This is a genomic window from Streptomyces sp. NPDC006314 (assembly GCF_040613075.1).
Classification (GTDB): Bacteria; Actinomycetota; Actinomycetes; order Streptomycetales; family Streptomycetaceae; genus Streptomyces.
Genome location: NZ_JBEXRL010000004.1, coordinates 1 through 461,373 on the forward strand (window position 1 = coordinate 1; position 461,373 = coordinate 461,373).

Genomic DNA, 461,373 nt, shown 5'->3' on the forward strand with positions numbered 1-461,373 from the left:
GGACGATGCACCACCGCCCGCTGAAAACCGGCGCGCTCCTCGTCGAACCCCTCCTGCCCCGGAACGAACACCTCACCCGCAACCCGCCGGGCAAGTACGGCCAAGCTCGTCATTTCATCCACCCTTAGAATCAACGCTTATGGAACTGCGCCAGTTTGAGTACTTCGTCGCCGTCGCGGAGGAGGCGAGCTTCACGAAGGCCGCCGCTCGTGTCCATGTGGCCCAGCCCGGGGTGAGCGCACAGATCCGCAAGCTGGAGCGGGAGTTCGGGCACGAACTGCTCGACCGCAACGGGCGTACGGTGCGGCTGACGGACGTGGGAGCGGCGGTGCTCCCCTACGCTCGGGCGGCGCTCGCCGCGGTGGAGGGCGCCCGGCTCGCGGTGGACGACCTGGCGGGACTGACCCGCGGTCAGGTCACCGTGGGCACGGTGGCGTCGTTCTCGTCGCTCGGCCTGCCGGAGCTGTTCGCCCGGTTCCACCAGCGGTATCCGTCCGTCGACATGGCGTTGTCGGAGGGCAACTCCGACCAGCTGGCCGAGGCGATACGGACCGGGCGGATGGACGCCGCCGTGATCGGCCTGGCCGCGGAACCGCCCGTGGACCTGCAGATCCAGGTCATCGCCGACGAGCCCGTCGTGGCGGCGGTCGGGCCCGGCCACAGCCTGGCCGGGCGCCGGGAGGTGTCGGTCGAGGAGATCCGCGACCACACCCTGATCTGTCTGCCGCCGGGCACCGGGGTGCGGACCTGTGTGGAGGCGGCGTGGGCAGCGGTGGGAGCCAGGCCCCGGATCGCCTTCGAGGCCGCCGACCCCCAGCTGCTGGCCCAACTCGCGACGCGCGGGCTGGGCTTGGCGTTCCTCCCGCAGCCCTTCGCCCGGGCCCGCCGGCTGCGCACCCTGGTGGTCGACAGCCCCCATATGCGTGGGCGGCTGGCGCTCGCCTGGCGCGCCGAGGGCCCGGTCAGCCCGGCGGCACGGGCGTTCATCAGCCACGCCCGCACCTCTCTCGCCGACCTCACCACCGGCTCCCCGGACGCCGCGCCCGCCTCCTGACGCCTCATCAGGCTACCGGCGTGGGCGGGAGGAACTCCCTGCGCTCGAAGGGGTGTCCGGGCAGCGGAACCCTGCTGCGCTCCCGTCCGCCGTGGAGGGCCGCCCAGTCGAGCTCCGTGCCCTCCAGCCACAGGTGTCCGAGCGCCGTCAGCAGCACCCGGGCCTCGGGGGTGTCGTCCGCCGGGTGCGGCAGGGTCTGGAGCATCGGGTGGTCCTCGGCGAGGGCCGGGTGCCGGCGGGCGAGCGAGGTGAGCGTCATTCCCGGTCCGACCTCCAGGAGCACGGCGCGGTCGAGACCGGCGAGCGTGTCCAGGGCGTCGGAGAACCGTACGGCGCGCCGCATGTGGGCACGCCAGTAGGCGGGGGTGGCGATCTCCTCGGCCGCCCAGGTGCCGGTGCTGTCCGAGACGAAGGGGATCCGCGGGGCGCGCAGCCGCAGCCCGGAGACGTACGCCTCGAAGCCGTCCAGGACCGGCTCCACCAGGGAGGAATGGCCGGCGGTCGCGATCTTCAGAAGCTTCACCTCGACCTCGGGCCGGGGGAACTCCCGGACGAACCGCTCCACCAGTTCGGTCGGCCCCGACACGGCCACCTGGTCGGGTCCGTTGACGGCACCGATGCCGAGGCCGTCGGGCAGCAGCGGCAGCACCTCCGCCTCGGGCAGCCGCACCGCGGCCATGGAGCCGGACGGCAGGCTCTGCAGCAGCCGGCCCCGCTCCAGCACGAGCGCCAGGGCGTCCGGGAAGGCGAACACCCCGGCCACACAGGCCGCCGCGTAGGCGCCGAGACTGTGGCCGACGACCGCCGTCGGCCGCACGCCCCACCGCATCAGCGCGCGGGCCAGTGCGTACTCGACCGTGAAGACCGCCGGCTGGCCCACGGCGATGGTCGACAGGGCCTCCCGGCTCCGGGCGGCCGCGGCCTCGTCGGCCGGGTCGAGAACGCCGCGCAGATCGATGCCCAGCGCCTCGCGCGTCCGCTCGGCGCAGGCGTCGACGTCGGCGCGGAACTCCGGGTCGGTACGGTACAGCGCGCGGGCCATGCCGACGTGCTGACCGCCCTGGCCCGGGAAGGTGAAGACCACGGGGCGGGGTCGGTCGGGTACCTGCCCGGCGGGGGCCTTGCGGCGGGAGCCGCTGCCGAGGGCGGTGGCGGCCTCGGCGGTGCTCCGTGCCACCGTGAACCGCCGGTGCGGCTCCGCGGTGCGGCCCGACTGCAGGGTCCAGGCCAGGTCCGGCAACGGGTCGGTGGTGCGGGCGAGCATGTCGCCGAGATCCGTGGTCAGCCGGTCGAGGGCGGTCGCGGACCGCGCCGACACGGGGAGCAGTTGCCAACTCGGCTCGGGCTGCGGCCGTGGCGTCGCCGGGGGTTCCTCCACGACGACGTGCACGCGCAGGCCGAACGGGCCGCACGCGTCCACTCCCGCCCGCCGGGGCCGCTCAGGTGTCCGCCAGTCGCCAGTGTCGCCCGGCAGCGTCCCGCAGGCCACGCCCACGACGGCGGCGAGCAGGGCGGTCACGCCCGGGGTGGTGTCGGTCACGGCGGCGCCGCCCGGTGCGTCGGCGGTGACCCGGACGACCGTGCCGGCCGGGACGCCGGCGACCGCGCGGGCCCGTCGGGCGAGCCGGTCGGTGCCGTCGTCGCGGCCGACGGCCGTGCCCCGTACCACCGCGTGGACGCGGTCACCCGCGGCGAGGGCTGCGCCCAGCGGCCTGAGGACCAGCACTCCGCAGCCGCCGGTGGACAGCGGATCCGTGGCGGTACCGTCCCCGGCGAGGGGGCGGACCGTGACGGCCCCGGCGACGGCGATGTCGCACTCCCCGGCCAGGAGTGCCTGTACGGCATGGTGGACGGCCAGCGGCAGGGTGGCACCGGCGCCCTGCACGGTCACCGACGGACCGGTGAGACCGAGCTTGTAGGCGGGCCGGGCGGCGAGGAAGTCGGGGCCGGTCGCGATGCGGATCTGCCAGTCGTCGGCGTTGGGCAGCCGCCGGATCTCGCGGCGCAGGCCCCCCGCGTACGCGGTGGTGCTCGCGCCCGCGTAGACGCCGATGACCGCGTCTGCGCGGGCGGGGTCCACCGCCGCGTCCTGGAGGGAACGGGTGACGCACTCCAGGAGGATCCGGTGCTGTGGGTCGGTGATCAGCGCCTCGCCGGGCGAGAGGCTGAAGTAGGTGTGGTCGAAGGCGTACGCGTCCTGCAGGACCGGGTCCGGCTCGTCACCCCGCAGGAGTTGCCGCCGGTAGGCGTCGATGTCCGGCGCGCCGGGGAGGCGCGCCGCCATCCCGATGACGGCAACCTGGCCCTCATCGGCCGGCTCGGTCGCGTCCATGCTGTGCTCCTTCCTCGTCACCGCGGTCATGGCGGCCTCAGGCCACCGGAACGGCGGGACGGGTGACGGTCCGTCCGCCCTGCGCCGGACGCAGCGCACCGGCGGCGAGTTCGTGGGGCTGCCCCAGCGGTACGGCGCTCACCTCGTCGAGCCGCGTGACCAGCGCGTCGTCGAGGGTGAGGTCCAAGGCGGAGAGGTAGCCCTCCAGTTGGCCGACGCTGCGCGGGCCGATGAGAGGGATCAGCGCGGTCGGGGAGTGCGCGGCCCGGGCGCGCAGCCAGGCCATGGACACCTGGGCGGCCGTGAGGCCGGTCTCCTGGGCGACGTCCAGCACGGTGTCGAGGATCCGCGTGCGCTGCTCGCTGTCCTCGGTGCGGATGCCGCGCCCCTCCCAGTCGCTGAGCCGGCCCGCGGAGCCGGTTCGGTACTTGCCGGTGAGTAGTCCGCCGCCGAGCGGCGCGAAGAGGGCGGCGCCCAGGCCCAGCGCCTCGGCCATGGGGAGCAGTTCCCGGTCGGCGCTGCGTTCGGCGAGGCTGTACTCGAACTGCACGCCCACGAGCGGGTTCCAACCCCGCAGCTCCGCGAGGGTGACGGCCCGGGAGACGCGCCAGGCCGGGAAGTTGCAGAGCCCTGCGTACAGGATCTTGCCGGCGCGGACGAGGTCGTCGAGGGCGGCGAGGATCTCCTCGACGGGGGTGAGGCCGTCGGGCAGGTGCGCCCAGTACAGGTCGAGGTAGTCGGTGCCGAGCCGCTTCAGGCTGGCCTCCACGGAACGGACCACGGTCTTGCGGCTGTTGCCGGTGGTGGACGGGTGCGGACGGCCGGCGCCGAGGGAGAACTTGGTGGTGAGGACGTAGGTGTCGCGTTCGCTGCCGAGGAGTTCGCGCAGGAACTGCTCGGCGGTGCCCAGCTGGTAGCTGTCGGAGGTGTCGATCAGTGTGCCGCCGGCCTCGGTGAACCGGTCGAAGATCTTGCGGGCCTCGTCCCGGTCCGCGCCACCGCCCCACAGTGTGCCGAAGTTGGCGGTGCCGAGGCCGAACTCGGACACCCTGAGGCCGCTGTGGCGGCCGAAGGTCGTACTGCGCATGGTGTCTCCTGTCATCGGTCCGCGGTCATCGCCCGGTGGACGATGCGCAGCAGCTCCTGCTGGGCGCGGGCGTCGCGGAAGTAGAAGTGGCCGCCGGGCAGGGTGTGGTGGTCGAAGGCGCCATGGGTGTGGACCGCCCAGCCGCGCAGGTCGCCCGCCTCCTCGTCGCCGACGAACGCGGTGAGCGGGAGGTCCAGCGGCTCTCCGGGCACGAAGTCGTACGTCTCGGCGATCTCCATGTCGGCCCGGACGTAGCGCAGGACCAGCTCGCGCAGGTCCTCGTCCTCGTGGACCGCGGAGGGCAGGGAGCCCCAGCGGCGCTCCACCTCGGTGAGCAGGTCGGCGGAGGACAGCCCGTGCACCGGCCGTGCCGCGTGGACCGGCGGGGGCTGGATGGACGAGACGAAGATCCGGTCCGGCAGCGGGCGGCCGGCGTCCCGCAGGGTGCGGGCCACCTCATGGGCCACGAGTCCGCCGAGGCTGTGGCCGAAGAAGGCGAAGGGCCCGGAGCCGAAACCGGCCTCCTCGACCAGGGCCTTGACCAGTTCGGGCATGCGGGTGAAGGGCGGCTCGTCCTGCCGGGGCACCCGGCCGGGCATCTTCACCCCCCACACGCGGATCCCGGGGAGCTGGTCGCACCAGCGCAGGAACTCGCCCGCCGAGCCTCCGGCGTGGGGGAAGCAGTAGAGATCGGCGAAGGCGTCCGGCCGTGGGTCCCGGCAGACCAGCCATCGGCTGTCGACGGGTGCGGCGGCCACGGTGCCGGGCGCCGGGGTGTCGGCCATGATCACTCCTTGGGCGGTTGCTGGCGGGCGGTCCGGCGTTCGTCGAGGAGTTCGGCGAAGTCGGCCGCGGCCGGGGCCGAGAACAGGTCCTTAGCCTTGACGTCGACCGGGAGGAGTTCGCGGACCTCGGCGAGCACGCGCGAGGCGATCAGCGAGTCGCCGCCGAGCGCGAAGAAGCTGTCGTCGGGGTCGACCGACGGCAGGCCGAGCGCCTGCGCGAAAAGCCGCAGGACCAGGTCGAGGGTGTCGCCCGCGTGGTCCGTCCCCGGGTCCTGGGCCGGCGCGGTCTCCGGTTCGGCGTGTGCCTCGGGTACCGGGAGGGGGGCGACGGGGGTGCCGGACCCGGCCTGCGGGGCCGGCCGTGCGACGGGCTCGACGAGATACGGCTGACGCTCGAACGGGTAGCCCGGGAGCGGCAGCCGGGCCCGGCGCGCTCCGTCGTGCACCGCGCTCCAGTCGACCCGCAGCCCCTGGGCCCACAGCCGGCCGAGTCCGGTGAGCAGCGCGTCAAGGGTGGCGTCCGGCGTGGCGGCGGGGGACGGGAGGGTGAGAACGGTCCGGCCGCCGTCGCCGGCGAGAGCGGCGCAGGACGCCTCGGTGTCCGGCCGTGCAGCCCATGCGGTGGCGCAGCGGGAGGGGTCAGGCGTCGTCCCGGCGTCGTACCGCGTGCCGTCCCCGCCGAACAGCAGCGTGGTCCGGGCCGGTCGGAGCGTGATGCCCCGCAGCAGGTCGGTCAGCGTCCGCACGGGGTCCGCGGAGCGGGCGGCGGCCGTCACGAGCCGTACCGCGTCGGAGAGCGTCACGACCCCGGCGGCCGTGGCGGCGACGAGTGCGCCGGTCCCGGTGCCGCAGACGGCGGAGGGCTCGCCGGCCCAGTGCCGCCAGAGGGCCTGGAGGGCGTACTCGCGGGTGAAGACGGCCAGATCGCGCACCGCGGGGTCGTCCGGCCAGGAGCCTCGCGGGGTGTCGAGAGCGGTGCGTACGGCGGCGCCCAGGCCGCCGGGGGTGTCCAGGTCCCGGGCGGCGTCCAGGCAGGCGTCGAACGCCGTGGTGAAGACTGGCTCCGTCGGCAGCAGCCAGCCCGGTCCGGGCGCGCCGGACGCACCGGGGAGGAACAGCGCGGCGGTGCGGGGGACGGCCCGCTCCCCGTCGCCGTCCCGGGCCGTGAGGGCGTCCGCCGCCGCCTCGGCGCTCTCCGCGAGGACGTAGGCGCGGTACGGCAGTTCCCGGCGGCCGGTCTGGAGCGTCCAGGCGACGTCGGCGAGCGGCAGTCGGGAGTGGGCCCGCAGATGGGCGGCCAGGTGGTGGGCCGCCGTGTCCAGGGCCGTCGGGGTCTGCGCGGAGAGCACGAGGAGCTGGGCCGGCCGGGCCGGGCCGGTGGCGAGCGGGGCGGGCGGCTCCTCCAGGACGGCATGGGTGTTGATCCCGCCGATGCCGAAGGCGCTCACGCCCGCGCGGCGGACGGCGCCCCTGGGGTGCCAGGGTTCGAGCGCGGTGGCGACGCGGAAGGGGCTGGAGGCGAGGTCGATCTGGGGGTTGGGCCGGGTGAAGTGGAGGCTGGGCGGGATGGTGGCGTGCTCCAGGGCCAGCACGGTCTTGATGAGTCCGGCGGCTCCCGCGGCGGCGTCGGTGTGTCCGATGTTGCTCTTCACCGATCCGATGGCGCAGTAGCCGCGGTCGTCGCAGTCCTCGCGGAACGCCTCGGTGAGGGCCCTGATCTCGATCGGATCGCCGAGCGGCGTGGCGGTGCCGTGCGTCTCCACGTAGGTGATGGTCCCGGCGTCGACGCCGGCCACGAGCTGGGCGGTGCGGACGGCCGCCGCCTGCCCCTCGGCGCTGGGGGCGGTGAACCCCACCCGTGCCGAACCGTCGTTGGTGACGGCGGAGCCCCGCAGCACCGCGTGGACGCGGTCTCCGTCGGCGAGCGCGTCGGCCAGTCGCTTGAGGACGAGGACGCCGACGCCGTTGGCCGCGACCGTGCCGTCCCCGGCGGCGTCGAAGGGGCGGCACACCCCGTCGCGGGCCAGGATGCCGTCCTCGGTGTATCCGGCGTCCTTGGGCGGGGCGTGCACCGCCACTCCCCCGGCGAGCGCGAGGTCGCACTCTCCGGAAAGCAGGTCCTGGGTGGCCAGGTGGACGGCGGCGAGGGCTGTGGCGCAGGCGGACTGCACCGCGACCGCCGGGCCGCGCAACCCCAGCCGCTCGGCGGTGCGGGCGGTGAGGAAGTCGGGGGCGGTACCGAGCAGGATGTCCTCCTCGGTGACGTCCGGCAGCTTCTCCCGTTGGGCGCGCAGGGTCTCGGCGTACGCGGTCTCGGTGCAGCCGCCGTAGACGCCGATGGCGCCCGGATGGCGGTCGGGGTCCTGGCCCGCGTGTTCCAGGGCGGCGACGGCGCACTCGAGGAACACGCGCTGCTGGGGGTCGATGAGCCGGGCCTCCTCGGCCGAGTAGCCGAAGTAGCCGGCGTCGAACCACTCGGGGCGCTCCAGCAGTCCCCGGGCGGGGACGAAGGCGGGACCGGTTCCGTCGTCGGCGGCGTCCGGGGACGGGCGTAACGGGCGGGGCGGTTCGCGGGTGAGGGTGTCCCGGCCCTCGGTGAGGTTGCGCCAGAAGGCGTCGATGTCCTCGGCGCCGGGGAAGCGGCCGGCCATCCCGATGACCGCGATGTGCTCGCCGGTGCCGGCCGCGGCCGCACCGTGGTCCTGGCCGTGTCCGTGGTCGTCACGCATCGGGTCCTCCGGCGGTCTCCTGTGCGCCGCGCGCGCGCCGGGCGCCGAGCCGGGAGCGGTCCGCGGTCCGTGCCGCGGGGGCGCGCCGGCCCGCGCGGGGACCGGAGTCCGCACGGCCGTCGAGGTGGCGGGCGAGGCTGCCGATCGTGGGGTGGGTGAACAGGTCGACGAGCGGGACGTCGGCACCGAGCCGCTCGGCGACCTGGTCGCGGACCATGTGCAGCAGGACGGAGTGGCCGCCGAGGTCGAAGAAGTTGTCCTGCGGCCCCACCCGGGGCACTTCGAGGATGTCGCACCAGATCTCGGCCAGGATGTCCTGGGTACGCCGTTCCGGTGCCGGGCGTTGTGCGGGCATCTCCACTCCATTCGTCCCGTCAGGGTTCGAGGCGGGCGGCTCCTCGATCGTCCAGGGCCCGCTGGTCAGATGTCCAATAGCTGGCTTCCCTGGAAGTCAGAAGCGTTGGTTATGGGAAGGGGCATGGCGAGGGCGCCGGAGCCGGGCGGTCCCGGACTCCGGCGCCCTGGTGGGGGGCCCGGCCCGGTCAGCCACGCAGCACGGTCTTGCTCCGCATCAGGAAGTCCGCCAGATAGCCGTCGTGGGGCATCCCGGTGTCGGTCCAGTGGGTGGGGTGGCCGCCCAGGTGCAGATTGCTGATGGTGGGGTCGTCGCACAGGGCGTCGATGAGGGCCTCGTCCTCGGTCACCGCGCTGAGCACCAGCGTGTTCCGGAGCGGCGCCACACCCTCCGCACGGCTCCAGGGCGCCAACCAGACGCAGGGGAAGGGAACTTCGGTACCGGCCTCGGGCGCGTCGGAGCGGTCGAGTTCCAGGACCGCGGGGCGCAGTACGGCGCTCCCGTCCCCCAGCTCGTCGACGAAGCCGTCACCGCCGAGCCACGCCCGGGCGCCCTTCGCCCGGCCGAGGACATGGCTCTGCAGCGCCTTCGCGGTGCGGACGGACTGCACGGGCAGCCGGGCCTTGTCGTCGTCGGGCGGCAGACTGGGCAGTTCGGCGAGCCGTTCGGCGAGGGCTTCGGCCACGGGCGCCGGGTCGCCCTCCACGAAGACGGCGGTGGCGTTGACGCAGCCGGTACCGGCGTGGTGGGCGACGGAGTCCACCAGCATGTCGAGTTGACTGCGCCAGTCCACCTCCGCGGTCAGCAGGATCTTGCTCCGGCCGGGAGTCAGCGGCAGCACCTTCCGGTCCTCGGCGTACTCGCGGATGATCTCGTCGCTGCCGTACGCCAGATCGGCCTCCCGCAGCATGGTCTCCGCGGGCTCGTGCTCGGTGGGCAGGAGCGCGACGTGGTCGTTCCGGAAGCCGGCGGCCCTGAGCGCGAGGACCAGCCGGTGCGGGGTGAACGGCTCACGGCGGGACGGACGGACGGCGACCCGGTAGCCCAGAGCGAGGGCTTCCGGCCACAGGGAGTGCGTGCCGGGGTGGTTGCCGGCCGCGTGGACCGAGAGCACCTCGCCGCGCCGGGTCCACACGGCCCGGCCGGTCCGGGTGAGGGGGTCGCGCCACTCGCCGACGGCGCCCGCCGGGCGGGCGAACTGCAGCCCGCGGTAAAGGTGCGCGGTGCGCCGGACGAGGGTGCGGGTGGCGGCCCGGACCACGCTGATGGGCAGGCCGGAGACCCGGCTCACCGCCTGCTCGTACGCCTCCGGCGTGAGCTCCCCCAGTTCGGCGGTGGCGAACAGCCGGCCGGCCCGGGCGATCGCGGCCACGCGCTCGTCCAGGGGAAGCGGGGTGGCGGCGCGCAGGGCGTTCATCGCACGGCCGACGAACACCCTGGGCGCGAGGGCCAGTTCGGCGGCGAGACGCCCGGCCACGTCGGGGACGGGCTGCCGGTTACGGGCCCGGTAGGCGCCGGACGGACCGAGCGCGTCGAGGGGAACGGGCGGGGTCATCAGTACACACCCTCGATCACGGCCTCGTCGTCGAAGTGTGTCACGGGGGCGATGTCGGCGACCGAGTCCCCGGCATGGCCGTCCGGGGCCTCGACCCGGGTGGCGAGGTCGCGTTCCAGGTTGTTGGGCAGCAGCAGGCCCTTGCTGACGTGGTGCATGACGACCTGGCCACGCTCCCCGTAGGGGACCGGGTCGCCGGTCGTGGGGTCGACCACGCAGAAGGTGATGTAGGGCGAGAAGGTGTCGAACACGCAGGGGTCGTCGTCCCCCAGGCCGTACCGCTGACCGGCGATGCCCAGGATCATCGTGCTGCCGTAGTGGCCGTAGAGGGGGATGCCGGGGAAGATCTCGGTCCGGTACAGGTGGCGGCTGTCGGCGTCCATCTGGGTGCCGCCCCAGCGGATGGCGCGTACCTTCTCGGCCACGAGGTCGACCAGTTCGTCCCGGCGGGCCAGCCGCTCCAGCAGCGGTGGAGTGATCGTCAGCACGCCGATGTCCTGGGTGCGCAGGATGAAGGCCGCCTGGTCGATGAGGTGTTCGGCGTAGTCGTCGGCGAGGTCGCCCCGGCCGGAGGCGATCAGCTTCTTCACCCAGCGGGGATCCAGGTCGACGGTGAAGCCGAGGCTGCCGTGGGTGGTCGCGGATTCCTGGAAGATCCGGCCCACGATGTGCGGGCCGGTGGGGGTGAGGCCGAGCCACTGGGCGCCCCGCGGGAAGCCGTGGGTGTCCAGGTTGGCGTTGCTCCAGGCCACCATGCGGTCCAGCCAGTCCCGCGGGCAGATCACCCGCTTGGGTGCTCCGGTGGTGCCGCCGCTCTCGAAGGTGCCGACGAGGTCGGGGTTCTCGCCGTACCCGCGCGGGACGAGGTCCCGCACCGGCACGTCCCGCAGCTCGTTCACGATGTTCGGGAAGAGCGCGAGGTCGGCGTGGGTCTTGATGTCCCGTCGGGGGTCGAAGTCGAGGCTGCGGGCGCGCCGGAGCCAGTACGGCGAGCCGGTCTCCGGACTGAAGTGCCACTCCATCGCGGCGCGGACGAACTCGTCGGGGTCCGGCATGACGTCGATGGGCGGATCCAGGACGGGATGGGCGGCTGACGGCACAGGTCCTCCTTGGACGGCGAGAGCGGCAGGGGTCAGCGAGGGGTGTGGAAGGTCCGCCGGAACCAGAGCAGCGGGGTGCCGGGACACCCGGCCTCCACCTCGGCGAGGGCTCCGAGCAGCAGGTCGTGGTCACCGGCCGGCACCACCTCGTGGCGCAGACAGCGGTACGCGGCGTGGGCGTCGGGCAGTACCGGCAGAGCGGTCCCCGGCCACCGGGTGAACTCCTGCCCGGCGAACCGGTCCACACCCTGCCGGGCGAAGGTGCGGGCCAGGGCTCGATGGCGGTCGTCCAGGACGTTCACCACGAACTCACGGGCGGACACGAACGCCGCGTGGCAACTGGAGGTGTGGGAGATTCCGACCAGCAGCAGCGGCGGGTCGAGCGAGACGGAGACGACGGAGCTGGCGGTGAAACCCCAGCGGCGGCCCGCGTCGTCGGTGGTGGTGACGATGGTGAGCGCGGCCGGGAGCAACGCCATGGCGTCGCGGAAGTTCTCCGCCTGGGCCAGTGGGGTGGTGGGGGCCGGGGTGTTCATCGAGTGCCCTCCCGCGCCGTGGGCGCTGTGGTCGTGGGCGAGGTGCGGGCGCCGAAGCGGCCGGGAGCGAGGAAGTCCAGGGGGAGCCGCGGGGCGTGACCGGTGACCAGGTCGGCGAGTGCCTCACCGATGCCCGAGGCGTGTTTGAAGCCGTGGGCGTTGCAGCCGCCGCCGACGACGAAGCGCGCCTCGTCGTCGAGCGCGCCGACGGCGAACTGACCGTCGGGGGTGCGGGTGAAGAACGACACGGCGACCCGGTCGGGCACGTCCGCCAGGCCCGGCAGCCGGCCGCGCAGCATACTGGCGACGTCCGCCCAGTCCTCGGCCCGGACGGAGCGGTCGGCGTCGTCGTCCGGGTCGATGGGGCGGGCTCCGGGGCCGTACCCCTCGAGGCCGAGCTTCACCTCGTGGCCGCCCTCGCGACCGTTGCCCCACAGCACGGGGCCCTGTTCGGTCTCCCGCATGAACACGGGGAAACGCTCCAGGTCGAAGGCGCCGTCGTCGTCGACCGGACGGAACCAGGTCAGCGGCATGCGCAGGGTCTCCAGCGGCAGTCCCTCGACCAGGGCCGAGAGCCAGGACCCCACGGTGATCACGACCCGGCGGACGCGGTAGGCGCCTTCAGCGGTGCGCACCCGGACACCGCCGGCGACGGGTTCGACGGCGGTGACCCGGCTGTCGGTGAACACCCGTGCTCCGGCCTTGGCGGCGAGGGCGGTGGCGGCCTGGATCGCCGCCTCCGGCCGCAGCAGACCGGCCGAGGGCTCCCACACCGCGAGGTGGTGGGCCGGCACCCCGGTGTGCCGGGGGAACCGCTCCCGCAGCTCGGGCCCGCGCAGCACCTGCACGTCGATGCCGTGGGCAGCGGCGGCCCGCAGGGTCCCGCCGATGATGAGGCCCCGCTCGGGCCCGATCAGCAGGCCGCCGCCGGGCAGGAACAGGTCGTCGCCCGACTCCTCCTCCAGTCGCCGCCACAGCTCGAGCGACCTGCGGGCGAGCGGCACCAGGCCGGGGTGTTCCAGACAGGTGATCCGGAACATCCGCGAGCCGCCGAAGGAGGATCCGAGGGCGTGGCCGGGGCGGTGCCGTTCGAATCCGATGACATCGACCCCCCGGGCGGCCAGGTGCCAGAGGGTCGCGGCTCCCCAGGCTCCCAGGCCGACGACGGCCACCTCAGCGTCCCACCGACTCATGCGTGCCTCTCTCACTCGCACTCGGCTGCGGCCGGACCGGGTGGCACGGCTGTCCCCACCAGACCATGCGGCGGGTGGGCGGCACCTGAGTGGTCGGTACTCAATTCACCGTGCGTGCACGCCACTTCACCGGCCGGGTACGGGCCGCGGCGAGGGCTGCACGCCCCGCGGTCCGGGAGCGATTGAGTACCGCTCACTCAGGCGCGCGCCACGGCCGGCGTGATCCCCTCGGTGGCAGGACACGGTGCGCCGGGCAGGCGGCGGACGTGAGAGTCGCGAAGGGGGATTCCATGCTCTTCCGGATGCTGGGCGTACCCGAGGTGTACGACGAGACACTGCACCGGGGCGTCCGGCTGACCAGTTCCAAGCAGGGCACGCTGCTGGGGGCCCTGCTGGCCCGGCCGGGCGCGCCCGTGCCGGTGGACCGGCTCGTGCACGAGGTGTGGGGGGACCATCCCCCCAGTAAGGCGGGCAACGCCCTGCAGGCCCATGTCTCCCGGCTGCGGCAGACGCTGTCCCTGGTGCAGCCGGAGCAGGGCAACCGGTCCCGGCTGCAGACCCACCGGTCCGGCTATGTGCTGCGGGCGAGGGAGCGGGAGACGGACTGCGGATGGTTCCGGCTGACCGTGACCCGGGCCCGGCAGGTGGCCGAGCGGGATCCGCGGTCCGCGTACCGGCAGTTGCGGCAGGCGCTCGAGCTGTGGCGCGGAGAGGTGCTGGAGGGCAGCGTGCGCGGTCCGATCTGCGCCGCGATGGCGCAGGACCTGGAGCGCGTACGGCTGGACGCCCTGGAGGCGATGTTCGAGGTGGCGCTGCGGACCGGCCAGCACGCGCAGGTGCTCGCCGAACTGCGGGAGGCGGTCCGGGCGTACCCGCAACACGCGCGGTTCCGGGCGCAGCTGGCGCTGGCGCCGCACCAGGGCATCCCGGCCGCCGGGCCGGTCCCCGTCCCGGAGCACGGACCGGCGCGCCGGAGCACGGCCCCGCGCGCGGAGCGCCTGCCGCATCCGGCCGGCCGGAGCCGGTACACCCGCTCCGCGGCACAGGCCGGGCAGGTCGACGAACTCGACCGGCTCCGCGGCCTGGTGCAGTTGCTGGCGTCGGAACAGCGGTCGCTGCGGGTCCGGTTGGAGCGACTGTCGGCGCTGGTCGGGCACGAGGGGCCCGGCGCTCCCTAGGAGGCGGCCGTCCGGGCGGATTCCGGGGGACACACGACCAGGGTGGGCATGGCCCGGGGCGGCCGTACGGCGCGGCCCGACGGGGCTGCGCCGGAGCGGAGTTGAAAGACCGAGACGCAGATCATCCCGATCATCGACGAGGACCTCGGCAACCTGCCGCTGCCGACCGCGAAGGCCGTCGAGATCGACGCCTTTGTGCCGCTGGAGTCCGTCGATCCGATCCGGATCGGCGAGGGGTACCACCTGCGGCCCGCCGGCCAGGTCGCCGCGAAGCCGTACAAGCTGCTCGTGCAGGTCCTCGGCCGATCCAGCACAGTGGCCGTCGCGAAGTACGCCTGGTCGGAACGTGAGCGCCTCGGCCTCCTGCGGGTCCGCGACGACGTCCTGGAGCTGCACGCCATGCGCTGGCCCGACGAGATCCGCGACCGCTGCGAGCTGCTCCCGCCGCCGGGTCGAGGTGTCAGACGAGGAGATAGAGGGCGCGCTCGATCTGATGGCCGCGCTCCAGGAGCCGGTGCCGATGGCTAAGGCCCTCCCGAGGCTATCCGGCGAGCGAGGCCGACGTGCACGAGCTGCCGACACCGAAGAAGAAGGTGACAGCGCGAAACAGCCGGACGAGAAGACCCCGGCGAAGAAGACGACTCCTGAGAACGCGGCCGCCCGCCGACCAAGCAGTGCCTGACCGCGCCGTCCGCACCGCACAGCGGCACCTGTGGACGCCGATGTCCGCGCGGATCGCCCGTGGGGCCCACGAGGGAGCCGGACAGCCAACCAGCCGGTGCCACATGAGTGGCGCCGGCTGGCGATCCAACCCCCCTTGGGGGTGCCCATCGCGACTCCGGTAGGTCGTAACTCCTTAACCGCAGGGAGCCACAGGCCATAGCGGTGCCACGCCCCCCGAGAGGGATGGGCTGCCCACCGGTTGGATACCTAAGTGACGCAGGATCCCGGCATATGCCGCAAGATTCCGGTCGCATAGTCACCCGAACGGAGAGGCGCACTACAGGAGCGCATTCGTGGTGTACCTGGCAGGCGGGGCCTCCCTGGGGCCTGCGCGAGCAGACTGACACCGGCGGGGCGACGTGCCGCGATCACCACGGCGTGCGGCCGGGCACGCCCCTCACCCAAGGGCCCGGGTGAGGCCGGTCGACGGCTTGCCGGTCATGTCTCGAAGCACTGTCCGAGGTGCTGGGCGATCGTGGCCACGTGCGGCGGGTCGATGAGGGACAGGTGGTCGCCCTCGACCGGAACGACTTCGAGGCGGGGACACAAGGATGCCCAGCCGAGGTCGGCTTCCGTCCTCAGATAGCGCGGGTCGAGCGCGGTGATGAGCCTGTGAGCCTGCCGAGCACGGTAGAGCACCACATGGCCCTCATAGGGACGGGGCCGGTAGCGCTCGCCGACACGGGCGTCGACGTACGAGGTCCGCTGGTGTTCCCTGATACCCGGGCTCATGTCGAGGCCGGCCTCGGCCACCGCGCGCATGACGACGTCGATCTGCTCGTCCTCGGGGGTGACCGCGAGTTCGCCGTAGGGCAGCCGCACGGGGTGGCCGTAGGTCTTCTCGATGTACTGGGCGAATCGGCCGAAGCGTTCGAGCAGCACCCGCGGTGACTGCAGGTCGGGAAGGGCGGCGGGCAGGATGGTGTCGATGAGACCCAGGAAACCGACGGCCTCCCCGGCGTCCGTCAGCTGCTGTGCCGTCTCGTAGGCGAGGCAGCCGCCGAAGGACCAGCCCAGGAGCCGGTAGGGCCCCTGTGGCTGAAGATCCTTGATCAGGGCGATGTAGTGTGCGGCCTTCTCCTCCATGGTCCCCAGCGCGTCCAGCCGTTCCATTCCGTAGACGGCCTGGTCCGGTGGCAGGAGTTCCGTCAGGGGCTGGTAGACGGACGTGGGGCCGCCGGCCGGATGGAAGGTGAACAGCGGGGGCCTGGCGGACCCTGCCCGAGGCCGACGCAGAACCTTGACCGTGCGCTCACCGGTGGGGTTGACGGCCGGCCGAATCAGTTCCGCGATCGCGGCGACGGTGCCCTGTTCGAGAACGGTCTGGGCGGTGAGGTTCAGGTCGGCGCCGCCCAGACGGCGGCGGATGAGGCCGACGAGGTCTTCGGCCGTGCGTTCGTTTCCTCCCGTCGAGACGAAATCGGCGCGAACGTCGGGGGGCGGCTGCCGCAGGACTTCCGCCCAGGCACCGGCCACCAGGCGTTCGGCGGCATCGCGCGGCTCGATGGTGGACGGCAGCGTCACGGACGGTGGGCCGGCCGGCGTGGTGTCGTCGGCCGCACCGAGTGGTGCGGAGGGCACGGCCGGGCCGGCCGTCTCCCGCTGGAGTCCGAGTGCTCGCAGGACGGTGTCGCCGAGGTCGCGCAGTGTTGCGCCGCGGAGCATGACGTCCGGGGGCAGATCGACGGCGAAGTCCTGCTCGGCGGCGTTTCTGATGCGTACCGCCATCAGCGAGTCCAGGCCGAGTTCGCGCAGCGGCACGGCTTCGTCGACGCCCGGCACGCTGAAGCCCATGATGGCGGCGGTGCGTTTGGCCAGGCGCTGGATCACCTTGTCCGCTGCGCCGTCGCCGAGGGAGTCGATGCCCGAGGGGCCGCCCCAGTCCTCCGGGGCCAGGTCGTCGGCACGGACGCTGTTGGCGAAGAAGGGAATGGCCGAGAAGCCGGGGAAGGCCTCCAGGAGGCGTGGGGCGTCCAGATGGAAGACGCCGGTGTGGGTGCGGTTGTGGATGATGAGTGTCTGCAGGGCGTCCAGGCCCTCGGCCACGGTGAGGGAGTGCAGAGCCAGGGCCCGTTCGTCTGCGACGGCACCGGCGTCGCTCCAGGGACCCCAGGCGATGGACGTGGCGGGCTTGCCTTCGGCCCTGCGTCGCTGCGCCATCGCGTCCAGCCAGGCGTTGGCGGCCGCGTGAGCGGCCTGCCCCGGTGAGCCGAGGAGAGCGGCCGCCGAGCTGTAGAACACCCACCAGTCGATGTCGTGGGGGGCCAGCGCGGCCTCGAGATTGAGTGCGCCGGTGACCTTGGGCCGCAGCACGGTCTCGAGGTCGGCGGTCTCGAGGTCGGTGATCATGCGGTCGTGCAGGACCCCCGCGCAGTGGGCGACTCCACGCAGGGAGTGTCCCTCACTTACCGCGGCCTGCACCAGGCGCTCAGCGACGTCGGGGTCGGCGATGTCTCCCAGTACCACGGTGACGGAGGTTCCGCGGGCGCTGAGCCCGGTCATCACCGCCTCGGCTTCAGGGGTGGGGGGTCGCCTGCCGTTGAGGACGAGACGGCCGGCTCCCTGCTCGGCGAGGCGGCGGGCCGTTTCCAGGCCGAGACCGGTCAGGCCGCCGGTCACGACATAGGCGCCGTTGCCGCGGACGAACGGCGCCTCGTACTGCTGTGCCGACAGGTCGGCTGAGGTGAGGCGCGCGACGAGGCGGGTCCCGGCCCTCCAGACGACTTCGTCTTCGGCGCTGGTGCCGAGGAGTTCCTGCAACAGGCTCTCGACGGCGTCGGGCTGGGTGTCGATGTCGACCAGGCAGGCCCGCAGGGCGGGTTCCTCGATGGCGAGCGTGCGTACCAGACCGCGCAGGCACGCCAGGTCCGGCCGGCCTGCTTCGCCCGACGACGTGGCGCGGGAACGCACCGTGACCAGCCACAGCCGCGGCGGCTGCCCTCCGCCGGGGCGGGAGGCGAGCCGACGCGCGATCTGCGCGGCGGTGTGCAGGGCCCGGAGGTCATGGGGCTCGGCGGGGCGGGTCAGCAGCAACACGACCGCCCTGGGATCCTCCGGCCCGGTGTTCCGCAGCCAGTGGTCGACCAGCTCCACGGCGTCAGCCGGCGCGGCGGTCCCGGTGGTCGTGGTGACGTTCCTCGCCTCCAGCGCCGCTCCGAGGGCGGAGGCCAGGGCGCTGCCCGACCCGGCTGTGGGCTCGTCGAGCAGGAGCAGGGCGCTGCCGAGCCGACCGGGGAGCACCACGGGCGACTTCTGCCACTCGATCTCGTAGGTGAGTGCTTCCAGGGGCTTGGGCACCTCGTCGCGCGCGGCCGGACGCAGCCGCAGGCCTGTCGCGGTGATCCGCGACTGTGCCCCGGCGGCCACAACCATCCAGCTCAGCTCGTGATCACCGCTCGGGGTACCGTCGGCGGGCCTCTGGGCGATGTGGGAGGGGGGGAAGGCCTGAATGGTGTGGGGCGTGCCGAGTGCCGCGAGGTTCTCCAGCCGCAGGCTCTGCACAAGGGTGGGGACGACCTCGGTGCAGTCGCCGGAGGTGGTGTCGGCGGCCGGGCCGGACCCGCCGGTTCCGCCTGGTGCGTACAGCAGGGCGGTGAGGAGTTCCTCATACGAGCGCGGGCCTGGTTCCTCCGATGGGGCCGGGGTCCAGTGCGTCACGACGGCGGGCGGGGTGTCGGGGGCCTGGTCCTTGAGCGGCGGGACGTCGGTGTGCATCCGTGCCGATGCGTAGCAGTGCCATGTGCCGTCCGTGGCCCGCGCACTGACGGTGACGGTCGCATGAGTGTCGAGGGGTTCCCAGGTGAGGGTGACGGGTGTGCTGCGGGACAGCGGCAGCCACCGGTGGACGGCGAGTTCCTCGAAGCGCAGGTCTTCGGTGCAGTCCCGCCCGTGGATCTCCCGGGCTGCCGCGATCATGAGCGCGGCGGCTGCGGGCAGGTCCAGGACGGGGTGACCGTGGAGGTGGCGTCCGGCGGCCCGTGCATGGTCTGTGCCGAGGTCCGTCTGCCACAGGACGGCGCCCGAGCGGGGGTCGTCGATGCGAAGCCCGAGCACGGCATGGGGCGCACCCGTCGCACCGATCGCCGGGCCGCGGCGGGCGAACCAGTGGCGCTCGTGGCGCCAGACGGGGCTGGGCAGCGGGACACGGGTGCCATGGGGCCACAGGCGTCTTTCGTCCACCCGCACCCCGGCGAAGTGCAGCCGGGCCAAGGCCGCGCGCAGTTCCACGGCTTCGTCGCCCTGCTTGCGCAGGGTGGGGACGGCGACCGCCTCGGAGGCGTCTGCCACCGCCTCCAGGGTCTCGCTGAGGGAGACGAGGGCGATGGGGTGGGGCGAGATCTCCAGGAAGAGATCATGCCCGTCGGCTGCGGCGGCGGCCACGGCCTGGCGCAGACGTACGGGACGGCGCAGGTTGGCGCACCAGTACGCGGCGTCCGCGGCCACGTGGGCTCGCGGGTCGTCGAGCACGGTGCTGTACCAGGCGATGTCGGCCGCACGGGCGCTCAGCGTGGCCAGGGCGTGCCGCACCTTGGGCAGCAGGGGGTCGACCGCGGGGGAATGGCCCGCTGTCCCGATGTCCATGAGCCGCGCCAGGCGGCTCTCGGCGGCGAGTTCGTCGACCAGTTGCCGGACGGTGTGCGCGGGTCCTGCGACCGTGCACCGGCGCGGGGAGGAATCCACGGCGATCTCCACGCCGGGAAAGCGCGACAGGACCTGTGCGCGCTCCTCGACGGCCAGCTCGACGGCGGCCATCGCACCGGCGGATTCCCTGTCGAGGGTGGCCAACTGCGCCGACCGGCTGAGGACGACGCGCAGGCCCTCGGCTAGGTCGAGGGCTCCGGCGGTGACCGCGGCGCTGACTTCGCCCATCGAGTGGCCGATGACGGCAGCAGGGTGCACGCCGTAGCGGTGCAGTGTGCGGGCCAGAGCGATGTGCATCCCGAACAGCGCGGGCTGGATGTCCTCGACGCCGCTGCCGGGGCCCAGCCGGGTGAGCATCTGCCGCAGCGGGACGCCTGCCTGTACCTGGTAGACGGCGTCCAGCTCGTCCACCGCGGCGGCGAAGAAGGGGTCGTCCTCGAGCAGGCGCAGCCCCATGCCCTCCCACTGCGAGCCGTGGCCGGAGAAGACGAGAACGGGGTGGCGGGTGCCGGCCGACCGGCCGGCCGGGTTGTCGGTGCAGGGCGGCAGGAGGCCAGGGGCTTCGACCCCGCCGGCCAGGGCCGCAAGCCGGCCGACCGCCTCCTGGTGGGTGCGGGCGACGACGGCGGCACACGTCGGGCCCCTTCGATGCCGGGCCAGGGTGTGCGCGAGGTCTTTCAGTGCCGGTGCGTCCTCGGCCGCGGTCTGCCGGGCCAGGCCGGCTGCGACATCGCCGATGCGCTGCCGGGAGCGGGCCGAGACGACGAGCACGTGCGGGCCTGCCGCCTGGCCGTCGCCGCTTCGGGACACGCTGTCGCCGGACGGAGTCGCGGGTGCCTGTTCGAGGACGACGTGGGCGTTGGTGCCGCCGAAGCCGAAGGCGGAGACGCCGGCACGGGGCGGGTGGTCCCGCTTCGGCCAGGCAGTGGGCGCCGTGACGACGCGCAGCCGAAGCGCGGCGAAGTCGATGTGCGGGTTGGGCGTGTGGAAGTGAAGGCTGTGCGGGATCTGCCGATGGTGCAGCGCCAGCACCGTCTTGATCAGGCCGACGATGCCCGCCGCGCCTTCCAGGTGGCCCAGGTTGCTCTTCACGGAACCGATGAGCAAGGGCTCATCGGCCGGCCTGCCACGGCCGATGACGGCACCCAGGGCCGCTGCCTCCATGGGGTCTCCCAGCAGGGTGCCGGTGCCGTGAGCCTCGACGTAGTCGATTCCGGCGCCGTCGACCTGGGCGTTGCTGAGCGCGCTGCGCAGCAGGCTCTCCTGAGCCGCGGGGTTGGGGGCCATCAGTCCGGCCGAGCGGCCGTCGGAGTTGACCGCCGTGCCGGTGATGACGGCCAGGATCCTGTCGCCGTCGCGCTGGGCGTCGACGAGCCGTTTCAGCACGACGACCCCACAGCCCTCACCCCGGGTGATACCGTTCGCGGCCGCGTCGAACGGCTTGCAGCGTCCGTCCGCGGCGAGCGCTCCCGCCTGCCCGAGCGACGCCGTGACCGCGGGTGTGAGCAGGACGTTGACGCCCGCCGCCAGCGCGGTGCCGCACTCGCCGGTCTCCAGGCTCCGGCACGCCTGGTGCACCGCCACCAGGGACGAGGAGCAGGCCGTGTCGATGGTCAGACTCGGACCGTGCAGGTCGAACACGTAGGACAGCCGGTTGGCGGCGATGCTGCCGGCGGCTCCCGTACTGGTCCACGGGGTCAGTCGCGCAGGGTCCGCGGTGGTCAGATGCCCGTACTCCAGCGCGCTGAGGCCGACGAACACTCCGGTATCGCTGCCTTCGAGGCTGTAGGCGGGGCGTCCGGCATGGTCCAGCGCTTCGCAGGCGACTTCCAGCAGCAGACGCTGCTGGGGGTCCATGACCTCGGCCTCCCGCGGGGTGATGCCGAAGTGGCCCGCGTCGAAGGCCTCGACGTCGTCGAGGAAGGCGCCCTGGCGGGTGGTCTGTTCCAGCAGCGCGTCGGTGCCTGGGCCGGTGGCGAAGTCCCGCCAGCGTCTGCCGGGGACGTGACCGACGAGGTCGCTGCCCGTCAGGAGATGCCGGAAGAACGCCTGGGGTCCGTTGACGCCGCCGGGAAGGCGGCAGCCGATGCCGATCACGGCGACGGGACAGGGATCCGAGGACTGCCGGCCGCGGTCACCGCCGGTGGAGAAGGCCGCAGTCTGGCGGGAGTCGCGGGGCATGGCCTGCTCCTGGTGTTCCTGCCGGCCCTGCGTCGCGGGCTGCCGGGTCGTACTCAGGTGCTGCACGAGTCGTTCGACGGTCGGGTGCTCCCACAGCAGGGTGGCCGGCAGCGGCTGGCCCAGTGCGCGTTCCAGACGTCCACTCAAGCCGACGGCAGCACGCGAGCCGAGGCCGTAGTCCACCAGGGGCCGGGTGTCGTCGAGTTCGTCCTCGGGGATGCCGCAGACCTCGGTGACGAGGGTGCGCAGGGTCGCCCGTAGCCCGGCGGCGCCAGCCGGCCTCTGCCCGGACGGCGGGACCGATTCCCTGTCTGGTTCCATCTGTCTCTCCCTGCCTGCGCCCTGATGTGGTGCCGCCTTGTGGCGTTTCAGGTCCTCGCGTCCATATTCCAGGCGCCCGCGAGGTACTGCTCGCGGCACGCGCCGCGGGCGACCTTGCCGCTGGTGGTGTGGGGCACGCTGCCGGGCGGCACCAGCACGAAGTCGTGGAGGGCCACGCCGTGCCCCGTGGCGAGCGCCGCCCGCACCGCGCGGGTCACCTCCTGCCCGGCGATGTCGTCAGGGTTCGCGTCGCGACCGTGCTCGGCCACGACGACGAGGCGTTCCCCCTCGCCGGTGGACACGGCGAAGGCGGCGACGCGGTGCGGCCGGACGGCCGGATGGGCGTGGTGGACCGTCTCCTCGATGTCGTGCGGGTAGTGGTTGGTCCCGTCGATGATCACCAGGTCCTTCAACCGGCCGGTCACGTACAACTGCTTGTCGTGCCACACCCCCAGATCACCGGTGCGCAGCCAGGGGGCGCCCTGCTCCTCACCGTGCAGCACCGCGCGGAAGGTGGTCTCGCTCTGCTCGGGGCGGCCCCAGTAACCGCGTCCGATGTTGGGACCGCGCAGCCAGATCTCACCGACGTGGCCGTCTTCTCTGCGTTGGCACGTCGCCGGATCGACGATCGCGATCTCCTGACCGGTCGGCCGGCCGCATGCCACCAGTTCGACCACCGCTTCCTGGTCGGCCGTGTCCAGGGGGCGGGCGACGCCTTGGCCGAGAGCTTCCCGGTCGACGGCGATGACGGTGGGTTCCTCGCCCGCGGGAGAGGCGCAGACGAACACGGTCGCCTCGGCCAGCCCGTAGGAGGGCCGCATGGTCGTGCGCATCATGCCGGCCGGCGAGAAGGCCGCCTGAAAGCGTTCGAGCGTGGCCGGTGTGATGGGTTCGCTGCCGTTGACCATGGCGGCCACCGACCCCAGCGACAGCCTGTCACGCTCATCGGCGTCCACCCGGCGGGCGCAGTAGTCGTACGCGAAGTTGGGAGCGGCGGTCAGGGCGCCGGTGTGCCGGCTCAGCAGACTCAGCCAGCGCCCCGGCTGCTGGATGAAAGCCAGAGGATCCATAAGCACCGATGGAATGTGGCCGATGACCGGCAGGGCGATCCCCAGCACGAGGCCCATGTCGTGGTAGAGCGGCAGCCATCCCACGGTGCAGTTGCGGCCCCGGCGGATGTCGTAGGCCTCCAGAGCCTGGCGCGCGTTGGCGCACACGTTGGCATGCGTGATCTCCACACCGGACGGAACGCGGGTGGAACCCGAGGTGTACTGCAGATAGGCCACATCGTCGGGACGCGGCCGCCCGAACTCGGCCTGATCGTGTGCTGCCTCCTGACACAAGTCACGCGCGGTGACGATGCGCCGGTCGGAGCCCAGGCCGTGCTTCGCACAGAAGTCCGTGAGCAGCCCGCATTGGGTCTCGACGGTCAGCAGCACCGCGGGGGCGGCGTCCTTGAGTACCGCAGCCAGCTTCTCCTCGTGACCGGGCAGCGACGGGGAGAAAAGGGGGACGGCGATCGCTCCGGAACAGGCGGCGCCGAGGAAGCCCACGATGTATTCGAGGCCCTGCGGCGCGACGACGGCCACTCTTTCACCCTCATCGATCATCCCGTGCAGTCCGGCGGCGACGGCTCGAACCCGCTCGTCCAACTGCCGCCAGCTCAGCGAGGAGACCGCTCCTTCGACGTCTGCGCTGTGGTCGACGAACGTGAAGGCGGTTTCGTCCGGTGTGAGAGCCGTGACACGGGCGAGATGGTGGCTGAGTGTATCTGTCACCGATGATGGCACTGGCTCACCGAACCTTCTTTTCAGGGGTGGAAAGCGGGGCCCGTCGGCAACGGCCCATTTCGAGAGCCTCCGCGACGGCCGCACTCTGCTATGCGTGCCGCGGCGACGCGGCTCCGGAGACAAGCAGCAGGGAACAGCGAAACACGGAGCCGTCATGCTCTGACGTCGACACGCCGGTATGAGCCGCCCGCGCGGCCACCTCGTAGCCAGGGAAACGCTTAGGGTTCACACATACGGATATCGGTGAATGACCTACGCAAGGACGGGAGGACGGTGCAGACTTCGTGCGGTCCGGCCGTCTTTCACCCCTGCGGGGCTTACCGGTTCGGACAGCAATCATGAGCCGGTTGCGCCTGTGGAGCGTTATCGCGGCCGTCATTTGCTGCAATTTCCTGACGGCGCTGGACAACACCGTGGTGAATATCGCCCTGCCTCAGATCAGCGCCCAGCTGGGCCTGGCGGGGACCGACGTCAAGTGGGTGGGGACCGCATACCCCTTGGCTCTGGCCGGCTCTCTCCTGGGGTGCGGTCAGCTGACGGACACCCGAGGGCGGCGCTGGGCGCTGCTCACCGGTGTGGCGGTGTTCACGGTGTCGTCGGCGGGCTGCGCACTGTCGACCACCGGGGTGATGCTGGTTTGTTTCCGCGCACTGCAGGGCGTCGGGGCTGCCTTCATCCTGCCGGCGTCCCTGGCGTTGATGGCACACGACCTGCCGTCCAGGGCGCGGGCTGCCGCGTTCAGCGCAACAAGTGCCGCTCTGGCCTCCGCGCTGGCTCTCGGACCTGTGTTCTCCGGCGTGGTGACGCAGCACCTTGGGTGGGAATGGCTTTTCCTCCTGAACACCCCTTTGGGGGTTTCTGCTTTCGTCGTCGGCGCCTGGGCCGTTCCCGGCGTGGCCGGACGCCGGAACCACTCGGTGCCCATCGCGACCCCCGTGCCGAACCACCAGATCGCGTTGGCGTGCCTTTTTCTGTCTTCTCTCGTCTACTGCCTTATCCAGGGACCCGCCTACGGATTCACCACGCCGCCCGTCGTCCTTTGCGAGGTCGTTGCCACGGCGAGCGTGATCGTATTGTGCCGGGGCGGCCGCCATCCTGCCCTGCGGCTCCTCCTGCGGCAGCGAGCTTACAGCGGCGGACTCGTTACCCAACTCTTGTGGGGCCTGGGCGTGAGCGGCGTCTATTTCTACACCTGTCAGTTTCTGCAGAGCGGTTTGCGGCTCAGCCCCACCCAGGCAGGCCTGGCGTTCACTCCCGTCTGCTCGGCGCTCTTCCTCACCACCCCGGTGGCCACCGCCATGGCCAGGCGGTGGGGAGAGGCCCGCATCTCCGCGACGGGTCTGCTCCTGGTCGCCCTGGGGCTGCTGCTGCTTGCGCTGGGCAGTGAGCACGGCGGGCTGGCCGACCTGATTCCCGGCCTGGTGGCAGTCGGCGTGGGTTCTTCGCTTGCCATCCCCCTGACCGCGCGGGCGCTGGCGTCCTCCCCAGGCCGTCTTTCCGGCTTCGCGGCCGGCCTCTTCAGCGCCACACGCGAGTTGTCCGGCGTGTTCGGCATCGTGCTCGTAGGCGCTGTGGTGACACTTGTCCAACACCTTTGTCTGTCCCGGCGGATCCCCGGTCCCGAGGCCGCACTGGCCGGGTATCAAGCCGGGCTGTGCATCGCGGCCGCTCTCGTCGGCGCGGGAGCCCCCGTCGCCGTATGGGCCCTGCGCCGCCCCCACGAACGAGGCGGGAACGCCCCCTGCCGGGCCGCGGGTTCGTCACCGGACACCAAGTCGTGACCAGCCTGCGTCCCGCTGTCCCTCGGCCCTGCCCGCGAACCGTGTGAGGAGACGGGCGTCCCCGCCTCCACCGGCATCCTCGGGCGTGGTCCCACCGACCGGGCGGAACCGCCGCCGAACGAGTCAATTCTGTGATAGTCGGCTGAGTCGACGAAGCTTTGGGCTCATGCGGTGCAACGATGCGCTCTGAGGCCTCCTCACGGAAGACCCGGCCTGCGTGATCACGCAATGGAGGCTCTCGTTTCGTCCGCACAGGGGCGAGGAGCAATGCCCCTTCTGGTTCGCTGATTTTCCAAGGCGGTCCTCAGCCCATGTCATTCGACTTCAGAAGCAGCGTCGGCCGAGCAAGGCTGATCAGCTATTGCGTCCTTCAATTCCTGACCCTTGTGACGTTGCCGTTCGTTGCCGGGCCGACAGCATCCGCCTCCGGGGACGTGCCCCCGCCGCCCACCGGCGCCCGGATCACGGCCGAAAAAAAACTTGACGCCCGGATGCTGGATCTGACCGTGCAATCACCGGCCATGCGTGGCACGGTGCCTGTCCGTGTCATCCTGCCCAGGAACTGGAGCAGCGAGAGAACGCGCGGCTACCCCACACTCTATGTGCTCCACGGTGGAGAGGACGACTACACGTCCTGGACCCGCGAGACGGACATCGAGGATCTGGCGAAGGACTCCGAGACGCTGATCGTGATGCCGGACGGCGGCAGAAACGGTCAGTACTCCGACTGGTACGCCGGCTGGCCCCGCTGGGAGACCTTTCACACCCTTGAGCTGCCCCGCCTCATGGAACGCAGGTTCCAAGCGAATTCCACCCGCGCGGTCATCGGTCTCTCGATGGGGGGACTCGGCGCGCTCAACTACGCGGGCCGGCACCCGGGCATGTATCGCTACGCGGCCAGCCTGAGCGGCATCGTCGACCTCGACGACCCTGCGACTCACGCCTTCCTCTGGGCCTACAACGCCACCCACGACAACGAGCTCGTCCGCACCTGGGGTGACCCGGCACAGCATCCGGACATCTGGGCGTCACACAATCCGTCCGCCATGGTGACCGCCTACCGCGGCACGAAGATCCGCCTGTCCGTGGGGACCGGCGAGGTGGGACCTATGGACGCCGGCCGGGACTCCGCTTCGGTACTCGCGTCGATGTCAGAAGGAATTTTCAGGCCCAGCCAGGAGCGGTTCGCCGAGTCACTGCGCGCAGCAGGTGTGGACGTCACGACGCACATCTACACGCCCGGGACACACTCGTGGCCCTACTGGAAACGGGAACTGCACCTCCTCTGGCCCACGGTGATGAACGAACTCGGTCGCCAGGCCGGTACGAGGACTCCTGCCTGATGGAGGTTCGCGCGGACGTCGGCCGTCACCGGGCCAGTCGGTCAAGAGTCCGGCAGGCATGCGCCACGCCGTCCTCGGCGCTCAGTACCCGGCCCAGCCGTCGGGCAGTCTCGGTGTACCCGCTGGTGTGGGTGACGGCGCGCAGCCGTTCCGCGAGGACCGAGACCGTGAGGTGCCGGGCCGGCAGCGGCTTCGGGCCCGCGCCCAGCCGGTGCACCCGCTCGGCCCAGTAGGGCTGGTCTCCGAAGAAGGGACAGACCAACGACGGCACTCCGGCCCGCAGCGCGGCGGCGGTGGTGCCCGCTCCGCCGTGATGCACCACCGCCGCCATGCGTCGGAACAGCCAGTCGTGGGGAACGTCTCCGACCACGAGGACGTCGTCATCGCTCGTCGTGGGCTCTCCCGTCAGCACGCCTCGCAGGCCGGCACGCCGCAGTGCCGTCCGTACGATGCGGTCGGTAGCCTCGGGATCACCGGTGCCCATGCTGCCGAAACCCACATAGACAGGCGGCGGCCCACTGTCCAGGAAGGCGAGGAGATCCGGCGACGGAGTCCAGGACGGCTGCTCATGAAACCAGTAGCCGGTCACATGGACGTTCGGTCCCCAGTCGCTCGGCCGCGGCACGACAACGGGGCTGAACGCACACAGCACGGGGGCGGAACGGACGTGGCGAAAAGGGCCGAGTGGGGACATGGGGGAGAGATCGAGGCTCTCGCGTCGCCAGGTGTTGACGGCTTGGCGGCAGGCCAGCCAGGAGGCCAGATCGACCGCGTAGAAGCTGAGGCGGTTGCCAAAGGCTCCCAGGAACCGCGCAGCGGGAAGCAAGGGATGCGGGAATGCCCCGGAGGGATGGCTCGGCTGGAAGTGGATGACCGCATACGGGACCTGCAGGTACTGACTCAGATGGAGGCCCAGAAAAGTCAGGCTGGGGGTCAGGATGAGATCGGCTCCCGCGACGCCGGTCTGAATTTCCGAGAGCATGCGGGCGATCAGTGGCCCCAGAATCCGGTGGAGACCACGAATGAATCTCACCGCGCTGCGCCCACCGGCGAGTAGTTCCTGCCCCTCGGGCGACGCAACGATCTCGACGGGATCCAGCGAGAGTGAATGGAATTCCAGGCCCGCTGCTGTGATCAGGCCGCGATAGCGGTGGCTGGCGATCACCCGCACGACATCGCCCTGTTGATGGAGTCGTCGCCCCAGTGCCAGACACGGTTGGACGTCCCCGCGGGATCCCGCGGCAAAAATCACTACGGTCCGGCCCATTTCCACCTCGGCATGTACTAGGCAAAGCGCCCCAGGATTACACCGCACGCGCGCCGCCCTACCAGCAATCGCCTGACTCCCCGCGTGTCGGGTGACTCCGACTCGAAAACGAGTCGATGTATACCCCGAGCCGCCCGATCCGCAGCCCGGACCCGCGCCACAGTCCTGGAGCTGGAACCAGATGAAGTGACGCTGCGGGTGAGCCGCGACCTCGCGAGCGGCCAGCTCCGCAGCATCGAACCTGGCCTTCCCTCGCCTGCCGTGCCCCGTCCGGGAAACATCTGAACAGACAGCCCATCACACCGCGGTACGCCATCCGGGTGTCAATCCGTTGTCCGCTGTTGCAGTCATATGCCAACTGGGCGGATAACAGTGTGCATCCAACCGGTGGGCCGCCCGCCCTCTCCCGGGGGGAGCGGCTGCCCAGCCGTCGCGCGCGTCGGTTACGGCCGAGCGCCGGGGGCGGCAGCCGCGATGGGTACCCCTGCGAGAGGGGTTTGGATCCGCCAGCCGGCGGCGGCCGACGCCGGCTGACGCGGACCTTTCGTGTACGACCTCGTTGCGGACGGCACCGTCGGGCCCGTCGCGGGCCGGTGGAGAGGCCGTCAGCTGCTGTGGACGCCGACCTCGTGCAGCGAGTACCCCCACCTGGTACCGCGCTCCGAGCAAGTGATGCGGAGGTAGCGCGCCGGTGTGCCGGTGAAACGGGCGGTGCCGAGGCCGCCGTGGCCCGTGGTGGTCGACCAGACCGTCTGCCAGTTCGCGCCGTCCGTCGAGAGCTGGATGCCGTACGACCTCCCGTACGCGCTCTCCCAGTCGAGCGTGACCCGCCCGACCCGGTGGGTGGAACCCAGGTCGATCCGCAGCCACTGGTCGTCGCTCCAGCCGCTGGCCCAGCGGGTCTCCCTTCTGCCGTCGACGGCGCGGCTCGGCGCGTAGCTGGTGAAGGGGTTCCACTCCGTCGAACTGGCCGTGGCCGGCGCCCCCTCGGCGAGGTTGACTCCCCCCTGGTGCTGCTCGGTCGCTCCCCAGGTGTCGAGGTAGGACCCGGCCCCCCGGAAGAGGTCGTTCACCACCCCCTGGCCTCCGGCGAGCCTGATGTCCTCGATCCAGTCCGGGACGAGGCCGTAGTGGGCGGCTCCGTCGGTGTTCAGGTCCCAGGTGCGCTCACCGGTGGTCTGCCGGTCGATGAGGGATCCTCCGTCGACGCTGCGGAAGGGGTACGTGACCTTGTCGGGGGCGTCGGCGCCCCGGGGTCCCGGCCAGCCGCCGACACCGTTCATGTCCGTGCCGTAGCCGTAGCCGACACCGTACTTGTCCCGCAGCGCCTTGGTGCGGTTCGCCTCCGCCACGAATCCCTCGGAGCCGTGCATGTACTGGGCGATGAAGCCGCCGAGGCCGTAAACCCGTTCGGTCCAGTTCAGGTCCATCCAGCTGTGCGAGGAGATCACGCCGGGGTAGGAGCCGGCCTCGAAGATGTCGAGCGCGCGGTCGACGGCCTTGACGCTCATGTGGTCGATCTCCAGCATCATCCTGCGTTTCATCATGCCGCGCACGGCATACTCGCCGAGGTCGGTGAGCCCCCGGACGTTGCACTGCGCGTCCGAGTCGTAGGAGGGGACCCTTACGCCCGCCGGGAGTCTCGCCTCGGCTCCGGGTGCCGCGGCCGAGCCGATCGGGTTGTCATGCTGTGGGCCCGTGCACGTCTCCGTCTTCCAGAAGGTGCCGGTCGACAGGAACTGCCCGACGTTGATGGCCGTCCCGAGCGTGCCCGAGTCGAAGCGGACGCCGCACAGCGCGTTGTCGAACTTGTGGCACAGGAACATGCTGCGTACGCCCAGCGCGTACAGCTCGTCCAGGCCGGCGTCGATGTCCTTCCTGTCGCACTGCGGGATGTCCAGGATCTGCTTGCATCCGAAGGGCTCGGAGGTCTCCACCCCCAGGACGACCGCCAGCTTGCCCTGCCTGACGACGTCCCGCGCCTGGGCGCTGTCGGTGACGATCCGGAACCAGCCCCTGCCCGGGCCGCCGTACATCTTGTCGATGTAGGCCTGCAGGTCGTACGTCAGCTTCGCCTGCAACCGGATGGACGTCATCTCGTCGCAGGTGCGGTCCTTGAAGAAGTACACCGAGCAGATCACACCGTTGGTGACGAGGTCGTTGACGAGCACTCGCTGGCCGCCGCGCCAGGCGCGTTCCACCCACGCGTAGTAGTTCTGCTGGTGGGTCAGCGAGTCGTGTGCGGGCCAGTCCCTGAACGTGGGCCAGCCGACCGGATCGTGTCTGCCGTCACCGCCCTTGGTGATGAAGTCGAAGACGGCCAGCGAGCCGTCGGGGTAGTGCTCGGGACAGTCCTTGAGCGCGTCGGCGATTCCCGCCTCGGAGAACGTCTTGCCGCAGATGAGGCGCCCGCCGAAGGCCTCGTTCGCGAACAGGTGGTCGTGGGCGTCGACGAACCCGCGTACCCGGCCCTTGGCGTCGGTGCCCGTGAACGGCTCGCCGATGACGCCGATCCCGGAGTCCGGGGTCGGTCGTGCGCTTGGGACCCACCAGTCGTTCCCGGCCGCCGAACTGGGGGCGGGGCCGAGCACGACGGCCAGTAAGAGGAGGAGCAGCGACACTACGGTGACGTCTTTGCGTCGGCGGTACGGGCGGCTGGTCATGGCCACGGCCCACGTCCCTCGGTCGGCGGGATGCGCGGTCGACCGACAAGGAGGTCCAGGCCCCGAGGCGCTCACGCATACCGATTTGTCATGTCCTACACAATCCGTGGGGCATGAGCATGGTCAGTGCCGTCTTCCGAGTCAATACTCGGGTTCCAGACTGGCGGCAGGCACCTGCGCGTGGGCCGGTTCCTCCACCGCCCCGCTCTTCTCCCCTGCCGTGCCGTTCCACCGCGTCATAGCCGTTCCCTTCCGAGCCGTGAAGATCCGGCTCCCGAAGCCGCAGGCACGAAGCCGCGGCCCTTCACCGGGTCCCCCGTCACCCGGGGCTCCAGGCCCGTCAGAGGAACCCGCGAGCACCTGCGTGCCGCGTTCCCCAAGGTGGTGTGCCGTGAGTACGCGAGCGACGGCGCGTTCCCGCGCCGGGTCCGCGGATACCACTCGGTGCCGGTGGTCGACCACCGGCACGGGGCGGCGAACCGACCTCCGCGTACAGGCCCGGAGTCCCCTTGACGAGGCCATCGACGTCCACGGTCCGCTGCCCACGACCACCGCGCTCCCGCCGGTCGGCGAGGAGACTCCGCCGACCGCAGGTGGCGCCGGTGCCGGTCCAGCACCGCAGCAGGTCCTGGAGCGCGTCCAGGACCTGGTAGAGGGTCGGTCCGGCGTGGACGGGTGGTGGTGCCGGCCGCGCCGGGAGCAGCGGCCTTCGATGTGGTCCAGGCCCAGGTACCACCAGCCGGGATCACCCGGCGTAGAGCACCACCAGGGTCCGGTCGCTCGACTCGCCGCAGGTGCTGCCGGGCACCCACCGGACGGTTCGGAAGCGTGCGGGCACCGCTCCGCGCGCGGGTGGGCACACAGCCCACGACCCCGCACCGCACCACCCGGCCATCAGGTTCACCGCGTGGCGATGGTGATCGTGCCGATGCCGCCCGCTCGTTGTTGGGCGGCCAGGGCTTCCTGGTAGGTGACGTACTGGCGGATCGTGCCGTCGGGCAGGTTCAACTGGTAGACGATAAGGGGCTGCGGGGATCCGCCGCCGCAGTTGCAGGCCATGTCTGTTCTCGTTTCTCTCGGTGTTTGAGTGCCGCAGTGGCGGCCGTTGCGCTGTCATGCCGCCCGCAGGCGGCGCACTGTGCAATGCGCACCTGGTGGATGGTTCCCTGAGGGGTTTCGGCGTTGTTTCAGTCCAGCCACCGTGAGGCCACTCCGGCGAGGTAGGACAGGCTCAGGGCGATTGCCGGTACCTTGAACCAGGCGTTGTCCGCCAGTGCGAGGGCGTAGACGGTCATGGCGGTTGCGACCCATACGCTCGCGCACCATCCGCAGCTGACAAGGTAGGCGGCCTTGGAGTCGTCGCCGAAGCGATCGGCGACCTGTGATCTGAGGCCGGCCGCCAGCGTGTCCTTGGTGAGGAAGCGGGTGATGCGGCAAGTGGCGCCGAGGGCCAGCAGAAACGCCGTCAGGTTCATGGAAGTCTCCCCTCAGCGGGTGGGTTCGTTGCGGGGCAGCGCGTCCGCGGGCGGCGTGTGCGCGCTCGCCGTTAGGCTTACCGGCCGGGTCGTCCCCCCGTCCTTGCACGACGGGGGGACGACTCCGTACGGGGAGGACGATCGTCTATCGGCAGACCGTCATGTCAGGACCGGTCACGCCGACGGCAGGCAGGGCAGCAGGGTGCCGGTCGCCTGGACGGCGGTTCCGCCGACGGTGGCGGTGGCGGTGAAGGTGCCCGCCAGTACCTGCAGCAGGCTCAGGCTGGTGTTGAGGGTGGCCGTGCCGGTGGCGTCGGTCACCGCGGTGCCCACCAGCTGCCCGCCCACGAAGAAGCTCACCGTCACGCCCGCGGTCGCAGGCGAGACCCGCGCCTGCAGTGTTGCCGGGAAGGTGGTCGGCAGCGGGATCTGCAGGTTGGCCTGCCAGCAGGAGGGCAGCGCCTGGAGCCGCACTCCCGTCCCTACCGCGGTGACCGTGATGCTGAGCGGCGTGGAAGCCACCCCGCTGCAGGCGCAGGCGGTACCGGTCGCGGTGGCGGTGGCCGTGACCGACACCGGGCCGGCGGTGGGGAAGGTCACCGAACCGGTGGCGATCCCCAGGGCGTTGGTGGTGACCGTCACCGGAGTCGCCCCGCCGCCGCTGAAGGTGACCGAGGCACCGGAGACCGGCAGACCGTTGCACAGCACCACAGCGGTCAGGCTGGTCGGCTGCCCGGCGATCACCGTCCCCGACGGCGGCAGCAGGAACACCAGGCAGGACGGCTGCGCGGTCACGGTGACGGTGACCGGGGCGGAGGACACGTTCGTGCACGCGCAGGCGGTGTTCGTCGCGGTGACCGTTGCCGTGACGGACACCGGCCCGGCGGTGGGGAAGGTCACCGAACCGGTGGCGATCCCCAGGGCGTTGGTGGTGACCGTCACCGGAGTCGCCCCACCACCGCTGAAGGTGACCGAGGCACCGGAGACCGGCAGACCGTTGCACAGCACCACAGCGGTCAGGGTGGTCGGCTGCCCGGCGATCACGGGACCGACCACAGGCCGGAGCACCACCGTGCAAGTCGGCCGCGTGGTCACGGTGATGGTGAGCGGGGTGGAAGAGACGTTCGTGCAGGCGCAGGCGGTACCGGCCGCGGTGGCGGTGGCCGTGACCGACACCGGGCCGGCGGTGGGGAAGGTCACCGATCCGGTGGCGATCCCCAGGGCGTTGGTGGTGACCGTCACCGGAGTCGCCCCACCACCGCTGAAGGTGACCGAGGCACCGGAGACCGGCAGACCGTTGCACAGCACCACAGCGGTCAGGCTGGTCGGCTGCCCGGCGATCACCGGACCCGACGGCGGCAGCAGGAACACCAGGCAGGACGGCTGCGCGGCCACCGTGACGGTGACCGGGGCGGAAGAGACGTTCGTGCACGCGCAGGCGGTGTTCGTCGCGGTGACCGTTGCCGTGACCGACACCGGCCCGGCGGTGGGGAAGGTCACCGAACCGGTGGCGATCCCCAAGGTGTTGGTGGTGACCGTCACCGGAGTCGCCCCACCACCGCTGAAGGTGACCGAGGCACCGGAGACCGGCAGACCGTTGCACAACACCACAGCGGTCAGGGTGGTCGGCTGCCCGGCGATCACCGGACCGACCACAGGCCGGAGCACCACCGTGCAAGTCGGCTGCGCGGCCACCGTGACGGTGACCGGGGTGGAAGAGACGTTCGTGCACGCGCAGGCGGTACCGGTCGCGGTGGCGGTGGCCGTGACCGACACCGGGCCGGCGGTGGGGAAGGTCACCGAACCGGTGGCGATCCCCAGGGCGTTGGTGGTGACCGTCACCGGAGTCGCCCCACCGCCGCTGAAGGTGACCGAGGCACCGGAGACCGGCAGACCGTTGCACAACACCACAGCGGTCAGGCTGGTCGGCTGCCCGGCGGTCACCGTCCCCGGCGGCGGCAGCAGGAGCACCAGACAGGACGGCGCTGCGGGGAGGGTGACGGTGATCGGCGCGAAGGTGCACGCCACACAGGTGTCGGTTGCCGGGGTGAAGCTGACGGCGACCGTCTGACCACCCGTCAGAGTCACACCCAGATCGACGGTTTGGACCACGCCGTCGACCACCGAGGCCGTCACCGTGGTCCCATCCGGCAGGGTGTAGGTCAGGGTCCCGTTGACGGAGGCCAGGCCGGCGCTGCAGGTCAGCGTGGTCGTGGCTGTGGTGGTGCCGCCGGCGGAGGCGGACAGCGTCGTCGAGATCGTTCCGGCCGGTGCCGCAGTGACGGTCACCGTGCCGCTGTCGGACCCCACCACGGCGCCGCTGGCGTCGACGTAGGTCACTGAGATGAGCTGTACACCGGAGCCGACGGCCGTGAAGGTCGCCGGGCCAGCGGCGCCGGCGACCACGGGCAGCGTCTGGGGTGTGTCGCCGTCGTAGGTGAAGACGGCCGAGGTGGCTCCGGTGGGCGCGCCGGTGGCGATGACGCTGAACGTCGAACAGGCCGCCACCGTCGAGGGAATGATGGTTACTGCCATGAGAGCAGCCCCTTTTGCGGAGAGTCGGGTGTGGGCTGCCGCGCACGGCCGCACGCTTAGTTGGTGCGGTTCACGCATTCACCTGCCGGGGTGCCCATGCATGTGGACAACGACCGTCAAACGATTCGCTGTCCCGACGCCCCGACAGAGGATGGGCACCCACAGTCGGTTACCGCCATTACAACCACACGAGCCAAATCCAGACCATATGCCCGATGAGGATTAACTCGAATGGCCTAATGTTCGTCGCATCACCACGCACAGTGAGCACAGCGGAAACGCCGTAACCAAAAAACGCATGACTGGCTGAACTCCCTTGAGTGCGCCCCGGCCTCTGACAGTTGGTCGCGCAGACGCGCCACCGATCCCGGCGAGGACCGCGGCCAGACCGCCCGCCGGTGAATAGGCGCACGCGGCCGACGGCGACCTGGCTTCGACGGAGAGCGGTGCGAGAAGGGCTTCCCCATGGAACGCGCAGTCAGCAGGCTCACACACTTCCGGCACGGTGTGCGCCCACGTCTACCGAGCCACGACCGAACCGGGGGACGCGATCACGCCCGACTCGTGGTCAGTGCCTGCCCCTCGGGCCTTGTACGAGTTCGGTGAAACGGCGGGCTTACCGCCCCTGGCCCGCTCGCGGTCACGGGAACCATCAGCGCGCTGAATTCAACGGGCGACGTCACCGAGCGGCTGTGGGAGGCGGTCCCGCAACCGGCGGTCATCGCCGGGGCCGCCGGCCTGCGGGCGCTGCCGGGGATCACGGTGACGTCGGCCGGCGGGACGGCTGCGGCCGGTGCCGGCCCGAGCGGCGGAGATGACGATTCCTCTCGGCGTCTCCCCCGCAGGCAGCGGCATACGTACGGGCCGCGCCGGCGGCCGGCGCTCACTCGGTCAGGGCGTGTTCGCCCCGGTGCCACATCTTGCCCAGGGCGAGCGGGCCCCGCCACCGCCGCTCGCGGAAGCTGCTCACCGGACGCCCGCCGAGGCCGGCGGGTGGGTGGCGAGCAGCAGGTTCTCCACGGCCATGGCAGGCACAGCTTGCCGGTGCGGTGGATCCTCTGCGAGATCCGACCGGTCAGGCGGTGGATGCGGGAACGGCCGACGCGGGCCGGGCAAAGAAGGCCGGGGTGCCGATGACGCCGGGTGCGAAGGCCGTACCGGGCCCCACCGCCCGGGGCTCGCGCACCACCACCGAGGACCAGGCCCGTTCGTCGGAGGCGGTCGGCGCCGCCACCATGGCATGGCTTCCAGCATGTCCTCGACGAGCTCGTCGTCGAGGCACAGGGGGGCCTAGTCGCGCAGGGCCGTGCGGGTACGCATGCCGTTCAGCGCGTCCTTCATGCCGCCTCCCCGAACTCCGGCATCACCTCGGCGGCGAACAGTTCCATCGCCGCTTCGGCCGTGGCGTAGGCGAGTCCGCCGGGGTTGAACTGGAGGCTGAAGGAAAGGTCCTCGCCGAATCGCTCGCGAATCGCGCGGATCTGCCCGGTGACGCCGTCGGGGTCGCCGGCGAGCACCTTGTCGGCCGCGAGAGAGCTCGCGAAGTCGTAATTCTTGGCCTTTTCCAGGAACTTGTCGTAGCCGGGGTAGTCGGCGCTCTTTCCGGTGGCGAGCGGGGCGACGGCCGCGGCCATGTGCTGGATGTAGTTGCGCTCGTAGATCTCGCCCTGGCTGCGGGCCTCGTCGGCGTCCCCGGAAAGGTAGCAGGTGTACTTGATCTGGACGCGCCGGGCGGCCGGGTCGTGGCCCGCGGCGTCCCAGGCGGCGCGATAGGCGTCGAGCATCGCGGCGAGCTGCTCGGCCGAGGTGACGGACGGCACGACCTGCAGGTGGTGGCCCGCGGTACCGGCCGCCGCGCACGACTCGGCGCTGGTGGCCGAGGCGACGAAGATCGGCGGGTGCGGCTGCTGGTACGGCCGGGGCAGCAGGGTGACCGGCCCGAACCGGTGGAAGCGGCCCTCCCACACCAGGTCCTCGGTGGTCCACAGCCGGCGGCAGGCCTCGACGCCCTCGGCGAACCGGGCCCGGCTCTCGTCCATGGGAATCCCGAAGGCCGCGAACTCGGTGGGCAGGAAGGCCCGTCCGAACCCGACGTCGAGCCGGCCGTGGGAGATGTGGTCGAGCATGGCGAGCTTTCCCGCCAGTTTCACCGGGTGGGTGAAGGCCGGGACCACGGCACCGGTGGCGAGCCGGATGCGTGTGGTGCGTGCGGCGGCCGCGGTGAGCAGGGTGACCGGGTCGGGGCTGTACCCGCCGTACGAGGTGAAGTAGTGCTCGACCGTCTGGGCCTGCGTGAATCCGAGAGATTCCGCGCGTTCGATGAGCCGCAGCGTCTCGTCGTAGTAGTCGGTGGCGGATTTCACCGCCGGATCGACCACCGGGAAGAAGTTGACACCGAATTCCGTCATCGACGGCCCTCCTGACTACCGGCGTTCGAGTGGCGCATTCAAGAAGAAGCGAGTCCGGCGACGGCCGTCAAGGAAAGCGGGCGGTGTCATGTCAGCCCGTCAGCGGCGGGTCAGGAAATGCCGTTCTCCATTGCCGTGGTCGTGGCGGGGCTGTTTGTCTGCGGGTCATGCGCTGTCGCGGGGGAAGCGGCAGCCGACCCCGATCGAACGCCGGAGGACGTCATGCGCGGAACCTATGCCGTGCCGTACGCGAGCCGTGGCAGCATCCTCGGTGGCGCCGAGCGCGAGGCGATCGGACAGCTGATCGCCTCGGAGGACCCGCTGTCGATGGGATCCTTCCGGGACCGCTTCGAGCAGCGGTTCCGGGAGCACACGGGCTCGCGTCACGCTCTGTCGGTCACCAGCGGCACGGTGGCGCTGGAACTCGCCATCCACCTGCTGGACCTGAAGGAGGGTGACGAGGTCATCGTCACCCCGCAGACGTTCCAGGCCACCGCTCAGCCGTTGCTGGGGCTGCCGGCCACGGTGCGGTTCTGCGACGTCGACCCCGACTCCCTGAACGTCGACCCGGCCGCCCTGAAGTCGCTGGTCAACGACCGTACCCGGGCGGTGCTGCTGGTCCACTACGGCGGCTGGACAGCGGAGATGGACGAGATCTCGGCGCTGACCCGGGACCGCGGCATCGTGGTGATCGAGGACTGCGCGCACGCGCTCGGCGCGGTCTACGACGGGCGCCGTCCCGGCTCCCTGGGCGACATCGGCTGCTTCAGCTTCCACGCCTCGAAGAACATCACCACACTCGGCGAGGGCGGCATGATCACCCTCGACCGGGACGACTGGGCGGAGCGGATCGACCGGCTGCGGTCCAACGAGGTCGACGGCGACTTCGCCGCCGCGCCGGGCGGGCTCCAGCTCGGCCGGGAGCTGCTGCCGTGGATGAAGTACGCGTCACCGGCGTACGAGAAGGTGTGCTCCGGTGTCCGCCGGCCGGGCACGAACGCCACGCTCTCGGAGGCGGCGGCGGCCGTGGGCCTGGCCCAGATGGACCGGCTGGAGGAGTTGGTGGCCCGCCGCCAGTGGATCGCGGCACGCCTGAACAAGGTCATCGAGAGCCATCCGCACACCCGCGTCCAGCGGCCCCGGCCGGGCGTGGAACACGCGCAGCACCTGCACACCTTCTTCGTTGACGGGCCGCCCGGGATGCGCGAAGCGGTGATCCGCGGCCTCGACGAGCGCGGGGTGGAGGTCCAGCTGCGCTATCTGCCGCTGCACCTGATGCCGGAGTGGCGGGACCGGGGGCACGGCGTCGGCGAGTGCCCGGTGGCGGAGGAGCTCTGGTTCCACCAGCACGTCAATCTGCCCTGCCATCCGGGGCTGGCCGACGAGCAGGTGGAGCACCTGGTGTCGGCGCTCGAAGCGTCCTTGCGTACCGCAGTGAAGGGACTGTCATGCCTCTCATCGAAGTGACCATCTACGAGGACCGGCTCGACGAGACGACCCAGGGCGAGCTGGTCGCCCGGCTGACCGACGCGGCCGCCTCCGTCTTCGGCGAGGGCATCCGTGAGCACACCTGGGTGGTGCTGCGGGGCGTGCCCCGGGAGCGGTGGGGCATCGCCGGAAAGACCGGCGGGTGACCGTCGTGGCGTGGGGCGGCGGGGACACACCGGGTGACGAAAGGGCAGACGCAACGCCATGAAATTCGAGGAGACCTATCTCGCGGGGGTGGGCACCTACGTCCCGCCTGCCGTCACGACCGAGTCCGCGGTCAAGGAGGGCTGGTACACCGAGGACGCCCGGAAGGCGTCCGGTCTGGAGTCGGTGGCCGTCGAGGACTCCCTGCCGGCGGTCGACATGGCCGTCCTGGCGGCGCGGACGGCCGTGGAGCGGTCCGGGCACACGGCGGACGACTTCTGCGGCCTGCTGCACAGCAGCACCTACTACCAGGGGCCGGACGGCTGGTCGCCTGCCCACTACGTGCTGGGCAACACACTGGACCGGCCAGTCTCCGCCTTCCATGTGCAGCACGGATGTCTGGGACTGCTGGCCGCCCTGGAGTCGGCGGCGCTCCGGCTCGCCGCAGGCGGCGAGCGGGACGCGGCGATGCTGCTGACGGCGGCGGACAACTTCAACACGCCGCTGGTGGGCCGCTGGACGTCGTCGTCGATGTTCGTCCTCGCGGACGCCGGTTCGTCGGTGGTGGTCTCGCGACGGGGCGGCTTCGCCCGGCTGCTCGCGATGGATTTCGTCTCCCAGCCGGCCATGGAGGCCATGCACCGGGGTGACGAGCCGCTCTTCCCGCCGGCCGAACCGGTTCGGCACGCCATGGACTTCGAGGGGCGGCTGGAGAGCTGGCGCGAACAGTGGGCCGAGGGAGGTGCTATCCCGCTCGCCGACTTCGGCGAGCTGATCGCGGCCACGGTGGAACGCACGCTCCGGGCGGCCGGGACCTCGCTGGACCGGATGGCCCGGGTGGTGCACAACGGCTTCAACCAGGACCCGTTGGGTGTGTTCCTGCTGGACCCGCTGGGTCTGGACGCCTCCCGCGGCACCTGGCAGCTCAACCGCACGATCGGCCACGCCAGTGTCTCCGACTTCGTGATCGGCCTCGAGCACCTGTGGCGCACCGGGCAGGTGGTCCCCGGCGACCAGGTGCTGGTGCTGGGCTTCACCACCGGCATGGAGGCCGCCTGCGCCGTACTGGAGATCACCGCGGCGCCCGGGGAGGGCCACGGCGCCCTGCCCGCGTCCGACTCCCGAGGAGGGCAGTGATGCTCGAAGGTTTCACGCCGTGGCCGCAGAACGCGGCCGAGCGGTACCGCACCGAGGGCCTGTGGCGGGGCGAGAGCCTGGTGGACCTGCTGGACACCGCCGCGCGGGCACACGGCTCCAAGACCGCCCTGGTGGGCGGAGATCGCCGGATCGACTACGGCGAACTGGCCCTGCTCACCCGGCGGACGGCCGCCGGCCTGCGGGCCCGCGGCATCCGGGCGGGTGAACGGATCGTGGTCCAGCTCCCCAATGGGCCGGACTTCGTGGTGGTCTGCTTCGCGCTGTTCCGGCTGGGAGCCAAGCCCGTCTTCGCCCTGCCGTCCCACCGCCTCCAGGAGATCCGCCACCTGTGCGAGCTGTCGGGGGCGGTCGGGTACGTCTTCCCCGAGAGCCACCACGGATTCGACCATCTCGCGCTGGCCCACCGAGTGCGCCGTGAACTGCCCGCGCTGCGGCACCTGTTCGTGCTGGGCAAGGACGCCGAGGGGGACGCCGTCCCGCTCGCCGAGGTCGACGCCGATCCGGTGGAGCTGCCGGCCCCCGACCCGTCCGACGTGGCGTTCTTCCTGCTGTCCGGCGGTACGACGGCCCTGCCCAAGCTGATCCCGCGCACCCATGACGACTACGCGTACCAGGTGCGGGCGGCGCGCGAGGCCTGCCCGGTCGGTGCCGACGACGTCTATCTGGCCGTCCTGCCCGTGGAGTTCAACTTCACCTGGGGCTGCCCGGGCGTGGTCGGCGTCCTCGGCGCGGGCGGCACCGTGGTCATGGCCGAGGAACCCGTCCCGGAAGTGTGCCTGCCGCTCATCGCCCGCGAGGGGGTGACGTTCACCTCCGTCGTCCCGAGCGTCCTGCAACTGTGGCTGGAGGCACGGGAGTGGATGGACGACGACCTCCGCAGCCTGCGCTTTCTCCAGGTGGGCAGCGCCAAGCTGTACCCCGAGACGGCCGAGCGGGTACAGCCCGCCTTCGGCTGCCGGCTCCAGCAGGTCTTCGGCATGGCCGAGGGTCTGCTCACCTTCACCCGCCCCGAGGACCCCGCCGCCACGGTGCTCACCACCCAGGGCCGCCCGGTGTCACCCGCGGACGAGATCCGTATCGTCGACGAGCAGGACCGTCAGGTGCCGGTGGGCACGGTCGGGGAACTGCTCGCCCGCGGCCCCTACACCCTGCGCGGTTACTACCGGGCGCCCGAGCACAACAGCCGGGCCTTCACCGAGGACGGCTTCTACCGCAGCGGCGACCTGGCCCGGCTGACCCCGGAGGGGAACCTCGTCATCGAGGGCCGGATCAAGGACGTGATCATCCGGGGCGGGGACAAGGTGTCCGCGGCCGAGGTCGAGGGCCATCTGCTCACGCTGGACTCCGTGGCCCGCGCGGCCGTGGTGCCGTACCCGGACGAGTTCCTCGGCGAGCGCACCTGCGCCTACGTCGTCCCGGCCGGCCAGGCTCCTTCCCTGCAGGGAGTCAAGGCCGCCCTGGAGGAGCGGGGACTGGCCGCCTACAAGGTGCCGGACCGGCTGGAGATCGTCACCGAGCTGCCGCTGACGGGACTCGGGAAGATCGACAAGAAGGTATTGGCCGCCCTCGCCCGCGGTGAGTCCACCTCGTGGACCACCGGCCTGCTGCCCTCTACCGGCACGCGTGCGGCCACCACGGACAGCGAATGACCCACTCATGACACACGATGGAAGGGCCCTCATGGACACCGACGTGCCCCGCTCGGCCGAGGAGATCCGCGCGGTGGTCGCCTCCCTGATCGGCACGGCCGCCGCCGACATCCCCGATGACGCCAACCTGGTGCGCCTCGGGCTGACCTCACTCGACGTCATGCGGCTCAGCGGACGCTGGCGCCGCGGCGGCGTCCCGGTGAAGTTCGACATCCTCGTCGCCGATCCCACCGTCAGCGGCTGGGCCCGGCACATCGGTTCCCTCACCGCGGACGACGCCTCCGCCTCCTGAGCCACCCCCACGATCCGGCCCCGCAGCCGTACGGACCCGAAAGGAGCCAGCACCGTGGCGCGCTCCGCCATACCCGAGATACGCCCGTATTCCCTGCCCACGGCCGACGACCTGCCCCGGAACAGGGCGAACTGGACGGTCGACCCCGACCGTGCGCTGTTGCTGATCCACGACATGCAGCACTACTTCCTCGGGTTCCTGCCGGACGGCGAGCCACCCCGGCGGCAACTGGAGGACCAGGTGACCGTGTTGCGCCGGGCCGCCGCGCGGGCCGGGGTGCCGGTGGCCTACACGGCGCAGCCCGGGGACATGACCGAGGAGCAGCGCGGGCTCCTGAAGGACTTCTGGGGCCCCGGTATGACGTCCGCTCCCGAACACCGCGGCATCCCCGAGCGGTTCGGCCCCGTCGAGGGGGACACCGTGCTCACGAAATGGCGGCCCAGCGCGTTCTTCCGCACCGGGCTGCTGGACCTGCTGCGCACGAGCGGACGCGACCAGCTGGTGCTGTGCGGGGTCTACGCCCACGTCGGGGTCCTGCAGACCGCGATGGAAGCCCTGGCCAACGACGTGCAGGCGTTCATGGTCGCCGACGCGATGGCGGACTTCTCCGCCACCGACCACCGCATGGCGCTGGCCTACGCGGCGGCCCGCTGCGCGGTGGTGGTGCCGGCCGCGTCCGTGCTGTCGGTGTTCACCGCCCCGACTGCGGGAGCCGTGCGATGACGTCCACCGCGTGGTCGGCGGCCGGCCTGCTCGGCCGGCTCACCGACGGCACCCCGCCGCCCGCGTTCGCCCTGCTGCACCGCCCCGAGGCCGGTGACGGCTCCGTGGTGGACGTGCTCGTCGGCGACGTCCGCGAGGCGGCCGGCCTGGCGGAGATCGAGCTGTCCGACACGGACGGCCCCGCGCGGCACGAGCGGCTCCTGCTGCTGCCGTACCGGCAGATCGCCGAGCGCGGTTTCGCCTGTCCGGACGACGGCGAGCCGCTGCTCGTCATGGACGTCCGGGAACAGGGCGTGCTGCCCGTGGCGGAGGTGCTCGACCGGATCGACGACACCGCCCTGGAGGTGTGCGACGGTGCCTTCGACCTCGACGACGACGGCTACGCCCGGCGGGTGCGCCGGATCGTCGACGAGGAGATCGGCTCGGGCGCCGGAGCCAACTTCGTCCTCAAACGCACCTTCACCGCCCAGCTGCCCACCTGGTCGGCCCGGGCGGCGCTGACCCTCTTCCGGCGGCTGCTGAGCACCGCCTCCGGCGCGTACTGGACCTTCCTGATCCGGGCCGGCGGGCGCACGTTCGTCGGGGCGAGCCCGGAGCGCCACATCACCCTCGACCGGGGCAAGGCCGTGATGAACCCCATCAGCGGCACCTTCCGCTACGCCCCCGCCGGCCCCACCCCCGGCGACCTCCTGGACTTCCTCGGCGACAGCAAGGAGTCCAACGAGCTGTACATGGTGCTCGACGAGGAACTGAAGATGATGAGCCGCATCTGCCCCGAGGGCGGCCAGGTCATCGGGCCGCAGCTGCGCGAGATGAGCCACCTCGCGCACACGGAGTACTTCATCGAGGGCCGCAGCGACCGCGACGTCCGGGAGGTCCTGCGGGAGACCCTGTTCGCCCCCACGGTCACCGGCAGTCCGCTGGAGAGCGCCTGCCGGGTCATCAGCGCCCATGAGCCGGAGGGCCGCGGGTACTACGCGGGCGTCGCCGCTCTCGTCGGCCGGGACGGCGAGGGCGGCCGCCGGCTGGACTCGGCCATCCTGATCCGTACCGCCGACATCGACGACGGCGGCCGGCTGAGGCTCGCGGTGGGCGCCACGCTGGTACGCGACTCCGATCCGTATGCCGAGGCGGCGGAGACCAGGGCGAAGGCCGCCGGGCTGCTGACCGCCCTGCACGGCGCCCCGGGCGTCGGGCAGGACGCCGGGCAGCGGGCCCCGGGGCTGTCCGCGGATCCGCGGGTCCGGCGCGCGCTGCAGGAACGCAACGGTCCACTGGCGGAGTTCTGGCGGCGCTCGCCGGCCGGACGCTCGCTTCGGGTGCCGCATCTGCGGGGCCGGCGAGCGCTGCTCATCGACGCCGAGGACACCTTCACCGCCATGGGCGACACACTGCTGCGCGCCATCGGCCTGGAGGTGACGGTACGGCGGTTCGACGAGCCCTACACGCTCGACGGGCAGGACCTGGTGCTCGTCGGGCCCGGCCCGGGCGACCCGCGCGACGGCGCCGACCCCAAGATCGCCCACCTGCTGGCGGTGACCCGGCGACTGCTGGACGAAAACGTGCCGTTTCTGTCGGTGTGCCTCGGCCACCAGGTCCTCAGCCGGCTGCTCGGCCTCGACTTGGTCCGCAAGGACATCCCCCACCAGGGTGTGCAGCGCACCATCGACCTGTTCGGGGAGCGGCAGGACGTGTACTTCTACAACTCGTTCACGGCCGTCTGCCCCACCGACTCCTTCCCCGCGCCGCAGAGCCGTCCCGGACGGGTGCGGGTGTGCCGCGACCCGGCGAGCGGCGAGGTCCACGCGCTCAGCGGTGCGGGCTTCGCCTCCGTACAGTTCCATCCCGCGTCGGTGATGACGCGCAACGGAACGGCCGTCCTCGAACGACTGGTCAGTTCGGTGCTGGCGCCGTCCGCCGACTCGCCCCGAGAGCGTGAGGTCATCGCATGAGTTCCTCCCTGGTCAGCACCACGAGGAGCGACCCGGCGCGCCAGTCCGCGGTCGCCCCCCTCGTGGCCCAGCCCCCGGGCTGGCGGGACGCCGACGCCGTGCGCGACGTCACCGAACGCCTCGCCGGCTATCTGCCGCTGGTCCTGCCCGCCGAGTGCGACCGGTTGCGCGCGCGGCTCGCGGCGGTCGCCCGCGGCGAGGCGTTCCTCCTGCAAGGCGGTGACTGCGCCGAGACCTTCGACGCGCTGACCGCCGACTCCGTCGCCGCCAAGCTGGACACACTCTTCACGATGGCGACGGTCCTGTCGGCCGGCATCCGGCTGCCCATGGTCGTCCTCGGCCGGATCGCCGGCCAGTACGCCAAGCCCCGCTCCTCACCGACCGAGGAACACGACGGCGTGGTACTGCCCGCGTACCGGGGTGACGCGGTCAACGGCCTGGAGTTCTCGCCCGCGATGCGCACCCCGAACCCCTACCGCATGCTGCGGATGTACGGCGCGTCGGCGGCAACGCTCAACGCTCTGCGGGCCCTCGCCCCGGCCTGGGAGCCCTCGGGCGCCCTGCCGGGGCGAGGGCAGCGGCCCCGGGAGCTGTTCGTCTCCCACGAGGCCCTGCTGCTCGACTACGAACAGCCGCTGACCCGGCTCGACCCGCGCTCGGGCGGCTCTTACGCCGGCTCGGGCCATCTGCTGTGGGCGGGGGAACGCACCCGCCGGTCCGACGGCGCGCACGTCGCCTACCTCGCCGGTATCCGCAATCCGGTGGCGGTGAAGCTGGGGCCCCGCGCCACCGTGGAGGAGACTCTGGAACTGGTGCGGCGGCTCGACCCCGAGCGGGAGCCGGGGCGGCTGACCTTCGTGGTGCGGATGGGCGCGGGCCGGGTGCGCGAGGTGCTGCCCGACCTGGTGGACCGCGTCACCGCCGCGGGGGCGGTGGCGGGCTGGGTCTGCGACCCGATGCACGGCAACACCTACACCGCGCCGTCCGGCCACAAGACCCGGCGGGTGGCCGACGTGGTCGAGGAGATCTCCGGCTTCTTCGAGGTGCACCGGGCGCTCGGCACCCATCCCGGCGGTGTCCATCTGGAGCTGACCGGTGAGGAGGTCACCGAGTGCGTGGGCGGTGCGGCCGGGGTGTGCCTCGGGGATCTTCCCTCGCGGTACGAGTCCGCATGCGATCCGCGGCTCAACCGCAGCCAGTCGCTGGAGGTGGCCCAGGTCGTCGCGGAGCTCGCGGCGAAGTGACCGGCCGGCGTCCGCCGTTCCGGTGCCGTCAACGGGGACGGCCCACCGGGGCGGCGGCGTCCGCGCGGGGCTCCTCGCCGGGCACCAGCGGGGGGTCGAGCCGTCCGGCCAGCTCCGCACGGGTGGTGATGCCCAGCTTGCCGTAGGCCCGGTGCAGATGGTTCTCGACCGTGCGCACGGACACCGAAAGCCGGTCGGCGACCTCCTGGTTGGTCAGCCCGGCGGCGACCAGGGCGGACACCTCCCGTTCCCGTACGGTCAGCGAGCCGAAGGTGTCGGCGGGCGGGGCGTCCTCGCGCCGGGTCCAGGGCGGCAGCGTCCCGTCGAAGGCGGCGAGGTGCTCACGGCACAGGGCGCGGGCGGCACGGCTTCTGCGGTGGTTGCCGACCGCCTGGTGGATGCGGGAGCTCTGGGCGGCGGTCTCCGCGGCCAGCGGCAGGAACCCCAGCTCCGCCTGCGTCTCGGCCACGGCTTCGAGGCCATCGGCGTCCCAGCGCGCGAGGGCCCGGATGTGCCGGATCTGCAGGGCCGTCGTACCGCTGAGGCCGGCGGGGTCCGGCAGCAGGGCGGCGGCGTCACGGGCGGCGCCGAGCCGGGCGGCCAGGTGGAGCGCGGCGACCGCCTGTGCCCACCGCCCGGCCTCGCCCGCGGCGGCGGCGACCGCGATCGCCTGCCGTATCGCCCCGGCGCGGTCGCCCACATGGGCGTAGACCAGGGCGGTCTCCAGCGCGGCGCCGTCCCGGGCCAGCGGGTAGCGCACGGTCCGCGCCTGTACGGCCCGCACCTCGACGAGGGTGCGGACGGCTTCGGCGTGCTCGCCGGCCTCGGCGAGAGCCGCGGCGAGCTGGGCCAGCGTCCAGGCGGGCGCGGTCAGCCAGTCCGGCGGGGCCTGCAGGGCGCCCGCGCGGCGCAACTCCTCCACGGCGGCGGACCCGTCGCCCCGCGCCCGGTGCAGCCGGGCGCGCAGCAACGCGACCCGGACGCGTTCCCGCGGGTCGCCCTCGTCCCACCAGCGCATGCCGTCGAGCCGGGCTGTCGCCTCGTGGACGCCGGCGGTGTTCAGTGCTGCCCAGCAGCCCACCCACTGGGCGGCGGCGCCGACGAACCGGTGGCTCCCGGCCGGCTCGGTGGCGGCCAGCAGGCGCAGCGCGGCCTCGGGGTCGCCCGCTTCGGTCCGGGCGTAGGCAGCAGGCACGCTCACCAGGCCGGTGAGCGCCGGGGCGCCGGGACCCGCGGATGCCGCGGCCACCTCGGCGAACCGGTCGTCGAGCAGGCCGAGGAGAGCGGCGGCACCGGCGAGCGGCAGCCGGCCGGGGCCGCGGGCCTCCTTCAGGGCCCGGTCGAGGACGTCCTTGGCCTCGGGCAACCGGTCGAGGCCGTATGCCATGTTGACGGCCCGGACCGCGATCAGTTCTCCGGCCTTCAGCGGGTCCGGCCCCGGTACGCCGGCGAGCACCCGCTCGGCTTCCGCGTGGCTGCCCCGGCCTTCGAGTGACTGGCCGAGCAGCAGCCGGGCGCGGGCGGTCGCCTCGTCCCCGCGGGCCTGGGGCAGGGCCAGCCGGGCCAGCTCCTCGGCCCGGTCGAAGTCGTGCAGACGCAGGGACGCCTGACCCGCGGTCAGCAACTGCCCGGTCGCCACGGTCTGGCCGGCGGCGAGCCGTAGCGCGACGACCCGGGGTACGTCCTCGTGGCGGCGCATGCCGGTCGCCTCGATGGCGTCGGCGAGCTGGCGCCGCAGCCGGCGCCCGGCCAGCTCCGGCAGGGCCCGCAGCACGACGGCGGAGTACAGGGGGTACGTCGACCGCAGCCGCAGTCTGCGACCGGAGCGCTCGGTGACCACGAGGCCGCTGCGGCTGAGGGACTCGGCGGCGCGGCCGAGCCCGGCCGCGGTCGCGAGGTCGGCCTCCATGGGCTCGGCGAGCGCCACGAGCTGCAGCAGTTCGCGTTCGTCCGGGCGCAGCCCCGCCAGCCGCAGCTGGACCAGGGCGGCGATCCGCCCGGCGGGGTCGACGGACAGCTCACCCCGCCACTGCCAGATGCCGTCCTCCTCCCGGAGCGCGCCCTCGGCGAGTGCGGCGTCGGTGACCTCGCGCAGCAGCAGGGCGTTGCCACGGGTCACCGACCACAGCCGCTCCAGGCAGTCGGCGGAGAGCTGACCGCCGAGGCGGGCCCGCAGCACCTTGACCGCGTCGGTGCGGGCGAAGTGCGGGACGTCCAGGCGCTCGATGAGCCGCTCCACCCAGAGCATGCTCATCCCGGGGGGCAGCGCCACCCCGGACAGTGCCGACGCCACCACCCGCACGCGTCCTCCGCGCACGAGGGCGTAGAGCGAGGCGGCGGCCACGGGGTCGGCGAGGTGGGCGTCGTCGAGCCCGAGGACCCATGGGCCGGTTTCGGCAGCGCGCTGTTCCAGGCATTCGGCGAGCGATCCGGTGGTGCCGGTGGGCACGGCTCCGCTCACCCTGGTCGTGTCGGCGCCGGAGGCGGCGGCCTGCTCGAGCGCGGCCTGGAGCAGCCGGCTCTTGCCGACCCCCCATTCGCCGGTGAGCAGGACGCCGTGAGTCGTCGACAGCGCCTGCCGGACATGGTCGAGTTCGCGCCCCCGGTTCACCGTGATCCACGGGCTCGTGAGGGCGTTGCGACGCGACATCTCTGCGTGTGTTTCCTTCCCCCGGTTCGATTCCGGCGTCAGACGAGCAACGTCCCTCGGGCGACGGTGACCGCGCTGCCGCTCATGTCGACGGCAGTCACCCGGTGGCCTTCATGGACGGCCCTGGCGTACATGGTGGAAGGACGGCCCATCCACGCGCCCTGGACGATCTCGATCTCGGTGCCGGGCTCGATCAGCCCGTGCCGGGCGAGATGGATGGCGAGCGGCCCCGAGGCGGAGCCGGTGGCGGCGTCCTCGACCACTCCGTAGGCCGGCGAGAACATCCGCGTGTACCAGTGCCTGCCACTGCCCGCGAAGCAGTTGGCCGCCATGTCGGGGAAGGCGGACAGCGCCCGGTGGTCCGGGCGCAGGGCGGCGAGCGCCTCCACGCTCTCCAGCCCCACGAAGACGTGCCGCGGGCCGTTCCGGTAGATCTCCACCGGCACGGTGGAGGCGTCGAGGCCGAGCGCGTCGAGGAGTTCCTCCGCCTTCTCGTACGGCTCCCGGACGGGGACCGGCTGGGCCAGGCGGATGCGGGTGAACCGGTCACCTTCCCGTTCGGCCGCCACAGGGATCTCGCCCATGGCCGTCTCCAGCACGAACCGGTCGTTCTGCCACAGCTCGGCCAGGACCTGGGCGGTCCCGAGGAGGGGGTGACCGGCGAAGGGCAGTTCGTTGACCGGGGTGAAGATACGGATCCGCGCGTCCGCACCGCCCGACGGCGGCAGGACGAACGTGGTCTCGGAGAGGTTCATCTCCCGGGCGATGCGCTGCATCACCTGGGCGGTGAGGTCTTCCGCGCCGAGGAAGACGGCGACCGGATTGCCTTCCAGCGGGGTGCTGGTGAAGGCGTCGGCCACGACGTAATGATGCATGGTCAGGGCATCCCATCGGTTGGCTGTGGACATGCGGGGAGAAGCGGGCTCGGCCGCGACGCCGGGGAGGGCGCCGGCCGGCGGGACCGCGGAGACCAGGCGTCCGGGAACGGCAGGTGATACGGCCGTTGAGGAGGATCCGGGTGCCGACGGCCTGGGCCGGGCGCCGGAGACCGGGGCGCGGAGCCCGGCCGTGGTCCTGCCGACGGGTCCCGGCGGCTCCAGGTCGGGCAGGGCGGTACCCCGCCCGGGAGGGGTGGTTCCCCGTCCCGGCGGGGTGGTTCCCGGTTGGGCACGACAGGCGACGAGGGGGACGGCGGCCCGCGCGCGGCCGGTCGGGGCGGCGAAGAACCGGGCCGCACCGGCGGGCGCGGCGCGTCCGGCACGGAGGTGACGGCACTGCGGGCGCGCGGCGCGGGGGTGCCGGGCGCAGGCCCAGGGCGGTAAGGCTGCCGGTCGCTGAGGCGCGCGCGGGTCGTCGCACGTGCGGGCAGAGGCCGTGGCCGTCGTGGAAGCGGACGGCGGGTCGGCTGGCGCGGCCGGTACGACGGAGGGGCGGGAGGGTCCGGCAGCGGGGGCGGGGACGGTACGGCAGTGGGGGCGGGGACGGTACGGCAGTGGGGGCGGGGCGGTACGGCAGTGGGGGCGGGCGCGGTACGACGGTAGGTGGGGGCCGTACGGCGGTGAACGGAGGCGGTACGGCGGAAGGCGGGGACCCCACGGCGGTAGACGGGGGCCGCACGGCGGAAGGCGGGCGCGGTACGACGGTAGGCGGGGGCGGTGGCCGGGCGGGCGCCGGCCACCGTCGGGGTCCGGGTCACGGCTGGAGCCGTGCGGCGGACCACACTCCGTCCGTGAGGTCGTAACGCAGTCTTCGGTGGAGCCGGTCGGGGCTGCTCTGCCAGAACTCGACGGTGTGCGCGGTGAGCCGGTAGCCGACGTACGCATCCGGCCGCGGCAGGGGGCCGAGCGCCGCGAGCCGCGCGGCCTCCGCCCGCAGTGCCTCGACGTCCGTGAGGACCTCGCTCTGCCGGGAAGCCGCGGACATGGCGTGCGTGGCGACGGGCCGGGCGGACCACAACGCGTCGGACTCGGCGTCGGAAAGCTGCGCGACGGTCCCGGCGATGACGATCTGCCGGCCGGTTTCCCGCCAGTACAGGACGCCGGACGCCCAGGGACGGGCGGCGAGTTCGCGTCCCTTCCGGCTGCCGCGGTGGCTGGTGAAGACCAGCCCGTCGTCGGTGAGGGAGGTGAGCTGGACGATGCGGGTGGAGGGGCGTCCGTCCGCGTCACCGGTGGCCAGGGCCAGGGCACCGGGTTCCCGTACGTGGTCGCGGGCGTCGTCGAGCCAGGTGCGCAGCAGGGGGAGGGGGTGCGGGGGCGGTATGCGGAACTCGGCGGGTTCCATCGCGGCCGCGTCGGTGGTGGGGGACGTGGTCATCGGTTCTGTGCCTCCAGTGCCCGGCCGAGGCCGACGAGTGAGGGGATACCGTGGCGGCCTTCGATGGTGGCCTCGATGTCGAACCACGTGCGGTGGGTGGGGGGATAGCCGATCAGCTCGGCCGCGCTGCGCGGGTGGGGCGGCACCGCCGCCTCGGCGGACTCCCAGAGCAGGACGGCGCCCCAGCGGTTGTTCTCGTCGTCGGCGATCCAGAGTTTGAGCACCAGGCCCTCGTGCCCGGACCATGCCTCGACGGCCTCGTCGCGCAGGAAGGAACGCAGACTCTCGACGGTCTGGTCGGACTCGGTGAGGTCCCACCAGGCGACCATGGCCCTCATGTGGGGATGCCCTCCCGCCGGACGACGGGGACGTCGATGCCCAGCGCGCGCAGCTGGTTGAAGGGGTTCATGAACTCCCGCTGCCGGCGGATCTTCCCGTTGTCCAGGAGGAACGAGTGCAGGAAGTGGTTCTGGTAGTGCCCCGGCTCATATCCGGGAAACAGGATCTTCCCCTGTCCGTCGCATTCGACCCAGAAGACGTCAGGGTCCTGCGTCTCGAAGATCTCGATGTTGTACCAGACCCAGTCGGGGAAGCACTTGAGGGACCACACCGCGTGTTCGCCGAGCCGGTCACGGCCACGAATGGCGATGGGCCCGGGGGTGTCGGCCGTCCACAGACCGTCCTCTCCGTCCTCGGTGAACAGCAGGTGCCGCCGGAGCCGGTCCTGGCCGGTGGTGTTCATGTACTTCTCCACCGTGGCCCGGTTGACGCGCCTGAGCTCCGTCGCGTCAGTGAACTCGTGGTTCGCTGTGGTGTCGGACACGGGATGAGCCTCCGAAGTTCGCGGGTGAATGGATCGCTCGCGGCAATCATGCAAAGCACCGCTATACGGCAGTGGCGGAGTTCTATACGGCCGCTATACGTGCAGGGCGGTCCGGGCGGCTCGCAGCTCCCGGATGCAGGCCCGGCAGAACTCGGCGCTGCCGGCGAAGGGCCCGGCAGGCAGGGAGCGCAGAACTTCGGCGAGGCGGCCGCCGAGATGCGCCTCGGCGTCGTACCGTTCCGCCGCGGTCACCGGATCGGCATCCGTCAGCCGTTGCCTCCAGGACGCCAGCACGCGGACCGCGACCTCGGCCGAGACCCTTTCGGGTTCGGTCCGTTCGACCTCCTCGGTGAGGACGCACAGCAGCAGCCGGGAGAGCCCGAGGACGAAGGCGCCGTCCTGCTCGACGCCGGTGACGGTGAGCATGTGGGCGTCGACGAGCTGTTCCAGGACGTCCTCGGTCTCCCCGTGCGACAACTCCAGGGCGGCGGCCGCGGACCAGACGGAGACGGTCTGTGCCCGGAGCATGGCGAGCCGACGCAGCGCGCGGCGCAACGGCTCGGGGAGTTCGGCGTAATGACGGCGCAGTGACTCGCCCACGTCGAGGCCGCCGACGCGGAACAGGTCGAGCATGTTACGCCGGTGATCGGCGAGCCGGTCGGCGAGGCGGCCGGGGGTCCAGTGCGGCTTGGCGGTGAGCTGGGCCGCGACGGCCCGCAGGGCGCCCGGGTGCCGGTCGCAGAGGTGGACGAGACGTTCGGCGGCGTGCGGGTCGCCACCCGCGGCCGTGGTGCGGCCGGTGATCCCGGTCAGCAGGGCGACCGCCTCGCTCTGCGGCAGGGCACCGAGGGCCAGGACCCGGACGCCGGGCAGGTCGGCGAAGCGGGGGCGCCCGGTGATCACGACCTGGCTGTGGCCACCGGCGGAGACCAGCGCGTCGACGGGGTCGCCGGCTCCGACGTCGTCGAGGACGAGAAGCCGCCGCCCGCGGGCGAGCCGCTGCCGGACCAGCCACAACCGGTCCTCGAGGCCCTGGTGGGCTGTGGGCGGCCCCCCGTCGAGCCCCGTGAGAAGTTCGTCCAGCACCGCGGGTAACGGGCGGGGCCGTCCGGAGGCGTCCCGGAAACGAAGGAAGAAGCACCCGTCGGGGAACGCGGCGGCGTTCTGGTGGGCGGCACGGACGGCTAGGACGCTCTTTCCGCTGCCCGCGATGCCGGTGATCACGACCGGTCCGGGGGGCACGTCGCGATGCGGGTCCCTCAGCCACCGCCGCAGAAGGGCCAGTTCGGCACTGCGTCCGGCGAAGTCGAGTAGATCGGAGGGGAGTTCGGCGTGGGATCCGTGATCGCCGGCCGGTGCCGCAGGGAGCACCCGTGCGGTCGACGGCAGGCGGCCGACCTGCGGGGCCGACAGGCATCCGGAGAGAAGGGCGTGGAAGGTGCTCTCCAGCGTCTCCCCCGGGTCGACGCCGAGGTGTTCGGCGAGTACGGCACGTCCCTTCCGGTAGACGGCGATGGCGTCGGCCTGCCGGCCGCACTGGTACAGGGCGGTCATGAGCTGGGCCCGCATCCGTTCCCGGAAGGGGTGTTTCTCGACGAGTCCGGTGAACTCGTCGACGACCTCGCGACCACGGCCGAGGCCGAGGTCGGCGTCGGCCTTCTCCTCCAGCAGCGACAGCCGTAACTCCTCCAGCCGCGGCCCCTCCTGCTGGTCCAGGAACTCGGTCGCACCGGTCAGCGCCCGGCCGCGCCACTGCCGCAGTGCTTCGGCGAACCGGGCGGAACTCTCCTCGTACCGGCCCTCCGCGAAGGCCGTACGGGCCTGGGCGGACAGCCGCAGGCACTCGCGGTAGTCGACGGTGACACCGTCCAGCCGCAGGACGTACCCGTCATGCGTGCGCACGAACTCGGCCCGGCCACCGAGAGCCCGGCGGAGCCGGGAGACGTAGGTGTGCACCTGGGCCCGCACGGTGGCCGGTGGGGCGGTGCCCCACAGGGCAGTGCGGATCTCCCGCTGCCCCAGGCCCCGGTCTCCCGCGACCACGAGCGCCGCCAGCAGAGTTCTGGGGCGCATCCCACCGAGCACGCGTGCCCGGCCCCCTTCGAGGGCTTCTATCGCTCCGAGTACGTGAAGTTCCATGATTTCCCTCGCTTGGCCGAGTCCCCCACGAGCGGGCCCCGCGTCCTGGATCAACTTCAGTACGTTCCGCAGACGGTCGAATCCAACATGAGTCGAAGATCGCTGCGCAGGGACGCTAATCCCCGGGCAAACCACTGTCAACACGGTTCACCGGAAGCTCGACGAGGTGGCCGATACCGGTGCATCGCCTGTCGGCAGGGTGGTTCCCGTCGCCCGGTGGACGATCCGGCGGTCCCTTCGCTGCTACCGGGCGAGTCGCCGCATGAGATAGCTTGCTCGCACGCCGGCTGGACCGGTGGCCGGCCCAAGTCCCCACAGCGCTGCCGACCGACGTCGGGTGACGGCTGGGTCACACTTCAGTGCGAGGTTAAGGTATGCCTTCAAAGAGGAGGCCACGCGATGCCGAACGGCGACAGAGAGCCGGGCAACAGCCTGGCCGACAAGCTGAACCATCTGTTCGCGCACATGAAGCCCGCCGGCCAGGCTCCGTACACCGTCGAGGAGGTCGCACGCGCCATCAGTGCCGCGGGAATTCCGATCTCGGGAAGCTACATCTGGCTCCTGCGCAAGGGACAGCGCGACAATCCCACGCTCCGGCACCTGGAGGGACTGGCCAAGTTCTTCGGCGTACCTCCCGCGTACTTCTTCGATGACCGGGTCACCGAGACGGTGAACGCCGAGCTTTCCCTCCTCACCGCGCTGCGCGACGCAAAGGTGCAGCGGATCGCCCTGCGCACTGCCGGACTCTCGGAGAAGAGCCTGAGGTCGATCACCGAAGTGATCGACCGGGTACGTGAACTCGAAGGGCTGCCCGTGGATTCGGCGAACCTGGATGGCTGAATTCCGCGCCTGCCGTCAGCACCGCGCCTGCTGTCAGCACCGCGTCACACGATGCCGGCCGTGACGCCGGGGCCTGCCCGCCCGGCCGGAGCACCGTAGGTCCGCGGCGACGGCCAGGGGCGGGGGACGGCCCGGAGACCGCCCCGCCGCGCCGCCCGAGCGGAATCAGCCGTTGTCAGGGCGAAGGGCGGGGCGGCCCGCTGTGAAGACGTACCGGATCCGGCGGAGAGCGTCCAACTCGGTCACGGGGTTGCCGTCGAGGACGATGAGGTCGGCGCGCATTCCGGGAGCCAGGGCACCTGTGTCGGTGAGCCCGAGGGCGTGCGCGGCGTTGACGGTGGCGCTGTCCAGGATCTCGGTGTTGCTGAAGCCGAGCGACGCGAAGAATTCGAGCATGCCGACGTAGTCACCGAAGCGTGCTCCTGGCACGCCGGCATCGGTGCCGGCGATGAACCGGACACCGGCCGCCCGCATCTCCCGGATGACTTCCGTCATCTGCTGGGCGCGTTCGGACCCCATCTGCTTGAGGAACAACTGCCAGTCCCCGGAAACACAGCGGCAGACGGAGACGTCGTTGTCGACGATACGACGGGTGATCGCCGGATCGTACACAATGCCCTCCGCACTGCGCCAGGAGCAGTGCTCGATGGTCCGGACGCCGGCGTCGACGCACGCGGCGATGGTCTCGGTGCCGTGCGCATGAGCGGCCACACCCAGACCGTGGCGCGCCGCTTCCCGGACGATCAGGCGGAGTTGGGCGGCGGTGAACTGCGGCTCCCACATGCGTGGGCCGCCCGGGGTGAGCGCACCGCCCGAGGCCATGACCTTGATCAGGTCGGCTCCGGCCGCCGCGTTACGGGCGATCTGCGCCCGAATCGCGTCGTCCGTGTCCACCTCGCCGCCCAGAAAGCCGCAATGGCCACCGTGTGACGTCAGCGGTGTGGCCGCGGCGACGATGCGCGGCCCGGCGACGGCCCCGGAGTCGACGGAGGCACGCAACGCCACGGCGAGGCCGTCACGGTCACCGAGGTCCCGTACGGTGGTCACCCCCGACGCCAGCAGCTGCTGGGCGCGGTCCGCCATGGCGGTGGACAGCTCGCGGCGGCCCGCGTCGATCACCGCACTGACGGGGTCCGGCCCCGCGTCGAAGGCGAGGTGGACGTGGCAGTCCATCAGCCCGGGCATCACCGTCGCTCCGGGACAGCGCACCCGGGGCACCTGTGCGTCGACCGACGTGTCCAGCCGGGCGGCGGGGCCGACGGCGGCTATGACACCGGAGTCGACCAGTACGGCACCGTCGGCGATCAACTGATCCGCGGGCCCTGGGATGACGCGGTCCGCGGTGATCAGTACCTTGCTCATGACTTCCTTTCGTCGAGGGCCCGGGAGACGGCGATGAGTTCGCGAGCGTCGGCTTCCAGGTCGCCGCTCGCGGGTGCCGCGACGCGGACCGCGGGCAGCTCGGTCTGAGGGGACTCCGTCGTCGGGTTCAGAGCCAGTGCTTCCGTGATGTGCCGGGCGAGTTCTTGGGCCGGGGCATGGGCGAGATCGGTTCCGGAAGCGACTCGTGCCAGATACGGGCTCAGGCAGACGAGTCCGTCGCGGCACTCGATGACGCGCCGGCAGAACCGCTGCTCATGGGTACGGTGCGGGCGCAGACGGCGCCACCGGGCGCCGGCCGGCGGCTCTTTCAGGACGAGCTCCGGATAGGCGGTGGTCAGCGCCGTCCACAGGGGAGTGAGCTCGTGGTACATGCGGCGGTGGCGTGCCATCGACCGCACCCTGGTGAGGACCTGCACGGAGGCCGAGTAGCAGATTCCGACGAGCGTGACCCCCATCGCCCAGTCGGACAGGGACCAGTTGACAGCGTTGAACACCTCGTGCGATCCGGGTTCGTCATAGCGCAGCGCGACCAGGATCATCCGGTTGACCGAGGTCGCGGCCAGCCCGAGGAGGCCCAGAGCCATGACCCGCAAGCCGACCCCGAGGTGCTGGGCCGCCTTCCGGGCATAGCGCAGTGCCCACCGGGCGGCGGCCAGATACGCGTAGAGGAAGTAGACGTTGCCGACGAGATAGAACAAGGCGATGGGCGGCTCCCCCATGTAGGGGGTCGCCAAGGAGTGACCACGCATCGCCGCCGGTGTGGCGGTCATGGTGGCCACCAGGGCGATCAGCACGCCGCAGAGAAGGCCGGTGCTCGACCGCAGGTGGCGGCGGTAGGCACCGTCGCTGCCACCCACGGAGGAGGCGAAGAACAGATTGAGGGCGCACAGGCCTGACATGTAGATAGCGTTGAACGCCACCTTGCCCGCCCCCGTGATCGTGGCCTCGTCGATCGCGCTGTTGATCCCGGGAATGCTCAGGACTTCGCCGCCCAGCAACAACAGCAGGCAGACGACGAGGAGACGCAGCACCCGGTCGCGCGGGGCGCGCGCCAGGTCGACACCCTTCCACAGCACCCCGATGCCGAACAGGATGATCAGAGGCACCTGGAACGTCACATCCACCCCCAGCGGGAGTGGAGCGCGGAACGCAACGGACCGAGGGAGGGGTCCTCGAAGTCGCGGGGAGTGACGTGGTTCAGCAGGGAGGCCCACTCCAGGATGATGGTCGCTACCAGCTCGGCCTCGCGTTCGGCTTCCTCATCGTATCCGGTGCGCCGCAGCGTTCTGGTGATGACGTCCTGGTGGATGTCGGGCAGTGCCGCCTGCCACATCCCCCCGTCGGCCTCACCGCCCGCGTGGTCGGCGAGTATGTGGCCGACCTCGTGCAGGATGATGTGGTCCTGGTGCGACGGACTGGTCTCCTGCTGGTAGAAGATGTAGTCCACGGTGTCCGTGGCGATCCACAAGCCGAAGGGCCCGGGTACGGGCAGCGGGTACGGAACCAGGCTGATGGGGCGGCCGCGATGTTCACCCAGACGCCGGCACAGTTGGTGCACCTGGAGCGGCGGTTCGATATCAAGGTTTCTGAGTAAGCGCCTGCATTGCCTTCTTAACCCTCGTTCATTCAAGGCTGTGTCCCCGTTTGTAGGTCTGCTGGCCCACGTAGTCACGCCCGAGAACCCCTGATTGCCGGGAGTGAGCACGTGGGGGCTGCGCCTGCCCCGCTTTGATCGTTGTCATCGGGCCTGGCGAGAGCAAGCGTTGAATGGTTTCGAAGGCGATGTTGACTCAAAACCCGCTCCCCTTCGGGGCGCTCCCCACCCGGCACGCGCTCAGCGGCCCAGCAGCGGGTTGGGCAGGGGCACATAGCGGGCCGCCGCGCCGTCGGCTCCGGTCCAGCGCAGCAGCAGGTTCGTCTTGCCGGGCACGGTGGGCGCGGCGAGCAGGGCGGGGATCTCGGGCAGGTCGTGCCGGGCGAGTTCGCGGCGGGCGGCGGGCCACGGGTCGAGACCGGGATGGTGTTCGGCGAGGGCGCCGGCGATCTCGCCGAGGTGGTTGACGATCAAGCAGTACACCAGCCGCTCCCAGCCGGCGGCCCGGGAGACGTCCGGCAGCAGCTTGGCGCCCTCGGCGTCCCGGAACAGCGACTGTACGGGCGTACCGGCCGCGTCCACGGCGACGAGGGTGTTCTGCAGATGGGCCTCCAGGACGACCCCGTGGTCGTCGAAGGCGGTCAGGGCGGGTGGGACGACCTGCCGCAGGTAGGCCTCCCACCAGGCCGCCGGATCGGCCGCGGCGGCCAGCGGGCTGCCGTCGAAGCCCTCGGCGAGGCCCGCGGCGAGCAGCGGGGTGGCGTCCGGCAGCAGATGGCCGCGCAGGCCGTCCCGTACGAGGACGGCCAGCTCCTCGAAGGCGAAGACGGCGGTGCGGTAGCCGCGGTCGCTCAGCCAGGCCGCGGGCCGGCCCAGCGCCGCGAAGGCGTGTTCGGCGGCCTGGTCGGTGCGGCGCAGTCTGTGCAGGTCGTGGCGCCACAGGCGACGGATGTCGTTGGTGATGCGCACGTCCAGGCTGAACTTCAGGAACAGGTCGCGCCGGGGCTCGTACACCGTACGTACCGCCGCCGTCGGCCAGGTGTCGAAGGCGGTCGCGCCGAGCCGGAGCAGGCGGCCGTCGGCGAAGGCCGGGGCGAGGTCGCGGGCGACGAGGTCGAGCTGCCAGGGGTGGGCGGGCAGCAGCCGGTAGCCGGGCGGGGCGGTGCCGAGGGCGTCCAGGGCGCGGGTGTCGCCCTCCTCGGCCACCTGGTCCTCGCGGACCCCGAGCAGCGCCAGCGGGAAGCGGGCATGGGCCTCGGGGGCGTACGGCAGCCAGGACGCCACCGGGCCACCGCCGCGCGCCTTGGGGGCCGGGTGGTGGGGGTGCCCGGTGAGCAGGGACTGCTCGGAGCGCAGGTACGGGTCCGAGGGGGCCGTCGCCTGCTCGCGGGCGGTGAGCAGGGCGGCGACGGCGTCCCGGCTGTCGATCATCTCGGCGGGCAGGTCACCGCCCGCCGCCCCGGTGTGCCGGCGCAGTTCGTCGGCGACCAGTTTGACCAGTTCGGTGTGGCCGACCGGGTGCCAGGCTCCGGCGGTGCGTACCTCGGGGTCGGCGGGCCGGCGGCCGGGGCGCACGCGCAGCAGCCGGCCGCTGCCGGGCAGCCGGTAGACCGGCCGTTCCCCGTCGTGGCCGGTGAGCGGCTGGGCCACCTCCCGCAGCAGACAGTTGAGCAGGGGGGCGGCCGCGTACGCGTCGGCGCGCTGTCCGACGGTGTCGGCGGGGGGCTTGAGGTCCACGCGATCCATTCGTTCTTCGTCCGGGGCCCGATCCCGATCAGTATGTCTGTCGTCCCTGACCATCGTGCCGTGGTGCCCGTACCCGAGGAGCCGACCGTGTACCACTCCCCCACCGCCGAGGACGGGCTGGCCGAGGAGCTGGCCGCCGCCCGGCCCGCTCTGCTGCCCCGGTACCGGGCCGAGCTGCCGGGCGCCCGCGCGGCCGTGCTGACCCGCCTGTGGCGGGGGCTCACCCATGAACCCCTGCCGTGGGTCGCCGACCGCCTCGAGGGGGCCCACGGCCTCACCCTGCGGCTGGCCGACGGCAGAAGGCTGCACGGGCCGCACGCGGATCCCTACGCGACCGGCGCGTACGTCACGGACGTGCGCCTGGACCAGGAGCGCCACGACGATCCGGCGCGGCTCATGACCGACCTCGCGGTGCCGCACGCGTCCGCCTTCGCCGCCGAACTGGCGGGCAGCGCCGCCTCGTTGGCGCTGTCAAGGGCGGGCGCGGATCACCCGAAGGAGTGGCCGGAGCGGGACTGGGAGTGGGAGCAGCGGGTGGTGGACGGCCATCCGTTTCATCCGAACTGCCGTTCCCGGCCCGGCTTCTCGGCCGCGGACCAGCTGGCGTACGGGCCGGAGCACCGGCCGTCGGTGGAACTGGCAACGGTGCCGGTGCCGGCCGCGGAGTGCCTGGTGTCGGGGGACTGGCCGGCGGAACTGCGCGACGCCGACGGCCTGCTGGTGCCGGTGCATCCCTGGCAGGCCGCCCATGTGCTCAAGCGGCCGTGCGACCCCTGGCGGTCCGCGCACCCGCTGATGTCCCTGCGCACCCTCGCCCTGCCCGGCGGCCCGCACGTGAAGACCGCACTGAGCGCCCGGCTGACGTCCTCGGTGCGCGACATCTCGCCGTACTCCGTCGAGGCGTCCGCCGCGCTGACGTCCCTCGCGACGGATCTCGCCACGCGCACGGACGGGCTGCTGCACGTCACCCGCACCCTGGCCGCCGTCACCGCCCGCTCCCCCGACCTGGCCGCACTGCTGCGGGAGTCGCCGGAGACGTACACGGCACCGGGCGAACGCGTCCTGCCGGTGGCCGCACTGGCCACCACCGACCTCCCCGACTCCCCCGCCTGGCTGGCCGCCTTCACCCGCCTGGCCCTGACCGTGGGCCTGCGCCTGCTGGAGCTGGGGGTGGCCCTGGAGGCCCACGGCCAGAACCTCCTGGTGATCCTGTCGGCCGACGGCATCCCGCTGCGCCTCGTCTACCGCGACCTCGCCGACATCCGCATCAGCCCCGCACGCCTGGCCCGGCACGGCATCGCCCCGCCCGCCCTGACGGGCCGCCTGATCACCGACGACGAAAGCGCCCTGCGCCGCAAGCTGTTCGGCTCCCTGGTGGCGGGAGCGCTGGCGGACACGGCGGGTTCGGGCCCGGCCCTGGGCGCGGCCCTGGCATCCGCCGTACCGGACCTGCCGGACACGCCCGATGTGAAGGCCCTGTGCGAAGACCCTCTGCCGGCCAAGGCACTGAGCCTGATGCGGCTGTCCCCTCACACGCCGGGTGACCAGTGGACGTACCTACCCAACCCGTTGTCCTGAGCGGCACCCGAATCGCCACCCGCACGTTTGGAGCACAGCCCGTCTGATCAATAAGATCCGCCGATGATCAGAAGACAACGGCTGGCGGCGGGAGTCTGCGCTCTCCTCGCCGCCCTGACGGCCGGGACCGCGTTCCCCGCCGGAGCGGTCGCCGACGAGACGGAGCAGGCCGCTCCCAAGGTCGAACTCGTGCTGGACGTCAGCGGTTCCATGCGCACCCGGGACATCGACGGCGGCTCCCGGATGGCCGCGGCGAAGCAGGCGTTCAACGAGGTGCTCGACGCGACCCCGGAGGAGGTCCGGCTCGGCATCCGCACCCTGGGCGCCAACTACCGTGGCGACGACCGCAAGGAGGGCTGCAAGGACACGGAGCAGCTGTACCCGGTCGGCCCGCTGAACCGGACCGAGGCGAAGACGGCGGTGGCCACGCTGGCGCCGACCGGCTGGACGCCGATCGGGCCCGCGCTGCTGAAGGCGGCGGACGATCTGAACGGCGGTGACGGCACCCGCCGTATCGTCCTGATCAGCGACGGCGAGGACACCTGCCAGCCGCTCGACCCCTGCGAAGTGGCGCGGGAGATAGCGGCCAAGGGCATCGGACTGACCATCGACACCCTCGGCCTGGTACCGGACGCCAAGACCCGCGACCAGCTCAGCTGCATCGCGGACGCGACCGGCGGCACCTACACCTCCGTACGGCACAAGGAGGAGCTGAGCGACCGGGTCGGCCAGTTGGTCGACCGGGCGGCCGATCCGGTGGTCACGCCGGTGGCGACCGAGGGCGCGGCCCAGTGCGAGAAGGCGCCGGTGCTCAAGTCCGGGCTCTACACCGACCGTGCGGAGTTCGGGCGGCAACGCTGGTACAAGGTGAGTGTCAACCCCGGCCAGGAACTGCGTACTTCGGTGAGCGTGGCGGCCGACCGGGCCGTCAACCCCGACTACGGGGTGCTGCTGCGAGCGGTTACCTCGCACGGGCGGGAGATCGTGCGCGGTGAGGCGGCGGGCAACGGCCGTACGGATGTGATCTCCACCGGGCTGCGGTATCCGAAGCCGGAGAGCGACGACGACACGGCGCCCGCGGAGACCGTGTGCCTGCAGGTCACCCAGTCGTTCTCGGCGGGGGCGGGGGTGAAGACCACGCCCGGTCTGCCGCTGGAGCTGACCGTCGACGTCGTGGACGGGCCGTCGGGCCACCACGACGTGGCCTCCTTCGGGCTCGGCCGCGGCTGGTGGCTGCTGGGCGCCCTGGTGCTGGTCGGCTTCCTGGCGGGCCTGCTGTGGGGCTGGTTGCCGCGCTGGCGGGTCGCGGTCTGGAGGACGAACTGATGCGGATCACACGTACGCTGGGCGCCGCACTGCTGGCGCTGGGGCTGGCCGCCGGGCCGGCCGCCGCCGACTCCTCGCCCTCCCCGAGCGCCTCCGGCGACGGTAAGGCGCCCACCCAGGCGGGCACCTCGTTCCGTACGGCGACGGAGATCGAGCAGGGGCAGCAGGCCACCGCCTCCGGCTCCACCGGCGACTACCTGTACTGGTCGTTCCCGGCGGACACCGGGCAGCGCCCCACCGTCAAGGCGACGGTCAAGCTCCCGGACACGCACGGCTCGCAGACCTGGCAGCTCGACGTGTACGACGGGCTGCGGCGCCGCCAGGCATGCCAGTACGGAGCCCAGACCCGCACCGCCGCGCAGGGCGCCTCCTCGGTCGAGCTGGCCTGTGTGCTGCGCACGGTACGCGGCTGGTCTGAGCCGTGGGCCGACGACCCGCTGCCGGGCACGTACTACGTCCGGCTGACCGTGGTGGGCCTCGGCGCCTCCGACCTCGGTCTGCCGGTGAGCGCCGAGGTCCGCGTCGACTCCAAGGACATCGGCGGTGCGGCGGCGGTGGACGGCTCGCTGGGCAAGCCCCTCGTCCCCGGGATCGCCGTCAACACCGAGGAGGACGAGGACGGTTCGAAGTCGGCGGTGCTGTCCAGCTTCGGCTCGGACGACGGCTGGTCCTCCGGCTGGTGGTCCGACCGCTGGGTGTGGACCGCGATCGGCGGCATCCTGGCCGCGCTCGCCGGCATCGGCGGGTACGCGCTGACACGGGGCACGGGACGGCCGTCCCGGGTGCCACCGAGCGTGTGAGCCGACGTAGGTGAAGGCCCGCCTGATCGGCGGGCCTTCCGTTTCGCCCACCCGCCCCCGACTCGGTCGGCCGGATACCCGGCGTCCGGGGGGCGGCCCGTTTTCACGCCTCCCGGAGCGCCTTGGCGAGCGTGCCGTCGCCGGTCACGGTGACCCGTCCGGCCCGGACGGCGTCGGCCAGGGTCGACTCCCCGCGGGAAACGGCCTCACAGGTCGCGGTGTCCAGATCGAGCCGCGCGTCGACCGCCCCGGGGGCGGGCCCGTCGCCGTACACCGGGCCCTCCTCGGCGCCGACGCGCAGATGGAAGTCCCCTTCCTCCAGACGGACTTCGACCAGCCCCTCCCCCTCCAGGGCCCGCAGCAGCGGCAGCGCGAACCAGTGCGCTCGCACCGCGTCGGTCGGGCGCCGCTCCCCCAGTTCTCCCTCGCCCCACTTCCCGAGCGCCTGTAGTACGGGCAGCAACTGCCTTCCTCGCATCGTGAGTTCGTACACGTACGCCGCGCCGGGCGGGAGCAACCGCCGACGGGTGGTGAGCCCGTCGCGTTCCATGTCCTTGAGCCGGGAGGCGAGCACGTCCGTGCTCACGCCGGGCAGGTCCGCGTGCAGGTCCGTGTAGCGGCGCGGGCCGGCGAGCAACTCCCGGACGATCAGCAGGGTCCAGCGGTCGCCGACGAGGTCGAGGGCGCGGGCGGCGGAGCAGTACTGGTCGTAGCTTCGGCGAGGTGACATGCGACGCAGTCTAGACATGTCGTTGGACTTTCCAAGCTCCCACTTGGTAAAACCAAGCAACATCGGATACCGGAGGGGAAGCGGCGCATGGAGTTCCGGCAGTCGAACAAGCTCAGCGAGGTCTGCTACGAGATCCGCGGCCCGGTGATCGAACACGCCAACGCGCTGGAGGAGGCGGGGCACAGCGTGCTGCGCCTGAACACCGGCAATCCCGCGGCCTTCGGCTTCGAGGCGCCGGAGGAGATCCTCCAGGACATGATCCGGATGCTGCCGCGGGCCCACGGCTACACGGACTCGCGCGGCGTCCTCTCCGCGCGCCGCGCGGTCGCCCAGCGCTACCAGAACGTGGGGCTCGAAGTCGACGTCGACGACGTCTACCTGGGCAACGGCGTCTCGGAGCTGGTGTCCATGGCCGTACAGGCCCTGGTCGAGGACGGCGACGAGATCCTCATCCCCGCACCGGACTTCCCCCTCTGGACCGCCGTGACGACCCTCGCGGGCGGCAAGGCGGTCCACTACCTGTGTGACGAACAGGCCGACTGGAACCCGGACCTGGCCGACATGGCGTCGAAGATCACGGACCGGACCAAGGCCGTGGTCATCATCAACCCCAACAACCCGACGGGCGCGGTGTACCCGAAGGAGGTCGTCGAGGGCATCCTGGACCTCGCCCGCCGGCACGGTCTGATGGTCCTCGCCGACGAGATCTACGACCAGATCCTGTACGACGACGCCGTCCACCATTCGGCCGCCGCGCTCGCCCCCGACCTGGTGGTGCTCACCTTCTGCGGCCTGTCGAAGACCTACCGGGTGGCGGGTTTCCGCTCCGGGTGGCTGGTCGTGACGGGCCCGAAGCAGCACGCGAAGGACTACCTGGAGGGCCTGACCATGCTGGCCTCCATGCGCCTGTGCGCCAACGCGCCCGCCCAGTACGCCATCCAGGCCGCGCTCGGCGGCCGCCAGTCCATCCGTGAGCTGACCATGCCCGGCGGCCGGTTGTACGAGCAGCGGAATGTGGCCTGGGAGAAGCTCAACGAGATCCCCGGCGTGTCCTGTGTGCAGCCCAAGGGTGCGCTGTACGCCTTCCCGCGCATCGATCCCAAGGTCCACGCGATCCACGACGACGAGAGGTTCGTCCTCGACCTGCTGCTGCGGGAGAAGATCCAGGTCGTCCAGGGCACCGGCTTCAACTGGCCCTCCCCCGACCACTTCCGCATCCTCACCCTGCCGCACGCGGACGACCTCGAGGCGGCGATCGGCCGGATCGGACGGTTCCTCAGCGGATACCGGCAGTAGTGGCCCGTTTCGCGCGTCTGTGCGAAGATCACCCCGCATGACCAGGGGGACTGTCGCGGCGTACGGCCCACACGAGCCGCCGGTACGCGCCTGACCAGCGCCGCACCGCGCCGCCGTCCCCTCCGGTCCGATTCCGTCGATCAGGGGGGAGCACCATGTTCTCGCACGGAAGACGCCCGTCCGCGTACGGCGGCGGGCGCCGGGCGGCCGTCGCCGCTCTGTGCGCGGCGGCGCTCGGGCTCGCCGCTCCGGCCGCCCGGGCCGGGTCGCCCGCGCCGCCGTCGCCCACCGCCGGGCAGGAGGCGCGGGACGCCGCCCGGTACTGGACCGCCCAGCGCATGGCGGACGCGCAGCCGCTGGACGCGGTCCGCACCGCGCCGTCCGGGGCCGTGCGGCCGGGCAGCGCGGCGGCGCGGCGGCCCCAGGGCACGATGTTCAAGGGGACCCGCCTGGTAGGGACGTTCTTCGGTTCCGACGGGCCGCGCGGCACCACCTGGCACTGCACCGGCAGCGTGATCGACACCCCGGCGCGGAACATCGTCCTCACCGCGGCCCACTGCGCGCTGAGCATGAAGAGCGACTACCTCTTCGTGCCGAAGTTCGTGAAGGGAGCGGGCCCCGACCAGCAGCCGTACGGCGTCTTCCACATCCAGCGGGTGTTCACCGACCCGCGCTACCAGCCCGACCGGGGGTCGACGACCACCAAGAAAGCCTCGTCCGACCTGGACACCGCGTTCGCACGCGTCTCGGCCAACCAGCACGGCACGTCCCTCCAGGACGCCGTGGGCGGCGGGCTGACCTTCACCCGGCCGTCCGGCTACACCCACCAGAAGGTCACCGTCGTCGGTTACCCCGCGCACCGGCACAACAGCGCCGGACGCGCCGTCAAGTGCACCGTGCCGACGAGGCAACTGCGCGGCTACCGGCAGATGTCGATGACCTGCGGCGGCTACTACGGCGGTGTGTCCGGCAGCCCGTGGATCACCGACTACAAGGACGACGCGCGCTCCGGCCACGTCATCGGCAACCTCGGCGGTTACAACGGCGGCGGCAACGACGCGAACGTCGACTACATCAGCTACGCCCCCGCGTTCGGCGCCGACGCCGCGAACCTCCTCGGTTACGCCGTGGCCGACCAGGCCCCGCCCGCCGACCTGCCCCCGTATCAGGGCCTGGCGGGGAAGCTGGCGGGAGGCGCGGCACGCTGGCGGAAGGCCGCTCTCATGACCTCCGGCGACTACACGGGCGACCGGCGCGGCGACCTGCTCGTGGTCTGGTCCGACGGTGAGGTCACCCTGCATCCCGGCGACGGCAAGGGCGGGTTCCGCACCGAGAAGCGGCTGCGGAAGGCCAACGCCACCTGGACGCACGCCCGGACCCTCACCGGCGGGAACTTCACCGACGGCGATCGGTCCGGCCTGCTGGTGTGCTGGTCCGACGGTGAGGTCACCCTCTACCCGGACCTCGGCGCCTCCGGCTTGGGGCGGGAGATCCGGATGGCGCGCCCCGGCTCCGGGTGGAAGAAGGCCGTACAGATGACGGCCGGGCAGTTCCACGGCGGCAAGGGCGCCACCGACCTGCTGGTCCGCTGGACCGACGGCCGGGTGACCGTGTACACCGGGGTCGGTGCCGGCCCCTTCGGCACGGCGAAGCAGCTCCGCGCGGCGAACGGCACCTGGACCAAGGCAGCCCTGCTGACCGGCGGGAACTTCGGCCGCACGGCCGACTGGGACATCCTCGTGCGCCGGACGGACGGCGCCCTCGACACCTACGCGGCCACCTCGGCCGTGAAGCTCGGCACCAAGGCACCGCTGCGCGGCCCGAACGGTCTCTGGAAGCTCGCCCGGGTCATGACGGCCGGTGACTTCACCGCCGACCACGTCGGCAACGACCTGGTCGTCCGCTGGTCCGACGGGGAGACCACCTTGTACGCCGACACGCGGACCCAGGCCCTCGGCACCGAGCACACGCTGGTTCACCCCGGCACCTGACCACACCGCACATCTTCCAGGGGGAACGATGCGAACGACGACTCGACTGGCCGGCGGCCTGGCCGTCCTCACGGCCGGCCTGGCCCTGACATCCTGCGCCACCACCACGACCGCCGAATCGGACGCGGCGGTACCGCCGTGCCGGACCTCTTCGCTGAAGTGGACGCTGAGCCTGCTCGACAGCGCGGACAAGGACGGCAAGCGGCCCAACGCCCGGCTGACCGCCGCCAACAAGGGCCCCGGAACCTGTGTGTTCGACGGTTATCCGGGCGTGGAGATCCACAACGGGAAAGCGGAGACCATCGACGGTGCCGGCCGGGGCCACGCCGCGTCCCTCTCCGTGCCCGGGAAGGCCACCGTGGTCATCGACCTCCGTTACACGCCCCGCGGCGCCAAGGGCGCGGGCCTGTACTGCGTACGGCAGAGCGATGCGGTGGTCTGGGCCCCGCACGACACCCACCGCGCGGTCGTCCCCGTCGTGGACGCGCACCGGAAGACCGGGGCGATCGACGCCTGCGGGGAGACGATGGCCCTGGAGCCTCCGCGGCGGACGCCGGCCGGATCCTGAGGGCTCCGCAGCGCACCGCGGCCCGCCGCCCGTGCTCCCGCACCGAAAACGGGTCGTGAAGGGAAGGGCGCGCCGCGCCGCCCTGTTGGTGGACTCCGTAGGTGATCACCGAACGGGTACACCCGGCGCCGGTTCGGCTTCCCCTCGGGGGTGGGCGCCGCCGTGGAGAACGGCCGTCTGGCCCAGTCCGTCCTGCGGGCGGCGGCCGCCCTGTGACACCGTGCTGACAGACGAGCGGGAAGGGCGCTGACGTGGGTGACCTCTTTCTCGTCCGGCACGGTGAGACCGAGTGGTCGCGGTCCGGACGGCACACCGGCTGGACCGACGTACCCCTCACCGAGCACGGGCGGGAGGAGGCGCGCCGGCTGGTCCCGCTGATCCGCTCGCACCGGATCGGCGCCGCCTTCGTCAGCCCCCTGCAGCGGGCCCGGGAGACCGCCCGGCTCATCGGCATCCACGACGCCCGGGTCGACACCGACCTGCGTGAATGGGACTACGGCGGGTACGAGGGCGTGACCACCGTGGAGATCCAGCGGACCCGGCCCGGCTGGTTCCTGTTCACGGACGGGGTCGCGCCCGGGCCGCCCGAGCATCCGGGCGAGACCGCGGAGCAGGTCGGGAAGCGCGCCGACCGCGTGCTGGGCAAGGTCGATGCCGCCCTCGCCGACACCGAGGGGGTCGTCGTCCTGGTCGCCCACGGCCATTTCCTGCGCGTCCTCACCGCCCGCCGCCTGGGACTCCCGCCACACCACGGGGCCCTCTTCCAGCTGGCCACGGGCACCCTGTGCCGAATCGGCACCGAGCACGGGCGACCGGTGGTGGCGGGGTGGAACATCCGGCCGCGGGAGTAGAGCGGGGGGCGGCCGGCTTCGCGCCCTCGTTGTCAGACCCGGGCCGTACTCTGCGAATGGGCCGTCTGCCGGGCGGCGCCCCAAGCAGCGGGCACCGGGAGGAGCGTTGTGACACGACCGCCGACCGCCGCCCAGCGGCGGGTGATCGAGGCCGCCGATCCGGTCACCGGCCGGCTGCGGGGCACGGAGGCGCAGCTCGCGGCGCTGGTGAAGCGGGGACTCGCCTTCCGGCATCCGCGGCCGCCGCACGATCACTTCCTGACCCCTGCCGGGCACCGGATACGCGAGGTGGCGCCGGAAGCCGCGGAGGAGCCCGCGGTACCGCAGGAGTCCGCGCCGTCGACGGGGGTGTTCGCGGCCCGCGTCGGCGGTGAGGAGGAGGCCCCGCCGCCGGGGCCGGCGCGGCTGCGCGAGGTGCACAGCGCCTGGCAGGGGCTGCTGGAGCTGCGCCGGATGACCCATCCCGACGGTGCCGTGGACCGGCCGTGCGGCTGGGAGCGTACGCATCTGGTGCGGGCCGCGGCGCTGGCCCTGGAGGCGGCGGGACACCGCCCGGCGGGCGGGGGCGCGGACGGGTACCGGGTACGGGCGACCCCGCAGCCGGAGGCGGTCGCGGTGTACGCGCCGGACGCGGAGACGCTGGCGGCCTGCGCGGCGACGCTGGAGCGGGCCGGATGGCAGGCGGGCGAGTACACCGAGCCGCGGACGAGGGCGCGCTATCTGCTGGCCTCGCCGCGCCGGGCGTGACCGGCGTGCCAAGATCGGTCGACCGGTGATCCGAACGCGAGAAGGGCAAGCAGTGGCCGAACCGTTTTCCGTCCGTGTGACCGTCCGCGGCTACGAGACCGACGTGCAGGGACATCTCAACCAGGCCGTGTACCTCAACTACGCGGAGCACGCCCGCTGGTCGCTGCTCCAGGCGGCCGGGGTGAGCCAGGCCCGGCTCGTGGGCCGGGGTGTGGGCCCGGTGGCGCTGGAGACGACGATCCGCTACCGGCGTGAGCTGCTCGCCGGCGACGAGGTCGACGTGACGTGTGAGTTCGAGTGGGGTGGCGGCAAGACCTTCCGGATCCGGCAGGAGATACGCAAGACCGACGGCACCGTGGCGGCCGAGGTCACCGCGGTGGGCGGTCTGCTGAACCTGCAGGAGCGCAAGCTGCTCGCCGATCCACGGGAGGTGTTCAAGGAGCTGGCGACGGACCTCGGCCTGTTCGGCCTGTAACCGGCCTCCGGTCTACGCGTCGAGCAACCGCGGCTGGTGCTCGGCGTCGTAGGCCGCCCGCGCCTCGGCGATGTACACCCGGTTGCGATCGGCCCAGTCGGTCAGCCGTGTGCTGCCGGGGGCACCGAGCGAGCGGCGTCGAGCAGGACCGCCAGGTACCGGACCAGGATCCGGCCGGTGGCCGTGCGTCGACGACGGACTCGGCGTTGAGGTGGTCGCAGAGGGCCGCGGCGCTCCTCACGGCGGAGGTGAACGCCGCGGACACCCGGCGCACGTGCTCGAACCATTCGCGCCGGGGGTCGGCTCACGGTTCCGTCGTGGTTCCGGTCCCCAGCAGGGCGAGGCCCAGGGGGGTGATGAGGTGCAGTACGGATCCGCCTCGTCGCGTGGTGGTGATCAGTTTGGCGTTCCGGAGCACCGTGGCGTGCTGGCTGGCGGCCGCGACCGAGACGCCGAGGCGGCGGGCCAGCTCCGTCGTCGTGCTGCCTTCCGCCGTCACGCGCAGCGCGGCGGCTCGCGTGCGGCCGAGCAGTGATTCCAGGTTCCGGCCGGGGGTGCCGTCCGCCTCGGCCGGTCCGGTACCGGTCAGCGGCTCGCGGAGGGCCGGCACGGTCAGCCGGGGCGGCTGCGTGATGTCTAACGGGTCCCACAGAAGGCTCACGGCGCGCGGCGAGAAGACAGTGGGAGTGATGAGCAGTCCTCTGCCTCGTAGATGCACCTCCACCCGACGCGGGTAGGGAGCTTCCAGGACGGGCGGACGCCAGCGGACCAGGGGTGCGCAGAGTGAGCGCAGCAGCAGGTCGACGCCTCCCTCGAGCACCAGGTTCGTGTAGCGGGAGGACAGCGCGACGAGTTCGGACCGCCCCTTGTGCCAGTAGGGCTCGACGGCCAGTCGATGGCAGGCGCGCACGGCCGCGGCGAGCTCCCGCCGCGCCTCGCGGTCCCCCTCGGACAGCCTCCTGGCCCACGGCAGGTGCCTGGGATGGAAGTCAACGCCTTGGAACTCTCGGCTCAGCCGGGACACGGGTGCGTGCAGCAGGTTGTCCACGGCGTGGTCCAGGGACGGCACATCACCCATCAGGGCCAGCAGGTCGAGCCCCGGGCCGCGCACCGGAAGCAACGATGTCAACGGGCGCGTGTCCGCCCCCATCCGGCCCGCGACCGCCGACCGCCACGGGCGGAAGTGCGGAAGCTCCCGGTGCTCCCGCAGCAGTTCCAGGCTGTAGTAGGTCTCCGCCGCGACTCCGATCGTCGCGGCCAGACGGGTCCGCACGAGGTCTTCCGACGTGAAGTGGATGCGTAGCACTGACCTGACCCCCTGCCAGAGCGCTGGAGCACGTCCGCGCACCCCGAGCATTCCCCGGCCGGCTCACCGCACGCCTTTCCTTCACCTCACTCATCACAGCGGAACAAGTCAGGCTCGAAAAGGCTCAAGGATCCGGGCAATCGCCGGATCCTTGGGCCTTTTCGGCCGGCCCGCACAACTCAACCGTCACCGAGAAGCTGTGGATCGGAGATGGTTACGAGACGACGCAGCCGGCCCCACCGACGTAGTTCGCGTCCCTGATCTGACTCTTGAGGCCGAGCCGCGTTTCGCCGGGTGGCACGCAGATGGTCCTGTCGAACCCCCGGACGACGTCGAGCTTGATCTTGATTGTGGTGGGACCGCAGTGGTTGTAGTACGCGATTTCCCTGCCCGCGTAGTACCCGCACGGCGAGGCGGCGGCTCGAGTGCCGGCCTCATCGGTGCTGGTGTCACCGGCGTTCGCGGGGGTGATCGAGCTCATCACCGCGGCGGAGCCGAGGACGGCGACCGCCACCCATCGCCGCATGCCATTGACCCGTAAATTCTTCATTCTCGCCACACTCCGCTTCGTGTCTGATGACTCGGACAATGAGCTGTCTCATCGCGCCAGGATGATCCGCCCCTTTGCCGTAGCACACACTGGCAGGCGCCATCTCTCACCGACAAGCCTCTAAGTGACGACTTAAAGCCGCAGGCGAAGCCGCTTCTCTCTGTTCGCCGGCCCGGCCCGGCACGGTGCCCTCCGGCAGGCGTGTCCTCCGACTTCCGCACCCGCACGCTGCGCAGAGCATTGGACGCGACGGTGCAGGCCGCTCTGCGACCGCCGAGGAGGGCTTGATGAAACCCGTGCCGGGCGGGCGCACGCGGCTGAATCCGGATGCCCGGCCGGTACCCGGCGGACGGAGTCGCCGGCCGTCCTCAGGACATCGCCGGGTTCTGCCGGGTCGGCACCGGGACCTGGTTGAAGCCGTAGTACAGGGCGAGCAGGCCGTGCGCGGCCAGGGTCAGGGGCGCGGAGACGAAGGCCAGACCGACGGCCAGCGGGTAGCCCAGGGAGCCCAGCGCGAAGCGGATTCGGGTCGCCCGGGCCGCCGGGACGTCCACGCGGGCGTCGAAGAGGTGACCGGTGCGGGTCAGATGCCACCACAGGGCCTGGAAGGCGAGGGCCATGGCCACCATGACCAGGCTGTAGACAGCGGCCGCCGCGTGCGAGGCGGTGTCCTCGCGCAGATACTCGGCGAGCATCGCGGTCGGCCAGGGCACCGCCGCCACGACCATGAGCAACAACAGGTTCAGAAACATCAGCGTCCGGTCGACCTGGGCCACATGGCTGAATATCTGGTGATGATTGACCCACATGATGCCGATGACCAGGAAGCTCACCGCGTAGGCGGTGTACGAGGGCCACTGCGCGCCCAGTGCGTGCCACAGACCGCCGTGTTCACCCGCCTCCGGCACCTTGATGTCCAGGACGAGCAGGGTGATGGCGATGGCGAAAACCCCATCGCTGAAGGCCTCGACACGGCCGGATTCGTTCATGGCATCCAGGGTGCACCCTGGCGGGCGGGGACACGGCATGGTTTTCCGTACTCGCCCGCACGACCCTGCGTGCGGGGTGGTTCAGTGTGCGGCGGCGATCTCCTCCCCCGCCTCCATCGGAGGGGTGACGTCGTGGGCCTCACGCCCCTTGCCGAGGTGATTGAAGAGCAGGTTGAGGACGACGGCCGTCACACAGCCCGTGGAGATGCCGGAGTCCAGGACGATCTTCGCGGGCCCGGGGAAGGAGTGGTAGAACTCCGGCGCGGTGATCGGGATGATCCCGACGGCGAGGGACACGGCCACGATCAGGACGTTGTTGTCCCTGTCGAGGCCGGCCCGCACCAGGGTCTGGATGCCGCTCGCGGCGACCGAGCCGAACAGGACGATGCCGGCGCCGCCGAGGACCGGGCGGGGTACGACCGCGATGAGGGATGCGGCCATCGGGCACAGCCCCATCAGGACCAGGAAGCCGCCGCCGGTCGCGACGACGTACCGGCTGCGGATCCTGGTCATCGCCACCAGGCCGATGTTCTGGGCGAAGGCGCTGCACATGAAGCCGTTGAAGAGTGGACTGAGCGCCGAGCCGAGGGTGTCGGCGCGCAGGCCCGCCGCGATGGTCGGCTCGTCGGCGGGTCGTTCGACGATCTCGCCGAGTGCCAGCATGTCGGCGGTCGACTCGGTCATCGAGACCACCATCACCACGCACAGCGAGAGGATGGCGGCGAACTGGAACTGGGGGGCGCCGAAGTGGAACGGGGTCGGGAAACCCACCGCGTCGGCGTCCGCGACGGGGCCGAAGTCCGTGACGCCGAACGGGATCGCCACGAGTGTGCCGACGGTCAGGCCGAGCAGGACGGCGATCTGCTTGACGAAACCGCGGGCGAAGCGGCGCAGCAGCAGGACGATGAGCAGGGTGATGCCGGCGAGGGTGAGGTAGGTCGTCGAACCGTAGTCGGCGGCCTTGGGGTCGGGGCCCTGGGCCCAGCCGAAGGCGACCGGCAGCAGCGAGACGCCGATCAGGGTGATGACGGAGCCGGTGACGACGGGCGGGAAGAAGCGGACGGCCTTGCTGAAGAAGGGGGCGGCGAGGAACCCGAGGAAGCCGGCGACGATGACCGCGCCGAAGATGATCGGCAGGGCGTCGGACTTGTCCTCGGTGGACGCGACGACCGCGGTCATGGGGGCGACACCGGCGAAGGTGACGCCGTTGACGAAGGGCAGCCGGGCACCGATCTTCCAGATGCCCAGGGTTTGGAGGAAGGTGGCGAGGCCCGCGGTGAACAGGCAGGCGCCGGTGAGGAACGTCAGGTCGGTCGCGGAAAGGCCCACGGCCGCGCCGACGATCAGGGGTGGGGCGACGACTCCGGCGTACATGGCGGCCACGTGCTGCAGGCCGCTGGTCGCCATTTTGAGGGCGGGGAGTTTCTCGTCGACAGGATGGGCGGCCACGGCGGCTCCTCCGGGCGGTTAACACGTCGTCGTCGACGTGGGTTTCAGGGAGGTGGTGCGGGTGGTCATGGGGGTACCTCCTGCTCGAGCGCAGCCGAGAGCTTGGGGGAGGGACCGTGACGGGGGTGGCACATGAGCGGTGAGCGGTGAAGAGGTGCGGGGGTGACCGGCTCCGGGGCGCGCGCGTCCGCACGTGCCCCGGAGCCGGCCTGCCGTGGATCCCGCTCGGATCCACGGTCCCGGCCGGGAACCGTCCCTTCCCGGCCGGAGTCCTGTGGCGGACCGGTCCTGCGGCGGCCGGCCCGATGGCTCCCGCGGATCAGGCCTGGGCGGCGATCCGGGCGAGGCGCTGGGCCTCCTCGCGGGTGGAGCGGGCGACGGCGTCCTCGTCGACGGTCAGCAGACGGCCGTTGTCGACGATCTGCCGGCCACCCACGAAGGAGGCGGTGACCGGGGCCGCGGCGCCGAACACGAGCGCGGTCACCGGGTCGGCGATGGAGGCGTGGGCGAGGGTGTCCATTTTCCACAGCACCACGTCGGCCAGCTTGCCGGGCTCCAGCGAGCCGATCTGCCCGGCCCGGCCAAGGACCTGGGCGCCGCCGTGGGTGCCGAGCCGCAGCGCCTGGCGGGCGCCCAGCGCGGCCTCACGGTGTGCGCCGAGGCGGTTGATCAGCAGGGCGTTGCGGAGTTCGGTGTGGAGTTCGCCGGACTCGTTGGAGGCGGTGCCGTCGACGCCGAGGCCGACGGGCACGCCTGCCTTGAGCATGTCAGGGACGCGGGCGATACCGGCCGCGAGGCGGGCGTTGGACGAGGGACAGTGGGCGACACCGGTGCCGGTGCGGGCGAAGGCGGCGATGTCGGAGTCGTTCATGTGGACGCAGTGCGCCATCCACACGTCCTCACCGAGCCAGCCCGTGGACTCGAAGTAGTCGGTGGGGCCCATGCCGAACAGCTCGTGGCAGAACCTCTCCTCCTCCATGGTCTCCGAGCCGTGGGTGTGCAGCCGTACGCCCAGCCGCCGGGCCAGCTCGGCGCCGTCACGCATGAGTTCGGTGGAGACGGAGAACGGCGAGCAGGGGGCGACCGCCACCTGGGTCATGGCGTCGAAGGAGGCGTCGTGGTGCTTCTTGACGGTCTCCTCGGTCGCGGCGAGCGCACCGTCCAGCGTCTCGACGGCGAAGTCCGGCGGCAGACCGCCGTCCTTCTCGCTGCGGTCCATCGAGCCGCGGGCCAGCGTGAAGCGGACACCCATCTCGGCGGCGGCCCGGATGATCGAGCCGGACAGGTCGCCGGAGCCCTGCGGATAGACGTAGTGGTGGTCCATGGCGGTGGTGACGCCGCCGCGGGCCATCATGGCGAGGGACCCCTGCGCGGCCGCGTACGTCATCTGCTCGTCGATGCGCGCCCAGGTCGGGTAGAGCGCGACGAGCCAGTTGAACAGGTTGTGGTCGGTGGCCAGACCCCGGGTGATCCACTGGTAGAAGTGGTGGTGGGTGTTGACCAGGCCGGGCGTGGCCAGATGGCCGCTCGCGTCGATCCGGCGCACCACGTTCTCGAGGCCTTCGGGGGCCTTGCCCGCGCCGACCGACTCGATCCGGTCGCCGGCGAGTACCAGGTGTCCACAGGCGTACTCGGTGTCGCCCGCGTCCACGGTCGCGATCGCGCAGTTCTCGATGACGATGCGCTGGGCTGCCGATGGTGCCATGGGGCTTCCTTGTCTTTCAGTGGCGGCCCGTGGACCGGGAGTGTCCACGGGGAGGGCACGGCAGGACCCTAGGAGGATTTGAGTGCCGGAGCCGTCCGGCTCCGGGTGCCGAGATGTGGAACAAGACGTTGAGCGGGACCGTGGCCGGCGCTCCTGCGCTGATCCGCAGGGTGCACCGGCGGGGTGGAACCCGGGGCTGTGGCGGGCCCCTTCGCAGGCTGTGCCATTCTGTTCCCTCCGGTGTGGCGGGCCCCTGGCCCGGGTGGGGGCCGGGCCCGCGTCCCGCGTCAGAGGTTGGTCATGTCGACCGGGATACGGGCCTCACAGCCGTCCCGCAGGATGGTGGCCTCGATGAGGCCGTAGGGGCGGTCGGCGGCGAAGTAGACCTCGTTGTCGTTCTTCAGTCCGAACGGCTCCAGGTCCACCAGGAAGTGGTGCTTGTTCGGCAGCGAGAAGCGGACCTCGTCGATCTCGCCGCGGTTGTTGATGATGCGCGCGCCCATCTGGTACAGCGTCTGCTGCAGCGAGAGGGAGTACGTCTCGGCGAAGGCCTGGAGCATGTGCTTCCTGACCTGCTCGTAGGACTTCTCCCAGTTGGGCGCCTTCTGTTCGTCGTCGGTCCAGTTGAACCGCCAGCGGCCGGAGACCTGGGTGGCCAGGATGCGGTCGTACGCCTCCTGCAGGGTGGTGTACTTGTCCTTGACGTAGCCCCAGAACTCGGAGTTGGTCGAGTTCATCACGACCAGGTCCTTCAGTCCGGAGACGACCTCCCACTTCTCACCGTCGTAGGTGATCTGGGTCAGCCGGGTCTCCTGGCCCTTGCGGACGAAGGAGTGCTTGACCTCGTCGGCGCCGATGAACTTGGAGTTGGCGTCGGAGGTCTCGATCCGCTCCCAGGCGTACTCCTCGATGCGGATCCGGGCGCGGTGGATCGGCTCCTGCGAGGTGACGAAGTGGCGGGCGAGATGGATTCCGAACTGCTCGGCGGACTCGATGCCGTACTCCTTGGCGAACGCGTACACCGTGTTCTTGGTGGTGTCGGTCGGCAGGACGTTGGCGTTGGAGCCGGAGTAGTGGACCTCCTCCATGTCGCCGCTCAGCGCCACGGACACGTTGAGGTCCTTGATGTGGTGGGTGGCGCCGTCCCGCGTGATCCTGACGACTCGGTTCTCGGCCTTGCCGTACTGGTTCTGCCCCAGGATCACAGGGCGGGCAGGGCGGGAATTGACGGTCATGTAGCTAGCTCCCTCGGTAAACGGAGTAGCCGAACGGGTTGAGCAGCAACGGCACGTGGTAGTGCTCGCCCGGTACGACGGCGAACGTGATCGCCACCTCCGGGAAGAACACGCCAGGTCCGCTGTCCCGATTCGCGGGGGCGTCCTGCTGCGCATCGGCTTGCTTCTTCTCGAAATACGCCTCGACGGCGAAGTCGAGCCGTACGTGGGTCGTCCCCGCCGGCAGTGCCGGCAGGTCCTTGCACCGGCCGTCGGCGTCGGTCGCGGATCCGCCGAGCGCCTGCCAGTCCGCATCCCGGCCGGCGCGGGCGGCGAGGTGGACGGCGACGCCCTCGGCGGGGCGGCCGACGGAGGTGTCCAGGATGTGCGTGGACACGGAGGCGGTGGTGCTGGTGCTCATGGTGTCAGGCGTCCTCTTCGACGAGTCGGGCCAGTCGGATGCGGTTGATCTTGCCCAGTTCGGTGCGGACGATCTCCCGCTCCTGTTCCGGCGCGTTGCCGATCCGCTCCCTGACCGCGTCCCGCATCTGCTCGGCGGTCCTTCCGGTGGCGCAGATGAGGAACACATGACCGAACCTGTCCTGATAGGCCAGGTTGAGGTCGAGCATCTCGGCCTTGAGTTCCTCGGAGGCGCCGGCCATGCCGCGCTGTTCGCGGGCGGAGGTCGGGTCGCCGGGCTTGGGGCGCCCGATCGGCGGGTGCCCGGCCATCGCCTCTTCGAGGTCCGCGGTGGTCAGCTCGGCCATGGCGGCGTCGCTGGCGGTGCAGAGGTCCTCCACGGTGGCGTACGGGCGGGCGGCGAGCAGTCGCCGGGCCCACTCGGTGGACGCGCACGCCTCGTGGAGGGTGGCGAGCGCCGCGTGCTCCTCCAGGTCGTTGAACCGGGCCAGGCCCGGGGGCGTGGAAGTCGAAGTCACGGGAGCCTCCGTGGCCGGAAACGGCCTTCGTGCGGAACGGGCTGCCGATAGCTAACGCCCTCGGAAACACCACGTCAACACTTTGTTGAAAAATCGGTGGTGGCCAGTCCGGGTGCGCCCGCCCTCTCCCGGCGGCTCTCAGCCCTCTTTCTCGCGGTTGAGGTAGTTGTAGACGGTGAAGCGGCTCACCCCGAGCGCGCTCGCCACGGTCTCCACGCCGTGCCGTACGGAGAACGCGCCGCGGGCCTCCAGTATCCGTACGATCTCCTGCTTCGCCTTGCGGTCCAGCTCGGCGAGGGGCTTGCCCCGCTTACGCTCCATGGCCGCCAGGATGTGGTCGAGCGAATCCGCCAGCTGGGGCAGGCGTACGGCGACGACGTCGACGCCCTCCCAGGCGAGGACGACGTCCTCGGGACCGGCCTCGTCCGGCGGGAGCATCTCCCCGCCCATGGCGTCGACCAGCGGCTTCACGGCCGTGATGAAGGGCTCGTCCCCGGTCACCTATCGCCCTCCCCGATCACGTTGACCTGGAGCGAGACCCGGGTGGCGCCGGCCTCCAGGGTCTTGCGCAGCAGGGCGTCCACGGCCGTGAGCACCGCGTCGGCAGCGCCCTCCACGGTGTTGCCGAACGGGCCGACGTCCACCGCGTCCAGCTTCGCCGCCTCGACGACCTCGCGGGCGACCAGCGCGTGCGCGGGCGCCTCGTCGAGATCGAAGGGCTCGGTCGTGAACTCCACTCTCAGTCGCACTGTGCCCCCATGGCATCTGTTCCGACCCGCGCGTTCCGGCGGGCCGGCGATCGGGGTCGGTGACCGCCCCGACCGCTTGGTGAGACCTTAACGGACCCCGCGTGCGTCGCCCGCTCCCGCGAAGGCCCCCGCCGGATCCGCCCCGCTCCGCGCGACGGACCCGCCGTCCGGCCGCGTAGAGCAGACGACGGATTCACTCACGGAAGGGACTGCACAGTGACAGCGCGTGCACTCAAGGCGGCACGGAGAGGTGCCAGGAGTACGGCGGTCGCGGCGGCGGCGATGGCCGCACTGACCGCGTCGCAGGCGCCGGGGGCGGTCACGGCGCAGGCGTCGGAGCCCGCCCGGAAGGCGGCACCCGCCGAGCCCGGGCCAAGCGTGTCCGGCGACACCCCCTACCGTACCGATCTCCCCCCGCTGCGGACCCACGAGAAGGTCCCCGCTCAGGGAGTGGCGGGCGGCGCCCTGCCCGCGACGGTGTTCGCCGCGTACCGGCGTGCCGAGGCGGAACTCGCGCGGACCGCGCCCGGCTGCCGGCTGCGCTGGCAGCTGCTGGCCGCGATCGGCCAGGTGGAGTCCGGGCAGGCGCGGGGCGGGCGGGTGACCTCGGACGGTACGACCGTGACGCCCATCCTCGGTCCCCGGCTGACCGGCGGCGCCTTCGCCGTCGTACCGGACACCGACGGCGGCGCCCACGACGGGGACGCGGCGTACGACCGCGCGGTCGGCCCGATGCAGTTCATCCCGTCGACCTGGGCCCGCTGGGGTGCGGACGGCAACGGCGACGGGCACGCCGACCCGGACAACGTCTACGACGCGGCCCTCGCCGCCGGCCGCTATCTGTGTGCGGGCGGCCGGGATCTGTCGAACCCCGCCGGCCTGGACGGCGCGATCCTCGGCTACAACCACTCGGACGCCTATCTGCGCACGGTCAAGGCCTGGTACGCGTACTACCTGACCGGACACCGGGTGGTGCCGGACGCGTCCGCCGAGTCCCCGGGCCGGCCGAAGCCGTCCCGCCCGAAGACCCAGAAGATCCCGAAGACCCCGAAGACCCGGGCGAAGACCTCGGACGACCGGAAGCCGGGCGCGGGCCCGTCGCGCACGCCGTCGGCCCCGCCCCCCTCGCCCTCTCCCGCCCCGTCCCGTACCGCCGAGGTCCCGAAGGCACCGCACACGCCGCTGGTCCCCGTCCCCGCACCGACCCTCACGCTGTCCGGTGGCGGTGTGCTGCCCGACGCGGGGCCGCTGACCAGCAACAGCTAGAACACGATGAGCGTCTCCCCCTCCACAATCGCGGATACCCGGCGGTAATGTCGCCACCCGCCGGAAGCACAGGACCGGCGGGTGCGTGTGAAGGGGCCCTCATGGCGACGGACATGCCTGCGGACATCAAGGCCGCCGACGAGCGTTGGCAGCGCATGTGGAGCCACCGCGAGCAGCTGCTCAAGGTGGCCCGGCGGCGCTCGATGAGCCCGGAGGACGCCGAGGACGCCGTGCACGAGGCGATGCTGCGGGCCGCGGAGCGCCCGGATCTCGACGACGAGCGGCTCGGCGCCTGGCTGACGACGGTGACGATGCGGCTGTGCGTCGACCGGTACCGGCAGGTCAACCGCGAGGCCGAGGTGGGCAGCCGCCCCACGCTCGTCGCGCCGGGCCCCGTGCCCGTCGAGGAGGCGGTGTGCGACCGGGCCGAGGCCAGGTGGCTCGCCGTGCGCAGCGGGGAGCTGCCCGCCCGGCAGGCGGAGGCGCTCCGGCTGAAGTCCGAGGACCTGGACGTGAGCCAGGTCGCCGTGCGGATGGGGCTCAGCTACCGGACCGTGGAGTCGCTGCTCGCCCGGGCCCGGCGGACGCTGCGCGCCTCACTGGCCGGGACGCTCGGGCTCGTGCTGTTCCTGGTCGGGCGCGGGCGGCCGCGCGGGGGCGGGAAGGTGCAGGCCGTCGCGGTCACCTCGACGGCGGCGACCCTGGCGGTGGCGGGGTTCGTGCTGCCGTACGCGCTCGACGGCGGCGGCGCGACTACTCCGGCTCCGGCGGTGTCCAGCGGGGCGCAGGTGCTCCGCACCGACGGCACCGGACAGGGTCGCGCTCCTCGGACGCGCAGGTCCCCGGCCCCGGCGGCGGCTCCGAGCCGGACGGCGACCCGACCGCCCGCCGGCGCATCCGTCGTTCCACTCCCCGTGCCGTCCCTGCCGGAGGTCTCGTCGCCGCCGCTTCCCGAGCTGCCGGTGGAGTCCGCGGTGCCGTCGGTGCCGCCGCTCCCCTCCGCGCCGTCGGTGCCGCCGCTCCCCTCCGCGCCGTCGGTGCGGTCGCTGCCCTCCGCGCCGTCCCTCCCGTCTGTTTCCCTGCCCGTGGCCACCCTGAGCGTGCTTCCCACGAAGCTGCCGTAGCACGCCGGAAACACGTCCGGAAAAAACTTCCCGGCCGCCGCGACGGACGCGTCGCCCCTCCCCGTAGAGCAGATGTCGGAGCTGCTCCACGGGCGAAGGGTGGGACCGGATGGGTGTCGAGATCTGTGTGGAAGGGCTGACCAAGTCCTTCGGCCACCAGGTCATCTGGCAGGACGTGTCGCTGACGCTGCCCGCCGGGGAGGTCTCGGTGATGCTCGGCCCCTCGGGGACGGGCAAGTCGGTGTTCCTCAAGACGCTCGTCGGCCTGCTGAAGCCGGAGCGCGGCTCGGTGAAGGTCGCGGGCCGGGACATCACCCGCCTGCGGGAACGCGACCTGTACGAGGTGCGGAAGCTGTTCGGGGTGCTGTTCCAGGACGGCGCGCTGTTCGGCTCGATGAACCTGTACGACAACATCGCCTTCCCGCTGCGCGAGCACACCCGCAAGTCCGAGAGCCAGATCCGGCACATCGTGCTGGAGAAGATGGACATGGTCGGGCTGATCGGCGCCGAGGGGAAGCTGCCCGGCGAGATCTCCGGCGGTATGCGCAAACGGGCCGGGCTCGCCCGCACCCTCGTGCTCGATCCGGAGATCATCCTCTTCGACGAACCGGACTCGGGCCTCGACCCGGTGCGCGTGGCCTACCTCAACCAGCTCATCGTCGACCTCAACGCACAGATCGACGCGACCTTCCTGATCGTCACGCACGACATCGCCTCCGCCCGCCAGGTCCCGGACAACATCGGGCTGCTGTTCCGCCGTGAGCTGGTGATGTTCGGACCGCGCGAGCAGCTGCTGACCAGTGACGAGCCCGTCGTACGGCAGTTCCTGAACGGCCGGATGCAGGGGCCGATCGGCATGGCGGAGGAGAAGGACGCGGCCCAGGTCGAGCAGGAGCTGGCCCAGATCGACGAGGGCGGCGGAGCCGAAGGCCTCACTCCCCGCCTGCTGCCGAGCCCCGGTATCCCCCGTCCGCCCCGCTGGGAGGCGATCGCCCGACGGGAGACCGAGCTGCACCGGAAGGAGGTGAGCAGCGCATGAGACTCTCCCCGACGGGTGCACTGCGGCACTCGGGCAACCTGTTCGCGATGGCGCTGGACGTCGTCCGGACCCTGCCCCGACGGCCGTTCCAGGCAAGGGAGTTCATTCAGCAGGCGTGGTTCGTCGCGAGTGTGACGATCCTGCCGACGGCCCTGGTGTCCATTCCCTTCGGGGCGGTCATCGCACTCCAGATCGGCAGCCTGACACGGCAGTTGGGTGCGCAGTCCTTCTCCGGTGCCGCGTCCGTGCTCGCCGTACTGCGCGAGGCCTCGCCGATCGTCACCGCGCTGCTGATCGCGGGCGCGGGCGGTACGGCGATCTGCGCGGACCTCGGGGCGCGAAAGATCCGGGACGAGATCGACGCGATGCAGGTACTCGGCATCGACCCGATCCACCGGCTCGTCGTCCCCCGCGTGCTGGCCTCGATGGTCGTGGCCGTCCTGCTCAACGGCCTCGTCTCGGTCGTCGGCGTCGCGGGCGGCTACTTCTTCAACGTCATCCTCCAGAACGGCACGCCCGGCGCCTACCTGGCGTCCTTCACCACCCTCGCCCAGCTCTCCGACCTGTGGGCGGCCGAGATCAAGGCGCTGGTCTTCGGGGCCATCGCGGCGATCGTCGCCTCGTACAAGGGGCTCACCGCGCAGGGCGGTCCGAAGGGCGTGGGTGATGCCGTCAACCAATCCGTGGTGATCACCTTCATGTTGCTGTTCGTGACCAATTTCGTGATGACCGCGGTGTACTTCCAGGTCGTCCCGCAGAGGGGTTAGCCGATGCGACCTCAAAGACTCCTCGACCGCCCCTTGCGCTCCCTGGAGGAGCTGGGCGCCCAACTCACCTTCTACGGCCGGTCGCTGGCCTGGACCGGCCGTACCCTGCGCCGCTACAAGAAAGAGGTCCTGCGGCTGCTCGCCGAGGTCAGCTTCGGGCGCGGCGCGCTCGCCGTCGTCGGCGGCACGGTCGGCGTGATCGCCTTCCTCTCCTTCTTCACCGGCACCGAGGTCGGCCTCCAGGGCTACGCGGCCCTCAACCAGCTCGGCACCTCCAACTTCGTGGCGTTCCTGTCGGCGTACTTCAACACCCGGGAGATCGCCCCGCTGGTCGCCGGACTCGCCCTGTCCGCGACGGTCGGAGCCGGCTTCACCGCGCAGCTCGGGGCGATGCGGATCAGCGAGGAGACGGACGCGCTGGAGGTGATGGGCGTCCCGTCGCTGCCGTTCCTGGTGACGACGCGGATGATCGCCGGCTTCGTCGCGGTGATACCGCTGTACGTGATCGGGCTGCTGTCCTCGTACCTCGCCGCCCGCACCATCACCACCGGCTACTACGGGCAGTCGACGGGCACCTACGACCACTACTTCCAGCAGTACCTGCCGCCGGTGGACGTCCTCTGGTCCTTCGGCAAGGTCATCGTCTTCGCCGTGCTGATCATCCTGGTGCACTGCTACTACGGCTACTACGCGGGCGGCGGCCCGGCGGGTGTCGGCGTCGCGGTGGGCCGGGCGGTGCGGACGTCGATCGTCGCCGTCAACGTCCTGGACTTCTTTCTGAGCCTCGCGATCTGGGGCGCCAGCACGACCGTGCGGATCGCGGGGTGAGGGCGGTGCGGATGCGCAAGACGAGACTCAGGTTGTACGGCATCGCGTTCATCGCCGTGCTCGCGCTGCTGCTGTCGCTCGCGGTGGCCGTCTACCGGCAGGCGTTCACGTCCGTCGTACGGATCACTCTGGAGGCCGACACCCTCGGCAACCAGCTCGATCCGCGCGCCGACGTCAAGCTGCGCGGGCTGCTGGTCGGTGAGGTGCGCGCGGTGCACGCGGACGGCACGAAGGCCACGCTCGACATCGCGCTCAAGCCGGCGCATGCCTCGTCCATCCCCTCGGACGTGCACGCGCGGCTGCTGCCCAAGACCCTGTTCGGCGAGAAGTACGTCGACCTGGTCCCGCCCGCGCACTCCTCGGCTCGGCCCATCCGCGCCGGGGACGTCATCACCCAGGACCGCACGAAGGTCGGCATCGAGCTCCAGCAGCTGATGAACGACCTGCTGCCGCTGCTGCGCACCGTCAGGCCCGGTGAACTGAACGCCGCGCTCTCGGCGTTCGCCACCGCGCTGGAGGGCCGCGGCGACCGGATCGGCGACAACCTCACGCGGGTGGAGGGCTATCTGCGCCACCTCAACCCGCACCTGCCGTCGCTCAAGGAGGACATCTCGCGCTTCGCCGACGTCGCCGAGGTCTACGGCAACGCCGCGCCCGACCTGATGCGGATCCTGCGCAACACGGTCACCACCAGCCGGACGATCGTCGAGAAGAAGGACCAGCTGGCCGCAGCGCTCCGCGCGACCGCTTCCGTGGCGGGCACGGCGGACGACTTCCTCGCCGAGAACGGCGACCGGCTGATCACCCTGGGGCGGGTCTCCCGCCCCACTCTGGAGCTCTTCGCCCGCTACTCCCCCGAGTACCCGTGCCTCTTCCAGGGCCTGGTGCGGCAGGAGAAGGCGTCGGAGGAGGCGTTCCGGGGCGGGGAGATGCGGATCACCCTCGAGGTCGTCCGGCAGCAGGGGGCGTACCAGCCCGGTGAGGAGCCGGTCTACGCAGAGCGGTCGGGCCCGAACTGCCGTGGCCTGCCGCATCCGCGGGTGCCCGGGCCGAAACCCCATCTCGACGACGGTACGTCGGCCGGAAGTCCGGGCGGCGCGCTTCCCGGAGGTGTCAACGTGTCCGCCACCGAGGCCGAGCAGCGGGCCGTCGGCTCGCTCGTGGCCCCCGTCATGGGCGTCCCGGCGGACGAGGTGCCGCCCGTCGCGACCCTGCTGTTCGGGCCGCTCGCGCGTGGAACGGCGGTGAGTGTCGCATGAGCAGGGCAGGAGCCCGGCAGACCGCCGCCCCACTGATCAAGTTCAGCATCTTCGCGCTGGTCACGATCGCGGCGACGGCCCTGCTGGCCGCGACCATCGTCAACATCTCGTTCACCTCGAAGGACACGTACCACGCGGTGTTCGCCGACGTGACCGGGCTGGAGACCGGCGACGACATCCGGGTGGCCGGAGTGCGGGTCGGGCAGGTCGAGGGCATCCGGATCAAGGACCGGACCCTGGCCGAGGTCACCTTCACGGTCACCTCGGACCGGCCGCTGCTCGCGGGCACGCACGCGGTCGTCCGCTACCGCAACCTGGTCGGGCAGCGGTACATCGCGCTGACCGAGGGGGTCGGCGACGGCACCACCCGGCTGCGGCCCGGCAGCACCATCCCGCTGGCCCGGACGCAGCCGGCGCTGGACCTCAACGCCCTGTTGAACGGATTCAAGCCGCTGTTCGCCGCGCTCAGCCCGAACGACGTCAACCAGCTCGCCACCGAGATCATCAAGACCCTCCAGGGCGAGGGCGGCACGGTGAACAGCCTGCTCGCGCACACGGCGTCGCTGACCACGACCCTCGCCGACCGCGACCAGCTGATCGGCTCGGTGATCGAGAACCTCGACACCGTCCTGGAGACGCTCGACAAGCGCGGCTCCCGCTTCTCCGGGCTGCTCAGGCAGCTGCGCCGGGTGATCTCCGGACTGTCCGCCGACCGCAAGCCCATCGGGCGGTCCCTGGTGAGCATCGGCGACCTCACGGACGTCACGTCGGGGCTGCTCAAGGACGCGCGTCCACCGCTGAAGGACGACATCGCCGGTCTGAATGACCTGACGGGAAACCTGAACAAGAACGAGAAGACCGTGGAGGGCGTCCTGAAGCGGCTGCCGAACAAGCTCGACAAGCTGACCGGGACGGCGTCCTACGGCTCCTGGTTCAACTTCTACCTCTGCGACTTCGACGGCCGGATCGTGCTGCCGAAGACGAAGCAGGTGATCACCCCGGAGCTGCACGTGGCACGGGCGAGGTGTGGCGGATGAGCATGCGCGTCCCGCGGCGCAGGGTCCGCCGCCCCGAACCACTGGTGAAGATACGGGTCCTGCCGCCGAAGCTGCCGAGGCTCCCCCGGTTGCCGAAGCGCAAGCCCCGCCCCGAACCACTGGTGAAGGTACGGCTCCTGCCGCCGAGGCTGCCCAGGATCCGGTTGAAGCGCCCGCGTCCGAAGCCCGCCCGCATGGAGGCACGTCCCAGCGGTGGCTCGGGGAGGAACCCGGTCGTCGTCGGCGCCGTCGGCCTCACCGTCCTCGCGCTGCTCACGGTCGCCGCTTTCAACGCCGACAGCCTGCCGCTGATCGGCGGCGGCGAGACGTACAGCGCGGCCTTCTCGGAGGCCGGCGGACTCAAGCCGGGCGACGAGGTACGGATCGCCGGGGTGAAGGTCGGCAAGGTCGAGGACGTGGACCTGGACGACGACCACGTCAAGGTCACCTTCAAGGTGAAGGGCGACCCGGCGTTCGGCACCGACACGGGCGCGTCGATCCGGGTCAAGACGATCCTCGGAGCGAAGTACCTGGCCCTGCACCCGAAGGGGCCCGGCCGGTTGAAGCCGGGCAGCGAGATCCCGGTCGGGCGGACCGTGTCGGCGTACGACGTCGTCCAGGCCTTCAGCGACCTCACGACCACCAGCGAGGAGGTCGACACGGACCGGCTCGCGAAAGCACTGGACACGGTCTCCGTCACCTTCCAGGACTCGCCCGAGGAGGTGCGGGCGTCGATCAAGGGACTGTCGCGGATCTCCAAGACGGTCGCCTCCCGTGACAAGGCGCTGCGCGGACTCCTGGACCACGCGAACGGAGTCACCGAAGTGCTGGCCGACCACACGAAGGACTTCTCCGCGCTGGTGAAGGACGGCGACGAGCTGTTCAAGGAGATCGGCAAGCGGCGCAAGGCCATCCACAAGCTGCTCAAGAGCTCCGCGCTGCTGGGCATCGAGCTGTCCGGCCTGGTCGACGACAACAGCAAGGAGATCGGGCCCGCCCTGAAGAACCTCAACACCTTCGTGAGGATGCTGGAACGCAACCAGAGGAGCCTCGACCGCAGCGTCAAACTGCTCGCCCCCTACGTGCGGCTCTTCACCAACACCCTCGGCAACGGCCGCTGGTTCGACTCCTACGTCCAGAACCTGGTCGCCGCCCCGGTCACGCCACGGACGGGAGGCACCCGATGACCCGCAGGTTCCTGACCCTGTTCACCGCGCTGGCCGTCGTCGTGGCGCTCGCCGTGGTCCTGTGGCCGAGCCCGGACCCCGTCCGCGTCACGGCCTACTTCCCGCGCACCGTCGGCATCTACCCCGGCTCCGACGTCCGCGTCCTCGGTGTCCGCATCGGCGAGGTCAAGAAGATCACACCGGAGGGCGGGCGGGTGCGCGTGGAGCTGGAGTACGGCCACGGCCGCAAGGTCCCCGCGAACGCGCAGGCCGCCATCATCAACTCCTCGGTGGTCAGCGACCGTTACGTGCAACTGCTGCCGGTGTACCGGAAGGGCGCGGTACTGCGGGACGGGGACGTCATCCCCGAGTCCCGTACGGCCGTCCCCGTCGAGCTTGACCGGGTCTTCGACAGCCTGCACACCACCGCCGACGCGCTCGGACCGAACGGCGCCAACGAGAAGGGCTCGCTGTCACGGCTGCTCGGGGTGAGCGCGGACAACCTCGAGGGACGGGGCGAGAACCTCAACCAGACGGTCGAGGACCTCTCCCAGGCGGTCACCACGCTGTCCGACGGGCGCGGCGACCTGTTCGGGACCGTGCGGAACCTTCAGGTGTTCACGGCCGCTCTGGCGGCGGACGACAAGAGCGTGCGGTCGTTCAACACCAGCCTCGCCGACGTGGCCGGGCAGCTCGCCGGGGAGCGCAAGGATCTCGCGGCCGCGCTGAAGTACCTGGCCGCCGCGCTCGGTGACGTGTCCGGCTTCGTGAAGGGCAACAAGAAGGCGCTGACCTCGGATGTCAAGGGCCTGGCCAAGGTCACCAAGGTCCTCGTCACCCAGCGGGCCGCACTGGAGGAGCTGATGACCGTCGCCCCCACGGGCCTGTCGAACCTGCAGAACGCCTACAACCCCGCCGCCGGCACCCTCGACACCCGCAACAACGCGCAGACCTCGCAGGACCCGGCGTCCCTGCTCTGCTCGCTCCTGAGGACGACCGGGGACGAGGGCGGCGAGAACCCCGACTGCAAGGACCTGAAGAAGCTCTTCGACTCCCTGCCCAAGGTGCCGGCGGGCACGGTGCCGGCGGGCACGGTCGACAAGACCCTCGGCGGAATCCTGGGGGCACGGGCATGAGCGTGCTGCGCAAGGGTCGGGTGGCCGCCTGGACGGCGGTCGGCTCGCTGCTGCTGACCGGCTGCGAGTTCAACGGCTGGTACGACGTCCCGCTCCCCGGTGGCGCCGCCTCGGACGGCCACGCCTATCACGTCACCGTCGTGTTCAGGGACGTAATGGACCTGGTGCCGCAGTCGGCGGTGAAGGTCGACAACGTCACCGTGGGCGCGGTCGAGAAGGTGGAGCTGGACGGCTGGCACGCGCGCGTGCGGCTGCGGATCGCCGACTCGGTGAAGCTGCCCGGCAACGCGGTCGCCGACTTGAGGCAGACCAGCATGCTCGGCGAGAAGTACGTGGCCCTGGCCGCGCCGGCCGGCACGCAGCCCGTGGGACGGCTCCGCGACGGCGACCGCATCCCGCTGTCCCGCAGCGGCCGCAACCCGGAGGTAGAGGAGGTGCTGTCGGCCCTGTCCGCGCTGCTGAACGGCGGTGGGGTGGCCCAGCTGAAGACGATCACCGTCGAGCTGAACAAGGCTCTCAGCGGCCGCGAGAACCGGGTCAGGTCGTTGCTGAAGCAGCTCGACACCTTCCTCGGCGGCCTCGACGGCCAACGGGCGGAGATCGTACGCGCGCTCAAGGGCGTCGACCGGCTGGCCAAGCGGCTGAAGAAGGAGAAGAAGACGATCGCCCTGGCCGTCGACACCATGCCGCCCGCCCTGAAGGCCCTCGCCGACCAGCGCCGGGATCTGACGAAGATGCTCACCGCCCTGTCCAAGCTCGGCAGGACCGGCACCAGGGTCGTGAACGCCTCCCGGGACGACACCGTCGCCAACCTCAAGAAGCTGCGGCCCATCCTGCAGGAGCTGGACAAGGCGGGTGACGATCTGCCGAACTCCCTGGAGTTGCTGACCACTTATCCGTTCCCGCGCAACGCCACGAACGCCGTGAAGGGGGACTACGTCAACCTGAGGATCACCGCCGACCTCGACCTGACGGGCATCTACGGCAACGTCACCGACAAGCCGGGCAAGGGCAGGAGCTTCCCGACGCCCAGGACCCCGGATCTTCCGGGTGTTCCCACTCCCACGCCGCTCCCGTCCACCCCGTCCCTGCCGGACACCCCGTCCGTGCCGGACACCCCGTCCGTGCCCTCCGCGACCGCCGTGCCCTCGGCGCCCTCCGACGGCAGCACCCTGCTGTGCCCGCCGGTGTGCACCGCGGCCTACGGCACCGGGGACGGCTCGCGTCGCCTCCCCCCGGGGGTCGACCTCGGCCTCGCCGAGCTGATGCTGAAGGGGATACTGCCGTGATCACACGTACGGTCAAGGCTCAGTTGCTCGCCTTCGCGACCATCACCGCCCTCGGGGTGTCGTACGTCGGCGCCCGGTACACGGGCCTGGTGGACGACGTCCTCGACCGGGGCTACACCGTGCGCGCCGACTTCGCCGAATCCGGGGGCGTCTTCCCCGGCGCCGAGGTCACCTACCGCGGTGTGCCGGTGGGCCGCGTGGGCGAGCTGGAGCTGACCGGTTCCGGGGTGTCGGTGGCCCTGAAGATCGATGACGGTGCCCCGGAGATCCCGGCCGACACACTCGCGGTGATCGCCAACCGTTCGGCGGTGGGTGAGCAGTACGTCGACCTGCAGCCCCGGCACTCCGGCGGCCCGTATCTGATCGACGGCAGCCCGATCCCGCGCAGCCACACCCGCACGCCGCTGCCGGTCACCGACCTGGTCCTCAGCCTCGACCGGCTGGTCAACTCCGTCGGGAAGGACGATCTGCGCACCACCGTCGACGAACTGGGCAAGGCCTTCGCCGGCACGGGACCGAACCTGAGCCGCCTGGTGGACTCCGGCGACGCGCTCGTCCGCTCGGCGTCCGACGCGCTCCCGGAGACGGTGTCGCTGATCGAGGACTCGCGGAAGGTACTCAAGACGCAGGCAGACCAGGGCTCGGCCATCACATCGTTCTCGCACGATCTGGCGGACCTCGCCGAGGAGTTGAAGTCCAGTGACGGGGATCTGCGCCGGCTGATCGGCAACACGGTGCCCGCCGCGCAGCAGGTCGACTCCCTGCTGAAGTCCACGCGGCCGCACGTGCCGGTCCTGCTGGCCAACCTCGTCAGCGGTGGCCAGGTCACCGTGGCCCGGTTGCCCGGGGTCGAGCAGGCCCTGGTCACGCTCCCGCTCACCGTGTCGGGCAGCTACACGGTCATCCCCGGCGACGGCACCACCCACTTCGGGCTGACCGTGAACGCCGACGAGCCGCCCGCGTGCACCCAGGGCTACGGCACCCAGCGGCGCGATCCCGCCGACACCAGCACCCGCCCGGCGAACACCGACGCGCGCTGCACGGCACCGCGCGGAGGCGAGACCTCGGTCCGCGGCGCGCAGAACGCCCCCGGCGCGAGGGCCGGTTCCTCCAGCGCGAACCAGGCCGCGTTCGTGGCCCCGTACGACCCGGAGACCGGCAGCCTGACCGGCCCGGACGGAACGCCCGTCGAGATCGGCTCGACGGGCGGCGAACAGACCGTCTTCGGAAAGGAGTCGTGGCAATGGCTGCTCGTGGGACCGATGGCCTGACAGGGGGGCGCATGAGGCTGCTGTCGGCGGGGTTCGTCGCCGTGACCGTGCTGGCGGCCGTGCTGTCCGTCTGGCTGGGCCTGAAGCTGGCCGGCCAGCGCGGCGCGGAGCAGCGCCGCCAGGACATCCTGGCGGCGGCCCGCCAGTCGGCGCTGAACTTCACCTCGCTCGACTACCGGCACTACGACCGGGACAGCCGCAATGTGCTGAAGGGCGCCACCGGCGATTTCAAGAAGCAGTTCGCCGCGCAGACCGAGCAGTTGACGAAGCTCGTCGCCCAGAACAAGTCGGTGTCCGAGGGCCAGGTGCTGGAAGCGGGCATCGTGCGGTCCGACGGGCGCTCGGCCCGGGTCCTGGTCGTGGCCGACAGCAAGGTGACCAACACCGCCGCGCCCGAGGGCCAGGCGCGCACCTACCGGCTCCAGCTCGACCTCGTGCGGGTGGACGGCCGCTGGCTGACCTCCGACGTCGCGTTCGCGGGCTGAACGACCAGTGAGGCCATCAGTGAGGAGAGACACCGTGGTGAACCCGACCTCCCGAAACCGCGGCACCGGCTCCCCGGCCCGCCGCACCATGACCGCGGCCGCACGCGCGGCGGCCAAGCGCGCCGGGCGGCCGGCACGCCCCGAGCGCGGTAGCCCTGCCGCCGCCCGCCCGGCGGAGGAGGCCCCCTGCGGGCGCACCCTGCTCATCGAGCCCCCGGCGAACGGCTGGGAGGACCCGCCGGAGCCCGAGCCGGTCGCGGAGGAGCCGCAGGAGAGCGCGCCCCCGCACGGGGTCCGGCGGAGGGTGCTCACCGCGGGGCTGGGCGTCGTACTCGTGGCGGCCCTGGTCGTGGCCGCCGTACTCGGGTGGCGGTACCGGGAGGGGCGGCAGGCGGAGCAGGCCCGTGGTGAGGCCCTCGCTGCCGCGCGGAAGGCGGCGCCGGTCGTGCTGTCGTACGACTACCGGCACCTGGACCGGGACTTCACCCGGGCCCGCGCCCAGCTGACCGGGCACTTCCGCGACCAGTACGGCAGGACCACGAAGACGGTGGTCGCGCCGACCGCGAAGAAGTACCACGGCGTGGTGAAGGCGACCGTGGTCACACCCGCCGACGGCGGGGGACCGGCGGTCTCCGTCGTGTCGGCCACACCGGACAGGGCCGTCGTCCTGCTCTTCGTCGACCAGGTCACCGAGAGCACCCAGGTCTCCGGGCCCCGTCTGGATCTGAACCGGGTGCGGATGACACTCACCCGCACCTCCGGCGGCTGGAAGGTGAGCGGCGTCGACGCCCTCTGACACAGGCCTCCGTAAGTGCCCCCGCGCGGTACGCGCGGGGGCACTTTTTCGTGGTCCCTCTTGACAGTCCTCCACCCACCCAGGCAGTCTTCCGTTAAGCAGAAACCAACTTCCACATCGCGGAATTAGAGGGAAGGGAGCGCCGCCCCCGTGGGATTCGCAGACCAGCGCTTCAACGTCAACCTGTCGATCCTCTTCACGGAACTCCCGCTCCTGGAGCGCCCCGCGGCCGCCGCCGCGGCGGGCTTCACCGCGGTCGAGCTGTGGTGGCCCTGGGTCGACTCCCCCACCCCCGAACAGCCCCGGCTCGACGCGCTGAAGAAGGCGATCGAGGACGCGGGCGTCCAGCTCACGGGGCTGAACTTCTACGCCGGACAGCTGCCGGGCCCCGACCGCGGCGCCCTGTCGATCCCCGGTGAGGAGTCGGAGAAGTTCCGCGCCAACATCGACGTGGCCGCCGGCTTCGCCGCCTCCCTCGGCTGCAAGGCCCTCAACGCCCTCTACGGCAACCGCGTCGAGGGGGTGGACCCGGCCGAGCAGGACGCGCTCGCCCTGGAGAACCTCGCCCTCGCGGCCCGGGCCGCCGACCGGATCGGCGCGATCCTGCTGATCGAGGCCCTCAACCAGCCCGAGTCGCCGAAGTGCCCGATCGTGAGCGCACCCAAGGCCATCGAGATCGTGGACCAGGTCAACGCGGCGACGGGGCTCGGGAACGCGAAGTTCCTGATGGACCTGTACCACCTGTCCATGAACGGCGAGGACCTTCCCGCGGTCATCGAGGGTCACGCGGCGAAGACCGGGCACGTGCAGATCGCCGACAACCCCGGCCGCGGCGCCCCCGGCACGGGTTCGCTCCCGCTGGAGGAGCTGCTCGACCGACTGAGGAAGGCCGGTTACGACGGCTGGGTCGGCCTTGAGTACAAGCCGGGCGACCGTCCGAGCGCCGAGGCCTTCGAGTGGCTCCCGCGCGAAACGCGCTGACCCCCGAGACTTTGCAGAGCAGCCAGAGAGGCACCCCCATCATGAGCAACCTTCCCAAGATCGCGTGGATCGGCCTCGGCATCATGGGCTCCCCCATGTCCGAGAACCTGATCAAGGCGGGTTACCAGGTCACCGGCTACACCCTGGAGCAGGACAAACTGGACCGCCTGGCCGCCGCCGGCGGCACCGCGGCGGGCTCGATCGCCGAGGCGGTCCGGGACGCCGACGTGGTGATCACCATGGTGCCCGCCTCCCCGCAGGTCGAGGCCATCGCCTACGGCCCGGACGGCATCCTGGAGAACGCCGGGCAGGGCGCCCTGCTGATCGACATGTCCTCGATCACCCCGCAGACCTCGATCGACCTCGCGAAGGCCGCCAAGGACAAGGGCATCCGGGTGCTGGACGCCCCGGTGTCCGGCGGTGAGGCCGGCGCCGTCGAGGCCGTACTCTCGATCATGGTCGGCGGTGAGCAGGCCGACTTCGACCGGGCCCGGCCGATCTTCGAGGCGCTCGGCAAGACCATCGTGCTGTGCGGCCCGCACGGCTCCGGCCAGACCGTGAAGGCCGCCAACCAGCTGATCGTCGCCGTGAACATCCAGGCGTGCGCCGAGGCCGTGGTCTTCCTGGAGAAGTCGGGTGTGGACCTGAAGGCCGCCCTGGACGTCCTGGGCGGCGGCCTCGCGGGCTCGACCGTGCTGACACGCAAGAAGGACAACTTCCTCAACCGCGACTTCAAGCCCGGCTTCCGCATCGACCTGCACCACAAGGACATGGGCATCGTCACCGACGCCGCCCGCACCGTCGGCGCCGCCCTGCCGGTGGGTGCCGTGGTAGCCCAGCTGGTCGCGTCGCTGCGCGCCCAGGGCGACGGCGGCCTGGACCACTCGGCCCTGCTGCGGGCCGTGGAGCGCCTGTCCGGCGCCCGCGCCTGACGGCCCCCTTCGAGACTTCCGGGCCGCGGCGCCGCTGACACCTGTCCTGTCGCGCCCAGGCGCCGCCGCGGCCCGGAATCAACTTCAACAAACTGTTGACGGCCAGTTCGCCCCACTTCTAGGCTCCACGAAGCGGAAACAGGTTTCCGCTGACACCCGCACGGAAGGTCCACGATGTCGCAGCGCGTGCTCACGACAGAGTCCGGCGCCCCGGTCGCCGACAACCAGAACTCCGCCTCCGCCGGCGTCGGCGGCCCGCTCCTGCTCCAGGACCAGCACCTCCTGGAGAAGCTCGCGCGCTTCAACCGCGAGCGGATCCCGGAGCGTGTCGTGCACGCCCGTGGCTCCGGCGCGTACGGCCACTTCGAGGTGACGGACGACGTCACCGGCTTCACCCACGCCGACTTCCTGAACCAGATCGGCAGGCGCACCGAGGTGTTCGTGCGCTTCTCGACGGTCGCCGACTCCCTCGGCGGCGCGGACGCCGTCCGCGACCCGCGCGGTTTCGCGGTGAAGTTCTACACCGAGGAGGGCAACTACGACCTGGTCGGCAACAACACCCCGGTGTTCTTCATCAAGGACCCGATCAAGTTCCCGGACTTCATCCACTCGCAGAAGCGGGACCCGTTCACCGGCCGGCAGGAGCCGGACAACGTCTGGGACTTCTGGGCGCACGCCCCCGAGGCCACGCACCAGGTGACCTGGCTGATGGGCGACCGCGGCATCCCGGCGTCCTACCGGCACATGAACGGCTACGGCTCGCACACGTACCAGTGGACGAACGCCGAGGGCCAGGCCTTCTTCGTCAAGTACCACTTCAAGACGAACCAGGGCATCCGCTCCCTGAGCAGTGAGCAGGCCGCGGAGATCGCGGGCAAGGACCCCGACTCCCACCAGACGGACCTGCTCCAGGCCATCGAGCGGGGCGTGCACCCGTCCTGGACCCTGTACGTGCAGCTGATGCCGGCGGCCGCAGCGGCGGACTACCGCTTCAACCCGTTCGACCTGACGAAGGTGTGGCCGCACAGGGACCATCCGCTGCAGCGGGTCGGCCGCCTGGTGCTGGACCGCAACCCGGACAACGTCTTCGCCGAGGTCGAGCAGGCCGCGTTCTCCCCGAACAACTTCGTGCCCGGCATCGGCCCGTCCCCCGACAAGATGCTCCAGGGACGGCTGTTCGCCTACGCGGACGCCCACCGCTACCGCCTGGGCGTCAACCACACCCAGCTCGCCGTGAACGCCCCGAAGGCGGTCCCGGGCGGCGCCCGCAACTACGGCCGTGACGGCCTCATGGCGGCCAACTCCCAGGGCCGCCACGCGAAGAACTACGAGCCGAACTCCTACGACGGCCCGGTGGAGACCGGCCGCCCGCTGTCGGCCCCCCTCGCGATCGCCGGCCACACCGGCACCCACGAGGCTCCCCTCCACACCAAGGACGACGACTTCTTCCAGGCGGGCGAGCTGTACCGCCTGATGTCCGCGGAGGAGAAGTCCCGTCTGGTCGCGAACATCGCCGGCGGCCTGTCACAGGTCTCCCGCGACGACGTGATCGAGAAGAACCTGGCCCACTTCCACGCCGCCGACCCGGAGTACGGCAAGCGCGTGGAGGATGCGGTCCGCGCCCTGCGTGAGGACTGAGGCCAGGGAACCACCAGCGGCGTACGGCGTCTGACGGAAGGTCACGACGTCCGCACGCGGTCCGCGCGGTACGCCGGACGGCCCGGATGAGGGGTGGCCGTCGGGCGGAGGCGCGGGCAGGGCGAGGACCGCGGCGGCGTGCGAGCCAGTGCGGTGGTGAAGGAACGGCGTCCCCTTCTCGACCTGAGGGAAGGGTTCCCGGATCCGTCGCATCCGCCGCGGTCCCACCCGGCCCCCATGGGGTTCACCCGCCCCGTCCGGCGGCGCGAACGATCTGTCGCGCCCAGCCTCGCGCCGTCGGACGGCCATCGCATACGGTGCCTCAAGCGCCCCCTGTCCAAGGGGGCGCTTCGGGCGTTCCGGGCCCGGGGTGCGCGTGCGCCGCTTCCGCAGCACGCTGAAGCCATGGGCAATCCGACGCAGTACCCGCACATCGTGGTCCATCCGCCCGCCCTGGACGGCTCCCGCCGGGTCACCGAGGGGGACGTGACCCTGGGGATCGCATCCCACCTGGACGACGTCGTGGAGATCCTGCGGCTGGCCGATCTGGACCGGATCGAGGTGGAGGAGAGCGACCTGATCGAGTGGCATGGCGGCGGCCCGGACGACTGGCCGGGCCTGTCGGAGCACGAGCTGTAGCGGCGGCACGTACGGCAGCGGCCGCAAGCCCGGCCGCGCAACCTCAAATCAACCTCTGAACACCGCGACAGGGGCTTCAACTGCCCCCGTGCCAGGGCACATTATCGGCACGCGGGGCCCGCCGGCACGGGGGTGGCGGGCTCCGCACGGGGGTGTCTCATGGACCGTGCGACGTCGATTCCACCGGACTCGTGCGCGGTCGCCCTGCTGCGGGGCGGCGACCGCGCCGCCGTGACCGTCGCCGTGCTGGGGCTGCATCTGCGCGGCGCGGTCGAGCCGGGCCGGCCGGGCACCCTGCGGCGGACCGGGACAGGGACCGCCGGGTCGTTCCGCCATCCGCTGGAGAAGGCGGTACGCACCGGCCTCTACCGTCCTGCCGGACCGCGGGAGTTGCCCGGCCGGGCGGTGGTGCGGCGGGCTCTGGCCCGGATGCGGGCCGAACTCGCGGCGGCCGGGCTGCTGCGGTCGCTGCCGCCGGGCCGCACCCGTGCCGCCCGCCGTCAGCTGGCGGCGCTGCGTGAGCGCCATCCGCTCCCCGAGAGCCCCGACGGCCTGCCGGAGGAGGAGGTGCTGCTCGCCGTCGCGCTGTACGGCGAGCGGGCCCTGACCGCCCTTGTGCCGCGTTTCGCCCGCGAGTGCGGGCTCACCGGCCGTGGCGCGCTCGCGGACGAGGGTCTCTTCCCGTTCGGCCGGGGCAGCGGCGTCCGCGGCATCGTCGGCGACGAGGGCCTGACCGGCTGGGACGGCGACGACCGCGACGCCGGCGGCGGCGGACAGGGCGATCACGGCGGTGCGCACGGTGGTCACGACCACGGCAGTGGGTACGGCGGCCATGACCACGGAGGCGGATGCGGGGGCGGCGGGTTCGGCTGAGGGCCGGCGCTCGCGGACACGGCGAAGGGGCGGCCCTCCCTGCGGGATGGACCGCCCCTCGTCCGCTTCCGTGGGGTCAGACCTTCAGCGGCCTGATCGACGTCGGCGCGTGGCCGGGCTCGGTGGCCAGGTCCTCGAACTCCGAGATGTCGCTGATGTCCATGGTGCGGCTCATCGAGATGTTGGTGATCCGCTCCAGGATCGCCTCGACGACGACCGGCACCCGGTACTCGGCGGCCAGCTTTTTGGCCTGTTCGAAGGCCGCGCCCAGCTGGTCCGGCTCGGTGACCCGGATCGCCTTGCAGCCCAGGCCCTCGGCGACCTTGACGTGGTCCACGCCGTAGACGCCGAGCTCGGGCGTGTTGATGTTCTCGAACTCCAGGTTGACCTGGAAGTTGATGTCCAGAGCGATCTGCGCCTGACGGATCAGGCCCAGGTAGGCGTTGTTCACCAGGACGTGGACGTAGGGGATCTTGTGTTGCGCCGCGACCGCCAGTTCCTCGATCATGAACTGGAAGTCGTAGTCGCCGGAGAGGGCGACGACCGGGGAGTCCGGGTCGGCCTTGGCCACGCCGATCGCGGCCGGGATGGTCCAGCCGAGCGGGCCGGCCTGGCCGCAGTTGATCCAGTGGCGCGGCTTGTAGACGTGCAGCATCTGCGCGCCGGCGATCTGCGAGAGACCGATGGTGGTGACGTACCGGGTGTCCGGACCGAAGGCCTTGTTCATCTCCTCGTACACGCGCTGCGGCTTCATCGGCACGTTGTCGAAGTGCGTACGGCGAAGCAGGGTGGCCTTGCGCTCCTGGGTGGAGGCGACCCAGCCGGTACGGTCGGGCAGCTTGCCCTCCGCCTTCAGTTCCTTGGCGACCTCGACGAACAGCTCCAGCGCCGCCTTGGCGTCGGAGACGACACCGTAGTCCGGCGGGAAGATCCTGCCGATCTGGGTGGGCTCGATGTCGACGTGGACGAACGTGCGGCCCTGACGGTAGACGTCGAGCTTGTAGCCGGTGTGGCGGTTGGCCCAGCGGTTGCCGATGCCGAGGACGAAGTCCGACTCCAGGAAGGTGGCGTTGCCGTAGCGGTGCGAGGTCTGGACGCCGACCATGCCGGCGTTCAGCTCGTGGTCGTCGGGCAGGGTGCCCCAGCCCATCAGGGTCGGGACGACCGGGGTCCGGGTCAGCTCGGCGAACTCCACCAGCAGGTCGCAGGCGTCGGCGCCGATGATGCCGCCGCCGGCGACGATGACCGGGCGCTCGGCGGCGAGCAGGAGGGAGATCGCCTTGTGGATCTGGGCGCGGGTCGCGGTGGGCTTGTAGACCGGCAGCGGTTCGTAGGTGTCCGCGTCGAACTCGATCTCGGTGAGCTGGACGTCGATCGGCAGGTCGATGAGGACCGGGCCGGGGCGGCCGGAGCGCATCAGGTGGAAGGCCTGCTGGAACACGCCCGGCACCTGCGCGGCCTCCAGGACGGTCACCGCCATCTTGGTGACCGGCCTGGCGATCGAGGCGATGTCGACGGCCTGGAAGTCCTCCTTGTGGATCACGTTCGTGGGCGCCTGGCCCGTGATGCACAGGATCGGGACGGAGTCGCCGATGGCCGAGTAGAGGCCGGTGATCATGTCCGTGCCGGCCGGTCCGGAGGTGCCGATGCAGACGCCGATGTTGCCCGGTGTGGTGCGGGTGTAGCCCTCGGCCATGTGCGAGGCACCCTCGACGTGGCGGGCGAGGGTGTGGTGGATGCCACCGCCCTCCTTGAGGGCCCGGTAGAACGGGTTGATCGCCGCGCCCGGCACACCGAAGGCGTCGGTGACGCCCTCGCGCTTGAGGATCTCAACTGCCGCGCGGGCAGCGGTCATACGAGCCATCGAGTACTCCTGCTTCGGCTGTCGGATGCGTACTCCCGTCGCGCCCCGCGGTGAGCACAGTCTCCAGATGGTCTAACTTCCGCAATGCGGAACTTACTTTCTACTATCTGAAAGCAATGTAGGGGGATGGGTGAACGCCGTCAAGAGAGGCCGGGGCACCGCAAGCGCCGGACAAAGGGGGTATGGCAGGAGGACGATGGAAGGCGCTGTCCGGAGACGACCGATCCGACGCGACGCCTTGGAGGGGGCCATGCCCGAGAGCGTGCCGGTGCGCTGTCCGGCCTGCCGGCGCGAGCACCTCTACACCGCGCCGGCGTATCCGTGCGCGTGCGGCGCGCCCACCGCCCCTCGGCTGGATCCGGCCGCCGAACCGGTCGTGGCGGCACACCGCGCCTGGGACGACGAGTGGCTCATCGTGCCGTGCGCCGTCTGCGGGCGCCGCGACCAGTGGCCGCACCCGGAGCTGGGCTGCCCGTGCGGCACGGTGCTGCGCGTTCCGGTGGCGAACACCTCCGCGGCACCGCCGGCGGTCCAGGCACCGGCACCGGCGGAGCCGGACTTGCCGGTGGCGGCCGCCCGCCGCGCCGCCTTCCGGCCCCGCGCCGTCCGGACCGCCCGCGACGCCGTCACCGCCGCCGCGCTCTATCTGCGCTGGCTCGGCTACCAGGACATCCGCCGCGCCGACCAGCGGCCGGCGAACGGCATCGGGCTCGCCGCCCGCGGGTTGCTCGCCCAGGTGGATCCGACCGTGCGGCCCGCCGCGCCGCGGGACGTGGAGTGCCTGTGGCTGACGGCGATGGCGGAGTCCGCGGACTGCGTGTACTTCTCCCTCGCCGGCTACACCGACGAGGCCCGCACCCGCGCCGCCGCGCTGGCGCTCCCACTGTTCGTCCTGGACCTCGCGGGCGTCCCGCGGCCGGTGAACGACGCGGCCGGCACGCTGAACGCCGAAGGCGCGCCGGAACCGGGGACCAGGACGCGGGACGGGCGGCTCTGACCGCCCCGCGGGGGCGGCCGAGCCGACGGGCCCCGGGCCGAGTGCGCCGCCGACAGCGCGCTCGCTGTCCCGGGGTCCGCCGTCGAGCGTTCACCGGATACTCGGTTCCCGGCGTTTCACATCAGGTACCTCTCCCGCAGTTCCACCTTGCGCACCTTCCCGGACACCGTCATCGGGAAGGAGTCGAGGATCTGGAGCCTGCTGGGGATCTTGTAGTGCGCGAGCCTGTCCTGGCAGAAGGAGCGCAGTTCCTCCAGGGTGAGCGGGTCGGCCGCGTCGCACGGGATGACGCAGGCGAGGACCTCCTCGCCGTACTCCTCGTGCGGCACCCCGACGACCTGGACGTCCCTGATCTTGGGGTGGGCGTAGAGGAACTCCTCGATCTCGCGCGGGTAGATGTTCTCGCCGCCCCGGATGATCATGTCCTTGATGCGGCCGACGATCTCCACGTACCCGTCCTCGCGCATGACCGCCAGGTCCCCGGTGTGCATCCAGCGGCCCGCGTCGACGGCCTCGGCGGTCTTCTCCGGCTCGTTCCAGTAGCCGAGCATCACGCTGTACCCGCGGGTGCACAGCTCGCCCGCGCTGCCGCGCGGCCGGGTGACCCCGGTGGCCGGGTCGACGACCTTGACCTCCAGGTGCGGCAGGACCCGGCCGACGGTGGCCGTGCGGTGCTCCAGGTCGTCGTCGATCCGCGTCTGCAGCGACACCGGTGACGTCTCCGTCATGCCGTAGCAGATGGAGACCTCCTCCATGTGCATCTCGGCGACCACCCGCTTCATCACCTCCACCGGGCAGGGTGAGCCCGCCATGATGCCGGTGCGCAGGGTGGTGAGGTCGTAGGAGGCGAAGTCGGGGAGGTTCAGCTCGGCGATGAACATGGTCGGGACGCCGTACAGAGACGTACAGCGCTCCTGCTGCACGGCCTCCAGGGTGGCCTTCGGGTCGAAGGAGGGGGCCGGGATGACCATGCAGGCGCCGTGCGAGGTGGCGGCCAGATTGCCCATGACCATGCCGAAGCAGTGATAGAACGGAACGGGAACGCAGATTCTGTCCTGTTCCGTGTAGGCGATCAACTCCCCGACGAAGTAGCCGTTGTTGAGGATGTTGTGGTGGGAGAGGGTGGCGCCCTTGGGAAAGCCGGTCGTGCCCGAGGTGTACTGGATGTTGATGGGGTCGTCGCAGGACAACGACGCCGCCCGGGCCCCCAGCTCGTCCGGCGCGGTCTGCGTACCGCGTGCGGTGAACGCCTCCCAGCCCGGATCCCCGATGTAGACGGTCTCCTTCAACCGCGGGCACCGGCCCCGCACTTCCTCGACCATCGTCCGGTAGTCACTCGTCTTGTGACGGACGGAGGCGAACAGCAGGGAGATCCCGGCCTGGTTCAGGACGAACTGCACCTCGTGCGTGCGGTAGGCCGGGTTGATGTTGACCATGATGGCGCCCACGCGGGCGGTGGCGTACTGCACCAGCACCCACTCGGCGCAGTTGACCGCCCAGATGCCCACCCGGTCGCCCTTGGCGACCCCGCTCGCGAGCAGCGCGTACGCCAGCTTGTCGACGTCGGCGGCGAACCCGGCGTAGGTCCAGCGCCGGCCGGAGGGGACGTCGACCAGGGCCTCGCGGTCCGGCCAGGCGGCCACGGCGCGGTCGAGATTGGCGCCGATGGTGTCGCCGAGCAGGGGGGCGGCGCCCGTCCCGTGGGTGTACGACGGCTCAGCGGTCACCGGAAGTCCTCCTCGCGGTACTCGTTCTGTGAGCCCGCGGCCGTGGCCTCGCGCAGCTCGATCCGGCGGATCTTGCCGGAGACGGTCTTGGGCAGTGTGCCGAACTCCAGGCGGCGGATGCGCTTGTAGGGGGCGAGCACCTCACGGGAGTGCTCGAAGATGGCCTTCGCGGTGCCGGGTCCGGGCTCCCAGCCCCCGGCGAGGACGACGTACGCCTTGGGCACGGCGAGCCGCAGCTCGTCCGGGGCGGGGACGACGGCCGCCTCGGCCACCGCCTCGTGCTCCAGCAGCGCGCTCTCCAGCTCGAACGGGCTGATCTTGTAGTCGGAGGCCTTGAAGACGTCGTCGGCGCGGCCGACGTAGGTCAGGTAGCCGTCCTCGTCACGGGAGGCGATGTCGCCGGTGCGGTAGTAGCCGCCCGCCATGGCCTCGGCCGTGCGGTCGGGGTCGCCGTGGTAGCCGGTCATCAGGCCGACCGGGTGCTCCGCGAGGTCGAGGGCGAGCTCGCCCTCGGTGGCGCCGGGTGCACCGGAGACCGGGTCGAGGAGTTCGACGCGGTAGCCGGGGCTCGGGCGGCCCATCGAGCCGGTCTTCAGGGGCTGGCCGGGACTGTTGGCGACCTGGACCGCCGTCTCGGTCTGCCCGAAGCCGTCCCGGATGGTCACACCCCAGGCCCGCCGCACCTGTTCGATGACCTCGGGATTGAGCGGCTCGCCCGCGGCCACGACCTCGCGGGGCGGGGTGGCGAGCTGGCCGAGGTCGGCCTGGATGAGCATGCGCCACACGGTCGGCGGGGCGCAGAAGGTGGTGACCCGGGCCCGGTCCATCTCGGCCATCAGCCGGGCCGCGTCGAAGCGGGTGTAGTTGAAGAGGAAGACGGTCGCCTCCGCGTTCCAGGGGGCGAACAGGTTGGACCAGGCGTGCTTGGCCCAGCCGGGCGAGGAGATGTTCAGGTGCACGTCGCCGGGCTTGAGGCCGATCCAGTACATGGTGGCCAGGTGCCCGACGGGGTACGAGGTGTGGGTGTGCTCGACCAGCTTGGGCCGGGCGGTCGTCCCCGAGGTGAAGTAGAGCATCAGGGGGTCGTCGGCCAGGGTCGGGCCGTCGGGGAGGAACTCGGCGGGGGCGGTGTACGCGTCCTCGTACGGCTCCCAGCCCTCCTCCGGCAGCCCGCCGACGGAGATCCGCGTGTAGGCGCCGGGCACATCGCCGAACTTGGCGGTGTCCTCGGCCCGCACGATCACGTGCTTGACCCGGCCCCGGTCGACGCGGTCGCGCAGGTCGGCCGGGCCGAGCAGCGGAGTGGCCGGGATGACGACCGCGCGCAGCTTCATCGCGGCCAGCGCGGTCTCCCACAGCTCGGCCTGGTTGCCGAGCATGACGAGGATGCGGTCCTCGGCGGCGACGCCCCGCGCGCGCAGCTGGTTCGCCACCCGGTTGGAGCGTTCGGCCAGCTCGGCGAAGGACAGCCGGGTCTCGGTGCCGTCCTCCTCGACGATGTGCAGGGCGGTCCGGGCGTTCCCCTCGGCGATCACGTCGAACCAGTCCAGCGCCCAGTTGAAGTGCTCGGGCCGCGGCCACGCGAACCCGTCGTAGGCGGTGGCATAGTCCTCGCGGTACTCCAGCAGGAAGTCCCGGGCCCCGCGGAACAGTTCCGTCGCCGTCGTCATCTGCGTCCTCCATGCTTGTTCGGTCCTTCACCTCCGGGCGCTCTCAGCCGGTGCCGGGTCCCCGACCGTGCAGCCCTTCGGGCCTGCGCGCGCTCGCGCACTCGACACCGCCGCGCCCTGCGGTCCACTCCCGCGGTACCGGACCATTGCCGGGCGGCTCTCTGGCATCGTCTAATCCGTGATGCAGGTCTCACTACCCCCGAACGGGGGTGTGGGTGGCCGAAGGGGCGGACAAGGTGACGGCACAGGCAGCGGGAGCGGTGGAGATCGGCGGCGCGCTGGCCCGGCTGCGGCACGCGACCGGGCTCCCGGTCGCCTTCGGCGGGCTGGTCGAGTCGGGCCGGCCACAGATCCGGATCAGCGAGCTGAGCGGCACGGCGACGGCCGCCCTGCGCTCGCTCGCGGTGACCTCCGGCAACGGGCTCGGCGGCAAGGCGGTGGCGCTGGCCCGGCCGTGCGCGGTGACGGACTACTCCAGTTCGCGGCAGATCAGCCACGAGTACGACGTGCCGGTGGCCGCCGAGGGCATCCGCTCGGTGCTCGCGGTGCCGGTCGTCGTACGGCGGCGGGTGCGCGGGGTGCTGTACGGTGCGCTGCGCTCGGCCCAGCCGCTCGGCGACCGCACGCTGGGCGCGGCCATGTCGGTGGCGCGGGACGTGGAGCAGGCGCTGGTGGTGCGGGACGAGGCGCGGGGGCTGCTGGCGGCGGGCCGGGCGGAGCCCGCCGGCGCCGAGAAGGGAGCCGCCTGGGAGCAGGTGCGCGAGGCGCACGCGGCGCTGCGGGCGCTGGCGCCGCGGATCGCCGACCCGCGGCTGCGGGCCGAGCTGCTCTCCGCGTGCGGGATGCTGACCGTGTCGCGCCCGGCGGGCGGCACGAACCTGGCGCCGCGGGAACTGGACGTGCTCTCCTGGGTGGCGGCGGGTGCCACCAACGCGGCCGTGGCCGAGCGGCTGGGGCTGCGCCCGGAGACGGTCAAGGGATATCTGCGCTCGGCGATGCGGAAGCTGGGCGCGCACACCCGAGGGGAGGCGGTGACCGCGGCCCGCAGGGCGGGGCTGCTGCCCTAGCACAAGCGGGCAGGGGGACCGGTAAGGAAACCTGTCCATTCATACGGCGACGCTTTGAATTTCCCTATGCTTGACCGTTTGTTATTTCCCTCACCACGGCTTGCGTCCGAATTTCAAGGATCGTTGCCTAGAATTTGGCCCGAACACGACACACGAGGGGAGCGGTGACCGTGCGACGGGACTTCCAGGAGCCTGCCAGGTGCCGCCCCGACCTGGTCATCGGCCGCGAGGAGCTGTTCACGAGCGCCCGTGACCAACTGGCCTCGGGGGGCAGTGTGCTGCTCCACGGCCCGGCCGGAATAGGGAAATCCACCGTCCTGCGGGCATTGGCCGAGGAATACGCGGCCACCGCGCGCACCGTCTTGCGCTGCTCGGCCACGGAGTCCGAATCCCACCTTCCCTTCCTCGCCCTCGCCGATCTCTTCGGTCTGGTCCTCGACGACATCTCCCCCCGGCTGCCCGCCGCCCAGCGCACCGCCCTGGAGTCGGCGCTCACCGGCCGCGGCGAGTCCAGTCTCCTGCGCGACGGCCTCGCCCTGCGCCTCGCGGTGCTCTCCGCGCTGCGCGCCCTGGCCGCTCAGGGCCCGGTCCTGCTCGTCGCCGACGATCTGCAGTGGCTGGACCCGGCCAGTGCCGAACTGCTCGGCTTCGCCGCCCGGCGTCTGGAAGGCACCCCGGTGCAGCTGCTGTGCGCGGTGCGGACCGAAGGCCAGGAGAGCCAGGAGTGTGACCGTCATCTGCGCGCCTGCCCACCGGGCACGCTGGCCGTCCGGCTGGGCCCGCTCTCCCGCACCCAGGTCGCCCAACTGCTCGACCACCGCGGCCACAGCGGCCTGCCCCGCTCCACGGTCCGCGAGATCCACCGCACCAGCGGCGGCAACCCGCTCTTCGCCCTGGAACTCGGCCGCGCCCTCGCCGAGAACCCCACCCCGCCCCGGCCGGGCGAACCGTTGCCCGTGCCCACCTCGCTGCGCGCCCTGGTGCTCAGCCGCCTGGACATGCTGTCCGTGGAGGCCCGCCGCACCCTGCTGGTGGCCAGCGCCGGCGCCCGCCCCACCCCGGCCCTGCTGCACGCGGCCGGCCGGGAGCACGCCGAGGCAGAATGTTCCCAGGCCGCCGAACTCGGGCTGCTTGCCGCCGATCCCGACACCCCGGCCGTACGGTTCGCGCACCCCCTGATCTCCGCCGCCCTGTACGCGGAGGCGCCCGCCCACGAGCGGCGGGCCGCGCACGCGGCCCTGTCCACCGCCGCCTCCGACCCGATAGAACGGGCCCGGCACCTGGCGCTGGCCACCACCGGCACCGACCCGGAGGTCGCCGCCCGGCTCGCCGAGGCCGCCGCCCTCGCCCGCGACCGCGGGGCGCCGTCGGTCGCCGCCCACCTGGGGCTGCTCGCCACCCGGCACACCCCCGCCGACGGCGTGCCGAGTCAGGAGGAGCGCCGGCTGCAGGCCGCCGAGGACGCGATCACCGCGGGCGAGATCGACCTTGCACGGGACATCGCCCGGGAGGTGCTCACGCGGGCGAGTGTGCCCGCCGACCGGGTGCGGGCCTGGATCATCGTCATCGACACCGCCGGCCACACCATGGCCGAGGTCGACGCCGTCTTCCCGCAGGCCCTCGCCGACGCGGGCGACGACCCCCGGCTGCTGGCCCTCGTCCACTACCAGCTGGCCTGGCGGGCACTCATCGTGGAGGGCGACTTCACCCAGGCCCGTCAGGCCGCCGCGCACGCCGCCGAGCTGGCCGCGCGCGGCAAGGACCGGCGCACCGAACTGCTCTCCCTCGCCTTCCAGGCACAGACCGAGACCCTGATGGGCCATCCGGAGGCGCCCCGCACCATCAAGCGCGCCCTGCGGGAGCCCCAGGACCCGAGGGTGGCATGGCATCACAACGGGGCGGGCAGCGCCCGGTTCCGCTGGCTGGTCATGGGCGACCAGCTGGCCGAGGCCCGGGCCACGGTCACCGCGCTGCTGCGCGAGGTGCGCCGGCGCGGCTCGGTGGAGAGCGAGGTGCACTTCCTGCGCGGGCTCGCCGAGACCGAACTGCGCGCCGGGCACTGCGGCCAGGCCCTGGAGCTGGCCCGCGAGAGCCTGCGGCTCGCCCGGGACTCCGGGATCGGCGAGACCGCCTCGGCGATGCTCACCTCGCTCGCGGAGGCCTCCGGCGGCGACGTGGACCGGGCGCTGGCCCTCGCGCGGGAGGCGGTGGAGCACGCCGAGGAGGACGGCGACCAGATGTACCTCTCCCGGGCCCTGGGCGCCCTCGGGTACGCCCAGTTGGTGGCCGGGGACCCGGCGGGCACGGTCCGCTCGCTGCGCCGGGTGCGCAGCCTTGAGCTGGGTCTCGGCATCACCGACCCGGCCCGCGGCCGCTGGCAGGGGGACCTCGCCGAGGCGCTGGTCCGGATCGGTGAACCGGCCGAGGCGCAGGACGTCATCGACACGAGCCGCGAGCACGCGCTCCGGCTCGGCCGGGAGAGCGTCCTCGCCGTCCTGGACCGCGCCGAGGCCCTGGTACGGGCCGCTCAGGGCGAGACGGAGGCCGCCGTCGTTCAGCTGACGTCCGCTCAGGACCGGCTCGGCAAGCTGGGATACGGACTGGAGGAGGCACGGGCCGCGTTCGCGCTGGCCCGGCTGCCGGGCCGGCATCCCGGGCGGGCCCCGGTCCCGGGCACCGCGGAGGCGATCCGGAAGAACACGACCGCCTTCGACGAGGCCACCCGGATGTTCCGCCGCTGCCGGGCGCTGCCGTGGCTGCGCCAAGTGGACGAAGCCCTCAGCGCCCCCGAGCCGGAACCCGCGCTCGCCGTGCCGGAGGCCCTGGACGCGCTGGACGTCCTCGCCGCGATGGAGCGTCAGGTCGCCGCGCTCGTCATGGAGGGTGCCACCAACCGGGAGATCGCGGCCCGGCTGTTCATCAGCGTGAAGACGGTGGAGGCGACCCTGACCAGGGTCTACCGCAAGCTGGGAATCCGATCGCGCGTCGACATCGTCCGATTGGCGGCAGGTCGGCGCGCGCGCTGAGCAGCGCGCTTGTTAACTGAACCGGACCGAGGGTTTTCCCTCACCCAACCCCTTAGGGGGTTCCCTCATTGGGAGCCGAGGGTCCGGGTCCTAGCGTAAAGGGCGTGCCGCTCGCCCGGGCATACGGGGGTCGGTCCCGCGACCCCCGTGAAAAGCCCCACACCCGCGCGACCCCCCACCGGTGCAACCCCCACTGAGGAGACTCATGTTCGGGCCCAGACGTGCCAGAGAGACCGCCGCGACCCTGGTGGCCACCGCCGCCGCCGCGGCGAGCGCGCTCCTCGCCGCCCCCACGGCGAGCGCCGCCCCCCAGCCCATCGTCGGCGGTACGACCACCACGACGACCGCGTACCCGTTCATGATGCAGATCACGGACGCGTCCGGAAGCCAGTTCTGCGGCGGCACCCTGGTGGCCGCCAAGAAGGTGGTGACGGCCGCGCACTGCATGGTCGGCGAGACGACCGGCAGCGTCCGCGTGGTCGGTGGCCGGACCTACCTGAACGGCACGAACGGCACGGTCAGCAAGGTCAGCAAGATCTGGATCAACCCGGACTACAGCGATGCCACCAACGGCGACGACGTGGCCGTACTGACCCTGTCGACGTCGATGCCGTACACGGCGGCGAAGTACGTCTCCTCCTCCCAGACGGGCGTGTACGCGGCCGGCACCACGGCCCGCATCCTCGGCTGGGGCACCACCTCGGAGAACGGCAGCTCCTCCAACCAGCTGCGGACCGCGACCGTACCGGTCGTGTCCGACTCCAGCTGCCGTTCCTCCTACGGTTCGGACTTCGTCCAGTCCGACATGGTGTGCGCCGGATACACCTCCGGCGGCGTAGACACCTGCCAGGGCGACAGCGGCGGTCCCCTGCTCATCAGGGGCGCCCTGGCAGGGATCACTTCCTGGGGCGAGGGGTGCGCGGAGGCGGGTTACCCGGGTGTGTACACCCGGCTGGCCACCTTCTCGGACCTGGTGACCGCGCAGGTCGACTCGTGACCCGGAAGACTCCCCGAGCACCCCTCGGGTAATTGCCGGGGGGGCGTTGCGAGCCACCACGAGCGGCCCGCAACGCCCCCCTCTCCATGCCCCGCTGCTTGTCGGCGGTGAGCTTCCCGGCCGTCCCCCAGCTGTCCGCCGGCACTTCGTGGATCCACACGTGCACGCTCTCGGCCGGGATCCGGTAGGCGGCGACGAAGGCGTAAGTGACCCGCTTGACGAGGTCCCGCTTGAGCTCGATGTCGCGGGGGCCCTGCTGGATGGTGACGATCGGCATGACTGACTCCCTTGTGCGGGGCGGCGGTTGCCGCCTGCTGTTCCGGTGGGTCCAGTCCATCGCCTGCCCCCCCGGCGGCCAGGAAGCAGTCCGCGACCGCAGCGATCAGCTTTCGTGATCGTCACAGGCCAGCAGCAGCGTCTCCAGATGCGGGGTGAGGTCCGCGGCGGGTACGGCGAGGCCTGTGACGAGGGCGAGGCCGGGCGCGCGGAAAGGAACGTACGCCACCCGTGGCGTGTGCAGCACGCGCGCGTGGGAGGCGTAGACCACCGTCCACAGGGGCCGGGCGCCGATGGCGGCGAGGGTGTCGTGCAGGGCCCCGCCGACCGGTCCCCGCACCGGCTCGAACCCAGCCGCGTGGCACGCGCCGACGACCAGGTCGACCAGGGCGGGGTTGGTGCGGCGCGAGGTGAGGGCGAGGGGCAGCCCGGCCAGGTCCGCGAGGTCGATCCCGTCCCGGGTCGCGAGGGGGTGGCCGGCCGGGAGGGCGGCCACCAGCGGGTCGGGCCACAGGGGCAGCACCCTTACGCCGGGCGGGGGTTCGGCCGACCGGACGAACGCGGCGTCCAGCCCGCCCGCCGCGACCCTGGCCAGCCGTTCACCGGCCGGGAGCGAGAACAGCTCGACCGGCACGTCCGGTGCCCGCTCGGCGAACGCGGCGAGCACCCGGTCCAGGTGCGCGCCGAGCCCGGTGCTGGTGCCGAGGCGCAGCCCGGCGGGCACCGCCACGGCCGCCCGCGCCTTCTCCGCCGCCGCGAGCACCGCCCGTGCCTCGGGCAGCAGCCGCTCCCCCGCCCCGGTCAGCCGCACCCGGCGCGGCGAACGGTCGAACAGCTCGGCGCCCAGCTCCCGCTCCAGCCGCTGTATCTGCTGGCTGACCGCCGACTGCACGATGTGCAGCCGGTCGGCCGCGCGCCCGAAGTGCAACTCCTCGGCGACGGCGACGAAATAGCTGAGCTGACGGAGTTCCATGGCCTGACTGTAGACGGGGCCTCCGCGGGGCCTCACCGCCGTACGACCTCCCCGAACCGGATGTCGTACGCGGCACCCGGGTGCATGACCCGGAGCATCCGCTCCCCCTCCGCGGTCACCTCCTCCCGCTGCCCCCTGGTCAGCCCGGTGAAGGTCTCGATGACGAGGGTGTCGCCGTCGAGCTTCCACAGGCCGGCCAGGAAACCGTCGACGAGGAGGGTGCGGAAGGCCTGGTTGCCCTGCCAGCTGCGGCCCCGGTGGGCGGGCGGTACGACGCGGGTGCGGTCGGCGTGGGAGAGGAGGAGGTTGTCGAACTCGGGCAGGAAGCGGGGCGGTGCCGGGGTGTCGGGGTCGGGGCGCGGGGCGTGGGGCAGGTCGAAGAGTTCGGCTCCCCCGGTGTCCCGGAAGGTGACCAGTTCGGGGCGCAGCCGCTCGAAGGCGTCCCGGAGGCGGGTGAGTCCGGCCCAGGTCTGCATGTCTTTCACGGAGGCGGGGCCGAAGGCGGCGAGGTAGCGCAGGACGATCGACTCCGGTGCCGGGGCCTGGCCGGCCGGGCGGCCCAGCCACTGCTCGACGGTGGTGAGGGCGACCTGGCCGCTCTCGCCCCACAGGCCGCGCGGGGTGACCTGGACGAGCGGCAGGGTGCAACGGGCGGCGACGGCCAGGGCCTGCGGGTCGGCGTCCGGCCACTCGGCGCCGAGCGCCTGCCGCAACTGGGCCATGGTGCGCGGCTCGGCCTCGACCAGCTCACGGGTGAGCGCGGCCAGCCGGTCCAGGTCGACGCCGCCCAGTCCCGCGCGGAAGTTCGTCAGCTCGCGGTCACGGGCCGGCTGGACGAGCGGGCGCAGGCTGAGGCAGTCGTCGGCGGTGTGGGTGTGGAGGGTGGAGCGCAGGGTGACGATCCGGGCGACCTCCCGGCCGGCCATGAGTGACGACAACTGCCGCGGCGAGAACCCGTCCAGGCGGGCGGCGAGGGCGTAGTACGGCGGACTGACGTTCTGCGCCTGGAGCCCGAGCAGGTGGCGTACGGCGTCCAGGGCGGAGCGCGTGGAGCGGCGCAGCAGGAGCTGCCGGTTGAGGGTGGCACGGTTCAGGGCGCGTGTGTCCAGGACGGGGGCGCTCGCCGTACCGCCCTTGTTCGCGCTGCTCTTCGTCATGCCCGCACGCTAACGTCACTTGCGGACACCTTCTGTCCGCGACTCCCACCGGGCCCCTCACCCGGCTCTGGCGCCGGGCCGGGAGGCCGCGGATCCCTTCTGGTGCCTCCGCCGAGTGATCACCGCCGCACGGGGCCTGGACGGAGAGACAGGCGATGTCCCGGCGAGCAGGTGGCAGGCACGGCGGCCCCGAGCCGGTCCGCCGCCGCGCCCTCACCCCGCTCCCAGCCCCCCAGCCCCCACCGAGGCGCCCGGGCCCGGACCGGCGGGCCCGCCGAGCCGGCGGTTGTCGTCCAGGCGGCGCTGTGCCGCGACGGCGTGCGCGGGTCCTCCCCGCCACGCTCGAAGACCTACCGCGAGCCCCGCGGGCAGCCCTCGGGCGTGGCCGCCCGGATCCGGTGCTGGTGCCGCTCGGCACCACCGGTCCGTTCCCCGGCGAGCAGCCGCTGGAGCGTCCCGTGGCGGAGCTGCGGGCCCGGGGCGCCGAGCTCGTGCCCGTCGCTCCCGACGAGGGGCCGGCGGCGGCGATCGGCGACCGGTTCACGGCAGGTGAACGCACACCGGCCGCCGAGTCGGCACGCGCCGGTGTGCTGGCACCTCGACCGGTTCACCGTGTGTGGTCGCACACCGACGGGAGCCAGGTCAGGCCTCTGGCGTGGCTGAGGGTGTCCAGGTTCTCCAGGAGGGCGTCCAGGCGGTCCGGGTGGGCGAGGAACTGGATCGTCGCCTCGGCGAAGGCGTCGCGTACCGTCGGCGGCATGGCGTCGGAGGCGTCGAAGCAGTGCACCGCCCGGTCGTCGAGGAGGGTGGCGCCGAGGGAGCGGTGCCAGGCGGGACCGGCGTCGCCGGGGGCGGGCCGGGCCCCGGTGTGGACGGAAAAGCCGGACTCCACGGCGTTCCAGGCGCGTTGGGCGTCGGCGGAGGCGAGGTGGCGGATCAGCTGCTTGGCCTGCGGGGTGGTGTGCAGCAGGGCGACCAGGTCACCGGAGACCTCCCAGGCACCGGTGGCGGTGGCTCCGGGGATCAGCCGGGCGGAGGGGTCGTAGCGGCCGTCCGCCCGTTCCCAGGCGGCGCCCTGGGTGCGGATGAACGACGCCTGGTGCTCCAGGGTGCAGCCCGGCGGTTTCCCGGTGACCGGTTCGGACGCCTTCTGGTACGCGGTCTTCAGGGCCCGTCCGACCAGGCCGGGGTCCCCTCCCGCACCCACCATGCCGCCCCAGGTCTCCCAGGCCGACTTCACCCGCTGCGACCGCCAGGGCAGTTCGCCGCCGGCCCACTGCTGGTAGGTGCGCGGGCCGTACCGCTGCAGGACGATGTCCTCGATCCAGTCCGTGCCGGGCCAGCCACTGGTGGCACCCGACCCCATGCCGAGGCACCACTGGCCGGGCCGGTGCGCGGCCTGCTCGCGCTGCCGCCCGCTCATGCCCGCCGGGTACCAGACGATGCTCTTCAGATCGGCCTTGAGCGGGAACCAGTACACATGCCCGTCGTCCAGCTCGGTGGCCCAGGAGGCGCCGAAGTCGTCACGCCGGATGAGTTTTTCGAGCGGTTTGAGCTGCTTCTGCCGTGCGTAGTCGGCGAGTTCGCCGGAGCCGGTCAGCACCACCACGTCGGGGGGCGTCCCGGCCTCCACGTCGGCACCGAGCACCTGGCTCTGGGCGGAGCTGCCCTGGTATTCGACGCGGATGTGGTACTTGCGCTCGAACGGCTCGATGACCGCGGTCCGGAAGTTCCGCTCGTCGGTGCCGGTCCAGTTGGCCAGCAGGGTGACGGTCGGCTCCTGCCCGAGGGTGCGTACCCCGACCACGACGGCCGCCGCCAGCACGGCCAGGCAGCTCGCCACCACGGTGACGGTGCGGGTGAGACGGCGGGAGGGACGTCGCCGGGTGTCGGGGTCGGCCGTCGCGGGGCCGTTTCGCCGGGCGCTCACCGCGGCCTGAACCGGTAGTCGTCGATGTGCCGCCGCAGTCCCGTCTCGGCCAGCGCCATGAGCAGGATGCCTCCTATCAGGATCCACACCGCGGCCCCCGCGCGGAAGCCGGTGTGCGCCAGGTGCGCGGCGGTGTCCCGCCCCGCCTCGGTGATCAGCCGCCCGGCCAGCGGTCGGTCGAGCAGGTCACGGGTGTGCTCCATCCCCTGGTGCGTCCACAGGGTGAACAGCACCGATACGGCCAACCCGCCGGGCAACAAGGCGGTAGCGGCGAGGAGTTGGCGGTTGTAGCGCCGCCGGAAGCGGCGGCGCAGGAAGCGCTGGGTCTCCAGCAGGGCCACGGCGAGGGCGACGGCGAGCAACAGGGTCGTGCTCCAGCCGAGCCACAGCAGCTCGCCGAACGAGGTCTGCCGGTGCACCGCGGCACGCTGCTGTTTCTGCAGGACCTTCAGGCGGGCCAGTATCCCGGAGCCCCTGTCCTCCAGGACGCTGGTCGCGTAGCTCAGGTAGGCGTCGTGCAGCACCCGGTCACCGGAGACCAGTTGGGCCTGCTGGACCCTCACCGCGTACACCGTGATCAGTCCGGCCACGGTCTGCAGGGCCTGCCGGGCCGCCGGGCCGCCGATGTCGTCGCGGGCGGCGGACGCGAGGCTCTGCGCAGCGACCGAGATCTGCTTCTGGAAGTCGCTGGTCGGGGCCGCCGCGCCCGCGTCCTGCTGGGCCTGGCCCAGCGCGTACAGCGCGGTGTCGATGTACAGCACCGCGGGGGCGCTGGAGGTGCGCAGCGGGTTCGCGTCACCGTGCACGCCCTCGTAGGACAGGAAGAGGGAGAGGGTCAGCAGGGCCGACAGGGCCAGCAGCAGGCGGTGACGCACCGCGAGTTCGTGGGCGGTCGTACTGCCGCCGTCCGGCGGGCGCCGCCCGGCACCGAGGACGGGGGTGAGGAGACGGCTGGGGAGGCGGTCCGGGTGGCTCGGAGCGCGGCGGCCGGAGCGGTCGGCACGGCGGTGCGCCCGGGGCCGGGGGGCCGCGGGTGCGGTGGTCTCCATGCGCCGGCCGCCGGTCTCCGTGGCCAGGCCGCCGGTCTCCGTGGCTCTGGGGACGCTCATGCGGACGACCCCCTCAGCAGCTGCCCGCAATCGCCCCCGCAGTACAGGGAGTCGGCCGGGCCGAGCCAGTTGCACTCCGGGCACTCGATGAGGTCGTCCGGGCCTGCGCCGCCGGGTGATGGTGAACCGATCGGGGCGGCGTGACCCGGCGGGCCGCCGGCCGGTTCCGGTGGGGTGGTCATGGCGCTGGAGAGGATCAGGTGCTGCCAGTCGACGTCCTTGAGGCCGGCCCGGACCCGGCCGGTGCCCGGCCCCTCCTCGATCAACCGCAGTGCGCCGAGCAGTTGGTCGTCGCGCAGCTCTTCGGCCAGGGCCAGCGCCCGCGCCAGTTCGTGGTCCGCCGCGGCCCGGCCGTCCGTGCGGCGCAGCCAGGCCCGGTAGGCCCGTGCGACGGCGGCACTTGCCTGCTGGTACAGCTCGTGCCGGCGGACCCCGGGGTGCTGCCGGGAGGCGTCGAGCGGGTTGTCGGTCCAGCGCACCAGGATGGGCCGCGGTCCGGGTAGCCGTACCGGGCGCCCGAACTCGGGCACGACGACCTCCACGGCGGCGAGCTGGAGGTCCTCGCCGAGTTCGCGGCCGGTCGGGTCGGCGGTGAGGACGACCTGGAAGTGCCGTACCTCGTCGCCCCAGGCGCGGGTGACGTACTCCGTGCCGCGCCCGCCGGAACCGGCGGCGGTGGGCGGGAGTTCCTGTTCGCTGGGCACGACCTGGGTGACCCGGCGGATCACCGTGCCGGGGGTGGGGGTGAGTCTGATGCGCAGCTCGGGTACGGCCGTGCCCAGCAGACCGTTCACCAGGTCCTCGTAGGCCGCGGTCAGTTCGGACTCGCTTCGGACCGCGCCGGCCCGACCTTGCAGGCGCCGGGTGATGTGCAGCAGCAGTTCGGCGTCCCAGTCGTCGCCGATGCCCCAGGCGTCGCAGATGAACCGGCCCTCGCAGGCGTCGAGGACGGTCTCCAGCGGTCTGTCGGAACGGTGGTCGTGTTCGTTGCGCCCGTCGGTGAGCAGCAGGACGTGCTTGACCGGGGCGGGCTGGTCCTTGAGCAGCCGCCGGGCGAGATCGAGCCAGGCGCCGAGGGCGGTGCCGCCGTCCGCGTCCAGGATGTGTACGGCGCGCTCGGCGGCGGCACGTTCGGCCGGCCCCGCGACGGCCATCACCTCCCGTCCGGGGCCGGGGTGCACCACCGTGGCGTCGAACCGGCCGGAGAGCACGGCGAAGGCGGTGCCCTCGGGCAGCATCCGGACGGCCGCTACCGTGGCGTCCTTGGCGGCGCGCAGTTTGGTGTCCGGGTGAAGCATCGAACGGGAGGTGTCGACGATCAGCACCTCGGCGAGCGCGGGTCCGCTGCCGGGCCCCGGCATGGCGGCGAGGCCCGGGCCGCCATGACTGTCGACCCCGATCTCCAGGATGGCGTGCATCTCCCGGTCGGGGGGCTGCCCGGGTGCGGCGGGCGCGGCGGACAGCTCCTTCTGCTGGCCGACCGCGAGCGTCACCTCGGTCTCCTCGGTCACGGTCATCGCTGTGTCCCCCCAGTGGTCATGGACGTGCTCAGAAGGTGGTCATGGGCCGGACCTCGTGGGCCAGGTCGAGCAGCCGGCCGTGTTCCTGGGCGGTGCGGGCCTGCGCGGCCAGTTGGCGGAAGGACTGCTCCAGCAGGCTGCGCAGGCCCTCCTCGTCACCGGGTCCGAGGAGGTCCCCGGCGGGGAAGTCCGGTCCACGGCCCGGCTCCCGCAGGGCGTGCAGGGTGTTCTCGCGGACCTCGGCGATCAGCCGGGCCCGGGACTCGCCGTCGGCGGCGCCGCCGTCCAGGCGCAGTTCGGGCAGCCGCCGGGCCGCGTCCCGCAGGTCGGCGGGTGAGGGCGGGCTCCCGTGCAGGGTGCCGGCGCGGACGCGGACGGCCGCGATGCGGGCGGCGTCGTAGTGGCGGGAGGTGGCGGGGACGGCGTCGAGGACGCGCACGGCGGCGTCCCGGTCCCCGGCGGCCAGGTGGCCGCGGGCCAGGCCGAACGCGGCGGCGGTGTGCGCGCAGTCCCGTTTCCACACCGCCTCGTAGAACAGCATGGCCCGCGACCGCCGTAGCGCGTCTCCGTTTTCGGCCCGAGGCGCGCCGCCGTGTCCGGCTGCCGGGGCGGCCCCGTGTCCGGCTCCGTGCCCGGCTCCCTGTACGGCTTCACGACCGCCGCCCCGCCCGGTTCCCTGTACGGCTCCGTGCCCGCCGTCGTCCCCGGCTCGCCGTGCGGTCCCGGTTCCGGTTCCGTCGTCGGTTCCATGCTCGACGCAGTAGCCGAGGGCCAGCTTGGGCACGTACTCGCCCGGCAGTGCGCTGTAGACGGCGTCGAAGCGGTCGCCGGCCCGGGCCACCTCGCCCTTGCTGAGGTGGAGCACGCCGTAGTGCCAGGCGATGCGCCAGTCGTGGGCGGTGGCGCGTTCGCCGAGCTGGGTCTCCGCCTCGATCAGCCAGCTCTCCGCCTCGTCCTGCTCGCCCCGTCTGAGGTAGGCGCGGCACAGCCACAGCGCGGTCTCGGGGGTGCCGAGGCGGGATTCGCGGGACCACTGCCGGGCGACCCGGTCGGGGGCGTCGGGCGGGAAGGTGTCCAGCAGCAGGGCGGCGCCGTCGGCGGGGTCGGGGACCGGCTCCGGGAGGGCGCCGGCGACCTCGGCGGCCGAGGGCGAAGAGACGTCCAGCCCGGCGAGCTGCTCGCCGGGGCGGGCGGTCCAGTGGTCCAGTCCCGGGATCGCGCCGAGTCCGGCGTCGAGGCTGGCGCCGGTGGCGCGGAACCGGGTGGAGCTCTCGGGCAGCTGCTCGCCGAACTGCAGTGAACGGAACTCGCGCAGGACCTCCCAGAGTTGACGGGACATCTCGGCCGCCGAGCGGAACCGGGCCCGGACTTCGGCATGGGTGGCGCGGTCGACGAGGCGGCGAAAGGAGTCGGAGGCCAGACCGCGGGCCGGCTCCGTGCCACGGGCGAGCGCCTCCAGGGTCATGCCGACGGTGTAGAGGTCGCTGTCGACGTGCCAGCCGCGGCGGTCGATCTCCTCCTTGGGCGGGGCGAAGCCGGGCGTGTAGACGTAGGCGGAGGCGCGGTCGCCGATCGCGCGCACCGCGCCGAGGTCGACGACCTTGATCGCCCGGCCGAAGTGGACGACGTTGGCGGGCTTCATGTCGCAGTACAGCAGCCCGCGTTCGTGCATGTACTGCAGCGCGCCGAGGATCTTGCAGCCGTAGGTGAGGACGTGGTCGAGGCGAGGGCGGCCGTGGAAGACGCGTTCGGCGTCGTCGGCGTCGAAGAGCTGCTGCAGTGAGCGGCCGCCGATGTAGTCCATGACCAGGTAGCCGGTGGGCGGGCGGCCGGGGGCCCCGTGGTCGGCGTACGTGATGAGGCGGACGATGTCGGGGTGGTGCAGGTCGGTCAGGGAACGGCGCTCCTCGACGGCGTTGCGGCGCGCCAGCGCGTCGTGCGGGTTGATCTGCCCCTTGAGGACGACCCGGTGGCCGTCGGCGCGGGTGTCCTCGGCGAGGTAGATCCAGCCGTTGCCGCCGTGGGTGAGGCAGCCGAGGACCTTGTAGTGGTCGGCGACCACGTCGCCCGGGTGCAGCTGCGGCAGGAGGGAGTAGGGCGTGCCGCAGCGGGGGCAGCGGCCGGTGGCGCGGGCGGGCTGGCCGCCGTAGCCGACGCCGATGGTCATGGTGCAGCCGTTAGCGCCGCACCGCCGGCCGCCGGCGGGCGGGCGCGGGTCGGCGACGAGGACGTCGTCGGGGACGGGGACGTCGGGCAGGACGACCAGTCCGTGCTGGTCGAGTTCGCCGACGCCGGCGACGGCGTGGACGGCCGGCGGGCCGGGGGCCTCCTCGGCGGTGGTGACGGGGGCCCGGGGCGGGGCCGGTGGCGCGGGACGCGACTCGGTGTGCCGGCGGCCGCAGCTGTCGCAGTAGCCGGTGCCCATGATGCGGCCGACGCAGCCGGGCCGGATGCACGAGGTCACGACACGCCCTCCTCTCCGGGTGCGACGGGAGCGACGGGTTCGGTGGGTGCCGTGCGGGGGGCCGGCGCCGTCGGTCGGGCCGGTGCGGTGGGTGCGGCCGGCGCGGTGGGTGCGGCCGGCGCGGCGGTGCCGGCCGGTGACGCGGGGGGCGGGGCGGAGCAGAAGGCGACGAACCGTTCGACGGCTCTCTCCGCGCTGTCGAGGTCGCAGGGGGTGTGCCGCAGCAGCGACAGGGCGTGGTCGTAGAGCCGGTACGCCTCCATGACCCGGTCCCCGTGCGCGGCGGCCCGCTGCCGGCACAGCGGCCACTCGGCGCTGACCCGGCCGAGGAGTTCCTCGCGGCGGCGCAGCCGGGCGTCGAGGACGCCGAGGGCCTGTTCCAGGCGCTGCCGGCGGCGGTCGGCGGCGTCCTCGAAGGTGAACAGCAGGTCGGCCTGGCGGGGTTCGCGTTCCCGGTCGGGGGTGTGGCCGACCCATGCGCGCAGCATCCGGGTGCGCCGTACGCCGGCTTCGGCCTGTTCCAGCAACCGCTGGGTGCCGGGGCCGGGCTGCACCAGGTCCCGGCGCTGGTCGAGGCCGGGCCCCAACGTGTCGACGATCCGGTCCAGTTCTGCGTGCAGGCGGGACCACCGCTCGCGCAGCGGGCGGTCGACGAGGAGTTCGGCGGCGCGGGCGGTGCGCTCGCCCCGGCGGCGGAACGCGAGCAGCAGGCGGGCGCCGTGCCGGGCGAGCCGGTCCAGCAGGTGGAGCAGGGCGTCGGGTTCGGCGGACTGGTCGACACCGACCAGGACGGCGGCGAGCGGGACGCGGAGGTCGGCGAGTCGCTCTGGCCGGGGATCGTCGCGGATGCCGAGGCGTTCGGCGATCCGGTCCATCACCTCGGTGGACGTCAGCCCCTTGACGTCCAGGGCGAGATCGTGGGCGCCGGCCGGGGGCACCGTCTCGGGCGGGTCGTGGCTGACGGCGCTGGTGTTGCGGTGGGTGCGCAGCTCTCGGTCGGCGAGGGTGACGGCGCGCTCCAGGGTCCAGGCACGGTCGCCGCCGACGGGGACGACGGTGACCAGCACCGGCCAGCCTTCGCCGCGGAACCAGGAGGCGAGTTCGGTGGCGAACGGTACGTCGAGCCGGCCGGCGGCGCCCTGGGTTCCGGTGCGCAGCCTCGGGTCGACGGCTTCGGCGCCGTCGGTCCAGTCGGCGACCTGCGGCAGATGGCTGAGGATGGTCTCGGTGGGGCTCATGTAGCTGAAGGCGGAGCCCGGCCCGTCGTCCACGCTGAGGACGATGCCGATGACCTGGTCGGTGGCGTGGTCGACCACTCCCCCGCCGCTGAAACCGGGGGCGGCCAGCTCGCCGGGGGTCAGTGGGCGCAACTGCACCTGGCTGTCCCGGCCGCGGGCGGCTACCAGGGTGGCACCGTGCCAGCGGCCGCCGTCGTCGCCGTCCGGGAAGCCGTACCTGCTGACGGGGCCGTGCGGTGCGGCGAGCCGGTAGAGCCGGGTGGCGTGCTCGGCGGGCAGGGGTGCCGACAGGCGCAGCAGGGCGAGGTCGCCGCTGCGGTCGCCGAAGGCGTCCTCGCGCTGCGGCACATGCTCGTCCGCTTGGACGGTGGCGGCCACGGCGTCCAGGCCGGGAACCCCGACGAGGCGGACGGTGTAGCGGCGTTCCGGACTGACGACGTGGCCCGCGGTGAGCACCCGGTCGGGGGCGAGCAGCACCCCTGCACCGAGCACCCTCCCGTCCGGCGCCTCGACGCGGGCGATCCAGGACGGTGTCCGTAACCACGAAGTGACGGCTCGCTCCCCCGTGCGCGTCATGGTCCCTATGTTACTCGGCGTACTCGCCCGGTACCACTGGTGTGCACGGGGTCGTTGCGGAGGGGCGGAAACCGGGGCGAGCGGGTGCGGCGGGAGACGACCGCGCCCGGCCGGTCCGACGAGGGACGACCGCGCCCGACCCGCGTGTCGCCCGCCGCTCTCGGCCTCGGTCCTCAGGACGGGGCGCCGCTCAGCCCACCGGCATACCGTCTTCCCGGCCTCGGCCCTCGGCGTCCGCGAAGGGCAGGCCTCGACCGCGTCCCACCGGCACACCGCCACCCTCGGGGCCGGCCCTCACCGGCCGTGCAGAGCCGCGAGCACCTGCGCGTCGGTGAGTTGCTCGAAGTCCTCGTACCACTGGCCGACAGCGGCGAAGCCGGCCGGGCGGTGCGGACACAGGACGGTGTCGGCCTCGGCGGCGAGCAGGTCGAGGGAGCGGGGGGCGCCGACGGGCACGGCCAGGACGAGCCGCGCGGGGCGGCGGCGCCGGACGTGGCGCAGGGCCGCGCGGGCGGTGGCGCCGGTGGCCAGACCGTCGTCCACCACGATCACCGTGCGGCCGGTCAGCTCCGGGAGCGGGCGGTCGCCGCGGTAGCGCTGCTCGCGGCGGCGCAGTTCCCGCCGCTCGCGTTCCACCACCGGGGCGAGGGACTCCTCGGTGAGGCGCAGCCGGTCGAGGGTGCCCGCGTCGAAGAGGGGCGGGTCGTCCGCGGCGAGCGCGCCGACGGCGAACTCCGCGTGGTGCGGGGCGCCGATCTTGCGGACGACGAGTACGTCGAGCGGGGCGCCGAGGGCGCGGGCGATCGGCTCGGCGACGGCGATGCCGCCACGGGGCAGGGCGAGGACGAGGGGGTCGGGGAGGTCGCCTCGGGCGTGGGCGTCGCTCAGCAGTCCGGCGAGTTCCCGTCCCGCTTCGGCGCGGTCCCGGAAGCGCATGGTCGCCCTCCTCCGCGAAGCCTCTCCTTCCATGGTGCTACGGCGGTGAGGCGCGCCGGGAGGACCCTTGGAATTCGCACGCACGCTCTATACACCGAGTGTATAGTCCCGGCATGCCTCTTTCGACCGACAAGTTCCCGACGCCGAAGCCCGCGACCGGGAAGACGCGTGAACCGCGCCGAGGGTTGCGTCCGGCCGTGCTCGCCTCGGCCGCGGTCTGCCTGGCGCTGACGCTGTCCGGCTGCGCCCAGGTCGACACGACCTCGCCGAGCACCGTACGTGCCGAGGCGGCGCACGGGGCGCCGGCGAAGCTCGGCACCGTCGACTGCCGCCAGGCCAAGTGCATCGCGCTCACCTTCGACGCGGGGCCCAGCGAGCACTCGGCGCGGCTGCTGGACATCCTCAAGGAGAAGAAGGTTCCGGCCACCTTCTTCCTGCTCGGCAAGCGTCATATCGAGAAGCACCCGGAGCTGGTCAAGCGGATGGCGGCCGAGGGCCACGAGGTGGCGAGCCACACCTGGGACCACAAGATCCTCACCCGGATATCGGACGCGGAGATACGCGAGGAACTGAAGCGCCCCAACGACGCGATCGAGCGGCTCATCGGGCACAAGCCCACCCTGATGCGCCCGCCGCAGGGCCGTACGGACAGCGATGTCCACGAGATCGCCAAGGAGTTGGGCCTGGCGGAGGTGCTGTGGAGCGTGACCGCCAAGGACTACACGACCACCGACTCCGCGCTCATCACCAAGCGTGTGCTCGCCAACGCCTCCCGGGACGGGATCATCCTGCTGCACGACATCTACGACGGCACCGTGCCCGCCGTGCCCGGCATCATCGACGCCCTGAAGGAGCGCGGCTACGTCTTCGTGACGGTCCCTCAGCTGCTCGCCCCCGGCAGGGCCGAGCCGGGCAAGGTGTACCGGCCCTGACCTTCACCGGACCGGGCCGTGTTCCCGGCGGGGGGCGTTGGATAGCGTTGCGTCTGCCGGATGTGGAGGACCGCCGGCTGGGAAGCACCGAGGAAGGACGACGACGGTGTCCGACGTGGCATGTCACGAGGTCGACGAGGAACGGATCGCCCACGCGCTGGACGACATCCGGGGGCGTGCGTACGGCCGTTGGCACGCCCTGCGCTACGACAGCCTGTCGCTGACGGGACTCCAGGCGATGGCCGACGAGCTGCTCGACCATGTCGCCGCCCGGTCCCTGGCGGATCCCGCGCTCGCCGCCGACACCACGCGCGAGGTCCTGCGCACGGCGGCCGAATGCGCTCTCGGTGCGCTGAATCTCGGCTGTTTCCCCAACGGTGACTTCGAGATCCCGCTGCCGGTCGTCGACGAGACGCTGAGCAGCGAGGACCTAGGCTTCGAGCACGCCCTGGAGTGGGCGCCCACCGCCCGGACCTGGGTGGAGGCGTTCGCGTTGTGCGTGGCCGCCGGCACGGTCCGGCAGTGGCAGCGGGTGATCGGACTGCTGCTGCGCGGGGACTACGCCCCGGCGATCCGGGACGGGGTACCGTACTCGGCGCTGGAGTCACGGTCCGAGGCGGCGGACCTCGCCGAGATGGACGCGCTGTGCGGTTATCTCACCGAGGCGAGCGGACATCTGCCCAAGCACTGGCCCACGGCGCCGCTGCGGAAGCCGGACCTCGACGAGCGCCTCGCGGCGATCCGGCGATTGGGGGCCGTGGGTCCGCTGACGCCGGATCAGCAGCTGCTGCGCGTCCTCCTCGTGGACGACCGGCCGGCGTTCGAACGTGCCCTGGCCGAACGGCTCCAGCGTCATCGGGCGGACATGGCGGCGGCCGACCCGGCGCCCCGGAGCCTGCTGCCGGCCGGCACCATCGCGCTGGCCGCGCTGGCGGTGCAGGTCCACGGCTGGGACCTGGAGCTCAGCTCCGGGTATCTGCCGGAGGGTCTGCTGCGGGGGCCGGAGGGCGTCCCTCGGGCGGCGGTCTGACGGGTTCCAGCCGTCGGCCAGACCCGGCGGGCCCGCGGTGAGGGGGTGCCGGACGCCGCCGGCGACGAGGGGGAGCGGTTCGGAGGGCTTGGCCTGCGAGAGGACGGTGCGACAGTCCATGCCCCGGTCGTCCGTGAGGTGGATCTGGTAGTGCGGGGGTGTCCCGCGCGCCCCGCTGTCACGCCGCCCCGCACACCGGCCGTCGCCGGGAACGACTCCTCGGACACCCGGCCGGGCGGGCAGGGTACGGCAGGGCGAACGCGCAGGTGACCGGCGCCCATTGCCTACGATCGGGCCGTGCCCATCTTCTCCTTCGCACGTACGGTCCCCCTCACCCTCGATGAGACGTGGCGTCGGCTCACCGAGTGGCCCCGCCACGCCGACGCGGTCCCGCTGACCCGGATCCAGGTGCTGACGCCCGCTCCGACCCGGGAGGGCAGCCGCTTCGTGGCCCGTTCGGGGATCGGCCCCCTGGGCTTCGACGACGTCATGGAGGTGACGGTCTGGCGCCCGCCCACCGACGGCCGGCCCGGCCTGTGCCGCCTGGAGAAACGCGGCCGGATGATCCTCGGCTGGGCGGAGATCGAGGTCAGGCCGGGGCCCGGCGGCCGCAGCCGGGTCGTGTGGCGCGAGGAGCTGCGCGTCCGCTTCCTGCCCCGCGTCTTCGACGGCGTCCTGGAGCGAACGGCCCGCACGGTGTTCGGCCGGGCAGCGAATCGACTTCTCCGGAAGGCATGAACCGGGACCGCACCGGATCCCGCGCGCGCCGCGGAACCGGCGCTCGGGCGGACGTGAACCAGGTCCCCACCACATCCCACCCACGTCCGAACCCAGCGCTCGGGCGGACGTGAACCAGGGGGCCCGCATCCCGCTCACGCCGCTAACCCGGCGCACACGGCAGTCATGGACCGGGGTCGTACCGCATCCCGGCCGCGCGGCGGCGAACCCGGCGCTCAGGGGGCGGGCGGGAGCCGGGTCGTCCGGGAGCCTGCCCGGTCAGGCCACCGACCCGATCCGACCCGCCGGCCGGGACGTCGTGTCGTGGTGGATCGGGGTGTGGGCTCCGGTCAGGGAGACCCCGCTGCCGCCGCGCCGGTTCGCGACGATCTCCGCGCCGATGGACAGGGCCGTCTCCTCGGGCGTACGGGCGCCGAGGTCGAGGCCGATCGGGGAGTGCAGGCGGGCCAGTTCCAGCTCGGTGACGCCGACCTCGCGCAGGCGCTCGTTGCGGTCGAGGTGGGTGCGGCGGGAGCCCATCGCGCCGACGTAGGCGACCGGCAGCCGCAGGGCCAGCCGCAGCAGGGGTACGTCGAACTTGGCGTCGTGGGTGAGGACGCACAGGACGGTACGGCCGTCGACCTCGGTGCGCTCCAGATACGTGTGGGGCCACTCGACGACGATCTCGTCGGCCTCCGGGAAACGGGCGCGCGTGGCGAACACCGCGCGGGCGTCGCACACCGTGACGTGGTAGCCCAGGAACTTGCCGACGCGGACCAGGGCCGAGGCGAAGTCGATCGCACCGAAGACGATCATCCGCGGGGCGGGGACGGAGGATTCGACGAGGACCGTGAGCGGGGCGCCGCAGCGCGAGCCCTGTTCGCCGATCTCCAGGGTGCCGGTACGGCCCGCGTCCAGGAAGGCGCCGGCCTCGGCGGCGATCGTGCGGTCCAGCTCTGGGTGGGCGCCGAAGCCGCCCTCGCAGGAGCCGTCGGGACGGACGAGGAGGACCCGGCCCCGCAGCTCGGCCGGGCCGTCCACGACCCGCGCGACCGCCGCCGCCTCGCCACGCACGGCGGCGGCCAGCGCGGCCGCGACCGCCGGCCGGGCGGGACCGTCCGCCCGGACCGGCGTGACGAGGATGTCGATGACGCCGCCACAGGTCAGGCCGACGGCGAAGGCATCCTCGTCGCTGTACCCGAAGCGCTCCAGGACGGTCTCGCCGTCCTCGAGGGCCCGTTGGCACAGCTCGTACACGGCGCCCTCCACGCACCCGCCGGAGACCGAGCCGATGGCCGTGCCGTCGGCGTCCACCGCCAGGGCGGCGCCCGGCTGGCGCGGGGCGCTGCCGCCGACGGCCACCACGGTGGCGACGGCGAAGTCACGGCCCTGCTCGACCCACCGGTTCAGCTCCTCGGCGATGTCCAGCATCTCTCGGTCTCCTCACGGGGTTGCGGGGAAGGACTTCTCGGCGGGGTGGCTAGTGCACGCCCAGCCAGGCCTCGATGGGGTGAAGGGCGAAGTAGACCAGGAAGACGACCGTCAAACCCCACATGAAGGCGCCGATCTCGCGGGCCTTGCCCTGGCCCACCTTGATGGCCACGTAGGAGATGACGCCCGCGGCGACACCGGTGGTGATGGTGTACGTGAACGGCATCAGGACGACGGTCAGGAAGACCGGGATCGCGGTCGCGCGGTCGGCCCAGTCCACGTGCCGGGCGTTCATCAGCATCATCGCGCCGATGACGACCAGGGCGGCGGAGGCGACCTCCTGCGGGACGATCGCGGTGACCGGGGTGAAGAACAGGCAGGCCGCGAAGAAGAGGCCGGTGACGACGGAGGCGAGACCGGTGCGGGCGCCTTCGCCGACGCCGGTGGCCGACTCGATGAACACCGTCTGGCCGGAGCCGCCCGCCACACCGCCGATCGCGCCGCCGGCGCCGTCGATGAACAGCGCCTTGGACAGGCCCGGCATGCGGCCCTTGTCGTCGGCGAGGTCGGCCTCGGTGCCGACACCGATGATGGTGGCCATCGCGTCGAAGAAGCCGGCGAGGACGAGGGTGAAGACGATCATGCCGACCGTCATGGCGCCGACCTTGCCCCAGCCGCCGAACTCGACGTGCCCGAAGAGCGAGAAGTCGGGCATGGAGACCGCGGTGCCGGGCAGTTCGGGCGCACCGTTGGCCCACTGCTTGGGGGCGATGACGCCGAGCCCGTTGAGGACGGCGGCGACGATCGTGCCGGACACGATGCCGATGAGGATGGCGCCGGGGATGTTGCGGGCCTGGAGCATGAAGATCAGCAGCAGGGTGCCGGCGAAGAGCAGTACCGGCCAGCCGGTGAGCTGGCCCGCCGGGCCGAGGCTGACCGGGGTGGCCTCGCCCTGGTGCACGAAACCTGACTTGTAGAAGCCGATGAGCGCGATGAACAGGCCGATGCCCATGGTGATGCCGTGCTTGAGCGCGAGCGGGATCGCGTTCATGATCATCTCGCGCAGGCCGGTGACGACCAGCAGCATGATGACCACGCCGTACATCACGCACATACCCATGGCCTGCGGCCAGGTCATGCTGGGGGCGACCTGCGAGGAGAGGACACCGGAGACGGACAGGCCGGCGGCGAGCGCGAGCGGCGCCTTGCCGACGAAACCCATCAGCAGCGTGGTGAAGGCCGCGGCGAAGGCGGTCGCGGTGATCAGCGCGTTCTGGCCGAGCGTGTCACCGTGCGCGTCCTTGCCGGACAGGATGAGCGGGTTGAGCAGGAGGATGTACGCCATCGCCATGAAGGTGGTGATGCCGCCGCGGACCTCACGCGAGACCGTGGATCCTCTTCTGGATATGTGGAAGTACCGGTCGAGCCAGGACCGCCCTGCCGGGACGCGGGTGCCATCACCGGCGTCTTCGGCTGAGGTCCTCGGCTCCACTGACTGCTGGGTCATGGTGCCATCTCCCAAGGTTCACAGGGGCACCCGTGCAACCGCCCTGAGCGGGCACGGGATTTGGGAATGGACGACCCGGGGGACGGCCCGAGACGAACGAATTTCCTGGTACTTCAAGGACCGCGAGCGGTGCGGAACTCAAAGGGGGTTACTCCGGGCGGCGCGGCGGAGTGTGTGACGTTCCCTGCGCCGCCCGGAGAGCTTTTCGGTGTTACGCGGTTCCCGTGAGGTGCTCGGGCCGTACCGGAGTGCGGTTGAGCTCCAGTCCGGTCGCGTTCCGGATCGCCGCGAGGACGGCCGGCGTGGACGACAGGGTCGGGGCTTCGCCGATGCCCCGCAGCCCGTACGGGGCGTGGTCGTCGGCGAGTTCCAGGACGTCGACCGGGATGGTCGGCGTGTCGAGGATGGTCGGGATCAGGTAGTCCGTGAAGGAGGGGTTCCTGACCTTCGCCGTCTTGGGGTCGACGATGATCTCCTCCATCACGGCCACGCCCAGGCCCTGGGTCGTACCGCCCTGGATCTGGCCGATGACGGAGAGCGGGTTGAGCGCCTTGCCGACGTCCTGGGCGCAGGCCAGCTCGATGACCTTGACCAGGCCGAGTTCGGTGTCGACCTCGACGACCGCGCGGTGCGCGGCGAAGGAGTACTGGACGTGCCCGTTGCCCTGGCCGGTGCGCAGGTCGAAGGCCTCGGTGGGCCGGTGCCGCCACTCCTCCTCGACCTCGACGGCCTCGTCCTCGAGGACGTCGACCAGGTCGCCGAGGACCTCGCCGCCGTCGGTGACGACCTTGCCGCCCTCCAGCAGCAACTCGGCCGTCGCCCAGGCCGGGTGATACGTGCCGAACTTGCGGCGCCCGATCTCCAGGACCTTCTCGCGGACGATCTCGCAGGCGTTCTTCACGGCGCCGCCGGTGACGTACGTCTGCCGGGAGGCCGAGGTCGAACCGGCGGAACCGACCTGCGTGTCCGCCGGGTGGATCGTCACCTGGGTGACGCCCAGCTCCGTGCGGGCGATCTGCGCGTGGACGGTGACTCCGCCCTGGCCGACCTCCGCCATCGCGGTGTGCACGGTGGCGACGGGCTCGCCGCCCACGACCTCCATGCGCACCTTGGCGGTGGAGTAGTCGTCGAAGCCCTCGGAGAAGCCGACGTTCTTGATGCCGACCGCGTAGCCCACCCCGCGTACGACGCCTTCGCCGTGCGTGGTGTTGGACAGACCGCCGGGCAGCTGCCGTACGTCGGCGCCCTCACTGGACTCCCACTGGCGCTCCGGCGGCAGCGGCATCGCCTTGACTCGGCGCAGCAGTTCGGCGACCGGGGCGGGCGAGTCGACGGGCTGGCCCGTCGGCATGATCGTCCCCTGCTCCATGGCGTTCAGCTGCCGGAACTCCACCGGGTCCATGCCGAGCTTCTTCGCCAGCCTGTCCATCTGCGCCTCGTAGGCGAAGCACGCCTGGACCGCGCCGAAGCCGCGCATGGCGCCGCAGGGCGGGTTGTTGGTGTAGAGGGCGATGGCCTCGATGTCGACATCGTCGATGACGTACGGGCCGACCGAGAGCGAGGAGGCGTTGCCGACGACCGCCGGGGAGGCGGAGGCGTAGGCGCCGCCGTCCAGGACGATCCTGCACTTCATGTGCGTGAGCTTGCCGTCCTTGGTGGCGCCGTGCTCGTAGTAGAGCTTCGCCGGGTGGCGGTGGACGTGACCGAAGAAGGACTCGAACCGGTTGTAGACGATCTTCACCGGCTTGCCGGTGCGCAGCGCGAGCAGGCAGGCGTGGATCTGCATCGACAGGTCCTCGCGGCCGCCGAACGCGCCGCCGACGCCGGCCAGCGTCATGCGCACCTTGTCCTCGGGCAGGCCGAGGACGGGCGCGATCTGGCGCAGGTCGGAGTGGAGCCACTGGGTGGCGATGTAGAGGTGGACGCCGCCGTCCTCCTCCGGCACGGCGAGGCCGGACTCGGGGCCGAGGAAGGCCTGGTCCTGCATGCCGAAGGTGTACTCGCCCCTGACGATCACGTCCGCCTTCTTGGCAGCCTCGTCCGCGTTGCCGCGGACGATCGGCTGGCGGTGCACGATGTTCGGGTGCGGGACGTGCCCGATGTGGTGGTCGTCGCGGTTCTCGTGGACGAGGATGGCGTCCGGGGCGGTCGCGGAGGCCTCGTCGGTGATGACCGGGAGTTCCCGGTACTCGACCTTGATCTTGGCGGCGGCGCGGCGGGCCGTCTCCGGGTGGTCGGCGGCGACGATCGCGACCGGCTCGCCGTGGTGGCGTACCTTGCCGTGCGCGAGGACCGGGGTGTCCTGGATCTCCAGGCCGTAGTTCTTCACCTCGGTGGGCAGGTCGTCGTAGGTCAGGACCGCGTAGACGCCCGGGGTGGCCAGGGCCTCGGAGGTGTCGATCGACACGATCTCGGCGTGGGCGACGGTGGAGCGCAGGATCTGCCCCCACAGCATGTCCTCGTGCCACATGTCGGACGAGTACGCGAACTCGCCGGTGACCTTCAGGGTGCCGTCCGGACGGAGCGTGGACTCGCCGATGCCGCCCTTGGTCCGGGTGCCCTGCGTGACCTTCGTGGGTGCGCCGACGGGGGCACCTACGTGCTCGGACGTAGGTGAGAGCTTGGAGGACGGCATGGTCAGACCCCCTCGGACTGGCGGGCGGCCGCCAGACGGACCGCGTCCATGATCTTCTCGTAGCCCGTGCAGCGGCACAGGTTGCCCGACAGCGCCTCGCGGATGTCCGCGTCGGTCGGGTTCGGGTTGTTCTCCAGCATCTCGTCGGCGGCGACGAGCAGACCCGGCGTGCAGAAGCCGCACTGGACGGCGCCGGCGTCGATGAACGCCTGCTGGATCGGAGAGAGTTCTGTGCCCTCACCGGCGTGCGAGTCGGTGCCCTTGGCCTGCCACTGCCGGGCGTCCTGCGGCGAGGTACCGCAGGCGCCGGCCGCGCAGCCGGCCGAGGCGCGCCACTGGGCGTAGTCCGCCAGGCCTTCGACGGTCACGACCTCGCGGCCCTCCACCTGGCCGGCCGCGACCAGGCAGGAACAGACCGGGACGCCGTCCAGGCGCACGGTGCAGGAGCCGCACTCGCCCTGCTCGCAGGCGTTCTTGGAACCGGGGAGGCCGAGGCGCTCGCGCAGCACGTACAGCAGGGACTCGCCCTCCCAGACGTCGTCGGCCTCCTGCGGACGTCCGTTGACGGTGAAGTTGACGCGCATTACGCAGCTCCCTCGGTGGTGCGGCGGGTACCGCGGTACGATTCCCAGGTCCAGGTGAGCGTCCGGCGGGCCATGACACCGACCGCGTGGCGGCGGTAGCTCGCGGTGCCCCGGACGTCGTCGATCGGGTTGCAGGAGCCGGAGCACAGCTCCGCGAACTGCTTGGCGACCGACGGGGTGATGGTCTTTCCGTTGTCCCAGAAGCCGCCCTCTTCCAGGGCCGCGTTCAGGAACTCCTCGGCGGCCTTGGCCCGCACCGGGGTCGGGGCGGCGGAGCCGATGCCGGTGCGGACCGTGCGGGTCTCGGGGTGCAGGGCGAGACCGAAGGCGCACACGGCGATGACCATGGCGTTGCGGGTGCCGACCTTCGAGTACTGCTGCGGGCCGTCCGCCTTCTTGATGTGGACGGCGCGGATCAGCTCGTCGGGCTGGAGCGCGTTGCGCTTGACACCGGTGTAGAACGCGTCGACCGGGATCCGCCTGGTGCCGCGGGCCGCCGACTCCACCTCGACCTCGGCGCCGGCGGCGAGGAGGGCGGGGTGGGCGTCACCGGCGGGCGAGGCCGTGCCGAGGTTGCCGCCGACGCCGCCGCGGTTGCGGATCTGCGGGGAGGCGACCGTGTGCGAGGCGAGCGCGAGGCCCGGCAGCTCGGCGCGGAGATGCTGCATGATCTTGGTGTACGGGACGGAGGCACCCAGCCGTACGTCTTCCTCGCCGACCTCCCACTCGTAGAGATCGCCGATGCGGTTGAGGTCGAGCAGGTACTCGGGCCGGCGATGGTCGAAGTTGATCTCGACCATCACATCGGTGCCACCCGCAATCGGCACAGCGGTGGGGTGCTCGGCCTTCGCGGCGAGCGCCTCCTCCCAGCTGGCGGGGCGAAGGAAGTCCATGACCGGCTCTCTTCTTCGTCTCGTGGGTCGTACAGATTGAGCCAATCCGTGTGCGGCGGGCCCGGCTCGTTTCACATGCTGTTGACGCGGAGTGGCCTCAGTACACCGCCCTGTACTCCGGCGGGGTCAGTCACCGAAACCATGAAGGAGTTCGCTGGCCAGGACGAGCATCTTGTAGATTCGTATGAACGGAGGTCATCGGTAACCTCTCCGTTTTCCTGGGGAAACGCGGGAAACAGCACGGAGACCGCGGAGTGCGCCCCTGTGGCGACCGGTTCCGGGTGACACCCCCGTCACCCTCCAAGATCCATCGTAGGTTTCGAGACAAAGAACGGCGGCGACGAGATGCGGCTGCGCGCACTGCTGGACACCGACGCGCTGGGCCTGCGGCTGCTCGGCGGCGAGGACGAGCTGGACCGCTCGGTACGCGGTGTCATGACCACCGACCTGCGCGACCCGAGCCGCTACCTCTCCGGTGGTGAGCTGGTGCTCACGGGCCTGGCCTGGCGCCGGGACGCCGACGACTCCGAGCCGTTCGTCCGCATCCTCGTACAGGCCGGTGTGGCGGCTCTCGCGGCCGGCGAGGCCGAGCTGGGTGATGTGCCGGACGACCTGGTGCTGGCCTGCGCACGGCACCGGCTGCCGCTGTTCGCGGTGCACGAGTCGGTGGCGTTCGCGACGATCACCGAGCACGTGGTACGGCAGGTCTCCGGCGAGCGGGCCGGCGACCTGGCGGCCGTGGTGGACCGGCACCGCCGGATGATGACCTCGGGCCCGGCGGGCGGCGGCCCGGACGTGGTCCTCGACCTGCTCGGCTCCGACCTGGACCTGCGCGCCTGGGTGCTCTCCCCGACCGGCCGCCTGATCGCGGGCTCGAAGGTCGCGGGCCCGGCACTGCCCGCCGACACCTGCGCGAGGCTCGCGGCCGAGCACCTGGCCGCCACCCGCACCGGCCGGCGCGGCCCGCACCGCGTCGTGCTGGGCGGGACGACGTACTCGCTCTTCCCGGTCCGCTCCTCCGGCCGCTCCCCGCAGGCCTCCCGGGACGTCCGCGAGACCGTCCTGTCGGACTGGCTGCTGGCCGTCGAGGCGGACGCCGGCGACTGGCCCGAGGAACGCCTGGACCTCCTCCAGGGCGTCACCCAGCTGATCGCGGTCGAGCGGGACCGCCGGGACGCGGCCCGCACCGTACGGCGCCGGCTCGCCCAGGAGGTGCTGGAGCTGGTCCAGACGGGCGCCGCACCCGCCGAGATCGCGGCCCGACTGAGGGTCGCCGCGCCGGTGCTGCTGCCCGGCCTCGGGGCGGCCCCGCACTGGCAGGTCGTCGTGGCCCGCGTCGAGTGGGAGGGCGAGGAGGTCGAGGGCGGCCCCGTCGCCCAGTCGCTACTGGAGGAAGTGCTGGTCGATCCACTGGTGACCGGCCCCGAGCCGGCCGACCGCATCGCGGTAGCGCACACCGGCGACGAGGCGATCGCCCTGGTCCCCCTCCCCGCCGTCTCCTCCGAGCACGACGGCTCGGAGAGCGGCCTGCTGGCCGACTCCCTCCTACAGTCGGTGCGGGAGCCGCTGTCGGCGGGCCTGGACGGCGACGGGCGGCTCACCCTCGGCGTCAGCGCGGCCGTGCACTCGGCGGAGGGGCTGCGCGGCGCCCTGGAGGAGGCCCGGCACGCCCGGCGGGTCGCCGCGGCCCGCCCCGGCCGGGTCTGCGCGGCCGGTCATCAGGAGCTGGCCTCGCACGTCCTGCTGCTCCCGTTCGTTCCCGACGACGTCCGCCGCGCCTTCACGGCGCGCCTCCTGGACCCCCTGAAGGACTACGACCGCCGCCACCGGGCCGAGCTGATCCCCACCCTGGAGGCGTTCCTCGACTGCGACGGCTCCTGGACCCGCTGCGCCACCCGTCTCCACCTGCACGTCAACACGCTGCGCTACCGGGTGGGGAGGATCGAGCAGTTGACGGGACGGGACCTCTCGCGCCTGGAGGACAAGCTCGACTTCTTCCTGGCCCTGCGCATGAGCTGAGGTCAGCGGGGGCGCCAGGCGGCCAAACCCGGTCACGCCCATGCCCCACCCCTTTGTGAAATCTTTCACCCACCCTCTTGGCCCGGCCCCGCGATTGGTGCTGGAATGCCGCCACCACTCAACAGCTCGATGGCGTGCTCGGGGAGGGCAACGTGGCGCATACCGCCATGTCTGGTAACGGAACGACCGCCGGTGACGATCCTCTCCAGACCGCGGTATGGCGGCTGCGCTCGCGGGCCTGCTGGGCCGACGCGGCCGCCCTGCTGCCACCCGACACCCCGGCGACGGCGTTGCAGCGGGCCACCCTGCTGGTCGAACGGTGCCTGTACACCGAGGGGGGCTGGGAGGAGGCCGAGGACGCGCTGCGGACGGCGGAGGCGCTCGCGCACAGCGACGAGGAGCGGGGCGCCGCGGCCTGCGAACGCGGCCAACTCGCCTACGCGGCAACTCTGCACGGGGTGCGCGACCGGGCCGACGAGGCGCGGGCCGCGTTGGGCCGGGCAGCGGCGCTGATCCCTCCGGGGGCGGCCGGACGGGCCCTGCTGGACTTCCGCCGGGGGCTGCTCGCCGAGAACCTGAGCCGCTCCCCACAGGCGGCTCGCGCCGCGTACCGCCGGGCACACGCGGGTGCTGCCGCGCACGCCGACCCGCTGCTGCTGTCCTTCACCTGGCGCCACCTTGCCGGGCTCGACCTGCGCGACGGTGAGTTGGCCGAGGCGCGGCACGGCTTCTCCGAATCCCTGCGGATCCGGGAGGAGTTGGGCTACCTGGTGGGTACGGCCCCCGCGCTGGCCTCCCTGGCCGACGCGGAGTCCGAACCGGAGGCGTCCCGGCTGCGCGAGGAGGCCCGCCGCCTGTTCCGACTCCTGGGAGGTGTACCGACCTGGCTGTCCCGCCAACTGGCACCACCGGCTCCGGGGGCGGCTACGGCGTAGCGATGGACGGGTGCGTGGAGTCCGTTCCCGTCTGCGGGTCCGTGGGGGCTGGTCGGGCAGTTCGCCGCGCCTCTGGAGAGCTGTCGTCGCCGTCGGCCCGGACGCGTACGGGCCTTCTGGGGCGAGCGGCGCGGTGAGTGGCCGAGGGGCGCGGGAGCCGCGCGACCGGCCGCAGTGGATCCGCGCCCGGCAACGGTCCGGACCCCAACGGCGATGACCGGCTGCCGCCTCTCAGATCGCGCCCGCGAAGTGCTCCCCCACCAGCCCCCGCACCACATCCACGTCGCGGGCGATCAACGCCTCCAGCAGAGCCATGTGCTCCGCCGCGTCCGCGACCAGGTCCGCCCGTCCGTGCCGTACGGGGCCGCCGACCAGCGGCCACTGCGCGCGCCGGTGCAGGTCCTCGGCGATGCGGACCAGCTGCTCGTTGCCCGACAGGGACAGCAGCGCTCCGTGGAAGGCGCGGTCGCACTCCGCGTAGGCGGCCGGACAGCCGGAGGCCGCCGCGCGCACCGTCTCCTCCGCGAGCGGACGCAGCCCGGCCCACCGCTCGGCCGGCACCGTCCGGGCGAGCCGCAGCATCACCGGCACCTCGATGAGCGCCCGCACCTCGGCCAGCTCGGCCAGCTCGCGCGCCCCCCGCTCGATCACGCGGAAGCCGCGGTTGAGCACGACCTCGACGGCGCCCTCCAGCGCGAGCTGCTGCATGGCCTCCCGGACGGGTGTGGCCGAGACCCCGAAGCGCTCGCCCAGGACCGGTGCCGAGTACACCTCGCCCGGCTTCAGCTCGCCGGCCACCAGCGCCGTGCGCAGCGCCTCCACTATCTGCCCGCGCACCGAGGACCGCTGCACCGCGGGCCGCGGCCCGGGAAGGGGCCGCTCGGCGTGCGTGTGCTCGCCCCGTACGCCGTGCGGGGCGGTGTCCCGCTCGCGGACCCCGTCCAGGGCGGCCGCCGCGCGCTGCTGCGTCGGCACCCGGGTCGCGCCCGGCGCCCCGGCCTCCGGTATCCCCGCCCCGGCGGAGCCCTGCACGCCCTGCTTCACGGGTCCTCCTGGCGGCTTGTCGGTACTTGCGGTCATTAACGACGGGTTGTCACTTGTCCGTCAAGCACCTTAGGCGTACCGGCCGGTAGTTCAAACTCCGTCCACACCGGGTAAGGGTAGGCATGCCTTAGCAAACCGCCTGTGATCAAGGATCGGCGTTCCACCCTGCGCGCTGCGGCCTCGCCGCTCACCGCCGCCTACGACCGCTCGGCGCGGCCCGTCCCGGCCTCACCGTGACCGGGTCGGGCCCGGACGACCCGGCGCCGCGCGGCGGCGGCTGGGTCGGCGCCGCCGGACTCGCGGCGGGCGGTGCCGAGCCGGAGGCCTTTCCGGCTGGGACGAGTGTCCCAGGCGCCCTACCGGGGCGGCGGCCTCGCCGCCCCGCCGGCCACGCTGACGGTGGCCGAACCGGTGCTGGCCGCCGCGGTCGGCAACAGCAGCGGTGAACACCCACGAAATGCCGAACGCCATGCCGGAGGCGGTGGCGAGCGGCACACCGCGCACCGCCGGTGCCGGTGTGCGGCCAGGCCCGCGATCATCGGCGCCAGCACCGCCCCGCCGGTGACGAGCGCGACCACCACCCGCTGGGCGGCGTCCAGGGGGATGCCGCGGGACCACGGACGGCGGGCCCGCCCGGACGTCGTCGCGAGCTTCGGCCTGCGCCGCTACGCCCGGCCCGCCTGCCTGCCTGCCTCTTCCTGTCTGTCTGTCTGCTGATCACCGTCCCGCGGCTCGCACCGCCGGGTACCCGGCTGCCCGTGACGCACGTCTCGTACCACCGCTCCGCCGGCCGCATGACCGCACGCCGCCCCGTCTGTTTCGCCTGCCTGCCGGGCGGCCCCGTGGCCGCTCTGCCGGTGCCGTCGTCGTGCGGGACGAGGAGGCGCTGCGGGCAGAGGTGCGGGTCCTGGTGCCGACCGGGCCGTACGGCGAGCCAGTGCCCGCCCGGGACCGGGCCCGCTGCCGCATGTTCCACACCGTGCACCCCGAGGACACCTGCGCCACCTGCCCGCGCACCTGCGACCGCCGCTGGGTCATCAAGGCGACTGCGGGTGCTCGGACTTGAGGGATCGTCAGGGCTGGAGCACGGACCGGCGTCCAGTAAGATCATCGCGATCGGACCGCCCGCTTACGGACACAGCCCCGGGCCGGCGATTCACCACTTCCCCACCTGCAGCGGGAACTTTCCGAGGAACCACCCGTACGGGTAGTCTTATTCGAACTCAACTCCCGCCCCTCAAGCGGCAGTTCGAGCAGAACGCCGCCCTGGGCATCCCCTTGCGCCTTATTCGCGGCCTCTTGCCCCGAAACCCCCTGAGGGCCGTCGGAAGTGGGCCACTATGGCGGGCGTTACGCCCTATCCCAATGCAAGGGACCCCTGATGAGACTGACCGACATATCGCTGAACTGGCTGCTTCCGGGCGCCGTACTGCTCCTGGGCATGCTGACGGCGGTGGCGGTGCTCGCGCGCGGCAAGCGCTCCTCCGGGGAGAACGCGAGCGCGGACGACTCGTGGGAGCGCAGCGAGGAGCGCCGCAGGCGCAAGGAGGCCATCTACGGCACCGCCTCCTATGTACTTCTGTTCTGCTGTGCGGCGGTGGCGGCAGCCCTGTCCTTCCACGGCCTGGTCGGCTTCGGTGAGCAGAACCTCGGGCTGACCGACGGCTGGCAGTACCTGGTGCCGTTCGGTCTGGACGGTGCGGCGATGTTCTGCTCCGTGCTCGCGGTGCGCGAGGCCAGCCACGGTGACGCGGCGCTCGGCTCCCGGATACTGGTCTGGATGTTCGCCGCGGCGGCGGCCTGGTTCAACTGGGTGCACGCGCCCCGGGGCGTTGGCCACGACGGCGCGCCGCAGTTCTTCTCCGGTATGTCGCTGTCGGCGGCCGTCCTGTTCGACCGGGCGCTGAAGCAGACTCGCCGGGCCGCGCTGCGCGAGCAGGGCCTGGTGCCGCGTCCGCTGCCGCAGATCCGCATCGTGCGCTGGCTGCGGGCGCCCCGCGAGACCTACAGCGCCTGGTCGCTGATGCTCCTGGAGGGCGTGCGCAGCCTCGACGAGGCGGTCGAGGAGGTAAGGGAGGACAAGCGGCAGAAGGAGGAGACCCGCCAGCGGCGGCGCGACCAGCAGCGCGTGGAGCGCGCCCAGCTGAAGGCCATCAGCCGGGGCCACCGCGGCTTCGTCGGCCGGGCCGGCCGGCAGGTCGAGGTGCAAGCGGTCGAGCGTGGGCCCGCATCGGCGACCGCGGAGCCTGCCATATCGCCCGCGGAGCAGTTGCCCGTACGCCCTCGGCCCTCCCTGCAGCCGGTCCGCGACGGGTCTGAACCGGTGACCGTCGACCTCACCGCGGAGGACGACACCATGGCCCTGCCGCGCCTGGACTCCCTGGAGCGCAAGCTGAAGGACCTGGAGCAGCAGTTCGGCTGACCGTCCGCTGACCCGAGAGGACGGGGCGAGACCGGACATCACGGGACGGGGCGTGACCACACCGGGGTCACGCCCCGTCCCGTTCACGTCTCCGTGGCCCGTCCCGCTGCTCTCAGGCGGCCTCGGCGCCCAGTTCGAACCAGACCGACTTGCCCACCCCGTGCGGCCGTACGCCCCATGCGTCCGCGAGGGACTGCACCAGCATCAGTCCGCGTCCGTGGGTGTCGTCGTCGGTGGCCGAGGCGCTCGGCTCGGGTCTGCGGCCCACGAAGTCCCGTACCTCCACCCGCAGTGCCCCGGGTTCCACGACGGCCGTCAGGACGGCGTCGTCGTCGGTGTGGACGAGCGCGTTGGTGACCAGTTCGCTGGTGAGCAGTTCGGCTATCTCCGAGCGGCCCGGCTTGCCCCAGTGCCGCAGCAGTTCCCGCAACTCCCGGCGGGCCTCCGGCACCGCCTTGAGATCCGCCCGGCCCAGCCTGCGCCGGAGCCGGTGCGCGTGTTCCGTGATGGTGTCGGTCTCTTCCCCCGTCTTCGCCGAGGAGGCCCCGATGACCACGGGACCGCCCCCTCGTGCCTGCCTCTTCATGACCCCCGCCCGCACGCCGCCGGTCCCTGCCCCTCCTGGTCGAACACGTTCACGCAGGATGCTTGCCCAGCCGGCTCACAGGCAGTCATGGCGCATGCCCGATGACCGGCGGTTCGGCCACGCCGGCGGGCCGCCGCATCCGGCCCGGGAGCCCGTGGGCCCCCGGGCGGCGGGCGCCCCGACCACCGCTGGGCGCCACTGATGCCCCGTGAGGGCAGCGCAGCTGCGCCCGGCACAGGCGGTCGGCATACCGTCACGCGTCGTGAAACTGGCCGAAATCCGCTCCCTTGACGGCGGGCGCTCGCGCTGCTCGCCGTCGCCGACGGCCCGGGCGAGGACCGCCCGTGCCGTGCTCGGCCCGCGCCAGGTCAACAGGGCCTACGGGCGCGGCACGTTGCGGAGGTCGGAGCGGGCCATCTGGAGCATGCGGCCGACCCCGCCGTCCAGCACGAGCGAGGAGGCGGACAGCGCGAACCCGGTGACCGTCTCGGCGCTCATCGGCGGCGGGACGGACAGGGCGTCTGGGTAGTGACGATGTCCGCCAGGACCGGGCCGTTGCGCTCTCGGCTGCCCCTCGGTTCCGCCCGAATCCCGCCGTGGTGCCGGGCTCACGGATACCCCTTCCAGAATCCACAGGGGCAGCGCTTACGCCTCCCAGACGCCCGCCGCCGTACGGTCGTCGGCGTAGCCCTTCACCCGTACCTGGGCGTCGGCGAGGAACGCGGCGAGGCCGGGCGCGGCCCGGCCGGACCAGCGGCGGGCCAGGTAGGCACAGAGGGCGGGCTCCCCACGCAGCGGTTCCGCCAGGCCCGCGGTGCACATCACCAGCGCATCACCCGGGCGGGCTACCGAGGCACGGAAGCGGAACGGTTCGCGGGGCGGCTCCGGTGCCGGCTCGTAGGGGCTCGGCGGTGTCTGGATGCCGAAATCCAGCGTGAGCCGGTCACCCTCGGGGGTCTCCGCCGGCGGTGAGCCGAAGCCGACGACGGGCGCGCCGGAGGCCCCGGTGGGTGACACGCGCGGCTCGATGTCCTGCCACGCGCCGTCCCGCAGCCGGAACAGCCCGCCGTCGCCGACGCCGAAGAACACGCGCGTACGGCAGTCCGGGTCGGCGGGCAGCAGCAGACAGCGCAGACTCGCGGTGTAATCCTCCGGGTCGACGCCCTGCTCGGCGGCGCTCGCCCGGAGCCTGCCGAGGCTGCGGTCGGTCAGCCGGTTCAGGCCGGACTTCAGGTCGCCGCGCCGGGCCCCCCGGATGTCCGCCACCAGTCGCTGATGGCTGCCGCCCACGGCCCGTCCGATCCACCGGCACGCCTCGGCCGCCGCCAGGTGCGCGCCCGGTGTGGCCCGCGCGCCGGTCGCCATCGCGACGAGGACGAGTGCCTGCTCCCCGCTGCCGAACCGGGCGGTGAGCAGCGAGTCCCGGCGTGGCTCCCCCCGGTACCGCGCGGAGTCCCCGCGCAGCGACACCGCCCGCAGGATGCAGGCCCCGTACCGGGCGCCGTCCAGCACGGTGTCGGCGACGAGCTCGCCGAGCCGGTCCGGATCGGCGGCCGGGAGCGCGGTGGGCTCGGGGTCGTAGGTGGGGGGCCCGGAGCCCACGTAGTCGATCGAGGCGTGAGGCGGCTCCGGGAAGCGGGAGGGGACGGAGGGCTCCTGCGGGGAAGGTCCGCCGGGCGCTCCCGGCTCCGCGCGTCCGGGCCACTCGGTGGACTGCGGCGGCTCGGCGGGAGCCGGGGCCTGCGGCGGCTGTGCGGGGGCCGCGGGTGCCGGTCGCCCGGCTGACGGAGCGGGAGCCGGAGCCGGCGCGGTGCGTTGCGCGGGGACTGCCGGTTCCCGCGACCCCGGTCTCGTCTCGTCACCGCCGCCGTCGCCGTCGCCGTCGCCGTGGTCGCCGTCGTCGTAGTCGTCGTAGTCGTCGGGGTCGCCGTCGTCGTAGTCGTCGTAGTCGTCGTGGTCGTCGTGGTCGCCGTCGTCGTGGTCGCCGTCGTGGCTGCCGGTGTCCTGCCCGGCCGGCCCCGTACCGTGCCCCGGCGCCTCACCCGGGCGCCCCGTCACCGTGTTCCTCGCCGAGGCGAAACGGTCGTCCAGGGAATCCGGCGCGGCCGTGGGACCCGTGTCCGCCCCGGAGTCGTCGTACAGCTGCCCCCACCAGTCGTCCTCATGACGGGCGGGACTTCCCCCCTGCTGGCTCATGCCCCCGATTGTCCACCTCACGAGCCGTGTGAGAACGGGGCATCGGGAAAATCCGGCACACCCGGCCATCTCGAACGGCGTATCGAGTGAGGGAGTGAACAGCCGTACGAGGAGGGGTTGATGGCCGCCGGGCGGCCTCATCCCCACGGGAGGACCGCCCGGCGACGTGTGAAGTGGCCCACCCCGCATCCCCTTCGCCGTGCTCGCACACGTCCGGGCCGGGGCGACGGTCCGGACGAACGGACCCGGGCCGGCACCGGTGGGTGGTGCGCTGGGCGCTCCCACCGCGCCGCCTGCGGCGAAGCGGCGCCACGACCCGGATGGGGATGTACGCGGGCGCCGGGTCGGTCCTCGGCTTCGTCCTGCTGCCGGTGGTGGGCGCGCTGCCGGGTCATGGCCGGGATCTACCTGCACGAGCGGTTGCGGCTGGGCGGGCACGGCGAGGCCATGACCGGGCTGCGCACGGCGATGCGGACGGGCGGCTCCAGCGTGCTGGCGGAACTGTTCGCGTGCCTGCTGATCGCGGGGGCCTGGCTGGGGGCGGTGTTGTGGGCGTGACCGGCGCGGCTCACCGGCGCCGGGGACGGGAAACGGCGGTCTGCGCCCACCTCCGCGGGCCAGGCGAAGGTGCCCAGGGCCAGGCGCACCGCGTCGGCCACGGCCGTCATGCCCGCGTCGTTGAAGTGCAGGTGGTCGCCGGGGTCGTAGCCCGGCAGGATGCGGGTGGGATCGGCCGGGTCGCGGACGGCGGCGTCGGCGTCGGCCACCGCGTCGAAGGCGCCGCCGGCGCGGATGAAGGCGTTCACCCGCTGCCGTACGGCCTCGCCGGCGTCCGTGTAGGCGGGATAGCCGCGGTACGGGGTGAGGGTGACCCCCACGACCCGGATGCCGCGGGCGTGGGCGCGGGCGACGAGAACCCGGTACGCGTCGGCGTACGCGGCGGCGTCGCTCGCCTCCGGGGTGCCCTTGATGTCGTTGATGCCCTCGAAGACGACCAGGGCGCGCACCCCGGCCCGGTCCAGGGCGTCGGCGTCCAGGCGCGCGAGGGCGCTGGGCCCGGTGCCGTCGCGCAGCAGGCGGTTGCCGGCGATCCCGGCGTTGAGCACGCCGAGCTGATGGGTGCGCAGACGCTCGGCGAGCCGGTCGGGCCAGCGGTGGTTGGCGTCGGGGGTGGAACCGTTGCCGTCGGTGAGGGAGTCGCCGAACGCGACGACGCTGCCCTGGGCGGGCCCCCGGACATCGACGCCGGTGACGTAGTACCAGCGGCTGATCGTCCTCGTGTACGCGGTGCCGTCCTCGTCGGCGGCCCGTCCGGCCCCGTCGAGGGCCACGTAGCTGGTCTGCAGGGCGGTGCGGTGGTAGGTGGCGGGCCCGCCGTCGCCGGGTGTGTACACGGTGACGAGGAGGTCGGCGGCGGCCGGGACGGGCAGCGGCACCGGGTCGGAGACCGTGTCCTGGCCCGGTGGGACGGTGACGGTGGGGGCGCCGTGGAAGGTGACGGTGCGCAGGGTGCCGGGCACGGCGTCGGGGCCGGCCGCCCGGCGCAGGGCGACGGTGACCGCGCCGAGGTACAGGGGCGCGGTGCCGAGCCGGTTGCCGAGCCGGACGCGTACGGCGGTGCCGCCGACGCTGAGGTGGACGACGTTGCGGACGGCGGCGCCCGGCAGTGCCGGCGCGGTTCCCGACGGTGCGGTCTCCCAACTGCCCGACCAGCGCGAGGACGCCGGCTCGGCGACGGCCGTCGCCGTCGTGCCCGGCAGCATCGCCAGCAGCAGGACCACGAGGACCCGTCCGACCTTGGCCATGTGTGCGCCCGCCCTTCCACGTGGCTCGTCGGAGGCGACCGTGCCACACGGGCGGGCCGTGGCGCCGGAACATCGACGCCGGTCCACCCGCTCGGCGCAACCCGGGGGGAGGGCGCGTGCCTTGTGGCGGAGAGCCGATGTGCGCGGCGAACCGGCAGGCCTGGCCGCCGTCGTGACCGGGCTCAGCAAGGCGGAACGGGCCGTCCCGCGTCGCAGCGGCTCGGCCGCTCGGCCACCGCCGAGCCGCACGGGCAGCCGCGGGCGAACCCCGTCGGCTTCTGTCTACAGGACGACGGCACGGCTCTGATCGGCGGCTGCTTGCACGAAAGGCGGCGCGCCTCCGGCGTCACCGGAGATCGCCCGCCTTCCGCGCCGGGTGCGCAGCTGGGGACTTGAGGAGTCCTAGCGGCCGGTGAGCACGCCCTCCATGGTCAGCAGCCAGACCTTGCGCTCAAGTCCGCCCGCGTAACCGGTCATCGCCCCGTCCGCGCCGATGACCCGATGGCAAGGGCGCACGATCAGCAGGGGGTTGGCGCCGATCGCCCCGCCGACGGCGCGAACGGCCGCGCGGGATGCGCCGATACGCGCGGCGATCTCGCCGTAGGTGGCGGTGGCGCCGTACGGCACCTCGTCCAGCGCGGCCCACACCCGCTGCCGGAACTCGGTTCCTTCGGCGCGCAACGGCAGCCGGAATTCCTTGAGTTCACCGGAGAAGTAGGCGGCGAGCTGCCGGCGGGCCGCGCGGAACGGACCCGGGTCGTGCCGCCAGCCGTCCTGGACGGTCCGCCCGCCCTTCTGCCCGGGCACGGACACCGAGGTGAGCACCCCGTCCGCATCGGCGGTGAGTAGCAGCGGCCCGACCGGGGCGTCCAGGTGGGTGAAGTACACGGTGGTCATCGGCCCGACTCCCCCGCCACACGCAGATGCCGGACGGCGTACGACCGCCATGGCCGCCAGGCGTCGGGTACCGCCACCCCGGGCGGGGCCACGTCCGGATCGCCGAGGGCGCGCACGCGGACGGTGGCGACGGTGGCCGGGTCCATGCCGGGCAGGGTGAGCAGCGCCTGCTGGGCGTCGTCCCGGTCGGCGCCCGGATCCAGCCGTACGGTGCCGTCGGCGAGGGCGGCGGCGAGAGCGCCCAGCGGGCCGTCGGGCTCGGCCTCGGCGAGGACGGCCGGCTCGGGGAAGAGGTGGGTGAGGCTGCCGCAGGGCGCGTCGAGCGCCTTGCCGTACCGGCGCACCAGTCGCGCGGCGCCGTGGGTGCCGATCAGGGCGTGTACGGCCGGTTCCAGCGGGTCGACGGCGCCGGGCGAGCGCAACCCGGGCCGGGCGGCGACCAGCGGGGCGAGCCGTGGGTCGGCGCCGAGCCGCTCGTCGACGGCGTACGGGTCGGCGTCGAGATCGAACAGGCGCCGCAGCCGCTGCACCGCGGTGGTGAGGTCCCTGGGATCGGTGAGGTGCAGCCGCGCGTGGAGCCAGCCGCCCGGATGTGTGCCGCCGGCCGCTTTCGGTGTCCGGGTGCGCTCCGCGACGGCGACGAGCGCGGTGCCGTACGGCAGCCGCAGGGTGCGCCGGTAGGCTCGGCCGCCCGGGGTGCCGGACATCTCCTCGACGCCCGGCACCGCCTCCCGCGCCAGCTGGTCGAAGACGGCGGTCGCCTGGTACGGGCCCCGGTACGCCAGCCGCAGTGGGATGCCCGCGCCGGGGGTGGCCCGGCGGACGTCCCGGCCCCGGGGGGCGGCGGCGCGCACCTCGGTCGGCGTCGCGTCGTACACCTCCCGGATCGTGTCGTTGAACTGCCGCACACTGGCGAACCCGGACGCGAACGCGATCTCGGTGACCGGCAGGTCGGTGGTCTGCAGCAGCACCCGAGCGGTGTGTGCCCGCTGGGCCCGGGCGAGCGCCACGGGCCCGGCGCCCAGCTCGGCGGTGAGCTGCCGCTGCACCTGCCGGGCGCTGTAGCCGAGCCGCGCGGCGAGTCCGGCGACGCCCTCTCGGTCCACGACGCCGTCGGCGATCAGGCGCATGGCCCGGCCGACGACGTCCGCGCGGACGTTCCACTCCGCGGAGCCCGGCACGGCGTCCGGCCGGCACCTGCGGCAGGCCCGGAAGCCGGACCCCTGCGCGGCCGCGGCCGTCGGGAAGAACCGCACGTTGTGCCGCTTGGGCGTGACCGCCGGGCAGCTCGGCCGGCAGTAGATCCCGGTGGTCTCGACGGCGAAGAAGAACGCCCCGTCGAACCGCCCGTCCCGGCTGCGTACCGCCTCGTACCTGCTGTCTTCGTCCATCACGTGTTCCAGTGTGGGACGCCGGCGCGGGAACGGGCTAGCGGGAATCGGACGTGGAGGTGGGTGTGTTTTCCGGTACCGGCCGGAAAAGAAGACACACCTGTCCGGCGGTCGGGGACGAGGCCCGCGGGGCCGAGGCGGGAGCTGGGGGCGGCAGCCCCCGGACGCCCGCACCGGCCCCGGGCACCTACTTCCAGCGCCCCCGCTTCGCCTCCATCGCCGCCCTGCCCTCGGCTCCCTTACGCTTCCAGTCCCGCCGAAGCTCCGCCCGGGCCCTGGCATCCGTCTTGGCCACGATCCACTGGTTCTCCCGCATCAGCTTGCGGTAGCTCTCCAGCCGCCGTACCGGCAGTTCCCCGTTCTCGACGGCGGAGCGCACCGCGCAGCCCGGCTCGGTCTCGTGGGCGCAGTCGTGGAAGCGGCACCGTGCGGCCAGTTCCTCGATCTCGGCGAACACCGCCCCGACGCCGGTCTCGGCGTCGAAGAGGCCGACGCCCCGCAGTCCGGGGGTGTCGATGAGCACGCCACCGGAGGGCAGGGCGAGCAGGTTGCGGGTGGTCGTGGTGTGCCGGCCCTTGCCGTCGACGTCCCGCGCGGCCCGGACGTCCATGACGTCCTCGCCGACGAGGGCGTTGGCCAGGGTGGACTTGCCCGCGCCGGACTGGCCGAGCAGCACGGTCGTGCCGGAGCCGACGAGCGCGACGAGGATGTCGAGCCCGTCGCCGTGCAGGGCGCTGACGGTGAGCACGGGCACGCCGGGCGCGCTCGTCTCCACGTCCTGGACGAGGTGGCCGAGGGTGTCCGGGTCCGGCACGAGGTCGGCCTTGGTGAGGACGACGACGGGCTGGGCGCCGGACTCCCAGGCGAGAGCGAGGAAGCGTTCGACGCGGCCGAGGTCGAGTTCCACGGCCAGGGACACGGCGACGACGGCGTGATCGACGTTGGCGGCGAGGATCTGCCCCTCGGACCGCTTGGAGGAGGTGGAGCGCACGAATGCGGTGCGGCGCGGCAGATACGCGCGCACATAGCGGGGGTTGCCGCTCGGTTCGACGGCGACCCAGTCGCCGGTGCACACGACCCGCATCGGGTCGTGCGGGGTGACGAAGGCGGTGTCGGCGCGGAGGACTCCGCCCGCGGTGACGACGTCGCACTGGCCGCGGTCGACCCGGACGACCCGGCCGGGCAGCAGCCCTTCGGCCGCGTAGGGGGTGAACGCGTCGGCCCAGGAGGCGTCCCAGCCGTAGGGGGTCAGCGCGGAGAACACAGCGGAGGTGGAAGTCAAGGGAGACCCTTCACAGGGGTGGCCCCGGGCAGGCGCGGTCGCGCGGTCGGATCAGCCGGTGGCCACGGAGGTGGACTTGAGGAGTTCCTGGATGAGGGCAGCGCCCAGCACAGTGACAGCCATCGGTCGACACCTCCTCGTTCTCACTCGCGTGTGCGCACACCACCTCGGCGTGCTCGCCAACTGTAGCCCGCGGGTGGGGCTCTGCGTCAAAGTATTTTCGCCGGCCGTGTGTTCCCGTTGCGCCGGCTCACTCCGTCGCGCAGGGCGCCCCGTTGAGCGTGAAGCCGTACGGCGTCCGGTTCCGGTCCTGCCGGCCGCCGATGAAGCCGAAGGACAGGGTGCCGTGCGCGGCGACGGACTTGTTGTAGTCGGCGGCGGTGGCGGTGACGCGGGAGCCGTTCTGGTCGACGGTGGCGTCCCACATCTGGCCGACCTGCTGGCCGTCGCGGAAGCTCCAGGCGACCCGCCAGCCGGTGAGGGCCTGGTCGGTGGTGACGGTGACGCTGGCCTGGAAGCCGTCGGGCCACTGGCCGACCAGGTCGTAGGCGACCCGGCAGGCGGCCGCCTCGGTGGTCGCGGGGGCGCTGGTGCGGCCGGGGTGGTGGGTGGTGAAGGTGGTGCCCTGGGGTTCGGGGCCGGGCTTCTTCCGCTCGGGTGCCGTCTTCGTGACGGTCGCGGAGGGGGTGGCGGCGGGGGTGCGGGCCGGGGACGGGCCGCGGGTGGTGCGGGAGACGCCGGGGTCGGCGACGGGCTGGCGGTCGTCGTGGACGGCGGTGGTTTCGTCGCCGGGACCGCCGAACGGCATCAGCGACACGCCGAGCGCCAGCACCGACAGCAGCACGGCCGCGGCGAGCAGGCCGCGCCATAGCACCCTGGCGCGGCCGGCGTCCTCCTTCGGGTCGCCGGTGTCGGGGGCGCCGCCGGGGCGGCCCGCGCCGAGGCGGATCTCGGCGGCGCGGCGGCGGCGCTCCAGGTAGGCGAGGCCGCCCCAGCCGATGACTCCGCCGGCCAGCGCGGCGGGCAGCCCGCCGCCGTGCAGGCGCAGACAGGCCGCGGCCTCGGCGCACCGCGCACAGGTCGCGAGGTGCCGGGAGAGGTCGTCGGGGGTGCCGGCGGTGGACGAGCGGGTGACCGCGTCCAGCAGCCGGGCGTAGCTGCGGCACTGCGTGTCCATCGGGGTGTCCAGATGGGCGCGGTGGCAGCGGTCCCGGAAGAGGGTCCGGACCTGGTCGAGTTCGTCGGCGACGGTGGCCGGGTCCAGGCCCAGCCGGCGGGCGACGGCGGGCAGGGGCAGCGCCTCAACCTCGGCCAGCCACAGCAGCGAGGCATCGGCCTCCTGTAGGTCCCTCAGGCCGCGCAGCGCGACCGGCCGCTGCAGCGGTGGTCCCGAAAAGCGGGCCGCCGCACCGGAGTTGAGCCACAGCCGCAGGTCGGGGTCGAGCTTGTGGCCCTGACCGTCGGCCTCCCAGGCGGCCGCGGTGTCGCGTACGGCGGTGAGCAGCGCCGGTGTCGTCGGCAGCCGTGCGGTGCGGCGACCGGCGCCGCGCACATGGGTGCTCGCGGCGGCGCGGACCTCCCGCATGCCGAGTGTGAACGCCTCGGTCGCCAGCTGATGGGCAGTCAGGGAACCGGAGGTGCACAGATCCGCGTACGAGAGCACCGCGTCCCAGCCCTCCGAGAACAGCGCGGCCTCGGTGGCGTCCTGGGGGGTCGGCAGGTCGGGCATGTGACTCCTGCATCCACGAGCGAGGTCAACTCACCACACGGGAAAGGGAGTTGTACGGAACCTCGCGGCAGGGCACAGAGCCTTTCACGCCCTCGACACAACTGACAAGCGACCTGTTCAGATCCGGTCACCGACCGTGGCCGGACGGGTGCGCCCGGCGATGAGCCCTCGGCTCCCACCTGCGGTACGGGTGCCGACGCCGTTCGGCTCACCGCCCCGGCGACCCGTCGCGCCGGATCACACCTCGGCCGGTGCCGCCGCCGGTTCGGCCACCGGTTCGTCCGCGGGCAGGCTGTCCATGAAGGAGCTGACGGAGAAGACCGCGCGGCCGGGCCCGGGCGGTCCGTAGCCGGGAGGCGAGGACAGACCGAAGTCGTCCATCGTCGCCCGGTAGGCCTCCAGCAGCCGGATGTGGTACTCCAGCGGCGCGCCCTGCGGGTTGGCCTTGCCGAGCGGGGTGGTGGGCTCGGGGCACCAGGTGGTGAAGCGGGGCGTGATGCCGTGCGACATGAAGAACCGCAGGCCCTCCGCGGTGGAGGCGATGGCCTCGTCCACGGTGGTGAAGCCGAACGGCTCGGCCATCTCCACGCCCGCCACGAAGTTGGGGATCACATTGCGCGCCCCGAACACCTCGGCGGAGTCCAGGATCCGCCGGTGCCACTCGTCCCGGCCGACGTACCGCTCCTTGCCCGGGCAGTACAGCTCGAACAGCCGGCGGTCCCACACCTCGAAGTTGGGGTGGTAGATCTGCACGCCGTAGTCCTTGAACCGCTGCACGTCCGCCTTCGGCAGCGCCTGCGCCACGACCTTGCCGATCCAGCGGCCCGGGAAGCGCTCCTCGATGGCCTTGGCGTACTGGCCGTAGAAGTCGGCCTCGTCCCGGCCCGCGACCGTCCTGGTGATCGCACCGCCGGTGAGCGTGTAGGCGGTGGACGCCTTGTGGGGGTCGTACCGGTCGATGATCTCGAGGGCCTCGAGGACCTCCTCGACGTCCTTCACACCGGTGTACGGCCGCCCGGCCGCCTTGTGCTGGCGCCAGTTGTGGTTGATGTCGCAGTACTGGCACTCCTCCTTGGCGCCGAAGTACTGGCAGACCCGGAAGACGGTCAGATAGATCAGGTAGCCCCACTGGATGGTGGGGGCGACCTCCATCACGGACTTACCGTTGGAGAGGGTGTGCCGGTAGTACTCGGGCATCGGCGGCACACCGACGTCGGCGATGCGCCTGCCGTCGAGGTAGAGCCCGAGCAGCCCCTCGTCGTCGGCGGCGACCCGGTACGGCGAGGCGGGGTTCACCCGTACGGAGACCACGGTACGGCGCAGATCGTACGGGCCGCCGGTGAGGATGATCTCCTCCGGTGGCCGGCGCAGGGCGGCCTCGCCCAGCTCGGGCAGGGTGCCGTGGTCGAAGGAGAAGATGAAGTACGACTTCGGCTTGACCTCCCCGCCCTCGTTGTCACTGAGGGCGGACGCGTCGAAGGCGACTCCACCCCGGAGCAGGTCCTCCTTGAAGACGGCCTCCCGCGGCACATGCGGGAAGCGCTCCATCAGATCCTCGACCAGCGCGGTGCGACTGCCCATCCGCGTGTCTCCTCCCGGCTCAGGCGTTCGCCTCTCACCGTATGCCCCCGCGTCCGGGACAGCCGTGCCGGGTCCCCGCACGACGCGCGACGTGTTCCGGTACGGCGGCCCCGGCGTCCAGCTCCGGGTCCGGGTCCGGGTCCGGCGCGCCCCGGCGAGGAGGGCGGTGGCGGCCGGCTGCGGTTCGGCCGGCGGGCGTACGACCACTGTCCCGGCGCGGAGTGCCCGGTGAGCCGGCGCAGGCCCTCCCGCTTCTCCGCCGGGCCGGTGACCGTGGGGGGCGTGCCGTGGATCACGGCACCGCGGTGGTTCACCCCGTGCGCGAACACGGACCGGGCCGCCACGAGTCCGTCCACGTGCCCGACGCTCACCACCGCGGGGGTGCCGAGTCCGCGGCCGGCCAGCGAACCGTGCAGGTACAGCCATCGCTCGACCCACCCGTCCACCGTGATAAGCAGTCCGCGGCATCCATCGCGTCACGCCGCGCGTTCCAGCCCCGCCTGGTCGACGGTGTACAGAAGATCGTCGCCGGACGACAGCCGCTCGGCCTCCTCGACCACCGTGCGGCCGAGACGGGCCACCTCGTTGCCCTGGGAGCCGGCCAGGTGCGGGGTGACGAACGCGTTGGGCAGGTCGAGCAACGGGGAGTCGGCGGGCAGCGGTTCGGGGTCGGTGACGTCGAGGACGGCGCTGAGGCGGCCGGAGCGCAGTTCCTCGATCAGCGCGTCGTGGTCGACGAGGGCACCGCGCGCGGTGTTGATGAGCACCGAGCCGCTGGGCATCAGGGCGAGCTCACGGGCGCCGACGAGGTGCCGGGTCTCGGGGGTCTGCGGAGCGTGCAGTGTGACGATGTCGCAGGTGCGCAGCAACTCGTCCAGCTCCACCAGCGGCACACCGAGCCGCGCGGTCTCCGAGGCGTCGACGTACGGGTCGGCGAGCGTGACGATGAGGTCGTACGGGCGGAGCAGTTCGATCAGGCGGCGGCCGATGCGGGAGGCACCGACGACGCCCACCCGGCGGCCGTAGTTGCCGATGCCGGGGACGAGGGCGCCGTAGGGGAAGTCGCGTCCGGTGCGCAGCCGGTCGCGGAAGGCGAAGACGTCCTTGCCGGCGAGCAGGATCATGGCCAGCGTGTACTCGGCCACGGGCAGGGCGTTGGCGGCGGCGGCCGAGGACACGACGATGCCGCGCCGCCACACCTCGGGGGTGGTGAATCCCTTGACCGAGCCGGCCGCGTGCAGCACGGCGCGCAGCCTGGGTGCCGCGTCCAGGGCTGTCGTGTCCAGGCGGGGGCAGCCCCAGCCGGTGATCAGGACCTCGGCGCGGGCCAGGGCCTCCCGCACCCGCGGTTCGGCGAAGTCGTGCGCCACCAGAGCGGGATCGACTGCTACGGACTCGCGCAGGCGGGCGAGGAGCTCCGGTGGGAAGACGTGCGGCACGTTCTCGGCTGTCATGGCGAACAATGCCTGGGGGCGCTCGGGCAAGGACGTGACCTTCCGGCTCGGCGGCGCACGGATAGCAACCGCTCTCTACGGTAGGTCGCGGCGAATGAGAGGGTCAACGGACACGCGCTCCGGGAGGGACGTCAGGGCGGCGGACACGGTGACCGATTGGGCCCGCACCCTCACCTACACCGCGAAGGACCAGCAGCGGCCGCGCACCCTCGACGCGCTCCGGGCACTGGTGGCCGGCAGCGCGAGGGTGCGGGTACTGGGCAGCGGCCACTCCTTCAACGGCGTCGCCGACCCCGCCCCGGACGGCATCCTCCTGTCGACCGCGGACCTGCCACCGGTGATCGAGGTCGACGCGGCCTCGCGTACGGTCCGGGTGGCGGGCGGCGTCCGTTACGCCGAACCGGCCCGCGCGGTTTACGCGCACGGCCTCGCCCTGCCTGGCCCGCTCCCTGCACCCCGCCGGCAAGTTCACCAACGCCTTCGTACGGGATCTCCTCGACGGCTGACGGCCGCGACCGACGGCCGCCCGTCCGCGACGCGACTTCCTCCAGCCCCTTTCCTAACCCCTTGTCGAAAGCCCTTCCCGCCCATAGCCTGACGCCCGCGCCGGTGCCGATGACGCCCCGGCCTGGCCTGGCCTGGATGGGAGGGGCACCCGCGTGAGGCGCACATCACGTGACATCCGCACCGCGAACCGCTACGAGGTGCTGCGCCAGATCATCGCCGGGTCTCCCACCTCCCGGCAGGAGCTGGCGGCCGCCACCGGGCTGAGCCTGGCCACGGTGGCCACGCTCGTCGGCGAGCTGCTGGACCTGCGCATGATCACCGAGATCGGCTTCGAGGACTCCGCCGGTGGCAGGCCCCGGGGGCTGGTCGCCGTCAACGCGTCGGGGGGCGCGTTGATCGGTGTCGACATCGCGGAGACGTATGTCCATGTCGAGCTGTTCGACCTGGCGCTGAACATACTGGCCCGCGCCGACGAGGTGATGCGTCCCGGCGAGAGCCGCCCGGAGCAGGTGGTCGGTCATGTCGCCGCGGCCGTCGGCTCGGTGGTCGCGCAGGCCGGGGCCGAGGCGGCCCGGGTGCTCGGCGTCGGTGTGAGCGTGCCGGGCCAGGTGGACCGCGGCACCGGGGTCGCCGAGTACGCGCCCAACTGGCACTGGCGCGATGTGCCGTTGCTCGACCTGCTCGCCGAACACGTCGGGTATCCGCTGTACTTGGACAACCCACTGCGTGCCTGTGCCGTGGCCGAGCTGTGGTTCGGGGCCGCGCGGGGCCGCGGGGACGCCGTGGTGGTCAACCTCGGGACGGGTGTCGGCGCCGGACTGGCCTTCGGCGGCGGACTGCACCGGGGGGTGAGCAACAGCGCCGGCGAGTGGGGGCACACCACGCTCGTGCTCGACGGCCGGCTGTGCCACTGCGGCAACCACGGCTGCGTGGAGACATACGTCGGCGCGCCCGGCATCATGCAGAACCTGCGTGAACTCAGCCCTGGCTCCACCCTGTTGCACCATGAGGACCAGACGGCCACGATCGACGCGCTGGCCCGCGCAGTCGTCGAAAGCGACCCGGTCGCGCTCAAGGTCGTCCGGGACACGGCCCGTTACCTCGGCGCCGGCATCGCCGACCTGATCAACCTCCTCAACCCCGAAGTGGTGGTGCTCAGCAGCTGGGTCGCCTCCCGGCTGGGCGAGCCGTTGCTGGACGAGGTCCGCCAGGCCGTCTCCCGGCACGCCCTGCGCCGGCCACTGGCCGCCACCGAGATCGTCCTCTCCCCCATCCCCACCGACCCGGTGTCCCTCGGCGCGGCCACGTTCGCGCTGGAGGGGGCGCTGCAGTCCGTCGGGCAGAGGCCGGCCACCACCAAGCGCGCCATCCCCGCAAGGAGCCGTACCGCACCACCTTCATGACGACGGAAGGGATGCACATGACTCACCCCCGCACCTCTCGCCCGCCTGCCAGGAGATCCGTCCTGCTGACAGCCGGAGCCGCACTGGCTGTCACGGGAGCCCTGCTCACCTCCCCGCCGGCGAACGCCAACCACTCCACGGCCGCCGCCGAGGTCTCCCCCCACGCCGCCCAGACCATCGACAACATCGGCGCCTCGGGTGCCTGGTGGGTCAACGACCTGAAGAACTTCGGCCCGAAGACCCGGGCCCGGGTGGCCGAACTGCTCTTCTCCCAGAGGGGTCTGGCCCTGAGCGCCTACCGCTACAACATCGGCGGTGGCGGCACCGGCGTGACGTACGCGCCGCGCGCCCCCGAGGACTTCCTGCAGGCCGATGGCCGTTACGACTGGAGCAAGGACGAGGCCGGCCGCTACTTCCTGTACGCGGCCGCCCGGTACGGCGTGCGGGACCTGATCGGGTTCGTCAACAGCGCACCCGCCGAGTGGAAGACGAACGGCAAGAGCTGCGGCGGCTATCTGAAGGCGGAGAACGAGCGGGACTTCGCGCGGTACATCGCCGACGTCACCGACCACTTCGCCCGGCACGGCGTGAAGCTCGACTACATCAGCCCGTTCAACGAGCCGACGAACAGCTTCGACTCGTGCGGCCAGGAGGGCATGCTCGTCGACCCCGCGCAGCGTGACGACATCGTGCGCGCGCTCGGCACCGAGCAGCGAGCCCGGCATCGGAAGACGGGCATCATCGCCGACGAGTCGACCAGCACGGTGAAGTTCAACTCCGAGGTCCCGCAGTGGATCTCGCAGCCCGGCACGGCCCAGTACGTCTCCAAGCTCGCTCACCACACCTACGACGACCCCGATGACGCCGACCGGGCGCAGGTGTACGAGACCTCGAAGGCGGCCGGCAAGGAGTCCTGGTCGACGGAGATCTGCTGCTTCGGCAAGGGCGGCACCGGGTGGGCCCAGGAGTACGACCCGACGATCGACGGCGGCCTGAACCTGTCCCGGATCATCTACAAGGACTTCGCCATCGCCCACGACGCGGCGTTCCAGTGGTGGGTGGCCCTGTCGGAGATGATCGGCAGCGACCCGAACGCCCGCAACGACGACGGCTGGAACGACGGCCTGATCTACTACGACCCGGACTACGCCACGAACGGCAACCGGACCCTGTACTTCACCAAGCGCTACTACGCGCTCGGCCAGTACAGCAGGTTCGTACGGCCGGGTTCGGCCCTGCACAGCGTGACCGGTGCGCCCGACGGCGTGGAGGTGTCCGCGTACGACCGGGGCGGGAAGTGGGTGGTCGTGGTGAACAACCACAACACCACCGACACGGCCCTGAACCTCCACTTCACCGGCGGGAGGCCGGTGCGGGCCACCCAGGCGGTACGGACCTCGGCCGTCGAGAACTGGGCGAAGGTGTCCAAGCCGTCCGTCAGCGGCGGCACCGTCTCGGCGACGCTCGCCCCCCGGTCGATCACGACGTACGTCCTCGACGGCAAGGGACCCGGCGGTGCGGCGCTGACCGGGGCGCTGGCGGGCGGTCAGTCGGGCAAGTGCCTGACCGCCGATGCCGGGGGCGCCACGATCGCCGCCTGCACGGGTGGAGCCGGGCAGCAGTGGTCATACGACGCCCGGGGCACCCTGAAGGGCGCCGGCGGCTACCTGACGGCCGCTGGTTCGGGCCTTGCCACCTCGGCCGCCTACGGCGGTGACGGCACACAGCGCTGGCTGCTGAACTCCAACGGGCAGATAGTGAACGAGGCGTCGGGCACGTGCCTGGACGTCAGCGGCCAGGCGACCGCCGACGGCAGCAAGGTGATCCTCCACAGCTGCAACGGCGGTCCCAACGAGGCCTGGTACAGGCGGTGATCCGCGGATCCCCCCCGACCGAGGGCCGCCGGCCACACCCCGGACCCGGCGGCCCTCATCTCCCGCGCCCGATCCGCCTGTTCGCGATCCCGAACTGAGGACAACTCACCGAGTCCCCGGCTTCGTGCTGGTGTCGTCGCCCGGCCGGGTGGACAGCTGCCGGGGGTCTGATCATTGGCTGAGCTAGGAGACCGATGTCTTTCCGCACCCACACCGTCATCGACTACGTCGAGGACGTATCGCCGGGCAACGGGGCGCTGCCGCCCCGCGCCTGGTACGCCTCCTCGGACGCCGGGTCCCACTCCCTCAACGGCCACTGGCGCTTCCGGCTGGCGGACAGGGCCGACGCCGAGGACGACTCCTTCGCGCGGGAGGGGTACGACGCCGGTGACTGGGCCGAGGTCTCGGTCCCCGGCCACTGGGTCCTTCAGGGGCACGGCTCCCCCATCTACACCAACCACCTCTACCCGTTCCCGGTCGATCCGCCGCGCGTGCCGACCGAGAACCCGACCGGCGACCACCTGCGCGTCTTCGACCTTCCCGAGGACTGGCCGGACCCGTCCGACGGCGGCGCCGTCCTGCGCTTCGACGGGGTGGAGTCCTGTGCCCGGGTCTGGCTGAACGGCACGGACCTCGGCGAGTTCAAGGGATCGCGGCTGCCGCACGAGTTCGCGGTCGGCCATTTGCTGAAGACCGCGGGCAATGTGCTGGCGGTCCGTGTGCACCAGTGGTCGGCCGGCTCCTACCTGGAGGACCAGGACCAGTGGTGGCTGCCGGGCATCTTCCGTGACGTCACCCTGCTGCACCGCCCGGCCGGCAGCGCCCTGGACTTCTTCGTGCACGCCTCCTACGACCACCGCGACGGCAGCGGCACCCTGCGCGTGGACTCCGACGTGGACGGCCGGGTCACCGTCCCGGACCTCGGCATCGACGTGGCGACCGGCGAGCCGGTGACGGTGCCGGTCGAGCCGTGGTCGGCGGAGACGCCGAAGCTGTACGACGGCGTGCTGGCCACCGAGGGCGAGCGGGTGCCGCTGTGCATCGGATTCCGCACGGTGGAGCTGTCGGACGGTCTGGTCAAGGTCAACGGCAGGGCCGTGCTCTTCAAGGGCGTCAACCGGCACGAGTGGCACCCGGAACGAGGCCGTGCGCTGGACCTCGAGACCATGCGCGAGGACGTGCTGCTGATGAAGCGGCACAACATCAACGCCGTCCGCACCTCCCACTACCCGCCGCACCCGGCCTTCCTCGACCTGTGCGACGAGTACGGCCTCTGGGTCATCGACGAGTGCGACCTGGAGACGCACGGCTTCACCGAGCAGGGCTGGCGGGACAACCCCGTCGACGACGACCGCTGGACCCCGGCCCTGCTCGACCGGGCGGCCCGCATGGTCGAGCGGGACAAGAACCACCCCTCGGTCGTCATCTGGTCCCTCGGCAACGAGGCGGGCACCGGCCGTGGCCTGACCGCCATGGCCGACTGGATCCACGGCCGTGACACCTCCCGGCCGGTCCACTATGAAGGAGACCTCAACTGCCGTGACACCGAGATCTATTCGCGGATGTACGCCGACCACGCCGAGGTCGAGCGGATCGGCCGGGGCCTGGACGGCGGGCCGCACAGACGCCGAGGACTTCCCTTCATCCTCTGTGAGTACGGGCACGCCATGGGCAACGGCCCCGGTGGACTCGCCGACTACCAGCGGCTGTTCGAGACGCACGACCGGCTCCAGGGCGGCTTCGTCTGGGAGTGGATCGACCACGGCATCGCCCATCCGGAGCTGGGCTACGCCTACGGCGGCGACTTCGGCGAGGAGTTGCACGACGGCAACTTCGTCTGCGACGGCCTGCTCTTCCCGGACCGGCAGCCCTCCCCCGGCCTCGTCGAGTACAAGAAGGTGATCGAGCCTGTCGCCATCACGGGCGACGGCGCGGACGGCATGGTCCGGGTCACCAGCAGGTACGACTTCGCCGACCTGTCGGCGCTGGCGTTCTCGTGGTCGTACCAGGTCGACGGGGAGACGCTGGAGTCCGGCACCCTGTCGGTGCCCGCGCTGCCGCCCGGCGATTCGGCCGAGGTCAAGCTGCCGAATCCGCCACCCGGGGCACCGGCCGGCGAGGCCCACTGGACGGTCCGGGCGGTGCTCGCGGCCGACACCCCGTGGGCGCCGAGGAACCACGTCGTGGCCTGGGGTCAGATCCCGGTGTCGGCACCCCGGGTGCCGTACGTCGCCGCGACCGCCCGGCCCGTGCCGGGCGACGGGGTGATCGCGCTCGGTCCCGGCACCTTCGACGCCCGCACCGGCGCCCTGACGGCGGTCGGCGGGGTACCCGTCTCCGGTCTGCGTCTGGACGTGTGGCGGGCCACCACCGACAACGACGACGGCGCCGCCTGGCAGACCGACGTGCGCTACGGCCTGCTGTGGCGCAAGCTCGGCCTGCACCGCATGCGGCACCGCCTGGACGCGGTGGAGGCCGGCGAGGACGCGGTCACGGTCCGCACCCGGGTGGCGCCCGCCGCCTGGGAGGTGGGGCTGTCGACGGTATACCGCTGGACGTCGGACGGAGATCGTCTGCGGCTGACCGTGTCCGTCGGTCCGCAGGGCGACTGGAGGGTGCCGCTGCCCCGGCTCGGCATCCGCTTCGGATTGTCCGCGGCCGACCGGGTGCGGTGGTTCGGCGGCGGCCCGGGTGAGGCGTACCCGGACACCAGGACGGCGTCCGCTGTCGGCCGTTGGCAGTCGACCGTGGATCGTATGCAGACCCCCTACGTCCGCCCCCAGGAGAACGGCGCCCGCATCGACGTCCGCTGGGCGGAGCTGGGCGGCCTGCGCGTCGAGGGCGACCCCGCGTTCTTCCTCACCGCCCGCCGCTGGACCACCGAGCAGCTGGACGCCGCCGCCCACCGCGCCGACCTGGTGCCCGGTGACACGGTCTGGGTGAACCTCGACCACGGCCAGCACGGCATCGGTTCCCAGTCCTGCGGCCCCGGCCCCCTGCCCCGCCACCACCTGCGGGCCGAGCCGGCGGAGTTCTCGTTCGTCTTCTCCACGGCCCCTTCCGCGGAGACCAGGTGACCGACACGGTTCTGACGCCTCCCGCGGACGGCCGGCTCTTCTCCCGGCCGGCCGCGGTCACGCCCTGCGCGAATTTCCTCCTCGGCATGCTCCAGGCGCCCCGCGCGGAGGTTCCTGAAGGCACACACGGTGAAGGGTTTTCTCAACCCTCTTCGAAATCACCCAGGTTGAGGTGAGCATGGACTGTATGCGACCCATGGGACGACTTCTCGGTGCCCTTGCGTCGGGTGTGCTGGGCGTGGGCGGGCTCGCCGCCTCCGCCGGTACGGCGCAGGCCGCCGGCTCGGGCAGCTTCACGGTGCTGACGTACAACGTGGCGGGGCTGCCGGAAGGGCTCAGCTCCAGCCATCCGGCCGCCAACACGCCACTGATCTCGCCACGGCTGGCGGGTTACGACATCGTCAACGTCCAGGAGGACTTCAACTACCACGCGGCGCTGTACGCCGGCGACCACCATCCGTACCGCACGGCGACCAGCGGCGGCGCGGGGATCGGCGACGGACTCAACACCCTCTCGGACCACCCTCTCGAGGACTTCGAGCGGGTCAGGTGGAAGGACTGCACCGGCACCGGCTGCCTGACCCCCAAGGGCTTCAGCCTGGCCCGGGTGCGGCTCGCCGAGGGCGTCTACCTGGATCTGTACAACGTGCACCCCACCGCGGACGACACCGACGGCGCCCTCGCCGCCCGCCGGGCCAACATCGCCCAGCTGTCGGCGTTCGTCAAGGCCAACTCGTCGGGCAACGCGGTGATCGTCATGGGGGACACCAACACCCGTTACACCCGCGCCGGCGACAACATCCGCACCCTGGTCGACGACAACGGCCTCACGGACACCTGGGTCCAGCTGGTCAAGGGCGGTGCGGCCCCCGCACAGGGCGCCGAGCCGCTGGTGTGCCCCGCCTCGGCGCCGCCCGACGACTGCGAGGTGGTCGACAAGGTCCTCTACCGAGGCAGCGACCTGGTCTCCCTGACCGCGACCCGCTACCACGACGCGTGGGCCACGTTCCTCGACGCGAGCGGCGGCAATCTCTCCGACCACTTCCCGCACACCGTCGGCTTCTCCTACACGCTCGACCCGAAGCTGCGGGCGAGCGACTTCTTCGGCGGCCCGCACGGCACGGCCTTCAACGACGCCGACGACCTCCCGGCCGCCCTCTCACCGCGCACCCTCGCCCTGCGCGGCGGCGCCCGCCTGAACTCCGTGTCCCTGGCCCACGACGGCGGCACGGTGCTCGCCCACGGCGGCACGGGCGGCACGGCCACGTCCCTCACCCTCGCCTCCGGAGAACACCTCACCTCCGTGAAGCTCACGCGGGGCCGGAAGGACGGCCGCACCCGGATCTTCTCCGCCGCCTTCACCACCGACAGGGGCCGCACCCTGTCCGCCGGCACGGCGACCACGGATTCGACCACCTTCACGGCCCCCTCCGGCCGGCAGATCGTCGGCTTCACCGGTCGAGCCGGGGACGAGATCGACAAACTGGGGGTGCTGTACGCGCCGACCGACTGACAGCCACACCCGCTCGCCCGACACCCTTTCCCTGGTCTACCTAGGTGATAACCTAGATACCCTAGGAAACCTCGGTAAGGAGGTCACCCATGGCCCGAGCCGGCCTGAGCGCCGACCGTGTCGTCGCGGCAGCCGCCGAACTCGCCGACCAGGCGGGCTTCGAACACGTCACCCTGTCCGCGCTGGCCCGACGCTTCGGCGTGAAGGACGCGAGCCTGTACTCACACGTCCGGGGCCTGGAGGACCTGCGCACCCGGCTCGCGCTGTACGCGGGCGGCGAACTGATCGACCGGATCGCGGTGGCCGTGGCCGGCCGCGCGGGCAAGGAGGCGCTGGCCGCCTTCGCCGGCGCCTACCGCGCCTACGCCCTGGAACACCCCGGGCGGTACGCGGCCACCCAGATCCGCATGGACCAGTCCCTGGTCGCCGGCACCCCGGCCCTGCGCCGTACCGCCGAGATCACCTACGGCATGCTGCGCGGCTACGGCCTCGACGAACCCGACCTGACGGACGCCGTACGCCTGCTGCGCAGCACCTTCCACGGCTACTGCGCACTGGAGTCCACCGGGGGCTTCGGTGCGGACCGGGACGTGCAGGCGTCCTGGGACAAGGCCGTCGACGCCCTGCACCTGGCCCTCGAACACTGGCCGCGCGAGACGGGCGGAAAGACGGAAGAGCGATGACTGACGCACTCCCCGGTGCCTACGACGTCATGGGCAGCGGTCCCCTACTGCTGCTCGTGCCGGGCGGCGCCGGGCATCCGATGGGGCTCGGCCCGCTGACCGAGCGGCTGGCCGCGCGCTTCACCGTGGTGACGTACGACCCGCTCGGGCTCGCCCACGGCCGCCTGGGCCTGCCGGTCGCCGACCAGCGGGTGGCGGACTGGAGCGAGGGGGCGCACCGGGTGCTGGAGACGGTCCTGCCCGCCGGGGAGTCCGCGTACGTGTTCGGGACCAGCTCGGGCGGCATCGCGGTGTTGGACCTGCTCGCCCGGCACCCGCGGCGGCTGGCGCACGTGGTCGCGCACGAACCGCCGTGCGTGACGCTGCTGCCGGACGGTGCGGAGCGGCGGACCGAGCTGATCGGCCGGCTGGACGGGCCCGAACGGGCCCCCGCCGAGGGCGAGCCGGCGACGGCGATGGGCGTCTTCCTGGCCCGTGTGCTGCGCCCCTTCACCGCCCACGCGCCCGCCTTCACCGCTGCCCCGGGCCGGCTCACGCTCGCCGCCGGCACCGACTCGCGCGGTCAGCTCCTATATCGCACCGCGGAGTTCCTCTCCGAGTACCTGGGCGGCGTGTTCGCCGAGTTCCCGGGCGGGCATCTCGGCACGCTGGATCACCCGGTGGACTTCGCCGACCTGCTCGCCGACACGTTCCTCTCCAGCGCGCGGACCTCGGCATAGGAGGGGGTCGTACCGGCCGGGGCGCGTCCGGCGGCGATGTCGGCCACCGCGTCCAGTGCCGCGCCGAGCGCCCGCCGGTAGAGCAGCGACCCGAGGCTCACCCGGCGGACCCCGAGGTCGGCGAGGTGGGGGACGGTGGGTCCGACCGGCGAGTAGAGGACGTTGAGGGGGACGCCGAGGTACCGGACCAGGGACGCGATCCCCTCCGCATCGGTCAGTCCCGGCACGAACACCCCGTCGGCGCCGGCCTCCTGGTAGGCATCGAGCCGCCGCAGGGCGTCCCGCTCATCCCCGTCGCCCATCCAGTGCGTGTCGGTGCGGGCGTTGACGAACAGGCCGGGTACGGCCGCCTTGACAGCGGTGATCTTGGCCGCGTGCCGGCCGCTCGGTGCGAGGCCGTCCTCCAGGTTGATGCCGACCACGCCGACGGCCCACAACTCGACGGCCAGCTCCGCCACTTCGTCCGGGTCGTCACTGAAACCGTCCTCGGCGTCGACCGACAGGAGGTACGGCTCCGAACCGAGGGTCAGAGCGAGGCTCAGGGTGTGCTCGCGGGTCGCCGCCGCCCCGTCGGGCAGGCCGACGGCCGCCGCCACGGCGAGGCTCGTGGTGGCGATCGCGCGGAAGCCGCGGGCGGCGAGGGCGGCGGCCGAGGCGTGGTCCCAGGCGTTGGGCAGCAGCAGCGGCTCGCCCGGACGGTGGTGGAGGCCGGCGAAGGACGCCGGGGTGGGCTCTGCGGTCATACGGCCACGCTAGACGCCGGACGTTTCGGCGCCGGCCGAAAGACGGGCCGCTCGCCGATCAGTGAGCGCGCGGATCGCCGGGACGTCGCCGTCCCCCGTGGACGGCCGCCCCGCCCGGGCCCACGCGACCGTCCCGGCCCCGCGCCGCCGGGCTCAGCACAGGGGCAGCGTGGTGGAGGTGGGAAAGCTCAGCGGCAGCCACACATAACGCGCGTCCTCGACGGTGCCGCAGAAGGAGTTGTCGCCGTGAGGGGTGAGCGATTTCCGCCCTCCCGTTCGCCCGCGCCCGTGAGGCCGTCGCATGCCGGCTCGCCCGGGATCACCGACCCTTGAGCCCGCCTTCACCCACTGCCGCGGCACCGAGTGGAGGACCGGCCCCTGCCGGGACTGCCCCGCCGGGAGGAGGACTTCGGCGGTCGCCGCTGCCCGGCGTACGCCCTTGTCGGCGACGTCGCCCGTACCGATCCGGCCTGCCCGCCCCCTCGACCACGGCCTCGTCCACCGGCCGGCCGAGACCGCCACGGCCGCACCGCCCCCGCGCCGCCACCGCGGTCCGTCTGCCGACGGCCCGGTGCGGCGCCCACGGCGGTGCCCGATCACTCCGCCGCCCGTGCCCGACGGCCGCGCGGCCGCACGTACACCGCCGAGCCGGTACGGCTGGGCCGCGGCCGGGAGCAGAGCGGGGACGCGGGAGCAGCACACCAGTGGCGCTCCCCGGGTCCCTCGCAGGTCAGGTGAGGTACTCATCTGCTGGACACCGGGGTCCGCCGGCGTTCGACCTCGACTAGCGTCGTGACATGACCAGCGACACCTCCCCCAGCCTCGCCGACGCTCTCGCCGCGGGAACGATCGTGCTCGACGGCGGTATGTCCAACCAGCTGGAGTCGGCCGGACACGACCTGAGCGACGAGCTGTGGTCGGCGCGGCTGCTCGCCGAACGGCCCGAAGCGGTCACCGAGGCACACCTCGCCTACTTCCTCTCGGGCGCCGACGTGGCCATCACCGCCAGTTACCAGGCCACCTTCGAGGGCTTCGCGAAGCGCGGCATCGGCCACGAGGAGGCCGCGCGGCTGCTCGCGCTGAGCGTGGACCTCGCCCGGGCCGCGGCCCGGCAGGCCGGGGACGCGGGCGTGGAACGGCCGCTGTGGGTGGCGGCCTCGGTGGGGCCGTACGGGGCGATGCTCGCCGACGGCTCCGAGTACCGGGGCCGGTACGGGCTCGGTGTCGACGAGCTGGAGCGGTTTCACCGGCCGCGGATCGAGGTGCTGGCCGCCGCCGCGCCGGACGTCCTCGCGCTGGAGACCGTGCCCGACGCCGGCGAAGGCGCCGCGCTCCTCAGGGCGGTCCGGGGGCTGGGGGTGCCGGCCTGGCTGTCGTACTCCGTCGACGGCCGGCACACTCGCGCCGGGCAGCCCCTGGAGGATGCGTTCGCAGCGGCCGCCGACGTGGACGAGGTGATCGCGGTGGGGGTGAACTGCTGCGCACCCGAGGACGTGGAGGCCGCCGTGGAGATCGCGGCCCGGGTCACCGGGAAGCCGGTCGTGGTCTACCCCAACAGCGGCGAAGCGTGGGACGCGCGCGCACGCGCCTGGACGGGGGCTACGACGTTCGGCGCCGGGCAGGTCAAGGCGTGGCAGAGGGCAGGGGCGCGGTTGATCGGGGGGTGCTGCCGGGTGGGGCCGGAGGCGATCGCCGCGATCACCTCCGGCGTGAGGTGAGTCCCGCCGATGCGTTGTAGCGGCTCGGCCGTCCGGCGGGAACAGCCGACCGGAGACCGGTGACTCGCCGACGCTCAGCGGGCGACGCCCTGGGGGCCGGCACCCCGAGACCTTCCGGGAACCGCACGACCAGCGACGCACCGGCCGCCCGCCGTGACCGCATACAGGTTGCCCCGCGCGCGGCCCGGTGGCGCCGCGTCGGTGGATGCGGGACCGGCGACTGCGGACGGCGGTGGACGATCAGCGGCGCCGGGTTCCGGCCGACCGCCGCAGGCGCCGTAGCGCCGCCGCCAGTTCGGCTCCGGGCGCGCGGATGTCGGCGGCGGTCGCCGGTTCCGGGAGTGCGGAGGCGGTCGGCCAGAGGGCTACCTCCGCGTCTCGTGGACCGTACACGGTGTGCGGCACGCCGTCACCGAAGATCCGCACGGGATGTGCGGCGTCCCAGGCCTGCCACCCCGGGTTTCCGGTCGTCGCGAACCTCACCCAGGCCGCGTGCATGGCGTCGCCCAGCTCCTGCGGGGCGCCCTCGCCGGCCAGTTTCCGGGACTCGGGCACGCCCCCGGTGCCGAAGACGAACCCGAGTTCCAGGGCGTGGCAGGCGCCGAGGCCGGGGAGGGCGGAGGGCCAGGCGAACTCGTAGAGGTAGGACGTGCCGGGGCGGGCGTCGGCGAGGCGGTGCAGCGGGACGCGCAGCAGGTGGTCGGTGACCATCTGGCCGACGATCTCGGCGGTGCCGGCGTCGGGGCGGAGGGTGCGGTAGCCGCGCGCTACCTCGGGGCCGGCGTGGCAGCGGGCCATGGCCCCGGCCAGGGCGACGGGGCCGAGCCGGTCGACGTGCTCATGCAGCCCGCCGGGCACCAGCCACAGCCGGTATTCGTCCCGGGTCCAGCCCATGAGCAGTTCGACGCCCGGGACGGCGTCACCGTCGAGGAGCGCCTTGAGCGGATCGCGGGGTACGAGGTCGCCGTCGACGACGATGCCGAACGCGGGTCCCCCCAGCACGGGGCTGCCGATCCGGCCGACCTCGGCCTGAGCACGCAGCAGCAGGTCACGGTCGACGGCGGCGAAGGCCTCGGCGGTGGCGGGGATCTTCAGCCGGGTGGCCATGCGGCGGACCATGCGGCGGACCTTGTCGCGGTCCGCGGCTTCCGGCGGGCCGCTCTGCAGGACCGCCCGCCGGATCAGTCCGCGGGTCTGGGGTGCGGCGAGCAGGGCGCCGGTACTGATCGCGCCGGCCGACTGGCCGCACAGGGTGATCCGGTCCGGATCTCCGCCGAAGGCGGCGATGGTCGCGTGGACCCAGCGCAGCGCGGCGAGCTGGTCGCGGAGGCCGGGGTTGGGGGGCGCGTCGGGGAACAGCCCGTAGCCTTCCACACCCAGTCGGTAGTTGACCGAGACGCAGACGACGCCGTCCCGGGCGAAGGCGCTGCCGTCGTACACGGGTACGGCCGAGGATCCCCTGGTCAGCGCGCCGCCGTGCAACCAGACCAGAACGGGGAGGCGGGCCCCGGGATCCGGCTCGGGGGTCCATACGTTGAGGTTGAGGCAGTCGTCGCCGGGGATCTCCGGGTCGGACAGGTAGTGGGCGAACGCCTCGGAGTACGGCGGTTTCGGCGCGGTCGGCCCGAAGGCGACCGCGTCGCGCACTCCGTCCCAGGGCTCGGGCGGCTCGGGTGGGCGGAACCGCAGAGGGCCGAAGGGCGGGGCGGCGTACGGAATGCCCCGGAACACCACGATGCCCCGCTCGTACCGGCCGCGCACGGCCCCGTGGGGCGTTTTGACCACGGGGCCCGTCTGGTCTGCCGTCATCGCCACCAGCCCTTCGCCGCGTTCATGCACCCTCACAGCCGCGCCGGTGCACTGCTCACACCAGAGCGTCACGGCACGCGGATGTATTCCGGTGCACGGACCGGGTGGCACCGCGGTCCCTGTTCGGAGTTCCGGAGACGGCGACCGTCGGGATCCCGCGTTTCCCCCTGTCTTCCCGCCGGGTTGACGCGCGTCTATCGCAGGAAGCGCTTTCTGCACGCTTGGCCGGCACGGAAGCAGCGTGGTCGCAACTTTCGACGGCCCATGGGACGGGCCGGGCCGGAGAGGTGGTTCCGTATGGTCCGTGCGGGGAGTGCGCGCGTGGCGGCCGGGCCGACCCTGGCAGTGGTGGCCCGGGAGGCGGGGGTGTCGGTGCCCACCGCGTCGAAGGTGGTCAACGGCCGTGAGGACGTGGCGCCGGAGACCCGCCGCCGCGTCACCGAGGCGCTGGACCGGCTCGGTTACGTTCGCCGTCCCCGTTTCGAGGCGGCGAAGACGCCGGGCCTGGTCGACCTGGTGGTGCCCTCGCTGGAGAGCTCCCGGTCGGGTGCGGTGCTGCGGGGGGTGGAGGCGGCGGCGTACGAGGCGGGCCTCGAGGTGGTGGTCTCGGCCGGGCCGACCCGCACCCGGGGTGGCCGGCCGGAGTGCGACCGGCTGGACAAGCTCACCGCACGCGGCTCCTCGGGGGTGCTGGTCAATCTGGCGGAGCTGTCGGCGTCGCAGTACGCCTGGCTGGACCACCACCCCATTCCGTACGTGCTCATCGACCCCGCGCACGAGCCGCCCGCCGGGGTGGTGTCGGTCGGGGCGGCCAACCGGCAGGGCGGGGTGAGCGCGACCGAACATCTGCTGGGGCTCGGCCATGAGCGGATCGCGGTGATCGCCGGTCACCGGCGCACGATGTGCAGCGGCGCCCGGGTGGCCGGCTACCGCTCCGCGCTCGCCTCGGCCGGGGTGCGGCACCGCGCCGAGTATGTGCGGCAAGCGGGCTGCGACGAGACGACCGCCCGGCTGCGCATGCGCGAACTGCTGGACCTGCCCGAGCCGCCGACCGCTGTGTTCGTGTGCTCGGACCGGATGGCGCTCGGGGTGTACGCGGCGCTGGCGGAACGGGAGTTGAGGGTACCGGACGACATGAGCGTGGTCGGCTTCGACGATCTGCCCGAGGCCCGCTGGGGCGCCCCGGCGCTGACCACCGTCCGCCAGCCGCTCGCGGAGATGGCGGCAACGGCACTGCGGTTGCTGGTGCGGAGGATGCACGGGGAGCGCCCGGAGGGCACACGCACGGAGCTGTCGACCCGGCTGGTGCACAGGGCGAGTACGGCCGTACCGCCCGCGCTCCGGCCAACCGCGTGACGGCACCCGCCCATTAGGGCGTATGCCGGTGACCCGGCCCCCTCCAAGATCGTTTGCCGGGCACGAACCACCCCACGCGTACCGCAGCGGCCCTCGCCGGGGCCGCAGTCGCCTCGGTCATCGCCTACGGCACGGCGCACGCCGCCTGCCACACCCTGGCCCCCGGACAGCACCGCGCCACCGTGGCCGCGCCCGTCGACGAGCACGACCCGAAGGAGGACGTCGAGGTCGACGAGAACGGCCGCCCCGACCTCGGCGAGGACTGAGCACACCGGCGGCCGGGCACCTCCCGCACGGGGTGCCCGGCCGTCGTCGTATGCGGTGGTCTTCCGGTCGTGCGGTCGCCTCTCGGTCGTGCGGTCGTCTCCAGATCCCCGACGCGCGCACGGGGTGATCCGGGTCAGTCCTCCCCGCGGTGGCCGTCGGCTCCGACGAGGGCCTCGACCACGTCCACGGCGCTGCCGTCGTGGTCGCTGCCGGCGGTGCCGCTGCCAGTCTGCACATTGGCCGCGCGGTCGACCTCGAGGATCGAGTCCGTCTCCGAGTTGTCGGTGCCGGTCCGCGAGTTGTCGATCACGGTGACGAGACCCCCGGACGCGACCGCGGGTACGGCACCGGCGCCGAGGAGTGCGGCGGCGACCGCCGTCGCCATCCCGAACCGGGGCAGGGCGCCCGTCACACGCCCACGCCCTCGGGGGCGAGCCGTTCGCGGGCGATGTTGCGCTCCAGCAGGGTGGTGGACGCCTTCACGCCGACTCCGCTCGCGGGGTCCACCTCCGGCAGCCGGCCGTCGGCGGCCTTCAGACCGGCGAGCGCGGAGTCCATCGCCTCGTGCGCGGCGAACAGGCACGGGGTGCTGTAGATCGCCACGTCCACGCCGAGGTCGGACAGTTCACCGAGGGACAGGCGGGGCGACTTGCCGCCGGCGATCTGGTTGAACAGCAGCGGTTTGTCGCCGACGACCTCGCGGATGCGCTTGATGCACTCGACGCTGCGCACTCCGTCGACGAGGACCACGTCGGCGTCGGTCGCGGCCAGCTGCTCGGCGCGGCGCAGGATGTCGTGCTCGTCGGTGGCGTCCGTACGGGCGACGACGACCAGATCCCTGCGGGTCTGCAGGACCTTGTGCAGTTTCTCCAGGTACTCCTCGAGGGGCAGGACCTGCTTGCCGTCGGCGTGTCCGCAGCGGCGGGGCCGCTTCTGGTCTTCCAGGATCACGCCGGAGGCGCCGATGCGTTCGAGTCCCTCGACGACGTGACAGGCGACCTCGGGGTCGACGTAGCCGTCGTCGATGTCGACCAGCAGGTGATGGTGCGGGAACGCGCCGCGCAACCGCTGGACGAAGGCCACCATGTCGGGCCAGGCGATGAATCCGATGTCCGGCAGCCCGTAGTACGAGGCCGCGAACCCGAAGCCCGAGACGAACATCCCGTCGTAGTGCTTGGCCGCGATCGACGCCGAGTACATGTCGTACACGCCGATCAGCGGTGTGGTCCCGGGCCCGGCGATGCGCTCGCGCAGCTTCTTACCGTAAGTCAAGGTCCGGCTCCTCCTGTGGGTGGGTGACGCGGGGCGGGGTCGGCCGCGCGTCTCGACGCCCTTTGCCAAGACAAGAGCATCTCTAGATATGCCCATGACCTTCCACGTAGACGAGCTTTACTCACCCCGATGGCGGAACCGGTTCACCGCAGAAACGTCACTCGGCGAGCCGTCCCGTCCGAGTGGGGGCGCCGTCGAGGTGGGCCGGTAAGTCCGGGTCGCTATAGGCGCCGACGGCGTGTCCGAGGGCCGTGGAGAACCTGCGTCCGCCTCCGGAGCCCTGCCCGCGGCACCAGGCCGGCGGATGGCCGGCGCCCATCGCGGCGTTTTCGTACGACGCCTCGTCGGCGCACAGCGGCACCCGGGCCGGCGTCGAAGTCGTACCACTCGTCGGTGGCGTCCCAGGCGGCCGGCAGAGGGCGGGCCGTGGGATGGCCGGGATCCTCGACGGGGCCTCGGCCCGGCCGGTACGGGGCATGCCGTACGAAGGGGCGCGGAGGAGTTCGCCGTAGCACGGCCATCCGTACTCGGTGCAGGCGGCCGCGCGCACCCCGGCGAAGCCGCCGCCCGCGCCGACGTACTCGACGAGCCGCCAGCGACCGGCCGGGGTCAGCACGTCTCCGCTGGTGGAGCGGACGACCACGGCCGCGTAACCGTCCAGCGGCCGCTCCAGGCCGGCCGGGTCCTCGGTGTACTCGACGTCGACCCGGCCGAGCGCGCGGAGGGCGGCGCCTGCGCCGGGGAGGAAGTCGTGGCGGTCGTCGGTGGTGCGGGTGCGGACGAGGAGTCGCGCGGCCATGCGGCGGCCCTGTCGGGCGGGCGCCGCACCCCGAACGCGCCGAACCGGTTTGCCGTGCAGGGCGGATGACCGTAGCCTCCCCGCGATGAACGCCATCCCCCCGCTCCTGGACCACCTCGTCCTCGCCACGCCCGACCTGGCCGCGTCCGTCGCGGAGTTCGCACGGCGGACCGGGGTGACGCCCGTCCCCGGCGGAGTGCACCTCGGGCGCGGCACGCGCAACCATCTGGTGGGGCTGGGCGGCAGGAGCTATCTGGAGATCCTCGGCCCCGACCCGGAGCAGCCCGAGCCCGCCGGGCCGCGGCCGTTCGGTGTCGACCGGCTGACCGGCCCGCGCACGCTGACCTGGGCGATCAGCCCGCCCGACCTGGACGCGGCGATCGCTGCGGCCCGCGCGCGGGGTTACGATCCGGGTCCCGCGCAGCCGATGAGCCGCCGCACCCCGGACGGCACCGTGCTGCGGTGGCGGCTGACCGACGGCGACAGCGCGCACCCCTGCGGCCTTGTGCCGTTCCTCATCGACTGGGGCGAGTCCCCACACCCGGCCGCCTCGGGCCTGCCCGTCACCCCACTGCTGGAGGTGACCGGCACGCTGCCCGACCCGGAGGAGGTGCGCGGTCCGCTGGCGGCCCTGGGTGCCGGGCTGTCGCTCGCGGCGGGGCCGGCCGCGCTCTCCTTCACCGTGGACACACCGAACGGGCCGGTCACCTTCGCGTGAGCCAGGGACGGGCCGGTTCCGGCACGGTGGCCTGCGTCTGAACAGATCGACGGGCGAGGGAAACCCTTCCGCCACGCCCCCTCCCCCACCGCCTCCGGGCCGCGCCCGCCGGCGCCCTTCTTCGGACCGCAGCCACGAAAGGGGTGCGGCAGCCGGGAAGACGATGGAGCGCTCGGTATTTGAACACGTTCAACCACACCTCTAGGATCGGGCCGTCGCCGGCGCGCGAAGGAGGGGGCATGCGTCGCATGAGGAGAGGTCTCTGCCACGGCATGGGGCAGTTGGTGCGGTTCGGGGTGATCCAGGCCCGGTGCTGCGCCTTCGCCGGGGCGCTGCTCGCGGGCATCGCCGCCTCCCGGCTCCTGCCCCACCTGCCGGTGGCGCGATACGACCTGGTGCTGGCCTACGGCGTGCTGCTCACTCTCGTCGCCCGCAGGGCGGGCTGGGAGACCCGGCGGGACACCGCCGTGATCGCCGTGTGCCATGTGCTGGGGCTGCTGTTCGAACTGGTCAAGGTGCGCATGGGCTCGTGGAGTTACCCGGAGGACGCGCTCACCAAGATCGCCGGGGTGCCGCTGTACGGGGGCTTCATGTACGCGGCGGTCGCCAGTTACGTCTGCCGGGCCAGACGGCTGATGCGGCTGCGCTACACCCGGTACCGCGCCGCCGCCACGACACTGGTGGCCGCCGCCGTCTACGTCAACTTCTTCACCCACCACTGGGCGCCCGACCTGCGCTGGCCGCTCGCACTGGCCATGGCCGCCGCGACCGCCGGCACCTGGGTCGGCTTCAGCGTCGGCGCCCACCGCTACCGCATGCCGCTGGCCGTCTCCTTCGTGCTGATCGGGTTCTTCCTGTGGGTCGCCGAGAACGCCGCCACCTACGCCGGCGCCTGGAGCTACCCGCAGCAGCTCGCCGGCTGGCAGCCGGTGCCTCTGACCAAGTTCGGCGCCTGGTCGCTTCTGATCAGCGTGACGTTCGTGCTCGTCGAACACCTCGCCTCCACCGGACCGGGCCGCGGCGCCGGCCGCCCGGATCGGGGCCGCCGCGCGTCTGCGATGTCCGATTCCTTCAAGACCGGCTGACCCGCGTCTGCCTACGGTGGCCGTATGACCGCACGATTCACCGTGATCGGCGTGGTGGCCTCGGACCTCGCCGCCTCGCTCGCCTTCTACCGTCGCCTCGGCCTGGTCTTCCCCGCCGGGGCCGAGGAACAGCCGCACGTCGAGGCCGAGTTGCCCGGCGGGCTGATCCTCGCGCTGGACACCGAGGAGACCATCCGCTCCTTCCACCCCGGATGGCGGACACCCGCCGGCACAGGCCGGGTCTCGCTCGCCTTCCGATGCGACTCCCCTGCCGACGTCGACGCCCTGTACGAGGACCTGGTGGGCGCCGGGCACCACGGGGAGCTGAAGCCGTGGGACGCCTTCTGGGGGCAGCGGTACGCCACCGTGCACGACCCCGACGGCAACGGCGTCGACCTGTTCGCCCCGCTACCCACCCCCGCCGAGTAGCTCCCCGAGCGGCCTGCCCGTCAACCCCCTCACCTCACGCGCGAGATGCGGCTGGTCCGCATACCCGGCACGGATCGCCGTCTCGGCGTACGGCACCCCGGAGCGGGCCAGCGCCAGCGCCCGTCGCAGACGCAGGATACGGGCGAGGGTCTTGGGCCCGTACCCGAACGCGTCAAGGCAGCGGCGGTGCAACTGGCGCGCGCCGATGCCGAGTTCGGTGGCCGTCGCGGACACCGGGCGACCCTCGTCCAGGCACTCCACGAGCCGATGCAGCAGCGGGTCGGGGGCCGCCGCCCATACGGCCCGGTCCAGGGTGATGTCCTCCAGGGCCGTGGCCGCATCGGGTGCCGCTTCCACCCGGTCACGCAGGCGCCGGACCCGTGCGGCGGGCCACAGGTCGGCCAACTCCACCCGGCCATCGCGCAGTTCGTGCGCCGGTACGCCGAGCAGAGCGGGCGCCGTGCCGGGGGAGAAACGGATACCTGCCCAGGAACGGGCCGGGCCGTCGGGGACGTAGGGGCGGGTGTCCGGGCCGGCGACCAGCAGCCGGCCCTCGCTCCACATCAGGTCCATGCAGCCGTCGGGCAGCACGGGCCGGGCACCGGCCCCGGTCGGGGTGTTCGTCCACACGACCGCCCCGGTCAGCCGTGACACCCGCTCCGTGTACACGGCTGCCAGCCTACGTCGCCGCCGGTGCCGGTGCGCCCTCGCCGGCCGGATCGGGCGCCGGGCCGGGAACCGCTCCAGGTGGGGTACGTGCAGGTCAGGCGCGCCACCGACTCTGCTCGGGGGGTTTTCCGGCGGCAGGAGGTCCATGGACCGGTGCCGGTTCACCCGGGAAAGGGCGTCCAGGTCTGCGTACTCGTCGCGGGTGAGGACCAGCGGGGGGCCGAGCGGGTCCGGACGAGAGGCAGTCGTCCGGTCGCGGTATCTCGTCGGCGAGTGCCACGCACAGCCACGCACGGCGGAAGACGCGCTCCAGCTCGTCCATCTCGTGGGAGGTGTGGGCCCGGGGCAGCAGGGCTTGCCCCGCGGCGGGGGACGGTGCCGCGGTCCGGGCGATCTCCGCCACTGGACGCGGGCGAGCAGGGGCACCGTGTCGGTGGGCAGTGTGGCGGCGGCGAGCGTGCCCAGACCCCCGTCGCCCAGTTGCTCGGCGCCCCAGAGCAGGGTGAGGAGACGCAGTGCCCGACGATACTCGGCGCGGTCCTGCCAGATCCTGGCTCGCGCCCGCGCCGCCTGTCCGCGGTGCAGTCGCTGTCCCAGCTGGAAGGCCAGCGGTCTGCGGGTGAAACCGGTGCCGAGCACCCAGCCTCCGACCACGAGGGACAGCGCCGCGTCCTTGAACAGCAGCAGGCGGGGGCCGCCGCCGAGCTGGGACACCAGGGCGGCGGCGGCCAGCAGGACCGTGAAGAACAGGTCCACGCCGTCGATCCTGCGGTGCCGCACCGCACCGGACAGCAGACGCAGGGCCAGTGGCGCACTGCTCAGCAGCAGTGCCGGGCCCGGGCCGGTGCCGAGTGCTCGGGCCGCGTAGTAGACGACGAGGGGCAGGACGAGGTCGACGGCGAGCGGGAGCAGCGGGCCGTTCGCCGGGCCGCCCGGTCCATCGGCCCACCCAGGCCGCCCTTCGTCACCCGCTGCGTCCGTCGTGTCAGCCATGTCCTTCGCCTCCTCGCTCGGTGCCCGAGCCGAACCGGGCGGCGCGTCGCACGGCCGCGCCCGGCTGTCGTACCGCGGCCGGACGACGCCGGCCTGCGGAAAACGCTAGGCGGGGGGCGGGGACCGGCGGATCGGAGCACGGGTGGAGAAGCGGGTGTAAAGCGGGTGGAAAGCGGGTGGAATCGCCACGCCGCGTTCCGCACCGGTGCGCCGCACCCGGGGGTGGAGCCGGCCGCGGGAAGGCCCACTGCCGGGATCGCAGCGAGGTGAAGTGCGGCCGGCCCGGTCCGCGAGCCGTGGCAGGGAGATCCGTCATGGTCCGCAGAAGGTCAGTCCCGCCGACCGCAGGCACCCCGAGGCCGGCACGTCACTCGATTCCGTCAGGTCCGGCGCCCGCCGCTCCCCGCCCGGTGTTCCTGGGGGCTCACGCCGTACTCGCGTTTGAAGGCCGTGGAGAGAGCGAACGCGCTGCCGTAGCCGACCTGACGGGCGAGGGCGTCGAGGGTGAGGTCGGTGTCGCGCAGGCGGTCGGCGGCGAGGGCGAGCCGCCAGCCGGTCAGGTAGGTCATCGGGGGCTCGCCCACGAGGTCGGTGAAGCGGCGGGCGAGGGCCGCGCGGGACACACCGGCCTTGGCGGCGAGCGCGGCGACCGTCCACGGGTGCGCCGGGTCGTCCTGCAGCAGGCGCAGCGCGCGGCCCACGACCGGGTCGGCCAGGGCCCGGTACCAGGCGGGCGCCGCCGCCTCCGGGCGGGAGAACCACGCCCGCAGGGCACTGATCAGCAGAAGGTCCAGGAGGCGGTCCAGGACCACCTCCTGGCCCGGCTCGTCACGGACGATCTCCTGCGTCAGCAGCGGGGTGAGCGGGCAGGGCCACACCTCGGCGGGGAGGGTCAGCAGGGACGGCAGGGCGTCGAGCAGGCGGCCGCTGATCTCGCCGCGCATCAGGTAGGTGCCGATCAGCATCACCGTGCCCGCGTCGGGACGGTCGCCCCAGGTGCGCACGCCGAGGTCCATGGAGCCGTTCAGGGAGCTGCCGTCGGGGTAGCGGCACTCGCCGCCGGGCAGGATCAGCGCCTGCGGGGCGGTGTCCGGGGTGTCAGCGCAGGTGTACGGCTCGGGGCCGCGCGCGATCGCCAGGTCGCCCGGTCCCAGGCGTACCGGCCTGCCGCCGGCGTCCGGGGTGATCCAGCAGCTGCCGCGAGCCATGAGCATCACCGTCAGCGGCGCCTCGTCCTGCACACGCACGGCCCACGGCGGGTCGAAACACGCCCGGATCATGAAGGCGCCATGCGCGCGTGGGCCGTCCAGCAGGCCTGCGAGTGCGTCCATGGGGGCAGCGTAGACGCACGCTTATGGGGGGGAGTCGCTCGGCGATGTCCCCCCGCGCCACCGGGCGGTTGACTGGCCGACATGACGCAGAACGCACAGAACACGCAGGGCACAGAGGTGTCGACGGTGGTGGTGACCGGCGCGTCCGGTCCTACGGGGAGCCGGGTCGCGGCGGCCGCGCGGGCGGCCGGACTGACGGTACGGGAGGCCACGCGCGCGCGTGGCTTCGACTGGCGGGACAGGTCGACGTGGGAAGGGGTGCTGCGCGGCGCCGACGCGGCCTACCTGGTGTACCCCTCGGACGTGGGTGCGCCCGAAGCGGCCGAGGCGATCGGGCTCCTCGCCCGCGAGGCGGTGGCCATCGGGGTACGGCGGCTGGTGCTGCTGTCGGCCCGGGGTGAGGGGCAGGCCCGGCCGACGGAGGAGGCGCTCGCGGAGTCGGGTGCGGACTGGACGGTCGTACGGGCCGCGTGGTTCGCGCAGAACCTCAGTGAGGGCCCGCTGGTCGAGGAGGTGCGGGCCAGCGGGGAACTGGTCTTTCCGGGCGGCGCGGTGCGGGAGCCGTTCGTCGACCTCCGGGACGTCGCGGACGTGGTCACGGCCGTGCTCACCGCGGGCGAGCGGTACGCGGGGCGGACGCTGGAGGTGTCCGGGCCACGGCTGCTGAGTTTCGGCGAGGCGATCGCGGAGATCGCTGCGGCGGCGGGGCGGGAGCTGTCGTACCGGGCGGTGGCGCCCCGGGACTACGGTGAGCGGCTGGCCGGGTTCGGGGTGCCGCCGGAGGAGGTGGAGTACCTGGTCGAGCTGTTCGCGTCCTTGCTCGACGGGCGGAACGCCCACCTCTCGGACGGCGTGCGGCAGGTGCTCGGCCGTGCGCCGCGGGACTTCGGTGACTTCGCCCGGGAGGCCGCGGCGGCCGGGGCGTGGAAGGGCTGACGGAACGCCCGCGGCGGCCGGGCCCCGCCCCACCGCCCGCCCCGGTCAGGCCAACCGCCATCCGGTCATGCTCCCGGCATCCGACACGCGTCCCGGCGCCCCGCCACGCGCCCCGCCACCCGATCACGTGCCCCGGGGGCCGATCACGCCTCCCACCGCCCGGCCGCGTGCCCCGGCGCCCCACCACTCTCCGGCCGCCCGGTCACTTCTCCGGGTCTGCCGTGTCGTCCGTGCCGGTGCCGGTGTCGTGGGACCGGTGGGAGTGGTGCACGTTCTTCGCGTGGGTGCGCAGGCGGGCCGTCACATCCTCCGGGGGCAGGAAGCGGGACCAGCGCTCGGGGAACTCGGAGGGCATGTCGGGGTCGTCGGGATCGGCCTCGCGGGCGGCCGCGGCACGGGCGACGTACTCGGCGACCTGCGCCTCGCGCATCCGCTCGTTCGCCTCACGGGCGGCGGCCGTGGCGGCGGCGGGCCACACCCGGTCGATCGCCGCGTTCACCGCCGCGCCGACGAGCACGGCGAAGGCGGACACGCCGATCCACAGCAGGACGGCGACGGCGGCCGCCAGGGAGCCGTAGATGGTGGCGCCCTCGATGGTGCTGGTGAGGTAGATGCGCAGCAGGAAGCTGCCGAGGACCCACATGGCGAGGGCCACCAGGGCGCCGGGGACGTCCTCGATCCACGGGGAGCGGACCGGCACCGACACGTGGTACAGGGTCGTCAGGAAGGCGATGGACAGGACGATCACGACCGGCCAGTACAGGACTTGGACGACCGTCTCCGACCAGGGCACGATCCGCACCACCGCGTCCGGCCCCGCCACCATCAGCGGCAGGGCGACCGAGCCGATCAGCAGCGCCACGATGAACAGCAGGAAGGCCATGATGCGGGTCTTGACGATGCCCCGGACGCCGTCGAGGCCGTACATGACGGTGATGGTGTCGATGAAGACGTTCACCGCGCGCGAGCCCGACCACAGCGCGAACAGGAAGCCTATGGAGATGACGTCGGGCCGGCCGCCCTTCATCACGTCGTGCAGAATCGGCTGGGCGATCTCTTTCACGCCCTTGTCGGACAGCACCGTGCGGGAGGCCTCGAGGAGGTTGCTCTCCAGGCTGTGGATGGTGTCGGCGCCGGTCCAGTCGTCGACGTAGCCGAGCAGGCCGATGAGGCTCAGCAGCAGTGGCGGCACGGACAGCAGCGTGAAGAACGCCGCCTCGGCCGCCAGGCCCAGGATGCGGTACTCCATGCACGAGTTGACGGTGTCCTTGAGCAACAGCCAGGCGGTCCTGCGCTTGGAGACGTTCCGGTACAGGGCTCTGGCCCGGTGGAGCCGGCCGGCGGGCCGCTCGGGGATTTCACTTGCTGGCTGCACGTCCTAACGGTATCCGTCGTACCGGGCCGCCCTCACCTTCCGGGGTCGGACACCGGTTCGACCCCTCAGGATTCCGGGGCTGTGCCACTCTGGAGGCCATCACCGCCGCCGTCCCGGGTAGGTTCGCAATCATGGCAGGCACCTCCACCCACACCGTGACGAACCAGCCGCCGCCGCTGGCCGGACACGACGTCTTCACGGCCGATCGGGGCCTCGTCGAAGCGGTCGAGCGGTACACCGGCCCGGACGTACTGGACGAGGTACGCGCCGAGCTGTCCGCGCTCGGCCGGGCCGCCGCCTCCGCTCAGCTGCAGGAGTGGGCGGTGCAGGCGAACGAGCACCCGCCCCGGCTGCGCACCCACGACCGGTACGGTCACCGGATCGACGAGGTCGACTTCCACCCGGCCTGGCACCGGCTGCTCGGCAAGGGCGTCTCGGCGGGCCTGACCAGCGCCTGGGTCCGGCCGGCCGGACATGTGCGCCGGGCCGCCGGGTTCCTGATCTGGACCCAGGTCGAGGCGGGCAACTGCTGCCCGCTGTCGATGACGCACGCGGCCGTGCCCGCGCTGCGCGCCGACCCCGAACTCGCGGCCGAGTGGGAGCCGCGGCTGACGTCCACGGTCTACGACCGGGACTTGCGGCCGGCCGGGCAGAAGCCCGGGGCGATCTTCGGTATGGGCATGACCGAGAAGCAGGGCGGCAGCGACGTACGCGCGAACACCACCGAGGCGCGGCCGCTCGCCGAGGCGGGCACGTACGTACTGACCGGGCACAAATGGTTCTGCTCGGCGCCGATGTCGGACGCCTTCCTGGTGCTCGCACAGGCTCCGGGCGGGCTCACCTGCTTCCTGGTGCCGCGGGTGCTGGCGGACGGAACCCGCAACGTCTTCCGCATCCAGCGGCTGAAGGACAAGCTGGGCAACCGCTCCAACGCCTCCGCCGAGGTCGAGTTCGACGGCACCTGGGCGCGCCGGGTCGGCGAGGAGGGGCGGGGGGTGCGGACCATCATCGGGATGGTCGCGGCGACCCGGCTGGACTGCGCGCTCGGTTCGGCGGGCCTGATGCGGCAGGCGGTGGCGCAGGCGATCCACCACAGCAGTCACCGCGAGGCGTTCGGCGGCAAGCTGACCGACAAACCGCTGATGCGCAATGTGCTCGCCGATCTCGCGCTGGAGTCCGAGGCGGCGACCGCGCTCGCGCTACGGCTCGCCGCCGCCTGCGACGACGGCAGCGAGCAGGAACGCGCCTTCCTGCGGCTCGCGGTGCCGGCCGCGAAGTACTGGATCACCAAGCGGTGTGCGCCGGTGGCCGTCGAGGCCGCCGAGTGCCTGGGCGGCAACGGGTACGTCGAGGAGTCGGGGCTGCCCCGGCTGGTGCGCGAGTCGCCGCTGAACTCCATCTGGGAGGGCGCCGGAAACGTCCAGGCGCTGGACGTGCTCAGGGCGCTGCAGCGTGAGCCGGGGGCGCTGGACGCCTGCCTCACCGAGATCGGGCGGGCGCATGGCGCCGACCACCGCCTGGACAGGGCGGTGAAGGACCTGTTCACCGAACTCGCCGACTTGGACGGCATCGAGGGGCGGGCGCGGCGGCTGGCCGAGCGGCTGGCCCTGGTGTTGCAGGGCTCGCTGCTGGTGCGGCACGCGCCGCCGGAGGTCGCCGACGCGTTCTGCGCCTCCCGCCTGGGCGGCGACCACGGCGCGTCCTTCGGCACCCTGCCGGCGGGCCTGGACCTGGCGACGGTGGTGGAACGCGCCCGGCCGATTCCCTGAGACGTCCGCGATCCGGCCCTGGACGTCCGCGGTGGCACGAGACGCCCACTGATCCGCCCCTGGACATCCGCGATCCGGCACGAGACGCCCACTGATCCGGACTGAGACGTCCGCGCGGTCCGGCACAGGGTTCGATCCTGCCCGGGGGCGCGGGGAACCGCGCGCCCAGCCACTGCCCGGCCGGCAGACGCCTTCGCCACACCGGGCCGCGCCTCCCTGCCCCGGCGGCCGAACGCGGAGGGGGTGGTGCTGCGCCGACACGGCACCACCCCCGCCTTCTGGGCCCCGTTGGAGGCCGCGGGCGCCGCCCGTGGGCGGCGCCACGGTCAAGTCTCAGCCACCCCGCCGCGGTCCACCAGGGTTGCAGGGGGTTGCAACTTGTTGGCGCACGTGCGCGGAGTGTGTGCCTCCGGCCTGCCCGGAGCGGCAGTATGAGAGGCACAGTCGGACCGGAAACCGCCGCCCGGACGGCTTGACAAATGTGTTCGACGGCCTTTTCCGGGAGGACCCCTGTGGTGAACCCGCCCATGAACGTGGCGCGTCTGGCCGCCGTGGACGCGGCGCAGGCGGCTCGGGTGCTGAGCAAGGTGCGCGAGGCCACACTCGCCGGACAACGTGCACCGATCGAGCCCCGGCCGGTGATCGAGCAGTCCTGGGGACGGATGCTGCGCAGCGGGGTCGACCCCGACCACGACTTCAGATCGGGCCTGCTGTCCTGCGACGAAGTACGGCGCCGGCGCGAGGAGTCACCGCTGCGGCACGTCCTGCCGGTGCTGCGCGAAGGTCTGCTTTCGGTCGCGGACGTCGCCCAGCACATCATGGTCGTCGCGGACGCCGAGGGGCGCGTGCTGTGGCGGGAGGGATCGAGGCCGGTGCTGCGCAAGGCCGACGGTCTCGGTTTCCAACTCGGTGCGGACTGGCGGGAAGACGTCGTCGGCACCAACGGGGTGGGCACCCCGGCGGTCGTACGACGGCCCGTGCAGGTCTTCGCCGGTGAGCACTTCGTGCGCTCGCAGACCTCCTGGACCTGTACCGGCGCCCCGATCACCGACCCCAGGGACGGGAAGCTGATCGGCGTCGTGGACGTCAGCGGCCCGCTGGAGACGATGCATCCGGCGACCCTGGCATGGGTGGACTCGGTGGCCAAGCTGGCCGAGGCGCGGCTGCGGGAGCTGCATCTGGCCTCGCTGGAGCGGCTGCGGGCGGTGGCGGCGCCCGTGCTGGCCCGGCTGGGCGGGCGGGCGCTGGTGGTGGACCGGAACGGCTGGGTGGCGGCGGTGAGCGGGATGCCGTACGTGCGGCGGGTCGGGCTGCCCAAGTCGCTCTCGCCCGGCCGCCGATGGCTGCCCTCGCTCGGCACGTGCGCGGTGGAACCGCTGGCCGGGGGCTGGCTACTGCGGGCCGAGGACGAACCGCTCGCCACCGCCGCGACCCGGATCGTGCTGGACCTCGCCCGGCCGGGCCGCTGTGCGCTGACGGTAGAGACCTCTGCGGGCTCGTGGTCCCGGGAACTCAGCCCGCGGCATGCCGAGTTGCTGTTCCTGCTCACCGAACACCCGTCCGGGCGTGGTGCGGCGGGTCTCGCGGAGGACCTGTTCGACGATCCGTCCAGGACCGTCACCGTACGGGCAGAGATGTCCCGTATCAGGCGGTATCTTGGGGAACTTCTGCAACACCGGCCTTATCGTTTCCGTGAGGACGCGGAGGTCGAGGTGCTGCTTCCCGACGACCCTCGCGACCTGCTGTCCCGGTCGACGGCACCGGCGGTGGCACGCAGACGGACGGCTCCGGAGGGCGATCGACCGCCCCACCCGTGAAGCCGGACCGCGGTTCCATGAGCGTGTCTTTCGCGTATTTGCGGGGTCTTCGCCCTGCGCGGCCCGTTACTGCCGTAGCATCCCCTTCGGGCCTCCCCACCTGCTCCTCGGTCAACGTACGGACCACCGGGCGCAGTTGGCCCACTCGGGAGGAGACATGAAGCATCGCGGCAGACACCGCCGGCGCAGACGGGGCGCGGCGCTGCGCGCGGTCCTGGCCGGGACCGCGCTGGCGCTCACCGCGGCCGCCACCGTGATCAGCGCGTCCCAGGCCCACGTGACCGGGGACCCGGGCGCGCTCAGACCGCTCTCCTCCCCGGCGGACACCGGGCCGCTCCGGCTCCAGGAGCACCTGGTCCGGGCCCGCTCCCTGAACCGGCTCTCCGCCGCGATGGGCCGTCCGGTCGGCGTGGCCGCCGTACTGAAGCGCACCGACCGCGGCATGCGCGAGGGTGACGACTGCTCCGCCGACGACCGCGCCTCCCTGCCCGTCGCCCCCGCCGCCACCCGCGCCTACTGCTGGGACCCGGCCGACGCCGCGTCCACCGCCTGGCGGCCGGCCTCGGTGACCGCCTCCGGCGACACCGACGACGGCGTCCGGGGCAGGCACCGGGTCGTGCTCACCGGCTGGACCCACAGCACCACCGGCCGCCCCGCCGAGCGCGGCCTCGCCCGGGTCGCCCTCGTCGACGCCGACGACCCCGCCCACCTCACCTACCGCTGGGTGCTGCTGGTGGTGCCGGTCCAGGGCGGCCGGGACTACCGGGGGCTGACCTCAGGCATCTCCGGTATGGTCCGGCACCAGAACAAGCTGCTGGTCACCACGTCCACCGGCAGCGCCGACGCACTCTACGTCTACGATCTCGACCGCATCCAGCGCACCACGATCGACGGCCCCGCGATCGGCCGGGTGCGCGGCGGCTGGTCCGCCGACGGCTACCGGTATGTGATGCCCGCGGTCGGCTCGTACCGCTTCACCTCCGGCCGCTGTACGGCCTCCGGGCCGCCCTGTCCCGGCGCGCTGGCCCTCGACCGCGGCACGGCACCCGACAGCCTGGTCGCCGCGGAGTGGACCCCGCCCGGCAGCGACCGGACGGCCCGGCTGTGGCGGTACGCGTTCAGCACGGACCCGGCGCGCAGGGGGCTGCTCGCCACGGATTCCGCGGGGCGGGTGGACGCGGTGGAGGCCTACCGGACCCGGGCGGCCGGAATCCGGGGGGTGCTGCCGTACCGGCAGGCCGGCACGGATGAACCGTCCTGGTATGTGGGACATCTGCCCAGCTCGCGGGACGGTCACGGCAGCCTGTGGCGGCAGGACAGCAAGGGGGCACGGGCCGTCCACTGCGGCGCGGACGCCTCGCGCCGCTGCTGGGCACGGGCGGCGGGCTCACTCTCTTACCGGCGGGAGACGGGCGAGGTGTGGTCGCTGTCGGACCGGATGCTCTTCTCCCTGCCGCTGGCCGCGCTCGACCGGTCGCTGGAGTGACCCCCCGCCCGACCGCCCCCTCACGCACTCCCCGCCCGGCCGGGCGCCGAGGCGGGCCCGCCGACGGGCGGTGCGGTGCCGTGAGCGGCGTGACCTGGTCGATCGACAGATCGGCCGACGGGATGATTCCCTGGCCCGCATGAGCAGCGTCCCCGTCACCACCTGGTCCCTGGAGCAGACGTCACCGGCCGACCTCCTGCCCGCGGCCGCACCCGAGGGCGGCGTCCGGATCGTCCGCGCCGAGGTCCCCTCCCCCGAGTTCAGCCGCTTCCTGTACGCCTCGGTCGGCGGCGACATCCGGTGGACGGACCGGCTGGGCTGGACCTACGCCGAGTGGCAGGAGTACGTGGACCGGCCCGGCGTGGAGACCTGGGTGGCCTACGACCGGGGTACCCCCGCCGGTTACGTCGAGCTGGACCCGCAGGACGAGGGTGTGGTCGAGATCGCCTACTTCGGTCTGATCCCCGCCTTCCGCGGCCGGCGCATCGGCGGCCACCTGTTGTCGTACGGCACGGCCCGCGCCTGGGATCTGGCCGAGCGGTGGCCGGGGCGTGCGCCGACGAAGCGGGTGTGGCTGCACACATGCAGCAAGGACGGCGAGTTCGCGATGGACAACTACCAGCGGCGCGGCTTCAAGCTGTTCGACACCAAGGTGGAGCTGGAGCCGGATGTGGCGGCGCCGGGGCCGTGGCCCGGCGCATACCCCGCGTGATCCGCCGGGACAAGCCTTCCCGCGACGCATGTGAGCGACAACACCCTTGTTCCACATTTCGGGACAAGGGTGTCCGCATGTTGGATAAAGCTGGACTGTGTCCAGATCGCCATGACAGGCTTCCGCCATGCCTGGAACTGGAATTGCCTTGGTGAGTCGGCGGCACGTCGACCTCGGCCGCATGTCCAGCGCCATCTGTCCGGCCGGCTGACGCCCAGCACCGCCGATCTTCCCGTAGCTGATTTCCCCTCGCGCAATGACGCGCCACCATGCCCGCACGCGCACGTATGCGCAGGTCAGAGCCGCTTTCCGCCTGTCCCGAAGGACGTAGAACCATGGCCGCCACCCCACAGAACCCCGCCGCCTCCGCGCCCCGCCGCAAGGTGAGCCGTCACCGCGGTGAGGGTCAGTGGGCCGTGGGTCACTTCACTCCGCTCAACGGCAACGAGCAGTTCAAGAAGGACGATGACGGTCTCAATGTGCGGACACGCATTGAGACGGTCTATTCCAAGCGCGGCTTCGACTCGATCGACCCGAACGACCTGCGCGGCCGGATGCGCTGGTGGGGGCTGTACACCCAGCGCAAGCCCGGGATCGACGGCGGCAAGACCGCGATCCTGGAGCCGGAGGAGCTGGACGACGAGTACTTCATGCTGCGGGTGCGGATCGACGGCGGGGCGCTGACGACGCGGCAGCTGCGGGTGATCGGCGAGATCTCGCAGGAGTTCGCGCGCGGCACCGCGGACATCACCGACCGGCAGAACGTCCAGTACCACTGGATCCGGATCGAGGACGTGCCCGAGATCTGGGACCGGCTGGAGAGTGTGGGCCTGTCCACGGTCACCGCGTGCGGTGACACCCCGCGTGTGATGATCGGCTCCCCCGTGGCGGGCATCGCCGAGGACGAGATCATCGACGCCACGCCGGCGCTGGAGGAGATGAAGCGCCGCGTCCTGAACAACAAGGCGTACTCGAACCTCCCGCGGAAGTTCAAGACGGCCATCTCGGGCTCACCGCTGCTGGACGTCGTGCACGAGATCAACGACGTCGCGTTCGTCGGCGTGCGGCACCCCGAGCACGGTCCGGGCTTCGACGTGTGGGTCGGCGGCGGTCTGTCCACCAACCCCAAGTTGGGCGTGCGGCTCGGCGCCTGGGTGCCGATCGACGAGGTCCCGGACGTCTACGAGGGCGTCATCTCGATCTTCCGCGACTACGGCTACCGGCGGCTGCGCAACCGCGCCCGGCTGAAGTTCCTCGTCGCCGACTGGGGCGCGGAGAAGTTCCGGCAGGTGCTGGAGGACGAGTATCTGAAGCACAAGCTGGTCGACGGGCCGGCTCCCGAGCAGCCGGTGCAGCAGTGGCGCGACCACATCGGTGTGCACCGGCAGCAGGACGGCCGCTTCTACGTCGGGTTCGCCCCGCGGGTCGGCCGCGTGGACGGCGCCACACTGACGAAGATCGCCGACCTCGCGGAGGCACACGGCTCGGGCCGGGTCCGCACCACCGTCGAGCAGAAGATGATCGTCCTCGACGTCGAGCAGGACAGGGTCGAGTCGCTGGTCGAGGGCCTGGAGGCGCTGGATCTCACCGCCCGGCCGTCCTCCTTCCGGCGCGGCACCATGGCCTGCACCGGCATCGAGTTCTGCAAGCTCGCCATCGTCGAGACCAAGCAGCGCGGTTCGCAGCTGATCGACGAACTGGAGCGCCGCCTGCCGGACTTCGACGAGCCGATCACCATCAACCTCAACGGCTGCCCGAACGCCTGCGCCCGTATCCAGGTCGCGGACATCGGCCTCAAGGGCCAGCTGGTCCTCGATGACCGGGGCGAGCAGGTCGAGGGCTACCAGGTGCACCTGGGCGGCGCCCTCGGCCTGGCGGCGGGCTTCGGCCGCAAGGTGCGCGGGCTGAAGGTCACCGCGGAGGAACTGCCCGACTACGTCGAGCGGGTCCTGAAGCGGTTCCAGGCCGAGCGCGAGGACGGCGAGCGGTTCGCCACGTGGGTTGCGCGAGCCTCTGAGGAGGCGCTGTCGTGAGCGAGCGGGCCGCACCGTTCCACTGCCCCTACTGCGGTGACGAGGACCTGCGTCCGCACGAGCAGGGCCACGGCGCCTGGGAATGCGGGTCATGCAACCGCGCATTCCAGCTGAAGTTCCTCGGGCTGCTCGCCCGGGGCCTTCAGCGAGCCGACAACGGAGGGGACGATCGCATATGACGACGGCTCAGGAAGAGCGTACGGCCGAGGAGTTGAAGGCGCTCGCCGAGCAGGCGGGCCGCGATCTGGAGGACGCCTCCGCCCTGGAGATCCTCCAGTGGGCGGTGGACACCTTCGGCAAGAGGTTCTGCGTGACCTCCTCCATGGAGGACGCCGTGGTCGCCCACCTCGCCTCCCGCGTGCTCAAGGGCGTCGACGTGGTCTTCCTCGACACCGGCTACCACTTCCCGGAGACCATCGGCACCCGGGACGCCGTCGAGGCCGTGATGGACGTCAACGTCATCACCCTCACACCGAGGCAGACGGTCGCCGAGCAGGACGCCCAGTACGGCGCGAAGCTGCACGACCGCGACCCGGACCTGTGCTGCAAGCTGCGCAAGGTCCAGCCCCTGGAAGAGGGCCTGAAGGGCTACCGGGCGTGGGCGACGGGCCTGCGCCGCGACGAGTCCCCGACCCGGGCGAACACCCCGGTCGTCGGCTGGGACGAGAAGCGGCAGAAGGTCAAGGTCTCCCCGATCGCCCGCTGGAGCCAGGACGACGTGGACGCGTACATCGCCGAACACGGCGTGCTCACCAACCCGCTGCTGATGGACGGTTACCCGTCCATCGGCTGCGCCCCGTGCACCCGGAGGGTTCTGGAGGGCGAGGACGCGCGTGCCGGCCGCTGGGCGGGCCGCGCCAAGACCGAGTGCGGGCTGCACGGATGACGAACGACTCGAATCAGGAGAACCACGTGACGACCGGAGCCACCGTCTGGCTCACGGGTCTGCCGAGCGCCGGCAAGACCACCATCGCGTACGAGCTGGCCGGCCGGCTGCGTGCCGAGGGCCACCGTGTCGAGGTGCTCGACGGCGACGAGATCCGCGAGTTCATCTCGGCGGGCCTCGGCTTTTCCCGGGAGGACCGGCACACCAACGTGCAGCGCATCGGCTTCGTCGCCGAACTGCTCGCCCGTAACGGTGTCAAGGCGCTGGTCCCGGTGATCGCGCCGTACACGGACAGCCGGGACGCGGTGCGCAAGCGGCACGAGGAGAACGGGACGCCGTACCTGGAGATCCACGTGGCGACCCCGGTCGAGGTGTGCAGCGAACGCGATGTGAAGGGCCTGTACGCCAAGCAGGCCTCGGGCGAACTGTCCGGGCTCACGGGGGTCGACGACCCGTACGAGGAGCCGGAGGCGCCCGATCTGCGGATCGAATCGCAGCACCAGACGGTTCAGGAGTCCGCCGCGTCCGTGCACGCACTGCTGAGCGAGAGGGGACTGGCATGACCACGATCGTCAAGGTCGAGGAGGGCACGGACAGCCCGTACGCGCTCTCGCACCTGGACGCGCTGGAGTCCGAGGCGGTGCACATCTTCCGCGAGGTTGCGGGCGAGTTCGAGAACCCGGTGATCCTGTTCTCCGGTGGCAAGGACTCCATCGTCATGCTGCATCTCGCGCTGAAGGCCTTCGCCCCGGCCGCGATCCCCTTCTCCCTGCTCCATGTGGACACGGGACACAACTTCCCCGAAGTACTGGAGTACCGGGACCGTGTGGTGGCCGCACATGGGTTGCGCCTCCATGTGGCCTCCGTCCAGGACTACATCGACCGGGGTGTGCTCAAGGAACGTCCCGACGGCACCCGCAACCCGCTCCAGACCCTCCCGCTGACGGAGAAGATCCAGAGCGAGAAGTTCGACGCCGTCTTCGGCGGCGGACGCCGCGACGAGGAGAAGGCCCGCGCCAAGGAACGCGTCTTCTCCCTGCGCGACGAGTTCTCCCAGTGGGACCCGCGCCGTCAGCGCCCCGAGCTGTGGAACCTCTACAACGGCCGCCACGCCCCCGGCGAGCACGTCCGCGTCTTCCCGCTGTCCAACTGGACCGAGCTGGACGTGTGGCAGTACATCGCCCGTGAGGGCATCGAGCTGCCGGAGATCTACTTCGCGCACGAGCGTGAGGTGTTCCAGCGGGGCGGCATGTGGCTGACCGCCGGTGAGTGGGGCGGTCCGAAGGACAGCGAGACCGTCGTCAAGCGCCTGGTCCGCTACCGCACCGTCGGTGACATGTCCTGCACGGGTGCCGTCGACTCCGACGCGACCACGCTGGACGCGGTGATCGCCGAGATCGCCGCATCCCGGCTCACCGAACGGGGCGCGACCCGCGCCGACGACAAGCTCTCCGAGGCCGCGATGGAAGACCGCAAGCGCGAGGGGTACTTCTAAGCATGACCACGACGACGACCGAGGCACTCTCGGCCACCACCCTGCTGCGGTTCGCCACCGCCGGCTCCGTCGACGACGGCAAGTCCACCCTCGTCGGGCGGCTGCTGCACGACTCCAAGTCGATCCTCACCGACCAGCTGGAGGCGGTGGAGCGCGCCTCGGCGAGCCGTGGGCAGGAGGGCCCGGACCTCGCACTGCTCACCGACGGCCTGCGCGCCGAGCGCGAGCAGGGCATCACCATCGACGTGGCCTACCGCTACTTCGCCACGCCCCGCCGCCGGTTCATCCTGGCCGACACGCCCGGACACGTGCAGTACACCCGCAACATGGTGACGGGTGCGTCCACGGCCGAGCTGACGGTGATCCTGGTGGACGCCCGCAACGGCGTGGTCGAGCAGACCCGCCGGCACGCGGCCATCGCCGCCCTGCTCCGCGTCCCGCACGTCGTCCTCGCCGTCAACAAGATGGACCTCGTCCGGTACGAGGAGAAGGTGTTCGCCGCGATCGCGGAGGAGTTCACGGCGTACGCGACCGAGCTGGGCGTCCCCGAGGTCACCGCGATCCCGATCTCGGCGCTCGCCGGTGACAACGTGGTGGAGCCCTCCGCGAACATGGACTGGTACGGCGGCCCGACCGTGCTGGAGCACCTGGAGACCGTGCCGGTCAGCCACGACCTGGCGCACTGCCACGCCCGCCTGCCCGTGCAGTACGTCATCCGGCCGCAGACCACCGAGCACCCGGACTACCGGGGCTACGCGGGCCAGATCGCGGCCGGCACCTTCCGGGTCGGCGAGGAGGTCACGGTCCTGCCGTCCGGGCGGACCACGAGGATCTCCGGCATCGACCTGCTCGGCGAGCCGGTCGACGTGGCGTGGACGACGCAGTCGGTGACGGTCCTGCTGGAGGACGACATCGACGTCTCGCGCGGCGACCTGATCGTACCGACGAAGGACGCGCCGGCCACCACCCAGGACGTGGAGGCGACCGTCTGCCACGTCGCCGACGCGCCGCTCACCGTCGGCCACCGGGTGCTGCTCAAGCACGGCACCCGCACGGTCAAGGCGATCGTCAAGGACATCCCGTCCCGGCTCACGCTCGACGACCTGTCCCTGCACCCGCACCCGGGACAGCTCATCGCCAACGACATCGGCCGCGTGAAGATCCGTACCGCCGAGCCGCTGCCGGTCGACGCCTACTCCGACTCGCGGCGCACCGGCTCGTTCATCCTGATCGATCCGAACGACGGCACCACGCTCACCGCGGGCATGGTCGGCGAGTCGTTCGCGTCCCCCGAGCCGGTCACCGACGCGTCCGAGGAAGACGGTTGGGACTTCTGAGCATGCAGACGACCGATTTCTACTCGATGTTCGCGAAGGAGGGCGGCCGCGTCGGCAGCGGCGCCCTCGGCAGCGGGCAGGGCGGGGTGGCGCGATGTGTGCGTTGACGTACGCGCACCGCTTGCGCGCCCTCACCCCCCACCGCCGTGAACGAAGACCTGCCGACTTCCCGGCCACGACCTGAGAGACCGTGACCGCCGGGCCAACGAGAGGAAAGCCTCCCGTGCCTGCCAACCGCTCCACACTCCTTCGCCGCGGGATGACCGCGCTCGCCGCACTTCCCCTGCTCGCGCTCGCCGCCTGCGGTTACGGCTCCGAGGCCAAGGACGACAACACCGCCAAGGTCGCCGCCGGGGCCAAGAAGATCGACGGGCTCGGCTCCGTCAAGATCGGCTACTTCGGCAATCTGACCCACGCCACCGCGCTGGTCGGCAAACAGAAGGGCTTCTTCCAGAAGGAGCTGGGCGCCACTCACGCCGATTACCAGTTGTTCAATGCCGGTCCGTCCGAGATCGAGGCGATCAACTCGGGCTCGATCGACATCGGCTGGATCGGCCCGTCCCCGGCGATCAACGGCTACACCAAGTCCGACGGCAGGAGCCTGCGCATCATCGGCGGTTCGGCGTCGGGCGGTGTGAAGCTTGTCGTCAACCCGAAGAAGATCAAGTCCCTGAAGGACGTCGAGGGCAAGAAGATCGCGACGCCGCAGCTCGGCAACACGCAGGACGTGGCGTTCCTCAACTGGGTGGCCGAGCAGGGCTGGAGGGTCGACGCGCAGAGCGGCAGGGGTGATGTGTCGGTCGTCCGCACCGACAACAAGGTGACCCCGGACGCGTTCAAGGCCGGTTCCGTCGACGGTGCCTGGGTGCCGGAGCCGACCGCGTCGAAGCTGGTCGCCGAGGGCGGCAAGGTGCTGCTGGACGAGGCGTCGCTGTGGCCGGACAAGAAGTTCGTGATCACGAACATCATCGTGCGGCAGGCGTTCCTCAAGGAGCACCCGAAGGCGGTCGAGGCCGTCCTGAGGGCCTCGGCCGAGGCCAACAAGTGGATCAACGCCAACCCGGACGAGGCGAAGGCCGCCGCGAACAAGCAGCTGGAGTCGGACTCCGGCAAAGCGCTGCCGGCCGACGTCCTGGACCCGGCGTGGAAGTCCATCCAGTTCACCGACGACCCACTGGCCGCCACCCTCAGCACCGAGGCGGAGCACGCGGTCAAGGCCGGCCTGCTGGAGGAGCCGAAGCTGGAGGGCATCTATGACCTCACCCTCCTGAACAAGGTCCGCAAGGCCGAGGGCGAGGCCGCCGTCGACGACGCCGGCCTCGGCGTCAAGTAACCCGTAGCCGATGAGTTCCCAGGAGGTGACGACCATGGCCACGACCTTCGCCAAGGCGGCCGAGTCCGTGGAGCAGGCGGCGCGTATCGAGCACGTCTCGAAGTCGTTCGCGGGACCGGGGGGGCAGCAACTCGTGCTGGACGACATCAGCCTCGATGTCGCGCCGGGTGAGTTCGTCACCCTCCTGGGGGCCTCGGGCTGCGGGAAGTCGACCCTGCTGAACCTGGTGGCGGGTCTCGACCAGCCCTCCGCGGGCAGCATCACGACCGACGGGCGTCCGGCTCTGATGTTCCAGGAGCACGCCCTGTTCCCGTGGTTGACCGCGGGCAAGAACATCGAACTCGCCCTCAGGCTCCAGGGGGTTCCGAAGAACGAGCGGCGCGGCAAGGCCGAGGAACTGCTCGAACTCGTCCGGCTGCAGGGCTCGTACGGCAAGCGGGTGCACGAGCTGTCCGGCGGTATGCGGCAGCGCGTGGCCATGGCCCGCGCGCTCGCCCAGGACAGCCAGCTGCTGCTCATGGACGAGCCGTTCGCGGCGCTGGACGCGATCACCCGCGACCTGCTGCACGACGAACTGACCCGCATCTGGGAGGAGACGGGCCTGTCCGTCCTGTTCGTCACGCACAACGTGCGCGAGGCGGTGCGGCTGGCCCAGCGGGTCGTGCTGCTGTCGTCCCGCCCGGGCCGGGTGGCCCGCGAGTGGCAGGTGGACATCCCGCAGCCACGACGCATCGAGGACGCGCCGGTCGCCGAACTGTCCCTCGAGATCACCGAAGTCCTGCGTGGGGAGATCCGCCGTCATGGCCAGCACTGACACGACGAAGGCCGTCCTGCAGGACGCCGCGAGCGTCGAGGCGGGCCTGGATGCCCTGGAGGCCGGTGTCGTCGGCCGGACGCCGTTCCGGCAGGTCTTCACCGGCAAGATCCTGCCGCCGATCGTCGCCACCGCGGTGGTGCTGGTGCTGTGGCAGGCGCTGATCTCGTTCAAGATCGTCGACGACCCGACGAAGCTGCCCTCCCCCGCCGACGTGGGCGACGAGTTCAAGGACGCCTGGCTGGAAGGCAAGCTGCTCGGCTACATCTGGACCAGCGTCTCGCGCGGTCTGCTGGGCTTCCTGTTCGCGCTGGCCATCGGCACCCCGCTGGGCCTGCTGGTGGCCCGGGTGAAGTTCTTGCGTGCGGCCATCGGCCCGGTGCTGTCCGGTCTGCAGTCGCTGCCGTCGGTGGCGTGGGTGCCGCCGGCCGTGATCTGGCTGGGCCTGGACAACAAGATGATGTACGCGGTGATCCTGCTCGGCGCCGTGCCGTCCATCGCCAACGGCCTGGTCTCCGGCATCGACCAGGTGCCGCCGCTGTTCCTGCGGGCGGGCCGCACGATGGGCGCGACGGGTCTGAGGGGCGCCTGGCACATCGTCCTGCCGGCCGCGCTGCCCGGCTATCTGGCGGGTCTGAAGCAGGGCTGGGCCTTCTCCTGGCGCTCGCTGATGGCGGCCGAGATCATCGCCTCCTCCCCCGACCTGGGCATCGGTCTGGGCGCCCTGCTGGAGAACGGCCGCAACGCCAGCTCCATGTCCATGGTCTTCGAAGCGATCTTCCTGATCCTTTTCGTCGGCATCGCCATCGACCTGCTGATCTTCAGTCCGCTGGAGCGGTGGGTGCTGCGCAGCCGCGGCCTGCTGGTGAAGAGCTGACGTCCATGCACAGCAAGCCCGTCCTCCTCGTCATCGCCCACGGCAGCCGCGATCCGCGGCACGCCGCGACCGTGCACGCCCTCGTGGAGCGGGTACGGTCGCTGCGGCCGGGCCTGCGCGTGGAGACAGGCTTCCTGGACTTCAACGTCCCGTCGGTGCCGGGGGCGTTGGAGTCGTTGGCGGCGGATGGCGTACGGGACGTCGTCACCCTGCCGCTGCTGCTGACCCGCGCGTTCCACGCCAAGGCCGACATTCCCGCCGTGCTGCGGGAGGCGCCGGCGCGGCTGCGGGTCCGGCAGGCGGGGGTGCTCGGCCCGTCCCCGCTGCTGCTGTCGGCGCTGGAACGGCGCTTGTACCAGGCGGGGTTGACGCCCGCCGACAAGTCCTCGACCGGGGTCGTGCTGGCCTCGGCGGGGTCCACCGACCCGGAGGCGATCGCAGTGATCGCCGACATCGCGCGGGAGTGGTGGCACACCGGTTGGTGTGCCGTGCGGCCTGCGTTCGCCTCCGCTGGCTCTCCCGCGGGGTTCCCCCGTACCGAGGACGCCGTACGGGAACTGCGTGCCCTCGGTTGTGAGCGGGTCGCCGTCGCGCCGTACGTCCTGGCCCCCGGCTTCCTGCCGGACCGTATCGCGCGGGGCGCGGCCGGGGCGGACGTGCTGGCGGACGTGCTGGGTCCGGCCCCGGAGGTGGCGCGGGTGCTGCTGGGACGCTACGACGCCGCCGTCCGGCCGGCCCTCGCGGCCCTCGGCGCCTGACGAGGGCCGTCGCGCCCGTGCCGGCTCGGGCCGGTCACAGGTCGAGGGCGTACGTGAGCTGCTGGGTGAAGGTGAGGCTGCCGGTGCCGGCCGCCGCCCTGATGGCGATGTTCTCCAGCGCGGAACGGATCCGGCCCCGGTTGGGCGGCAGGCCGTCCTCGGCGGACAACGCCAGCTCGCGCTGGATGATCTCGCCCTGGCCGACCAGCTCGGGGTACTCGGCGCGCAGCGTCTCGGTGAGCCGGTCGGCGATGTCCATCAGCGTCTCCAGGTCCAGGGCGCGGTTGCCCGTGCGGGCCCGGCCGTGGTCGCCGAAGCCGACCGGCCCGTTGACATTTCCGGAGTGGTACGTGCTCATGTGCTGTCCTCGCTTCTGGCCCTCAGGGCGCTGGGGGGTCCTGAGCGGCTGTCGGGGTCTGGGTGCTCTGCGGCTTCGGTGCGGGCGCGTCCGGGGGCGGTGACGTTACCGATGCCGGCGGTCCGCTCACGGATGGCCTGCAGGCGTTGTCGTGGGGGTGACGTCGGGTGGACCGCGGTCGGGGCCCTTTCGTGGGCCCGATGCCGTGGACGGCCGGGTTGGCGCCCAGTAGGCCGAAAATCGCCACCGTCCGGGTGACCGGTGTGCGTTGCCCGGGCGCTGGATGCCACCGGGGAAGCTGAGCGGTGCGCCCGTGTGAAGGCCATGGCCTGCCCGTCTCCCTCATCCGTCCCGCTGCGGCCGTTCCGCGCGCTTCAGCCTAGGAACAGCGTGCGGGATTTTCGCGGAGTTCGGCGAGCCGGGCCATCCGGGAGCGGGTACGTGGTAACGGCCCCCACGCTCCGGCGTTCCCCTGTGACGTCGGACCGCGGGGGCTCTTCGTTCTGCGCCGGTCACGGCCCGCGTGTCACACGTGCGGCGAGAACTCCGCGCCGGAGGGACACTTATCGGCCAACCCGTCCTCCGATCAGTCGAAGCGGAGGCCGCGGGTGCGGGTGCGCTTGAGTTCGAAGAAGTCGGGGTGCCTGGCCAACACCCGCACGCTGTCGAAGAGTTCTGCCGCCTCGGTGCCACGCGGAACGGCACGCAGCACCGGCCCGAACCACACCGTGCCGTCGACGTGGAGGGTGGGTGTGCCCACGTAGCCGCCCGACTCCGGCTCGGCCCAGGCCGTGTGGCTGCGGCGCACCGCGTCGTCGTACGCGGGGTCGTGGGCGGCGGCCGCCAGGCCGGCGGACAGGCCCAGCTCGGCCAGCGCCTCGGTGACCACCAGGTCGAAGTCCTTGATCCCGTTCTCGTGGATCCGGCTCCCGAAAGCGGTGTACAGGTCGCGCAGCACCTTCTCGCCGTGCAGTTCCGCGGCGGCCGCGGCCACCCGCACCGGCCCGATCGAGCGGTCGACCAAGTCCCGGTACCAGTCGGGGAGTTCATTGCCGACGTTGTGCAGGTACAGGCTCATCACATGGAACCGCAGGTCGAGCGGGCGCAGCCGCTCGACCTCCAGCAGCCAGCGGGAGGTGATCCAGGCGAAGGGGCAGGCCGGGTCGAAGGAGAAGTCGACCCGGGTCGGGGCGGGACGGGGGGAGGTGCGGCTGAGGCTGTGCGTCATGGCGGCGACGCTAGTCCGGCGATGGCGCAGAGTCCCGGCCCATTCTCCGACCCTTTCCATGCCCCATTCCATGGGCTGATCCCGCTCGGCGGCCGGCGCCCACGACCCCGATCTCCGTCTCGCGCAGGCGGTCCGGCTCCGCCACGACGTCGATCCGGGTGATCAGGTTGTCTGTGCCGAAGGTGAAGGCCAGGACCAGGCGTGGGCGACCGTGCGGCGCCATGACCAGGCCGATCCGGCCGTCGAGCAGGGCGGTCCCGGTGAACCGGGCGCGGGCCATGGCGGCCATCGCCCCGCGGGCGACGGGCCCGGCGCCCTGGACGGTGATCGGTTCGGGTGTGGGCACGACCAGCGCGTCGGCGTGCAGCACGACGTCCGGGTCCAGCAGGGCGACCAGGGCCGTGAAGTCACCGCCGCGGGTCGCGGCCAGGAACGCCTCGACGGCCGCACGACGGCGCCCGGCGTCGGCGGCGGCCACGGGCGGGCGGCCCTGCACCCGGCGTCGGGCGCGGCTGGCCAGTTGCCGGGTGGCGGCCGGGGCCTTCCCGATCAGCGGGGCGATCTCGTCGAAGGGCACCGCGAACATGTCGTGCAGCACGAAGGCGACCCGCTCGGCCGGGCCCAGGGTGTCGAGGACGACCAGCAGCGCGACGCCGACCTCGTCGGCGAGCAGGGCCTCGCGTACGGGGTCGCCGGCCTCGGGGTCCGCGGCCCGTGGCTCGTCCGCGCTGTCGTAGGCGTCGAAGAACTCCTCGCGCCGGTTGCGGCGGGCCCGCAGCAGGTTCAGGCAGACCCGGGTGACCACGGTGGTCAGCCAGCCGGTGAGGTTCTCGACCGCCTCGATGTCGGCCTGCCGGGCCCGCAGCCAGGCCTCCTGCAGGGCGTCGTCGGCCTCGGCGGCCGAGCCGAGCAGCCGGTACGCCACGGCCATGAGGTGGGTCCGGTCCGTCTCGAACCGCTCGGCCAGCCGCCGGCCGGCATCCCCCGTGAAGTCGTCCACCGTTCCCCCGTCCCCTTCGTACGCGCGTCGGCCGCGAGCGGCCCGGCACCGGGCCGTATCAACCGCCTTGTGGTGCGGCCTTGCCGGCCATGGCGACCGGCTCCGCGACCGGCAGGGATTCGACCGCCCGGCGCTGCGGGCCCCGCGCTCAGATCGTCTCGCACACGGCCGGATCCGGTCCGCGGACCGTCACGCTCCCGGAGCCGTCAGCTCGACCAGCTTGAGCACGGTGTTCCAGTTCCGGGTCGTGGCGATCAGCCCCTTGGTGATCCGGGGGCGGGCCAGCACCTCGGCGAGCCTGGAGCGGCCGAGGCCGTCCGGGGCGTACAGGTACAGGCAGCGGTCGCCGAGCCGGAACTCCTCGGGGAGGTGGGCGGCCGGGTCGATCCGAGCGAAACGGTCCGGGGTGACGGGTAGGGAGAAGTACGTGACGTGCAGTTGCTTGGGCTCCAGGCCGGTGGCCGGGAAGGGGCAGGCCTCGGCGACCGCCTTCAGATAGGGGTGGTCGCGCACGAGCACGTCGACCGGGAACCCGAAGCGTTCCTCGATCGCCCGGGTCAGCTCCGCCGCCAGGGACTCGGCGTCGCCCCGGTCGGCGGTGAAGACGGCCTGACCGCTCTGCAGATGGGTACGGACGCCGGTGTGGCCGAGGCCGGTGATGAGCGCGCGCAGATCGGCCATGGGGAGCTTCTTGCCGCCGCCGACGTTGATTCCGCGCAGCAGCGCCGCATAGGTCGTCATCCGGCCAGCCTAGAGCGGTCGTCGTGCCCCGTGGGGGTGGGCACGACGACCGCGCCCGGCGTGCGCCGGGTTGCGCGAAACTCTGGCCGATCAGCCGGGCGCGGATCAACTCCTACACGCAGCTGTGACTTGTTCAACAAGCTTTCGTCGTCACAAAGTGGATCTCTGTCGGCGGACCGGACACGGGTATCCCTGAGGCGCGTCCCGGAGAACCACCGATAGATGTAAGGGGCCGTCGTCCTCCCCAGCGGTGACCCGGGCCCGCCGTACTTCACCGGGCAGCACGACGAGACGTCGTCATCGGGCCCATAGCGTCGAAGCGGAGCAAGCGAAGACGTGGCGGCAGGGGGCCGTCACCGCACACGAGGGGGCATACCCGTCATGGGGAACACAGAGGTGCGGGGGCTGGCCGCCCGCGCCGGCGGCTGGAGCGCCCGGCACCGCTGGGCGGCCGTCGGCATATGGGTGCTGTTCGTCGTTCTGGCGATGGGGCTGGGCTCGGCGGCGGGCCGGGTCGACGTGGAGGAGAGCGACCAGCTCAAGGGCGAGACCCACACCGCGGCACGGATCATCGACGACGCGGGGATCGAGGAGCCGGCCGGAGAGACCGTCCTGATCCAGTCAAAGAGCGGCGCCGTCAAGGCCACGAGCGGCGAGTTCCGGGCCGCCGTCGCCGATGTCGTCAAGGCCGTCGACGGCACCGGGAAGGTCACCGACGTGACCTCGCCGTACGACACACACACCATCTCCCGAGACGGCCGCAGCGCGTTGGTGCAGTTCGACGTGCGCGGCGACGCGGAGACGGCCGCCGACCGGATCGAGCCGGTGCTGGACGCCGTCGCCGCGGTGCAGAAGGAGCACGGCTCGCTGCGGATCGAGGAGATCGGCGGCGCCAGCATGCAGAAGCAGTACAAGGACGCCTTCGGGAACGACTTCCAGAAGGCCGAGTACTCGGCCGTGCCGGTGGCCCTCGGCATCCTGCTGATCGCCTTCGGGGCGCTGGTGGCGGCGCTGCTGCCGGTGGCCCTCGCGATCACCGCCATCATGGCGACGATGGGCCTGATGGGTATCGTCAGCCATCTCCAGCCGATGAGCGACACCGCCAACTCCGTGATGCTGCTGGTCGGTATGGCCGTCGGCGTCGACTACTGCCTGTTCTACCTGCGCCGTGAGCGGGAGGAGCGGGCCGCCGGGCGGGACGCGAGCACCGCGCTCAGGATCGCCGCCGCCACCAGTGGCCGGGCGATCGTCGTCTCCGGCGTCACCGTGTGTGTCGCGATGGCGGGCATGCTGTTCACCGGGCTCGCCGAGTTCGAGGCGATGGGCCTGGCCTCCCTGATGGTGGTGGCGGTCGCCATGGTCGGGTCGGTGACGGTACTGCCCGCACTGCTGTCGCTGCTCGGCGAGCGGGTCGAGAAGGGCCGGTTGCCGTTCCTGCGGCGCCGGCGACGGCAGCACGGCACCGATGGCGGGAGCCGGTTCTGGACGGCCGTGCTGCGGGGCGTGCTGGCCAAGCCGCTGGTCTCCGTCCTCGTCGCGGCCGGCGTACTGCTGGCGATCGCCGCGCCCGCGCTCGGCATGAAGACCCAGCAGCTCACCCTGGACCAGGAGTTCGGCGACTCGCTGCCGATCGTGCAGACCTACAACCGCATCAACGACGCCTTCCCGGGCGGCAGCGAACCGGCCCAGGTCGTCGTCAAGGCCAAGGACATCAACGCCCCCGCAGTGCGCCAGGCACTGGCCGACTTCAAGAAGGAGGCGATCGCCTCGGGCGCCTCGCGCGGTCCGGTCGACATCAGACTGCACGACGCGCAGAACGTGGCCCTGGTGTCCGTGCCGCTGGTCGGCGGCTCCGACATGGACAAGGCGACGGAGAGTCTCGAGAAGCTGCGCGACGAGGTGCGACCCGCCACGCTCGGCAAGGTCGACGGTGTGCAGGCGCCGGTCACCGGACAGGTCGCGGGCAACCACGACTTCAACGACCAGTTGATGGGTTCGGTCGTCCCGGTCTTCGCCTTCGTGGTCGTCTTCGCCTTCCTCCTGATGCTGCTGTCTTTCCGCTCACTGACCATCGCGATCACCTCGATCGTGCTCAACCTGCTGTCGGTGGCCGCCGCGTACGGCATCCTCGTCGCCGTCTTCCAGCACGGCTGGGGTGCCTCGCTGGTGGGCGCGGAGGGGGTCGGCGCGATCGTGACCTGGCTGCCGTTGTTCCTCTTCGTGATCCTGTTCGGACTGTCCATGGACTACCACGTGTTCGTGGTCTCCCGGATCCGCGAGGCCCGGCTGCGTGGCCGTGACACCAAGGACGCGATCCGGCACGGCGTGGTCACCACGGCCGGGGTCGTCACCAGCGCCGCGGTCATCATGGTCGCCGTGTTCGCGATCTTCGGCACGCTGTCCATGCAGTCCATGAAGCAGATGGGCGTGGGCCTGGCAGCGGCCGTCCTCATCGACGCGACGGTCATCCGCGGGGTGCTGCTGCCTGCGGTGATGGCGCTGCTCGGCGAGCGCAACTGGTACCTGCCCAGGTGGCTGCACCGGCTGCCGGACCTCACCCACGACGAGGCGCCCGAGGCGATCGCGCGGCCCGTGCGCGAGGAGGGCGAGCGGCTGACGGTCTGATTCCGCCCGTCGACACAGGGCCCTTCGGTTCTCCCGGGAACCGAGGGGCCCTGTTCCATCCTCTGACCATGCGGACCATGGACGTCAGTCGTCACGGGGGAGGCACCACATGGACAGGCGGAGTCTACTGAAGGGCGCGCTGGCCGTGCCGGCGGCCGGGTTGCTGACCGCGGCACCCGCACCGCAGAGCACGGCGGCACCGCAGAGATCGGCGGCGCCCGCCCCGTTCAACGTGCTCATCGGGGACGTCAGCTCCGGGAGGATCTACCTCTTCGACCGCAACAAGCCCTTCACCGACGCCCACATCAAGTGGCAGCTGAACCCGGCCGGTTCGGGCCATCCGATGGAGCACCGGTTCCGCGACACCCACGCCGACGGGCAGATCCTGCTCGCGGTCACCGGCACCCCGGGCAGCGGGACGGCGAGCATCTACCGGCGCCGGGACAAGAAGCTGCTGTGGTCCGCGGACATTCCCAACTACCCGCACGCCATCGAGCGGGCCCCGGGCACCGGTGTGGTCGTCGTCGCGGGCCGCAGCAAGGGAGCGGGCGGCGGTACGGCCAAGGGCGGCAGCCTGCACGTGTTCCGGCCCGCCGGCGGCCACAGCGGCTCGCTGGTCCGGGCGGGTGCGCCGATCCCGTTCTTCCAGGCGCACGGGCTGCTGTGGGACCCACGGCTGGAGCGGATGTGGGCGGCGGGCGGCTCGGTACTGACGGCGTACCGGATCGTGACGACGGCGAACTCGGCGAAGCTGGTGGAGGACACCGGACGCCGGCTCACCGGCTTCCACCACCCGCACGATCTGCAGCCGGACCACCAGCACCCCGGCCGGCTGCTGGTGACCGACACCAACGGCGTGTACGCCGTCGACAAGTCGACCATGAAGCGAACCACCCTGCACTCCCGCAAGCTGGTGAAGTCGTATGTGCACCACTCCTCCGGCGAGCAGATGTGGACCGGCGCGGTGCCGGGCGGCAACGCCTTCGGGACCAAGTACGTCCACTTCGACAAGAGCGGCGTGGCCAGGGCCCGGGCAGGCGCGGTCGTCTACAAGGCACGGCTCGACACGACGGCGTACCTCTGACGGCTCTTCAGCTCCGGTGGTCTCCGGGCAGTTGGGCCTCGATGAGGTCCGCCGCCCGCCGGGTGCCGCCCTCCTGTGCCATCTCCGCCTGGACGTCCTTCAGGCGGCGAGCGACCTCGGGGTCCTCCACCAGGGCGAGGGCGGCCTCACGAAGGCGGTCGGCGGTCACCTCCTCGGTGGGCAGCTGCCGGGCGACGCCGAGCGCCTGGAGCATGTCGGCGTTGCCGAACTGGTCGACGGCCTGCGGGACGGCGATCATCGGCGTGGCGGTCGCCAGCCCCTCCTGGCTGCCACCGGCACCCGCGTGTGTGACGAACAGGTCCGCCTGTCGCAGGATCGCCAACTGCGGTACCCAGCTGTGGACTTCGACACCAGCCGGTATGTGTCCCAGCTCGGCGGGGTCCACATGCGCGCCGACCTGGAGGACCAGGTGCCAGCCGGGCAGGTCCCCGAAGGCGCGCACGCACTCACGGTAGAAGGCGGGCTGCTTGGTGAAGGCCGAGCCGAGGGACACCAGGACGACCTTCTCGGCACCGGCGGGCCGCTGCCAGTCGCCCTGCGCGGTCCGGTCGCCCTGGCAGGCGCCGACGAAGGTGTGGACCCGTTCGTCGACCCGGTCGGCGTGCGGCTGGAGGGCCCTGGGGATGAGCACCAGCGAGCGCGCCGGGCGGCCGACGAACGGGTCCGGGTGGTCGGTGATCCCGTTCTCCGCCAGCCATGCCTCGAACCGGGCGTAGTAGGCCTGCCCGCGTGCGGTCTTCCTGGGCTCGGCCCACATGGGCTCGGCGACCTCCTCCTCGTAACCCTCCCAGGCGACGAGGTTCGGGGACAGGGAGATCGCCGGGACACCCCAGCGGTGGGCGAGGACGCGGGCCGGGTAGGAGGCGATGTCGTGCAGGACGAGGTCGGGCTCGTCGCCGGCGTAGGCCTCGATGAGCTGCGGGAGCGCCTGGATGGCGTCGTCCAGGAACGGTTCCACGTTGTCGAGCAGGGTGCTCCCCCAGGCCTCGGGATCGGCGTCGGGACCGGGCAGCGTGGAGGTGTAGGGCACCGGCCGGGCCCCCGTGGCGGCCACCTCGTCGGCGAACGCGGGCGGGATGGCATAGGTGACCCGGTGCCCGCGGGCGACGAGTTCACGGATCACCTCCAGGCTGGGGTTCACATGGCCGTGGGCGGCGATGGAGAACATGGCGATGTGGGCGGGTGCGGCGGTGGATGCCGTCGTGGGTGCGGTCATGAGGATGAGACTATGCGAGACGATACGTATCGTCTAACGCTTTTCCGTGCCGGGTGCACCGGTGGGTACCGCTCGGCTCAGCGCTGGTAGCGGGCCAGCACCAGGTTGCCGTCCCTCTCCAGGCGGCCGCGCAGCTCGGCGAGGCCGATGTCGCCGCTGTAGTAAGCCTGGTAGGCCGGGGTGGCCACCTTGTCCTTCCATTCCGGGTAGCCGCGGACGGACTGCGCGGGCGCCGGGCGGAGCCGGGCCGCGAGGGCGGTGCCGGTGGCCCAGCCGTTCTTCGCGGTGTGCAGTGCGGGGTCCTTCAGCGCCTGGGTTCCGGTGGGCAGCATCCAGTCGCCGAGCGCGAGGCGGACCATGTTCTTCGGCCGCAGCAGGAAGTCGATGAACGCGGCCGCCTCCTTCTTGTGCGGGCAGTCGGCGGAGACGGACAGGGTCTGCGGGCTGACGCCCTGGGTGAGCCCGTCGGCACCCACCGGGGCGGGCAGCACCTCCCATGGGAAGCCCTCGGGGGCCTGCTGCACGATCTGCTGGCGGTAGGAGAAGCCCAGCGGGACCATCGCGTACCGGCCGCCGAAGAAGCCGGGCAGCGTGTCGGAGCCGCCGCTGCCGAGCGTCGAGGCGGGAGCGCTGTGGTCGACGGCGACCTGGTCGTGGATGGTGCGGGGCACGACCGCGTCCCCGGCGGTGAAGCGCACGGAGACCTTGCCGTCCGCGTCCCGGTGGAAGAGCCGGCCGCCCGCCGACAGGGACAGGTTGAGCGTGACGGAGACGGGTTCCTTGAGCGGCCAGGCCACTCCGTACCTGCCGGGCCCGCTGAGCTTCTTGGTGGCCTGTCGGAACTCCGCCCAGCTCCAGGGGCGTTCGGGCGTCGGTATACGCACCTTCGCCGCGCGCAGCCGGGTGGCGTCGGCGATCAGGACCCGGGGCTCCTGGAGGAACGGCACGCCGTAGACGCCCGTCCCGAAGGTGGCCGTGTCCCAGCTGCTCTGCGGGATGCCGGACCTGAGCCGGGCGGGCAGCAGGTCGGTCAGGTCGGCGAGGTAGCCGCCGTAGGCGAAGTCGGCGAGGTCGTCGGAGGCGTCGTGGATGACGTCCGGTGCCTCGCCGCCCTCGAAGGAGGTGAGCAGCTGGTCGTGCACGCTGTCCCAGCTGCCCTGGACGTACTCGACCCTGATGTCCGGGTGGGTCGCGTTCCACTCGTTCACCAGGTCCTTGTTGGCGGTGACGGACTCCTGCTGCCAGGCCAGGGACTGGAAGCGCAGGGTGGTCGGGCCGCCATGGTGACCAGGTGACGAGCAGCCCGCGAGGAGCAGCAGGAGCACCGCGAGTGCCTTGCCGAGGGTCCGCATCAGCTTTTCACCGCCCCGGCGAGCAGGCCGCTCGACATCCGCCGCTGGACGAGCGCGAAGACGGCCACGGAGGGCAGCGTGGCGAGGAACGCGGCCGCGGCCAGCGGGCCGAGGTCGGCCACGCCTTCCGCACCGATGAAGTGGGTGAGGACGACCGGGAGGGTCTGCTTCCCGGGGCTCTTGAGCAGCACCAGCGCGAAGAAGAACTCGTTCCACGCGGTGACGAAGGCGAACAGCGCCGTCGCGGCGATCCCCGGCGCGAGCAGCGGGGCCGTCACCGACACGAGCGTCCGCAGGTGCCCCGCCCCGTCGACGGCCGCCGCCTCCTCCAGTTCGGCGGGCACCGCCCGGACGTGGCCGGCGAGCATCCACAGCGCGAACGGCAGTGCCCACACCACGTAGACCAGCACCAGTCCGGCCAGGGAGTCGATCAGCCGCAGGCTCTTCAGCACCAGGAACAGCGGAATGATCACGAGTACGAAGGGGAACGCCTGGCTGACCATCACCCACCCCGTCGCGGCCCGGGCCGACCGGGTGCGATGGCGGGCCATGACGTACGCCATCGGGGTCGCGACGAGGACTGCGACGACGGCGGTGGCGAGCGCCACCAGCAGGGAGTTGAGGGTGGCGTGCGCCAGCGGCTGCTCGGCGAAGGCCTGCCGGACGTTGGCCAGGGTCGGGTGGCGCGGGATCCAGGTGGGATGCAGGCTGCCCAGCTCGCGCGGGGATTTGAGCGCGGTGGACAGCAGCCACAGGAACGGGAAGACCAGGAAGAGCAGATAGCCGAGCAGGGCGGCGTACTGGCCGGCGCGTGCGGCGCGGCGGGTCCTCATGCCTCGTCACCCCCTCGCAGCCGGCCGGCCAGGAACACCGCGAGCAGGATCGAGACCACCGCCACCAGCACGCAGCCCATCGCGGCGGCGTAGCCGAACTGGCCGTACCGGAACGCCTCTTCGTAAGCGAAGAGCATCGGCAGCCGGGTCTTTCCGCCGGGTCCGCCGTGCGTGAGGACGTAGACCAGGGCGAAGGAGTTGAGGTTCCAGATGAGGTTGAGGGCGGTGATGGCGAGGGCCACCGGTCTGAGCGCGGGCCAGGTGACCGCGCGGAAGCGGCGCCAGGCGCCCGCGCCGTCCACCGCGGCCGCCTCGTTCAGTTCGCGCGGGACGTTCTGCAGTCCGGCGAGCAGGGCGACCGTGGTCTGCGGCAGGCCCGCCCAGACGCCGACGACGATCACGGCGGGCAACGCGGTGGCCAGGCCGCTCAGCCAGTCCCGGCCGTCCCCGAGGCCGAGGTCGCGCAGGGTCTCGTTGAGCACGCCCGCGTCCGGGTTGTAGACGAGCCGCCACATGATGCCGACGACGACCTCGGGCATCGCCCAGGGCACGATCGCCAGGGCGCGGGCCAGCCCCCTCAGGCGTAAGCCCTGGTGGAGAAGCAGGGCCAGGCCAAGCGCCAGCAGGAACTGGGGCACGGTGACGCCGACCGCCCAGACGAGTCCGATGCGGAACGACTCCCAGAAGAGGGTGTCGTGCAGCAGGTCCCGGAAGTTGAGGGTGCCGATCCACCGGGTGGCGGCCGTCCGGCCGGACTGGGCGTCGGTGAAGGCGAGCAGGATGCCGTAGAGCAGCGGGCCGACGCTGAGCACGAGGATCGGGATGAGAGCGGGCAGGACCAGGAACCAGGCGCCGCGATCGGCGCCGCGACGGCCGGCCGGGCGCCGCGCTTGGGCCTGTGGTGTCCGCGCTTCGGCCACTGCTGTCACGGAATCAGCCCCTTTGCCCGCTCCGGGTCGGCGTGTTCATGGTCGTGAAGGCCCGGTACCTCGTCAAGGGACCGCGCACACCGGCCGACCTGTGCGAATGCGAGACTGACCGGGAGCGGGCCGCACCCGGCCCACGCGGGTGGGCCCCACGGACGGCACGGGAAGACGGCACGGAGGCACGACGATGGACGAGGCACGGGCGCGGGACGTACTGGCCGCGGCGGAGGTGGTGCCGGGCCCGGCCGGGGACGCGCGGCTCCTCGCCCTCGGCGAGAACGCGGTGTTCGCCGCCGGCGACCTGGTGGTGAAAGTGGGCCGCGACGCCGAGCTGCTGGAGCGTGCCCGGCGCGAGCTGGACGTCGCCGGCTGGCTGGCCGAGGCGGGCGTGCCGGCGGTGCGGGCGGCCGAGCCGAAGCCGCGGCTGGTGGAGGGGCATCCGGTGACCGTGTGGCACCGGCTGCCCGACCCGGTACGGCCGGCCGAGCCGCGGGATCTGGCGCAGTTGCTGCGGATCGTGCACGCGCTCCCCTCTCCTCCCTTCGCGTTGCCGCACCGCGAGCTGCTGGGCGGCGTGGAGCGCTGGCTGCGGCTCGCGGGCGAGGCGATCGACCCGGCGGACGCGGCCTATCTCCGGGAGCGCCGGGACGGCTTCGCGGCGGCGGCGGCCGCGCTGACGCCGCGTCTGACGCCGGGAGCGATCCACGGCGACGCGCTGCCCCGCAATGTGCACATCGGGCCGGACGGGCCGGTCCTGGTCGACCTGGAGACCTTCTCCACCGACCTGCGCGAGCACGACCTGGTGGTCATGGCCCTCTCCCGCGACCGGTACGGGCTGCCGGCCGGGGCGTACGACTCCTTCACCGAGGCGTACGGGTGGGATGTGCGGGAGTGGGAGGGCTGTTCGGTGCTGCGGGGCGCCCGGGAGACGGCCAGCTGTGCGTGGGTGGCCCAGCACGCGCCGTCCGACCCCAAGGCGCTGGACGAGTTCCGGCGACGGGTCGCGTCGCTGCGGGACGGGGACGAAACGGTGCGCTGGTATCCGTTCTGAGCCGGCACCGCCCTGCTCGGACAACCGTTCCGAGCCGGTGCCGCCCCTCAGACCCGCTCGTCCGCCAACTCCCGCAGCGGCCACATCCCGTCCACCACCGCGCCCGCATCCCCCTTACGGCGCAGGAACGCCTGGAAGTCCGCCGCCCAGGCCGCGTACCACTCGATCTGGCGGTGGTGGAGTTCCGCGGCGCCCAGGGACGCGATCTTCGGATGGCGGTCGGCTATCGCCGCGGCCAGACGGGCCGCGGCGAGGGCGTCCGCCGTGGCGTTGTGGGCCGCGTCGAGGACTATGCCGTACTCGGCGCAGACCGCTTCCAGGTTCCGCTTGCCGCGGCGGTAGCGGTCGACCCAGCGGTCGATGGTGTAGGGGTCGACGACGGGGGCGGGAGGGGCGCCGCCCAGTCGGTCGGAGAGGGAGGGCAGGGCGTACCGCCGCAGTTCCGCGGAGAGCAGGGTGAGGTCGAAGGCCGCGTTGTAGGCGACGACCGGGACGCCCGCTTTCCAGTAGGAGACCAGGACGTCCGCGATGGCGTCGGCGACCTGGTCGGCGGGCCGGCCCTCGGCCGTCGCGCGTTCGTTGCTGATGCCGTGCACCGCGACCGCGTCGGCCGGGATCTCCACGCCCGGATCGGCCAGCCATTCCCGGTGTCCCATGGGCTCACCTGCCCTGACCTCGATCACCGCACCCGTGACGATGCGTGCCTCGCGCGGATCGGTCCCGGTCGTCTCCAGGTCGAAGCCGATCAGCAGCTCCCGGTGCCAGCCCATGGGTGGCCCCCCTTCTTGGTGGTGCTTTCCCCCAGTGGCCTCCACCATGGCACGCGGCACTGACAATCCGAGGACCGTGTTCCGCTTACCCTCACCGACAGTTCAGGACACCGGGCGCGAATCCGCCCAGGCCAGCTCGAATTCCTCGCGGTAAGTCGGGAAGAGCCCGGCTTCGCCCACGTTGTCCGACTTGACCAGCCGACTGCCGTTGCGCAGCACCAGCACCGGCGACTCCATCCCCCGGGCCCCGCGCAGATAGGACTGCACCACGGCGACGCCGTCGGCGCCGTCGCCGTCCACCAGGTAGGCGGTGAAGCGGGGCGTCTCGTCGTACACCTGGACCTCGAAGGCGCCCGGGTCGCGCAGCCGGGACCTGACCCGGCGCATGTGCAGGATGTTCATCTCGACGGACCGGCTCAGTTCACCCCGTTTCATCCCGAGTTCACGCTCGCGGCGCTTGACCGAGCTGGAGGCCGGGTTGAGGAAGAGCAGCCGCACCCGGCAGCCGGACTCGGCGAGCCGGACCAGCCGGCGCCCGGAGAAGTTCTGCACCAGCAGGTTGAGGCCGATCCCGATGGCGTCGAGGCGGCGGGCCCCGCCGAAGATGTCCTCGGCCGGGAACTGGCGCATGAGGCGCACCCGGTCGGAGTGGACGGCGACGACGTCGGCATACCGGTCGCCGACCAGGTCCTCGACCGCGTCCACGGGCAGCCGCCGCGCGGAGGGCACGTCACCACCGGCGCCGAGCATCTCCAGCAGCCGCGCCGAGGCCCGCTCGGCCTGGCTCAGCACCGCCTCGGACAGGGCCCGGTTGCGGGACACGACGTTGCGGGTCACCTCCAGCTCGTCCAGGGCGAGTTCGAGGTCCCGGCGCTCGTCGAAGTACGGCTCGAAGCACGGCCAGTGCTGCACCATCAGCTCGCGCAGCTGGGGCAGTGTGAGGAAGCTGAGCACGTTGTCGTCGGCCGGGTCGAGCAAGTAGCCCTTGCGGCGGCTGACTTCGCGGACGGCGACCGCGCGCTGCACCCACTCCTGCCCGGCCGGGCCGGCCGCGGCCACCACCCATTCGTCGCCGTGGACGGGTTCGTAGACGGGACGCAGCACCGCGGCCACGACCGCGCGCAGCCGCTGCTCGACGAGGTTCAGCCAGATGTAGGCCCGGCCGGCCCGCTGGGCGCGGGTGCGCACCTCGCGCCAGGCGTCGGTGTCCCAGTCCAGCTCCGGTCCGATGGACCCCGCGTCCATCGGCCGGGCCAGGGACACCGCGCCGGGCGGGACGTCTGTGGATGTCCCCTGGTGATCCTCGTCACCAGGGGGCAGCTCCAGCCCTCCCGAGCCCACCCGTGCACCGCCTTCCGCTCCCCCGGGCCTTCCCCGTCTCAACGATCAAGGAAGGGTACTCCGCGAGCGGTCGGCGGTGCAGCCGGATGGACAGGTCGGTTTCTCAACCGGTCTCCTCAACTACGCCATTCCCAGTGGCCGTTCTGCCATGCGAGGTCACGCGGAGTGAGCGGATTCATAGCCGTGACGTCCCGCGGGGCGATGGCGAAGCCCTGCCAGTGCACCGGCATGGGCTGCTGGTCCTCGTCCCGTGCGATGTGGTGGAAGCCGACGTTCATCCAGACCACCGGGTGACTGAGGGCCTGGCCGTTGACCCACTTGTCGACGGACTTCGGGTAACCACGGGCGCACCTCGGATTGTTGCTGGCGAACAACTCGCACTTGTTGTACTCGGTGACGTACACGTCGTGCTGGGTGAAGCCGCGGCCGAGGTACTTGGTGGTGGCTCCGGGCACGATCTCGTACGAACGGGCGTGCCCGTCCTTGTTCTTTCCGGTCGCGCTGACCACCCGCCACCAACGGTAGGTCTTGTAGTCGCCGGCGAGTTCCTTGGTGACCTTGGTGCGGGTGGTCCTGGTGGCCGGGCCCTCCTGCCGGCCGGTGGGCGGGCTGACGGCCGAGTCGTACTGCTCGATCTTCGACCTGGACGAGCCGTCGAGGCCGAAGTCGAGGCGCCAGAAGACGTTGTGGCTGTGACTGGTGGAATAGTCCTTGGCCCCCTTGCCGATGGGCCAGCCGCGTCCGTCGCGGGCGTTGTAGTCGTCCCAGGAGAGGCTGCCGGTCGCGCCGACGTGCATGCCGACGGTGCCGTCGTCCTGGAAACGCCACTCGGTGATGTACTCGTACCAGCCGACCTGGTTGACCGTGTAGACGAGGAAGTCCTTGCCCTGCGCCTGGTAGAGCTTGTTCGTGTTGAAGGTGTCCTGCATGCGGTAGGCGTGGCCGCGGGAGCGGGTGGTGGTGCACAGGCCCTTGACGTTCGAGTGCGCCGGGTCGGGGGCGTCGGGGACCCTGACGGTCTTGATGGTGCCGCCGGGGCATTCGCCGGGCGCCAGGTTCATCAGGCCCTGGGCGAAGTTCTCGCCCGTCAGGTCGTCGAACTCGTGTTTTCCGTCGTCATAGGGGACGTGGATCTGGCCGAGTCGGGCGCTGTTGAGGACCTTGACCGGCTTTGACTCGCCCTTCGGCTGGTAGGAGATCTTCTCCAGGACGAGTCCGGCCTTGCTGTCGTAGCGCCAGCACATGCGCCAGGTCGTACCGCTGGAGAGCTTCTGCTCGATCCGGTAGGCGGCGCTGCAGTCGGCGGCGGCCGCGGCAGCCCTCCTCGGCTGGGCGGCGGCCGGTCCCGCGGCGGTCGTCGCGCCGGCGGCCAGCGCGGCCAGGGCCAGTGCGGCGGCCGCTCCCTTGCGGGCACGGCTGATTCTGTACTCGGGCATGAAGAGGTGACTCCCTTGCAGGAGGTGCAGGAGGTGCAGGTGTCAAGGGCGGGCGGAGCCCGGTCAGCTGCGGTCCAGGGCCGCGACCTTGCGGGCGCTCAGGTCGATCACCAGGGACCGGGTGTCGATCCACGGCCCGCTCCTGACCTTGGTGAACAGCCGTACACAGCGGTGCACGCCGCACTGGTCGAGGACCGCGGGCTGGGCGCCCGGAGCGGCCCGGTAGACGCCACCGCTCAGCAGCAGCTGGTCCGGGGAGGTCAGCTCCTTGCCGACGGCGTCCTTGTAGTCCGCCTTCAGGCCCGCGCCCAGCGGATCGGCGATGAGGAGCCCGGCCGCCTCGGCGTTCTCCGCCTGGCTCAGCGGCGGCTGGACGCCGTGCTGGGTGCCGGTCTTCTCGACCTTCCCGGTGTCCAGGTCGACGGTCTTGGTGACGAGGGTGTCGTTCCGGTAGTCGTAGAAGGTCACATCGGCCCTCCGGGGCGCGCCCGCGTCGTCCGCCTCGTCGGCCTCGGGTTCGGCGAGGTCGACGCTCAGGCGCTGCGGCCCGCGGTCACCGTCGACGTCCTGGCCCGTGGTCAGCAGCTGCCGGTCCAGGGCGAGTCTCTCGACGCGCCGGATCTCGTCGCCGGTCAGCGGGTCCCGGCCGGTGCCCTTCTTCCCCTCGGCGGGCGCCTGCTCGACGACACCGGGAGGGATGGCGTCCTGTCCCTGACCGGCCTGGCGCACGGCCCGCGTACCGCCGCCTGTGGTTCCTCCCGACTCGTCCGCCCCCGCCGTGCCCGGCAGGGTGATCGCGACCATCGCGGCGGTCCCCACCGCCGCGACGGCCGCGCCGGCCATCACTTTTCCCAGATGGCGGTGCACTGTCTCGCGCACGTCTTCCCCCTACTCCCCGTGATCCCCGGGAGTATGTGTGCCCCACTGGTTCGGCCCACGGCGGGTACAAGAGACGCCGTAGGCACTGGTCGGTGGGTAAGAGGGACGTAAGTCACCGGAGGTTCCGTCACTTTCGGGGAGACTCGGAAGCCAACGCGGCCCCAGGGGGGCGGCACACCTGGGAGAGTCGTATCCATGCAGGTCTGGCCTGGAGAGGCATATCCGCTCGGCGCCACCTATGACGGCGCCGGAACCAACTTCGCGGTCTTCACGGAGGCCGCGGACCGAGTAGAGCTGTGTCTGCTGCACGACGACGGCTCCGAGACGGCGGTGGAACTGCGCGAGAGCGACGCGTTCGTGCGGCACGCGTACCTGCCGGGCGTGATGCCGGGACAGCGGTACGGGTTCCGGGTGCACGGCCCGTACGACCCCGGGCGCGGGCTCCGCTGCAACTCGGCGAAGCTGCTGCTCGACCCGTACGCGAAGGCGATCAGCGGAGCCGTCCGCTGGGGCGAGGAGGTGTACGGCTACCACTTCGGCGCCCCGGAACGGCGCAACGACCTGGACTCTGCGCCGCACACCATGTCCTCGGTGGTGATCAACCCGTACTTCGACTGGGGCGACGACCGGCCGCCGCGCACCGAGTACCACCACACGGTGATCTACGAGGCCCACGTCAAGGGCCTGACCATGCGGCACCCGGGCCTCCCGGAGGAGCTCCGCGGCACGTACGCGGCGCTCGCCCACCCGGCGATCATCGAACACCTGACCAGGCTCGGGGTGACGGCCCTGGAGCTGATGCCCGTCCACCAGTTCGTGAACGACCACCGGCTGGTCGACATGGGCCTGAACAACTACTGGGGCTACAACACGATCGGCTTCTTCGCCCCGCACAACGCGTACGCCTCCTGGGGCGACCGCGGCCAGCAGGTCCTGGAGTTCAAGTCGGCGGTCCGGGCGCTGCACGAGGCCGGGATCGAGGTCATCCTGGACGTCGTCTACAACCACACGGCCGAGGGCAATCACCTGGGCCCGACGCTGTCCTTCAAGGGCATCGACAACCCGTCGTACTACCGGCTCGCGGACGATCCGCGCTACTACATGGACACCACGGGCACCGGCAACTCACTGCTCATGCGGTCCCCGCACGTGCTCCAGCTGATCATGGACTCGCTGCGGTACTGGGTCACCGACATGCACGTCGACGGCTTCCGCTTCGACCTCGCGGCGACGCTCGCCCGGCAGTTCCACGAGGTTGACCGGCTGTCGTCGTTCTTCGACCTGGTGCAGCAGGATCCGGTGGTCTCCCAGGTGAAGCTGATCGCCGAGCCGTGGGACGTGGGCGAGGGCGGTTACCAGGTGGGCAACTTCCCACCGCTGTGGACCGAGTGGAACGGCAAGTACCGGGACACGGTCCGGGACCTGTGGCGGGGCGAGCCGCGGACGCTCGCGGAGTTCGCCTCCCGGCTGACCGGCTCCTCGGACCTCTACCAGGACGACGGCCGCCGCCCGCTCGCCTCCATCAACTTCGTCACCTGCCACGACGGCTTCACCCTGCACGACCTCGTCTCGTACAACGACAAGCACAACAAGGCCAACGGCGAGGACAACCGGGACGGGGAGAGCCACAACCGGTCCTGGAACTGCGGGGCGGAGGGCCCCACGGACGATCCGGAGGTGCTGCGGCTGCGCGCCCGCCAGATGCGGAACTTCATCGCCACGCTGATGCTCTCCCAGGGCGTGCCGATGATCAGCCACGGCGACGAGTTCGCCCGCACCCAGCGCGGCAACAACAACGCCTACTGCCAGGACAACGAGCTGTCCTGGGTGCGGTGGCCCGAGGACGACAGGGACCTGCTGGAGTTCACGCGCGCGATGGTGTGGCTGCGCCGGGACCACCCGGTTCTCCGCCGGCGCCGCTTCTTCCACGGCCGTCCGGTAGAGGGCACCCACGACGAGCTGTCCGACATCGCCTGGTTCACCCCCGAGGGCAGTGAGATGACACAACAGGACTGGGATTCGGCGCAGGCGTCCGCGCTGACGGTGTTCCTCAACGGCAACGCCATCTCCGAGCCTGGCCCGCGCGGGGAGCGCATCACCGACGACTCCTTCCTGCTGATGTTCAACGCCTCCCCCGAACCGCTGGACTTCCTGGTGCCGGTCGACCACGGCCGGCAGTGGCAGGTCGTGGTCGACACGGCCCGCCCGGAGGGCACCCCGCCCGGAACCGGGGCGAAGGTCGGGGCGGGCGACCGGCTCACCCTGCCGGACCGCAGCCTGACGGTGCTGCAGCGGCCGGCTTAGGCGAGGCGATCGCGGCGGGTGGGTGAGGTGGGTGAGGTGGGTGACCGACGGACCGCTGTGGCCGTGCCGTGGCGGGAGCACCCGGAGGGGCCTTCCCGGCGGAGTCACGGGGCGCGGAACCGGAGGATGTCGATCTGGTGCTGCTGGACGCGGACATCGCCGGGTGCGTGTCCGTCTGGCGCGGCGGCGGCCGCCTCGACGCCGAGTGGCACCGCATCGTGCCCGCCCGTGCCGCCGACCTGGACCGGGTTCTGCCGGGTACCAGCGATGCGGAGGAACGGCGGTATCTGCTGCGCCTGCGCCGACTGACGGATCTGACGGCACCGCTCTGCCGGCTGCCCTTCCCTCTGCGGGAAGCCCGCGTCCGCCGGCGGCGCTGGGCGTATCGGGCGGCCGGGGGGCGCCGCCTGCCACCGGGTGGGCGCGCGTCGGCCGGCCGGGGGGCGCGTTCGCCTGCGGCGGCTGGGCCCATCGGCCGGCTGTCGGGTGTTCGCCGGGTGGAGAGGTCGCGTTTCGTCGGCGGTGGCTGTTGGCTTCTCCCGGCCCAGGGCCACGTGGGCCGGGAGAAGCCGCGTCCGTCAGCCGGAAGGCGCGGCGTCCGGCCGGTCGCTCACGCGCGCGTGGAGGGCGATGGCGCAGGTGACGGCGGCCGCCGCGCTCGCCGCGGCCAAAGACGCGAGCACGGCCCTCCGCCGACCGTGCGGGTCCGCGCGCCGCCCCACCAGCGGGCCGCAGGCCACCTGGCCGGGCGCGAGGGCACCGCCGGTCAGGCCCGCGGCGGACGGGGAACCGCTGGTGCGGGCGGCGAGGAGCACGCTGCCGAACTGGATGGCGGCCGTCGGCAGCCGCCCCGGGAACGACACGCACGGCGAGAGCGGCCCCGTCGGGCCGATCACCTGACGCTAGGTGTTGCCGGTGCGGTGCCGCCTCTGCTTCCCCTTCGTTCCCATCACTCGAAGCCCGGCACGCGTGCGCGGGTACATGCCGGGGTGGATGACACGAAAGACGGCAGTCTGGGTACGTAGGTCTGCATGACTTCTGCGCGCCCCGGGCCGGGGATGCCCACGGCCACCTACCGGCTGCAACTCCAGCCCGCGTTCCCGTTCGCCGCCGCCGCGGCGGCCGTACCGTACCTGGCGTCGCTCGGCGTCTCACACCTGCACCTCTCCCCCGTCCTGGAGGCCGTCCCCGGCTCCACGCACGGTTACGACGTGGTGGACCCCGCGCGCGTGCGCGAGGAACTCGGCGGCGAGGAGGGGCTGCGCGCACTGGCGCGGACCGCGCGGGAACACGGCCTCGGCCTGGTGGTGGACATCGTGCCGAACCACATGGCCATGGCGCCCCAGCACAACCGCGCCCTGTGGGAGGTGCTGCGCGAGGGGCCCGAATCGCCGTACGCGCGCTGGTTCGACATCGACTGGGAGGCACACGGCGGGCGGGTGCTGCTGCCGGTGCTCGGCGGCCCGGTCGGATCGGAACTGGGACACCTCGTCGTCGACGGGAACGTGCTGCGCTACCACGGCCACGCCTTCCCGCTCCGGGCGGGCACCGAGCACCTGCCGCTGCCCAAGCTGCTGGACGCGCAGTGGTACCGCCCGGTGTGGTGGCGGCTGGCCCGCACCGAGCTGAACTACCGGCGGTTCTTCAGCATCTCCGAGCTGATCGGGGTGCGCGTGGAGGATCCGGAGGTGTTCGGCGCCACCCACGCCAAGGTCCTTCAGCTGCTGGCGGAGGGCGTGATCGACGGGCTGCGGATCGACCATCCCGACGGGCTCGCCGACCCCGACGGGTATCTCGCGCGGCTGCACGAGGCGACCGGCGGGCGCTGGACGGTCGTGGAGAAGATCCTCGCGGACGGCGAGCACCTCCCGGCCTCCTGGCCGGTCGCGGGCACCACCGGCTACGACGCCCTGCGCCACGTCGACGGCCTGTTCACCGACCGGGCGGGCGCCGGTGAACTGCTGGCCGAGTACCGGCGGTTCGCGGCCCCGCAGACCGACCGGGGCGGCAACTGGGAGGCCACGGTGCGGCGGGCCGCCTACAAGGTGCTCACCCACGAGCTGGCCACCGAGACCGACCGGCTCACCCGGCTCGCCGCCCGGCTGTGTGCGTCCTCGCCGGACCTCTCGCTGCGCGACCGGGCCCCGTGGGCGCTGCGCACGGCCCTGGAGGAACTGCTGGTCCGGATGCGGGTGTACCGGCCCTACGCCTCAGGAGACGTGGCCGCCGTCGTCACCGAGGAGGCCGCCGCGGAGGCCCGGCTGGCCTTCGTGGTGCCCGAGGAGGCCGCCGCGGTGGAGGTCGTGCGCCGGCTGCTGATCGAGACGCCCGGCGACGAGACCGCCGGGTCGGCCGCCGGGGTGCCGGCCGCCGAGGAGTCCGCCCGGCACCGCGCCGACCTGGTGGAGTTCCGCGCGCGGTTCGCGCAGACCGCGTCGGCGCTGCGCGCCAAGTCGGTGGAGGACACGGCGTTCTACCGCTACGTACCGCTGCTCTCGGCGACCGAGGTGGGCGGCGATCCGGGCCGGCCGGGGGTGTCCTCGGAGGACTTCCACGCGTACTGCGCGCGCGTGCAGTCCGACTGGCCGGGCACCGGCACGGTCGTCTCCACGCACGACACCAAGCGCAGCGCCGACGTCCGCGCGGCCCTGGCCGTGCTCACCGAATGTCCCGGGCACTGGGCCCGCTTGCTCGCCGAGGTGACCCGGCCCGAGGAGGGCGTACCGGACGGACAGCTGGCCTGGGCTGCCTGGCAGACGGTGTTCGGGCTCGGCCCGGCCGAGGAGGAGCGGGTCCAGGAGGCGCTGCTGAAGCATGTGCGCGAGGCGGGCATGTACACCAGCTGGACGGAGCAGGAGCCGCCGTACGAGGAGGCGGTGGCGGCCTTCGTCACCGCCGGGCCGTGCGGGCCGCCCGGCGAGCGTGTGGCCGCCTTCCGCAAGGCGCTGGACCCGCACGTGCGGGCCAACGTCCTCGGTACCGCACTGGTCCACCTGACGATGCCGGGGGTGCCGGACGTGTACCAGGGCACGGAGGGCGAGTACCGGGCGCTGGTGGACCCGGACAACCGGCGGCCGGTGTCGTTCCCGCCCGAGGTGCCCGGCGAGAAGGAGGCGCTGACGACGGCGGCGCTGCGGCTGCGCGCCCGGCGGCCCGAGGTCTTCGGCGCGACGGCGGCGTACGCGCCGCTGTTCGCCGAGGGTCCGGCGGCGGAGCACTGTGTGGCGTTCGCGCGCTCAGGGGAGGTGGTCACCGCGGTCACCCGGCTGTCGCTGCGCCTCGCGGAGGCGGGCGGCTGGCGGGAGACGCGGCTGCCGCTGCCGCCCGGGCGGTGGGCGGACGTACTCACTCCGGGCCGGGAGTTCACCGGCCACGCGCGTGTGGCCGACCTTCTGGACCGGCTGCCGGTCGTGCTGCTGGAGCGGGTCGCGGAGGATTGAAGCGGGCTGAGCAGGACTGTGGAGGGCCGCGGAGGCGCCATGGACGGCTGTGGAGCGCTTACGGGGGTCGGCGGGCCGGGAGACCTCTCGGGGTGACGTGGGCCGTGGGCCAGCGGGTCACGTGGGCCGCTGGGCCGCGTGCGCCGCTGGGGTGCGTGCGCCGCGGCGGCTCAGCGGGCCGGTGTGGTGGACAGCTCGCAGTCCTCGTACGGCCCTGAGGTCCCCATGGCCGGCCAGGTGGCGCGCAGGAGGTCCACGAAGGCTTCGGCGGCCCCGGTCGGCGGCACGCGCGCGTAGACGGCCAGCACCCGCTTCCAGGCCGGGTCGGGACTGAGGACCACACAGTCCTCGCCGACGGCGCCGCGCACGACGTGGGCGGGGGCGACGCACACCCCGACTCCGGCGGCGGCCATCCGCACGGCCGTCGAGGTGTGCTCGGTCCACACGGCGGTCCGGGGTGTGAACCCGGCGTTTCCGCAGGCCCAGTCGAGGAAGCGCGCGCCGTGGACGACGGGTTCCATGGCGCACCGGATCCAGGGGCGGTCGGCGAGTTCGGGCAGCGTCACCGTCGTACGGCCCGCGAGCCGGTCGTCGAACGGCACCACGAGGACGAGTTCCTCCTCGCCGATGGGTACGACGGTGCCGGGCCGGTCGGCGGGTTCGGGACCGACGGCGAGGTCGGCGGTACCGCGCTGCACGGCCTCCTCAAGGGCCTCGGTGGTGGCGTACTCGTGCAGTCGGAGCAGGACCCGCGGGTGAGCGGTACGCCAGCGGGCGAAGACGTCGGGCAGGGCGCCGACCGCGATGGAGTGCAGGGCCGCGACATGCAGCTCGCCGCCCTCTGCGCCCACGGTGGCACGGGCCGCGCGGCGGGCCTGCGCGGCGCTGCGGACGGCGAGTTCCGCGTGCGGCAGGAAGGCGCGTCCCATGGGGGTGAGGCGCACGCCGCGCGGTAGGCGCTCCAGCAGGGCGCCGCCGACCGACTTCTCCAGCGCCTTGATCTGGTGCGAGAGGGCGGGCTGGGTGACATGCAGGGCGTCCGCCGCGCGTGTGAAGGACGCCTCGTGGACGACCGTCACGAAGTACTCCATCTGCCGCAGGCTCAACTCCCCGCCCTCCCATAAGGACCGTGCATGACTTCCACAAGAACATTGCCTTGGACTCATGACAAGGGGTGGATGGAGGGTGGATGCCATGACCATCAACACATCGGATGTCATCGTCATCGGTGGTGGCACGGGTGGGTACGGCACCGCCCTGCGCGCCGCCGCCCTCGGCCTCGGCGTCGTCCTCGTCGAACGCGACAAGGTCGGCGGAACCTGTCTGCACCGGGGCTGCATTCCGAGCAAGGCGATGCTGCACGCCGCCGAACTCGTCGACGGTATCGCCGAGGCGCGCGAGCGCTGGGGTGTGAAGGCCACGCCGGACTCGGTGGACTGGACGGCGCTGGTGGCCACGCGGGACGACATCGTGGCGCGCAACCACAAGGGGGTGGAAGCGCATCTGTCGCACGCGGGCGTACGGGTGGTGCGGGGCAGCGCCCGGCTGACGGGGCCGCGCACGGTGCGCGTGGAGGGCGAGCGTACGGATTCCACGCCGGGGGCGCGCGGTAACGCCACACCGGACGCGCGCGGTGATCTCACGCCCGGCGTGCACGACCTCACCGCGCGCCGTGGGATCGTGCTCGCGACCGGCTCGCGCCCGCGTACGCTCCCTGACCTCGTCCCGGACGGACGGCGCGTGGTGACCAGTGACGACGCGCTGTTCGCGCCGGGGCTGCCGGCGTCCGTCCTGGTGCTGGGCGGGGGCGCGATCGGCGTGGAGTACGCCTCCTTCCACCGGTCCATGGGCGCGGAGGTCACCCTGGTGGAGGCCGCGGACCGGATCGTGCCGCTGGAGGACGTCGATGTGAGCCGGCACCTGGCGCGGGGCCTGAAGAAGCGCGGGATCGACGTGCAGGCGGGGGCGCGGCTGCTGGACGCGGAGGTGCTGGAGGACGGCGTACGCGCGCGCGTGCGCACCGCGCGGGGTGAGACCCGCACGGTGGAGGCGGAGCGGCTGCTGGTGGCCGTCGGCCGGGCTCCGGTCACCGGGGGCCTGGGCCTGGAGGCGGCCGGTCTGACGACGGACGAGCGGGGGTTCGTCGCACCGGCGGACTGGACGCGGCTGGAGACGGCCGTGCCGGGGATCCATGTCGTCGGCGACCTGCTGCCGCCGCCCTCGCTGGGCCTGGCGCACGCCTCGTTCGCCGAGGGCCTGCTGGTGGCCGAGACGCTGGCCGGCCTGGAGGCGGCGCCGGTCGACTACGCGGCCGTGCCCCGGGTGACGTACTCCTCGCCGCAGACCGCCTCCGTGGGGCTGGGCGAGGCGGAGGCCCGCGCGCGCGGGCACGAGGTCGACGTCAACACGATGCCGCTGACCGCGGTCGCGAAGGGGATGGTGCACGGCCAGGGCGGCATGGTGAAGGTCGTCGCCGAGGCCGGCGGCGGGCAGGTGCTGGGCGTGCATCTGGTGGGCCCGAACGTGTCGGAGATGATCGCCGAAGGCCAGCTGATCGTCGGCTGGGACGCCGAGCCCGCGGACGTGGCCCGGCACGTGCACGCGCACCCGACGCTGTCGGAGGCGGTGGGCGAGGTGTTCCTGACGCTCGCGGGGCGCGGCCTGCACCAGCAGTGAGCCCATGGATCGCAGGGACCGGAAGGCCGCCGGGCGACTGCGTCCGGGCGCCCCGGGCACCGCACCGCCGTACGCTTGACAGTTCACTCTTCCCGTGCGGGACTTGGAATGCGAAGCCGGGCGGAAACGAGTCGGGGGTGAGTCTCCTGCCGGAGCTGCGCTACCCCAGCGTTTCCGAACTGGTCGCCTTCGCACAGGCGTTGGCCGCTCAGGAGCCCGGGCTGTGCAGGCTGCGGCAGGTGGGCCGCTCGCGCGCGGGAAGACCCCTGCACCTGCTGTCGGTGGGGCACGCCGAGCGGGCGGTGCTGGTGGTCGCGGGCGCGCACGCCAACGAGCCGACGGGCGGCTCCACCCTGCGGGTGCTGGCGGAACGAGTGCTGTCCGAACGGGAGCTGAGGGCGGACGCGTCCTGGCACTTCCTGCTGTGCGCGGACCCGGACGGGGCGAGCCTGCATGTGACGCCGGCGCCGCGCAGTCTGCTCGACTACCACCTCGGCTTCTACCGGCCGACGGGCGCGGAGCAGCCGGAGTGGTCTCCGTCGGTGCTGCCGCCGGACCGGCTGCCGCCCGAGACCCGGGCCCTGACCGGGGTGATCGACGAGGTGCGCCCGTACCTCCAGGTGACACTGCACGGCACCGACCTGGGCGGCAGCTGGGTGCAGTTGACACGGGACGTGCCGGGCCTCGCCGAACCGTTCGCCAAGTCGGCGGCGGAGTTGCACATCCCGGTGGAGACGGGCGCCTCGGACGCCGCGGGCTGGCCGGCCTCCGGTCCCGGGGTGCATGTGATGCCGGGCCCGGACTCGGGCGTCGCCTACCCGAGCATGCCGGACGACGCGCGGCACAGCACCTGGTACCACGCGCACCGCTACGGCGGCCTGACGGCCGTGGTGGAGGTGCCGATGTGGGCGAGCGACCTGGTGGACGATCCGGCGCCGCACCCGGCACCGGCGGCGGCGATGCGGCGGCTGGCCCAGCGGCTGCTGCGGGACTCGCTGGAGGTGGAGCGGATTCTCGCCGAGGCGCTGCCCCGGCTGGACGGCGTGGACGGGCCGCTGCTGCGGGCCTCCCGATGGGCGCTGGAGCTGATTCCCGGCCTCGCCGAGGACTGGATCCACACTCCTCCGGCCGGTACGACGATGGCGTACGTCGGCAGTGTGGACGCCTTCGGGCGGCGGCTGCCGCTGCGGGCGGCGGCGATGCTGCTCCGGGTGCTGCGGGAGGCGGACGACCGCGCGGCAGCACGGCTGGAGCAGCTCGTCGCCTCCTGGTGCGATGCCTTCGCGGCGCGTTTCCGGGCCCGCTGGGTGCCGTTGGAGCACCAGGTGGAGCACCAGTCCCGGACCGTGCTGGTGGCGGCGCAGCAGGCCCGGGAACAGGTGGTGTGAGGCTGTGGGACGCGCCCCGCACCACCCGGGGCGCGGAAGCCGCGGTGCTCAGCCGTCGAAGGTGAAGACCGATCCGGTCCGCGCGGTCATGACGCACTGGCTGGCGTACGTCTCCTGGAACCGCACCGGCCGTCCGTTCCACCGCCCGCGCGCCCGGGCGGTGACCGGCGCCCAGATCATCGGGCAGAAGCCGCTCCGGACCGCGATGCGTCCGGGGTCGCCCTCCGCTTTCGCGAGTTGGGCGCACGCCTTGGCAGCGTGCGCGTGACCCTGCGGCGGGTCGCACAGCAGCAGGGTGCCGCGCGTGTCACCGGACCGGGCGTCACCCTTGGTGACCGTCAGGTAGAGCCAGTTGCCCTGAAGGTCGTCACGGGATGCCGCCCGGGCCGGGCCCGCGGCGAGGAGACCGGCGGCCACCAGCAGGGCACCGGCCAACGCTGTCGCTCTGGTGAGGTATGTCATGCCCGTTGCATCGGCACGGTGGTCCGTGTTCCCGAGTCCGGCTCACCCGATCGGGACGGCACGCGCGCCCTGGCCGAGCACCGGTTCGAACGCGACCGGCCCTCCATCTCACGACCGGCCGCGGGTCTCAGCTCGAGGCGAGCCGGAACGCCATCCTGCCGAAGGCGACCTGGTCACCCTCACGCACGACGACCGAGCCGATCACCCGGCGGCCGTTGACGGTGGTGCCGTTGGTGGAGCCGAGGTCCTTGAGCACCCACATGCCGCCCTGGCGGCTGAGTTCGGCGTGCGCCCGGGAGACCGTCTCATGGGTCAGCCGCAAGCCGCTCGCGGGGTCGCGGCCGATGCACAGCGGCCGGGTGTGCGCCGGGTGCGGCAGCAGCAGCTTGGGCAGTCGCTCGGCCTGCCAGGCCCGGCGCAGCCGTACGGTGAAACCGGAGACGGCCTCTACGGTGCCGAGGACCGCGCGGGAGAAGCGGTTCTCCCGGGGCAGGTCGGCGACGAGGGCGGCGAGCTCGTCGGCGCGGCGCGCGGCGAGCGCCAGCTCCATGCGGCGTACGAACGTGTCATGCGAGAGCCGTCCCATGGCGGCGCCGTCACGCAGCACCTGGAGCGCCTTGTCGCGCTGGTCGTCGGACAGCCGCGCGGGGCACGTGGAGAACTCGAAGGACGACGTCACGCAGTTGATTGTCGGGCAGTGAACCCCGGGTGTCCAGAAAACGCGGAGTCGGTGCCGGTGCGCGCGCACTTCCGCGACACCTGCCGGAAAAGGACGAATTCGAGAGCGGATTGATCGCGTGCGCGGCACGATGGGGAGGCGGGACATCACGGTGAACAGACGAAGGGGAACCGTCCGTGCAGTTCGAGGTGTGGGCACCGCAGGCAGACCAGGTGACGCTCCAGTGCGAGGGCGGCACGCACGCGTTGGCGCGCGATCCCGAGCGCGAGGGCTGGTGGACGGGCGAGGCGGAGGCGGGGGACGGCGCCCGGTACGGGTTCGCGCTGGACGACGGTCCGGTACTGCCCGATCCGCGCTCGCGCCGCCAGCCGGACGGCCCCGACGGCCTGAGCGCGGTCGTGGAGCACGGGCGGTACGCATGGCGGACGCAGTGGGCGGGGCGCGGGCTGCCGGGCGCGGTGCTCTACGAGCTGCACGTGGGCACGTACACGCGCGAGGGCACCTTGGACGCGGCCGCCGCCCGGCTGGAGCACCTGGCCGAACTGGGCGTGACACACGTGGAGTTGATGCCGCTGTGCCCGTTCCCCGGGCGGCACGGCTGGGGGTACGAGGGGGTGTCGCTGTGGGCGGTGCACGAGCCGTACGGCGGTCCCGAGGCACTGAAACGGTTCGTCGACCGGGCGCACGCACTCGGTCTGGGCGTCGTCCTGGACGTCGTGCACAACCACTTGGGGCCCTCCGGCAACTACCTTCCGCTGTTCGGCCCGTACTTCACGGACACGCACCACACGCCGTGGGGCTCGGCCGTGAACCTGGACGCGCCCGGCTCCGACGAGGTGCGCGCCTTCCTGGTCGGCAGCGCGCTCGCGTGGCTGCGGGACTACCGCATCGACGGGCTGCGCCTGGACGCGGTGCACGCGCTGTACGACACGCGCGCGTACCACTTCCTGGAGGAGCTGTCGGCGGCCGTGGACGGCCTCGCCGAGGAGCTGGGGCGGCCGCTGTTCCTGATCGCCGAGTCCGATCTGAACAACCCGCGGTTCATCACCCCGCGCGCGGAGAACGGCTTCGGGCTGCACGCACAGTGGAACGACGACTTCCACCACGCCCTGCACACCGCGCTGACCGGCGAGTCCCAGGGCTACTACGCGGACTTCGCGCGCGCCCCCTTCGCCACGCTCGCCAAGACGCTCACCGGCGGCTACTTCCATGACGGCACGTACTCCAGCTTCCGGGGCCGGCGCCACGGCCGTCCGCTGGACCGCGCGCGCGTGGCCGGGCACCGGCTGCTCGGCTACAGCCAGACCCACGACCAGGTCGGCAACCGTGCCCAGGGCGACCGGCTCTCCGCCCACCTCTCCCCCGGCCTGCTGGCCTGCGCGGCGACGCTCACGGTGACGGCGCCGTTCACGCCGATGCTGTTCATGGGCGAGGAGTGGGCCGCGGGCACGCCCTGGCAGTTCTTCACCGATCACACCGACCCCGAACTGGCCGAGGCGGTACGGCGGGGCAGGCGGCGGGAGTTCGCGGCGCACGGGTGGGCCGAGGAGGACGTACCGGACCCGCAGGATCCGGCGACCCGGGAGCGGTCCTGCCTGGACTGGTCGGAGCCGCAACGCGAACCCCACGCGCGCGTGCTGGCGTGGTACCGGCGGCTGATCGCGCTGCGGCACGAACAGCCCGACCTCACCGACCCCGATCTCGCCGACACGAAGGTGGCATACGACGAGGAGGCCCGCTGGCTGGCCTTCCGGCGCGGGGACGTACGGGTGGCGGTCAACCTCGGCAAGGAGCCGGCGGCGATCCCGCTGGGCACCGGCCGGACGGAGGTCCTCGCCGCATGGGAGCCGGTCGAGGCACCCGGCCCGGACGGACTGCTGCAGGTCCCCGGGGAGGCGTGCGTGGTACTCACACAGCCCTGAGCCGGGGCAAGCGGCAGCGGGCTGCCCCCCGGGGCCGCTGCCGACTCCGGGCGGGGCCGGCTACGGCTACGGACGCCGGCGGGGACGCCCGTGAGCCGGCCACTGGCTACGCCTACGGGAGACCGACGACGCCACCCGTGAGCCGCCTACGGCTCCGTCTCGTCCTCTTTGAAGTCCGTCACCCGCTCCAGCAGGATCGGCTCCCAGGCCCTCCGCAGCTGGGTCCGCAGCAGGCCCACGGCGCCGCCCGCGCGGCCTTCGAGGTGGCCGGTGAGGCGGATGACGGTGTCGCAGCGGGCGAGCCACAGGCCGCGCAGGCAGGGACGGGCGCCGTAGCCGGCCAGGGTGGCGGCACGGACGGCCGCCGGGGAGCCGACGGCGACGGCGAGTCCGGCGATGTCCTCGGCGGGGTCGCCGAGGGCCGCCTCGGTCCAGTCCAGGATGCCGCGCACGCGCCCGTCGGCGCTGACCACCACATGCTCGCCGGTCAGCCCGTGGTGGGTGAGGACGGCGGTGCCGGACTGCGCGGCGAGCTGGGCCGCGCCGGGCGGGGTGAGCTGCTGGAGCCGGGCGGCGTCGAACTCGTCGGCGGCGGCGAGCCGTTCGGCGGCGTGCACGGCCATCCGGCGCAGCGCCTCCAGGGAGCGTGGGGCGGTGCGCGGCACACCGATCGTCTCGGCCTGGCGTGCGGGGACCGCGCGCATGCCGGTGAGCAGCCCGGCGAGGTCGGCCTCGCCGACGGCGGAGACGTCGTGCTCCTCGGCCGTGCCGCCGGGCACCAGGGCGTCGAGGGTGTAGGCGAGGCCGGGCGCCCACTCACCGCGAGCGACGCTGGTGGGAACGGCGACGGGCACATGGGGGCGCACCAGGTCGCGCAGTCGCAGTTCCCGGCGGCGGCGGACGGAGGCCTCCTGGTCGGGCGCGAGACGCAGCACATGGCGGGTGCCGACCCACCAGGTGTGCTCGCGGCCTTCCCGCACGGGCCGCACGTCGGACCCGCCGGTGCCGTCGGTGCCCTCTTTGAGCAGCGAGCGGACCAGTCTGCGGACGGTGTCCGCGGTGGGTGTCGGTGCCTGGGTCATGGGTCGCGCGTGTGCCGTTCCGGGTGTCGTGGAGGGTGGGTCTCCTGAGCCTCTCAGTCCACTATGGCCATCTCACGGGTGGTGTTGTTGAAACGGCGGCCGCCGTCGTCGGTGACCGTGACGATGTCCTCGATGCGCACCCCGAACCGGCCGGGCAGGTAGATGCCCGGCTCCACGGAGAAGCACATGCCGGGCACGAGGGGCTGCTCCTCGCCCTCGATCATGTACGGCGGCTCGTGCGTGGTGACGCCGATGCCGTGCCCTGTGCGGTGGATGAAGTACTCGCCGTAGCCGGCCTCGGTGATCACCGCGCGCGCGGCACGGTCGACCTCCTGGCAGGCGGCGCCCGGCCGTACGGCCCGGAAGCCGGCCTCCTGGGCGGCGCGCACGATGTCGTGGACCCGGCGCTCCTCCTCGGTGGGCTCGCCGACGTGGACGGTGCGGGTGGTGTCGGAGCCGTAGCCGTCCTTCAGGCCGCCGAAGTCGAGGACGACCATGTCGCCGTGCCGGATGACGCGGTCGCCGACCTCGTGGTGCGGATTGGCGCCGTTGGGTCCGGAGCCGACGATCGTGAAGTCGACCTGGGAGTGGCCGAAGCGGCGCAGCAGGCCGGCGAGGTCGTGGCCGACCTCGGACTCGCGGCGGCCGGCGAAGGGAACCTTCCGGATCTCCTCGAACGTTGCGTCGGCAGCCGCGCCCGCGGCTGCCAAAAGCTCCAGCTCCGCCGCGTCCTTCACCGCGCGCAGCATGGGCAGGGCGTCGGTGAGGGCGGCGTAGGACGTGTCGGGCAGGGCCCGCTGGAGGCCCAGCAGGTGCATCGCCCAGGTGTTGTCGCTGATGCCGAACCGGCCGCGGGCGTCGAGGAGGGCGGCGGTGAGAGCGTAGGGGTCCTTGCCGTCGGTCCAGTCGCGCAGGGTCAGCGCGGCGGCGCCGGTCGCCTTCTCGGCGTCCGGGGCCTCCAGTGTGGGCACGACGAGCACGGGGTCGTGGCCGGGGGCGAGGACGAGCACGGTGAGCCGTTCTGTGACGGCGGTGGGCGTGTACCCGGTCAGCCAGACCATGTCCGGTCCCGGCGCCACGAGCAGCCCCGCGAGGCCGGCGTCGGCCGCCGAACGGGCGGCACGCTCCATGCGGGCGCTGTAGTCGGCGGCGGTGAAGGGCGCGGGCGTACTACCGGTCATCCGGGCCTCCGGGCGCGGGCGGGGAAACGGGGCGATGGCGTCTCGGGGAGCATCCTGCCCGCCCGGGCAGTGCCGCGCGAGCCGGTCGCGGGAGCCGGCGGGGCCGACGTCCGCGGAGCAATCGCGGGGCCGGTGACCCGGGGTCCGCGGAGAGAGGGCTCGGCATGGGGCCATCATGGCGCGCGGGGCGGACCGTCACCAGCGGGTTTCGCGGGGTGGCGGGCGGAGCGCGGCCGTTTCCGGGACCCGCTTACCCGAAGGCCTTAGCACGTCGCACAAAAGACCGGATTCGAACCCCGCCCACCTGACGCCCGCCGCACCCCGGGCCACCACGAGGGACACCTGCCCGGAGGCACCAGCCGCGCACACGCGCCAGTTCCGGGTGTGAGTAGTCGCGGTACGGAAGGTGCCTGAGATTGAGCTTGCTGGGGTTGGGCTGCTTCGCGGAGTCGAGCTGGCGGGGTACGGCACCGGCGCGCGGTTCACGGAAGGTCGGGATGTGGTGGTCGAGGGTGCGGGGAGACGCCCAGCACCCTGGCGATCGAGGTGATCGAGCGGCCGGGGTCGGGCAGCGGATCGCGGGCGGCACGGATGACTTCTTCGGTGGCGCTCGGGCGCCCGCCGGCCCGGCCGCGCCCGTGGGCGGCGGCCGGGCCCTCGCCGGTACCGATGACAATCACGTTCGCGAATGAACTCGGCGACCGCGGCGAAGACGTGGAAGCGACGAGGTGAGGCCGATTGCGCGCCCGCGCGGTTCGGCGACCGTCACGAAGAATGACGTCGCTCCCGCGACCGAGTCCCCGCGTCGGCAAGGTCGGCTCGGAAGATCCGGTCCAGGTGGTGGTCCAGGATTGTGGCAGCCGACTCCGGGCTCCGCTGACCGACAAGAATGCTGGTGCCAAGTCCTGCGGACATGGCGAGCAGGCTGACAGCTTCCAGCCGCGCATCCACGCTGGGCTGAAGGAGGTCGCTTCCCTCTGCCTGCCGGAGGAGTTCGGCGAGGGCGCTCTCAGCGGCGTCCGGGTTCGTGATGAAGGGCTGAGCAGCGAGCACCGGGTCGGTGACGGACAGAACGGCGTATGAGAACGCGCCGCACAGTGGCTGGACGAGACACTCGCCGAACTCGGGCTCGAACGCGTGCACCTGGTCGGCACCTCCTACGGCGGATGGCTTGCTCTGAACCAAGCGCACCGCAGGCCCGACCGCCTCGCCTCGTTGACACTCCTCGACCCCGGCGGCCTTGAGAAAGTCGGTTTGCGCTTCTTCGTATGGATCTTCGCCAGCCTGCTCGCGACCTTCGCACCCAGGGCGCTACGCCCACGACTGGCAGCGTGGCTGGAACAGCCGGTCCTCATCGTGCCAGAGCTACGCACCATGATCAGGCTGGGCGTTCGTGCTTACCGCATACGCCGTCCCGCCCCACTGCCTCTGTCCGAGGGCGAACTGGCCACCATCCGCACCCCGCTCTACCTGGCACTCGGCAAGCGAAGCCTCCTCGTGCACCCGCACAGGCAAGTCGAGCGCGTTCCCCGCCTGATTTCCGGCGCCCGAGCCGAAATCATCTCCGACACCGGCCACGGACCCCAGATCGACCACGCGGACGAGATCAACCGTCGGATGCTGGCCTTCATGGACTCCATCGACTGACACCCCCCGCCTCGTCCTTGACGTCGGGGCCCTCGGCGCGGAACTGGGCGACGGCAGCGTCCAGGTAGCGGGTGTTCCACAGAACGACCGCGTCGAGGACCAAGCCGAGGGCGGCGAGAAGGCGGCCTGCGCCGCTCCGGGTACCGCTTCACGCACGAGGAGTCGCCGATGCCGAGTCGCCCGGCCGGGTACTCCAGCTCCGGGCGCGTGGGCGCCTCGGTGAACGGCCCGTACGCCGGGGCCCGCTCATCGGTGAGAAACTCCACCGGCACGACCGGACCGCAGCCGGCACCGTCGCCCGTCCGGCGAGCCTTCCGCGAAACCCAGCGGCAGCCAGTGTGCAGCCGGCCATGATCAATCTCAGCGGCACTTTCTGTACCGCACCTACTCACACCCGAGTTTAGGGACCGCCTGCGCAGAAGCCGTCGCGCGCGTGGGCCGTCGCGACGCGCGCTCGCCCGGCCGCCGGGCGGGGGCGCGCGTCAGGCCGTGCTCAGGTCACCACTCCCGGGACCACCGTCAACCGCTGGTAGGTCCCGCTGCTGTGGCGGACGGTCAGAAGGACGTTCTTTCCGGGCCGGGCGTGGGCGACCGCTCGGGCGAGGTCGGCGGCGGTGCCGACGCGCGTCGTGCCGAACTGCAGCAGGACGTCCCCGCGGACCAGCCCGGCCGCGTAACCCGGTCCGGGCACGTCTACGCCGACCACCAGCGCGCCCGACTTCGCGGCGTCGACGGCCTCGATGCCCAGGGCCGCCCCGGGCTGGGCCGGAGCGGGGCTCGGGGTGACGGCGGGGGTGGCCCTGGACGAGGGGGACGGCGGCGGGGCCTGGCGGTGCAGCCCGGCGATCCTGCTCATACCGATCACCGTGGCGCCGACGGTGCCGATGCCGACCCCGGCGAGCACCAGCGCGATGCCGGCGAACACCCCGAGCAGCAGGGTCCGTGGCCGTCGTCCGCTCCGGGGCGCGGCGTGCGGGCGGTGGGCCGGGCCGGGTGTGCCGCCGTCCCGCCGTTCCCGGCCGGGCATCGGCTTGGGACGCAACGCAGTCTGTTCCATGGTTCGCTCGCCTCCGCCTGGTGCTCTACCCGGGGCACCGGGCCGTGACGAGACACGAACGAGTGAGACTGGCCGAAGGGTCGCGGAGGGTAGTCATAGTCGTCGAGCGCCGCCCCGGCACCCGGCGGGACAGGGGACCCCCGGTTCGGTCACGGGCTCTCCACCAGCCTGCGGATCGTCTCCGCCGCCGCTCCGCCCGGGCTGCCGCCGTGGAGGAGTTCCGTGCAGTGGACGACCCGTGGAGCGGTGAGCGGGACGGCGACCGTGCCGGGCAGGCCCGTGGCGGTCGAGCGGGGCAGCAGGGTGAGGCCGTGTCCGGCGGCCGCGAGGGTGATGAGGGTGCGCAGGTCGGTGCCTTCGTAGCGCAGGGCGGAGCGGAAGGCGCCGCCACCGGCGGCGGCACGCAGCTGCGCGAGCGGGAGGGCGGCGTCGGGTGCGTCGAGCCAGCGGGCGTCACCGAGGTCGCCGAGGCGCAGGCCGGAGCGGCCGGCGAGGGGGTGCCCGGCGGGCAGCACGACGCTCACGGGTTCCTCCGCGACGCCGTGCGTGGTCAGCGGCGCCACATCGGGCAGCCGCAGTGGATCGCTGGGTGCGGCGAGCCCGTCGACGAGACCGAGGCCCGCGGCGCCGGTGGCGACGGCGGCCGGGATCTCCGCGCGGGTGAGGACGCGCAGGGTGACACCGGACGGCGGAAGAGCGGCGAGGACGCCCGGGCCGATCGCGGTCGGGGTGGTGGCGAGGGTGAGGCCGGGAGCGGGTGTGGCGGCCATGCGGACGATGTCGGCGCGGGCCGCGTCCAGGCGCAGCAGCAGCGGGCCCGCGTGCTCCAGGAGCCGCTCGCCGACGGCGGTGGGTGCGACGGGTCGCCGGGTCAGCAGGGGTGCGCCCAGGTCCTGTTCGAGCGCGGCGATGTGCTGGGAGACGGCGGACTGGGTGTAGCCCAGCTCGCGTGCGGCCTCCGAGAACGAGGCGAGGCGCGCCACGGTGACGTAGGTGCGCAGCAGATGGGGGTCCATGCGGCACAGCATCCCATCCCCATCAGCGTTGCTTATGGAGGGTACGGAAATCATCGTTGGACGTGAACCATGGGGCGCGCGGAGGATGAGGGCCATGACGAACACCGCCACCCTCGCCCTCGTCGGCGACCGCTCCCCCACCGTCGTCTCGCACACGCGCGTGCCGCTTCTGCTGGACGCCCTCGCCGAACGCGACCGGCTGGTCCTGGACGCTTACTGGATCGCCTCGCAGGACGCAGAAGCCGAGGGAGCCGTAAGGGGGTTCGACGCCGTGTGGGTGCTGCCGGGCAGCCCCTACCGCAGCGAGGCGGGGGTCCTTGCCGCCGTGCGCACCGCGCGTGAGGAGGGCGTTCCGTTCCTCGGCACGTGCGGCGGCTTCCAGCACGCGCTGCTGGAGTACGCGCGGAACGTGTGCGGACTGACCGGGGTCGCGCACGCCGAGAACGACCCGGACGCCGAGGACCCGCTGATCGAACCGCTCACCTGCTCGCTGGTGGGTCACGAGGCCGCGGTGACCATCGAGCCGGGCTCGCTGGCCGAATCCGTGATCGGCTCGACGCGCACGGTCGAACGGTACTTCTGCGCGTACGGCCCCTCGCGCCACCTCGACACCCTGCGCGCCCATGGCCTGCGGCTCTCCGGGCGCGACGAGGACGGCCAGGTCCGGGTCGCCGAACTGCCGGGCCATCCCTTCTTCCTGGCCACGCTGTTCCAGCCGGAGCTGTCCGGTGACGGTTCGGTGCCGCACCCGGTGATCCGGGCCCTGGCGCGGGCCGCCGTCGACCACGCGGGGCGGGCGCGCCGGTCGGCCTGAAAGCGGCGCCGTGGTGCACTGCCAGTGCCGGCTGTTGCCTTCGGTGACATGACCGATCACGCCCTGCGGCGGCTCCGCCGGCACCGGCACCTCACCGAACTGGCCGCGTGCCCTTTCGACAGGGCTGACGGACTCGCCGCGGAGGCGTGGAGCGGATGGGCGGGGTCAGCTGACGAGCCGGACGGGCGGCGCCGGAGCGCGGTCGGGCAGGAAGCCGTGGGCCCGGCGGCCCAGCCACTCGGTCTTGTAGCGGTCCACGTGGCGGTGCCAGTTCAGAATGCCGGCCAGCCAGTTCTGCAGGTCGAGCACATAGCCGTCCATGGCCGCCCGGCCTTCGGCGGACAGCTCGAAGTCGTCGTACAGCACGGGCAGTTCGTGCGCGATCACATGCTCGAACTGCTGCATGCGCTGGGTCGTCAGGTCGTGCACGACGCCGAGCGCGGTCGGATAGTCCACGCCGAAGAAGTTCTGCACGACCAGGATGGCGTTGTGGATCTCGCCCTCGTACTCGATCTCCTTCTGGTAGGAGAAGATGTCGTTGAGAAGGCAGGCGTAGTCGATGGCGGCGTTCTCCAGGGAGCGCACCGGGCCGCTGCGGTACACCTCCGGAGGGACCGCGGGGCCGTGGCCCATCCGGCACAGGCTCAGGGTGAGGTCGGAGCCGAAGGTGGAGCGCCGCATCTCCAGATAGTCGACCGGGTCGGGGACGCGGTTCTGCAGCTGGTTGGACAGCTCCCACACCCAGCTCTCGGTCATGGTGTCCACGGCCGCCCTGAGGGTGCGCCGCTGGTCGGCCGTCATCCCGGCGGTGGTGCGCGCCCACAGGTCGATCAGCGAGCGTTCCATGGCGTTGCCGGGGACGACGGTCGGCTCGCCCTCGACGGGCATGCAGGCCGACAGCCGGGCGGTGGTCAGCCGGGCGGCGGCCAGGTCCCGGCGGTGGCCGTAGACGAGCGGGTAGTAGTCGTCGCCGTAGGTGCCGAAGGCGAGCCACTGGGCGCTGAGGTCGAGGGCCTCGGGGGTGGCGTCCGGGTCCAGGCCGGCGGAGCACAGCGCGAGGTCGGAAGCGGCGAGCTTGTCCTCGTCCCAGACGCCTTCCTGGAGCATGCCGATCCGGTGCGTCCAGGCGAGGAGGTTGTGGCGGGCGCTGTCGAGGTGGGGGCTCAGCTCCAGCCGGAAGGGCATGTGGAACTCGGGCAGCAGGGAGGGGCCGACCTTCTGGTAGGGCACGTGGGAGTAGGCGCGCAGGCGTTCCCGGGCCGCCGAGGCGAGCAGTGCGCCGATGTCCGCGGCCGAGATGCCGGGGCCGGTCGGGATCTGCCACGGCGAGCCGGGGCGGGCACCCTTGTTCATGTAGCGGCTGGAGCGCATGTGCCACTCATGGCCGCCGGACTGCCAGTCCTGGAGACCCTTGGTGTAGGCGGCGACCGCGGCGACCTCGTCCGGCCTGAGGCCGTTCTCCAGGGCGACGGCCGGGACTTCGGTGAGGGCGGTGTGCTCGAACTGGTGCAGGCGTGAGGTGAGGATGTCGTTGACGGTCTCGGCGGCCTCCTGGGTCGTGCAGCCGAAGAACTTCTCCAGGACGAGCACGCCGTTGCTGTTCTCGCCCTCGTCCTCGACCTCGCGCTGGTAGGAGAACAGGTCGTTGCGCAGATGGACGGCGTCGGAGAACGTCTCCATCAGGACGCGCAGCGGCCGGGTGCCGGAGACGGCGGCGGGCACCTCGGCCGTCGCGTACTCCACGAGCCCCGCCGACCAGGGGGCGCCGCCCACCTTGCGGCGCATCTCGATGTACTCGACGGGGTTGGCGATCCGCCCCTCGTTGATGTTGGACAGTTCCCACATCGACTCGTTGAGCAGATGCTCGGTGGCCACGGAGAAGCGCCGGCACCAGTCCGCGGACATCGACGGCACGGTACGCCCCCACAGGTCTCGCAGCCCCGCCTCCACGGGATTCTCCGGCTCGGGTACCGGAGTCGACGGGTCGAGCGGCATGAACAGCGGCAGCCGGTCCAGGTGGGCCTTTCCGGCGGCGCGGTCCTGGGTGCGCTTGTACATGTCCAGGAAGTGGTCGTCGAAGAAGAACACCCACACGTACCAGTCGGTGATGAGCGAGAGAGCGGGTCCGTCGCAGTCGGGGTGGGTGTAGGCGCACAGGAGCCCGTAGTCGTGTGCCTCCAGGTCGGCCTGCTCCCAGATCCCGGAGCCTTCCAGCATGCCCATCTCGCGCGCCCACTGTGTCGAGTGGGCACGGGCCTCGTCGAGGTGGGGGTTGAGCCGCGCGGGATACGGCATGTAGAAGTGCGGGAGTTCGAACGGCTGCGTCATGGCCGGGCCCTACCCGCGGGTCCGGAGCCACATCCGCCGCGCGGGACGTGATCACACCATCGCGTGAACCGCCGCTGAAACCCCGGACTTCCGCCGTCTTCCATGGGCGTTCGGCTCACCGCAGCGGGTCTCCGGCGGCCCGGGCCACCGCGTCCGGCAGGGCTGCGGCGGAGGCCGGCAGCCCCGGCCAGACGGACGGCAGACCGGCCTCCGCCAGGCGTCCCGGCTCCCCGCGCACGCTCCCGCGCACGCTCTCCGCGCTCGCGCGCGTGCCGCCCACTGCGGGCGGCTTGGAGGATGTCGTCGGTCTGGTCCTGCGACCGGGGCCACAGGCCGGTGCGGTGCCACTCCGATGCGCAGGCCCTCGCCTTCCGCCGGTTGGACAAGGCGACACCGGCAGACCGCCGGTATGCCCCGTCCGCGCCCTTGCCGTGCCCTCACGTGGGCGCCACGGTAGGCCCATGACCTCCTTCGTACTGCCTCATGAGGTGCACGGCGACGGCCCCCACAAGGTGTTCGCCGTCCACGGCTGGTTCGCCGACCGGTCCGCCTACGCGGCCGTCCTGCCGGATCTGGACCGCACCGCCTTCACCTATGCGCTGGTCGACCTGCGCGGCTACGGCGCGGCGCGGGACGCGGCGGGCTCCTACACGACGACCGAGGCGGCCGTGGACCTGATGGAGCTCGCCGACCGGCTCGGCTGGGAGCGTTTCTCGGTGATCGGGCACTCCATGGGCGGCTCGGTGGCGCAGCGACTGCTGACCGTCGCCCCGCACCGGCTGCGCCGGATCGCGGGTGTCTCTCCCGTGCCCGCCTCGGGCATGCCGCTGCCCGACGGCCAGGGCGCACTGTTCGCGGACGCGGCGCACAAGGCGGAGAACCGGCGCGCGATCATCGACTTCACCACCGGGAGCCGCCGCCCGGCCGCCTGGCTGGACCGGATGGTCGCCCGCTCGCTGGAGCGCAGTGACGCCAAGGCGTTCCGGGCCTGGCTCGACTCGTGGGCGGGCGAGGACTTCCACACCGATGTCGAGGGCAGTGAGGTGCCCGCCCTGGCCGTGGCCGGCGAGCTGGATCCGGCCCTGTCGCCGGCGGTCCTGCGGGAGACCTGGCTGTCCTGGTATCCGCGCGCCGAACTGGTCTCACTGCCGTCCGCCGGTCACTACCCGATGGACGAGACACCACTGGAACTCGTCCGGGTGGTCGAGGACTTCCTGCGGGCGGACACCGAGGCACCTGCGGACGGCCGGGACACGGCCGTCGCGGGCGAGCGGGCGTGAGCGTGCCCGAGGTGCCGCCGGTGCCCGACGTGTTCGACCCGCGCCGGTACGCCGCCGGGGTGCCCTACGACGACTACCGCGTCCTGCGCGACCACCATCCGGTGGCCTGGCAGGAGGAGCCGGAGGTGCTGGGCTGGCCGGCCGGTCCCGGGTTCTGGGCGGTGACCCGGCACGCGGACGTCGTGCGCGTACTGAAGGACGCGGCGACGTTCTCCTCGTACCTCGGCGCGACCCAGATCCGGGACCCCGATCCGGAGGATCTGCCGTTCATCCGCCGGATGATGCTCAATCAGGATCCGCCGCGGCACGGGCGGTTGCGTCGGCTGGTGAGCCGGGCGTTCACGCCCGGCCGCATCGACCGGTTCGCCACGGCCGCCCGGCAGCGGGCGCGCACGCTGCTCGCCGGGGCGTTGGCGGCGGCCCGCGAGGGGCACGGCACGGTCGATCTGGTGGCCGCCGTCACCAACGAGTACGCGCTGCTCAATCTGGCGGATCTGCTGGGCGTCGCGGAGAGCGACCGGGGGCTGCTGCTGCACTGGACACAGCGGGTCATCGGCTATCAGGACCCGGACGAGGCGGGTCCCCCGGTGCTGGACGGGACGGGCAGGCCGGTGAATCCGCGCTCACCGGCGATGCTGCGGGACATGTTCGCCTACGCCCGGCAGTCGGCCGTGTACAAACGGCGGTACCCCGCCGACGACATCCTGACGGCACTCGCCCACGACGCCGAACTGGAAGCCGAGGAACTCGAGATGTTCTTCTTCCTGCTCACGGTGGCGGGCAACGACACGGTGCGCAGCGCCGCTCCCGGCGGGCTGCTGGCTCTGGCCGAACATCCGGAGGCGTACGGGCTGCTGCGCGCCGGCAAGGTGGAACTACGGTCGGCGGTCGACGAGTTGCTGCGCTGGCACCCACCGGTACTGACGTTCCGCCGCACGGCGGTGCGGGACACCGAGCTGGCGGGGCGGCGGATCCGGGCAGGTGACAAGGTCGTGGTGTTCCACGCCTCGGCCAACCGGGACGAGCGGGTCTTCACCGGAGCGGACCGGCTCGATCTCGCCCGCTCCCCCAACCCGCACGTCTCCTTCGGGGGCGGTCCACACGTGTGCCTGGGCGCCCATTTCGCGCGACTGCAACTGCGCGTGCTCTACGAGGAGGTGCTGCGCGTCCTGCCTCTGCCGCACCTCGCCCGGCCCGCCGGGCGCCTGGTGTCCAACTTCATCAACGGCGTCAAGTCACTGCCGGTGCGGGTCGCCTGACGAGGCGACCTGGATCAGGGCGTGGGTACCGCTCGTGCGCCAGCGCTGGTCCTCCGCCGCCACCAGCGCGGCCTCGGCCGCTGCCGGCAGACCGGTGACCACCTCGGACTTGAGGGTGCGCAGCGCGGCGACCGGACCGGGGAATCCGGCTGTCACCTGCTGGAACGGCGTGGTCGGCGGCCACAGCCGGTCGCCCACCAGGCGGCGGTAGTTGAGGTCGCCCTTGACGACGGTCAGCGTGGCCGCGGCGAACTGCGCGCGCAGATCGTCCGGCATCCGCGCGTACGGCAGCGGGGCGCAGGAGAAGGGGTGGGCGCGCACGTCGAGCCGGCCGCCGGACATGGCCGCCCAGAGCACGCGCCCGTACTCGGCGGCCGCGCCCGGCGCCGCCCGCAACCGGTGCAGGGCGTCGACCACGTCGGTGGTGGTGGCGTCGGAGACGTAGTACGGGTACGGCTTGACGTGCAGCACCGCCCGCGCGGCCCGCCCCTCGGCGAGGAGATGGGCGATCAGCAGCAGATCGGGGACGAGTTCGCGGCCGGCGTTGTCGGCGACCAGCACGAGCGTGCCCGTCCCGCCGCGCGGCAGCAGCGACCACAGGGTTTCGCTGTCGTCGGCGACCAGCGCGGGGGCCGGCTCCCGGGCCTCGGCGCCCGCGGCGGAGAACCGGAAACCGAGGTCGGCGCGATTGCCCCACAGCGACCCGTGCAGCAGGGCGCGCGCCCGTTCCTCCTCCGGCAGGTCCCTCAGCGCGTCCAGGGCGGCCAGTTCCTCGTCGGTCTCCGGCGCTTCGAGTTCGGCGCGTTTGAACGGGCGGAAGGGGTCGATGCCCTGCCAGGCACCGGAGCCGAAGTACCCGACGGCGTCGAGCAGCCGGCGGTAGAAGTAGCTCAGCCACGGCACGTCGAACCAGGACCGCCCGGCGTGGTCGGCCAGCCCCCAGTCGTGCCAGCGGTCGCGGTCCGGGGCGTCGGCGGGAAGCGGCTCGATCGCCCCTTCGGCGCAGCTCTTCAGCAGCTCGTCCAGCGCCCGGTGCTGCCCGGGGCCGTACGGGAAGGCGTCCCGCACCTGCCTGATGATCGCGGGATGCCGCTGGGCCAGCACGCTGTGCGGGAACGAGCCGGGTTCGTTGCCGGTGATCACGGGTGCGCAGGGGGTGTCGGGCATGTCGGTCACCGTAGCGCGCGTCAGACTGTTCTGATCTCCCGTTCCAGCTGCGTGGCGAGGGAGACGTAGCGGGGGCGGCGGTGCACCGGGACCAGGCCCCGGATCATCAGGTGCCACATCTCGGCGACCCTGCGCGGAAGCCGTCCGACCGGTTCGATCGAGCGGCCGGCGACCCGGGTGCCGACGAAGAAGCAGACAAGGCCGTGCGCGACGGCACCGACGTCGAGGTCGCCGTGCACATCGGCCTCCCTGACGGCTCCGCCGAACTTCCGGGTGGCGAACTCCAGCCACTCGGTGAACGGATGCCTCAGCGGCGGCCGTACGGCGAGGTCCGCGGAGGCCAGGCGCAGTCCGGCGCGCGGCACCGGGTCCTCCACGGCGAGCCGGGCGATCCCGAAGGTGGTGCGCATCAGGGACTCCAGCGAGGAGTACCCGCGGCTCTCGACCTCGGCCACGAGCTGCTGCGCGGCCTTGGCCTGGAGTTCCAGGATGGCGTGGGCCAGGTCCTCCTTGGCGGCGAAGTGGAAGTACAGCGCACCCTTGGTGACCTTCGCGTACGCCACGATGTCGCTCAGGCTGGTGGATTCGTAGCCGTGTTGGTCGAACAGATCGGCGGCGGCCGTGATGATCGTTGCCCGGGTCTGCTCAGCGCGTAACTGCCTCGCCATCGTGTGACCCTTCCTTGCACCTTGAACGAACGGGACATGCGGTTTGTTTTTGGCCCGTCGCCCACGATAACTCACCGGGTGGCAGCGGGAGTCCGGCGCACGGGCCCACGGCTCGACCAGCGCCCTGCCGGCGGCGCGCCCCACACGCGGGGCCTCGTGGGCCGCGAACGGACGGCACAGGACCGCTCCACCCGCGTTCCCCGACTGCTTCCGGCGGCCACGGGACGGCCGTTGCACCCGTGATCACCACGATACGAGGCAGGCGGCCGGCTCCTCAACGAGGTCTCGGAGCAGGCGCGAAACAGCCGAACCGGTCGGTGCTTTCGCGCCCCCTGGGCACCGGCATGCCGGACCGGCTGAACGCGGCGGACGTGCGCGCCGTACTGGACGCCGCAGATCCTGTTCCCCGCGCACGCCGAGGAGACGTCCCGGATGACTCGGATGACCGCCCGCCTGAGCGTCACGGCGACCGCTGTGGCGGCCCCGCTCCTGCTCCTGTCATGGGCGGCGGGGTCTGCCCAGGCGCACGGAGCCCCCACGGACCCGGTCAGCCGGGTCTACGCCTGCTCCCCCGAGGGCGGCAGTGCGGACCGCTCGGCGGCCTGCAGGGCGGCGATCACCGCGAACGGCGCTCCGTTCACCGCGTGGGACAACCTGCGCGTGGCCGGGGTGGCGGGTCGTGACCGGCAGGTGATACCGGACGGCAGACTGTGCAGCGGCAACCTTCCGGCGTACCGGGGCCTCGACCTGCCTCGGCGGGACTGGCCGGCGACGCGGCTGACACCCGGTGGCCGGCTGACGATGACGTACGCCTCGACGATCAACCACACGGGGACGTTCAAGCTGTACCTGACCAAGCCCGGTTACGACCCGGCGAAGCCGCTGAAGTGGTCCGACCTGCCGGAGCGGCCCTTCGCCCAGGTCACGGACCCGCCGTTGAGGAACGGGGCGTACCACATCCGCGCGACCCTGCCGAAAGACCGCGCGGGGCGTCAGATGCTGTACACGATCTGGCAGAACAGCAGCACGCCGGACACGTACTATTCGTGCTCCGACGTGATCTTCCCCGGGCGCGGGACGGCCGCCGGAGCGGCGCAGGCCACGAGGACCGCGACCGCGACGGCGACTCCGCCGGGCGGCCGATCGCCGCGGACGCAGACCCCGCCAGCGGGGGGTGCTCCAGCGGAGCAGTCGACTGCGGCCCCGGAAAAGGTGCCTTCGCGGCCCAGGGACGCCGCCGGGGACAGCACTCCGGTGGCGGAGGCGACGCGCGGCGGTTCGGGCCCCTCGGCTCCGCTGCTGGCGGGCGGCGCCGCCGCGGTGCTGGTGCTCACCGGGAGCGCCGCCTTCGCGCTGCGGCTACGACGGCGCTGAAATCATCGCAGGAGTGATCAGTTGACGTAGACCCGGGCACCGCCGTCGGTGACCGGCGCGTACTTGGCCGTGAAGTAGCCGTTGGCGAAACACAGCGACGAGCCGGAGCTCTTGGCGAACTGCTGGTTGGTGAAGGTGATGCTGCTGTCGGCGTTGTCGGCCTTCCCGGTCAGGCCGGCCGCCTGGTAGACGCAGGTGACGGTGCCCAGCAGGGTGCGCAGCTTGACCGTGGCCTGCACGACGGAGCCGCTGGCGGGCTGGACGGTGAGCGTGCCGTCGGAGGTGACCGTCGCCGAGTAGGGCAGGTTGTCGATGGTGATGCCGTTGACGCCGAGGACACCGGTGACGTTGCTGGTGCAGGTGCTGCTGTCGAAGGTGTGCGCGGTGACGGACTCGGTGGCCGTGCCGGGGGCGGTCGGGTTACCGGTCACCTTGGCGGTGAACTGGGAGGACGTGCACTTGACGCCGCTGGTGCCGGTCGCGCTGGAGTAGAACGTCGCGGACGTGCCGGAGGCCAGGGGCGCGGTCAGGGTGTCGCCGACCGCGGCCGCGGTGCCGCCGGCGCTGCCGGTGGTGAGGACGGCGCTGCCGTCGGCGGAGGCGGGTCCGGCCGCCGTGAGCACGAGCGCGGCGGCGGTGCCGGCGAGGGCGAGGAGGGATCGCGTACGCATGCGGGTGCCTCTTTCCTGAGTGGGGGTTCCGGTGAGGTGAGGTGGGGGGTCTCGGGCTTGCTGGGGTGCCGCCGACGCGGGGCCGTCGCGCCTTCTCCGTACGCGACGGGCCCGCGTCGGCGGCAGGCCGGGCACCGGCCGAAGGCCTCGGGGGCGGACCTTCGACCAGGCCGGGCAGCACGGCGGCGCCGGAGACCGGCCGAGGGAAGGGATTGCGCCGGAGCCGCGGAACGACGTGAGCCGTTGCCGCGAACCGGCTCGCGTGACTGCCGCGTGCCGACGTGAGCGGTCACCCTCTGCCGAACGTGAGCGGTTGCCATGAGCCGGTGTGAGCGGTTGCGATGAGCCGAGGTGAGCGGCTGCCGTGAAGGGCCGGGGACGCGGCCGGTGCCGCTCGGCGGACCCGGCGCCACGGATCCGTGAAACAGGGAAATTTGTAGACCTGAATAACCGTCAACGTCAAGCGCCAGTAGGAGAGTTGCGGACAGCGGTCGCGGGTCGCGCACATCCGACACCCTCTTTTCACATCTCCCTTGACCCTTCAATGTAACCGGCGGTAACTTCCTCGAAGGCTACCGTCGCATAACGAGAAAGCCCTTGCACCCGCCGGGAGTGCGAGGAGGCGTACGCGACAGCCACTGTCCGCGCCAGGACACCGCGCCACTGAAGCCCAACCCGCATTGATCCATGCACATGGGAGCAGACATGGCCTCGTCCCCGGACGTCCCGTCCGTCGGCAACACCCCCGAGAACCCGGGCAAGGGTTCACCGTCCGGAACACCGAGCACCGCCGGGACCAGCACCGGCGGCGAGAGACGCGGGCGGGTCCGGGCGCGCCGGGCCGCCGTGATGGCGGTGCCCGCCGCCCTCGTCGCCGCCGGCCTCGCGATCCTCACCGCGCAGGGGGCGCTGGGTGTGCAGTTCGCGATCTCCGGCATGCCGTTCACCGTCACCGCGACCGAACTGAAGGGCACCGGATTCGAGCAGTTCGGCGCGCTCGACAACATGGCGGACGGCAGCCCGAACGCCGGGGACTCCGGCGGCCAGGTACTCGTGGTCACCTCCGCGATCAAGAACGCCACACTCACCAAGCTGTGCCAGAGCGTCGACCTCGGCGGCACCAACCTGCTGATCACCGCGGGCAGCGGTGCGAACAAGGTCACCGCGACCGACCTGACCACCGACTCCACCGAGCTGTCAGGTGACGCGGCGTTCGACAACATCGAGATCGGCAACGACGCGAGCACGCTGACCAAGGCGGGTGTGAAGGGTCCGATCGGGGTCTTCAGCCAGCAGGCCGACACCGTGCGCATCGCCGATCTACGGCAGACCAACTACGCCACCACCGCCGGCGTGTTCAAGCTGCCGGGTCTCAAGCTGCGCTTCAGCGGCTCGGGCTGCTGATCGCCGTGCCGGACCGTCCACGTCGGGGGCCGAGGCTCGCCTTCCGCAGGTGGCGGGCGCGCCGGCCGTTCTGGGGCGGGCTGCTGCTCGCCCTGGGCGGCGGCGAGATCCTGCTCACCGAGAAGGCCTCACTGAAAGTCGTGATGCACATCGGCATGCAGGGCCTGGCCGGCTATCTGCTGCCGACGCTGATGCTCCTGCTGGGCCTGCTCATCCTCTTCAACCCCTCGCAGCGACTCTTCTACTCCGTCACCGGCATCCTGCTTTCCCTGGGCACCTGGCTCACCTCCAACCTGGGCGGCTTCTTCCTCGGTCTCCTCCTCGGCGCCACCGGAAGCTGCCTCACCTTCGGCTGGCTCCCGGACCAGGAGCCCCGCGTCAGCCGCCGCGAACGCCGGAAGCAGGCGAGGGCCGAGCGGGCAGCGACGCGTGCGGCCATGGCGGACGGGGTGGAGGGGACGGCTTGAGGAAACGGCCCGGCCGGCCGCGGCCGATCCGGCACGCCGGACCCGTGCGCTCACGGTCCCGCGCATCCCCGGAACAGGTGGCTCGGGGACTTCTTCGCTACCCGTGCCGGGACACCGGGCAGCCGGACGGCGTCCAGCGCCGCTGCGCAGGAGGCGCAGGCCGTGGGCGGTCTCGTCGGAGGGGTCCGCGGCGGGGACCGGGCGCTGCGCGCCGACGTCGGTGCAGCGGCCGTGGCGGCGGCCCGCCGCGGCGGGCAGGGCGGCCGTCCGGCGGTCAGGGCGGCCCGGGTCCGGCGCGCCGGGGTCGACGACGGGTCCGGCCGCGCCGTCTGCCGGCCGGATCAGCACGGACAGGGAGAGGTCCGCACCCCTGCGCACGACGTGGGTGTCCCCGGCCTCCGGGGACACCCACGTCGTCCCGCCCGCGGTCATTCCAGACGGCAGGTCAGGCGAGACCGGCGGACTTCAGCCAGGCCTTGGCGACGTCCAGCGGGTCCTTGCTCTGCGTCTGCACCTGGGTGTCCAGGTCCAGCAGGGTCGCCGTGTCCAGCTTGGCCGAGACCGCGTCGAGCGCGTCGACGCCCTTCTGGTTCAGCGCACTCTTGTGGACGAGCGGCTGGACGTTCTCGAACCCGAAGAGGTTCTTCGGGTCCTGCAGGACGACGAACCGCTCCTTGGAGATGGTCGGGTCCGTGGTGAAGAGGTCCGCGGCCTGTACGGCGTTCTTCTTCAGCGCCGCCTGGGTGAGCGGGCCGCCGGCGTCCAGCGCCTTGAAGGACCTGAACTCCAGTCCGTAGACGGACTTGAGGCCGACCAGGCCCTGCTGCCGGGTCTGGAACTCCGGCGAGGCGCCGATGACCAGGTCCTTCGCGATGTCCTTGAGGTCGGCGATGGACGACTTCCCGGTGAGGCCGTACTTCTTCGCGGTGGCCGCGTTGACCGTCACCGAGTCCTTGGTCTGCGCCGACGAGGGCTTCAGCAGGGTCAGCTTGGAGTCCAGCTTGGCCTCGATGGCCGCCGTGGTGGCTTCCGCCGTCTTCGGCGTGGCCTTCGGGTCGAGGTAGGCCAGCAGCGCGCCGTTGTACTCGGGCAGGACCGAGATGGAGCCGTTCTTGAGCAAGCCGTAGGTGGTCTCGCGGCTGCCGATGTTCGGCTTGTACGTGACCTTGATTCCCTTGGCCTTGAGCGCCTCGCCGTAGATGTCGGCGAGCAGGGTGCTCTCGGGGAAGTTGTTGGATCCGACGACAACACTGTCGCCGCTCGCCTTGCCGTCGTCCGACAGGGGGTTGTCGGCCTTGCCGTCGTTGGAGGAACAGCCCGCCAGCAGAGCCGCCGCCGTGAGGGCGACCACCGCCGCGCCTCGGTTCCTCCGGATGGACCTGCTGATATGGGTCGTGGAAGTCACCCACTGATCCAATCCAGCCGGTTCTCGGTCAGTCAAGGGTCTCAGATCACCGATTGGCCTCGATCTGCGGCCAGTTGTGCACGTCGAGCACTGGACGTCTCGACGGGTGCCGGTCGTGGTGTTCGGCGCACGCGAACGCGGCTCGGTGCGGGACGCGCTGCTCGTCGTGCTGAACCGGGCCGGCCCGCACCGGGCGGTAGGTCGGCGAGGTGAGCTACCGCACCCGTACCCGGGCCGGGATACTGCGCCGGCCGTCCCGGCCGCGGCGCCCGTCAGCCGCTCCGGCGCACCCCGGGTGAGACCGTGAGCCGGGACGCGGCCCAGAACACCACGAGGGTGGCGAGGGCGAGTCCGGCGACCAGGGTGGCGCCGCCGACGACCTTCTCGTAGTTGCGCTGGTAGAGGCCGTCGATGATGTACCGGCCGAGGCCGCCGAGGCTGACGTAGGCGGCGATGGTGGCGGTGGAGACGATCTGGATGGCCGCCGTGCGCAAGCCGCTCAGGATCAGCGGGAGCGCGACCGGCAGCTCCACCTGGAGCAGCACGCGCGCCTCGGGCATCCCCATGCCGCGCGCCGCGTCCACCGGTGACGGGTCGACGGAGCGGACCGCCTCGTAGGTGGTGACCAGGATCGGCGGCACGGCGAGCACGACCAGCGGGATCATCACCGGCATGAGGCCGAACCCGATCCAGATGAACATGAGCACCAGCAGACCGAAGCTGGGCAGGGCCCGTCCGGCGGTGGCGATCAGCGCGAGGGCGTTGCCGCCGCGCCCGTAGTGGCCGGTGACCAGGCCGACGGGCAGGCCGATCACGGCGGCGAGGACGAGCGCCTCCACCGAGTACTTGATGTGCTCGACCAGGCGGGTGGGGATGCCGTCGTAGCCGTGCCAGTGGGAGGTGTCGCTGAAGAAGGTGTGCGCGAAGTTCAGTACGTTCACCGGGTGGCACCCTTCCGCGGCATCCAGGGGGTGAGGAGGAGGCGGACGAGGACCAGCAGGGCATCGGCGAGGATGCCGAGCACCGCGGTCGTGAGGACCGAGTTCACGGCCAGGGCGGGCCGGTGATAAGTGGTGGCGGCGTAGAGCATGTTGCCGAGGGCGCCCTGGTTGCCGATGAGCATGCCGACGCTGACCAGGGAGAGGCTGGACACGGTCGCCACCCGCAGGCCCGCGATGATCGCGGGAACGGCGATCGGCAACTGGATCTGGAGGTACCGGCGTACGGGCCCGAAGCCCATGGCCTGCGCGGCGGCCAGGGTTTCCCGCGGGACCGAGCGGACGCCGTCCACGATCGCCGGGACGAGCACGACCAGGCTGTAGATCGCGAGCGGGATCATGACGGTGGTCTCGCTCTGGCCGAAGTAGTCGATGAGGACGACGAAGAAGGCCAGCGAGGGGATGGAGTAGAGCACGGTGGTGATACCGAGGACGGGCGGGTAGACCCAGCGGAAGCGTACGCAGAGCTGCGCCACGGGCAGGGCGACGAGCAGGCCGGCCAGCACCGGCAGCAGTCCTTCGCACAGGTGCAGGCCGACGAGTCCGAGGTAGCTGTGCTGGAGGTCGCTCGGGAGGTCGAAGAAGCCGTTCATCGCGCGGCCTTCACCCCGGAGTCATGCGCCACCCGGCTGTGGGCGGCGCGGATCGCCTCGCCGATGACCTGCTGGGAGACGACGCCGACGGCGCGCCCCTCGCCGTCCACCGCGACGGCCCATCCGGTCGGCGAGAGCACGGCCCCGTCGAGCGCGGTGCGCAGCGAATCGGTGCCGGACACGAACGGCCGGCCGCAATCGATGAGTTGGTCCCGCTCGATCGCGCCGGCGGTGAGCCGGTGCGGCTCGCTCCAGCCGAGCGGCCTGCCGTCGAGGTCGGTGACGAGGAGATAGGGGGCCGCGGCCCGGGAGGCGAGCTTCTCCGCGTCCGCGTCGATCCCCACGAGGGGCGCGGTCTGCAACTCCAGTCCCTCTGCGGAGAAGAAGGACAGCCGGCGGATGCCCCGGTCGGCACCGAGGAAGTCCTCCACGAAGGAGTCGACGGGGGCGCTGAGCAGTTCGGCGGGCGGGGCGAACTGGGCGAGCCGGCCGCCGGTGCGCAGTACGGCGACCATCGTGCCGAGCTTGATCGCCTCATCGATGTCGTGCGTGACGAAGACGATGGTCTTGCCCAACTCATCCTGGATGCGCAGGAGTTCGTCCTGCAGCCCCTTGCGGACCACAGGGTCGACGGCGGAGAACGGCTCGTCCATCAGCAGCACCGGCGGGTCGGCGGCGAGGGCGCGGGCCACGCCGACGCGCTGCTGCTGGCCGCCGGAGAGCTGGTACGGGTACCGCTTGGCCAGCGAGGTGTCGAGCCCCACCCGCTCCATCAGCTCGGCGGCCCGGGCCCTCGCCTTCTGCTTGCCCCAGCCGAGCAGGCGGGGGACGGTGGCGATGTTGTCGAGGATGGTGCGGTGCTGGAAGAGACCGGCGTTCTGGATGACGTAACCCATCGACCGACGCAGGGTGTTGACCGGCTGCTGCCGGATGTCCCGGCCGTCCAGGAGGATGCTGCCCTCGCTGGGCTCCACCATCCGGTTGATCATCCGCAGGGTCGTCGTCTTGCCGCACCCCGAGGGCCCGACGAGGACGGTGATCGCGCGGTCCGGTATCTCCAGTGACAGCCGGTCGACCGCGACCGTGCCGTCCGGATACCGCTTCGTGACTGAATCTATCCGTATCAAAACGCCGAACACCCTTCGGGTCTGGCAGATTTCCGCCCACTCTCGGGCGCGGTCGTCGTTGCGCAGGCCGTTGCGGGGAGAGTCTAGACTGCGGGCGTTTCAGCACTTTGGCGGGAGAGGCACGAAGCCGGGCCGGGTGCGAGCCGCTCACCCCGCCGCCCTGAACCGCTCGACGTGCCTCCGCCGGCTCGGTACGCCGATGGCACGCAGAGTGCGTGGCACGGCGACCGTCAAGGGGTGCGCAGGTGACCAACGGTCCCGGGTCAGGCACCGCCGCGCCGGCCCTACGGCGGCCCGGGTCGGCTCGGCGCAGGTGGTGCCTCGTCCAGGGTGGTACCGATCCCGGCCAGGCCCGCCCGCAGCACGCTCAGCCGCGCTGCCGGCTCCGCCGCCGCCCGCCCGGTGCCGCAGCCCGCACGGCGGTCATCGACGAGGGGTACGGGCCTGCGACGGGACCGGATCCAGCGCACACCCCGCACCCTCACAGAGTCTCAAACCGGAGGAAGCGGGGCATCAGCCGCGCCGGCCACACCTGTCCCACCGGTCGCGGGCGGTCGCCCAGGACCGGTCAGCCCTCGGCTGGGGCGAGCCGCAGCGAGACCGAGTTGATGCAGTAGCGCTGGTCGGTCGGGGTCGGGTACCCCTCACCCTCGAACACATGCCCGAGATGGGAGCCGCAGCGGGCACACCGCACCTCGGTGCGGACCATGCCGTGGGAACGGTCCTCGATCAGCTCCACCGCGTCGGTGTCCTTCGGGTCGTAGAAGGACGGCCAGCCGCAGTGCGACTCGAACTTGGCGTCGGAGGTGAACAGCTCGGCACCGCAGGCACGACAGGAGTAGACGCCCCTGGTCTTGGTGTCCGTGTACTCACCGGTGAAGGCCGGCTCGGTGGCGGCCTGGCGCAGCACGGCGTACTCGGCCGGAGTCAGCTCCGCGCGCCACTGCTCGTCCGGCTTCTCGACGTCGTACGACATAGCCTCAGCCCCTTCACTGCTGCGACAGGCGGTCCAGGATCCGCGGGCCCAGGTCGGTCACGTCACCCGCGCCCATGGTGAGAACGAGATCCCCGGGCTTCGCCATTCCCGCGATCGCCGCGGGGATCTCCGCCTTGTCGTGCACGGCGGTCACGTCGGCACCGGCCGCGCGAGCGGCCTCGATGATCAGCTCGCTGGTCACACCGGGGATCGGGTCCTCGCGGGCCGGGTAGATGTCGAGCACGACCGAGGCGTCCGCGAGGGCCAGCGACCGGCCCATCTCCTTGCCCAGCTCCTGGGTGCGGGAGAAGAGATGCGGCTGGAAGACGACGAGGATGCGGGAGTCACCGGCGGCGGCGCGCATGGCCTCCAGGTCGGCGGTCATCTCGGTCGGGTGGTGGGCGTAGGAGTCGATCACCTGGACGCCGGCCGCCTCGCCCTTCAGCTGCAGCCGGCGCTTCACGCCCGTGTACGCGGCCAGGGCCGGGGCCAGCTCGGCGGCCGGGATGCCCAGGGCGGCGCCGGCGGCGAGCGCGGCGACGGCGTTCAGGGCGTAGTGGCGGCCGGGGACGGAGACCGTGAAGGTGAGTTCCCGTCCGTCCACAACGACCGTCACCTCGCTCTTGAGGCCCTGGGCCACTACGGAGAGGACCCGTACGTCGGCGTCCGGCGCCTCCCCGTACGTCACCACCCGCACCTCGCGGGCCGAGACGCGCCGGGTGAGTTCGCGCGCGCCGTCCTGGTCCGCGGAGACGACCAGCGTGCCGCCGTCGGTGACGCGGTCGACGAACGTCTCGAAGGACTCGTAGATCTCGTCCATCGAGGCGTAGTTCGCGTGGTGGTCCAGCTCGACGTTGAGGACGATGGCGACCTCGGGCGCGTACTTGTGGAAGCTGCGGTCCGATTCGTCGGCCTCGGCGACGAAGATGTCGCCCTCGCCGTGGAGCGCGTTGGAGCCCGGGGCGTCCAGGTCGCCGCCGATCGCGTACGACGGCTCCAGGCCCAGCTCGCTGAGCGAGACCGCCAGCATGGAGGTGGTGGTGGTCTTGCCGTGGGTACCGGCCACGGCGATCGGGCGCAGCCCCTGCATCAGCGCGGCGAGCGCGTCGGAGCGGTGCACCACCGGGATGCCCAGCTCGGCGGCGCGTGCCAGCTCCGGGTTGTCCTCGCGGATGGCCGACGACACGACGACACAGCTCGCGTCGCCGGCGAGGTGCTCGGTGGCATGCCCGATGTGCACGGTGACGCCGAGCGCCCGCAGCGCCTGAGCGGTCGCCGAGTCCTTGGCGTCGCTCCCGGCCACCGCGGCCCCACGCTGCGCGAGGATCTTGGCGATGCCCGACATCCCGGCGCCGCCGATGCCGATGAAGTGCGGTCGGTCCATGGCGGTAGGAAGGCCGGGTGCCATGCGTTTCTCCCCAGAGACGGTACGAGCTAGAGCAGGCCTAGCCTATGCGCTGAACCACGCGCCACCTCGCAAGGGGCGCGGCGGCAGCCGACTCGGGGCGGGGAACCGCGCGACAAGTCACAGCGCACCCACACCCACAAACGCACGCACGCACCACACGCCGAGGGGCGCTCACCCGCCGGCCCGGCGGAGTGCCTACACCTTGCTGTGCGAGAACAGCTTCAGCACCGGCACCCCCACCTTGTGCCGAGCCCGTGAAGCCCAGTCCCGGTGGAAGAACTCCTCCACATAGTGCGGATCGGTCAGCACGATCACCTCATCGGCGTCCACCTCGGCGACGATCCCCTTCAGTGCGTCCAACGGATGATCCTCGACCAGCCGCCCCTCCGCCCGGCTCCCCGAGGAGCGCAGCGCCTGCAACGACACATCGAGGGCCTGCTGCCCCACGCTCCGGGCCTCCTCACCCTCAGGCGTCCCCCCTTCCCGCACGGCCTCGTCGAGTTCGCCGAGCGCGATGTCGTCGATGGCCCGCAGCAGACGGTCCGCCTGGTCGCCGCGCGGCTGGAGCAGCACGTGGAAGGAGACCGGCTCGTCCCCGTGCAGAGTGGTGACGAACTCCACGTCGGCGGACGTCAGGGCCTTCTCGATCATCAGAACGCTTGTGAACACCAGGCGCCTCTTCTCCTTCGAGGGCCGCTGGGCCCTCTGTCCTCCGGGGCCCGGCCAGGCCCTGCGGAAACCATCCTTCCCCGTGATCGCACGGGTAGTGCCGGACTGGGTCAGCCCGCCGCAAGTCAACCGGAACGGCAGATTCCGCTGATGTCAGGACCGACGGTAACGACCGAAAAGAAATCCGTCCTCCTCAAGGAGGGACACGAGGTCGAACCGGCGTGGAACGGCGACCGACGGACCCCCGGCGATGCGCTGCGCGTCCCCCGCGGTGAGCGTCGGCGAGACCGTCAGGCACAGCTCGTCCAGCACCTCGGCGGCGATCAGCTGGCCGAGCAGCCGGGGCCCGCCCTCGGTGAGCAGCCGGGTGTGGCCGAGGTCGGCGAGGGCGCGCACCGCGCGCACGGGCTCGACCCCCATCCCCTCACCGGCGACCACCACGCGGGCACCGGCCCTTTCGGCGGCGGCGACGCGGTCGGGGGCCGCGGCCGCACCCGTGAGGATGAGGGTGGGGACCAAGGGCGAGGTGAACAGGGGCAGGGAGAAGTCCAGCTCCAGGCTCGCGGTGACGACGGCGATCGCGGGGGCCGGGCCCTGGCCCGCGGCCTTCCGGTCGCCGGCGAACTCGCCTCGCGCCTTCGCGGGGCGGTACCCCTCCTGCCGTACCGTTTCCGCGCCCACCACGATGACGTCCGCGAGCGCGCGCAGCGTGCCGAAGATGCGCATGTCGGCGGCGCTGGAGATGGGCTGGGAGTGTCCCTCGTGCTGGGCGGCGCCATCGAGGGAGGAGACCATGTTGGCCCGCAGCCACGGCCGGGGGGCGCCCGGCACGGGCTCGGGGTAGGCATAGGCGGCGGCCAGCTCGGCGAGGCTCCACTCACGGGCCGCGCCGGCCCCGGCCGCCCCACCTGCCCCTGCATCCGGGCCGGCCCCGCTCCCTCCCTCGCCCCCCGCACCCCCACCGGGGGCCTCCACGCCCCCGCCGGAGGCCTGGGCTGCTGTCTCTTCGGTCACAGGGAACAGGCGTCGCATGCCGTGCAGTGTGACACGGCGCTTAGCATGGGTAACCGTGTCGTCCTCCACCTCCGCCCCCGGATCCAGCCCTCTGACCGACGCGGGCCCCCTCTCCCTGTGCGTCCGCGAGCCGCACGTCCCCGCCGACCGGCTGGTCGCCGAGATGGTGCCGCCGCCGCGCTTCGACTCGGTCCGCTTCTCCACCTACATCCCGGACCCGAACCAGCCCAGCCAGACCGAGGCCGTGCGGGTGCTGGAGGGCTTCGCGGCCGGGCTCGGCGGGGCGCACGCCTCCGGCGCGGGCAGGCGCGGCTTCTTCGGGTTCGGCAGGGGCAAGGCGCCGAAGACCCCGGCCGGCCCGCGCGGGGTGTACCTGGACGGCGGCTACGGCGTCGGCAAGACCCACCTGCTCGCCTCCCTCTGGCACGCCACCCCGGCCGAACCCACGCTCAAGGCGTTCGGCACCTTCGTGGAGCTGACCAACCTGGTCGGCGCCCTCGGCTTCCAGCAGACCGTGCAGACGCTCAGCGGTCACCGCCTGCTGTGCATCGACGAGTTCGAGCTGGACGACCCGGGCGACACGGTCCTGGTGTCCACGCTGCTCGGCAAGCTGGTCGAGGCGGGCGTGGCGCTCGCCGCCACCTCCAACACGCTGCCCGGCAAGCTGGGCGAGGGCCGGTTCGCCGCCGCCGACTTCCTGCGCGAGATCCAGGGCCTGTCGGCCCACTTCCGCGCCCTGCGCATCGACGGCGAGGACTACCGCCACCGCGGTCTGCCCGAGGCACCGGCCCCGTTCACCGACGAAGAGGTGACCAAGGCGGCGTACGCCACCGAGGGCGCCTCGCTGGACGACTTCCCGCACCTGCTGGAGCACTTGGCCAAGGTGCACCCGAGCCGGTACGGCGCGCTGACCGACGGGCTGACGGCGGTGTGCCTCACCGGCGTGCGGCCGGTGCCGGACCAGTCGACGGCGCTCCGGCTGGTGGTGCTCGCCGACCGGCTCTACGACCGTGAGGTCCCCGTACTGGCCTCGGGGCTGCCGTTCGACAAGCTGTTCAGCGAGGAGATGCTGAACGGCGGCTACCGCAAGAAGTACTTCCGCGCGATATCCCGGCTCACCGCGCTGGCCCGCGACGCGAAGGGACTCGTCGGCTCCTGACCGCCGCCCAATAGTCGATCAATCCCCTGCGGGTCAAGGGCGAGTTCACGCCACGCCACCCGCAGTTTTCACGCTCTCTTGCGCGCGTAGCGCCCAGTTAACCCTGCAAAGGACTTTGCAGGGTTAACGTGTTTCTTGACCGTCCATTGACTAACGCTTGGTGCGCACTAGAGATGTGAACGCGGTGAAGGGGGGCGCATGTTGCGAGGTACAACGACCCGCGCTCTGCTCGCCCTGCTCGCCGTGGCACTGCTCGCGCTCCAGCTCTGCACCCCCACGGGAACCTTCGCACCCGCGCATACACTCGGTCACTCGTTGGCCAAGGCCGAGACCGGAATCATCTCCTCCGCGATGCCGGAGCGCGAGAGAACGGACACGGTCCGCGACCCGGGCCGCTCGGGTGAGCCCGTGGGCATTGCGCACGTCCGCGCCCGGCAGCGCGGCTCGGCGTCCGGCTGGGCGCAGGAACACCCGCCCATAACCGGCCGGGCGGCCGAGGCGGGCTCACCGGACACCTCCGGCACCCCGCGGGACCGTTCCTCGAGAGCCGCCAGAGCCCACACCCCGGCAGCGCTCCAGGTCTTCCGCTGCTGAGTTCCGAGCCACCCCTCTCCCCACACACAACACGTCGTTCAAGCCCGACGCGCCGGTGCGGCGCGCCAGGAGGACCCCACACAGATGCAGCCCCTCATCGACAACGCCCGTACCTTCGGACAGCGCCCTGAGGAGTTCGCCAAGCTCGCCCAAGGCCAGTCCCCTCAGGTTCTCTTCATCACCTGCTCCGACTCCCGGGTCGTCCCGGCCCTGATCACGGGCGCCCGCCCCGGGGAGCTGTTCGAGCTGCGCACCGCGGGCAACATCGTCCCGCCCTACGCCTCGCAGCCCCCCACCAGCGAGGCCGCCACCATCGAGTACGCCGTGGAGGTGCTCGGCGTCCGCGACATCGTCGTCTGCGGCCACTCGCACTGCGGTGCCGTCGGCGCGCTGGTGCGCGGCGACGACCTGACCGCCGTCCCCGCCGTGCGCGACTGGCTGGCGCACGCCACCCCGCGCCCGGCCGGCGCGGCTGAGGATCCGGAGGTCGCCGAGGGCGTCCAGAGCCACGTTTTGACCCAGCTGCTGCGGCTGCGCTCGTACCCGTGCGTCGAGCGGAAGCTGGCGGAGGGCCGGCTGGGCCTGCACGCCTGGTACTACGAGGTGCACACCGGCGCCGTCCGGACGCACCGCCCGCAGACCGACACCTTCGAGTCCCTGTGAGCGCGCCGATGACCAGCAACCGCACCCGCATATCCCGTTTCCCTCATCTCAAGCGGGACTTCGCCGCCTCCCTCGTCGTCTTCCTGGTCGCGCTCCCGCTGTGCGTGGGCGTGGCCGTCGCCTCCGGGGTCCCGGCCGAACTCGGCCTGGTCACCGGCATCGTGGGCGGTCTGGTCACCGGGCTGATGCGCGGCAGCAGCCTGCAGGTGTCCGGGCCGGCGGCCGGTATGACCGTGCTCGTCTTCGATGCGGTCAAGGAGTTCGGACTGCCGGCGCTCGGCGCGATCGTGCTCGCCACCGGCCTGCTCCAGGTGGCCATGGGCGTGCTGAGGCTGGGCCGTTACTTTCGCGCCATCTCGGTCTCCGTCGTGGAGGGCATGCTGGCCGGGATCGGTCTGGTCCTGATCGCCGGCCAGCTCTACCCGGCGCTGGCGGCGAAGGCCCCCGACTCCGGCCTCCGCAAGATCGCCGGGCTGCCCGGCGCCTTCCTGGACGCCCTCGGCACCGAAAAGGCGCTGGCCTCGCTGGCGGTCTGCGCGGGTACGATCGCGGTGCTGCTCCTCTGGAAGCGCGCCCCGGCGAAGCTGCGTGCGGTGCCCGGTCCGCTGGCCGCGGTCGGTCTCGCCACACTGGCCGCGTTCGCGCTGAGCCTGCCGGTGACCACCGTCGAGGTGCAGGGCCTGCTGGGCTCGATCCAGCCGCCGCCGCTGAGTGCCTTCGGCGAACTGGCCGGCGTCGGCTTCCTCGGCACGGTCGTCGCCTTCACGCTCATCGCGTCAGCCGAGTCGCTGTTCAGCGCGGCGGCCGTGGACCGGCTGCACTCCGGGCCGCGCACCGAGTACGACCGGGAACTCGTCGCCCAGGGCACCGGCAACACGGTGTGCGGGCTGCTGGGGGCGCTGCCGATGACCGCGGTGATCGTGCGCAGCGCGGCCAACGTCCAGGCGGGCGCCCGGACGAAGGCCTCCCGCGTACTGCACGGCGTGTGGCTGCTGCTGTTCGCCGCGCTGCTGCCCGGCGTGCTCGCCTACATCCCGATTCCGGCGCTCGCCGGCATCCTGATCTATTCGGGCGCCAAACTCGTGCCGGTCCGGGCCCTGGCCGTGCTGTGGCGCGAGAACCGGGGCGAGGCGCTGATCCTCTCCGTCACCGCGGCCTCCATCGTGGCGGTCAGCATGTTCGAGGGTGTGCTGATCGGTCTGGCGCTGGCGGTGGTCAAAGCGGCCTGGGAGGCCTCGCACGTCCGCCTGGAGGTCGTCGACAAGGGCTCGGGCCCGGTCGAGGCGTTCCTCTCGGGCAACGCGACCTTCCTGCGGCTGCCGAAGATCCTGGACAGCCTGGAGCCCCTCCCCCAGGACCGCCCGGTCCGCCTCGACCTCTCGGGCCTCCACCACCTCGACCACGCCTGCCGCACGGCCCTGGAGAACTGGGCCGAACGCCACAGCGCGGCCGGCACCGAGCCGGTGCAGCTCACGGTACCGGCCAGAAGAAGCCCCGAGTCGGCGAGGGCGAAGGCAGCGTGACCCGGGCCCGGCGTCCCCCTCCGGACCGACGGAGGGGACGCCGGGCCCGGCGTTCGCTTGGCCGGGTCAGCCGGACGAGTCGGGTGGTGCGTGGACGTAGGCCGGGGTCCGGGAGGCGGAGCCCCTGTACGACGACTGCCGTCGGCCGGCCCATGACTTCCGCCCACCCCGGGCATATCGTTACAGCACGGACAGAACCGACCTCTGCGCGAGGAGGTCATCATGCTTCAGGACCTGCTGGGGGCCCTTGCCGCGGCGGGCTCCGTCGGTGTCGTGTACCTGGCGATGGCGGCCCGGGTGGTCAAGCAGTACGAGCGCGGCGTCCTTTTCCGGCTCGGCCGGCTCGCGGGTGACGTACGCACCCCGGGTCTGACCCTGGTGATCCCGTTCGTGGACCGCCTGCACAAGGTCAACATGCAGATCGTGACGCTGCCGATCCCCGCCCAGGAGGGCATCACCCGCGACAACGTCACCGTCCGCGTCGACGCGGTCGTCTACTTCCGGGTGGTCGACGCGGCGAGCGCCCTGGTGAAGGTCGAGGACTACCGGTTCGCGGTCTCACAGATGGCGCAGACGTCCCTGCGGTCGATCATCGGCAAGAGCGACCTGGACGACCTGCTCTCCAGCCGTGAGAAGCTCAACCAGGGCCTGGAGCTGATGATCGACAGCCCAGCCGTCGGCTGGGGCATCCAGGTCGACCGGGTGGAGATCAAGGACGTGTCCCTGCCGGACACGATGAAGCGGTCGATGGCCCGCCAGGCCGAGGCCGATCGTGAGCGCCGGGCCCGGATCATCAACGCCGACGCCGAACTACAGGCGTCCAGGAAGCTCGCCGAGGCCGCCCAGCAGATGTCCGACACCCCGGCCGCGCTCCAACTGCGGCTGCTGCAGACGGTGATGGCGGTGGCGGCCGAGAAGAACTCCACGCTGGTCCTGCCCATCCCGGTGGAGCTGCTGCACTTCCTGGAAAAGGGCCCGCAGCCGCACGTGCCGGACGGTGACGGTGGGCAGCGGAGAACGGCCGCGCTCACGGAAACGCGTGCCGAGCAGCCCCCGCCGACCGGCGACGGAGGAGCACCCTCCGGCTAGCGTGCCGCCGGCACAAGAGCTCCTCGCACCGCTCGGCCGCCGGCTGGCGCGGGCACGGGCCCGCGGCGCACCATCGAGGGACGGCCGGACGAAAAGGGGCGCCCGTGGCGAAGAAGAGCAAGGACCTCCGGGAGGGGCTGCGCCTCCCGCTCGGTGAGCGGATCGCTCTGGCCGCGTACGACGCCCGGGCCACACCCGGTGCCTCGGGCGGCAAGAAGGCCGGTCTCGCGGACACCGCCCGGATGGGCCGGCGCCTGGCCGGGCTGCAGGAGCGGTTGTGGGCTGCGGGCACCGCGGGCGACCGGCGCCGGGTGCTGCTGGTGCTGCAGGGCATGGACACCAGCGGCAAGGGCGGCACGGTCAAGCACGTCATCGGCCAGTTCAACCCCTCCGGCTGCCGTATCAAGGCCTTCAAGGAGCCCACCGAGGAGGAGCGGGCGCACGACTTCCTCTGGCGGGTGCGGCGTGCGCTGCCCGGGCCCGGCGAGATCGGCATCTTCGACCGCTCGCACTACGAGGACGTCCTCATCGCCCGCGTCAGGCATCTCGCCCGGCCCGCCGAGATCGGCAGTCGCTACGGCCTGATCAACGACTTCGAGCGGGAGCTGGCCGAGGACGGGGTGACCCTCGTCAAGTGTTTCCTGCACATCTCCTACGAGGAGCAGAAGCGCCGTCTGCTGCGCCGTCTCGACCGCCCCGACAAGCACTGGAAGTTCGCCCCCGGCGACATCGACGAGCGCGCCCTGTGGCCCGCCTACCAGGAGGCGTACGAGCTGGCGCTGGAGCACTGCGCCACCCCGCACGCACCCTGGTACCTGGTCCCGGCGGACCGCAAGTGGTACCGGAACTGGGCGATCAGCCGGCTGCTGCTGGAACATCTGAAGGCCCTCGACCCGCAGTACCCGAAGGGTGACTTCGACGTGGCCGAGTGCCGGGAGCGACTGTTGAAGCAGACGTGAGCCGGGCCGGGCGGGGTACCCGTCGGGCATGCGCGAGCAGCGAAAGGTCACCGAGTCGTACTGGCTGCGGACCGCCCCCGGGCCGTCCCACCCCGCCCTGGCGGGGGAACTCGACGTCGACGTGGCGGTCGTCGGCGCGGGCATGGCCGGGCTCAGCACCGCCCACGAGCTGGCCCGGGCCGGGCTGCGGGTGGCGGTGCTGGAGGCCGGGCGGGTGGCGGCCGGGGTCACCGGCTACACCACCGCCAAACTGACCGCGCAGCACACTCTCGTCTACGACCGGCTCCGGCGTACCCGCGGGCTCGAAGGGGCCCGGCTGTACGCCCGCTCGCAGTCGGAGGCGATCGAGCACGCGGCGGCGCTCGTGGCCGAACTGGACATCGACTGCGAGTGGGAGACGCGGGACGCGTACACCTACGTCCGGGACCCCGAGCGCGCCGACGAGGTGCGGGCGGAGGCGAAGGCCGCGAAGGAGGCGGGGCTGCCGGCCGCGTTCACGACGGAGACGGGGCTGCCGTTCCCTGTGGCGGGCGCGGTCCGGGTGACCGGGCAGGCGCAGTTCCACCCGGTCAAGTACCTGCGGGCGCTCACCGCCGACCTGATCGCGCGTGGCGGCCGGGTGTACGAGGAGACGCGGGTCGTCGGCCTGACGGAGGGCGAACCGTGCCGGCTGACGACCGAGGCGGGTGCCACGGTGACCGCCCGGGACGTCGTGGTCGCCACCCACTATCCGGTGTTCGACCGTGCCCTGCTGTTCGCCCGGCTCTCCCCGCGCCGGGAACTGGTCGTCGCGGGAGCGCTGCACGACGGCCCGGACCCGGAGGGCATGTACATCACGCCCGAGGAGAACACCCGCTCGGTGCGCACCGCGCCGTACGGCGAGGACGGGCAGCGGCTGCTGGTCGTCACCGGGGAGCACTTCACGCCCGGCACCGGTGATCCGGGGGCCGGCTTCGACCGGCTCGCCGCCTGGGCCGAGGAGCACTTTCCCGGGGTCGCCCTGGACCACGCCTGGGCCACCCAGGACAACGAGTCCACGGACACGGTCCCGCTGGTCGGCCCCTTCCACCCGGGCGCCCGGCACACCTACGTGGTCGCGGGCTTCGGCGGCTGGGGCCTGAGCGGCGGCATCATGGCCGGGCTGCTGCTGACCGCCCTGATCACCGGCCGCGACTGCGCGTGGCGCGAGCTGTACGACCCGCGCCGGCTGAAGTCGGTGGTGCGCGAGACGCCGTCGCTGCTGAAGACGCAGGCGGAGGTGGCCGGGCACTTCGTCGGCGACCGGCTGAAGCCGCCGGCCTCGGTGGACGATCTGGCGCCCGGTGACGGCGCGGTGGTCCGGGCGGGCGGCGAGCGGCTCGCCGCGCACCGCGACGACGCGGGCGCCCTGCACGCCGTGTCGGCGCGCTGCACCCACCTCGGCTGCCTCGTCTCGTTCAACCGGGCCGAACGCGCCTGGGAATGCCCCTGCCACGGCTCGCGCTTCGACGTCGACGGCAAGGTGCTCCAGGGCCCGGCGGTCAAGCCGCTGGAGCGGCGCGACCTCGGCTGACCGGGGAAGGGCGCCCGCCGCGCGGGTGACCGTGGGAACACGCCACGGACCATATCGCCATACAAACGGACATTCAGTCCTACGTTCGTATGGTGATCCCACTAGCGCGCCGTATCTCCGCCGTCACCGCCGTCACCGCCGTCTGCGCCTTGGGCGCGGCCCTCGCCGCCTGCGGGACCGCGGGCCCCACGGACCCCTCACGCCCGGCCGAGTCCCCCGCCTCCGCCTCCCCGTCCGCCACGCGCCCGCCCGTGCTCGCTCCGGGGCCGGGCGGGCTGACCCCGGTCTTCGAACACGGCCCGCGCACTCTGGGCAAGACCGTCGCACTGACCTTCGACGCCGACATGACCGCCGATCAGGGGCCCCGAGCAGACTCCGGCGAGCACTTCGACAACCCTGACCTCATCGGCACTCTGCGCACCCTCAAGGTCCCGGCGACCATCTTCATGACCGGCCGCTGGGCCGATCAGTACCCGGCCGAGGCCCGCAGCCTCGGCCACGACCCGCAGTTCGAGGTCGCCAACCACTCCTGGAGCCACTACGCGTTCACCGACGACTGCTACGGGCTGCCGGCCGTCGGGGCGGACCGGATGCGGGCGGACGTCGAGCGGGCGTACGCCTCCCTCCGCAGGGCGGGCGTGCCCGAACCGCTGCCGTACTTCCGTTTCCCCGGCGGCTGTTACGACCAGCAGGCGCTGCGCGCGCTCAGCGGGCTCGGGGTGACCGCCGTGCAGTGGGACGTGGTCAGTGGTGACGCGTTCGCCACGGACGCCGACGCGGTGGCCCGGCAGGTGCTGGACGGGGTGAAGCCCGGCTCGGTGGTCGTCATGCACTGCACCCGCAGCGCCGCCCCGACGACCGAGCGGGTCGTCCGCACGGTCGTACCGGAGCTGCGCGAACGCGGGTACCGGTTCGTGAAGGTGTCCCAGCTGATCGGCGGGACCGGCGGACACCGCTGAGCGTCCTACTCTGGGGTCATGAGCGACGAGGATTACTGCACGATCATCGACGCCGCAAAGCCCCCGAAGGCCGACGGGCCGCCGTACGCGGAGTGCGTGCTGTGCCGGGAGCCGACGGAGTACCCGGAGTCGTACAAGGGGATCACCTTGTGCCCGGTGTGCGAGTGGCATGAGTCGCAGCGCACCGCCTGTTCAGGGTGACCGGCGGGCGGTGAGCCAGCCGGCCACGGTGAAGGCTCCGGCCGTGAACAGGGCCGCCCCGGCCAGCGGCAGCAGCGGCACCGGCACCCGGCCGGTCTGCGAACCGGTGACCAGGCCGCTGATCGCGGCCTGCGCCGGGGAGCCCGCGAGCACCACCGCCAGCAGCGCGCCCAGCAGCATCGCGGGGACCGCGCGGCCGGTGGAGCGCAGCAGCGGCCCATTGGTGAGCGCGCCGACGGCCGTACCGAGCAGCGCACACGCAAGGACGGCCGGCAGCCCGGCCGCGGCGGCCCGGAGCGGCGGCACGTGGATCCGGTGGCCGTTGCTCGCCGGATCGCTGATCAGTGTCACCACCAGGGTCGCGGCCATGCCGAGCAGCGCCGAGGCGAGCAGCGCCGTCAGCAGACACGCGAGGTGCGCCCGGGCGGGGCCGCGCGCCGCGGCGACGCAGGCGCGGGCCGCGGGCGGCTCGGCCGTGACACAGATCCGCACCAGCCAGGCGGCCACCGGCAGCAGGGCGGCGGCCGTGTAGCCGAGCGAGTCGAGGACCGGCTGGCCGCCCTGCACGCCGACCCCCAGGAACACGGCGTACAGGATCACCGGTGGCAGCCAGCGCTGGGAGCGCAGGAGGAGGGCGGCCTGGTAGCGCAGGAGCGCGGTCATGGGCGGTTCCCGGGGTCGGGGGGCGGGGCCACGCTCACCACGTGCCAGGGCGGCCGGGCGGTGAGCAGGGTGCGCAGGAGGACGTCGGAGTGCGAGGCGGGGACGGCGAGCCGGTAGGTACCGGGGGTGGTCTCCTCGACGGAGGCGACGGTCCGCGCCGCGTCGGGTGGCAACTGCCCGCCGTGCGGCCCCTGCACGGTGACGAGAGCGAGCGGGCCGACCGGTGTGCTCCCGCTGTCGCTGCGGCGCTTCAGACCGCCGTCGAGCACGGTGTACGTCGCGTCCGGCGCTCCGGCGAGGCGGCGTGGGTCGTGGTCCACGAACACCACGGCTCCCCCGGCGGCGGTCCGCTCGGCCACGGCGCGCTCCAGCTCGGCCCGCGCGGCCGTGTCGAGGCCGCTCCAGGCCTCGTCCAGGACCAGCAGCTCCGGGTCCGCGAGCAGGGCCTGGGCGACGGCGACCTTCTGGCTGCTTCCCTTGGACAGCCGCGCCATCGGCGTGCCGCCGTACGCGCCCGCGCCGAACCGCTCCAGCCAGGTGTCCGCGGCCCGGGCGGCGGACGCGCGGGACAGGCCGTGGACGGTGCCGAGGTGGGTCAGATAGCCGGCGGCCGTGAACGGCAGCGCGGAGGGGAACCGCTCGGGCACGTACGCCGTGCGGGGCCGACCGGTGATGCGGCCCTCGGTGGGGGCGTCGAGGCGGGCCAGGAGCCGGAGCAGGGTGGACTTACCGGTGCCGTTCGCTCCTTCGACCCGGGTGAGGGTGCCGGGGGCGAGGGCGAGGTCGACGCCTCGTAACACCCAGGGGCCGCGGATGCCGTAGCGACGGCCTACGGCGGTCAGACGCAGGTCACGGTGCATGGGGGCCATTCTCGTTCAACGGAGCCGGACTCCGTTTTCTCCGGCGGGGCATGCCTCGCCCTTCCCCGGCGGGCCACGGCCCGGCTCAGCTCGGCCGCCCCGCCCACGACTTCACCGAAGCCTCCGGACGGGGCGGGATCGTCCCTTCGGTCTTCAGTCGATCAAGAGGGATCAGGCAGCCGGCCGGTTCATCGCGGTCGCCGGAAATCTTTTGTGCGGGGCACGCGCGTTGATCGCCGCGTCTCCGGCTTCGTAGGGTGGGCTGTCGTGAGCCATGTTCCCGCCTCCGTTGACAGTCCCTTCCAGGCCGAGCGCACTCCCCGCGACGAGGCCCCGCAGTTCGTGCTGCCCCTTGTCGTACGGATCGAGCGGAGCGCGCCGCCCGCCCGTACCGACGCGCTGGAGACGGCCGCCCGGGCCGTGCTTCGCCTGCTCGGCGACGAACGGGCGCACGGGGACGGCGAGTGGGCCGAGTCCGTGCGGAACTGGGAGGACGCGCGCATCCGGAAGGTCGTCCGCCGGGCCCGGGGCACCGAGTGGCGGCGCGCCGAGGCGCTGCCCGGGATCACGGTGACCGGCAAGTCCGCGGAGGTCCGGGTCTTCCCACCGGTCCCGCTGGACGGCTGGCCCAGGGAACTGGCGAAACTCCAGGTGTCGGGCACCGAGCTGGACGACCCGGAGCCGCCCGCCGCGGCCGGCACCGCCGAACCCGTGCTGTGGCTGAACCCGGAGCTGGAGATGTCGGCCGGCAAGGCGATGGCCCAGGCCGGGCACGGCGCCCAGCTGGCCTATTGGGCGCTGCCCGAGGCCGAGCGCACCGCCTGGCGCGACGCCGGCTTCCCGCTCTCCGTCCGCCCCGCCGGCCCCGCCGACTGGAGCCGGCTGACCGGCAGCGGGCTGCCGCTGGTACGGGACGCCGGATTCACGGAGATCGCGCCGGGTTCCTGCACGGTCGTCGCCGATCACCCGGCGCTGCGCTAGGAGGACGGCATGACGCGGGTCGACGGCCGGGTCGAACGGGGCAACCGCACGCGCCGGCTGGTGCTGCGCCGCGCGGTGGACATCGCCTCGGTCGAGGGCCTGGAGGCGCTCACCGTGGGCCGGCTCGCCGCCGAGCTGGAGCTGAGCAAGAGCGGGGTGTTCGCGCTCTTCGGCTCCAAGCAGGAGCTGCAGCTGGCCACCGTGCGGGAGGCGGCACGCGTCTTCGCCGAGCGGGTGATCCGGCCCGCCACCGAGACTCCGGCCGGGGTCGGCCGGGTGTGGCGGCTGTGCGAGTTGTGGTTGGAGTACTCGCGGGGCCGGGTCTTCCCGGGCGGCTGCTTCTTCTACGGGGTGATGGCGGAGTTCGACGCGCGGACGGGACCCGTGCACGACGCCGTGGTCCGCGCGCAGCTCGACTGGTCGGCACATGTCGAGCGCACGATCGACGAGGCCCGTACGGCGGGTGAGCTGCGCGCCGACACGGATGTCCCGCAACTCGCCTTCGAACTGCTGGCGTTGCTGGAGACGGCGAACGCCCTGTCCGTCCTGCACGAGGAGGAGACGGCGTACCGCAGGGCGCGGGCGGGAATCGCGGCGCGGCTGCGGAGCGCGGCGGCGGACGGCGCGCAGTCACCTCAACTCACCTGACGCCGAGGTGCTCTTGAGAGGCACTGACCGCCATAACAATTAGCACGATCGTTCGCTCAGTTTTATGCTCGGGCCCATGACTCTGACCGGAGTGGACATCATCGAGCTCGACCGGATCGCCGTGTACGAGGCCCTGCGGGTGGTGGAGCTGGCCGAGGAGGCGGACTGGGAGCGGGACACTCCCTGTGCGGGGTGGGACCTGCACCGGCTCGTCGCCCATATGACGGCACAGCATCTCGGGTTCGCCGCGGCGGCGCGCGGCGCGGGGCAGGATGCGGCGTACTGGCGGGAGCCGGAGCACATGGCCGACCCCGCCCGGGCGCACCGGTCGGCCGCCACCGCCGTGCTCGCCGCCTTCGCCGAAGCCGGTGTGCCGGAACGGCGGTTCGCACTGCCGGATCTGGGCGGCGGCTTCCCCGGCGGCCGGGCGATCGGCTTCCACTTCATCGACTACGTGGTGCACGCCTGGGACGTCGCCGCCGCCCTCGGTGTCGGTGTGGAACTGCCGGAGCACGTTCTCGGCGCCGCGCTCGCGGTGGCCCGGCAGGTACCTGACGACCCCGCCCGCCGCGGCCCGGGATTCGCCTTCGCCCCCGCACGGCAGGTGCCCGCCGGGTCCGGTCCCCTGGAGGAGACGCTGCGCCTGCTGGGCCGCGCACCGGAGCGGTGGCCCGTACCGCGCTGACGGCCCGCGCACCCGCGCCCACGCCCACGAAAGAGCAGTGCGAGCCGGCGATCCGGGCCGGAACCCGCCGGGCCGGAACCTCAAATGTTGCTCTGAACGCGACGCCGGGGGGATTCGGGGCCGCCCGCCGGGGCCATACCCCCGTCACTCGACGCACGAGCACCGGGCCGAGGAGGAGGGGGAAGCGCCATGCGGCGACTGGGCACGGGGATCGGCTGGCGGCCGGAGATCGCGGACGCCGTGGAGCGCATGCCGGGCATCGACTGGGTGGAGGTCGTGGCGGAGAACGTCTGCCCGGGCCACCTCCCCGAATCGCTGCTCCGGCTGCGTGAGCGCGGCGTGACGGTGATCCCGCATGGCGTCTCCCTCGGCCTCGGCGGCGCGGACCGCCCCGACGAGGGCCGGCTGGCGGCGCTCGCCGAAAGGGTGGAGGCGCTCGGCGCTCCGCTGGTCACCGAGCACATCGCGTTCGTGCGGGCGGGCGGCTCGCTCACCGCCTCCCCGCTGCTGGAGGCCGGGCACCTGTTGCCCGTGCCACGGACCCGGGACGCGCTGGACGTGCTGTGCGAGAACGTCCGCATCGCCCAGGACGCGCTGCCGGTGCCGCTGGCACTGGAGAACATCGCCGCGCTGTTCTCCTGGCCGGGTGAGGAACTGACCGAGGGGGAGTTCCTGGCCGAGCTGGTCGAGCGGACCGGTGTACGACTGCTCATCGATGTGGCCAACCTGCACACCAACCACGTCAACCGGGGCGAGGACCCGGCACAGGCGCTGGCCGCGCTGCCGCTGGAGGCGATCGCCTACGTCCATGTCGCGGGCGGCTTCGAGCGGGACGGCGTCTGGCACGACAGCCACGCGCACCCCGTCCCGCCCCCGGTCCTCGCCCTCCTGACCGAGCTGGCCTCCCGGACGAACCCGCCCGGCGTCCTGCTGGAACGGGACGAGAACTTCCCGGAACCGGAGGAGCTGGAGGGGGAGTTGACGGCGATCCGGGACGCGGTGCGGCGGGGACGCACCCGGGCGGCCGGGAGGACGGCTGTTGCCGCGGGCGGCACGGGAGCCGGGGGGACGGCGACTGCGGGCGGGGGCCGGGGCACGGCAACCGGCGCGGGTGTCGGGGGCGTCGCGGTCCTGGCTCGGCCGGTGACCGGCGTCCGTACCCGGGAAACGCCTCGGGAGCGGCTCGGGGTCGCCCAGGCCGCGGTGCTGTCGGCGCTGGTGGCAGGGACGCCCGTGCCGGAGGGGTTCGACCGGGTGCGGATGGGGGTGCAGGCGCGGGCGCTCGCGGTGAAGCGGGCGACTGTGGTGGCGAAGGTGGCGCCCGAGCTGCCGGTGATCCTGGGGACGGGGTACCGGTCGGCGTTCCTGGAGTACGCGCGGGAACGGCCGATGAGCGGGGGGTACCGGCGGGACGCGCTGGACTTCGCCGGGCACCTGCTGGGTGCTGGGCTGCCGCAGGACGCGGTGGCTCGCCGGGACCTCCGTGAGTGGTGGCTGGATCGTGCGGGCCCGGCGCCGAGGTCGCGCAAGCCGGCGGCGCGGCTGGCTCGGGTGGCGCGGAGGGTACTGCTGCGGAGGCCTTGAGGGGCCCCGGGCGGGGGACCGGCCGGAGTCGGGATCGCTCACCGGCGCCGGCCGGGTGCCGCTCTTCTTGGGGCGGGAGCCGCTCCGAGCGGCACGGCTGGCCGCGGCGGCGCCGGAACCACACAGCCGACGGCACTGCCCTCCCGGGGGCGCGGGGACCTGCGCGACCAGCCGCCACCCACCCGGGGCCGGCGGGCGGCCCGCAGTCGGACGGAGCCGTGCCGGCCCCCTCCGCGGTCGCAGTAATATGCCAAGCCGCACCCACCCACCCTCAAGCACCCTTGGTGTGCGGTGCCGTACAGGAGGCGCCATGCGACCGCGACCCCCGATCAAGGGGCGAGGCATATTCAGCGGCACCGGGCTCGTCATCACCGGCCTGGCAGCGACGACCGCGGCGCTGCTCTTCCCGCTCTGGTCGTACGCCGAGCGGCAGGACGGGACCAGCGCGAACGTGCTGAGCGCGCACACCGTCACCACGCCGTACGGCCCGCTGTCCGCGCAGGACCGGGACTTCATCACCAAGGTCCGGCTGGCGGGGCTGTGGGAACTGCCCGCCGGGCAGCTGACGGAGCGGAAGGGGACCACGCCCGCGGTCCGCACCGCGGGACAGCACCTCGTCGACGGGCACACCTCCCTCGACGCGCACGTACGGACCGTCGCCACCCAGCTCGGCGTCCCGCTGCCCAACGAACCCAACGAGCAGCAGAAGCAGTGGCTGGCCACCCTGAGGTCGGCGCAGGGCCAGGACTTCGACCGCCGGTTCGCCGGCATTCTTCGGCTGGCGCACGGCCGGGTGTTCTCCCTGGTCGCCGAGGTCCGGGCCGGCACCCAGAACTCCCTGGTCCGTGACCTCGCCGACGACGCCAACACGACCGTCCTGGACCACATCAAGGTCCTGGAGGCAACGGGATACGTCGACTTCGCCGCGCTGTCCCGGGAGCTGGCCTCCTCGGCCACGCCCGTGCCGGCCCCGCCGGCGGTCGACCCGAGCGCCGTGGTCCCGGTGGCGCCCTCGCCGGGCGAGACGTACCCCCTGCCGCCCGCGACCACCACCGGCCCGCCGCAGCCGAGCAGCTGACCAGCCCTGATCCATAGGGAAACGGAACGCCACATACCGGCAACGCTCCGTCCGGATCGTGAACAGGGCATGGCGTCTTCCGACGCGACTGGCATAGAAACACGTCATGTTCTGGGTCCTACTCCTGCTCCTGGCCTGGGCTTTCGCCGGCACCGCGTGCACCCGGCTGTGCCTGACGGCCGTCCGCGCGGCGACCGTGGACACGGACGTCGCGGAGACCACCGATGTCCCGACGGCGGATCGGGAGCGCGATCTGACGCTGTACGAGGCGGCCTTCCTGTCCGGCGGCCCGGCCCGGGTCGCCGATGTGACCCTGGTGTCCATGGCCCGGCAGCGGCGGCTGCTGCTCGCGCACACCGGCTGGGCCACGGTGGTGGACCCGCGGGGGCGTGACGAGATGGAGCGGTCGGTCATAGGGGCGATCGGGCCGGAGGGCCAGTCCCGGATCGCTCCGGTGCGGGCGCGGGTGGCCGGTGCGGAGGCGGTGTGCCGGCTGGCCGACGGGCTGGTGCGCGCGGGCCTCGCGGTGCCCGACGGCGCGGGAACGACCGTGGGGGCCGCCGTGCGCCAGGTGCGTGCCGCCGCGCTGGCCGTGGTGGCGCTGGGCATGACCGCGCTGCTGCTGCCCGTCCAGACCGGGACGCCCCGACTCCTGGTCGGGCTCTGGTTCGCCCTGCCCCTCACGCTGTCCCTGAGCTGCCTCGCCCTCGCCCGGTTCGAGGTGCACCCGTACGCGCGCTGGGCCTCCCCGGCGGGGCAGCGGCTGCTGGGCACGCTCGTCCACGGCCCGGCCGGCGACGAGCGGTCGTTCCTCACCTCCGTCGCCGTACGCGGCGTCCGCGCGATCGGCGAGCCGGAGCTGCGTGCGGCCTTCGCCCACCGCGACCAGCCGTGGCGGGAGTGAGGGCACCTCCAGGGGGCGCATAGGGGGCATTGGCGCCGACACCGGCCGGGCGGTGCTTGCCTTCGCCGACGACCGACCGAAATATCCCTTCTGTTGTCGCCGGGCCATGGCAGCCGTGCCATCGCCGCCGCGCACCGAAGGGATACGCCATGAGAGCTGCCGCCCTGTACTCGGCCGCCGGGTCCTTGCTCCTGACCACGCTGGCCGCGGCCCCGGCGGGCGGCACGCCCGCCGGTCCGGGAGCACCCGGTGTGCCGGGCGCAGCCGAGCTGCGCGGCACCGCGGTGGCCGTGGCCCGCGCCCGGGCGGCCGGTATCGACTTCGGCGCGTGCTCCGCCGCGGACGTCCCGAGGACGCCGAGCGGTCTGCGGTGCGGCACGGTGACCGTCCCGCTGGACTACGCCCACCCGAACGGCAAGCAGATCGAACTGACCGTGAGCCGGACCCGGGCCACGCAGAAGGACCCGCACAACAGCAAGCGGAAGGTCCCCCGGCAGGGCGCCCTCGTCTACAACCCGGGCGGTCCCGGCGCCTCCAGCATGTACTTCCCGCTGATCGGCGTGGTCCCGGAGTGGAAGCGGATCGCCGCCGCCTACGACCTGGTCGGCTACGCCCCGCGCGGGGTGGGCCGTTCGGCGCCGTTGTCCTGCGAGGACCCCAAGCGGTTCTTCAAGGCGCCCACGGCGTCACCGACACACCCCTCGCAGGCGTACAAGCGGCAGCGCATCGCCCAGGCGAAGGCGTACGCGCGTGGCTGCGCCCAGCGCTCGGGCAGCGGGCTGCGCCACTACACCTCGCTCAACAACGCCCGTGACCTGGACGTCCTGCGGGCCGCGCTGGGCGAGGACCGGCTGACGTTCATGGGGGCGTCGTACGGCACCTACTTCGGCGCGCTGTACGCGACGATGTTCCCCTCGCACGTGCGGCGCATGGTGCTGGACTCCGCCGTGAACCCGGCCCCGGAGAAGGTCTGGTACCGCAACAACCTCGACCAGTCGGCCGCGTTCGAGGAGCGCTGGGCGGACTTCCGTGACTGGATCGCCCGCCACGACGACGTCTACCGGCTCGGCGCAACGCCGGAGAAGGTGCAGCGCAGCTACGACACCGCCCGGGAGCGGCTGGCCAGGAAGGCGGCGGGCGGGAAGGTCGGTCCGGGCCAGCTGCAGAACGCGTTCCTGACGGCCGGGTACTACGACGACTTCTGGCCGAGCCGGGCCGAGGCCCTGTCGGCCTATCTGCACGGCGACGCCGAGCCGCTGATCCGGCTGGCGGCCCCGAGCACCGGGACGGCCGCCGCCGAGGCGGAGAACGGCAGCGCGGTGTACACGGCCGTCGAGTGCAACGACGCTCCCTGGCCGACGGACTGGAAGGTCTGGGACCGCGACAACACGCGGCTCGCCCGGGTGGCGCCCTTCGAGACCTGGGACAACGCGTGGATGAACCTGCCGTGTGCCTACTGGCCGGCACCCCGGCAGCAGCCGCTGGACGTGCGGACCGGGCCGGGCGAGCTGCCGCCGGTGCTGATCCTGGCGGCCGAGCGGGACGCGGCCACGCCGTACACGGGTTCGGTGGAGATGAACCGGCGGCTGGCCGGCTCGGCGCTGGTGACCGAGCGGGACGCGGGCACGCACGGCGTCGGCGGCGGCCCCAACAGGTGCGTCAACGCGTACGTCGACGCCTATCTGCTGGAGGGCCGCCTCCCGGCGCGGCGCGCGTCCTGCGCGCCGCGCCGGGAGCCGAAGCCGGACACCCCGAACGGCCGTGCCGCCGGGCAGTCCCCGCGGGACGCCCTGAAGGGCAAGGCCGCCCGGCGCTGAGCGATCAGGCGAGGCCGGCGATCAGCTCGGCGATGTCCTTGCGGCGCCCCGTGCAGAACGGCACCTCCTCGCGGACGTGCCGGCGGGCCTCGGAGCCGCGCAGGTGGCGCATGAGGTCGACGATGCGGTACAGCTCGTCGGCCTCGAAGGCCAGAATCCACTCGTAGTCGCCGAGGGAGAACGAGGCGACCGTGTTGGCGCGCACGTCCGGGTAACCGCGGGCCATCTTGCCGTGGTCGGCGAGCATCCGCCGGCGGTCCTCGTCGGGCAGCAGGTACCAGTCGTAGGAGCGCACGAAGGGGTAGACGCTCACGTAGTCGCGGGGCGTCTCGTCGGCGAGGAACGCCGGGATGTGCGAGCGGTTGAACTCGGCGGGGCGGTGCAGCGCCATGTTCGACCACACCGGCTCCAGGGCGCGGCCCAGCTTGGTGCGGCGGAAGAGGTTGTACGCCTCCTGCAGCTGGTCGCTGGTCTCGGCGTGCCACCAGATCATGAGGTCGGCGTCGGCACGCAGGCCGGAGACGTCGTAGGTGCCGCGGATCGTCACGTCCTTGGCCGCGAGCTGGTCGAACAGCTCCTGGACCTCGTCGGCGTATCCCGCGCGGTCCTCGGGCAGCACGTCCTTCAGCCTGAAGACCGACCAGAGGGTGTAGCGGATGACCTCGTTGAGGTCCTTGGCCAGCTTGCCCTTGTTCGGGATCCTGCCGGACTCGGTGGTGGGGGCGTCGTCACTCATGGTCCCTATTCTCCCGCTCCGCCGTGCAGGCTCTGCACCGGGTTGGCGGTCAGCTCCTCGACGCCCGTCGCGTCGCCGGCCAGACGGTCCACCGCCGCGTAGGCGCTCGCGATGCACGCCGGGACGCCGACGCCGTCGTACTGCGCGCCGCACACCGCGAGCCCCGGCAGCTTGGCGACGTGCTCGCGGATGCGGGCCACGCGCGCGTGGTGGCCGACCGGGTACTGCGGCAGGCCGTCGGTCCAGCGGGTGACGCGGGTCCGCAGGGGCGCGGCGTCCAGGCCGGTGGCCTCGCGCAGGTCGTGCCGGGAGACCTCGACGAGGTCGGCGTCGTCCCGCTGGAGGATCGCCGTCTCGCCGTAGCGGCCCACGGAGGTGCGCAGCACGACCACGCCGGGGTCCTGGTCGGCGATCCAGCCCCACTTCTGGGAGGCGAACGTGGACGCCTTGATGGTGCGGCCGTCGACGGGGGGCACCAGGAAGCCACTGCCCTCGGGGAGACGCAGGTCGGCCCGCCGGTAGGCGAGGGTGACCAGGGCCATGGAGGCGTACTCGACGGCGGCCAGGTCGGCGGCGGCCCCCGGGGACTCGGCGCGCAGCAGGTCGGCGGCCGCGCGGGCGGGGACGGCGAGGACGACGGCGTCCGCGTGCAGCACCCGGTCACCGGCCACGACGCGCCACGCGGCGTCCGGCTGCGCCGCACCGGCGCCGTGCCGTGCATCCGCGCCGCCTGCCGCCCCGGGGGCCCGCGACTCGCTCACGGCGCCCCGTTCCGCCGTGCCGCCCCGGCGCAGTTCCCGCACCGGCGTCCCCGTCAGGATCTCACCTCCGCGTGCCCGCACCGACTCGGCGACCGCGAGCGGGAGCGTGCCCACGCCGCCGTCGATGCCCATGAAGACCGGGCCGGTCTGCCGGGCCGCCGCCGCCTTCGCCTGGATCTCGCGGACCGCCTCGGTCAGGGAGTCGTGCGTGTGCGCCGCCCGGAACAGCTGCGGGACGGCGGAGCGCATCGAGATGCGGTACGCGTCGCCCGCGTACACCCCGCCGAGCAGGGGCTCGACCAGGCGGTCGACGACCTCGCGGCCGAGCCTGGCCGCCACGTACTCCCCGACGGCCACGTCGTCGCCGACCTCGGTGCGGGGCAGGGCCGCGTCGCGCTCGATCCGGGCCAGGCCCTCGTCGGACAGGACGCCGGAGAGCGCGGCGGCGGTGCCGGGCACGCCCATCACATGGCCCTTGGGCATGGGCCGCAGGGCACCACGGGTCCAGATCGAGGCGGTCGCGGTGGCCGGGGGCTGGAGCCGGTCGGCGAGACCCGCCTCGCGCGCGAGGGTCACGGCCTCGGGGCGGCGGGCGAGCATCGACTCGGCGCCCAGGTCGACCCGTACACCCGCGATCTCACCGGGCAGCAGCTTGCCGCCGACCCGCTCGGAGGCCTCCAGCACGGTCACGCGCGCGCCGCGGCCCAGCAGCCGGTGGGCGGCGGCCAGCCCGGCGATACCGGCTCCGATGACGACGACATGCCCCGTGCTCGTACCCGTTGCGCTCATGTCCCCACTCTCTCAGACCCCGCTGCCGGTCCCGCCAGGGCCGGAGGTCCCGTCCCACGGGCCGGGTGTCCGCACCGAGTCCGGACCGTGACCGCTTCGGAATCCCGCACCGCCAACGTCCCGGCGGCCTCCTCCGTCGTAGGAGCGTCATCGGTCTCAGCCATCGGGGGTACCGCCCATGCGCACAGCACGTTCCGCACGAACCGCACGATCCGCACCGTCCGTCCGGGTCCTGGCGGGGGTGCTGCTCGCCGCGTCCCTCGCGCTCGCCGGGTGCAGCGGCGCGGACGACTCCGGTGGCGGCGACTCGAAGTCCGCCGCGGGCGCCGAGGCCCAGCGGGCCGAGGCGTCGTCCGCCGCGGCGGACAAGGGGAAGTCCGCGCCGAAGACCCCCGATCTCACTCCGAGCGCGATCATCCGCACCGCGTCCCTCACCGTGGAGGTCGAGGACGTGCCCAAGACCTTGGCCGAGGCCCGGACGACCGCCGAGGACGCGGGCGGCTACGTCGGCAGGGAGAGCACGAGCCGGGACGCCGACGGTCACGAGAACACCCGGGTCGTGCTGCGCGTGCCCACCGAGAAGTACGACGAGGTCCTCACCGGCCTTCAGGGCACGGGCAGGCTGATCGACCGCACGGCCAGGGCGGTGGACGTCACCGACCAGGTCGTGGACGTCGACAGCCGGATCACGTCGCAGCGCGCCAGCGTGAACCGCATCCGCGCGCTGATGGACCGGGCGACCAAGCTGAGCGATGTCGTCTCGCTGGAGGGCGAGTTGAGCAGCCGCCAGGCGGACCTGGAGGCCCTGCTGGCCCGGCAGGCGTCCCTGAAGGACCGCACCAGCCTGGCCACCATCACCCTGTCGCTGTCCGAGACACCCTCGGAGAAGGCGGCCGGTGACGACACGCCGGGCATCGTGGACGCGCTGGCGGGCGGCTGGCACGTGTTCGTGACGATGCTGCGCTGGATCGTCCTGGCGCTGGGCGCCGCCCTGCCGTTCGCGGCCTCCGCCGCCCTGCTGGCGCTGCTGTGGCTGCGGGTCGTACGCCCCCGGCTGCCCCGCCGCCAGGAGTCCGCGCCGGCGATGACCGCGCCGGGTCCGCTGCCGTCGGCCCGCCCGGCGCCGGAGTCCGCCGAGGAGGCGGCCCGGGACTGAAATGCCCGCGTCCCGTAGCGTGTTCGCATGAGCATGAGCGGTGGGCGGCGCGGGACGGAACGGCTCGTCGTGATCGGTGGTGACGCCGCGGGCATGTCCGCGGCATCACAGGCGCGCCGGCTGAAGGGACCCGGGGAGCTGGAGATCGTGGCCTTCGAACGCGGCCACTTCACCTCCTTCTCGGCGTGCGGCATCCCGTACTGGGTGGGCGGCGAGGTCCCCGAGCGCGACCAGCTGATCGCCCGTACGCCCGAGGAGCACCGGGAACGCGGTATCGACCTGCGGCTGCGCACCGAGGTCACCGGGATCGACGTGGCCGGGCAGCGGATACGCGCGCGTGACGTCGACTCCGGTGCCGAGTCCTGGACGTCGTACGACAAGCTCGTCATCGCCACCGGAGCCCGCCCGGTCCGCCCGGACCTGCCCGGCGCGGACGCCCCCGGCGTGCACGGCGTGCAGACCCTCGATGACGGCCAGGCCCTGCTCGACACCCTGGCACGCACGCGTGGCCGCAAGGCGGTGGTCGTGGGCGCCGGCTACATCGGCGTGGAGATGGCGGAAGCGCTGATCAACCGCGGTTTCGAGGTGACGGTCGTCAACCGCGGCAAGGAACCCATGTCGACGCTCGACCCGGACATGGGCCGTCTGGTGCACCGGGCCATGGAGGGCCTCGGCATCACCATGGTGAACGACGCCGAGGTCACCAAGCTCCTCACCGGAGAGGACGGCCGGGTCCGCGCGGTGGCCACGGAGGACGCCGAGTACCCCGCGGACCTGGTGATCCTCGGCATCGGCGTGCGCCCCGAAACCGCACTCGCCCGGTCGGCCGGCCTTCCCGTCGGCGCCCACGGCGGCCTCCTCACCGACCTCGCGATGCGGGTACGCGGCCACGAGAACATCTGGGCGGGCGGCGACTGCGTAGAGGTGCTGAACCTGGTCTCCGGTCAGGAGCAGTACGTCCCCCTCGGCACCCACGCCAACAAGCACGGCCAGGTCATCGGCACCAACGCCGGCGGCGGCTACGCCACCTTCCCGGGCGTCGTCGGCACGGCCGTCAGCAAGGTCTGCGACCTGGAGATCGCCCGCACCGGCCTGCGTGAGAAGGACGCCCACCGGGTGGGGCTCCGGTTCGAGACGGTCACCATCGAGTCGACCAGCCGGGCCGGCTACTACCCCGGCGCCTCCGCCATGACGGTCAAGATGCTCGCCGAACGCCGCACCGGCCGACTGCTCGGCGTCCAGATCGTCGGCAGGGAGGGCGCGGGCAAGCGGGTCGACATCGCGGCGGTGGCACTGACCGCGCAGATGACGGTGGAGCAGATGACGTCCCTGGACCTGGGCTACGCCCCGCCCTTCTCCCCGGTATGGGACCCGGTACTGGTGGCGGCGAGAAAGGCGACGGCGAGGGTACGCGAGGGCGCCTCGTGAGAGGCGAGGGAGACTCCCCCGGCCGCGCGGGGCTGTATCGATAGGCGGCTCCGCCGCGTGGACGCGACCAGCCCCCGCGCACCCGCCCCCCGCGACGCGCCTAAGCCGTCCCGCTGATCCGCGGCAAAGAGGTCACTCCCGCCCCGGAGGAGACAGCCGCAGGCTGCTCGCCGGAGGGCTTGGCGTGAGAGGCGGACGGCCGAGCGGACCGCAGCCGATAACTCACGGCTTCGTCCAGCGTCACGGGCCGCTTCATCTGCGAGGCGAGCCGCCCCGCCTCCTGACCGAGCCGCGCGACATCCTCCCAGGGAAGCCGTACCACCAGTGACAGCTCGGCCTCACCGTCGGGCAGAGCGTGCATCGCCGAAACCTGCGGAGCGTTCGTCATCGCCTGATCCTCACGTCGTTTGACCACAGATACGCACGCCCGCCCGGCGGCGTTCACCGGTTCACGCGCCTCATCGCGGGCACTACTTCTGTGTGGTCATCCCCGTCCATGACGTGAACCCGGTGCGCCGCACCCCCTGGGTGACGTACGCGCTCATCGCCGTCAACGTCCTCGTGTTCATCACCACGCCCGGCATAGCCGGTTCCGTGGCGGGCGCGAGCGACCTGGCGCAGCTGTGTCATCTGCACGCCTTCATGGACCACTACGCGGCGGTCCCCAGGGAACTGATCCACCATCAGCTGCCCCCGGCGGTCCCCACGGGCGACGTGGGCGTGGGCCCGCACGGTCCGGGCTGTGTCGTGGGCCCGGCCGGCTACGACAAGTCACCGGCGCTGTCGGTCCTCACGGCGATGTTCCTGCACGGCAGCTGGCTGCACCTGCTGGGGAACATGCTCTTTCTGCTGATCTTCGGCAACAACGTCGAGGACCGGATGGGCCACATCCGCTACGTCCTCTTCTACGTCGTCTGCGGCTACGCGGCCGGCTACGGCTTCGCACTGCTCAACGACACCTCCGGCGAACCGCTGATCGGCGCGTCCGGCGCCGTCGCCGGGGTCCTCGGCGCCTATCTGGTGCTGTACCCGAGGGCGAGGGTCTGGGTCCTCGTCCCGTTCCTGGTCTTCCTGCCGCTGAGGCTGCCCGCCTGGCTGGTGCTGGGCTTCTGGTTCGGGCTCCAGGCGGTGTACTCCTCCGGGCACGGCGTCTCCGGCGCCGGAACCGTGGCGTACGCGGCCCATGTGGTCGGTTTCGTGGCGGGCATGCTGCTGGCCTGGCCGCTCAAGCCCGGCACGCCTCCCCCGCCGGAGCCGCCCGGCCTGCTGTTCGGCAGGCGGGCACGGCCCCACTACACATGGTGAGTCAGCGCGCGGTGGCGGTGTGGACGTACTCCACGAGCCGGGTCAGCGCGTCCGGGTCGGTGTTCGGCATGACGCCATGGCCGAGGTTGAAGATGTGGCCCTCCAGACCGGCGGCCGCGTCCAGCACCTCGCCGGCCTTGGCCTCGACGGTGTCCTTGTCGGTGAACAGCACCGTCGGGTCGAGGTTGCCCTGGAGCGCCTTGCCGGGACCGACACGGCGCGCGGCCTCGTCGAGCGGGACGCGCCAGTCGACGCCGACGACGTCCGCACCGGCCTCGCCCATGAGGCCCAGCAGCTCACCGGTACCGACACCGAAGTGGATGCGCGGGACGCCGTACCCGGCGACGGCCTCGAAGACCTTCACCGAGGCGGGCATGACGGACTTCCGGTAGTCGGCCGGGGCCAGGGCGCCCGCCCAGGAGTCGAACAGCTGGACCGCGCTCGCGCCGGCCTCGATCTGCACCTTCAGGAAGGCGGCCGTGATGCCGGCGAGGCGGTCGAGCAGGTCGGCCCACAACTGGGGGTCGCCGTACATCATCGCCTTGGCGTTCTCGTACGTGCGAGAGGGACCGCCCTCGACCAGATAGCTCGCGAGCGTGAAAGGCGCGCCGGCGAACCCGATCAGCGGGGTGGTACCCAGCTCGCGGGTGAGCAGGCCGATCGCCTCGGTGACGTAGGAGACGTCCTCGGGCGTGAGGTCGCGCAGCCGGGCCAGGTCGGCGCGGGTGCGGATGGGCTGCCCGACGACCGGGCCGACGCCGGGCTTGATGTCGAGGTCGATGCCGACGGCCTTGAGCGGGACGACGATGTCGCTGAAGTAGATCGCCGCGTCCACGTTGTGCCGGCGCACCGGCTGCAGTGTGATCTCGGTGACCAGTTCGGGCCGCATGCAGGACTCGAGCATCGGGATGCCCTCGCGTACCTTGCGGTACTCGGGCAGGGAGCGGCCGGCCTGGCGCATGAACCACACGGGGGTGTGCGGCACGGCTTCGCGCCTGCACGCCTTGAGGAAGGCGCTGTCGTACGTTGCTGTCGGCTGCTGACCCGAGGGGCTTGCGTTGGCACTCACGACGGCAAGTCTCGCACGGCCGCGAGCGCAGAAGTGCGGCTGCCCTTCGGGGGTGTCCCTCCCTGCGTGCGGGCCCCGTTCCCCTTACTCTTCCCCGCATGGCTGCGGCTCAGGGACGACCGTCGGACGGCGCTGACGGAATGGACGACGCGAAGGACACCGCGCGGGAGCGGGGCAGTGCGCTGCCCTCCGCGTTCCGGGCCGCGGTCGACGCGCTGCGGACCGCGCGGGTGCGGCCGCAGGTCGAGGTGGAGCCGACACCCGCGCCGCAGCGGCTCGCCCCGTACGCGTACGCGCTGGAGGCCGTGGTCGTCGACGGTGAGCAGGAGCTGGCCGACGGACGGCTGGTGCTGCTGCACGACCCGGCCGGGCACGATGCCTGGCGGGGCACGTTCCGGCTGGTGACGCTGGTGCGCGCGGAGCTGGAGCCGGAGATGGCGGCCGATCCGCTGCTGCCCGAGGTGTGCTGGTCGTGGCTGACGGGAGCGCTGCAGGCGCGCGGGCTCGGCTACGGCGAGCCGAGCGGCACGATCACGCGCGCCGGCTCGCACTACTTCGGCGGGCTGGCCGAGCGGCCGGCCGCCTCGCAGATCGAGATCCGGGCCTCCTGGACGCCCCGCGAGGGCCTGGGCGGGGTGCCGGACACGGCCGCGCACCTGGCCGCCTGGTGCGATCTGCTGGCCCAGGTCGGGGGGCTGCCGCCGGCCGGGCCGGGCGACCCCTCCGTGGTCACCCTGCCGCAGCGCAGGGGCCCGCAGTCGCGGTGACCTGACCCCTCGGCTTTCCGCGGGTTAATCCCCACGGACACCCTATTGACCATCTCTTTGTCGATACGGCCACTTTCCGTACCGGAATGGCGCTCGCTCGAACCGACTCGATCTTCGGATGATCGATCGCGTGTCCGAATTGCACAGATTGTTACTCACTAGATCGTGATCATTCTCTAAAGGCGGACGAGTTTGCTGCCGAAGACGACTGTGACCTTGAAAGCACTTCTCGTCCCGGCTACCTCCCCACAAGCCGGCCCCGTCCCCCCACCCAGGAGGCCTGGTGTCCGTTCTCCTCGAGCAGCCCGCAAGCCTGGTCGCCTACCGCCCGAACAAGCCGACCGCCATGGTGGTCGTGGCCGACCCGCGCGTCCGCTCCACCGTCACCCGCCACCTGTGGGCGCTCGGCGTGCGCGATGTCATCGAAGCCTCGTCCATCGCGGAGGCTCGTCCCCGCATCGGCAACCCTCGCGACATCTGTGTCGCCGACGTCCACCTGCCCGACGGCTCCGGCCTGACCCTGCTGTCCGAGACCCGCGCCGCGGGCTGGCCCAACGGACTGGCCCTCTCCGCAGCCGACGACATCGGCGCGGTACGCAACGCCCTGGCCGGAGGGGTCAAGGGCTACGTCGTCACCGGCACCCGCACCAACATCGGTCTCCCCGCCCGGCCCGGTGCCACTCCCCTCGGTGCAGCCGCCCGGATGCACCGCCGCCCCCCGGGTGCCCCGAGCCACCCGGGCGGCTACCGGGAGCTGTCCGGACGCGAGGTCGAGGTGCTGCGGCTGGTCGCGGAGGGCCAGTCGAACAAGGCGATCGGCGTCTCCATGGGCCTGTCCGCCCTCACCGTCAAGAGCCACCTGGCCCGCATCGCCCGCAAGCTGGGCACCGGTGACCGCGCGGGCATGGTTGCGGTGGCCCTGCGCACCGGGATCATCCACTGAGCCCTGCGCACCCCCTTCGGGGTCATCACCGGTTCCGCCACGTGAACCGGAAGTTTCACCGGGCTGACTGGTTTACGACCCTCGGGCGCCCGTCGCCGGAACGTTCCGGCGACGGGCGCCGTCCACGCACCGATACCCTTGACAGGTGACCGACGCCCAAGACACCGCAGCAGACAGCTCCCTGCGCACTCACGGAGGCACGCCTCCGGACGACGCCGGATCTTCTGTGACGGGGGCGCCGACTCCGCTGCTCGAACCCCGCGAGGGCATTCCGCCGGTGATCGCCGACGAGACCGCCCTCGCCGAAGTGATCGCCGGCTTCGCCGCCGGCTCGGGCCCCGTCGCCGTGGACGCCGAGCGCGCCTCCGGCTACCGGTACGGCCAGCGCGCCTACCTGGTGCAGCTGCGCCGCGAGGGCGCCGGCACCGCCCTGATCGACCCCGTCGCCTGCCCCGACCTGTCCGGTCTCGGCGAGGCGCTGTCCGGCGTCGAGTGGGTGCTGCACGCGGCCACCCAGGACCTGCCCTGTCTGCGCGAGATAGGCATGATCCCGACCCGCCTCTTCGACACCGAGCTGGCCGGCCGGCTCGCCGGGTTCCCCCGCGTGGGCCTCGGCGCCATGGTCGAGGGCGTCCTCGGCTATGTCCTGGAGAAGGGCCACTCCGCCGTCGACTGGTCCACCCGGCCGCTCCCCGAGCCGTGGCTGCGCTACGCGGCCCTGGACGTGGAACTCCTCGTCGACCTGCGGGACGCCCTGGAGAAGGAGCTGGACCGGCAGGGCAAGCTCGAGTGGGCCCTGCAGGAGTTCGACGCGATCGCGGCCGCGCCGCCCGCCGAGCCCCGTAAGGATCCCTGGCGCCGGACCTCCGGGATGCACAAGGTGCGGCGGCGGAGGCAGCTGGCCGTCGTACGGGAGCTGTGGCAGACGCGGGATCGCATCGCGCAGCGGCGGGATGTGTCGCCGGGCAAGGTGCTGAGCGATGCGGCCATCGTCGAGGCGGCGCTCGCCCTGCCGTCCACCGCGCACGCCCTCGCCGCGCTGAACGGGTTCGGGCATCGGATGGGGCGGCGCCAGCTGGAGCAGTGGCAGGCGGCCGTGGATCGGGCGAAGGCCCTTCCGGACACCGCGCTGCCCCAGCCGGGGCAGCCGGTGACCGGGCCGCCGCCGCCACGTGCGTGGGCCGACAAGGATCCCGCTGCCGCGGCTCGGTTGTCCGCGGCCCGGGCGGGGGTGTCGGCGTTGGCCGAGCAGCTCAACCTGCCTCAGGAGAATCTGGTGTCTCCGGACACCGTGCGGCGTCTTTGCTGGGAGCCTCCGTCGGGCGGCAGGGAGGCCGTGGAGGCCGCGCTCGCCGGGTACGGCGCGCGGGCGTGGCAGGTGGAGCTGGTCACGCCTGTCCTGGTTTCGGCGCTGTCGGCGAAGGGCGCGTAGCCGCCACGGGGATTGGTCGCGTACGGCCGCGGCGGGTCGTGCCCGGTCACCCGCGCGGTTCCCCGCACCTCTTCGAAAGGCGCCTCACCTGGTCGCTCTTCGGATCAGCGACGTCGAGATCACGCCAAGGTCTCGGGAAGGAGTGGCCGGATCGCCACAGCCCCCGGTCCGCGGCATTGGCCGAAAGCCGTATGGACGATCCGCCGGCCCCCGCTGGACAGGGCCGTCGAGGAGTCCGCAGAGGTGTGACGTTCGCCGCTCCCCCGGGCAGGACTGTGCAGCTACGTTACCCACAAGTAGCATGGGCCTGAGCGCGCGCTCAGTGCTGGCGCGTCGCAGCAGTGCCATCCCGCACCCTGGAGGAGAGCCATCGTGCCTCGTACCGTCAGGGACGTCGTCTTCGTAGACGGCGTCCGCACCCCGTTCGGCAAGGCGGGCCCGAAGGGCATCTACCACGAGACCCGCGCCGACGACCTCGTCGTGAAGGCGATCCGGGAGCTGCTGCGCCGCAACCCCGGGCTCGACCCGAAGAAGATCGACGAGGTCGCCATCGCCGCGACCACGCAGATCGGTGACCAGGGCCTGACCCTCGGCCGCACGGCCGGCATCCTCGCCGGTCTTCCGCAGTCGGTCCCGGGCTACTCCATCGACCGCATGTGCGCCGGCGCCCTGACCGCCGTGACGGCCACCGCCGGTTCGATCGCCTTCGGTGCCTACGACGCCGTCATCGCCGGTGGCGTCGAGCACATGGGCCGCCACCCGATGGGCGAGGGCGTGGACCCGAACCCGCGCTTCGTCTCCGAGAAGCTGGTCGACGAGTCCGCCCTGTTCATGGGCATGACCGCGGAGAACCTGCACGACCGCTACCCGCAGATCACCAAGCAGCGCGCCGACGAGTACGCGGTCCGCTCGCAGGAGAAGGCCGCCAAGGCCTACGCCAACGGCAAGATCCAGCAGGACCTGGTGCCGATCTCGGTGCGCCGCACCAACCCGGACAGCGGTGAGACCGGCTGGGGCCTGGTCACCGCCGACGAGCCGATGCGCCCGGGCACCACGCTGGAGAACCTCTCGGGTCTCAAGACGCCGTTCCGCGTGCACGGCCGGGTCACCGCGGGCAACGCGGCCGGTCTGAACGACGGTGCCACCGCGTCGATCATCGCGAGCGAGGACTTCGCCCGCGAGAACGACCTGCCGGTCAAGATGCGCCTGGTCTCCTACGCCTTCGCGGGCGTGGAGCCGGAGGTCATGGGCTACGGCCCGATCCCGGCCACGGAGAAGGCCCTCGCCCAGGCGGGCCTGTCCATCTCCGACATCGGCCTGTTCGAGATCAACGAGGCCTTCGCCGTCCAGGTGCTGGCCTTCCTCGACCACTACGGCATCGCGGACGACGACGAGCGCGTCAACCAGTACGGCGGCGCGATCGCCTTCGGTCACCCGCTCGCCTCCTCCGGCGTCCGTCTGATGACGCAGCTGGCCCGCCAGTTCGAGGAGCAGCCGCAGGTCCGCTACGGCCTGACCACCATGTGCGTCGGCTTCGGCATGGGCGCGACGGTCATCTGGGAGAACCCGCACTTCGACGGAGGCGACAAGTGAGCACCACCGCTGAACTCCTGAAGGGCGCGGCCGAGCTGTTCCCGGACGAGGTCGTCACGCAGGCGCACGTACGCCACTTCGACCTGCCCTTCGGGGCCGGCCGCTTCGCGCTGATCACGCTGGACAACGGCCTGGACCACACCAAGCCGACCACCTTCGGCCCGCAGTCGCTGGCGAACCTCGACACCGCCATCGACCAGGTCGAGAAGGAGGCGGCCGAGGGCACGATCGTCGGTGCCGGTGTCACCGGCAAGCCGTTCATCTTCGCGGTCGGCGCCGACCTCAAGGGTGTCGAGCTGCTGAAGCAGCACGAGGACGCGCTCGCCATCGGCAAGGGCGGCCACGAGGTCTTCAAGCGCCTGTCGAAGCTGGCCGTCCCGACCTTCGCCTACTACAACGGCGCGGCCATGGGCGGCGGCGTCGAGGTCGGCCTGCACTGCACCTACCGGACCGTCTCCAAGGCGATCCCGGCGTTCTCGCTGCCCGAGGTCTTCCTCGGTCTCGTTCCCGGCTGGGGCGGTTGCACCCTGCTGCCGAACCTGATCGGAGCCGACAAGGCCGTCTCGGTCATCATCGAGAACTCGCTGAACCAGAACAAGCAGCTCAAGGGCAAGCAGGTCTTCGAGCTGGGCATCGCCGACGCCCTCTTCGAGGGCGCCGACTTCCTGGAGCAGTCGCTGCTCTGGACCGCCCAGGTACTCAAGGGCGACATCGAGGTCGAGCGCCCGGTGATCGACCGCGGCGAGGCCTGGGACCAGGCCGTCGCCAAGGGCCGCTTCTTCGCGGACTCCAAGGTGCACGGGGCGGCCCCGGCCGCCTACCGCGCCCTGGACATCATCGCGGCCGCCAAGAACGGCGACCTGCAGCAGGGCTACGACGCCGAGGACCAGGCCCTCGCGGACCTGATCATGGGCGGCGAACTGCGCGCCGGGATCTACGCGTTCAACCTCGTCCAGAAGCGCGGCAAGCGTCCCGCCGGCGCCCCGGACAAGAGCCTGGCCCGCCCGGTCACCAAGGTCGGCGTCGTCGGCGCCGGTCTGATGGCCTCCCAGCTCGCCCTGCTCTTCCTGCGCCGCCTCGAGGTGCCGGTCGTGCTGACCGACATCGACCAGGAGCGCGTCGACAAGGGTGTGGGCTACGTCCACGCCGAGATCGACAAGCTGCTCGGCAAGGGCCGGATCAACCAGGACAAGGCCAACCGCCTCAAGGCCCTGGTCACCGGTGTGCTGGACAAGGCCGAGGGCTTCTCGGACGCCGACTTCATCATCGAGGCGGTCTTCGAGGAGATCGGCGTCAAGCAGCAGGTGTTCGCGGAGGTCGAGGCGGTCGCCCCGGCACATGCGATCCTCGCCACCAACACCTCGTCCCTGTCGGTGTCGGAGATGGCGTCGAAGCTCAAGAACCCCGAGCGGGTCGTGGGCTTCCACTTCTTCAACCCGGTGGCCGTCCTCCCGCTGCTGGAGATCGTCCGCGGCGAGAAGACCGACGACGCCTCCCTCGCGACCGCGTTCGCCGTCGCCAAGAAGCTGAAGAAGACCGCGGTTCTGGTGAAGGACGCCCCGGCGTTCGTCGTGAACCGCATCCTGACCCGCTTCATGGGCGAGATCCAGAACGTCATCGACGAGGGCACCCCGGTCGAGGTCGCCGAGAAGGCCATCGAGCCGCTCGGCCTGCCGATGTCCCCGCTGGTGCTGCTGGAGCTGGTCGGCCCGGCGATCGGCCTGCACGTCTCGGAGACCCTCAACCGGGCCTTCCCGGACCGCTTCACCGTCTCCCCGAACCTCAAGTCGGTCGTCGAGGCGGGCAAGCGCGGCTTCTACGTCTACGACAGCGGCAAGCCGGAGCTGGACCCGGAGGTCGCCGCGCTGCTCAAGCAGGGCGATGTCGTCCTGACCGAGGAGCAGGTGCGGGCGCGGGTGCTCGACGCGGTGGCGCAGGAGATCGGGCTCATGCTCGACGAGGGCGTCGTCGCCGAGGCCCAGGACATCGACCTCTGCCTGATCACGGGTGCCGGCTGGCCCTTCCACCTGGGCGGCATCACGCCGTACCTGGACCGCGAGGGTGTCTCGGAGCGGGTGAACGGCAAGAAGTTCCTGGCCCCGGGCGCGGCGTCGGTTCCGGCGTAACGGTCGTACGGACGTGAAGAGGGCCTCCGCCATCCAGGCGGAGGCCCTCCGTCGTTGCCGTTGCCCGTGCCGGGCGGGCAGACCACGAGCCGGACGCCCCGTCACACCTCCCGCCACGCCTCCAGCGCCAGCCCCGGCTCGTCCTTCCGCCGGGTCAGCAGGAGTCGACCGGTCGACGGGGACAACGTTGCCGCCACCAGCCGGTCGTCCTCGTCCGTCGCCAGGGACACCCGCGCGTCCACCGGCAGCCGCGGGCCCGACTCGGTCCACCAGGCGCCCGCCGACTCCAGCTCCGTCGGGTAGGCGGCGAAGGCGACCCGGCCGCTCGCGGAGCGCTGGGCGAGCAGGGTGCAGTCGAGCCCGTCGAGGTCGCAGCGGACCGCCGAGACCGGGCCGGGGCCGGCCGAGGACAACAGGGAGGCCGGCTCGCCTCCCGGGCGCCAGGCGCACAGCTCGCCGGAGGTGTCGGTGTAGAAGACGGTCGTGCTGTCCGGAGACGTGGCGAGGGCATACAGGGTGCCCGGGCGGACCGGGGCCTGCACGGTCTCCCGGAGCACGGGCGGGGCGGCTGCCTCCTCCTGACGCCAGTACACCAGGCCCGTGGGGACGGCCGCGTACAGCTCGACCCGGCCGGACTCCCCCGTCGCCGCCGCGAACCCGTCCTGGACCTCCCCGCCCTTGAGGTCCCGCCAGGGCTCCCAGCCGCCCTTCTCCTTCTGCGCGAGCAGGCTCACGCCGCCGCCGGTGTTGCGGACGAAGACATGGGCGCGGCCCTGTGCGTCCACCGCGACGGCGGGCGTGCCGGTGCGGTCGCCCTTCTTGTCCGGGTGGCCGATCGGGTTCCAGTCCAGGGCCGCGAGACGCGGGCGGAAGTGCGTGGAGTGCACCAGCCCCGACTCGCCCTTGGTGGTGGGCCGCCAGGAGACCAGATGGGCATAGCCGTCGGCGCCCTGCCCTAGGGCCAGCACGGGGTGCAGCGACTGGTCGCCGCCCACCGTGCGCGGCGCGGTCCAGGGGCCTGCGGGGCCGCGCTCCGCCCGGCACAGGACAGCGTCGCCCGACAGCTGGTAGACACTGAGCCGGCCGTCTCGGCCGCGGATGAGCCAGTCGCCGTTCACCGGTTCACTCTAAGCCGGTCCGCACCGGCCGAACCGACCGCACCCGGCCTCCGGGCATGCGACCCTTGGCTGCATGGACGACGCCCTCGACGCCCCGCTCCCGCAGGACTCGATGGTGGTGATCGTGGACGGCGCGAACGTCGTCGGATCGCGGCCCGACGGCTGGTGGCGGGATCGCAAGGGAGCCGCCGAGCGGCTACGGGACCGGCTGGCCGAGACGGGGCTGCCCGGCCTTGCGGACCCGGTGGAGATCGTGCTCGTGGTCGAGGGCGCGGCCCGGGACGTGGCCTCCGTACCGGGGATTCGGGTGGAGTCGGCGCCCGGCAGCGGCGACGACCGGATCGTGGAGCTGGCCGCCGAGCACGCCGGCCGGGACCGTCTGGTGATCACCGCCGACCGCGAACTGCGGCGCAGGGTGACCGAACTCGGCGCCGAGGTGGCCGGCCCGCGCACGGTCCTGGGCTGAGCCGTTCCCGCTACCCCTCCGGCACCCGCGCGTACAGCACCGCCCCGTCCACCGTGCCCACCTCCTCGTAGCGTGCCGCGAGCAGGCGGCGCAGGCTGGGGACACGGTCGGGGCCGTAGGGCTTGCCACGGGAGTCGTCGACGACCAGCGCGGGGCGGTGCGCGCTCAGCTCCCGCCGGAACACCGGCCAGGCGCCCGCGACGGCGTACTTCTCGCCGACCTGCGGGCCGTCCCGGCCGCCGCTGTAGTTGGTGAGCAGGCCCGCGGTGAGGTAGCGGGTGGCGGGCAGGCGGCCGGCCAGCCAGTACGTCTCCGGGTGTATGCCCCAGACGAGGACGCGGTCCGCCGGCGCGGTGCGGCGCTCGACGGCGGTCGCGAGCCGCTGGGCGTGGGCGAGTTCGGGGCGGGGGGCGAGCAGGCCCCAGACGAGGAAGAGGACGCAGCAGCAGGTCGAGGTGAACACGGTGGCCACGCCCCGTTCCGGGGGCAGCACCTGCAGCGCTCGGGTGGCCAGCAGGGCGAGGGGAGCGGTGAGTTGCAGGTAGTAGTGGCCGAAGAAGTGGCAGCCGAGGGCCACGGCCACGGCCGAGGAGGCCAGCCACAGCCACACATCCACCGCTCCGGTACGGGCGATGCGCAGGGTCCGTACGACCGGCGGGAGCAGGCCCGCCGAGGCCCCGGCCAGGAGCGCGGTGTTGGTCAACGCCCGGACGAGGATGTGGAGTTCGGAGCCGGTGAAGGAGGCGTAGGCGGCCGAGCCGGTCACCGTCCAGAACAGGAATCCGGCCGGGTCGGTCACCAGGGCCGCGCCGAGCACCGGCACGGCGAACCCGGCGGCGAGCCGCGGTGCGCCCGTGCACGGGGTGCCCTGACGGTACAGCAGCCACGCCACCGGCAGCAGCACCGCGCCGCCGGTCTGCTTGGTGAGGAACGCGGCGGCGACGGCGGTGCCGGCCGCGCCCCAGCGCCCGCGGTCGGCGCACCACATGGCGGCGGCCGTGCCGGGCAGTATGAACACCTCGAAGGTGGCCGCCTGGGCGTCCTCGGGGTTGAGCCCGATCGAGACCAGCAGATACAGCACCCCGGTGGTGCGTCCCGCGCCGTCGCCCCAGCGGCGCCGGGCCAGGGAGGCGAGCAGGACGGCGGTGAGCAGCTGGGCGAGGACCGCGAGTAGCCGGAGCGGGATGAGGGAGCCGGAGCCGCACACCGCGAAGGCGGCCTCGTACAGCCAGGGCAGCAGCGGCGGCTTGCGGTCCACGACGGTCTCGTACAGGTGCCCGCCCTGGGCGAGCAGCCGTGCCTGGACGGCGAGGTAGCCCTCGTCCGGGTTCCAGAGCGGCCGGACGAAGGACGGGATCCGGGTGACACAGGTCAGGATGGCCAGGAGGGGCAGCAGCCGCGTCCAGTACGCCGTCCGGGTGGGCGCGGTCCATACGGGGGCGAGGGGCGCGGCGAGCATGGGCAGCACGCTATCCGGCCCCGACGTCTCCACCGAAGCAGGACATACGGGGCCGGAGCGGCGAAGCGTACGATTACGGAGCGTTTCCGGCGGGCGGCCGCGGAGCCTCGCTCGGCGTCCGCTCGCTCAGGGCCAGCTGGCTGTGCCTGCGGCCGTAGAGGAAGTAGACGAGGAAGCCGATCACCATCCAGATGGCGAACCGCAGCCAGGTCTCGGCCGGCAGGTTGAGCATCAGCCACAGTGAGGCGCACACCGACAGGATCGGGAGGACCGGCACCAACGGGGTGCGGAAGGCGCGGGGCAGGTCCGGGCGGGTGCGGCGGAGGATGATCACGCTGATCGCGACGACGACGAAGGCGAACAGTGTGCCGATGTTCACCAGTTCCGCCAGCTCGCTCAGGCTGGTGAAACCGGCGACGATCGCGATCACCACGCCGAGCAGGATGGTCGGCCGGTGCGGGGTCCTGAAGCGCGGGTGCACGCGGGAGAAGAACCGCGGCAGCAGCCCGTCGCGGCTCATCGCGAAGAACACCCTGGTCTGGCCGAGCAGCAGGATCATGCACACGGTGGTCAGACCGACGGCGGCGCCGAAGCTGATCACGCCCGCGTACCAGGGGTGCCCGATGGACTTGAAGGCGTCGGCGAGCGGGGCCTGCACCGAGAGCTTGGTGTACTTCTGCATGCCGGTGACGACGACGGAGACGGCGACGTAGAGCACGGTGCAGATGAGCAGCGAGCCGAGGATGCCGCGGGGCATGTCCCGCTGCGGGTGGCGGGTCTCCTCGGCGGCCGTGGCGACGATGTCGAAGCCGATGAACGCGAAGAACACCACCGAGGCGGCCGTGAAGATGCCCATCACACCGAAGTTGGACGGTGCCCAGCCGAACATCAGCTGGATGAGCGGTGCCTTGAGGTTCCCGGCCGCCTCGACCGACTGGGCCTTGGGGATGAACGGCTGGTAGTTGCTGCCCTTGACGAAGAACGCGCCGGCGATGATCACGATGAGGACGACGACCACCTTGATGGCGACGACGAGCGAGGTGATCCGTGCCGACAGCTTCATGCCGAGGACGAGGATGCCGGTGAGGACGAGGACCAGGGCGGCGGCGAGGATGTCGAAGCCGAAGCCGGAGGCGTTGTCCCGGCCGGCCAGATACTCCGGCAGGTGCCAGCCGGCGTTGTCGAGCAGGGAGCGGATGTAGCCGGACCAGCCTACGGCCACCACCGCCGTACCGAGGGCGAACTCCAGGACCAGGTCCCAGCCGATGATCCAGGCGGGCAGCTCGCCCAGCGAGGCGTAACTGAACGTGTACGCCGACCCCGCCACGGGGACCGTCGACGCGAACTCGGCGTAGCAGAGAGCGGCGAGCGCGCAGACCACGCCGGCCGCCACGAAGGCCAGGGACACCGCCGGACCGGCGTTGTTCTTGGCGACCTGTCCGGTGAGGACGAAGATGCCGGTGCCGATGATGACGCCGACACCGAAAACGGTCAGATCCAGCGCGGAGAGGGACTTCTTGAGCGAATGCTCCGGTTCCTCGGTGTCCTGGATGGACTGCTCGACGTTCTTCGTTCTGAAGAGCGGGCTGCTCACGTTCCTGCCTCCCACGCTTGTGAGGCCCCGATATGGCTCAACATGATCGAGCGGGTCGGGATGCGTATGCCCCGGCACAGGCAGGTTCACGCAGACGGGCCGGTTCCGCCACCTGGAGAAGTGGCGGAACCGGCCCGGAGGATCGCTCTCCCTAGTCGCGCGCGGGCTCTACGGAATCCACCGCGTCCGCCGTACGGTCGAACCGGCCGTCGAGTTTGGCGACCAGCCCGGTGACCTGGCGGGCGATGTCGGGCGCGGTCAGCCCGATCTCGGCGAGCACCTCCGAGCGGGAGGCGTGGTCCAGGAAGCGCGGCGGGATGCCGAAGTCGCGCAGCGGCACGTCCACGCCCGCGTCCCGGAGGGCCTGGGCGACGGCGGAGCCGACACCGCCGGCGCGGCTGTTGTCCTCGACGGTGACGACGACCCGGTGGCGCTCCGCCAGCGGGGCCATGGCCTCGTCGACGGGCTTGACCCAGCGCGGGTCGACCACGGTGGTGGAGATGCCCTGCCGGTCGAGCAGGCCGGCGACCTCGAGGCACATCGGGGCGAGGGCGCCCACGGACACCAGCAGCACGTCCGGTGTGTCGGTGCCGGGCTCGCGCAGCACGTCCATGCCGCCGACGCGGCCCACGGCCGGTACGGCGGGCCCGACGGCACCCTTGGAGAAGCGCACCACGGTCGGCGCGTCCTCGACGGCGACGGCCTCGCGCAGCTGCGCCCGCACCTGGTCGGCGTCGCGCGGTGCGGCGAGCCGCAGCCCCGGCACGACCTGAAGGATCGACATGTCCCACATCCCGTTGTGGGAGGCACCGTCGGTACCGGTGACACCGGCCCGGTCGAGCACGAAGGTCACCCCGCACTTGTGCAGGGCCACGTCCATGAGGACCTGGTCGAAGGCACGGTTGAGGAAGGTGGCGTACACGGCGAAGACGGGGTGCACACCGGCGTGCGCGAGGCCCGCCGCCGAGACGGCACCGTGCTGCTCGGCGATCCCGACGTCGTACACACGTTCGGGGAACCGCTTGGCGAACCTGTCCAGGCCGACCGGCTGCAGCATGGCCGCCGTGATGGCGACGATGTCCTCGCGCTCCTCGCCGAGCTTGACCATCTCCTCGCCGAACACGGAGGTCCAGTCGGCGCCGGAGGACGCGATCGGCAGGCCCGTGTCCGGGTGGATCTTACCGACGGCGTGGAACCGGTCGGCCTCGTCCTGCAGGGCGGGCTGGTAGCCGCGGCCCTTCTCGGTCAGGCAGTGCACGATGACCGGTCCGCCGAACCGCTTGGCCCGGGCCAGCGCCGACTCCAGCGCCTCGATGTCGTGCCCGTCGATCGGGCCGACGTACTTCAGGCCCAGGTCCTCGAACATGCCCTGCGGGGCGATGAAGTCCTTCAGCCCCTTCTTGGCGCCGTGCAGGGTCTCGTACAGCGGCCTGCCGACCACCGGGGTGCGGTCGAGGATGTCCTTCGTCCGGGCGAGGAAGCGCTCGTAGCCGTCGGTCGTGCGCAGGGTCGCCAGGTGGTTGGCGAGGCCACCGATGGTCGGCGCGTAGGAGCGCTCGTTGTCGTTGACGACGATGACGAGCGGACGGTCCTTTGCCTCGGCGATGTTGTTCAGCGCCTCCCAGGCCATACCGCCGGTCAGCGCGCCGTCACCGATGACGGCGGCGACGTGGCTGTCCCGTTTGAGCAGCTGGTTGGCCTTGGCGATGCCGTCGGCCCAGCCGAGCACCGTGGAGGCGTGGCTGTTCTCGATGACGTCGTGCTCGGACTCGGCCTGCGAGGGGTAGCCCGACAGGCCGCCCTTCATCTTCAGCTTGGAGAAGTCCTGCCGGCCGGTGAGCAGCTTGTGCACGTAGGACTGGTGGCCGGTGTCCCACAGGACCTTGTCCTTCGGGGACTCGAAGACGCGGTGCAGGGCGATGGTGAGCTCGACCACGCCCAGATTGGGGCCCAGGTGGCCGCCGGTCTTGGAGACGGCGTCGACGAGGAAGGTCCGGATCTCCTCTGCCAGCTGGTCCAGCTCCTCCAGGCTGAGCCGGTCCAGATCGCGCGGTCCCCTGATGCGGGTCAGCAGCGGCACCCGTGCCTCCTTGCAGTAGAGCTGATCGAGCTGTTGCCGGGCTCGCCCGAGTCTAATGTTCATGCTTTGCACGACACGACAGTGCCCGGCACCTTGAAGGCACCGGGCATCTGGTCCTCTCCGAAGGGGGCGGGGACCGCGCGACCAGTCACAAACGATCCGTCACCTGCGGTTACCCCGCACCCCACGGCGGCTAGGCGCTACGCACGCCCGGCCGTCTTCTGCGTCTTGCGCGTGATGGAGTCGATGACGACCGTGGTCAACAGCACAGCCGCGGTGATCATGTACTTCACCGGCTCCGCGATGGACTCCAGCTGGAGACCGTACTGGATGGACACGATCACCAGCACACCCAGCAGGGCGTTCCAGGTACGGCCCCGGCCACCGAACAGCGACGTGCCACCGATGACGGCCGCGGCGATCGCGTTCATCAGCAGGTCACCCGTGCCGGCGCTCTGGTTGGCCGACGCGATCTTCGAGGCCAGGAACAGACCGCCGATCGCCGCGAACCCACCGGAGATGGCGAAGACGGAGATCCGCACCGCCGTCACGTTGATACCCGCACGCCGGGACGCCTCCACGCTGCCGCCGAGCGCGAAGATCTTGCGGCCGTAGGAGGTGCGCCGCAGCACGAAGTCCGTGCCGACCAGGAAGGCGACGAAGATCACCGTGGCCAGCGGCAGGCCCTTGTACTGGTTGTACATGTACGCCGCGGCGAAGGAGACCACGGCCAGCAGAACCGTGCGCAGGACGGTGTCGCTGAGCGGCCGGGACGGGACGCCCGCGGCCTCCCGGCGCCGGTTGCCGAGGAAGGAACTGACGAAGAACAGGGCGACCACGACGACGGCCAGGCCGTAGGCGGCGGCCACGTCCGTGAAGGTGTACGTGGTCAGCTTGCCGATCAGACCGTCGCTGTCGAGGTTGATCGTGCCGTCCTCGCCCAGCACCTTCAGCATGAAGCCCAGCCAGAACAGCAGACCGGCCAGGGTGACGGCGAAGGCGGGGGCGCCGAGCACCGCGAAGAAGAAGCCGTGCAGCGCGCCGATGGCGGCACCGGCGGCGACGGCGACGAGCACGGCCACCCACTCGGGCCAGCCCTGGTTGACCGTGAGGACGGCCGCGAGGGCGCTGGCCGCGCCGCTGACCGAACCGACCGACAGGTCGATCTCGCCGAGCAGCAGCACGAAGACGATGCCGACGGAGATCATGCCCGTGCCGACCATCGTGACCGTGATGTTGCTGATGTTCTGCGCCGAGAGGAACTCGGAGTTCAGGACCTGGAAGATGATGCAGATGATCGCGAGGCCCAGGACGACCGGGAGGGAACCCAGCTCGCCGGCCTTCATCTTGCGCTTGAACTCGCTCCAGTAGCCCAGCAGGCCCTGCTCGCGCACGAGGAGACGCGGGTCGACCGCGGTGACGGCCGCGGCCGCCGCCTCGGGGTTCTCGACGACGTGCTCGTCCTGCGGAGTCGCGGAGGTCTTGTCGATGCTCACTTGGAAACCTCCCCGTTCGTGCGCGCCGCACGGCGGGTCACGGCGTTGTCGGTGGCGCCCGTGATGGCGGAGATGATCTCCTCCTGAGAGGTCGTCTTGACCTCGAAGACGCCGTTGTTGCGGCCGAGGCGCAGGACGGCGACCTTGTCGGCCACCGCCTTCACATCCGCCATGTTGTGGCTGATGAGGATGACGGCGTGACCGCGCTCGCGCAGGCGCTCCACCAGGTCGAGGACCTGGGCGGTCTGCTCGACGCCGAGGGCGGCGGTGGGCTCGTCGAGGATGACCAGCTTCGGGTCGCCGAGCATGGAGCGGGCGATGGCCACGGTCTGGCGCTGACCGCCGGAGAGCGAGGCGATCGGGATGCGGACGCTCGGGATGCGGATCGACAGCGTGGTGAGCAGCTCGCGGGCGCGGCGCTCCATCTCGACCTCGTCCAGGACGCCCCACTTCCTCAGCTCACGGCCGAGGAACAGGTTGCCGACGACGTCGATGTTGTCGCACAGCGCGAGGTCCTGGTACACCGTCGCGATGCCCAGGGCCTGGGCGTCGTGCGGCCTGCTGATCGACACCGGCTCGCCATTCCATTCGATGGCGCCCTCGTCGATGGGGTGCACGCCGGCGATCGTCTTGACCAGCGTGGACTTTCCGGCGCCGTTGTCGCCCACCAGGGCGACCACTTCACCGGCGTGGACCTCAAGCTCTACGTCGGTGAGCGCCTGAACGGCACCGAACCGCTTGGAGACCCCGCGCAACGCCAGCACGGGCGTAGCGGACACGTGAACCATCTCCTTCGCCGCCTGACCCGGCGGGAGGTTGTGCAGAAAGATTGGGGGAAGTTCCGTCCGGCGCCCCGCGTCGAGCTTGCGGGGCTGTCTGTGCGCGGGGCACCGGAGGAGTCTTGGGCAGTCGGTCGTGTTCCCTCGCGGGCAGTCGGGAACGAGTGCCCCGCTCGTGGGAAGAGCGACTGCTTACTTGTTGAGGCCGATCTTGTCGCAGGCCGCCTTGTACTTGCCGGTGCAGATGTCGGCCGCGGTGTAGACGCCGTCCTTGATGACGGTGTCCTTGATGTTGTCCTTGGTCAGCGAGGTGACCGGGACGAGCACCGAGGGGACGTCCTTCTGGGAGTTGCTGGAGACCTTGTCCTTGGCGACGGAGTCCAGCGACTTGCCCTGGGCGAGTGCGACGGCCATCTCGGCGGCGGCGTCGGCCTCGGGAGCGTACGGCTTGTAGACGCTCATGTACTGCTCACCGGAGACGATGCGCTGCACACCGGCCAGCTCGGCGTCCTGGCCGGTGACCGGGACCTTGACGCCCGCGGCGTTGAGGGCGGTGATGATACCGCCGGCCATGCCGTCGTTGGCGGAGTACACGCCCGCGATCTTGCCCTTGCCGACCGAGGAGATCGCCGCCTCCATCTCGGAGTTGGCGTTGTCCGGCGACCACTCCTTGGTGTCGTACTCCTTGGCGATGGTGACCTTGCCGTCGAGGACGGAGTGCGCGCCCTTCTTGAACTGGGCGGCGTTCGGGTCGGTGACCGAGCCGTTGATCATGACGATCTTGGAGGACTTGGTGGCCTTGCCGCCCATCGCCTTCAGCAGGGCCTCACCCTGGGTCCTGCCGACCTCCTCGTTGTCGAACGAGGTGTAGGCGCTGATCGGGCCCTCGGCGAGACGGTCGTAGGCGACGACCTTGATGCCCGCGTCCACGGCCTTCTTGACGGAGTTCTGGATGGCCTTGGCGTCCACCGCGTCCAGGATCAGGACGTCCACGTGGTTGGTGATCATGGTGTCGACCTGCTGGGCCTGCAGGTTCGCGTCCTGACGGGCGTTGTTGTACTGAACCTCCGCCTTGCCGTTCGTCAGCTCCTTGATCTTCTTCTCGATCAGCGGCTTGTCGAACTTCTCGTAGCGGGCGGTCTTGTTCTCCGGCAGGAGCAGACCGACCTTGATGTCGTCACCCTTCTTGGCCGACGAGGAGGAAGAGCTGTCGTTGCCCTTCGACTCCTTGGCGCTGCCACACGCGGCCAGCGAAACGGCCATGGCACCCGCGGCTACGGCAACGGCGGCACGACGCATACGTGCGTTCACTTTGAAACCTCCCTGACGAGGCCGCGTCGTTGCGGCCGAGGTGGCTGGAAGTCAACTCGGCCACACGTGCGACGTCAAGAAGTAAATCCTTAACGAGATGGCAACGGTGCCATCCGTTCTCTAAGTGAAGGCAGGGGCCGCCACCGGCAGCGTTCCATCCAAAAGGGTCGAATCGCCCATCTCGCTGAGGGCGAGGGCGAGCGCTCCGAGCACCTCCGCACGGCCCCCAAGTGCCCCCGGGAGAACGGACAACTGGCGCGCCGCGCTGGGAATGGCGTAGCGGCCGACGGACTCCCTGATCGGCCCGAGCACCAGCTCACCGGCCTCCGCGAGATCACCGCCGAGGACCACCCGGCTCGGGTTCAGCAGATTGCAGAGATTGGCCACTCCACTGCCGATATGGCGGCCGACGTCGGCGATCACCCGACGGCAGCCCGGGTCACCGTCCCTGGCCAGCCGTACGACGCCTTCCATCGTCAGATCGGGGCCGTGACTGGGCTGGAGCAGCGGCAGCACATAGCGTGCGGCCGCGAAGGTCTCCAGGCAGCCGCGGTTTCCGCAACGGCAGACCGGGCCGGATTCATCGAGTGTAATATGCCCGATTTCTCCCGCAGTGCCGCCGGGACCGCGATAGATCTTCCCGTCGATCACCAGACCGGCGCCGACACCGCTCGCGACCTTGATGTAAGCGAGGTCGCGTACGCCCTTGCCACTGCCCCAGACCAGCTCGCCGAGGGCGCCGAGGTTGGCGTCGTTGTCCACGTGCACGGGCACGCCGAGCCGTTCGCGCAGCTCCTCGGCGGGCTTGGTGCCGCCCCAGCCGGGCAGGATCGCGGTGGACCCCAGCGTCCCCGACTCCACATCGATCGGGCCCGGCACGCCGAGCCCCACGCCGGCCACCTTGGACCGGTCCACCCCCGTTGCTGCGATCAGGCGACTGACCAGCTCCTCGGCCCGGTCGAAGCCCTGCGCCGAGGAGGCGTCGACGTCCAGCGGCTCGGCCTCCTCGGCCAGCACCTGATGGGCGAGGTTCCCGATCGCGACGCGCAGATGGGTGTGCCCGAAGTCGACGCCGATCACGATGCCGGCGTCGCCGCTCAGGCTGACGCTGCGGGCCCGCCTCCCGCCCGCGGAGGTGGGCGTGACCTCGACGGTTCCGCCGTCCTTCAGCTCCCGCACGATATTGGAGACGGTCGCGGCGGACAGACCGGTCGTCCGCGCGATCTCCGCCTGCGTGAGGGACCCGGCCAGGCGCACGGCCCGTACCACCCGCTCCAGGTTGGCTCGGTGCAGTGATGACTGCGACCCTGGAGTCTCCACGACGACCTCCTGAGCGCGGGGCCGCTTCGGTGAGGCCCCCCGTGTATGTCCAACTAGTGAACTCTAAGCTGAGCCGTTCGGGGGGACATACGTCAAGAGGTTGAACCGTTTCCGGGTAACCCGGGCATGGCGAGGCACACCGTCCCGGCCGGCGGAACGGTGTGCGTGCGCAGGCTCGCGGGGCGTCACCCCGCCGGGCCGTCGCCCTTACTTCAGAGCCCCGGCGGTCAGCCCCTGCACCACCTGGCGCTGGAAGACGATGTACGCCGCGAGTACCGGCAGCATCGCCATGACCAGGCCCGCGAACAGCCCGGACCAGTCGCCCTTGTAACCCTGGCTGACCGCCAGCTGGACCAGGCCCTGGGTGAGGACGCGTTTGTCGGGGTCGGTGTTGAGGACCGTGGGCAGCATGTACTGGTTCCACTGGCCCAGGAAGTTGAAGATGCCCACGCTGATCAGGCCCGGCTTCGCCATGGGCAGCATGATCTGGAAGAACGTACGCGTGTGCGATGCGCCGTCCACGAAGGCCGCCTCCGCCACCGAGGTGGGCAGGGTGCGGAAGAACGCCGTGAGGAAGAACACCGTGAACGGCAGCGAGTACGCGATGTAGACCAGGATCAGGCCGTGGATCGTGTTCAGCAGGCCCATGTTGTTCACGACGTAGAACAGCGGGACCAGCGCGAGCATGATCGGGAAGCTCATGCCGCCGATGAACAGGTAGTAGATGAAGCGGTTGCCCGGGAAGTCGAAGCGGGCCAGCACATACGCCGCCATGGAGCCGAGCACCAGGGTGCCGATGAGTGAGCCGCCGACCACCAGGACGGTGTTCAGAAAGTAGTCGCCCATGTTGGCGTCGGTCCACGCCCGGGCCCAGTTGTCGAAGTGCAGTGTGTCGGGTAGGGACCAGGGCGAGCCGAAGATGGAGCCGTCGTCCTTGAAGGAGGTCATCACCGCCCACACCAGCGGCATGACCACCATGATCGCCCAGAGGACCAGGATGCCGTGGGAGAAGACGTTGAGGGCGGTGCCTTCCCGCTTCTGCCCGGAGGGCCGTGCGGCGGGCGGTGCGTCCACCTTGGAGACGGTCGCGCCGGACTCGGCCGGCAGCGGGGCGGGGGACTCGGTCGTCTTCATCGGTTCAGAACTCCAGCCGCTCGCGACGGCCCAGCCGCATCACGACCGCCGCGAACGCGAGCGTGACGACCAGCAGGGCGACGCCGATGGTGGTGGCGTAGGCGGCCTGACCGTCCCGGAACGCCTTCTGGTACACGTACAGGACCATCACGGTGGTCGAGTAGTCGGGCCCGCCCGGTCCGGTCGTCATGATCTGTACGACCGCGAACGACTCGGCGCCGAGCGCGAGGATGCCCATGTAGACCCAGCCGGACTGCACGGTGTCCCACAGCAGCGGCAGGGTGATGCGGAAGAAGGTGGTGGAGCGGCCGGCGCCGTCCAGCAGGGCCGCCTCGTACATCTCGGCCGGGATCGAGGCCATGCCCGCGGAGAACAGCACCACGAAGAAGCCGACCGTGGACCACACGAGCACCGCCATCACGCACCACAGCGCGAGGCTCGGGTCCCCCAGCCACAACGGCTGGACGCTGTCGAGGCCGATGCCGCGCAGGAGCGAGTTGATCGCGCCGCTGTCCGGGTTGTACGCGAAGGCGAACAACAGCGAGACGATCGCGATCGAGAGCACCTGCGGGAAGAAGTACACGATTTTATAGAAGGACGAGCCCCGGACCCCCGAGATCACGGGGCCACCCCTTCTCCGTCGTCCGCCCACATTGATCATGAAGGCGAAGAACAGCGCCAGACCGATCGTCACCACCGGCAGCACCAGAGCGAACAGCAGACTGTGCTGCAACGACTTCCAGAAGATGTCGTCGTCGAACATCCTCTTGTAGTTGTCGAAGCCGACCATCTTGAATTCGGGGCTGAGGCCGGTCCAGTCCGTGAACGAGTAGTAGATGGACTGGATGAACGGCCACACCACGAAGAGCGCGTACAGTCCCAGGGGCAGTGCCAGAAACCCCACAATGAACCGGTACTTGCCGTGCTGCATCGCCACTCCGGTGTTGTCAGGGTGCTGGTTTACTGGTGCTTGTAGTGCTTGATCGAGGTGTCCTTGGCCGCCTCGTCGGCGAAGGCCTGGATCTTCCTGATGGCCTCGGCCGGGGCGAGCCGGCCGGCCATCATCTCGCCGAGACCGGCCACACCGATCTTCTCCTTCTGCAGCTGCACATACCAGTCCTGGATCCGCGGATTCACCACGTTGGACCCGGCCTTGTCCAGCGCCGCCACGCCCGACTTCAGACCCGGGGTAAGGGTGATGCCGGTGGTGCCGCCGTTGTACGCGGTCAGCGACTTCACCTTGGCGGTGAAGTTCTTCGAGGACGCCTCGGAGAGCATGATGCGCAGTTGCTCCATGCCGCCCTCGGTGTTCTTCGCCTTCTGCGGCACGATGAAGGGCTCGCCGCCGGAGGCCCAGATGGTGCCGAACGGCAGCTTGTCGGAGCTGTCGAGGCCGGTGGGCGCGGAGACCGCGAGGTCGAAGTCGGACGGGATGACGTTGGCCGACTCGTTCTCCACCCAGGAGCCGTTCGGGATGAACAGCGCCTTGCCCTTGGCCCAGGCCGTCTGCGACTGGATGTGGTCCAGGCCCGGGGTGCCCTTGAGGATGTAGCCCTTCTTGTACAGCTCGTAGTAGGCCTCGAAACACGCCTTGACCGCGGGGTGCTTCCAGGCGTTCGGCTCCAGGTTGTCGATGGCGTCGAGGACCTCGCGGCCGCCGACCTTGCCGATCATCGGGTACAGCGAGAAGGGGAGGTAGTACGGGTACTTGCCCGCGTACGTCCAGCCCGCCATGCCCTTCTTCTTGGCCTTCTCGCAGACCTTGAGCATCTCGTCCCAGGTCTCCGGGTACTTCTCGTCGAGCGAGTCCAGGGCCTTCTGCGAGTACCAGACGCCGTAGACCGTGTAGGCGTAGTACAGGATCCAGACCGGCTTGCCGTCGAACTGACCCATCTCCACGATGCCGGGGCGCAACGTGTCGCGGACCTTCTTGCTCGGGTCGTCGTACGACGGCGCGTCCAGCAGCGGGGTGAGGTCCGCCAGCTGGTTCTTGCCGACGAGCACACCCATGTCCATCTGCTCGGCGCCGGAGTTGTCGATGAGGTCCGGCGGGTTGCCCTGGTTGAAGCGGGGCTGGAGGGTGGACTGGATCTTCTGGGTGGCGGCGAACTTCACCTCGGCCTTGGGGAAGTCCTTCTCGTAGACCTTCACCGCGTCCTCGGCGTACTCCTTGCCGAAGCCGCCGTCGAAGAGGACGAATTCCATGCCGGCGGTCCCGTTGACGCCGAGCGGGTTCTTGGCGGTCTTCTTGCTCGCCTTGGCCTTCTCCTGTCCGTCGCCGCCGCTGCTCGCGCAGGAGGACAGCAGGCCCACGCCCGGGGCCGCGACCAGGCCGAGCGCGGCGGACCGCTTGATCAGATCGCGACGGCCGACGCCTTCGCCACCGTGGTGCGCAGTGGATCCCATGCTCAAGTCCTCGCCTTCTCCAGGACTCAGGCGGTGAACCGGATCCTCCCCGGCACCGCGGTCGGGTAGTGCAGGGTCGTGCGGGAAACGCCGACAGGTATAGTCCACTTCCCGCCAGGGGAGCAAGATCGAATGCAAGGTTGGCGGTGGGTCTTTTCCGAGTTGAGACCTCTCGGAAATATGAGCGGCCGGTGCGCGCTTCGCCGGAAAAACTCGCGACACAAGCGCCTGAATGCCGCATTCAACACCCTTGACATCACGGGACACTTGACGCCCTACTGGTTCCTGCGCACCGATTCTGACAACGTTGTCCACGCGGTCGCAGGAGGGGAATCCCCAGATGCAGCGGAGAACCAGGCACAGAGGGGGTCCGGCGGTCGTCCTCACGGCCGCCTTTGTCATGGCCGTCGGCGGGCCGGGCGCGGCGGTCGCCCTGCCGGCCAAGGCGCCGTCCGCCGACCAGGAGTTCGCATCCTCGTTCGAGACGGGCGATCCGGCGCCGGACTGGCTGAACACCGTCGACACCGCGGCGGACGGCGGCAAGCGCGCCTCGGGCGTCGACGGCGGCTACAGCACCGGCATTCCGGGCAATGTGACCGACCATGTCACCGAGGTACGGGCGAGCGGCGAGAACACGGTCGCCGGTGAGGTGAAGGAGAACCTCGCCGACGGTGAGCCCGGCACCAAATGGCTGACCTTCCAGCCCACCGGCTGGGTGGAGTTCGACCTGGACAAGCCCGTCAAACTGGTGACGTACGCGCTCACCTCGGCCAACGACTACGACGCGCGCGATCCGAGGGACTGGACCCTGCTGGGCTCCGGGGACGGCAAGGACTGGAAGACCCTCGACACCCGCTCGGGCGAGAACTTCTCCGAGCGGTTCCAGACGAAGTCGTACGACCTCGCCCGGCCGGCCGAGTACCAGCACTTCCGGCTGGAGGTGAGCCGGAACAACGGCGCCACGGACATTTTGCAGCTCTCCGACGTCCAGTTCTCCACCGGGGGCGGGGGCGGCCCGGTGCCGCAGGACATGCTGACGCTCATCGACAAGGGGCCGAGCGGCTCCCCGACCGCCAGGGCGCGGGCCGGCTTCACCGGAAAGCGTGCCCTGCGCTACGCCGGCCGGCACAGGGCGGGCGGCCGGGCCTACTCGTACAACAAGGTCTTCGACGTGAACGTGAAGGTCGGCCGCCACACCCAGCTGTCGTACCGCGTCTTCCCGTCGATGGCCGACGGCGACCGCGACTACGACGCCACGAACGTCTCCGTCGACCTCGCCTTCACCGACGGCACCTACCTCAGCGGCCTGGGGGCGCTGGACGAGCACGGCTTCCCACTGTCACCCCGCGGTCAGGGCGCGTCAAAGTCGTTGTACGTCAACCAGTGGAACAACGTGGTCTCACGCATCGGTTCGGTGGCGGCCGGCAGGACGGTCGACCGGATCCTGGTGGCGTACGACTCCCCCGACGGTCCGGCGAAGTTCCGCGGCTGGATAGACGACGTGGCGCTGCGGCCGGTGGCGCCCGAGAAGCCGAAGGCCCACCTGTCGGACTACGCGCTGACCACCCGCGGCACCAACTCCAGCGGCAGCTTCTCGCGTGGCAACGACTTCCCGGCGACGGCGCTCCCCCACGGCTTCAACTTCTGGACACCGGTGACCAACGCGTCCTCACTGAGTTGGCTGTACGAGTACGCACGTGCGAACAACGACGACAACCTGCCCACGATCCAGGCGTTCAGCGCGAGCCACGAGCCGAGCCCCTGGATGGGGGACCGGCAGACCTTCCAGCTGATGCCGTCGGCCGCGTCCGGCACCCCGGACACCGGCCGGGAGGCGCGGGAGCTGGCCTTCCGGCACGAGAACGAGACCGCGCGGCCGTACTACTACGGCGTCCGGTTCGAGAACGGCCTCAAGGCGGAGATGACACCGACCGACCACGCGGCGGTGCTGCGCTTCACCTACCCCGGTGACGACGCCAGCGTGGTGTTCGACAACGTCACCGAGCAGGCGGGCCTGACGCTCGACAAGGAGCACGGGGTCGTCACCGGCTACTCGGACGTGAAGTCGGGCCTGTCCACGGGTGCCACCCGGCTGTTCCTGTACGGCGAGTTCGACAAGCCGGTGACGGACGGCGGATCGAGCGGGGTGAAGGGCTTCCTGCGCTTCGACGCGGGCGCCGACCACACCGTCACCCTGCGGCTCGCGACCTCGCTCATCGGCATCGGCCAGGCGAAGGACAACCTGCGCCAGGAGGTCCCGGACGGCACCTCCTTCGACAAGGTCGAGGCACACGCCCAGCGCGTCTGGGACAAGCAGCTCGGCAAGGTCGAGGTGGCGGGCGCGACCCCGGACCAGCTGACCACGCTGTACTCCGGTCTGTACCGGCTCTACCTGTACCCCAACTCCGGTTTCGAGCAGGCCGGTGGCAAGGACCGGTACGCCTCCCCCTTCTCCGCCATGCCGGGCCCGGACACCCCGACGCACACCGGCGCCAAGATCGTCGACGGCAAGGTGTACGTCAACAACGGCTTCTGGGACACCTACCGAACCACCTGGCCCGCGTACTCGCTCCTGACTCCCTCCCAGGCGGGTGAGATGGTCGACGGGTTCGTGCAGCAGTACAAGGACGGCGGCTGGACCTCCCGCTGGTCCTCCCCCGGCTACGCCGACCTGATGACCGGCACCTCCTCGGACGTGGCGTTCGCCGACGCGTACGTCAAGGGCGTCCGGTTCGACGCGAAGGCGGCCTACGACGCGGCCCTGAAGAACGCGACCGTCGTCCCGCCCTCGTCGGGCGTGGGCCGCAAGGGCATGGCCACCTCGCCCTTCCTCGGCTACACCGGCACCGACACCCACGAGGGCCTGTCGTGGGCGATGGAGGGTTACGTCAACGACTACGGCATCGCCCGGATGGGTCAGGCGCTGTACGAGAAGACGGGTGAGAGGCGCTACCAGGAGGAGGCGCGGTACTTCCTCAACCGGGCGCAGGATTATGTGAGGCTGTTCGACTCCAGGGCCGGCTTCTTCCAGGGCCGGGACACCAAGGGCGACTGGCGGGTGAACTCCTCGGCGTACGACCCGCGCGTGTGGGGCTACGACTACACGGAGACCAACGGCTGGGGCTACGCCTTCACCGCCCCGCAGGACAGCCGGGGCCTGGCCAACCTGTACGGCGGCCGGCAGGCCCTCGCGGACAAGCTCGACGAGTACTTCGCCACGCCGGAGACGGCCTCCCCGGACTACGTCGGCTCCTATGGCGGTGTCATCCACGAGATGACCGAGGCGCGCGACGTCCGGATGGGCATGTACGGCCACTCCAACCAGGTCGCGCACCACGTGATCTACATGTACGACGCGGCGGGCGAGCCCTGGAAGGCGCAGGCGTACGTCCGCGAGGCGCTCGCCCGCCTCTACACCGGCAGCGAGATCGGGCAGGGCTACCACGGCGACGAGGACAACGGCGAACAGTCGGGCTGGTACCTCTTCTCCGCGCTCGGCTTCTACCCGCTGGTCATGGGCAGCGGCGAGTACGCCATCGGTTCCCCGCTGTTCAAGCAGGTCACCGTGCATCTGGAGAACGGCCGGGATCTGGTGGTCAAGGCACCGGGGAACAGCGCGAAGAACGTCTACGTCCAGGGTGTGATGTTCAACGGCCGTCCGTGGAAGTCCACTTCGCTCCCCCACTCGCTGCTGTCCAAGGGCGGTGTGCTGCAGTTCTCCATGGGGGCCGAGCCCTCCACCTGGGGCACGGGCAAGGACGCGGCCCCGGTCTCCATCACGCGGGACGACAAGGTGCCGACGCCGCGCGCGGACGTCCTCAAGGGTGACGGCGCCCTGTTCGACGACACGTCGGCGACGAGTGCGACGGTCAGCTCGGTGGACCTGCCGGCCGACGGCGCCGTGCAGCCGGTGCAGTACACGCTGACCTCGGCGGCGGACCGCACGAGGGCGCCGGCCGGCTGGACCCTGCAGGGCTCCGTGGACGGCAGGACCTGGCGGACCCTGGATCACCGCTCCGGCGAAGCGTTCACATGGGACCGACAGACGCGGGCCTTCACCATCGCCACCCCAGGGACCTACACGAAGTACCGCCTGGTCCTGGACGGCGAGTCGACGCTGGCGGAGGTGGAGCTGCTGGCCTGACCCGGGGAAGGGGAAGGGGGGCGGGCCCGGCCGGGCCCGCCCCCCTTTCTCGTGCAGTGCTCAGCCGGTGGCCAGCGTGAACACGTGCAGGTCCGCGTTCTCCGGGAGCCGGACGCTCCTGATCCTCCTGCCGGCGGGTGCCGTGAAGGGCTTGGTGGCGAAGACGTACGTCGCCACCGGGTCCTTGTCCGCGCCGGCGACGTTGCGGTACGCCGTCCTGGCCACGACCTCGTTGCCGTACTGGACGGTGCCGCCTCCGCCGCCGACGGTCCAGTCGGTGAAGGACAGGTCGACGGTGCCGGCCGTGCCGTCGGTGTAGGTGACGGTCGCCTTGGTCTGCTGGTTGCCGTTGACCGCGCTGCCGATGAAGGACAGCGTGGCCGCGGGGGTGGTCAGTTCGATCGTCCGGCCGTTTCCCGTGGCGTTGTCCGGGCGGCCGGTGGGCGAGTTCGGCCAGGTGAAGGCGAGATCGCCGACCGTGCCCTGCCCACCCGGGGTCAGGCCGGCCGCGGTGAGGGCCTGACGGGAGTAGCTCCAGCCGCCGCCGTCGTAGTCGGCCTCGTCGTGGTCGCCGTCGTCGTCGGAGACGCCGGTGCTGTTGTAGGCGGCGAGGAGGGTGCCCGGGGCGGCCACGGTCAGCGAGACCGGCTGCTGGTACGAGGTGTCGCCCGAGGTGACCGTGACCTTGACATCGGCGAAGCCCTGGGCGGCGTCCTTCGCGGCCGTGAGCGTGATCTCCTGGGCGCCGTCGGCCACCGTGCCCTCGACGGGCGTGGCCGTGATGCCGGCCGGGGTCTCCACCCGGAAGCGCACCTCGGGGCCGGTGCCGCCGTTCAGTGACAGCGCGCGGAGGCCGATCCTCGTGCTGTCACCGGGCGCGAGCGTGGCGGCGGTCGGTCCGACTCCTGTCTGGTACGGCTGCTCACCCTCCCGGAAGGACGGCGGCGGGCTGCCCGCACCCCAGGTGCGGTTCGGGGTGGCGGACAGGGTGTAGTCGAGGCGGCCGCCGTCCCGGACGAAGGAGGCGGGCAACCAAGGGCGGTCGCTGGAACGGCCGTTGACCTCAAGTGACTGGACGTAGGGCGCGTCGGCCGCGGCTCCGGTCGCGCGGATGGAGATGTCGTTGCCTTGGGGCCGGTGGATCTCCACGCGCTCGAACAGCGGTGAGGCCAGGACCAGTTCGGCACGGGACGGCACCTGCGGGTACATGCCGAGCGCCGAGAAGACGTACCAGGACGACATCGCGCCGAGGTCGTCGTTGCCCGGGATGCCGCCGGGCTGGGTGGACCACAGCTGCCGCATCGCCGCGCGGACGGTCTCCTGCGTCCGGTACGGAGCGCCCGCGTAGTCGTACAGGTAGGGCACGTGGATCGACGGCTCGTTGTCCAGCTCGGACTTGGTGCCGCCGTTGCCGGTGAAGGCCCAGCCGCCGTCGGCGTCGTGGAAGAAGCCGTCCAGCCGGGCGAGGGCCTTGTCCCGGCCGCCCAGCACGGCGAACAGGCCCGCCGGGTTGTGCTGGACCATCCAGGTGTACTGGGCGGCCGTGCCCTCGACGAAGCCGTTTCCGGTGTCGGGGGTGAAGCCGGTGACCCAGCTGCCGTCGGCCTTGCGGTTGGCGATGTAGCCGCCGTCCGGATCGGCCGCGATGTTGAAGTTGTTCTGCCACCACTGGGCGCGGCGGGCGAAGGCCGCCGCGGTGTCCTTCTCTCCTGCGGCCGCGGCGAGTTGGGAGATCGCGAAGTCCGCCGTGGACATCTCCAGGGTCTCGGCCGCGCCGCCCCAGGCGTTGGACACGCTGGGCATGTAGTGCAGCTTGAGGTACTTGTCGAGCGAGGGGCGCTGACCCACCGAGAGCACCGGCTTGCCCGCCGGCGACAGGTCCTGCCGCGTGGGTACGGTCGCCGCCTCGACCAGGGAGTCCAGGGCGCCCTTGAGGTCGAAGCCGGTGCCGCCGAAGGCGCGGATGCCGGCCAGAGCGGTCGGCGAGGGGTCGCCGTTCATCACGTGGGTGCCGCTCGCGCCATGCAGCCAGCGGTCCCAGATCCCGCCGTTCTGCCGGGCGAGTTCGTAGAGCGACTGGGCGATGTCGGAGCCGGTGCGCGGGTCGAGCAGGGTCAGGAGCTGCACCTGGTCGCGGTACACGTCCCAGCCGGAGAAGGTGCCGTACTGGGCATGCTGCCGACGGCCGACCGCGTGCGTCCGGCCGTCCGCTCCGCGGTAGCGGCCGTCGGCATCGCTGATGACGTTCGGATGCAGCAGCGAGTGGTAGAGCGCGGTGTAGAAGGTGGTGCGCTCGGCGTCCGTCCCGCCGCCGACCCGGACGGCGCCCAGGCGCTCGCGCCAGGCGCGGCGGGCCGCCCCCTCGACGGCGTCGAAGGTGCGTCCCGGCGGGTTCTCGGCGGCGAGGTTCGCCTCGGCGGCCTCCCGGCTGACGTAGGAGATGCCGACCTTGACGTTCACCGGACCGGCACCGGGCGCGAACTGCACGTACCCGCCCGCGCCCTTGCCCGCGACGGGCCGCCCGCCGTGCGAGAAGCCGCCGGTGCCACCGGTCGCCTCCCGGGACCCGGGATCGAGCTTGTCGTCCCGCCAGGTCCCGGTGGCCTTGAAGGCGCGGTCGAAGTGGGCGGTGAAGTACAGGGTGTAGTAGGCGCGCCGACCCTCGGGGTCGAGGTAGCCGCAGAAGTTCCCGGAGGTGACGGAGCCGGATATCGTCCGCGTGCCCGGGTCGATCGTGACCGTCGAGTCCTCCGAGCCGACCTCCGAGCCGGCGGTACGCACCAGCAGGGACGCGGGCTTGCCGGCCGGGAAGCCGAAGCGGGCGGAACCGGTGCGCGCGGTGGCGGTGAGGTCGGCGGTGACGCCCGAGGCCAGGCCCACCTTGTAGTGGCCGGGCTCGGCGGTCTCGTCGGCGTGGGTGAAGTCCGACGCGTAGACGGCGTCCTTCGTGTCGCTCGCCGGGGAGGAGGTGACCTCGCCGGCGTACGGGAAGAAGGGGATGTCGCCGCCGCCTCCCGCGCAGCCGGTGCCGGACATATGGGTGAGGCCGAAGCCGCGGATGCGGGTGGCGTCGTACTGGTAGCCGCCGGGTGCGGCGGTTCTCGTGGCGTCACCGCGGGTGTTCTCCGGGCTCCAGGAGAGCATGCCGAACGGCACGACGGCGCCCGGGAAGACGTCGCCGCCGTTCCTGGTGCCGATCAGTGGATCGACGTAGGCGGTGGGATCCTTGACGAGGCCGCGGGGAGCGGCGGTCGCCGCGAGGGCGGGGATTGCGGCGCCGCCGGTCGCGAGAAGCGCGGCCAGCAGCAGGGACATGGGTCGGAAACGCATGGCGCGGCCCTTCCTCCTGACGGACGGGTCGCGCACCATCGGTCGCACAAGCCGCAGGGACAGTAGCGTGCGCCGCCCGCACCACGGAAGACCGCGTGCGCCGGCGCGGGCGCGCGCCGGGATCGCGCGGTCGGCTGCGTCAAGTGGGTTGACATCGTTGTCCGTTGAGGCGGTAAAGTCTGTGCCGACCATAAGACAACGTTGTCGCGCGCTCAGCGACGCACAAGCCACGCACCTTCCTTTCAGGCCATCTCCCCCGGGCGGGCCCTCCACCCCCCTCACCCGCCCGGCTCGCGGACCCGGCGCGCGTCTCCGCCGGGTCCGCCGGAGCGCCACCCCCGGGACGACGCACGTATGCGACGCAAGTGACACGTGTGGCGACGGATCACTCCTGCGGCAGATGAGGCGCCGAAATAAGCGTCCATCTCGTGGACCGGCGTAGTCACGGACATTCACCGGTGCTACAAATGCCGCATGTGGGACCGATTCGCCCGATTCAGACGTATGGCATGGCGTGCCGTGGTCGGCAGGAGTCCGCGCAGCGTCGCCGGGCAGGTGCTGCTGCTGCAGGTGGCGCTGGTGGTACTGCTCGTGATCTGTGCCGTCATCGCTCTCGTCCTGCAGTCGGAACGTGACAGCAGCACGGAGGCCAGGCGCCGCTCCATAGCCGTGGCGCAGACCTTCGCGCACTCCCCCGGCATCGTGCAGGCACTGCGCGCCTCCGACCCGTCCCAGGCGCTCCAGCCGCTCACCGAGGCGGGACGCAAGTCCGCGGGCGTCGACTTCATCGTGGTCATGGACACCCGGGGCATCCGGTACACCCACCCCATCCCGGGCAAGATAGGCAAGCGGTTCGTGGGCACGATCGAGCCGTCGCTGGCCGGGAACGTCTACACGGAGAGCGTCCACGGCCCGCTCGGCAACGAGGTGCAGGCGACCGTCCCCGTCGACGACGCCCACGGCCATGTGATCGCCCTCGTCTCCGCCGGGCTGAAGGTGAAGAACGTGACCAGCCAGGTGGACCGGCAGCTGCCGATCATCCTGGCCGCCGGAGCCGGGGCGCTCGTGGTGTCGACCGGCGGTACGGCTCTGGTGGGCAGGAGGCTGCGGCGGCAGACCCACAGCCTGGCTCCGGACGAGATGACCCGCATGTACGAGCACCACGACACGGTGCTGCACTCGGTGCGGGAGGGCGTGCTCATCGTCGGCGAGGACGGGCGGCTGCTGCTCGCCAACGACGAGGCCAGACGCCTGCTGGAGCTGCCCGCCGAGGCCGAGGGGCGCGATGTGCGCGAGCTGTCGGGGCTCGACCCCGCCACGGTGGAGCTGCTCGTCTCCGGGCGCGAGGCCAGCGACGAGGTGCACTTCGCCGGCGGACGCCTGCTGGCGGTCAACCAGCGGCCCACGGACCGCGCGGGAGGCCCCCGGGGCACCGTGGTGACGCTCCGGGACTCCACGGAGCTGCAGGCGGTGTCCGGCCGGGCGGAGGTCGCACGCGAGCGGCTGGAGCTGCTGTACGACGCGGGCCTGGGCCTCGGCACCACCCTCGACGTGGTCCGCACGGCCGACGAGCTGGCGCAGGTCGCCGTCCCGCGGTTCGCCGACTTCGTCACCGTGGACCTGGCCGACGCCGTGCTGCACGGTGAGGAGCCGGCTCCCACCGCGACCGACATGCGGCGCGTCACCGTGCGCGGCATCCTGGACGACCATCCGCTGTACGAACAGGGCCGGCTGATCGACTTCCTGCCGTCCACGCCCCAGGCACGCGGTTACGGCTCCGGCCGCTCCGAGCTGGTGACCGACCTGTCGGCCGCGGAGGGCTGGCAGGCGCAGGACCCTGAACGGACCCGGGAGATCCTGGAGTACGGCATCCACTCGCTCATCTCCGCCCCGATCCGGGCCCGCGGTGTCGTGCTGGGCATGGCCAACTTCTGGCGCTCCAAGCGGGAGCCCTTCGACGAGGAGGAGCTGTCCCTGGCGGAGGAGCTGGTGGCCCGTGCCGCGGTCAGCATCGACAACGCCCGCCGGTACACCCGCGAGCACGCCCTCGCCGTCACCCTTCAGCGCAGCCTGCTGCCGCGGGCCCTGCCGGAGCAGAGCGCCCTCGACGTCGGCTACCGCTACCTGCCCGCCCAGTCGGGCGTGAGCGGCGACTGGTTCGATGTGATCCCCCTGCCGGGCAGCCGGGTGGCGCTGGCCGTCGGCGACGTGGTCGGGCACGGACTGCACGCCGCGGCGACGATGGGCCGGCTGCGGACCGCGGTGCACAACTTCTCCACGCTCGACCTGCCGCCCGACGAGTTGCTCAGCCATCTGGACGAGCTGGTCGGCCGCATCGACCAGAACGAGGTCTGCCCGGAGACGGCCGGGGAGATCGTCGGCGCCACCTGCCTGTACGCGATCTACGACCCCGTGACGCGCCGCTGCGTCATGGCCCGGGCCGGGCACCTGGCGCCCGCACTGGTCTCGCCCGACGGCGGCGTCGACTTCCCCGACGTGCCGGCCGGGCCGCCGCTGGGCCTCGGCGGCATGCCGTTCCAGACGGCCGAGCTGGAGCTGGCCGAGGGCAGCCAGCTCGTCCTGTACACCGACGGCCTCATCGAGGACCGCACGCGTGACCTGGACGTGGGCATGGAGTTGCTGCGCCGGGCGCTGGCGGGGCACCCCGGCCGGACTCCGGAGGAGAGTTGCGGGGCGGTGCTGGACGAGCTGCTGCCCGAACGCCCCAAGGACGATGTCGCCCTGCTCATCGCGCGCACCCGGGTGCTGCCGGCCGAGAACGTCGCCGACTGGGACGTGCCGCGCGACCCCGCGGCCGTGTCGGGGATGCGCCTCGCCGTGTCCGACAAGCTGGAGGAGTGGGGCCTGTCCGAGCTGGGCTTCGGTATGGAACTCGTGCTGAGCGAGCTGATCACCAACGCCATCCGTTACGGCTCGGATCCCGTCCATGTGCGCCTCATCCACGACCGCACGCTGATCTGCGAGGTGGCCGACGGCAGCAGCACCTCGCCGCATCTGCGGTATGCCGCGACGACCGACGAGGGAGGCCGAGGCCTGTTCCTGGTCTCGCAGCTGGCCGAGCGCTGGGGCACCCGGTACACGCCGCACGGCAAGGTGATCTGGGCCGAACTGGCCGTGCCGGACCTCACCGCATCCCTCGCGGACTGAGCGGTCCGGGCAGAGCCGCCGAGAGGCGCAGGCCCGGCGGGGAGCGGCGGGTGCCCGGTCCGGCAGCCGGTCTCCGGCGGTGGACGAGCCGGGCACGAGGTGGCGGGCGTCCGGTCCGGCGGCCGGTCTCCGGCGGTGGACGCCGGCTCGGCCGCGGACGCCGGCCCGGCCGCGGGGAGGTCGGCCGGGTACTCGGTCCGGCCCGGGACACCGCCCCGCGGGCGCGCTGGGTGAAGAAGCCTGTGGTCCGGCTGAGCTGCGGTGATGACCTGGGGCACGCACGGCGGAGGGCCGCACCCCCGTCGCCGGGGATGCGGCCCTCCACTGCCGTGCTCTGCCGCCTACTTGCGGATGAGGCTGCGCAGGACGTACTGCATGATGCCGCCGTTGCGGTAGTAGTCGGCCTCACCGGGGGTGTCGATGCGGACGACCGCGTCGAACTCGACACCGGTGTCGGTGGTGACCTTGACCGTGCGCGGCGTGGTGCCGTCGTTCAGCTCGGTGACGCCGGAGATGGAGAAGGTCTCCTCACCGCTCAGGCCGAGGGACGCCGCCGACTGGCCCTCCGGGAACTGCAGCGGCAGGACGCCCATGCCGATGAGGTTCGAGCGGTGGATGCGCTCGTACGACTCGGCGATGACGGCCTTGACGCCGAGCAGCGCGGTGCCCTTGGCCGCCCAGTCACGGGACGAACCGGAGCCGTACTCCTTGCCCGCCAGGACGACCAGCGGGATGCCGGCGGCCTGGTAGTTCTGGGAGGCGTCGTAGATGAAGGACACCGGACCGTCGGCCTGGGTGAAGTCGCGGGTGTAGCCGCCCTCGGTGCCCGGCGCGATCTGGTTGCGCAGGCGGATGTTGGCGAACGTACCGCGGATCATGACCTCGTGGTTGCCGCGGCGCGAGCCGTAGCTGTTGAAGTCACGACGCTCCACACCGTGCTCGGTGAGGTACTTGCCGGCCGGGGTGTCGGCCTTGATGGCGCCGGCCGGGGAGATGTGGTCGGTGGTGACCGAGTCGCCCAGCTTGGCCAGCACGCGGGCGCCGGAGATGTCGGAGACCGGGGTGGTCTCCATGGTCATGCCCTCGAAGTACGGGGGCTTGCGGACGTAGGTGGACTGCGGGTCCCACTCGAAGGTGTTGCCGGTCGGGACCGGGAGGGACTGCCACTGGGCGTCACCGGCGAAGACGTCCTGGTAGGACTTGGCGAACATGTCCTCACCGATGGCGCTGGCGACGACCTCGTCGACCTCGGCCTCCGACGGCCAGATGTCCTTCAGGTGGACCGGGTTGCCGTCCTGGTCGGTGCCGAGGGCGTCGCGGGTGATGTCCACCTTCATGGAGCCCGCGATGGCGTACGCGACGACCAGCGGCGGGGAGGCCAGGTAGTTCATCTTGACGTCGGGGTTGATGCGGCCCTCGAAGTTCCGGTTGCCGGAGAGGACCGACGTGACCGCGAGGTCGTTGTCGTTGACGGCCTTGGAGACCTCCTCCGGCAGCGGGCCGGAGTTGCCGATGCAGGTGGTGCAGCCGTAGCCGACCAGGTTGAAGCCGACCTTGTCGAGGTACGGGGTCAGGCCCGCCTTGTCGAAGTAGTCGGTGACGACCTTGGAACCCGGGGCGAGGGTGGTCTTGACCCACGGCTTGCGGGTCAGGCCCTTCTCGACCGCCTTCTTGGCCACCAGGGCGGCGGCGACCATGACGTACGGGTTGGAGGTGTTGGTGCAGGAGGTGATGGCCGCGACCGTCACCGCACCGTGGTCCAGCTCGTAGCTCGTGCCGTCGGGGGCGGTCACCCGGACCGGGTTGGACGGTACGGCGGCACCGGTGCCGGTGGCGTGCTGCGGGGCGCCGGCGCCGTTCTCCTGGTGGCCGTAGGCCGGGGCGTCGGAGGCCGGGAAGGACTCGGCGCTGGCCTCGTCGACCGGGGAGGCGGCGGCGCCGGGCTGCTGCGCGATGGGCGCGTCGACGTAGTTGAGGACGTCCTTGGCGAACTGCTGGGCGGCCTCGGCGAGGACGATGCGGTCCTGCGGGCGCTTCGGGCCAGCGATGGACGGGACGACCGTGGACAGGTCCAGCTCGAGCTTCTCGGAGAAGTCGGGCTCGGCCTTCGGGTCGAGCCAGAGGCCCTGCTGCTTGGCGTACGCCTCGACGAGCGCGACCTGCTGCTCGGAGCGGCCGGTGAGCTTGAGGTACTTCAGCGTCTCGTCGTCGACCGGGAAGATCGCGGCGGTGGAGCCGAACTCCGGCGACATGTTGCCGATGGTGGCGCGGTTGGCCAGGGAGGTGGCGGCCACGCCCTCGCCGTAGAACTCCACGAACTTGCCGACCACACCGTGCTTGCGGAGCATCTCGGTGATGGTGAGGACGAGGTCCGTGGCGGTGGTGCCGGTGGGCAGCTCGCCGGTGAGCTTGAAGCCGACTACGCGCGGGATGAGCATGGAGACCGGCTGGCCGAGCATGGCGGCCTCGGCCTCGATGCCGCCGACGCCCCAGCCGAGGACGCCGAGGCCGTTGACCATGGTGGTGTGCGAGTCGGTGCCGACCAGGGTGTCCGGGTAGGCCTTGCCGTCGCGGACCATCACGACACGGGCCAGGTGCTCGATGTTCACCTGGTGGACGATGCCGGTGCCGGGCGGGACGACCTTGAACTCGTCGAAGGCGGTCTGGCCCCAGCGCAGGAACTGGTAGCGCTCCTTGTTGCGGCCGTACTCGAGCTCGACGTTCTGCTTGAAGGCCTCGTTCGTGCCGAACCTGTCGGCGATGACGGAGTGGTCGATGACCAGCTCGGCCGGCGCCAGCGGGTTGATCTTCGCCGGGTCGCCGCCCAGCTCCTTCACGGCCTCACGCATGGTCGCGAGGTCCACGACACAGGGAACGCCGGTGAAGTCCTGCATGATCACGCGGGCCGGCGTGAACTGGATCTCCTGGCTGGGCTGGGCCTGGGAGTCCCAGCTGCCGAGGGCGCGGATATGGTCGGCGGTGATGTTCGCGCCGTCCTCCGTGCGGAGCAGGTTCTCCAGCAGGACCTTGAGGCTGTACGGCAGGCGGGCCGAGCCCTCCACCTTGTCCAGCCGGAAGATCTCGTACGACTCGTCGCCCACCTGCAGCGTGCTGCGGGCGTCGAAGCTGTTCGCCGACACGACAGTCTCCTTCATTGATGTGCGCGTACCACCACGATCCTGCCGCCACGGCATGTGAGCCAACCGCTAAGGTCAGGCTAAGTTAGGTAACCCTTACCTGGGAGTGGCGGCTGCGGTGCTCCTCGGCAGATATCTCGATGTCGAGATAACTCTAGTACATGGGGGCGCGCAGGTCATGCCCGACCTCGCCGCCCCCCTCAGGAAGGCGGTCCGATACCGTACGGATCTCTAAGGAACCGGGCGAATCGCGGAGCGAGGAGAGCGCCACGGCGACGGAATCGGCGGAACTCGTCGACATACGGCGGGACCTGCCGGGGCTGACGCGGTCGCTGAAGGTCGAGGCCGAGCCGCCCGCACCCCTGGCCGCCGAACGGCCCGCCCTGCGGGTCCGCGCGGGCATCGGCGGGCCGGCCTGCCGCATCCAGGTCGCCGACGACGGGCACCGACGCGGCCCTCGGTCCGATCGCACTCGACTCGGACGACCCCGACGAAGCGTTACGACGCGTCATGACCACCCACGGCGGCACCCGAGAGGACGCCATCGCCCCGACGACGGGCATGGACCCGGTGCACTGCGCCCGCCGGGCCGCCGGAGCGAGCCCGGACGAGGACGGCACGGCTCCACCTGTGAGCGTGCGACGGGGGCCCTCACCCCTAGACCGGGGACCACTCCTGAGCGACTCCGGGCGCGGCCGCGCGTCGCATTGCCACGACGAGCGGGTACCCGCACTCCCAGGGACCGGAAAAACGGCCCCGAGCAGTCAGGGAGGGAAACGCATGCCGCTCACGTTCCGTAAGAGCCTCCGGATTCTTCCCGGAGTGCGGTTGAACATCAACAAGCACTCCTGGTCCCTCACCACCGGCGGCAGGCACGGGCCGCGTCACACCCACAGCAGCACGGGACGTCGTACGATATCGATGGATTTGCCCGGACCTTTCGGGTGGCGTCGGACCCGTACGAGCAGGAGCCGTTGACGGACCATCACCCGAATGGACCCCCCAAGAAGCGCCATCTCATATCTGAGATAGCCTCAACCTCATGTCAGACGACTACCTCGTACGCATCGGCAAGCTCATCCGTGACGCCCGGCAACACCGTGGCTGGACACAGGCGCAGCTCGCGGAGGCGCTCGGTACCAGCCAGAGCGCGGTCAATCGCATCGAGCGCGGCAACCAGAACATCAGCCTTGAGATGATCGCCCGAATCGGTGAGGCCCTGGACAGCGAGATCGTGTCGCTGGGCTATGCGGGTCCGATGCATCTGCGCGTGGTCGGCGGCCGTCGGCTGTCCGGCGCCATCGACGTGAAGACCAGCAAGAACGCCTGTGTGGCCCTGCTGTGCGCCTCGTTGCTGAACAAGGGGCGCACGGTGCTGCGCCGGGTGGCGCGGATCGAGGAGGTGTACCGCCTTCTGGAGGTACTCAACTCCATCGGCGTGCGCACCCGCTGGATCAACGACGGCGTCGACCTGGAACTGGTGCCGCCCGCCGAGCTGGAGATGGCGGCGATCGACGCGGACGCGGCCGTGCGGACCCGCTCGATCATCATGTTCCTCGGTCCGCTGCTGCACCGCATGGACCACTTCAAGCTGCCGTACGCCGGCGGCTGCGACCTGGGCACGCGGACCATCGAACCGCACATGATCGCGCTGCGCCGGTTCGGCCTGGACATCGCGGCCACCGAGGGTCAGTACCACGCTCGGGTGGACCGCACGGTCCGCCCCGACCGGCCGATCGTCCTGACCGAGCGCGGCGACACCGTGACGGAGAACGCGCTGCTGGCCGCGGCCCGGCACGACGGTGTGACGGTCATCCGCAACGCCTCCTCCAACTACATGGTCCAGGACCTGTGTTTCTTCCTGGAGGCGCTCGGCGTCAAGGTAGAGGGCATCGGTACCACCACCCTCACCGTGCACGGCGTGCCGAACATCGACGTCGACGTCGACTACTCCCCCTCCGAGGACCCGGTCGAGGCGATGAGCCTGGTGGCCGCCGCCGTGGTCACCGAGTCCGAGCTGACGGTGCGCCGGGTGCCGATCGAGTTCCTGGAGATCGAGCTGGCGGTCCTGGAGGAGATGGGCCTCGACCACGACCGCAGCCCCGAGTACTTCGCGGACAACGGCCGCACCCGGCTTGTGGACCTCACGGTCCGGCCCTCCAAGCTGGAGGCGCCGATCGACAAGATCCACCCGATGCCGTTCCCGGGCCTGAACATCGACAACGTCCCGTTCTTCGCGGCCATCGCGGCGGTCGCCTCGGGCCAGACCCTCATCCACGACTGGGTCTACGACAACCGCGCGATCTACCTGACCGACCTCAACCGCCTCGGCGGCCGCCTCCAACTCCTCGACCCGCACCGGGTCCTGGTCGAGGGCCCGACCCGCTGGCGCGCCGCCGAGATGATGTGCCCGCCGGCCCTGCGCCCCGCCGTGGTCGTCCTGCTGGCGATGATGGCGGCCGAGGGCACGTCGGTGCTGCGCAACGTGTACGTCATCAACCGGGGTTATGAGGACCTCGCCGAGCGCCTGAACTCGATCGGGGCGCAGATCGAGATCTTCCGGGACATCTGAGAGTTTCCGGAAAAGCACCGTCACACCCCTTCGGACCCTGCAGGAACGCGAGGCGAGAGGGGGCGTGGCGCCTCTCCGGGTCCGGTGTCGCGGCCGGCGTCGGCTTGGCCTTCTGCTCTGTGATGACGCTGCTGACCTGGGTATTCGTCAAGGCCGAGTGGCTACGCAGGCGGTGGTACGCCGTCCCCGTGACGCTGGCACTCGTCGCACTGCTGCGGCTGACCGTGCTGGCGCTCAGTCTCTGATCACCCGTCCCCGACGAAACCGCGGCCCGCTCGCCGCCGGGCACCGGCGTGAAACAGAACGGAGGTGCGGGGCCGTCGGCCGGTGGCCTCTACGATCGGTCCATGAGCGGCTGGACGAAAAGCCTGGATGCGGCGGGTGTGCCGGAGCCGGGGCTGCGCAGCGACTACGACGTCCAGCGGCAGCTGGTACGGCGTTCCCGGCGCACCGCGTACCTGGCGGCACGGCTGCTGCTGCCCCGGCACCTGCTGCCGCACGTCATGGCCGCGACCGCCGTGATGCACCACGGCGACGACATCCTGGACACCGGGCCCCTGCGGCAGCGGGAGGCTGCGTGGGCGTGCTGGGAACGGCGCGTACGGGACGCGTTGAGCACAGGGAAGAGTGACGACCCGCTGATCCGTACGCTCGTGCACACGGTCTCCGCTCATCCGCGGATGCGCGGAACCGTCGAGACCTACCTGTCGACCGCCATGGCCGAACTGCACTTCGCCGGCTTCCCCACCGAGGCCGACTTCCAGACCTATCTGGACGCCTACTCCTTTCCGGCGTTCATGCTCGTCGCCGGCCTGCTGGCGCCGGAGGGCGACGATGCGCGGTACCGGGTCGCGTGCCGGACGTTCATCGAGGGCAGCCAGCGACTCGACTTCGTCAACGACCTGGCCGAGGACCTGCGGGAGGGCCGTGTGGGCATTCCGGTCGCGACGCTGGAACAGTTCTCCCTCAGCGTGGAGGACCTGGCGGCCGGCCGTGGTGGCAGGGCGCTGGACGAGGTGGTGGCCCATCAGGTCACCGCCGCCCGCTCCTGCTTGCTGGCCGCCAGGGAACTGCCGGCGTTGACCCCGGCTCCCGGCCGGCGGCTCGTGCGGGCGCTGGTCGAAATCGACCTGCTCACCGCGGACGCGGTGCTGGCGCGGGGCGCCGGGGTGCTGCGCGGTTCCGCGAGTCCGCCGCGCCTGAAGACCCTACGCGTCCTCGCGCGCCGGTACTGAAGGCCCGGCGGCCGGTGCCGGGGCGCGGTGAGCCCACGGGATCCAGATCGCCGTCAGGGTGACGGTCAGGGCCGAGGCGGCCACGGTGGCCATGCCCAGGGTCAGGCTTGCGGTGCTCGCGACGAAGCCGATGAGGGCGGGGCCGCCCAGGAGGCCTGTGGTGCCCATCGCGGCGACCAGGGCCAGGGCGTCGGGGCCGCGTTCGGCGGCGGCGACGTACACGCACGGGGTGACGGCGGCCGTGCCGAGTCCGACGCAGGCGAAGCCGAGGAGTGTGGGGACGACCCCGCCGGTGAGCAGCGCGAGGGCCAGGCCGGCGGCGGCCACGGCGCTGCCGGTGCGGACCACGCGTCCGTCGCCCCAGCGGGTGCGCCAGCGGTCCGCGCACACGCGGGCCAGCAGCATCATCACGGAGACGACCGCGATGCCCAGCGGGGCCACCGTCGAGGACGCCTTGACGATGTCCTTCAGGTAGAGCGTGGACCAGTCGTTCATGGCGCCCTCGGTGATCGTGCCGAAGGTCATGGCACAGCCCATCAGCAGGGTCGTACCGGAGGGCGGGGTGAGGTGCTTGGGTCGCCCGGGTGTGTTCGCGGGCCGGGATCGTCCGTCCGGCAGCAGGGCCGGGCGGGAGCAGACCATGAGGAGCAGCAACACCCCGCCGGCCACGGTGAAGTGGGCCTCGAGGGACGCGGTCAGGGTGGTCACGCCGGAGGCCAGCAGGGCCGCGGCGAGCAGGCCGGCGCTGAAGGTCGCGTGCAGTTGGGACATGGCCGTGCGGCCGTACGCCTTCTCCAGTGCGGCGCCCTGCGCGTTCATGGCTACGTTGAGGCAGCCGACGGCGACCCCGTCGGCGCAGACGGCGAGGAGAGCGAGGGGGTAGTCGGGTGCGGCGGACAGGGCGGCCAGTACGGCGATCAGGCAGAGCGCGGAGGCGAGGGACAGACGCCGGGAGCCGAGGCGGCGTGTCAGGACGGCGACGAGCGGGAAGGAGGCCGCCGCGCCGGTGCCGCAGGCCATCAGCAGCAGGCCCACTTCTCCGGCGCCCAGGTCCAGCCGGGTCTTGAGCGCGGGGAGGCGGGAGACCCAGGTGCCGTACTGGAAGCCGAGGAAGCAGAACAGCGCCGCGATCGACCACTTGGCGCGCTGGAAGGAGTGGGTGGGGAAGCCGGGCATCAGACCGCTCGCTGTCCTTCGTGGGGGCGGGCGGCGGCCACCCGCGCCGACATGTGGACCGCGTCGCCGCCGTAGCCCGGGGGGAGGCCGGCCTCGGGGTGGGGCCGGTAGCCGTTGGCCCGCCAGAACGGCTCCTTGCCGGCGACCGCTATCAGCGAGATGGTCTCGAAGCCGCGGGTGCGGGCCGCCTCGGTGAGATGGCGCACGAGCCGGGTGCCGAGGCCCCGGCGGCGCAGGTGCGCGCTGACGACGAGGTCGTGCAGGTGGAGGTTGGCCGAGTGGTGGACGACCTGTTCCGGGCGGGCCAGGTCGGGGCAGTGGAACCTCGGGTAGGGCAGGGCGATGACATAGCCCGCGAGCCGGCCGTCGAGGTCGAGGACGAAGCAGGTGCCGGCCGAGGCCCGGGCCCGTGAGCGCAGCATCTCCTCGCCCTCCGTGAGGGGGAGGTCCGCGTATGCCTCGGCCTCCAGGGCGGCCAGTTGCGGCCAGTCGGCCTCGGCTATGCCGCGTATGCGCATGGGGTGTCTCATTTCAGTGCCGTTCTTCCGGGGGCCGGGGACTCGCCGGTGCCGCGTACGCAGACACATGGCAGCGGGCGGATGCCGTTGAACCCCTGGGTCATGTAGCTGGTGGCGTAGGCGCCGGCGGAGAGGACCCAGACCGGGTCGCCTGAGGTGAGGGACCGGGGCACACGCACCGGGTGCCGGCCGCCGCCGTAGGCGTCGTCGCTGTCGCAGGTGGGGCCCGCGACGATCGCGGGGACGTGGTCCCGGTCGTCGGGGTGGCCGGGGAAGACCAGCCGGTGCGTCACCTGGTCCATTTCGTAGAGGCCGTTGAACTTGCCGCAGCTGAGGTAGAGCCAGTGGGCGTCCGTCCCGTCCGGCTGCCGGCGCCGGGTGAGCCGGGAGACGTGGGCGCGGACGGCGCCGTGGTCGGCGACCAGGTGGCGGCCCGGTTCCATGACGAGGGCGAGGGGGGCGGTGGTGAGGCCGCGCAGGCGGTCCATGCCTTCGCCGAGCACGGTGAAGATCTTGTCCAGGGGTGGTTCGAGGAGGTTGCCGCGGCGGTCCCGGTAGCCGATCGCGGGCAGGCCCCCGCCGAGGTTGACGTGGTCGGGTGCGATCCCCCGCCCGGCCAGCGCCGTCAGGGTCCCGGCGAGGGTGTCCACGGCCTGTTGCCAGGCCTCGCAGGTCATCTGCTGGGAGCCGACGTGCACGGACAGGCCCGCCGGGGTCAGGCCCGCCGCGCGGGCCGTGGTCAGCACGCGGACGGCGTCGTCCGGTGCGCAGCCGAACTTGCGGTTCAGGCCCCACAGGGCGCCTTCCCCGCTGGTGGCGAGGCGGCAGAACACGCGGGCGCCGGGGGCGTGTGCGCCGATCGCGGTGACGTCCTCGACGCTGTCGGTGGCGAAGGTGCGGATGCCGAGCCGGTGGGCCTCGGCGATGTCCCGGTCGGACTTGACGGTGTTGCCGTAGTGGATGCGGTCCGCCGGGGCACCCGCGCGGAGGGCCTGGGCGATCTCGGCGGGGCTCGCCGCGTCGAAGCCGGCGCCCCGGTCCGCGAGGCAGCGCAGGACCTCGTCGACGGGGCAGGCCTTCACCGCGAAGCGGACCTGGAGACCGGGCAACTCGCGTCGCAGGGTGGCGTGTTGATTTTCGATGCCGGTGAGGTCGTAGACGACGCGGTCGCTTCGCGCGGCGCTCAGTGCGGTGGCGAGGAGCGCGTTGATTCCCCCGTCGGGTGCTGTGCTGTTCTTCACGCCGGTCCGTCCCCGGGGCCGAGTGCGGTCGTGCGGGCGGTGCGCACCAGCGCGGGCCAGGCCTCGACGAGGTGGGCGAAGTCCGCGATGTCCTGCTCGGCCTGGTCGAGTAACCGGCCGCGCTCCTCCGCGAGCCGGCCGGCGAAGGCCGAGTACCGGCCGCCCAGTTTGCGGTAGGCGGTGTCGACGCGGTCCAGCCGCCACATGTTCTCGGCGCGGTCCAGCCGGGTGCTCTCGCGCAGGAAGCCGGTGATCGCGTCGGGTCGGACGTGTCCCGTCTCGTCCAGGAGCCGGTCGCCCTCGGCCGCCATCCGGGCGTAGACGTGGTGGAAGTAGAGCATCGACAGCAGGAACTTCACGAACCGCCGCTGGTAGGCCGGGAAGCCGGTGTCGGTGCGGCGTTCGGGGGTGTGGAAGTTCTCGATGTGCCGGTTGTGCAGGATGCCGGGCAGTCCGGCGTCGTGGATCAGGTGGAGGAGGAAGTAGTCGCTGCCGATGGTGTCGGTGGCGGGCGGTAGTGGGATCCGCTCGTACACCGCGTGGTCGAAGGCGACGTTGCACATGTCGACGCGCATCGGGTCGACCAGGGTGAGCGTCGAGTGGTCGACGGTGAAGGGGGCGGTGCCCGCGCCCGTGAAGGACTCCCCGACCAGGTCCCGTTTGCGCTCCTGCGGCCAGTCGGCCGGTGCCCAGAGGCTGACCACGTCGTGGTGGACGCCCTCGTCCAGCCGCCGTATCTCGCCGATGTCGACCGAGAGTTCGCCGATGAAGGAGGCCCCGGCGAGTGACACCGGGCGGTCGGCGCGGGTGGCGTCGAGGTCGGTGCGGGTGACGCCGGCCGCTGCCTCGGCGGCGGGCCGGCCCAGCCACGGCAGTTCGTGGTGGACGGGGAACACCGGTCGCCCGGCGTGGAGTTGGTAGGTGCTGTCGGAGTCCCTGCGGTGCACGGACCGGCAGCCGAGCGCGGCGGCCAGCAGAAAGGCCCGGTTGGTGCAGGCGCCGTAGGAGACTGCGGGCGGCAGCATGAGACGCAGCAGCCGGTCGGGTTCCGGCAGGCCTGCCGCCCGGATGACCCGGCACAGGAAGTCCCGCTGGGGTTCCTCGCCGAGGTGGTGGACGCTCACCCGCGGAACCGTCGGCAGACCCGCGACGACCCGTGCGTGCTCGGCGCGGGTGCGGTCGTCGGAGGAGTCGAGGATCAGCAGCTGGACGTCGGCGCCGAAACGACGGGCGGCGTAGGCGGCCTCGTCGTGGATCGCGGTGAGGGTGGCGGAGCAGGCCCGGTTGGTGGGCAGGCAGAGGCAGACGCGGGGCGCGGTGTCGGCCTGGTTCACCGTGCTGTCCCGGCCGTTTTCCAGGAGTCCAGGCCCAGCAGTCTTCTGCCGAGGGCGGTGAGGTCGGCGGGGCCGTAGCGGAGGGCTTCCGGCTCGCGCGCGTCACCGAGCAGGGTGGCGTTCCAGTCGGGGGTGGCCAGGGTGCGCCAGGAGTCCACGCGGGAGTCGCGCAGGACCGTGTGCTCCTCCAGTGCGGGCATCATCGACAGGTACTGGACGGCTCGGACAGCGTTGTCAGAGAGGTTCGGGGCCACGCCGTGCGCGAGCAGTCCGTTGAAGATCAGCAGGTCGCCGGACTGGAGGTCGGGGCGGACGACCGGGAACTCGGTGCGGTCGGTGCCCGGACGGATCGGGTCGCGGCCGGGCTGCTGGACGACGCGCCACTCCTCGAAGCGGCGGAACAGCTCCGGGACGCACTGGAAGCCGCCGAGTTCGGGCCGGGTGTCGGTGAGCGCGATGATGCCCTGGACGCGTTGCGGGAGCACGGCGAGGGTGGTGTCGACGTCCCAGTGCAGTTCGATGTCGAAGCCCTCCTCGGTGGGCTCGATCAGGGAGCGTGAACGGGTGCGCGTGTTGGGCGGGTTCAGGTTCAGCCGGTCCAGGGTGACCCACAGCTCCTCGCAGTCCCAGACGTCCACGAAGGCGTCGTGGACCCGCCGGGTCTGGCGGCTGTCCCAGATGAGCTGGTGGTGGTACGCCTCGACGAAGCCGTAGATGTAGAGGTGCCGGTCCAGCTCGGAGCGGAACTCCGGCTCCACGTACCAGGTCTCGGGGCGGTCGGGATCGAGTCCCTGGAACTGCCAGGCGAAGTCGAGCAGCCCCTTCGCCTCGCCGGGGGTGATGGCCTCGCGTACGACGACATAGCCGTGGGTCTGCCAGAAGGCGTAGTCCTCTTCGGACAGCACCCTGAGAGGTCGAGTCTTCTCGATGTCGCGCAGGGGCATCGGGGCGAGGTACGTCTCGCCGTCGGCGCTGAAGTAGGGGCGGTCGGTTGCCGCTCGGTGGAGGTGAGGGGCGGACGTCTGCATGCGATCACTCCGGGGTGATGGATCGGCGAGCACCTTCGGGTCGGGCGTGAGACATGTGCCGGTGGCAAGCGCCAGGGCGCGGGAGACCACCGCGTTCCCTGAGAATGAGGAAGTCGGCCGCCCGCTGACGGCGGGCGGCCGGTGGGCCGGTGGGCCGGTGGGCCGGTGGGCCGGTGGGCCGGTGGGCCGGTGGGCCGGTGGGCCGGTGGGTCAGCCGGCGACGACGGCCTCGGCCGCCGCCACCCCGCAGACCCGGGCGGCGCCGTAGGTGGCGATGTGCAGGGCGCCGCGCGGCGGCGCCTGTGGCAGACCCATCTCGACCACGACGGTGTCGGGCCGGGCGGCGAGCAGGGTGTCGAGGGCGGAGCCCATCCAGTCGTGCCGGTGCTCGTCGCGGACCACGGCGACGATCCGGCGGCCGGCGGCCGCGGCGAGCGCGGCGGTGCCCGCGTCGGAGCCGGTGAAGGAGCCGGAGGTGCTGCCGGGCAGCAGCCGCTCCAGCTCGGCGGCCACCCCCCACGGGGTCTGGTCGCCGACGGCGATGTTGGGGGCCGGGTTGAACCGGGCGACGTACACCGGCTCGGCGACCGGCGCGGCGGCACCGGCGCGGGTCACGGTCAGGGCGCGGCGGGCCGCGACCAGGCCGATCCGCGGGTCGGGCCGGGTCCTGTCCGCGCCGCCGCGTGCCTCGGCCGTCCAGCGGGCCAGCCGGCGCACCCGGGCGGCCGCGTCGGCCAGCCGCTCCTCGGACAGTTCGCCGGAGCGTACGGCGGCCACGAGCGCGTCCCGCAGCTTGAGCACGGTGCCCTCGTCGCACAGTCCGCCGCCGACGCAGATCGCGTCGGCGCCGGCCGCGATCGCCAGGACCACGCCGTGCTCCAGGCCGTAGGTGCCGGATATCGCGCGCATCTCCATGCCGTCGGTGACGATCAGGCCCTGGTAGCCGAGTTCGTCGCGCAGCAGCTCGGTGAGGACACGCCGGGAGAGGGTGCCGGGGCGGTCCGGGTCGAGGGCGGGCACGAGGATGTGTGCGCTCATGATGGCCCGGGTGCCGGCGGCGATGGCCGCGCGGAAGGGCGGCAGTTCGCGTTCGTAGAGGGTGTCGGCGTCGACGTCGATGCGCGGCACGGCGTGGTGGGAGTCGACGTTGGTGTCGCCGTGGCCGGGGAAGTGCTTGGTGCAGGCGGCGACGCCGGTGGACTGCAGGCCCTCGACCCAGGCGGCGGTGTGCCGGGCCACCAGGTCGGTGCCCGCGCCGAAGGAGCGCACACCGATGACGGGGTTGTCGGGGTTGGCGTTGACGTCGGCGGACGGTGCCCAGTCGAAGTTGACGCCGCAGGCGGCCAGGCGCCGGCCCAGTTCGCGGGAGACGGCCCGGGTGAGGCCGAGGTCGTCGACGGCGCCGAGGGCGTGGTTGCCGGGGAAGGAGGAGCCGGTGCGGACGTCGAGGCGGGTGACGTCGCCGCTCTCCTCGTCGATGGCGACCAGCAGATCGTCCCGTTCGGCCCGCAACTGGGCGGTCAAGGAGGTGACTTGGGCCTCGCTGACGACGTTGCGGCCGAACAGGGCGACGGAGGCGAGGCCCTCGCCGAGGCGGCGGCGCACCCAGTCGGGCGCGGTGGTGCCGTCGAACCCCGGCTGCAGCACCGCGAGGGCGTCCCGGGCGAGGGTGTCGCCCGCGGCGGAGCCGCTGCCGGATGCCGTGCTGGCGAGTGTGGTCATCGGGAACGTCATCCCTTCACGGCGCCGTCGGTCAGACCGCTGACAGCCTTGCGTTGCAGGAAGATGAAGAGGATCAGGATGGGCAGCGCGAACAGGGACGAGGCGGCCATCGTGGCCCCCCAGTCGTCGCCGAAGGCGGTCTGGAACTGGGACAGCCACAGGGGCAGGGTCTGCTTCTCGACATCCTTGTTGAGGATCAGGACGAGCGGGAACTCGTTCCAGGCGGTGACGAAGCCGAACAGCGAGGTCGCCATCAGGCCGGGGGCGAGCAGCGGGAAGATCACCTTGACGAAGGCCTGCATGCGGGTGCAGCCGTCGACCATCGCCGACTCCTCCAGCTCCTTGGGCACGGCGGCGACGTAACCGCGCAGAGTGAGGATGGTCAGCGGCAGCACCATCATCGTGTAGAAGACGGTGAGCGGGACCAGGCTGTCGAGCATGTCGTTGTCGCGGACGATCATGTAGATGGCGATGATCATGACCTCCCAGGGGGCCATCTGCGCCAGCATGAACGTCACGATGAGACCGCGCCGGCCCCGGAACCGCATCCGCGCGAGCGCGAAGGCCGCGAACAGGGCGATGACGAGCGAGAACACGACCGACAGGACCGTGACGGTGACGGAGTTGAGGACCAGGGTCCAGAAATGGTCGGCGTCGACGGCCTTCTTGAAGTGCTCGAGGGTGGCGTCGACGGGGAACCACACCGGGTCCTCGGAGATGATGTCGCCGGTCGGCTTGAAGGCCGTGGCGAACATCCAGTAGACGGGGAACACGAAGCCGACGAAGAGGACGACGGCGGTCGCGTTGGGCCAGATACGGCCGAAGAGCGAGCGCTTCACAGCTCGTCCTCCTCTTGCTTGAGCACCATGCGCAGGTAGTACGAGGTGATGACGAGCAGAACCAGGATGGTCAGGAAGGAGATCGCCGCACCGAGGCCGAAGTGCTGGTTGCCGACGCCCTGGACGTAGGCGTAGATCGGCAGGGTCTCGGTGAGGTGGTCCGGGCCGCCCTCGTTCATCGCGAAGATCTGCGCGAACGACTTGAAGACCCAGATCACTTCGAGGAACGTCGTGGCGTACAGGAACGGCCGCAGGAAGGGCAGGGTCACCGAGGTGAAGCTCTTCCAGCCGCCGGCGCCGTCCAGGGAGGCGGCCTCGTACAGCTCCTTGGGGATCGTGGTGGTGGCCGCGTAGAGGTTGATCGCGACGAAGGGCACGGACATCCACACGATCAGCAGGGTGACCACGGCGAAGGTGGAGAACTGGGTCTGGAGCCAGTTGTGGTCGGCCATCGAGTGCCAGCCGAGCTTGTCCAGCACCCAGTTGACGACACCGAAGCGCTGGGCGAACAGCCACTGGTAGACGGTGGTGGCCGCGATGACCGGCATGGCCCAGGCGAGCACGAGGCCCACCATGAGCAGCAGCCGCATCCTCTTGCCGAGCCGTGCCAGCAGCAGCCCGACCAGGGTGCCGGCCCCCATGATCAGTACGACGTTGGCGGCGGTGAAGAAGACGGAGCGCTCGACGACGTGCCAGAAGTCGTCCCCGCTCAGCACCTCCTGGTAGTTGTCGACGCCGTTCCACTCGGTGAGGTGCTGGATGAGCTGCCGCGGGTTGAGGTTCTGGAACGACAGCATGCCGTTCCTGACCAGGGGCCAGCCGAGCAGGACCACGGTGGCCAGCAGCGCGGGCAGCAGGAGCAGGTAGGGGGCGGCGGTGCGGCGCCCGGACGGGTTCCCCGCGGTGCGTTCGCCACCTCGCGGCGGGGCCGGCACCCGGCCCTTGCGGACAGCGGGCTCCCCGGCCGTGTCCGTGCCTTCGGTCTGCACTGACATGAGTTGCCATCTCTTCCGTGGCCGTACGAAACCGTGGCCGTACGCACGGCACGGCACAGGCGTGTGCCGGGGGCGCCCCTCGTGGCGCCCCCGGCGCGGGTCTAGTTCTGCTGGGCCAGGCGCTTGTCGATCTCGTCCTCGACCTGCTGGGCGGCGGCCGCCGGGGACTTACCGTTCAGCACGGCCGTCATGTAGGACTTGATCGGGTTCGGGGCGTTCTCCACCGCGCCCCACTCGGGGATCAGCGGGGTGGTGCCACCGACGGCGGCACCCGGAGCGGCGGCCTCGGCGACGGCGTTGCCCTTGAGGTTGGTCTCCAGGGACTTCTTGTTCGGGATGACGCCGTTGAGCTTGGCGAGTTCGCCCTCGTACTGGTCGGACAGGGCGATCTTCAGGAACTCCTTGGCCAGGGACTGCTTCTTGCTGCCCTGGGCGACGGCGAGGTTGGAACCGCCGAGGAAGACACCCTCGGGCTTGCCGGCCGTCTCGCCCGGGATGGTGAAGTAGCCGAGGTCCTTCTCGATGGCCTTGTTGGCCTGGACGGCCGTACCGGCCTCCCAGCCCATGCCGATGAAGGCGCCGGTCCTGCCCTTGGCGAAGACCTGGGCCTGCTGCGGGGTGGCCTCGTCCTTGTCCTTGGGGGCCTTGGAGTAGGAGGCGTACTTCTTGTAGATCTCCATCGCCTTGGAGACCTTCGGGTCGGCGAGGTTGGAGACGTACTTGCCGCCGTCCTTCTTCACCAGGTCGGCGCCCTGGCCGATGGTGAGGCCGTCGAAGAAGTACCAGTTCTGGCCGGGCAGATAGAGCGGCTCGGCGTCGGTCTTCTTGCCGATGGTCTCCAGGTCCTTGAAGAACTCGTCCCGGGTCTTGGGGGTGTCCTTGATGCCGGCCTTCGCCCAGATCTTCTTGTTGTAGACGACCACGCGGTTGGCGAAGTACCAGGGGGCGGCGTACTGCTTGTCCTCGTAGACGGAGGACTGCGAGACCGACGGCGTCCAGTCGGCGCCGATCTGCTGCTTGAGGTCGCCCAGTTCGGCGAGACCGCCGGTGGCGGCGTAGGCCGGCGTCTGGGTGTTGCCGACCTCGATGACGTCCGGCGGGCTGGACTCGGAGAGGGCGGTGGTGATCTTCTGCTGGATCCCGTCCCACTTCTGGATCTCGAACTTGAGCTTGGCACCGGTCTTCTTCTCGAAGGCGGCCTGGACGTCCTTGGTCCACTGCGGCGGCGCGGAACCGTCCATGGTCCAGACCGTGAGCGTCTGCCCCTTCCAGCTGCTCGGCCCCGCGTCCTTGCCGCTGTCCTTGCCGTCGTCGCCGCCACATGCCGAGACGGAGACCATCATGCCCGCGATCACGATCGCGGCCGCAAGCTTGCGCTTCACGCCACCCTCCTCAGGGATGCCACTAACCCCCCACGCCCTCGGCGGTGACCTGCGTACGACGCTGTTGCACGTAGGGCTCGGGCCTGGCCACTAATGGTGTAGACCAGTACCGTGGAGCTTGGCCTAGACCTTTCGGGGTGTCAAGGGCGGTCCGGAAGCCGGTTACGGCCGTTACGAGAACGTCATCGGAGCGCATCCGTCCCCTTCGTCCGGTCTTCCCCTGGAGCGTTCGTTTGGACTAGACCATAGGGCGGTTGGTCGCTATAACGGGAGCCCATCGACACAGCCGGGAAGGCAGGCATGACCACCGACGTCAGCAGCGCCCAGCCACACAGGGGGACGCCCGGCCGCACCGCGCGCGTGCCGAAGTACTACCGGATCAAGCAGCGGCTCCTCGCCATGGCCGAGGCGCTCGAACCCGGTTCGGCCATGCCCGCGGAGCGTCTGCTCGCCGTCCGGTTCGACACCTCGCGGACCACCGTCCGGCAGGCGCTGCAGGAACTCGTGGGCGAGGGCCGCCTCGACCGGTTCCAGGGCAAGGGCACCTTCGTCGCCCAGCCCAAGCTGTACCGCACGCTCCAGCTCACCTCGCACACCGAGGACATGCGGGCCCAGGGCCTGCAACCCGCCTCGCAGACGCTGGACATCGGGGAGATCCCCGCCGACGACAAGCTGTCGGGACTGCTCGGCATCGGGATCGGCGAGCGGGTGCTGCGCATCGAGCGGCTGCGGCTCGCCAGCGGCGCACCCATGGCGATCGAGACGACCCACCTGTCCGTGCGGCGCTTCCCCGGGCTGCGCCGGTCGCTGGCCACCCGTCCGTCGCTCTACACGGCGCTCGCCGAGGTGTACGGCGTCCATCTCGCGGAGGCCGACGAGACCATCGAGACCTCGCTGTCGACCCCGCGCGAGGCACAGCTGCTCGGCACCGACGTGGGACTGCCGATGCTGCTGCTGTCCCGGCACTCGCGGGACGCGGAGGGGGCGCCGGTGGAGTGGGTGCGCTCGGTATACCGCGGCTCCCGCTACAAGTTCGTCGCCGCGTTGCGCCGGCCGGACGTGCGTCACTCCCCCACCGCGGTCCGGCGGAGGGGTGCTGGACCGGCCCACGGCGGTCTCGGCCGCGCCTGAACCCGGGGCGCTCTCCCCCTGGACGAGCGTGACGTCCTGTTCAGGTGGCGCCCGGAGACCACACGTAACCCGGCGGCCCCCTGCGCCGGAGGCTTGCTGGTGGGCCGCCCGGCCGGCGCCCTACGGCAGTACGGCGAACCCGTCCAGCTCCACCAGCGCCTGCTCGTCCCACAGTCGTACGACCCCCACGACCGCCATCGCCGGGTAGTCCCGGCCCGCCAGGTCCCGCCAGATGCGCCCCAGCCGGCCGGCTCGGGCGCGGTAGTCGGCGACATCCGTGGTGTAGACGGTGACCCGGGCGAGGTCGGCGGGGGTGCCGCCGGCCGCGCGCAACGCGGTGAGGAGGTTGCCGAGCGCCTTCTCGAACTGCTCGGGAAGCGTGGCGCCGGTGACCTTGCCGTCGGTGTCGAGGGCGGTCTGGCCCGCGAGGAACACCACGCGGGAGCCGGCCGTGACCACGGCGTGGGAGAAGCCCGTGGGCGGGGACAGCTCGGACGGGTTGACGCGCTCGGTCGTCACCGGACCTCCCGGTCGTGGGTCGTGGCGTACAACTCCTTGGCGATGATGCCGCGTTGCACCTCACTGGCGCCCTCGTAGATGCGGGGTGCGCGGACCTCGCGATAGAGGTGTTCGAGGAGGTGGCCGCGGCGCAGGGCGCGCGCGCCGTGCAGCTGGACGGCGGTGTCGACGACGTACTGCGCGGTCTCGGTGGCGAGCAGCTTGGCCATCGCGGCGCGCCCCGGCACACCGGGGGCGCCCTCGTCGTACGCCGTCGCCGCCGCGTACACCATCAGCCGGGCCGCCTCCGTGCGCAGCGCCATCTCGGCGACCTGGTGGGACACGGACTGAAGGTCCATCAGTCTCCCGTCGAACGCCTCACGTCGGCGTGTGTGGGCGAGCGTGGCGTCGAGTGCGGCCTGGGCCATGCCCACCGCGAAGGCGCCGACGCTGGGCCGGAAGAGGTTGAGGGTGCCCATGGCGACGGCGAAGCCGCGGTCGACCTCGCCGAGCACGTCGCCGGCGGTGACGGGCACGGCGTCGAAGTCGAGGGCGCCGATGGGGTGCGGCGAGATCATCTCCAGTGCGGTGCCGGTGATTCCGGGCCGGTCGGCGGGGACGAGGAAGGCGGTCACGCCGCGCGCCCCCGCGCCGGGCGCGGTGCGGGCGAAGACGGTGTAGAAGTCGGCCTCCGGGGCGTTGGAGATCCAGCACTTGGCGCCGGTGAGCCGCCAGCCGTCGCCGTCGGGCTCGGCGGCGAGGGACAGCGCCGCCGCATCCGACCCGGCTCCGGGCTCGCTCAGCGCGAAGGCGGCGACCGCGCTGCCGTCGGCGACGCGAGGCAGCCAGTGCTCGCGCTGTGCGGGGGTGCCGTGGGCATGCACCGGGTGGGCGCCCAGGCCCTGGAGGGCGAGGGCGGTCTCGGCCTCCGTGCAGGTCTGGGCAAGGGACTCGCGCATCAGGCACAGGTCGAGCGCGCCGGAGGCGAACAGCCGCCCCAGCAGACCGAGGCGGCCGAGTTCGGCGAGGAGCGGCCGGTTGACGCGGCCCGGTTCGCCCTTGTCGGCGAGCGGGCTCAGCCGCTCGGCGGCCAGCGTGCGCAGCTCGGCACACCAGGCGGTCTGCTCCGGTCCGAGTGAGAATGCGGGCACAGCCGGTCCTCCCTCCGAGGGGCGGCCACCACGGCGGCCCCGTCACCTCCGGGGCGGGCCACCACGGCTCACCCCGGTCACCTCCCGGGGCGGCCGCCACGGCTCGCCCCGTCGGCCTTCCGAGTGGGCCACCACGGCTCACCCGTCTCGTTCCGGGGCGGCCCCATCGGCCTCCCCCCGTCCCCCTTCCGAGGTTATCGCGCACAGTTGACTGCCGTCACCAACACGATACGCTCGAACGGCGAGCCCGCCAGGACGCCGGTGCCCACCACGACGCCCGTCACGACGCTTGTCACGGCAAGGGGGCGAACCGTCATGCACCTCTCGGCCCACGTCGACACCTTCGCGCGCGATCACCTGCCCCCGCCGGACGAGTGGCCCGAGCTGCGGTTCGACCTGCCGGAGCTGGGCTACCCGGACCGGCTGAACTGCGCCGCGGAACTCCTGACCGGCGCCGACCCGGACCGCCCGGTCTTCCGTACCCCGACCGGGCCCGCCTGGACATACGGCGAGCTGCGCGGGCGCGTCGACCGGATCGCGCATGTGCTCACCGGTGATCTGGGCATGGTCCCCGGCAACCGGGTCCTGCTGCGCGGCCCCACCACGCCCTGGCTGGCCGCCTGCTGGCTGGCCGTGCTGAAGGCGGGCGCGGTCGCGGTCACCGTGCTGGCCCAGCAGCGCCCGCACGAGCTGGCGACGATGTGCCAGATCGCCGAGGTGCGGCACGCGCTGTGCGACATCCGGGCGGTGGACGACCTGGCGAAGGCCGCGATACCCGGGCTGCGGATCACGACGTACGGCGGCGACGCACCCGACGACCTCCTGCGCCGCCCGGCACCCGACACCCCGTTCCCGGCCGTCGACACCGCGGCGGACGACGTCGCCCTGATCGCGTTCACCTCCGGCACCACGGGTCGCCCGAAAGGGTGCATGCACTTCCACCGGGATGTGCTCGCGGCAGCCGACACCTTCTCCCGGCATGTGCTGCGCCCCCATGGGGACGACGTCTTCGCCGGCAGCCCCCCGCTCGGCTTCACCTTCGGCCTCGGCGGGCTGGTGGTCTTCCCGATGCGGGCCGGCGCCAGCGCCCTCCTCCTGGAACAGGCCGGTCCCAGGCAGCTGCTCCCCGCGATCGCCGAGCACCGCGTCTCGGTCCTCTTCACCGCCCCGACCGCGTACCGCACCATGCTGGACACGCTGGACGGGTACGACGTCTCGTCCCTGCGGCGCTGTGTGTCGGCCGGCGAGAACCTGCCCGCGGCCACCTGGCGGGCCTGGCACGAGCGCACGGGCGTACGCATCATCAACGGCATCGGCGCGACCGAACTGCTGCACATCTTCATCTCCGCGGCGGACGAGCACATCAGACCCGGCACGACGGGTGTCCCGGTGCCGGGCTGGCAGGCGCGCGTGCAGGACACGGACGGCGCGCCGGTGGCCGACGGCGAGCCCGGCCTGCTGGCCGTGCGCGGCCCGGTCGGCTGCCGCTACCTGGCCGACCCGCGGCAGCGCGCGTACGTGCGCGACGGCTGGAACATCACCGGCGACACCTACGTCCGCGAGCCCGACGGCTACTTCCGCTATGTGGCCCGTGCCGACGACATGATCATCTCCGCCGGGTACAACATCGCCGGACCGGAGGTAGAGGACGCGCTGCTGCGCCACCCGGACGTGGTCGAGACAGCGGTCGTGGGCCGTCCGGACGAGCTGCGCGGCCAGGTGGCGGTGGCGTACACCGTCCTGCGCGACGGGGCCCGGCGCGACCCCGAGGCGCTCCGCGCGTTCCTCACGTCCGAACTGGCACCCTACAAATGTCCGCGCGAGTTCGTCTTCCTCGACGCGCTCCCCCGCACGGCCACCGGCAAGCTGCAGCGGTTCCGGCTGCGCACCGCGGGTGACCGGCAGTGACACCGACGACCTAAAATGATCAACGTGACCGAGCAGCACGCCCCCAGGTCCCTCATCGTCACGCTCTACGGCGCGTACGGCCGCTTCATGCCCGGCCCGGTGCCCGTCGCCGAGCTGATCCGGCTTCTGGCCGCGGTCGGGGTGGACGCGCCATCCGTACGCTCCTCGGTGTCCCGGCTCAAACGGCGCGGCCTGCTGGTGCCGGCCCGCACGGAGTCCGGCGCGGCGGGCTACGAACTCTCCCCCGAGGCACGCCAGTTGCTGGACGACGGTGACCGCCGCATCTACGCGACGGCACCTCCCCAGGACGCGGGTTGGGTGCTGGCGGTCTTCTCCGTCCCCGAGTCGGAACGGCAGAAGCGGCACGTGCTGCGGTCCCGGCTGGCGGGCCTGGGCTTCGGCACGGCGGCCCCCGGGGTGTGGATCGCCCCGGCCCGCCTGTACGAGGAGACACGGCATACGCTGCGCCGGCTGCACCTGGACCCGTACGTGGACTTCTTCCGCGGCGAGCATCTGGGCTTCGCACCGACGGCCGAAGCGGTCGCCCGCTGGTGGGACCTGGCCGCGATCGCCAAGGAGCACGAGCGTTTCCTGGACGCGCACGCCCCGGTCCTGCACGCCTGGGAGAACCGCCCGGACACCCCGCCCGAGGAGGCCTACCGCGACTACCTCCTCGCCCTCGACTCCTGGCGCCACCTCCCCTACACCGATCCGGGCCTGCCCACCCGTCTGCTGCCGGCCGACTGGCCCGGCGTGCGCTCGGCGGAGGTCTTCCGGGGACTGCACGGTCGGCTGCGGGACGCGGGCGCGGAGTTCGCGGGGGTGTGAGGCGGCACCGTACGGCTCACACGCGGCACCGGCGGTACGGCCGCGCGCCGGTATCCCGGGCCCGGCGTGCCCGGGCCACGAACGTGCGCACCCACTCCTCGGCGTCGAAGCGGTCCGCGGAGCGCACCTTCGGTAAGCAGCGGGCACTGACATCTCAGCCGCCGAGTGACAGGCGCGGCCTCGGGGCGTCCGTGCGTCCGGTCTGCGGGCGCCGGCTGCCCGCCCGGTACGGCGCGGGCCAGCCGGCACCGGGGCCGTCGTAGCCCTGCTCGGCCGCCGCGTGCAGGGTCCAGTGCGGGTCGTACAGGTGCGGGCGGGCCAGCGCGCACAGGTCGGTACGCCCGGCCAGAATCAGGGAGTTGACGTCGTCCCAGGAGGAGATCGCCCCGACCGCGAGCACCGGGACGCGGACCTCGTGCCGGATGCGGTCGGCGAACGGCGTCTGGTAAGACCGCCCGAAGTCCGGGCGCTCCTCGGCCACCACCTGCCCGGTGGACACGTCGATCGCGTCGGCGCCGTGCGCGGCGAAGGCACGGGCGATCTCGACGGCGTCCTCGGCCGTCGTACCGCCCTCGGCCCAGTCGGAGGCGGAGATACGCACGGTCATCGGCCGTTCCGCCGGCCACACCGCGCGCACCGCGTCGAAGACCTCCAGCGGGAAGCGCAGCCGCTTCTCCAGTGAACCGCCGTAGGCGTCGGTGCGGTGGTTGGTGAGCGGGGAGAGGAAGCCGGAGAGCAGGTAGCCGTGCGCGCAGTGCAGTTCGAGCAGGTCGAAGCCGGCCCGGGCGGCCCGCCAGGCGGCAGTCGCGAACTGCTCCCGAATGTCGGTCAGTTGCGCTCGGGAGAGCTGGCGCGGGGTCTGGCTGCCCGGCTTGTACGGCAGCGGGGAGGCGGCGACGAGCGGCCAGTTTCCGTCGGGCAGCGGCTCGTCCATGCCCTCCCACATCAGCTTCGTGGAGCCCTTGCGGCCGGAGTGCCCGAGCTGCACACCGATCGCGGTGCCGGGCGCGCGGGTGTGGACGAAGTCGGTGACGCGCCGCCATGCCTCGGCCTGCCGGCCGGTGTAGAGGCCGGCGCACCCCGGGGTGATGCGGCCCTGCGCGCTCACGCACACCATCTCGGTCATCACCAGACCGGCTCCGCCGAGAGCCCGGGCGCCCAGGTGGACGAGGTGGAAGTCGCCGGGGACGCCGTCGATGGCCGAGTACATGTCCATGGGTGACACGACGACCCGGTTGCGCAGGGTCAGGCCGCGCAGCCGGAACGGGGTGAACATCGGGGGTGTGCCGGGCGGGCAGCCGAACTCGCGCTCCACGGCCTCGGTGAAGTGGGCGTCGCGGAGGCGGAGGTTGTCGTGGGTGACGCGGCGGCTGCGGGTGAGCAGGTTGAAGGCGAACTGGCGGGGTGGCTGGCCGAGGTACAGCCGCAGGTTCTCGAACCACTCCAGGCTCGCCCGCGCGGCCCGCTGTGTGGAGGCGACGACGGGCCTCCGCTCCTCCTCGTAGGCCGCCAGCGCCATGGGCACGTCGGGCTGTTCCTCCAGGCAAGCGGCCAGGGCCAGCGCGTCCTCCACGGCGAGCTTGGTGCCGGAGCCGATGGAGAAGTGGGCGGTGTGGGCCGCGTCGCCGAGGAGGACGACGTTGCCGTGCGACCAGCGGTCGTTGACGACCGTGCGGAAGGTCGTCCAGGCGGACTTGTTGGAGCGCAGGGTGCGGCCGCCGAGCACGTCGGCGAAGAGCTTGGCGCAGCGCTCGACGGACTCCTGCGGGGTGGCCTCGCCGAATCCCGCCGCCCGCCAGACCTCCTCGTGCATCTCCACGATGACGGTGGAGGCGTCGGCCGCGTACGGGTAGCCGTGCAGCTGCATCACGCCGTGCTCGGTCTCGGCGATCTCGAAGCGGAAGGCGTCGAAGGCGAAGTCGGCGGCGAGCCAGATGTAGCGGCAGCGGTGTTCGGCCACATGGGGACGGAACGCATGAGCGTAGGTCTCGCGGGTGGTGCTGTGGACTCCGTCGGCGGCTATGACGAGGTCGTGGTCCGCCGCGAGGCGGTCAGCAGACGGTGCCTCGGTACGGAAGTGGATCTTCACGCCGAGGGAGCGACAGCGGTCGTGCAGGATCTCCAGCAGGCGGTGCCGGCCCAGTGCCGCGAAACCGTGTCCTCCGGAGGTGTGGCGGGTGCCTCGGTGGACGATGTCGATGTCGTCCCAGCGGATGAAGTCCTTCTGGAGGGCCGCGTAGACCACGGGGTCGGCGTGCTCGATGCCGCCGAGGGTCTCGTCGGAGAGGACCACTCCGAAGCCGAAGGTCTCGTCGGGGGCGTTGCGTTCCCACACGGTGACATCTCTGGCGGGGTCCAGCCGTTTCAGCAGCGCGGCTGCGTAGAGACCACCCGGGCCGCCGCCGATGATCGCTACGCGCAGGGGGTGGCCGGTCGTGGGCGGTTGCGGGTTCGCCGTGGTTGCTCGCGCAGTTCCCCGCGCCCCCGAGGTGGGCGCGTCCGAGGGTGGCATGAAAGATCACCTCCCCCGCCACTTCGGCGGGCGCTTCTCGGTGAAGGCGGTGTGGAACTCCGCGTAGTCCTCGCCGTTCATCAGCAGCGCCTGGGTGGAGGCGTCCAGCTCGATCGACGCCGCCAAGGGCATGTCCAGCTCGGCTGTCAGCAGGGCCTTCGTCTGGGCATGGGCCAGGGCCGGGCCGCCGGCCAGGCGGCGGGCCAGCTCGAGAGCCGCCGCACCCGCCCGGCCTTCCTCCGTCAGTTCACTGATCAGGCCGATGCGCTCGGCCTCGGGTGCGCGGACCGGCTCGCCGAGCATGAGCAGGCGGGTGGCGTGGCCGAGGCCGACGATCCGGGGCAGCAGGTAGGCCGCGCCCATGTCGCCACCGGAGAGGCCGACACGGGTGAAGAGGAAGGCGAAGCGTGCCGAGGGATCCGCCACCCGGAAGTCTGCGGCGAGGGCGAGGACGGCGCCCGCACCCGCCGCGACCCCGTGCACGGCGGCGATCACCGGGAACGGGCATTCGCGGATCGCCCGGACCACCTGGCCGGTCATCCGGTTGAAGTCCAGCAGCTGGGCGGTGTCCATGGACAGGGTGGCGCCGATGATCTCGTCGACATCGCCGCCGGAGCAGAAGCCGCGCCCCTCACCGGCCAGCACCAGGGCGCGTACCGAGCGTTCCCGGGAGAGTTCGGCGAGCAGATCGCGCAGGTCGGCGTAGGCGCCGAAGGTGAGGGCGTTGAGTTTCTCGGCGCGGGCGAGGGTGACGGTGGCGACCCCGTCGGCGAACTGGACCCGCAGATGCTCCCAGTCGGAGGTGCGGGCGGCGGAGCCGGTGAAGGGACTCATGACGTGCGGCCTCCTAGGGCGGCGGTGCCTCACGTTGCAGCGGTGGGTGCCTCACGGTGCTACCCCATGAAGTTATCACCTGTTTGTGACTGCCGTCATGAGGACGCGACAAGCCTGAGCCGATCGGCCGCGTCCGGTCACATGCGTCACCGGTCGGCGACAGCGCCGTAACAGTGGGCACGGCCATGCGAGGCGAGCCGTGCGGCGGGGTAAGCCGCCCGGTACCGGGGCCGAGGGTCCCGGGCGAAGCCCGACGACGATCTCTGTGGCCGGGCCCGTACCATTCCTACAGTCGAAAGCAGGACAGCCTGCTCCATGAACGGACTCGCCTTGCACGAACGCCCCACCGAATCGGCCTCCTGGCGTATCGCCCTGCCGCACACCGCCGCGGCGGTGCCCGTGGCGCGTGCCCTGGTGCGCACGGCTCTCACCGAGGTGGAGCACCCGGCCGACTGCGACACCGCGGAGCTGCTCACGGCGGAGCTGGTGGCCAACGCGGTGGAGCACACCGCCGGGCGCGGCCCGATAGAGCTGGTGGTGGAGCTGCTGCCGACCGGCTGCAAGGTCGAGGTGCACGACCCGGATCCGGCGCCGCCCGGCCATCTGACCCGGCCCGTGATCGAGGAGCCGGACCCCTGGCAGGAGGGTGGGCGCGGTCTGCTGCTGATCCGCGCCCTCAGCTCGTCCTGCGGCCACCGCCCCACCCCGTCGGGCAAGGCGGTGTGGTTCAGGCTGCCTGCGGTTCCCGCTCAGCGGCGTCCGGCGTGACCTCGGGGGCCGTGCGGGCCAGCGTGGAGTGCCGGCGCCCGTAGGCGACGTAGACGAGCAGTCCCACCGCGAGGAACACGGCGAACTGGAGCCAGGTCTGCCAGCCGGTCTCGTAGCTCAGGTACAGGCAGAAGGCGACGCCGAGCAGCGGGCCAACGGGGTAGAGGGGCACGCGGAAGCTGCGGGCGAGGCCCGGTTCGCGGCGGCGCAGCGCGATGACCACGATGTTGACGACGGCCATGATGGCGAGCGTGCCGATGGTGCACAGGTTCATCACGGCGTCGAGGGAGGCGAAGGCCGCCGGGACCGCGAAGACGACGGCGACGATCAGCGTGCCGGCGACCGGCGTGGAGGTCTTGGGGGACACCTTCTCGAAGACGCGCGGGATCAGGCCGTCCCGGGACATGGACATCAGGATGCGGGTCTGGCCGTACATCACGGCGAGGACCACGGAGGCGATGGCGACGACCGCGCCGAAGGCGATGACCCCGCCGCCGATGCTGGAGCCGGTGACCGCGTTGACGACGTACGACAGCGCGGCGGGGCGGCCGGCCACCTGGTCGCCGCCGACGGCGCCGATGGCGGCGACGGCGACCGCGCAGTACAGCAGGGTGACCAGGCCCATGCAGACCATGATCGCTACGGGGATGTCCCGGCGCGGGTTCTTGGCCTCTTCACCGGCGGTGGTGATCGCGTCGAAGCCGATGTAGGAGAAGAACGCGGCGGTGGTGCCCGCGCCGATGCCGCCGAGACCGGCCGGGGAGAACGGGGTGAGGTTGCCGTCCTTGAAGGCGCTGTAGCCGATGGCGCAGAAGGCCAGGAGGATGACCAGCTTCACGGCGGCCATGGCTGCGGTGGCCCGGGCGCTCTCGCGCACCCCGCGCACCAGCAGTACGGAGGCCATGGCGATGACGATCACGGCGGGCAGGTTCACGACCCCGCCGTCACCCGGACCCGCGGAGAGCGCGGCGGGCAGTTGCCCGCCGGTCAGGCTGTGCAGCAGCTCGTTGACGTACTGGCTCCAGCCGACGGCGACGGCCGAGATGGAGACGCCGTACTCCAGCAGCAGGCACCAGCCGACCAGGAACGCGGTGGACTCGCCGAGACCCGCGTAGGCGAAGGAGTACGAGGAGCCGGAGACCGGGATCGCGCCGCCCAGCTCGGCGAAGGAGAAGGCGGTGAAGACGCAGGTGAGCGCGGCCAGGATGAAGGAGACGACGACGGCGGGTCCGGCCTGGGCTACGGAGTCGGAGAGGCCGACGAAGATGCCGGTGCCGACGATGGCGCCGACGCCGAAGCAGATGAGCTGGAAGAGGCCCATCGTGCGCTTGAGGCCGTGTCCCTCGCGGTCGGCGCCGGATTCGGCGACGAGCAGGTGCGGGGACTTGATGCGGGGAGCGGGCATGCGGGTGGTGCTCGTTTCTGGTGGTGCGGGCGCCCGTGATCGAGGCGCGGCGGCGGCCTCGGAAGGGGTGGCTCCGGGCCGCCGGTCAGAATAAGGCGGGTCAGGCGAGTGTGGCTACCAGCACCGCCTTGATCGTGTGCAGTCGGTTCTCGGCCTCGTCGAAGACGATCGAGTGGGCGGATTCGAAGACCTCGTCCGTCACTTCCAGGGAGCGCAGGCCGTGGGCCTCGTAGATCTCCTGCCCCACCTTGGTGGCCAGGTCGTGGAAGGCCGGCAGGCAGTGCAGGAACTTCACGTCCGGGTTTCCGGTGGCGCGCAGGACGTCCATGGTCACGGCGTAGGGCGCGAGGGCCTTGATCCGCTCGCCCCAGACCTCCTTGGGCTCGCCCATCGAGACCCAGACGTCGGTGGCGATGAAATCGGCCCCCCGGACGCCCTCGGTGACGTCCTCGGTGAGTGTGATGACGGCGCCGCTGTTCTCCGCCAGCTTGCGGGCCCGGGCCACGACCTCGTCGCCCGGCCAGTACGCCTGGGGTGCGGCGATCCGTACGTCCATGCCGAGCAGCGCGCCGGTGACCAGATAGGAGTTGCCCATGTTGAAGCGGGCGTCGCCGAGGTAGGCGAAGGCGATCTGCCGCAGCGGCTTGGCGCTGTGCTCGGTCATGGTGAGCACGTCGGCCAGCATCTGGGTGGGGTGCCAGTCGTCGGTGAGACCGTTGTAGACGGGCACGCCGGCGTAAGCGGCCAGTTCCTCGACCTTGGCCTGACTGTCCCCGCGGTACTCGATGCCGTCGAACATCCGGCCGAGGACGCGCGCCGTGTCCTTCACGGACTCCTTGTGCCCGATCTGCGAGCCGAGGGGGTCGAGATAGGTCGTGTGGGCGCCCTGGTCGGCGGCGGCGACCTCGAACGCACAGCGGGTGCGCGTCGAGGTCTTCTCGAAGATCAGCGCGATGTTCCGCCCCCGCAGGTGCTGCGTCTCGACCCCCGCCCTCTTGGCGGCCTTCAGCTCGGCGGCCAGCTCGACCAGACCGCGGAACTCCTCCTCGGTGAAGTCCAGCTCCTTGAGGAAGTGGCGGCCGGTGAGGGCGGTCGGGACTGTCGCCATGGGGGCGCTCCAGGGGTACGACTGGCAGTGACCTTGGAATTCTATACGACGGTCAGCATGTCTATGCGATGACTGTCCGTCCGCTCGGTCACACCCCTTCCCGCCTCCGCCGGCTCACACCGCCTCGCGCTCGACCGGACAGCTCATACAGCGCGGGCCACCCCTGCCCCGGCCCAGCTCACTGCCCGGGATCTCGATCACCTCGATGCCCTGCTTGCGCAGATGCGTGTTGGTGGTCGAGTTCCGCTCGTAGGCGACGACGACTCCGGGCTCGACCGCCAGGACGTTGCAGCCGTCGTCCCACTGCTCGCGCTCGGCGGCGTGCACGTCCTGGGTGGCGGTCAGCACCCGGATCTCGCCGAGGCCGAGGGCGGCTGCGATCGCGCGGTGCATGTGCTCCGGCGGATGGTCGGTGACCTTCAGCTCCCGCTCACCGACGCCCGGTTCGATGGTGTACGAGCGCAGCATGCCGAGCCCGGCGTACTGGGTGAAGGTGTCGCCGTCGACCATGGTCATCACCGTGTCGAGGTGCATGAAGGCCCGCCGCTTGGGCATGTCGAGCGCGACGATCGTGTGCGCCGATCCGGCCGCGAACAGCTTGTGCGCGAGCATCTCCACGGCCTGCGGGGTGGTGCGCTCGCTCATGCCGATCAGCACGGCACCGTTGCCGATCACCAGGACGTCGCCGCCCTCGATGGTGGAGGGGTAGTCGGCCTGGCCCCGGGACCAGACCCGGAACGTTTCGTCACGGAAGAGCGGGTGGTGGTGGTAGATCGCCTCGAAGTGGACGGTCTCCCGCTGCCGGGCGGGCCGGCGCATGGCGTTGATGGAGACGCCGTCGTAGATCCACGCCGAGGTGTCGCGGGTGAAGAGGTGGTTGGGCAGCGGGGGGAGCAGGAAGTCGTCCAGGTCCATGACGTGGAAGCGGACGGAGGTCGGTTCCGCGTGCGCGTCCAGGAACTCCCGCTTGGTCATCCCGCCGATCAGGGCCTCGGCCAGCTCGCCCGGCGGCATCTGGTCGAAGGAGGCGCGCAGGTGGCCGGTGGCGAGGGGGCCGTACTCCTTCTCGTCGAAGACGCGGTCCAGGACGAGGGTGCGGGCCTCGGCGATCTCCAGCGTCTCGGCGAGCAGGTCGCCGAAGAGGTGGACGGCGACGCCGCGGTCACGCAGGACGTCGGCAAAGCCGTCGTGCTCGGCGCGCGCCCGGCGCACCCAGAGCACGTCGTCGAAGAGAAGGGCGTCCTTGTTACTGGGGGTGAGCCTTTTGAGCTCGAGGTCCGGCCGGTGCAGGATGACGCGGCGCAGCCGCCCGGCCTCGGAGTCGACGTGGAATCCCATGCCTCCATCCTGACCATCGAATCCCTGGTTCACCCCCGCCTCGGCGGTTTCTGCACGCTCTCGTTTTCGTCCCCTTGACGACAAGTGCGCGCGCGATTATCGTCTGCCTGACGAAAAGAGGGGATCGCATGGCCGACATCACCCGGCGCCTCGGCTGGCGCCACCTGCGCGGTGCGCCGACCGCGCACATCCGGCACCACCGCTCCGGCCGGCTGGCCCACGACGGCCCCGGGCTCAGCTTCTGGTTCCGCTCGCTGACCGCCGCGCTCTCCGAAGTCCCGGTGGACGACCGCGAGCTGGCCATGACCTTCCATGCCCGTACGGCCGATTTCCAGGACGTGACGGTGCAGGCGACGGTGACCTACCGCATCGGCGACCCGGCGCTCGCCGCCGCCCGTCTCGACTTCTCGATCGACCCGGACACCGGTGTGTGGCGCGCCACCCCGCTGGAGCAACTCGGCACCCTGCTCACCGAGACGGCCCAGGAGCACGCCCTGGACGTCCTCGCCCGTACGCCGCTGGCGGCCGCGCTGACCGACGGGGTGAGCGCGGTCCGCGAGCGCGTCGCGGCCGGACTGGCCGCGGAACCCCGGCTGCCGGCCACCGGCATCGAGGTGGTCGCCGTCCGCGTGGTGGCGGTGCGCCCGGAGCCCGAGGTGGAGCGGGCGCTGCGCACCCCCGCCCGGGAGCAGATCCAGCAGGAGGCCGACCGGGCGACGTACGAGCGCCGGGCGGTGGCCGTCGAGCGGGAGCGGGCGATCGCCGAGAACGAGCTGGCCAGCCGTATCGAACTGGCACGGCGCGAAGAGCGGTTGGTCGAGCAGCGGGGGACGAACGCCCGGCGCGAGGCCGAGGAGCAGGCAAGCGCGGACGCCGTGCGCGCCGACGCGGAGGCGGCCCGCACGGTACGCCTGGCGGAGGCGGAGGCGGCCAAGGCGGTACGGCTCGCCCACGCGGAGGCGCAGAAGGCACGCGAGGTGGGCGAGGCCCGGGCCGAGGCACGGGCCGCGTGGCTGCGGGTGCACGCCGAGGTCGATGTGGCGACCCTGCACGCCCTCGCCGGGATACGCCTGGCCGAGAACGTGCCGAACATCGACAGCGTGACCATCTCGCCGGACGTGCTGACGGGGCTGCTGGCGAAGCTCGGCGGCTCTTCGGAGGCGGGGACGGGGGCGGGAACGTGAGCCTCGCCCCGCGTGCGGTGCTCGTGCACCGCACCTCCGAGTACGAGGAGTTGGTGGCCCGGCACGGCTCGCACGGCCAGGCCGCGTTCTTCCTCACCTCGCGGGGCCGGGACATCGAGGAGGTCGCCGAACGCCACCGCCGGGCCCGCAGCGCCCTGGCCGAGGTGACCGCGGCGCTTCCGCCGGCCTGGCGTCAGGCACAGGTCGAACGGGGCGACCTGGACCGGTTCCTGTTCGCACCCGAGGACGTGGTCGTGGTGGTCGGCCAGGACGGGCTGGTCGCGAACGTCGCCAAGTACCTGACGGGGCAACCGGTCATCGGTGTCGACACGGACCCCGGCCGCAACCCCGGTGTGCTGGTACGGCACCGCCCGCGGGACACGGCGAAGCTGCTGTCGGCGGTGGGGGCGGGGTGCGACGAACTCACCATGGTCGAGGCGGTGGCCGACGACACCCAGCGGCTGGTGGCACTCAACGAGATCTATCTGGGCACGCCCGGTCACCAGACCGCCCGCTACCGCCTGGGCCTCGACGGCGACGGGGGTGTCGCCGAGGCCCAGGCCTCCTCCGGGGTGCTGGTGGGGACCGGCACCGGCGCGACCGGCTGGCTCCGCTCGGTGTGGCAGGAGCGGGGCGACCGGCTCGCGCTGCCCTCCCCCACGGAGGACCGGCTGGTGTGGTTCGTCCGGGAGGCCTGGCCGTCACCGGCCACCGGCACGAGCCTGGTGGCGGGGGAACTGGGAGCTTCGGCCGGGCTGACGGTCACCGTGGAGTCCGACCGGCTCATCGCCTTCGGTGACGGCATCGAGACGGACGCGCTCCAGCTGACCTGGGGACAGACGGTCCGGGTGGGGGTGTGCGGACAGCGGCTGCGGCTGGCCGGCTAGGGGTGTCCTCCGGCCCCGCGCCGCCGGCCTCCTCCACAAGACGCCCCCGGAGAAGCCGGGGATCAGATCGTGGTGCAGGGCACGGGCCACCGCCCAGCCCCCGCAGACCAGGACCAGCCGCTCGGCGGTGAGCAGTTCGGCGGCCTCCCGCTGGGTGGTGTCGAGGACGTCGAGGGGCGTGGGCTCCAGGAGCCGGAGGAACGCTGCGTGGAGACCGGGGTGGTCGAGGGTGAGCCGGACGGCCGTGCCCTCCTTCCTCCCATCCAGGACCGTCACGAAGCCGGGGCCGCGCCGGTGGCAGAGGGCGCCGTAGGCGCGTCCGGCGCGCCAGGCAGCCAACCAGCCCTGGCCATCCGGTGATTCGGGGGGCGGGGGCAGGTGGCGCAGCACACCGACGTCGTACGACGGCTCGCCCGTCGCCCGCCAGCTCACGGTCAGACCGGGACTCCGGCACTCGCGCAGGAACCTGACCGCCTCCGCCGTCTCCCGGCCCTCCCCGCTGATGTCCAGGGGCCCGGTGGCCTCGACATGGCGCCCGGTGAGCCGGTGCGGCACGGCGGCGGGCAGCCCACAAATCCCGCCCCTTCCGTCAGGCGGACCGGCTCACCCCAGGTCGGCAGGGCCACGTGGGTGAGGCCGTCACGGAACAACAAGGACCCAGGGAAAACGCCTGTCGGACCCCTATATGGACAGGTGTGTGCGGGACACAAGGGTGTTGTGGGGCGGGGTGCTCCCCACCGGCGCGGTCTACAGGCGCGGGTCCACCGGCTCCGATTCCAGCGCCAGCACCCCGAAGACCGCCTCGTGCACCCGCCACAGCGGCTCCCCCTCCGCGAGCCGGTCCAGGGCCTCCAGGCCGAGGGCGTACTCGCGCAGGGCAAGGGACCGCTTGTGGTTCAGGAACCGCTGCCGCAGCCGGGCGAGGTTGTCCGGCCGGGTGTACTCCGGACCGTAGATGATCCGCAGGTACTCGCGGCCCCGGCACTTGATGCCGGGCTGCACCAGTCGCCCCTCCGGGTTGCGGACCAGCGCGCCGACCGGCTTGACGACCATGCCCTCGCCGCCCCGGCCGGTCATCTCCAGCCACCAGTCGACACCCGCGCGCACCGACTCCGGGTCGCCGGTGTCGACGTACAGCCGCCGGGTGGTCTGCAGCAGCCCGGAGCCGTCGTGCTCGACCAGGCGGTCGAGCAGGCCGAGCTGCTCGTCGTGCGGCAGCGCGGCGAGGCTGCGTCCGCGCGCGGCCAGGATCTGGAAGGGGGCCAGGCGGACGCCTTCCAGGCCGTCGGTGGTCCAGCAGTAGCGGCGGTAGGCGGTGGTGAACGCGGCGGCGTCGGCGGCGCGTTCCCGCTGCCGGGTCAGCAGCCCGCCCACGTCGGCACCGCGCGCGGCGGCGGCCTCCAGGGCGGCCAGTGCCCCCGGGAACACCGCGCCGGAGGCGGCGCCCACGGCCGCGTACTGACTGCGCAGCAGGCCCGAGGCCTTCAGCGACCACGGCATCAGCTCGGCGTCCAGCAACAGCCAGTGCGTGTCCAGTTCCTCCCAGAGACCGGCGCCCTCGATCGCCGAGCGCAGGCGGCCGAGGATCTCCTCGGTCACCTTCTCGTCGTCGAAGAACGGCCGCCCGGTGCGGGTGTACAGGGACCCGGTGGGTCCTCCCCCACGCTCGGCTCGGCTCGCGCGGGAGGCACCCCCGACGCCGAAGGTCCTGCGCGCGGCCTCCGCGTCCCGGCACACCAGGGCCACGGCCCGCGAGCCCATGTGCTTCTCCTCGCACACGACCCGCGCGACCCCGTCCCGCGCGTACTGCGCGAAAGCCTCCTCCGGGTGCTCCAGGTAGCCCTCGATGTGTGAGGTGGCGGTCGGTGCCATGGTCGGTGGCAGGTACGGCAGCAGGCGCGGGTCGATCGCGAAGCGGCTCATGACCTCCAGGGCCGCCGCCGCGTTGTCCTCGCGGATCGCCACCCGGCCCGCGTGCCGGGTCTCCACGGCCCTGCGGCCGTGCACGTCCGCCAGGTCCAGCGGCCGCCCTTCGTGCCCGCCGGGCGCCTCGGAGCGCAGCGGCTTCGCCGGCTCGTACCAGACCCGCTCGGCCGGTACGTCGACCAGCTCGCGCTCCGGCCAGCGCAGCGCGGTCAGCTTGCCGCCGAAGACGGCACCGGTGTCCAGGCAGATGGTGTTGTTGAGCCAGGTGGCCTCCGGGACGGGCGTGTGCCCGTAGACCACGGCCGCCCGGCCCCGGTAGTCCTCCGCCCACGGGTAGCGCACCGGCAGCCCGAACTCGTCCGTCTCACCGGTGGTGTCGCCGTACAGGGCGTGCGAGCGGACCCGGCCGGAGGTACGGCCGTGGTACTTCTCGGGCAGGCCGGCGTGGCAGACCACGAGCCGGCCCCCGTCGAGCACGTAGTGGCTGACCAGTCCGTCCAGGAACTTCCGGACCCGGTCCTTGAACTCCTCGCTCTCGCCCTCCATCTGCGCGACGGTCTCGGCGAGCCCGTGGGTGTGCTGGACCTTGCGGCCCTTGAGGTAACGGCCGTACTTGTTCTCGTGGTTGCCGGGCACGCACAGCGCGTTGCCCGCCTCGGCCATCGACATCACGCGGCGCAGCACGCCCGGGGTGTCCGGGCCCCGGTCGACCAGGTCGCCGACGAACACGGCGGTACGGCCCTCGGGGTGCACACCGTCGGTGTAACCCAGCTTGGCGAGCAGCGACTCGAGTTCGGACGAGCAGCCGTGGATGTCACCGATGATGTCGAAGGGACCGGTGAGGTGGGTCAGGTCGTTGAAGCGCTTCTCGGTGACGACGGTGGCGTTCTCGGCCTCCTCCACCCCGCGCAGGACGTGCACCTTGCGGAAGCCCTCGCGCTCCAGGTGCCGCAGGGACCGCCGCAGTTCGCGGATGTGCCGCTGGATGACCCGGCGGGGCATGTCGGCACGGTCGGTGCGGGCCGCGTTGCGCTCGGCGCACACCTCTTCCGGCACGTCCAGCACGATGGCGACGGGCAGCACGTCGTACTTCCTCGCCAGCTCGATCAGCTGCCGCCGGCTGTCCTGCTGCACGCTGGTGGCGTCGACGACGGTACGGCGGCCGGCGGCCAGCCGCTTGCCGGCGATGTAGTGCAGGACGTCGAAGGCGTCGCGGGTCGCGCTCTGGTCGTTCTCGTCGTCGGAGACCAGACCACGGCAGAAGTCGGAGGAGATGACCTCGGTGGGCTTGAAGTGCTTGCGGGCGAAGGTCGACTTGCCGGAGCCGGAGGCGCCGACGAGGACGACCAGGGAGAGGTCGGTGACGGGGAGGACCCGTCCCGTGCGGGTCTCGGTCATGCGGTCCTCGCCTCCTTCTCGGTCGGGCCGGCCTTCTCGGTCTTCATCGCGGCCACGTTCATCACGAACGTGGCCATCTGGGTGGGTGGCCCGACCTCCGGGTCGTCCGGGCCGACGGGGACGAACGCGACGTCGTAGCCGTACCGTCCGGCCACGGCCGCCGCCCAGGTGCGGAACTCCTCGCGGGTCCACTCGAAGCGGTGGTCGCCGTGCCGGACGTGTCCGGCGGGGAGCGTCTCCCAGCGCACGTTGTACTCGACGTTCGGGGTGGTCACGAGGACCGTGCGGGGACGCGCGTGCCCGAACACGGCGTACTCCAGGGCGGGCAGCCGGGGCAGGTCGAGGTGCTCGATCACCTCGCTGAGCACGGCGGCGTCGTAGCCCTTGAGCCGCTTGTCGGTGTACGCGAGCGAGCCCTGGACGAGCTGCACACGGGCCGCCTGGCGGTCGCTCACGCGGTCGAGCCTGAGCCGCCGGGCGGCGATGGTGAGCGCCCGCATCGAGACGTCCACGCCCACGATCTCCGTGAACCGCGCGTCCTTGAGGAGGGCCTGGACCAGCTGCCCCTGCCCGCACCCGAGGTCGAGGACCCGCGCGGCACCGGCCTCGCTCAGCGCGGCGAGGATCGCCTCCCGGCGCTCCACGGCGAGCGGGGTCGGCTTCTCCTCCGTCTCCGTCCCGGTGTCCTCCGGGACCGCGTTGTCGATCTCCTCGACCCCGCTGTCGTCGGCCTCGGCCAGCCGCACCAGTTCCAGCCGCTCCCTCGCCTGCCGGGTCAGCGACCAGCGGCGGGACAGATACCGGCTGGTGATCAGCTTCTGCTCCGGGTGCCCGGGCAGCCAGCCCTCGCCGGCCCGCAGCAGCTTGTCGACCTCGTCGGAGGAGACCCAGTAGTGCTTGGCGTCGTCGAGGACGGGCAGCAGGACGTACAGGTGGCGCAGCGCTTCGGCGAGGGTCAGCGTCTCCGACTCCAGCACGAGGCGGACGTAACGCGAGTCGCCCCACTCCGGGAACTCGGTGTCCAGGGCGACGGGTTCGGCGGTCACCGCCCAGCCGAGCGGTTCGAAGAGCCGTCGTACGAGGTCCGGGCCGCCGCGGGCGGGCAGCGCGGGCACCTCGATGCGCAGCGGCAGGGGTGCGGCGGCCCGCTCCGGACGAGCGTTGCACACCCCGCGCAGGGCGCTGGAGAACACGCCGCTCAGCGCGACGGCGAGCAGCGAGGAGGCGGCGTAGGGGCGGTCGTTGACGTACTGCGCGAGCGCCGCGTCGGGCGCGCCGCCGCGTCCCTTGCCCTTCCCCCGCCGCACCAGCGCCATCGTGTCGATCTCCAGCAACAGCGCGGCCGTGCAGCGCCGGTCGTCCGCCTCGGGGTAGAACACGTGGGCGGTGCCGTAGGACGTGGAGAACCTCTGTGCCTTGTCGGGATGCTTGTGCAGCAGGTACCCGAGGTCGGTGGCCGGGTGGGCGGCGTCGCCGCTGGTGGAGATCGTCAGGAACACATGTCCGAGTCTCCCGGGAGAACTCCCCGCCGACCACCGGTTTTCCAGTGGGGTCCCGCGCGCCGGTCCCGCTAACGGCCGGCGTCTTCCTTCTTCCACGGGCCGACGCCCAGTTCGCCCGTCGTGCCGAGGTCGAGCTCCGATGTCACGGTCACCGGGCGGGCGCCGGGCTTGGCCCACACGCGCACGTACGGGGCGCCGACGGGGCTGAGACCGTCGCCCGCTTCGGTGGTGTTGCGCCATGCGAGCACGGCGTAGGCGCACTCACCGGGGGCGAGGGTCAGGGGCCGGGGGGTGCCCTCGGCGCCGGTGCCGGCGGCGATCTCCTCGCCGTGCACGAGGCTCACACCGGTGACGGGTCCGGGAGGCAGCAGGGGCGATGCTCGCGGGTGGCGGGTTGCCGGCCGGGGCGGCGCCGTACCGGGGCGTGCCGGACGGGCACACCGGGTCGGCGGTGACGTCGGCCCCGGGGCCGTCACCGAGAGGGGCTGCGCCGCTACCGGAGCCGGTCTTCTCCGTACCGCAGCCGGTGAGGACGAGGGCCGCCGCCACGGCGGCGGTCACCGCGGCGCACCCGGTGCGGTGCGCCGTGTTCATGACTCTTCGTCGATGATGGTCCGGGCGTTCTCGACGGCCCGCTCATCGGCTGCGCGCATACCGTCCAGAGCCTTCTCGCGCTTGCTGATGACCGTCTTCTGAGCGCGGGCCTCGAGGGCATGCACGGTGGCGATGTAGTCGGTGTCCAGCTTGCACCGGGCATCCGCGGCCGCTGTCTCCTTCTCCTTGCCCGACGGCCCCTCGGTCCGGTACCAGGCGGTGTCGAGCGAAGCTTCGTCCGGGTCGGGGTAGTGGAAGCCCTTCTCCTTCATGCAGGCCGACCACGCGCGGTCCGCCTTCTTCCAGGCCGGGTCCTTCCGCGCCGCCTTGTGGGCCTCGTACCACAGCTCGAGGGGCAGCGAGTAATAGCCGGTGAGCTTCACGCCGTTGACCTTCGTCGCCTTGGGCGGAGGGCCGTAGATCCTCCGCGTCGCCTGTCCCAGGCAACCGCCCTCGGGGACGGGGTGCCCGTGGGCGGAGTGGCTGTCGCCGGAGTCGAACGTTCCGGTGAGGGCGACGTACTGGTCGGCGGGCCACTCCTGGGGCTGGGAGGACCCTTCCTGATTCCGGTTGTGGTAGCCGTGCTCGGCCGCCTGGTCGGGATCGTCGACCCCGTAAGGGCTGTCGTCACCGGTCGTGCCGCGGCCCGCGAGGGTGCCCTGCCGGACCGGGTACGTCGACTCGACGTTCCTGGTGTCGAGCGTCGCGAAGCCGGCGAAGCCGAGCCGGACCATGCACTGCTTGGCGAGGATCCACTGCGCCTTGCCGATGGACTTGCCCCCGCCCGACGACGGATCCCGTATGTAGGCGTGCAGCGGGAACGACTGCATGGTGTTGAGGCGGTGGGCGTCGTCGGCGGGGTCGTCCTGGCCGGCGAACTGGCATGCCGTCAGGGCCAACAGGCCGGTGACAGCGAGAGGGAGCACTTTACGCACCCGGCCATACGATCAGGCCTGGATCCTGTGCGCTGTGGCGGAGCCCACAGTTCCGGCACATGGAGTCCACAGGCCGTGCACACCGCCCGCGCGATCCGCGCTTCCTGTGATCTCCACCATGGCCCCCCCGGCCAGGACCTGATGAAGTGAGCCGTCGTCAACTGACCACTGACAGAAGGGGGAACAATGACCATCAGCCAAGGAGGCGTCCGCAGAAGAGCCGTCGTCGCGGTGGCGGCCGGTGCCGTCCTGGGCTCGGGGGTCCTCGCGGCCGCCCCGGCCCAGGCGGCCCCGGCGACCGCGACGGCCGCGGCGGCCCCGCAGGTACCGGCTCAGGGCGCGTACGCGATGAACGCGGCCACGGGAAAGCAGCTCTTCGGCAAGGCACCGGACACACGGCTGCGGACCGGTTCCACGACGAAGATCATGACGGCGCTCGTGGTGCTGTCGCAGCGGAACCTGGACCTCGACAAGAAGGTGAAGATCAAGAAGGCGTACACGGACTACGTCATCGACCCGGCCACGGGCACGCAGCGTTACTCCAGCGCGAACCTGATCCTCGGTGACTCGATGAAGGTGCGCGACCTGCTGTACGGGCTGCTGCTGCCGTCGGGCTGCGATGCGGCCTACGCGCTGGCGGACACGTACGGAACGGGCTCGACGACGGCGGAACGGACCAGGTCGTTCATCGGGAAGATGAACGGCAAGGCGCGTGAACTGGGTCTGAGCAACACCCACTTCGACTCCTTCGACGGGGTGTCCAACGGCAAGAACTACGCGTCCCCCCGGGACCTCGCCAAGCTGGCCGGGGCCGCGCTGAGGAACAAGACGTTCAAGAAGGTCGTCGGCACCAAGGAGTACGACGACATGCAGTCGTACCGGCCCGGCGGCGGAACGCACGCTATGCCCGCGTGGAAGAACACCAACAAGCTGCTCGGCTCGTACCGGGGCGCGATCGGTGTGAAGACCGGTTCGGGGCCGGAGGCGAAGTTCTGCCTGGTGTTCGCCGCGACCCGCGGATCCAAGACGGTCGTGGGCACCATCCTCGCGGACACGTCACCGGACCAGCGGTTCAAGGACGCGACGAAGATCCTCGACCACGGTTTCGCCCAGCGCGGCTGAGAACGGCCGGGGGGATCACCGGATCCCCCCGGCACCACCCGTCATGTGAAGTCCGCCTGGGCGAAGTGGGTACCGCAGGCGCGGCAGCGGAAGAGATACGCCGTCGGCGCGCCCTCCTTGTCGAGCGCGGCGACGAAGTCCTCGGTCTGCGCGGGCCCCCAGCCCCACTCGGCGCACAGTCCGCGCAGGTGGTCGAGCGCGTCCGGGTAGGGCCGCAGTTCCTTCGCGCCGGCCGCGCCGAGGAACACCCCGCCGTCGCCGCAGTGCGCCGGCCAGCCCCAGTCCTGCCAGGTGGCGAAGCCGGGGGTGCGCTCGCGGATCCGCCGGGCCGCCTCGTCCGGCATCCGACGCGCCTCGACGTCGTTGAAGTAGGCGCCGTACCGCTTGGCGGCGGTGCCGAAGGCGATGCAGTACGGGCAGACCCGGCCGTCGGGCACGTCCGCGCCGTAGACCGGTCCCGTGTGGATCCAGCCCTGGTCGTGCCCGCAGCACACGCACGTCTCGTCGGCGGCGATCACGGACCCGGTGGCCACCGGGTCGGGGTGATAGGGAAACGGCGGCAGCATGGGTCTGAACCTGGGCTCGGGCTGCGGCCTGACGACCTGTTCGATCACCTTGCCGGTCAGCGCGGCGGGCAGGACGACGACCGCGCCCTCGCGCAGGTCCTCCGGCAGGTGCCTGCGGTCCTCCTCGCTCGTCACGATCGCCGTCGCCGGGTTCCCGAGCAGCAGGACGGCGGCGCCGGTACGACGGGCCACCTCGGCGACGAGGTCCAGCACTCCGCGACCCGGCCGGTCGAACGACACCCCGTGGTCCAGGTACACGTCGGCCTCGCTGCCGTCCGCGGTCCGTACCCATGCGACCGGCTCGCCCTCGGGGACGTCGTAAGGGGCGTACGGTGCCAGCACCTCGCGGACCGTCGAGGCGTCCACCGGGACGATGTCGCCGTGGCGGAACGTGTAGACACGGATGCCGAAACCCATGGCCATCACCTCATCACACGAGGGCGGGACGGCGGGGGCCGCCGGCGGGTGCGCAGGCAACCCGGGCGGCGTGAGAACCCTCTCAGCGGGAGGACGGGCCGGCACCGGCCAAGGATCTCGAGGGGAATCAGGTCATGCGCTCGACCGGCCGGACGGGCGGACACGGATCCGCGTGGGCGCTGGCCGCCCTGGCACTGCTCGCGGTGTCCCGCGACACCGGCACGCGGCGGCCGCCGGCCGTGTCGCCCCCGACCGCACCGGCCCACGTCGCGGCCTACGGCGACGGCTGGCAGACCGGCAGACGGCTGTACGCCGACGGCGGCAAGGGCACGGCGGTCCGCGAGGTGGTCTGGGGTGGCTGTGTGCGCCGGTCCCTCACGGCCCGGCCGCGGGAGGTCGTGGACCGGGACCGCGGTGCCTGGGTGCTGGGCTGCCGGCACGGGGTCGGCGGGGAGCATCCGTACCGGCGCCCGCCCGGGCACGCGCTGACCCGCCGCGAAACCGACCCCGGTCTGCTGGAGCGCTTCCGGACCTGGGCCGGGAAGAACGGCCGGGAAAGGTCCGCCGCCACGCTGACCCGGGTCGTCCTCGTCCACCTCGTCGGCAGCGAGTACGACGTCGAGCTGACGGCCGACGCCGACGGCGCCGGCCGGAGGGCGGACGCGGAACGCCTGGCCGGCGCGTTCGCCGACTGGTGGGACGGCGACGACGGCGACGGCGCCGCCTGGAACCTCCTCGTCCGCTCCGCGGACGGCGACCGCCTCACCGTCCGGGATCTCTGACGGCACTCACGGTCCGGCCCCGGTCCTTCCCGGCTCGCCGGCTCGCTCCGGTGCGCTCCGGCCGCGGGAGGCCGTCCCCGCCGTCGCCCCGAGGACCACGGTTCCCGCCCGTGCCGGGCGGGAGGGCCGGCGGCAGGCCCGAGCCGTGAGGAGCCTGTGACCGGGAGTGCGGTCGACCTCTATCCGCTGGGAGCCGGGGCGGCCGGGTTCGCGGTGCACGAGTCCTCCTCCGGCGCGGACTCCGAGCGGCCTGGCGACAGGCCGGGTCCGCGGGGCCGGACGACCCGTGCGGACTACGACAGCTGCGACCGGACCTGGGTGGAGATCAGCTCCAGGTGGTCGAGGTCGTCGAGGTCGAGGATCTGCAGGTAGATGCGCCGGGAGCCGATCTCGGCGTACCGGCCGATCTTGTCGACGACCTCGGCCGGGGAACCGGCCAGGCCATTGGCCTTGAGCTCCTCCACCTCACGGCCGATCGCGGCGGCGCGCCGGGCGATCTCCTGGTCGTCCCTCCCGACGCAGACCACGAGCGCGTTGGAGTACGTCAGGTCGTCCGCCTCGCGGCCGGCCTCCTCCGCGGCGGCGCGCACCCGGCCGAACTGCCGCTCGCTGTCCTCGATCGAGGCGAACGGGATGTTGAACTCGTCCGCGTATCGGGCAGCGAGCCGCGGGGTACGGGTCGCGCCGTGGCCGCCGATGAGCACCGGGACCTTCTTCTGGGCGGGTTTGGGCAGCGCGGGCGAGTCGGTGAGGTCGTAGAACGTGCCGTGGAAGTCGAAGGTCTTGCCGACCTCGGTCGCCCACAGCCCGGTGATGATCGCGAGCTGCTCCTCCAGCCGGGCGAACCTCTCCTTCGGGAACGGGATGCCGTATGCCTTGTGCTCCTCCTCGAACCAGCCCGCGCCGAGGCCCAGCTCCACCCGGCCGCCGGACATCTGGTCGACCTGGGCGACCTGGATGGCGAGCACACCGGGCAGACGGAAGGTGCCGGCCGTCATCAGCGTGCCGAGGCGGATGCGCTTGGTCTCGCGGGCCAGGCCGGCCAGCGTGATCCAGGCGTCCGTGGGGCCGGGCAGGCCGTCGACGCTGCCCATGCGGAGGTAGTGGTCGGAGCGGAAGAAGGCATCGAAACCGAGGTCCTCGGTGGCCTTCGCCACGGTGAGCAAGGTGTCGTAGGAGGCCCCCTGCTGGGGCTCGGTGAAGATTCGAAGGTCCATACACCCATCCTGCACGCCGGGCGCCCCCTCGACCTCGCCGGTACCGCCCGGCACGGCCGTCCCCGGTCGGGTGGGAAGCGTCCACCCCCGGCCGGAGCCGAGGGGCCGTCATGTGCGACGAGTTCGGCTTCGCGTCAGCGGGGTGGTCCGCCGGTCAGCCGAAGGGTCGGCCTGAACGGCCTCGTCCCGGGAACACCGGACGGGCCTGCTGTGCGGCTCCTCCTCACAGGGCACCGGAGGGACTGCTCTCGTTGCCGTTCTGTACCACCTCCTCCCGTGCCGCCAGCTTGCGCAGCATCTCCACGACGCGGTCGCGGGACTCGTCGGCCGCGTCGATGGCCTCCATGCACTGCCAGTACGTCGTCTCGTCGGCCGCGGCGCTGGCCATGCCGACCAGGGCGATGCCGACCTCGCCGAGCAGGCCGCCGAGGCAGAGCAACGTCTCGCGGGCGTCGTCCAGCTCGGTGAGCTGGGCGGCGCGCAGCTCTCCGGGGTCGAGTTCGGGCGGGTCCAGGACCCCGCAGCCCCGGCCCGCCAGCTCGGTCAGCCCCAACGCCTCGCCGCGCAACTCAGGCGGCCCGGAGACCGCGAGGCGGCTGCCGATGGCCTGGGCCAGGGCCTGCGCCTGCCACACCTCCGCCATCATCTCGGCCGCGTCGGCGCCGCCCGCCAGGGCGCGCGTGCTGGTGAGGATGAGCCGTATCGCGTCCATACGCTGCCCCCGTCCGTCCGCGTGCTCGTCGGCACGTCTGCGTGAACTCCCGCGCTCACTACCCAGAGTGAGGGGCTGTGGGACGAAAAGCCAGAGGTAGACGGAAATTTGTGGACAACAATTCAGATTCGACGGGCGACTTGACTACGTAGCGTAGTAATGGAGTGAAGCAGTCCGCTCGTTGGAAGCGCGGGCCGGGCAAGGTGGTCAGGTACGGTCCTCCGGGCCCGGCGGCGGGAAGCGGTGTTCGTTGCGGTCGATCTTGGCGGCCAGGGCGGCCAGCGGGTCGATGCCCAGGACCTCACAGAACTGCAGGAGATAGGCGAGCACGTCGGCGACCTCGTCCGTGACCCGGTGCGCACGATCCGGGTCGGCCATCACGCGGGAGGACTCCTCCGGGGTCAGCCACTGGAAGATCTCGACCAGTTCGGAGGCCTCCACCGAGAGGGCGGCGACGAGGTTCTTGGGCGTGTGGTAGGGCTGCCAGTTCCGCGCGGCCGCGAACTCGGCCAGTCTGCGCTGGAGTCGGGCCAGGTCGAGAGGTTCGGTCACGGCTTCAGGTGTACCACTGTGACGCCCTCGGCTCCCGCGGCCCACGAGGCGTCGCTCACCGCGGCCACGCAGCGGATGTGTCCGCGCTCGCCCATCCGGGCCGCCGTCTGGAGCAGTTCCCGGCGCTGGACGGGGTCGAGGGCGCGGTCGAAGCCGTCGGCGAGGACGGTGAGGCTGCGCAGGGCGTCGGGCACCTCGCCCGGGGCGTCCACGTCGAGGACGCCGGGGCCGGTCAGCAGGACCAGCGTCAGCGCCAGGTAGCGCAGTTCACCGTCACCGAGCCGGGCGAGTTCGGTGCACCAGCCTTCGCCCCGGTCGAGCAGCGCCCGTACCGTGCCGTCGGACAACGGCTCGGCGACCAGGTCGGCCACCGGGCCGGCGCAGCCCGCGCGCAGCGCCTCGACCAGCCGGCCGTGCCGGCGGGCGCACTCCGCGCGTGTGCGCCACAGGACGTCGGCGAGGTTGTCGCAACCGGGCAGCAGTCGGCCGGAGCCCGTCGGGACGGGGGCGCGCATCCGGTCCGGGCGGGGGTCGCAGGCGAAGACGGAGCGCAGGGCGACGACCATCTGCTCGGCCGCGGCCAGCACCTGACGCTGTCCGTCCGTCTTGCCGGCCACGCGCAGCGGCAGCAGGGCGGTGCCTAGGCGGTCGTCGGGGAGCGGGGCGCGGGTCACCGGGGCGGAGCCCGCGGTGTGCCAGGCGGCCTGCACGGTGCGTCGCCCCGGGTCGCGCAGGGCGGTCTCCAGCAGGACGACCCCGCCCGCGGTCAGCCGCTCGCCCACGACCCGCAGGACCGGCTCGGCCTGTACGGCGACGTCGAGCCGGACGGGACCCTCGGCGCCGTCGGCCGTGCACCCGATCCGGAAGCCCCGCCGTCCCTCGGCGTCCGGGCGGGCCCGCGCCGGCACACAGGCGACCGGGTCCGGGAACGCCTCCCCGAGGGGGGCGCCTCCACCGAGGCGCGCGAGCGCCTCGAACGCGGCGAGCGCCGTCGTCTTCCCGGCGCCGCTGGGCCCCGCGAACAAGGTCACGGACCCCAGCGGAAACCCGGCCCGCCGATGCCCGGCGAAGGCCGACAGCCGCAACTCGGTCACCCGGGCGCGCACATCGGGGCTCCTGCGGGACTGCGCGAGGACGGTCACAGGGGACGCGTCGGCCGCCGGAGGCTCGGCGGACACGGAAGGTACGGCCATACGCGGACCGTAGGCTCCGCCGCAGCGGCGAACCGTTCAGTCTCCCGGCCCTTCCCACGATCGGGGGACGGGCCGGGAGGACGCCGGTATGAAGAACGCCGTGGTGCAGGGCACCGGCGCCCGGCGGAACGCGGTACCCCGGGTCTCAGCCCTCCGAGACCCCCACCCCCTCCATCACGCCGCTGACCTCGGTGCCGGGCGGGGTGAGGAGGAACACGTTGCGGTCGACGCGGTGCATTCCGCTGCCCAGACCGAAGACGACGCCCGTACTGAAGTCGAGGACGCGCTTGGCCACCTCGCCCTCCGCGCCGGACAGGTCGAGCAGCACCGGCGCCCCGGCCATCAGCGTCTCGGCGACATCCCTGGCGTCCGCGAACACGTTGACGCGCAGGACCACGAACCGGCGCCGGGTCTCGGTCTCGGCGTCGGGCAGCGAGCGGTGGCCCACCGCGGACGGCCAGGCGTCCCGGCCCCGCAGCGGCACGACCTGGGCGAGCCCTTCCCACTGTTCATCGGTGACGTCGTAACGGCTCACCGGCTTCCCCCGACCTGACTCGCACTTATTGCCTGCACCAGCCAATTCTTACGCCAAGTCACCCGTTCGGCCCAACAACGACACGGTGCGCGACCGCCCCGCCGGGCCCGGCCCCGGCGCGAGTGGCGGCATCCAGGCGATGAAACCCGCTTCTCACCGGCCCTGTCCGCGCTGTCCGTGCGGCGGCGGAAACCGCGCTTCTGCCGGAGTTCACGCACGCGGGGCAGCCGCCGCCCCCGGGGCAGGCCGGGCCACGCCGCCGGCCCGTCCTGGTCGCGGTCGTCGTGCCGCCGGTCGCTACCGCGCCGCCGGGGGTGTCGGGGGGCGGGCGCCGCCACGGATGACGTCATGGCGGCGCGGGGCCCCGGCGCACTCGCTCACCGCGCTGACCTGCGGGTGGTGATGGGCGGTTCCCCGCCCACCCCGCACTGCGCGCTGACGACGGACCGGGGCAGGAGCCGGTACGGGCCGCTCGGGCGCGGCCCGGTCACACTGCGGCCGCACGAGACGGCGGCCGCGGAACCGCGGGCGCCCTCCGGCCGGTTCCGCCGCCCACCAGGAAGAGCGCCCGCCTGCGGCCTCGTCCCTGACGGCCGCCTGGCAGGCGCTCCCCCGCGGGGCGTGCGCCGCAGCCGGGGTCGAGGGCCGACCTCAGGCAGCCGCGCGCGTGAACCGCAGCCTGGTCGTCACCGTGGCCACCTTGGCGACCATGCCCAGCTGGTTCCAGGTGATGCCGAACTGCGTGCGGTCCACGGTGAACTCCGCCTCCAGGACGAGTGCGTCGGTCCGGACCTCGGCGAGGCGGCCGGTGAAGGAGAGGGGCTTGGTGACCCCGCGCACCGTCAGCCGGCCGGTGACGCGGACGATGTCGCCGTCGAGACGGTCGGCGCCGGTGACCACGAACGTGATCTGCGGGTGGTTGTCGGCGTCGAAGAACTCGGCCGTGCGCAGGTGGGTGTCGCGCTTGGCGTTCTTGGTGTCCAGGGAGGCCGCGTCCAGGACCAGGGTGCCGGTGGCCGAGCCGTCGGGCCCCACCTCGCCCTCGCCGCGGACAGCGGTGAAGGTGCCCTTCACGGAGGACATGCCCCAGAACGCCTTCTGCCGCAGGTTCACGGCTGACGCGGTCGGGTCGAGCTGCCAGAGACCTGTTTCCACGGCGACGGTCATCGTCGTACTCCTGAATCAGTGGTCCAAATTTGGATGATCACGAACGCTAGCCGCTGGGCCGACGGCGAACAAGCCCATACGTCCGAATTTGGACAACGGGTTAGACTCCCCCCATGTCCGCCCCCGACCTGCACCCCAGCGACCAGCCCGAATGTCCTGCCGCGGGTTCCGGACTCCTGCCGGACGAGCTACGCGCCTGGATGCTATTGCTGGCTGCTACAGGAATGGTCGAACAGCGTTTGAAGTCGGTCGTGAGGGAGAGCCTCGACGTCTCCCACGACGAGTTCCTGATCCTGTGCCTGCTGGCCGAGAGGCCCCGTACCGCGCTGCGCATGACCCAGGTCGCCGACCTCCTCGGCCGCCCCAAGACCCGGCTCACCTACCAGATCGCCTGCCTCCAGCGCGCCGGCCTGGTCACCCGCAGGTCCGTGTGCGGCGACAAGCGGGGCGTGGAGGTCGCCCTCACCGGGAGGGCGCGTGCGCGGCTGCGGGAGACCTCCGTCCTGCTCGCCGAGACCGTCCGGCAGGCCTTCGCCGACTCCATGGGCGCCGAGCAGCGCGCGGCCCTCGGCGCGCTGGTACCGGCCCTGGGCGAGGAGGCGCGCTGACCTCCGAGAGGCGCCGCCGCGGCCCGGAGAGGCACAGGTCACAAGGGCAAGAGGAGAAACCTCACAGCGCTCGCTCTGCACTCGATCGAGCGGCCTGCCCTAGCATCCGAGCCATGACGGTCCTGCCTGACGACGGGCTCCCACTGGCCGCCGAGTTCCCTGACGCGACACACGAGCAGTGGCAACGCCTGGTCGAGGGTGTGCTGCGCAAGTCGGGCAAGGAAGTCTCGGGCGCGGCAGCTGAGGACGCTCTGTCCACGACGCTGGAGGACGGGCTGCGCACCCGTCCCCTGTACACCGCGCGCGACGACGCGCCCGACCCCGGCCTGCCGGGCTTCGCCCCGTTCGTACGGGGCAGCCGCCCCGAGGGCAACATCGCGAGCGGCTGGGATGTACGGCAGCGGCACACGGCCCTCGTCGACGGTACGGCGAACGCCGTGCTGGCCGACCTGGAGAACGGCGTGACCTCGCTGTGGCTGGTACTGGGCAAGGGCGGTATCCCCGTCTCCGAGCTGGGCCGGGCCCTGGACGGCGTCTACCTCGATCTGGCCCCGGTCGTGCTGGACGGGCGCCGGGAGACCGAGGCGGCGGCCGAGGCGCTGCTCGGGCTGTACGAGGAGAGGGGCGTTGACCCGAAGGCCGCGCGCGGCAACCTGGGTGCCGACCCGCTCCGGTACGAGGCCCGCACCGGCACCCCGCTGGACTTCACGCCCTTCGCCGCGCTGGCCGCGCGCTGCGCCGAGACGTATCCGGGTGTGCGCGCCCTGACCGTGGACGCGCTGCCCTACCACGAGGCGGGCGGCTCGGCCGCGCAGGAGCTGGGCACCTCCCTGGCCACCGGTGTGGCCTACCTTCGGGAACTGACCGCGGCGGGCCTCTCCGTCGAAAAGGCCGCCGGACAGCTGGAGTTCCGCTACGCGGCCACCGCCGACCAGTTCCTGACCATCGCCAAGCTGCGCGCCGCGCGCCGGCTGTGGGCGCGGGTCGCCGAGGTGTGCGGGGCGCCGGGCGCGGGCGCGCAGGTGCAGCACGTGGTGACGTCGCCGGTGATGATGACCCGTCGTGACCCGTGGGTGAACATGCTCCGCACCACGGTCGCGACGCTGGCGGCCGGCGTCGGCGGCGCCGACTCCGTCACCGTGCTGCCGTTCGACCACACACTCGGCCTGCCGGACGCGTTCGCCCGCCGAATCGCGCGCAACACCTCCACGATCCTGATCGAGGAGTCCCACCTGGCCCGGGTGATCGACCCGGCGGGCGGTTCCTGGTACGTCGAGCGGCTCACCGACGAACTCGCCCACGCCGCCTGGGAGTTCTTCCAGTCCATCGAGCGCGACGGCGGCCAGGCGGCCGTCCTGCGTTCCGGCCGGCTGCGCACGGACCTGGCGACGACATGGGCGGAGCGGTCCAAGCGGCTCGCCAAGCGGCGCGAACCCATCACCGGTGTGAGCGAGTTCCCGCTGCTGTCCGAGAAGCCGGTGAAGCGCGAGCCCACGCCCGAGCAGCCGTCCGGCGGCCTGCCCCGGGTGCACCGCGACGAGGCGTTCGAGGAGCTGCGCGCCCGCTCCGACGCACATCTGGCGGCGACCGGCTCCCGGCCGCGTATCTACCTCGCCACGCTCGGCTCGGCCGCCGAGTACACCGCGCGTTCGACCTTCGCCGCCAACCTGTTCCAGGCGGGCGGCATCGAGCCGGTCACCGAGGGCGGCTTCGAGGACAGCGGCGCCACCGAGGCCGTGCTGTGCTCCAGCGACGCCCTCTACGCCGAACAGGCCGAACAGGCCGCCGCGTCGCTGCGTGCGGCCGGCGCCCGGCACGTGTTCCTCGCGGGCCGCCCGGCCGACCACACCGGCATCGACTCGTACGTCTTCGCGGGCTGCGACGCCGTGGCCGTGCTGTCCGCGACCCTCGACCGCATGGGAGTGTCCTGATGGGAATCCCCGACTTCTCCGGCATCGAGCTGGGCACCCCGGTCGCCGGCGGCAGCGCCGAGGAGTGGCGTACGGCCGTCAAGCGGGCCACCGGGGGTGAGGAACCGCTGTGGGAGACCCCGGAGGGCATCGGGGTCAAGCCGCTGTACACCGGCCGCGACCTGGAGGGCCTGGACTTCCTGGGCACCTACCCGGGCATCGCGCCGTATCTGCGCGGTCCGTACCCGACGATGTACGTCAACCAGCCCTGGACGATCCGCCAGTACGCGGGCTTCTCCACCGCCGAGGAGTCCAACGCCTTCTACCGGCGCAACCTGGCGGCGGGCCAGAAGGGCCTGTCGGTCGCCTTCGACCTGCCCACGCACCGGGGTTACGACAGCGACCACCCGCGCGTGACGGGTGACGTCGGCATGGCGGGCGTGGCCATCGACTCGATCTACGACATGCGGCAGCTGTTCGACGGCATCCCGCTGGACAAGATGACCGTGTCGATGACGATGAACGGCGCCGTGCTGCCGGTGCTGGCGCTGTACATCGTGGCGGCGGAGGAACAGGGCGTACCGCCCGAGAAGCTGGCCGGGACCATCCAGAACGACATCCTCAAGGAGTTCATGGTCCGCAACACCTACATCTATCCGCCGAAGCCGTCGATGCGGATCATCTCCGACATCTTCGCGTACACCTCGCAGCGGATGCCCCGCTACAACTCCATCTCCATCTCCGGGTACCACATCCAGGAGGCGGGCGCGACGGCCGACCTGGAGCTGGCGTACACCCTCGCCGACGGGGTGGAGTACATCCGCGCCGGGCGGGAGGCCGGCCTGGACGTGGACGCGTTCGCGCCGCGGCTGTCGTTCTTCTGGGCGATCGGCATGAACTTCTTCATGGAGATCGCCAAGCTGCGGGCGGCGCGGCTGCTGTGGGCCAAGCTGGTCTCCCAGTTCGACCCGAAGAACAGCAAGTCGCTGTCGCTGCGCACCCATTCGCAGACCTCGGGCTGGTCGCTGACCGCGCAGGACGTCTTCAACAACGTCACACGCACCTGCGTCGAGGCGATGGCGGCGACCCAGGGGCACACCCAGTCGCTGCACACCAACGCCCTCGACGAGGCGCTCGCCCTGCCGACGGACTTCTCGGCGCGCATCGCCCGCAACACCCAGTTGCTCATCCAGCAGGAGTCGGGCACCACCCGGGTCATCGACCCGTGGGGCGGCAGCGCCTATGTGGAGCGGCTGACGTACGACCTCGCCCGCAAGGCCTGGGCGCACATCCAGGAGGTCGAGCAGGCGGGCGGTATGGCGCAGGCCATCGACGCCGGCATTCCCAAGCTGCGCGTGGAGGAGGCGGCGGCCCGCACCCAGGCCCGCATCGACTCCGGGCGGCAGCCGGTGATCGGCGTCAACAAGTACCGGGTGGACAGCGACGAGCAGATCGAGGTCCTCAAGGTCGACAACTCCTCCGTACGCGCCCAGCAGATCGAGAAGCTGCGGCGGCTGCGGGCCGAGCGGGACGAGGTCGCGTGCCGGGACGCGCTCGACGCGCTGACCCGGGCGGCCGACGGCGAGGGCAACCTGCTCGAGCTGGCCGTGCGCGCGGCCCGTGCGAAGGCGACCGTCGGTGAGATCTCCGACGCCCTGGAGAAGGTGTACGGGCGGCACGCCAGCCAGATCCGTACGATTTCCGGCGTGTACCGCAACGAAGCAGGGGAGTCCCCGAGCGTGGACCGCACCCGTGCCCTGGTGGACGCCTTCGAGGAGGCGGAGGGCCGACGGCCGCGCATCCTGGTCGCCAAGATGGGCCAGGACGGCCACGACCGCGGCCAGAAGGTGATCGCGACCGCCTTCGCCGACCTCGGCTTCGACGTCGACGTCGGCCCGCTCTTCCAGACGCCGGAGGAGGTCGCCCGGCAGGCGGTCGAGGCGGATGTGCACGTGGTCGGGGTGTCCTCGCTGGCCGCCGGTCACCTCACGCTCGTCCCCGCGCTGCGCGAGAAGCTCGCCGAGGAGGGCCGCGAGGACATCATGATCGTGGTCGGCGGGGTGATCCCGCCGCAGGACGTGCCGACCCTGCTGGAGATGGGCGCCACGGCCGTGTTCCCGCCCGGAACGGTGATCCCGGACGCGGCGTACGACCTGGTGCGGCGGCTTTCGGCCGACCTCGGTCACGATCTGTAGAGCCGATGGCAGCGATCGATCTCGACACGTATGTGAAGGGTGTGCTCGACGGCAAGCGGGCCCTGGTCGCCCGCGCCATCACGCTCGTCGAGTCGACCCGTCCGCAACACCGGGCGCTGGCGCAGGCGTTGCTGACGCAGCTCCTCCCGCACAGCGGCCGGGCGCGGCGGATCGGCGTGAGCGGGGTGCCGGGTGTCGGCAAGTCGACGTTCATCGATGCGTTCGGCACTCTGCTGACCTCGCTGGGCCACCGGGTGGCCGTACTCGCGGTCGACCCGTCCTCGACCCGTACCGGCGGCTCCATCCTGGGCGACAAGACCCGGATGGAGCGCCTCGCGGTGGACCCGAACGCCTTCGTCCGGCCCTCCCCCAGCGCGGGCACGCTGGGCGGGGTCGCGAAGGCCACCCGGGAGTCGATGGTGGTCATGGAGGCGGCGGGCTACGACGTCATCCTGGTGGAGACCGTCGGCGTCGGCCAGTCGGAGACCGCGGTCGCCGACATGGTCGACTCCTTCCTGCTGCTGACACTGGCGCGCACCGGCGACCAGTTGCAGGGGATCAAGAAGGGTGTCCTGGAGCTGGCCGACGTGATCGCCGTCAACAAGGCGGACGGTCCGCACGAGCGCGACGCACGGGCGGCCGCACGGGAGTTGGCGGGTGCTCTGCGCCTGATGCACGGCAAGGACGCCTTCTGGGCTCCCCCGGTACTGCACTGCAGCGCCCGGGAGGCGACCGGCCTGGACACGGTGTGGGAGCGGCTGGAGCAGCACCGTACGCTGCTCGACTCCACCGGGCGGCTCGCCGCCAAGCGGCGGGACCAGCAGGTCGGCTGGACCTGGGCGATGGTCCGCGACGAACTGCTCGGCCGGCTGCACGCCGACCCGGCGGTGCGCGAGGCCGCGCCGGACCTCGAACAGCAGGTCAGGGAGGGCCGGTTGACCGCGACGCTCGCGGCGGAGCGGATCCTGGCGGCGTTCGAGGGGCATACCGCTCCCCCGGCCCGGCCCTGAGCGGTCAGTTCAGCCAGCCGCGTTCGCAGATCCGGCGGGCCACCTCCCGAAGTTTGATGTTGTGGTCCTGGGAGTAGCGGCGCAGTACGTCGAAGGCCTGGTCCTCGGTGAGCTGGTGCCGGCCCATCAGGATGCCCATGGCCTCACCGATGACGTGCCGGGTGGCGACCGCCTGCTCCAGCTGGGCGTGCGTACGGGCGCTGGAGAAGGCGACCGCGGCGTGCGAGGCGAGCAGCCAGCCGGCCGTCTCACCGGCCTCGGTGAACATGCCGGGGCTGCGTGAGTACAGGTTCAGCGCGCCGAGGGCCTCGTCCTCGGTGAAGAGCAGGAAGCCCATCATACTGCCGACGCCCAGTTCGCGGGCCTGGGAGACGTAGGCGGGCCAGCGCGGGTGATCGTCCCCGAAGTCGCCGATCCGGAACACCCGCTCCTCGTCCTGCCGGCGGGCCGCGTCGAAGCAGGGGCCTTCCCGCAGGCGCTCCTGGAGCCGGTCGCTGTCGATCACGAGCTGGTGGGTGGGGGCGAGGGTCTGCGCTCCCTTGGCGTGCAGGATGAGAATGCCGGCCGCGTCACATCCGGGGACGAGCCGGGTGGCCGAAGCGGTGATCCGCTCCAGGGTGGCGGTCACCGTGTCCTGCGCCAGCAGATCGCGTGCCAGGGTCGCCATCTGTTCGGCGAACGTGCGCCAGTCCATCGCGGTTCCTCCGTCCCGGCCGCCGCCCACTCAACCGTCTGCCCACCCCCCACCATCGCATCCGCCCACCGCGCCGACGGCGAACGGCTCGCCCGACCCGCGGCACGGCAGGATGCCGGCGACACCGAGACGGGCTCCCGGCCACAAGGGCCGGGCGCGGGTTTCAGGCGCCGCGGCCGCGGCTGAGCGCCACTGCTCGATCGGGCGGGCGGTCTTCTTCTCCCGACGGGTGTCCTGCGCCGCCCATCGCCCCGGTCCGTCGCGGTCGCGCTCGCTGGGCAGCCGCCCCTGGTCCTGGGCGTACCTGTCGGTGATGCCCTCCAGCGCCTGCTCGATCTGCTGGCGGCGGGTGGACGACCGGTCGATCAGCTTCGTATCGACCCCGGCTCTGTCCAGCACCGGCCGCCGGCCCGGGGTCACCTCCCGGGGCACCGTCGCAGGCCCAGCTCCTCACACACCTCCGTCGTCATCGTCAGGGTGCGGAGCGGCCCGGCCGCCACGACGTGCCGATACCCGCCAGGCTGAACCGCCGGCCGGAGACCCGGGCCTGCCTGGAGAACCTGGCCGCCGCTCGCATCGTACGAGCGGCGCCGTCACAGGCACCCGTCCGACACCGCGGTGCCCCGGCCGTCCGGGCGGGGCGGGCGGGGACGGTTCCTCACGGGCCGGGGCGGCGCCGGTCCCGGGACGCGGCGTCGAGGCGCGGCGGCGTGAAGGCGTAGAAGTCGAGCATGTCCGGCCGAGGTGCGACGCCCGGGCCGCCCGCGCGCACCCAGCCGACGATGTCCTCGGTCGCGTCCGGGTCGTTGACGAGGCCCAGCCAGACCGGCCGGGCGCCGGCGGCCCGCCCGGCGGCGGAGGGTTGCACGACGATGACGTTGGCCCGCTCGCACACGTCGAGACAGGCGGAGACACGCACGGGCACCTCCGCACGCAGACGTGCGGTCTGCGCCGCGTGATCCACACCGGTCACCTTGGGACTGCCGCAGCAGCAGTCCCGGCACACGACGACACGGCACGGCACCGGCCCGGTCCCCGGCGCCGCCACGTCGTCGAGCGCGTCTTCAGCCGGCCTCTCGGTCACGCCGCTCCACCCCCTTGTCATCGAAGATCATCTCATCGACGGCGGACCCCCGGCCATCCGGCCGGAAAAGGGGCTGTTCCTCGAAGCGGCGCAGAGTGCCGATCCAGAAACCCTTGAGAGCCCGGCACTTGTGTTGCAGCTCATCGACCGTTCACGAATGATGCTGGAGGGGGCGAGACCCGCTGGTACGGGGCGGACCGCACAGGGCTGCCGCACTGCAGGCGGCCATGAGGGTGCCGGGGTTTCGAGAACAAGGGGGAATCGTATGCGGGTGCTTCGATGCCGGCTGGGACCAGGGTCCCCTGTGCCGCCGTCGAGGCCCGCCGAGCCGGCGGCTCCCTCGATGTCTTCCTGGTGCTCTCTCTGACCTCGTTCGGCCACGCGTCCAGGCGGGCCGCCCTTCGCCCTTGGCGTACCCGGCACGGGCCCCGTGCGGACGCGTACGGCGAAAGGATGATGACATGAGCGCAGGCCGTAGGCCGACACGGCAGACCCTGTCCCCCGCCGACTCACCGGTGGAGTCCCTGCTGCGGATCGCCGACACCCTCAGCAGCCTCGAGCGGTACGCCACCGAAACCGCCGGCCGGCTGGTCCTCTCCGAAGGCACCGGCGCCGAGGCCGCCGAGGCGTCGGGGAGTATCCGCTGCATCGAGGACCCGGGCGCCGTCCAGGACGCGATCGACGAGGTGCTGTGGCGGGCCAAGCGCGAGATCCTCACGGCCCAGCCGGACGGCCCGGGCCCGGGAGCCACACCGGACGAGGCCTTCGCGGTGATCCGCGACCCGCTGACGCGTGGAGTCGCCATGCGGACGCTCTTCCGGCACAGTGCCCGGTTCTCCGAGCCCACGAAGAAGTATGTCCAGAAGGTCATGGAATTCGGTGTGGAGGTGCGCACGCTTCCGGAGTTCTTCGACCGGCTGATCATCGTCGACGGAGAGGTCGCCTTCATCCCCGGCGGCGAACGCCGCCACAGCGCGGCCCTGATCCGGGACCGCGCCGTCGTCGCGTTCCTCGGTGACGTCTTCGAGAAGGCCTGGGTACGGGCGGGGCAGTTCCCGTTCCGTCCGGTGCGGGCGGCGGACGCCGCCGGCGAGGTCGTGCCCGATATGCGCCGGGCCATCAAGACGCTGCTGATCGAGGGCCGCTCCGACAAGGCGATCGCGCGCCGTCTCGGGATGAGTCTGCGGTCCGTGCAAGGGCACATCGCAGCCCTGCGCGAGCAGTACGGCGCCCAGCACCGCTTTCAGCTCGGTTACCGGATGGCACGCGACGAGTACGCCACCGCGCGCACCGCACCGGCCGAAGCCGTCCCGGATCCCGCCCCGGCGATGGACCTCTCCCCCTATGAAGAGGTCTCCTGACGATGACCACGCGGTTCCGGCCACACGCATCGTGACCGGGACCGTCGCCGTCGGCATTCCGCCCCCGCCGTCTCAGTCCTGCTTCCGGGCCATCAGCAGATACTCGTGTGACCGGTTCGTCCGCATCGGATCGTCGTCGTCCTTGACCGGCCAGTCGTAGAGGTGGACGCGCTCGTCCCCCAGGGTCAGATGGCGGCCGAGTACCCGCGCGGCGTCCCAGGCCAGTGGGACGAACCGGTCCGCGATCCGCCGGTTCTGGACGGCGATGACCGCGTGGGCGCCCGGTCGCATCACCCGGGCTATGGCCGCGAAGGCCTCGTCGAGCGCCGCCAGATAGGCGTCGTAGTCGCGCAGCGCGTACATCTGGCCCGGGTCGGGTGCTTCGAGGTCCAGGTGGGTGCCGAAGTACGGCAGGTCGCACAGGACCAGATCCACGGTGCCGGGGTCGAGCGGGGGCGTGCGGGCGTCGCCGCAGAGCATGCGCTGCTCCGGGTAGCGTGCGACGCGCTGCCGTGCCTCCTCGGCGCGAGAGGGGTTGATCTCGATGCCCACCCCGAGCCGCCCCTCGGCCGCGCAGGCCACCAGTGTGGTGCCCCATCCGGCGAACGGATCGAACACCAGGTCGCCGGGTTTGGTCAACTCCGTGATCAGCGGCCGCAATTGGCTGACGAGGCCGCTCTGTCCGGCGGCCGCCTCCTGGGCGAACTCCGGATCCTCGGCGCCGAGCACGCGCCAGCTGGAAATGCCCATGGGGGTCACGCAACCTTTCTGATGGAGCTGGTCTTGGTCAGGGCCGGTTCGGCCTCGGGCGGCACCGGATACACCGCGGCCCGTGGCAGCCTGTGCTCCAGGCGCAACACGCCCAGCGCGGAGCCCGTCGTGGCCGCCGCGAGGAGCAGCCACATCCCGGTGGCCGACAGCGACAGCAGGGCCGTGAGCACGGTGGGGGCGAGTGCGATGGGCACCGCCCACGACAGCTGGTAGACCGCGAGATGACGACCGCGGGTCTCCTCCGGCGCGGCCTGCGCCACCAGCGCGGAGGCCGTGGCGCCGTGCAGCAGCTCGCCCGCGGTGAACGCGGCGGTCGCCGCGAACACGCCGGCGATCAGTGCCGCCCCGGTCGACAGGCTGCCGAGCACCGCGAAGGTGACGAAGGACAGTGCGAAGATGCTCGCACCGAGCGCCACCGCACGCGTTCTGCGGTACCTGACCAGGACCCGGGTGACCGGGATCTGCAGCACCGCGATGCCGACCGTGTTGACCGCGTACAGGATGCCCACCAGCGAGACGGGCGCGTCCAGTTCACGCATGACGTACACCGGGAGTGCGACGGACAGCACCATGTAGGCGAAGGCCGTCGGGATGTTCAGGAGCGTCAGGCCCAGGAACGGACGGTTGCGTGCCACCATCCGGTAGCCGCCCTTGCGGGAGACCCGGCCGCCCGCCGGCTGTGCCGGGGTGCCGGGGCGGATGCTGCTGAGCAGTGCGCCCGAGAGCAGATAGCCGGCGGCCGCGCCGAGCACGACGTAGTAGAACCCGGACTCGTCGAGGGCGAGGGCCGCACCGGCGAGGAGGCCGCCCACGCCCAGCCCGGCGTTGCGCAGACTGCGTTGCAGGGCGAGCAGCTTGTCCCGCTCGGTGCCCTGCACGATCTCCGCCACGAAGGACTGGATGGCCGGCGGGTAGGAGGTGTCGCCGAGGGCGACCGGCAGCACCACCGCGAACATGGCCACGCCGTTGTCGACCACGGGATAGGTGCAGAACGCGGCGGCGCGCAGCACGTATCCGCCCACCAGTACGGCGCGGGCACTGAAGCGGTCGATGAGGACACCGGCGATCGGGTTGCTCACCAGGCCGATCACCGAGGCGGCCGTCACGATGGCGCCGACCTGGGTGAGCGGCAGATCGGTGACGTGGTGGAAGTAGAGGAGCGACAGCGGCAGGTACATGCCGCTGCCGGTCGCGTCGACGACCATGCCCAGCATGTACTTGAAGCGGACGGACGACGGCTTCCGCGTCATGACGCCTCCGCCGGCTCGGTGCCCTGCTCGTGCGGTGCGGGGGTGGCGTCCGCATCCCCAGGGCGCTCCACGATCTTCGTCTCGGAGATGATCCGGGCCCCGAGGGCGCGCAGTCTGCGCTCGCATTCGACGCGGGTCGGGGCCGATCCCACCGCCGCCGTGAGGAAGTCCGCGGAGCCCGAGGCGGGGGCGATCACCTGGCCCTCCTCGGCGAAGAGCCAGAAGCCCTTCACCCACTCCTCGTCGGGGGCGGCGGGCAGCGAGCGCACCAGGCCGGGCCGCTTCATCGTGAGTACCTGCCCCGCCATGCAGCGCGGCCGCAGCGGTGCCCCGTCGTCGGTGGTGCCCTCGACCACGGGCAGCGGGAGGCCCGCCTCCGCGCGCGTCACCTGCACGGCGAGCTGTATTCCGAAGAGGGTCTCGAAGACCTCCCGGATCTTCGCGCCGCCCGACCGGCCCGCGATCTCGCACAGCACCAGACGGTCATCGGGGGTGTGGAAGACCTCCGCGTGGAAGGCGTGGGTGCGCAGCCGGCCGCCTTCGGGCTTCAGGGCCGCCAGGGTCCGCTCGACGAGCGCGAGCAGCCGGGGGGTGAGCGGGTCGTCCACGTCCAGGGTCAGGTCGACCCGCGGACCGGGGTCGGCGCCGAACGAGGCCAGCTCGTACTGGTACTGGGAGGGCCAGGCGGCCACGGTGCGGCCGTCCACCACCAGCCCGTCGACGTGGCACATCCGCCCGGGAACGTAGGCCTCGATGAGCAGGTCGTCCCGCGAGCCGTCCCGGTAGGCCCGCGCGAGCCGCGGCTCCAGCTCGTCCCGGTCGGCGAGGATGCTCAGACCGATGGAGTTGTAGCCTGCCCGGTCCTTCAGCACCACGGGGAATCCGTGCTGTTCGGCGAAGTCGCGGGCCTGCTGGGCGGTGCCCGGCACGGTGTGCGGGGCGACCTCGATGCCGGCCTGCCGGGCCAGTCGCTTCATCAGGGCCTTGTCGCGGAACGGCTTGATGTCGGCGCTCCACGCCCCGTCGAGGCCGAGGCGCTCACGCAGTTGGGCGGCGAGGACCACGTCCGCCTCGTGGTGGGCGATCACGTGCGTGATCCGGTACTCCTCGGCGAGGGCGAACGCGCGGGCCGGTACCGCTTCGTCGTCGAGGGTGTCGAAGAGTTCGAGGTGGGTGAAGTCGTGGCCGGTGTCGCCCGGGATCTCCTCGCCGGCCAGCTCGATCTTGTCGCGGGCGGCGAGTACGACGATGTCGCCGGCGTACGGCGTGCCGCCGTCGAGGCCGGGTGCGTCGCCGTCGAGCCACCGGCGGTAGGGGAAGGCGGCGAAGGGGTTGCGGTGCAGGATGAGGACGCTCATGCCGAGATCACCGTCCGGTCGTTCACCGGGGCCGCCTCGGCCAGGCCCGGCCGGCCGCCGGGGTCCTTCACCCGGACCTTCACCACGTCGCCGACGAGTTCGGCGCCGCGCCGGATCGCCGCCGTGGTGTCCTCGCCGGTCACGGCGACCAGGCCGAGACGGTCCCAGTTGTCCCGCAGGGGACGTACCGTCTCCCCGGGTTTGGCGCTGATACGCACCGCGAGCACGTCGGCGAGCGCCTGCGCCTCGGCCACACCGTCCACCGACTCCACGATGTCGCCCGGCCGGCCCACCACGGCCCGTACGGCGGCTCCGCCGTGCGGCTCGGGCCGGTCGGGGAGTTCCTCGGCCAGGCCGAAGGGCGCGGCGAGGGCGAGCTTGATGGTGTCGATGCCGTAGACACTGTGCACCAGGTCGGTGATGGCGTCACCGGCGATCCGGTTGTGGCTCTCGATGACGCGGGGGCCGTGGGCTCCGATCCGGATCTCGGTGTGGCAGACGCCGTCCTCGACGCCCAGCCGGTCCAGGAGCGCGATGACGGCCGCGCGTGCCTGCTCCTCGACCGCCGCGCCGAGCCGGGCGGGGACCGCGTGCCCCAGTTCGGCGAAGTGCGCGGGGTCGGTGAACTTCTCGGTGATGGCGATGACCACGTGGCGTCCGGCGGAGCTGAAGGACTCCACGCTGTACTCGGGGCCGTCGAGGTACTCCTCCATCAGGAAGTCCTGCAGCAGCATCAGTGTCGAGACCCGGTCCGTCCTGGTGCCGGTCAGCCGCCGCACCTCGGCCCAGACCCGATCGGCGTCGGCGGGCCCGTCGAGGCGGTGCACGCCGATACTGGCGGTCGCGTCGGTCGGCTTCACGACGAAGGGGTAGCCGTGCCGCTCCCCGAACGCGTCCAGGTCCTCGCGCCGGCGCAGCGGCCGGGCGCGGACCGCGTCGGGGTCGAGGCCGGCCAGGTGCTCGCGCATCACCACCTTGTCGCGGAAGCGCCGGGTCACCTCGTAGCCGGTGCCGCCCAGGGCGAACAGGTCGTTGATGCGGGCCGCGTTCTCCAGGCCCGGCTCGGTGATCGAGGTGGCGGCGGCGAAGCCCGGGGTGTCGTGGAGCCGCTTGGCTATCGGCTCCACCAGGTCCCAGCGGGTGTAGTCGACGACCTCCACATGGTCGGCGAGGCGCTCCTGCTCGGCATTGATCTTGGTGGGGTGCTGCAGCAGCAGGACATGCAGGCCCAACTGCTTGGCCTTCGCCACCGTTTCGTCGGTGGCGCCGACGAGGAGCAGTGAACGCTCAGGATTCATGGGTCCGTTCCGATCCGTTGCGGTGTGGGGGCTGCACATCCGTGCGCGGGCCGTCGGAGGGGGTGCGGGCGGGCCGACGGCCGGCCGGCACATTCTCCGCGCCTCCTTGGGTTCCGGGCCCGCGGTCCGCGGCGGTGAAAGATCTGGGCACCTGCTCGATGACCGCCTGCGGGGCGCGTACGTGCACGCCCTTGGGCACATCGCTGAGCACCAGGGACATCGCGCCGATCAGGGCGTCGTCGCTGACGGTGATGGGTCCGAGCAGGGTGGCTCCCGCGCCGACCGTCACGCCGTTGCCGAGGCGGGGATGACGGCGGGTGCCATGCCGGGCGTCCTCCTCGCGCCACCAGCCGAAGGAGCCGAGCGTCACCTGGTGGAAGAGCGACACATCGTCACCGATGACGGCGGTCTCACCGACCACGACTCCGCTGCCGTGGTCGACGAAGAACCGCCGGCCGATCTGTGCGCCCGGATGGATCTCGATGCCCCCGGTGAGCACCTTGGTGGCGGTGCACACCAGACGAGCGGTGACATACCGGCGGTGGCGGTAGAGGAAGTGGCCCGTACGGTGGCCCAGCAGGGTCAGCACGGTCGGGTGCAGCAGTGCCTCGGTGCGGGACCGGACCGAGGGGTCGCGGGTGACGATGACGTCCAGGGTCTCCCGGATCCGCTGGCGCAGCGAGGGCGAGGCGCGCACCGTGCTCATCCGGCCGGCTGCGACGGGGTGCCGGCCTGTGCCTCCGGGGCGTCCTGAGCCTCGGGCCACCAGCTGAGGTAGCGCTCCCCGGTATCGGGGAAGACGGTGACGACCGTGGCACCGGCCAGGTCGTGCTGGCGCGCCAGTTCCACGCAGCCGTACGCGGCGGCGCCCGACGAGACGCCGACCAGCAGTCCGGTGGAGGCCGCGATGGCACGGGTGGTGGCCGCGGCGTCCTCGTCGCCGACGACGATCACCTCGTCGATGACCGTGACATCGGTGACCGGGCTGGTGAATCCGCCGTTCAGGCCGGGGATGCGGTGCGGTCCCGGCTCGCCGCCGGACAGCAGGGGCGAGCCCGCGGGTTCGACCGCCACGACCTTCACCTCCGGGTTGCGTTCCCGCAGGTGGTGGGCGATACCGGTCAGGGTGCCGCCGGTGCCGACGCCGCACACCAGATAGTCGACGTGGCCGCCGGTGTCCCGCCAGATCTCCGGGCCCGTCGTCTCGTAGTGCGCCCGTACGTTGTCGGCGTTCAGGTGCTGGCCCGCGTACCAGGACCCGGGGGTCTGGGCGTGCAGTTTCTCGGCCCGCTCCACACAGCCGGCGAAGCCGAGTGTGTGGTCGGTGAACTCGACCTCGGCGCCCAGCATGCGCAGGGTCAGCAGGCGCTCCCGCGAGGCGTTGTCGGGAAGCACGATCCGGCAGGCGTAGCCACGGGCGGCGGCCAGGGCGGCCAGGGCGATACCGGTGTTGCCCGAGGTGGACTCGATGATCGTCCCACCGGGCCGCAGTGCCCCGGACTCCTCGGCGGCGGTCAGCATGAACAGGGCCGCCCGGTCCTTGATGCTGGACAGCGGGTTGGCCGCCTCCAGCTTCGCCAGCACATGCGCGTCGGCGGGCAGTCCGGCGAGGCTCAGTCGCAGCATCGGAGTGTTGCCCACGAGCTCCTCGAGTGAGCCGACGACACCGCCGGTGGTTAGTTCGGTCACGGGGCCCTCCGGATCAGTTCTGCCCGACACCTGCCACGGGTTTCCGTGTGCTCCCGCACTTGGCATGTGCTCTGCCAAAATCTGCCGCTCTCCGTGCGCCATGGCCACGCCGGCCATGGTTCGGGTTGCCGCACTGCACTGATTGCGGGGGTCCCTCGCGCCGCCGGTCCTGGCTCAAATCCGTACGTTCGAGCGCGAGGTCGTAGACCCATCCGAAAACGGGGGTACGTAGATGAAGATCCGGGACGCCACCCAGCCATGCCTTCCCGATCTGCTGGACTCGCAGGCTCTCACCCGCCCCAGCGACATCGCCGTGGTCCACGAGGGGGAGTCGCTCACCTTCCGTGAGCTGGCCGACAAGGCCGAGAACGTGGCACGTTACCTGCATCACCTCGGCGTCGGCGCGGATGCCGGCGTGGGACTCTTCGTCGAGCCCTCACTGGATCTGATGATCGGCGCCTGGGGGATTCTGCGCTCCGGAGGGGCCTATCTGCCGCTCTCTCCCGATTACCCGGAGGAGCGCATTCGCTATATCGCGCAGGACGCCCGCCTGGGCGTCGTCCTCACCCAGGATTTCCTGCGGGATCGGCTGGCGGGGTTCCTCGCCGCGGACACGGTCGTCATCACCCTCGATGACATCATGGAGTTGACGAAGGACCGGCCCGGCGCGGATCCGGCCGAGTTGCCCGACGGCCCGCGCCCGGCGGATCTGGCCTACATCATCTACACCTCGGGCAGTACCGGCAGGCCCAAGGGGGTGACGATCGAGCACCGCTCCATCGCGCACCAGATGCGCTGGCTCGCCGATTCCTTCGCACTCGACGCGGGCAAGACCGTCCTGCAGAAGACCCCGATCAGTTTCGACGCCGCGCAGTGGGAGATCCTGGCCCCCGCGTGCGGCAGCCGGGTCGTGGTCGGGTCCGGCGGAATCCACCGCGACCCCTCGCGCCTCATCGAGACCGTCACCCGCCATGCCGTCACGACCCTGCAGTGCGTGCCGACTCTGCTGCAGGCCCTCGTCGACACCGACGAACTCGGCCGCTGCACGTCGCTCACGCATCTCTTCAGCGGCGGTGAGGCGCTGTCCCGGCCGCTCGCCAGGGAGCTGACCCGGGCGCTGCCGGGCGCCACGCTGGTCAATCTCTACGGTCCGACCGAGTGCACCATCAACACCTCGGCGTACACGGTCGACCCCGCCGCCCTCGACGAGGGCCCCGACGCCCTTCCGATCGGCACGCCCGTGACGGGCCTGCGCTATCACATCCTGGACGCCGGGGGGCGTCCCGTGGCAGCCGGCGAGACCGGCGAACTGTACATCAGCGGTGTCCAGTTGGCGCGCGGGTACCTGCACCGGCCCGGGCTGACCGCCGACCGCTTCCTGCCGAACCCGGATGCCACCGTGGTGGGGGGCACGGCCGGGACCGGCCACGACCGGCTGTACCGCACCGGTGATCTGGCCTGCTGGAACCCGGACGGCACCGCCCAGTTCGCGGGCCGGGCCGACAACCAGGTCAAGCTGCGCGGCTTCCGGATCGAGCTGGACGAGATACGCCTGGCCATCGAGGCCCATGACTGGGTGAAGAACGCCGCCGTGCTGCTGCGCACCGACCCGCGCACCAGCGCCCAGAACCTGGTCGCGTGCATCGAACTGAGTCCGCGCCAGGCCGCGTTGATGGACCAGGGCGAGCACAGCGAACACCATGTGTCGAAGTCGTCCAAGTTCCAGGTCAAGGCCCAGTTGTCGAGCCCGGGCGTGCGGGACGCGGCTGATCTGCTGGGGCGGCCCACCGTGCGCCTGCCCGGCGCCACCGCCGGTCCCGAGCAGCGGCGCCGGGCCTTCGCCCGCAAGACGTACCGGTTCTACGAGGGCGGCCGGCTGGCGGCGGCGGACGTGCTGGCGGCGCTCGGGCGGCGTACCGAGGGCGTCGGATCCCGCCGCCCTGAAGAGCTGACCCTGGGCGAACTAGGCGAAATATTACGGAACTTCGGGCAGTATCTCAGCGAGGAGCGTCTGCTGCCGAAGTACGCGTACGCCTCCCCCGGATCCCTCTATGCGGCGCAGCTGTACCTGGAGCTGGCCGGGATCCAGGGGCTGGCCGCGGGCTACTACTACTACCACCCGGTCCACCACGAGCTGGTACTGATCCACCGCCTCGGGGCGGCGGCGGGCCCCGGGGTGCGGGTGCACCTCGTCGGCCGCAGATCGGCGATCGAACCGGTGTACAAGAAGAACATCCAGGAGGTGCTGGAGATCGAGGCCGGGCACATGGCCGGCCTGTTCGACGAGGTGCTGCCCGCCCATGGCCTCGCCCTCGACGAGGCGGCGTACGACAGCGGTCTGACTCAACTCCTGGGCTGCGCCGAGGACGACCACCACCTGGCCTCCTTCGTGCTGGTGCCCTGGACGGCTGCGCACGCGCAGGCACCCGCGCAGCACTCCCTCGACGTCTATGTGCAGTTCCATCCGGGCAGTGAGGCCGGCCTGCCCAGCGGCCAGTACCGGTACCACGGGGGCCGGCTGCACCGGATCAGCGGCGAGCTGATCCTCAAGCGGCATGTGATCGCCATCAACCAGGCCGTGTACGAGCGTTCCGGCTTCGGCATCACGCTCGTCAGCCGCGCCGCCGAGCGGGGCAGAGAGCGGCTCAGCTACGTGGATCTCGGGCGTGGGCTGCAGCACCTGATGCTGAACACCGGCAACCTGGGCTTCATGTCCGCGGGGTACAGCTCACGCACCGGAGACGACCTGCCGGCTGCCCGGCGCATGACGGCGATCCTGCAGGAGGCGGGGCAGCGCACCGGGCCCTCGTACTTCTGCGTCGGCGGCACGGTCAGCGAGGAGCAGCTCCGCCACGAGGGCATGTACGAGGACCAGGTCCATATGAAGGGGCCGGAGGAGCTGATCAGGGAGGATCTGGTCGCGTCCCTGCCGGAGTTCATGCTCCCCAGCCGGATTCTGGTGCTGCCCGAGCTGCCGCACACACCCAACGGCAAGCTCGACACCCAGGCCCTGGAGGAGTACGTCGACGAGGCAGGGGCCCGCGCCCATCCGATGGTGGAGCCGCGCAACCGGGTCGAGGCACGGCTGTCCGGTCTGTGGGCGGCGGCACTGAAGCGGGAGTCCGTCTCCGTGCACGACGACTTCTTCCGGCTCGGCGGGAATTCGCTGATCGCGGTCGCGCTGGTCAAGCGGATCAACGAGGAGTTCGGCTGCAGCATGCCGTTGCAGCTGCTGTTCGAGGCGCCCACGGTGGCGAAGGTGGCGGAGGCGGTGAGCGCCCGAGCCGCCATCGACGCCTCCCGGCTCGCTCCGCTGCGGGCCGGGGGCAGCGTGCCGCCGGTGTTCTGCTGGCCGGGGCTCGGCGGTTTCACGATGAACCTGCGGCTGCTCGCCGCCCGAGCGCCCGGGCAACGGCCGGTCTACGGCATCCAGTCCTACGGCATCAACGAGGGCGAGACGCCGTTCCCGTCCATCGAGGAGATGGCTGCCGCCGATGTCGCGGCGCTGCGGCGCGTCCAGCCCGAGGGGCCCTACACGCTGTGGGGCTACTCCTTCGGCGCACGGGTCGCCTTCGAGACGGCGTGGCAACTGGAGCAGTCGGGCGAGCGGGTGGAGCAGCTGTTCCTGCTGGCACCGGGATCGCCGCGGGTGGCCGGCGCCCCGGAGGCGGCACCGGCCACGGCGGTGGCCGACTTCACCGATCCGGTCTTCACCACCATCCTCTTCTCCGTCTTCGCCGGTACGGTCAGCGGCCCGGGCCTCGAGGAGTGCCTGCGCGAGGCCGACGACGCGGAGAGCTTCGCGCGGTTCGTCGACCGCCGGTACCCGCAGCTGGACCCCAAGCTGATCCGCCGGGTGGTGGCCGTGGTCTGCCGTACCTACGGGTTCACCTACGACCACATCGCCCCGGCCGCCCGCCGGGTCCGGGCGCCTGTCACGGTGTTCCGGGCCCATGGCGACGAACCCTCCTTCATCGAACGCACCCCGGGCCGCACGGCGGCTCCGCCCACCATCGTCCAGCTGGAGACCGACCACTACGGGGCGCTGCGCGACCCGGGCGTCGACGAGCTGGTCAGGGCGCTGCAGCGCGCCACGTCCCGATCGGCGGCAGGCTCGGCCACGCGACAGACAAGGAAACTCTCATGCCTCACGTGACCATTCGGCACTTCCCGAAGTCCCTCACCGACGCACAGCTGGCCCGACTGGTGGAGCAGGTGACGGCCGCCGTCCACGAGGCGTTCGGCGTCGAGGAGCGGGTGATCTCCATCGCCCTGGCACCCGTGGCCCCCGAGGACTGGGACAGCCAGGTCTACCAGCCGGAGATCGCCGCCGGCCGGGAGAAGTTGGCGAAGGCACCGGGCTACTGAGCGTCCCGCGGATCGGGACAGGCCGGCGCTGGGACGGCGCCCTTGCGTGACGGCTTGCAGCGAAGCGGCGCAGGGGCGCTACGGTGCGTACGCTTCATGATCAGTGAGCGGCTTTGACGCCTCTCCAGCATCCCTCCCTGTTCAACAGCCGCTCCGGAAGCCCTCCTTCATGCCCAGTGACCCGTCCAGTGACCCCAAGTCCCTTCTGCCGCCCCGCTGCCCGGGGGGCGGCACCACGTCCGCCGCACCGACAACGCACCAGCCGGGTCGCCACGTTCTCGTCTGGCTGGTCCCGATGCTGTGGACCCTCGCCCTCGGCCTGTGGGGGTTGTCGCGGCAGGACAGTATGTGGCGGGACGAGGCCGCTACCTGGCAGGTCGCCGAACGCTCCACGGCCGAGATCTGGCACATGCTGGGGAACGTCGATGTCGTGCACGGGTGCTACTACCTGCTGATGCACGGACTGTTCTCATGTTTCGGGCCCTGCACCACGACCCTGCGGCTGCCCTCGGTGCTGGCCACGGGGGTGGCAGCGGCCTGCGTGGCCGTCATCGGCCACCGGCTGGCCGGCATATGGGTGGGCCTGGCGGGAGGGATGGCGTTCGGGCTGCTTCCGGCCGTGCAGTTCTATCTCCAAGAGGGACGGCCGTACGCACTGGTCGCAGCCGGAGCCGGGATCTCCACCTTGCTGCTCGTGACCGTGCTCCAGGACCGTGTCCGGACGGTGTACTGGGCCGCCTACGGTGGCACTGTCCTGCTGACCGGGCTGCTGAACTGGCTCTCGCTCATGATTCTGCCGGCGCACCTGGCGACTCTGGTCTGGACCCGAGCCGGGCGCGGAGTGTGGACACGCTGGACGACGGCCTCCACGGCCGCCGCGGTCTGTGTGCTGCCGTTGGTCCTCTTCAGCCGGGGCCAGTCCGCACAGGTGTCATGGATCCCGCCGTTGACCTGGCACATGCTGATCGGCCCGGCGGTCCTGCTGCTGATCGGTGGCGTCGGCGCGCTGCTGGACCGGCCCCGAGCGGGCCGACTGTCGGTGTCAGCCGTCGGGCTGCCGTTGCTGGCGGTCCCGCACATCGGCCTCATCGGTCTTTCCCTGATCCAGCCGCTGTTCCTGGACCGGTACATTCTCTTCAGTCTGCTGGGCCTGGCACTGCTGATCGGCACGGTCATCGGCTCGGCGGTCGAGGCAGTCAGGCCCCGGCACCCGAGAGCGTCGAGGTGGATCCTCCCGGCGACGGTCGTCGTGGCGACGGCGGCACTGCTGCCGCAGTCGCTGGCCAAGCGGTCTCCGGCGAGCCGGGTGGACGACGTCCTGGCGGTGGCGTCCGACGTGCGGCGGATGAAGGCCACCGGGAGTGCGGTGCTCTTCGTCCCGTCGGCACGCCGGGACACCAAGTCCGTCTCCCCGAGCGCCTTCGCGGGTCTGCGAGACATCGCTCTCACGGAGAGCCCGGAGAAGTCCGGGACCCTCAAAGGCGTGGAGGCAGACCCGGAACGCATACGTGCCGCGATGCTGGGCCAGAGACGGATCCTGCTGGTGACGGACGCGACTCAGGTGGCGAAGCCGGTGACGGCGGAGCGGGACCGGATGAAGATCGCCGTGCTGGAGAAGTACTTCACGACCGTGGCCGACCAGCAGGTCCGCGGTCGCAGGGTGACGGTGTACGTACGGCTCGCATCGGCTCACTGACCGAAGGTGCCCGTCGCGGGGCAGAGCCTGAAGCGACGCCGAACGCCCCGGGTGATCCTCCCTCGCCGAGACCACCGGTGCGCTGATCCGGAGCCGGCTCCCCCATCCTGCGCCAGGTCCGGCACCGCCGTCCTGCGCATCCGTGGTCTCCCACAGGGCCCCCGCACGACGCCGACGTCGTGGGGGGCCGGCGGGGAGCGGCCTCAGCAGGCCACGCGGTAGTCCAGGTGCTCGAGGCACCTACTGACCGTGATCGGGGTCTCCGTCAGTGTCCGGCTCGCGCTCGGCGGCCTCGACACCCTCCAGTGGGTTGCCCGCCGTCGTGCCGCGCTCCGTCTGGTAGCCCTCCTTGGCGCTCGCCGTACCCGGTACGGATCGCTCCTGTGCCTGGCTCTCCGCGCCCGAGTGCGCGCCGGGCTCGTCGTTGCTGCGTGCCCGGTCGTAACGGTCCCCGCGATGCTTCTTCGGGTCGGTCATGTCCACCCTCCCATCAGCGGTGGGACTAGCAGGGTTCCCTGGGACGGGCACCGGAAACGGCCACGCCTCACCTCGCCGACCGGTCATCCCCCGGCCTGCGCACCACCGTGAGCAGGCCTTCTCGGGCGGCCAGCGCCTCCAGGGACAGCGTGTGGTAACCGGCCTGGTCGAACAGAACGGTGATGCGGTCCTGGTCCTCGCTCAGCACGGTGCCCTCGCCCCATCGCTCATGCCGCACTTCGCTCCCGACGGGATAGGAGGCAGCGGCGGGATGGACGGCGGCCCGCTCGCCGTCCCCTGAATCGGAGCCCTCCTCGTCACACCGGTCGCAGTTCCCGCACGGCGGTGCGTACCCCTCTCCGAAGTAGCCGAGCAGGAAATACCGCCTGCAGCCGGTGGTCTCGGCGAACGCCCGGGCCATCTCGACCCGGGACCGGTCGGTCCGGCGATGCGCGTGCGCGGCCTGCACGGCCTGCTCTGCCGCTTGGCCGGACGACACGCCGGGGACCGGACGCACCTCCCCCTTCGCGCCCGTCGCGACGGCGTCGGCCTCTTCCAGCAGGTTCACCGCCGCGGTGACCCGGTTCCGGGACAGGCCCGTGTCCTGACGCAGCTCGTCCAGGCCGGCGGGGTCCGCGCGGTGGTCGTGGACGGCGTCGGCCACGTCGGACAGGGTCTCGCGGCCTGGAGTGCGGCCGGCGAAGTAGGTCTGCATCCCGGTGTCCTCCGGCCGGTAGTGCAGCACGGCGAGTGCCGGACGGCCGTCCCTGCCGCAGCGGCCGATTTCCTGGTAGTAGGCGTCCAGGGAACCCGGCAGCGACGCGTGCAGGACGAACCGTACGTCCTCCTTGTCGATGCCCATACCGAACGCCGAGGTCGCCACCACGACGTCGGCCTCGCCGGACAGGAAGGCGTCGTGGACCCGGGCGCGTTCAGCGGCGCGCAACCCCGCGTGGTAGCTCTCGGCGGCCAGTCCCAGGGAGGCCAGTTCCCCGGCGTAGTACTCGCTGTCCCTGCGGGTCGCGGCGTAGACGATGCCCGGCTTGGGCTCGGCGGCGGCGCGCTCGACCACGGCTCGGCGCCGGTCGTCGTCGTCCATGAAGCGGCGGACCTCCAGCCTGATGTTGGGCCGGTCGAAGCCGGTCACCATCAGGCGTGGCCGGCGCATGCCCAGCCGCTCGACGATCTCCTTGCGCACCGGTGGGGCAGCGGTCGCGGTCAGGGCCAGCACCGGTGGTCTGCCCACGCGCCGTACCGCCTGTTCCAGGCGCAGGTAGTCGGGGCGGAAGTCATGGCCCCACGAGGACACGCACTGGGCCTCGTCCACCACGAACAGGGCCGGATGTGCCTCGGCCAGCCGCTCCACCACCTCGTCCTTGACCAGCTGCTCCGGTGACAGGTACAGCAAACGGGCCTCGCTCCGGCGCACCGCTTCCCAGGCGGCCTCCGTCTTCGCCGCGCCGAGGTCGGAGTTGACCGCGACCGCACCGGGGGCGCGGTCGTCGTCCGGCAGGCCGGCGATCTGGTCCCGCTGGAGGGCCAGCAGCGGAGACACCACCACGACAGGTCCGGACAGCATCAGGGCGGGTACCTGGTAGACGGCGGACTTGCCGGATCCGGTCGGCATGACGACGAGGGTGTCCTCGCCCTCCACCACCCATTCCATCGCCGTGAGCTGCTGGGGCAGGAGGGTGTCCCAGCCGAACACGTCCGCGGCGATCTCCCGCAGGCGCGTGGCCGGGCCCTGTTCCGTCGGCGGCCTTTCGCGTCCCATGGCCCGCTCCCTCGCTGCTCATCCGGACGTATACGGAGGGTCGCGCCCTCGGCGCCCTCTGAGTACCCGGAGCGCCGACGCTGATGCTGCGGCACCTTCACCGGCCGCCGGCCGCATCGGCGACGTCGGCTTCATGTGAACGGTGTCGGCGCGGACCTGCCCGCCGAGACACGCTCGGCCGGTGCGGCGCAAAGGGCGCCGGTGATCGACCTGACCGCCAGGAGCAAGGCACTGGTCGAGTCCCTCGGCCCGTCCGCCTCCGCGCAGCTCTGCCTCCGCTCCTCCGTCGACGGCGTCACGGACGACACCCGTTTCTCACAGTACGGCGCGACCCGCACCGGCGGGCCGGTGCTCCCGAGCATCCGAGAGCGACGCCTGCCCCTGGCCACCTACCCGCGCTGACCGACGGCCACCGGCCCGTACTGGGGAGCACCCCTCTTCGCGGCCCCGTCAGTGTCCGCTCGTCTCCCCGTGGCTCCGTACGACTTCCTTCACCTTGGCCACCGCGAAACCCCAGCCCTGCTCGACGGTCGGCTTGGCAGGAACGGCGACCTCGTCGGGATTGGTAAGGACGTCGAGCAGGACCGGGCCTTCGGTGTGGAACGCCCGGCGCACGCCCTCTTCCAGTTCGGCGGGGTCCGTCACGCGAATGCCGGTGATGCCCATGGCTTCGGCTACGGCGGCGAAGTCGGGATTGTCGAGCACGGTGCCGAATTCCGGGAGACCGGCCTGTTCCTGTTCGAGTTTCACCATGCCCAGCCGCCGGTTGTCGAAGACGACGAGTTTGACGGGAAGGCGGTACGTCTTCAGGGTCATGAGGTCGCCGAGGAGCATGCTCAGCCCGCCGTCGCCGCAGAAGGCCACCACCTGGCGGTCCCGGTCCAGGCACTGGGCGCCCAGTGCCTGGGGCATCGCGTTGGCCATCGAACCCAGGTTGTAGGAGCCGATGAGCCGCCGCTCGCCACGCATCTCGACGAAACGCGAGAGCCACACCGTGGCCATGCCGGTGTCGGAGGTGAAGACGGCGTCATCGGCTGCGACCCGGTCCACGACGGCGGCCAAGGCCTCAGGGCGGATATCGTGCGCGCGGTTGTCCACCGCGGAGCGGATGCGGCCCACGATGCCCTTGTCGTGCGAGGGGTCTGCCAGCCGGGCCTGACCGCTGCGCCACCGGTCGTAGCGTTCGCGCGCCTTCTCCAGGTGTGAGCGGTCGCGTGCCCCTTCGGTCCCGGCGGGCGCGGCGGCGAGGTGGCCAAGGAGATCCCGTACGGTGGCACCGGTGTCGCCCACCAGCCCGACGTCGACCGGTACCCGGCGCCCGATGTGGGTGGCCTCGGTGTCCACCTGGATGACGGTCCGGCCGTCGGGATACCAGTCCCGGTAGGGGAAGTCGGTACCGAGCAGCAGGAGCGTGTCCGCGTCCTGGAACGCCGACGCCGCCGCGGGGTTGCCGATCAGACCCGTCTGACCGACCTGGAAGGGATTGGCGTCGCCCTCGAAGCCCGCCTTGGCCTTCAGGGTGAGCACCATCGGGGCGGCCAGGCGGTCGGCGAGGGTGAGTACGTCCTCGCGCGCGGCACGGGCGCCTTCCCCGACGAGCAGGGTGACGCGTTCGGAGCGGTCGAGGAGTTCGGCGGCGCGACGGACGGCGGCATCGTCCGGGCGGCTCACCGGAGCGTTCAGGGAGAACCGGGCCGGCCGGTCGGCGGTCAGTTCCCGTTCGCCCAGGTCTCCCGGCACGGTGAGGACGGCGACGCCCCTGCGGCCCAGTGCGTTGCGCACAGCCGTCTCCAGCATCTGCGGAAGCTGGTCGGGAGAGGTGACGGTAGCGCGGAAGACGGCCACATCGCTGAAGAGGGCGTCGTTGTCGACCTCCTGGAAGTAGTCGCTGCCGAGTTCGGCCAGCGGCACCTGGCCGGCGATCGCCAGAACCGGGGCGTGGCTCTTGGCCGCGTCGTACAGCCCGTTGAGGAGGTGGACGGAACCGGGTCCGACGGTACCCATGCAGGCACCGAGGTTACCGGTGAGCTGCGACTGGGCGCTCGCGGCGAACGCGGCAGCCTCCTCGTGCCGGCAACCCACCCATTCCAGGCGCTCCGCGGTGCGGATGGCATCTGTCAAGGGATTGAGCGCGTCTCCCACGACGCCGAAGACTTGGCGCACGCCGAGCTCGCTCAACGCGTCCACGATGACGCGGGCAACAGTACGGGCCACTTGGATCCTCCAGGTCACACAGTGAAACGGTCAGGGTCGGCGGCGTTCCAGTCGGCCGCCCAGGAGGCGGGCGGCTCAGCGAGCAACTGCCCTGGCGCGAGCCACTCGTACAGCTCCTCGTAGGAGCGCTCGGTATAGGGGTCGATGCGCTGGCGGAGCATGTGCGGGCGCAACTCCGCGGGATCGGTGACGCCCATGGACGCCATGATCTGCAGCGCGCTGGCCACGGTCGCCTCCTGGAAGCGCTGGACGCGCGGCGTCTTGTCCCGCACGTCGAGGGCGCGGGCCCGGCGGGGGTCCTGGGTCGTGACGCCGGTGGGGCAGGTGTTGGTGTGGCACCGCTGGGCCTGGATGCAGCCCACGGCGAACATCATCGCCCGTGCGGCGTTGCCGTAGTCGGCGCCCTGCACCATGCGTTTGACGAGGTCGGCACCGGTGGCGATCTTGCCGCTCGCACCGATCCTGACTCGATCGCGCAGGCCCGCACCGACGAGGGCGTTGTGCACGGTGATCAGCCCTTCGGTGAGCGGGGCACCCACATGATCCGCGAACTCCAGCGGCGCCGCACCGGTGCCGCCCTCAGCTCCGTCCACCACGATGAAGTCAGGTGACGTGCCCTCATCCAGCATGGCCTTGCACACGGCGAGGAACTGCCGGCGCGAGCCCACACACAGCTTGAACCCGGCAGGCTTGCCACCGGACAACTCGCGCATGCGGGCAATGAAGCGCACGAGTTCCCGCGGGGTGGAAAATACCCGGTGGTACGGCGGGGAGACCACCGTCCGCCCTTCGCGCACGTCCCGGACCCGGGCGATCTCCGCGTTGACCTTGGCTCCCGGCAGCACGCCACCGATACCGGGCTTGGCTCCCTGCGAAAGTTTCAGGGACACGCACTTGACATGATCGTGCGCGGCCTTGTCGGCGAACTCGGCCGCGTCGAAATCGCCGTCCTCGGTCCGGCAGCCGAAATAGCCGGTGCCTATTTCCCATATGAGGTCACCGCCCGGACGCAGATGGTACTCCGACAGGCCTCCCTCACCGGTGTCGTGGGCGAAGTTCCCGGCCGCGGCACCCCCGTTGAGCGCGAGGATCGCGTTGGCCGACAGCGAGCCGAAGCTCATCGCCGAGACGTTCAGCAGCGCCATGTCGTAGGGGCGGGTGCAGTCGGGACCGCCGATGCGCACCCGCGGTGGTGTCTCCGGCACCGCGCAGGGGGCCATGGAGGGAACGAGGAACTCGTAGCCGGGCTGATACACGTCCCGTTCGGTGCCGTACGGCTCCTCGGCGTCGGTACCCTTGGCGCGCTCGTAGACGATGCTGCGCACGTCCCGGTCGAAGGGACGCCCGTCGTAGTTCCGCTCGATGAAGTACTGCTGGAGTTCTGGACGTATCCGCTCCAGGAGGAAGCGGGCGTGCCCCAGGACGGGATAGTTGCGCAGCACCGAGTGCCGCCGCTGCAGCAGGTCCCAGGCACCCAACAGACCCAAGAGCGCGAGCGGGAGGGCGGCGAACAACCAGTGGGGTGAGACCCCTGTCGTGGCCACGGCCGCCGCGATCGCGGCGGCCCAGGTCAGGGCGACGATTCCAACGCGTATCACCCCTCGCGCATTGCCCGCTGCCCGGACTCCATGCGCCTCGGCCTTCTCAAGAACCTTCAAAGTGCCCGCGCTCTGCCGTCTGGGTCGCCGGGGCGCCGCACCTGGCCGGTCAGCGATGGCGACGGGCGCGTCGTCTCCTGGGGTGAGCCGAAGAACTCGTAGGCGTCGCTCACGCCGCCGTACTCGAGCACGGGGAGAGAGGACAGTGCGTGAAGGCGTCCTTGTCCTTGTCCTTGCCCTCGGCCTGCTCGGTGCCGCTGTCGCGCGAACCCGCGCGTGCCCCGGCTTTCCCTTCACAAACAAGGCACCACTGGTGAATGAATGCGAATGGGAAGGGCAGACGGCGCCCCAGGAGGTAAATAACTATGGTTCCCCTGCTTCTTGTTCTCCTGCTGGCCGTGATCCTTTTCGGGGCCGGCTTCGCCGTCAAAATTCTGTGGTGGGTGGCCCTCGCCGTTCTGGTGCTGTGGCTGCTCGGCTTCGTCATGCGCTCCACCAATGCCGGCGGTGGACGTGGCCGCTGGTACCGATGGTGACCTGACCCCGCAGGCGCACCCCCTCAGGAGGGCCCGACCGTCAACGACGGCCGGGCCCTGAGCGCGCGTCTGACGAGTAAGCGCACGAACCGCATCGGGCCGGGTGAGGTGCCCCAGAAGAAGACAAGGCGCTGGCAGCCTCCTGCCACGTCCCGCCCTCGGCCGCCGGTGACCTGGCGGGTGGGGTGGCGTCCCTGGAAGGGGCCTTGGGCGATCTCGTCGGGGTGGGTGATGACCGCGAGGAAATCGTCGCCGTCTCCGATCCAGGCGGCAACATACCGTCGGGACAGGGTGCCGCGGCGCCCCGGTCGCGCGCTCTCAGGAATCCTCGTCGCCTCGGTCTGCCGGGGACCGCTCGTCGAGAACTCCGACGAAGGCCGAGGCAACGAGGGCGACGGCGCCGTCGTCGTCGTGGGCCAGTCGGCGCAGGACCTCCCGCACGGTGGTCCCCGGCAGCTCGACCAGCGCCTGGATCAGGCGTATCCGCATCGCGGAGTCCGCGGTGGGCGCGGCGAGTTCGTCGGCCAGTGCGGTCATGATCCGGTCCGCGCACCCCGGGTCCTGGGACAGCGTTCCCAGGACCTCCGCCGCGTCGACGTCGTTGGAACCCTCGACCACCATGCCGACGAGTGTCGGCACGGCCGCGGTCACGCCACGCCTGCCCAACGCCAGAGCGGCGTGCCTGCGCACCGTCGTGTCCGGGTCCCCGAGCGCGTCCGCGAGTACCGCGGTCGCGCCCGGGGCCTCGGACATCTCGGCGATCGCCAGCACCGCGCGCCGCCGGATGTCGACGTCGTCCGAGTGCAGGCCGGCGGCCAGCGTCGCCACGCCGTCGCCGCCCGACCGGGCGAGCGCCCAGCGCAGGGCGCCCGCGACGTTGGGGTCGGATTCGGCCAGGACCGCCCCGGCCAGCAGTTCGGCGGGAACCGACACTCCCTCCGGCCGGGCCAGGACGGCCTGCTGCCTGCGCGCGGCGCTGGTCGAGTTGAGTCCCTGCATGAGTTCGACGATGCGCAGGACGTCCTGCCAGCCGGTGGGTGCCGACGCATCGATCGCGTGGAGCCGCTTGAGCAGCTCCTGTTCCCGCTCCAAGCGGTCTTCCGTCCACCGGATGAGGTCACTGACCAGGGCGGACGGCGTGAAGGCCGGGTCCTCCAGCGCGCGCCCGATCTGCTTGAGCGAGAGCCCGAGGGACCGCAGGCTCTCCACGTGGAAGATCTTGCGGACGTCCTCGGCGGAGTACTCGCGGTAACCGCCGGCGGTGCGACCGGTCGGTCGCACCAGCCCGAGGGCGTCGTAGTGCCGGAGCATCCGGGTACTCACCCCCGAGTGACGGGCCACATCACCGATCAGCAATTCGCGCTCTCCCCGGCCTTCGCGGCCTTGACAGCCTCCGTCGACTCGGCCGTCACCATGGGCTCGGCGGTCTCCGCGGCGCCGGCAGCCTCCGTAGTCTCGGCGACCTCCGACGCCGCCGCGGCGGCGGCAGCGGCTCGTTCCGGGCCGAGTGTGACGACTCGCTTCGCCTCGTCGACGGCCGCGTCGAAACCGGTCTCCGGGTTCTGCCGGAGCAGCTCGGTGGCACAGGCGTGCGCGGCCACCGCCGGGTCGGGGTCCGCCGCGGCGGCGGCCAGGCCGGACTCGGTCACGTCACCGAGGTCGACGAGGGCCCGGCTCAGGCTCAGCTGCACATCGCGGTCGCCGCGGCCGAGCTGCGTGACCAGTTCGTCGGCCAGGTCCTTCTTCGCGTCCTCGGGCACGAGGACGACCGCGACGCGCCACGCGGTCCGCGCGACCTCGTCGTCGGCGTCGCGCAGCATGTCGCGCGTGATCCAGGCCCAGGCGCTCCTGTCGCCGATCTTGGAGAGCGTGTGCAACGCCTGGCTGCGGGCCTGAGTGCGCTCGGAGCCGAGTTCCTGGCGAATCCGGGGCAGGGCGATCTCCGGCGAGAGGCGGGTCAGCGCCCAGGACAGCATGTCTCGCACGAAGAAGTCCGGCTCGACCGCGCACCGTTCGACGAGCGCCTCCAGGAAGCCGGTGTCGGGGTTCGAGCCGGCCGCCAGGGCCGCCTGAAGCCGGACCGACGAGTCCTTGGCGCCCAGGGCGTTGGCCACGCGGCTGCTCTGCGGGGTTCCGTTTGTCGTGGTGATCGGGACCACCTCCTGCACCCAGGGGACACCTTCACACTGTGTCAAGGTCAAGTCCGTGTCGGCGGCACCGCGGGCGGGTGCGCAGGAGACCGGCCCCGGCAGTCGCTCCTCATCGAGCAGGCGTACTTGGCGTGCCCGGCGTTGTGGGGATCGTTGCCGTGGCTCCTGCGCAGCGCACGTACCGCGACAGCGTCGACCTGGGCAGCGTGCCGGACGATTCCGGTGCTCATCGCTTTGGGGACCGAGGCCGCCATGAAGGGCTACCGCATCCGCTACACGCTCGCTACCAAGCTGGTGAACGAGCTGGTCGAAGCCGCCGACGAGAAGCAGCTGAACAAGACCATCGCCCGCTACGGTCGCGTCGACCTTTTGTGCATCGACGAGCTCGGATACATGGAACTGGACCGACACGGCGCCGAGCTGCTGTTCCAGGTTCTGACCGAGCGGGAGGAGAAGAACAGCGTCGCCATCGCCTCAAACGAGCCGATCGGAGGCTGGACGAAGACCTTCACCGACCCCCGTCTCTGCGCCGCCATCGTCGACCGGCTCACCTTCAACGGCACCATTATCGAGACCGGAACCGACTCCTACCGCCTGGCCAGCACCCGAGCCCGTGCCGAACACTCAGAAGCGGACTGATCAACCGCATCACCGCCTGGCCGGCAACCGCTGAAGGCCGGCCAGGCCGACATCATCCGAGCGGGACAGGCCCTACAACCCGGGGACCAGCGTCCAGATGGGCTGCGATGCGCGTAATCGTCCGTGCGTTGTCCTCGAACAGATGCGCCTGCATGCCCGCTGCCCGAGCAGCCTCAACATTGACTGCGAAATCATCGATGAACAGACAGCTCTCCGGCCGCACCTCCAGGCTGGCGCATACGGCCTCGAAGGCACGCGGATCCGGCTTCTCGACGCCGATCTCGTGCGAGTACACGATTTGCTCGACCAGTTCGTCGAAGTGATACAGCGCCGTCTCCCGCTCCCGGGCGCCGACGAAGCTGTTGCTCAGAATGCCCAGGCTGCAGCTTCCTCGCAGCCCACGCACATAAGCGATGAGCTCCTCGTTCGGCGTTCCCAAGTACTCCGCCCAGAGATCAGCCATGAAGGCTTCAACCTGGGGCGCGTTGAGCCCCAAGCGTGCTGCGAGCTGCTCGTGGACCTCTCGTTCACTGATACTCCCGACGCTCCCGGCTTGCCACACGTCGCGCATCCGCTCATGCACAGTGCCGAGCGGCAACTCCAGCCGCTCTTCCCACCGCTGCACCCACCCCGTTTCCGGCGTGATCTCCAGCACGCCACCGATATCGAGAATGACGCAGGTCGCCGTCACTCGAACTCCCCCTCTTCGTCCTGCCCGGTTGGCGAGCGCACACCGCTCACTCATGTGATCTACGGAGACACTGTCGCCCTTCCCTCCGGGGCAAGGTCAAGCGATCTTGAAACCTTGTGGCAGCCCTGTTGCGAGCCGCCGACACGACTCCGCTACATCGGCAGGTGCCTTCAAAACTCGTGACGAACCGCGGAGTCCTCGGCCGGGCGACGACGTCAGAACTCCCTACGTTTTTCCACGGGACTGGGCGAGCCCTTCGTATGGTTGGCCCACCCAGGGGACCCGGGTGTGGTTTTCAGAACTCTGCCGACCGTGGCTGCTGACGATTGGCCGCCCGGGCCCCCATGACGACTCGGCTGCTCATTAGAAATTGCGGCGCTGATCGCTCAGTAGGGACTTGCCAGCGAGGTCGTCCGTGGTACCTGTACGCAAGCGACCCGTGGAGAACCGTGTGACAGAGATCTGGGCCGGGATCGACGCCGGAAAGACCCATCACCACTGCGTGGTGATCGACGACACCGGCAAACGGCTCCTGTCGCGGCGTGTGGCCAACGACGAGACCGAACTGCTCCAGCTCCTGGCCGACGTCCTCACTCTGGGCGAGGTGACCGCGTGGGGAATCGACCTGGCCGACGGCGGCGCCGCCCTGGCGATCGCGGTCCTGCTCAACCACAGTCAGCCCTTGCTCTACATCCCCGGGCGGACCGTCAATCGCGCCTCGGAGGGCTACCGAGGTGACGGCAAGACCGACGCCAAGGACGCGGCGGTCATCGCCGACCAGGCCCGCATACGCCGTGACCTGATGCCCCTGCGGTCCGGCGACGAGCTGGTCACCGAACTGAAGGTCCTCACCGCCCACCGCCGCGACCTGGTGGATGACCGCACCAGGACCGTCAACCGGCTCCGCGGCCACCTCACCGGGATCTTCCCGGGCCTGGAACGCGAACTCGACCTCGGCAACACCGGCCCGCTGGTGCTGCTGACGGGCTACCAGACCCCGGCGGCCATCCGCCGCACTGGCGTCAAGCGGCTGACAACCTGGCTGCGGAACCGCGAGGTCCGCACAGCCGACCAGCTCGCCGCCAAGGCCGTCCAGGCCGCCGAAGGCCAGCAGACCAGCGTCCCAGGAGAGAAGATCACCGCCCTGGTGGTGCAGTCTCTCGCCCGGGAGGTGATGGCCCTCAACGAGAAGATCGCCGAGACCAACAAGCTCATCGAGGGCCGGTTTCGCGAACACCAGCACGCCGAAGTGATCGCCAGCCTGCCGGGCATCGGCCCCCTGCTCGGCGCCGAGTTCATCGCCGCAACCGGCGGAGACATGGATGCGTTCGCCAGCGCCGACCGGCTGGCCGGGTTTGCCGGCGTCGCCCCCGCACCCCGCGACTCCGGCAAGATCAGCGGCAACCTGCACCGGCCCCAGCGATACAGCCGGCGCCTCCAACGCGTCTTCTACACCTCCGCGCTGATCAGCATCCGCTGCTGCGACGAGTACCGACGCTTCTACGACCGCAAACGTGCCGAGGGCAAGCGCCACGTCCAAGCGGTGATGGCGCTTGCCCGCCGCCGAGTCAACGTCCTATGGGCTCTGCTGCGTGACGGACGGTGCTACAGCCCCGTACCGCCCGTCACACTCGCCGCTTGACAACTCCATTGTCGGGAAGCCGGCACGCGCGCTGACGACCGCAGCTCCGCCGCCGTCGAACCCCGGGCGGCCGTTCCCGCCGGAAGTGACCGGCAACCGGACACTGCGGGAGCTGGACGCCCAGAGCATCAACGCGCTGTTCGGTGAGGCGCTGAACACCAGCCGGGCGTCGATCGGCCTGCCCCCGGTGGACGACGTCCGCGACTACGGCTTCGGCGACCGGCCGTGGCTGGCGACGGACCCGGTGCCGGACCCGGGGCCGGAGACGCCGGACCACGACGTCGTACAGACCGGCGCGTGGGTGCGGCCCGACGAGCGTCCGCTCCCCGGCGGAACTGGTCGCCTTCCTGGATGCCGGCGCGCCGCCCGTGTACGTAGGGTTTCGGCAGTATGGCCGTGCGCGCAGGTGGGGGGCGGCCGGGGGCCATCGAGGCGGTCCGCCCGAATGAGCGCCGGGTCCTCGTCGGGCGTGGCTGGGCGGAACCGGGCCTCGTCGACGACCGGGACGACTGCTTCGCCGTCGGCGAGGTCAACCATCAGCGGTTGTCCGGACGAGTGGCTGCCGTCGTGCACCATGGCGGTGCGGGTACGACGGCGGCGGCCGCTCGGGCCGGCGCTCCGCAGGTGGTGGTGCGCCAGTCGCGGGACCAGCCTCGGCTTAGGCTTGCCAGTGCTGCTGCTGTGTGTGCCGCCAGTGCGGCCGTGCGCCTGGTTGCAGGTGTCAAGCTGTCGGAAACCACCGATGTGCTCGCTGAGCGGCTTCATCCGGGCAGTGCGCCGGGCGGGCTGATCCTGCTGGCTCTCGCGACGAACCTGCCCGGGATACATCACAGCGGCAGTCGTGCCGGCGGACGATGCCGGCGGTGACGCGGCCGGTCGGCGGCCGATGTCACCGAGGGCCGGTGCGCGGTCCGCCACCGCGTCCTCTGTCGCCCTGAATGGGGCATACGGCAGCTGGTGAGGCGGCGGGGCAGCCTCACGTCCGACGACCGCCCAGCGCGGACGCCCCGGTGCACACCGATCTGGTCATGCCATAGTTCGCCGGCACTGTCATCTCAGGTGACCCGGTAGGGGGAACCGCACGCCCCCTGGGCGCAAGCGGTGGCTGAAAACCAGCGATGACGGCGAGACTCGAAGGCGGACCTGTGCTCGTCGTCCGTGGGCGGGGTACCCGCCGCGGCGCACGAGCAGTCGCCTCGCCCCCTGGAGGAAACCCGCATGGCCTTCAACCCACTGGAGCAGCGGGGTATCCCGCTGGACCGTCAGCTGCGCAGTTGGCGTGAGCTGAACGTGCAGCCGATCGACCCGGACCGCTGCGACCCCTACACCCGGTGCCGGATCATCACGATGAACGGCATCGAGGTGGAGGCGATCCTCTTCAGCCACCAGCTCGCCCGCAACACGGCCGACCCGGAGATCAAGCGGCAGCTGGCGCGGACCCGGTACATCGAGGCACAGCAGCAGAAGGTGGTGAACTGGCTGCTTCCGGGTGTCTCCTCGGTGCTGGAGACCACGATCGCCTACGAGCAGGTCGCAGTGGACCTGACGGCGTGGGTCGCACGGATGGAGCCGGACCCGTACTTGAAGCAGGCTTACCAGTTCGGTGTGCTGGAGGACTTCGACCACCTGTACCGGTACGCCAACCTGTACGAGATGATCGAGCACCGCAAGGCGGAGTCGATCGTCGACAACCTCACCGAGGTCATGCCGGGCCGGCCCACCCGATTCCACCACCGCGACCCCGTCGACAACGTCCGTGACCCGTATGACAAGGACGCCACGAACCCGCTGTCGAAGCTGCACGCGCTGACGATCATGTCGGCGGAGCAGCAGACGATGAACTTCTACATGAACACCGGCCCCACCTACATGGAGCCGATCGCCCGTCAGCTGTACCAGGAGATCGGGCTGATCGAGGAAGAGCACGTCACCCACTACGAGTCTCTGGTCGACCCGGGCGAGACGTGGTGGGAACAGCTGGTCAACCACGAGTACAACGAGTGCTACCTGTACTACTCCTTCATGGAGCAGGAGAGCGACCCGAGGGTGAAGGCGATCTGGGAACTGCACCTGAACATGGAGCTGGAGCACCTGCACACCGCCTGCGACCTGATGCGCCGCCACGACGGCCGCGAGCCGCAGGAGGTCCTGGCTCCGGAGCTGCCCAACGTGCTCACCTTCGAGCCGAACAAGCAGTACCTGCGGGAGCTGCTGGACACCCAGATGGACCTGACGACCCTCGGGGCGGGCTATGTGCGGGAGGCCCACGAGCGGTTCGAGCAGATGCAGGAACGGATCCATGGCGGAGAGGCCCCGCCGAGCGACCAGGTCATCACCGAGCACGACGAGATGTTCGGCCGCGAGTACCGGGTCCAGTCCGAGGGCGAGCACCCCGACCCCACCCAGCGCGAGAAGTGAGGCCGCCGCACATGTCCGAACTGGAAACGCCCCAGGCCGGCGACGACCAGGCACCCGACATCGACGTGGTGGCTTTGCTGATCCGCCAGCACGGGGCCATCCGCAACCTCTTCGACGAGGTGGAGCAGGGCCAGGGTGAGGAACGCCGGGACGCCTTCCGTCGCCTCGTACGCCTGCTGGCCGTGCACGAGACCGCCGAGGAAGAGGTCGTCCACCCCTTCGTCCGCAGGGCGGTCGAGGGTGGTGAGCAGGTCGTCAAGGATCGCCTGGCGGAGGAGAAGTCGGCCAAGGAGACCCTCGCGGCCCTGGACGACATGGACACCGACGACCCCGAGTTCATGCCCAGGCTCATGCAGTTGCGGACCGAGGTGCAGGAGCACGCGCGGGCCGAGGAGCGCTACGAGTTCTCGCACATCCGCCGCAGCACCGACGTCACGAACCTCGCCGCGATGGCCAAGGCCGTCAAGGCCGCCGAGGCCATGGCACCCACCCGGCCCCACCCCGGTGCCGAGTCCGCGACGGCCAACGTGGCCCTCGGTCCGGTGGCCGCCCTCATGGACCGCACCAAGGACGCGGTCCGCAAGGCCATCGGAAAGCACTGACATTCCCGGGAGCCGGCAAGTCGGCCGACCTCCAGTCTCCGAGGGGGTGCGACCCCCGTCACGACGATCTCCCAGCCGGTGATGCGCCGAACGCAACATCAGCCGCGTCACGAGACCACACTGCAACAGGCCGACGTCAGAAGGGAGTCGCTGGACAGCGCGTGATGGTGCGCACCTGCCTGGCCCGACGGGCCCCAGGACGCCGTCGGCACGGTCGACAACGGCGCCTCCCGCGGACGCTGCCCGGCTCGTGCGACGCTCGCCGCCACCTCGGCGCACGCACCATAGTCGCCGTTGCTCTGCGCCGCGACCGTTTATGGGTGCACGAACCAGGGCTGCCCGAGGAACTGGTCGCCCTGTACGGGGGATCCAGACCCACCGCATTCCGCTGCCGGGTCACTCGCCGGTTGTCTTCTCGATCAGCGCGCTGTATGCCAGTTGCATCGTGTCCGCCCCGGCCAGAGCGGCCAGCGCGCCCATGGCGGTGCGTGTCGCGCGCGGCCAGAGAAGCTGGCCGGCGGTCAGGGTGGAGGCGACCCAGACGCTCATGCAGAAGGGACAGGTCGCCAGTTCCCCGACGGTGTGCTTGCCGTCCTCCGGCTGTGCCTCCTCGTGCAGTTCGGCTGGGCCCTGCGGGGCGACGTACGTGGTGAAGGGGGCGCGCAGCGGGCTGGTGACCGATGCCTTGGTCAGCAGCCGGCTGAGCCGGAAAGTGGCGACCGAGGTCAGCACCACGTCCCACGGCTCGGGCCGGTCGGGCAGCGGCCGGCCGCGGAGCCGTACGGCGGTGGCCCAGACCGTCGTGTACGCGGCAAAGCCCGCCATGGCTGCGAGGTAGCCGGCCAAGGGCCGGTCGTGCCCTGCCGAGTAGTCTCGTCCGGTGCGGTGGAGGAGCCGGTGCAGACGGCGTGCGAGGCGGTTGTCAGCTGCGGTGTCCATGGGCTGTACCCGCTCCTCTTCCGGTGCGTTGCCGCTCCCCGTCGTCCGGCGCGTCCCGGTCCTGTCGGCGCAGGCGTATCTCGACGTGGCCGTCGGTGATCAGTTCGCGAGGGCGTGCACCAGTCAGACTTGCTGCTGCCGGCGGTGCAGCTCCGCCCAGTCGGCCCAGCCCGCCAGGGCCGCGGGCGCGGCGGAGGCCAGGCCGACGCGGACCAGCAGGCCCGCCGCGCGGGAGCGGCCGGGGCATAGGTCCAGTACCGCCGCCGACAGCCGGCTGCCGATCGGTACCTGCACCATCAGCGGGTGCACCGGGTGCCCCAGCCACCGGCCGTGGAGAAGATCCCGCCCGTCGCCGAGCGGCAGGGCCTGCACCCCACTGCGGACCGCGTCGATCACCACGTCGGGCCCTGGGATCCCGCTCCAGGCGGTCCAGCAGCCACAGGACCCGGCTCTGCGGCATTCGGCGGCGGCGTGGCGTAGTGCTCATGGTCGGCCGGGTCCCCACCTGCGCAGGCGGCAAACTGAGCAGGGGCCGCCTGCGGTGGACCACGGTCAGCCGCCCGGCCGGATCACCGCGCGCACGCAGCCGTCCTTCTTCTCCTTGAACATCTGGTAGGCCCGCGGCGCCTCGTCCAGGGGCACGGTGTGGGTCGCCAGGTGGGCCGTGCTCAGCTCTCCGGCCGCCAGCCGGTCCAGCAGCATCGGGATGTAGCGCTGACCGTGCTGCTGGGCGCCCCGCACGGTCAGGCCCTTGTTGATCACCGCGCCGAGGGGGAACTTGTCGACGGCACCGGCGAACACGCCGAGGACGAAGACTGTGCCGCCCTTGCGGCAGGCGTGAATGGCCTGTCGCACAGCGGTGGGACGGTCGGTCTGGAGCCGGAGCCGCTGCTTGACCTGATCGTAGAGGTGGACGGGGCTGTCGCTGTGGGCTTCCATGCCGACGGCCTCGATGCACACGTCGGGGCCACGGCCGCCGGTGCGCTCGCGCAGTTCCGCCCCGATGTCGGTGGTCGTGTAGTCGATGACCTCGCTGCCGATGTGCCGCTCGGTCATCTCCAGGCGTTCGGGGATCCGGTCGATGGAGATCACGCGTTCTGCGCCCAGCAGGATCGCGGCGCGCGCCGCCATCTGGCCGACGGCCCCGCAGCCCCATACGGCGACGACGTCGCCAGGCTTCACCCCTGCCAGGTCGGCGCCCATCCAGCCCGTGGCACCGAGTCGGACACGAACAGGGCGCTGGTGTCGTCGACGCCCTCCGGAACGGGGAAGGCACCGTAGTCGGCGAAGGGCACGCGCACGTACTCGGCGTGGCTGCCGCGCAGCCCGCCCATGGCGTGCGAGTAGCCGAAGATGCCGCCGGTGTCGGCGCCGAACAGGGCCTGCCCGATGCCGGGGTTGGTGTTCGTGTTGTCGCACAGGGACCACGGGTCGTGGGCGCAGTACCAGCAGCGGCCGCACCCGACGAACGAGCAGCTCCGAGCAGCTTCATGTCGACACTTCGTCCGGCGGCGCTGGATCGCGCCGGGGTACGGAAGGGCGTTCGTCTGCGGCTTCCTTCGGTTGCCGGGGGATTCCCCGCATGCGAGCGACGGAACATCACGGAGCCGGGCGTGAACGGGCTTCACTCCGGGCCGCGGGGGAGGTAGTAGGTCTGTCTGAGGAACGCGGCCATGTCCTGCAGGGCCTGCCTGTATCCGGCTTTGTAGTGTGCGTGGCATCGGTCCGGCGGCCCTCGGCCTCCGCCCAGGAGTCGAGATGCAGAGCGGTGCGCAGGTGGTTGCGGTACAAGGCACCGTGCCTTCCGCCGAGGGCGGCTCTCGCACGATGCTCGTCCCAGTCCTCCAGGTCGCTGGTGTCGAAGGCGAGGAGTTCATCGTCAGTCTGCGGCACTGTTTCCCTCCTCGGGTCGGTCTCCGCCGTCACGGGTACCGCGGTGGCATCCCGGAATATTCGAGTCGGCCAGGCCTGTGACACTCTCGCGGTGGCGGGTCATCGTTGGTACCTGCTGACTGCCGACGACCTCCGTTGTCAGGCCCGTCGTGAACCGCCTCTCCCCCATGAACCGAGCACGGACGTCGTCCGGCGTTGTGCCGGGCCACCTCCGGGTACCCGGGTGGGCGTGGAGAGCCGGGTAGCGACGCCGAAGCGTCGCGGGCACTGTCTCCGGCGCACGCACGGGAGCGACCATGTCGAAGACCATCAAGGACCAGACCGTCGAGCAGCTCGGTGGAAGCAGCAGCATCCTGGTGCGGCAACGCCGTGAGCACGAGGAGATGGACCGGCTGATGGATCAGTACCTGACTCTCGACGACGTTCACCAGAGGGAACGGGTCCTGAAGCAGGTCGTCCAACTGGTCTTCAGTCATGCCTTCGCGGAGGAGACGGTGCTGTGGCCCGCCGTACGAGCCTCGGTCCCGGACGGCGAGGAACTGACGGCCCGGGTCGAGGAGGAACATCAGCAGATCAACGATCTCGTCGCGGACATCGAACGCCTTCCTGCCGGCGATCCCGGGCGTGAGGACAAGGTGCAGCGGGCCTTCGCGCTGATACGGCAGGACATCAGGGACGAAGAAGACCTTCTCCTTCCCCGGTTGCAGGACGCGATGAACACCGCCCGGCTGCGTGGACTCGGCACCACCTGGGCGGCGGTACGACAGACCGCTCCCACGCATCCCCACCCCGTCATCCCCCGGCGGCCCCCCGGGAACGCCCTCCTGGGTATACCGCTGAGCGTCTACGACCGCGTGCGTGACGCCCTGGGTGTCGGAAGAAGGTGATCACCGGCCCCGCCGGCACTCCCACCGTAGCCCTCGTGATCGTCGCGGCACGGTCCGAGATCTCTCTCGGCTCTTGGCCGACCTGTTCCGGCGGCATCGAAGCGGATGCGACCCGCGCCTGCACGGAAGCAGCCTTCGATGTCGGCATCAACCCGCCAACGTCTACGGGTAGGGAGCCGCCGGACGGCCTCGCCAACAGTTTCCGCTCACCGAGCCGTGTCACCGACTCGGCGTCGGGAGGGCACGAGCGGCACCTCTCGCCTCATCAGCGCCCTGAGCGGAGAGCACCGCCGCGGCGATGCCGCACTCGGAGGCGTCATGCGCCCATGGAAACAGGTCGGCCGGGCCGGACCGATACCGGGAATCCGGACGAATTAGCAGGTCAGAGGCTCTTCGCGCTGGGCTCAAGGATCGCCACGCACTCCACGTGATGCGTCATCGGAAACATGTCACGATGCGCCAAGATGCAAGAATCTGCAGGTCAGGCTATGTTTTTCAGTACCGCCAGTGGGCTGCCGGATGTCCGGAGCGTCAAATGAGCGTCAGAGCCGCGGGTACTGCGAACCCCCGGGAGGCAGTCCACCATGCCCGCCCCATCTTCGCCGTCCCAACGCATACCGTCTAGCTGTGCTGTCCCGGGACGTTGGTGACACGCGTGCTGGGTGCTTGAACGGGTGAGGGCAGCGGCCCGAGCGGAGGAAGGGGCCGATAACACGCATGCCTGGATCGTGTTCCTCGACGAATCGGGCGATTCTTTGCTCCCACAGATCCGCCGCACCTACACACCCCGTGGCCGGACCCCGCTGCTGCGGCACCGACCGAAGTGGAAGCGGGCGTCGATGGCCGGGGCCTTGGGCTACCACTCCATCGACCCCGAACGCGGGGCCCGCCTGTGTTCCACCTCAAGCCCGGCAGCTACGACACCACCGCCCTCATCGAAGTCCTCGAGCAGATGAAGGCGTTCTACCGCGGCGAGCAAGTGGTGCTGGTCTGGGACGGCCTGTCCGCCCATTGGAGCCGGGCGTTGCGCGCCTGGGTCGCCGAGCAGGACTGGCTCACTCTGGAGCGATTACCCGCCTACGCTCCCGAGCTGAATCCGGTGGAACCGCTGTGGTCCCCCCTCAAGAAGCGTGAACTCGCCAACCTCGCCGGCGACCACCTCGCCGATGTCGCCGACGCCACCGAACAAGGCATCCACGGCATCAACCCCAACCCACAACCGCCATGCTCCTTCCTCGCTCACACCGGCCTGACCATCCACCCAGCACACCCACCGAGCTTACGAAAAGATCAGTAAGCTAGGCACTCTCGGAGCCCCAGGAATGCCTCCCATGCAATCGCCGAACTCCCGAACCCGCAGCGGCCGTAGGGACTCGGGCTCCATTCTGAGTCGCTCAGCGGCTCTACACGGACTAGGCTAAGAACTACATCGGCGTTCGAGTCGGCCCCACCGAAGATCCTCGGTTGCAGCGGAGGGGCAGAGAAATGGCCCTCGTATTCGTTCACGGCATCGGAAATCGCGATGAGGCGCAATTTATAGCCGCCACCCCCGTTCGAGACGGCCATTTCAGGAAACACCTACTGCCGGCGGCGTATTCGGATCCCGTTACGGTAGCCATAGAAAGCCCTCCATGGGGAAGGTATGGAGGTCGTCTGCACTGGAACCATGCAAGCCTGACAGGCGGCAGCCCAGAGCGGCTTGGCGGGACAGGGCATGAGCTCGCCACTCTTGCGGCTGCTGTCGCAATTCCGGGAGCCGGCTCGACACAGCTTGCAACAAGTGTCGCGCGCTCCAGTGTGCGTGACGCTGTTGATTTACTTTTCACGGCAATCGATTTCCGAGACAGAGCTCCCAACGAGATAGATGAGCTCGTTGAAATTGGATACCGAATTACCAACTATTGCCGCATCCAGGAAAAAATGAAGCCTGACGGGCCAGAAGCCCACCGCTACCCTTGGCTGTCCCAAGTAAGTGACGACGCCGACTTCATCGATCTCCTTCTGCGGAATGCGCTTCCAGCTCCCATACGCAAGGATCAGGAGTCCCTGGGTGCAGGATCGACTCTCGGTCGCGCCGGAAAAAGGATCCTTACGGCTGCCGCAGATGGCCTACAAAGGGGCTTGGTTGGAGCGCCTATATCTATCGCCGCCAGCGGGATTCGTAGCCTTTTCGGCGAAAACCTATCCTTGCTACTAGGTGACGTCTTCGCATATTTGCAGAACCCCAACCCCATCGTCGACGTCGTAGCCGGATGCATCGAGGACGTGTCGAGCACTGCACCACCTGGGCAACACTTGATCGTTGTCGCTCACAGCATGGGCGGCAACATCGTATATGACATTCTAAGTCGATTCCGGCCTAAACTGCATGTCGATACGCTAGTCACCGTGGGTTCACAGGTAGGCTTGTTTGCTGAAATGGGCCTCTTTGAATATGTGCGAAATTACCAAAGAGACGGCAATCGCCCGCAAAAGGTTCCTCAGCTAAAGAATGTCGATCGATGGATTAACGTGTTGGATCGCAGTGACATACTCGCATATCGCTGCTCGCCGATATTCGAGGGGGTCGCTGACTATGAGTACCCAACCAATAGACCTTGGGCACACAGCGCTTACTTTAAGCAGCCAAATTTCCACGCCCGACTGGGTGCGCGGATCACCGAGGAGCCCTGATGACCAGGATTCCTATCGACGATAGTGCCGACCGTCCACGCGTTCACGCTTTTATCGTCGGAGTGGGTCACTATCCGTATTGCAACACAGAATGGATTGACGGTCATTTCGTGTCGGGCAAGATCAAGGCCGTGTTGCGGGGCATCGCGACCCCATTGACAACTGCTTCACTTTCGGCGATCACGTTCGCTGAATGGCTGGCGAACGATCCACAGCCGTTCAGTATACCTATTGGCACCATCGAAGTGCTAATCTCCGCCGGCACCCCTCAAAAGGTGTGGAAAGGAGCAACGAGTTTCCCCGTGGAACGGGCATCTTTCGGAGCGCTACAAAGGTCCTGCCTGCAATGGTATAAGCGATGCAACGAGCATCGTGAGAATGTTGCTATATTCTTCTGGTGCGGCCATGGGTGGGCAGGATGGGCCGACGAGGGTCGATTTGAACTCCTAGCCGACGATATCGGGGAAGATGAGGTTCAGCCGTTCAATAATGTCGTCGATTTCACGACTACCCACCTCAAAATGAACTCTTGCAAGGCTGCAACGCAATGCTTTTTTATCGATGCCTGTCGCACGTTTCCGGATGGCATGGATGGTCTCACCCAGGGCCATAGCCGCCCTCTCATCAACGTGACTGGCTTTGAGGACCCTGAAGGGGCGGGCAAGGATAGGCCAGTGTGGTCCTCTGTCGCGCACGGCATGGAATCGGTAACTCCACCTCACGCACCGTCCGGCTTCACGGAGGCAGTGGTAAAGGTGCTCCAGGGCCTTGGGGCAGACGGTCGGTCAGGGACGTGGCGCATTGAAACCGAACTTTTGAAGAGGAAACTGAGCGACACCCTGAAATGGGCTGGTGCGAAATACCCTATATCCCTAGGCGGCTACCAGGTTGGGTCCTCGGTCCTGCGAGTCCTCGACGAGCCCCCGATCATTCCCTACCGCCTCGGCTGCCTACCGAAGAATGCATTGCCCCATGCTCGATGGGAATTGCATGATTTGAATTCCTCGAAAGGCTCCTGTCCGGTCAGTCAGGCCGGTGAAATATCAGCTGGATCTTACCAGATTTTCGTTAATTTCCCTGAGGGGTTGCCCTACACTTTCGAGGGTAACATAATGGAGCTTTTCGATACCCCTGGCTTCGAAAAGGAGGTGAAGCTGGGTGAAAAATCAGAAGCGGAAACCGAAAATACCTGACCGCTCGGTCGGCTTCCTTTACCGAGACGAGGGCGTACCCGAGGGTGCCGTAGTGGGCGCGCTGGAGGTTCTGGATTCGCAGCTACAGGCTGTGACGTGTGGGATAGTCCGCAGTAACCAGTTGACGCGGATACTAGTCCCAGCCTTCGGGATGTACTACGTTCGGGGGCGTGTGGCTTCTGGTGCCCAAATATCGGCCGTCTTCAACAGCCAGGAGATGAGCGGTCCGGTTCTCTTGGGATCGACCCTTCAGGAGGACCCGCCCATGGCCCGCTGGATTGCTGCTGGCTGGCGTTGGAGCAAGAGCAAGCACGCGTTTCTACCGGTCGATGGTCCGCTCGATCGAGGCTCCGATCCTCTGCTGGTACGCCCCAGTGGCGGCCAGATCCTGCAGATCACTGGAGAAGGTCTCACCTCGCGCTTCGTTGCTGTCCCCCTCGGAACGAGGATCCGAATCGACAAAAGTGGTACGAACCAGGCACTTCCGCCCGGCCTCGAGTCGACTCTGTTGACCTTCTTGCACGACGACGACGTATCAGCAGCCCGAACTATCGCGGAACAGGTGCTGGCGTCGGATAGCGCTAAAGATGTGCGTGGCCGGCATCTGCTCGGGCTTGCCATGGGCCACTACCTGATCCGTAGCGGGAGTCCCTTGGCTACTGACTGGGCAAGTACCCTCGCCAAGGCACACCCCACCTCGCCCGATGCGCATGTCCTGGATGCGTGGGCTCAGCTACTTGGGCCCAATACCGCCCATCCCCGAATGCGCAGCGCATTGATGGCAAGCCTGGACCACGGTCTGCCAGTGCTGACCATGAGCTTGCGCATGCTGCGCGATGGGCTCTTGCTGCTCGCCGACACCGACGATACCGAGGCTGCTCAAGGGGTGGAATTCCTTCGCCCTTACCTCAGAGCATCCGTCGGTTCCGTACTGAGCACATTCTGGGGTCCAAATCCGAACCAGCCCACACCGGTGCGGAGCGTAAGCCCCAGGCTCCCGAATCATGCGGAATCAGTAAACGTACGCGGCGCAAAATCTGACACATTCCCTCCGGCCAGGGTCCGCAATATCGGGATCATGGCCCACATCGACGCGGGCAAGACGACTACCACCGAGCGGATCCTGTTCTACACCGGTGTGTCCTACAAGATCGGTGAGGTCCACGACGGCGCTGCCACCATGGACTGGATGGAGCAGGAGCGGGAGCGTGGCCTCACGATCACTTCTGCTGTGACCACCTGTCTCTGGCCGGTCGAAGACGTCGACCACTCCATCAACATCATCGACACGCCGGGTCACGTCGACTTCACGGTCGAGGTGGAGCGCTCCCTGCGCGTGCTCGACGGTGCGGTGACGGTGTTCGACGGCGTTGCCGGCGTGGAGCCGCAGTCCGAGACGGTGTGGCGTCAGGCCGACCGTTATGGCGTTCCGCGTCTCTGCTTCGTCAACAAGCTGGACCGTACCGGTGCCGAGTTCCACCGCTGCGTGGACATGATCTCGGACCGTCTGGGCGCGCAGCCGCTCGTCATGCAGCTCCCGATCGGCGCCGAGGCCGACTTCAAGGGCGTCGTGGACCTGGTCCGCATGAAGGCGCTCGTGTGGTCCGCCGAGGCCGCGAAGGGCGAGATGTACGACGTCGTCGACATCCCGGACACGCACACCGAGGCTGCCGAGGAGTACCGCGGCAAGCTCATCGAGGCCGTGGCCGAGAACGACGAAGAGATCATGGAGCTGCAGCTGGAGGGCGAGGAGCCGTCCGAGGAGCAGCTGTACGCCGCGATCCGTCGTATCACCATCGCCTCCGGCAAGGGCACCGGCACCACGGTCACCCCGGTGTTCTGTGGCACCGCGTTTAGGAACAAGGGCGTTCAGCCCCTGCTCGACGCGGTCGTGCGCTACCTGCCCTCCCCGCTCGACGTCGAGGCCATCGAGGGCCACGACGTCAAGGACCCCGAGCTGATCATCAAGCGCAAGCCGTTCGACGACGAGCCGCTGTCGGCGCTGGCGTTCAAGATCATGAGCGACCCGCACCTCGGCAAGCTCACCTTCGTCCGCGTGTACTCGGGCCGCCTGGAGTCCGGCACCTCGGTGCTGAACTCCGTCAAGGGCAAGAAGGAGCGCATCAGCAAGATCTACCGTATGCACGCGAACAAGCGTGAGGAGATCGAGTCGGTGGGCGCCGGCGACATCGTCGCCGTCATGGGTCTGAAGCAGACCACCACCGGTGAGACGCTGTGCGACGACAAGCAGCCGGTGATCCTGGAGTCCATGGACTTCCCGGCGCCGGTCATCCAGGTCGCCATCGAGCCCAAGTCGAAGAACGACCAGAGGAAACTGGGTGTCGCCATTCGGCGTCTCGCGGAGGAGGACCCGTCCTTCCAGGTCCACTCGGACGAGGAGACCGGCCAGACCATCATCGGTGGTATGGGCGAGCTGCACCTCGAGGTGCTGGTCGACCGTATGCGCCGTGAGTTCAAGGTCGAGGCCAACGTCGGCAAGCCGCAGGTGGCGTACCGCGAGACCATCCGCAAGTCGGTCGAGAAGGTCGAGTACACCCACAAGAAGCAGACCGGTGGTACCGGCCAGTTCGCCCGCGTCATCATCGCGATCGAGCCCATCGAGGGCGGCGACGGCGCGTACGAGTTCGTCAACAAGGTGATCGGTGGTCGTGTGCCGAAGGAGTACATCCCTTCGGTCGACGCCGGTGCGCAGGAGGCCATGCAGTTCGGCATCCTCGCCGGCTACGAGATGACCGGCGTGCGCGTCACGCTGCTCGACGGCGCCTACCATGAGATCGACTCCTCCGAGCTCGCCTTCAAGATCGCCGGTTCGCAAGCCTTCAAGGAGGCCGCGCGCAAGGCTTCGCCCGTGCTTCTCGAGCCGATGATGGCCGTCGAGGTCACCACGCCCGAGGACTACATGGGTGAGGTCATCGGCGACATCAACTCCCGCCGTGGCCAGATCCAGGCCATGGAGGAGCGGGCCGGTGTCCGCGTCCTAAAGTGCCTCGTGCCCCTGTCGGAGATGTTCGGCTACGTCGGCGACCTCCGCAGCAAGACGTCCGGCCGCGCCAGCTACTCCATGCAGTTCGACTCCTACGCCGAGGTTCCGCGGAACGTCGCCGAGGAGATCATCGCGAAGGCCAAGGGCGAGTAAGGGCACAAGCCCGCTCCACGCACGCAGGCAGGCAGCTCCACACGTCGATCATCAATTGTCGCATGCCCTGCGTCATGAGGTATGCGTTGACGGGGCCGCAGGCAGTCTTGTGGCGACGAGCCGACCGACCGCTGCCCTCAACTTGAAATAGCACAAAACGACTGCGCCCTCTCCGTCACGGACAGGGCGCAGTAACCTTTATGCGGCGACCGTCAACGGAGTGTCCAGGCGCTCCCAAGCTCCGAGGACAGCCTTGTGTGCGTCCGGCTGCAGGTGGGCGTAGCGCTGCGTGGTCTGGAAGCTCTCGTGGCCGAGGAGGTGCTGGACCTCGTAGAGCGAGACTCCCTTCTGGACCAGCCACGAGGCACAGGTGTGACGCATGGAGTGCGGCGGATAGTGCGGGACGAGCCGCTGTTCGCCGTCGCCGTCGAAGTAATAGGCACCTTCTACAGCCGGCCACCAGGTCTGCCGACGCCAGTTGCCGTCGTCGAGGAGCCGTCCGGCCCGGCCCTTGGTGACGGTGGTAAACACCACGGCGTCACGGTCGATCCCGTGGATGTGGCGTTCAAGTGCCTCCAGGACGTGGGGCGGCAGCGGAACCTCACGGCGGCTCTTGGAGCTCTTCGGGTACTCCTTGATGCCGCTCTTGGTATTGACCTCCACCACGAACAGTCGCGAGCGCCGTTGGTCGATGCGGTGCCGATGAAGGCCGGAGAGCTCGCCCCAGCGCAATCCGGTGTAGAAGCCGAGTAGGCACATCGTTCGCCAGGCGGTGGGTAGTTCGTCCAGGATGCTCTGGGCCTGGTCGAGCGTGAACCACTGCGGCGGCTTCACCGCGATCTGGGGCAAGTCGATGCTGCGGCAGGGGGTCACCGCGATCACATCGTCGTCGACGGCCGAACGCATGATGGAGGACGTCAGGTTGTAGGCCCGCTTGATCGCTGCGGCGCCGACACCCTTCTCGACCAGGGCGCGGATCCAGCTCTGGACGTCCATGCGGGTGATGGCCCGCATCTCCCAGTCCGCCCAGTAGGGCATGACGTGGTTCTTGATGCTGGACGCGTCGCCCCGCAGAGTATGAGGCTCGACCACACGGGCATTCCACCATCGATCGTGCCACTCACGGAATGCTATTTCGCCGGCCCGCGGGTCGCGCATGCTGCCGCGGGCGAACTGGGTCTCCAACTCAATACCCCAGGCACGCGCCTGGGACTTGAGGGGGAATGACTCGCTGAACCGGTCTCCTGCCCGGTTGCGTACGGTGGCCTGCCATTTACCGGACTTCAACTTGCGCAGGTACGCGGTACTGCTCCTTCATGGGTGATGGTGAGGGGCCAGGATGACAACGAGAGGTCAGCGGCGGGGACGCGGGGAAGCGACCGACCTGCTCGTAATGAACTCCTCCAGTCCGGCAGCGGGAACACGGACACGGGAGCGGCCCGCTCCGGTACGTAGGTCGACAATTGGCAGTTCGCCAGCGGCAATGAAGCGGTAGACGGTGCGACGGTCGACATCCAACGCGGCGGCGACAGCAGGTATGGACAGCAGACGGGAACGCATAGTGAGTCCTTGAATACGGGGAAGGGCACCGACGAATGGGATCGACCGGGCCAGCGGGCAGGCCAAGACGAAGGCACCAGACTCCGTCAGAGGTCGTCCGCTACGGCTCCACCGCCAAGCACAGCCAGATGCGGACACCCCCAATGGTCACCAGCATCGCCGGTTTGGCTAACCGGCGATCCTGGTCTACATTGCGCTCGCGGCAATCCAGAAGCCGACGATCGGCTGCCCCTCACGACGCCAACCGGTACGCCTTAATGTGGCCCGTGGTCTCAGCGTCCTCGACCAAGAGATGCCCGTCGCAGATGCGCTGGAGCCTCGCCGCAACCACACGATCCGGGCCGCCAACGTGAGCTGCGACGACTCGGCCTACCGATCCGGGATTCCTACAGGCGAGAGTCAGACGGTCGAGGCAATGCCCACGCCGCATGAGGTCTTCACCGAAGAGACCAGCTGGGCAGACGCACAGGCACATAGCCGACGAGAACGGCCCGTAGTCGGATTGGGTGTGCGTTGGTCCAAGCGTTGAGTGCACCCCAGGAGAAAAGGATGGGGAGTTCAACCGAATAGATCTGAGTGAGCGCATCCACAGGAGAGGCTCCGTATAACGTCCTCCGGTGGGCCATTCGCCGGCCGCATGCTTCCGGTATTTTACATTGACATAGCCGCAGAGAAGGATCCAGTCTTTCGATGAATCTTCGCGTCTGCCGTGGGCGAATGTCGGATACCACAGTCCTGTGCCCCGGATAGGTCCAGCAAGGCTGGCGGTATTGCCAGACCCCTCCTACGACGCTCATGCAACTGGTTATGCCTGTTGCCTCGCAACGGGCATAGCGCAGGCGATAGTTTTCCTTAGTAGGGGTGAAACAGCCGCCCGCCGAGGGCGAGGCGGAGGAAGTCCAATATGTGCGGAGCGCCCCTCCGGCGGGACACCTGCTGCATGATTCTCGTCCATGGGCGCAACCCCGCAGCGCCCCACGGAGACAGTCAACGGTCGTGAGTCCACACGGACTCGAAGTAGTGCGTCATCATCAAGTTCGCAGACACCATCAGCGCTGTCGCTGACCTCATGCAACGGGCCAATGTGCCAATCGCAGAGCATGGTATCGGGCAGCGACGACACGCAGTTCCTCGGTTACGGCCCGGATTCCGTAGACCATGAGAGGGTGCACGGCGCTTACATCGCGCCCGCCCTCCCAGAGCCTCGTCGTCTGCGTGCGGAAAGTAACCACGGCTATCCCGCGGGCCGCGAAGGGGCCCGCCTCGAGATAGCGCATGCCGCCGGTGCCGCAGAGGTAGCCGCGCGCTCGGGTGACCGCCGCGAGGTCGGCGAGTCGCTGCGACCGCTCTGAGCGGGCCGGCAGCCGACTGCTGTACAAGATCCGGCCTTTCCACCCCAACAGGTTGAGCAGCACCCGCGTGGACGCCTCGGCCACGTCAGCGATCTTGTCCGTTCGCCCGAACTGGACCAGCATGGAGTCCAATTCACGCCGGAGAAGCGGCCAGTCAGTGCACCTGCCGTAGTGCTGCGCGAGCATGTGCATAACTCGTCGACGTGACCGTTCCGGGTCGATAAGCACAGCGTCCCGGATGAGGGTCGACCGACCACGAGGGAGACGAGTGGGGATCGAGAGCCATTGGCGCCGGCCTGGGTGGGACACGCTGGCCAGCCGGGCACGGTGCTGGTAGTCGCGGCGGGTGAACTGGACGTCGTCGAGCACAATCCAGTAGTCCGCCGCGAACAGCTTGGCCAGCGTGGTCAGCCGAGGCAGCACGTTGGGCTGGTGGATCGCGCACAGCCCTCCTGGCCGTGGCACGTCATCCGGCGATGAGTCGGCTGGTGAATCCGGCGCGGATGAGGGACTCGTACGCGGCATGTACGTCCTCCGGGACATGCTGCTCGACGGCGAACCCGAGCTTCGGATATTCGATGACGCGTTGGAGATCACCCACGAGCATGTCGATGACGAGCCTCTCGTCGCCGATGCTCTTGAGATAGTCGTCGAATTCCATGGGCTCCGATGCGCAGGTCACCTCCACCTCCGGCCAGAGCTTGCGGGCGGTGGCGAAGGAGCGGCGCTCCATGTAGGGCTTGGAGACGAGGAGCACGGACTTCGGAGTGATGCCGGCAGCCGCGAGAACCTCGCGGGACAGGGTGATGTTCTGGCCGGTGTTGCCTGCGTTCGGCTCCACGAGGATCGCGCCATCCGGCACTCCGAGGGCAAGGGCGTGCTCGCGGAAGTGGACGGCTTCCCCGCGCGGGAACACCTTGGCGGTGGTGGGGCTGTTGCCGCCGGTGAACACGAGGGTGGGGAACAGACCGGCTCGGTACAACTCGGCGCTGAAGGCGGCCACGCCGAGGTCGTGGCTGCCGAGTCCGATCGCGGCGTCGACGGAACGCACGTCGTGATGCATCTGGTGGTAGTCCCAGACCAGCTTGGCGTTGCTGATCTGCTCCTCGGTGATGGCCGGCTGGTTGTCGGTCACTCGCTTTTCTCCCTGGTCACCGTCGTGTGGGGCGGGCTGCCCCGTCGGCCGTCCTCCGGATGTCCGTGATGCTGCGGAGTTGGTGGCTGAGCCCGTACTGGGCCGCCTCCTTGGCAGCGTTGTCGAGGACGTGTAGCCCATCATCCAGGGTGGCGGGATCGGAGAGCAGGATGTGGCCATATGCGGTGTCCAGGCGTACCCGCTGCATGGGCGATTCCGTGACGCCCGTACTACGGGCCAGGTCGATGAGGCGAAGGGCGGCGTCGAGGTTCCCGGAACCGCGGTGAGCGAGGGCCAGCTTCTGTTGAGCGACTGACCAGTCTTCCTGTTCGGAGAGGTCCTCGAAGGCGTGGACCGCCGTTTCCATCACGCTGACCGCATAGTCGTGGTCGCCGTCCTTGCTCAGCGCCGTGCCCACCCACAGACGGGCGCGGGCACGGTCACGAGGGGAAAGTCGTTCGTCAGCTGCGAGGTCCTCGTACTGGCGCGCGGCTGTCTCGAGTTCGCCGACCATCTCCGTGACGACGGCGAGGGAAAGATCGAGCTGAGCTACGCGGCGCGGGATTTCCAACTGGGTATAGAACGAACGAGCGTTGGCGTAGGAGCGCTGGGCCGAGAAGGGGCCTACGACCGCCCCTTGGTCTCGCATCAGGTCTCCCTGCAGCGCGGTGGACCGTGCCAGCAGGGACAAGCCCCGATCGTCCAGTTCCGAGGCTTTATAGCGAGAGGTCCAGCGGTGGAGCAGTGATTCCGCGAAGGGAAAGTTCTGGCGGGAGAGGGCCACGACTGCGCGTTCCAGGTCGTCGGCCCAGGTCTCGTAGTCCCAGGCCCGCGGGCGCGGAATGGTGACGCGCCCAGCTACTTCCAAGGAGGAGTCCCCCTCAGCGAGCTTGGCAAGTTCTGTTTCGAAACGCACGTGGGTCGCTGCGTTTGCCTGGGCGAGCGCTGTATCCAAGATGGCCTGGCTCTCCGTATTGGGCCGTCTCTTGACCAGAAACTTTTCCCAGTTGCTTACGGTATTGACCGAAACACCCAGTTTTTCAGCGAAGGCGCGCACGCTCAAGCGGAGAGCCTTCCGGAGGGCAAGCGCCTCCAGGCCGGTCCATTCATGAACGGTCGCCACGTGCCACTCCTTTCCGTCGCCATCGAAGCACGCTGCGTCGCGTCCGGTGGACGGAAGTGGGACAGAAGTGGGACGGATATGGATTCCCCGACCGCCCAGCCGCCATCAGGCTCGAGGTGCCCCTCGACTACGGCCTGATGGACGGTCATGATCATGGAACCTCTCACGGAACAGCGGCACGTCACCGGTCCGCTCGTGTTCGGCTTCCTACACCTGGTGGGTGTGTCGCGCTGACTTCGACCCCGCCGCTGGCCGGCCCTTCTGGACCGGCCAGCGGCAGAAGCGAGGAACCCCTTCGTGCCCAACCCCTCCACCGACCCCACCGACGCCCTCGTCTCGATCGGCACACCGACCGCCGAGAACGAACCGCCAGCGCCGGAAGTCGTGCCGACCTACGCCGCCGACCCGGGCGACCACGACGCCATCCTCGACGAATTCCTCGCCGCACATGACGACTGGGAGAAGTGGCGCACCTGGTCCGACGACACCACCCACGCCATACATGAATCACAGACCTTGCGGATCGAACGCGTCCACGAAGCTCATCCCCAGGACACCGCCTGGACCGTGGCCGCGTACGAATCCCCTGTCTCCGACCGCATATGGCACCTCACCGCTACCGGCGCCACCCCCGCCCCCATCGTCAGAGCCCTGCTCACCGCCCTCACCGACGAAGACGACCTGCTCGCCGAGGCGGACCAGGTCACCAGGGAGATCGTCGCCGAGGTAACCCGCCCGCTTGCTGACGTCGGTTGGCAGCCCACCGCATCGAGACACGGCCTGCACTGGAAGCCCCATAACGGAGAAGTCAGGCTGACCTTCGATGCCACCGCTGCCGCGTATCCCCGCGATAGGCTCAACACCTGGAGGCTCTGGGCAGGGCAGGACATCGACCGCGCCGAGTGGGTCATCCGCGCCTCCGACTACACCCCCGCCAGCATCCTTTCGCACCTCGCCGGAGAACTGGCTCACGGAATCGGAGCGCGCCAGCATCATCCACGACCGTTGAAGCTGCCGACCCCCTCTGCCACCACGCTGCCGTCCAGGCCGCCACACCAGCCGCCAGCCCCGCGACTGCGTTGACCGGGACGGCTCTACTCGGTCGCCGTCCGCCCCGGCCCCGCCCCCCTCACATACCTCGAGAAGACCGTCCGCAAGGTTCTCCGCGGGCAGACGACAGGGAATCACTCCGCCAGGAGCACCGCCACGGCGCTGGCAGCGCCGCCTGTCGCCGCTCTCGGAGAGCACGAGGAGTTCCTGACCTGCTACCTGGAAGACAACCCCCAGTGGGAGAGCTACAGGACCCGGAGCGACGAGACGACCATCGCCTGCCACGAAAGCCTCACCCTCCGGGCCGCGTTCGACCACGAAGCAGGCCACCGCACCGACACCGCCTGGACCATCACCGAGTACAAAGGGCCCGTGGGCGAACGGTTCTGGCACGCCACCCTCACCGCCAGCACCCCCGTACCCCTCATCCAGACGCTTCTGCAGCACCTCGACGCCCCACTCCCGACAGACGCCACGGAACCGCACGACCCGCTGCGCGACGCCGGATGGAATCCAGCGAGCCACCCGGCACGAACGACCTGGCGCGCACCGAACCAGACCATCGCCTTCGAGCACATCCCCCACGCCACGGACGACCGATGGGCTCTGTACGGCGGGGAAGACCTCGATCAAGCGGCATGGGCCGTCCGCCTCTCCGCCGGCGTCGCCGACGAACTCCTGGCCCAGCTCGCCAGCGCTGCCGCCGCCTCCTCCCCGCTCCCACGCCACCCACACCGAGTCCGCTTCCGGCACCCGCCCTCCGGCTCCCAGCGGCCGGGCCTACCCAGCGCACCCACGGTCGGTGACTGCCCACCGGCCGGGCTCCGGGCGCTTCCTGACATGACTCACCAGCTCTGACCTGCGCAGACGCGGAGGCTGGGATTGTCGACACTGTCTGGCGAGCTAGCTTTCGGAGGTTGCGAAAGCTAGATTAGGGGCGACGCCAAAAACTTGATGCACACCTAATCGTGCGGCAACTTATTAGCGTCAGATTGTCCGGCGTTATATTGCGGCGAACATTACGCCAATGTCGGCGGCGGATCGATTAGCAATGTTGCCGCGGCACAGATTAATAATCTCGCCGCGACTAAAGTTGAGGCCGACGCGGACGAGAACGTCCACGCCGGCCCTCCCGGACGGCCGTCCGGGGCCATAGCGCGGCCCCGGGCGGTCTACTTCGCCAGGATGTCCAGCAGCATCACGCTGCTGGCCAGAGCAGACGCCACGTGCGCCGCGATGGCGCAGACGACATCCACCCTCAGAAGCCCCTTGCCGGAACTACCTCCTGACGAACATTCGGGTTCCTGCCCCGATGAACCACACATGCGGTCTACCTTCCCGCTAGGGGCACGCCGGTTGCGTGCTCCGGACAGGACAGCTCGGCGTACCGAACCGCCCCGTGCAGAGCACGAGCCGAGATCCCCCGTGATGAACGGGCGGCAAGAAGGCCACAATAACCGTTCTTGAAGCCCGCACGCGACCCTTCGAGATAGCAGGCCGAAAGGCTCGCCGCAGTGCGTACGCAGCTGCGTACGCAACCACCGAAGCGCCAGCTTCCGATTCGGAGGTGTTGCCTATTCGAGTTTCATGATGCATTTCGATCCGCAGGTGCCCAGGTGAGGGGGCGGCCGTAGGCTTGGCGTGTCCGAGGTCCCCGCATGGACAGCCCTACTGCGGCACGCGGCCGGGTCACGGCCGAACTGCTCAGGAGCCTAGACCGCAGGCAGGCGCGGGTACACATCACTTCGCCGAGGCTGACCTCGGCGCTCACGTCAGGGCAGTGATCAGTGCAGGCGCCGCGGCTTCCACGGCGGCGGTCAGCGGCCCCGCCTTCCCCGTCCGTCGGTGTGCCCGTGTGACGTTCGCGCAGAGCATGAGCCGGGAGAGCCGACCGGCTCGGGTTTCGAGGACGTTGGCGAACTCGTCGAGGACACGGTCCGCCAGGGCCGGCACCGGCAGGGAGGCAGACCATAGACAGGCCGCGTCCCAGCCGACGGGTGCCTGTCCCCAGTCCTCCCAGTCCAGGAGCGTGAGGGGGGCGGCAGTGAGGTTGGCGTATCCGAGGTCCCCGTGCGCACAGGCCCACTGCGGCACCGTGGTGTCGATCTCGTCGCCGTAGACCTCCGCGATCCGGCGGGAGAGATGGCTCTGCTGGACGCATACCCGGGATGTCTCGTGTCGGGCCAGATTGCCGAGCGCCGTGCGCAGGTGAGTCCACCACGCGTCCGGCAGGGCCGGGTCGTGGTTAATGGTGCCGGTCGGCGAGAGCGCCGGCGCGGTGGCGAGGCTCATTTCGTCGGCCCGCCATACGACGCCGCGGTCGGCGTCGTGCCACATCGCGCCAGCGAACCACTGGGGCCGGGGTACCCCGTCGATCGCGACGGACGCCTCCAGCCCCGTCCAGGACTGGGCGCTGAAGCTACCGGGCTTGACCCAGGCCAGCCGCAGCCACGTGCCCGCCGACGTCGGGAACCCGGCCGTGCCGTTGTAGCGGGAGTAGTGGGCGCGGCTGCGGTCCAGGACCATGCCTGTGCGCTTCTCCGCCTCGGCGAGGACGTCTTGGTGGTCGATCGTGGAGAGGTCATCCATGGTGGGCTGCACGTGCGGCTTCCTTTCCGCGTGCGCCGGCCCGCTCTCTCAGCAGGGCGCGGTATGCGTGGACCGTCTCGGCGCTGGCCGCGATGCGGGTGGCGGCGGCGAGCTCGGTGAGGTGGTCCGGGCGGGTGGTGCCTACGGCGATCCTGCTGACGGTGGGGACGGCGAACGCTGCGGCGAGCCTGGCCTGCACGCTCGATACCGGCCCCTGCCCCGGTTCGAGGAAGAGGCGGGTGTCGAGGCCGGACCAGACGGGGTCTGACGGGTTGCCCGCAAAGGGTGCCATACCCCACACCTCGCCCGCTCTTATCGACTGGGCGAAGTGCTCGGCGGCGTCGAGGACCGGGCCGGGGACCGCCAGCCCGGCGCGCACCATAACCACGTCCGGCCGGGCCTGCGCCTCGGCGGCAACGCGCAACAGCGGCAGGGGATTCCATGTCGTGATCCCCCAGGCGCGGCACAGGCCGTCGGCCTGGCAGGCGGTGAGCGCCTCGCACGCCGCAGCGAGGCCAGCCGGGTCGTGCTCGGGGTTGTGCACCAACACGGTGTCGGGCACCCGTCCCAGCGCCTGCGCTGTCTCTTCGACCGCCGCGCGCAGCCGACCTGGCGCGAGACTGTGCCCGTTAGGGAAGTACCCGACCTTGGTGGCCACCTCGAACCGGGGCAACAGATCGTCGGCCGTAGTGGCGAGCGTCCGGTGTCCCTCGAACCGACCGTAGTTGTAGGCCGTATCGAGGGCGGTGACACCGACTTCTAGGGCTCGTTCGAGGACAGGGCGGGTGGGACCAGCCCGGTATAGCCCGAGCGCAATTCGTCGGTCAGCTCCGCGCACAGCCCCTCCCGGATCAGGATGTCGGCGAGTCCGCCTGTGTCGATGCCGGTCTCGATGCCCGCCTGCTCGATGTCCACCGGCGCACCGGACAGGAACATCCGCAGCGCCGGCAGTGCTTTGCCGTGGAACGTGAGGCGCTTGCCCGTGGCCGTGACGGTTACGTGGTCGCCGTCCAGCGCCAGGAGCGGCGGAAACTCGGTCACGCACACCAGCGAGGCCGGCGGCCCGAACAGGCCAGCGCTCTGCACGTGCCGGGCCGCCGGGCGTTCCTGCTCGCGGGCGGTGAGGAATGCGGCCGGTGAGAACTGCTCCATCAGCCGGGCGGTCGCGGAGACGAGCCCAGCGGCCTGATCGGCCTGCGCCTGGGCGGGGCCCCAGCGGTACAGGTCGGTACGGAACACCTCGTCGCGCCGGCACTGGTCGGCCAGCCACGTCAGCCAGTTCACCCCAGTGCGCTTCACGAACCCGAAGGTCAAGTGCAGGCTGTACCCCTCACCGCGGTCGGTGCGGGTGGCCTGGTGCCAGTGCCCGCGGGGGATGTGCATGACGTCCCCCGCTCGCAGCGTGCCCGTCCAGACCGCTTTTTCCGGCGGGGTGTTATTGGGTTCGGCGTCCCGGTACATCGGCACGGGTCGTGACGGCCCACGGACCTCCCAGGACTTCTCGCCGGCCATCTGCACAATCACGACGTCGTGGTCGTCCCAGTGCAGCGCGAACCCGGCTGCTTCTTGTGTCGTCAGGTAGGCGTTCACCTGCACGAGCTCGTGCGACCACCACTGCAGAGCCCGGCAGGCGGCCTCCATGGTGGCGTCGAAGAAGTCAAGCTCGTCGAGGACGAGGGTGCAGCCCTCGCGTAACAGGGCTGCCAGCCGTGTCATGTTCGCGAAGCGGATGCCCTGCCCACGCCGGGTCACCGTGTCGGTGAAGTACTCGCCCGGGTGCAGCTCGCGCCCATTCTGGAACACGCGAAACTGCGGGTTCGACAGGCTGCGGCGCATCACCGTGTCGAACAGCCGGGTCGGAGTCAACAACCGCGGAAGAAGAGATAAGTCCGGGATCTGGCCCCGGGTGAAGGCCGAACCCATCGGTGCTGGGCCATCCCACCCGAGCGCGGATTCAATGGCGTGAACGAGCTGGTGTTGCACATGTCCTCCGGGAAACGACGGGCCGGGCCCGTCGCGCCTCACGACGGGCCCTGGTTCGGTGAGCGGCGGCCGACCTACGCCTCGGGGTGGTTCAGGCCGTCGCGGTTCTCTCCGTCGTCGCCGGCAGAGGTGCCGGTCGGGTCGGACTCCTGGGTATCGAACCGGTCTTGCACACGGGCCAGATACTCGACCGCGATGAGCAGACCCGAGTCGCCGGTAGCGCTGGACTGTTCCTGCCTCGCCATGATCGTCCTCGCTCGCTTCCTCCGAAGGGGCTGATGACGTGCCGTGGTGCCCTGAAACCCTGACCCCTCGAACGGATGTACGCAAGGGTGCGATCGCGCCTTTGCGGGGCGTGTAAGTGAACCGTTCAGGGAAGGGCGCGGGCTGCCGCCACCCAGGCTGTTCTGTAGCGAGGGCCTTTGATCCTGCGGAACTTCGTCTACGCCTCGAGCAGCAGAACAGAACAGAACAGGCTGCCAAGCGGTGCAACATGCGCGGGATCGCCGGTTAGCCAAACCGGCGATCCCGCGCATGATTGGTGGTCCACTGCCATCCTCTGTCCGTACGTCGAGAGGCATCACCGAAACGACCATCAATCGACGCATGGAACGCGTCCGGAAACGGCCCGTGCTGTTTCACGCCGCCGCGTAGCTCATGCGGAACAGATCCTGGGCCCGCTCCAGATCCCGGAGGGTGCGAAGCTGCACCTCCAGGTCGCCCGTCCCGTGGTGGCCGAGCCCCGTCACGTCCCGGGTGAACCCGGGAACGAGATCGACCTCTTTCGGATCGGCCTTGAGATAGACGAGGAGCTTGGTCTTCTGAGGCAGACAGACACACGCGAAGTTCCGCAGGCGCTGATACGCCCGGTACGTCTTGCGCTGAATGCGGTGCACGCCGTCCCCGAGACCGAGCAGTGTCTCATCCAGTGCCTGCGACAGCTCGTCCAGCGCCGCGCTCTGGCCGTCCTTCACGGCCAGTACGGTCGACCGCCTGCGCACCCGTCGTACGGCCGGTGACCTGCCGCTGACGGAGGCCACGGTCTCAAGGCCGAGCAGGTCCCTGCCGAAGAGTCGGTAACGGACCAGGTCGATGCTGCGCCAGTGCTCGCGCACGGCGTGCACGTCGTAACGGGTGAAGTCGCCGGCGATGCAGATCAGCCTCGGGCTGCTCCACAGCACCTGTGCCGCGGCCGTAACCCCGAGCCGGTCGCGGACCAGATGCTCGAACTCCGCCCGGTGATCCATCAGCCAGCTGAGATAGAACAGGCCCTGGTTGATGACGCCCGAGTCGACGCCCCGCTTGTACTCGACGATGACCGGGGACTCGTTCTCATCAAGGCCGAGCGAGTCGATCCGCCCTCCGTGAACCGGTCCCGTGTTGAACTCGCTCGCCAGGAATCTCACACCCAGCAGGGTCTCCATATGTGCCTCGACGAGGCCCTGCACGTCCGCCTCGGCCTCAGCAAGTCGCGGCACCACCTCGGTCAAGCCGCTTTTCGTCGTGTGGAACAGCTTCAGGCCCGACACCTCCCCCTCCTCGGCTCGGAGATCATCAACACCAAGTCGGCCCGGGATTGTTTCCGCGAGGGGTTGCGGCTCTGTGAAGATGGTGTGAGACGCCACGTCCGGGCCACCGGGACGCATGAGCGTCCACCGTTCATGGGTCTGGAAAATCCCACAGCCGTCCCACAGCTCCAGCGACAACCAGGTGGATCCCGATTCTGGAAGGTCAGAGGGCCGCCTCACGGTCGTCGCCAGCGCGTCCACGAGACCTCGGCACACGAGACCGCATGGACCGTAGCCGCCTACGAGACACCCGTCTCCGACCGCATGTGGGTCCTCACCGCGACCGGCGCTACCCCCGCCCCGGTGCTGGAGGAGCTGCTGGTCCACCTCGCCGGCGGAGACGGCTGGGACACGCCCATAGGTGCCCCGGTAGACGAGAAGATGGTCACCGCGGCCACCCAGCCGCTCTCCAACGCGAGATGGAAGCACACCGTGGAGGGGGGAGGTGGTTCCTCTGGACATCCCCCGCGGGGACGCAGGTGTCCTGTTTCGACGCCTTCACCGCACAACGCCCGAACCAGAACGTGGCCACCTGGACCATCTGGGCCAGCCCCGGTCCGGACCGGCCCATTGGCCATCACCGCGTCCCCGCACACCCCGAGTTCGCTGCTGGCAGATCTCTCCCATGCCCTCGCCCACGAGGCCGGCACGCGCCAGCCTCAGGCTGCGCCGCGGGTCCAGGACCAGGCTTGCTACCGAAGCGCCGACCCCTCCGGCGGTCGCGCCAGCCCAGCCGCCAGCCGTTCATGCCTCGGCGTACGGAGCTAAGGGCTGTCCCGCTACTCAGGGTTGCTGGCATGATGGCGTCCATGACCGCATACCGAAAGGCCGATGCCGCGTAGACGGCCCGGCAGGCTCCGCGCCGACCACCGACATGGCCCGCGTACCTGGAGCGATCCGCCGCCAAGTCGGATCCACTGGCTTTCAACTCGCGCCAGCCTGGCGATACATCGAGTCGAGAGGCTCTCAACCGACTACTACGTGTACCCCGGCGCCACAGACCGAGCGTTGAGACGATACCGAGCCTTTGCGCTATCGCCAGGACGCGGCTCCCTGTACCCGCAGGATGCGGAGTGCTCGTGTCGCGGGTGTTCCTTTGACGATGTGCGGCACGCGCGGGACGTCCTTGATGAGGTACTGCAGCAACTGCCGGCGGGTGCTCGCGAGGAACTGAGGCGTCGGGTGGCTTCCCTGGACGCCGCGTACCTCCAGCGTACTCTGCCGGATCCGTTCGCTGATCAACGTCAGTGGCGCTCCGACCTCTGGTGGCGTCGCCGTCTCGCCGGCGGCAGGGAGGGCTCGTGAACCTAAGCGCCTTCCGCAGCACAGTGAAATGATCACAGCCATGGCTGCTGTGATCACGGCGTCGGAGTCCTCCTGGATAGCCCCGTTCACGGGACTGAGTCCGCGTGCGTTCCGGACTTTGCTCACCCAGCTTCGCCGCGAGGGCGCGGACTCGATGCGGCCTGGCCGCCCGTGGTCGCTGCCATTGGAAGACCGGGTTCTGCTGGTTGCCGCCTACTGGCGGACCAACCTCACCCTGCGCCAACTGGCCCCGCTCTTCGGTGTCTCGAAGTCCGCCGCCGACCGGATCATTGACCACATCGGCCCCTTACTCAGCCTCAAGCAGCGGCAGCGGTTCCGCAAGGACACTGTGCTCATCGTGGACGGCACCCTGGTACCCACTCGCGACCACAGCATCGCCGAGCGATCCAAGAACTACAGGTACTCGACCAACCACCAGGTCGTCATCGACGCGGACAGCCGCCTCGTCGTGGCCGTCGGCGTGCCAGTGCCAGGCAACCGCAACGGCTGCAAGGCGTGGGAGGAGTCCGGGGCGAAGGCCGCCGTCGGCGCGACCACAACGATCGCCGACGGCGGCTACCAGGGCACCGGCCTGGTCATCCCGCACCGCCGCGCAGCCGGCGGAGACCTCTGCGAGTGGAAGAAGCAACACAACCACAGCCATAAGCAGGTTCGAGCTCGCGTCGAGCACGCCTTCGCCCGTATGAAGACGTGGAAGATCCTCCGCGACTGCCGCCTCAAAGGCAGCGGCGTGCACTACGCCATGCTCGGCATCGCACGCCTCCATAACCTCCTCCTGGCCGCTTAAACGAACGAGCGAGCGATACCGAGATCAGCGCATCCGTAACCGGGCTGATCAGTTACGGGACAGCCCTTAGACCTCAATATCATCCGTCCTGTGGGTAACGCCGCCCAATTGGCCAGTGAGGCTACGCCGTTCCAACCGCTCCCCCGGCATCCTCACTCTCGTCGAGCTCATCGTTCTCGGAATCCACATCCTCCACCTGGACCACCAGATCAGTGCTGGAGTCAGACAGCTCCAAGCCGAGCCAGCCCTTGAGTCGTGTGTAGGCCAGACGTAGGAGGACGTCTGCACGCTGATCCATGAACGTCGGATTCCACTCGTCCTCACGCTGCCCCAGTGCTCGCAAGTGTGGGAGGTAACGCTGCATGGCCACTAGATCTTCAGTCGTCTGCGCGAAAGTCAAGCCCGAACTGTTGAGGATCGACTTGGCCTCGTCGGCCGTCTTGGCACCGAGTGCCGCATACAGGACTTTCTTTTCGGTCCAAGGCCGCGAGCTAAGGGACGTGTTAGCGGCGCCCGGTGCCAGGACCAGATTGCCCAGCTTGTGGACGGTCTCCTTCTCGCTGTAGAACTCCTGATCCCACCCACTCGTGGCCTGCTGCGGCGCGATGTGTTCGATCGTGAGGTGTGTCTCGTCCTCCCAACCATCTGCAGTGAAGCACGAGGCGAGCCCCGCCTTGCCTTGGACGATCAGCCCCGGATTCTCCGGATCTTCAATTGTGTCGTGATATGCAGCCAGGAGAAGAAAACGGGTCAGCGGGCGGCTAATTGAGTAGAGCGGCAACGCTGAAGCATCTGCCAGGAAGGAAGCCAAGTTTGGGATGGCGCCGTGCTTCGGGTGCGTCAAACGCGCCGCAAGCTCCTTCTTCAGCAGCTCAGCGTCAACGGTCGGATCAGGCTTAGATGCATCGGGAAATTCCCACTGCCGAGCGAGCGGTCCCATCCCTGTGAGCGAGTCTCCGGCCATGACCGCCCGGTACTGGCTATCGATGTTGCCCGTGCCGCGACGCGTTGCTCGCCAGAAGACCGTGAAGGCAGTGATTGCCTTGATCGCATTCTCGAACTCGGCGATGCGCTTGGTCTTCGCTTCCCCTTCGTCCGCGTGGACAGCCTCGGAGTAGAAGCGCACGAGCGGCGCGATAGCAATGGTGTGATTGAGCGCGTTAAGGAAGCCCAGACACAACTTCACTGTGTCCGTCATGACGGTCGCTTCTAGCCCGGGTAGCGTACGAGAAGTGTTGGGCAGAGGCTCCCAAGTGTTCCCGATAAAGGCCGCCGTGTCGCTTAGGTGGCGCAGGTACGCGCTCCGGTCATCGGCGGAGTCCTTGTGGCGTTCAAAAGTATCGCGCATATAGACCCGCTGATCTGGGAGACGCTTGGAGAGCTTCTTCCCGGTCTCTGCCAACGCGAAAGTGACGAGCAGGTCTCGTGTTGCGTTCTGAAGCTTATCTCCGACGTCGAAACGGTCGAGGTAGCCCTGAACCGCCTTCATGTACGCATATGCGTCCGATCCCTGATAGTCCTCGATCTTCGTTGCCATGACCACCCGAGGGAGGAAGGTCTCGAAGGCGGTTAGAGGCTCGCCCGTGGTGTTCAATGACTCGAAGATCGTGAAGGCGTAGTCCTCGTCCTTGCCTTGCACGACAGTCAGAGCGATGCGGTTCAAGCTATAGGCAGCAAACATGACGAGTCGCATCAGCTCAGCCTCGGGCTCGTCCTGCAACTGCCCCATCCAACTGCAGAATTCAGGGTCGAGTTCGTGGTTGAAGAGCGCACGCTGGAACTCGATGTTGGTAGCGAGGGTTGCTAGCGGCGGTAGATCCTCCAGCTCCTCGATAGGCTTTTGCTGCACTAGCTTGGTCAACGCCGTACGGATCTCGTTGAACCTCTTGATGAGATCGCCTTCGCCTTCGCCCGCGTTCGGTCGCGGCTTCGGCCTGAAGTCCGTGGGCCTAGAAGTCGGCTTCTCATCGTCGGCTAGCACCGAGTAGCTGTAGATAAGGTTGGCGATCGGCGACTCGTACAGCTTGAGCTTATCGGTCTTTGCCCACTGATCCACGAAGGCTCGAATGAGACGCGGGTAGATCGGCGTACTTCCGAAGTTCTTTCGCTCGTAGAACGACGCCCCAAGCATCTGCAGGACGTTGATCGTTTCCGAGTAGAGCTGAATCCGAGCACTGTCGGTCGGATCCGGCTCGTTGCCCTTGAAGACCTTCCATGCACGCTGACGAATGAGGTTGTGCAGGCCGACAAGCAGGATAAGAAGGCTCGACAAACGCTGCTGCCCATCGATCACGGTAAGGACCTTGGACGGGACCTCGGGCTTGACGATTGGCTTCACCGTGACGTGGTTGACGTCATGAATGGTGATGACGGTCCCCAAGAAGGTGAAGCTGTCCGGCGCCTCACCTAGATTCTTGAGGCCATGCAGGGTGTCGTCGAGCAATTTCTCGACTTTGTCCTTGCCCCAGCCGTACGGACGCTGGTAGGGCGGTAGGTAGAGGCCCAGGCCATTGTCAGACAGCAGCTCGCGGACACTCTTGCTCTGCGCCTCGAATATTTCCTTGGCCTGCGTAGGCATGCGTAGTCCCTTTTTCGTTCAGCAGGTTCGGGTCAGATCAGATGCGGCATGACCTTGGAAGGGACCTGCAACCTGCATTTCGGATCATTTAGCTGATGTCGCAAAGCACAATGACAGCACCGAGGAAACAGATCGAGACCTCGAGCGCGGCAAGCCATTCAATGCCGTGCGCGACGCCAACGAGAGGGCGCCTGATCTCGGGCAGCTCCAGCTGTATGAGCGCTGGCACGAAGGATGGAATCCCTGACTGGGCTCACTGAGGAACTGAGAAGATGACATCCGTGCCGCAACAAAAACCCACGAGTTTCCATATATCCGGTTTCACTCCGTCACTGTTCCGTGCCTGTGGGTGAGCCATCACTCATGGTGGCATATGAGTGGTCGACAGAGGTAGCAGGCGTGGCACACGCGCCCATCATGCCTCATATGTGACGTTCCGTCACCCCACTGCCTGGAAGCTCGACTTGTCGTGGGTGAGTGTGGGCTGCCTTCCTCCGGAGGTCTGGGACAGAGCCCGGGCGAAATCTCAACCCCAAGAGGGACGAGCTCGATTGGAAGTCGGGAAAGCAACAGCGGCCCCAGCTCGTGCTGCTGGGGCCGCTGCGTGTGGTTGCGCGTCAGAGGTGGCAGACGGAGCAGCCGGCCTCGTCGTCGTCGGAGTCGAGCGCGTCGGAGAGTACCTCCAGGAGGGGCCTGTTGGGCTTGATGCGCTTGGCCGCGCGCTCCAGGGCCGCCCGGTGCTTGGCCTCGATCTCTTCCTTGCGCTCTATGAGCTCCGGCAGCGACTCGCCCTGTGACCAGGTGTAGTTGCGGCCCTTCATGGCGGTGTGCCGGTAGCGGACCTTCTCTTCGTACTCGACGGCGCGGTCGAAGAGGTCGGGGTGACGCTCCTTGAGCCCGACCCACTCGTGCTTGCGCTGGAAGAAGCAGAAGTAGCAGCCGGAGCGCGTGCGCCACTCGTAGTAGCCGGGCAGGCCGATGCCGGCCTCTTCGAGGATCCGCATCACGCCGTCCTTGTCGATGCCATCCTCTCGGAAGGGGAAGACGGCCTCGATGTTCGGCTTGGTGCTGACGTAGCCGAGGCGGTTCTCGTCGGCGCGGATGGCGACATAGGAGATGACCTTGTCGTCACCGACCCAATCCTCCAGTGGCTTGATCTTGAGGTTCTTGGTGCACCAGCGCATCTGCGGGCTGGGAAGGGTGCCCTGGTAGACCTCCATCCAGTGGTCGAAGTCGCGGTCGGCGTTGAGCCTCACGATCGACTTGCCCAGGGCGGCCTCGAGCCGGTTGAGGTACTCGTAGGTCTCCGGCAGCTCGGCGCCCGTGTCGCAGAAGAAGTACTCCATCTCCGGGACACGGTCGCGCATGTAGACGGCGAGCGCGGAGGAGTCCTTGCCGCCGGAGATGCCGAGCACGTGCCGGACCTTCTTGGTGTCGGCTTCGTCGGTCATCCCTGTGCCTTCCTTTCACTCGCCGCTGTCGCGGCTTCGGTCACGCGCTGGGCGAGGGCAGCGAGCAGGATCCGTGCCCCGTCCGGCCCGAGGGCCTTCTCCGCCCGCTTCAGGACGTCTGCAGCGAGCGTGTCGGCCTCGCCGCGTGCCTGCTCGGGTACGTAGATCAGCGTGCGCTGCTCTACGCCGGCGCTGTCGGTCAAGGTCAACAACTGGGCGTCGAGCTTCTCTTCCCGGCTCCGGACTTCGCGTCCGGCGTGGTGCAGATGTCCGACGCGGTCGAGAGCTGCGGCCATCGCTCTGGCCTTCTGTGGGAAGACCTTGGCTTCGTGATCGTCCCAGTCTCCGAGGGCGGAGTTGGTCAGACGCACGACGATGGGTTCCAGCCAGTCGTCGTCTTCGAGGCTGTCGCTGAGGACGAAGTCGACGAAGCCCCGCAGTTCTGGTGTCAGCACGGCGTCTGCGAAGCCTCGCAACCGGGCCGCCAGCTGAGTGCGCAGCTTGTGCAGTTCGGCCGGCAGGCGGAACTCCTTGGCAAGGACGCGGACGACCTCTGCGCGGAGCTTACTTTCGATGGCAACGAGTTCATCGGCTGCCGCGGTGAGGCGTTCGACGTAGGTGTTCGCCGCCTCAGCGCTGGCCCGTGTGCGTGCTGGAACCTCGGGGAGCCCAAGGGCCTTGGGCAGCGCGTGGAAGACCAGCTCGTCGGGGTCCACCGCCTTGGCGATGGCGGCGCGCACGGCGCGGGCATCGGCGGAGATGTTCTTGGTGGTGCGGGCGTACTTGTTGAGGTCGGCCACTCGCGTAATCAGCGCACTGGCGACGGCGAGGAGGTCGGGGTTGCGTAGAGCCTTGGAGCGTGGTGCTTCTACGCCGAGAGAAACCATCAGCTTCTTGATGATGCTGCCCCGCTGGCCGTCTCCGGCTGGCGTGTACTTCACCGAGAAGCGTCCTGGGCCCTTGACGAGGCGCTCGACGGCGTCAATGGTCAGCCGGGGGAGGTAGGTGCCTTCCTCGAACAGGGCGACGTCGTGCCGGCGGATGATCAGGGCCGGAAGCAGGAAGACCGGGACAACGCCAGCCTTGAGCCCAAAGGGGGGACTCATCAGGACACGAATGACCTCTTCCATGCTGACCCGCTCGGTGGCCCCGGTCAGTACCTCATTGAGGGCATTCCAGGCGGGCTGGGCGTGCTCGTGGCCCTCACCGGGTGGGGAGAAGCCGTACGGCAGCAGGCTTTCGTGTTGGCTCTCGGCCTGCGCCTCCCCGTTCTCGCGATGCAGGCCGAGGTAGGCCAGAACACCGTGATAGATGGCTCGTTCGGCTTTGTACCCGGCGAGCCCGAGGTTCTCCTTGCCCGAGGCAGAGAGCATGGCCGTTAGCAGTATGCCGCGGGCTTGGGCGGCCTGGCTCGTCAGGACGTGCCGGCCGAGCATCTCGTTGCGGATGTGCGGGGTGTGCGGGTACACCGATTCGCAGGCGAGGGAGACCAGGCCGCTCAGACTCCGGGCCGTCAGGCCGGATGCGGCCGGTTCTTCGCCAGGGGCGATCCCGGTGTGCCACAGGCTCCAGGACGCTTGGGAGGACGGCGGGTAGAAAGCGTCCTGCAGCAGCTCCAGCAGCTCGGCCTCGGCCTGCACGAGCCGCTCCATGACTTCGCGCCGGGCGACGTGGTCGATGTCCTGCTGGTTGCTGAGTTCCTTCAACGCGACGAGGTAGGTGGCCGTGGTCAGCACCACGTCGGAGTCGGCGGTAGTGCCGACGAGAACCGGCAGGGGCGAGTGCACGGTGGGCCGGTCGGCATCGGTACCGAGGTGGAAGACGACGAGGCCGTCGGCGGGCTCCCTCAGCTCGTCCGGGGCAGCGACGGTCTTGGTCTCCGGGCCACTGACCGCGGTGTAGAACACGCGCATCATGCCGGTGATCTGGCTGTGGCGGCTGGCCACGAAAGCCTGGGGAATGAGGCTGCCGAGCCGGTCGATGACCGCAGCGTCGTCGAAGTGGCTAATGATGTCCTTCAGCCGACCGTCGATGTCGACATCGGTTCCTTGCCAGACTCGGTATTCGCCGCTGAACTCGCGGTAAACCACGAAGCCCCGGCGGACGAGGTCGGCAAGCCGCTCTTCGAGTGCCGAGAAGGCAGCGGGGTCAGCGACCTCGGTGGGGTCGTGGAGGGCAAAGTGGATCATCGGCGCGGTGGCGCTGAGGGCCCCATCGGAGTCGATCAGGTTGAGGACGCCAATGGTCTTCAGTACGTCCTGGTCGGCATCCGGGAGGCCGTTGGCGTCCCGAATCCGTGAGTCGACCTCGATCCACCGGCTCGCGTTGGCGGAAGCAAGCAGGGTCGTGCGCCCGGAGTTGAGGAAGTAGTCGTACAGCTGCGGCAGCCGCACCGTGCTGGCGTGCTCTGCGTTTTGATCGCTGTGCTGGGCCAGCGAGTGGCGGACGGTGTTGGGCTCTCCGCTGTTGAGGAAGCCCGACAGGCTGCGGTCGTGCTGGCCGATCTGGGCGGCAAGGATCGGCGCAGCCAGGGCCGTGATGGGGTGAAGCGGGTAAAGGTCGGCAAAGTGGTCGGAGCCGAGTTCGGCGAGAACGCCGAGACCGTGCTGCGTCCAGAGATCCGCGGATGCCTCGGCGGAGGCGTTGATCAGAGCCTGCCCCGCAGAGTTGACGGCCGAGCGGTCGAGGCGGCGGCGCAGCAGGTGCAGGGAGTCGCCGTGGTGGGGAACGAAGGTGATGTCTTCGAAGCGTCCCTGAATCTTGGCCCATTCGCGGGTCTTGAGTTCGCTGGACCGTGAGGCGTAGTCCATGAACGACAGGTGCTGCAAGGTCATCAGGTAGACGGGCAGCCCGTTGGGGCCGGCCGCCTTCTCCGCGAGTTCCTGCAGTAGGAACAGGTCGTGCTGGGCGTCGGCGAACTCGTTGTGGCCGGCGAGGTGTTCCAGCGTCTTTCCGAACTCGTCGATGACGATGAGCAGAGGCTGCTGTCCGTCCGCCGTCAGAGCCGTGACGGCGCCGAGAATCTCCTTGGCCCCGGCCCTGTCCGGGTCGGCACACGCCTCTAGGGCGGTGGAGATGGCCTTCGGGACGCGCTTGCCCCAGCGTCGCGCCGCCGCTGTGTGCAGGGCGCGGGAGAGGGTGGCGACGACGGATTCGCGGCGTGCGGTGGCCACGCCGCCGAGGAATCCCTCGGGGGCGATGGCATCGCGGGCTGCGGCAAGGCGCTGAGCGAGGGCAGGGCTGGCCTCTTCGAGGATGCGCGATGCCTCGCTGCGCCGCTTGGCATCTCGCCCCAGTAGCGCGTCGATGATGTTGGACAGGGTGGACTTGCCGGAGCCGTAGGGGCCAGTGAACGACCAGGCGCGGGTACGGCGTGGGTCGGCCAGTGCACTCGCGATGCGTTCCAGGACGTCCACGGCCCGGGCGCCGACGTAGGGATCGTGCAGCGCGTCCTCGACGTCGCGCTCGAGGTTGGTCGAGCGCATCTGGGAGCCGACGAGTTCGATGCCGGCGGGGAACTGCGGAGCGGAGCTCGACGGGCTACTCGGGGTCCGCGTGGAGGTTGCGGTGGTCACGCGGTCTCCTTAGCAAAGAGTGTGTCGGTGGTGTCGTCCGTGTCTGTGGCGTCCGTGGGCTTCGTGGCGAGTTCCTTCTGCTCGGCCTCGGCGAGCTTGGGGAACGTGGCGGCCCACTCCTCGCGGGTGGGGAAGCCGGGACGGCGGGTGACGAAGTCGTATTGCTCGTCGAGCACTTCCCACGCCAGATCGAAGGGGTCTGCCGAGAACGCGAGGCTGCGCTGTCCCACGGCCTCGGTCAGGTCGAGCTGCGGGTGATCCGCAGCAACCTTCTGCAGCGCCGTGACGATCTCGTTCTCCCGGACGCGGAAGGCACGCCCCGGGGAGCCCGGCTCGTTGGCGAGCCGGGCAACAGAGATCGAGTTGGCCTGGCGGGAGAACTTAGCGGCGTAGTCGAGGCAGGCATAGGCCAGGACCCGGGCAGGCAACGAGGTGCGGTGCCCGCTGGTGAACTGCCACTCGGCATTCCCGCGCGTCCCGACAAAGGTCAGCAGGTCAAGGTCGCGGAACGGGCATGCGAGCAGGTCCTCGTAACTGCCCGGCGAACCCGCCTTCTCCGGGGCGCTGCGCGCGTACATCTTGGTGAGGCACTCGATGTCCTTGACGATCGACGCCTCCTCCGGGCTCTTGTCGTAGGAGAAGTTCACATGCCGGGTAACCACCTGCGTCATGTCTGCAACCGTGAACCGGGAGAACGGCGCGAGGTGGAAGGCCGTGTACCAGGCCGGCGCGTGACTCTTGGCCCCCGGACGGGACGACACCAACCACCAGTGCAACAGCCACAGGCTGCCGTTCTCCTCCAGATACGGGTCCGCTCCTCCGTCCTCGTCGAGGAGCCAGCGGGCCTCCCAGGTGGGGTATGAGAACTTGGCCTGTGTGCCCTTCGTCGGATTGCACTCACGAGTCAGCTTGAACGCGCGCGACCAGTAGCGCATGGCGTTGACCATGTTCTTGCCCACGCCGAACCGCACCGGGGCATCAGCCGCGAGGAACGCACCCTGATCGCGTTTGACCTGCATGTATGCCTTGTGCAGCCAGCCGAAGCGGGGCGCGAACGTTTCGTGTCGCGCGAAGGAATAAAGGGCGGCTTCCCCAAGCCGGCTGTCTGACATCCGGGGCCTCTCTGTGTCCAATGCGATCGTTCTAACGAGGTTGGTAAACGGGGTAACGGTCAGCGGGGACCGTCGGCTTCGGCCAGCGCGGCCTGAACCTGCGTCACAGCGTGTTTGACGGCCCGCGCGGCGTGATCGATCTCGGCATCCGTGGTGGCGTAGCCCAGCGAGAAGCGGATCGTGCTGTCGGCATCCTCGCGGGACAGCCCCATCGCCAGGAGCACGTGGCTCGGCGTCGGAGCGCCTGACGCGCACGCGCTGCCCTCCGAGGCAGCGACGTCGGGCATGGCTGCCAGGACCGCGTCCGCAGGCACCCCAGGAAAAGTAATACTCGTCACGCCCGGCAGGCGCTGATCGCGCCGGCCGTTGATACGGCAATCGGGCAGGGCGCCGGTGACCAGGTACTCGAGGCGGTCACGCAGGGCTGCGACCCGCTCGGCCTCCTCAGCGAGGCCGCGCGCCGCGGCCTCGGCCGCTGCTCCCATGCCGATGATCCCTGCCACGTTCAGGGTGCCCGCGCGCCAGCCCCGCTCCTGTCCGCCGCCCACAAGGAGCGGCCGGTGCGGGAGCGGGGACCCACGGCGCACATACAGGGCCCCGACTCCCTGCGGTCCGCCGAACTTGTGGGCCGACAGTGACAAAAGATCGACGTCGAGCTCAGCGACGTCCACGGGGAGGCGGCCGACGAGCTGCGTGGCGTCCGTGTGGACGAGCGCGCCAGCTTCACGGGCTGCCTTGACCGCGACGCGGAGATCGGTGAGGACCCCGGTCTCATTGTTCGCCGCCATCAGGGAAACCACTCCCCCAGAACGCGCAGCGAAGACCTGATCGAGGGCGCCGAGATGCACCAGGCCGTCGCCGTCGACCGGCAGAAGTACAAGATCCTCTGGGCTCCCGGCGGTGACCGCGCGGGCCGTCTCAAGGACAGCCGGATGTTCAACGGGGCTTGTGACCAAGGGGTTTCCGGCAGAGAACGCGGCCCGGAGGGCGAGATTGTTCGCCTCTGTCGCCCCGGAGGTAAAGATGATCTCGCCGGGCGAGCAGCCAAGAAGATCGGCTAGCTGCCGACGGGCGACGTCGACCCGATGAGCCGCCCGCCGCCCCGGTTGGTGCATGCTTGAGGCGTTGCCGACCGATTGCATGGCCTCGACGACGGCCGCGAGAGCCTCAGGCCGGATCGGAGCGGTGGCATTATAGTCAAAATAGGACATACTCGCCCCATTTGGCCCGTTCATCATCTGCCACCCCACCTCGCTCGTGTCGCACACCAATGTACTGCTGGGGGAAGCCTCACCCCGCATCCGGGGTTCCACCAGTAGCCCGCCGTGATCCTAGCCGCGAGCCGAGATCCACTCTTTGAATCACTCGAACGCGTTGTGTCGCAAGCCATTTACCGAATGAATGTTCTATATCGCGCACTCGCGCGTAAGCCGCATGCCGAAAGATCCGTTTCGCGGCCTGGAAGACAGGCAGCTGCGTGGCCAAATGTCCTCCCTGGCTGGGCTTTTAGTCTGATGGTGCTCCTGTTGTCAGTGGTCCCGATTAGGGTGGTCCGAACGCTGCAACGTCGCAGTATCTGCAAGTTGCAGCGCTGCTTGGAGTGCGTCGAGCTGGGGGAGGAACTTCACGATGCTGGTCGGTCCCGTGCGGGCGGCTCACGGCTTGCCGTCAGCCGCATCGGTCAGGTGAGGCTGTGACGACTTGGTCACCGGGAATGCCCTTCGAGGCAGTCCTGGCAAACGCCCCCATGGACTACATCCGCCGGCACCTCGGCAAGGAGCTGTGCGGCCTCCTTGACCTCATCGAAGGAGGCACGGCGGGCAATGAGCGGTTGCGAGCCGTCGCTGCAATCGCGATCGACGCCGAGCTCCTGGTCGCGGACGAGGACGAGCGTGCCGTACTGCTCGGTCTCATTCCCGAGCCCAAGCGGGCGGAACTGGCGCAACGGCTCGGGTCGCTGGGCGACGAGCAACCACTGGAGTACCTGCACACGCTGAAGTGGACGCCTGACGAGCGCCGGGAGCTTCTGGAGTTCTTCGGCTTCACGGTCGAGCGCGCACAGCCTCAAGTCCCCTCCTTCAAGCGGGAGACAGCGCCCGACTACGCCCTGTTCCCCCATCAGCTCCGCGCGGCGCGCCGGACCAAGGAGCTGCTGTACGACGGCCCCCGCCGAGCCGTGCTCCACCTGCCGACGGGCGTGGGCAAGACCCGGACCGGCATGAGCATGATCTGCGACCACCTGCGGCAGCACGGACCGACCCTGGTGGTCTGGCTGGCCCACGGGCAGGAACTGCTGGAGCAGGCCGCGGCCGAGTTCGAGCGCGCCTGGAGCAAGGTCGGCGACCGCCCCCTGCCGGTCCTCCGCGTGTGGGGCAGCACTTCCCCGGACCTCACGGACGTGACCGACGGACTGGTCGTCCTCGGGCTGGAGAAGGCCGTCTCAACCGCCAAGTCGGACCCACAGTTTCTGCGCACCCTGGCCGCCCGCGCCACTCTGACCGTGTTCGACGAGGCACATCAGATCATCGCCCCCACGTTTCAGGGCGTAGTGGACGACCTGACGGTCCGTCACGACGCCAGTCTGCTGGGCCTCACCGCGACTCCGGGCCGCACGTGGGCGGACATCGCCAAGGATGAAGAACTCGCCGACTTCTTCTCCCGCCAGAAGGTCATGCTGGAGATCGCGGGCTACACAAACCCGGTGACAGCCCTCATCGACCAGGGCTACTTGGCCAAACCGATCATGCGCACGGTGGCCGCGGAAGCCGGCATGCATCTGTCCGCACGGGATCAGCAGAGCCTGGCGCGAGCGTTCGAGATCCCGGACAGCATCATCGCCGAGCTCGCGAAAGACGAACAGTGGAACCTCAAGGTTGTCCAGACAATCATGGAGCTCCTTGAGAAGCGGCACCGCCGCATCCTCGTGTTCGCGGCATCGGTGCAGCACTGCCGACTCATCGCCTCCGTGTTGTCCGCGGCCGGCCTCGACGCGGTATTCGTGACCGGCGAGTCCTCGCCGCGGCACCGAAGCGACGCCATCCGTCGTTTCAAGAGCGCCGCGCGGCGCCCGATGATCCTGTGCAACTTCGGAGTCCTGACCACGGGCTTCGACGCGCCGGCGGCCAGCGCCGCCGTTATCGCCCGGCCGACCAAATCCCTCGTGCTCTATAGCCAGATGGTCGGCCGAGTCATCCGCGGCCCCAAGGCTGGCGGAACTGAAACCTGCGAGATCGTCACCGTCGTCGATCCGGAGCTCCCCGGGTTCGGCGACGTCGCCGAAGCATTCACCAATTGGGAAGACGTATGGGAGACAGCGTGACCGGCGAGGGAAACAGCTACCGGATCGTCAGCCCTTCGCTGACCGTCAAGGCCATGCGCGACAGCGGCTACAAGAACACCGCCTACGCGCTCGCCGAGCTGATCGACAACAGCATCGACGCGCAAGCCACGCTGGTACAGGTCTTCGCCTGCGAGAGCCCCATCGAAGGTGCCGCCCAGACCAGGTACCGGGTGGACAAGATCGCTGTCCTCGACAACGGCAAGGGCATGGACAGCGAACTGCTGCGCCGCGCTCTGAAATACGGGGATGGTCTCGGCGACGACCGCAGCCGAATCGGCCGCTTCGGCATGGGCCTGCCCAACTCCAGCATGTCCCAGTGCACCAAGGTCGAGGTCTGGTCGTGGAAGAACGGCGCTGCAAACGCCATGTACACCTACCTTGACCTGGACGAGATCACCGAGGGGCAGGATGAAGTTCCCGACCCCGTACCTCGCCGTGTGCCGGAGTATTGGGACGACCTCAGCGAGGTGCCCCTGGGCACCAGCGGCACCCTCGTCGTCTGGACGAACCTGGACCGCGTCAAGTGGCACAGTGCCGGCGCCACCCTGCGCAACACCGCCGAATTGATCGGCCGTGTGTACCGGCACTACCTGAACGACGGCTCCGTGGACATCAAGATGGCGCCCGTTCGCGACGGTAAGGTCCTCGAAGGGGACAACGGCGCCTACTACGCCGAACCCAATGACCCTCTGTACCTCATGGAGAAGACCGGAACGCCCGCGCCGTTCAACAGCACCCCCATGTTCGAGCCCTTCCCCATGGGCAACGAGGCGGAACCCGGGGTCTACCGCTATCCCATCACGGTCGATGGCACACAGCACACCGTAACGGTGCGCGCCTCCATCGCCCGGCCTGAAGCCCGCCGTTCCGATGTCTCCGGCCGTCCGTGGCCCGACGACGCCAACCCGAACCGGGCCCCGGGTGACCAGAAGTGGGGGAAGCACGCTCGTCGGAATGTCGGCGTCTCGCTGGTCCGAAAAGGCCGCGAGCTCGACCTCGATACCTCGTGGGCGATCGGTTACGACCCCGTGGAGCGGTGGTGGGGCGTCGAGGTGGACTTCCCGCCCGAGCTCGACGAGGTGTTCGGCGTCACCAACAACAAGCAGACGGCCGTCGTGTTCTCGTCACTCGCCGACTTCGACTGGTCGGCCGAACAGGATCCCGACGAGACACCCAAGCAGTTCAAGGACCGGCTGCGGGAACTCGGCGATCCCCGGCTGCCGCTGATCGACCTCGCCCAGTACCTCAAGGGTCTCCTGGGCAAAATGCGCAAGAAGCTGAAGCAGCAGACGCTGGGCGACCGGAAGGGCAAGAAGCGGTATGACCAGGACGTCACCTCCAAGGCCACGGACGCCGTCAAGCGCCGGCAGGAGGACGGGTACACCGGTACGACCGACCTCCTCGCAGAGGAGGCGACGGAAGCCGACAAGCGCCAGGAGCAGCTGACCGCGCTTACCGAGCGGCACCATGTCGACGAGGACACCGCCCAAACTCTGGTCGACGAGGCCCTGGAGAACGACTGGCGCGTCCGCTGGATCTCCAGTCCCCAGGACTCATCCGCCTTCTTCAACATCGACCTGCTCGCCGGCATGCTCCAGGTGTCCTTCAACACCGAACACCCCCTGCACAGCAAGCTGATGGCCGTTCTTGAGGACGTGCCCGAGGACGCCAACGACGCGGAGCTCCGCCAGCGGCTCGCCCGCGCGACGGAGACCTTCAAGCTGCTCGTCTTCTCCTGGGCGCGGATGGAGGACGAGATCCCCAACAAGAAGGCGCGCCGCGTCATCGCGGATGCCCGAAGCGACTGGGGCCGGTACGCCCGTGACTTCATCGAGGACGGGAGCGAAGAGGAGTGACACAGCCGGACCATGTCTGGCAGCAGATCGCGGACATGGTGGAGGGTGCCGGCGAGGAGGTGGTCATCATCGCCCCTTTCATCAAGAAGGCGATCTTCGAGGAGACCATCGCCGCGGTGCCCTCCTCCGTCCAGAAGATCACGTGTGTCACGCGCTGGACCCCGGCGGAGGTAGCCGCCGGGGTCTCGGACCCGGAGATCATCGAAGCTGCCCAGAGCGACGAACGCATTTCCATTGCCTTGTGTCCGTCCCTCCACGCCAAGCTCTACCGTGCCGACGGCCGCTGTCTGGTCGGCTCTGCCAACCTGACCGGCAAAGCCACTGGACGCGTGCCGAACGCCAACGTGGAACTCCTGCTAGAGGTGCCGATCGACCACCCCGAAGTACAGCGTGTCCTCGACCAGATCAACACCCGCTCGACCATAGCCACACCCCACACTGCAGCCCTCGTACGGCAGCAGGCAGAACTCCTGAGAAGCGAGCGCGTCACTCCGCCGTCTGAGGACGAAGCAGCCCCGTATTGGTTCCCGGAGACAAGAAGACCGGCGAACGTCTACGCCCTTTACAGCGGGCGACAGAGATTCACCTCGCTGGTCGAGGCCGGCATCGTACGAGACCTGGCCATGCTCGATGTTCCCGCCGGCCTCCCGGAAGACGCCTTCAACAGCGAGGTCGAGGCCCGCCTGCATGCGATTCCGGAACTCGGTCAGCTGACCACAGAACAGCGTCTCAGCAACATCAAACTCCAGCGGGCCATCGCCGAACGGACGGGAGACACAGAAGAGCAGGCGCGCAGAACGGCCGAGACGCTCGCGGCCTGGCTCCAGCACTTCGGCCGGTACTACACCGAAGTGGGCTCGTGGGAGCTGCGACCCGGCATAGAGCACGCCTAAGATCACAGCCACGGCGTGGCCAGCACACCGCCGACGAACACGAGCACAGGGTGATGGGGAAGGCCGTCTCATGGCAGAGGTACGCGTCCCGTTCCTCCTCGGGCACGCCGAGATCGCCTTCCTCTTCCACATTGAGCGGCAGACATCCCAGAGATGGCGTACAGCCGGCACGCTCGCCGAGCCCGATCTGATCGCCTCCGGCAATCCGTACTGGCTGCTGAGCACGGCCATGCGACTCGACGGCGAAGGCGACCGCATCGCCGACCGGGAACGGCTAGCGACCTACAAGGCCGGTATCCCCCATGGTTACGACCCAGAGGACAAGGAGAACCTCCCAGTCATCGTCGGTATCCAGGAAGCAGCACGCGTGCTCGGTCAGAACGCGCAGACCATCTCTCGGTGGCGGAACCGGCACAAGATCGCCGAGGCCGACCTGCTCGTCTCCGGCTCGCCGCTCTGGCTCCTTGAAACGATCCTGGACGACGCGCGGCAGCGGCAGCGAACCGTCGTGGCCTCCGAAGTCGCCGCGCTCCGTGCAGGACAGCGCACTCCTCAGAAGCCCCGTGGCCGAAGGCCGAGCGCCCCGGAGGCAAGTCCGCCGCGACAGCCACCGCCTGCCGCACAGACGTTCACCAGCGATAACCACAGCGCCGCAGCTGAGTTTCTGGCGTCCGTTCTGGCCCAGGGATACTCCGTCACCATCAAGCCCCGGCGATAACTCATCACCACGGCCCATGCCAGCCCACGCCCCGGTTGAACTCGATGTTCACCGACAGCAGTGAGAGAAACACTTGCCTTGATCATACGTCATCCATAGTGTCTCTCACATGTCGATCTTGCAGCGCACCCACGGAGCCCATGACGCCAACCCCACCGACTCCGCCCCACAGACCGCTTCCTGCCAGCCCGACCCCATGAAGGTCGTCTCGTACGGAGGCGGCGTGCAATCGACGGCACTACTGGTGCTGGCGGCCCGTAAGGAGATCGACTTCGAGACCTTCCTCTTCGCCAATGTGGGCGATGACAGCGAACACCCGGCAACACTCGCCTACGTTCGTGAGGTCGCCATGCCGTACGCTGCCCGGGCGGGCCTCGATGTCCAAGAGCTCAGGCGGCGCCGACGTGATGGAACGAGCGAGACGCTCATGCAGCGTTTGCACCGGCCGGCCACGAGGTCGATCCCTATCCCAGTTCGCATGGCGAATGGGGCTCCGGGCCGACGCAACTGCACGGCAGACTTCAAGATCAAGGTGATTGGACGGTGGCTCCGAGAGCACGGAGCCACCGCGGAGCATCCGGCTGCGGTGGGTATCGGAATATCGCTCGACGAGATCCACCGCGCCAACCGGCGTCGGCGAGAGCCTCACGAGATCATCGAGTACCCGCTTCTCGATCTCGGACTCCGCAGGACCGACTGTGAGCGCCTCATCACGGAGGCGGGCCTCCCAGTGCCGCCGAAAAGCTCCTGCTTCTTCTGCCCCTTCCTCACTGTCGACGCTTGGCGGCACCAGCGCAGGCACGAACCCGACCTGTTCGCCCTATCGGTGGAGCTCGAAGAGACGATCAACGAACGCCGGGCTGCACTCGGACGTGATGCCGTCTACCTCACGAGGTACGGCCGCCCGCTCGAGCAGGCGATCCCTGAAGAGGGCTTGGCGAGCTGTGACGCCGACGACGGGGACGGTTCATGCGACTCCGGCTGGTGCATGACCTGAGTCAAGAAGTACGGCTGGGGACGGAAGCTGATCCTTCCGCCCCCAGCCTTCGCTTCGCACCAACGAAAGAACCGCGGTCGGGTCGGATCCCTAGGTCAGAGCTCGGGCGGCTCGCCAGGCTCAAGGTGGAGAACCGCCAGGTATTCGCTGTAGGGCATCTCTTCATCCACCCACCGACTGCCGTCAGCTCCATCTGGGATCAACCTGCCGTCGAAGAGGTACTTGTCCTCATCGAGAAGCACAACGCCCCCCTCGTCCAGGGCCGCAGCGAGCAGAACCTGTATGCCCAGCATGACGGACGTGGTCGCTTCCCTGGCAGCACAGATTTCCTCGTGACCAGTTGCGTGGATCTTCGCATCCACATCGTCGATCGGCGCCGGAACTCCTGCGAGCCCGTGCACCGTCTGACGGTGCAAAGCCATCGCTGCGGCGACACCGGAGGCGACGGATACAGCGGTGTCGCTGGGCTGATTCCGCACGTGAGCTGTGAGGTGCTCAGCGACCGCGCGTGAGTGCATTGGCCAGACGTGGGTGCGGTGAGACAACTGGCGCTCCGCCCTCTCGATGGCGGCAACGGGCTGCGAGCAGTCCGGGTACAGCACTCTGACGAATCCTTCGAGCGCCGCCCGAACGTAGCCGAGCCGCACGAGGTGCAGCTGCCACTCCTCCATCATCTCCGACCAGACGACGTCGAAGTCGCCGCCGGCCGCACACATGCCCCCGTCGTCGTACGACATATCGAGGGTAACCGTACGCAGCCCCTGGGCAAGGCGGAGCCACCTGTAAGCGTTCTCCCAACTGGCTTGCTCCGCTGCCCCACCGCCCGAGGCATGCTCCACCCAGTCGGTGAGTTCACGGACGTGATCCTCCGGCGCAGCAAGCGCGAGTGTGGGCGCGGTGCGGTACGAGGGCAGGCAGGCGCCCTCCGTGTGAGTGGTGGTCATAGAGGGAGCGTCTCATGTCCCACTGACAACGGTGACCGAGCTGAGCGCCTCTGTAGCCGATGCGACGTCTTCAGGTGCAGTCGGGACGCCGCACCAACCGATGTCCCCTCAAAGCCCTACCACATCTGGCCAGTTCGCGTTCCCAGCCGTCCTCCGTACCGATCAGGTGGGGACTCGCGTACAGGCCGGCACGAACCTCGGCTTCTGTCAGACGCCGGTACTTCGGCGCGTCCGGGTCGTCTTCGGCCAGAAACTCGTGCTTGCGATGCAGAAGTGGTCGGTTGACTGAGTCTGCGTAGGAAGTGAAGGAGGACTTAAGGGTCCTCAAGTCGACGGCGTAGGAAGCGGCCAGTCGGGGGTGGGGGTCCGTGTCGAACTCCGGGTAGTCGAGCCAGCTGACGCCTCGGCCTTGGTGGCGGAGTTTCACGACCGACCACTCGCCAGGCCGGCCGGCGGCGATGCTGGCGCACTGCTCGTACAGGCGCAGCACGGTCGGGATGCGATGGAGAGCGCGCCGGTGGACGTACAGAGCAGTAGCAGTGAACTTTCCGGCGATCGACCCATTCATGGCCCGGCGGACGTAGGCGTCATCGCGCAGCTTGAACAGCAGGCGGTCTGCCCGCTTGCATGCCTCCGTGTACGACGGAAAGAAGGCGCGGATGTCGAGCTGGACGGGAAGTGGCAGACTGCTTGCCGGGCCTCGGCCATGGAACAGCTCGACGGCGAGGAAGAGCAGCGTGTCGAGAGCAGCCCGTTCTGCACCCCGTTCCACCTTCACGGGGTCCGCCTCCTGCTCGGCAAGGCGCTTCAGCTCGGCGGGACGGAGGTGACCGAGGAGGCTAATGATCGGCTGCGGCATTTCCTCCAACTGCGGCATCCGGCCGCGCTGTTCCAAGTGGGCGACGACCGCACTGATCGCCGACGCGGTGTCCTCGGATGCCAACCACTCGCCATTAGGCGCGATCTGTCGGGCCAGGTAGCTGAGGCGTGCCGAGTCGTCCTTGAAGGCGTACACGATGCCGGGCGCCGCTGACAAGCACCGCACGCCCGTGGCTTCCTCGACATAGTCCCGGAGCTCTCCGGCAGCGTAAAGGTGCTGAAATGTCCGGCGCTGGGTGAGGATGCCGTCACCGTACTCGATCCCCTTGATCTGGTTGCGCTCCCAGCGCAACCGCGCAGACACCACCAGCACGGAGCTAGCCAGCTCCCAGGCTCGCAGGAGCGTCCGACGCCTTTCCGCGGGGTCCTCGATGACGTTAAGCACATACGTGAGAAGTACGACGTCAGCCGGCCGACGCTGCCCCTCCGGGAAATGCACCGGGTCCCAGCCCGTGACGTCAAGGCCAAGGTGCTGAAGTGCGCGCACATCGCCACCGCGCCCGCACCCGTAGTCCAGGACTGCCATCCCAGGCCGCAACTGGAGATCGCCGAGGGCACGGCGAGCGGGAAGCGAGAGTCTGGCTCGGCCGATGGCCGTGTGATGTCGCTGACTTCCCCAGAGCTGTTGTGTCATCGGTGTCCCTCGATACAACGGACCTGCCGGCTACGACTTCACCGCACCCTACGCTGGCACGTCCTCCTAGATCCAGAGAGGCAGCAAATGGGCAGTTACGGAAAGTTGGTAAGGGACCGTATCCCTGAAATCATCGCAGCCGAGGGGCGTGAGCCGATCACATACGTTGCCTCACCCGGCGAATATCACAGAAGGCTCCGGGAAAAGCTGACCGAAGAAGTCGCCGAGTTTCTATCCGCGGACGATGCTGTTGCCCTAGGCGAGCTTGCCGACGTCTTGGAAGTCGTCCATGCCCTCGCTATGAGCCTCGGCATCGACTCGGTAGCGCTAGAAGAAATGCGCCAGACAAAGGAACGGGAGAGAGGCGGTTTCACACGTCGAATCGTCTGGACGGGAAACCGGTGATCCACAGATCGGGCTCACCAACGGGCGACCGAACTGGCAGACGGAGAGATAAGCATCAATGAGCCCGTTCGACGGTGGTCCAAACTGTCAAGCTCAGCTCCGAGCCGCGCTCCACAGGGTGCCACCTCGCGCCCCCCGATGTCAGTGCGGCGGGATACCGTCCTCATCACGCTGAGGTGAGGGGGGAACCATGGCGAGGAACGCCCGGGCCGAGCAGCTGCGGGAGTACGGCCGGTCCGTGCTGGAGGGGGCCCGTTCGGAGCAAGTCCTGCGCATGGCACGGCAGGTGAACGCCGTGTCGTACACGAGCGCGAGGGAGTACGCGGGCCGCTCGCTCTTCGAGTTGCTGCAGAACGGCTACGACGCGCATCTGAGGGACCGCCGCGACGGACGGATCCACGTCCTGCTGGACGAGGCGGAGGGCGATTGGGGGACGTTGTACGTCGCCAACGGCGGCACACCCTTCACCTGGCGGAACGTCGAACGGATCTGCGAGCTCGCGCAGAGCTCGAAGGAGGTCGGCGAGGGCATCGGCAACAAGGGCGTCGGGTTCCGCAGCATCCTGTTGATCAGCGACGCGCCCGAGATCTACAGCGCGGACCCCGACAGCCCGATCGGCCCGGAATTGGACGGGTACTGCTTCCGCTTCGCGCAGAGGGCCGACGTGGAGGAGTTCCTCGCCGGTGACGACAACGCCCACGAAGTGGCCGCCAAGTATCCCCCGCTCCAGGCACCCCTGCCGCTGGACGATGTGCCCGCGACCTGCCGGCAGTTCGCCGCCCAGGGGTATGTGACCGTCGTCCGGCTGCCCCTGCTGAGCGAGGCCGCCCGGGCCGAGGTCCGGCTGCGGATGCGCGAGCTCGCGGGGGCGAAGGTACCCGTGATGCTGTTCCTCGACCGGCTCGTCGGACTGACGCTGGAGCGGCGGGCCACCGGTGGCGAGGCGGGCGACGACCACGAGGCGCACGAGCGGCACGAGCTATCCCGCTCCGAGGAGCCCTTCGCGGTGGCGCGGGACGGCGCCGGACACGAATTTCCCGTCTCCTTCGCGACCGTGCGCCTGGGCCCGTCCGACACCTTTCTCGTCGCCCGGGGCACCGTGGAGAAGGAACGGCTGAACAGCACGCTCGCCGAGGCCGTCGGTTCCGGGCTCCTCGACGACACGTGGCAGGAGTGGAAGCGGTCCGCCGTCGTCGAGGTCGCGCTCCCGCTGCCCGCGACGCGCCGACCGCGACGCGGGCAGATCTACACCTTCCTGCCGATGGGCGAGGACCAGGCCGCGCCGTTTCCGGGGCACGTGAACGCCCCGTTCTGCACCAAGTTCGACCGCACCGGCCTTCCCGCCGACAACCCCCTCAACGTGCTGCTGTTCGACGCGGTCGCCGAAACCTGTCTGGCGGCCGCCGCGCAACTGCGTACCGTGCCCGATCCGGCCATGCGGCAACCGGCCGTGGACCTGGTGAGCTGGGAGAGTGAGAAGGGCTCGCCAGGGCGGCTCCGCGCGGCGGCCCTGCACGTGCACGGGAGCGAACTCGCCGACGTACCGCTCGTGCCCGTCCTCGCCGCCGACGGCGCCCCACCGGAGGCGTGCTGGGCCCCGCCCCGCGACGCGGTCCTGTGGCCGGACCTCGACCTGACCGTCCTCACGGCACACCGCGCGCACAAGGCCGGGATCGTGGTGGCGGACCCCGAAGCCGGCGGCGACCGGCTGAAACGGCTGGCCACCCTGTGCAAGGCCCTCGGGTGCTCGTGGGAGCCGGGCCCGGAGATCCTCGCCGAGTACGTGGAACGGATCGCCCGGGGCCTTCCCCTCCCCGGGCCCGGTGAATCCCCCGAGCAGTGGAGCGCGCTGTACGAGGACCTGGCCGCCCTCTTCGCGGACAACGGGCACGTCCTGCACGGCAGGCAGTTGCTGCTCGCGGAGGACTGCACACTGCGGCACACCAACCGTCCCCCCAGCAGGGCGGGTACGGGGACAAGTACACGTACACAGGGCAAGCCGAGCGGTCAGGGTGTCCGCCGCGAGGCGTTCTTCCAGCCGGTGCGTACGGAGGCGAACCAGACCGAGGCCCCGTCCGTCCCCGCCCTGCTCGGGAAGCGGTTGTTCTCCCTGCACCCGGGGCTGGTCTGGAAGGACCGCGGAGAGCGTGCGCGCGGGCGGGCTGCCCGCGCCTTCCTCGAGCAGGAGGGGCTCGTCCGGCCGTACGACACGCGGGGCCTGCTGGACCACGTACGGCAGGCTCTCAGCGCGAGCACCGATCGCAGACTGCGGCTCCAAACCCTGCGGTTCGTCTTCCGGCTGTGGCAGCCCAGGCGTTCGCTGGGCGGGACGGAGGTCTCCTCGCTCGGACTGTACGTACCGACGGCGGACGGCCGGCTGATCAGAGCGAGCGACGCCGTCTTCGGCCGGGGCTGGGGCCGCGCGTCCGTCGGTGAGGACCTGGCGGCGGTGGTCGCCGCCGGGCAGGACGTGTCGAAGAGTCTCAAAGCAATCGCCGGACGCCTCCTCGCCGCGCCCGAGGAGTTCGCCAAGCGGGGCGAGACTACCCCTGAGGAGTGGCGGGCGTTCTTGCTGGAGGCCGGGGTGGCCGACGGTCTGCTCCCGGTCAGGTCCCCCCACGCCTTGAGCCGGGTAGACCAAGGCCGGCAGCTCACCGCTCGGCAACTGATCCGCATGGCGAAGGTGTCTGCCGAAGTGCAGGAGCAGTGGGAGCCGTACGTCCGCAACTGGTCCAGTGCCTACTACCCCCGGACGCCTTACCGGGGAACCCCCGCCTGGCGGCTCCCCGGCCAGGAAGTCGTCGGACGCCTCGGCCAGGAGGCTCGGCTGGCATACGCACGGCTTGTCCTGCATGGCCTGGCCAGCTGGGACGACGCTAGGTTCACCAGCGTCTGGACCAGTGCCGGCAGCCAGAGTTCCCCGGACAGGGAACTGGTCCCGACCCCGCTCGGCGCCTTCGTCCGGGAGCAACCGTGGCTCCCGGTGCGGGGCCGCGACCGGGCCGTCCGGTTCGTCCGGCCGGCTGACGCCTGGCACTGCCCGCCTGGGCTGGAGGAGGAGCCCTCGTACGCGCCGACCGTCGACCATCGGCTGCGCCACCTTCTGGAACGCGGGAAGGCGGGCGACCGCTTGCGGGAAATGCGGATGTCGACCTGGGACGACCCCCGGGACAGCGCCCGCCTCATCGCCGCGCTGGGACAGCTTGCGTCGGAGGGCGCGCTGGGGGCCGAAGACCGGCCCGCCGCGCAGCGCGCCAACGAACGCGCCTGGAGACACCTCGTACGGCGTCCCTGTCCCGCACTGCCCGAGGGCGCCAGTCTGCTCGCTGAGTCCGGGGACCGGCTGATCAGCGTACCGCTGTCCGCTCTGGACGGCGGGGAGAGCGATGGCGATGGTAATGCCCGGACCGTGCTCTACGTCAGCGGTGAACGCGACGGCCTGACAGCCCTGCTGATACGGGAGATGGCGCGCCCCCTGCTCACCCTTCCTGGTGTCTCGGCGAAGGCCGCCGAGCTGCTGGCGGCCGAACACCCCGCCACCGTCCGGCACACCGACGACCTGACGTTCACGGTGACCGTGGACGGCACACGGGTTGACCCCGCGGCCATGGGAGAGCCACTGGTCCAGCAACTGCCCTGGCTCGCGCTGGCCCTGGGCGTCCTCTGCGACCACCTGGCGCGCGGCCCCCGGGCGAGCGAGGCCGAGCTGAGCGAGCTGACGTCCCTGGTCCGGAGCGTACGGCTGCACCGCTACCGCTCCTGGGACATCAAGCTCGACGACCGGCCCGTGACCTTGCCGGGCCGCCTCGGCGGAGTGCTGCCACTGCCCGATCCGAAGCATCCGCTCGTCCTCGCCCCAGCGGGCGAGCCGGGCTGGCCCGAGACCACCCGCATCGTGATGGCCGTCGCCGAGCTGCTGGGACGGCGAGAGTTCGGCGACCGGCTGCGCCTCGCCGCCCACCAGCTCGCCTCCCGCCACGCCGACCTGCTCGACCCGGGCCACGAGGATCTCGCCGACGCCCTGGAAGTCACGGTCCACCAGGTCGAGGAGACCAGCCACCGGATCGACGGTGCCATCGGCGCGGTCCTGGAACGCTGCCGGCCCTTCCTCGTCCACCTGCTCGGCACGGAGACGACGAACTCGCTGATCCTGCCGCCGCCCGGTGACACCCGGGAGTTCCAGGCCCACCTCGATGAGTACGCCGCCGAGCTCCCGGTATCCGTGCCCGACTTCATCGCCAAAGCCCGCGCAGCCCGCGGTACGGACGAACTGCGTCGCGACCTGGGCATCGGATTCGCCGAGCTGAACGACACCCTGCGCGCGATGAGCCCACCCCTGGAACCGATCAGCCACGCCGCCGAGCATGAGGAAGCGCTCCGCACCTACCTGGACCTGCGCAGGAAGGAGCTCGTCAACCGGCTTCGCTGGGCGGTGCTGGAGGACTTCGACGCGCGCCGTCCGATGTCCGACTGGCCCTCGGTCCGGGCCATGGACTGGATCCACGCGCCGGAGGCATGGGAGTACACCGTGGACACGGCCGACACGGGGAGCCTGGAGGCGCACGTGGAGGAGCAGCTGGCGCTGCGCCTGGGCCGCCCGGTCCCGTTGCCCCGGTCGGGCGAACGCCTGCCAGCCCCCGACCAGGTACGCGGCGCGAACCTCCGTACGATCACCGGCCTGACCGCCGACCTCGCGGTCCTGGTCAGGGCGGCCGGACACCCGTTGCCAGCGGCCCTGACCGCAGCCGAGCCCGCCGAGGAGGTCACCGCGCGGCTTGAGGCCGTGGGCGCGCTGGACTTCCGGCCCCTGTCCCCCACCGACGTCGTCGGCTGGCTGGCGGCCCTCGGCCAGTGGCCCGACGGGATGGCGGTGTCGACGGATCCCGAACGGCACGGGCTGTCCGGGGCCGACCTGGACCGGGTGCGCAACGCAGCGGAACACGAGCGCCGCGAACGGGAGCGCAAACGGCGGTCGATCTCCGTCGGCGGCCGCGACTTCGACGTGCACTCAGGCGACTTCACCGCCCTCACCCGCGAACTCGACCGGGTCCTGCAGAGCGGCTCGGCGCCAGGCATCACCGCCGCCGGACCGCTCCGCTTCACGGACCCCCGCCCCCAAACAGGGCGCACCCAGGCCACCGGTCGCACCCGCGGGTGGCGGTACGGGGGCGGCACGGACAGCGGGCTGACCACGGCCCAGCGGGAGGCCATCGGGTACGTGGGCGAGTGGTACGCGTACCAGTGGCTGTGCGCTCGCTACCCGGACAGCATGGACGAAACCTGCTGGGTGTCGGGCAACCGCCGCAAAGCCTTCCCCGGCCCGTCCGGCGACGACGGCCTCGGCTTCGACTTCCAGGTCGGCTCCGGCAGCCGGCCCTACCTGTACGAGGTGAAGGCGACCGGGGGCGAAGGCGGCCGCTTCGAGCTGGGAGAAAGCGAGGTCCGCGCGGCCCGCCAGCACGCGGGCAACGACCGCTGGCGCCTCCTGGTGGTCACCCACGCCCTCACCCCGCACAAGATGGCCATCCAGATGCTCCCCAACCCCTACGGAAAGCGAGGCCGAGGCCGCTACCGCGAGGAGGGCGGGGCACTGCGCTTCTCGTACCTGCTGTGACCTTGACGTTCAACTCCAGCGCGAGGAAAGAGTGGCTCCTGCCCGCGGGACCTATCTGGGACTTTCCTGGAACTTCCGGCCGGATCAGCCAGTACGGGCGGGAAACAACGGAAAGGCCATTCATGCAGGTCATGGCGTTGCCTGGTCTCTTCCGGGACATCTGATCAGCACGACTCAGTAGGTCTGCGCTCAGCGTCGCCCGCCCTCGGCGCCCCATCGATGCTCGCCACCTTGACAGGGTCTGACCTGCCCGACAAGGCGCCTGACACCCCATCAGAACGAGCGTCAAATGAGCGTCACGAGCGTCATTTCAGCGTCAAGATATCGCCCGTAACGCCCACACCGCACATAATGCGCACGGACAAAACCGCAGGTCAGGAGCCCTTCGCGGCCGGTTCAAGGATCGCGACGCACTCAACGTGGTGGGTCATCGGAAACAGATCGAACGCCCGCAGCGTCCGCACCCGGTACCCGCCCTCGCGGAAGTACCCCAGGTCCCGGGCCAGCGCGGCGGGATCGCAGGCGACGTAGGCGATGCGGCGGGCGCCCAGGGAGGCGAGGTGGGCGACCGTCTTGCGGCCGGCGCCCGCGCGGGGCGGGTCGAGGACGATGAGGTCGACCTCCGTGATGCCGGTGCGCGGCAGGTCCGACTCGACCTTGCCCTGCTCGATGCGGACCCGCGGAAAGTCGGCCAGGTTGTGCCGCGCGTCCTCCACCGCCCGCTTGCCGGACTCGATACCGAGGACCGCGCCCTTCTCGCCGAGGCGGTCGGCCAGCGCTCCCGCGAAGAGGCCGACACCGCAGTAGAGGTCCAGGGCGGTTTCACCCTTGCGCGGGAGGAGGCCCTGCATGACCGCCGTCACCAGGGTGTCCGCCGCCTTCGGGTGGACCTGCCAGAAGCCGCCGTTGCCGACCCGGTAGGTACGGTCGTCCGCGCGTTCGCGGACGAAGGGGCGGCCGTGGACGCGGTGGACGCCGCCGTCCTTCTCACCGACGCGCAGGACCGACACCGGCCTGTCCAGTTCCACGATCGGCAACCGCGCGCCCGGCTTCGGCGTCAGGATCACCTGGCGGTCCTGAGAACCCGTCGCCGCGATCGCCTCCACCGACTCCATGCCGGTCCAGTCCCGCTGCTCGATGCCCAGCTCGCTGACACCCTCCGCCGCGATCATGCAGTGGTCGATGTGTTCGATCTCGTGCGAGCGGTGGCGGCGCAGGCCCGCGCGGCCCTCGGCGTCGACGGCGTACTGCACGCGCGTGCGCCACTGCGGGACCTGGCCGGCCGGCAGCTTGTCGCCCTCGGCCGGCATCACCGTGCCGTCCCAGCCCGCCTCCTCGGGCGTGAGGCCCGCGAGCCGCTCGAGCTGCTCGGCGATCACCTCGCCCTTGAGGCGGCGCTGGGCGCCCGGCTTGGCGTGCTGCCAGTCGCAGCCGCCGCAGCGGCCGGGGCCGGCGAAGGGGCAAGGAGCCTGGATGCGGTCCTTGGAGGCGTCAAGGATCTCCACCGCGTCGGCGCGCAGGAAGCGCGCGCCCTCCTCGCCCTCCGTCACCCGGGCCACCACCCGCTCGCCGGGCAGTGCGTGCCGGACGAACAGCACCTGGCCCTCGGAGGTACGGGCGATGCAGTGGCCGCCGTGGGCGACGGGGCCGATCTCGACCTCGTACTCCTCGCCCACCAGAGACGTCGTCGGTTCTGCCTGCATGGTGGGGTGACTCCAGATCGAAGAAAGAGACTCGGGAAAGGGACGGGAAAGAGACTCGGCAAGCCGGCCGCACCGGCGGGCCGGACAACAGCCCACCAGTCTACGGCCTCTCCGCCGGGCCTCAGTCCTTGGCCGTCGACGACTCCTTCGGCCGTTCCACCGCCGGTCCACGCCGGACGGCACCCGGGGCGCTCCATTCCTGCCGCTTGCGGGCCCGCTGCTTGGCCGCCTCGGAGGACTGCAGCTGGTAGGGCACCGAGGTCACCATGACACCCGGGGTGAACAGCAGGCGGCCCTTCAGGCGCAGGGCGCTCTGGTTGTGCAGCAGGTGCTCGTACCAGTGTCCGACCACGTACTCGGGGATGATCACGGAGACCGCGTCGCGCGGGGACTCCTTGCGCAGGCTCTTGACGTACTCGATCACCGGGCGGGTGATCTCGCGGTACGGCGAGTCCAGGACCTTCAGCGGCACGTCGATGCCGCGCCGCTCCCACTCCTCGCGCAGTGCCTTGGTCTCGGCCGGGTCGACGTTGACCGTCAGCGCTTCCAGGGTGTCGGAGCGCATCAGCTTGGCGTAGGCCAGGGCGCGCAGCGTCGGACGGTGGATCTTGGAGATCAGGACGACCGAGTGCACACGGGAGGGGCGGACGCTGTCGTCGCTCGGGCCCTCGGGGGCCGCGATCTCCTCGGCGACGCGGTCGTAGTGCTTCCGGATCGCGGTCATCGTCGCGTAGAAGATGCACATGCCCAGCAGGGCCACCCAGGCGCCGTGCGTGAACTTGGTGACGAGGACGACGACCAGCACCAGGCCGGTGAAGAAGGCACCGAACGCGTTGATGGCACGGGAACGGACCATATGGCGGCGCTTGGCCGGGTCCTTCTCGAGGGCGAGATGGCGGTTCCAGTGCCGGACCATGCCGGTCTGGCTGAGCGTGAAGGACACGAACACACCGACGATGTACAGCTGGATCAGGCGCGTGGAGTCGGCGCCGTAGATGAAGACCAGCAGGGCCGCGGCGCCCGCGAGCAGCACGATGCCGTTGGAGAAGGCGAGGCGGTCGCCGCGGGTGTGCAGCTGGCGCGGGAGGTAGCGGTCCTGGGCGAGGATCGAGCCGAGCAGCGGGAAGCCGTTGTACGCCGTGTTGGCCGCGAGGAACAGCACCAGCGCGGTGGCGGCCGCCAGCAGGATGAACAGGAGGCTGCCCTTGCCGAACACCGCCTCGGCGACCTGGGAGATCACCGGGTTCTGGACGTAGCCGGAGCCGACCGCGCTGCCGTTGCGGATCAGGTCGGTGGCCGGGTGCTCGGCCATGCGGACCTTCGTCGTCATCGCGAGGGCGATGATGCCGCAGAACATGGTGACGGCCAGCAGGCCCATCATCGCGAGCGTGGTCGCCGCGTTCTTCGACTTGGGCTTGCGGAAGGCCGGGACGCCGTTGGAGATGGCCTCCACGCCCGTCAGCGCGGCACAGCCGGAGGAGAAGGCGCGCAGCAGCAGGAAGACGAGCGCGAAGCCCGCCAGGCCCTGGTGTTCGGCCTTGATGTGGTAGTCGGCCGTCGGGGCGCGCATGGTGTCGCCGAGGACCAGGCCCCGGAACGCCCCCCACGCGATCATGATGAAGACGCCGCCGACGAAGACGTACGTCGGGATCGCGAAGAGCTTGCCCGACTCCCGCACGCCGCGCAGGTTCATCAGCGTCAGCAGCACGATCACGCCGATCGCGCAGAGCACCTTGTGCTCGACCACGAAGGGGACCGCGGAGCCGAGGTTCTCGATGCCGGAGGCGATGGAGACGGCGACGGTGAGGACGTAGTCCACGAGCAGGGCGCTGGCGACGGTCAGACCGGCCTTGGGGCCGAGGTTGGTGTTGGCCACCTCGTAGTCGCCGCCGCCGCTCGGGTACGCGTGCACGTTCTGCCGGTAGGAGGCCACCACGGTGAACATCAGCACGACGACCGCGACGGCGATCCAGGGGCTGAAGTGGTATGCCGAAACTCCCGCGATGGACAGGACCAGCAGGACCTCCCCCGGCGCGTAGGCGACGGAGGACAGCGGGTCGGAGGCGAAGACGGGGAGTGCGATGCGCTTCGGTAGGAGCGTTTCGCCCAACCGGTCACTGCGCAGTGCGCGCCCGATCAAGATCCGTTTGGGCACGTCGGTCAGTTTGGACACGAGAAAGGATCGTAAGCCTTCGAACAGGCAGCCGCCCAGTCGCCGTCCCGTATCTGCCCCACGAGTGAACTCAAGCCTCACTGGAACTGCGGATTCCGTGGAGGGCGTGCCGTCCGTGCCTAGATGGCGAAATCCCGCCTTTCATCGCATCTCGGAGGTCCCATGCCCGCGACCGCTGAGCTGATCGGGGCAACGGCCGCCCTCGTCGGCCTCGGAATCCTGACCCTGTGCAGCGTGCGCAGCATCACTCGCCGGTGGGCGCGACCCGTGATCGGCGACGGGGAGCGACACCGCTGACCGCGGAAACCCCCGCACGGGGGTGCTCACCCCGAACCGCCCGTGTGTAGCTTTGGGCTCGGTCTGAGACCCTGACCTGAGCAGTAACTTTTGGACACCGGAAGGACGGTCGTGCACATCGTCATCATGGGCTGCGGAAGAGTGGGCTCCGCTCTTGCCCAGACCCTGGAGCAACAGGGACACACGGTCGCCGTGATCGACCAGGACCCCACCGCCTTCCGTCGGCTGGGCCCGGGATTCGGGGGTCGCCGGGTCACCGGTGTCGGCTTCGACCAGGACACCCTGCGCGAGGCGGGCATCGAGGAGGCCGGCGCCTTCGCCGCCGTCTCCAGCGGTGACAACTCCAACATCATCTCCGCGCGCGTGGCCCGCGAGATGTTCGGCGTGGAGAACGTGGCCGCCCGCATCTACGACCCCCGCCGCGCCGAGGTCTACCAGCGTCTCGGCATCCCCACCGTGGCCACGGTCCGCTGGACCGCCGACCAGATGCTGCGCCGCCTGCTGCCCTCGGGCGCCGAGCCGCTGTGGCGCGACCCCACCGGCGGCGTCCAGCTCGCCGAGGTGCACGCCTCCCCGAAGTGGGTCGGGCACAAGATCAGCAAGATGCAGGAGGAGACGGGCGTCCGGGTGGCGTTCCTGACCCGCCTCGGTGAGGCGATCCTGCCCACCTCGCAGACGGTGCTGCAGGAGGGCGACCTCGTGCACGTGATGATGCGGACGGACGACGTGGAGAAGGTCGAGGCGGCGTTCGCCGGAGGCCCGGAAGAGGAGGGCGGTCACTGATGAGGGTCGCCATTGCCGGTGCCGGCGCCGTCGGCCGCTCGATCGCGGGCGAGCTGCTGGAGAACGGCCACGAGGTCCTGCTCATCGACAAGGCCCCGACCGCCATCTCGGTGGAGCGGGTGCCGCAGGCGGAGTGGCTGCTGGCCGACGCCTGCGAGATCACGTCTCTGGACGAGGCGGCGCTGCAGCGCTGCAACGTCGTCATCGCCGCGACCGGCGACGACAAGGTCAACCTGGTCGTCTCACTGCTCGCCAAGACGGAGTACGGCGTCCCGCGCGTCGTCGCCCGCGTCAACAACCCCAAGAACGAGTGGTTGTTCAACGAGGCCTGGGGCGTGGACGTGGCCGTCTCCACCCCGCGCCTGATGTCCGCCCTGGTCGAGGAGGCGGTGAGCGTCGGCGACCTGGTCCGGCTGCTGCGCTTCAGCCACGGCGACGCCAACCTCGTCGAGCTGACCCTGCCCGAGGAGTCGGCCCTGGCCGGCACCCAGGTCGGCGACGTGGAGTGGCCGCAGGACACCTCCCTGGTCACGATCATCCGCGGCACCCGCGTGCTGACCCCCTCCAAGGAGGACTCCCTGGAGGCGGGTGACGAGTTGCTCTTCGTGGCCGCGCAGGCCCGGGAGGAGCAGCTGGAGGAGTTGCTGTCGGTGCGGCGGGAACAAGCCTGACCGCATACGAGAAGGGCGCCCTTGCCGTCAAGGGCGCCCTTCGTCGTCGCAGGCTCTCCTACGCGTCCCGGCGGTGCCGGCCGCCCGTCGGCTCGCCGGTCTCGGCGGCCAGCGCGGCCTTGCGCTCTGTCTCCGCCTTCTCCTCGGCCTCCATCTCGGCGAAGACGTCGATCGGAGCCGGAGCCTTGGCGAGGAAGACCCACGTGAGCCAGACCGCCAGCAGGAAGGGCGGGATCTTCAGGGCGACCAGGACCCAGCCGAGCTGGGTGGTGTCGGCCCACCAGTACAGCGGGAAGAGGATCGCGCACTTGGCGAGCAGGATCAGACCCCAGGCCCAGCTGGCCTTCGCGTACGCCTTCTTGCGGCCCGGGTTGCGGGTACGCCAGGAGAGGTTCTCCTTGAAGACCGGGCCGAGGATGAGGCCGATCAGAGGCACACCGGCGAGGGTCGTGATGATGTAGGCCAGTGCCAGGCCCAGCGTGTAGAGCATGCCGGGGAGGTAGAAGTCCTTGGCGTTGCCGGTGAACATCGCGAACACGACGCCGAAGGCCACGCCGAAGACACCGCTGAAGGCGTGCTTGACGGTGTCCTTACGCACCAGCCGGACGGCGACCAGGACCAGGGAGACGACCAGCGCGGCGATCGCCGCCAGGTGCAGATTCTTGTCGATCGTGAAGATCGTGACGAAGAGGAGACCGGGCACGACCGTCTCGACCATGCCGCGGACACCGCCGAACGCCTCGAACAGCGCGGCCTCGGTCACCGCGCGAGCGTCGTCCGAACCGGTCTGTTCGGTGTCTTGGGTCGGCTTGTCGAGGGACGTCACCGGCTACTCCCGTCCAAGGGGTCGCAGTTCGTATTTCGGGTTGAACAGCACCCGGCGGCCCCGGCTCATCGAGATCCGGCCTGATGCGATCAGCTTGCGCCCCGGCTCTATCCCCACGATGGAGCGCCTGCCGAGCCACACCACGTCCAGCGCGGCGGAGCCGTCGAACAGCTCGGCCTCCAGGGCCGGGACTCCGGCGCGCGGGCGCAAGGTGACCGTGCGCAAGGTACCAGTTACGGTGACGATCTGCCGGTCCCGACAGTCGCCGATCTTGGTACAGCCCGCCGTCTCGGCATCCTCGCGCAGCTCCTCGGACTCCAGGTCCTCCTGCGACGAGGAGAGCCGGTCGAGCATGCGCCGGAACCGGCCGGCCGGCTTTTCGGATCGAGGAACAGCACTCATATCTGAAGCGTACCGGGGAGCACCGACGGGACCGTAAGCCAGCTCACTTCTCGAACCGGTAGCCCATCCCCGGCTCCGTGAGGAAGTGCCTCGGGTGTGAGGGGTCCGTCTCCAGCTTCCTGCGCAGTTGGGCCATGTAGACGCGCAGGTAGTTGGTCTCGGTCCCGTACGACGGCCCCCACACCTCCTGCAGCAGCTGCTTGTGGCCGACCAGGCGGCCGGTGTTGCGGACCAGCACCTCCAGCAGGTGCCACTCGGTCGGGGTGAGCCGGACGTCCTTGCCGCCGCGGTCGACCTTCTTGGCGGTGAGGTCGACGGTGAAGCCCTCCGTCTCGAGGGTCGTCAGGTCGCCCCCGCCGGGGCCGACCGGCTCGGCCCGGCGTACGGCGGCCCGCAGCCGGGCCAGCAGCTCGTCCATGCCGAAGGGTTTGGTGACGTAGTCGTCGGCGCCCGCCTCCAGCGCCTCCTCCTTCTCGTCGGAGGCGTGGCGGGCGGAGAGGACGAGGATGGGGACGCGGGTCCAGCCGCGCAGGTCCCTGATCACCTCGACGCCGTCCATGTCCGGCAGCCCGAGGTCGAGGACCACCACGTCGGGGTGGCGGGAGGCGGCGAGTTCGAGCGCGGTCCTGCCGTCGGGGGCCGCGTCGACGTCGTACTTGCGCGCCTCGAGATTGATCACGAGAGCGCGCACGATCTGCGGCTCGTCGTCGACCACGAGCACCCTCGTGGGGGTGTGGGGGGTCCCCCCGTTCGGGCTCAGCACAGGTTCTGCCTTTCCGGTTCTGCGATGTCCGCCCTGGCAGGGAGCGGCTCGGGACACGGCCCTGCCGCGCGGAGGCTGAGCACCATGGTGAGCCCGCCGCCCGGGGTGTCCCCGGCGTCGGGAGTGCCGCCCATGGAGCCGGCGGAACACCGGGCGACCGCGAGCCCTGCCCCGGCCCCGCGCGCAGCGTCACCGTATCGCTGGAAGAGCTCGGAGATGCGGTCCTCGGCCTCGTCCGGCACACCCGGTCCGTGGTCCACCACGCGCACCTCGGCCCGGTCGGCCATGGAGCCGGCGGAGACCGGGACGGGCTGTCCGCGCGGGCTGTAACTTGACGGTGTTCCGCATCGGGTCGGCCGCCGACCGCTCCAGCGGTCCGGGGCCGACGGCGACCGTCGGCAGGGCCTCGGGCACGTCCAGCTCGGCGCTGCCCTCGGGTAGGCCCCCGAGCCCCGTCGGGACGGCCTCGTCCACGTCGATCTCGCGGCTGAGCGGGATGACGGTGCCGGTCGGGCGGTTGGCGAGGGCGCGGGCGATGGTGACCCGCTGCTGCTGGCCGCCGGACAGCTCGCCGGGCCGCTGGGCCGCGTGACCGGCGAGCCCGACGAGGGAGAGCAGCAGCTCGACGCGCTCCTCCCGCTCGCGCGGCTCGGCGCGGCGCAGCGGCAGCGGCAGCGGCAGCGGCAGCGGCAGCGGCAGCGGCACGGCAACGTTCTCCGCCGCGGTGAGGATGGGGATGAGCCCGAAGGACTGGAAGTCGAACCCGATCCGGTCCCGGTGCAGCCGCAGCAGCTCGCTCTCGCCCAGCTCCCCCAGCTGCCGCCCGTCGACCTCGACCCGCCCCTGGTCGGGCGTGTCGAGTCCACCGACGAGGTTGAGCAGCGCGGTCTCTCCCGAGCCGGAACGGCCCTTGAGGGCGACGAGTTCACCGCGCGACACCTCTGAGGAGACCCCGCGCAGGGCGGCCGCCCCGGCCGTACGGCGGTGCGCGCGGCCGCCCGTCACCGCGCTGCCCGTCCTCCCCGTGGACGGGGCGCCGGTATCACCGTTCGGCGCCCGTTTAACGGTTCAGTCCGGGTGGTGGCGGTCGTCGCTGCCGGCCGGTCGGTGGTACAGGGTCCGGGTGTGGGGCATGGCGATGCCTGGATGGTGGTGCAGGGTGTTGTGGCCGACCTCGGTGACCGGTCCGGGTCAGAGCCTGGGGGTACCGCCGCACAGCCGGCCGGGAGCGGCCGCGCCGAGCCGGTACCTGGACGGGAAGCCGCGTGCCTGCCGCAGGCCTTCGCCGACGTCGGAGGTGCCGTACAGGTCCTGGCCCTGGATCCGGCTGGTCTCGGCGATGTGCGAGATCGATCGGCGGCCTTGGGCCGGAACGCGCCAGCCCAGCCGGTCTGCGGAGGGCTCGTCGGTGCAGCCGTACTCGGGGTTGGAGCAGGAGCCACACTCGACGGTGGCCTGGGGCTTGGGGTGCGGTTCAGGTCGGCGGAGGGGCTCGCCGTCATCCATGGGTCAGACCAAACGCCCGTCAAGGGGTCACACATGCGAAAGGGCCGCACCCAAGGGGTGCGGCCCTGTGTCGTGCCGGTGTCAGCGGACCTCGGTGATCTCCGGTCCGCGCTGCAGGTGGCCCATGCCGCCGGAGAAACGCGAGCCCTCCTGCGAACCGTCCTCCTGCTGGACGCCCTCGGGAACCATCTGGGCGTCGTTGGGCAGCTTCAGGACGATCGGGTCGCGGGGCGCCATCGGGCCCTCGCCGCGGACCACGACCGTGTCCCGGAAGATCTGCTCCAGCAGGCCGGCGGCCTGCGGCTGCACGGCGCCCTGGCCGGAGATCACACCGCGCAGGAACCAGCGCGGGCCGTTCACGCCGACGAACCGCACGACCTGGAAGCCGCCGGTGCCGTCCGGCAGCTGCACCGGTACCTGGGCGCGCAGCTCCCAGCCCAGCGGACCCTCGACCTCGTCGACGATGCCACCCTGCTGGGTGATGCCGGCCCCGATCTCCTCGCGGACCTCGCCCCAGATGCCCTCGCGCTTGGGCGCGGCGAACGCCTGGAGCTGGATGGCGCTGTCGCGCAGCACGACGGTCGCGGCGACGATCGCGTCACCGGCGACCTCGACCCGCAGCTCCATGCCGTCGACGCCCGGGATGAACAGCCCGCCGAGGTCCACGCGGCCCTCACCCGGGTCGCGCACCTCGCTGCTGTCCCACGGCCCGTCGGGCCGGGGCCCGGGCTCCAGCCGGACGCGCTCGCGCTCGGCCTCCTCTTCCTCGTCCGCCTCGGTGTCGACGCTGTCGACGACCTGCTCGGCCTCGCCGGCCGCGTCCTCGGCGGCACCCTTCTTCTTGCGACGTCCGAACACGTCACTGTCCTTCCCGGTCGGATACGACCGAAGCGTATCGATTCCCACCCGTCGGACCGCCCAGGGCGGCCTGACCGCTTGTGCCGCTCTCACCGCCCACCGCGGCGTGGCCACCGGTGGACCCGAAGCCCCCCTCGGCCCGCGCCGAGCCGGGAAGTTCCGCCACCTCCTGGAAGCGGACCCTCTCGACCTGCTGGACGACCAGTTGGGCAATCCGGTCGAAGCGCTCGAACCGCACGGACTCGCGCGGGTCGAGATTCACCACGATCACCTTGATCTCCCCACGGTACCCGGCGTCAACCGTCCCTGGGGCATTCACGAGGGCCACACCGCAGCGGGCGGCGAGGCCGGAACGCGGGTGCACGAAGGCCGCGTACCCCTCCGGGAGGGCGATCGACACACCCGTGGGCAGCACGGCCCGCTCACCGGGCTTCAGCTCACAGGCCTCGGTGGTGCGCAGATCGGCCCCGGCGTCCCCCGGGTGCTCATACTCCGGAAGCGGTACGTCCGGGTCGACGCGCCGGATCAGCACGCCGAGTTCTCGACGGGGCTCACGGCTCACGGGTTCACCTCGAAGGCGCGGACACGCCGGATCTGGTCCGGGTCGTCCATGGCGGCCTGGATCTCTTCCTTGCGGCCGTGGTCGATGAAGTGGTCCACCTTGACCTCGACGAAGAGGGCATCGGCGCGGACGGCGACGGGCCCGTCGGGGCCGCCGATGCGCCCGGTGGCGGTGGAGTAGATCTTGCGCCCGGCGACGGCGGTGACCTCGGCCTCCAGATACAGCGTGGTACCGACGGGCACGGGCCGCACGAAGTCGGTCTCCAGCCGGCCGGTGACGGCGATGGTCCGCAGCAGCCAGTTCAGCGAGCCGAGGGTCTCGTCCAGGGCCGTGGCCAGCACTCCGCCGTGCGCGAGACCGGGGGCACCCTGGTGGGCGGGCTGGACGGTGAACTCGGCGGTCAGCGAGACGCCCTCACCCGCCCGGGAGGCCAGGTGCAGTCCGTGCGGCTGCCCGGGACCACAACCGAAACAGTGACCGTAATGGGCGCCGAGGAGCTCCCCGGGCGCGGGCGCGTCGGGGTGCCGTACCGGTTTCCCCGCGTCGGCGGGAGGCTGAAGAGCTGCGGAACTACCACTCACAGGCGCAGACCTTACCCGCGCGTCGGGGCAATGCGGATCCCGTGCCAAGCTTGGCTCCATGCAGCCCTCCGCCACCCCCTACGAAGAACGCCTCACCGCCCCCCGCTCATGGTGGCTGATCAGCTTCCTCGTGGGTGTCTCGTTCGCCCTGATCCTGCTCCCCTTCGGCACCCTGCCGCTGCTCGGCGGCCTGGTCGGCGGTACGGCTGCCGCGGCGGTGGTGGCCAGCGCCTACGGCTCCCCGCGCATCCGGGTCGTGGGTGACTCCCTGATCGCGGGCGAGGCGAAGATCCCGGTGTCGGCGCTGGGCGAGTCGGAGATCCTGGACCGCGAGGAGGCCCGCGCCTGGCGGACGTTCAAGGCCGACACCCGCGCCTTCCTGCTGTTGCGGGCCTACATCCCCACGGCGCTGCGTGTGGAGGTCACCGATCCCGAGGACCCGACGCCGTACCTGTACCTGTCGACGCGCGAGCCGCAGAAGCTGGCTGCGGCGATCGATGCGGCCCGGAAGGCGAACGCCTAGAGCTCCTTGGGAAGATCGCGCATCTTCAGCGGCTGCGCCGGCTTCTCCAGGGGCGGCAGCTCCGGCAGCTCGTCCCACGGCACCTGGGCCTTGCGCAGGTCGGCGCGGATGCGCGCCGCGAGTCTCCTGGTGTCCCGGCGGTTCATGACCGCCCCGACCGCGGCTCCCACCATGAACGGCATCAGGTTGGGCAGGTCGCGGACCATCCGCTTCATGATCTGCTGACGCAGCTGGCGTTTCATGCGGCCGCCGAGAGCCGGGTCGTACGTGGACGGCTTCATCACGTCGATCCCGCGCTCCCCCGACCAGGAGGCCAGATAGGCGGTGCTGCGGGTCTTGAGGTTCCCCGGCGGCCGTACGCCGTAGACCTCGTGCAGTTCGGCGATGAGCTTCAGCTCGATCGCGGCGACCCCGGTGATCTCCGCGGCCAGTTCGGTCGGCATGGCCGGAGGCACCGGCATCATCGCCACCGCCCCGATCCCCGCTCCGACCGTCGAGGTCCCGGCCGCCGCGCCCGCCACCAGCTTGTCGGCGAGTTCTTCCGGCCCGAGGCCCGGAAACTGTCTGCGCAGGGTCGCGAGGTCGCGTACGGGGACACGCGGGGCGATCTCGATGATCCGGTCCGCGAGGTGCGCCAGCCCCGCGCGAGCGCGGCTGCCGCCCCTACGGGCCCCTTCCCGGGCCATGTCCCGGGCCTTCTCACGCATCACCGCGGCCCGTCGCCGTGCGACGGGCGCGGGATGCTGCGTCGGCGCCGGGAGGTCAGCCCGGTCCGCCGCCGGTTCGAGCGAGGCTCCCGCACCGGATGAGCCCCGCTCGTCGTCACGCGCGCCGTGCGGGCCGTCGGACGGCCCTTGGTCCGCTTTCCACCGGGGGAAGCGGCGCTTCCGCGGAGGGGTCGAGCCAGACATGGCCGACCCGTCCTCAGTCGCAGTCGCGGCAGATGGGCTGACCGTTCTTCTCGCGGGCCAGCTGGCTGCGGTGGTGCACCAGGAAGCAGCTCATGCACGTGAACTCGTCCTGCTGCTTCGGCAGCACGCGGACGGCCAGTTCCTCGTTCGAAAGGTCGGCGCCGGGCAGTTCGAGGCCCTCTGCCGCCTCGAACTCGTCGACGTCCACCGCCGAAGTGGACTTGTCGTTCCGCCGGGCCTTCAGCTCTTCCAGGCTGTCCGAGTCGACGTCGTCGTCGGTCTTGCGTGGAGTGTCGTAATCGGTTGCCATATCGCTCTCCCCCTCTGGGTGTCTGCGGTGTCTCCAGCGCACGTAACGCGTGAGAGGCCGGACTTGTGCCCGACCTGAGGCGGAGATTTTGCCTCACATCAAGGTCTGTTACTCAATCGACACCCAACCCGATCTCCCGAGAGTGATCGGCTTGGATGGCGGTGAGGACCGTACACGGTTCCCATGTCGCACCTCAAAGGCGCCTCCCCGTGTACTTCCCGTGATCAAGAGCCCTGAAAACCAGGACTTTCCCGGCTTTCCACCACTCTCCATGATCACGCAGAGTACATGGCCGGAAATCCGCCCATGTGATCGATCACACAGCGAGAACCTCAGGGGGTGCCCTGAAAGTTCCGCGCAGAGCGAACATCCCCCGCGGATGTCGGTCCCTGATCACACCGGCAGGGTGACGCGCATCACCAGGCCGCCGCCCTCGCGGGGCTGCGCCACGATGTGGCCACCGTGCGCGCGTGCCACGGACCGGACGATGGACAGACCGAGACCCACACCCTTGTCGCTGCCCGTGCGCTCCGTACGGAGCCGTCTGAAGGGCTCGAAGAGGTTGTCGATCTCGTACGCCGGCACCACCGGACCGGTGTTCGAGACGGTGAGCACCGCCTGCCCGTGCTGGACCTCGGTGTCCACCTCCACCCAACCGTCCTCGGTCACGTTATAGCGCACCGCGTTCTGCAGGAGGTTCAGCGCGATCCGCTCCAGCAGTACGCCGTTGCCCTGCACGACGGCGGGCTTGCGCTCTCCGCGGAGCTTGACGCCCTTGGCCTCGGCCTCGGCGTGCACCTGGTCGATGGCCTGCGAGGCGACCTCGGCCAGGTCGACGGGCTTGCGCTCGACGATCTGGTTGTCGCTGCGGGCGAGCAGCAGCAGGCCCTCGACCAGCTGCTCGCTGCGCTCGTTGGTGGCCAGCAGCGTCTTGCCGAGCTGCTGCAGCTCCACCGGCGCGTTCGGGTCGGACAGGTGCACTTCCAGGAGCGTGCGGTTGATCGCGAGCGGGGTGCGCAACTCGTGGGAGGCGTTGCCGACGAACCGCTGCTGGGCGGTGAAGGCCCGCTGGAGGCGCTCCAGCATGTCGTCGAAGGTGTCCGCCAGCTCCTTCAGCTCGTCGTCGGGGCCGTCCAGCTCGATCCGGCGGGACAGATCCGATCCGGCCACCTGGCGGGCGGTGCGGGTGATCCGGCCGAGCGGGGACAGCACCCGGCCCGCCATCGCGTAGCCGAACGCGAAGGCGATCACGGCGAGTCCGAGCAGCGCCAGCAGCGAGCGGCTGAGCAGGTTGTCCAGGGCCGCGTGGCGCTGCTGGTCCACGCACCGGCTGATCGCGTCGTTGAAGTCCGCCAGGGGCAGGCGGGTGGTGTTGATCGCGGGGCAGTTGTCGCTGGAGACCTTGAGCTCCTGGAAGCTGACGATCTTGAACAGCGGCTGGTTCCCGGAGCTGATCGCCTGCGCGGCCAGCAGATAGATGATCGACAGCAGCAGGATGCCGGCGATCAGGAACATGCCGCCGTACAGCAGGGTGAGCCGTATGCGGATGGTCGGGCGCAGCCACGGGAACGGGGCCTGCGGCCTCCTGGGGTCCCAGGTGGGTTTCGGTGGCGCCTGCGGCGGCGCGGGAGTGGCGGCCACGGGTTCAGATCCGGTAGCCGGAGCCGGGGACCGTGACGATGACGGGCGGCTCGCCCAGCTTCCGGCGCAGGGTCATGACCGTCACGCGCACCACGTTGGTGAACGGATCGGTGTTCTCGTCCCAGGCCTTCTCGAGTAGCTGCTCGGCGGAGACGACCGCGCCCTCGCTGCGCATCAGCACCTCCAGGACCGCGAACTCCTTGGGGGCGAGCTGGACCTCCTTGCCGTCGCGGAAGACCTCGCGGCGGTTGGGGTCGAGCTTGATGCCGGCGCGCTCCAGGACCGGCGGCAGCGGCACGCTCGTACGGCGCCCGAGGGCGCGCACGCGTGCGATCAGCTCGCTGAACGCGAACGGCTTGGGCAGATAGTCGTCGGCGCCGATCTCCAGGCCTTCCACGCGGTCGCTGACGTCGCCGGAGGCGGTGAGCATGAGCACGCGCGTGGGCATGCCCAGTTCGACGATCTTGCGGCAGACGTCGTCGCCGTGCACGAGCGGAAGGTCACGGTCGAGGACCACCACGTCGTAGTCGTTGACGCCGATGCGCTCCAGGGCGGCCGCACCGTCGTACACGACGTCGACGGCCATGGCCTCCCGGCGCAGTCCGGTGGCCACCGCATCGGCGAGCAGTTGCTCGTCCTCGACGACGAGTACGCGCACGTCGCTTGTCCTTCCTCATGTCCACCCGCGTAGCGCCGTGGGCGCGTGCGGGCGGGGGTATTCGTGGAGTGTGGCCTCCATCCTGCCCTTTTCGGCCGTAAGTCGGCTGTAAGGCGGGGTCCGGACCGCGGGGCTCGGGGCCGCGGGGCGCGAACGACGAGATTTTCTCCTCCGCTTGAGGTTTCCGGGGAAGGGAGCGGGGGGAGGACGGCTTTACACCCCGCGATCACGCTCTGCATGTGCCGCAGCACCATGCGGTACTCCGCGGTCCGCTTCCGCAGGGCGGGCGTGGGTGTCCGGCACCGTCGCCGCCCGGCAGGGCAGCGCTGGGCACCTACGAGAGACGTGATCGCCCCTTCTCAACCGGCACACCCCCGTGCCACCGACCCACGACCCAGGACGAGGGGGCGCAGCATGGACGCTTTCACCGCAGGACTTCTGCAGCGCATAAGGGCGACCGAGTCCGACCTGTCGCGGGCTCGTGACGAGGGCGACGACTTCCTCGCCGAGGTGGAGCAGGCAGAGCTCGACGACCTGCGACGCCTCGCCGCCGAACACGGTGTGGAGGTCGGCGCGTCACGCGTCTGATCGGCCGAAAGCGCACCAACGGGACCCCCGGCGAATCCAGCGCCGGGGGTCCCGTTCGTTACTGCCTGCCGGTGACCTCTCGGGTTCTCCCGGCTGCCCGCACCCTCTGTCGGCCGCGACCCGTTGACCGGCGTGCCGGCCCGCCGCGACCCGTCAGTCGTGCCAGGCCCCGAAGTCCTCCAGCAGCCGCTGGAGGGGCTCGAAGACCCCCGGGGCGCCGGCGACCGTGAGGCCACGTGAGGGCCGCTCTCCGGGGCGTCCACCGGTCAGCGCGCCCGCCTCCCGGGCGATCAGGTCCCCCGCGGCCACGTCCCACGCGTTGAGCCCGCGCTCGTAGTACCCGTCGAGCCGGCCGCAGGCCACATCGCACAGGTCGACCGCCGCCGAGCCGCTGCGCCGGATGTCCCGGAACAGCGGGATGAGGCGGCCGGCCACCTCGGCCTGGTGGGCGCGGACCTCGGCGACGTAGTTGAAGCCGGTGGAGACGAGTGCCTGGTCCAGCGGGGGCGCGGGGCGGCAACTGAGCGCCCGTTCGCCCTCCCACGCGCCCGTCGCCCATGCGCCGCCGCCGCGCACGGCGTGATACGTCTCGCCGCGCATCGGCGCCGCGACGACCCCGACGACGGTCTCGCCGTCCTGTTCGGCCGCGATGGACACCGCCCAGGTCGGCAGCCCGTACAGGTAGTTGACGGTGCCGTCGAGCGGGTCGATCACCCAGCGGATGCCGCTGGTGCCCTCGACGGAGGCGCCCTCCTCGCCGAGGAAGCCGTCGTCGGGGCGCCGACCGGAGATCAGGTCGGTGATCAGCTTCTCCGCCGCGATGTCCATCTCGGTGACGACGTCGATCGGGCTGGACTTGGTCCTCGCCACGGCCAGGTCGGCCGGGCGGCCGTCCCGCAGCAGATCGCCGGCGCGGCGGGCGGCTTCCCGGGCCAGGTCGAGCAGGTCCCGGTGCAGGGCGTCGGTCACGGGTCTCCTCACGCGTAGGGGCTGTCGGCGCCCGCGGCGGCGGGACGGGCGGAACGGGCCGGGCAGCAGCCGACGGGGCAGAGGTGATGGCTCGGGCCGAGGGCACCCAGGGCGCAGGGGGTGGCCTGCTGCCCGCGCTCCACGGCGGCGCGCTCGACGATCAGCTCGCGGACGGCGGCGGCGAACCGCGGGTCGGCGCCCACGGTGGCCGAACGGCGCACCGGCAGGCCCAGCTCCTCGGCCTTGGCCATGGCCTCGGTGTCGAGGTCGTAGAGGACCTCCATGTGGTCGGAGACGAAGCCGATGGGGGCCATGACCACGGCCGGGACACCGGCGGCGTGCCGTTCCTCGAGGTGGTCGCAGATGTCCGGCTCCAGCCAGGGGATGTGCGGGGCGCCCGAACGGGACTGGTAGACGAGCCGCCAGGGATGGTCGACGCCGGTGCGCTCGCGGACGGCGCCGGCGATCAGCCGGGCCACGTCCAGGTGCTGTCCGACGTAGGCGCCGCCCTCACCGTGGGCCTCGACCGGTCCGGAGGTGTCGGCGGCGGCGGTCGGGATGGAGTGGGTGGTGAAGGCGATGTGGGCGCCGTCGCGGACGTCCTCGGGGAGGTCGGCGAGGGAGCGCAGCACGCCGTCGATCATGGGTTCGACGAAGCCGGGGTGGTTGAAGTAGTGCCGCAGCTTGTCGATCCCCGGCGGCTCCAGGCCCTCGGCCTCCAGGGCGGCCAGCGCGTCGGCGAGGTTCTCGCGGTACTGGCGGCAGCCCGAGTAGGAGGCGTAGGCGCTGGTGGCCAGCACCAGGATGCGGCGGCGGCCGTCGGTGACCATCTCACGCAGGGTGTCCGTCAGGTACGGCGCCCAGTTGCGGTTGCCCCAGTAGACCGGCAGGTCCAGGCCGTGCTCGGTGAAGTCCTTGCGCAGTGCGTCCAGCAGGGCGCGGTTCTGGCCGTTGATGGGACTGACCCCGCCGAACCGGAAGTAGTGCTGCCCGACTTCCTTCAGGCGTTCCTTCGGGATGCCTCGCCCGCGCGTGACGTTCTCCAGGAACGGGACCACGTCGTCGGGGCCTTCGGGGCCGCCGAAGGAGAGCAGGAGCAGGGCGTCGTACGGGGTGGCATCGAGCGCGTCTGGCATGTATTGATCCTGCCACCCGGCACCGACAGCCGGACAACAGCCGGATGAGAAGTCGGATTAGGGATGGTCCATGGCGGTTTTCCCGGCCGTCGTGAAGGGTGCGCTGACTCGTAAGCTGTATTTGCCGCAATCGCGCCTTACCGAGCCGCCCGGAGACCACGTGCCCAGCCCCTACCGAGCCCTGTTCACCGAGCCCGGCACCACGTCCTTCTCCGCCGCGGGGTTCCTCGGCCGGATGCCGCTGTCGATGATGGGCATCGGCGTGGTCACGATGGTCTCCCAGCTCACCGGGCGGTACGGGCTCGCGGGCGCCCTCTCCGCCACCATCGCGCTGTCCGCGGCCGCGATCGGGCCGCAGATCTCCCGGCTGGTGGACCAGCACGGACAGCGCCGGGTGCTGCGCCCCGCGACCCTGGTGGCCCTCATCGCGGCCGCCGGGCTGCTGGCCGCAGCGCACATGCGGTGGCCGGACTGGGTGCTGTTCGTCTGCGCCGCCGGGATCGGCTCGGTGCCGAGCGTGGGCGCGATGATCCGGGCCCGCTGGGCGGCGCTGTACCGGGGCACCCCGAAGCTGCACACCGCGTACTCGTTCGAGTCGGTCGTCGACGAGGTCTGCTTCATCTTCGGCCCGATCATCTCCATCGGGCTGTCCACGACCTGGTTCCCGGAGGCGGGGCCCCTGCTGGCCGCCTGCTTCCTCGCGGCCGGCGTCTTCTGGCTCACCGCCCAGCGGGCCACCGAGCCGGAGCCGCACCCGCGCGAGCGCAACGGCGGCGGCAGCGCCCTGCGCGCGGGCGGACTCCAGGTGCTGGTGGCCACGTTCGTGGCGACCGGCGCGATCTTCGGATCGGTGGACGTGGTCACCGTCGCCTTCGCCGACGAGCGCGGTCACAAGGGCGCCGCGAGCGTGGTCCTCGCCCTGTACGCGGCCGGTTCCTGCGTGGCCGGGGTCGTCTTCGGGCTGCTGCGGTTCACCGGGGTACCCGAACGTCGCTGGCTGCTGGGCGTGGCGGCGATGGCCGTGAGTATGATCCCCCTCCTACTGGTCGGAAACCTGCCGCTTCTGGCCGTGGCGCTGTTCGTTGCGGGGTTGTCCATCGCACCGACGATGATCACGACGATGTCCCTGATCGAAGAGCACGTACCTCGCGCGCAGCTGACCGAGGGCATGACCTGGGTGAGCACCGGCCTCGCGGTCGGCATCGCGCTCGGCTCCTCCGCGGCCGGCTGGGTGATCGACGCAGCCGGGGCGCGCGCGGGGTACGGGGTTCCGGCCGTGTCCGGTGCCGTCGCGGTCGTGGTCGGTTTCCTCGGGTACCGCCGGCTCCGCAGGCCGGCCGCGGGTCGGGGAGGCACCGTTGAGCAGCACGGCGAGCGCGAGGAACGGCACCTGGCGTAACTGGGGCGGCAACATCGCCGCCCGCCCGGCCCGGCAGGTCGCGCCGGCCTCGGTGGAGGAACTGGCCGCGGTGGTGCGCCGGGCGCGGGAGGACGGCCTGAAGGTGAAGGCGGTCGGGACCGGCCACTCCTTCACGTCGATCGCCGCGACCGACGGTGTGTTGATCCGCCCTCAACTGTTGACCGGCATCCGCGGGATCGACCGGGAGTCCATGACCGTCACGGTCGAGGCGGGCACCCCGCTCAAGAGACTCAATGCGGCTCTCGCGCGCGAGGGGCTGTCGCTCACCAACATGGGCGACATCATGGAGCAGACCGTCGCCGGGGCCACCAGCACCGGTACCCACGGCACGGGCCGCGAGTCCGGCTCCATCGCCGCCCAGATCAAGGGGCTCGAACTCGTCACGGCGGACGGTTCGGTGCTCACCTGTTCCGAGAAGGAGAACCCCGAAGTCTTCGCGGCCGCCCGAATAGGCCTCGGCGCCCTCGGCATCGTCACCGCGATCACCTTCGGCGTGGAGCCCCTGTTCCTGCTCGCGGCGCGCGAGGAAGCGATGCCCTTCGAGCGGGTCCTCGCCGAGTTCGATCAACTGTGGGCCGAGAACGAGCACTTCGAGTTCTACTGGTTCCCGCACACCGGTAGCACCAACACCAAGCGCAACAACCGCAGCGCCGGACCCGAGCAGCCCGTGGGGCGGCTGGCCGGCTGGATCGAGGACGAGTTCCTCTCCAACGGCGTCTTCCAGGCGGCCCAGTGGGCCGGCCGCGCCGTTCCCGCCGCCGTCCCCGCGATCGCGCGGATCTCCAGCAAGGCGCTGTCCGCGCGGAGGTACACGGACATTCCCTACAAGGTCTTCACCTCGCCGCGCCGGGTGCGCTTCGTGGAGATGGAGTACGCCGTCCCGCGCGCGGCCCTGGTGGAGACGCTGCGCGAGCTGAAGACCATGGTCGACCGCTCGGGCCTGCGCGTCAGCTTCCCGGTGGAGGTACGCACCGCCCCGGCCGACGACATCACCCTGTCCACGGCCTCCGGCCGGGACAGCGCCTACATCGCCGTGCACATGTTCCGGGGCACGCCGTACCAGGCCTACTTCACCGCCGCCGAGCGCATCTTCACGGCGCACGAGGGCCGGCCGCACTGGGGCAAGGTGCACACGCGGAACGCCGAGTACTTCGACCGGGTGTATCCGCGGTTCGGCGAGTTCACGGCGCTGAGGGACCGTCTGGACCCGGAACGGCTGTTCCAGAACGACTACTTGCGGAGGGTTCTGGGGGCGTAGGCGTCGCGGTGGGCCCACTGGCGTGGCCGGGTCCCGTGGAGCCGGACTTCGCCGAGGACGAGCCGCCGCCGGCGACGGCGTCACTCACCGTGGCGCCCTTGCCGTCGCTGAAAGCCGTTGCCGGACACCGGCTCCCACGCGGTGACGCAGGCCATGGTGACGCCGAAGACGACGGGAGAGGACCGGGCGTCTCCGGCCCTTCACCGCGCTGGGGGACGTTCAGGACGATCCCTTCCGACCGGCATCGAGTGCCCCACCCGCCCGGACTCGCCTCCCTTTCCCCTGCTTGGCGGCCTACTTGAGGACATTGATCGATCGACCGCACAAGAAAGGGACGTACAGGCGAAACCATTAGTTCCGTTTCCGGGGGTTGCGTGAAGTCCGCCACGTTCATGATCCATAAAACCGGTTGCGGACGGCCAAGTCGCACCCCTTGTCAGAAGTTGGGCGGCGCGCCAATCCACGCACGTGGCCCGAATGGAGTACTGTTGCGAGCCCTGGGTCCGGTCTCCCACCAGGGTGCCCGTGGCCTTACAGGACCGCCGGGAGGGGGCTAGTTGCACAGGGTGACGGATTTCGTCACTCAGCGTTGCGAACAGGTAACCGTGGCATAACGGCGGTCCAGGGCCCGCGCCCGACACGCCGGGCAACTCGGCAAGGTTGTGGCAGGCTGCACCCGGGCAGGCCACACTCGACTAGCGGAAGCAGCGACGCACGTGACGTCGGCAGGCACCACCCGGGAGGTCCCCATGCCCGAACTGCGTGTCGTGGCCGTCTCGAATGACGGCACACGACTGGTGCTGAAGGCTGCCGACTCTACGGAGTACACGCTTCCGATCGACGAACGGCTGCGTGCCGCCGTGCGCGGCGACCGGCCCCGTCTCGGCCAGATCGAGATCGAGGTCGAGAGCCATCTCCGGCCCCGTGACATCCAGGCGCGTATACGCGCCGGGGCCACGGCGGAGGAGGTCGCGCAGCTCGCGGGCATCACCGTCGACCGGGTGCGGCGCTTCGAGGGTCCCGTGCTGGCCGAACGCGCCTTCATGGCCGAACGTGCCCGCAAGACCCCGGTCCGCCGTCCCGGCGAGAACTCCGGCCCGCTGCTCGGCGAGGCCGTCCAGGAGCGGCTGCTGCTGCGCGGCGCCGAGAAGGACACCGTGCACTGGGACTCCTGGCGCCGCGACGACGGCACCTGGGAGGTACTCCTCGTCTACCGGGTCGCGGGCGAACCGCACTCGGCGAGCTGGACGTACGACCCGCCCCGGCGGCTCGTGCAGGCCGTCGACGAGGAGGCGCGCTCACTGATCGGCGAGTCCGACGACCTCGCCGTACCCGAGCCGAGCTTCCCGTTCGTCCCGCGCATCGCCCGGCTGCCACGCGAGCGCTCGCTGGACCGCGCCCTCGACCGGGGCGACCGGGAGCGGCCCAGCCTGACCGCGCCGCCGTCCGAAACCTCCGAGGAGGGCACGGGCGAACGCGACTCGCTGACCAGCCTGCTGGAGGCCGTGCCGAGTTTCCGGGGCGACCTGGTGGTCCCGGAACGCCCGCCGGAGACCTCGGAGGAACCCGCCGAGGAGCCTGCCGAGGAGGAGCCCCCGGCGTCCGCCGCCTCAGCCGGGTCGGCCTACGCGGACGTCCTCATGCCCCGCTCGGTCGGCAGCCATCGCGACCGGCTCATCGGCGCCACCGACCGCCAGGCCGAGGCCGACGGCGTCCGCCCCGGCCGCCGTGCCGCCGTGCCGAGCTGGGACGAGATCGTGTTCGGCACCCGGCGCAAGAAGCAGGAGTAACCGGCGCGGAACCGGCAGGAGGAGGGGGCGCGCGCCCCCTCCTCCGTCCTGCCGCCCCTACTGCGGGTCCGCGCCCACCGCCACCGGGCGGGACGGGTCCGCGGACCACTCGGACCAGGAACCGACGTACAGGGCCGCCGGAATGCCCGCCACGGCCAGCGCGAGCACCTCGTGGGCGCCGGAGACACCCGAACCGCAGTACACGCCGACCTCCGTGTCCTCGGAGACGCCCAGGGCCTTGAAACGGTCCTTGAGTTCCACGGGGGGCAGGAAGCGGCCGTCGGGACCCACGTTCTCCGTCGTCGGCGCCGACACCGCGCCCGGGATGTGCCCGCCGACCCGGTCGATCGGCTCCACCTCACCGCGATACCGCTCACCCGCTCGGGCGTCCAGCAGCACACCCGTGCGGGCCAGTGCCGCGGCCCCGTCCGCGTCCAGCAGCCCCGCGGCGGCCGGCGCCGGTACGAAGTCGCCCTCGGCCTGGTCGGACGGCTGCGTGGACAGCTCGCCCTCCCAGGACGGCAACCCGCCGTCGAGCACCCGCACGTCCGGGTGACCCGTCCAGCGCAGCAGCCACCACGCGCGCGCGGCCGCCCAGCCCTGCCCGCCGTCGTACACGACGACCGGCCGGCCCGCCGACACGCCCGCGCGGCGCATCACGGCGCCGAACTCCGCGAGGTCCGGCAGCGGATGGCGGCCGGTCGCCCCCGGCGTGGCGGCCAGTTCCCGGTCCAGGTCGACGAAGACCGCGCCGGGGATGTGCCCGTTCGCGTACTCGGCCCGTCCGTCGAAGGCCGGCGCGCCCGCCGCCTTAGCCACGCTCAGCTGCCAGCGGACGTCCAGCAGTACGGGCGGGTTCACGCCGGTCAGCTCGTGGGCCAGTTCGGTTGCGGTGATGATGACTGTCATGGCGTCCATCCATACGCCAGGGGTGGCCGCGGCGTCCAGGTCCGACTACTCTGCTCGGCCGGACAGGCTCGATCACGAGGCGTATGCGATCGAGCACGTGCTGTACAGCTGACGGACGCCCGTCGGCCATCGTCGGAGACGGCGAACGACGGCATTTCAGGCATCCTCCCCGAGGCACCGCCGGGCCGCGGCGCGGCAGGGCGGCACGCGGAGGATGCGGGCACCGGCACGGGCGTACACGCGGTCGGCGTGGACACCCTTCCGGGTAGCGGAAGCGACACGGCCCCCGCGAGGGGCCGAGGAGAGAGTGATCGATGACCGAGGCACGGGAGTCGGCCGGTCCGCACGCGCGGCACGCGCCCGGCGAGCCCTGCTGGGTGAGCCTGATGGTGCACGACCTGGCCGCCACCGAGGAGTTCTACGGTGAGCTGTTCGGCTGGGAGTTCCGGCCGGGCCCGCAGCAGCTCGGCCCCTATGTGCGGGCCCTGCTCGACGGACGGGAGGTGGCTGGGATGGGCCAGCTGCCGCCGGACCGCCGGCTTCCGATCGCCTGGACGCCGTACCTCGCCTCGGACGACGTTGACCAGACGGCCGACACGGTACGGCTGTGCGGCGGCACGGTGGCGGTCGGCCCGCTCGACGCCGCGGAGGCCGGGCGGATCGCCATCGCCTCCGACCCGTCCGGGGCGGTGTTCGGGATGTGGCAGGGCACCTTGCATCTCGGCACGGCGATCACCGGTGTGCCCGGCACTCCCGCCTGGAGCGAGCTGCTCACCTTCGAGACCGAGATCATCGCCAAGTTCTACGCGAGCGTGTTCGGTTACGAGGAGGAGCCGGCGGTGTCCGCCGACCTCGACTACGTGACGCTGCACCTCGGCGGCCGCCCGGTGGCGGGGCTGCACGGCGTGGGCCACGCGTTGCCCCGGGACCGCGGGCCGTACTGGCAGACGTACTTCGAGGTCGCCGACGCCGACGCGGCGCTGCGGCGGGTCGTGGGCCTCGGCGGCCGCGTGCTCAGGCCGGCCCACGACAGCCCGCACGGTCGGGTGGCGACGGCGGCGGACCCGGAGGGAGCCGAGTTCTCGGTGATCCAGGACCCGCGCTGAGCACCCGGTGCCTCCCGGTGAGCCAGGACGGCGCTGAGCCCGGGAGGGTTCTCAGGCGGGTGGCACGGGCAGGACGTCCGGTGACAGGGCCGCGGCGCGGGCCGACGCGGCGGTCATCC

General features: G+C 71.2%; 373 protein-coding genes and 20 pseudogenes (1 of these 393 only partly in view). 177 read left to right on the forward strand and 216 right to left on the reverse strand.

Going from position 1 to position 461,373, the window contains the following annotated elements:
- The first annotated feature begins 139 nt into the window (after positions 1–139).
- On the forward strand, positions 140–1,054 hold the full coding sequence (locus ABZ079_RS08180; RefSeq protein ID WP_356938598.1) for a LysR family transcriptional regulator: 915 nt from the start codon (positions 140–142) through the stop codon (positions 1,052–1,054).
- A gap of 7 nt (positions 1,055–1,061) precedes the next feature.
- Here ABZ079_RS08180 and ABZ079_RS08185 read toward each other — a convergent pair whose 3' ends face one another.
- The 9 genes from ABZ079_RS08185 to solA form a co-directional block, all read right to left on the reverse strand.
- Positions 1,062–3,386, reverse strand: coding sequence for a type I polyketide synthase (locus tag ABZ079_RS08185; RefSeq protein WP_356938599.1), 2,325 nt, complete (start codon positions 3,384–3,386; stop codon positions 1,062–1,064).
- 37 nt (positions 3,387–3,423) lie between these two features.
- Complete coding sequence (locus ABZ079_RS08190; protein ID WP_356938600.1) at positions 3,424–4,473, reverse strand: aldo/keto reductase; 1,050 nt, start codon at positions 4,471–4,473, stop codon at positions 3,424–3,426.
- 11 nt (positions 4,474–4,484) lie between these two features.
- Positions 4,485–5,258, reverse strand: a complete 774-nt coding sequence (locus tag ABZ079_RS08195; protein WP_356938601.1) for an alpha/beta fold hydrolase — start codon at positions 5,256–5,258, stop codon at positions 4,485–4,487.
- Between the two features lie 2 nt (positions 5,259–5,260).
- Positions 5,261–7,987, reverse strand: a complete 2,727-nt coding sequence (locus ABZ079_RS08200) for a beta-ketoacyl synthase N-terminal-like domain-containing protein (protein WP_356938602.1) — start codon at positions 7,985–7,987, stop codon at positions 5,261–5,263.
- Positions 7,980–8,342 (reverse strand): phosphopantetheine-binding protein, encoded by a 363-nt coding sequence (locus tag ABZ079_RS08205; protein ID WP_356938603.1) that lies wholly within the window; start codon positions 8,340–8,342, stop codon positions 7,980–7,982. The genes ABZ079_RS08200 and ABZ079_RS08205 overlap by 8 nt, the downstream gene beginning before the upstream one ends.
- Positions 8,343–8,529: 187 nt before the next feature.
- Positions 8,530–9,897, reverse strand: a complete 1,368-nt coding sequence (locus ABZ079_RS08210) for an aldehyde dehydrogenase family protein (RefSeq protein ID WP_356938604.1) — start codon at positions 9,895–9,897, stop codon at positions 8,530–8,532.
- A complete protein-coding gene (locus tag ABZ079_RS08215; protein ID WP_356938987.1) occupies positions 9,897–10,952 on the reverse strand; it encodes a phenazine antibiotic biosynthesis protein in 1,056 nt (351 codons plus the stop codon). The genes ABZ079_RS08210 and ABZ079_RS08215 overlap by 1 nt, the downstream gene beginning before the upstream one ends.
- A 77-nt stretch (positions 10,953–11,029) precedes the next feature.
- Positions 11,030–11,533: a flavin reductase family protein gene (locus ABZ079_RS08220; RefSeq protein ID WP_356938605.1), complete on the reverse strand. Its 504-nt coding sequence runs from the start codon at positions 11,531–11,533 to the stop codon at positions 11,030–11,032.
- Positions 11,530–12,726: an N-methyl-L-tryptophan oxidase gene (gene solA, locus ABZ079_RS08225; protein WP_356938606.1), complete on the reverse strand. Its 1,197-nt coding sequence runs from the start codon at positions 12,724–12,726 to the stop codon at positions 11,530–11,532. The genes ABZ079_RS08220 and solA overlap by 4 nt, the downstream gene beginning before the upstream one ends.
- Before the next feature lie 290 nt (positions 12,727–13,016).
- On the opposite strand from solA, the gene ABZ079_RS08230 reads away from it, so the two are divergent.
- Both ABZ079_RS08230 and ABZ079_RS08235 read left to right on the forward strand, forming a co-directional pair.
- On the forward strand, positions 13,017–13,904 hold the full coding sequence (locus ABZ079_RS08230) for a BTAD domain-containing putative transcriptional regulator (RefSeq protein WP_356938607.1): 888 nt from the start codon (positions 13,017–13,019) through the stop codon (positions 13,902–13,904).
- 159 nt (positions 13,905–14,063) lie between these two features.
- Complete coding sequence (locus tag ABZ079_RS08235; protein WP_356938988.1) at positions 14,064–14,432, forward strand: Ku protein; 369 nt, start codon at positions 14,064–14,066, stop codon at positions 14,430–14,432.
- Between the two features lie 633 nt (positions 14,433–15,065).
- On the opposite strand, the gene ABZ079_RS08240 is transcribed toward ABZ079_RS08235, so the two are convergent.
- On the reverse strand, positions 15,066–21,770 hold the full coding sequence (locus ABZ079_RS08240; protein ID WP_356938608.1) for an SDR family NAD(P)-dependent oxidoreductase: 6,705 nt from the start codon (positions 21,768–21,770) through the stop codon (positions 15,066–15,068).
- 47 nt (positions 21,771–21,817) lie between these two features.
- On the reverse strand, positions 21,818–23,548 hold the full coding sequence (locus tag ABZ079_RS08245) for a fatty acyl-AMP ligase (protein ID WP_356938609.1): 1,731 nt from the start codon (positions 23,546–23,548) through the stop codon (positions 21,818–21,820).
- A gap of 350 nt (positions 23,549–23,898) precedes the next feature.
- Between ABZ079_RS08245 and ABZ079_RS08250 the strand changes: the two genes are divergently transcribed.
- Positions 23,899–25,341 (forward strand): MFS transporter, encoded by a 1,443-nt coding sequence (locus ABZ079_RS08250; protein WP_356938610.1) that lies wholly within the window; start codon positions 23,899–23,901, stop codon positions 25,339–25,341.
- Positions 25,342–25,652: 311 nt separating this feature from the next.
- Complete coding sequence (locus ABZ079_RS08255; RefSeq protein ID WP_356938611.1) at positions 25,653–26,684, forward strand: alpha/beta hydrolase family protein; 1,032 nt, start codon at positions 25,653–25,655, stop codon at positions 26,682–26,684.
- A gap of 25 nt (positions 26,685–26,709) precedes the next feature.
- Here the strand turns inward: ABZ079_RS08255 and ABZ079_RS08260 are convergent, their stop codons facing one another.
- The 6 genes from ABZ079_RS08260 to ABZ079_RS08285 form a co-directional block, all read right to left on the reverse strand.
- Complete coding sequence (locus ABZ079_RS08260; protein WP_356938612.1) at positions 26,710–27,951, reverse strand: glycosyltransferase; 1,242 nt, start codon at positions 27,949–27,951, stop codon at positions 26,710–26,712.
- Positions 27,952–28,556: 605 nt separating this feature from the next.
- Positions 28,557–30,614: a discoidin domain-containing protein gene (locus ABZ079_RS08265; protein ID WP_356938989.1), complete on the reverse strand. Its 2,058-nt coding sequence runs from the start codon at positions 30,612–30,614 to the stop codon at positions 28,557–28,559.
- Between the two features lie 1,187 nt (positions 30,615–31,801).
- Complete coding sequence (locus ABZ079_RS08270) at positions 31,802–32,089, reverse strand: hypothetical protein (protein WP_356938613.1); 288 nt, start codon at positions 32,087–32,089, stop codon at positions 31,802–31,804.
- 174 nt (positions 32,090–32,263) lie between these two features.
- Entirely contained in the window at positions 32,264–34,702 is a 2,439-nt protein-coding gene (locus ABZ079_RS08275; protein ID WP_356938614.1) for a hypothetical protein, read from the reverse strand.
- Positions 34,703–35,699: 997 nt separating this feature from the next.
- Positions 35,700–35,861 (reverse strand): hypothetical protein, encoded by a 162-nt coding sequence (locus tag ABZ079_RS08280; protein ID WP_356938615.1) that lies wholly within the window; start codon positions 35,859–35,861, stop codon positions 35,700–35,702.
- A 100-nt stretch (positions 35,862–35,961) separates the two neighbouring features.
- A complete protein-coding gene (locus ABZ079_RS08285) occupies positions 35,962–37,032 on the reverse strand; it encodes an LLM class flavin-dependent oxidoreductase (protein WP_356938616.1) in 1,071 nt (356 codons plus the stop codon).
- 222 nt (positions 37,033–37,254) lie between these two features.
- Between ABZ079_RS08285 and ABZ079_RS08290 the strand changes: the two genes are divergently transcribed.
- Genes ABZ079_RS08290 through ABZ079_RS08325 form a run of 8 tightly spaced genes read left to right on the forward strand, consistent with a single transcriptional unit; the run spans position 37,255 to position 45,682 of the window.
- Entirely contained in the window at positions 37,255–38,499 is a 1,245-nt protein-coding gene (locus tag ABZ079_RS08290; protein WP_356938617.1) for a DegT/DnrJ/EryC1/StrS family aminotransferase, read from the forward strand.
- Positions 38,481–38,666, forward strand: coding sequence for a tautomerase family protein (locus tag ABZ079_RS08295; RefSeq protein ID WP_356938618.1), 186 nt, complete (start codon positions 38,481–38,483; stop codon positions 38,664–38,666). The genes ABZ079_RS08290 and ABZ079_RS08295 overlap by 19 nt, the downstream gene beginning before the upstream one ends.
- Before the next feature lie 58 nt (positions 38,667–38,724).
- Complete coding sequence (locus ABZ079_RS08300; protein WP_356938619.1) at positions 38,725–39,801, forward strand: ketoacyl-ACP synthase III family protein; 1,077 nt, start codon at positions 38,725–38,727, stop codon at positions 39,799–39,801.
- Positions 39,801–41,471 carry an AMP-binding protein gene (locus ABZ079_RS08305; protein ID WP_356938620.1) on the forward strand — a complete coding sequence of 557 codons (1,671 nt, stop codon included), beginning with the start codon at positions 39,801–39,803 and terminating at the stop codon, positions 41,469–41,471. Before ABZ079_RS08300 ends, ABZ079_RS08305 begins: the two co-directional genes overlap by 1 nt.
- A gap of 31 nt (positions 41,472–41,502) precedes the next feature.
- On the forward strand, positions 41,503–41,763 hold the full coding sequence (locus ABZ079_RS08310) for a phosphopantetheine-binding protein (protein WP_356938621.1): 261 nt from the start codon (positions 41,503–41,505) through the stop codon (positions 41,761–41,763).
- Positions 41,764–41,817: 54 nt separating this feature from the next.
- Complete coding sequence (locus tag ABZ079_RS08315) at positions 41,818–42,486, forward strand: isochorismatase family protein (RefSeq protein WP_356938622.1); 669 nt, start codon at positions 41,818–41,820, stop codon at positions 42,484–42,486.
- Positions 42,483–44,438 (forward strand): anthranilate synthase family protein, encoded by a 1,956-nt coding sequence (locus tag ABZ079_RS08320; protein WP_356938623.1) that lies wholly within the window; start codon positions 42,483–42,485, stop codon positions 44,436–44,438. Before ABZ079_RS08315 ends, ABZ079_RS08320 begins: the two co-directional genes overlap by 4 nt.
- Positions 44,435–45,682 (forward strand): 3-deoxy-7-phosphoheptulonate synthase class II, encoded by a 1,248-nt coding sequence (locus ABZ079_RS08325; protein WP_356938624.1) that lies wholly within the window; start codon positions 44,435–44,437, stop codon positions 45,680–45,682. Before ABZ079_RS08320 ends, ABZ079_RS08325 begins: the two co-directional genes overlap by 4 nt.
- A 28-nt stretch (positions 45,683–45,710) precedes the next feature.
- Here the strand turns inward: ABZ079_RS08325 and ABZ079_RS08330 are convergent, their stop codons facing one another.
- The 6 genes from ABZ079_RS08330 to ABZ079_RS08355 form a co-directional block, all read right to left on the reverse strand.
- A complete protein-coding gene (locus ABZ079_RS08330; protein WP_356938625.1) occupies positions 45,711–48,332 on the reverse strand; it encodes a LuxR C-terminal-related transcriptional regulator in 2,622 nt (873 codons plus the stop codon).
- 38 nt (positions 48,333–48,370) lie between these two features.
- Complete coding sequence (locus ABZ079_RS08335; protein ID WP_356938626.1) at positions 48,371–49,207, reverse strand: PhzF family phenazine biosynthesis isomerase; 837 nt, start codon at positions 49,205–49,207, stop codon at positions 48,371–48,373.
- An 817-nt stretch (positions 49,208–50,024) separates the two neighbouring features.
- Positions 50,025–50,648, reverse strand: a complete 624-nt coding sequence (gene phzG / locus ABZ079_RS08340; protein WP_356938627.1) for a phenazine biosynthesis FMN-dependent oxidase PhzG — start codon at positions 50,646–50,648, stop codon at positions 50,025–50,027.
- Positions 50,645–50,986, reverse strand: coding sequence for a hypothetical protein (locus tag ABZ079_RS08345; protein ID WP_356938628.1), 342 nt, complete (start codon positions 50,984–50,986; stop codon positions 50,645–50,647). The genes phzG and ABZ079_RS08345 overlap by 4 nt, the downstream gene beginning before the upstream one ends.
- Positions 50,983–51,471 carry a PhzA/PhzB family protein gene (locus ABZ079_RS08350; RefSeq protein WP_356938629.1) on the reverse strand — a complete coding sequence of 163 codons (489 nt, stop codon included), beginning with the start codon at positions 51,469–51,471 and terminating at the stop codon, positions 50,983–50,985. Before ABZ079_RS08350 ends, ABZ079_RS08345 begins: the two co-directional genes overlap by 4 nt.
- Before the next feature lie 93 nt (positions 51,472–51,564).
- Complete coding sequence (locus tag ABZ079_RS08355) at positions 51,565–53,544, reverse strand: BTAD domain-containing putative transcriptional regulator (RefSeq protein WP_356938630.1); 1,980 nt, start codon at positions 53,542–53,544, stop codon at positions 51,565–51,567.
- Between the two features lie 465 nt (positions 53,545–54,009).
- Between ABZ079_RS08355 and ABZ079_RS08360 the strand changes: the two genes are divergently transcribed.
- Positions 54,010–54,450, forward strand: coding sequence for a helix-turn-helix domain-containing protein (locus tag ABZ079_RS08360; protein ID WP_356938631.1), 441 nt, complete (start codon positions 54,010–54,012; stop codon positions 54,448–54,450).
- Positions 54,451–54,615: 165 nt separating this feature from the next.
- Here the strand turns inward: ABZ079_RS08360 and ABZ079_RS08365 are convergent, their stop codons facing one another.
- From ABZ079_RS08365 to ABZ079_RS08380, 4 genes are all read right to left on the reverse strand, one after another.
- Entirely contained in the window at positions 54,616–55,812 is a 1,197-nt protein-coding gene (locus ABZ079_RS08365; protein WP_356938632.1) for an amidohydrolase family protein, read from the reverse strand.
- Entirely contained in the window at positions 55,809–56,939 is a 1,131-nt protein-coding gene (locus ABZ079_RS08370; protein WP_356938633.1) for an MAB_1171c family putative transporter, read from the reverse strand. The genes ABZ079_RS08365 and ABZ079_RS08370 overlap by 4 nt, the downstream gene beginning before the upstream one ends.
- 8 nt (positions 56,940–56,947) lie before the next feature.
- Complete coding sequence (locus ABZ079_RS08375; RefSeq protein WP_356938634.1) at positions 56,948–57,280, reverse strand: hypothetical protein; 333 nt, start codon at positions 57,278–57,280, stop codon at positions 56,948–56,950.
- A gap of 387 nt (positions 57,281–57,667) precedes the next feature.
- Positions 57,668–59,173, reverse strand: coding sequence for an IucA/IucC family protein (locus ABZ079_RS08380; RefSeq protein ID WP_356938635.1), 1,506 nt, complete (start codon positions 59,171–59,173; stop codon positions 57,668–57,670).
- An 87-nt stretch (positions 59,174–59,260) separates the two neighbouring features.
- Between ABZ079_RS08380 and ABZ079_RS08385 the strand changes: the two genes are divergently transcribed.
- From ABZ079_RS08385 to ABZ079_RS08395, 3 genes are all read left to right on the forward strand, one after another.
- Positions 59,261–60,751 (forward strand): IucA/IucC family protein, encoded by a 1,491-nt coding sequence (locus ABZ079_RS08385; protein WP_356938990.1) that lies wholly within the window; start codon positions 59,261–59,263, stop codon positions 60,749–60,751.
- 63 nt (positions 60,752–60,814) lie between these two features.
- The gene (locus tag ABZ079_RS08390; RefSeq protein ID WP_356938636.1) at positions 60,815–62,077 is read left to right on the forward strand and encodes a VWA domain-containing protein; all 1,263 of its coding nucleotides are present in this window, start codon (positions 60,815–60,817) and stop codon (positions 62,075–62,077) included.
- Entirely contained in the window at positions 62,077–62,877 is an 801-nt protein-coding gene (locus ABZ079_RS08395) for a hypothetical protein (RefSeq protein ID WP_356938637.1), read from the forward strand. Before ABZ079_RS08390 ends, ABZ079_RS08395 begins: the two co-directional genes overlap by 1 nt.
- Before the next feature lie 103 nt (positions 62,878–62,980).
- Here ABZ079_RS08395 and ABZ079_RS08400 read toward each other — a convergent pair whose 3' ends face one another.
- On the reverse strand, positions 62,981–63,607 hold the full coding sequence (locus ABZ079_RS08400) for a helix-turn-helix domain-containing protein (protein WP_356938638.1): 627 nt from the start codon (positions 63,605–63,607) through the stop codon (positions 62,981–62,983).
- A gap of 87 nt (positions 63,608–63,694) precedes the next feature.
- Here ABZ079_RS08400 and ABZ079_RS08405 point away from each other — a divergent pair, with 87 nt between their 5' ends.
- The 6 genes from ABZ079_RS08405 to ABZ079_RS08430 all read left to right on the forward strand — a co-directional run bounded on the left by ABZ079_RS08405 (position 63,695) and on the right by ABZ079_RS08430 (position 69,535).
- Positions 63,695–64,903: a pyridoxal phosphate-dependent aminotransferase gene (locus ABZ079_RS08405; protein WP_356938639.1), complete on the forward strand. Its 1,209-nt coding sequence runs from the start codon at positions 63,695–63,697 to the stop codon at positions 64,901–64,903.
- A 155-nt stretch (positions 64,904–65,058) separates the two neighbouring features.
- A complete protein-coding gene (locus ABZ079_RS08410) occupies positions 65,059–66,894 on the forward strand; it encodes a trypsin-like serine protease (RefSeq protein ID WP_356938640.1) in 1,836 nt (611 codons plus the stop codon).
- Between the two features lie 28 nt (positions 66,895–66,922).
- Positions 66,923–67,462 carry a DUF4232 domain-containing protein gene (locus ABZ079_RS08415; protein WP_356938641.1) on the forward strand — a complete coding sequence of 180 codons (540 nt, stop codon included), beginning with the start codon at positions 66,923–66,925 and terminating at the stop codon, positions 67,460–67,462.
- Positions 67,463–67,713: 251 nt separating this feature from the next.
- Positions 67,714–68,313, forward strand: coding sequence for a histidine phosphatase family protein (locus ABZ079_RS08420; protein WP_356938642.1), 600 nt, complete (start codon positions 67,714–67,716; stop codon positions 68,311–68,313).
- Between the two features lie 108 nt (positions 68,314–68,421).
- Positions 68,422–69,060, forward strand: coding sequence for a hypothetical protein (locus tag ABZ079_RS08425; RefSeq protein WP_356938643.1), 639 nt, complete (start codon positions 68,422–68,424; stop codon positions 69,058–69,060).
- 52 nt (positions 69,061–69,112) lie between these two features.
- The gene (locus tag ABZ079_RS08430; protein ID WP_356938644.1) at positions 69,113–69,535 is read left to right on the forward strand and encodes an acyl-CoA thioesterase; all 423 of its coding nucleotides are present in this window, start codon (positions 69,113–69,115) and stop codon (positions 69,533–69,535) included.
- Positions 69,536–69,547: 12 nt separating this feature from the next.
- Here ABZ079_RS08430 and ABZ079_RS08435 read toward each other — a convergent pair.
- The 11 genes and pseudogenes from ABZ079_RS08435 to ABZ079_RS08485 form a co-directional block, all read right to left on the reverse strand.
- Positions 69,548–69,643: pseudogene (locus tag ABZ079_RS08435) on the reverse strand (transcriptional regulator); the annotation flags it as partial.
- Between the two features lie 196 nt (positions 69,644–69,839).
- Complete coding sequence (locus tag ABZ079_RS08440) at positions 69,840–70,841, reverse strand: winged helix-turn-helix domain-containing protein (protein ID WP_356938645.1); 1,002 nt, start codon at positions 70,839–70,841, stop codon at positions 69,840–69,842.
- 214 nt (positions 70,842–71,055) lie between these two features.
- Positions 71,056–71,391, reverse strand: coding sequence for a DUF6355 family natural product biosynthesis protein (locus ABZ079_RS08445; protein ID WP_356938646.1), 336 nt, complete (start codon positions 71,389–71,391; stop codon positions 71,056–71,058).
- Between the two features lie 368 nt (positions 71,392–71,759).
- Positions 71,760–72,380 (reverse strand): TMEM175 family protein, encoded by a 621-nt coding sequence (locus tag ABZ079_RS08450; RefSeq protein ID WP_356938647.1) that lies wholly within the window; start codon positions 72,378–72,380, stop codon positions 71,760–71,762.
- Positions 72,381–72,461: 81 nt separating this feature from the next.
- Entirely contained in the window at positions 72,462–73,829 is a 1,368-nt protein-coding gene (locus tag ABZ079_RS08455; RefSeq protein WP_356938648.1) for a nucleobase:cation symporter-2 family protein, read from the reverse strand.
- A 319-nt stretch (positions 73,830–74,148) separates the two neighbouring features.
- A complete protein-coding gene (locus ABZ079_RS08460; RefSeq protein WP_356938649.1) occupies positions 74,149–75,534 on the reverse strand; it encodes an 8-oxoguanine deaminase in 1,386 nt (461 codons plus the stop codon).
- Between the two features lie 287 nt (positions 75,535–75,821).
- Positions 75,822–76,769: a factor-independent urate hydroxylase gene (pucL, locus tag ABZ079_RS08465; RefSeq protein ID WP_356938650.1), complete on the reverse strand. Its 948-nt coding sequence runs from the start codon at positions 76,767–76,769 to the stop codon at positions 75,822–75,824.
- 4 nt (positions 76,770–76,773) lie between these two features.
- Positions 76,774–77,169 (reverse strand): hydroxyisourate hydrolase, encoded by a 396-nt coding sequence (uraH, locus tag ABZ079_RS08470; protein ID WP_356938651.1) that lies wholly within the window; start codon positions 77,167–77,169, stop codon positions 76,774–76,776.
- A gap of 4 nt (positions 77,170–77,173) precedes the next feature.
- Positions 77,174–77,686: a 2-oxo-4-hydroxy-4-carboxy-5-ureidoimidazoline decarboxylase gene (uraD, locus tag ABZ079_RS08475; RefSeq protein ID WP_356938652.1), complete on the reverse strand. Its 513-nt coding sequence runs from the start codon at positions 77,684–77,686 to the stop codon at positions 77,174–77,176.
- 138 nt (positions 77,687–77,824) lie between these two features.
- Entirely contained in the window at positions 77,825–78,187 is a 363-nt protein-coding gene (locus tag ABZ079_RS08480; protein WP_356938653.1) for a helix-turn-helix domain-containing protein, read from the reverse strand.
- The gene (locus ABZ079_RS08485; protein ID WP_356938654.1) at positions 78,184–78,435 is read right to left on the reverse strand and encodes a thiamine-binding protein; all 252 of its coding nucleotides are present in this window, start codon (positions 78,433–78,435) and stop codon (positions 78,184–78,186) included. The genes ABZ079_RS08480 and ABZ079_RS08485 overlap by 4 nt, the downstream gene beginning before the upstream one ends.
- A gap of 216 nt (positions 78,436–78,651) precedes the next feature.
- Here ABZ079_RS08485 and ABZ079_RS08490 point away from each other — a divergent pair, with 216 nt between their 5' ends.
- The 18 genes from ABZ079_RS08490 to ABZ079_RS08575 all read left to right on the forward strand — a co-directional run bounded on the left by ABZ079_RS08490 (position 78,652) and on the right by ABZ079_RS08575 (position 96,961).
- Entirely contained in the window at positions 78,652–79,701 is a 1,050-nt protein-coding gene (locus ABZ079_RS08490) for a lytic murein transglycosylase (RefSeq protein ID WP_356938655.1), read from the forward strand.
- A 101-nt stretch (positions 79,702–79,802) separates the two neighbouring features.
- Positions 79,803–80,825 (forward strand): sigma-70 family RNA polymerase sigma factor, encoded by a 1,023-nt coding sequence (locus tag ABZ079_RS08495; RefSeq protein ID WP_356938656.1) that lies wholly within the window; start codon positions 79,803–79,805, stop codon positions 80,823–80,825.
- A 109-nt stretch (positions 80,826–80,934) separates the two neighbouring features.
- A complete protein-coding gene (locus ABZ079_RS08500) occupies positions 80,935–81,864 on the forward strand; it encodes an ABC transporter ATP-binding protein (RefSeq protein ID WP_356938657.1) in 930 nt (309 codons plus the stop codon).
- Complete coding sequence (locus tag ABZ079_RS08505) at positions 81,861–82,631, forward strand: ABC transporter permease (RefSeq protein WP_356938658.1); 771 nt, start codon at positions 81,861–81,863, stop codon at positions 82,629–82,631. The genes ABZ079_RS08500 and ABZ079_RS08505 overlap by 4 nt, the downstream gene beginning before the upstream one ends.
- A gap of 3 nt (positions 82,632–82,634) precedes the next feature.
- The gene (locus tag ABZ079_RS08510; protein WP_356938659.1) at positions 82,635–83,459 is read left to right on the forward strand and encodes an ABC transporter permease; all 825 of its coding nucleotides are present in this window, start codon (positions 82,635–82,637) and stop codon (positions 83,457–83,459) included.
- Positions 83,460–83,470: 11 nt separating this feature from the next.
- On the forward strand, positions 83,471–84,718 hold the full coding sequence (locus ABZ079_RS08515; RefSeq protein ID WP_356938660.1) for an MCE family protein: 1,248 nt from the start codon (positions 83,471–83,473) through the stop codon (positions 84,716–84,718).
- Positions 84,715–85,755 (forward strand): MCE family protein, encoded by a 1,041-nt coding sequence (locus tag ABZ079_RS08520; protein ID WP_356938661.1) that lies wholly within the window; start codon positions 84,715–84,717, stop codon positions 85,753–85,755. Before ABZ079_RS08515 ends, ABZ079_RS08520 begins: the two co-directional genes overlap by 4 nt.
- A gap of 194 nt (positions 85,756–85,949) precedes the next feature.
- Positions 85,950–86,942: an MCE family protein gene (locus ABZ079_RS08525; protein WP_356938991.1), complete on the forward strand. Its 993-nt coding sequence runs from the start codon at positions 85,950–85,952 to the stop codon at positions 86,940–86,942.
- Positions 86,939–88,057 carry an MCE family protein gene (locus tag ABZ079_RS08530; RefSeq protein WP_356938662.1) on the forward strand — a complete coding sequence of 373 codons (1,119 nt, stop codon included), beginning with the start codon at positions 86,939–86,941 and terminating at the stop codon, positions 88,055–88,057. Before ABZ079_RS08525 ends, ABZ079_RS08530 begins: the two co-directional genes overlap by 4 nt.
- The gene (locus tag ABZ079_RS08535; RefSeq protein WP_356938663.1) at positions 88,054–89,346 is read left to right on the forward strand and encodes an MCE family protein; all 1,293 of its coding nucleotides are present in this window, start codon (positions 88,054–88,056) and stop codon (positions 89,344–89,346) included. The genes ABZ079_RS08530 and ABZ079_RS08535 overlap by 4 nt, the downstream gene beginning before the upstream one ends.
- Positions 89,343–90,617 (forward strand): MlaD family protein, encoded by a 1,275-nt coding sequence (locus tag ABZ079_RS08540; RefSeq protein WP_356938664.1) that lies wholly within the window; start codon positions 89,343–89,345, stop codon positions 90,615–90,617. The genes ABZ079_RS08535 and ABZ079_RS08540 overlap by 4 nt, the downstream gene beginning before the upstream one ends.
- A gap of 11 nt (positions 90,618–90,628) precedes the next feature.
- Positions 90,629–91,102, forward strand: coding sequence for a hypothetical protein (locus ABZ079_RS08545; protein WP_356938665.1), 474 nt, complete (start codon positions 90,629–90,631; stop codon positions 91,100–91,102).
- Positions 91,103–91,136: 34 nt separating this feature from the next.
- Positions 91,137–91,898: a hypothetical protein gene (locus ABZ079_RS08550; RefSeq protein WP_356938666.1), complete on the forward strand. Its 762-nt coding sequence runs from the start codon at positions 91,137–91,139 to the stop codon at positions 91,896–91,898.
- 150 nt (positions 91,899–92,048) lie between these two features.
- Positions 92,049–92,879: a TIM barrel protein gene (locus tag ABZ079_RS08555; RefSeq protein ID WP_356938667.1), complete on the forward strand. Its 831-nt coding sequence runs from the start codon at positions 92,049–92,051 to the stop codon at positions 92,877–92,879.
- 41 nt (positions 92,880–92,920) lie between these two features.
- On the forward strand, positions 92,921–93,811 hold the full coding sequence (locus tag ABZ079_RS08560) for a 2-hydroxy-3-oxopropionate reductase (RefSeq protein WP_356938668.1): 891 nt from the start codon (positions 92,921–92,923) through the stop codon (positions 93,809–93,811).
- A 174-nt stretch (positions 93,812–93,985) separates the two neighbouring features.
- Positions 93,986–95,449, forward strand: coding sequence for a catalase (locus ABZ079_RS08565; protein WP_356938669.1), 1,464 nt, complete (start codon positions 93,986–93,988; stop codon positions 95,447–95,449).
- 405 nt (positions 95,450–95,854) lie between these two features.
- Positions 95,855–96,088 carry a hypothetical protein gene (locus ABZ079_RS08570; protein ID WP_356938670.1) on the forward strand — a complete coding sequence of 78 codons (234 nt, stop codon included), beginning with the start codon at positions 95,855–95,857 and terminating at the stop codon, positions 96,086–96,088.
- 159 nt (positions 96,089–96,247) lie between these two features.
- Positions 96,248–96,961, forward strand: coding sequence for a TIGR04222 domain-containing membrane protein (locus ABZ079_RS08575; RefSeq protein ID WP_356938671.1), 714 nt, complete (start codon positions 96,248–96,250; stop codon positions 96,959–96,961).
- 76 nt (positions 96,962–97,037) lie between these two features.
- Here the strand turns inward: ABZ079_RS08575 and gcl are convergent, their stop codons facing one another.
- A complete protein-coding gene (gene gcl, locus ABZ079_RS08580; protein ID WP_356938672.1) occupies positions 97,038–98,825 on the reverse strand; it encodes a glyoxylate carboligase in 1,788 nt (595 codons plus the stop codon).
- A 250-nt stretch (positions 98,826–99,075) separates the two neighbouring features.
- Between gcl and ABZ079_RS08585 the strand changes: the two genes are divergently transcribed.
- The gene (locus ABZ079_RS08585) at positions 99,076–99,822 is read left to right on the forward strand and encodes a hypothetical protein (protein ID WP_356938673.1); all 747 of its coding nucleotides are present in this window, start codon (positions 99,076–99,078) and stop codon (positions 99,820–99,822) included.
- 116 nt (positions 99,823–99,938) lie between these two features.
- Here the strand turns inward: ABZ079_RS08585 and ABZ079_RS08590 are convergent, their stop codons facing one another.
- Positions 99,939–101,549, reverse strand: a complete 1,611-nt coding sequence (locus ABZ079_RS08590; protein WP_356938674.1) for an AMP-binding protein — start codon at positions 101,547–101,549, stop codon at positions 99,939–99,941.
- Positions 101,546–103,219 carry an AMP-binding protein gene (locus tag ABZ079_RS08595; protein ID WP_356938675.1) on the reverse strand — a complete coding sequence of 558 codons (1,674 nt, stop codon included), beginning with the start codon at positions 103,217–103,219 and terminating at the stop codon, positions 101,546–101,548. Before ABZ079_RS08595 ends, ABZ079_RS08590 begins: the two co-directional genes overlap by 4 nt.
- A 236-nt stretch (positions 103,220–103,455) precedes the next feature.
- On the opposite strand from ABZ079_RS08595, the gene ABZ079_RS08600 reads away from it, so the two are divergent.
- The 3 genes from ABZ079_RS08600 (at position 103,456) to ABZ079_RS08610 (ending at position 108,309) form a co-directional block, all read left to right on the forward strand.
- Entirely contained in the window at positions 103,456–104,286 is an 831-nt protein-coding gene (locus tag ABZ079_RS08600) for a helix-turn-helix transcriptional regulator (protein WP_356938676.1), read from the forward strand.
- Positions 104,287–104,450: 164 nt separating this feature from the next.
- Positions 104,451–107,312, forward strand: a complete 2,862-nt coding sequence (locus ABZ079_RS08605) for an AAA family ATPase (RefSeq protein WP_356938677.1) — start codon at positions 104,451–104,453, stop codon at positions 107,310–107,312.
- A 205-nt stretch (positions 107,313–107,517) separates the two neighbouring features.
- Positions 107,518–108,309 (forward strand): serine protease, encoded by a 792-nt coding sequence (locus ABZ079_RS08610; RefSeq protein ID WP_356938678.1) that lies wholly within the window; start codon positions 107,518–107,520, stop codon positions 108,307–108,309.
- On the opposite strand, the gene dmpI is transcribed toward ABZ079_RS08610, so the two are convergent.
- From dmpI to ABZ079_RS08655, 9 genes are all read right to left on the reverse strand, one after another.
- The gene (dmpI, locus tag ABZ079_RS08615; protein ID WP_356938679.1) at positions 108,209–108,646 is read right to left on the reverse strand and encodes a 4-oxalocrotonate tautomerase DmpI; all 438 of its coding nucleotides are present in this window, start codon (positions 108,644–108,646) and stop codon (positions 108,209–108,211) included. The genes ABZ079_RS08610 and dmpI overlap by 101 nt on opposite strands.
- 45 nt (positions 108,647–108,691) lie before the next feature.
- Positions 108,692–109,558 (reverse strand): LysR family transcriptional regulator, encoded by an 867-nt coding sequence (locus ABZ079_RS08620; RefSeq protein ID WP_356938680.1) that lies wholly within the window; start codon positions 109,556–109,558, stop codon positions 108,692–108,694.
- 32 nt (positions 109,559–109,590) lie between these two features.
- Positions 109,591–110,715, reverse strand: a complete 1,125-nt coding sequence (locus tag ABZ079_RS08625) for a winged helix DNA-binding domain-containing protein (RefSeq protein WP_356938681.1) — start codon at positions 110,713–110,715, stop codon at positions 109,591–109,593.
- Between the two features lie 607 nt (positions 110,716–111,322).
- A complete protein-coding gene (locus ABZ079_RS08630; protein ID WP_356938682.1) occupies positions 111,323–112,645 on the reverse strand; it encodes an ABC transporter substrate-binding protein in 1,323 nt (440 codons plus the stop codon).
- Complete coding sequence (locus tag ABZ079_RS08635) at positions 112,642–113,754, reverse strand: hypothetical protein (RefSeq protein ID WP_356938683.1); 1,113 nt, start codon at positions 113,752–113,754, stop codon at positions 112,642–112,644. The genes ABZ079_RS08630 and ABZ079_RS08635 overlap by 4 nt, the downstream gene beginning before the upstream one ends.
- A complete protein-coding gene (locus tag ABZ079_RS08640) occupies positions 113,751–115,271 on the reverse strand; it encodes a VWA domain-containing protein (protein WP_356938684.1) in 1,521 nt (506 codons plus the stop codon). The genes ABZ079_RS08635 and ABZ079_RS08640 overlap by 4 nt, the downstream gene beginning before the upstream one ends.
- Before the next feature lie 31 nt (positions 115,272–115,302).
- On the reverse strand, positions 115,303–117,738 hold the full coding sequence (locus ABZ079_RS08645) for a tetratricopeptide repeat protein (RefSeq protein ID WP_356938685.1): 2,436 nt from the start codon (positions 117,736–117,738) through the stop codon (positions 115,303–115,305).
- A complete protein-coding gene (locus ABZ079_RS08650) occupies positions 117,735–119,552 on the reverse strand; it encodes a trypsin-like peptidase domain-containing protein (RefSeq protein ID WP_356938686.1) in 1,818 nt (605 codons plus the stop codon). The genes ABZ079_RS08645 and ABZ079_RS08650 overlap by 4 nt, the downstream gene beginning before the upstream one ends.
- Before the next feature lie 294 nt (positions 119,553–119,846).
- Positions 119,847–120,488, reverse strand: coding sequence for a phosphoribosyltransferase family protein (locus tag ABZ079_RS08655; protein ID WP_356938687.1), 642 nt, complete (start codon positions 120,486–120,488; stop codon positions 119,847–119,849).
- A 113-nt stretch (positions 120,489–120,601) separates the two neighbouring features.
- On the opposite strand from ABZ079_RS08655, the gene ABZ079_RS08660 reads away from it, so the two are divergent.
- The 3 genes from ABZ079_RS08660 to ABZ079_RS08670 all read left to right on the forward strand — a co-directional run bounded on the left by ABZ079_RS08660 (position 120,602) and on the right by ABZ079_RS08670 (position 123,188).
- A complete protein-coding gene (locus ABZ079_RS08660) occupies positions 120,602–121,420 on the forward strand; it encodes a polysaccharide deacetylase family protein (RefSeq protein WP_356938688.1) in 819 nt (272 codons plus the stop codon).
- 106 nt (positions 121,421–121,526) lie between these two features.
- A complete protein-coding gene (locus tag ABZ079_RS08665) occupies positions 121,527–122,450 on the forward strand; it encodes an immunity 49 family protein (RefSeq protein ID WP_356938689.1) in 924 nt (307 codons plus the stop codon).
- 297 nt (positions 122,451–122,747) lie between these two features.
- Entirely contained in the window at positions 122,748–123,188 is a 441-nt protein-coding gene (locus ABZ079_RS08670; RefSeq protein WP_356938690.1) for an SRPBCC family protein, read from the forward strand.
- Between the two features lie 258 nt (positions 123,189–123,446).
- Here the strand turns inward: ABZ079_RS08670 and ABZ079_RS08675 are convergent, their stop codons facing one another.
- The 5 genes from ABZ079_RS08675 to ABZ079_RS08695 all read right to left on the reverse strand — a co-directional run bounded on the left by ABZ079_RS08675 (position 123,447) and on the right by ABZ079_RS08695 (position 130,217).
- Positions 123,447–124,598, reverse strand: a complete 1,152-nt coding sequence (locus ABZ079_RS08675; RefSeq protein ID WP_356938691.1) for an XdhC/CoxI family protein — start codon at positions 124,596–124,598, stop codon at positions 123,447–123,449.
- Positions 124,599–124,647: 49 nt separating this feature from the next.
- Complete coding sequence (locus ABZ079_RS08680) at positions 124,648–126,105, reverse strand: NCS2 family permease (RefSeq protein ID WP_356938692.1); 1,458 nt, start codon at positions 126,103–126,105, stop codon at positions 124,648–124,650.
- A gap of 211 nt (positions 126,106–126,316) precedes the next feature.
- Positions 126,317–128,740 (reverse strand): molybdopterin cofactor-binding domain-containing protein, encoded by a 2,424-nt coding sequence (locus ABZ079_RS08685; protein ID WP_356938693.1) that lies wholly within the window; start codon positions 128,738–128,740, stop codon positions 126,317–126,319.
- Between the two features lie 2 nt (positions 128,741–128,742).
- On the reverse strand, positions 128,743–129,324 hold the full coding sequence (locus tag ABZ079_RS08690; protein WP_356938694.1) for a (2Fe-2S)-binding protein: 582 nt from the start codon (positions 129,322–129,324) through the stop codon (positions 128,743–128,745).
- Positions 129,324–130,217 (reverse strand): xanthine dehydrogenase family protein subunit M, encoded by an 894-nt coding sequence (locus tag ABZ079_RS08695; RefSeq protein WP_356938695.1) that lies wholly within the window; start codon positions 130,215–130,217, stop codon positions 129,324–129,326. Before ABZ079_RS08695 ends, ABZ079_RS08690 begins: the two co-directional genes overlap by 1 nt.
- Positions 130,218–130,562: 345 nt before the next feature.
- On the opposite strand from ABZ079_RS08695, the gene ABZ079_RS08700 reads away from it, so the two are divergent.
- Positions 130,563–132,236 (forward strand): PucR family transcriptional regulator ligand-binding domain-containing protein, encoded by a 1,674-nt coding sequence (locus tag ABZ079_RS08700; protein WP_356938696.1) that lies wholly within the window; start codon positions 130,563–130,565, stop codon positions 132,234–132,236.
- Between the two features lie 152 nt (positions 132,237–132,388).
- Positions 132,389–133,171: a hypothetical protein gene (locus tag ABZ079_RS08705; RefSeq protein ID WP_356938697.1), complete on the forward strand. Its 783-nt coding sequence runs from the start codon at positions 132,389–132,391 to the stop codon at positions 133,169–133,171.
- Positions 133,172–133,402: 231 nt separating this feature from the next.
- Here the strand turns inward: ABZ079_RS08705 and ABZ079_RS08710 are convergent, their stop codons facing one another.
- Entirely contained in the window at positions 133,403–134,215 is an 813-nt protein-coding gene (locus ABZ079_RS08710; RefSeq protein WP_356938698.1) for a GntR family transcriptional regulator, read from the reverse strand.
- Between the two features lie 594 nt (positions 134,216–134,809).
- On the opposite strand from ABZ079_RS08710, the pseudogene ABZ079_RS08715 reads away from it, so the two are divergent.
- Positions 134,810–135,281, forward strand: a pseudogene (locus ABZ079_RS08715) (hypothetical protein); the annotation flags it as partial.
- A 315-nt stretch (positions 135,282–135,596) separates the two neighbouring features.
- Entirely contained in the window at positions 135,597–136,637 is a 1,041-nt protein-coding gene (locus ABZ079_RS08720) for a DUF2637 domain-containing protein (RefSeq protein ID WP_356938699.1), read from the forward strand.
- 112 nt (positions 136,638–136,749) lie between these two features.
- Here the strand turns inward: ABZ079_RS08720 and ABZ079_RS08725 are convergent, their stop codons facing one another.
- From ABZ079_RS08725 to ABZ079_RS08735, 3 genes and pseudogenes are all read right to left on the reverse strand, one after another.
- Positions 136,750–137,193, reverse strand: a complete 444-nt coding sequence (locus tag ABZ079_RS08725) for an ATP-binding protein (protein ID WP_356938700.1) — start codon at positions 137,191–137,193, stop codon at positions 136,750–136,752.
- 408 nt (positions 137,194–137,601) lie between these two features.
- Positions 137,602–137,777: pseudogene (locus tag ABZ079_RS08730) on the reverse strand (ubiquinone-dependent pyruvate dehydrogenase); the annotation flags it as partial.
- 91 nt (positions 137,778–137,868) lie between these two features.
- The gene (locus tag ABZ079_RS08735; RefSeq protein ID WP_356938701.1) at positions 137,869–139,419 is read right to left on the reverse strand and encodes a protein phosphatase 2C domain-containing protein; all 1,551 of its coding nucleotides are present in this window, start codon (positions 139,417–139,419) and stop codon (positions 137,869–137,871) included.
- A 263-nt stretch (positions 139,420–139,682) separates the two neighbouring features.
- Between ABZ079_RS08735 and ABZ079_RS08740 the strand changes: the two are divergent.
- Positions 139,683–139,977: pseudogene (locus ABZ079_RS08740) on the forward strand (DUF456 family protein); the annotation flags it as partial.
- 98 nt (positions 139,978–140,075) lie between these two features.
- Here the strand turns inward: ABZ079_RS08740 and ABZ079_RS08745 are convergent.
- From ABZ079_RS08745 to ABZ079_RS08780, 8 genes and pseudogenes are all read right to left on the reverse strand, one after another.
- Positions 140,076–141,224: pseudogene (locus ABZ079_RS08745) on the reverse strand (GDSL-type esterase/lipase family protein); the annotation flags it as partial.
- Positions 141,225–141,626: 402 nt separating this feature from the next.
- Complete coding sequence (locus ABZ079_RS08750; protein ID WP_356938702.1) at positions 141,627–142,121, reverse strand: methylated-DNA--[protein]-cysteine S-methyltransferase; 495 nt, start codon at positions 142,119–142,121, stop codon at positions 141,627–141,629.
- Positions 142,118–143,512, reverse strand: a complete 1,395-nt coding sequence (locus ABZ079_RS08755; RefSeq protein WP_356938992.1) for an AlkA N-terminal domain-containing protein — start codon at positions 143,510–143,512, stop codon at positions 142,118–142,120. Before ABZ079_RS08755 ends, ABZ079_RS08750 begins: the two co-directional genes overlap by 4 nt.
- Before the next feature lie 187 nt (positions 143,513–143,699).
- Positions 143,700–144,794, reverse strand: coding sequence for a ribosome small subunit-dependent GTPase A (gene rsgA / locus ABZ079_RS08760; RefSeq protein WP_356938703.1), 1,095 nt, complete (start codon positions 144,792–144,794; stop codon positions 143,700–143,702).
- A 250-nt stretch (positions 144,795–145,044) separates the two neighbouring features.
- Complete coding sequence (locus tag ABZ079_RS08765; RefSeq protein ID WP_356938704.1) at positions 145,045–146,523, reverse strand: cellulose-binding domain-containing protein; 1,479 nt, start codon at positions 146,521–146,523, stop codon at positions 145,045–145,047.
- A 237-nt stretch (positions 146,524–146,760) separates the two neighbouring features.
- Positions 146,761–148,104 (reverse strand): radical SAM protein, encoded by a 1,344-nt coding sequence (locus ABZ079_RS08770; protein WP_356938705.1) that lies wholly within the window; start codon positions 148,102–148,104, stop codon positions 146,761–146,763.
- Positions 148,071–148,550: a pyridoxamine 5'-phosphate oxidase family protein gene (locus ABZ079_RS08775; RefSeq protein WP_356938706.1), complete on the reverse strand. Its 480-nt coding sequence runs from the start codon at positions 148,548–148,550 to the stop codon at positions 148,071–148,073. The genes ABZ079_RS08770 and ABZ079_RS08775 overlap by 34 nt, the downstream gene beginning before the upstream one ends.
- A 30-nt stretch (positions 148,551–148,580) precedes the next feature.
- The gene (locus ABZ079_RS08780) at positions 148,581–149,588 is read right to left on the reverse strand and encodes a hydroxyacid dehydrogenase (protein ID WP_356938707.1); all 1,008 of its coding nucleotides are present in this window, start codon (positions 149,586–149,588) and stop codon (positions 148,581–148,583) included.
- Positions 149,589–149,652: 64 nt separating this feature from the next.
- Here ABZ079_RS08780 and ABZ079_RS08785 point away from each other — a divergent pair.
- The 7 genes and pseudogenes from ABZ079_RS08785 to ABZ079_RS08815 all read left to right on the forward strand — a co-directional run.
- Positions 149,653–149,997 (forward strand): annotated as a pseudogene (locus ABZ079_RS08785) (FAD-binding protein); the annotation flags it as partial.
- Between the two features lie 220 nt (positions 149,998–150,217).
- A complete protein-coding gene (locus tag ABZ079_RS08790; protein WP_356938708.1) occupies positions 150,218–151,468 on the forward strand; it encodes an ROK family protein in 1,251 nt (416 codons plus the stop codon).
- Positions 151,469–151,479: 11 nt separating this feature from the next.
- On the forward strand, positions 151,480–153,342 hold the full coding sequence (locus ABZ079_RS08795; protein ID WP_356938709.1) for a glycoside hydrolase: 1,863 nt from the start codon (positions 151,480–151,482) through the stop codon (positions 153,340–153,342).
- A 194-nt stretch (positions 153,343–153,536) separates the two neighbouring features.
- Positions 153,537–156,419: a glycoside hydrolase family 2 TIM barrel-domain containing protein gene (locus ABZ079_RS08800; RefSeq protein ID WP_356938710.1), complete on the forward strand. Its 2,883-nt coding sequence runs from the start codon at positions 153,537–153,539 to the stop codon at positions 156,417–156,419.
- 196 nt (positions 156,420–156,615) lie between these two features.
- A complete protein-coding gene (locus ABZ079_RS08805; RefSeq protein WP_356938711.1) occupies positions 156,616–157,932 on the forward strand; it encodes a jacalin-like lectin in 1,317 nt (438 codons plus the stop codon).
- 89 nt (positions 157,933–158,021) lie between these two features.
- Positions 158,022–158,615 carry a TetR-like C-terminal domain-containing protein gene (locus ABZ079_RS08810; RefSeq protein ID WP_356938712.1) on the forward strand — a complete coding sequence of 198 codons (594 nt, stop codon included), beginning with the start codon at positions 158,022–158,024 and terminating at the stop codon, positions 158,613–158,615.
- Positions 158,612–159,334 (forward strand): alpha/beta fold hydrolase, encoded by a 723-nt coding sequence (locus ABZ079_RS08815; RefSeq protein WP_356938713.1) that lies wholly within the window; start codon positions 158,612–158,614, stop codon positions 159,332–159,334. The genes ABZ079_RS08810 and ABZ079_RS08815 overlap by 4 nt, the downstream gene beginning before the upstream one ends.
- Here the strand turns inward: ABZ079_RS08815 and ABZ079_RS08820 are convergent.
- Positions 159,268–160,077: an isocitrate lyase/phosphoenolpyruvate mutase family protein gene (locus tag ABZ079_RS08820; protein WP_356938714.1), complete on the reverse strand. Its 810-nt coding sequence runs from the start codon at positions 160,075–160,077 to the stop codon at positions 159,268–159,270. The two genes, ABZ079_RS08815 and ABZ079_RS08820, sit on opposite strands and share 67 nt — an antisense overlap.
- A 352-nt stretch (positions 160,078–160,429) precedes the next feature.
- On the opposite strand from ABZ079_RS08820, the pseudogene ABZ079_RS08825 reads away from it, so the two are divergent.
- Together ABZ079_RS08825 and mmuM are read left to right on the forward strand one after the other, a co-directional pair.
- Positions 160,430–160,551, forward strand: a pseudogene (locus ABZ079_RS08825) (pyrroloquinoline quinone biosynthesis protein PqqE); the annotation flags it as partial.
- A 323-nt stretch (positions 160,552–160,874) separates the two neighbouring features.
- Positions 160,875–161,795 (forward strand): homocysteine S-methyltransferase, encoded by a 921-nt coding sequence (mmuM, locus tag ABZ079_RS08830; RefSeq protein WP_356938715.1) that lies wholly within the window; start codon positions 160,875–160,877, stop codon positions 161,793–161,795.
- A 240-nt stretch (positions 161,796–162,035) separates the two neighbouring features.
- Here mmuM and ABZ079_RS08835 read toward each other — a convergent pair whose 3' ends face one another.
- Positions 162,036–163,604 (reverse strand): carboxylesterase family protein, encoded by a 1,569-nt coding sequence (locus ABZ079_RS08835; protein ID WP_356938716.1) that lies wholly within the window; start codon positions 163,602–163,604, stop codon positions 162,036–162,038.
- A gap of 297 nt (positions 163,605–163,901) precedes the next feature.
- Here ABZ079_RS08835 and ABZ079_RS08840 point away from each other — a divergent pair, with 297 nt between their 5' ends.
- Both ABZ079_RS08840 and ABZ079_RS08845 read left to right on the forward strand, forming a co-directional pair.
- The gene (locus ABZ079_RS08840; protein ID WP_356938717.1) at positions 163,902–164,960 is read left to right on the forward strand and encodes a LacI family DNA-binding transcriptional regulator; all 1,059 of its coding nucleotides are present in this window, start codon (positions 163,902–163,904) and stop codon (positions 164,958–164,960) included.
- A gap of 53 nt (positions 164,961–165,013) precedes the next feature.
- Positions 165,014–165,226: a hypothetical protein gene (locus ABZ079_RS08845; RefSeq protein ID WP_356938718.1), complete on the forward strand. Its 213-nt coding sequence runs from the start codon at positions 165,014–165,016 to the stop codon at positions 165,224–165,226.
- A 134-nt stretch (positions 165,227–165,360) separates the two neighbouring features.
- Here ABZ079_RS08845 and ABZ079_RS08850 read toward each other — a convergent pair whose 3' ends face one another.
- From ABZ079_RS08850 to ABZ079_RS08860, 3 genes and pseudogenes are all read right to left on the reverse strand, one after another.
- Entirely contained in the window at positions 165,361–165,639 is a 279-nt protein-coding gene (locus tag ABZ079_RS08850; RefSeq protein ID WP_356938719.1) for a hypothetical protein, read from the reverse strand.
- On the reverse strand, positions 165,636–166,499 hold the full coding sequence (locus ABZ079_RS08855; RefSeq protein ID WP_356938720.1) for an isocitrate lyase/PEP mutase family protein: 864 nt from the start codon (positions 166,497–166,499) through the stop codon (positions 165,636–165,638). The genes ABZ079_RS08850 and ABZ079_RS08855 overlap by 4 nt, the downstream gene beginning before the upstream one ends.
- 157 nt (positions 166,500–166,656) lie before the next feature.
- Positions 166,657–167,298, reverse strand: a pseudogene (locus ABZ079_RS08860) (ThuA domain-containing protein).
- A gap of 85 nt (positions 167,299–167,383) precedes the next feature.
- Here ABZ079_RS08860 and ABZ079_RS08865 point away from each other — a divergent pair.
- From ABZ079_RS08865 to ABZ079_RS08875, 3 genes are all read left to right on the forward strand, one after another.
- On the forward strand, positions 167,384–168,016 hold the full coding sequence (locus ABZ079_RS08865; RefSeq protein WP_356938721.1) for a VOC family protein: 633 nt from the start codon (positions 167,384–167,386) through the stop codon (positions 168,014–168,016).
- Positions 168,017–168,255: 239 nt separating this feature from the next.
- Complete coding sequence (locus ABZ079_RS08870; protein WP_356938722.1) at positions 168,256–169,101, forward strand: DUF817 domain-containing protein; 846 nt, start codon at positions 168,256–168,258, stop codon at positions 169,099–169,101.
- Positions 169,102–169,125: 24 nt separating this feature from the next.
- Positions 169,126–169,530, forward strand: a complete 405-nt coding sequence (locus tag ABZ079_RS08875) for a VOC family protein (protein WP_356938723.1) — start codon at positions 169,126–169,128, stop codon at positions 169,528–169,530.
- Here the strand turns inward: ABZ079_RS08875 and ABZ079_RS08880 are convergent.
- The 3 genes and pseudogenes from ABZ079_RS08880 to ABZ079_RS08890 all read right to left on the reverse strand — a co-directional run bounded on the left by ABZ079_RS08880 (position 169,510) and on the right by ABZ079_RS08890 (position 172,523).
- Complete coding sequence (locus tag ABZ079_RS08880; RefSeq protein WP_356938993.1) at positions 169,510–170,199, reverse strand: helix-turn-helix domain-containing protein; 690 nt, start codon at positions 170,197–170,199, stop codon at positions 169,510–169,512. The genes ABZ079_RS08875 and ABZ079_RS08880 overlap by 21 nt on opposite strands.
- A 414-nt stretch (positions 170,200–170,613) precedes the next feature.
- Positions 170,614–171,192 (reverse strand): annotated as a pseudogene (locus ABZ079_RS08885) (VC0807 family protein); the annotation flags it as partial.
- Between the two features lie 380 nt (positions 171,193–171,572).
- Complete coding sequence (locus ABZ079_RS08890) at positions 171,573–172,523, reverse strand: AraC family transcriptional regulator (protein WP_356938724.1); 951 nt, start codon at positions 172,521–172,523, stop codon at positions 171,573–171,575.
- Between the two features lie 81 nt (positions 172,524–172,604).
- Between ABZ079_RS08890 and ABZ079_RS08895 the strand changes: the two genes are divergently transcribed.
- On the forward strand, positions 172,605–173,459 hold the full coding sequence (locus tag ABZ079_RS08895) for an NmrA family transcriptional regulator (RefSeq protein WP_356938725.1): 855 nt from the start codon (positions 172,605–172,607) through the stop codon (positions 173,457–173,459).
- 202 nt (positions 173,460–173,661) lie between these two features.
- Here the strand turns inward: ABZ079_RS08895 and ABZ079_RS08900 are convergent, their stop codons facing one another.
- A complete protein-coding gene (locus ABZ079_RS08900; RefSeq protein WP_356938726.1) occupies positions 173,662–174,834 on the reverse strand; it encodes a YihY/virulence factor BrkB family protein in 1,173 nt (390 codons plus the stop codon).
- A 131-nt stretch (positions 174,835–174,965) separates the two neighbouring features.
- On the opposite strand from ABZ079_RS08900, the gene ABZ079_RS08905 reads away from it, so the two are divergent.
- The 15 genes from ABZ079_RS08905 to ABZ079_RS08975 all read left to right on the forward strand — a co-directional run bounded on the left by ABZ079_RS08905 (position 174,966) and on the right by ABZ079_RS08975 (position 190,151).
- Positions 174,966–176,603: an acyl-CoA dehydrogenase family protein gene (locus tag ABZ079_RS08905; protein ID WP_356938727.1), complete on the forward strand. Its 1,638-nt coding sequence runs from the start codon at positions 174,966–174,968 to the stop codon at positions 176,601–176,603.
- Positions 176,604–177,130: 527 nt separating this feature from the next.
- On the forward strand, positions 177,131–178,420 hold the full coding sequence (locus tag ABZ079_RS08910; protein ID WP_356938728.1) for a GAF domain-containing protein: 1,290 nt from the start codon (positions 177,131–177,133) through the stop codon (positions 178,418–178,420).
- Between the two features lie 157 nt (positions 178,421–178,577).
- On the forward strand, positions 178,578–179,906 hold the full coding sequence (locus ABZ079_RS08915) for a hypothetical protein (protein ID WP_356938729.1): 1,329 nt from the start codon (positions 178,578–178,580) through the stop codon (positions 179,904–179,906).
- A 139-nt stretch (positions 179,907–180,045) separates the two neighbouring features.
- Positions 180,046–180,618: a GNAT family N-acetyltransferase gene (locus ABZ079_RS08920; RefSeq protein ID WP_356938730.1), complete on the forward strand. Its 573-nt coding sequence runs from the start codon at positions 180,046–180,048 to the stop codon at positions 180,616–180,618.
- Positions 180,619–180,745: 127 nt separating this feature from the next.
- A complete protein-coding gene (locus tag ABZ079_RS08925) occupies positions 180,746–180,829 on the forward strand; it encodes a putative leader peptide (protein WP_316248393.1) in 84 nt (27 codons plus the stop codon).
- Between the two features lie 124 nt (positions 180,830–180,953).
- A complete protein-coding gene (locus ABZ079_RS08930) occupies positions 180,954–182,651 on the forward strand; it encodes a nitrite/sulfite reductase (protein WP_356938731.1) in 1,698 nt (565 codons plus the stop codon).
- The gene (locus ABZ079_RS08935) at positions 182,648–182,830 is read left to right on the forward strand and encodes a hypothetical protein (protein WP_356938732.1); all 183 of its coding nucleotides are present in this window, start codon (positions 182,648–182,650) and stop codon (positions 182,828–182,830) included. Before ABZ079_RS08930 ends, ABZ079_RS08935 begins: the two co-directional genes overlap by 4 nt.
- Complete coding sequence (locus tag ABZ079_RS08940) at positions 182,827–183,537, forward strand: phosphoadenylyl-sulfate reductase (protein WP_356938733.1); 711 nt, start codon at positions 182,827–182,829, stop codon at positions 183,535–183,537. The genes ABZ079_RS08935 and ABZ079_RS08940 overlap by 4 nt, the downstream gene beginning before the upstream one ends.
- Positions 183,538–183,563: 26 nt before the next feature.
- The gene (gene cysC / locus ABZ079_RS08945; protein ID WP_356938734.1) at positions 183,564–184,100 is read left to right on the forward strand and encodes an adenylyl-sulfate kinase; all 537 of its coding nucleotides are present in this window, start codon (positions 183,564–183,566) and stop codon (positions 184,098–184,100) included.
- Positions 184,097–185,032 carry a sulfate adenylyltransferase subunit CysD gene (cysD, locus tag ABZ079_RS08950; protein WP_356938735.1) on the forward strand — a complete coding sequence of 312 codons (936 nt, stop codon included), beginning with the start codon at positions 184,097–184,099 and terminating at the stop codon, positions 185,030–185,032. Before cysC ends, cysD begins: the two co-directional genes overlap by 4 nt.
- Positions 185,033–185,034: 2 nt before the next feature.
- Entirely contained in the window at positions 185,035–186,369 is a 1,335-nt protein-coding gene (locus tag ABZ079_RS08955; RefSeq protein ID WP_356938736.1) for a GTP-binding protein, read from the forward strand.
- A 223-nt stretch (positions 186,370–186,592) separates the two neighbouring features.
- Positions 186,593–187,702, forward strand: a complete 1,110-nt coding sequence (locus ABZ079_RS08960; protein ID WP_356938737.1) for an aliphatic sulfonate ABC transporter substrate-binding protein — start codon at positions 186,593–186,595, stop codon at positions 187,700–187,702.
- Between the two features lie 10 nt (positions 187,703–187,712).
- Entirely contained in the window at positions 187,713–188,516 is an 804-nt protein-coding gene (locus ABZ079_RS08965) for an ABC transporter ATP-binding protein (RefSeq protein ID WP_356938738.1), read from the forward strand.
- Positions 188,503–189,393 (forward strand): ABC transporter permease, encoded by an 891-nt coding sequence (locus ABZ079_RS08970; RefSeq protein ID WP_356938739.1) that lies wholly within the window; start codon positions 188,503–188,505, stop codon positions 189,391–189,393. Before ABZ079_RS08965 ends, ABZ079_RS08970 begins: the two co-directional genes overlap by 14 nt.
- Before the next feature lie 5 nt (positions 189,394–189,398).
- Complete coding sequence (locus ABZ079_RS08975; protein WP_356938740.1) at positions 189,399–190,151, forward strand: sirohydrochlorin chelatase; 753 nt, start codon at positions 189,399–189,401, stop codon at positions 190,149–190,151.
- 34 nt (positions 190,152–190,185) lie between these two features.
- Here ABZ079_RS08975 and ABZ079_RS08980 read toward each other — a convergent pair whose 3' ends face one another.
- The 4 genes from ABZ079_RS08980 to ABZ079_RS08995 form a co-directional block, all read right to left on the reverse strand.
- Positions 190,186–190,509 carry a hypothetical protein gene (locus ABZ079_RS08980; RefSeq protein WP_356938741.1) on the reverse strand — a complete coding sequence of 108 codons (324 nt, stop codon included), beginning with the start codon at positions 190,507–190,509 and terminating at the stop codon, positions 190,186–190,188.
- Positions 190,510–191,095: 586 nt separating this feature from the next.
- A complete protein-coding gene (locus tag ABZ079_RS08985) occupies positions 191,096–191,737 on the reverse strand; it encodes a DsbA family protein (protein ID WP_356938742.1) in 642 nt (213 codons plus the stop codon).
- Positions 191,738–191,747: 10 nt separating this feature from the next.
- Positions 191,748–192,668, reverse strand: coding sequence for a sigma-70 family RNA polymerase sigma factor (locus ABZ079_RS08990; RefSeq protein WP_356938994.1), 921 nt, complete (start codon positions 192,666–192,668; stop codon positions 191,748–191,750).
- 258 nt (positions 192,669–192,926) lie between these two features.
- Entirely contained in the window at positions 192,927–193,478 is a 552-nt protein-coding gene (locus ABZ079_RS08995) for a DUF1697 domain-containing protein (protein ID WP_356938743.1), read from the reverse strand.
- 381 nt (positions 193,479–193,859) lie between these two features.
- On the opposite strand from ABZ079_RS08995, the gene ABZ079_RS09000 reads away from it, so the two are divergent.
- A complete protein-coding gene (locus ABZ079_RS09000) occupies positions 193,860–196,103 on the forward strand; it encodes an MMPL family transporter (protein ID WP_356938744.1) in 2,244 nt (747 codons plus the stop codon).
- Positions 196,104–196,212: 109 nt separating this feature from the next.
- The gene (locus ABZ079_RS09005) at positions 196,213–197,187 is read left to right on the forward strand and encodes a hypothetical protein (RefSeq protein WP_356938745.1); all 975 of its coding nucleotides are present in this window, start codon (positions 196,213–196,215) and stop codon (positions 197,185–197,187) included.
- Between the two features lie 7 nt (positions 197,188–197,194).
- On the opposite strand, the gene mgt is transcribed toward ABZ079_RS09005, so the two are convergent.
- From mgt to ABZ079_RS09025, 4 genes are all read right to left on the reverse strand, one after another.
- The gene (gene mgt, locus ABZ079_RS09010; protein ID WP_356938746.1) at positions 197,195–198,424 is read right to left on the reverse strand and encodes a macrolide-inactivating glycosyltransferase; all 1,230 of its coding nucleotides are present in this window, start codon (positions 198,422–198,424) and stop codon (positions 197,195–197,197) included.
- 77 nt (positions 198,425–198,501) lie between these two features.
- The gene (locus ABZ079_RS09015; protein WP_356938747.1) at positions 198,502–199,776 is read right to left on the reverse strand and encodes an extracellular solute-binding protein; all 1,275 of its coding nucleotides are present in this window, start codon (positions 199,774–199,776) and stop codon (positions 198,502–198,504) included.
- Positions 199,776–200,609, reverse strand: a complete 834-nt coding sequence (locus ABZ079_RS09020; protein WP_356938748.1) for a carbohydrate ABC transporter permease — start codon at positions 200,607–200,609, stop codon at positions 199,776–199,778. Before ABZ079_RS09020 ends, ABZ079_RS09015 begins: the two co-directional genes overlap by 1 nt.
- Positions 200,606–201,538: a sugar ABC transporter permease gene (locus tag ABZ079_RS09025; protein ID WP_356938749.1), complete on the reverse strand. Its 933-nt coding sequence runs from the start codon at positions 201,536–201,538 to the stop codon at positions 200,606–200,608. Before ABZ079_RS09025 ends, ABZ079_RS09020 begins: the two co-directional genes overlap by 4 nt.
- A 184-nt stretch (positions 201,539–201,722) precedes the next feature.
- On the opposite strand from ABZ079_RS09025, the gene ABZ079_RS09030 reads away from it, so the two are divergent.
- Entirely contained in the window at positions 201,723–202,586 is an 864-nt protein-coding gene (locus ABZ079_RS09030; RefSeq protein WP_356938750.1) for an aminoglycoside phosphotransferase family protein, read from the forward strand.
- Between the two features lie 47 nt (positions 202,587–202,633).
- On the opposite strand, the gene ABZ079_RS09035 is transcribed toward ABZ079_RS09030, so the two are convergent.
- From ABZ079_RS09035 to ABZ079_RS09050, 4 genes are all read right to left on the reverse strand, one after another.
- Entirely contained in the window at positions 202,634–203,356 is a 723-nt protein-coding gene (locus tag ABZ079_RS09035) for a 3'-5' exonuclease (RefSeq protein WP_356938751.1), read from the reverse strand.
- A gap of 102 nt (positions 203,357–203,458) precedes the next feature.
- Entirely contained in the window at positions 203,459–204,697 is a 1,239-nt protein-coding gene (locus ABZ079_RS09040; protein WP_356938752.1) for an SAV2148 family HEPN domain-containing protein, read from the reverse strand.
- Positions 204,698–204,813: 116 nt separating this feature from the next.
- The gene (locus ABZ079_RS09045; protein WP_356938753.1) at positions 204,814–206,133 is read right to left on the reverse strand and encodes a copper amine oxidase; all 1,320 of its coding nucleotides are present in this window, start codon (positions 206,131–206,133) and stop codon (positions 204,814–204,816) included.
- Between the two features lie 63 nt (positions 206,134–206,196).
- Positions 206,197–207,012: a Tat pathway signal sequence domain protein gene (locus ABZ079_RS09050; protein WP_356938754.1), complete on the reverse strand. Its 816-nt coding sequence runs from the start codon at positions 207,010–207,012 to the stop codon at positions 206,197–206,199.
- A 195-nt stretch (positions 207,013–207,207) separates the two neighbouring features.
- Here ABZ079_RS09050 and glgX point away from each other — a divergent pair, with 195 nt between their 5' ends.
- On the forward strand, positions 207,208–209,316 hold the full coding sequence (gene glgX, locus ABZ079_RS09055; RefSeq protein ID WP_356938755.1) for a glycogen debranching protein GlgX: 2,109 nt from the start codon (positions 207,208–207,210) through the stop codon (positions 209,314–209,316).
- A 578-nt stretch (positions 209,317–209,894) separates the two neighbouring features.
- Here glgX and ABZ079_RS09060 read toward each other — a convergent pair.
- Positions 209,895–210,212, reverse strand: coding sequence for a hypothetical protein (locus tag ABZ079_RS09060; protein ID WP_356938756.1), 318 nt, complete (start codon positions 210,210–210,212; stop codon positions 209,895–209,897).
- 162 nt (positions 210,213–210,374) lie between these two features.
- Between ABZ079_RS09060 and treY the strand changes: the two genes are divergently transcribed.
- Positions 210,375–212,756 carry a malto-oligosyltrehalose synthase gene (gene treY, locus ABZ079_RS09065; protein ID WP_356938995.1) on the forward strand — a complete coding sequence of 794 codons (2,382 nt, stop codon included), beginning with the start codon at positions 210,375–210,377 and terminating at the stop codon, positions 212,754–212,756.
- Between the two features lie 170 nt (positions 212,757–212,926).
- Here the strand turns inward: treY and ABZ079_RS09070 are convergent, their stop codons facing one another.
- Positions 212,927–213,862 carry a LysR family transcriptional regulator gene (locus tag ABZ079_RS09070; protein ID WP_356938757.1) on the reverse strand — a complete coding sequence of 312 codons (936 nt, stop codon included), beginning with the start codon at positions 213,860–213,862 and terminating at the stop codon, positions 212,927–212,929.
- Positions 213,863–213,950: 88 nt separating this feature from the next.
- On the opposite strand from ABZ079_RS09070, the gene lpdA reads away from it, so the two are divergent.
- Both lpdA and ABZ079_RS09080 read left to right on the forward strand, forming a co-directional pair.
- Positions 213,951–215,432 (forward strand): dihydrolipoyl dehydrogenase, encoded by a 1,482-nt coding sequence (gene lpdA, locus ABZ079_RS09075; protein WP_356938758.1) that lies wholly within the window; start codon positions 213,951–213,953, stop codon positions 215,430–215,432.
- Positions 215,433–215,569: 137 nt separating this feature from the next.
- The gene (locus tag ABZ079_RS09080) at positions 215,570–216,820 is read left to right on the forward strand and encodes a M14 family zinc carboxypeptidase (RefSeq protein WP_356938759.1); all 1,251 of its coding nucleotides are present in this window, start codon (positions 215,570–215,572) and stop codon (positions 216,818–216,820) included.
- Between the two features lie 48 nt (positions 216,821–216,868).
- Here the strand turns inward: ABZ079_RS09080 and ABZ079_RS09085 are convergent, their stop codons facing one another.
- Both ABZ079_RS09085 and ABZ079_RS09090 read right to left on the reverse strand, forming a co-directional pair.
- Positions 216,869–217,282, reverse strand: coding sequence for an SSI family serine proteinase inhibitor (locus ABZ079_RS09085; RefSeq protein WP_356938760.1), 414 nt, complete (start codon positions 217,280–217,282; stop codon positions 216,869–216,871).
- 127 nt (positions 217,283–217,409) lie between these two features.
- Positions 217,410–217,961, reverse strand: a complete 552-nt coding sequence (locus ABZ079_RS09090) for a DUF1707 and FHA domain-containing protein (RefSeq protein ID WP_356938761.1) — start codon at positions 217,959–217,961, stop codon at positions 217,410–217,412.
- Positions 217,962–218,137: 176 nt separating this feature from the next.
- Here ABZ079_RS09090 and treZ point away from each other — a divergent pair, with 176 nt between their 5' ends.
- Complete coding sequence (gene treZ / locus ABZ079_RS09095; protein ID WP_356938762.1) at positions 218,138–219,883, forward strand: malto-oligosyltrehalose trehalohydrolase; 1,746 nt, start codon at positions 218,138–218,140, stop codon at positions 219,881–219,883.
- 146 nt (positions 219,884–220,029) lie between these two features.
- Here the strand turns inward: treZ and ABZ079_RS09100 are convergent, their stop codons facing one another.
- The 4 genes and pseudogenes from ABZ079_RS09100 to ABZ079_RS09115 form a co-directional block, all read right to left on the reverse strand.
- Positions 220,030–220,965 carry an aminoglycoside phosphotransferase family protein gene (locus ABZ079_RS09100; protein ID WP_356938763.1) on the reverse strand — a complete coding sequence of 312 codons (936 nt, stop codon included), beginning with the start codon at positions 220,963–220,965 and terminating at the stop codon, positions 220,030–220,032.
- A gap of 53 nt (positions 220,966–221,018) precedes the next feature.
- Positions 221,019–222,146: an aminopeptidase P family protein gene (locus ABZ079_RS09105; RefSeq protein ID WP_356938764.1), complete on the reverse strand. Its 1,128-nt coding sequence runs from the start codon at positions 222,144–222,146 to the stop codon at positions 221,019–221,021.
- 482 nt (positions 222,147–222,628) lie between these two features.
- Positions 222,629–222,826: a hypothetical protein gene (locus ABZ079_RS09110; RefSeq protein ID WP_356938765.1), complete on the reverse strand. Its 198-nt coding sequence runs from the start codon at positions 222,824–222,826 to the stop codon at positions 222,629–222,631.
- Between the two features lie 85 nt (positions 222,827–222,911).
- A pseudogene (locus tag ABZ079_RS09115) lies at positions 222,912–223,229 on the reverse strand (TetR family transcriptional regulator C-terminal domain-containing protein); the annotation flags it as partial.
- A 6-nt stretch (positions 223,230–223,235) separates the two neighbouring features.
- Between ABZ079_RS09115 and ABZ079_RS09120 the strand changes: the two are divergent.
- Positions 223,236–223,793 (forward strand): annotated as a pseudogene (locus tag ABZ079_RS09120) (alpha/beta hydrolase); the annotation flags it as partial.
- On the opposite strand, the pseudogene ABZ079_RS09125 reads toward ABZ079_RS09120, so the two are convergent.
- The 3 genes and pseudogenes from ABZ079_RS09125 to ABZ079_RS09135 all read right to left on the reverse strand — a co-directional run.
- Positions 223,777–223,911: pseudogene (locus tag ABZ079_RS09125) on the reverse strand (Tn3 family transposase); the annotation flags it as partial. The pseudogenes ABZ079_RS09120 and ABZ079_RS09125 sit on opposite strands and share 17 nt — an antisense overlap.
- 375 nt (positions 223,912–224,286) lie before the next feature.
- The gene (locus ABZ079_RS09130; protein WP_356938766.1) at positions 224,287–224,850 is read right to left on the reverse strand and encodes a PDZ domain-containing protein; all 564 of its coding nucleotides are present in this window, start codon (positions 224,848–224,850) and stop codon (positions 224,287–224,289) included.
- 149 nt (positions 224,851–224,999) lie between these two features.
- Entirely contained in the window at positions 225,000–225,866 is an 867-nt protein-coding gene (locus ABZ079_RS09135; RefSeq protein WP_356938767.1) for a LysR family transcriptional regulator, read from the reverse strand.
- Between the two features lie 94 nt (positions 225,867–225,960).
- On the opposite strand from ABZ079_RS09135, the gene ABZ079_RS09140 reads away from it, so the two are divergent.
- Positions 225,961–226,680 carry a hypothetical protein gene (locus tag ABZ079_RS09140; protein ID WP_356938768.1) on the forward strand — a complete coding sequence of 240 codons (720 nt, stop codon included), beginning with the start codon at positions 225,961–225,963 and terminating at the stop codon, positions 226,678–226,680.
- Positions 226,681–226,845: 165 nt separating this feature from the next.
- Here the strand turns inward: ABZ079_RS09140 and cyc2 are convergent, their stop codons facing one another.
- Together cyc2 and ABZ079_RS09150 are read right to left on the reverse strand one after the other, a co-directional pair.
- The gene (gene cyc2 / locus ABZ079_RS09145) at positions 226,846–229,008 is read right to left on the reverse strand and encodes a germacradienol/geosmin synthase Cyc2 (RefSeq protein ID WP_356938769.1); all 2,163 of its coding nucleotides are present in this window, start codon (positions 229,006–229,008) and stop codon (positions 226,846–226,848) included.
- A gap of 115 nt (positions 229,009–229,123) precedes the next feature.
- A complete protein-coding gene (locus ABZ079_RS09150) occupies positions 229,124–229,288 on the reverse strand; it encodes a hypothetical protein (protein ID WP_356938770.1) in 165 nt (54 codons plus the stop codon).
- A 181-nt stretch (positions 229,289–229,469) separates the two neighbouring features.
- Here ABZ079_RS09150 and ABZ079_RS09155 point away from each other — a divergent pair, with 181 nt between their 5' ends.
- Together ABZ079_RS09155 and ABZ079_RS09160 are read left to right on the forward strand one after the other, a co-directional pair.
- A complete protein-coding gene (locus tag ABZ079_RS09155; protein ID WP_356938771.1) occupies positions 229,470–230,288 on the forward strand; it encodes an alpha/beta hydrolase in 819 nt (272 codons plus the stop codon).
- Complete coding sequence (locus ABZ079_RS09160; protein ID WP_356938772.1) at positions 230,285–231,547, forward strand: cytochrome P450; 1,263 nt, start codon at positions 230,285–230,287, stop codon at positions 231,545–231,547. Before ABZ079_RS09155 ends, ABZ079_RS09160 begins: the two co-directional genes overlap by 4 nt.
- Here the strand turns inward: ABZ079_RS09160 and ABZ079_RS09165 are convergent.
- Both ABZ079_RS09165 and ABZ079_RS09170 read right to left on the reverse strand, forming a co-directional pair.
- Entirely contained in the window at positions 231,524–232,714 is a 1,191-nt protein-coding gene (locus tag ABZ079_RS09165; protein ID WP_356938773.1) for a damage-control phosphatase ARMT1 family protein, read from the reverse strand. The genes ABZ079_RS09160 and ABZ079_RS09165 overlap by 24 nt on opposite strands.
- Before the next feature lie 20 nt (positions 232,715–232,734).
- Positions 232,735–233,382, reverse strand: coding sequence for a ScbR family autoregulator-binding transcription factor (locus tag ABZ079_RS09170; RefSeq protein ID WP_356938774.1), 648 nt, complete (start codon positions 233,380–233,382; stop codon positions 232,735–232,737).
- A 432-nt stretch (positions 233,383–233,814) separates the two neighbouring features.
- Between ABZ079_RS09170 and ABZ079_RS09175 the strand changes: the two genes are divergently transcribed.
- A complete protein-coding gene (locus tag ABZ079_RS09175) occupies positions 233,815–234,756 on the forward strand; it encodes a lytic polysaccharide monooxygenase (protein WP_356938775.1) in 942 nt (313 codons plus the stop codon).
- A gap of 17 nt (positions 234,757–234,773) precedes the next feature.
- Here ABZ079_RS09175 and ABZ079_RS09180 read toward each other — a convergent pair whose 3' ends face one another.
- Positions 234,774–235,427 (reverse strand): Tat pathway signal sequence domain protein, encoded by a 654-nt coding sequence (locus tag ABZ079_RS09180; protein ID WP_356938776.1) that lies wholly within the window; start codon positions 235,425–235,427, stop codon positions 234,774–234,776.
- Positions 235,428–236,132: 705 nt separating this feature from the next.
- Here ABZ079_RS09180 and ABZ079_RS09185 point away from each other — a divergent pair.
- Together ABZ079_RS09185 and ABZ079_RS09190 are read left to right on the forward strand one after the other, a co-directional pair.
- The gene (locus tag ABZ079_RS09185) at positions 236,133–236,831 is read left to right on the forward strand and encodes a DUF6230 family protein (protein WP_356938777.1); all 699 of its coding nucleotides are present in this window, start codon (positions 236,133–236,135) and stop codon (positions 236,829–236,831) included.
- A 5-nt stretch (positions 236,832–236,836) separates the two neighbouring features.
- On the forward strand, positions 236,837–237,298 hold the full coding sequence (locus tag ABZ079_RS09190; protein WP_356938778.1) for a DUF6114 domain-containing protein: 462 nt from the start codon (positions 236,837–236,839) through the stop codon (positions 237,296–237,298).
- Positions 237,299–237,743: 445 nt separating this feature from the next.
- Here ABZ079_RS09190 and ABZ079_RS09195 read toward each other — a convergent pair whose 3' ends face one another.
- Complete coding sequence (locus ABZ079_RS09195) at positions 237,744–238,703, reverse strand: ABC transporter substrate-binding protein (RefSeq protein ID WP_356938779.1); 960 nt, start codon at positions 238,701–238,703, stop codon at positions 237,744–237,746.
- Between the two features lie 97 nt (positions 238,704–238,800).
- Here ABZ079_RS09195 and ABZ079_RS09200 point away from each other — a divergent pair.
- Positions 238,801–238,875, forward strand: a pseudogene (locus tag ABZ079_RS09200) (ATP-binding protein); the annotation flags it as partial.
- 100 nt (positions 238,876–238,975) lie between these two features.
- On the opposite strand, the gene ABZ079_RS09205 reads toward ABZ079_RS09200, so the two are convergent.
- The 7 genes from ABZ079_RS09205 to ABZ079_RS09235 form a co-directional block, all read right to left on the reverse strand.
- Complete coding sequence (locus ABZ079_RS09205) at positions 238,976–239,644, reverse strand: ABC transporter permease (protein ID WP_356938780.1); 669 nt, start codon at positions 239,642–239,644, stop codon at positions 238,976–238,978.
- Positions 239,641–240,294 (reverse strand): ABC transporter permease subunit, encoded by a 654-nt coding sequence (locus ABZ079_RS09210; protein WP_356938781.1) that lies wholly within the window; start codon positions 240,292–240,294, stop codon positions 239,641–239,643. The genes ABZ079_RS09205 and ABZ079_RS09210 overlap by 4 nt, the downstream gene beginning before the upstream one ends.
- Positions 240,291–241,421, reverse strand: coding sequence for an ABC transporter ATP-binding protein (locus ABZ079_RS09215; protein ID WP_356938996.1), 1,131 nt, complete (start codon positions 241,419–241,421; stop codon positions 240,291–240,293). Before ABZ079_RS09215 ends, ABZ079_RS09210 begins: the two co-directional genes overlap by 4 nt.
- Positions 241,422–241,989: 568 nt before the next feature.
- A complete protein-coding gene (gene msrB, locus ABZ079_RS09220) occupies positions 241,990–242,397 on the reverse strand; it encodes a peptide-methionine (R)-S-oxide reductase MsrB (protein WP_356938782.1) in 408 nt (135 codons plus the stop codon).
- Positions 242,398–242,410: 13 nt separating this feature from the next.
- The gene (gene murC, locus ABZ079_RS09225; protein ID WP_356938783.1) at positions 242,411–243,805 is read right to left on the reverse strand and encodes a UDP-N-acetylmuramate--L-alanine ligase; all 1,395 of its coding nucleotides are present in this window, start codon (positions 243,803–243,805) and stop codon (positions 242,411–242,413) included.
- A 195-nt stretch (positions 243,806–244,000) separates the two neighbouring features.
- Positions 244,001–244,474 carry an indole-3-glycerol phosphate synthase gene (locus ABZ079_RS09230; RefSeq protein WP_356938784.1) on the reverse strand — a complete coding sequence of 158 codons (474 nt, stop codon included), beginning with the start codon at positions 244,472–244,474 and terminating at the stop codon, positions 244,001–244,003.
- Between the two features lie 153 nt (positions 244,475–244,627).
- Positions 244,628–245,506, reverse strand: coding sequence for a pyrimidine reductase family protein (locus ABZ079_RS09235; protein ID WP_356938785.1), 879 nt, complete (start codon positions 245,504–245,506; stop codon positions 244,628–244,630).
- Positions 245,507–245,543: 37 nt separating this feature from the next.
- Here ABZ079_RS09235 and zapE point away from each other — a divergent pair, with 37 nt between their 5' ends.
- The 9 genes from zapE to ABZ079_RS09280 all read left to right on the forward strand — a co-directional run bounded on the left by zapE (position 245,544) and on the right by ABZ079_RS09280 (position 254,187).
- Positions 245,544–246,647: a cell division protein ZapE gene (gene zapE, locus ABZ079_RS09240; protein ID WP_356938786.1), complete on the forward strand. Its 1,104-nt coding sequence runs from the start codon at positions 245,544–245,546 to the stop codon at positions 246,645–246,647.
- A 198-nt stretch (positions 246,648–246,845) separates the two neighbouring features.
- A complete protein-coding gene (locus ABZ079_RS09245; RefSeq protein WP_356938787.1) occupies positions 246,846–247,241 on the forward strand; it encodes a hypothetical protein in 396 nt (131 codons plus the stop codon).
- A gap of 84 nt (positions 247,242–247,325) precedes the next feature.
- Positions 247,326–247,904: a carbonic anhydrase gene (locus ABZ079_RS09250; protein WP_356938788.1), complete on the forward strand. Its 579-nt coding sequence runs from the start codon at positions 247,326–247,328 to the stop codon at positions 247,902–247,904.
- Between the two features lie 8 nt (positions 247,905–247,912).
- Positions 247,913–249,427, forward strand: coding sequence for a SulP family inorganic anion transporter (locus tag ABZ079_RS09255; RefSeq protein ID WP_356938789.1), 1,515 nt, complete (start codon positions 247,913–247,915; stop codon positions 249,425–249,427).
- A 222-nt stretch (positions 249,428–249,649) separates the two neighbouring features.
- Positions 249,650–250,516 carry a slipin family protein gene (locus ABZ079_RS09260; RefSeq protein WP_356938790.1) on the forward strand — a complete coding sequence of 289 codons (867 nt, stop codon included), beginning with the start codon at positions 249,650–249,652 and terminating at the stop codon, positions 250,514–250,516.
- A gap of 104 nt (positions 250,517–250,620) precedes the next feature.
- Positions 250,621–251,475 (forward strand): PPK2 family polyphosphate kinase, encoded by an 855-nt coding sequence (locus ABZ079_RS09265; protein WP_356938791.1) that lies wholly within the window; start codon positions 250,621–250,623, stop codon positions 251,473–251,475.
- Between the two features lie 28 nt (positions 251,476–251,503).
- A complete protein-coding gene (locus ABZ079_RS09270; protein ID WP_356938792.1) occupies positions 251,504–253,027 on the forward strand; it encodes an FAD-dependent oxidoreductase in 1,524 nt (507 codons plus the stop codon).
- An 89-nt stretch (positions 253,028–253,116) separates the two neighbouring features.
- Positions 253,117–253,986 (forward strand): polysaccharide deacetylase family protein, encoded by an 870-nt coding sequence (locus ABZ079_RS09275; protein ID WP_356938793.1) that lies wholly within the window; start codon positions 253,117–253,119, stop codon positions 253,984–253,986.
- An 18-nt stretch (positions 253,987–254,004) separates the two neighbouring features.
- Entirely contained in the window at positions 254,005–254,187 is a 183-nt protein-coding gene (locus tag ABZ079_RS09280; protein ID WP_356938794.1) for a hypothetical protein, read from the forward strand.
- Here the strand turns inward: ABZ079_RS09280 and ABZ079_RS09285 are convergent.
- Both ABZ079_RS09285 and ABZ079_RS09290 read right to left on the reverse strand, forming a co-directional pair.
- Positions 254,179–254,850, reverse strand: coding sequence for an ABC transporter (locus ABZ079_RS09285; RefSeq protein ID WP_356938795.1), 672 nt, complete (start codon positions 254,848–254,850; stop codon positions 254,179–254,181). The genes ABZ079_RS09280 and ABZ079_RS09285 overlap by 9 nt on opposite strands.
- Positions 254,847–255,710, reverse strand: a complete 864-nt coding sequence (locus ABZ079_RS09290) for an ATP-binding cassette domain-containing protein (RefSeq protein ID WP_356938796.1) — start codon at positions 255,708–255,710, stop codon at positions 254,847–254,849. The genes ABZ079_RS09285 and ABZ079_RS09290 overlap by 4 nt, the downstream gene beginning before the upstream one ends.
- 267 nt (positions 255,711–255,977) lie before the next feature.
- Between ABZ079_RS09290 and ABZ079_RS09295 the strand changes: the two genes are divergently transcribed.
- From ABZ079_RS09295 to ABZ079_RS09325, 7 genes are all read left to right on the forward strand, one after another.
- Complete coding sequence (locus ABZ079_RS09295; protein ID WP_356938797.1) at positions 255,978–256,691, forward strand: aminoacyl-tRNA hydrolase; 714 nt, start codon at positions 255,978–255,980, stop codon at positions 256,689–256,691.
- A 9-nt stretch (positions 256,692–256,700) separates the two neighbouring features.
- The gene (locus ABZ079_RS09300) at positions 256,701–257,339 is read left to right on the forward strand and encodes a TetR family transcriptional regulator (RefSeq protein ID WP_356938798.1); all 639 of its coding nucleotides are present in this window, start codon (positions 256,701–256,703) and stop codon (positions 257,337–257,339) included.
- Between the two features lie 76 nt (positions 257,340–257,415).
- A complete protein-coding gene (locus ABZ079_RS09305; protein ID WP_356938799.1) occupies positions 257,416–258,024 on the forward strand; it encodes a TIGR03086 family metal-binding protein in 609 nt (202 codons plus the stop codon).
- A 189-nt stretch (positions 258,025–258,213) separates the two neighbouring features.
- On the forward strand, positions 258,214–259,608 hold the full coding sequence (locus tag ABZ079_RS09310; RefSeq protein WP_356938800.1) for a DUF692 domain-containing protein: 1,395 nt from the start codon (positions 258,214–258,216) through the stop codon (positions 259,606–259,608).
- Positions 259,609–259,918: 310 nt separating this feature from the next.
- Entirely contained in the window at positions 259,919–260,686 is a 768-nt protein-coding gene (locus ABZ079_RS09315) for a DUF4142 domain-containing protein (protein ID WP_356938801.1), read from the forward strand.
- 106 nt (positions 260,687–260,792) lie between these two features.
- A complete protein-coding gene (locus ABZ079_RS09320) occupies positions 260,793–261,590 on the forward strand; it encodes a TIGR04222 domain-containing membrane protein (protein ID WP_356938802.1) in 798 nt (265 codons plus the stop codon).
- Positions 261,591–261,739: 149 nt separating this feature from the next.
- Entirely contained in the window at positions 261,740–263,407 is a 1,668-nt protein-coding gene (locus ABZ079_RS09325; RefSeq protein WP_356938803.1) for an alpha/beta hydrolase, read from the forward strand.
- Positions 263,408–263,411: 4 nt separating this feature from the next.
- Here the strand turns inward: ABZ079_RS09325 and hemQ are convergent, their stop codons facing one another.
- Both hemQ and hemG read right to left on the reverse strand, forming a co-directional pair.
- Complete coding sequence (gene hemQ / locus ABZ079_RS09330) at positions 263,412–264,143, reverse strand: hydrogen peroxide-dependent heme synthase (RefSeq protein ID WP_356938804.1); 732 nt, start codon at positions 264,141–264,143, stop codon at positions 263,412–263,414.
- Between the two features lie 5 nt (positions 264,144–264,148).
- Positions 264,149–265,693, reverse strand: coding sequence for a protoporphyrinogen oxidase (gene hemG / locus ABZ079_RS09335; protein WP_356938805.1), 1,545 nt, complete (start codon positions 265,691–265,693; stop codon positions 264,149–264,151).
- A gap of 178 nt (positions 265,694–265,871) precedes the next feature.
- Between hemG and ABZ079_RS09340 the strand changes: the two genes are divergently transcribed.
- Positions 265,872–266,849, forward strand: a complete 978-nt coding sequence (locus ABZ079_RS09340) for a DUF4349 domain-containing protein (protein WP_356938806.1) — start codon at positions 265,872–265,874, stop codon at positions 266,847–266,849.
- A 27-nt stretch (positions 266,850–266,876) separates the two neighbouring features.
- Positions 266,877–268,277 (forward strand): FAD-dependent oxidoreductase, encoded by a 1,401-nt coding sequence (locus ABZ079_RS09345; protein WP_356938807.1) that lies wholly within the window; start codon positions 266,877–266,879, stop codon positions 268,275–268,277.
- A gap of 100 nt (positions 268,278–268,377) precedes the next feature.
- On the opposite strand, the gene ABZ079_RS09350 is transcribed toward ABZ079_RS09345, so the two are convergent.
- Positions 268,378–268,638: a hypothetical protein gene (locus tag ABZ079_RS09350; protein ID WP_356938997.1), complete on the reverse strand. Its 261-nt coding sequence runs from the start codon at positions 268,636–268,638 to the stop codon at positions 268,378–268,380.
- A 119-nt stretch (positions 268,639–268,757) separates the two neighbouring features.
- Here ABZ079_RS09350 and ABZ079_RS09355 point away from each other — a divergent pair, with 119 nt between their 5' ends.
- Positions 268,758–269,582 (forward strand): rhomboid family intramembrane serine protease, encoded by an 825-nt coding sequence (locus ABZ079_RS09355; RefSeq protein ID WP_356938808.1) that lies wholly within the window; start codon positions 268,758–268,760, stop codon positions 269,580–269,582.
- 1 nt (position 269,583) lies between these two features.
- Here ABZ079_RS09355 and hemE read toward each other — a convergent pair whose 3' ends face one another.
- Positions 269,584–270,651, reverse strand: coding sequence for a uroporphyrinogen decarboxylase (hemE, locus tag ABZ079_RS09360; RefSeq protein ID WP_356938809.1), 1,068 nt, complete (start codon positions 270,649–270,651; stop codon positions 269,584–269,586).
- Positions 270,652–270,749: 98 nt separating this feature from the next.
- Between hemE and ABZ079_RS09365 the strand changes: the two genes are divergently transcribed.
- The 5 genes from ABZ079_RS09365 to ABZ079_RS09385 all read left to right on the forward strand — a co-directional run bounded on the left by ABZ079_RS09365 (position 270,750) and on the right by ABZ079_RS09385 (position 277,512).
- Complete coding sequence (locus tag ABZ079_RS09365) at positions 270,750–271,418, forward strand: DUF3000 domain-containing protein (protein ID WP_356938810.1); 669 nt, start codon at positions 270,750–270,752, stop codon at positions 271,416–271,418.
- Positions 271,419–271,701: 283 nt separating this feature from the next.
- Positions 271,702–272,361, forward strand: coding sequence for a response regulator transcription factor (locus tag ABZ079_RS09370; RefSeq protein WP_030338745.1), 660 nt, complete (start codon positions 271,702–271,704; stop codon positions 272,359–272,361).
- Between the two features lie 145 nt (positions 272,362–272,506).
- Positions 272,507–273,793 (forward strand): ribonuclease D, encoded by a 1,287-nt coding sequence (locus ABZ079_RS09375; RefSeq protein ID WP_356938811.1) that lies wholly within the window; start codon positions 272,507–272,509, stop codon positions 273,791–273,793.
- Between the two features lie 372 nt (positions 273,794–274,165).
- Positions 274,166–275,386: an acetyl-CoA C-acyltransferase gene (locus ABZ079_RS09380; RefSeq protein WP_356938812.1), complete on the forward strand. Its 1,221-nt coding sequence runs from the start codon at positions 274,166–274,168 to the stop codon at positions 275,384–275,386.
- Entirely contained in the window at positions 275,383–277,512 is a 2,130-nt protein-coding gene (locus tag ABZ079_RS09385; protein WP_356938813.1) for a 3-hydroxyacyl-CoA dehydrogenase NAD-binding domain-containing protein, read from the forward strand. The genes ABZ079_RS09380 and ABZ079_RS09385 overlap by 4 nt, the downstream gene beginning before the upstream one ends.
- 101 nt (positions 277,513–277,613) lie before the next feature.
- Here ABZ079_RS09385 and ABZ079_RS09390 read toward each other — a convergent pair whose 3' ends face one another.
- Positions 277,614–278,630, reverse strand: coding sequence for a hypothetical protein (locus ABZ079_RS09390; RefSeq protein WP_356938814.1), 1,017 nt, complete (start codon positions 278,628–278,630; stop codon positions 277,614–277,616).
- 73 nt (positions 278,631–278,703) lie between these two features.
- On the opposite strand from ABZ079_RS09390, the gene ABZ079_RS09395 reads away from it, so the two are divergent.
- The gene (locus ABZ079_RS09395) at positions 278,704–279,096 is read left to right on the forward strand and encodes an NTP pyrophosphohydrolase (RefSeq protein WP_356938815.1); all 393 of its coding nucleotides are present in this window, start codon (positions 278,704–278,706) and stop codon (positions 279,094–279,096) included.
- Between the two features lie 10 nt (positions 279,097–279,106).
- Here the strand turns inward: ABZ079_RS09395 and ABZ079_RS09400 are convergent, their stop codons facing one another.
- From ABZ079_RS09400 to ngcE, 10 genes are all read right to left on the reverse strand, one after another.
- On the reverse strand, positions 279,107–280,555 hold the full coding sequence (locus ABZ079_RS09400) for a glycosyltransferase family 39 protein (RefSeq protein WP_356938816.1): 1,449 nt from the start codon (positions 280,553–280,555) through the stop codon (positions 279,107–279,109).
- Positions 280,556–280,628: 73 nt separating this feature from the next.
- Entirely contained in the window at positions 280,629–282,149 is a 1,521-nt protein-coding gene (locus tag ABZ079_RS09405; protein ID WP_356938817.1) for an amino acid permease, read from the reverse strand.
- 151 nt (positions 282,150–282,300) lie between these two features.
- A complete protein-coding gene (gene dxs, locus ABZ079_RS09410; protein ID WP_356938998.1) occupies positions 282,301–284,229 on the reverse strand; it encodes a 1-deoxy-D-xylulose-5-phosphate synthase in 1,929 nt (642 codons plus the stop codon).
- A gap of 200 nt (positions 284,230–284,429) precedes the next feature.
- On the reverse strand, positions 284,430–285,725 hold the full coding sequence (locus ABZ079_RS09415) for a sugar ABC transporter permease (RefSeq protein ID WP_356938818.1): 1,296 nt from the start codon (positions 285,723–285,725) through the stop codon (positions 284,430–284,432).
- Positions 285,722–286,513, reverse strand: a complete 792-nt coding sequence (locus tag ABZ079_RS09420) for an ATP-binding cassette domain-containing protein (protein WP_356938819.1) — start codon at positions 286,511–286,513, stop codon at positions 285,722–285,724. The genes ABZ079_RS09415 and ABZ079_RS09420 overlap by 4 nt, the downstream gene beginning before the upstream one ends.
- 183 nt (positions 286,514–286,696) lie before the next feature.
- Positions 286,697–287,803, reverse strand: a complete 1,107-nt coding sequence (locus ABZ079_RS09425; RefSeq protein WP_356938999.1) for a substrate-binding domain-containing protein — start codon at positions 287,801–287,803, stop codon at positions 286,697–286,699.
- A 132-nt stretch (positions 287,804–287,935) separates the two neighbouring features.
- A complete protein-coding gene (locus tag ABZ079_RS09430) occupies positions 287,936–289,135 on the reverse strand; it encodes an ROK family transcriptional regulator (protein ID WP_356938820.1) in 1,200 nt (399 codons plus the stop codon).
- 207 nt (positions 289,136–289,342) lie between these two features.
- Positions 289,343–290,269 carry a carbohydrate ABC transporter permease gene (locus tag ABZ079_RS09435; protein WP_356938821.1) on the reverse strand — a complete coding sequence of 309 codons (927 nt, stop codon included), beginning with the start codon at positions 290,267–290,269 and terminating at the stop codon, positions 289,343–289,345.
- A gap of 4 nt (positions 290,270–290,273) precedes the next feature.
- A complete protein-coding gene (locus tag ABZ079_RS09440; protein WP_356938822.1) occupies positions 290,274–291,200 on the reverse strand; it encodes a sugar ABC transporter permease in 927 nt (308 codons plus the stop codon).
- Between the two features lie 29 nt (positions 291,201–291,229).
- Positions 291,230–292,675 carry an N-acetylglucosamine/diacetylchitobiose ABC transporter substrate-binding protein gene (gene ngcE, locus ABZ079_RS09445; protein WP_356938823.1) on the reverse strand — a complete coding sequence of 482 codons (1,446 nt, stop codon included), beginning with the start codon at positions 292,673–292,675 and terminating at the stop codon, positions 291,230–291,232.
- A gap of 340 nt (positions 292,676–293,015) precedes the next feature.
- On the opposite strand from ngcE, the gene ABZ079_RS09450 reads away from it, so the two are divergent.
- Complete coding sequence (locus tag ABZ079_RS09450; RefSeq protein WP_356938824.1) at positions 293,016–296,819, forward strand: GH92 family glycosyl hydrolase; 3,804 nt, start codon at positions 293,016–293,018, stop codon at positions 296,817–296,819.
- 60 nt (positions 296,820–296,879) lie between these two features.
- Here ABZ079_RS09450 and ABZ079_RS09455 read toward each other — a convergent pair whose 3' ends face one another.
- On the reverse strand, positions 296,880–300,149 hold the full coding sequence (locus ABZ079_RS09455) for a GH92 family glycosyl hydrolase (RefSeq protein WP_356938825.1): 3,270 nt from the start codon (positions 300,147–300,149) through the stop codon (positions 296,880–296,882).
- A 474-nt stretch (positions 300,150–300,623) separates the two neighbouring features.
- On the opposite strand from ABZ079_RS09455, the gene ABZ079_RS09460 reads away from it, so the two are divergent.
- Positions 300,624–303,317 carry a SpoIIE family protein phosphatase gene (locus ABZ079_RS09460; protein WP_356938826.1) on the forward strand — a complete coding sequence of 898 codons (2,694 nt, stop codon included), beginning with the start codon at positions 300,624–300,626 and terminating at the stop codon, positions 303,315–303,317.
- Between the two features lie 341 nt (positions 303,318–303,658).
- Here the strand turns inward: ABZ079_RS09460 and ABZ079_RS09465 are convergent, their stop codons facing one another.
- Positions 303,659–306,472 (reverse strand): aconitate hydratase, encoded by a 2,814-nt coding sequence (locus ABZ079_RS09465; protein WP_356938827.1) that lies wholly within the window; start codon positions 306,470–306,472, stop codon positions 303,659–303,661.
- A 762-nt stretch (positions 306,473–307,234) separates the two neighbouring features.
- On the opposite strand from ABZ079_RS09465, the gene ABZ079_RS09470 reads away from it, so the two are divergent.
- The 4 genes from ABZ079_RS09470 (at position 307,235) to ABZ079_RS09485 (ending at position 310,261) form a co-directional block, all read left to right on the forward strand.
- On the forward strand, positions 307,235–307,432 hold the full coding sequence (locus ABZ079_RS09470) for a DUF4236 domain-containing protein (protein ID WP_356938828.1): 198 nt from the start codon (positions 307,235–307,237) through the stop codon (positions 307,430–307,432).
- A gap of 64 nt (positions 307,433–307,496) precedes the next feature.
- Entirely contained in the window at positions 307,497–309,026 is a 1,530-nt protein-coding gene (locus tag ABZ079_RS09475; protein WP_356938829.1) for a UDP-N-acetylglucosamine 1-carboxyvinyltransferase, read from the forward strand.
- Positions 309,027–309,148: 122 nt separating this feature from the next.
- Positions 309,149–309,271: a hypothetical protein gene (locus ABZ079_RS09480; protein WP_356938830.1), complete on the forward strand. Its 123-nt coding sequence runs from the start codon at positions 309,149–309,151 to the stop codon at positions 309,269–309,271.
- Between the two features lie 102 nt (positions 309,272–309,373).
- On the forward strand, positions 309,374–310,261 hold the full coding sequence (locus tag ABZ079_RS09485) for a squalene/phytoene synthase family protein (protein WP_356938831.1): 888 nt from the start codon (positions 309,374–309,376) through the stop codon (positions 310,259–310,261).
- Here the strand turns inward: ABZ079_RS09485 and ABZ079_RS09490 are convergent.
- The 9 genes from ABZ079_RS09490 to ABZ079_RS09530 all read right to left on the reverse strand — a co-directional run bounded on the left by ABZ079_RS09490 (position 310,235) and on the right by ABZ079_RS09530 (position 320,496).
- Positions 310,235–311,437 carry an MFS transporter gene (locus ABZ079_RS09490; protein WP_356938832.1) on the reverse strand — a complete coding sequence of 401 codons (1,203 nt, stop codon included), beginning with the start codon at positions 311,435–311,437 and terminating at the stop codon, positions 310,235–310,237. The genes ABZ079_RS09485 and ABZ079_RS09490 overlap by 27 nt on opposite strands.
- Positions 311,437–311,955: a GNAT family N-acetyltransferase gene (locus ABZ079_RS09495; RefSeq protein WP_356938833.1), complete on the reverse strand. Its 519-nt coding sequence runs from the start codon at positions 311,953–311,955 to the stop codon at positions 311,437–311,439. Before ABZ079_RS09495 ends, ABZ079_RS09490 begins: the two co-directional genes overlap by 1 nt.
- Positions 311,956–311,963: 8 nt before the next feature.
- Positions 311,964–313,196 carry a type III PLP-dependent enzyme gene (locus ABZ079_RS09500; RefSeq protein WP_356938834.1) on the reverse strand — a complete coding sequence of 411 codons (1,233 nt, stop codon included), beginning with the start codon at positions 313,194–313,196 and terminating at the stop codon, positions 311,964–311,966.
- Complete coding sequence (locus ABZ079_RS09505) at positions 313,193–314,530, reverse strand: DUF6271 family protein (protein WP_356938835.1); 1,338 nt, start codon at positions 314,528–314,530, stop codon at positions 313,193–313,195. Before ABZ079_RS09505 ends, ABZ079_RS09500 begins: the two co-directional genes overlap by 4 nt.
- Positions 314,527–315,558 (reverse strand): phytanoyl-CoA dioxygenase family protein, encoded by a 1,032-nt coding sequence (locus ABZ079_RS09510; RefSeq protein ID WP_356938836.1) that lies wholly within the window; start codon positions 315,556–315,558, stop codon positions 314,527–314,529. Before ABZ079_RS09510 ends, ABZ079_RS09505 begins: the two co-directional genes overlap by 4 nt.
- A gap of 210 nt (positions 315,559–315,768) precedes the next feature.
- Positions 315,769–317,280, reverse strand: coding sequence for a glycoside hydrolase family 3 N-terminal domain-containing protein (locus ABZ079_RS09515; RefSeq protein ID WP_356938837.1), 1,512 nt, complete (start codon positions 317,278–317,280; stop codon positions 315,769–315,771).
- Between the two features lie 8 nt (positions 317,281–317,288).
- Complete coding sequence (locus ABZ079_RS09520) at positions 317,289–318,119, reverse strand: carbohydrate ABC transporter permease (protein ID WP_356938838.1); 831 nt, start codon at positions 318,117–318,119, stop codon at positions 317,289–317,291.
- A complete protein-coding gene (locus tag ABZ079_RS09525; protein WP_356938839.1) occupies positions 318,116–319,114 on the reverse strand; it encodes a sugar ABC transporter permease in 999 nt (332 codons plus the stop codon). Before ABZ079_RS09525 ends, ABZ079_RS09520 begins: the two co-directional genes overlap by 4 nt.
- A 101-nt stretch (positions 319,115–319,215) precedes the next feature.
- Complete coding sequence (locus ABZ079_RS09530) at positions 319,216–320,496, reverse strand: extracellular solute-binding protein (RefSeq protein ID WP_356938840.1); 1,281 nt, start codon at positions 320,494–320,496, stop codon at positions 319,216–319,218.
- Between the two features lie 300 nt (positions 320,497–320,796).
- Between ABZ079_RS09530 and ABZ079_RS09535 the strand changes: the two genes are divergently transcribed.
- Positions 320,797–321,627, forward strand: a complete 831-nt coding sequence (locus ABZ079_RS09535) for a GntR family transcriptional regulator (protein ID WP_356938841.1) — start codon at positions 320,797–320,799, stop codon at positions 321,625–321,627.
- 120 nt (positions 321,628–321,747) lie between these two features.
- Here ABZ079_RS09535 and ABZ079_RS09540 read toward each other — a convergent pair whose 3' ends face one another.
- On the reverse strand, positions 321,748–322,146 hold the full coding sequence (locus ABZ079_RS09540; RefSeq protein WP_356938842.1) for a RidA family protein: 399 nt from the start codon (positions 322,144–322,146) through the stop codon (positions 321,748–321,750).
- Positions 322,143–323,276, reverse strand: a complete 1,134-nt coding sequence (locus ABZ079_RS09545) for an acyl-CoA dehydrogenase family protein (RefSeq protein ID WP_356938843.1) — start codon at positions 323,274–323,276, stop codon at positions 322,143–322,145. The genes ABZ079_RS09540 and ABZ079_RS09545 overlap by 4 nt, the downstream gene beginning before the upstream one ends.
- Positions 323,277–323,591: 315 nt before the next feature.
- On the opposite strand from ABZ079_RS09545, the gene ABZ079_RS09550 reads away from it, so the two are divergent.
- Both ABZ079_RS09550 and ABZ079_RS09555 read left to right on the forward strand, forming a co-directional pair.
- Positions 323,592–325,184, forward strand: a complete 1,593-nt coding sequence (locus ABZ079_RS09550; RefSeq protein WP_356938844.1) for an AMP-binding protein — start codon at positions 323,592–323,594, stop codon at positions 325,182–325,184.
- A 15-nt stretch (positions 325,185–325,199) separates the two neighbouring features.
- Positions 325,200–326,012, forward strand: a complete 813-nt coding sequence (locus tag ABZ079_RS09555; protein ID WP_356938845.1) for a PaaX family transcriptional regulator C-terminal domain-containing protein — start codon at positions 325,200–325,202, stop codon at positions 326,010–326,012.
- 154 nt (positions 326,013–326,166) lie between these two features.
- Here the strand turns inward: ABZ079_RS09555 and ABZ079_RS09560 are convergent, their stop codons facing one another.
- A complete protein-coding gene (locus ABZ079_RS09560) occupies positions 326,167–328,524 on the reverse strand; it encodes a bifunctional salicylyl-CoA 5-hydroxylase/oxidoreductase (RefSeq protein ID WP_356938846.1) in 2,358 nt (785 codons plus the stop codon).
- 6 nt (positions 328,525–328,530) lie between these two features.
- Positions 328,531–329,358 carry an enoyl-CoA hydratase family protein gene (locus ABZ079_RS09565; protein WP_356938847.1) on the reverse strand — a complete coding sequence of 276 codons (828 nt, stop codon included), beginning with the start codon at positions 329,356–329,358 and terminating at the stop codon, positions 328,531–328,533.
- A gap of 315 nt (positions 329,359–329,673) precedes the next feature.
- Between ABZ079_RS09565 and ABZ079_RS09570 the strand changes: the two genes are divergently transcribed.
- Positions 329,674–330,126, forward strand: a complete 453-nt coding sequence (locus ABZ079_RS09570; RefSeq protein ID WP_356938848.1) for an ATP-binding protein — start codon at positions 329,674–329,676, stop codon at positions 330,124–330,126.
- Here the strand turns inward: ABZ079_RS09570 and ABZ079_RS09575 are convergent.
- From ABZ079_RS09575 to ABZ079_RS09585, 3 genes are all read right to left on the reverse strand, one after another.
- Positions 330,086–331,531, reverse strand: coding sequence for an amino acid permease (locus ABZ079_RS09575; RefSeq protein WP_356938849.1), 1,446 nt, complete (start codon positions 331,529–331,531; stop codon positions 330,086–330,088). The two genes, ABZ079_RS09570 and ABZ079_RS09575, sit on opposite strands and share 41 nt — an antisense overlap.
- A gap of 100 nt (positions 331,532–331,631) precedes the next feature.
- Positions 331,632–332,639 (reverse strand): ornithine carbamoyltransferase, encoded by a 1,008-nt coding sequence (argF, locus tag ABZ079_RS09580; RefSeq protein ID WP_356938850.1) that lies wholly within the window; start codon positions 332,637–332,639, stop codon positions 331,632–331,634.
- A 114-nt stretch (positions 332,640–332,753) separates the two neighbouring features.
- A complete protein-coding gene (locus ABZ079_RS09585; protein ID WP_356938851.1) occupies positions 332,754–333,977 on the reverse strand; it encodes an arginine deiminase in 1,224 nt (407 codons plus the stop codon).
- A 128-nt stretch (positions 333,978–334,105) separates the two neighbouring features.
- Between ABZ079_RS09585 and ABZ079_RS09590 the strand changes: the two genes are divergently transcribed.
- Together ABZ079_RS09590 and ABZ079_RS09595 are read left to right on the forward strand one after the other, a co-directional pair.
- The gene (locus ABZ079_RS09590; protein ID WP_356938852.1) at positions 334,106–335,161 is read left to right on the forward strand and encodes an SPFH domain-containing protein; all 1,056 of its coding nucleotides are present in this window, start codon (positions 334,106–334,108) and stop codon (positions 335,159–335,161) included.
- A complete protein-coding gene (locus ABZ079_RS09595) occupies positions 335,158–336,048 on the forward strand; it encodes a hypothetical protein (RefSeq protein WP_356938853.1) in 891 nt (296 codons plus the stop codon). Before ABZ079_RS09590 ends, ABZ079_RS09595 begins: the two co-directional genes overlap by 4 nt.
- Positions 336,049–336,201: 153 nt before the next feature.
- On the opposite strand, the pseudogene ABZ079_RS09600 reads toward ABZ079_RS09595, so the two are convergent.
- The 5 genes and pseudogenes from ABZ079_RS09600 to ABZ079_RS09620 all read right to left on the reverse strand — a co-directional run.
- A pseudogene (locus ABZ079_RS09600) lies at positions 336,202–336,603 on the reverse strand (DUF5825 family protein); the annotation flags it as partial.
- A 192-nt stretch (positions 336,604–336,795) separates the two neighbouring features.
- A complete protein-coding gene (locus tag ABZ079_RS09605; protein ID WP_356938854.1) occupies positions 336,796–339,372 on the reverse strand; it encodes a polynucleotide kinase-phosphatase in 2,577 nt (858 codons plus the stop codon).
- A complete protein-coding gene (locus ABZ079_RS09610) occupies positions 339,369–340,871 on the reverse strand; it encodes a 3' terminal RNA ribose 2'-O-methyltransferase Hen1 (RefSeq protein WP_356938855.1) in 1,503 nt (500 codons plus the stop codon). Before ABZ079_RS09610 ends, ABZ079_RS09605 begins: the two co-directional genes overlap by 4 nt.
- A 71-nt stretch (positions 340,872–340,942) precedes the next feature.
- Positions 340,943–341,230 (reverse strand): annotated as a pseudogene (locus tag ABZ079_RS09615) (DUF4232 domain-containing protein); the annotation flags it as partial.
- Positions 341,231–341,464: 234 nt separating this feature from the next.
- The gene (locus tag ABZ079_RS09620; RefSeq protein ID WP_356938856.1) at positions 341,465–342,394 is read right to left on the reverse strand and encodes a hypothetical protein; all 930 of its coding nucleotides are present in this window, start codon (positions 342,392–342,394) and stop codon (positions 341,465–341,467) included.
- A gap of 195 nt (positions 342,395–342,589) precedes the next feature.
- On the opposite strand from ABZ079_RS09620, the gene ABZ079_RS09625 reads away from it, so the two are divergent.
- Complete coding sequence (locus ABZ079_RS09625) at positions 342,590–343,525, forward strand: serine hydrolase (RefSeq protein WP_356938857.1); 936 nt, start codon at positions 342,590–342,592, stop codon at positions 343,523–343,525.
- Positions 343,526–343,566: 41 nt separating this feature from the next.
- Here the strand turns inward: ABZ079_RS09625 and ABZ079_RS09630 are convergent, their stop codons facing one another.
- The gene (locus ABZ079_RS09630) at positions 343,567–344,508 is read right to left on the reverse strand and encodes a CbrC family protein (RefSeq protein WP_356938858.1); all 942 of its coding nucleotides are present in this window, start codon (positions 344,506–344,508) and stop codon (positions 343,567–343,569) included.
- Between the two features lie 134 nt (positions 344,509–344,642).
- On the opposite strand from ABZ079_RS09630, the gene ABZ079_RS09635 reads away from it, so the two are divergent.
- A complete protein-coding gene (locus ABZ079_RS09635; RefSeq protein ID WP_356938859.1) occupies positions 344,643–345,290 on the forward strand; it encodes a hypothetical protein in 648 nt (215 codons plus the stop codon).
- 293 nt (positions 345,291–345,583) lie between these two features.
- On the opposite strand, the gene ABZ079_RS09640 is transcribed toward ABZ079_RS09635, so the two are convergent.
- The 6 genes from ABZ079_RS09640 to ABZ079_RS09665 form a co-directional block, all read right to left on the reverse strand.
- Positions 345,584–346,507 carry an LLM class F420-dependent oxidoreductase gene (locus ABZ079_RS09640; RefSeq protein WP_356938860.1) on the reverse strand — a complete coding sequence of 308 codons (924 nt, stop codon included), beginning with the start codon at positions 346,505–346,507 and terminating at the stop codon, positions 345,584–345,586.
- A 223-nt stretch (positions 346,508–346,730) separates the two neighbouring features.
- Entirely contained in the window at positions 346,731–347,219 is a 489-nt protein-coding gene (locus tag ABZ079_RS09645; protein WP_356938861.1) for a DUF6099 family protein, read from the reverse strand.
- 207 nt (positions 347,220–347,426) lie between these two features.
- Positions 347,427–347,771 (reverse strand): nucleotide pyrophosphohydrolase, encoded by a 345-nt coding sequence (locus ABZ079_RS09650; protein WP_356938862.1) that lies wholly within the window; start codon positions 347,769–347,771, stop codon positions 347,427–347,429.
- On the reverse strand, positions 347,768–348,964 hold the full coding sequence (locus ABZ079_RS09655; RefSeq protein WP_356938863.1) for an ATP-binding protein: 1,197 nt from the start codon (positions 348,962–348,964) through the stop codon (positions 347,768–347,770). The genes ABZ079_RS09650 and ABZ079_RS09655 overlap by 4 nt, the downstream gene beginning before the upstream one ends.
- Before the next feature lie 145 nt (positions 348,965–349,109).
- The gene (locus ABZ079_RS09660) at positions 349,110–349,499 is read right to left on the reverse strand and encodes a cell division protein SepF (protein ID WP_356938864.1); all 390 of its coding nucleotides are present in this window, start codon (positions 349,497–349,499) and stop codon (positions 349,110–349,112) included.
- Between the two features lie 651 nt (positions 349,500–350,150).
- The gene (locus tag ABZ079_RS09665) at positions 350,151–350,666 is read right to left on the reverse strand and encodes a YceI family protein (RefSeq protein ID WP_356938865.1); all 516 of its coding nucleotides are present in this window, start codon (positions 350,664–350,666) and stop codon (positions 350,151–350,153) included.
- A 113-nt stretch (positions 350,667–350,779) separates the two neighbouring features.
- Between ABZ079_RS09665 and ABZ079_RS09670 the strand changes: the two genes are divergently transcribed.
- The 4 genes from ABZ079_RS09670 (at position 350,780) to meaB (ending at position 356,389) form a co-directional block, all read left to right on the forward strand.
- Positions 350,780–351,274: a MarR family transcriptional regulator gene (locus ABZ079_RS09670; RefSeq protein WP_356938866.1), complete on the forward strand. Its 495-nt coding sequence runs from the start codon at positions 350,780–350,782 to the stop codon at positions 351,272–351,274.
- A gap of 113 nt (positions 351,275–351,387) precedes the next feature.
- Positions 351,388–353,205 carry a methylmalonyl-CoA mutase subunit beta gene (locus ABZ079_RS09675; RefSeq protein WP_356938867.1) on the forward strand — a complete coding sequence of 606 codons (1,818 nt, stop codon included), beginning with the start codon at positions 351,388–351,390 and terminating at the stop codon, positions 353,203–353,205.
- A complete protein-coding gene (gene scpA, locus ABZ079_RS09680) occupies positions 353,205–355,379 on the forward strand; it encodes a methylmalonyl-CoA mutase (RefSeq protein WP_356938868.1) in 2,175 nt (724 codons plus the stop codon). The genes ABZ079_RS09675 and scpA overlap by 1 nt, the downstream gene beginning before the upstream one ends.
- Before the next feature lie 5 nt (positions 355,380–355,384).
- Positions 355,385–356,389, forward strand: coding sequence for a methylmalonyl Co-A mutase-associated GTPase MeaB (gene meaB / locus ABZ079_RS09685; protein WP_356938869.1), 1,005 nt, complete (start codon positions 355,385–355,387; stop codon positions 356,387–356,389).
- A 4-nt stretch (positions 356,390–356,393) separates the two neighbouring features.
- Here the strand turns inward: meaB and ABZ079_RS09690 are convergent, their stop codons facing one another.
- From ABZ079_RS09690 to ABZ079_RS09700, 3 genes are all read right to left on the reverse strand, one after another.
- Positions 356,394–357,083, reverse strand: coding sequence for a GAF and ANTAR domain-containing protein (locus tag ABZ079_RS09690; protein ID WP_356938870.1), 690 nt, complete (start codon positions 357,081–357,083; stop codon positions 356,394–356,396).
- Between the two features lie 30 nt (positions 357,084–357,113).
- Positions 357,114–357,515, reverse strand: a complete 402-nt coding sequence (locus tag ABZ079_RS09695) for a relaxase domain-containing protein (RefSeq protein ID WP_356938871.1) — start codon at positions 357,513–357,515, stop codon at positions 357,114–357,116.
- Positions 357,516–357,741: 226 nt separating this feature from the next.
- Complete coding sequence (locus ABZ079_RS09700) at positions 357,742–358,107, reverse strand: (2Fe-2S) ferredoxin domain-containing protein (protein WP_356939000.1); 366 nt, start codon at positions 358,105–358,107, stop codon at positions 357,742–357,744.
- 521 nt (positions 358,108–358,628) lie between these two features.
- On the opposite strand from ABZ079_RS09700, the gene ABZ079_RS09705 reads away from it, so the two are divergent.
- Positions 358,629–359,528: a LuxR family transcriptional regulator gene (locus ABZ079_RS09705; RefSeq protein ID WP_356938872.1), complete on the forward strand. Its 900-nt coding sequence runs from the start codon at positions 358,629–358,631 to the stop codon at positions 359,526–359,528.
- Positions 359,529–359,600: 72 nt separating this feature from the next.
- On the opposite strand, the gene ABZ079_RS09710 is transcribed toward ABZ079_RS09705, so the two are convergent.
- From ABZ079_RS09710 to ABZ079_RS09735, 6 genes are read right to left on the reverse strand one after another with little or no spacing between them, the layout of a single operon-like run.
- Positions 359,601–360,278, reverse strand: a complete 678-nt coding sequence (locus ABZ079_RS09710; RefSeq protein WP_356938873.1) for a DNA methyltransferase — start codon at positions 360,276–360,278, stop codon at positions 359,601–359,603.
- 5 nt (positions 360,279–360,283) lie between these two features.
- Positions 360,284–361,549: an MFS transporter gene (locus ABZ079_RS09715; RefSeq protein ID WP_356938874.1), complete on the reverse strand. Its 1,266-nt coding sequence runs from the start codon at positions 361,547–361,549 to the stop codon at positions 360,284–360,286.
- Positions 361,546–362,907, reverse strand: a complete 1,362-nt coding sequence (locus ABZ079_RS09720; RefSeq protein ID WP_356938875.1) for a hypothetical protein — start codon at positions 362,905–362,907, stop codon at positions 361,546–361,548. Before ABZ079_RS09720 ends, ABZ079_RS09715 begins: the two co-directional genes overlap by 4 nt.
- Positions 362,904–364,205 (reverse strand): ATP-grasp domain-containing protein, encoded by a 1,302-nt coding sequence (locus ABZ079_RS09725; RefSeq protein WP_356938876.1) that lies wholly within the window; start codon positions 364,203–364,205, stop codon positions 362,904–362,906. Before ABZ079_RS09725 ends, ABZ079_RS09720 begins: the two co-directional genes overlap by 4 nt.
- The gene (epsC, locus tag ABZ079_RS09730; RefSeq protein WP_356938877.1) at positions 364,195–364,911 is read right to left on the reverse strand and encodes a serine O-acetyltransferase EpsC; all 717 of its coding nucleotides are present in this window, start codon (positions 364,909–364,911) and stop codon (positions 364,195–364,197) included. The genes ABZ079_RS09725 and epsC overlap by 11 nt, the downstream gene beginning before the upstream one ends.
- A complete protein-coding gene (locus ABZ079_RS09735) occupies positions 364,908–365,894 on the reverse strand; it encodes a cysteine synthase family protein (RefSeq protein WP_356938878.1) in 987 nt (328 codons plus the stop codon). Before ABZ079_RS09735 ends, epsC begins: the two co-directional genes overlap by 4 nt.
- 232 nt (positions 365,895–366,126) lie before the next feature.
- On the opposite strand from ABZ079_RS09735, the gene ABZ079_RS09740 reads away from it, so the two are divergent.
- The 3 genes from ABZ079_RS09740 (at position 366,127) to ABZ079_RS09750 (ending at position 371,958) form a co-directional block, all read left to right on the forward strand.
- Positions 366,127–370,050 carry an amino acid adenylation domain-containing protein gene (locus ABZ079_RS09740; RefSeq protein ID WP_356938879.1) on the forward strand — a complete coding sequence of 1,308 codons (3,924 nt, stop codon included), beginning with the start codon at positions 366,127–366,129 and terminating at the stop codon, positions 370,048–370,050.
- Positions 370,038–370,262, forward strand: a complete 225-nt coding sequence (locus ABZ079_RS09745) for a tautomerase family protein (protein ID WP_356938880.1) — start codon at positions 370,038–370,040, stop codon at positions 370,260–370,262. The genes ABZ079_RS09740 and ABZ079_RS09745 overlap by 13 nt, the downstream gene beginning before the upstream one ends.
- Positions 370,263–370,557: 295 nt before the next feature.
- Positions 370,558–371,958 carry a hypothetical protein gene (locus ABZ079_RS09750; RefSeq protein WP_356938881.1) on the forward strand — a complete coding sequence of 467 codons (1,401 nt, stop codon included), beginning with the start codon at positions 370,558–370,560 and terminating at the stop codon, positions 371,956–371,958.
- Positions 371,959–372,198: 240 nt separating this feature from the next.
- Here the strand turns inward: ABZ079_RS09750 and ABZ079_RS09755 are convergent, their stop codons facing one another.
- A complete protein-coding gene (locus ABZ079_RS09755) occupies positions 372,199–372,435 on the reverse strand; it encodes a hypothetical protein (RefSeq protein WP_356938882.1) in 237 nt (78 codons plus the stop codon).
- Between the two features lie 67 nt (positions 372,436–372,502).
- Positions 372,503–374,209 (reverse strand): RecQ family ATP-dependent DNA helicase, encoded by a 1,707-nt coding sequence (locus ABZ079_RS09760; protein ID WP_356938883.1) that lies wholly within the window; start codon positions 374,207–374,209, stop codon positions 372,503–372,505.
- A gap of 129 nt (positions 374,210–374,338) precedes the next feature.
- Between ABZ079_RS09760 and ABZ079_RS09765 the strand changes: the two are divergent.
- Positions 374,339–374,611: pseudogene (locus ABZ079_RS09765) on the forward strand (rhamnogalacturonan acetylesterase); the annotation flags it as partial.
- A 48-nt stretch (positions 374,612–374,659) separates the two neighbouring features.
- Here the strand turns inward: ABZ079_RS09765 and ABZ079_RS09770 are convergent.
- Both ABZ079_RS09770 and ABZ079_RS09775 read right to left on the reverse strand, forming a co-directional pair.
- A complete protein-coding gene (locus ABZ079_RS09770) occupies positions 374,660–376,423 on the reverse strand; it encodes a thiamine pyrophosphate-dependent enzyme (protein ID WP_356938884.1) in 1,764 nt (587 codons plus the stop codon).
- Positions 376,424–376,437: 14 nt separating this feature from the next.
- The gene (locus ABZ079_RS09775; RefSeq protein WP_356938885.1) at positions 376,438–378,021 is read right to left on the reverse strand and encodes an FMN-binding glutamate synthase family protein; all 1,584 of its coding nucleotides are present in this window, start codon (positions 378,019–378,021) and stop codon (positions 376,438–376,440) included.
- 365 nt (positions 378,022–378,386) lie between these two features.
- Here ABZ079_RS09775 and ABZ079_RS09780 point away from each other — a divergent pair, with 365 nt between their 5' ends.
- Positions 378,387–378,557: a hydrophobic protein gene (locus ABZ079_RS09780; protein ID WP_356938886.1), complete on the forward strand. Its 171-nt coding sequence runs from the start codon at positions 378,387–378,389 to the stop codon at positions 378,555–378,557.
- A 318-nt stretch (positions 378,558–378,875) separates the two neighbouring features.
- Here ABZ079_RS09780 and ABZ079_RS09785 read toward each other — a convergent pair whose 3' ends face one another.
- Positions 378,876–379,913 carry a MerR family transcriptional regulator gene (locus ABZ079_RS09785; RefSeq protein ID WP_356938887.1) on the reverse strand — a complete coding sequence of 346 codons (1,038 nt, stop codon included), beginning with the start codon at positions 379,911–379,913 and terminating at the stop codon, positions 378,876–378,878.
- Positions 379,907–380,725 (reverse strand): HEAT repeat domain-containing protein, encoded by an 819-nt coding sequence (locus ABZ079_RS09790; protein WP_356938888.1) that lies wholly within the window; start codon positions 380,723–380,725, stop codon positions 379,907–379,909. Before ABZ079_RS09790 ends, ABZ079_RS09785 begins: the two co-directional genes overlap by 7 nt.
- A gap of 204 nt (positions 380,726–380,929) precedes the next feature.
- Between ABZ079_RS09790 and ABZ079_RS09795 the strand changes: the two are divergent.
- Positions 380,930–381,346 (forward strand): annotated as a pseudogene (locus tag ABZ079_RS09795) (ATP-binding protein); the annotation flags it as partial.
- 52 nt (positions 381,347–381,398) lie between these two features.
- Here the strand turns inward: ABZ079_RS09795 and ABZ079_RS09800 are convergent.
- Entirely contained in the window at positions 381,399–382,037 is a 639-nt protein-coding gene (locus ABZ079_RS09800) for an HAD family phosphatase (RefSeq protein WP_356938889.1), read from the reverse strand.
- A gap of 439 nt (positions 382,038–382,476) precedes the next feature.
- On the opposite strand from ABZ079_RS09800, the gene ABZ079_RS09805 reads away from it, so the two are divergent.
- The 4 genes and pseudogenes from ABZ079_RS09805 (at position 382,477) to ABZ079_RS09820 (ending at position 386,699) form a co-directional block, all read left to right on the forward strand.
- Entirely contained in the window at positions 382,477–383,679 is a 1,203-nt protein-coding gene (locus ABZ079_RS09805) for an IS110 family transposase (protein WP_356938890.1), read from the forward strand.
- A 61-nt stretch (positions 383,680–383,740) separates the two neighbouring features.
- Positions 383,741–384,333: pseudogene (locus ABZ079_RS09810) on the forward strand (nucleotide disphospho-sugar-binding domain-containing protein); the annotation flags it as partial.
- A gap of 564 nt (positions 384,334–384,897) precedes the next feature.
- Positions 384,898–386,097, forward strand: a complete 1,200-nt coding sequence (locus ABZ079_RS09815) for a hypothetical protein (protein ID WP_356938891.1) — start codon at positions 384,898–384,900, stop codon at positions 386,095–386,097.
- An 11-nt stretch (positions 386,098–386,108) separates the two neighbouring features.
- On the forward strand, positions 386,109–386,699 hold the full coding sequence (locus tag ABZ079_RS09820) for a hemerythrin domain-containing protein (protein WP_356938892.1): 591 nt from the start codon (positions 386,109–386,111) through the stop codon (positions 386,697–386,699).
- Between the two features lie 396 nt (positions 386,700–387,095).
- Here the strand turns inward: ABZ079_RS09820 and ABZ079_RS09825 are convergent, their stop codons facing one another.
- From ABZ079_RS09825 to ABZ079_RS09840, 4 genes and pseudogenes are all read right to left on the reverse strand, one after another.
- On the reverse strand, positions 387,096–387,638 hold the full coding sequence (locus ABZ079_RS09825; RefSeq protein WP_356938893.1) for a DUF1360 domain-containing protein: 543 nt from the start codon (positions 387,636–387,638) through the stop codon (positions 387,096–387,098).
- Positions 387,639–387,764: 126 nt separating this feature from the next.
- Positions 387,765–388,098, reverse strand: a pseudogene (locus ABZ079_RS09830) ((2Fe-2S)-binding protein); the annotation flags it as partial.
- A gap of 92 nt (positions 388,099–388,190) precedes the next feature.
- Complete coding sequence (locus ABZ079_RS09835; RefSeq protein ID WP_356938894.1) at positions 388,191–388,820, reverse strand: zinc-binding dehydrogenase; 630 nt, start codon at positions 388,818–388,820, stop codon at positions 388,191–388,193.
- Positions 388,817–389,266 (reverse strand): hypothetical protein, encoded by a 450-nt coding sequence (locus tag ABZ079_RS09840; protein WP_356938895.1) that lies wholly within the window; start codon positions 389,264–389,266, stop codon positions 388,817–388,819. The genes ABZ079_RS09835 and ABZ079_RS09840 overlap by 4 nt, the downstream gene beginning before the upstream one ends.
- A 561-nt stretch (positions 389,267–389,827) precedes the next feature.
- On the opposite strand from ABZ079_RS09840, the gene ABZ079_RS09845 reads away from it, so the two are divergent.
- The 5 genes from ABZ079_RS09845 (at position 389,828) to fusA (ending at position 397,441) form a co-directional block, all read left to right on the forward strand.
- On the forward strand, positions 389,828–390,418 hold the full coding sequence (locus ABZ079_RS09845; protein ID WP_356938896.1) for a hemerythrin domain-containing protein: 591 nt from the start codon (positions 389,828–389,830) through the stop codon (positions 390,416–390,418).
- A gap of 892 nt (positions 390,419–391,310) precedes the next feature.
- Positions 391,311–391,715, forward strand: coding sequence for a transposase (locus tag ABZ079_RS09850; protein WP_356938897.1), 405 nt, complete (start codon positions 391,311–391,313; stop codon positions 391,713–391,715).
- A 188-nt stretch (positions 391,716–391,903) separates the two neighbouring features.
- The gene (locus ABZ079_RS09855; RefSeq protein ID WP_356938898.1) at positions 391,904–393,091 is read left to right on the forward strand and encodes a hypothetical protein; all 1,188 of its coding nucleotides are present in this window, start codon (positions 391,904–391,906) and stop codon (positions 393,089–393,091) included.
- Positions 393,091–394,284 carry a caspase family protein gene (locus ABZ079_RS09860; RefSeq protein ID WP_356938899.1) on the forward strand — a complete coding sequence of 398 codons (1,194 nt, stop codon included), beginning with the start codon at positions 393,091–393,093 and terminating at the stop codon, positions 394,282–394,284. Before ABZ079_RS09855 ends, ABZ079_RS09860 begins: the two co-directional genes overlap by 1 nt.
- A gap of 1,078 nt (positions 394,285–395,362) precedes the next feature.
- Positions 395,363–397,441: an elongation factor G gene (gene fusA, locus ABZ079_RS09865; protein ID WP_356938900.1), complete on the forward strand. Its 2,079-nt coding sequence runs from the start codon at positions 395,363–395,365 to the stop codon at positions 397,439–397,441.
- Positions 397,442–397,639: 198 nt separating this feature from the next.
- Here fusA and ABZ079_RS09870 read toward each other — a convergent pair whose 3' ends face one another.
- The 5 genes from ABZ079_RS09870 to ABZ079_RS09890 all read right to left on the reverse strand — a co-directional run bounded on the left by ABZ079_RS09870 (position 397,640) and on the right by ABZ079_RS09890 (position 402,611).
- Positions 397,640–398,599, reverse strand: coding sequence for a tyrosine-type recombinase/integrase (locus tag ABZ079_RS09870; protein ID WP_356939001.1), 960 nt, complete (start codon positions 398,597–398,599; stop codon positions 397,640–397,642).
- Positions 398,600–398,794: 195 nt separating this feature from the next.
- On the reverse strand, positions 398,795–399,001 hold the full coding sequence (locus ABZ079_RS09875; protein ID WP_356938901.1) for a helix-turn-helix domain-containing protein: 207 nt from the start codon (positions 398,999–399,001) through the stop codon (positions 398,795–398,797).
- Positions 399,002–400,068: 1,067 nt separating this feature from the next.
- Positions 400,069–400,776 (reverse strand): WbqC family protein, encoded by a 708-nt coding sequence (locus ABZ079_RS09880; RefSeq protein ID WP_356938902.1) that lies wholly within the window; start codon positions 400,774–400,776, stop codon positions 400,069–400,071.
- A 43-nt stretch (positions 400,777–400,819) separates the two neighbouring features.
- On the reverse strand, positions 400,820–401,488 hold the full coding sequence (locus ABZ079_RS09885; RefSeq protein WP_356938903.1) for a YdcF family protein: 669 nt from the start codon (positions 401,486–401,488) through the stop codon (positions 400,820–400,822).
- A 16-nt stretch (positions 401,489–401,504) separates the two neighbouring features.
- Positions 401,505–402,611 carry a helix-turn-helix domain-containing protein gene (locus ABZ079_RS09890; protein ID WP_356938904.1) on the reverse strand — a complete coding sequence of 369 codons (1,107 nt, stop codon included), beginning with the start codon at positions 402,609–402,611 and terminating at the stop codon, positions 401,505–401,507.
- Positions 402,612–402,908: 297 nt separating this feature from the next.
- Between ABZ079_RS09890 and ABZ079_RS09895 the strand changes: the two genes are divergently transcribed.
- Positions 402,909–403,694: a DUF317 domain-containing protein gene (locus ABZ079_RS09895; protein WP_356938905.1), complete on the forward strand. Its 786-nt coding sequence runs from the start codon at positions 402,909–402,911 to the stop codon at positions 403,692–403,694.
- 240 nt (positions 403,695–403,934) lie between these two features.
- The gene (locus ABZ079_RS09900; protein WP_356939002.1) at positions 403,935–404,519 is read left to right on the forward strand and encodes a DUF317 domain-containing protein; all 585 of its coding nucleotides are present in this window, start codon (positions 403,935–403,937) and stop codon (positions 404,517–404,519) included.
- A gap of 909 nt (positions 404,520–405,428) precedes the next feature.
- Here ABZ079_RS09900 and ABZ079_RS09905 read toward each other — a convergent pair.
- The 5 genes from ABZ079_RS09905 to ABZ079_RS09925 all read right to left on the reverse strand — a co-directional run bounded on the left by ABZ079_RS09905 (position 405,429) and on the right by ABZ079_RS09925 (position 409,762).
- The gene (locus ABZ079_RS09905; protein WP_356938906.1) at positions 405,429–406,262 is read right to left on the reverse strand and encodes an aminoglycoside phosphotransferase; all 834 of its coding nucleotides are present in this window, start codon (positions 406,260–406,262) and stop codon (positions 405,429–405,431) included.
- On the reverse strand, positions 406,243–407,088 hold the full coding sequence (locus ABZ079_RS09910; RefSeq protein ID WP_356938907.1) for an aldo/keto reductase: 846 nt from the start codon (positions 407,086–407,088) through the stop codon (positions 406,243–406,245). The genes ABZ079_RS09905 and ABZ079_RS09910 overlap by 20 nt, the downstream gene beginning before the upstream one ends.
- Complete coding sequence (locus ABZ079_RS09915) at positions 407,010–408,233, reverse strand: cupin domain-containing protein (protein ID WP_356938908.1); 1,224 nt, start codon at positions 408,231–408,233, stop codon at positions 407,010–407,012. Before ABZ079_RS09915 ends, ABZ079_RS09910 begins: the two co-directional genes overlap by 79 nt.
- Positions 408,234–408,307: 74 nt before the next feature.
- Complete coding sequence (locus ABZ079_RS09920) at positions 408,308–408,478, reverse strand: hypothetical protein (RefSeq protein ID WP_356938909.1); 171 nt, start codon at positions 408,476–408,478, stop codon at positions 408,308–408,310.
- A gap of 393 nt (positions 408,479–408,871) precedes the next feature.
- Positions 408,872–409,762, reverse strand: coding sequence for a DUF5655 domain-containing protein (locus ABZ079_RS09925; RefSeq protein ID WP_356938910.1), 891 nt, complete (start codon positions 409,760–409,762; stop codon positions 408,872–408,874).
- A 132-nt stretch (positions 409,763–409,894) separates the two neighbouring features.
- Here ABZ079_RS09925 and ABZ079_RS09930 point away from each other — a divergent pair, with 132 nt between their 5' ends.
- Positions 409,895–410,569 carry a DUF317 domain-containing protein gene (locus ABZ079_RS09930; protein ID WP_356939003.1) on the forward strand — a complete coding sequence of 225 codons (675 nt, stop codon included), beginning with the start codon at positions 409,895–409,897 and terminating at the stop codon, positions 410,567–410,569.
- Positions 410,570–411,146: 577 nt separating this feature from the next.
- Complete coding sequence (locus ABZ079_RS09935; protein WP_356938911.1) at positions 411,147–411,914, forward strand: transposase; 768 nt, start codon at positions 411,147–411,149, stop codon at positions 411,912–411,914.
- A gap of 121 nt (positions 411,915–412,035) precedes the next feature.
- Here the strand turns inward: ABZ079_RS09935 and ABZ079_RS09940 are convergent, their stop codons facing one another.
- The 5 genes from ABZ079_RS09940 to ABZ079_RS09960 form a co-directional block, all read right to left on the reverse strand.
- Entirely contained in the window at positions 412,036–414,492 is a 2,457-nt protein-coding gene (locus ABZ079_RS09940; protein ID WP_356938912.1) for a DUF262 domain-containing HNH endonuclease family protein, read from the reverse strand.
- Between the two features lie 617 nt (positions 414,493–415,109).
- Positions 415,110–415,943, reverse strand: a complete 834-nt coding sequence (locus ABZ079_RS09945) for a phosphoadenosine phosphosulfate reductase family protein (RefSeq protein ID WP_067135521.1) — start codon at positions 415,941–415,943, stop codon at positions 415,110–415,112.
- Positions 415,940–419,518 (reverse strand): ATP-binding protein, encoded by a 3,579-nt coding sequence (locus tag ABZ079_RS09950; protein WP_356938913.1) that lies wholly within the window; start codon positions 419,516–419,518, stop codon positions 415,940–415,942. The genes ABZ079_RS09945 and ABZ079_RS09950 overlap by 4 nt, the downstream gene beginning before the upstream one ends.
- Positions 419,515–420,630 (reverse strand): DUF4007 family protein, encoded by a 1,116-nt coding sequence (locus ABZ079_RS09955; protein ID WP_260825118.1) that lies wholly within the window; start codon positions 420,628–420,630, stop codon positions 419,515–419,517. Before ABZ079_RS09955 ends, ABZ079_RS09950 begins: the two co-directional genes overlap by 4 nt.
- A gap of 59 nt (positions 420,631–420,689) precedes the next feature.
- On the reverse strand, positions 420,690–421,841 hold the full coding sequence (locus ABZ079_RS09960; protein WP_356938914.1) for a cysteine desulfurase family protein: 1,152 nt from the start codon (positions 421,839–421,841) through the stop codon (positions 420,690–420,692).
- A gap of 536 nt (positions 421,842–422,377) precedes the next feature.
- Between ABZ079_RS09960 and ABZ079_RS09965 the strand changes: the two genes are divergently transcribed.
- The 5 genes from ABZ079_RS09965 (at position 422,378) to ABZ079_RS09985 (ending at position 428,434) form a co-directional block, all read left to right on the forward strand.
- The gene (locus ABZ079_RS09965) at positions 422,378–423,949 is read left to right on the forward strand and encodes a DEAD/DEAH box helicase family protein (RefSeq protein ID WP_356938915.1); all 1,572 of its coding nucleotides are present in this window, start codon (positions 422,378–422,380) and stop codon (positions 423,947–423,949) included.
- Positions 423,946–425,826 (forward strand): ATP-binding protein, encoded by a 1,881-nt coding sequence (locus ABZ079_RS09970; protein WP_356938916.1) that lies wholly within the window; start codon positions 423,946–423,948, stop codon positions 425,824–425,826. The genes ABZ079_RS09965 and ABZ079_RS09970 overlap by 4 nt, the downstream gene beginning before the upstream one ends.
- On the forward strand, positions 425,823–426,719 hold the full coding sequence (locus ABZ079_RS09975) for a phospholipase D family protein (RefSeq protein ID WP_356938917.1): 897 nt from the start codon (positions 425,823–425,825) through the stop codon (positions 426,717–426,719). The genes ABZ079_RS09970 and ABZ079_RS09975 overlap by 4 nt, the downstream gene beginning before the upstream one ends.
- 70 nt (positions 426,720–426,789) lie before the next feature.
- Positions 426,790–427,437: a hypothetical protein gene (locus ABZ079_RS09980; RefSeq protein WP_356938918.1), complete on the forward strand. Its 648-nt coding sequence runs from the start codon at positions 426,790–426,792 to the stop codon at positions 427,435–427,437.
- 109 nt (positions 427,438–427,546) lie between these two features.
- Positions 427,547–428,434 carry a phosphoadenosine phosphosulfate reductase gene (locus tag ABZ079_RS09985; protein WP_356938919.1) on the forward strand — a complete coding sequence of 296 codons (888 nt, stop codon included), beginning with the start codon at positions 427,547–427,549 and terminating at the stop codon, positions 428,432–428,434.
- Between the two features lie 95 nt (positions 428,435–428,529).
- Here ABZ079_RS09985 and ABZ079_RS09990 read toward each other — a convergent pair whose 3' ends face one another.
- Together ABZ079_RS09990 and ABZ079_RS09995 are read right to left on the reverse strand one after the other, a co-directional pair.
- On the reverse strand, positions 428,530–429,378 hold the full coding sequence (locus tag ABZ079_RS09990) for a hypothetical protein (RefSeq protein WP_356938920.1): 849 nt from the start codon (positions 429,376–429,378) through the stop codon (positions 428,530–428,532).
- Positions 429,379–429,448: 70 nt separating this feature from the next.
- Positions 429,449–430,891 (reverse strand): DNA phosphorothioation-associated putative methyltransferase, encoded by a 1,443-nt coding sequence (locus ABZ079_RS09995; protein ID WP_356938921.1) that lies wholly within the window; start codon positions 430,889–430,891, stop codon positions 429,449–429,451.
- Between the two features lie 87 nt (positions 430,892–430,978).
- On the opposite strand from ABZ079_RS09995, the gene ABZ079_RS10000 reads away from it, so the two are divergent.
- Together ABZ079_RS10000 and ABZ079_RS10005 are read left to right on the forward strand one after the other, a co-directional pair.
- Positions 430,979–431,296 carry a nucleoside triphosphate pyrophosphohydrolase gene (locus ABZ079_RS10000; protein ID WP_356938922.1) on the forward strand — a complete coding sequence of 106 codons (318 nt, stop codon included), beginning with the start codon at positions 430,979–430,981 and terminating at the stop codon, positions 431,294–431,296.
- Between the two features lie 190 nt (positions 431,297–431,486).
- Positions 431,487–436,910, forward strand: a complete 5,424-nt coding sequence (locus ABZ079_RS10005; RefSeq protein ID WP_356938923.1) for a hypothetical protein — start codon at positions 431,487–431,489, stop codon at positions 436,908–436,910.
- A gap of 374 nt (positions 436,911–437,284) precedes the next feature.
- On the opposite strand, the gene ABZ079_RS10010 is transcribed toward ABZ079_RS10005, so the two are convergent.
- Entirely contained in the window at positions 437,285–438,613 is a 1,329-nt protein-coding gene (locus tag ABZ079_RS10010) for a TRAM domain-containing protein (RefSeq protein WP_356938924.1), read from the reverse strand.
- 121 nt (positions 438,614–438,734) lie between these two features.
- Positions 438,735–440,786, reverse strand: coding sequence for an APC family permease (locus ABZ079_RS10015; protein ID WP_356938925.1), 2,052 nt, complete (start codon positions 440,784–440,786; stop codon positions 438,735–438,737).
- A 408-nt stretch (positions 440,787–441,194) separates the two neighbouring features.
- On the opposite strand from ABZ079_RS10015, the gene ABZ079_RS10020 reads away from it, so the two are divergent.
- Together ABZ079_RS10020 and ABZ079_RS10025 are read left to right on the forward strand one after the other, a co-directional pair.
- Entirely contained in the window at positions 441,195–441,866 is a 672-nt protein-coding gene (locus tag ABZ079_RS10020; protein ID WP_356938926.1) for a TrkA family potassium uptake protein, read from the forward strand.
- Positions 441,866–442,537, forward strand: coding sequence for a TrkA family potassium uptake protein (locus tag ABZ079_RS10025; protein WP_356938927.1), 672 nt, complete (start codon positions 441,866–441,868; stop codon positions 442,535–442,537). Before ABZ079_RS10020 ends, ABZ079_RS10025 begins: the two co-directional genes overlap by 1 nt.
- Before the next feature lie 58 nt (positions 442,538–442,595).
- Here ABZ079_RS10025 and ABZ079_RS10030 read toward each other — a convergent pair whose 3' ends face one another.
- The 9 genes and pseudogenes from ABZ079_RS10030 to ABZ079_RS10070 all read right to left on the reverse strand — a co-directional run bounded on the left by ABZ079_RS10030 (position 442,596) and on the right by ABZ079_RS10070 (position 448,035).
- Positions 442,596–443,363, reverse strand: a complete 768-nt coding sequence (locus tag ABZ079_RS10030) for a DUF3159 domain-containing protein (protein WP_356938928.1) — start codon at positions 443,361–443,363, stop codon at positions 442,596–442,598.
- 3 nt (positions 443,364–443,366) lie between these two features.
- Complete coding sequence (locus ABZ079_RS10035) at positions 443,367–443,765, reverse strand: OB-fold nucleic acid binding domain-containing protein (RefSeq protein WP_093474051.1); 399 nt, start codon at positions 443,763–443,765, stop codon at positions 443,367–443,369.
- 43 nt (positions 443,766–443,808) lie between these two features.
- Positions 443,809–444,528, reverse strand: coding sequence for a response regulator (locus ABZ079_RS10040; RefSeq protein ID WP_356938929.1), 720 nt, complete (start codon positions 444,526–444,528; stop codon positions 443,809–443,811).
- Entirely contained in the window at positions 444,522–444,815 is a 294-nt protein-coding gene (locus ABZ079_RS10045; RefSeq protein WP_356938930.1) for an ATP-binding protein, read from the reverse strand. Before ABZ079_RS10045 ends, ABZ079_RS10040 begins: the two co-directional genes overlap by 7 nt.
- Entirely contained in the window at positions 444,718–445,533 is an 816-nt protein-coding gene (locus ABZ079_RS10050; RefSeq protein ID WP_356938931.1) for an ATP-binding cassette domain-containing protein, read from the reverse strand. Before ABZ079_RS10050 ends, ABZ079_RS10045 begins: the two co-directional genes overlap by 98 nt.
- Positions 445,534–445,596: 63 nt before the next feature.
- Positions 445,597–445,881: pseudogene (locus ABZ079_RS10055) on the reverse strand (hypothetical protein); the annotation flags it as partial.
- 234 nt (positions 445,882–446,115) lie between these two features.
- Entirely contained in the window at positions 446,116–446,892 is a 777-nt protein-coding gene (locus ABZ079_RS10060) for a DUF3710 domain-containing protein (protein WP_356938932.1), read from the reverse strand.
- Between the two features lies 1 nt (position 446,893).
- On the reverse strand, positions 446,894–447,454 hold the full coding sequence (gene dut, locus ABZ079_RS10065; RefSeq protein WP_356938933.1) for a dUTP diphosphatase: 561 nt from the start codon (positions 447,452–447,454) through the stop codon (positions 446,894–446,896).
- The gene (locus ABZ079_RS10070; RefSeq protein WP_356938934.1) at positions 447,451–448,035 is read right to left on the reverse strand and encodes a PaaI family thioesterase; all 585 of its coding nucleotides are present in this window, start codon (positions 448,033–448,035) and stop codon (positions 447,451–447,453) included. Before ABZ079_RS10070 ends, dut begins: the two co-directional genes overlap by 4 nt.
- Before the next feature lie 58 nt (positions 448,036–448,093).
- Here ABZ079_RS10070 and ABZ079_RS10075 point away from each other — a divergent pair, with 58 nt between their 5' ends.
- Positions 448,094–448,558, forward strand: coding sequence for a DUF3093 domain-containing protein (locus tag ABZ079_RS10075; RefSeq protein ID WP_356938935.1), 465 nt, complete (start codon positions 448,094–448,096; stop codon positions 448,556–448,558).
- Here the strand turns inward: ABZ079_RS10075 and ABZ079_RS10080 are convergent.
- From ABZ079_RS10080 to ABZ079_RS10095, 4 genes are all read right to left on the reverse strand, one after another.
- Positions 448,555–449,469, reverse strand: a complete 915-nt coding sequence (locus ABZ079_RS10080; RefSeq protein ID WP_356938936.1) for a hypothetical protein — start codon at positions 449,467–449,469, stop codon at positions 448,555–448,557. The two genes, ABZ079_RS10075 and ABZ079_RS10080, sit on opposite strands and share 4 nt — an antisense overlap.
- Before the next feature lie 13 nt (positions 449,470–449,482).
- Positions 449,483–449,779 (reverse strand): DUF4193 domain-containing protein, encoded by a 297-nt coding sequence (locus tag ABZ079_RS10085; protein ID WP_005481602.1) that lies wholly within the window; start codon positions 449,777–449,779, stop codon positions 449,483–449,485.
- A 393-nt stretch (positions 449,780–450,172) separates the two neighbouring features.
- Positions 450,173–451,420: a HAMP domain-containing sensor histidine kinase gene (locus ABZ079_RS10090; protein WP_356938937.1), complete on the reverse strand. Its 1,248-nt coding sequence runs from the start codon at positions 451,418–451,420 to the stop codon at positions 450,173–450,175.
- A 4-nt stretch (positions 451,421–451,424) separates the two neighbouring features.
- Positions 451,425–452,078 (reverse strand): response regulator transcription factor, encoded by a 654-nt coding sequence (locus ABZ079_RS10095; RefSeq protein ID WP_003993508.1) that lies wholly within the window; start codon positions 452,076–452,078, stop codon positions 451,425–451,427.
- Positions 452,079–452,492: 414 nt separating this feature from the next.
- On the opposite strand from ABZ079_RS10095, the gene ABZ079_RS10100 reads away from it, so the two are divergent.
- The gene (locus ABZ079_RS10100; protein WP_186581674.1) at positions 452,493–452,666 is read left to right on the forward strand and encodes a hypothetical protein; all 174 of its coding nucleotides are present in this window, start codon (positions 452,493–452,495) and stop codon (positions 452,664–452,666) included.
- A gap of 153 nt (positions 452,667–452,819) precedes the next feature.
- Here the strand turns inward: ABZ079_RS10100 and ABZ079_RS10105 are convergent, their stop codons facing one another.
- Together ABZ079_RS10105 and ABZ079_RS10110 are read right to left on the reverse strand one after the other, a co-directional pair.
- Positions 452,820–453,635 carry an inositol monophosphatase family protein gene (locus ABZ079_RS10105; RefSeq protein WP_356938938.1) on the reverse strand — a complete coding sequence of 272 codons (816 nt, stop codon included), beginning with the start codon at positions 453,633–453,635 and terminating at the stop codon, positions 452,820–452,822.
- An 8-nt stretch (positions 453,636–453,643) separates the two neighbouring features.
- Positions 453,644–454,771, reverse strand: coding sequence for a ferrochelatase (locus ABZ079_RS10110; RefSeq protein WP_356938939.1), 1,128 nt, complete (start codon positions 454,769–454,771; stop codon positions 453,644–453,646).
- 160 nt (positions 454,772–454,931) lie between these two features.
- Here ABZ079_RS10110 and ABZ079_RS10115 point away from each other — a divergent pair, with 160 nt between their 5' ends.
- From ABZ079_RS10115 to sepH, 3 genes are all read left to right on the forward strand, one after another.
- Positions 454,932–456,170 (forward strand): MFS transporter, encoded by a 1,239-nt coding sequence (locus tag ABZ079_RS10115; protein WP_356938940.1) that lies wholly within the window; start codon positions 454,932–454,934, stop codon positions 456,168–456,170.
- Complete coding sequence (locus tag ABZ079_RS10120; protein WP_356938941.1) at positions 456,130–457,449, forward strand: D-arabinono-1,4-lactone oxidase; 1,320 nt, start codon at positions 456,130–456,132, stop codon at positions 457,447–457,449. The genes ABZ079_RS10115 and ABZ079_RS10120 overlap by 41 nt, the downstream gene beginning before the upstream one ends.
- 749 nt (positions 457,450–458,198) lie before the next feature.
- The gene (gene sepH / locus ABZ079_RS10125; protein WP_356938942.1) at positions 458,199–459,239 is read left to right on the forward strand and encodes a septation protein SepH; all 1,041 of its coding nucleotides are present in this window, start codon (positions 458,199–458,201) and stop codon (positions 459,237–459,239) included.
- A gap of 57 nt (positions 459,240–459,296) precedes the next feature.
- Here sepH and ABZ079_RS10130 read toward each other — a convergent pair whose 3' ends face one another.
- The gene (locus tag ABZ079_RS10130) at positions 459,297–460,148 is read right to left on the reverse strand and encodes a sulfurtransferase (protein WP_356938943.1); all 852 of its coding nucleotides are present in this window, start codon (positions 460,146–460,148) and stop codon (positions 459,297–459,299) included.
- A 314-nt stretch (positions 460,149–460,462) separates the two neighbouring features.
- Between ABZ079_RS10130 and ABZ079_RS10135 the strand changes: the two genes are divergently transcribed.
- Positions 460,463–461,254, forward strand: coding sequence for a VOC family protein (locus ABZ079_RS10135; protein WP_356938944.1), 792 nt, complete (start codon positions 460,463–460,465; stop codon positions 461,252–461,254).
- 51 nt (positions 461,255–461,305) lie between these two features.
- Here ABZ079_RS10135 and ABZ079_RS10140 read toward each other — a convergent pair whose 3' ends face one another.
- A protein-coding gene (locus ABZ079_RS10140; protein ID WP_356938945.1) for a thymidine kinase crosses the window boundary here: on the reverse strand, positions 461,306–461,373 show its 3' portion. 583 nt of this gene lie beyond the right edge of the window; 68 of the gene's 651 nt are visible here — the last part of the coding sequence; its start codon lies beyond the right edge, outside the window; the stop codon is at positions 461,306–461,308.

Bases quoted from the DNA above. Each gene is read 5' to 3' on its own strand.
- ABZ079_RS08180 (WP_356938598.1), top strand. From the start codon at position 140: ATGGAACTGCGCCAGTTTGAGTACTTCGTCGCCGTCGCGGAGGAGGCG.
- ABZ079_RS08185 (WP_356938599.1), bottom strand. From the start codon at position 3,386: ATGGACGCGACCGAGCCGGCCGATGAGGGCCAGGTTGCCGTCATCGGG.
- ABZ079_RS08190 (WP_356938600.1), bottom strand. From the start codon at position 4,473: ATGCGCAGTACGACCTTCGGCCGCCACAGCGGCCTCAGGGTGTCCGAG.
- ABZ079_RS08195 (WP_356938601.1), bottom strand. From the start codon at position 5,258: ATGGCCGACACCCCGGCGCCCGGCACCGTGGCCGCCGCACCCGTCGAC.
- ABZ079_RS08200 (WP_356938602.1), bottom strand. From the start codon at position 7,987: ATGCGTGACGACCACGGACACGGCCAGGACCACGGTGCGGCCGCGGCC.
- ABZ079_RS08205 (WP_356938603.1), bottom strand. From the start codon at position 8,342: ATGCCCGCACAACGCCCGGCACCGGAACGGCGTACCCAGGACATCCTG.
- ABZ079_RS08210 (WP_356938604.1), bottom strand. From the start codon at position 9,897: ATGACCCCGCCCGTTCCCCTCGACGCGCTCGGTCCGTCCGGCGCCTAC.
- ABZ079_RS08215 (WP_356938987.1), bottom strand. From the start codon at position 10,952: ATGCCGGACCCCGACGAGTTCGTCCGCGCCGCGATGGAGTGGCACTTC.
- ABZ079_RS08220 (WP_356938605.1), bottom strand. From the start codon at position 11,533: ATGAACACCCCGGCCCCCACCACCCCACTGGCCCAGGCGGAGAACTTC.
- solA (WP_356938606.1), bottom strand. From the start codon at position 12,726: ATGAGTCGGTGGGACGCTGAGGTGGCCGTCGTCGGCCTGGGAGCCTGG.
- ABZ079_RS08230 (WP_356938607.1), top strand. From the start codon at position 13,017: ATGCTCTTCCGGATGCTGGGCGTACCCGAGGTGTACGACGAGACACTG.
- ABZ079_RS08240 (WP_356938608.1), bottom strand. From the start codon at position 21,770: ATGGAACCAGACAGGGAATCGGTCCCGCCGTCCGGGCAGAGGCCGGCT.
- ABZ079_RS08250 (WP_356938610.1), top strand. From the start codon at position 23,899: ATGAGCCGGTTGCGCCTGTGGAGCGTTATCGCGGCCGTCATTTGCTGC.
- ABZ079_RS08255 (WP_356938611.1), top strand. From the start codon at position 25,653: ATGTCATTCGACTTCAGAAGCAGCGTCGGCCGAGCAAGGCTGATCAGC.
- ABZ079_RS08260 (WP_356938612.1), bottom strand. From the start codon at position 27,951: ATGGGCCGGACCGTAGTGATTTTTGCCGCGGGATCCCGCGGGGACGTC.
- ABZ079_RS08265 (WP_356938989.1), bottom strand. From the start codon at position 30,614: ATGACCAGCCGCCCGTACCGCCGACGCAAAGACGTCACCGTAGTGTCG.
- ABZ079_RS08270 (WP_356938613.1), bottom strand. From the start codon at position 32,089: ATGAACCTGACGGCGTTTCTGCTGGCCCTCGGCGCCACTTGCCGCATC.
- ABZ079_RS08275 (WP_356938614.1), bottom strand. From the start codon at position 34,702: ATGCGTGAACCGCACCAACTAAGCGTGCGGCCGTGCGCGGCAGCCCAC.
- ABZ079_RS08280 (WP_356938615.1), bottom strand. From the start codon at position 35,861: ATGGTGGCGGCGCCGACCGCCTCCGACGAACGGGCCTGGTCCTCGGTG.
- ABZ079_RS08285 (WP_356938616.1), bottom strand. From the start codon at position 37,032: ATGACGGAATTCGGTGTCAACTTCTTCCCGGTGGTCGATCCGGCGGTG.
- ABZ079_RS08290 (WP_356938617.1), top strand. From the start codon at position 37,255: ATGCGCGGAACCTATGCCGTGCCGTACGCGAGCCGTGGCAGCATCCTC.
- ABZ079_RS08295 (WP_356938618.1), top strand. From the start codon at position 38,481: ATGCCTCTCATCGAAGTGACCATCTACGAGGACCGGCTCGACGAGACG.
- ABZ079_RS08300 (WP_356938619.1), top strand. From the start codon at position 38,725: ATGAAATTCGAGGAGACCTATCTCGCGGGGGTGGGCACCTACGTCCCG.
- ABZ079_RS08305 (WP_356938620.1), top strand. From the start codon at position 39,801: ATGCTCGAAGGTTTCACGCCGTGGCCGCAGAACGCGGCCGAGCGGTAC.
- ABZ079_RS08310 (WP_356938621.1), top strand. From the start codon at position 41,503: ATGGACACCGACGTGCCCCGCTCGGCCGAGGAGATCCGCGCGGTGGTC.
- ABZ079_RS08320 (WP_356938623.1), top strand. From the start codon at position 42,483: ATGACGTCCACCGCGTGGTCGGCGGCCGGCCTGCTCGGCCGGCTCACC.
- ABZ079_RS08325 (WP_356938624.1), top strand. From the start codon at position 44,435: ATGAGTTCCTCCCTGGTCAGCACCACGAGGAGCGACCCGGCGCGCCAG.
- ABZ079_RS08330 (WP_356938625.1), bottom strand. From the start codon at position 48,332: ATGTCGCGTCGCAACGCCCTCACGAGCCCGTGGATCACGGTGAACCGG.
- ABZ079_RS08335 (WP_356938626.1), bottom strand. From the start codon at position 49,207: ATGCATCATTACGTCGTGGCCGACGCCTTCACCAGCACCCCGCTGGAA.
- phzG (WP_356938627.1), bottom strand. From the start codon at position 50,648: ATGACCACGTCCCCCACCACCGACGCGGCCGCGATGGAACCCGCCGAG.
- ABZ079_RS08345 (WP_356938628.1), bottom strand. From the start codon at position 50,986: ATGAGGGCCATGGTCGCCTGGTGGGACCTCACCGAGTCCGACCAGACC.
- ABZ079_RS08355 (WP_356938630.1), bottom strand. From the start codon at position 53,544: ATGCGCCCCAGAACTCTGCTGGCGGCGCTCGTGGTCGCGGGAGACCGG.
- ABZ079_RS08360 (WP_356938631.1), top strand. From the start codon at position 54,010: ATGCCGAACGGCGACAGAGAGCCGGGCAACAGCCTGGCCGACAAGCTG.
- ABZ079_RS08365 (WP_356938632.1), bottom strand. From the start codon at position 55,812: ATGAGCAAGGTACTGATCACCGCGGACCGCGTCATCCCAGGGCCCGCG.
- ABZ079_RS08380 (WP_356938635.1), bottom strand. From the start codon at position 59,173: ATGGATCGCGTGGACCTCAAGCCCCCCGCCGACACCGTCGGACAGCGC.
- ABZ079_RS08390 (WP_356938636.1), top strand. From the start codon at position 60,815: ATGATCAGAAGACAACGGCTGGCGGCGGGAGTCTGCGCTCTCCTCGCC.
- ABZ079_RS08395 (WP_356938637.1), top strand. From the start codon at position 62,077: ATGCGGATCACACGTACGCTGGGCGCCGCACTGCTGGCGCTGGGGCTG.
- ABZ079_RS08400 (WP_356938638.1), bottom strand. From the start codon at position 63,607: ATGTCACCTCGCCGAAGCTACGACCAGTACTGCTCCGCCGCCCGCGCC.
- ABZ079_RS08405 (WP_356938639.1), top strand. From the start codon at position 63,695: ATGGAGTTCCGGCAGTCGAACAAGCTCAGCGAGGTCTGCTACGAGATC.
- ABZ079_RS08410 (WP_356938640.1), top strand. From the start codon at position 65,059: ATGTTCTCGCACGGAAGACGCCCGTCCGCGTACGGCGGCGGGCGCCGG.
- ABZ079_RS08415 (WP_356938641.1), top strand. From the start codon at position 66,923: ATGCGAACGACGACTCGACTGGCCGGCGGCCTGGCCGTCCTCACGGCC.
- ABZ079_RS08445 (WP_356938646.1), bottom strand. From the start codon at position 71,391: ATGAAGAATTTACGGGTCAATGGCATGCGGCGATGGGTGGCGGTCGCC.
- ABZ079_RS08450 (WP_356938647.1), bottom strand. From the start codon at position 72,380: ATGAACGAATCCGGCCGTGTCGAGGCCTTCAGCGATGGGGTTTTCGCC.
- ABZ079_RS08460 (WP_356938649.1), bottom strand. From the start codon at position 75,534: ATGGCACCATCGGCAGCCCAGCGCATCGTCATCGAGAACTGCGCGATC.
- pucL (WP_356938650.1), bottom strand. From the start codon at position 76,769: ATGACCGTCAATTCCCGCCCTGCCCGCCCTGTGATCCTGGGGCAGAAC.
- uraH (WP_356938651.1), bottom strand. From the start codon at position 77,169: ATGAGCACCAGCACCACCGCCTCCGTGTCCACGCACATCCTGGACACC.
- ABZ079_RS08495 (WP_356938656.1), top strand. From the start codon at position 79,803: ATGGCGACGGACATGCCTGCGGACATCAAGGCCGCCGACGAGCGTTGG.
- ABZ079_RS08500 (WP_356938657.1), top strand. From the start codon at position 80,935: ATGGGTGTCGAGATCTGTGTGGAAGGGCTGACCAAGTCCTTCGGCCAC.
- ABZ079_RS08505 (WP_356938658.1), top strand. From the start codon at position 81,861: ATGAGACTCTCCCCGACGGGTGCACTGCGGCACTCGGGCAACCTGTTC.
- ABZ079_RS08510 (WP_356938659.1), top strand. From the start codon at position 82,635: ATGCGACCTCAAAGACTCCTCGACCGCCCCTTGCGCTCCCTGGAGGAG.
- ABZ079_RS08515 (WP_356938660.1), top strand. From the start codon at position 83,471: ATGCGCAAGACGAGACTCAGGTTGTACGGCATCGCGTTCATCGCCGTG.
- ABZ079_RS08520 (WP_356938661.1), top strand. From the start codon at position 84,715: ATGAGCAGGGCAGGAGCCCGGCAGACCGCCGCCCCACTGATCAAGTTC.
- ABZ079_RS08525 (WP_356938991.1), top strand. From the start codon at position 85,950: ATGGAGGCACGTCCCAGCGGTGGCTCGGGGAGGAACCCGGTCGTCGTC.
- ABZ079_RS08530 (WP_356938662.1), top strand. From the start codon at position 86,939: ATGACCCGCAGGTTCCTGACCCTGTTCACCGCGCTGGCCGTCGTCGTG.
- ABZ079_RS08535 (WP_356938663.1), top strand. From the start codon at position 88,054: ATGAGCGTGCTGCGCAAGGGTCGGGTGGCCGCCTGGACGGCGGTCGGC.
- ABZ079_RS08545 (WP_356938665.1), top strand. From the start codon at position 90,629: ATGAGGCTGCTGTCGGCGGGGTTCGTCGCCGTGACCGTGCTGGCGGCC.
- ABZ079_RS08560 (WP_356938668.1), top strand. From the start codon at position 92,921: ATGAGCAACCTTCCCAAGATCGCGTGGATCGGCCTCGGCATCATGGGC.
- ABZ079_RS08565 (WP_356938669.1), top strand. From the start codon at position 93,986: ATGTCGCAGCGCGTGCTCACGACAGAGTCCGGCGCCCCGGTCGCCGAC.
- ABZ079_RS08570 (WP_356938670.1), top strand. From the start codon at position 95,855: ATGGGCAATCCGACGCAGTACCCGCACATCGTGGTCCATCCGCCCGCC.
- ABZ079_RS08575 (WP_356938671.1), top strand. From the start codon at position 96,248: ATGGACCGTGCGACGTCGATTCCACCGGACTCGTGCGCGGTCGCCCTG.
- gcl (WP_356938672.1), bottom strand. From the start codon at position 98,825: ATGGCTCGTATGACCGCTGCCCGCGCGGCAGTTGAGATCCTCAAGCGC.
- ABZ079_RS08585 (WP_356938673.1), top strand. From the start codon at position 99,076: ATGCCCGAGAGCGTGCCGGTGCGCTGTCCGGCCTGCCGGCGCGAGCAC.
- ABZ079_RS08595 (WP_356938675.1), bottom strand. From the start codon at position 103,219: ATGACGACGGCGACGGAACTGTTCCGCGGGGCCCGGGACTTCCTGCTG.
- ABZ079_RS08610 (WP_356938678.1), top strand. From the start codon at position 107,518: ATGTTCGGGCCCAGACGTGCCAGAGAGACCGCCGCGACCCTGGTGGCC.
- dmpI (WP_356938679.1), bottom strand. From the start codon at position 108,646: ATGGACTGGACCCACCGGAACAGCAGGCGGCAACCGCCGCCCCGCACA.
- ABZ079_RS08620 (WP_356938680.1), bottom strand. From the start codon at position 109,558: ATGGAACTCCGTCAGCTCAGCTATTTCGTCGCCGTCGCCGAGGAGTTG.
- ABZ079_RS08625 (WP_356938681.1), bottom strand. From the start codon at position 110,715: ATGACGAAGAGCAGCGCGAACAAGGGCGGTACGGCGAGCGCCCCCGTC.
- ABZ079_RS08635 (WP_356938683.1), bottom strand. From the start codon at position 113,754: ATGAGCGTCCCCAGAGCCACGGAGACCGGCGGCCTGGCCACGGAGACC.
- ABZ079_RS08640 (WP_356938684.1), bottom strand. From the start codon at position 115,271: ATGACCGTGACCGAGGAGACCGAGGTGACGCTCGCGGTCGGCCAGCAG.
- ABZ079_RS08650 (WP_356938686.1), bottom strand. From the start codon at position 119,552: ATGACGCGCACGGGGGAGCGAGCCGTCACTTCGTGGTTACGGACACCG.
- ABZ079_RS08655 (WP_356938687.1), bottom strand. From the start codon at position 120,488: ATGCGCTTCCGGGACCGCGCCGAAGCGGGACGGGAACTCGCCGGACTG.
- ABZ079_RS08660 (WP_356938688.1), top strand. From the start codon at position 120,602: ATGCCTCTTTCGACCGACAAGTTCCCGACGCCGAAGCCCGCGACCGGG.
- ABZ079_RS08675 (WP_356938691.1), bottom strand. From the start codon at position 124,598: ATGCTGGACATCGCCGAGGAGCTGAACCGGTGGGTCGAGCAGGGCCGT.
- ABZ079_RS08680 (WP_356938692.1), bottom strand. From the start codon at position 126,105: ATGACCCAGCAGTCAGTGGAGCCGAGGACCTCAGCCGAAGACGCCGGT.
- ABZ079_RS08685 (WP_356938693.1), bottom strand. From the start codon at position 128,740: ATGCCGTCCTCCAAGCTCTCACCTACGTCCGAGCACGTAGGTGCCCCC.
- ABZ079_RS08690 (WP_356938694.1), bottom strand. From the start codon at position 129,324: ATGCGCGTCAACTTCACCGTCAACGGACGTCCGCAGGAGGCCGACGAC.
- ABZ079_RS08695 (WP_356938695.1), bottom strand. From the start codon at position 130,217: ATGGACTTCCTTCGCCCCGCCAGCTGGGAGGAGGCGCTCGCCGCGAAG.
- ABZ079_RS08700 (WP_356938696.1), top strand. From the start codon at position 130,563: ATGCGGCTGCGCGCACTGCTGGACACCGACGCGCTGGGCCTGCGGCTG.
- ABZ079_RS08720 (WP_356938699.1), top strand. From the start codon at position 135,597: ATGAGACTGACCGACATATCGCTGAACTGGCTGCTTCCGGGCGCCGTA.
- ABZ079_RS08735 (WP_356938701.1), bottom strand. From the start codon at position 139,419: ATGAGCCAGCAGGGGGGAAGTCCCGCCCGTCATGAGGACGACTGGTGG.
- ABZ079_RS08750 (WP_356938702.1), bottom strand. From the start codon at position 142,121: ATGACCACCGTGTACTTCACCCACCTGGACGCCCCGGTCGGGCCGCTG.
- ABZ079_RS08755 (WP_356938992.1), bottom strand. From the start codon at position 143,512: ATGGACGAAGACAGCAGGTACGAGGCGGTACGCAGCCGGGACGGGCGG.
- ABZ079_RS08765 (WP_356938704.1), bottom strand. From the start codon at position 146,523: ATGCCCGACCTGCCGACCCCCCAGGACGCCACCGAGGCCGCGCTGTTC.
- ABZ079_RS08770 (WP_356938705.1), bottom strand. From the start codon at position 148,104: ATGGGCAGTCGCACCGCGCTGGTCGAGGATCTGATGGAGCGCTTCCCG.
- ABZ079_RS08795 (WP_356938709.1), top strand. From the start codon at position 151,480: ATGCACATGACTCACCCCCGCACCTCTCGCCCGCCTGCCAGGAGATCC.
- ABZ079_RS08800 (WP_356938710.1), top strand. From the start codon at position 153,537: ATGTCTTTCCGCACCCACACCGTCATCGACTACGTCGAGGACGTATCG.
- ABZ079_RS08805 (WP_356938711.1), top strand. From the start codon at position 156,616: ATGGGACGACTTCTCGGTGCCCTTGCGTCGGGTGTGCTGGGCGTGGGC.
- ABZ079_RS08810 (WP_356938712.1), top strand. From the start codon at position 158,022: ATGGCCCGAGCCGGCCTGAGCGCCGACCGTGTCGTCGCGGCAGCCGCC.
- ABZ079_RS08815 (WP_356938713.1), top strand. From the start codon at position 158,612: ATGACTGACGCACTCCCCGGTGCCTACGACGTCATGGGCAGCGGTCCC.
- ABZ079_RS08820 (WP_356938714.1), bottom strand. From the start codon at position 160,077: ATGACCGCAGAGCCCACCCCGGCGTCCTTCGCCGGCCTCCACCACCGT.
- mmuM (WP_356938715.1), top strand. From the start codon at position 160,875: ATGACCAGCGACACCTCCCCCAGCCTCGCCGACGCTCTCGCCGCGGGA.
- ABZ079_RS08835 (WP_356938716.1), bottom strand. From the start codon at position 163,604: ATGACGGCAGACCAGACGGGCCCCGTGGTCAAAACGCCCCACGGGGCC.
- ABZ079_RS08840 (WP_356938717.1), top strand. From the start codon at position 163,902: ATGGTCCGTGCGGGGAGTGCGCGCGTGGCGGCCGGGCCGACCCTGGCA.
- ABZ079_RS08865 (WP_356938721.1), top strand. From the start codon at position 167,384: ATGAACGCCATCCCCCCGCTCCTGGACCACCTCGTCCTCGCCACGCCC.
- ABZ079_RS08870 (WP_356938722.1), top strand. From the start codon at position 168,256: ATGCGTCGCATGAGGAGAGGTCTCTGCCACGGCATGGGGCAGTTGGTG.
- ABZ079_RS08875 (WP_356938723.1), top strand. From the start codon at position 169,126: ATGACCGCACGATTCACCGTGATCGGCGTGGTGGCCTCGGACCTCGCC.
- ABZ079_RS08890 (WP_356938724.1), bottom strand. From the start codon at position 172,523: ATGGACGCACTCGCAGGCCTGCTGGACGGCCCACGCGCGCATGGCGCC.
- ABZ079_RS08895 (WP_356938725.1), top strand. From the start codon at position 172,605: ATGACGCAGAACGCACAGAACACGCAGGGCACAGAGGTGTCGACGGTG.
- ABZ079_RS08905 (WP_356938727.1), top strand. From the start codon at position 174,966: ATGGCAGGCACCTCCACCCACACCGTGACGAACCAGCCGCCGCCGCTG.
- ABZ079_RS08910 (WP_356938728.1), top strand. From the start codon at position 177,131: ATGAACGTGGCGCGTCTGGCCGCCGTGGACGCGGCGCAGGCGGCTCGG.
- ABZ079_RS08915 (WP_356938729.1), top strand. From the start codon at position 178,578: ATGAAGCATCGCGGCAGACACCGCCGGCGCAGACGGGGCGCGGCGCTG.
- ABZ079_RS08920 (WP_356938730.1), top strand. From the start codon at position 180,046: ATGAGCAGCGTCCCCGTCACCACCTGGTCCCTGGAGCAGACGTCACCG.
- ABZ079_RS08925 (WP_316248393.1), top strand. From the start codon at position 180,746: ATGCCTGGAACTGGAATTGCCTTGGTGAGTCGGCGGCACGTCGACCTC.
- ABZ079_RS08930 (WP_356938731.1), top strand. From the start codon at position 180,954: ATGGCCGCCACCCCACAGAACCCCGCCGCCTCCGCGCCCCGCCGCAAG.
- ABZ079_RS08940 (WP_356938733.1), top strand. From the start codon at position 182,827: ATGACGACGGCTCAGGAAGAGCGTACGGCCGAGGAGTTGAAGGCGCTC.
- cysD (WP_356938735.1), top strand. From the start codon at position 184,097: ATGACCACGATCGTCAAGGTCGAGGAGGGCACGGACAGCCCGTACGCG.
- ABZ079_RS08955 (WP_356938736.1), top strand. From the start codon at position 185,035: ATGACCACGACGACGACCGAGGCACTCTCGGCCACCACCCTGCTGCGG.
- ABZ079_RS08965 (WP_356938738.1), top strand. From the start codon at position 187,713: ATGAGTTCCCAGGAGGTGACGACCATGGCCACGACCTTCGCCAAGGCG.
- ABZ079_RS08970 (WP_356938739.1), top strand. From the start codon at position 188,503: ATGGCCAGCACTGACACGACGAAGGCCGTCCTGCAGGACGCCGCGAGC.
- ABZ079_RS08975 (WP_356938740.1), top strand. From the start codon at position 189,399: ATGCACAGCAAGCCCGTCCTCCTCGTCATCGCCCACGGCAGCCGCGAT.
- ABZ079_RS08980 (WP_356938741.1), bottom strand. From the start codon at position 190,509: ATGAGCACGTACCACTCCGGAAATGTCAACGGGCCGGTCGGCTTCGGC.
- ABZ079_RS08985 (WP_356938742.1), bottom strand. From the start codon at position 191,737: ATGACGCACAGCCTCAGCCGCACCTCCCCCCGTCCCGCCCCGACCCGG.
- ABZ079_RS08990 (WP_356938994.1), bottom strand. From the start codon at position 192,668: ATGGCCGTGGCGTACCGGCTGCTCGGCTCGGCCGCCGAGGCCGACGAC.
- ABZ079_RS08995 (WP_356938743.1), bottom strand. From the start codon at position 193,478: ATGACGACCTATGCGGCGCTGCTGCGCGGAATCAACGTCGGCGGCGGC.
- ABZ079_RS09000 (WP_356938744.1), top strand. From the start codon at position 193,860: ATGGGGAACACAGAGGTGCGGGGGCTGGCCGCCCGCGCCGGCGGCTGG.
- ABZ079_RS09005 (WP_356938745.1), top strand. From the start codon at position 196,213: ATGGACAGGCGGAGTCTACTGAAGGGCGCGCTGGCCGTGCCGGCGGCC.
- mgt (WP_356938746.1), bottom strand. From the start codon at position 198,424: ATGACCGCACCCACGACGGCATCCACCGCCGCACCCGCCCACATCGCC.
- ABZ079_RS09015 (WP_356938747.1), bottom strand. From the start codon at position 199,776: ATGCGGACCCTCGGCAAGGCACTCGCGGTGCTCCTGCTGCTCCTCGCG.
- ABZ079_RS09020 (WP_356938748.1), bottom strand. From the start codon at position 200,609: ATGAGGACCCGCCGCGCCGCACGCGCCGGCCAGTACGCCGCCCTGCTC.
- ABZ079_RS09030 (WP_356938750.1), top strand. From the start codon at position 201,723: ATGGACGAGGCACGGGCGCGGGACGTACTGGCCGCGGCGGAGGTGGTG.
- ABZ079_RS09035 (WP_356938751.1), bottom strand. From the start codon at position 203,356: ATGGGCTGGCACCGGGAGCTGCTGATCGGCTTCGACCTGGAGACGACC.
- ABZ079_RS09045 (WP_356938753.1), bottom strand. From the start codon at position 206,133: ATGCCCGAGTACAGAATCAGCCGTGCCCGCAAGGGAGCGGCCGCCGCA.
- glgX (WP_356938755.1), top strand. From the start codon at position 207,208: ATGCAGGTCTGGCCTGGAGAGGCATATCCGCTCGGCGCCACCTATGAC.
- treY (WP_356938995.1), top strand. From the start codon at position 210,375: ATGCCCACGGCCACCTACCGGCTGCAACTCCAGCCCGCGTTCCCGTTC.
- lpdA (WP_356938758.1), top strand. From the start codon at position 213,951: ATGACCATCAACACATCGGATGTCATCGTCATCGGTGGTGGCACGGGT.
- ABZ079_RS09085 (WP_356938760.1), bottom strand. From the start codon at position 217,282: ATGACATACCTCACCAGAGCGACAGCGTTGGCCGGTGCCCTGCTGGTG.
- ABZ079_RS09100 (WP_356938763.1), bottom strand. From the start codon at position 220,965: ATGACCCAGGCACCGACACCCACCGCGGACACCGTCCGCAGACTGGTC.
- ABZ079_RS09105 (WP_356938764.1), bottom strand. From the start codon at position 222,146: ATGACCGGTAGTACGCCCGCGCCCTTCACCGCCGCCGACTACAGCGCC.
- ABZ079_RS09130 (WP_356938766.1), bottom strand. From the start codon at position 224,850: ATGGAACAGACTGCGTTGCGTCCCAAGCCGATGCCCGGCCGGGAACGG.
- ABZ079_RS09135 (WP_356938767.1), bottom strand. From the start codon at position 225,866: ATGGACCCCCATCTGCTGCGCACCTACGTCACCGTGGCGCGCCTCGCC.
- ABZ079_RS09140 (WP_356938768.1), top strand. From the start codon at position 225,961: ATGACGAACACCGCCACCCTCGCCCTCGTCGGCGACCGCTCCCCCACC.
- cyc2 (WP_356938769.1), bottom strand. From the start codon at position 229,008: ATGACGCAGCCGTTCGAACTCCCGCACTTCTACATGCCGTATCCCGCG.
- ABZ079_RS09155 (WP_356938771.1), top strand. From the start codon at position 229,470: ATGACCTCCTTCGTACTGCCTCATGAGGTGCACGGCGACGGCCCCCAC.
- ABZ079_RS09165 (WP_356938773.1), bottom strand. From the start codon at position 232,714: ATGCCCGACACCCCCTGCGCACCCGTGATCACCGGCAACGAACCCGGC.
- ABZ079_RS09170 (WP_356938774.1), bottom strand. From the start codon at position 233,382: ATGGCGAGGCAGTTACGCGCTGAGCAGACCCGGGCAACGATCATCACG.
- ABZ079_RS09175 (WP_356938775.1), top strand. From the start codon at position 233,815: ATGACTCGGATGACCGCCCGCCTGAGCGTCACGGCGACCGCTGTGGCG.
- ABZ079_RS09180 (WP_356938776.1), bottom strand. From the start codon at position 235,427: ATGCGTACGCGATCCCTCCTCGCCCTCGCCGGCACCGCCGCCGCGCTC.
- ABZ079_RS09185 (WP_356938777.1), top strand. From the start codon at position 236,133: ATGGCCTCGTCCCCGGACGTCCCGTCCGTCGGCAACACCCCCGAGAAC.
- ABZ079_RS09210 (WP_356938781.1), bottom strand. From the start codon at position 240,294: ATGAACGGCTTCTTCGACCTCCCGAGCGACCTCCAGCACAGCTACCTC.
- msrB (WP_356938782.1), bottom strand. From the start codon at position 242,397: ATGTCGTACGACGTCGAGAAGCCGGACGAGCAGTGGCGCGCGGAGCTG.
- murC (WP_356938783.1), bottom strand. From the start codon at position 243,805: ATGGCACCCGGCCTTCCTACCGCCATGGACCGACCGCACTTCATCGGC.
- ABZ079_RS09235 (WP_356938785.1), bottom strand. From the start codon at position 245,506: ATGCGACGCCTGTTCCCTGTGACCGAAGAGACAGCAGCCCAGGCCTCC.
- ABZ079_RS09245 (WP_356938787.1), top strand. From the start codon at position 246,846: ATGTTGCGAGGTACAACGACCCGCGCTCTGCTCGCCCTGCTCGCCGTG.
- ABZ079_RS09250 (WP_356938788.1), top strand. From the start codon at position 247,326: ATGCAGCCCCTCATCGACAACGCCCGTACCTTCGGACAGCGCCCTGAG.
- ABZ079_RS09255 (WP_356938789.1), top strand. From the start codon at position 247,913: ATGACCAGCAACCGCACCCGCATATCCCGTTTCCCTCATCTCAAGCGG.
- ABZ079_RS09260 (WP_356938790.1), top strand. From the start codon at position 249,650: ATGCTTCAGGACCTGCTGGGGGCCCTTGCCGCGGCGGGCTCCGTCGGT.
- ABZ079_RS09270 (WP_356938792.1), top strand. From the start codon at position 251,504: ATGCGCGAGCAGCGAAAGGTCACCGAGTCGTACTGGCTGCGGACCGCC.
- ABZ079_RS09275 (WP_356938793.1), top strand. From the start codon at position 253,117: ATGGTGATCCCACTAGCGCGCCGTATCTCCGCCGTCACCGCCGTCACC.
- ABZ079_RS09280 (WP_356938794.1), top strand. From the start codon at position 254,005: ATGAGCGACGAGGATTACTGCACGATCATCGACGCCGCAAAGCCCCCG.
- ABZ079_RS09285 (WP_356938795.1), bottom strand. From the start codon at position 254,850: ATGACCGCGCTCCTGCGCTACCAGGCCGCCCTCCTCCTGCGCTCCCAG.
- ABZ079_RS09290 (WP_356938796.1), bottom strand. From the start codon at position 255,710: ATGCACCGTGACCTGCGTCTGACCGCCGTAGGCCGTCGCTACGGCATC.
- ABZ079_RS09300 (WP_356938798.1), top strand. From the start codon at position 256,701: ATGACGCGGGTCGACGGCCGGGTCGAACGGGGCAACCGCACGCGCCGG.
- ABZ079_RS09305 (WP_356938799.1), top strand. From the start codon at position 257,416: ATGACTCTGACCGGAGTGGACATCATCGAGCTCGACCGGATCGCCGTG.
- ABZ079_RS09310 (WP_356938800.1), top strand. From the start codon at position 258,214: ATGCGGCGACTGGGCACGGGGATCGGCTGGCGGCCGGAGATCGCGGAC.
- ABZ079_RS09315 (WP_356938801.1), top strand. From the start codon at position 259,919: ATGCGACCGCGACCCCCGATCAAGGGGCGAGGCATATTCAGCGGCACC.
- ABZ079_RS09320 (WP_356938802.1), top strand. From the start codon at position 260,793: ATGTTCTGGGTCCTACTCCTGCTCCTGGCCTGGGCTTTCGCCGGCACC.
- ABZ079_RS09325 (WP_356938803.1), top strand. From the start codon at position 261,740: ATGAGAGCTGCCGCCCTGTACTCGGCCGCCGGGTCCTTGCTCCTGACC.
- hemQ (WP_356938804.1), bottom strand. From the start codon at position 264,143: ATGAGTGACGACGCCCCCACCACCGAGTCCGGCAGGATCCCGAACAAG.
- hemG (WP_356938805.1), bottom strand. From the start codon at position 265,693: ATGAGCGCAACGGGTACGAGCACGGGGCATGTCGTCGTCATCGGAGCC.
- ABZ079_RS09340 (WP_356938806.1), top strand. From the start codon at position 265,872: ATGCGCACAGCACGTTCCGCACGAACCGCACGATCCGCACCGTCCGTC.
- ABZ079_RS09345 (WP_356938807.1), top strand. From the start codon at position 266,877: ATGAGCATGAGCGGTGGGCGGCGCGGGACGGAACGGCTCGTCGTGATC.
- ABZ079_RS09350 (WP_356938997.1), bottom strand. From the start codon at position 268,638: ATGCACGCTCTGCCCGACGGTGAGGCCGAGCTGTCACTGGTGGTACGG.
- ABZ079_RS09365 (WP_356938810.1), top strand. From the start codon at position 270,750: ATGGCTGCGGCTCAGGGACGACCGTCGGACGGCGCTGACGGAATGGAC.
- ABZ079_RS09395 (WP_356938815.1), top strand. From the start codon at position 278,704: ATGGACGACGCCCTCGACGCCCCGCTCCCGCAGGACTCGATGGTGGTG.
- ABZ079_RS09400 (WP_356938816.1), bottom strand. From the start codon at position 280,555: ATGCTCGCCGCGCCCCTCGCCCCCGTATGGACCGCGCCCACCCGGACG.
- ABZ079_RS09420 (WP_356938819.1), bottom strand. From the start codon at position 286,513: ATGGTTCACGTGTCCGCTACGCCCGTGCTGGCGTTGCGCGGGGTCTCC.
- ABZ079_RS09425 (WP_356938999.1), bottom strand. From the start codon at position 287,803: ATGCGTCGTGCCGCCGTTGCCGTAGCCGCGGGTGCCATGGCCGTTTCG.
- ABZ079_RS09435 (WP_356938821.1), bottom strand. From the start codon at position 290,269: ATGAAGACGACCGAGTCCCCCGCCCCGCTGCCGGCCGAGTCCGGCGCG.
- ABZ079_RS09440 (WP_356938822.1), bottom strand. From the start codon at position 291,200: ATGCAGCACGGCAAGTACCGGTTCATTGTGGGGTTTCTGGCACTGCCC.
- ngcE (WP_356938823.1), bottom strand. From the start codon at position 292,675: ATGGGATCCACTGCGCACCACGGTGGCGAAGGCGTCGGCCGTCGCGAT.
- ABZ079_RS09450 (WP_356938824.1), top strand. From the start codon at position 293,016: ATGCAGCGGAGAACCAGGCACAGAGGGGGTCCGGCGGTCGTCCTCACG.
- ABZ079_RS09455 (WP_356938825.1), bottom strand. From the start codon at position 300,149: ATGCGTTTCCGACCCATGTCCCTGCTGCTGGCCGCGCTTCTCGCGACC.
- ABZ079_RS09460 (WP_356938826.1), top strand. From the start codon at position 300,624: ATGTGGGACCGATTCGCCCGATTCAGACGTATGGCATGGCGTGCCGTG.
- ABZ079_RS09465 (WP_356938827.1), bottom strand. From the start codon at position 306,472: ATGAAGGAGACTGTCGTGTCGGCGAACAGCTTCGACGCCCGCAGCACG.
- ABZ079_RS09470 (WP_356938828.1), top strand. From the start codon at position 307,235: ATGCCGCTCACGTTCCGTAAGAGCCTCCGGATTCTTCCCGGAGTGCGG.
- ABZ079_RS09475 (WP_356938829.1), top strand. From the start codon at position 307,497: ATGTCAGACGACTACCTCGTACGCATCGGCAAGCTCATCCGTGACGCC.
- ABZ079_RS09480 (WP_356938830.1), top strand. From the start codon at position 309,149: ATGACGCTGCTGACCTGGGTATTCGTCAAGGCCGAGTGGCTACGCAGG.
- ABZ079_RS09485 (WP_356938831.1), top strand. From the start codon at position 309,374: ATGAGCGGCTGGACGAAAAGCCTGGATGCGGCGGGTGTGCCGGAGCCG.
- ABZ079_RS09490 (WP_356938832.1), bottom strand. From the start codon at position 311,437: ATGCCCGGCTTCCCCACCCACTCCTTCCAGCGCGCCAAGTGGTCGATC.
- ABZ079_RS09495 (WP_356938833.1), bottom strand. From the start codon at position 311,955: ATGCGCATACGCGGCATAGCCGAGGCCGACTGGCCGCAACTGGCCGCC.
- ABZ079_RS09510 (WP_356938836.1), bottom strand. From the start codon at position 315,558: ATGCAGACGTCCGCCCCTCACCTCCACCGAGCGGCAACCGACCGCCCC.
- ABZ079_RS09515 (WP_356938837.1), bottom strand. From the start codon at position 317,280: ATGACCACACTCGCCAGCACGGCATCCGGCAGCGGCTCCGCCGCGGGC.
- ABZ079_RS09525 (WP_356938839.1), bottom strand. From the start codon at position 319,114: ATGTCAGTGCAGACCGAAGGCACGGACACGGCCGGGGAGCCCGCTGTC.
- ABZ079_RS09535 (WP_356938841.1), top strand. From the start codon at position 320,797: ATGACCACCGACGTCAGCAGCGCCCAGCCACACAGGGGGACGCCCGGC.
- ABZ079_RS09550 (WP_356938844.1), top strand. From the start codon at position 323,592: ATGCACCTCTCGGCCCACGTCGACACCTTCGCGCGCGATCACCTGCCC.
- ABZ079_RS09555 (WP_356938845.1), top strand. From the start codon at position 325,200: ATGATCAACGTGACCGAGCAGCACGCCCCCAGGTCCCTCATCGTCACG.
- ABZ079_RS09560 (WP_356938846.1), bottom strand. From the start codon at position 328,524: ATGCCACCCTCGGACGCGCCCACCTCGGGGGCGCGGGGAACTGCGCGA.
- ABZ079_RS09565 (WP_356938847.1), bottom strand. From the start codon at position 329,358: ATGAGTCCCTTCACCGGCTCCGCCGCCCGCACCTCCGACTGGGAGCAT.
- ABZ079_RS09570 (WP_356938848.1), top strand. From the start codon at position 329,674: ATGAACGGACTCGCCTTGCACGAACGCCCCACCGAATCGGCCTCCTGG.
- ABZ079_RS09575 (WP_356938849.1), bottom strand. From the start codon at position 331,531: ATGCCCGCTCCCCGCATCAAGTCCCCGCACCTGCTCGTCGCCGAATCC.
- argF (WP_356938850.1), bottom strand. From the start codon at position 332,639: ATGGCGACAGTCCCGACCGCCCTCACCGGCCGCCACTTCCTCAAGGAG.
- ABZ079_RS09585 (WP_356938851.1), bottom strand. From the start codon at position 333,977: ATGGGATTCCACGTCGACTCCGAGGCCGGGCGGCTGCGCCGCGTCATC.
- ABZ079_RS09590 (WP_356938852.1), top strand. From the start codon at position 334,106: ATGGCCGACATCACCCGGCGCCTCGGCTGGCGCCACCTGCGCGGTGCG.
- ABZ079_RS09605 (WP_356938854.1), bottom strand. From the start codon at position 339,372: ATGACCGAGACCCGCACGGGACGGGTCCTCCCCGTCACCGACCTCTCC.
- ABZ079_RS09625 (WP_356938857.1), top strand. From the start codon at position 342,590: ATGACCATCAGCCAAGGAGGCGTCCGCAGAAGAGCCGTCGTCGCGGTG.
- ABZ079_RS09630 (WP_356938858.1), bottom strand. From the start codon at position 344,508: ATGGGTTTCGGCATCCGTGTCTACACGTTCCGCCACGGCGACATCGTC.
- ABZ079_RS09635 (WP_356938859.1), top strand. From the start codon at position 344,643: ATGCGCTCGACCGGCCGGACGGGCGGACACGGATCCGCGTGGGCGCTG.
- ABZ079_RS09640 (WP_356938860.1), bottom strand. From the start codon at position 346,507: ATGGACCTTCGAATCTTCACCGAGCCCCAGCAGGGGGCCTCCTACGAC.
- ABZ079_RS09645 (WP_356938861.1), bottom strand. From the start codon at position 347,219: ATGGACGCGATACGGCTCATCCTCACCAGCACGCGCGCCCTGGCGGGC.
- ABZ079_RS09655 (WP_356938863.1), bottom strand. From the start codon at position 348,964: ATGGCCGTACCTTCCGTGTCCGCCGAGCCTCCGGCGGCCGACGCGTCC.
- ABZ079_RS09665 (WP_356938865.1), bottom strand. From the start codon at position 350,666: ATGACCGTCGCCGTGGAAACAGGTCTCTGGCAGCTCGACCCGACCGCG.
- ABZ079_RS09670 (WP_356938866.1), top strand. From the start codon at position 350,780: ATGTCCGCCCCCGACCTGCACCCCAGCGACCAGCCCGAATGTCCTGCC.
- ABZ079_RS09675 (WP_356938867.1), top strand. From the start codon at position 351,388: ATGACGGTCCTGCCTGACGACGGGCTCCCACTGGCCGCCGAGTTCCCT.
- scpA (WP_356938868.1), top strand. From the start codon at position 353,205: ATGGGAATCCCCGACTTCTCCGGCATCGAGCTGGGCACCCCGGTCGCC.
- meaB (WP_356938869.1), top strand. From the start codon at position 355,385: ATGGCAGCGATCGATCTCGACACGTATGTGAAGGGTGTGCTCGACGGC.
- ABZ079_RS09690 (WP_356938870.1), bottom strand. From the start codon at position 357,083: ATGGACTGGCGCACGTTCGCCGAACAGATGGCGACCCTGGCACGCGAT.
- ABZ079_RS09705 (WP_356938872.1), top strand. From the start codon at position 358,629: ATGAGCGCAGGCCGTAGGCCGACACGGCAGACCCTGTCCCCCGCCGAC.
- ABZ079_RS09710 (WP_356938873.1), bottom strand. From the start codon at position 360,278: ATGGGCATTTCCAGCTGGCGCGTGCTCGGCGCCGAGGATCCGGAGTTC.
- ABZ079_RS09715 (WP_356938874.1), bottom strand. From the start codon at position 361,549: ATGACGCGGAAGCCGTCGTCCGTCCGCTTCAAGTACATGCTGGGCATG.
- ABZ079_RS09720 (WP_356938875.1), bottom strand. From the start codon at position 362,907: ATGAGCGTCCTCATCCTGCACCGCAACCCCTTCGCCGCCTTCCCCTAC.
- ABZ079_RS09725 (WP_356938876.1), bottom strand. From the start codon at position 364,205: ATGAATCCTGAGCGTTCACTGCTCCTCGTCGGCGCCACCGACGAAACG.
- epsC (WP_356938877.1), bottom strand. From the start codon at position 364,911: ATGAGCACGGTGCGCGCCTCGCCCTCGCTGCGCCAGCGGATCCGGGAG.
- ABZ079_RS09740 (WP_356938879.1), top strand. From the start codon at position 366,127: ATGAAGATCCGGGACGCCACCCAGCCATGCCTTCCCGATCTGCTGGAC.
- ABZ079_RS09745 (WP_356938880.1), top strand. From the start codon at position 370,038: ATGCCTCACGTGACCATTCGGCACTTCCCGAAGTCCCTCACCGACGCA.
- ABZ079_RS09750 (WP_356938881.1), top strand. From the start codon at position 370,558: ATGCTGTGGACCCTCGCCCTCGGCCTGTGGGGGTTGTCGCGGCAGGAC.
- ABZ079_RS09755 (WP_356938882.1), bottom strand. From the start codon at position 372,435: ATGACCGACCCGAAGAAGCATCGCGGGGACCGTTACGACCGGGCACGC.
- ABZ079_RS09760 (WP_356938883.1), bottom strand. From the start codon at position 374,209: ATGGGACGCGAAAGGCCGCCGACGGAACAGGGCCCGGCCACGCGCCTG.
- ABZ079_RS09780 (WP_356938886.1), top strand. From the start codon at position 378,387: ATGGTTCCCCTGCTTCTTGTTCTCCTGCTGGCCGTGATCCTTTTCGGG.
- ABZ079_RS09815 (WP_356938891.1), top strand. From the start codon at position 384,898: ATGGCCTTCAACCCACTGGAGCAGCGGGGTATCCCGCTGGACCGTCAG.
- ABZ079_RS09820 (WP_356938892.1), top strand. From the start codon at position 386,109: ATGTCCGAACTGGAAACGCCCCAGGCCGGCGACGACCAGGCACCCGAC.
- ABZ079_RS09825 (WP_356938893.1), bottom strand. From the start codon at position 387,638: ATGGACACCGCAGCTGACAACCGCCTCGCACGCCGTCTGCACCGGCTC.
- ABZ079_RS09845 (WP_356938896.1), top strand. From the start codon at position 389,828: ATGTCGAAGACCATCAAGGACCAGACCGTCGAGCAGCTCGGTGGAAGC.
- ABZ079_RS09855 (WP_356938898.1), top strand. From the start codon at position 391,904: ATGGCCCTCGTATTCGTTCACGGCATCGGAAATCGCGATGAGGCGCAA.
- ABZ079_RS09860 (WP_356938899.1), top strand. From the start codon at position 393,091: ATGACCAGGATTCCTATCGACGATAGTGCCGACCGTCCACGCGTTCAC.
- fusA (WP_356938900.1), top strand. From the start codon at position 395,363: ATGGCCCACATCGACGCGGGCAAGACGACTACCACCGAGCGGATCCTG.
- ABZ079_RS09870 (WP_356939001.1), bottom strand. From the start codon at position 398,599: ATGCGCGACCCGCGGGCCGGCGAAATAGCATTCCGTGAGTGGCACGAT.
- ABZ079_RS09875 (WP_356938901.1), bottom strand. From the start codon at position 399,001: ATGCGTTCCCGTCTGCTGTCCATACCTGCTGTCGCCGCCGCGTTGGAT.
- ABZ079_RS09920 (WP_356938909.1), bottom strand. From the start codon at position 408,478: ATGGCGAGGCAGGAACAGTCCAGCGCTACCGGCGACTCGGGTCTGCTC.
- ABZ079_RS09930 (WP_356939003.1), top strand. From the start codon at position 409,895: ATGGGTCTGGAAAATCCCACAGCCGTCCCACAGCTCCAGCGACAACCA.
- ABZ079_RS09935 (WP_356938911.1), top strand. From the start codon at position 411,147: ATGGCTGCTGTGATCACGGCGTCGGAGTCCTCCTGGATAGCCCCGTTC.
- ABZ079_RS09940 (WP_356938912.1), bottom strand. From the start codon at position 414,492: ATGCCTACGCAGGCCAAGGAAATATTCGAGGCGCAGAGCAAGAGTGTC.
- ABZ079_RS09945 (WP_067135521.1), bottom strand. From the start codon at position 415,943: ATGACCGACGAAGCCGACACCAAGAAGGTCCGGCACGTGCTCGGCATC.
- ABZ079_RS09955 (WP_260825118.1), bottom strand. From the start codon at position 420,630: ATGTCAGACAGCCGGCTTGGGGAAGCCGCCCTTTATTCCTTCGCGCGA.
- ABZ079_RS09960 (WP_356938914.1), bottom strand. From the start codon at position 421,841: ATGTCCTATTTTGACTATAATGCCACCGCTCCGATCCGGCCTGAGGCT.
- ABZ079_RS09965 (WP_356938915.1), top strand. From the start codon at position 422,378: ATGGACTACATCCGCCGGCACCTCGGCAAGGAGCTGTGCGGCCTCCTT.
- ABZ079_RS09980 (WP_356938918.1), top strand. From the start codon at position 426,790: ATGGCAGAGGTACGCGTCCCGTTCCTCCTCGGGCACGCCGAGATCGCC.
- ABZ079_RS09985 (WP_356938919.1), top strand. From the start codon at position 427,547: ATGTCGATCTTGCAGCGCACCCACGGAGCCCATGACGCCAACCCCACC.
- ABZ079_RS09990 (WP_356938920.1), bottom strand. From the start codon at position 429,378: ATGACCACCACTCACACGGAGGGCGCCTGCCTGCCCTCGTACCGCACC.
- ABZ079_RS09995 (WP_356938921.1), bottom strand. From the start codon at position 430,891: ATGACACAACAGCTCTGGGGAAGTCAGCGACATCACACGGCCATCGGC.
- ABZ079_RS10000 (WP_356938922.1), top strand. From the start codon at position 430,979: ATGGGCAGTTACGGAAAGTTGGTAAGGGACCGTATCCCTGAAATCATC.
- ABZ079_RS10005 (WP_356938923.1), top strand. From the start codon at position 431,487: ATGGCGAGGAACGCCCGGGCCGAGCAGCTGCGGGAGTACGGCCGGTCC.
- ABZ079_RS10010 (WP_356938924.1), bottom strand. From the start codon at position 438,613: ATGCAGGCAGAACCGACGACGTCTCTGGTGGGCGAGGAGTACGAGGTC.
- ABZ079_RS10025 (WP_356938927.1), top strand. From the start codon at position 441,866: ATGAGGGTCGCCATTGCCGGTGCCGGCGCCGTCGGCCGCTCGATCGCG.
- ABZ079_RS10035 (WP_093474051.1), bottom strand. From the start codon at position 443,765: ATGAGTGCTGTTCCTCGATCCGAAAAGCCGGCCGGCCGGTTCCGGCGC.
- ABZ079_RS10045 (WP_356938930.1), bottom strand. From the start codon at position 444,815: ATGGCCGACCGGGCCGAGGTGCGCGTGGTGGACCACGGACCGGGTGTG.
- ABZ079_RS10075 (WP_356938935.1), top strand. From the start codon at position 448,094: ATGCAGCCCTCCGCCACCCCCTACGAAGAACGCCTCACCGCCCCCCGC.
- ABZ079_RS10080 (WP_356938936.1), bottom strand. From the start codon at position 449,469: ATGTCTGGCTCGACCCCTCCGCGGAAGCGCCGCTTCCCCCGGTGGAAA.
- ABZ079_RS10085 (WP_005481602.1), bottom strand. From the start codon at position 449,779: ATGGCAACCGATTACGACACTCCACGCAAGACCGACGACGACGTCGAC.
- ABZ079_RS10100 (WP_186581674.1), top strand. From the start codon at position 452,493: ATGGACGCTTTCACCGCAGGACTTCTGCAGCGCATAAGGGCGACCGAG.
- ABZ079_RS10110 (WP_356938939.1), bottom strand. From the start codon at position 454,771: ATGCCAGACGCGCTCGATGCCACCCCGTACGACGCCCTGCTCCTGCTC.
- sepH (WP_356938942.1), top strand. From the start codon at position 458,199: ATGCCCGAACTGCGTGTCGTGGCCGTCTCGAATGACGGCACACGACTG.
- ABZ079_RS10130 (WP_356938943.1), bottom strand. From the start codon at position 460,148: ATGACAGTCATCATCACCGCAACCGAACTGGCCCACGAGCTGACCGGC.
- ABZ079_RS10135 (WP_356938944.1), top strand. From the start codon at position 460,463: ATGACCGAGGCACGGGAGTCGGCCGGTCCGCACGCGCGGCACGCGCCC.